We start from the raw sequence: 461,373 nt of genomic DNA, 5'->3' as shown, positions 1-461,373 counted from the left end.
ATTTGTCCTGCAACACTTGGTCAGCACGAAGTTTGGTATCAAACTCAACCAAAGTCACATGCTCAACAATCCCTGCAAGGTCAATCGCTGCTTCGACACCAGAGTTACCACCACCAATCACCGCAACACGTTTGCCTTTGAACAACGGGCCATCACAGTGTGGGCAATATGCGACACCACGAGTACGGTATTCAGCTTCACCCGGTACATTCATTTCTCTCCAACGTGCACCTGTAGACAAGATGATCGTTTTCGATTCAAGCTTGGCACCATTTTCCAGTTCCACTTCAACCAGACCATTGGCCGTTTGATCTGCACCTGTGATCTTGCTGACACGTTGCAAGTTCATGATATCGACACCGTATTCACGGACATGGGCTTCCATGTCTTGAGCGAACTGAGGACCGACAGTTTTTTGAACAGTGGTGAAGTTCTCAATGTCCATGGTATCCATCACCTGACCACCAAAACGTTCAGCCACGATCCCAGTTTTGATGCCTTTACGCGCTGCGTAGATCGCCGCTGTACCACCCGCAGGACCACCACCAATGACCAATACATCAAATGCATCTTTGGCATTGATTGCGGCTGCATCTTTCTCAGCTGAATTGCTATCCAATTTGGCAACGATTTCTTCCAAAGTCATACGGCCTTGACCAATATGCTGATTGTCTTGGAACACCATTGGCACAGCCAAGATTTTGCGTTCTTCAACTTCGTCTTGGAAGAAGGCACCATCAATCATGGTTGCCGTAGTATTTGGGTTGTTAATTGCGATTAAGTTGAGTGCTTGCACTACATCTGGACAGTTATGGCAGCTCAATGAGACAAATACATCAAAGTTCGCGCCTAAGTTGAGGCCTTTGATCTGAGTAAGTACTTCATCAGAGACTTTAGGCGCATAACCTGATACTTGTAATAATGCCAAGATCAAAGAAGTAAACTCATGTCCCATCGGCAAGCCAGCAAAGAACACACGTGGTTGTTCACCTGCTTTGGCTACACCAAAACTAGGACGGCGAGCGTTTGAACCGTCAAAACGCGCCGTAACTTGGTCAGAAAGTTCAGCAATTTCAGTCACGAGTTCTTTAATTTTTGCAGCTTTGTCGGAGTCATCTAAAGCAGCAACCAACTCGATTGGACTTTCTAAACGTTCTAAGTAAGCTTTTAATTGAGTTTTAATATTTTGATCTAACATGTATTTCTCCAAACGCTAAGACTTTTAAATCAGCTAAATTCATTCAATGAAGCTATAGTACGCAAAAGTACTGAATAGGTAAAACAGTATGTTTTTATTAGTTTGATCGGATAAACCGAATCAAGATTTACAAGACATCAAGCTTTTGGGTAATCCGAACACGACGATTTTTCAAATTTTTGGCAAGTACATATAAAATTGTACTTAAAGCAATTGCCAATACAATCAGCCCCGATAAGACCACTTTTACAATCTGCGAAATACGCTCTGCTTGCTGCGCACGTTGATCTAAAGGTTGGGTGACTGAGGTCATACTTTTACCGTACAACTGTTGTTGCATGACCCATAATTGCTCAGGCTTAAAATCGTAGCTTTCAAATTGGGTTGGATTGGTTTTTTCTGCACTAATCAATTGATTAACATAAAAATTAGCAGTCTTTCGGTCAATAGGCTGATGCAACAACGCGACTTGTGCCAAGACGTAGGCTTTTTCAGTTGCAGCAATATCTGCTTGCTGTAAATCTTGCGCAATTTGACTTTCAACGATATTACTTTGATAACTCATCCATTGCTGATAAGCCTGTTCAGTTTCATCTTTCCAATCATATTGGATATAACTCAAACCCGACCAAAGCAAAATAAATGCAATGATCCAAGCCAAAAGCCGTTGTGACCACGCCTGAAAACGCTGTTGAAAAAACTTAAATTTCTTCACCCAACTGACCAATAAAAAAGCACCAATGAATGAAACAAAAATTTTTAGGAACAACCAACCAAACCATGACAACAAACTAAAGAAGTAATCCGCAGCAGGTTGTTTAAAAGGTACCATTTCTTGAACATGATAGGGCAAATCTAAAGCCTGAACATACATGGAAAGATCAAAGAAACGATAGATAAATTCTTTTTGCAAAAATAATGATGCAACTGTCACAACCACCAAGCTACTGGCGAGTAAAAACCAGATCATCAAATGGCGCTGACGTTTTTTTAAAAGCGCTAAACGCTGGTCAATCGGTTGTACGCTAAAATCTTCTATGGGTGACAATGATCTTTCCTTCAACGATTAAAAACATCTCAAGATTTAGATGGCTGACTATTCTCCAGCACGAGATGATTCAAACTCTCCTGTAAAGCACGCAAACGTGTGGTCGCTTCCACACGCTTTTGCATCCCCTCTTTTTGGATTTGAATCACATCATTCACTGTTTTAATGAGGGTGTTTTGTACATGTTCAAGTGTTTCCACATCAATCACTGAACGTTGATTGGCTTTTGCGGTATCGACAGAGTTCTGATGCAATAACTCAGCATTACGGCGCAATAATTCGTTGGTGGTGTCATCAATGGCTTTTGCCAACTGCACGCTGTTCTTCTGCTCTTGTAATGAAATCGCCAGACTAATCTGGTTTTTCCATGCAGGTAGCGTAATGTTCTTGATGGCATAGAACTTATCCACCAACATTAAATTATTCGACTGAATAATCCGAATCATCGGCAAAGTCTGCATCGCAGATTGTTGTAGAACCTGCAAATCACTGACTCGTTTTTCCAGATTATTGGCTAAGTGATTAAGATCATAGATCTGTTGAGTGGTTTGCTGATCTTGCGCTTGTGTCGTAAGTGTCGAAATCTGCTGTTGAATATCTTGCTGTTTCAATTGCCCTGCAGCGATGTATACACCAAGTTGTTTATATTCATCCTGTACCGCATCGAACATTTTATCTAGCGTTCCCACACGGGCTTTTAAACCTGACTGCGAACTTTCAATCTCTTTTACCAATACATCAATCTGTTCTTTGGTGGTATTAAAGTGCTGATCAAAATTTTGCTTGGCACCCTTAAACTTACTCAGTAAACCACCCAAAAACCCCGAACTTTTAGACTTATTCAAAATACTGGAGGTATTGAGTTGTTGCGCAACCTGAACCACCTCATTCAACTTTTGCCCTGTGGTATCTAAATCCTTATTTTGAACCAAACTCAGTAATTCATCGGTATAAGTCGATGTCTTATTGGCAATATTTTTGCCATATTCTGCAACTGCAGTGGTACTGATATCGGCCAGTTCTTTATGCGCATCCATCACTTCAGCAAAATCTTGAGGTTGTAGGCCTAAGTCTTTTAGGTTTAACTGCTCAAAACGCTGCTCTGGCTTAATTTCAAGCGCATGAGATGTTTTGCTAAGTTCTGAATCTGACATCATATTTCCCTCTTATTTCTGTAATGATTTTTTCAAATTTTGAATGAGATCTTCTCGACTCTTATCGAGTTGATCCAGTGTTGCGGTCGAGTGAGATTCTCGACTTTGCTTTAAATAATATTGCCATGCTGGAATTAAGACCTGTTGTGCTTCTTTAAAACGGTCCAGAAGGCTAAAAGACAAATGCTGTGACAATTGCATCTGTTTCATTGCAATATCATTACTGCTTTGCAATGTTTGTAACGTATTGATTTTTTTAGATAGTCGCTCGACAAAATGATCAAGTATTTGCTGTTTGGTAAATTGAGGATATTCATTTAAAAACTCATCAGCAGCCTGAATATAGGCCGCCATCTGTTCCCTTAAACCCAATGCCTGTTGTAAACGTGACTGTGATTTTTGAATTTCGATCTGCAAACGTTGGCTTAAATGATTGGCCTCATGAATTAAACGGTCAAGATCTTTGACATACTTCACCTGCCCTGCATCGTACTCAATATCAATCCCGAGCCATTTTTGTAGTGCATTAAAACGTCGTGTACCCAAATGTTTTTTTGATAAAGACAGTTGCTGAATAATCTGAGTAATCACTTCACTCAACTGTTGATTCAGTTGAGGATCAACCCCATTCAATAAGACACTTTGGGCTTGTACTAAATGATCCGCATAATGATTGAGGCGATGCGGGTCATTGAGTAAAGGCAATAAGTCATTACGCTTAATCGCTAAAATATGTTCTTGATTTGACTCAATTTGCGATAAGGGTGTTAAGTCGTGCGGTAGCGTCATATCAGTCGGAAATCGTAAGAACAAATAAATTTGAACAGGTTTAGTTGTAGCATGTTCTTAGGCTTTCGCATACTTAAATGTTGTTATGATTTTTAACAATTTCTGCAGACTTATCAATCAAAAAACCTCTGAATTACAATCAATAAAGAGGTTTTCATGATGATCTAAATCATGTGCTATTCATCATTCAACGCACATTCAAAACTATTCGGATTCTGCTTACAGCGCACTTTTTTCAGAAAGTTCATCATTTTTGGATCATAAATGCCAGCCTTGGTTAAAGAAATACGGGCTTCACGCATCATTTTCATATAGTTCACCTGCTCCTCAGGCGAAATATTCATCCAGTATTTGGCTGGAATTTCCTTTTCATATTTGGCAATAATATTAAAGGTACGTCCCAATTGCCCAGCCACCCATTCACGCGATTTCTGCCCAAACCCTTCGGGAAATTTATCTTTTCGGATGATGAAATTCGCTGAGATTTGTGTCAGTGGAAACTTTACAATGCCGCCTTTATCTCCCAATCCCTTATATAGCTCAAATGGTTTGTAAGCAACGATTGGCGCAGGCACAATATCAATCTGATGATTGTTAAACTTTGCACCTGCATTGGTCACATCGACGGAAACTGCTTGTGCACCGACTTGAGCGACCAGTTTAGGTTGTGCTTCGTCATAAGCAAACACCCCCACCTTCTTACCTGCTGCCTTGGCTAAGGTATTAATACTCCGATCTGCTACAAATAGATATGCAGGGCCAATGGTTCCCAGACCCGCGATTTCATAGGGTCCATTAATCATGTTTTTTGCCGCTTGGGGTTTAGATAACAGTTGATAAGCAAGAATAGCGGTTTTTAAGTCAGTTAATGCCCCAATCGCATCTAAAGAACCAATATATTTATTGAATTGACGTCCACGCAAACCACTAATAATCGCGCCATCACATTGCCCTACTTTCAAATCTTCTGCGGCGACCCGTTCATCAACATAGGCTCTTAAATCAATATCAGCACCCCATTTTTTAGCTTCGAGCGCATAATCCTTTGCCAATGCGAATGCATCACCTGATTTACCGACTGGATCAAATACACAAACCGTTTGCTTCGCCTGAGTTGCTGCAGCGAATCCGAATAATGCCAAAGCGATTAAACCATTTTTAATAATCATCTCGTTCTTCCCAGATAAGATTTGTTTTATCTCTTTATCTCAACTGATTTGATGACACGATCCTATGACGAGATTTTTATTTTTAACGGATTTACAGCCAATCATTCAATTGACGCGAGTATTTTCAACGTTTTACCCGCCTTAGGTTGATGCTGAACTTTGTGGTAGTGCATAAGTTCCAATGACATGTGCAACAGGTTCCTCATCATCAAGTGAATATAACCAGACTTCTCCTGTGACCAAGGTTTTACCCACCTTAATTAACTTACAAACTGCCCGTATATCCCGATTACCATTGGGTTTACGAAAGAAGTTAATGGTCATATTGGTGGTGACAGCCATCGCCACCAGTCCTAAATGCCCCAAAATGGCAATATAGAGTACATAATCAGCAATCAACATCAGCGTTGGACCAGAAACGGTTTGTCCTGGACGCAGATCCCCTGCATCAACACGATAAAGTAATTGTGCCCCCTTAGCAGGGATCTCTTCGATGGTACTTTTTTGTAATGCCTGCGGAAATTCCTGTGCTAAAAACTCAATGATTTCTTGCTTATCCATTGCCATATGTTTTCCAAATGATGTTCATGTTATGTATAAAAAATCTAAAAAGCTCCAACCTAATCGGCTCGATCTGAAAGCTCATGTAACACCTGCCAATAACTAGGCGGTGCAGACACATGCCCTCGTTCACGTAGCATCTGATGCATTCGTGGCAATTTAAAATATGGTACTGCTGCCATTAAATGATGTTCTTTATGATAGTTCACATTAATCGGTGCGACCAAAGCTCGTGCCAGATAACCCGCCTTTGTGGTACGGGTATTGGTTAAAGCACTATTGCTGGTCTCCATTCCAGCATGCTCAGCCATTGAACGAACCCGTAGGAATAATGGGAATGGCGTTAAATAAGCCAATACCCATAACCCATAGAGTTTAGGGTGGCCTGCTGCCCATAAGGCTGAAAACAAAGCTGCATTGGTTGCAATTGCACCGCCACTGTTCTTTAAGAGTGCTTTGGGATAATCGGTCCAGTGTCGTCCTTCTTGAGAAATCCAACGGCGATCATTGGAGACCGTCCATTCCATTTTCTCAACATCCATCAATACGCGGCCGACCGCGAACTTAAATCCAGTCACGCCAGATAAATCTCGCATAAACTTGCGCATCAATGATTTTTTTGTAGTTGGAAAACCTGTGACAAGGGATAGATCTGGGTCATCGACCGTAGAGGTTTTACTATGATGACGCATGTGATGTGCACGATATTTATGTAAATCATTCCAAATCGGGCGAGCACACAACCAATCGGTTAAGCTGTCATTCAGCCATTTGGTTTTAAATAGACTTTGATGGGATGCATCGTGCATGATAATTGCCAACGCCAATTGACGGCCAGCCAAAATCACCAAAGCCGCGATACACATGAGCAATTTACCCCATGCAGGTAAATATTCCCAAGTGCTTGCTACCGCAGCAAATGTGCCACCAATCACGGCCCACGTCGAGAAAACCGCCCAACCACCATGTAAATCCGACTTTGCGGTAAGTTCGGTAATTTCTTCTCGTGTGAATAGATCACTAATCGCAACACGTGTATTCATATCCTTAGCCTATATTTGTTCTATTTTTAAATCTTACCCTTTATATTTTTTATTTTAGAGCACACAATATTTCTGTCAATAAATTAAAATTTAAAAAACTGTAATATTTGTAATCAATATTTACTCGATTCTGCGTTCATAGAATTTACGCCAAGCAGCTAAACCAGTTTGATCGAGCTGTTCTACACTGTGAGCAAATTGCTCCCGTAACGCAACATCCACAAAACCTTCAGGCAACAATGGATCATTCATCAATAAGGAAATTGTTTGACGTCCTAATAACAATGACTCTCTTGCCGCATCTTCCAAACTTAATTGATCTGCTGTCGATAGCCATGTTTGGATCATTTGACTATATTTCTGGTAATTCTGATTTAAAGTTTGTGTTGACCAAAGTGCAGGAATTGCAGCTAGGGTTTTGGTATCAAAGTGGCTAATTTGGCAAATCTTTGCACTGCTTTCCAAACCTGAGCTTTTTAATTCAGCGACAAGTGGATCAAAACCAATCACCAAGTTATCTGGACGAAGATAAATACCTTGTTCGAGTTCTTTAAAACCGAAATGCTTGAGTGCTCTTTCACGACGATGCAAGGCTGTACGATCAACACGCCCCAACTCACCCGTAAAAACGGCTAAATATTGCTGATTCCACTTCTTGGTCTGTTGAATACCATGTTTACGATTGAGCATGACATTGGCCCATTCATGCGATTGAACTGTAAACTGATACACGCCACGCTCAATTGCTTCAATGACCCCATCACTAGAGAGTCGCGTCACGGCAACCCGAATACTGTTTTCACTAATCTCAAAAAGTTGCGCCGCAAGAATAATTTGCTTAATGGAAATCGCTCGTCCCTGAAGACCTAACAGTAAATCAGTAATTAAGTCTCGAGCATTCATTTTTGCTATTGTCATTGTGCTATCGAACCAGATCTGGAATGAAGAAATAAAAAAGAAAATTTTAGCGGAGAATCTCCCTTTTCGCAGTTGCCAAAAGGGAGATATTTTTATTTTTTTATAGGAACACAAACAATAAGATAATACCGAGCACAATACGGTACCAAGCAAACACACGCAAAGTATGGCGTTCCACAAACTTCACCAATGCACTCACCACCAACAGCGCTGAAATAAAGGCTGCCACAAAACCAACGCCGATATTCAACATATTGTCTTGCGTCAATACATCCGCATTACGTGCTAAGTCAAAGACTGCTGCCCCCAACATGGTAGGCATGGCCAAGAAGAAGGAAAACTCAGTTGCAGCCTTACGAGACAAGCCCGCGAACATCCCCCCGACAATAGTTGCACCTGAACGAGATGTCCCTGGAATCATCGCGACACACTGGGCGCAACCCACTAAAAATGCTTGTTTGTAGGTAATTTTGGTTGCATCTGTCGTTTTATGGTCAAAGTTCTTAGACTCAACCCAGAAAATGATTAAACCACCAATAATCAAAGCGAATGCCACTACAAGTGGACTAAACAAAACACTCTTAATAAAATCAACTGCAAAAATACCAATCACAACGGCTGGAATAAAAGCGAGTAAGACACTAAAAGCAAAATGCCGAGCTTCTGCGTCCCCACTAAAGAAACCTTTAACCAAGTCAAAAATCTTTTGACGATATAGCCAGCACACAGCCAAAATTGCACCAAGCTGAATAACAACTTCAAACACGCGACCATCATCAGAATGAAAGTCGATCATATGACCAAATAAAATCAAATGACCTGTACTTGAAATGGGTAAGAATTCGGTAAGACCCTCAATAAAGCCTAAAAATAAGGCCTTTAAAATTTCAATATGTTCCATAACTTACTCAAAAGTAGGTAATACAAGTGTAAAATAAATGGCAAGCTTACCCTGAAATGTAAGCACTTTATGTGATTGTCACGTAACGGTTTAACGAAACAGATTCCAATTAATCTATATGGTGTATTAAATAATCATCAGACTATTTTTCTTTTGCATTTGTTCAACCACTTCATGGGTATCAAAGCCCAAACGCCAATACAAAAGTTCTAGCACATCGAGTTCATCTTGAGTAATGATTCGATCATTCCACAGGCATCTTTCTGCAATCGACAGAATGTTGAGTCGGTCACGCAACAATAAACCAGAAACGTCATTGAGAATCTCAGCCAAATCGAGTGGCTCGTCTGAAATGTCGGCATAGGTTTGCATTTCATCTGCTGTTAGAAGCATTTGCAGAATGCGTTCACGGACTTCGAGCTGATTTGGGCTATTAATCTGTTGGACATGTAACAGTGCATCAATCAAATGCACAATTTGGGATTTCACATCTTCAAATGCCGCAGGCAAATGTGCAGGCATTAAATTCAGTTCTTGTTTCACACGTTCCAATAATAAGGCATCAAGCAAGCCCACCTCGCCGTCTTCTTGAATAATACAAGCCAGCTTGGTCAAGAACTGACGCGCAATGCTGGTTGGCATATGCCCGATATTTTTACAGGCATCGTGGAAAATTTGCACATGAATACGGCCGTCCAGATTTAATAACGCATCGACAATGGCATGGCTCACAGGGGCTTCCTGCGGAATAAATTCACGGTATTGACGAATCATCAAAATCGCAACCATGACCTCACGCGAACCTGTTGCGGTCTGCATCGCTCGCTGAATTAATTCAGGACGTTTTTTATTTTTACGTACTTCTGGATTGAGCGGTTTGATTGCATCATTGAGTGCAAAACTAATCGGAGATAAACGCAACAAAGGCAATGGCTGTGGTGAACTCCACGGCAATGTCAGCTCGGCACTTTCTTCTTCTAATGAACGGAATAAACTAAATAAAGGGCGATTACGCAGCTTTCTTAAATTCTCTAATTGGAGGTCCTGTAATAAAGTTGGATTCAGCTCATAAATCCGCTCTTTGATACTCGGATGAATGTTCATCCAGCTTTGTGGACTCAGTGAGTTAGCAAAGCACATATGTGAGATCGACTCAGAATAAGCACTATGAATCTGCGATCCTGAGTGGTGCACATAAATCCGTAACAAGGTTTGAATATTGGCATTGTTATTCATCAAACGCATGGTTTTAAGATCATTGCGGAAGGTACGACCACTTAAAGTGAGATATTTGATACAGCGAGTAATGAGAATCCCCAAACTCCCAATCAGCCAAATTACCCCACCAATCGCAACAAAGATGGTTTCGAACTTATTTCGATAAGTCGTCGCATAAGGGTTATAGCCCGCCTGAGCCAATTTACTGCCCCACTGACTAAAAGTAGTCAGGCCACTATATAAAATTTTCAGCTTGGTATTTTCAACCGCTTCACCTGATAAAATCTGGTTAAATTCATAACTGAGCAAACCATACAGCTCAAGCTCATCCAGATTTTGTAATGCCCCCCATGTCAGAATAATCACAATATCCTGTGATCTAAATCCTGCGGTTAAGGCATTTACCCCAACTTCATCGGGGAGCACATAGACTGCGGGGGTATCGATATCAAAGCTTTTAGCAACCTGCTCGACCACTTTTAATGCGGTGCTTTCTTCTGGCGTACTTTCATCAAAGACCAAACGACGTGCTTTGAGTTGTTTTGCCAGAGAATGACCGCCTTCTCGCAGTACATAAAGTTCCGCACCGACAGACCACACTAAAACAAAAATCAGTAAGACTATAAAATAGGGACTGAGGACATGCCACCAGATTGGTTGTGAATAATCAAAGAAATGGACAACCAACCCCAAAATTAAATTGAGAATAAAGACAGTAAGCAACATTGCAAGAAGACAGAAACTGACTGACCATGCAATATTTTTATTTTCAATTAGATAATGGCTCATTTCTTTCAATGTAAGTTTTCCCGATTACATTGTTTCAGTTAGGATTTCCGTACTGCCTATCATAAAATAAAAAAGCGGGAAATTCCCGCTTTTCTATAGATTAAGATGATTACTCTTCTTTAATCCCAGTAAGATCAACTGAGGCTGCATCAATATTCACATCGATATAGCCATCTGATTTCTTTTTCGCTGAGTCACTACGCTTTTGCTCAAGTGCATCGAGGTATTCTTTGTCGATACCACCCGCAACATAGACGCCATCAAAGACTGAACAATCAAATTCAGTGAGATCAGGTACCTTGCTGGTACGCACTGCATTTTTCAAATCTTCCAAATCTTGGAAAATTAAACGGTCTGCACCAATATTTTCACGAATTTCTTCGACGGTACGGCCTGATGCAATCAACTCTGTCTTGGCTGGCATATCAATACCATAGACATTTGGATATTTTACCATCGGCGCAGCAGAAGCAAAGAATACCTTCTTCGCACCAGAGTCACGTGCCATTTGAATGATTTCATTACACGTGGTGCCGCGAACAATTGAGTCATCGACCAACAACACATTCTTGTCTTTAAATTCAAGCTCAACAGGGTTTAGCTTTTGACGTACTGATTTTTTACGTTGTTGCTGACCTGGCATAATGAAGGTACGTCCGATATAACGGTTTTTCATAAAACCTTCACGGAATTTCACACCTAGAATATTCGCCAATTCTAAAGCAGAAGTACGACTGGTATCTGGAATTGGAATCACCACATCAATATCGTGTTGCTCACCCCATTCTTTCAGAATCTTGTACGCCAGCTTCTCACCCATTTTTAAACGGGCTTTATAGACAGAAATACCATCAATGGTTGCATCTGGACGCGCAAAGTACACATACTCAAAAATACATGGACGATATTCAGGATTTGCAGCACATTGCTTGGTGAATAACTGACCATTAGCATCAATAAAAACTGCTTCACCCGGTGCAATATCACGTTCGACTTTAAAACCAAGCGCAGTAATCGCAACTGATTCAGAGGCAATAATATATTCAACACCCTGCTCAGTTTCACGCGAACCATAAACCAAAGGACGAATCCCGTTTGGATCACGGAAGCCAACCAAGCCGTGACCAGTGATCATTGCCACAACGCCATAAGCACCTTTGCAACGCTCATGTACACGAGATACGGTGTGGAAAATATCTTCTGGTGTTGGATTTAAAGTACCGATCTTCTGTAACTCATGTGCAAACACATTCAGTAAAACTTCAGAATCAGAATCGGTGTTCATGTGACGTAAATCTGTTTTGAACAGGTCATCATGAATTTCAGCAGCATTGGTCAAATTACCATTGTGAGCAAGGGTAATACCATAGGGTGAGTTTACATAGAAGGGTTGCGCTTCAGCGCTACTTGATGAACCGGCAGTTGGGTAGCGAACATGCCCAATCCCATAGTTTCCAAGCAATGCACGCATATGACGAGTATGGAATACATCGCGTACCATACCGTTATCTTTGCGGAGGAATAAACGCCCTTGATGGCAGGTTACGATCCCTGCAGCATCTTGTCCTCGATGTTGCAGCATCGTTAAGGCATCAAATAACATTTGGTTCACTGGTGATTTACCGGCTATCCCAACAACTCCACACATAGCAACCTCGCGACAAGCTAGCGATTAATAAAAAGGATTTTTCGTCGAATGATCGGAACGCTCATTCACAGAAGCACGTTCCGATTCGTCCATTTCTTGCGAAGGGCGATGTAATAACGCACCTTCTGATGTCATTTGATTTAAAGCTTGATTTGCTGCATCTTTGGACAATTCAGTCGCCAAAGGTGCGTAAGGTAATAAAATTTGTACGAATTTAGACTGTTTCCAATGCGGTGAACTCTCGACCCAAGGCCCTAAACCCTGCATGGCAATGAGTACAATCAGGAGTCCTTTGAGGGAACCAAATGCGCCACCCGCTAAACGATTTAATGGGCCCAATTTTAAACTTTTCAAGAGCCCATTGAGTAATGCAGACACAATCCATGTACACACCACAATGATCAACACAATAAAGGCAAATGCTGCAATTTTTTGCACCACAGGGTCTAGGCTAAGACTGCTCATCGCAGGTGCCAACACCACAGCGTATTTTGCCCCAATGATCAATGCGAATATCCATCCGATCAAGTTCGCAAAGGCTTTTATAAATCCTTGACGCAAACCGTTCAGCCCTCCAATGAGCAAGATGACCAGAATGATGATATCAAGCGTGTTCATTTCACACAGTCATCGCATCAACACAGTCTTTGACTAATGTTGGGCCAGTATAAATGAGACCACTATAGACTTGCACCAAGCTTGCACCTGCCTGCTGTTTTGCAACCGCCTGCTCACCAGCTAAAATGCCACCGACACCAATCAATGGAATTTGACCCGCCAAAACTTTAGCAAATTGGCCTAAACATTCGGTACTCTTTTCAAATACCGGTGCACCTGACAAACCACCTGCCTCATTCCCATTTGGCAAGTTTTCCACACCATCACGGCCTAAGGTGGTATTGGTCACAATCAAACCATCAATTTTGAATTGCAATAACTGCGCTGCAATAAAGTGGATATCTTCTGAGCTTAAATCTGGTGCGACTTTAAGCACCAATGGAACATAATGATTATATTGATCTGCCAGTTCGAGCTGACGATCTTTTAAAGTTTGCAACAATTCGGTCAGCGCATCACCGCTTTGCAAACTGCGAAGATTTTTAGTATTCGGAGATGAAATGTTAACCGTAATATAAGAAGCGTAATTATAAACTTTTTCTAGACAAATCAAATAGTCAGATACGGCATCTTCAACAGGTGTATCCGCATTTTTGCCGATATTGATGCCTAACACACCTTTAAATTTTGACGCTTTTACATTTTCAATCAGTTTATCCACACCATCATTATTAAACCCCATACGGTTAATAATGGCTTTGGCTTGAGGAATACGGAATAAACGAGGTTGAGGATTACCTGCTTGTGGGCGTGGTGTAATGGTCCCAATTTCGATAAAACCAAAACCTAATGCCGCTAAAGCGTCAATATGTGCACCATTTTTATCTAGACCAGCGGCAAGACCCACAGGATTAGGGAATTCAATACCCATACAGGTTACAGGTTTTGCAGCAACTTTCTGATGCATAAAGCCAAGTTTGTGGGCCTTATCTAGCATAGAGAGAGTCAGTTCATGTGCACGCTCTGGCGCTAAAGTAAACAACAAAGGGCGAGCCAATGAATATAACATACCAATCACAGTCTACTGATTTTCAAGTAGACGTATTATAGGCATAGGCGTATCAAAACGCCATGCCTGACATACGGTTATTTTAATCGGTTATTGTACTGTTGCAGTTAATTTAATCTGATTATTGTTTGACACCATATCCATTTTTTGAATACTGATGCCGGCTTGAGACAGTTGCATCAAAAAGTTAGCCAATACTGCATAGTTTTGATGTTCAGCCACCAACTGGATTTGTTCTCCATTTTGTTGCGAAGACACAGCCAAACCTTGTTGCTGAGCTGTACGTTGAATTTTATCCGCTACAGTTAAACCTGAATCACCAGCAGGTTTCATGGTCGCCGCATTACTCTGCATCCACACGGTTAGATCTTTTAATTCATTTAACCGTTTTTGTTGTTGATCTGCCAATGCATGCGTTTTCCACAACGCAAAACCAATCACTGTCACAATGACAAAAATGCTGGTAAAGATCACCATCACACGTTCACGAACCGATAAACGTTGTAGATATTCATTCAATGCTTCAATTTTCTGATCAAAGCCGTTTTGTAACCGAGTTAATGCTTTCATTATTTTACTTTCACCACCCCAATTGCGCCAACACTATCTGCCTGCACATTACCGAGCTCAGCTTGGAAACCTTGTTGGTTTAATTGTTGTGTTAGTCCTTGTAAATCATCTGCAGATTTTGCTTTAAGCGACATTGCCAAAGTCGAGGCATCATAACTCACCTGCTGCGCAACAATTTGTTTTTGCATCAAGATTGGACCAACACGACTTAATAATGACAGTGCTTGCGTATCACCAAGTTGACTCATCCGCAGTTGGCCTTCAAATGAGCTTTTCAGATTTTGCTCAGTCACTCGTCCGCCTTCACCAAACCAAGCTTTATATTGCTCAATCGCTTGAGCTGCAGTTTGGTCCGCAACTTTTTTCAGCTTCGACCAGCGCAGCGCATCATAGCCCAGTTGTACAATAATCACAGCTAACAATACGGCAGCCGCAGCTTTCCAATAACCAGACCATTGCGTTTCTGCATTTTTTGCTTTGGGTAATACATTAAAAGGATGCTGCTTCGGTCTTAATAATTGTTCAAATTGATAACTAAACTCAGTGCGCTGATCTTTACTAGATGCCGTCGCTAAACTTTCCAGTTGCCCAGCGTTTAAGTTTGCAAATTTATACTGCGTTTCTGCTGTTTGAAACTCAAGATATAAAGCGAGGTCATCTACTGAGTTTCCTGACCAAGCATTTTCTCTTACCAGTAAATGATCATAAAGATTCAGCAGTGCCACTTGATCCTGTTCCGGTTCTGGCACAAGCAAAAAATCTGGTAAAAATGCTGCAATCTGGATCGGTAAAAGGCTCAGTGCATGTTGCCATGTTTCAATCGAATATTGCGCCACACCCAAGATATTGAGTTGATCATTTTGAAAATGATGAACCACTTTCATTTGATCGATTGGCAAGGTGACAAACTCTTCCAAGAGGTATTTAACACCTTCCTGTCCCAATTGTTTGTAATGTGCCTTGGTCATTGGCTGTTGTAATAATTGCGCATTTCGGCTTGGAAAATAAACCACAGCCTCTTTTCCATGATGCTCTTTCAAGTCCTGAATTAACTGTTCAAGACTATGTGCCTGCAACCAATTTTCCCCTGCCGACCAATACCATGTTCCATTGGTTTCGGGCATCCATAAATACAGCATCGGTGTTCAGTACCCTTATCCTATTGCGGATATATAAAAATTATAATGTTGGTGTAAAACGATTCTTTTGTGTCGACAAACCGTTCGCGATCACAGCTTGATCATAAATACGTGCTTCGGCCAATGCAAACGGATTAAAGCCTTCATGTGTCAATTGTTCTTCAATATGTGCCACCACATTCATATGACACACTACAGCAATTGACTCATACGGCAATTTGGATAACCACTCAATCGCATCTTTGGCATCATCATCCGGTTTAATCTTATCGCAAATTAAAACTGGAATACCGTGAAAATGTGCTTTGATATGCGCCAAAGTTTCCTGCGCACGTAATAAAGGACTGACCACAAAGATTTCTGGTTGGATGAGATCTTTCAAAAACTGACCTGTTTGTTCAGCTTGTTGATGCCCACGTGGCGTAAGTGGGCGTTGCATATCGTTTCCATTAATAGCTGGAGACGCTTCACCGTGACGAACTAAAGTTAACTGCATAAAACAACCTTATTTTTTATAGCTGTATCATAACGCGAATAGATGACAGTTTTTTGATTAGACTTCATGATGCGGTAAAACAAATTCCACATCACTGCGATGACCATTTTTCATCAAAGACAACGCAATGGTCATAGGCGGCGCACCTTCAAAAATCACTTCATACAGTGCATTGGTAATCGGCATATACACATCAAGTTCTTCAGCTTTAGTTCGCACCTGAACGATGGTATTAATCCCTTCCGCAGTCTGACCGAGTTCCTTGGTCGCTTGATCCAGTGTCTTCCCAGAACCTAAAGCAAAACCAATTTGGTAATTACGGCTTAATGGGCTGTTACAGGTGGCAAATAAATCACCAACACCAGACAGACCGAGGAAAGTCAAAGGATTAGCCCCTTGCTTTACTGCAAAACGGCTCATTTCTGCCAAAGCTCGGGTCAAAATCATACTTTTGGTATTTTCACCAATCTTATAAGCCCCCCCCATTCCCATGGCAACTGCATAAATATTTTTTAATGCACCACCCAGTTCTACACCATGCACATCATCACTACCAAATACACGAAATAAAGCACTATGCAAAGCATGTTGCACCGCATAACGCACCAATTCAGATTCACTGGCAATCACTGTCCCAGACGGCATGCCCGCCATAATTTCTTTGGCAAGGTTTGGGCCAGATAATACACCATAAGGCACTTCTGGTAATTCAGCACGAATGATATCGCTCATAAAACTAAAGGTTTTTGCTTCAATCCCTTTGGTCAATGAAACCACGGCTTGCGATGTAATAAACGGCGCAATTTGTTTTAACACATCACGAAATGAATGGCTCGGAATCGCAACTAGAATAATATCACGATCTCGTACAGCCAATTCCAAGTCGGCAACAGCGCGTAAAGCTGGCTCTAGTGGGTAGTCAGGTAAATAGCGTTTATTGATATGCGTTTGATTAATTTCTTCTGCGACGGCCGCATCACGAATCCAAATCATGGTATCGCAACCATTTCTAGTCGCTAAATTCGCCATTGCCGTACCAAAACTACCACCACCCAGTACCGTGATTCTCAATGCTGTTTTCTGATCTACGGCAACAGGTTCAACTAAATCGCTAAAATTTAACTCTGACATTTTTTATCCTGAAACGAATTTCTTTCTTTAATGAATGGCTCAAAATAAAGCTTAGTGAGCTTGCCATATTTTTACGAAATCTTGGCTGTCTATTTCTGCTCTTGGCGCAATCGCTTTCGCAGCTGTTCCAATGTAAATAATTCCAGAAATAAGATCCTGTTGTTTTAATCCCAATTGCTGTTTCAACCAATTCGATTCAACCACAGCCCCAGAACGCCACATGGTTGCAAAACCTTGCGCTTGTAAAGAGAGCAAGAAGTTTTGAATCGCAGCACCTGTACTTAGAATCTGTTCAAAGTGTGGCACTTTAGGATGATCTTGAATCGTGGTTAAAGCTAAAATCAACAAAGGTGCACGAAATGGATGCTGTTTTACTCGATCAAGTTGTGCTGGATCTGACTCGCCTAAATCTGCTAAAGCACTCGCTAAATGCTCACCAAAAGCCGCGCGTAGCTCCGGGGTGACAATCACAAAACGAGTTGGTTTTAAACGATGATGATCAGGCGCAGTCAATGCAGCTTGCACTGCTTTTTCGAGTTGTTCTGTATTCGGCGCAGGCTCAATGAGTTGCCCAATAGATTGACGTTGATGAATATTTTGATGAATTGTCTCTATATTTGAGTCCGTCATTGAAATGAATCTAACTAACACAAGGATGGCGCTAGATTAGCATAGTCTGAATGATTTTCACTATGCTTAATTCATGCTTGTCATAGATGTCTATAATTGAATTTTGTTGGTAAATCACAAATATCATCATCGCTAAACTCATCATTCATTTGAGAAAATTTACAGAGTGTCTGCATAAACTGTACAGAACCTGCAAAAGCGTTCGGAAATTCTATGTTCCAATAAAACAATTATGTAACGACTTGAGAACAAGTAATGAAAAAAACCTTCATCATGAGTTTAGTTGGTGGCTTAGCACTTGGATTAACAGCATGTGCCTCTACTCCGACCAACACATTGGCGATTCAAAAAGAGAATAATCAATACGAAGTCACAGGTATTGGTAAAACCAATCTGATTGCAAAAAACAATGCGGTTACTGCTGCACAGAAAACCTGTACCCGCAACACAGCCCCAGTCGTTGTTGATGAAAAAACTGCGTACCAAGGTGTATTAAAAGGCGTTGTCGACGAGCAAACAGGTAAAATGGTCGAAGCTGCTGCAGGTGTACTCGGCACGATTACAGGTAAAAATGCGTCACTCGCACGTGATGATGATTATCAAACCACACTTACCTTCTACTGCAAGGCTAATTCATAAATACAAAAAAGCCGATGTTTGAAACATCGGCTTTTTTCTGCTTTGTCACTTAGTGCGCTTCGCTCGCAGCGACTTCAGATGCTGCACCTTGTTCGGCAACATCAGTATTATTTTCATCTAAATTCGGTTTATCAATCGCATCAATTGCAGCTTGTTGCTCTGGGGTCGTCTGTGTTGTTACAGCAGAAGCTGCTTGATCTTGCTGTTCAGCATTTTTCACTTCTTCTTTCTTTGCACATGCAGTCAGCATGATTGGAGCAATAATTAGAGCAGCAAGGGTTAATTTAAATTTCATCACGGCTTTCCACAGTTACTTGGTTAAGTTGTGACAAGCATATTTCAGATATGTGACATTTTAATGACGACAACGTTGTACAAAAGTAAAAAGAGCCGATTGACATCGACTCTTTCTAAATTATTTTCTGATTAATCAATAAATTGAAACCTGATTAAGCACGCTCAAGTAAAACAGCAACAGCTGGTAAAGTTTTACCTTCAACAAACTCTAAGAATGCACCACCACCTGTTGAGATATAGCCAATTTGATCAGCAACTTGGTATTTATCAATCGCAGCCAATGTGTCACCACCACCCGCAATCGAGAAACCAGCAGATTCAGCAATCGCTAATGAAAGTGTTTTGGTTCCTTCACCGAATTGATCGACTTCAAAAACACCCACTGGACCATTCCAAAGAATTGTTTTAGAAGATTTTAAGATGTCAGCAAATGCTTTAGCCGTTTCAGGGCCAACATCCAAAATCATATCGGTATCAGTGACATCAGCAACGTTTTTCACAACGGCTTGTGCACTTGCCAATGAACCAAGGAAATCTTCAAAGTTGATTTGGCTTGCATCTGCAACCACAACATCTGTAGGTAATGGAACACTCACTTTTGCAGCAATTTGTTTTGCAGTTTCAACTAAATCTGCTTCGTAAAGTGATTTACCCACATTAAAACCAGCTGCAGCCAAGAAGGTATTGGCAATACCACCACCCACGATCAATTGATCACAGATGGTAGACAATGAAGTCAACACATCAAGTTTAGTTGATACTTTAGAGCCTGCAACAATCGCAACCATTGGTTTTTCTGGTGTTTGCATTGCACGGCCAAGCGCATCTAACTCAGCTGCCAATAAAGGACCTGCAGCAGCGATTGGCGCAAAACGTGCTGCACCTTCAGTTGATGCTTCTGCACGGTGTGCTGTACCGAATGCATCCATCACGAATACATCACATAAAGCAGCGTATTTCTTCGCAAGCTCTTGGTTATTTTTCTTTTCGCCGTGATTGAAACGAACGTTTTCAAGTAATACCACTTGACCCGCAGCGACTTCAACACCATCTAAATAATCTGTGAATAATTTAACATCTTGACCCAACGCTTTGCTCAAATAAGCAGCAACTGGTGCAAGTGATTGTTCTGGTTTTGGCTCACCTTCTACAGGACGACCAAGATGAGAAAATACCATCACTGCCGCGCCTTTTTCTAAAGCCGCTTTAATGGTTGGCAATGCAGCACGTAAACGTGCATCACTGGTAATTTCCCCATTTTTTACAGGAACGTTTAAGTCTTCACGAATAAGAACTCGTTTACCTGCTAAATCAAGATCAGTCATGCGCTGAAAATTCATGGATGGCTCTCTAGTTGATTTTAAAAACGGCGTAATTTTAAATGATTCTCTGAAATAAAGGTGAGTTTTTTTGCAGAAAAGCTGCCGAATGCTTCAGTTTTGATTATGATAATCACCGTCACTAAATCTTTCTATTATTATGTCAATTCATCCAGATCCAAAAATTAATCGTTTAAACGTGCTTGGCGAACCTTTAGCCAGCTGTTGTTATGACCCGATCACTGGGTATTTTCGTAATGGCTTTTGCCACACAGCGGTCACCGATTTAGGTCAGCATACGATGTGTGCCCAAATGACCTCAGAGTTTTTAAATTTCTCGCAAAAAGTTGGCAATGACCTCATTACACCGTTACCTGAAGTCGGCTTCCCTGGTCTAAAACCTGGTGACTTTTGGTGTATCTGTGTGACCCGTTGGGTTGAAGCTTATCAAGCAGGACAAGCGCCACCAATTAAATTGAATGCTTGCCATAATGCCGTTCTGCATTATGTTCCCTTGAATATCCTTGTGGAATACGCGGTGTAATGAACCAACATGAACTGATTTTGGCGTCCAGCAGTCAAACCCGCAAAGATTTGATGGATCGCTTAAGGCTGGATTATCGTTGTATTTCCCCTGATATTGATGAATCTTCAACAGGTGAAATACATGCCGATGATTTGGCTAAACGTCTTGCTTTTGAGAAAGCAGGTGTGATTGCTCAGCAACATCCTGATGCCATTGTGATTGGTTCCGATCAGGTGGCTTGGCGCGAACATGCTCCATATGACTTTATAGGTAAACCCTTAAGTGTTGAAAATGCCATTCAACAATTGCGAGCCAATTCGGGTCAAACCGTATTTTTCAGCACTGCGCTCAGTGTTCAACATTTACAATCTGGCTTTGAAACGACACTGGTTGAACATTACCAAGTCAAATTCCGTCAGCTGACATTGGCAGAAATTGAGCGCTACATTGAGATTGACCAGCCCTTGCATTGTGCGGGTAGTTTTAAATGTGAAAGCTTGGGGATTAGCTTATTTGAAAAAATGGTGGGTGATGATCAAACCACCTTGATGGGCTTGCCGATGATTCAGTTGTGTAAGATCTTACGTGAATTTGGGATCAATACGCCTTAAGTGTTTCCTTAAATCAAATATAACTGGAGATCAGTAAATTGGCGCATAATATCCAAATGTACATCCAATCGTACTTTTTGGATATTCTCAATCGACTCTTTGCCACCAAGCACTAAAAATGGCTGAAAACCATATACTTCATTCGCTTCAAGTGCTCCAAATTTCTCGAATGCCTGATCAAATAATGAATTACCATGATCATCCTCAAGATCAAATGTTCTTTTTTTACAACTAGAAAAAAATGTTTTCACCTCCAACTCCTTGTTTGTTCTAATTATTTCTTTACTACCAACAATTACACCTTTGACACAAAGTATCTTTATTATTTGAGCCATTTCTGGCTGAAATGCATACATACTACCAAATGCAGTTCTAGCCAAAACATAACATTTTAACCCTTCAAGTTCAGGAATTCCTTCAATCCATTCTTGTACGATATCTTCGTAGTCCTCCGGATTGGTTAACCATATCAATCCGTTTGCAAAGGGAGACCATCCATATTCTTCCCAATAGGATAATAATGCATCTGGCAATATCCCCTTATATTTTGTATAGGCGAATGATGGTACTTCAATATAAGCACATGGCTCACCTACAGACTCTATAAAATATTCAAAAAACTCATCCATAGCTTAAACTCTCATATCATTTTGATATTCATGCATTTATCCAATCTTATTCTACAAGCTATAAAATAATAAGTTAAGTTTTTAGAAGTTTAAGCTCAACCCAACAAAAACACCCTGATCTAAATTACTTTAGATCAGGGTCAATGATTATTCCTCAACCACTGTGACTCGCTTTGGTAAAGCAAACCAAATAAAAATCGACAGAATCAAGAACAACAGCGCAGCCACGTTCAATACGGAACGATGTGATTGGCTAAAGGCCTGTTTTGCAGCTTGAATCAAATGTTCAGCAATTGTTGGCTGTAATTGTTTTGCCACTTGAATCGCTTCTCCAATTGAACTACTCGCCTGCTGCAGCATGTTATTCGGTACATCGCTTGGAATCACAATCGAGTTGGCATAGAACCATGACAACATCAGACCAAAAAATGCGATGCCTAAACCTGCACCTAACTCGTATGCCATCCCTTCAATCGCACCTGCGGCAGTGGCCTTGCTCGGTGGAACAGAGGACATAATTGCTGAGGTTGAAGACAGCAAGGCAATTTCCACACTTAAACCTAATAACACCATCCATGCCCATGCATGGATTTGTGCTTGCATCAAATTGGTATTGGCCAAGCCCCACAGACTGATTGCACTCATCAGCATACCAAGTGATGCGACAGAGCGTAGACCAAAGCGATTGACCAACATACTGGCAATAGGACCACCCAAACTAATCGCAATCATAAACGGTAGAATAAATGCCCCTGCTGCCAATGGCGAAAGCTGATACACAAATTGCAGCTCTTGCGAAACCAACAGTTCGAATCCGACCAAGGCCATCATCGAGACAATCGCCATAACGACCCCTGTTGCAATCACAGGATGTTTAAACAATTGGATATCGATCATTGGCGATTTTGAAGTCAGCTGCTGACGAATAAAGCCAACCAACAAACTAAAACCAACGGCAAAAATTAAAATCGACCACACAGTAAAGCCATGCATCACCGATTTCACGGCGTAAATCATACTCAGGATAGCAACCACCAAGACCAAGGCTTGTAACAAATTCAGATTTTGCTTTGGCTGGCCTGTTTGCTTCGGGATCAAGAGTGCAGCCAATACCACCACGGCAATCATAATGGGCACATTGATGAGGAATACTGAACCCCAATGGAAATGCTCAAGCAAAAAACCACCCAGTAATGGGCCAAAGGCTGCGCCACCACCACCGACCGTTGCCCAGATCCCTAAAGCGAAGTTACGCTGCTTTTCATCAAGGAAGGTATTACGCACTGCGGACAAAGTTGCAGGCAGAATCATTGCCCCGCCCACGGCCAATAAAGCACGTGAAGCAATCAATACCCATGCGGTTGGTGAAAATGCGGCTGCCAATGAGGCAAGACCAAATAACACCGCACCGATGATCATCAGGCGTTTATAACCAATACGATCCCCTAAGGCACCCATCGGTAAAATCAGCCCCGCCATGACCAGTGAATAAATATCAATGATCCATAACAGCTCGTTGGCTGAGGAAGAAAGCGACTCACTCAAAGTGGGTGTCGCCACATGTAAAATGGTTGCATCAATCGCGACAGGAATATAGATCAATACAACAATTGCAAGAATTAACCACTTGCGTGACATAAATGCCTCTAAATTGGACAACTGTTCAAATTGGCGTTATTATAACCAAAATTGAACACCTGTCCAACTTTTGGATTTAAGTGAGTTTGTTTCTGATTTGTATATGTATAGAGGTGCTAAAGAAAGAATGGCTTATTTAAACCGTGAACAACGTCGTGAAATGATTTTGCAAGCCGCCATGCAACTTGCCTTAAACGAAGGTTTTTCCGCTATGACGGTTCGCCGTATCGCGACTGAAGCTCAAACATCAACTGGGCAGGTGCATCACCATTTTGCATCTAGCTCACAGCTTAAGGCCGAAGCTTTTATTAAATTGATGCAGCAATTGGACGAAATTGAAAATCAGGTGACGACTGTCAATTACCTGCAACGTCTTTCTCTATTGCTCGGCTGTGAAAATATTGAACAAATTCAACCCTATTTACGCTTATGGAATGAGGCTGAAGTTTTAATTGATCAAGATCAGGAAATCAAACAGGCTTATAACATTGCCATGCAGGACTGGCATCGCTCAATTGTACGGATGATTGATGAAGGTCAAACCCAAGGTGAATTTCATTTCGACACTGATAGTCACGATATCGCATGGCGCTTGATTGCTTTCGTCTGTGGCTTGGAAGGGATTTACAAACTAGGGCTGATTGGCTTAAATGAAATCGATTTTAAACGTCATACTGAAGCGATTATTCAAGCAGAACTATTTCAAAAATCAAAATGAGTAAACAATGAAACGAGCATTATTACAAACAGCAAGACTCGATTTATTTGTATTTCAAATGGATGACCTTGCTGATATCTATCCTTGTGTAACAACAACATTAACCCGTTATATGGATTGGGAACCTGCTCAAAGCTTCACTGAGCAAGAAAAAATTGGTCAACAATGGTTATTGGCAGAAGCAAAAAATACCGACCGACATTTTGTGTTACGTCGTAAACAAGATCAGGCGTTTATTGGTCTTATCGGTGTGCATCGAATGCAGACCGCAACACCTGAACTGGGACTATGGATTCGGGAAGATTGCCACAATCAAGGTTTTGCCAAAGAAGCGATTTTAGAAGTATTTCGTTGGGCCTCTACTCATCTCGCAGCCCAATATTTCTTATACCCTGTTGCTGTGGATAATCAGCCAAGTCGTAAACTGGCTGAACTTTTAGGTGGAACTATTGCTGCATACAAGACGGAAAGCAAATATGAGGCGGTGATTTACCACATTCCACGCTATCAACCTAAGGCGAATTAAAACCAGCCTTTTCGACCTGTTCGTATTTCATCTGCACAGCGAAGCGTTTCTTGGCTCAAGCCCCATAGACGATAATCGCCTGTTGCCGAGGTAATATTAAAATTATGGGTATAAGCAAAACTGAGTTCACGCTCAAAATCACACCACGCCCCTGAGCCATTAAAGCCGACATGTCCAAAGCCGTGTGGTGCACGTTTGCCCATGGTCAAGATCCGGTGATAGCCCAAACGCCAATGCATTGGAATTGGCATCACGCGATCACGTGCTTTGCTTTGTACCGTACTGAGTTGCTTAAATACTTCTGGGCGAATCAATTGCTGACCCTGCCACTCTCCTTGGTTAGCAAGCATCGCATAGACTTTAGCCAAACTATCTGCTGTAAATACCCCATTGGCCGCAGGAATCACAGCTTGCAAACCTGCATCACTATAAAAACTAAAATGACGCATGCCTTTCGGAATCATGGCATCTTGAAAATCTTGCGGGCTTTGCCCAGAGAGCTCCAATAAGCGTTCTGATAAGGATGCTTTACGTGGAGCATTGTCTTTCTTGCTTTGCGGTTTAGCTTGAGATGCTGTTTTCGGCTGTTCCAACAAACGCGCAACACGATTTAATTCCGATGTTGGTGTCCCAAAATATGCGCCATCCAGTTCAAGCGGTTGTACCAGATAACGTTGCATCAGCCAACTCAGAGGTTGTTTGGCTGCTTTCTCAAGCACTCCACCCAAAATCCACCCATAGGTCAAAGGCTGATAGGCAAAACTTTGTCCAGCAGCAAAACGTGGTGTCGCTGCGGCTATCACATCCAGCATATGCGACCAATCCAGCATTTCTGTTGCGGTTTCAATAGTATTGCGAATGTCAAATAAACCGCTTTGATGCGATAAAACATGACGTAAAGTAATATTGGCTTTACCATTCTGAGCGAACTCAGGCCAATAATGTGCAATCGGTTGCTCATAATCCAGCACACCTTCACTCACCAAAATATGTGCAAGTGTTGCCAGAATGCCTTTCCCTGTTGAATAGCACATGGCTAAAGTATTGGATTGCCAATCTTGTTCTTGAGATTTTTTACCCGTATAAATATCAACAACTTTTTGACCTTGGAAATACACCACCAATGCAGCACCACCTTGCTGGGTTCTCGCATCTTGCAGACGGCTAAATTGGCTCGCCAAATCAATAAAGCGTTCATCAACACTGCCGTGATAATGATGTGTATCAGCAAATAAAAGTTCTTTAATCAAAGCTCAAATCCTTATGATATTTATACTTGTTAGCAGATCCCTGTTGCGAACACCAGGGATTATTTACATTATATGATAGTACTAAAGGGCTTTTACTGTACCCGCAACATGTGGCTTTTTAGATTTCACATTACGAATTAAAAAATCTGTTTGTTTTGGCTCGGCTGCAGTTAAAAACTCCACCGTAGATGGTAAGAACATCGGTAGTTTAAACCAAACATCTGCCTCATAAGCCGCAGTTAATTCGATACTTGCCAAAGCTTTAGCTTTGCTCCACATCCCATGTGCAATCGCCTGTTTAAAGCCAAACGCTTTTGCAGTCACAGCATGGATATGAATCAAGTTAAAGTCACCCGAAATCACGGCATAACGACGGCCGGTATTTTCAGAAATATTCCATTCTGCTTGTGGTTGGTAAGCAGGTTCTTTCACTTCTTTGGCTTTTTCAACTGCTTTTTTCTCAGTTTTTTGGCGTGATAAATAAGTGGTTAAACTTTCCATCACCACTTCACCACCGACTTTCGCAGTCGTGATGAAATCAAACTGTAAACCTTTGTCATGCGGTTTTAGCTCGCCAAACTTGCACGATAAAGTGATTTGCTCATTCACAGCAATTTTGCGAGTTTGCTTGATTTGGTTACGAATATGCACCAAGCCTAAGATTGGGAATGGAAATGCTTCACTGGTCATCATGTGCATTTGCAAACTTTGCGACAAAACTGCCAAATAGATTGCTGGCACGAAACCATCATTTTTAAAACCACAAATCTCGTTATAGCTTTCTAAATGTTTGCTATCAATCTTAAGTGTATCCACCACATACTCAACTTGTGGCAGAACTTTTTCACCTTTTGGCTTTTTGAAAATGAGACCTTGAATGACTTTTGGATAAGCTAAATAAGGTTTTGGCAACTGACTAAAATGACGTGTATTCATAATGAACCTTTCAATATTTTTATAAAAAAGGGATGCACAAGCACCCCTCTTCAAAACCCTAATGCTTAGGCACCTAACAAGCTTTGACCGCAGACACGAACAACGTTACCTGTCACACCTGTTGAACCAGTAGAAGCATACCACGCAATTGCTTCAGCCACATCTACAGGTAAGCCACCTTGGTTCATCGAGTTCATACGACGACCTGCTTCACGAATCGCGAATGGAATCGCGGCAGTCATTTGTGTTTCGATAAAACCTGGTGCAACCGCATTGATGGTAATACCATTCTTTAATGTCGGCGCAGTAAATTTAACCAAACCAATTACACCTGCTTTTGACACAGCATAGTTGGTTTGACCAAGGTTACCTGCGATACCACTGATTGATGATACACAAACGATACGACCATTGGCATTTAAACCATCATGAGAAAGTAAGTAATCATTAACACGCTCAATTGCAGACAAGTTAATATTGATTACTAGATCCCAAAGCTCAGGCTTCATATTCGCTAAAGTTTTGTCACGGGTAATTCCAGCGTTATGTACGATCACATCTACGCCGCCTTGTTTTGCAGCAGCAGTTTTAATTTTCTCACCCGCATCAGCAGCAGTGATGTCGATTGCCAATACTGAACCACCAATTGAACCTGCAACACGCTCTAAATCAGCTTGTTGTTGGGGAACATCCAAACAAATGACATGTGCACCATCACGCGCCAATACATGCGCAATCGCTTCACCAATACCACGACTCGCACCAGTCACTAATGCTGTTTTACCTGCAAGTGGCTTCGCCCAATCTAAATCAACCACATCTGCTTTAGACACACGGATCACTTGACCAGAGACATAAGCAGAACGTGGTGAAATCAAGAAACGTAAAGTTGATTCAAGATTTGCTTCTGCACCTTGGTCCACATAAACCACTTGAGCAGTAATACCCTTTTTGAACTCTTTACCAACAGATTTGATAAAACCTTCAAGCGCACGTTGTGCAATCGCTTGTTTGACTGTTTTCGCAGTTTCAGGTGTAGTACCAATCACGATCACACGACCTGAACTTGAGATTTGACGCGCGATTGGATTGAAGAAGTCATATAACGCTTTTAATTGTTCTGAATCTTGAATGCCAGACGCATCAAATACAACCGCTTTAAACTTAGATTCTTTATCATCTGCATTAAGAGGACGAAGATTTAAACCGACCTTTGCAGCCGTTTGTTGTAATTCAACATTATTACCGACATAGCTATCTGCATGAATATTGCTAAGAACTTGAGCAATCGCAGCAGAAATCGTGCTTGATGGTGCTGCGCCAAGCAATACTGCACCATTTACAACTGGTTGAGCACTTTCAAAACGATCTAGTGCTACTGGTGATGGTAAACCTAGATTTTTTACGACAAACTTACCTAAAGGTGATTGTGTAAATGCTTGGTACTGATCAGTCATGGTTATTATCTCTCATACAAATGAATTTGTTACAAACACATGAATCATGTTGGGATATGGCATGAAATCAATGTCTGATTGACTCATAGCAAATCATACTTGAGTTCATGTCTAGATGTCTTGACCTGAATGTGGTCTCAAGCGTCATTCTAGTCAATACAGCACTATTGGAAATATGGTATGTTTGTAGCAAGAATTTCGCAATTATGCTTGGAAAAGCCTTATGAGCAAAACAACTCAAGAAAATCCAGCAGTCGAGACTTCCGCTCAAGAGACTGTGTCAAATACATCAAAAGCAGCTTCAACTTCACGTAAAACTGCAAGCACAACATCTAAAGCGGCAACGACGACACCTAAAACAACGCGTGCTCGCTCTACAACACGTAGTGCGGGGACTACAAAAAGCACTGCTGCGTCTACGACGACAAAAGCAGCTACAGCTAAAACAACCAAACCTTCTGTTCAACAGGATAAAACCATGAGCCAAAACACTGTGCGCCGTGTTGCCATTATCGGCGGTAACCGTATTCCTTTCGCTCGCTCTAACGGCGCTTATTTCACAGCTTCTAACATCGACATGTTTACAGCTGCGTTAAACGGTTTGGTTGAGCGCTTCAACCTACAAGGTCAACGCCTAGGTGAAGTGGTTGCTGGTGCAGTATTAAAGCACAGCCGTGATTTCAACATGACTCGTGAGTGTGTTTTAAATACTCAACTTGCGCCAGAAACCCCTGCATATGACATTCAACAAGCATGTGGTACTGGCTTACAAGCAGCCTTCCTTGTAGCAAACAAAATTGCTTTAGGTCAAATCGAAGTAGGTATCGCAGGCGGTGTTGATACCACTTCTGATGCACCAATCGCTTTCGGTGACGGCTTACGTAAAGCCCTGCTTGAGCTTAACATTGCTAAAACTGGTAAAGACCGTTTAAAAGCTTTAGCAAAAATTAATGTTAAAGATCTTATGGATGCACCTAAAAATGGTGAGCCACGTACAGGTTTATCTATGGGCGACCATCAAGCAATCACTGCGCTTGAGTGGGGTATTCCACGTGAAGAGCAAGATATTCTTGCTGCTTCTTCTCACCAAAAAATGGCAAAAGCATATGAAGAAGGTTTCTTCGATGACTTAATTACACCATTCTTGGGTTTAAATCGTGACAACAACTTACGTGCTGACTCGACTGCTGAGAAATTAGCAAAATTAAAACCAGTCTTTGGTAAAGGCGAAGCTGCAACCATGACAGCGGGTAACTCGACTCCACTGACTGATGGTGCTTCATGTGTACTTTTAGCGTCTGAAGAATGGGCGAAAGCAAATGGTCACGAAATACTTGCTTACTTAACTTTCTCTGAAACTGCCGCAGTTGATTTCGTTGGTAAGAAAGAAGGTTTATTGATGGCGCCTGCTTATGCAGTTCCGCGTATGCTTGAGCGTGCTGGCCTTAAACTTCAAGATTTCGACTACTATGAAATCCACGAAGCATTTGCATCACAAGTTCTTTCTACCTTGAAAGCTTGGGAAGATGAAAAATTCTGTAAAGAGCGTTTAGGTTTAGATGCACCTTTAGGTTCAATTGATCGTAGCAAGCTCAACATCAAAGGTTCTTCTTTAGCTGCGGGTCACCCATTCGCTGCTACAGGTGGTCGTATCATCGCGACTGCTGCGAAAATCTTAAATGAAAAAGGTTCAGGTCGTATTCTTGTTTCGATCTGTGCTGCTGGTGGTCAAGGTGTAACGGCGATTATTGAAAAATAATTGTTCATCTGCCCATAAAAAAGCTGAATCATTTGATTCAGCTTTTTTTATTTATGGCATTTTTACCTAGCAATATCCTGTTTAGTCAAATGTAGACTCATCGAGTTGTATTGCATTACTTTCAATATAATTTTTCCAATGTTTATATTTTTCAGAATTTTTAAATTGCTCTGATTTACCATAATAAAAAAGTAGCTGCTTCAATGCATAATGATAATCTGCATAATCTAATGCTTTTTCAAAATATAAGATTGCCTTTTTAATATTCTGCTTAAACTGATGCCCAGCTTCATACATCAGCGCATAATAAATTGCAGTATAGTCATCTGTTTTATCTCGTTTGATCAATTTAGCCACTTGATCATAGGCCGCCTTTCTATAATAAATATCGGCGAGTTGTTCCCCACAGAAATATAATTGCTGTTCGGCACGCTGGTAGTAGTCCTGTGCTTGCTCTAAATCTTGGTCGACCTCAACGCCGTCATAATACAGGCCTGCTAAATTTTTACAGGCTTGACCATTTCCTAACTGTGCACTCTGCTTGAAACACTCAGTTGCTTGTTGGATATTTGCTTCAACACCCTGTCCTTTTAAATACATACACCCCAGATTATTCCACCCCCACGCATTGCCCAATTGCGCTGCTTGCTGATAATAGTTCAGCGCCCGCACATAATCTTGCTCGACACCATCACCGTTGTCATAAATCAATCCTAAAGCAACCATACTCCCGCTATCGCCCCGATCTATGGCAGCCTGATAATATTGAACTGCTTGCTCCATACCTTGATGTTCCTCAAAATATTGAGCGATTTTAGACAAAGTACTAATCTCCAAATGATTAAAATACTGATCACCGAGTGCGGCCTTCCAACGTAGGTAGAACTGTTCAAAGAACCGTAAATCTTTGCCTTGAAAATGAAAACGCTGCAAATAAAATTGACCGATTTGATTTGGTTGAGCTTGTTCTAGTTGTCTTTGCTGATTTATAAAGAATAATTTAAGATCTTTAAATAAAGTTAATTGCCCAAATGCTGGATCATAATGAAGGATTGCAGGCGCAATATAATCAAAACTTTCACTTAAATACTTTTGTTTAGCATCATAATAATAGTGCCCAGTTGCAGTCATGCACCGAAAAAATCCATGACTGATGTGCTCTATACGTGCAAATTGATCAGAAAGAGGAATTAACCATTTCTGCAGCGCTGCATCATACACCCCATATTGCCCAGCTTCTCCCAACGGATAAATATCATTAAGATCATTTAAATAATTACCGTCAATCAGTTTATCTACCCCCTGTTGCAGCAAAAACTCATGCGTTTGAGTTTGGTATAGAAACCATTTATTTTGTTTACGATAAGCAAAGCTCATATAACCATAGGCAGACCAGTCTTTTAATTGATCTACATCGTCAAGCAATAACCCACCATCTGGTTTTAATATAGAAATCTTACGTTGAAATTTATTTGGCTTAATCCACAAATAACCATGACTAAGCGGTTGTAGTACATCTTCAAGAAACTCGCCTAAATCAGTTCCATTACTCAGAAAATATCGTCTCTTTGTTGTTCCTGCTAGCTCATAAGAATAAAGTGTGTTCTGTTCATTTAAATAATGTTGCTCAAAGGGACTGCCCGAAGATTCAGCAATAACCAGTTGATGCTGAAGATTAAAAAGCCAATATTTACCATGTTGTAGCACATTAAAAATATCAGAATAAAGGAGCTGTTCAATGCCATCATAGCAGGCAGGAATCATCCATTCTCCGTTATCTAGACACATGACCCCTTGTTGCTCCGAAGTTTCCAGTGGATGAACCACAGCATAATTTTTACCTTCAAGCTGAAAACTATCATCTGCATTAGCGAATTGGGCATCAAGTATGATCTTTCCATAATGATTGAGATAACCATATCGTCCATTGCACGCAAATATCGCGATTCCATCCTCATTGAATGCTGAAATCTGACTAAATTGTGGTGTAAGAACCGTCTCTCCTTTACGGTTCTTTAACCCCCATAGACCGTTTTCTTCAAAACTTTCGGTTGCATCTCGGTAAAGCCATGCCTCCCAATAACCAAGTCCCCACTGAATCCAATCTGTCTGTAAAATCTCGAGAAAGCTTTCATAACCACTTCTGGCCAATATTGGATTTAAAACAGATAAATCTCTTAATTCTATCGCTTGATCATACAAGAATTTTTTTTCTAATATTTCTTCAACCCAGTCCTGAGCTTGTAGACGATGGCTTTCCTCATTCATGTTAAAAACATCAGTTGCATCCATTTCAAACTGCTCATAAGGCAAGCTTTGCAACACATCAAACATGGTCTGCCGAGCCTCGACAAAATCAGCTTGACTGTTCAACTGATAGGTTTCACTCAATAAGTCATAAAAGCGTTGTAAATAGGCAACGCCTCTCACACGATCAAAGTAAAGTAAATGTCCTTTACGTGTCGGCTGTATAAAAAACAAAGGCAGTAACAGCTGCGGAATTTCATATTTCCACTCGCCTAAATATCCTGAATAAGCATTTTGTTTATTATGATCAACATTATATAAATAAATACGATGCGCCATTTAGCTACCCTAAGTCATTATCTTTATACATTTAAATATGAAATTTCAAGAGAAATACCGAGCAGATACTCACCCGACATTTTGAATTATAGGTTGAATTGCAGTTCTTCTCGTATTAACTTTCAATCAAATACAAAATGATAAACAACGGGATCATCTCTTAATATGATCACTTCATTCTTATCGTCTACCATTTAACGCTCATCGCGCTCGTTTAAACTTCACATAATAGTCGTTTAATACTTTAATCGCTTGCTTCAATTCTTTTAAATTTTCTTCTGTATTTCCTAATCGCTCAACAAAATGTTGTGAATGTAATTCCAAGTCAATCTTTTCATTAATTTGTGGTGCAATCCGAAATAGCTTTTCTAAATCATCAAATCGATCTAATTTTCGATTAGAAAAATATTCCAAACGAACGCTCAAGCCATTCAACACCACACCATTTAGAATCGCGCCTTGCTCTGCATCAAAGACTAAAGCATGTTCTTTTAAAAATAACTGTTCAGGTGTTTCTTTGGAACTTTTGAATAGGTTGCTCAGTTGGCTTAACATCGATCAATCACTTCACTCTACTTTTCACTGGTATTAAACCGCTAAAACGACCAATCAAGCAACATTCACATCACAACCACCGATAAAAAAAGCATCTTCTACAAGATGCTTTCTCAACATTTATTTTCCGTACTGCGTTTTTAAATATTCCACAATCTTGGCAGATTCAAACATTTTCACGCCTGTGTTCGGATCAAGCAAATACGGAACCTGAATATCTCGCCCCATCACCTCAACCACCTTTTCGCGTTTGCCATTGGGCAATGGAATATACTTGCCTGGTTTTAAACGTAAAGCTGCAGGCCCCATATCCTGCCAACGTTCTTTAGGCACATTATGCAGAATGTATGGCAGCTCTAATTCCGTCAAGACTTCACGAACCAACCGTGTATATGGACTCGCCTCAAAGCTCCATAACTCCAATAACTGCGCTGGTGCAGGACGATCAACAATCTGCTGATTAATCCAGACACCACGCGCTGCATTGGCCATTGTCGCCAATGCAGAGACATAAGGTAGTTTTGGATAATGACTAAACTTTTTCGGTGTTTGACCCGTTTTCCCATAATGCTTAAATAGATGATGAATAATCTGCTGTGATTCATATAACTGATCACCTGTATTTTCATCAATCAAAAATGGAAACTGTCTTCTGCCACCTTTTGCTTTCACGATTTGGCGATATTTCTGACCACCTTTTGGACACGGATAAATCTCCACATCCAGATTCAATAAAGTAATCACTTCACGGACACGGCGACAAAATGGAGAACCTTCGAATTCATAGAGCTTGAGTGCTTTTGCAGGTTGATTTGGAAATGGTGTACCAGAGACACCTCGCCCACCTTCAATCACACTGGCAACAACAGATTGTAAAACCTTGAATTGATGGTTCACCATTTTCAACATAACGCTATCCTTTTTAGCAATCGACTAATTTTTCTTTTGCAATCACAATTCCGTTATTATCTGCATAGATATAATCACCTGAATTGATGGTCACACCACCAAAATACAGGGCAACATCGACCTCACCTATGCCTTTACGATTACTTTTTTGTGGGATTGCAGCCAATGCATGCACACCCAAATCCAGTTCTGCAATCGCATCGACATCACGTACACAGCCGTAAATCACCACACCATTCCAATGATGTTTGACTGCTGACTCGGCAATCAAATCTCCCATCAAGGCACAACGCATAGAAGCACCACCATCAACAACCAAGACTTTACCAGTACCATCAGTTGCCAACAGCTCTTTTACCCGAGAGTTATCTTCAAAACATTTGACGCTAACTACCTGTCCACCAAAAGTTTTACGTGCACCATAACTTTTAAAAAACTTACCATCTAATGACGGGATAACCACTTGCAAGTCTTTTTCAGGATTATCATCTAACAAATCACAGGTTACAAAAGGGATCGTTGTCACTGAAATTCTCCATTATTTGCTTTGTTGTATACTTAAATTGTCATAGCATTTGAATGCAGCTGTCTGCGTTTGTGCCGCAAGCAACATAGTATGCGCCAATTGCTCGGCCGTTACAGGTTTAAGTTTAAACGGTCTGGTCCACGCTTTTTCGACCAGCTTAAATGCCGTCTGTGCCAGATCTTCGAGCAAGCGAACTTCACTGCGTTTTCCTATTAAAAGTGAAGGCTGGAAAATCGATAGCTTATAAATTGACAAACTTTTCAGGTAATTTTCCAGCTCACCTTTTACTTTATTATAGAAAACTGGTGAATTAGCATTCGCTCCCAACGCACTCACCACCAATAAATGAATATTTTTATCCTGAATCAAATCCGCAAAATGAGCATTGATTTCATAATCAATTGCATAGAAAGCCTCTTTCGATCCAGCTTGTTTTATGGTGCTTCCCAAACAACTAAATGCATGGGTATGGCTGCTGACATCCTCATCATTCAGTAGCAGAAAATCGGCTAAAATAAGCTGAGTGACCTTACTATAAGCTTTTAATGTATCTGAATTTTTTCTTACAACGACAGTAATCGCACTGAAATCCTCAGAATGCTGTAACTCATCTACCAGTGCCTGACCGACCAACCCTGTCGCACCGATGACGATTGCTTTTTTCTCACCTATTCTCATTTTTATTCGCTCTAAGCCATGAATAAAGCTAATGTAACGTTTTCTTGCACGATTATCACCTGTAAAATGTACTTAAAAGTATCACAAGGCTTGACTTCGGGGCTTAGTTTCCTCAAAATATGGCACTTGTTTACGGGCTGGTGAATGTTGCCAATGTTGTTTTGGTTTTAACTTCAGCCCGCCCAGACCAACTTATTTTCAAGGAGTGCACGAGTGGCAAACTCTGCTCAAGCTAAAAAACGTGCTCGTCAAAACGTTAAAGCACGTAAACACAACGCAAGCTTGCGTTCTATGGTTCGTACTTACATCAAACGTACTGTAAATGCAATCGCTGCTGGTGATTATGCTACTGCTACAGAAGCTTATAAAACTGCTGTTCCAGTTATCGACCGTATGGCTGATAAAGGCATCATCCACAAAAATAAAGCTGCTCGTCATAAGAGCCGCTTAAACGCTCAAGTTAAAGCATTAGCTAACTAATTTGAAGCATATAAAAAAGCCCGAATTTTTCGGGCTTTTTTATTGTCTTTAATTCTGAATATAGGGCTGTAAACCCGTCCCCGCCTCCATCACGATCTTGCTCAACTTCTGACAGAACGTATAACTTTCTTCCAGCAAACCCAAATCACTGGCCCGAGCGTTATTCTGCATCAATACGGCCTTATGGTATTGATAGCGTTGTTGCAAATACGGTTGATCTTGGCTTAATGCAAGCATCATTAACTCAAAACGAAAATCCAAATCGATTTTAAGATCTGTTGGCATATCACCGTAAGCCCATGCCTGTAATACTTCTAACCGGCCTTGCCCCAGATTTGAAAAAATAAAATTAATATAAGCATCCAAGTTTTTAAAGAAATCCTGAATATCTGCTTGTGTGTCCCAACGTCCCATCAATGCAAAACTCGGCTCTGCATTATTTCTCTGCCCCGTATTTTTATGTACATCCATCGAACGTAGACGAAAAATCAAGCGCTCAGATAGCTGCTCTTGCAATTGATCAGGAATAAAACGATCGGTAAAATCCATCGCAAAAGATAACATTGGACTTACCGTTAATTTTCTGAGCACCATCTTGAGTTGATAAAAAACACCTAGCTGCTTTTGGGTCAGTAAAAAGCAACGATAGCCTGTATCCAATGCCAACTCCGGCCGCCCGATATTACCCCAATTTGAAATAAAATCATGCGCAACATTAAAAACACCAAGCTTTAGGGTTTGGGTATAATGTTGTTGCTCAAACCAATGACTAATCAGTTGCTCTGCTTCAGGCATATTCTGCGGGGTCTGAAACTCATTCACCAACATCACAGGTTCAGGTTCAGCAACGCATTCAAGCTGCTTGATTTGCAAAGGCTCCAGTAAATAAGGCTGCAGCATATTAGACACCGCATTTTCAGGAGATTGCAGTTCTCCTATGGCCCAGACATTATAATTCGGCTCATAGAAGCCGATTCCTGTTTCCTGCGCAGCCTCATAAAAGACCCGATAGACCGCATCATTTTGTGCTTCATTTGCTAGAACATCTACTTGCACACTGGCACACAATCCTTGAGCAAACTTGGTCTTAATCCCTTGTACCCATTGTTGCGTCTGTTCAGAAAAATAAGATTGGTATTGCGGATCACAAATCTTGTTGCTAAATAAGTTCAACCACGCTTGTAAAGTTTTACCATGACTAGAGATATGGCGATATTGTTGATGTAGTTCAAAAGCAACTTGGTGTGAATCATCTTCTGAGGGAACTTTACCTGTAAAAACCTCAGGCTCCCATAAGTAAATCGTGTTTAATAACATCTTTTTATCCAATTATGCGTCAAGTTTCTCTTTTTATTTTCATATCATGACGAAAATTTCTACATTTTAAAAGTGTACTTTTATTATTTTTTTCAACTTTCTAAGAAAATATTCTGCATAAAAAATATGAAGCCCCGAAGGACTTCATATCATTGATTTATGACATTCACATAAAATCTTGAACTGATTAAGGATTAACAGCCAACACCTTGATTGCAATAGGTAAATTCTTTGCAGACAAACCAGCAAGAATGAGGCTGTTATTTACGACCGGAATCGTCCATTTTTGATTGGCGCCACTGGTACAACGATAGCGAATTAAACGCGCACGATTATTGGTTAAGTAGCCACCCTCCAAATCAAAGCACTGATTCGATTGCTTAATCGCCTGCGCAGTAGTATCAAGTTCCCACACTTGGCTACTTGCACTGCTGCAAGCTGTCAGATTGATAACATTGCCAGCTGTAGTCGTTAAGCACTGATCTATATATTGTTTATTATGAATTTTACCCAAAGCATCATAAATCCATTTCTCTGAGTCATCACCAACACAGCCTGCTGATCCACTAATAAATGCATTTAAATCACCAGTCGCCAATTTCTCAGCTTTTAGACAATTGGTTCTGTTCAATAAACTGGTACTTGATGCAAAATTCAAATCACCTTTGAGCTCTAACTTTTCAACAAACGCATGGGATGCAGTTAATGCATCGGCATTTAAATTGGTCAAATCCGAACGATATACATTGATCCAGCGATTAAGTCGATAAAGCTTAATTTGCTGCTGGGTATAACGCACCATCTCATTCTGAGCATCAGGTGATAGTTGATCTTTAAAGGTTCTATATGAATCAAATAGTAACTTTGCATCCGTCGAAAGATTTACAACTATCTTGTCTTTATTCTCGACTAAAGCCTGCTCTAATTGAGGCAACTCAATCGCTCTAAGCGCTGAGTATTCTGCTTCTTTACCAATTTCAACTGCAGGTGCTAGAGCCACTGTACTCACAGGAATAGATGTACTTGAAAGTAGCACTGCTGCTTGATTGGCCTTTTTACAATACAAATTCACTTGCTGCGGTGCTTCACTTTGCGCAAGGTTGACATGGAATTTATTGGCGTTGCTATTCGAGTTCATTCGTTGTGGTGCTAAAGCAATATTTTGACTCGCACTGGCAAACTGCACATTCAGCCAACAACTTGCTGTTACTGCATTCGGATTGGCTTGTGGTAGATCAAATACATTCCCCCAATTCCCTTTCGCAGCAGGATAAACCAAGCCGACCTGCGCCTCTGGATCATATCCCCCCAAAATCGTATAGACTGGCACACCAAACATTTTTGGTCTTAGGTAATTACCATCAGCACGGTTATACCAAACATTGCTTGAGTTTGGTGTTTTAGGCTGAGCAACTTCCATCACACGAGTTATCGCATTCCATTTTTTATAACCCGTTGGAGAAGTTGCATCCCAAACATAACGATCAAATGCAGGCTGAATTTTTAAATAGGTACTATAGCCGGTGTAATGAGTATATTTAGAAATGCTGCTTGCCGTCGCACCACCAGACATCGCATCCCAACCATAGGCATATTTATTCAGAAAATTCGGTACACCATTGGCACCATCCCCTAAGTTGGTCGTCGTCCAATTGAGATTACCGCGCATTTTATTTCTAAACGCAATATAGCCCCAGCCACTATCTGCATGATGTGCTGCCCAGAACATATTGTCCCCAACAGAACCAGGATAATGCCCCAACCCATAATGATGACCAATCTCATGACTAAACTCATTACCCACAGAGTCAATCAAGGTCAGCATACCATTCCCGCCACTTAGACCATGAGTTGCCTCACCGTTGCTATATTTGCCGCGTGCATAATGCGCCACCACACTTTGCGTAATTTGTGGCTGTTCTTGACTCGCCATTGAAGCACTGGTAATCCCCCAGTTGGCCAAGTTAATTCCCACACCGAAGGTTGATTTAGCTGTATTTTCACGCATATCACCACTATAAACATCACCCGTGGTTGCACTTACCGAGTCATAGATCACACCACTTGCGACCATGACTTTATTCAGCTTTAAATCCTCATATTTGGACACGATCATGCGCGCCGCAGGAATAGTCTGAAAATAATCTGTCCCCGCCTTGGCAGGTTCAAGCAACATATAATGACCTGTCGATTTCGGTGGGTCCGTTAATAAGCCTAAACGGATATTCTGTACCACCAGCTCACCTGGTGCTGCTAAATCAATATTGTCGGAAGTTAAGTCACCGCTACGATTATTCAGTGGATCAACCACGCGGAGATGTAAACCGGCACGAATTTCATTCCATTTTAAGGCAACCGTCCATGCTCTTTTAGAGTAACTCACAGACGGACGCCCATCAGTATTGGATTGATCAGAGGCTGCAATTCTTGACGGCTCTTTCAATTTAACCGTTCTGAGTAGTTGATTGCCTTGATAAATTTCGACTTGTAGCTTCTGTAAATCACCCATTTCTGCCAATGGTGTCACCAACAACAAGGCATCTTTTTCTGTGGTTAGACGCGGCATTGAGTCTTTTTCATTATTTTTAGGATTGACCACATGACTTTGTGCAAATTGCAACATCGCAGCAAAACTGCCATTTAGATCATTACGCAGTAGACGTGGCAGTCCAAGCTTATCGTAATCATAAAAACCAAGCACCGATTCATCTATTATATTTTTACGCGGTTCTGGATACTTTTCTACCACAGGTGGAATAGACGGTGTTTCTGTATTTCCGCCTCCACCTTGGCTCGGTGTTTCAGGTGTTGTAGTTCCAGAACCATTATTGCCAGTATTGGGCACTTCTGGCGTAACGCCACCTGAACCAGTATTACCGCCATTTGGGGTTTCAGGTGTTGTCGTTCCTGAACCATTATTAGGAACTTCTGGTGTAATACCTCCTGAACTTGTATTACCGCCATTCGGTGTTTCTGGTGTTGTAATTCCCGAACCATTATTGCCAGTATTCGGAACTTCTGGTGTAACACCACCTGAACCAGTATTACCGCCATTTGGTAGTTCTGGCACAGTAGTTCCTGAGCCATTATTTGGTGTCTCAGGCGTCCCATCACCTGGTAATTCATTGGTTCCATCACCCGGAACGAGATTACCATTTCCCGCAGTCTCATTATTATTTTTTGGTGGCTCCGTATTGGTTGTGGCGCCCGAATGATCCGAACCTCCACCACCACAAGCAACCATCATGATCGACAGTAAACAGACCGTTAAATGTTTAAGTTGTAATTGCATCACACTTCCCCAAGAAAAACTTGATAAATTATCGTTAATGACAAATTAAGTTAATTAGTTAAAGTTAATATAAATCATGTATTTACATATACTAGCAACTTAAATAGCAGGAAGGGAAATTAATTTATCGCAAAAACAAGAATTACTGGATTTATTACACTTTTAATCTAATTCAATTTTATTTACATTTCTAAATTGAACATAGCTCCACCACCAGCACTACACTTCCCTCACTCAAACTACCTATTTCAGGCATATAGAATTCATTTAAATTTAAGTTTTGAGCAACAATCAATCTACAAAAACTGGAGAGCCAAATGAATAAGAATGGGAAGCTCATCATCGCAGTCGCAGTTTTTTCATGCAGTTGTCTCAGTTTTGCTGCAAGCTGCACAAATACCATTGAGAACAACACCGTTAGTGATCTCACCGTTCCCGCAGGTGCACATTGCACACTCAACAATTCGTCAATTGAAGGCGATGTAAAGATCGAGAAAGGTGGCAGTTTGATTTTAAATAGTTCTTCTATTCAAGGCAGCATTCAAGCCAATCAATCAAAAGCAATCAAATTAATTAACTCAAGTGTTAGCGGTGATATACATATTGCACAAGCCGCGACAACATTGAGTTTAGATAAGTCGATTATTTCAGGCAATATTCACTGTTCAGCTTCAACCAAGTTGCAAGCAAACCTCAGTAATATCGAAGGACAAAAAATTGGGAAATGTGGTTAATCAGACTTTAATTCAATCATGCTGATATTTGAATCCAAATGATCGGTTTGGATTCAGATCAACAGCGATCTCATTCTATTTCTCCACCTAGACACAATCTCAATTTTATTTAAATATTTCAACGCAACATGTCTATGATCGATCGAACTAGCGATTCAAAAATTGTTTTATTTCTAAGGCTTGCCGCTCACCACGCCAAATCCATTTTAATTGACTGTCCGCAAAATCATCACCTTCAAACCATACAAACAGGCCTTCCATCATCTCTGGCCAATCTGTTTGTTCAATTTGATTTTTGCCTGAGATTACCGCAATAATTGCTGCAAGAATGGTGTCATGGCTCACCGCCAAACTTAAACCACCCTGTTGGGTCGGATGAGTATGATAAAGCAACTCCAATACATCAAATACACCAGTGATTGGATGCTTCATCCCAGGTAAAGCATTATTCACAAAGCTATTAATAAACCCTAGTGCACCCTGCTTACGGAAATAAGGCGCCGCCTGCTGGATATCCAAGACAAAGCTGCCTGGTTCAACCAATAAACGCTGCTCAACAATTTCAATTTGATGCGTATTGACAGCTTTACGCGTTTCATCAGCACCCTCAATCATTAAAGCTGCCGTATCGACACAACGCTGAATCGGGCTGGAAATACAATGCTGAATCGCCCGATCAGTATTCTGAATTAAATATTGCCCCCAAGCATAAGCCAAGTCGCGGCCCTGCTCAGTCAACTGTAGGTCATAACCAGCCAAACCTTGTCCATTCACCAATTCGCGCAAAGAATGACGTGTAAACAAAGTTACAGGAGTAGAAGCATCTGGAAGTAAATCAATTGCTTCAAACATGCTTTTAGGCAATAAATGCAGAGTCATATTCACATACAGGCTTTAATTTAACTCACTATAGCATGAGCCAGATAAGTCTCAATCTAAAATGCCAGAACGACTGAGCGCATCATACGCAATTTTTTTGCAATGCTGATCTCGATAAGCGATAAAGCCACCATTTAAAACCGTTTCACGTTGATTATATAGAAATGGTTTCTGATCCAAAGTCATCAACCCACCACCAATACTTTCAAGCAACGCTTGGCCTGAACTGGTATCCCATTCCGAAGTTGGATGGAAGCGTGGATAAATATCAATTTCCCCTTCCAGCATCATACAAAACTTATAAGCACTACCTGCCTCACGACGCTCTACCTTACGATTTTGTAAGATCGGCTCGATAAAGTTTTTATATTTTGGATTTTTACTGTTGTGGCTTAAACCAATTTGTAATGGTGCAGCCATATCATGCTCTTCAAGCTGATATTGGAACCATTCTTGTCGGCTAAAACTATATTTATACGGTAATTGCGAGGTATGACCAATATACATCACCTGCTCACACGGTACCGCAATAATTGCAAACGTGGTTTGATGATCTTCGATCAAACTGAGATTAATCGTAAACTCGTCACGCTCATGAATAAACTCCTTCGTTCCATCCAATGGATCAAGCATCCAACAACGCTGCCATGCCGCTCGTGCAGAATAATCGCTTTCTTCTGACAACACGGGTAATTGCGGGGCAACTGTAGCTAAGTGCTTTAATAAAAAGTGATTTACCTTTAAATCAGCTTGCGTGACAGGTGAATCATCACTTTTTTCCTGAATATTAAACTCGCAACCCGCACAATAACTTTGGTATTCTTCCAATAATATTTGACTTGCCTGCGCCATGATTGGAACAAGTTGTGAAATTAACGGATCTTGTGGGGCAAGCGTTTTAATAAACATAGACCAACCTTATGTCATATTTAGATTTACAGCAGCCGATTGCCATGTTTGACATGGATGGCACATTACTCGATTTAGCCTTTGATGATTTTATTTGGAATCATTGTTTGCCAGAACGGCATGCTCAAGTCCATCAATGCACACTTGAGCAAAGCCAGCAGACACTGTTTCAATTTTACCAACAACATAAGCATACACTATCTTGGTATTCTTCGGCGCACTGGACGGTTAAAGTAGGCGTTGATGTCTTACAACTACAGTACGAGCACCGTGACAAAATACGTGCTCGCGTCGGCTGCCATCAACTCCTGCAGCAACTCAATGCCCAAGGTTATCGCTGTTGGTTACTGACCAATGCAGATCGTGCAGGCTTACAGCTGAAACTTGAAAATGTAGAACTGAGCCCCTACTTTGAAGTTATGATCAGTAGCGAAGAATTAGGGCATGCCAAAGAAGAAGTCGCTTTTTGGCAAAAGCTACAACAGTTACACCCATTTGATCCTGCACAAGCGGTATTTATTGATGACACAGTTGCTGTGCTCAAAGGCGCAGAGGACTTCGGTATTCAACAGTTATTCAGCATATTACAGCCTTCCAGCAGCAAAGCTGCGAGAGCCGCAACTGAGCTAGCATACCCTGCACTTGATCATTTAACTGAACTTTTTGAATATCTTGAAACCAACCAACAGGTAACAGATGCCAAAACAGCATGAACCAGACAGCATGGAAGCCATGCGCATTGATAAATGGCTTTGGGCAGCACGCTTTTTTAAAACACGCTCGATAGCCAAAGCCGCGATTGAAGGTGGTAAAGTTCACCACAACAACGATCGGGTGAAAGTGTCTAGAGATGTCCGTATTGGAATGGAGTTGACCATTCAACAAGGTTTCGAGAAAAAAACCGTGGTCGTGAAAGCACTTTCTGCTGTACGTGGCGGCGCTCCAGCTGCCCAGTTACTTTATGAAGAAACCGCAGAAAGTATTGCGCGTAGAGAGTTGCATGCATCACAACGAAAATTGCATAATCTAGCCCGACCAGATCACCGACCAAGTAAAAAAGATCGTCGTGATATCAATCGTTTTAAGCAAGAAAATGTCCAATCTTGGTCTTATCATGATGAATAGATTGAATGGATATTTTTTAATTCTGGACGCGTCATCTTGTGTCGCATAGACACAGATCAGATGTAGAATAAACAATGAGAATCTGCCACTATACTCAAGTCCCAACAAGTTGAGATTCAATACATCCACTTGGGTTAGTCGTTAAGAAATAAAGTTTTGAGGTTTTGAGATGGATGATAATAAAAGTAAGGCGTTACAAGCTGCGTTGAGCCAGATTGAAAAACAATTTGGTAAAAATACAGTCATGCGCTTAGGTGATAACACCGTACAAGCAGTTGAAGCTGTTTCTACGGGTTCTTTAACACTCGATATCGCATTAGGGATTGGCGGATTACCTAAAGGCCGTATCATTGAAATTTACGGTCCTGAATCATCAGGTAAAACGACCATGACATTGCAGGCCATTGCTCAATGTCAAAAGAATGGCGGTACCTGTGCCTTTATCGATGCCGAACATGCATTAGACCCTGAATACGCACGTAAGCTCGGTGTAGATATTGATAACCTTTTGGTTTCACAACCTGACCACGGTGAGCAAGCACTCGAAATTGCGGATATGTTGGTACGCTCAGGCGCAATCGATTTAATCGTTGTCGACTCTGTTGCAGCATTAACCCCGAAAGCCGAAATTGAAGGCGAAATGGGTGACTCACATATGGGCTTGCAAGCACGTTTAATGAGTCAGGCTCTGCGTAAAATCACAGGTAATGCGAAACGCTCTAACTGTATGGTGATTTTCATTAACCAAATCCGTATGAAGATTGGCGTCATGTTTGGTAGCCCAGAAACTACAACTGGCGGTAACGCACTTAAATTCTATGCTTCTGTACGTTTAGATATCCGTCGTATCGGTCAAGTAAAAGAAGGCGACGAAATTACGGGTAATGAAACACGTGTTAAAGTTGTGAAAAACAAAATGGCGCCTCCGTTCAAAGAAGCGGTATTCCAGATCATGTATGGTAAAGGGACTAACCAACTCGGTGAATTGGTTGATCTTGCAGTTCAACAAGATATCGTACAAAAAGCCGGTGCTTGGTATTCATATCAAGGCAATAAAATTGGCCAAGGTAAAAATAATGTGATTCGTCATTTTGAAGAGAATGCACAAATGGCGCAAGAAATTGAAAAGCTGATTCGTGAACAACTTCTCACCAAGAACAAACCCGCTGAAAACACAGACATCGAAGAAGAAGAACCCGATTTCTTAGAAAGCTAAACTGAAACGCCCTTCGGGGCGTTTTTCTTTAATGAGGAAAGCATGTTTAATTCCGAAAAAACTGAAAAACCTAAAACCCTTACAGGCTCAAGATTACGCTCTTATGCCTTTGCCCTGCTGACCCGCCGTGACTACTCTCAAGCTGAGCTAGTCGCCAAGCTCAATCAGTATGCAATCAATCCAGAAGAAGTCGCAAAGCTGGTCGAAGAATTAGCACAACAAAATTATCAAAGTGATCAACGCGTGGCAGAACTGACACTGGCAAGTCAACTCAGGAAAGGCAAAGGCTTACAACGTATTAAACAAGCTTTGAAAGCGAAACAACTAGATAGTGATCTTATTACTGAAGAGCTGCAAGACGTCGATTGGCTGAATCAAGCGTATCAACTCAAACTGAAAAAATTTGGACAAGAAGTCGCAACTGACCCAAAAATCAAAGCAAAACAGATTCGATTTTTACAGTATCGTGGTTTTGATATGGGGGTAATTATGAAAGCGATTGCTCGAACGAGCGAAGAAGAATAAATGGTGGCAACCCTACCAGCATGACTTCGGCACATCATAGTTCTACTACCGTTGCTACCTTCCGGTCCTGGCGGGGTTCGTAGAGTACAATTGCGAAGCTACCAGCAGGGCTACCATTGCCTGACAAAGTATAGAGATTTTTGCCTGAGTTGCAAGACTTGTTGCTGTTTTTCAGCGAGTTTTGCATTCAACTGCCTAATTCATCATCAACTGCTATATATTTGTTATCTATTTACTTTCAAGACGAACAAACATTAAACAACAACCTAGGAATTTCCCGCAAAAGTGCTTGAAGATTGTAAATGCTTATTGCATTTAAATGAGTTGCTGTTTTAATGGCTAAATCAAAAATCTATATCTGGTGTGTTGCAAGTAAAAAGTGAAGACTTGTTCGACCACAGCTTTATTTTTCAACTTATGGATGAATTTTTATGCTAAAAAAGCATTCCGTACTTTTTATTGCCCTGCTCAGTAGTGCGCACTTATATGCCAATGTTCCAATTGAATCGCGCTCATTAAGTCAACAACAAGCCAATAATGTTGTTGCAGGCTCTCCAAGTTTAAACTGGGAAATCATGCAAAAAAACCAGAAGCTTGAAGAAGAAATTCGCAAGTTACGTGGTCTGCTTGAAGAACATGACAATGCAATTGAACAATTAAAAAAAGAGCTGACTAATCGCTATACTGATCTTGATCAGCGCCTAGAGCTTTTATCCCAAAAAATTGATCCACCAGAAGATAACCCTGAAGCTCAAGAAGGAGCTACGGCAGGCGCGGCCACAGATACAACTACCCCTGTTATTGCACCAACAGCACCCGCAGCACAGCAACAGACCCCACCGGTGAAGCCACAAGTAGCGGCCGTAGAGCAACCACCACAAGCCAATACCGCTACAACCAGCAACACCAACAATCAAATCGAGCTAGAAAAAGCAGCCTATACCGTTGCACTTGATGCCTATAAGCAAGGCGGTGCAAAAAAAGCCATTCAACCCATGCAAAACTTCATTAAAAATCACCCCAATGGTATTTATGTCGGCAATGCATATTTTTGGTTAGCTGAATTTTACTTGGCCGTTGAGCCTGTTGACTATAAAGCAGCCAAGCAAAACTATAATATTGTAGCAACGCGCTATCCAAATTCTGCCAAAGCGTCTCGTGCGGTTTATCAGTTATATAGTATTGCCAAAGAGGTCGATAAAAACACGGCTCTGGCAAATCAATACAGAAGTAAGTTGCTCAGCCAATACCCACAATCTGAAGAAGCCAAATTCATTCAGAAAAAATAATTTACAGTTGCCAATAAAAAAGCCAGTTTTTACAAACTGGCTTTTTTATGCTTAGAACAATCTTATTTGATCTTTGCTTGCGATTTCAAGTATTCGGTATAATCTTCCAACACTTGCTGACCGCGGAACTGTTGATAAAGTTTATTCAACTCTTGCAACTGCTCAGCAGGTAATGTGCTTGCAACACTACTATTTACATTTGAAACAGCAACAATCACAAGTTCATTTGGCAGTTTCGCTGTGGTTGCAGACCACAAACCGTCTTTACTTGGTGCAGGAATGCTGAACGCAGCACGCTCAATCGCACGTTTTAAACCTTGTGAACGTGCAAATGTTCCTGCATTTTCAAAAGTGACTTGAGATTTTGCAACTACTTGTGCTGCAGGTTGGGTTTTAAAGTCTGCAAGAATCGTTGCAATTTTTGCTTGAGCAGCTTTATAAGCCTTCGCTTCGATTACTTTTGCTTTCACATCAGCAGTCGCTTGATCTAAAGGCTTAATGCCCGCTGCATGATAATTGCGAACTTTAATCCAGATGGTATCACCATTCGCCAATTGAATATTTGAAGATGCATTACGGTCGCCGTTCTTCACATCATCATTAAACAATTTTGCTTTAACACCTAAATCACTTAAATATGGATTATCAGTAGTCAGTGTTACACCATTTGCAGATTCAACACGTACACCCTTTACTTCTTGTGCAACAACATCTAAAGAATCACCACCAACAACCATTTCGTTTAAGTTATTTACTGTATCGCTAAATAAATTCGCTGCTTTCGATTTCTCAACCTCAGCGATTAAACGTGCTTTTTCAGCTTCAAACGACGGGATATTGGCAACAGGTGCATTGGCTTCAATAATGTGATAACCATATTGTGTTTTGACAGGTTTAGAAATCTGACCATTTTTCAATGCAGTGACTGCATTATCAAAATCAGCCGAGAACACACCTGGTGCATAGGCATCAACGAGACCACCATTTGCTTTAGAACTCGGGTCTTCTGAGTATTGCGCTGCAGCCTGAGCAAATGATTCGCCTGCTTGAATTTTTGCATACACTTCATTTGCAAGTTTCTGAGCAGCTGCATCATCACGTGCATCTGTGGTAATCAAAATATGCTTCACTTCACGCTTAACATCTTTTTGCTGTTTGTCCACAAATGCCGTATAAGCCTGCTGTAAATCTGCCTCAGTCACTGCAAGATTTGCTTTAGGCAATAATGCAGGAGTTAACACCACATAATCAACATCGACACTGGCAACTTGCTTAAACTCAGTTTTATGCTTGTTGTAGTAATCGGTAATTTCTTGATTTGATGCCGTTACGCCTTTTTTATAATCATCTAACTTGATGCTCGCCAGATGCAAGGTACGTTGTTCTGTTTGCAGATTTGCCAACTGTTGCACATCTGACTTACTGACCAACGCATAGTCCATCAAAGATGTTGAAATCATCTTCAATGCATGGTCTTGGCGTAAGCTTGCGATTAATGCTTGGTTAGTCATGCCGACAGAACGTAAATAGTTTTCATATAATTTTTGCGAAAACTGTCCATTTTCCTGGAAACTCGGTTGCTGTGCCAACATTTGTTCAAGTTGTACATCACTTAAAGTCATACCCAACTTTTCAGCTTGCTGTTGCAACAAACTACGTGCAACAAGTGCATCCAATGCTTTTTCCTGAATCACAGGTAAATTTAAAAGAGACTCATCACCTTTGACCAATGACAAATACTGGTCTTTATAGTTCTTGGTTGCACTTTCTAATTCTTTATTAGAAATATCTTGACCGTTTACCGATTTCGCAACGTCTGCTTTATTGCTACCACTAAAATATCCTTCAATACCTACAAGTGCTAAAGGGGTCAAAAACAAAACTAGCAGGACTTTGCCAAGCCAACCCTTAATGAGAGTACGAAACGATTCCATAAGAATTCCAATATTTTATTTCGGGGCAATTTTAACTGAAAAACAAAGACGAATGAATGCAGAATAAGGATCAAATTAACTTTTTCATTCAATAAATAAAAAACGCACCCTGAATGGTGCGTTTATTGATTTAAAAAGATTACGCAACCGAATCTTTTAAACCCTTACCAGCTTTGAAGCTAGGTACTTTACTTGCTTTGATTTGCAGTTCTTCACCAGTCTTAGGGTTACGACCTGTACGAGCAGCACGTTCTTTCACGCTGAAAGTACCGAAACCAACTAAAGTAACCGTATCACCTTTCTTAAGTGCTTCAGTGATTGATGCAATTGTCGCATCGAGTGCCTTACCAGCATCCGATTTAGACACTCCCCCTTTTTCAGCAATCGCATCAATTAATTCTGATTTATTCATGATAAAAAATATCCTCTTAATATCGTTTGTTAAGATCCAAGGCTATAGTTTAAAAGGCCATGACGCCTTTATAGCAATGCTTTGGGGGAGAACGCAATACTAGAAAGACCTTTTAATTAAAATAAATACTGAAATACGACATAAACGGACGAGTTACCTGCCTTTTTTTTACTTTTTATTCAATTTGGCCTTCAATTGATTATTTTCTTCGATCAAAGCATCCACCTTGATATGAAGCTGAACAAGGAGCTGTTCGATGTGTTGAAGATCCTTTGGTGTGACCAAGCCAATACGATTCAACGAATGGTTTACACCTGTATCCAGAATCTTTTCAACCTTGTCTTTGGTATCCGTAACTGACTCTTTGGCTTTCTCTGTCACCTTCACTACAGTATTGTCGGCAAAATCAACTGTTTTCGATTCAAGCTCCTCACCAACCTTGACCAGCGAGTCAAACAATTTATTTCCTTCTTCTTCCGCACGTGAAAAAGCACCCAAACCGGCAAGCCAGATTTGTTGTGTGTATTTTTTGAAATCAAGTGCAGATTTTTTAGAACTCTTTGATTTTGGCTTAGTTTTTACTTCAGCTTCTTCACTAGGATTTTCTATGTTTGAGTTATCCATTGACTATTACTCCTAAGCTCTTTACAAACAGTATGTCGTATTTAACCATAAAAATGTTTTTATAATATCAAAGTTAAGACTTGATCGTTTTAAAAAACTGTTCTACAAAGCAATAAAGTCATGTAAATTATTTTTAATAATTTGAGTAAGGATGCTCAAGTTTACTGACTTTATTGTTTCGCAACGTTATTGGTAAGGAAAAAGAGATCTATGATTGATACGCAACAAAGACATAAACATCCCCATTTGTTGCTAAACATTGTCATCATTGTTTTAGAAACTTTTTTCTCCTTCATGCTCACGCACGATGCAGGATTGCGCTTGCAAGCCAAAAAGTTGATCGACAAAAAAATCACCATTCGTATCAATAGCTACATTCCGTTCTTTGACTTTTATATCCAATTTACCGAAAAAGGGCTTTTATTCGACATGAAAGCGCTGGATCGAAACATCGATTTGGAAATTAATAGCACATTGATCGATCTAATTAAGATTTTTGTGTTTAACAATCAGCGCAGCATTAGCAATATGCGTATTCTCGGTGATGCCGTTCTTGCAGAAGAGTTCTTAGATTTACTTCCGCATCTTACACTCTCCAGCATTCTGGCGAACTGGAAGCAATGGCTCAATCTATTTAACGATGAGGCTGAAGCAGTTGCGTCTCAGCAACGTATTGCCCCACTTTTGGATAAAATTGATCAGCAACGCTCTGAAATCAACACCTTGCTGGTTGAAGTAAAACAATATCAAAATCGTATTCACCGCCTACAAAAACGCCAGCGCTTGATCAATATCAGCTTTGCAGTATTGAGCTTTATTTTCATCGCCTTTTTTGTTTATAATACGTGGATACAATAATTCCAATATATTTTACTTTTCACGCTGATAATGGCAATTTAAAACTTGACTATTTTAGTCGGAATTCATAAAATTTAGTCATCTAGTCTAACCATGTGTACCGAATCATGCGTCTTACAACTCGCGGTCGTTACGCAGTGACTGCTCTACTTGATTTAGCTTTGCAGCCAACTGAACAAACGATCACGCTTGCGGAAATAGCAGCACGCCAATCCATCTCAGTCGCTTATTTAGAACAGTTATTCGCAAAACTTAAACGACATGGGTTAGTTTCAAGTGTTCGCGGTGCAAATGGTGGCTATCACCTTGCGCGCAATGCAAGTGAAATCACAGTGCTAGAAATTATCGAAGCTGTAAATGAAACTGTTGATGCGACTCGTTGCGACCACAAAGGCAACTGCCAGAATGGTGCAATGTGTTTAACGCACGACTTATGGCAAGAACTCTCCCACCATATTGCCGATTATCTCGCAAAAATCACCCTTGCTGATTTAATTGCGCGTGATAACGTTCAAACCGTTGCATTACGCCAAAATTCACCAAGTTTAGATTCAGCCCTTCTATCGGTTACAGGTATCTGACATGAAACGTCCAATTTATCTTGATTACGCAGCAACCACTCCTGTACTGCCTGAAGTTGCAGAACGTATGATGGAATGTTTAACGTTCGAGGGGACTTTTGGTAACCCTGCGTCACGTTCACATGCCTATGGTTGGCAAGCAGAAGAAAAAGCCGAATATGCGCGTGAGCAAGTTGCAAACCTAATCAAAGCAGACCCACGTGAAATCGTGTGGACTTCAGGCGCAACAGAATCTGATAACTTAGCATTAAAAGGTATTGCTCAGTTCTACGGTTCAAAAGGCAAACACATCATTACAAGTAAAATCGAACACAAAGCTGTGTTAGACCCTTGCCGTGAGCTTGAAGAACAAGGTTTTGAAATTACATATTTAGAGCCTGAACCACGTACAGGATTAATTACCCCTGAAATGGTTCAAGCCGCTTTACGTCCAGACACGATTCTTGTTTCACTAATGATGGTAAACAACGAAATCGGTACAGTGACAGACGTTGCTGCGATTGGTGAATTAACACGTGCCAATAAGACATTCTTCCATGTCGATGCTGCACAAGCTGCGGGTAAAGTTGAGATTGATCTTTCAACCATGAAAGTCGACTTAATGAGCTTCTCTGGTCATAAAGTTTACGGTCCTAAAGGCATTGGCGCACTTTTCGTTCGTCGTAGCCCACGTGTTCGCTTAAAAGCTCAAATGCACGGTGGTGGTCATGAGCGTGGCATGCGTTCTGGTACTTTAGCGACACATCAAATTGTTGGTATGGGTGAGGCTTTTGAAATTGCAGGCAAAACCATGCAGGCAGAACAAGAGCGCATTCGTAAATTACGCGACAAACTTTGGAATGGTTTACAAGACCTTGAACAAGTGTTCTTGAATGGCCATCCAACGCAAAACGTTGCAAACTATCTAAATGTCAGCTTCAACTTTGTTGAAGGTGAATCACTGATGATGGCACTGAAAGACGTTGCTGTTTCAAGTGGTTCAGCATGTACATCTGCAACTTTAGAACCTTCATACGTTTTACGTGCTTTAGGTTTATCTGATGAGTTGGCACACAGTTCAATTCGTTTCAGTTTTGGTAAATACACAACTGAAGCTGATATTGACCATGTGTTGACAATTACCAAAGCTGCGGTTGAGAAATTGCGTGAACTTTCTCCGCTTTGGGATATGTACAAAGAAGGTATCGACCTTTCAACAGTTGAATGGGCTGAACACTAATTCGTTAAGTGCTCAATTGAGCACTTCATTGAAAAACGTGTTTTAACCCTCATATTAATATTAGGCTGACCCCGAGGTTTGGAGAAGCGACATGGCTTATAGCGAAAAAGTAATCGATCATTACGAAAACCCACGTAATGTTGGTGTTTTAGACAAAAATGCAGAAAACGTAGGTACAGGTATGGTCGGTGCACCAGCGTGTGGCGACGTGATGCGTTTACAAATTCAAGTCGATGACAATGGCGTAATTGAAGAAGCTCGCTTCAAAACTTACGGCTGTGGTTCTGCAATTGCATCAAGTTCGCTGGTAACCGAATGGTTAAAAGGTAAAACGCTTGATGAAGCTCAATCAATCAAGAATATTGATATTGCGACTGAGCTTGCACTTCCACCAGTAAAAGTACACTGCTCTGTCTTGGCAGAAGATGCAATTAAAGCTGCGATTGAAGATTATCGCGGTAAAAAAGCGAAAGCTTAATTGATGACCGAAATAACATTGGAGTTTTCATGATCCATTTAACTGAAAATGCTGCGACTCACATCAGCAATTACCTGCAAAACCGCGGTAAAGGTGAAGGGATTCGTATTGGTGTGAAAACTTCGGGTTGTTCTGGGTTGGCTTATGTACTTGAGTTTGTCGACGATGTCGATACACATGATCAAGTCTTTGAACAACTCGGTGTTAAAGTTTTTGTTGACCCTAAAAGCTTGGTTTATCTCGATGGTTTAGAGATGGACTATGTCAAAAATGGTTTAAACGAAGGTTTTGAATTTAGCAACCCAAATCAAAAAGGTGAATGTGGTTGCGGTGAATCATTTACCGTCTAAGCAAGCACCCTCTTTCTTTTCGTCAAAACAGTGTGTTCCGCACTGTTTTAACGTATTTATCAATAGCGGAATTCATCTCCCATGAATCATTTTGAGTTGTTCCAATTACCCGAAGCACTCGATATAGATTTAGCAGCTTTAAAAAAACAGTTTTTAAGTTTGCAACAGCAATATCACCCAGATAAAGCCACAGACAAAGATCAGGCATTGATCAAGTCAAGCGAAATCAACCAAGCGTATAAAGTACTCTCACAAGTTGATAGTCGTGCGGCATATCTACTTGCCTTAAAAAAACAAGATCACCATCTTGACCAATCCATTAGCGATTTTGAATTTTTGCAATCTGCACTCGAAATGCGAGAACAACTTGATGAAGCCACTTCAACTGAGCAACTTCACACTTTAAAAGTTGAAATTCAGCAATGGATCGATGGTCTAGTTCGCGAATTTAAAATTGATTTTGCTGACGAAGACTGGGCTGAAGCACGTGATACTGTTCGTAAGTTACGTTTTTTCCAACGTGTTATGAATGATATTGATAAAGCTGAAGATCGCATGCTGGACGAAGAAGAAAGCTTCGACCTCGATGATGATTTTTAATCCGCTGTTACCAATTATTTTCAAGGGATACCGCACGCATGGCACTTTTGCAAATTGCTGAACCTGGTCAATCTACTGCCCCGCATCAACATCGTATTGCGATCGGCATTGACTTGGGGACAACCCACTCTTTAGTGGCGACAGTGCTATCGGGAAAACCGAAAGTTCTACAAGATGACAAAGACCGAGTATTACTGCCATCTATTGTTCACTATGCAAAGGATGCAACCACGTTTGGCTATGAAGCTAAACCGTTTATGCTGACTGATCCTAAAAATACCGTCGTTTCAGTCAAACGTTTTATGGGTCGTTCACAAGCAGATATCAAATTTCAGCATCCATATACACTTGTTGGTGCAGAAAATGAGATGCCTGCATTTGAAACTGCGGCTGGGCGTAAAACACCTGTCGAAATTTCTGCAGAAATTCTAAAGCAGTTGAAAGACCGTGCCGAAGCAAGCCTCAACAATCCGGTCAATGGTGCGGTGATTACCGTTCCAGCCTATTTCGATGAGGCACAACGTCAAGCCACACGTGATGCTGCACAACTGGCAGGCCTAAACGTTTTACGTTTATTAAATGAACCTACAGCGGCAGCTGTTGCTTATGGGTTGGATCAAGACACCAATCTCAGTACCGATCGTAACTATGTGATTTACGACTTGGGTGGTGGGACATTTGACGTCTCGATCTTACGTTTTTCACAAGGTGTATTTGAAGTTCTTGCAACTGGTGGACACACAGCCCTTGGTGGTGATGACCTTGATCGCTTAATTGTAAAATGGGCCAAAAAACAACTCAACATCGACACCTTGAGTGATGAAGAGTATGCCGTTTTTGTTGTGGCCGCACGTCAAGCCAAAGAATATTTAACCGATCACGAATCTACCGAATTAAAATTACTGGATGATCGTCTCACTTTAGATCGCCCAACCTTCGAATCGATTATTCAGGTCGCACTCGACAAAACCATGAGTGTGTGCAAACGCGTATTACGTGATGCCAAGCTTGAACTCGATGAAATCGAACATGTGGTACTTGTAGGTGGTTCAACACGTTCTTATGCGGTACAAAAAGCGGTAGGCGAATTATTTGAACGTGAGCCACTCTGCACCATTAATCCAGATGAAGTGGTTGCCATTGGCGCGTCAATTACAGCCAATCAGTTGATTGGGAATAGTCAAGATGGTTCATTATTGCTTGATGTGACCCCTCTTTCTCTTGGCCTAGAAACCATGGGTGGGCTGGTTGAACGTTTGATTTCACGAAACACTGCAATTCCTGTGGCGCGCCGTCAGGAATTTACCACCTATCAAGATGGTCAAACCGCGATGTTGATTCATGTGGTGCAAGGTGAGCGTGACTTAGTTGAACATTGCCGCTCATTGGGCCGCTTTGTATTACATGGCATTCCACCAATGACTGCGGGTCAAGCCCGTATTGAAGTGACGTTCCAAGTTGATGCTGATGGTTTGCTCACAGTATCAGCCAAAGAAACCACCTCTGGTGTTCAAGCACAAATTGATATCAAACCCTCTTATGGTTTATCTGCAGCGGATACTGAACGTTTATTGGTTGAAGGTTTCCAATATGCCGAAGAAGACAAGCATCTTCGTCATTTACAAGAAACCAAAGTAGAAGCGCAACGTGAACTGGAAGCACTCGAACAAGCGCTAAAAGCAGATACGGATTTACTCTCACAGCAACAAGCTCGAGATTTAATTCTTGCCGCTGAAGCGTTAAAAGCCCGTCTAAAAACCGATGAGCTTGCAGCGATTGAACATGCTGTTCAGCAACTTAAAATTCATAGCGATGCCTTTGCTGCGCTTCGTATGAACCGACATATTGACCATGCCTTAAAAGGTACGAAACTTGAAGATTGGTCAAACTCAAACTAAAGGTATAGGTGATCAATATGCCACGTATTAAAGTTCTTCCTCATGCACAAATTTGCCCTGAAGGTGCAGAATTTGAAGTCGAACATAACGCCAATTTATGCCAAAGTTTATTAAAAAATGGCATTAAAATTGAACATGCTTGTGACATGTCTGCAGCCTGCACCACGTGTCACGTGGTTGTACGCAAAGGCTTTGACAGCCTTGAAGAAATGAATGACGTTGAAGCAGATTTGCTTGACCGTGCATGGGGCCTAGAACCAGATTCTCGTCTGTCTTGCCAAGTTGAAATTGTGGATGAAGATTTAGAAATCGAAATTCCTAAATACACCATCAACCATGCTTCGGAAAACCATTAAGTCAGCCGATTTCTCGGACATAAAAAAGCTAGAGTCAATCTCTAGCTTTTTTATTTGCTAAGCAAAAATTAAAGATCGATGCACAGCAACACCTGCCATGGTACCATCTCCAACAGCCAAAGGCACTGAGCCTCCCAAGCGTGCCACATCGCCACAAGCAAAAATACCAGCTACTGTAGTTTCCTTCATGGCATTGGTTTTAATCGCCTCGCCCATGGCATTCTGTTCTATTTCGCAACCCAGCTTAAAAATCCAGTCCTGAGCAATACTGCATTTCGTGGTAGCAAAAATACCAGCCAACTGAATAACAGAACCATCTGCGAGTAAAACGTCGCTGTGTCCGATGATTTCTTGAATCAATCGTTTTTCTACACGGACACCTCGAGTGGCTAATTGATCAAGTAACTCCTCTTCCACCGGATAATCATTTAAGAACAGCGTAGTATCACCCCAATCTGGCAACATCATTGCCAGATGCACTGCATGTTCTGAACTGGCAATAATACCGATCTTACCTTGATTGAGCTCATAACCATGACAATAAGGACAATGAAAAATGCTTTTACCCCAACGCTCCGCTAAACCCGAAATTTCAGGAAGTTGATCCGTGATGCCTGCGGCAATGATCAATCGCTTTGCCGTGATAGAGCGCGTTGCATCAATACAGATTGCAAAGCCACCCTCAATTTTTTCTACACGCTTTACCCTTCCATTCTCCCAATCAACAGTCTGATAAGCTAAAAGCTGCTGCTTGGCAATATCTACAATCTCACTGGCTTTACTGCCATCCTGTGTTAAAAACCCATGGGAATGCTCTGCAAAGCGATTTCGTCTTTGCCCAGCATCAATTACCATCACTTTTCTACGTGCTCTTGCCAAGGGCGTCGCTGCTGCCAAACCTGCATAACTGCCACCAATAATTGCAACATCGTACTGCATAAGATAAACCCAATATATAACTTTTAAAGTTACGTTAATACTTTTTATTTTAATTTGCAACTTTTGATGTTACATTTAATTTAATTCCTTTTTTGTTTGTGAATCTAATGCGTACGGACAGTAAACTCTCTCGAATGCTGCATGTGTTACTACACATGGCAAGACAAAATAAGACTTTTACCTCTGATGAAATCGCACAGATGCTTTCGACCAATCCTGTTGTGGTCAGACGAACCATGTCAGGTCTCAAAAAGGCAGGTTTTGTCCATTCAGAAAAAGGTGCAGGTGGAGGTTGGCAACTCACAGGCGATTTAGAAAAAATTACGCTCTGGGATATTTATCAAGCTGTGGGAGAACCCACTATTTTTGCGATTGGCAACGAAAGAGAAAATCCAGAATGTTTGGTGGAGCGTGTGGTCAATGCTGCTTTAGACCATGCAATACAAGATGCGCAAAAGATGCTGACACAACAACTTAAAGCCACGACCTTAGCATCGTTAGCGACTGAGTTTGATCATTTATATGAGACGCATGCGCATAGACAATAAGTTTAGACGTACGCTGGTTTTGACTATCTGACTTCATCATCCAGAGTCAGTTTTGGAATACCCTGTGCATTGGTAATTTTTTGCTGGGTCTTGATCCGCTGAACCATATTTTCCAAGATCTCAACCAGCTCTGGATATTCATAGTTCTGTACTTCTTCCAGATTCAGAACCAAATGGAAGCCTTTATAATCGAAATCAAACCATTTTTGCGTATCTGATTTCTTGCCTGTGAATTTCTCCATCACCTGCCATGTTTTAACAGGACCTTGAATGCCTTTTAGATAAATTGGCACTTTAGGCACACACAAAAACTCATTTTTAATCAGCTGATGGGTGTCATCAGCAATCAGAATTTCATCGACCTCAGCCGCAGATTGCAAACGTGCTGCCAAGTTGACGTCACGACCAACAATGGTATAGGCCATACGATGTGAAGCACCATAGTTACCGACGTGGCAATAACCCGTACTGATGCCCATACGAATATGCAAAGCGGGATAACCCATTTTCTTCCAGCGTTCACGCAACAGTTTCATTTGCTGACGCATTGCAATGGCCATTTCGACACAAGATTTTGCATCCTGTTCGACACCCTGCGAGTTTGGATCACCAAAGAAAATAAGAATCGCATCGCCCATAAACTTGTCGACAGTTGCTTCATACTGCTTGGCAATTTCAGTCATATGACTCAAATAATCATTGAGCAAGAAGGCTAAATCATCTGGAATGAGGGTTTCTGACAACTCAGTAAAACCTTGAATATCCGAGAAGAAAATGGTTAATTTCTTACGCTTATATTCAATTTTTGCTTCTGCTTCACCACGCATGATGGACTGCCACAATTGGAGTGGCGCATAGCGACTCAACTGATTGGCGAACGCAATATAACGTGTCATTTGATTATGGTAATGCTGACGTTGCTGCCCCAAAATATTCAGACGACGATGCTGATAATAGTTACCAATCACGATAAACATCATTAAGCCCAAAAGGCTCACAACGGTCAGTTCTGGATTGGTTGCCTCAAAATACTCTTCTGCGCCAAAAATGATATAGGTACTGAAGTAGAAAGTAATGACACCAATCAGCCCGATCAAACAGGAAACAGGCAAAGAAATTCGGTTATTCAATCCGACATAGAGCAATGCAAATAAAATGGTAAAGGTAGGAACTAGACTTAAATGTATTGCAGCAAGCACCAATGCGACAATCACCGCCTCATTGGCAAACAGAACATTTTTTTCTATTTTTTTATCAAATTTATATTGCAGCCATTTTTCTAAACGAGGACAAAGCAGAAAATAAATGAGTAATACAGGAAGAAGGTAGAGTTGATAGCTAGCACTGGTTGAGGTAAATGCATAAATTACCAAAATGAGTGACAGAATCGAATATCCCATCAAACGATGAAAATAAGCGAACTGTCTAGGTTCTTTATCAATCAACCTATCTAGTGGCACTCTATCCTCCTATTCTTATTATAGAATACTGTATTTATTCTATTTTCTGGATCAGTCCATACGCCAATCAAATGGCATATCACCCTGTCCACGCAATGCCAGCATTAATGTTTGACGCATATGCGCAAGTACATCATTGCTATACGGCACAGCTGGTGTTCCCCATACTGGCTTTGGCCATGCAACATCGTTTTGATAACGTACTACATGATGAAAATGAAGCTGAGGAACAACGTTTCCTAAAGCCGCAACGTTCATCTTGTCTGCACGGAATACACGTGACAATTGGCTTGATAACCAGCTTGATTCACGCAAAAACTGTTCTTGGTCTGCTTGGCTTAATTCATATAATTCTGTGACGCCTGGAACACGTGGAATCAGGATCAACCAAGGAAATTGCATATCATTCATTAAACGACATGTTGAAAGCGGGAAGTCGCCTACAAAAAATGTATCTTGAGCAAGTTGTGGATGCAAACTAAACATATCTTTATAAATGATGCAGAATAATGATGATCAATACTATCACATCAGTTTTGATGTGAATATTATTAGTAACCTGTTTGATTACAAATAACAATGATTTTCCTCATTTATTGCATGAACATCTGATCAAAAACAGGATCACATTTGCTAAAAAACAGAACTTGCTCAATTAACCATCAAATCAAGCGCTTAAAAGCCTCAATTTAACTCACTCAATAGCTTGTTCAGCAAGTCCACAATAAACTGAATCCGCTTTTCATATTCAGCCAATTGCACCGTGACTTTCAAGCGTTGACCGCCTTCCATTCGGTAAAAAGTCGGATTTTTCTGCATTAGCTGGATAATACTGATCGCTTGTACTGGCGTATCAGGGGAAAACTCGATATATCCCCCATTACTATTGATGTCAATTTTGGTAATACCTAACTGCTCTGCACGCAAGCGCAGCTGATGCACACTAAACAATTGCTTCACAGGTTGTGGTGGAATACCAAAACGATCAATCAACTCCATACGAATATTGTCGAGTTTCTCTTGGCTATCGGTATTACTGATACGCTTATAGAACAATAAACGTTGATGGACATCACCTAAGTAGTCATCTGGGATCAGGGCTGGCATATGCAAGTTAATTTCGGCTGTTAATGACAATGGCGCATCAAAATTAGGCGTTTTACCTTTTTGAATGGCTTTGGTCGCTTTTTCAAGCATCTCCATATACAGACTATAACCAATTGCCTGCATTGAACCACTTTGCTGTTCACCGAGTAATTCACCCGCGCCTCGAATCTCTAAGTCTTCAGTTGCCAGCATAAAACCAGCGCCTAAAGTGGAAGCACGTTGAATGGCATCTAAACGCTTTTCGGCATCACCTTTCAGATGCTTGATCGATGGAACCAATAAATAGGCATAGGCTTGATGATGCGAACGTCCGACACGACCACGCAGTTGATGTAATTGCGCAAGCCCCAATTTATCTGCACGCTCGATGATAATGGTATTGGCATTCGGCACATCAATACCCGTTTCAATAATCGTTGAGCACACCAGTACGTTATATTCTTTGTGATAGAACTGTTGCATTACCTGCTCAAGTTCACGTTCTCGCATTTGCCCGTGCGCCACGGCAACCCGCGCTTCTGGCACTAAATTACGAATGGTTTCAGCAGCGCGTTCAATGGTGTCTACCTCATTGTGCAACAAGTACACCTGACCACCACGCAATAATTCACGCAGAATTGCTTCCTTGACCGAATCATCGGTATGTTCTTGTACAAAGGTTTTGACTGCTAAACGGCGTGCTGGTGGTGTTGCAATTATCGAGAGATCGCGCATCCCTGAGAATGCCATATTCAAGGTACGTGGAATCGGGGTTGCCGTTAGAGTCAACATATCCACATCGGCACGTAGGGCTTTGATCCGTTCTTTGTCGCGAACACCAAAACGATGCTCTTCATCGACAATCATGAGTCCAAGATTCTTGAATTGGATGTTTTCTTGGAGGATTTTATGCGTTCCCACCACGATATCGACTTTGCCTTCAGCCAAATCTTCAATGGTTTTTAGGTGGGTCTTATTGCTGCCAAAACGCGACAATACTTCAATGCGTACCGCAGTATCGGCAAAACGATCTTTAAAGGATTCATAGTGTTGCTGTGCTAACAAAGTCGTCGGTACCAGTACTGCAACTTGCTTATTATTTTGTACTGCAACAAAGGCGGCACGCATCGCCACTTCAGTTTTACCAAAGCCCACGTCCCCACATACCAAACGATCCATCGGTTTGGCAAGCTGCATATCATGGATGGTTGCTTCAATTGCATTGGCTTGGTCTAAAGTCTCTTCATAGGCAAAGCCACTGGAGAATTGCATATATCCCGTATGATCCAGTTCAAAGGCAAAACCAGGTTTGGATTGACGACGGGCCTGAATATGTAATAACTCTGCGGCAACATCATGGATTTGCTCCAACGCTTTGCGCTTCGCTTTACTCCATGTATCTGTACCTAATTTATGCAATGGCGCTAAATCAGGATCACCCCCACTATAGCGGCTGATCAGATGTAAATTGGTTACCGGCACATAGACTTTCGCACCATCTGCATAATCAAGCTGCAAGAATTCATGATCCTGCTCATCGATTTCTAAGGTAATTAAACCTGCATAACGCCCTACACCATGATCGATATGCACCACAGGTGCACCAATACTCAGCTCGGTTAAACTACGAATCAAGAACTCTTCAGATACTTCTTGCTGACGCTTACGACGGCGCTGCACCACACGGTGTTCATAAAGTTGATTTTCCGAAATCACCGACAGCTGATTACTCAGCAACAGCCCTCGGTCCAGTGGTGCACTGGTAATTGCAACCTGCAACTTATCTTTTTGGAACTGAGCAAAACTGTCTACGTTTTGAATTTCACCCAATACCCCACGCAACGCATCTTTTAAGGTCTCACGGCGACCCGCACTCTCAGCGACCAATAAAACAGGATGCTTGGCTTGGTCGATATAGTGTTTTACTGCTTGGAAAGGCTGTTCTTTTTTCGGATCAACTGCCAGTTTAGGCGGTTGTTCAGCGGCGATATTGAGTACACCTACCTTAGCCTCGAAAGCTTCTGCTGAAGCCAAAATTCGAGGGAATTGATTTAATGCCTGTAAAACATGGTTGGGCATTAAAAATAATTCTTCTGGCGGTAGAATTGGTTGATCAATATTATGACGTCGATCTTCATAACGACGCATCACTTCTTTCCAGAAGTTGATTAAATCATCTTCAATCTCACTATTTGTAATGACAACGCAATTATTTGGTAAGTATGTCGTCAACATACTTTGTGCTTCCATCACCTTCTTATCAAAGAATAATGGCAAATAAAACTCTAAACCTGGCGTTGCAATTCCCTCTAATACATCCTGATAAATCGGATTTTTCTTTGGATTTGCAGTTGGGAAGCTTTCTGCATAACGATCTCTAAAAGTAGAACGCCCTTCTTTGAGTGGAAATTCTTTTGCAGGTAATACCGTAAAGTTCTTTAAGGATTCTGTGGTTCTTTGGGTTTCTGGGTCAAAGAACTTTAGACTTTCAATTTCATCATCAAATAAATCAATTCGAATCGGTTCATCTTGTCCAGATGCAAAAATATCCATGATGCTACCGCGAACTGCAAATTCGCCATGATCATAAACCGTGTCAACTAAACGATAGCCTGCTTGAACCAATTGTTTCTTTTGTGCTTCGAGGTCTAACTTCTGCCCGACTTTGATATCAAAGTGCTCACCCACCACCCACGAATAAGGTGCAACACGTTGCGCTAAGGTGCTGGCAGAAACCAGTAAAATACCCTTTTGTGGCATATTCGATAAAATTGCCAAACGCTCTGAAACAATATCTTGGTGCGGAGACAAGCGGTCATAAGGCAAAATTTCCCAATCAGGGAAAATAACAGGCGTTATGCCGTAAAACTCAAGCTCACTTTCAAGCTGAGCAAGATGTTGATTATTCCTTGCAATAATCACATACAGATTCGAATTTTGAGTGGCAATTTCTTTAAATAATAATGCAGCTGATGATCCAAGTAAGGAACCGACCCAGCGTTTTTCACCCGCTTTGAATTGTTGTAAGTTTAATTGAGAGATTTCTTGTTGAAACATAGAGAAAATCATGCAATCTAAAAAGATAAGTCCCCTATTTTAGCATGATGTTTTTTGAGGAGTGTGAGTTTTTCTACGACTGATTTGAGCTGCAGCTTCTTATAAATTACCGTCTAATTATTTCCTCAGGTGTGATATAAATTTCAGCATCGTCACCTTGTACTGTTGCATGAAGTTTGTTTGCAATCTCAATCATTTTCCTAATCGCTTCAGGACTTGGATTTTTAATCGATAAACTACAAGAATCATGACTATATATTAGTGGAATTTCTTGCTTATCAATAAGAATCAGAAAGTCTTGTGCTGAATTCTGGAGATCACTTTTTACTGATGGATCTATCATCATATAAGCGTGCCATTCTGCAGGAGTAATACATTCCCCTTCATTAAAATAAAATTCTTTTTTTGTGATATGTAAATCATAGCCCGCTGAGCTGACTTGGCAAACAATAAATAGAATGAGTAAAATTAATTTAAACATCTTTTTATTTATCTCATCTTTTAAAATTACTTAGGCTATTTTCCTATTTAAATAAAAGAAAGCCCTGATAGAGCTTTCCTCTTTAAAACCTTGTTCTAAACATCAATTTTAAAACCTAAATTAACATCACAAGCTGCCTGACCACCACGAACACCAAAATTTTCTGAAGGCAACTCTCGAAGCATAATTTTCACATGATCTTTAGGAATGCCTATCGGCTCAAGATTATGCACAATCAATTTATACAGCTGGCGCTTGGCATCTAAAGAGCGTCCAAGAAATGCATCAATACTAATCAAGGTATAACATTCTGGTTTTGCCTTTTCAGGCGGGCATTGAAAACGATGTGCTTCATGCACAATTAAACGCACATTCCGATCACTGGCCATGATTTTAAAAGCATCTCTCAGTGCCGTATGCACTGCCTCCATGATCTCCAGTTCAACTGCAACGGGATATTGTTGCCTGACTTCAATAAGCACACTTGGCATGTTTTTATTCTCCTACGACCTAGCGTCATTAAATTTTGGTATTGTTAATTATATTATTTAAGACTTGCTCTCACGATATTAAATAAACTTGAGCAATCTGACTTTATTAATACTGTAATCAAATCATGCTGAGCTGCAGACAATAAAAAAGCACTCTTCAGTCAATCCCGAAGAATGCTTTTCATCAAACGATTATGATGATGCAAGTTTTGCATTTGGGAAGAAACGATCTTCTACCAAGTCATAACACCACTGGAAGATGAATGTATACACCAAGATACACATGGTCAAACCAAAATCTAAAATTAAGGCTTCAATAAAGCTCATCTTCATCAAGTACGCAATAATTGGAATGGTTGCAAGCATCAAGCCACCTTCAAATCCAATCGCATGTAGAATACGGACTGGGATTGTTCTTTCCCATTGATATTTATGTTCCACTTTTTCAAAGTAATGGTTAAAGATCATATTCCAGAATACGGAAATGACCGCCATGATCGTACCTAAAATACCGGTTACTTCTAGTGGCATACTAAAAATAAAACTTAAAGCAATCGCGATGATGACCAATAAAATCACTTCATAGCTAATTGCATGAATGAGTCTTCTTTTGGAAATCAACATTTCATAACACTCTCTTGTTTGGATAAGTGCCATTTTATTTTTATAATACTGATCAATCCAATCAGGTTCTTTCAGTTTTTTTGACAGATGAATATTAATCAAGAACAACTCATCATGTTTCAAACCGTCATTGAAACAGGTTCATTTTCGGCTGCGGCACGTAAATTAGGCAAAGTCCCTTCTGCTGTGAGTATGTCGATTGCCAATTTAGAAATTGATCTCAACCTCAATCTATTTGAACGGGTTGGACGTGAACCCATTCCGACAGCAGAAGCCACTGTGCTCTATGAGAAAACACAACAATTATTGATTGAAATGAATCAATGGAAGCAGCATGCGCATGCATTGAGCACGGGCTTAGAGTCGACCTTAAATATTGTGGTAGTTTCAGAACTGCTCTATACCAACTGGACCGACTACATCACCCTGCTAGAACAGCAATTCCCTAGTCTGGCGATTAATATCTTTTCAGCACCACAAGAAGATGCTTTACAGATGTTACTGGATCAATCTGCGCAGTTAGCATTGATGTTTGAGCGTGAACAGCTAGATAGCCGTGAACAGTTCGTAGAACTTAAGCGGGAAGCACTTGTGCCTGTGATTGCCAAGAGCCATCCCTTGGCACTTCTGGATAAAGTTTCTTTTGAGCAAGCCGTACAAACGCGCCAAATTGTGGTGGCGAGCCGTGATCATAGCATCAAGCCTGAGTTGCTTTATTCTAAGGACTATTGGCGTACCGACAATCATCATTCTGCTTGTATGATGATTATTCGCAATTTAGGTTGGGGTGTGTTGCCCTTGCAAATGTTCAATGAAAATCCAGAACTTAAAAAGAAACTCAAGATTTTGGATATGTATGATTTCACCCCTAAATTTGAATACTATGTTGATCTGGTCTGGAGTCGTGAAAGTGAACTAGGAGTTGCTGCCAAATACTTGATCGATCATATCCGACAGCAACGCAAACACAATGAGGAGTAAGCGGTCGCCAGATAAACAATTCTGCAAACAAATGCAGGGCTTTGCTTTCACGTAGATTGTGTTATAACAGAAGTTACCAATAATATTGTTTATGTAAGAACGCGATATCAATGACTCAGACCGCATTACACCAATTAAAAAATTTAACCACCGTTGTTGCTGATAGTAGTGATCTAGAAGCGATTGAAAAATTTCGCCCACTCGATGCAACAACCAATCCATCACTCATTACTGCTGCGGCTGAACAACCGGAAAGCCGCGAGCTGATAGAAGATGCTTATACTCAAGCCAAGCAAGAAGGCTATCAAAGTGATGAACTGATTGAACGTACCATTGATATTTTGACTGTGAAGTTTGGTGTCGAAATTTTAAAATTGATCGATGGTCGTGTTTCTACAGAAGTCGATGCTTCTCTTTCTTACAACACGGAAGCAACCATTGCCAAAGCACGTGAGTTATCTCAGCTCTATCGAGGTTACGGCATTGAGCAATCTCGTATCCTGATTAAAATCGCATCAACATGGGAAGGCATCCAAGCTGCAAAAGTACTTGAAGCTGAAGGTATTCCATGTAATCTCACTTTGTTATTCGGTTTACATCAAGCTCAGGCTTGTGCTGATGCGAAAGTCACGCTGATCTCACCTTTTGTAGGTCGTATTTTAGATTGGTATAAAAAAGCTGAAGGTGTTGAGCAATATCCAATTGCCAAAGATCCAGGCGTGCTGTCTGTGAAAAAGATTTATAATTACTACAAACAGCATGCAATTCCGACTCAAGTGATGGGTGCAAGCTTCCGTAGTACTGCACAAGTGCTTGGTTTAGCAGGTTGTGACTTACTTACGATTGCCCCAAATCTTTTGGCTCAGTTGGAACAAGACCAACAGCTTGTTGAAGCTCAACTGAGTGCCGAATTTGCGCAACACGCAGAAAAAATTGAACGTGCAGCACAAAGCAAAGAGAGTTTTAAAGCTGAACTTGAGCAAGATTTGATGGCTTTCCAATTACTACAAGGGGGTATTGATGGCTTTATCAAGGCCCGTGATCAACTGAGTTTATTGTTACGTCAGTCTTTTGGTATTGATGCTGAAATCAAACCTTAATTAGTCGATTTTTCACCCATAAAAACCGATTTTTGTTATATTAGCGAAAATCGGTTTTTTAATGAGTTCATTGTGTTCGGTATAACAGATTTAACCACTTATATTATTGGTACAATCTTAATTGTGTTATTACCTGGCCCTAACTCTCTTTATGTCATGTCCGTCGCTTCTCGTTATGGCATTCGTACTGGTTACGCAGCAGCTTGTGGTGTATTTACAGGAGATTCCATTTTAATCCTGTGTACGGTATTAGGTGCAGCTTCCTTACTCAAAGCCTTCCCGATCCTGTTTATTATTCTTAAATTAACAGGGGCTTGTTATCTCGCATACCTAGGTTTTAAATTATTACAAGGTGCTTATCAAACTTGGAATAAACCGCCGCATCATGCCGAGCTTGCAGATTTACCGAAACTTGATCAAGTTCATCCTTATCGAACAGCACTCAGTATCAGCTTACTGAATCCCAAAGCAATTCTATTTTTCCTGTCTTTCTTTGTACAGTTTGTAGAACCTGACTATGCCTATCCTGCATTAAGCTTTTTAGTATTGGCATTGATTGTCCAAATTGTAAGTTTTAGCTATTTAACCGCCTTGATTTTCTCGGGAATTAAACTGGCTGGCTTCTTCAAAAATAACTATAAAATTGCAGCTGCGGGTATTTGTCTGGTTGGGATCTTATTCTTTGGTTTCGGTTTAAGATTGGCAACTTCGACGCTCAGCTAAGCATAAATTTGATCGAATGATCAATTTATTCAATCATTTTAGAACTACGATTTAAGACGTATTAACGATATACTTTTCAACAAATTTTAAACAAGTATAGATGCATAGATGCAACGTCTCCTCCAAGATTTTTCAATTCCAGCAGTTTTTGCTGGCTTTATTACGTTCTTAATCGGGATTAGTGTTTCCGCCATCCTAGTCATTCAAGGTGCACAGTCTTTAGGTGCCAATACCGCGCAAATCAGCTCTTGGTTTTGGGCATTGGGACTTGCGATTGGTCTCTCGGGCTTGATTCTATCTTGGAAATATAAATATCCAGTTGCTACTGCATGGTCAACTCCGGGGATTGCACTGATCATTGCATCGACTGGACATTATGATTTATATGAAGCGATTGGTGCTTTCTTGGTCTGTGGTATTGCCATTGCAATTGTAGGTTTTTCAGGAATCTTCCAAAAACTATTGGCCCATATTCCACAAAGTCTGACCTGTGCCATGCTGGCAGGAATCTTATTAAAATTTGGTATTCAGATTTTTAGCAGCTTAGAAAGTCATCTTGGCTTTATTCTCAGTATGCTTGTGATCTATTTGGTTTCAAAACGCTTATTCCCACGTTATAGCATTGTACTGACGGTGATTTTAGGTGCAGCGATCTGCCCACTGTTTATTGACTTTAAACTCCAGTCCATTACGTGGTCACTGACCCAACCGGTATGGATGCAGCCTGCTTTTTCTTGGTCTGCGATCTTAGGCCTAGCTTTGCCACTGTTTGTCATCAATATGACTTCACAAAACTTGCCAGGGATTGCCATGATCAAAAGCTATGGCTACCACCCGCATGTGAATCAATTGGTCGGTTGGACAGGTGTTGCACATACTATTTTTGCGCCTTTCGGCTGTTTCTCGATAAACTTAGCGGCAATCAGTGCAGCGGTAAGTTTAGATGATCAAGTACATCCCGATCCAAGTAAACGCTATATTGCAGGCATTAGCTGTGGTCTGTTCTATATATTAATGGGGCTCTTTGCAGCAACGCTTGTCAGCTTATTAATGTCTTTCCCACAAATCTTTATTGTGGCACTTGCAGGGATTGCGCTGTTTGCGACGATCAGCCATAACATTGCAGTCGCTTTTTCAAATGTAGAAGAACGTGAAGCTGCACTACTCACCTTTTTATGTAGTGCCTCTGGTGTCCAATTCTGGGGCATTGGCTCAGCATTTTGGGGGTTGTTATTGGGTATCTTCGTATTGCTGCTATTTAGATTTAAAGCAAAAAATAAGCCTTAGTTGAACTAAGGCTTATTCAAAGCATGCAAGGAAAGCATTGCGGATTACTTTTCCTCTAAATCCTTTTGTGCTTCTTCATCATTTAAAATACGTGCTGCTTTTTTAGGGCGAATTAATGGCGCTGTTGGACGCGGATGTGAATGTGTATATTGCAAACCAACACCTGCATAAACATCATCCGCAGCAATTTCTGTTTCAAAACGCTCATCATCACGATCACGAATTTCATCCGTAATGCGTTGTACTTCATCTTCATCAACGCCTAATTCTTGCAAGATCACGCCGCCAAATTTGATCGCAGACTCGAAGGTTTCCCGAATCATATAATCCACTTTATGCTTCACTAAATAGAGTGAATGTTCACGGTCATAAGAACGAACCAGCAACTTGGCCAAAGGAAATTCATGCGTGACCAACTCAACAATTCGATTGGTGGTTTCTTTACTGTCGACACAAACCACAATCGCTTGAGCGGTAGATGCACCTGAAGCATGCAGAATATCTAAACGGCAGCCATCGCCATAATAGATTTTAAAACCAAACTTTTCCGCGTTTTGAATCATATCGATGTCATTGTCAATAATGGTGACATCCACCCCTCTTGCCAGTAAGAGTTGACTGGTCACTTGACCAAAACGACCAAAGCCAATCATCAGTACACTGCCACTTAAGCCTTCAGCAATATTGACATTGTCTAAATTGATCTGATCTTTGGTTTCGGTAAAACGTTTAAACACAATGCCTAAAATCGGGGTCAATACCATTGATAACACCACAATCGCCGTCAGATTCGACTTGACTGAATTATCAATGACCTGAGCACTGACTGCCGCTGCAAACAGAACAAAAGCAAACTCACCACCTTGTGCCATCAGCAATGCACGATCTAATGCTTCGGTATGAGAGCTTTTGGTGACACGTGCCACGATATAAATCATCAGAGCCTTGGCAAACATCATGGCTAAAACACCACTAATGATAAGCTTCCAGTTCTGTGCAACGACGGATAAATCCAGTGACATCCCAACACCGAGGAAGAACAAACCCAGTAACAGGCCACGGAAAGGTTCAATATCCGCTTCAATTTGATGTCTAAAGGTCGATTCAGACAACAACACCCCTGCCAAGAAAGCACCCATCGCCATGGATAAACCGCTGACTTGCATCAACAATGCTGCACCTAAAACCACCAGAAGTGCTGCCGCCGTCATCACTTCACGGGCTTTTGCTGCGGCAAGCAATCTAAATAACGGATTCAGCAACCAATAGCCTGCTGCAATAAGACCAGCAATCGCAATCAAGCCAATTCCGATACTTTCCAAGCGTGTCGAAGTACTTTCCACCACATGGTTTGGCGCCATAAAAGCAACAATTGCCAATAAAGGCACAATTAGCAAATCTTCAAATAATAAAATGGCAACAATCTTTTGCCCTTGAGGTTGAGCGATATCACCGCGATCTCCCAACAACTGCATCACAATGGCCGTGGAAGTCAGGACAAAACCAGCAGCACCGATAAAGGCAACTTGCCAAGTAAAACCAAACAATAAACCAACGCCAGTCAATGCCAAAGCACAAGCAACAATTTGTAAGGTACCTAGCCCAAAGATTTCACGCCTTAAACTCCATAAATGTGAGGGCTGCATCTCCAGACCAATCACAAACAGGTACATCACAATCCCAAGTTCTGCAATGTGTAAGATCGAAGCCGAATCATGAAAAAATGCAAAACCAAATGGGCCAATAATCAAGCCTGCAATTAAATAACCAAGGACGGAACCCAAGCCAATACGTTTAAAAATTGGAACGGCAATTACAGCAGCGGCAAGCAAGACCACTGGCGCAATTAAACTGATTGAATGTGCTTCTGAACTCATACTGTTCTCATTGTTATCAAGCTGGCGTCATTTTATGTGAAACAATAGACATTTTATATATCATTAATGAGACAATGTATCCCAATACCATAATATCGCAACGATTTATAAAGGCTTAATTGATGGTATTTTTATCCCAAAATGCCTGTCGAATTTGCGGCATGGCATTCAGATGATTGGTAATATGCTGTGCTTCTTCTGCATCAATTGAAGTAGCAATTAAAGTGACTTCAATTTCGACCTCTTTGTCACCAAAGGGTGTTACTTCAATATCTTTGGCAGGATAATTATGATGTTGCAAGGTTAAATTCAATTCATCCATCACCACCTTACTCTGACTACGGTCACAAATAATATAGATGACATGTAAAACCTCGGTATCGTCATCAATTGGACGACGATCAATGGCATGAACAATCGGTCTTAACAGCGTATTGGCTGCCAAGATAAAAGCCGTTGCCAGTATTGCTTCAATAATAAGATCTGAACCCGCAGAAGCACCCACGGCGGCTGAGCACCAGAGAGTCGCTGCCGTGTTTAAACCATGAATATTACCTTCTTGGCGCATAATCACACCCGCACCCAAGAAACCAATACCTGAAACCACATAGGCAATCACGCGGACTGCACCTTCTGCACCCGTTAAATTGGTCGCAATATCGACAAAAATTGCAGCACCAACAGCCACCAGTACATTGGTTCTCAACCCTGCCGTGCGTTGTCGATACTGACGTTCAAAGCCAATTAATGCACCAAGAATAAAAGCAACGGACAGGCTAACTAAGGTGTCAGCAATATTTGATAAATCAATATTTTGTAAAAATTTTAATTGCATCTTATACCTATATTCTTATCAATGATTTAATGATGGATCAACTGAATTTAAGTGCATTATGATGATGGCGTATAACTTAAACCGAGTCCAAACCAATGTTGTTTTAAACGATGTAGGCGATCACCAAAGGAGGCTTCCAAAGTAAGGACATTGGGAATCAAACTGTATTGCAATGCCGTCTGGAAGAATGGCGCTTGGCGATCTTGATTATATGTTTCAAGTGTTACACCGACATGCTCGGTCAGCGTATAAGTTGAAGCAATTCCCCAGCGAACGAGGCGCTCATCAGTCTGTTGATAACCGAGATTGGTATCCAATGCTAAACGTTGATCTAAAAGTTGAAAACTGACAGGAACATTTAAAAACCAGTTTAAATCCCCATGATGAACAACATCATCACGGGATAGCTGTAAGCTACTGGCAACGCCCCAGTCATTTTCCATTGGCTTTAAAATGCTTTTCGCTTGAATCGAAAAGCCATGAATCTGATCTTGATCTTTACTTGAGTGATAGCCCAGAGACACTTCTAAATTTTGATTGAGATTGCAGGCAGGTACGACTTGATAAGACCAAGTGCCGTCTTTGTTATAGCTATAAGTACTTTCTAGCTGACACTGCTGTGCCGCTGTAATAGAGACATCATCGGTATTGATGAGTGGACCCGCCTTACTCTTTTGAGTCAGCAATAATCCACATAAAATAAATACGTTAAGAACAGCAAACCATTGAATGGAAGCATGAAAAAACATAGGCTTCTCCCCATTTTAGGTGAGAAACTAAACAGGATGCAGTCAATACAATAAATTTTGTGGATACAGCAAAATTTTATAGGAGGGTTTAGATAATTTCTAACAAAGCTATCTCATTGCAAGACAGCCGACCTAAATGGCTCGCTTGCTCAGTATTCGCTTTGGCTTAATCCTTTATTAAACCCGAACCTCGAACAACTTCCCATTTAGGATCTCCGTGAATAAACTCAACGGCATTATAGGACATGCGAATTGATTCACAAGCCCTATCGTATGAATTTTTTATTACATGATAAAATTTCGCTCTAAATTAAAGCTCTCTTACCACTACAGTTTTTGCCATTTTGTCGTGCCAGCCTTGCTTCTTCGCATCAAAAGCCACCCAGATTAAACCAATAAAAAAGACTAATGTTGCTGGGATATAGCCAATGTAGCGAATGATAGCCTGCCCGACAGTCACATTTTCACCCGTTTTTTCATCCAGCACTTTTAATCGAAGTAAACGCTTACCGGGTGTTCCTGCAAATTTAATCCAGCAGAAAATATAAAATACTGCGGCGAGAATTTGCCAAATCCAATCTGCCGTAGACATAAATTGGAATGATGAAAAACCATCAGAAGCAACTGTGGTATTGCCACCACCAAAAATCATAGTTAATGGAATCATGGCAACCATCACAATGATTGAATCAATAATCGCAGCACCGAAACGTATCCAGAAGCCCGCGTATGCGTATTGTTGAGACATATATTCCCCTCACTTTTTTATTTCTATAAATGAATTTCAGTAAATAATAACCTGTTGTTCCAATGATTTATATTGTGTTTTGTTTTAATTCTCGCTCAAAGAAATCCACAGTCCGCTGCCATACCACTTGTGCTTCTGGCAAACCTCGACTCACGCTACGAAAGCCATGTGGCATATTATAAGTATAAGCTTCAACCCGATCACCCAATTGCTGGATCAGTTTATTGCGTTTGGTTGCTGGGCAAAATGGATCTACGGTAGACCAATGACCCTGTAGAATGCGAACCTCATCGAGAGACTCTTTGTTTGGAACACCCGCCCCTTGAATACCCAAAGAATGATGATAAACCACAGGTGCTAACATATCTTCGCGCTTGGCCATCTGGATCACATAACCACCGGTTAAGCACTGCCCTAACATGCCTAAGCGTCCATTGGATCGAGAATCTGCCTTTAAGGCATCTAACAAGACATGAATTTCTTGATTGACTTCACTCTCCGCAGCATTGATACGGCCAGCCTTACTCACCATGGCACGAATACAATATTTGACTGCACCACCACTAAATAAATTAGGCACATAAACCAAATAACCCCGATCAGCCAAGTCTTGGGCATCTTCACGGTAAACATCGAGAATACCAAATAACTCATGTAGCAATAATATGGCTGGTGCTTTTTCCGAGCTTGATGCAGGTGCATACACTTCAACTTCAATTTGACGTGTCGGTAATGTGATTGTTTTTATTTTCATTGCAGTCATCCGTTACATTCGAATGATTTCCATACTATTTCTGACAATATTAATTGTCAAATAAAAAAGGATGTCTGACGACATCCTTTTTCTATTCATTCAATCAGTAAATTAAATACTGAGTAAACTGTTCAATGTTTCTGCTACATTTTTCGATTTTACTTTAGGTTGCAATGCCTTAAGGGCTTGTTGCACCTGACTGCGTTGCGGTTCAGCCAAGGTGTACCAGCGTGACAACACTTGTAATAAACGCGAACCTAAAATTGGGTTTTTCTCATCCAGATAAGCTGCAAGCTCAATGAAATGATCAACCCCAAAGCTCCACGTATTCACTGGGTTTGCAGCAAGTCCACCACTCACGGCACGGATACGGTTTGGTGTACCCAGATCATAATCCGCATGTTTGGTCAGATACTCAATCGTTTCCACTGTCGCACATGGATTCGATGCTTGGATGCTAAACCACTGATCTAAAGATAAGGCTTCATCTTTAAAACGGTTATAGAAATCTGCGAGTGCAGCCTGTGCTTGCGGTGCATCATTCCAGACTAGAACTCGTAATGCCCCTAAACGTTCAGACATGTTCGATGTTTCTGTCAAAAGCTTATACGCATAGCCAAAAGCATCATCATTACCTTGTCGTGCGATCATACTCAGTGCAATACTTCTAATCGCACGGACGCCCATTGCCTGACTAAAATCCTTTTGCGTGTCTGGGTCTAAATTTAAGAATAACTCTTCCCAAAATGACCCTAAGTCACGTGCTAAACGATCCAGAACGGCTTCACGCTTTTCACGGACCAGTTCAGGTTCATAGTCTTGATCAATACGGCTGCCCAAATAATTTTCACTTGGTACATCAAATAAACGCGATGCCAATAACGGATCTTTATTCACTAAGTCTGGCAAGGTATTTTTAATTGCCTGAATATAGGTATCCACTTTATGGTCTTCTAAAAGAATACGTTCCAATAAAGTTTGTGTCGCTTGCCATTGGTTAAAGCCATTGGTTTCGTGCTGAATCAAGAACGCAAGATCATCATTGGAATAATCAAAGACTAAATTCACAGGGGCTGAAAAATTACGTAATAACGAAGCTACAGGTTGCTCAGTCACATCTGTAAATTCAATTGTTGCTTCATCTTGATCAAATAAATACACGCCATCTTTGACCTCATTCACAAACAGATCAGTGCTGTGCAAGGTATATTGTTCACCTGTATTGGCATTAAATAATGCTAGAGCCACAGGAATTGGCACTGCTTTGAGGTTTGGATATTTTGGATGTGCTTTCAAGCTTTGTTTGAAGCTTAAACGATAAGTCTGTGCTACAGCATCATATTCACCTTTAGCTTCTAACTTCGGTGTCCCTGGTTGGTTATACCACGTGAGGAAGTTAGATAGGTCCACACCAGAACCTGCACTCAATGCCGCAACCCAGTCTTCAACCGTGACCGCTTGCCCATCATGGCGTAGGAAATATTCATCAGTCCCTTGACGGTATTTTTCTTTACCCAATAAAGTTGCCATCATGCGGTTGATTTCAGCACCCTTCTCATACACTGTCGCGGTATAGAAGTTGTTGATTTCGACAAAATGGTCTGGACGAGGTGGATGTGATAATGGACCAGCATCTTCAGGGAATTGATGTGATTTCAATACCGCTACATCATCAATTCGTTGTACGGCTGCTGATTGTAAATCCTCAGAGAAAGACTGATCACGGAAAACCGTTAAGCCCTCTTTTAAACACAATTGGAACCAGTCACGACAGGTAATTCGGTTGCCTGTCCAGTTATGGAAATATTCATGAGCAATGACTGACTGTACTCGCATGATCGCAGCATCAGTGGTGTATTCCTCATCGGCAAGCACACATGAGGTATTAAAGATATTTAAACCTTTATTTTCCATTGCACCCATGTTGAACTGACTGACCGCGACAATCATATAATTATCGAGATCGTAAGGACGACCATAGTGTTCTTCGTCCCAACGCATCGAATGCTTTAATGCTTCCATGGCGATGTGACATTTCGGAATATCTTTCTCAATTGCATAAATTTCTAGCGCAACATCACGACCTTCAGAAGTCGTATAACGATCTTTCAATACTGCCAAATCACCAATCACACAAGCAAATAAATAGCTTGGTTTCTTGGTCGGATCTTGCCAGATCGCAAAATGACGACCTTCACCAGCCTCACCTGTTTCTAATAAGTTACCGTTGGCGAGCAACACAGGATATTTCTTGTCGGCCTCTACACGCGTAGTAAATTCAGCTAATACATCTGGACGATCAGGATAGAAGGTAATTTTACGGAAACCTTCGGGCTCATTCTGTGTCACGAATAAATCACCCGCCTTATATAAACCTTCAAGCTGCGTGTTCGATTCTGGATGAATGATCACTTGAGTTTGTAGAATGACCTGATCTGGTGCATCAGTGATCAGCAATTGTTCACTATCTAACTGGTATTGCGCTGCACTCAGGATTTGTCCATTCAGTTGAATCGATTTTAGCTCCAGATCACGCCCCAAAAGCACCAAAGCACCAGTCGTTTGACGTTTCATCACCAGCGTAGAATCAACAAGCGTATGATCATCATAAACCTGAATATCCAGATTGATCGATTCAACCAAGAACGAAGGTTTTTGATAGTCTTTTAAATAAATGGTTTGATCTGCTTGTACTGGAGGTTGCGCCGCGATATTCATCAGTATTCCTTATCTTTCATCATGTCGGGTGGTCTTGTAGGCAAGACTCTTAATCAGTCGATCATACGCCAACTTATAAAAGCTGTCTTTAGAGCTACGTACCAATGTTAAGAATTTTATTGGGTTTAGTTTTCAGATTTTCAAATTTATTGAGCAAATGGCATGCCGTTTAGACAAAATTACAACACAGTTTTCCATTCTTAAATAAATGCTACAGAATCAAATGGGTTTTATTGTGCAACTTACATTTTTTTGCTGCGTTTTACATTTTGTGCACGGTTATTGCTTAACCTAATATGCCAATGTAGGTAAATACAATAAAACGCACGAGGGTAAAGACGATGGAATTAAAAGCACACCTATATCGTTTAGAAAATATCAAGGCGATCCATGACCTCGCTAAAGCTGGTGTGGATCATCATGTAATCTCCGTTTTTTTAACAGCAGAGGGAATTGAACTGACAACTTTAGAAGTCACCAATATCGTGAACACCTATGACGCACTTGGTAAAGAAAAGCTACCAAGTAAAAAAGTACAAGCGCTTATTGCAGCTAAAAAAATCGGTCAGGAGGATGAAAACTTACCATGCCCTGTTTAATCACTTACTTTAACCATAAAAAAACCTCGAAGCCAATTCGAGGTTTTTTTATCAATATTCGATTAAGGTGTTGCGTTATCAGTACGTAACCAAACGACAGTGCGACCTAGTGCTGAAACGCCCATATAACCACGCATACGTAAACGTTTGCCCTCTCCAGTCACCACACCTTTACCTTTATAGATACGGCCAGAAGTCGGTTCTAGAACGCGACCATCAATATATGAATCTGGCTTGTTTGGATCTTCTTTAAAGCCTGATAAGATTTCTAGTCCAAGAATTGGTTTATTGGTATTCGGTGCTGCACATTTGGTGCAATTGGTGAGCGCTATGCCATGCGAGTTTGGATAACGATAAACAATCTTCCCATGATAACGGCCGTCATTTCCTTTACGGATTTCTACGATTGAGAGTTGTTCACCAGTACGTTCTTCGATGCTTTTCCAGTAGCCTTCAATAGAAGCAGCGAAAGTCGTTGCGCTTGCACAAGCAAGAGTGAGCCCCATGATTCCGTTCATGAGCATACGATTTAGCATATTAACCCCGTCTTAAAAAAGTAACCTATTCATCTTTATAGGTTTAATGCACGGAAATTATCACACTTTTACCCAAGTTACACTGTACGCTAGCGTTCATTTGTATAAGAAGTAGCTGATCTAGCTGCTTCTTTTTGGTGCGCCTTATATATTCTTTAGCTCAAATAAAGAAGCCCAAACGAGTCGTTTAGGCTTTCTAAAAAAACAACTATTATTTAAGGATTAGCACTATCGGTACGAATCCAGACTTGGGTACGCCCCAAGGCAGAAATTCCCATATAACCACGCATACGCAGACGTTTTCCATCCGAACTGAGTTGTGCTTTTCCTTTATAGATATTACCTGTTTTAGGCTCTAGTACTCGACCATCAATATATTGATTTGGATTCTTCGGATCTTCTTTCAATCCCCACGCAATTTGTAGTCCCTGAATCGGTTTATTTTTAAAAGGTTCAGGACATTTCACACAATGCGTCAAGACATTACCCCCGCCTGGAACAGGATAGCGATACACAATGGTTCCCGTATAAGTATTATCTGGTTTTTTCTTAATTTCTACGATTGAAAGTTGCTCGCCAGTACGATCATCAATACTCTTCCAAAACCCTTCAGGTGTAGACGCAAAGCCGAATGTCGCAAATACAGTCAAAGAAATGCCCATGATTCCTTTCATGAGTGTGTGTTTTTGCATAATAAGCTCCGTAATGCAAAATAAATCCATCTATCACTTTATTTTTATACAAATGCACAGCAACAATCAACACAAGCAAAAGATATTTAATTATTTAAAATTAAACAAATTTTTAAGCAGTTCACATAATTAAAAATAAATGATTAGGGATTGGCACTGTCGGTACGAATCCACACCACAGTACGGCCTAAAGCAGATATTCCAACATCGCCTCGCATATGCAATCGTTTACCATCGGCAGACGGGCCTTGCCTTTGTATACATTGCCAGTTTTACTTTCGACAATCCGCCCATTGATAAAGTTATCTGGTTTTTTCGGGTCCTCAATCAGCCCTGTTAATACTTCTAAGCCTAAACGCGGCTTCCCTGTATATGGCGGCGGACAATTCACACAATGTGTGACCACGACGCCTTGTGCATTGGGGTAAATATAAACAATTTTGCCACGATAGGTATCGTCAGGGGCTTTTCTTATTTCAATGATGGTCAGTTGTTCTCCGGTTCGATCATCAATACTTCGCCAATACCCTTCGATTGAGTCTGCGTATGTGAAAATACTGCCCAAACACATCATTACGCCAATAACAGTTTGTATCCAAATCCGATTATTCATGTTTTCCCTTTTGCTTGGTTCAATTCATATTGAGTTATGATGCTCATTGGCACAGGAATTTACTGTAATTAAAAAAGTAGCAAAGTTATACGATTATTTTTTGCATAAAATTCAACAAATTGAGTCTGATTTTAGACATTATTTCTATCTGTTTATAATCTTTGCATCATGCCTTGGATTGAGCATGTATAATCCCCTATTTAATGGTCATAGGTTTAATATCAATGGATTTACAGATTCTACAAAAACAGTTAGATGAAAGTAGCCATTGCCCACTGTGCCACGCCTCGATGTTTTGGGTCGAAGCCGAACAATTCAGCCAAGAATTTCAGTTTCACGAATGCAGCCATTGCCAGCACCGTGTTTTTAGAAGTGATAGCAAGCTCAATTGCCATTGTGCTCAGTGTACGGCGCAACGGAAAAAACAGACCCAACAAACAATTTTACAAGAACAACGCAAATACAAAGTCAAAGATGAAGTGATTTATAGCCTGAATCAACTCAGTTTCTTGCATAAATTATTCTTATTGAGCCTTTTAGACAGCTATGCACGGGAAGATGTGCAACATGATGAGCTGATACATTGGCAGAATATTAAATATCGCGAATTTACCCCCAACTATTTATTTCAGAATCATTTAGTTCAAGAGCTATTGAAATTAGGAGTGCTAAAATCACAAGATGCTGGGCTGGAAACGGAACATTATTATCTTAATGTCCGACTGGATGGTTATTCAGATCCAAGCTTATTTAGCGTAGCTCAACAATTACGCCACTGGTTCTATGAAAATCTGAGTCAGGGCATTCCATTTAAAAGCACAGACGAAGTCAAAGATGCGCTCTACCTCGTGCTCTATCAGGAAATTGTACAATTCATGCAGTTCTATTGTCGAACTTGGGGTATCCAGATTGCAGGTAATCGACCATTCCAAGCTTTTTGCTACCGCTTAATGGAAGGTTTGGCTGTGGGGCAGATTTTTTACCTGATCCAAACCGCCTTAGAATATCTGCATAAACAAAACGCGTTGCAACCCAGAAATGATAAATTTATCAACACCAGTTTGCTCAAAAAAACTTTGGAACAATATCGTGAACGTGCTTTGAGCGAGCGTTGGGAAACCACGACCTTACCAAGACCGTACATGATTCCATTTAGTAAAATGAGTGAAGTGCTACTGTTTAAATTTTTGGGTTATGACGAGAGTATTTTTATTCAGCCTGTCTGGAAATCTTGGCGAAAAATTGAGCCTCGTTTAAGTTTTTACTCAGTTAAACGTTGTATGTATTGCGGTTCAAATGACTTGATCGTGGATTATGATGCAACAGATTATGTGTCGCTCATTTGTCGTCAATGCAAGCATCAAGATCATTATTTCACCCGTTAATAAAAACTTTATTCAGGATATGTCATGTCACAAAAACAACTACTCATTGATCAAGTTATCGATGCTTGGCGTGCCTTACAGCAACAAACACCTTTAGTGCAATGTATGACCAATAGCGTTGCCAATAATTATGTAGCGAATATCTTGCTTGCAGCAGGTGCCTCACCTGCCATGATTGATAATCCTTTTGAAGCCGAAGAGTTCACCAAAATCAGTGCTGCCTTAAGTATTAATATTGGAACACCGACGACAGAACAAACTCAAGCCATGTTAATTTCAGCTCAAACTGCGCAACAACATCAGGTGCCGTGGGTACTTGATCCAGTGGGTTATGGGGCAGTATTAAAGTGGCGCAGTCAAACTGTCGATCAACTGTTAAGCTTCCAGCCGAGTATCATTCGTGGCAATGCCTCTGAGATCAGTACCTTAGCAGGCAGCCAGATTCAGTCAAAAGGCGTCGATAGTACTTTAAATAGTCATGAGGTTTATGCACAGGCAAAAAGCCTATTGCAACATACTGAATGTATTGCAATTTCAGGTGAATCAGACTTTATCATCTCGAAACAACTCGATGCTGTGATTCAAGTGAATGGTGGCTGTTATTTACAACCTAAAATTACCGCAACAGGTTGTGCTCTGGGTGCCTTAACTGCAGCCTATCATGCGGTCAGTAGTCCAAGCATTGCTGCTCTCGCCTCACATATTCATTTTGCCATTGCAGGTAAATTGGCCTATGACCATGCACAAACGGTAGGCAGTTTTAATGTGGCATTTTTAGATTATGTGCATATGCTAGATGACAATTTAATTCAGCAATATGTTGATATTGAATTGCTTTAAGTCGTGTATCAATCAATAAAAGACTTTCCTGCTTGAGTGTAACACCTTGCTTAGCAATGCTAAAAACGCAGCCTTCAGTTGCGTTTTATCGATTCAATTTTTAACTGAACCCATTAACTGACGCCCTAACAATGGACTGAATTGAGTTTGTTCACTTAGCAGCGTTTCCGATCTATTCAAAGCTGTTGCGATCAATCTGATATTGTTTAAAGTACAGCGAACGTTCGGCTTCACTCAAACTTTCATCATATTGAATAATGAAGTAAATATCTTTCTTGGTTAAAGGTACAGATTTTAATAGGTCTGCCAATTCAGTCACTCTAATCGCTGCGACTTCACTGGGCTGCTTGAGAATATCCGCATCTTGTTCAATAAACTTAAAATCAACGCCTTGTAAATTGAAATACACCATAACTCTTCTATTCAATGTATCACTGTCATCATATAACACGGTACCTGCAGGCAAGATGGTATAGTCTGAATAATTATCAAAACTTGATGCGATGCTTAAAGGTCTTTCCAAAACATGAATTTTGGGCGTTTCAAGGTATTTCCATAAATACAAAATGACGAGGAATTGAATCAGAGCTAAAAGAATTAACAAAGTAATCGCTATATTTTTTTTCATAAATCATCTTCATGCTCAGGTCAGAACATCAACATCTCGCTTTGAAAAATAAAGTATTCAATTATGACTTACATTGATCAAGATTTTGCATGATCATCAGTTCAACAATATCGGCCTGTCCTTTGGGTTCTCTTTTCTTTTTGAAATGATAGTCCTTCCAAACACTCTCCCAATTGTGATCAATAAAATTCACCATACATGCCTTATACGGAATTGGTGTAAGTACCTCGACCTGCTCTAAAAACGTGTGCTTATACGGTAGCTTTGCTTGAGCCCCCCATATAAAAAAGCATTACAATCCAAATAAGACTTCGATTTCTCATGATTATAAATTAGTGATGCCTCTTTTCAGTATACTTTAAGCTACGGACTCCATGCATAACAGACCTTAAAAGTAATTTTACTCAATTTCTATGAACTTCTTTTTGATCAGTCAATCAAGTCATCACTTTCTCATAATGTTGTGGATTAAGTCGAATCATCAATCCTGCAACAATCACCACCATAGTTAAATGCCAGATCCAGCCTGCAGCATAAGTTCCCGTCATGTCATGCAATACTGCAACCCACCAAGGTGCGATAGCAGCCAGTAAAAATCCTCCACCTTGCATCAAGGCTGAAAGTTGTCCCGCATGGGCAGCATCAGGCAAATGGTCGAGTACCACAATCATCAACAAAGCAAAGCATCCGCCTAAACCCGCTCCGACTGTGATTGCCCAGAGATAAGGCCAAACATCTGCAAAAAAAGCCAAGCCTGAAAAGCCAATCAGTTGCAAGATTAAAGTTAATCCCACCCAAATTCGACGATCTCGCTGTTTTCGGGATAAATACGGTAACAGCAATGCTGCCCCTGCTTGACTCAGTGTCAAAACAGCCATCAGATTGCCACTAGCTGTTGCAGTCCAACCATGCGCTTGAAAAGCAGGTGCAAGCCAAGCCACAATCGAGCTATAACCACCATTGATTAAACCAAAACAGCAGATCAGCAACCATGTTCTTGGCTGATTGAGCAGCCGCATCACCGAAGGCATTTTTTTATGCTGCTGTGCGGTCTGAGTCAACACACACCTTGCAAAGATCAAAGCCAGTAATGCAGGCAATACAAAAATAGCCAGCCCGATTTTCCAGTCACCACTGCTATTTGTCACCACGGGTGCAAGCAATGCTCCAAGCGCTCCACCACCCATTAACGTGGCTGAATAAAGCCCCATCATCAGACTCAGATGTTCATGAAACTCTCTTTTAATCAGACTCGGGAACGCTGCTTGAATCATGGCAACACCAAAGCCAATTACGGCAGCGGTAAAGATTAAAGCCCAACCATGTACAGTAAAAAAGCGTAAACCACAGCCCACGCAGATCATCAGCAATGCGCCAACAATAGTACGACGCTCACCAAACAGGTTTTGCAGAACTGGGCCAACAAAGGCGATTAGTCCCATCAATAACATCGGTATCAGGGTTAATAGCGCAATGCCTTGTAGGCTCAAACCAGTAGTGGCACGAATCTGATTGGCAACCGGCCCAACACTGGTCATAAATGGCCGAAGATTCAATCCAACCAAAGCAACGGTGATGATCAACAATGATCGATGCTTGATCGCGCTCATGGTTTTAACCATATATCAATCATGAGATAGACTTCCAATAGCCGTACAAATCAGGCTTGGCTTCCATTCTTATAGGAACATAGCGGATCATCATCGACTGCTCAGCAAAGGGTTTTGCCAAATCCGCATAAATAGCCGCTGTGGATAAGCCATATGCCTCCGCATCATCATTGGAATGTGCATACGTTACACGGTTAATCCCTGCCATACGCATGGCTGCCATGCACATTGGACAAGGCTGCCCGCTGGCATATACAGCACAGCCTTCTAAATTAGCTATCCCTAATTGTTGGCTGGCGGCACGTATTGCCAACAGTTCTGCGTGCGCGGTTGGATCATTGCTTTTCAGTATTTCATTTACACCTGACGCAATCACTTGGCCATCTTTCACCAAGACCGCACCAAAGGGGCGTCCACCTTGCTCGCAGTTTTGATACGCCAGTTCAATCGCCTGACGCAAAAAATCATGATCCTGCTGCATTTTAATGCTCCAATAGCGTTGCTTTTGCGCCTGCACGCAATAAAGCTTTTTCAATAGCGGTATAGCCACGTGCATGGGCATGCTCAAGCGGCGTAATTCCATCGCCATCAGCAATATTGACATTGGCTCCTGCTACGATGAGTAAATCGACAATCTGTTGATACGGCTGAGTACCATTACCTAAAATGATCGCTTCCAATAACGCTGTCCAGCCTAAGTTATTGATGTGATCGACATCCACACCTGCCTCAATCAGTGTCCGTACGGTATCCACATGTCCACGTTCAGCTGCAGGAATCAAGGCTGTGCCACCATAGCGGTTGGTACTTTTCAAATCCGCACCGTGCTTTAAGCTCAGCTTTAATATTTTTAAATAGCCACGTGCGCCCGCATAAAGATAAGGACTGTCCTGAATCCGATCTTTGGCATTGACATCGGCTCCAGCATCGATCAGGACTTGTGCAGCATCGACATTATTGGCACGTGTTGCAATCATTAAAGCGGTTGAGCCTGATGCATCACGTGCATCAATCTGAATGGATTGAGCGAGCAACTGCTGGATTTGTGCGACATTATTGCGTGCAGCCGCAGTATGTAAGGCGTCGTCTGGCATAGCATCTCCTGAAGTTGCGTGGCTACATGCGGTCAAAGCCAGCGCACATACAGCCGACAAAAATGATTTGTGCATAAAGCCCTCCATGAATCAGCCCAAATTAGTGAATCAAAAATAAGATCTATGCTTAGGATAATCAGCTTTATTACTATTTAAAAATTAAATTATTTAATCCAATGTATTAAGATTATGAATATAAAATTCAAAGTATCATTTTCAACACTGGTCTTCTGAGTAACTCGCTATGTTTGATCCACGCTTGCTCCGCGCCTTTGTCAATATCTTTGAAGCTGGTAGCTTTACCTTAGCTGCCGAGCGCTTGCATATGACTCAATCCACGGTCAGCCAACAACTGGCCCGACTAGAGGAATCTGTGGGCAAGAGCTTGATTGATCGCAATAGTCGTCCCTTACAACTCACAAGCTCAGGTGAATATTTGATTAGCTATGCACGGCGAATTTTAGCCCTGCAACAAGAAGCCCAGATGATTTTGGGTGATCCATCAGGCACGATTCCCATTCGAATTGGTTTGCCTGAAGATATTATGAATAGCGATATGGCTTTGGCCTTAAGTGCCTTTAGCAAACAACACCGTACAGTTCGGCTAGATGTGACCGCTGGACTCAGTCGTGATCTCATGGAACGTTACCGCAATGGGCAACTTGATATAGTGATCGTCAAAGAAACAGCGGCCAGTTCAGATCATCATGCCAGCTTCCCCGAGGAAATGGCCTGGTTTGAAAGTATCGATCATGGTGGAGAATGGTCTGATCCCCTGCCATTGGTGACGTTTCCACAAGGTGGACTCTATCGAGATGAGATGTTTGAAGCGATTGAACGTAACCGCCAACATGGCTATATCGCCTTTACCAGCAACAGTTTGGCCAGTGTATTGGTCGGGGTTGAAACAGGTCTCGGTTTATCACTTTTGCCTGTCGCCACCACCACAGGTCATCGGGTACGGGAATATCTACCCTTGGGTAAAGCACAAGCCATGACCGTTTCCATCTATGCTTGGGATAAAGAAGGACTGGTCGCCAATCTATTGCAGCAGATGACCACGGTGCTGCAACATCGCTTCGAACAAAGCAAAGCCGAATGATTAAACGGCAATATCCGTTTTAACCCTCGAATTAACCGTCTTTAAGTGCCAAGTCATATGCTGCATGTGCCAAAAGTAAATGCCATGGCACAAGAAGTTAAATTCCGTCCACTACTGTCAAGACTGTACCCATAACGCTGATTACTATCGATTGAAATCAACCTCTTTGATAAGTAGCTCAGCATGGTAAAACAGACAGAAAAACGATACAGCCAGTATTGTCGTAATAATCTGATTTTTAATGTGATTGATTCGGGTCCAATCGATGGAAAGCCAGTTATTCTTTTGCATGGTTTTCCTGAAACTGCACACAGTTGGCAAGCCACCAGCGCGATTCTCAATCAGCAGAACTTTCGAACCTTTGCCATTGAACAACGTGGCTACAGCTTAGCCGCATCCCCCAAAGGTCGTTTTCAGTATGCAATTACAGAGTTAGTTGCAGATGTAAAAAGCTTGATTGATCTGCTTGGACAACCCGTCTATGTGATAGGTCATGATTGGGGCTCCATTGTGGCCTGTGAATTGGCCCAGCAATACCCCAATCTAGTCAAGCATCTCACGTTGGTCTCGGTTCCTCATACGGGTGCATTTTTAAAATCCATGTTCGGCAGTACGCAAATTTTCACCTCGTACTATATTGGTTTTTTCCAGCTGCCCTTTATTCCTGAACTGCTCTTTAAAAGAGCTAAATCCCTCAGCCATATATTGCTAAAAAACTCAGGCATGAATGCTGAACAAATCAAGGACTTTCAGCAACATTTCATTCAAGAAAACCGTATCGGCACCGCTATTAACTGGTATCGCAGTATGCCATTGGCTCCAATTCGCTCGACCTTTAAAAAAGTAAAAGTACCCACCCTGTTTATCTGGGGGGATAAGGATATTGCGATTGGCAAGAAAAGTGCCCAGCTCAACAAACAGTTTTTTACTGGCGTATATCAAGAGATTTATCTGGATGCCACGCATTGGATTCCTGTCCAGAATGCCGAGCAACTGAGCCAGTATTTTATCAATGCCGTAAATGGAGGAGAAGCAAATGCATCCTAAACAACGACTGGAGAATCATTATCTTGAGCAACGCCGTGTGCAATTTGATTTTAGCCATACGCCTGAACACTGGGTTTATGACAACCCCTTTGCAACCCATTTAATCAATGCCGTGCATTTGATTCTACCTGTGGGTGAACTCTGGATGTGCCGTTCTTTTAATGAAGCACTGCCTTATGTCACAGATGAAAAGCTACGTGCCGATGTAAAAGGTTTTGTGCATCAGGAAGCGCATCATGCTTCTGCTCATAAAGTCGCTCAAGACTATTTACGCCACTATGATTATGAGATTGATGAATTTCTTATCTCTCTAGACAGTATGTTTAAACAAATCAATACAGCACCATTTGGTTTAGTCCTTTCCAAAAATCTAGAATATCGTTGGCTAACCATTCGTGTGGGTATTGCTGCTGCGGTTGAACACTTCACCACCATGTTAGGCACATGGTGCCTCGATGACCAACCATGGCAAAATAAAACTGCTGATGAAATGATGTCTGATCTAATGACTTGGCATCTGGCTGAAGAGGTTGAACACCGCAGTGTGGCGTTCGATCTATATATGCATTTATGCGGCGAAAATAACAAAGCCTTTGCCTATCTGCAACGCCAAACGATTATGTTGGCTATTGCTCCACTATTCACCTTTGCCATTTATCATTGCTTTAAGAAACTAGCGCAACAAGACCAGAATGCCCATCCTTATAAAAACTACGGACTGATTCGAGCGTTAAGGCACACAGCGATTGAAAACGCCCGCAGCAAACAAGTACCCAGTTTTTTCGCGATGATTTCTAGCTTAAGACATTGGGTTAAACCCAACTATCACCCATTTTATGAAGGTGATACCAACAAAGCCTTACAGGTGTTAAACCACTCTCCTGCTGTTAAAGCCTTAACCAAACTTCGTGCCTGCTAATATCTGACACTTTCCTCTTTTAGGCACATGATGTGCCTTTTTTTATTTTTAATTAAAAGTAGACATAAAAAAGCCTTATGGATATAAGGCTTTTAAGGTTTTAACGATGGAAGCTATAACTATAGCTATCGAATTCTGCCATATCATTTTTCATATATTGCATGGTCCATGGATAATTCGCCACATTCACTTGCTGAGCATCCAAATAATAACTTGCACATCCGCCTTGGTTAAACACTGTGCCATTCAATTTATTTTGCAGTTGTTGATTATATTGATCATCTGCAAAAGCAGAGATTTCAAAACTGCTTAAATGATGGTCCAATACAAAACGTATCGCTTTCACTGCATAATCAATCTGGTTTTCAACAGCGCTGATTAAGGAGTTATAGCTAATACTATTGGGACCGAGCAACATAAAGGCATTGGGCAGGTCTTTCACCACACAGCCTTTATAGGCTTGTACCGTATTAATTTGCCAGACATCATCCAGCAACACACCCGTTTTGGTCATGATCCGTTTGGCAATCGGTGGTTTTGCCACCTCAAAACCTGTACTCCAAACAATAATATCCAAAGGAATTTCTTGACCATCGACAAGGATACCTTTTGCCGTGACTTCCTTCACGCCTTGATCAATCAATTCCACATTTTTGGCTGCCAAAGCAGGATAATAAGTATTTGAAAATAAAATCCGTTTGCAGCCCAGCGTAAATTTGGGTCTGACTTTCTCTCGTAATGCTGGGTCTTGAATCTGGTAATGCATCCAGTGAATCAAACCCTTACCTAAAGCCTCCAAGGTTTTTGGTTGATTGACACTGGAACTGAACATATCCATGGACACACTGGTCAATTTGCGTAGAGAGTGCATGGTAAAGGGCACTTTTTGCTGAACATTTTTAGATGCATCATGCAGCACCAGATTCGGTTTCGGAATCACCCACGGTGCGGTGCGTTGAAACACATACAGTTGCTTCACAATGGGTTGAATCGCAGGAATAATCTGTATCGCCGAGGCGCCTGTTCCAATCACGGCGACGCGTTTATTGCTTAAATCAACTGCATGATTCCATTGCGCAGAATGGAAAACCTCCCCTTTAAAACGATTTAAACCTTTCACCGTCGGCATTGTCGGTTCACTCAACGGACCCACCGCAAAAAAGACAAAGCGTGCCTGATAGATGCCTTGATTGGTCATAATTTGCCAACACTGCTGCTCACTCGACCACGAGGCTTGCTGCAATTCGGTATTAAACAGAATATGCTGATCCATCTTAAAGCGGCTGGTGACGTCCTGAATATATTGCTGGATCTCTTTTTGTTTCGCGAAAATATGACTCCAGTTCGGATTCGGTGCGAATGAATAGGAATAAATCGAAGATGGCACATCACATTCACAACCCGGATAGGTATTTTCCCGCCAGACCCCACCTACTTCATTTGATTTTTCGACAATAATAAAGTTATTGATATTTTGCTGTTTCAGCTTAATTCCAGCGGCAATTCCAGAAAAACCTGCCCCGATTATCACCACATCAAACTGATGATTATTTACGACCACATCCTGCTTTAAATCTGACATTTTCCACTCCCAAATATAAAAATCCTGTCAGTTCAACCCATTCATAAATCAACAAATTTATGAACAGCGCTATCTGTGGAAAATAGTTTGATTGTGCAATAAAGACTTGACCGTCAATGCCAGATTAAAATAATCAAAGTCAAATGCATAAAGCATCAAAATAAATCAAATCAAATTGATGATTCATTCGACAGTTTGGGTACTAAATACTGCTATTCTGTCCTTTGATGATAAATAGGCTTGGATTTGAATCCGTTAAGATAAATACCGCAATCAGTGAGGATGATTGGCTGATTGATCGGGATAGAGTTAAAGGATGTGACTTCAAAACGAGCAGTGTAACTATGACTGAAATTCCAAGTATTCCATCGGTTCTGTTAGAGCTCATTGCAAAGTATCTACAACAAAACAATATTTCAAATTTGCAGTTAGATGAGCTCAGTAAACAGTATGCACATCAGGCCCGAATGCCATTGCACAAATGGTGGAATTTACTCGAACAGATTTATCAACAACACCCCACCCCAGTGCTGGGACATTTTATTGGTGAGTTGGCCGAACCTCATCATATTCATATTTTAGGTTACTTGGCGCTTTCTAGTCCGAATCTGATTGGCTTTCTGAATTGTTTCAGAAACTTCCAGCCGCTGTTGCAAAATTCAGCCTCATTCTCCATTGTGCAAAAGGAAGATCGCTTTTGTATGTGCTGGACGCCTGTGGTGCATAAGAACTCGCAACTCTCCAATGAGGTTCTTCTTTCAGGTGTGTTGAGTACCATCCGTAAGATCTTGCAACAACCTGAGATTTGTCCCTTAAAAATCGAATTTTCCGCCACCGCACCTGTTGATATCACCCCTTATGCCGAGGTATATGGCTGTCCCGTCAGTTTCGATTCAGATGTATTAAGACTATGGTTGCCGCTTGAAATTCTGCATCTGCCGATCCCAAGTCGTGATCCACATTTAAAAAAACTGCTAGACCAACAAGCAGAAGCCCTGCTCAAAAGTATTCCCAATCCAGATACCTTCTTGAAGGACTTGCAGTTGCTGATTGTAAATATGCTTAAAATTGGCGAACCTTCGGCGGAGAATATTGCCAAACAGATGAACCTGTCGCTAAGAAGCTTTTATCGTAAACTCAGTGGCTATAATTTACAGTACAGTGATCTGGTCAAAAGCATTCGCTTAGAACTGGCAAAAACCTACCTGACCAAGTCAGCACTCTCACTCACAGAAATCGCATTATTGCTGGGTTATGCCGAACAAAGCGCCTTTAGCCGTGCCTTTAAACAATGGGAAAATATCTCTCCGTCTGAATATCGAAAAAATCACCTTGCTTAAAACCTCTCAAAATAAAAAGAGTGAATCATAGAGATGACTCACTCTAACCACTGATTCATCGGAAGGTTTAGAAACTAAAGCCAATATTGAGATTGATGCGGTATAACCACTGGTCGCTATACGGCGAAACCGTGGAACTAAAACCTGTGGCATTGGAAGCCCCACCAATAATATTGGCATTTTTACCCCAAGTATAATCTGCCCACACCATAAACGGCGAAGCAATAAACATCATCCCTGTGGTATTCATTTGTGAAGCCGACCAGTCATCACGCTTCTTGTCCATATAACTATAATCATTATAGAAACGGATGGCTTTGAGTTTGCCCATGTCCTGCACAGGCAAGGTATAAGCTAGGTTTAAACTGGCCACGGTGGCTTCTGACGCAATGAAATAGGCAGGGGTAAAGCCATTATTACCCATCAAAGTCACATCATTACTCACCCCTTCTGGGTTTTTGGCATCATATTGATAATGAATCACAGAGCTCTGTAAATTAAAGCGTTTGTAATTATTATCGCTATGTAATCCGACCGCATAATACTGACCATTTTTATCAGTAGTTTTATTATGCAATTGCGCAATAGCCCCAGACACACCAAATTCTTGCTTACCAAAATCAGTTTCTAATTTACGTACGATGCGCGTATTCAGTTGATGGCGCTTTTCATTTTGATAGGCTTTTTGGGTGGGAAAGGCATTCTCGGCCAAATCATCATAGGTGGCACTTTCTGGTGAATAACGCAGGCTGGTATCCAGCATTTGCGGATAATAGCCCAGTTTGATATCCCAATCCTTGTTATTAAAATTCCAGTTCAAACCCGGTGCAATGTTGTTGCCGTAGCCCAAGAAAAATGGAATATGATAGGTCCAGCCATTTTGCGGATAAGGATAAATTGCAAAAGGTTTATACACCAGCCCAGCTTCGATACTGTTATTTTGATCAAGCTTATAGCCGACATAAGCTTTCTCAATCGAACGTTTCTCTTGATCTTGGAATAAATAACTGGCATTGAAATAGGCATCGTCAAATTTGCCTTTTAGATCGACCCTGAAAATATCAAAATACAGCTTTCCAAAACCGCCATTGGGTCCTTCCCAATTTTCATAGCGTTGGTTGAGTCGAACCACACCACCGACTTGTACTGAATCCGTTCCGTCTTCGCTTTTCCATTCTAGCGCTGAGCTTTGTGCAAAAACATGGGATGTGGTCCCCAAATAAATTGCAGCAAATAGCATGGCTATAGAGGTCTTTTTCATCTCTTGATTCCTTGGTTTTTGTTCCAACGATCCTGTTGGCTAACTTTTTTGTTTTACCTACGAAACATAGTTTTTATCGTTTTATGAGCAAAAAAAATTTGCCCATAAAACGGTCTTCACATCAGCACGGGCTGCCAATGCTCAGCGGGGTTAATACAATTTTTTCTGTGGTGGACCTGCGAAGTTCAATGGCCCAATTGAATGCATATCCAGCTCAATCACACTTGGCCCTTGGAATGCAACGGCCTCCTGAATCACGCTCTTGAATTCATCAGCACTACCCACTTTCCAGCTTTTCACGCCCATGGCTTCACCTAAAACTTTATAGTCTGGGGTATGCAATTCATTGAAATACTGGCGACCACCGAAGTAATTCTTTTGGATGCCACGCATCACACCATAGCCACCATCATTCATGATCATCAGTACCATATTGGTATTTTCTTGCGCCATGGTTGCGATTTCACCAATGCCTAGCATCAAACCACCGTCACCGACCAAGCCAATGACTTTCTTGTCGGGATTGGCAATCGACGCACCAATTGCCGTTGCCAGACCTAGACCAATGGCACCTGCTAAAGAGTGAATATTTTGATTCGGTGTCTGTACTGGGAATAAACGGCTGCCCCAAGTACTGCCTGACATGGTAATGTCGCGTACGAAAATACCGTCTTGTGGTAAAGCAGCACGCAAGTGATCACAGATTAAAGCGTACTGATCTAACTGGGTACGTAGCGCATCAATCGCTGCCTGTTTTGCCTTCACCACAGCTGCATCATAATCTGCATCGACTTTTGAGATACCTTGTAAGCCCGTCAATACACGTTGTAATACATCTTTGGCATCGCCACAGATAAAGTTACGCACTTTGTAATTACGCTGTTGTGCCACAGGATTGGCATCAATCTGAATAATATTGTCAGGGAACTGCACCGAATAGGTTTTGGTTTCATTACTACGTAAACGCGAACCCACCACTACCAATAGATCAGCCTCTTTAAGTAACTGCTCAACGCCAGCCGAGTTATGGAATGCACCTAGGCTACGCGGATGATCATCTGCCAATACACCACGCGCATGTGTTGATGACACCACAGGAATACCAAGATCAGCAATCGCTTTAACTTCCGCAATGCTATTCAACGTACCACCACCGATCCAAAACACTGGACGTTTGGCTTTTTTCAGTTCTTCAATGATTAAATCGACTTCGACCTGTTCAGCCTGTGGCAATTCAAGGGCTTTCACTGGGCCCAAGTTCAGCGGTAAATCAATTTCTGCTGCTTGTACATCAATCGGTAACTCAACACTCACAGGCCCCATCGGCACTGTCGTAGCTACACGAATCGCTTCACGAATCACACCCACCGCATTGTCAGGACTAGTGATACGGAAAGCAGCTTTGCTTGATGCACGCAAGAACGTGAGCTGATCTTTGGTTTCATGAATAAAACTGGCATCACGATCTAGGTATTCACGCTCCACCTGCCCAGTTAAGTGTAAAACAGGACTGCCTGCATTCATTGCTTCAATCAGTGAACCGACTGCATTACCTGCACCCGCGCCCGTACTGGTGAGTGCCACACCGAGTCCTTTAAAACGCGAGTGACCATCGGCCATCGTCACCGCACCCGCTTCACCGCGAGCCGCCACAAAACGGATTTTTTCACGGCGACCCACTGCATCGGCAATCGGTAAGTTATGGATCGAGATCACCCCATACATACTGTCAACTTGATGTGCTTCTAAAACACGGGCGATGGCTTCGCCAACATTTACACGTTCTGTCATTGCTATATTCCTCAAAAACTGTTCATTCCATGAATGTATTAATTCGCCCAAGGATTTGGCTGCTCGCTTAATCCCATATAGATGCTTTTTTGTTGCATGTAAGACAAAATGCCTAAACGACCTTTTTCACGCCCGATTCCACTTTCTTTAAAACCGCCAAACGGTGCAGAAATCGAGAATTTCTTATAAGTATTAATCCAGACCGTACCGACTTCTAAAGCACGGGCAATTTGCCATGCCTTACGATAGTTTTCAGTCCAGATGCCTGCGGCAAGACCAAAACAACTGTCATTGGCTTGGGCCAGTAAATCTTGTTCATCGTCATATTTCATCACCACCAGTACAGGGCCAAAAATCTCTTCCTGACAGGTTTGTGCTGAATTACTTAAACCCGTGATAATGGTTGGCAAGTAATAACTACCTTTGGCAAACTCACCTTCGGTTAAGGCATGACCACCAACTAGGACTTGACCACCTTCTTGTTTCGCTAGCTGTACATAGTCATCGACAGAAGCCAAATGCTTCGGGTTAATCAAAGAACCGAGATGTACACCTGCGGTTTCTGGATGTCCGACACGTAAGCCTTTGGTGATTTCAACCAAACGACTGAGAAATTGATCATAGATACTGCTGTGTACAAATAAACGCGAACCCGCAATACAAGCTTGTCCAGCCGAACTAAAGATACCGTACGCCACGCCTTTTGCGGCCAATTCAATATCTGCATCTGGCAATACAATCGTTGGAGACTTTCCACCAAGCTCCAACGATGTGGTGATCAGTTTATCTGAAGCTAAATGTGCTAGATGACGACCCGTCGTGGTTCCACCCGTAAATGAAATCTTACGCACCAAAGGGTGCTTTACGATTGCATCACCAATCACCGAACCGCGTCCGACCAATACACTGAGCAAACCTTTCGGCAAACCTGCTTCTTCAAAGATTTTAGCTAACTCCAATGCGATTAAAGAAGTCACTTCCGCAGGTTTTAAAATCACCGCATTACCACCTGCAAGTGCTGGTGCCAATTTTTGCACTTCACTGGCAATGGGTGAGTTCCACGGGGTAATTGCAGCCACCACACCCACAGGTTCATGCACACTCATGGTCATAAAATCTGCGGCACGTTGCGTGGTCAGTTCATCATTTAAGGTTTCACAGGCTGCTGCCACATAACGCGCTGTTGCTGCCGCACTCAGGGTCAAGGCACGGGTTTCAGCCAATGGCTTGCCATTATCACGAGTTTGCAACTTTGAAAGCTCATCTACACGCGCTTCAATAATGTCGGCCACTTTATATAAAATACGGGCCCGTTCATGCGGCATGCTGTTGCGCCACTCGGCTTTACGCCAAGCTGCATCTGCCTTTTCGATGGCTTCATTGACATCTTCCAGACTCGCCGTTGAAATTTCAGCATTCACCGATTGATCTGCTGGAAATAAACTTTGAATCATCCCGCCTTTACCTAATCGCCATTCACCAGCGATATAAATTTCCTTTACCATGATCGAATCCTTTTAAATCTGAATTGCTTCAACACTATTGCGGCAAGCGCGAATCACACTTAATGCAGCCAAGGTTGAGGTTTTGGGATTACTCGCCAATGGCACACCGACCAATTCAATGGTCATTTCACCAAATACACCTTCTGCCACAATGGTGTGCTTGTTTTTGTTGATGCTCGGATCAACCGTCAGCTCAACCATGGTGTCATCCATACCCAGTCCTGCCAGTGCAATCGTGGCTGCCACATTGGCATTGGCTGGAAACTTCAAGGCTGCTTCTCTGGCTGTACCACGGAAAAAAACTGTTGCTTCGCTGACCTGATCGAGATCAACCAATTGCTCTGCATAGCTACCACGCCAGCTTTTTGGACTTTTACAGCCCTTATAGGTGACCTTTTCCAAACCACCTTCTTTGGCCGCAGAGATACCATCGATCCCAGCAATCGCACCTGCCAATAAATGCAGATGCGCATCATGTTGTTCTGCCGTTTTTTTCAGTTGAATTAAAAATTCGTTATCCGCCAAAGTGCCCACTGAAATCAGGCCAATGGTCCAGCCTTTTTCCAAGACTTTTTGCGCGTGTTCTTTCACCGCAGCCTGTCCTGCCACTTCAATCACATAATCAGGTGTCCCCTGACATTGTTCGATTGAACTAATCACTTGCACATCAGCCGCAACCTGCGCCTGTACTTTTTCGACACTGCGTGCAGGGACCACAATCCATTTAAGTTGCAGGTCTTGTGGCATGTGGGCATACACTTCTGCCGCCATCGCTCCAAAACCAATCATCATCAACTGTTTCATGTGAACACCTTATAAATGTTTGTTAAATCCACCAGAGACATCGATTGTCGAACCTGTGGTATACGATGCTAAAGGTGATGCCAAGAACACCAAGGCACGTGCTGGCTCTTCTGGCTTACCTAAACGTTGCATTGGAATGCCACGGTTTTTGGCAATGTTGCCTGTCCACTGTTCCCAAGTCGCATTGGGATCAGAACGGGTTTCAAAACGGCGTTTCCACTGTGCTGATTCCACCATACCCAACAAAATTGAATTGACACGAACACCGTACTGGGTAAATTCATGCGCCAGTGAATGAGTTAAATTCAGCAATGCTGCACGTGCTGATGAAGTCGCGATCATGTGCGGTTCAGGCTGTAGCGCCAGCAAAGAATTCACATTGGTAATCGACCCACATGCTGAATGTTTTAAATCATTTAAAAATGCCCGTACTGGATGTAATACACTGAAATACTTCAGTTCAATTTCTTTCATCCAGTCTTCATCTTGGGTATTTTCGAAATTAGACACACGCCCCTGACCTGCGTTATTGATCAGCATGTCGACATTGCCCAGATTCTGATTGACCTGTTGTGCAAAACGTTTTACATCTTCTTTATCCAAAACATTGCAGATACTGGTGAAGATATTGGCATGCGGATATTTTTCTAAAATATACAGTTTTGATGCCGCCAAACGCTGCTCATCTCGACCACACCACGCCACCTTGGCACCTTCTGCAACTAAAATTTCGACTGCAGCCAAACCAATGCCTGACGAGCCACCTGTGACAACTGCTACTTTTCCTTCAACTTGGAAGCTCATATCCATATCTCTCGTTTAAGTCTTAATGTGCCGATAAAACAATGTCGTTAAACTGTTCAGGTTGATCGACATAACTCAGATGACCTGCATCTGTAATGAGATGACATCGGCTCAATTGCATTTCTACTGCAAGTTCCTTGATCGCTTGCGCAGGTGTAATTCCATCCTTGTCACCCGCAATCACCACACAAGGAACTGTCAGTTGTGTTAAATAATTTCGAATTTCGTCATAGGCCAACACATAAGATGCTCGGGTAAAACCGTCTAATGTCAGTTGTCCCATCACCTCACTGACCAAAGCCAATGCCTCAGCTTCTTGCTTATAAATCAAATGCGGTCCACGGCTGGCAGCCATGCCTGCATTGCCCAAGCTTTTCAACATATTCGGGCGTTTTTGATAGACCTGTACTTTGGTGTCTTCATCGGAACGTTGATAGCCTTGTGCTGCGTTGGCAAGCACTAAAGTCTGTACCCGTTCAGGATAAAAATGGGCAAACGCACTGGCTTGCAAAGCACCCAATGAATGACCAATTACAACGGCTTTTGCAATGTTCAACGCATCCATCAAACCCAATACTCGCTCCGCATAATCTGCTGCATTGGGTTGATCTGTGTTTAAACCATCGGATAAACCATAGCCCGGTGCATCCCAAGCGATGACATGAAAATGCTGACTGAGTGTCTCTAGCTGATTGACCCAGGATGCTGAACCTGAGCTAATCCCATGCAATAAAATCAGCGGCTGACCTTGACCTGCCTCACGATAGGCTTGCACCTGACCATCTACTGCAATAGTTTTGACTGGGTATTTCGCTAAACGCTCAATCAGTGTCATCATCTCATTCCTTTTATTTGGCTCTAATCCGTCGGATTAACGTTTAATTTGAGACAATGGATGCTCAGGTGGATAGTTCGGAATGGTTGGTTTACCAGCACCCAACATCACACACATCAAGGCATCTTCCTGACCCGGATTGAACAGACCGCGATAAATACCTGGTGGAATTGAAATCAGATCACGCTCTTTCAATCTGGTCTCAAATTTTTCCCCGTTATGTTCAATGAACAGGTCAATCTCGCCACGCAACATGAAAAACACTTCTTCAACATCGTGATGAATATGCAAAGGCCCTTCACACTGAGCTGGGAGTACCATGGTCGAGAAGGTAAAGTTTTCTGCTGGAACCGTATTGCCATCATTGACCACACCTGTTGCACCAGTACCCATATAACGCATTTGTGCACGACGATATTTTGGGTCGTAGTCCGCTTGGAACTTCAAGGCATCGAAATCATATTTACGTGTTTCAAAGCGTGCGATTCGTGTATTCAACCAGTCTTGTAAATTTGTACCTTCAGGTTGTGTCCATGATTCGAATTGTTGAGTAGTCATGTTTTAACTCCTAGGCTTTTGTTCAATAGTTTGATTAATAACGTTTCAATAAAGGAACTAAGAAAAACGATCCAATCACAGCGACGGCTGCCAAGAAGGTAATTCCTAAATTAAAACTATGTGTTTGCATCACGATATAACCGATCAGAACAGGTGCAATTGCACTGGCAAAATTCCCCATCCCGTTGAAAATTCCACCCGCAGTTGCACCAACATCGGCAGTTGTGACACGGGCAAGTAAAGCGAATACTGCTGCGACACCGAAGCCCCAAGCCATTGCGCTTAAAGACATCGCTGCGATCACCAGAATTGGGTCAGTCATAATGACCATGACATACATAAAGATGCCTGCCACCAACAGACCACTAAATACTTGAATGGCACGGCGGCCTAACTTGTCAGAAAGGAAAGCACCAATCACTTCACCAATCAGCATGGCAATAAATGGAAGGCTTGAATAAACACCAAACTCTTTGAGGTTAAAGCCCTTGTCCTGAATCAGATAAGAAGGCACCCAGCTGTTTAAGCCCCAGAGATAGGTCATCAATGCAATATTGAAAATGCACACCAGCCAGAAGGCACGGTTCTGTAGGAGTACCTTAGTGTTATGAATGTGCCCTTTGAAATTGACGCGTTTGCTAGTCGACTCCAATTCAATGGTTTTCTTGAGTTGTAAATTGCGTAGACCAAATGCAATCGCAAGTAAAGCAATGACCGTTAAACCCGCCATCACAAAGAATGTGGTATGCCAATCATGCTTTGCCAATACGGCAGCGGTAATTGGAAAACCGAGGAATGCACCAATCGGGGTTCCTAATAAGAACATGGTCGAAGCACGCGCTTGCTGGCGGTCGGTATAGGTTTGTTTTACGATGGCATAAGCCAGTGCAAACAATGGTCCTTCAGCCAGACCAAGCAAAACGCGCAGGATCAACATGCCAGTATAGTTGGTGGTAAAACCCATACAAAACATGAGCAAGCCCCACGATGCAACGCTCCAAAACAGCATTTTCTTCGGATTAAAAATGTCACCTAGAAAGCTTAAAAACACCGATGAAAAACCATAAGCCAACAAGAAGCTGGTCATGAGCCATCCGAGTTTTGCCTTGTCTTCTGCAATTCCCATCGCACCTTGAAAGTGCGGGTCAGCAAACAAGACCGCGATACTAATTTTGTCGAAGAATGCCAGAACGACACATACCATCAGGACGAAAGCAGGAACCCAATGCTTTAATCCACTTTTCTCTTCATTACTCATACTTCATTCCTTCGATTGAGTCATGAACCGGATTTAATGTTTATGGTTTTAATTTCATGACATTAAATTCAGGGTCTGCTAATAGTTTTGGGTCTAACTCGGTATTGGACTGCATCCAACGCTTTGCCAGCTTGACCAGTTTTGAATCATTAATGGCAATCATGTTCAACAAACGGCTTTGATCATCTAAATACAAATAACTGCATTGATCATCTGCGCTTTTTCGAACCACAATCTGCTCGGTTTTTTCAGCTTGATAGGTGCCCAATATCTGAATATTAAAGTGATATTGATCTGACCATAACCAAGGAATATCGCTATATTCGGTTTCAATACCCAACATTGATTTTGCTGCAGCGATCGCCTGATTCTGCGCATTGGCCCATGATTGGATGCAATATCCAAGCGCCGGATGAATCGCAACATCACCTGCAGCATAAATATCCTGATCAGAGGTTTGACCAAAACAATTCACCACGATGCCATCTTTGACATCCAAGCCTGCATTCACGCCAAGCTCTTTGGCAATATCTGCACCTGCACCCACAACCACACAGTCAAATAACTCACTCACATTTGGATGATTGACCACTTCAACTTTTTGCTGACCCGCTTCAATCAAATGTAGATTTTTACTGTCTAAATGAATCTGGGTACCCTGCTGCTCATGCATGTTTTTCAGGAACTCAGAGACATCGGGACTGACGCTACGTGCGCAAAGACGATCACCGTATTCAAAAATATGAACTTCTTTACCCTGTTTACGTGCGGTCGCCGCAATTTCCAAACCGATCCAGCCACCACCAATCACGGCTAACTTTTGCGAATACTGCAAGATTTCGGCTAAACGCTCACAATCCTGAACATTGCGTAACGTCACCACATTGGGAATAAACTGCCACGTATTCACAGGAACACGGGCGCGGCTACCTGTGGCGAGCAATAATTTGTCATACGGTAAAACCTGACCACTTTCCAGAACTACTTGTTTCTGCTGGCGATCCACTTGCGTTGCCACCGCTGGCTTGTGCCATTGGATATTAAAATCCTGCACCTGTTCTGGAGAAAACAGATGCAAGCTTTCATAAGTGGCTTCTTTTGAAAGTACCTGTTTTGACAAGGGTGGGCGTTCATAAAACACGCGGTCTTCATTTGAGACCACATGAATTTCACCTGAATATCCATTCTGGCGCAAAGTACTGACTGCCCAACCCGCTGCTTGTCCTGCACCCACAATTACGATTCTTTCCATAGCTTGTTCTCCCTGCCTGATCTGTACTTATGCAGGTTTAACTTGACGACGAGTGTGATCATCCAGACCGCCTTCAATCGCCCATTCTGTAAAGAGTTCCAGACGATGTTCTTCAATGCGTGGTTGCCATTCTTCGGTCAGATAATCATCGTTGGTATAGTATTCAAATGCGCCACCAAGCGGTGAATTGACATACCAGAAGTAAGCTGAAGAAATCGGATGACGTCCCGGGCCAATGAAAGTCGACCAATCAGAACGGTTCATGTTCAATCCACCACCAATCACCTCATGGATATCACGAACGACGAATGCGACGTGATTGAGTCCAGCAGGTTTATTTGGCACTGAAAGCAAGAACAGGTCATGGTGGAAACCTTTACCGCGACAGCGTAAGAATGCACCACGATTGCGATAAGCATCTGATAAGAAGAAACCAAGTTTCTCACGATAGAAATTTTCAGTTTTTTCTAAATCTGGGGTAAAAAACACCACATGACCAATCGCAACAGGTTGTCCTTTTTCATATACAGGACTTGCTGCATTGACACGTTGCACATTGCCATATTGGTTAATGCCTTCGGTTTTTAATGCAGGTAGATCTTGAACGAAACTTTTCTGAAAACGGATGGTCATACCATTCGGATCACGACATTGCACCATGTCTGTCGTGGCCTGATAACCTTCAACATCATTTAAAGCCAATGCTAAATTTGCCAAATCCTGTGCGGTATCATCTAGCCCCCAAGTCACTTCACGTAAAGTTGAACCTGACTCAATGGCTTTTGGTAAACGATGATCATCACAATCAAATAAGTAAATCTTGCTGCCATTTTGTGTCTGGTAAAGATCAGTCCCTTCAATATCTGACTGACTTTGCTTGAGACCGAAATCTGCCAAAAATTTATTCGAAGCAGTTCTGTCTTCAACCCCAAACTTTAAAATCTCAATCCCTGTAATCATGAGATGACTCCTTAATTAAAGACAAAACCGCCATTTACTGGAATATTCTGTCCTGTCACAAACGAGGACAAATCTGATAGTAAATAAAGGGCTGTTCCGTTCAAATCCTGTGGTAATTGCTGACGTTGAATCGCACGACCATTCACATATAAATCATGGCGCTCTTGTGGCACATAAGCTGTTGCTTCAACCAAAGTTAAGCCTGGTGACAGCGTGTTAATACAGATATTGAATGGTCCAAGTTCTCTCGCCATGGAACGTGTCATTGCAGTCAAGGCACCTTTGCTTGCCACATAGGCCATCAAATTCGGCGCACCCCATAAGGCGGTATCTGAAGCAACATTGACGATCTTGCCTGCATTCGATTTCCTGAGATAAGGCACACATGCCTTTGTGACTAACCACGTGCCTTTCACATTGATGTTCATGACACGATCCCAAAGATCAGCGTCATAATCCATCATGCTTTTACCACCCACATTGGTTGCCAGTGCGGCACAATTCACCAAACCATCCATTCCACCCATGCGTTCAGCAGCCTGTTGAACTGCCTGTTCAATCGAGTTCGCACTTGCAAGGTCAATGCTGACTGCATCAACACTTAAACCTTTTGCCCGCAATACTGTTGCTTCGCTTTGCACCAGATCAGTCAAGATATCAGCCATGACCACTTGCGCACCTGCTTCCGCAATCGCCTGTGCAAAGTCTCGACCCAAGCCTCTTGCCGCACCTGTGACAAGGACTTTTTTGTCCTGTAACAATGCGACATTAACCATGGACTTGTTCCTGCATTTCAATACGGTTTGAGCTATTGAGTGCTGCAATTTTCTTTAACTGTTTTTCCGCTTCTTTTTTCATTAAACGGCGTAAACGGGATAGACCGACATCATGCTGATAGAGGAATTCGTGTTGACGAGCATTCGGTGCAAGATGTTCTAAAATAATCCGATCTTGCTCCAACACATCCCAATGCAATTTTTCTAAATGGTTACGATACAGGAAACGCCAGACATGACGTTGCCAGCCACTGACTTTACGACAGCGCCAGAAGAATACACGGGTATTTTTTTCATCAATTGGTGTGGCATAACCGACAATCCAGAATTCGCCACCTGGACCAAAATCCTTACGATATGGAATCGAAAGACGTAACCAGCTTGCACCCGTATTGGCATATTCAACCCAGTCAAAATTGACACCGACTTGGCCTTCTTTTTCAAAAATAAAACCATTTGGGGTCGAACGGTGTTTCATTTCCGCAGTACGGTCGCCCTCTGCCATTGAGTGTGATGTGCAATGCAAATAGCTACCGTGCATTGGGTCCATCACATTATCAATCGCATACTGATGATTTACTTTCCAGTCCGCCTGACATAAGAATGAACTCCATTCTTCATTTGCCAGTTGTTCAGGAAAATCTAGCGGCTTAGGTGCTTCATTGGCATCGATACCGAACCACATGAAAATTGCACCATGCTGCTCAATCACTGGATAGCTTTTGACACATGATGTGCCTTTCATTGGACAATCATGTACCGCAGGCACATCTTCCACCACGCCATCATGACGGACTTCAACACCGTGATACCAGCAAGCCACACGATTGCCCAGATTCCAACCTAAAGAAAGACGTGCGCCACGATGCGGACAGCGATCTTCCAAGGCATGAACCTGACCTTCCGCATCACGCCAAACCACGATATTTTCGCCTAAACGGGTAATCCCGACAGGATTTGCCGCCACTTCCCAGCTTGCTAGCACTGGATGCCATTGGTCACGTAAACCTAAATCCAAATATTCTTCTACACTCGGTGTTACTGATACTGCTGCGTTCATCACTATTCTTCCTTGAATTAATAACCTAAACGTTGCATTTCTTCTGAGAAGGTTTCAGAAGTCCAAAGCTCACCAGATTCACAACGGAAGCCTTGTTGATTTAAAGACTGCACTAAATCATCAAGTTCTGTTACACCTGCTGCAAAGGCTTTAATTAAGTACTGAACAAAATCTTGCTCATAGGCCGTTGGCGCTTTATACCGTGTCTGCCAAACCAGAAGCTCTGCCTGACCTGGTATCTGAATATTGTTAATCCCTGCTTCAGTCGCTGGCGTGGCATGAATCCAGTTCGCTAGCTTCCTATTAAATGTTTCCATGAGATTCCATCCTTATAAATAAGACTTATAGTTGAATTTGAACGTCCTGCCCTTCAACACGTACGGGATAGGTGCACAAATCACGGCATCCTGGTCCACTCTTCAACTCACCTGTCTGGATATCAAAGATCGCCTCATGCAATGGACATTCCACTGTTTGATCTTCGATAAAGCCTTCTGTTAACAAGGCAAAGGCATGTGGGCAAACATTCTCGATGGCAAAGTAATGATCATCGATGAAAAATACGCCAATTTTCTTACCGTCGACTTCAATGGCTTTCGGCTCGTCTTCGGTCACGTCGTCTTGCTGACAAACTGAGATCCAACTCATCCTTGCATCCTCATTTGTTTTATATATAAAACAATATTTGATATAACAAACTTTAATAAAGAATACTCCGATGCTGTTTTTTATGTCAAACAATATAAATCTTTAAAAATCATTAATTTGATATTTATTACACATTCTTTTACGTTTTATTTAGGAAATTTTGTTTCATATATAAAACTATCTTTTCGTTATGCTTTGCAGTTAGAATAGAATTCTAAGAAAATTAATTTTTTATGATTTGCGTTTTTTGTAGGAAAATTAAACTGATGAATTCAAGCGTTGAAACAGACTCTCAAGAATCTGAACTGACAAAAAATGATGATCGCTATTTAGTCCCTGGCTTAGTGCGTGGCTTGGCAATTTTGCAAGCCTTTAATCAACAAACCCAAGAAATGACCATTACTGAAATTGCCGAAGTTCTCGATGTCAACCGTTCCAGTGCCTTTCGACTGATCTACACACTGGAATCATGCGGCTTTCTACGCAAGGCGTCACAAAAGACCTATGCACTCGATTCAAAGGTGATGGAGCTCGGCTTTAATAGTTTGTCTAAACAATCCTTATTAGATTTAGCTACACCGTTAATGAAAGAACTGCGTGATCAAACCCAACTTGCGGTGCATTTATCCATTCTGGAAGGCACGCATATTGTCTTTATCAATAACATTCAATCGAATGGCACCTTCACCAGCAATATTGGGCTCGGCACGCGCTGGCCCGCACATGCCACCGTGATTGGACAAATGATGTTGGCCGATCTCAGCGAAACGGAAATTCGTGACCGTTATAAACACTTTAATCAATGGGATACATTCTCAGAACTCACCCCTAAAAACCTCAAGGAGCTGTTACAACGCCTCAGTTTTGTCAAAACCCAACGTTCTATGGTCAGTTGGGGACATTACAATCACGATATGGCAGCCTGTGCTGCACCAATTTTTAAACAATCTACCCATCAAATGGCGGCGGTACTCTCTGTCAGTTGCCCTTTAGGCAGTTATGATGAACATTATTTTAGAAATGAAATTGCGGATACAGTGATTCAGAGTGCAGATAAGATTTCTAAATTTATCTATTAAGGGATAACAAAAAAGCAGCTAAAGCTGCTTTTTTAGATTTTCAGACTTCAATCATCAGGCTTGATCTGTCTTTAATTTATTTTTTAAACGTTTGTCCATTGCATCAAATAAAGGACGCGACAAATTCATCATCCAGGTGGGTACGGTATTCAATACCACATTGGCAACCAAACCTGTTTTACTGCTAACCCGATAGGATTTTTCTTGAATCGCTTTCACAATCCAACCCGCAGCAGCAGGTGTATCTAACATTTTCATGTGTTTGTAGATTGCGGTCTTGGATGACATTGGCGTTCTGACCATTGGAAAATACACAATACTGACGTCAATGCCTTTGCCTTTCAGTTCCATCGATAATGAACGGGAAAAAGACTCGAGTGCAGATTTACTCGCGAGATAAGCCGAGAACAACGGAATTGGCACTTGAGTGGACATGGTCGATATATTGACAATATGCCCTGCGCCATTGGCCAAAAAATGTGGCAATAATCCTAGCGTCAAATTCACTGCTGCAAAATAATTAATCTGCATGGTACGGGTATAGTCATGTAGACGATCAAGCGATTCAAGAATCGGACGGCGAATGGAACGGGCTGCATTATTCACCAAAACATCAATGTTCTGATGTTCAGCTAGAATCTGTGTAATACAACTCTGTGCTTGTTCGACATCAGTCAAATCAGCCTGATAAATAGAGACTCGCCCACCTTGAGCCTGAATGCCGGTTTGAATTCTTTGCAATTCATCTAAACGACGCGCAATCAGACAAACTGTGGCCCCTGCTTGCGCCAGTTGTATGGCAGCCTGTTCACCAATCCCACTTGAAGCACCCGTAATAATGATGGTCTTGTCCATTACATCCATTGCTTTCTCCTTGATCAGAATACCATTTCAAATCTGTCGATTTACTTATCCTAGAGTAGCTATAACGTATCGCGATCAAACTTATGTTGTTTTCTATTTTTTTATCAGCTACTCACTTGGCTATAAGGCCTTAATTTGAAACTGGTTAATTTTAGCTGCAATTTTCTTTAGCCCATGGTTTGCCGATGCCTGCAACTGCATCAAGGTTATTTCTGTAAGGAATGGGACTTTGCTCTCTAACCAGATGGTATAGGTCAAATGGGTACGTCCATCTGATTCTTCAAACTCCAATCGCCCCAAATGATAACTGAATAAGCAATTCTTTAGCATTTGATATTCAATCATCTGATTGGGCAAACTCTGTGTGATCTCTTCTTGAATCGGTTTAAATACCCCGAGGCCCATCTTTCGTATTGAACCCACACCATCTGTATTGTGATCATCAGTAGAAGCTTTAATCACAACCGATTGTAGCGGCCATAAAACCGTATTAAAGGTTCGATGTTTTGAAAAAAGATGAAAAATAAGGTCTACTGGTGCATTAAAGCTTTGTTTCATTACAACAAATTTGGGCATTCGACATCATCCTTCTCATCGTCTCACCCGAAAATTATGTAATATAAAACCAGCTTCACTCAGAATTAAATCAAAACCTGAAGAGTGCTATATAGCTGCTTATTGATATAAATTTCGGGACTACTTTCCTGAGCATTATATAGACTGCCGATGATTTATCTTGACGCTGCGTCTTTAATTTGACTTTCTGTGCCAATTTCTATCCCTATAAAACGCATAAAAACCATAATTTTAGCTAAAATAAAGCCAATAAAGTACTTAACATTCACACGTCCCAAACATGTTATAGACAAAATATACAGGTGCATCTTCTGGATAGACATCGCTGTCTTTAATCATGAATAAAACGCCTTCACTCAGTATGATCAAAACATCTTGATTACGGCTAACAACCGTCCCTTTACTTATTATTTTATTTAGCTTACCGATATTATCAGCATCATGTATAAAAAAAACTTTTCGTCCTGACTTAATACTACTTGGAATAACTTTCTTATATAAACCACAATTCTTACATACCCATTTCTTCACTATCAATTCTCATGAACAAAAGGAAGATCATATTAAAAATTACCCGCATTAAGTGGACATAAAAAACCTAATAAATTAACAATACAGTCTTTTCTTTATACGATAAAACACGCTAAATGCCTAACCAACAAATTAAACATAAAATAAAAACAGATTAGGACAAAATTATAAATTTATTTTAGAGTTAAATATAAATCTTAAATCTATCTCATGATACATAAAATAGATCATCTAACCCTATTCAAACAGGTATTTAGCACATAATGAGCTTGGATGATGGATGAGTCGTTTTTATTCTACACATCATGCATATATACACTCTCTATTGTTCTTTCTCTGTAGCCAAATACAGCTACATATTCGTGAGATGAAAATAGTACTATTTTCTTCATTTTCCTATACATTTTAGGTCATTTATTCATAAGTTTTTTTCCATTGCTTAGAAAACAAACTCTGTTTTTATGCTTCTTCGAACTCGCGTCAACTCATTCATATCTTTATTTATTTTATTTTTACGTTCTCTGTAAATCGGCAATTTAACCAGTATTTAAACCTTGAGATTTCAAAAAAACTGATAGCTCCTTTATTTAACATTCAAAATATCTGAACTAATATCGGATCAATGAAACCTGATATGAAGTTTAAGCACATGAAAAATCATATGTATAAAATGCCCGCTGAATGGACGCCACAACAATGTGTTTGGATGATTTGGCCTTATCGTACCGATAACTGGAGACAAGGTGCATTGCCTGCACAGCAAGCCTTTGCCAAAGTCGCTGAAGCGATTTCTAAAACCACACCGGTATTTATGGCGGTTCCCCATGCTGAAATGAATAAAGCAAAAGCCACGATTCCCGCCCATGTCACCTTAGTTGAAATTGAAAGTGATGATGCATGGATGAGAGATACCGGACCAACCATCGTGAAAGATCCAGCAGACAATAATGTCGCAGTTGATTGGGTCTTTAATGCATGGGGTGGTGAAAATGGTGGCTTGTATGATAATTGGGATAAAGATCTTGAGGTTGCCAGTCAGGTCGCCCATTTTCATTCCATCCCATTACATCAGTCTGGCATGGTCTTAGAAGGTGGTGCCATTCATGTCGATGGTGAAGGAACATTATTAACAACCAAAGAGTGTCTACTGCATCCCAATCGTAATCCAGAAATGACACAAGCGCAGATTGAGCATGAACTTTCCACCTTACTTGGCATTGAGAAATTCATTTGGTTGCCATTGGGTGTGTATAACGATGAGACCGATGGGCATATCGACAACATGTGTTGCTTTGTCCGTCCAGGCGAAGTGGCACTACATTGGACAGATGATCAGAATGATCCACAATATGCAAGTTCAAGACAGGCATTAGACATTCTCGAATCAGTAACTGATGCAAAAGGCAAAAAACTGAAGGTGTGGAAATTACCCGCGCCAGGACCTTTGTATGCCAGTGAAAATGAAACCATTGATGTTGAAAAAGGCAATGCCATTGAACGTTTTGAAGGTAATCGTTTAGCGGGATCATATGTGAATTATCTGATCAGTAATCAGCAGATTATCTTTCCTTTATTGGATGAAAGAACCGATGATCAAGCCTATATTTTGTTCCACAAAATGTATCCTGATTATCAAATCACTGGCGTGCCGGCAAGAGAAATCTTATTAGGTGGCGGCAATATTCATTGTATTACCCAGCAAATTCCCAAATAGCATCTGCACGGATTGCTTATTTGTTCATTAATCTACTTACGGTGAGTTCTTATGGCTTGGTTATATTTATTCATTGCGAGTTCATTCGAAATACTTTGGGCCATTGGCCTAAAGTATTCTCGAAACTTATTTGAATGGTCATTTACGGTTTTCTTTATTGTCGGAAGTTTCCTATTTTTATTCTTAGCAGCAAAAAAAATGAAGCCCTCTTATGCCTATGTATTTTTTGTTGTTCTTGGAACCTTAGGAACGTTTCTGTTTGACACTTATATTATTGAGAATCCAGTCAATTTTATTTCCGTGATTGCAATTGTGATGATCATTATTGGTGTGGTCAAATTAAAACAGATCGGAGACTAAAGCATGAGCTGGCTATTGTTAATTGCATCTGGGATATTAGAAATATTTGTCGTGAAAAGTATTCGTGACCTGATTCATAAAAAATACCGAACCGCGATTCCACTCTACATTGTGTCACTTTCTGCTTCGCTGTTTTTATTACATATGGCGATGACAAACATTGATGTTTCAATTTCTTATGCTGTTTATACGGGTATCGGTGTGATCGGTACTATTTTAATGGGCATTTTCTTTTGGGGTGAACGAAAAAGCGTGGAGAAGTTTTTTTATGTCGGTGTCATTGTCACAGGTGTCATTACCTTAAAACTTGCCAGTTAAATTTAGTTGTAGTCTGTAGCTTAAATGAAGCTACAGACATCTGATATTGGCTATCCACGCTGAGATGAAATATTGCCTCCATCAACCACAATTTCTGCTGCTGTGATATAACTCGCTTCGTCTGATAGAAGGAATCTGACCACACGACCAATTTCCTCAGGTTGGCCTAAACGCCCCAAGAGAATACGTTTTTCGAAAAAGTTTTCTGGAAGCGAATCCAATGAAGCTTGTACCATTGGGGTATGAATTTGACCAGGTGATACTGAATTAATGCGAATATTATCCCGTGCTAAGCGATCTGCTAAAGAGCGTACCAATGACAACATTCCGCCTTTTGCTGCACTGTAAATTGGATTAATCGCATTACCAAGCGTTGCATTGATAGAAGCAATCGTCACAATTGCTGAACCTTTATTCAATGTAAAATCACGATACAATTTTTGGCTTAAAAATGCTAAAGGTCTTAAATGCGTATCAATTCCCGCAGCCCAAGTCTCTAAGGTAATGCCTTCTAAGGACCCCGTATCGACAATCCCTGCACAATGTACCAAACCACCAAGATTTCCAAGTACATTACGGCTAAGATCTATGGCAGCATCATATTTATCCACATCAATAATATTAATCCCAATCCCGATTGCTTTTACTTTGTATTGTTCTGAGATTATTGCAGCACTTCTTTCAGCTCTTTCTGAATTGATGTCCCATATCGCAACAGGACGCCCTACCGCAGCTAATGCTTCTGCAACAGCATAGCCAATACCTGAAGCACCACCAGTAATAATAACTGCTGTATTCGGTGTTGCTAATATTGGTATTAAATTCTTTACCTCTAAAACATCTGTATTCATTTTCAAAATCCATCTAAACACATTAAGTTTTAGATATTATTCCTTTCACCTAGCGGATATCTTAAAAAAACAAAATATAATAAAACTTATCATTATGGGATTAATAGATACACATATTAGGCAATATAAAATGAAAAATTAAACATACTATTATAAAAACAACAATATAAAGACAGCTATACTCATCTTACTTATAGCTGTCTTTGCTACAATTTATGCTGGAATTTGCTGGGTAATACAGTGAATATTACCACCGCCTAATAAAATCTCACGTGCAGGAACACCCGTAATTAAATAATCAGGATACATCTGCTGGAATAAGGCTTTAGCTTCCTCATCGGTGCGTTCATCCAGTAAAGGGAAAATGATCTGCTGATTACTGATCAGATAATTCACATATGAGCCCGCTAAACGATTACCTTCAAAACGTTCAATGGCATTGCCTTTTTCAACATCAATGGTTTCATTTTCACTGGCATATAAAGGTCCTGGTGATGGTAACTTCCATACTTTTAAACTTCGTCCTTGTGCATCTTTGCTATTTTCCAGTACCGTTAATGCCGCGACAGATCGTGCATATTGTGGGTCTTGAGGATCATCCGTCCAATGCAACGCAACTTCACCAGGACGCACAAAACAGCACATATTATCGACATGCCCATCGGTTTCATCATTGAATACCCCTTCAGGTAACCAGATAAATTGGCTTACACCAAGACATTCTTTGAGGGTATTTTCAATTTCAGTCTGCGTCAGATTTGGATTTCGGTTTGGATTAAGCAAGCACTCTGAGGTCGTCAATAATGTCCCTTCACCATCCACATGAATTGCACCACCTTCCAATATGAGAGAAGTCGAATAGGTTTCAAGATCATGTCGTGCTGAAATCTGCTGAGCGATCAATTGATCTTGATCCCATGGAAAGTATAAGCCGCCATTTTCACCACCCCACGCATTGAAGACCCAACTCACCCCTTTTCTCTCTCCCGTAGCATTCTTGACAATACTTGGCCCCGTATCACGCGTCCACGCATCATCACTTTCCATTTCAACCAATGTCACTTGCGCTGGCATTGTTTGACGGGCTTTATCCATTTCAGTAGAGGGTACGGCCATAAACACGGGGGTGGTTTGAGTAATTGCCGCAGCAACTTGAGCGAAAGCCTGCTGAGCGGGTTGTCCATTGGCGCGCCAGTTATCGGTACGATAAGGCCAAATCATCCACACCGCTTCTTGAGGCGACCATTCGCCCGGCATCTGAAAACCATCTTGCTTTGGTGTATTCATTGTTTGTTGCATATCCTGTTTTTCCACAACTTTTAAATCCTTAGAAATATTTTTTAACTGAGTAAACCTTCAGGTGGTTGCACCAAAGGAAATCGGCTGCTTTCTCAATTTTTTATAAAGTAAAAGCAAAACACCTGTGGCTAGCCATATTCCACCAAACTCCAAAGCTGATTTTTCGAGATGTAACCACAACCCTAATAAACACAGCACCGAAGCCAATGGCAGCAATAAATTGAAGAAAATATTTTTAAATCCAGTCCGTTCTTTGCGAATCACGAAAAATTTCATAAATACCGAAAAGTTCACCATGGTAAAGGCAATCAAGGCACCAAAACTCACCAGACTGACGACTGTTGCTAAGTCCACGACAATCGCAAGCAACGAAATCATGCCGACAAAAAAGATTGAATATAAAGGTGTGCCTAATCGAGCATTCACGGAACCAAATACTTTTTGGTTAAATACCCCATCTCGGCCCATGATATACAGCAACCGCGATGCGCTGGCATGCGAGGCCAAACCTGATGCAAAAGCATTCATGATTTGTACAGTCAATAAGGCAGATTGGAAGAATACCCCACCGACATAGAGTGCAATTTCAGGTAAAGCTTCATCTGGATTTTTAAACTGTTCCAGTGAAGGGAAAGACAATTGCACAAACCAAGACACCGTAATAAAGATAATCCCGCCCAATAAGGTGGTGAGTATGATTGCGCGCGGAATGGTCTTGGTCGGGTTCTTGCTTTCATGCGCCAAGGTAGAAACAGCATCGAAACCTAAATATGAGAAACAAACCAGTGAGACACCTGTCAGTAAGGTCAGATATTCAGGATTGCCATTCAATAGTGGTGTGAGCGTCATCACACTGCCATAGCCGTGAGAATTACCAATGCCTGTGACCACCAAAAAGATAAACACCAGCATCATGGCAACCGTGGCCAGAATAAAGATGAAACTAAAATTGGCGAGAATATTGATGCGGAAACTATTAATCAAGGTTAACAGTCCCACCATGATGAGCACCCATCCGGTATAGGAGATATCAGGCATCAATGCATTTAGATAGAAAGACGCCAATAGTACATTGACCAATGGAATCAGCAGATAATCAATCAACGAACACCAGCCCACAAAAAAGCCCGCAGTCTTGCCACAGGTATCTGTTGTATAGGTATAAGCAGATCCTGACTTGGGTGACAATTTACTGAATCGCGCATAACTAAAAGCGGTTAACAGCATTGCAATCAACGCCAAAACATAGGCCAGTGGGACACGTCCTTCTGTCACTCTGGAAATAATACCAAAGGTATCAAATACCGTTGCGGGCGCCATATAGGCCACACCAATGACAACGACTTGCCAAAGTGAAAGCCCTTTCCGATTATTATCGCTTTCCATGCATATTTCTCCTACATCAATGCAAACTCTTATTTAGTGCATTGTTTTTTTCACCGAGTCGGCGTTGTATTGAAAAGAGAAGTCCCTTTCTCGATCCAATAACCTGTTTTAAATGGGTTAAATCGTAATGACGTTTTCCTCTAAATAGCTTTGAATGCCAGACTCACCGAGTTCACGCCCAATGCCACTCTTTTTAAAACCACCCCACAATGATCCCGGCTGAATCATCTGGAATGAATTGATCCAGATGTGACCTGAACGCAAGCGTTTAGCAATTTTTTTACCGTGCTCCACAGAGCCTGTCATGATGGTTGCAGCTAAACCAAACTCAGAATCATTGGCTAAGCGCACTGCCTCATCTTCGGTTGCAAAACTACGGCAACACATCACAGGACCAAAAATTTCTTCTTTCCACAGTCGGCTGTCAGTAGGTACATCAATAAAAACGTGTGGCTGAATAAAGAAACCTTTGCTCGGTAAAGCAATTTGATTCAGATCAACCAATGCCTGAAGTTTTTCTTGCTGCGCAATGTCTAAGTATTCATGCACTTTATTGAATTGCTTTTGCGTGGTCATCGGCCCCATCGCGAAGGGTCCGGTAAGATCCGTGCCAAGCTGCATCGACTCTACGGCGACTTTCAATTTTTGGTAGAAAGGTTTGGCAATGGATTGATGCACCAATAAGCGTGATGTCGCAGAACACATTTGACCGCTGTTATAGAACATGCCACCCAATGCTTTATCGACTGCTTCATTTAAATCAGCATCTTCCAGAATTAAAATCGGTGATTTTCCACCGAGTTCCAAAGTCACACGTTTGACAGAAGGTGCGGCAGCCTGCATCACATGAATTCCAACTTCAGTGCTGCCCGTAAACGAGACTTTTTGCACATCCGCATGCACCACCAAATGTTGTGCTGCCACAGCATCTCCAAGAATCAGGTTAAACACCCCTTGTGGAAACTGGATTTGATCTAAAATTTCAGTAAAGGCATATTCAGGTAAAGGCACCAGTTCAGAGGGTTTAAAAACAATGCTACAACCTGCTGCTAAAGCAGGTGCAATTTTCCATGCGCTAGTGATTAACGGAAAATTCCACGGCGTAATTAATGCAACCACGCCCACAGGGTTCTGTTGATGGGTGAGTTCAGTCCCATCCTCGCATTGCGTGGTTTGACTAAACGCCATGCTCTGCACTAAATCTGCATAATAGCGATAGCACTTGATACTATTTTCAACATCCACCTGCGCTTGTTCAGATGACTTGCCATTATTTCGATGCGAAAGTTCAATCAGGCGAGTTTTCTCAGTGTCAAGCTGGTCAGCAATTTTGTTTAACCATTCTGCTCGTTGTTGAGGTGTAGTCATACTCCAATCATCGAGCGCCTGATTCGCAGCAGCAACAGCCGCATCAACATCGTGTGTAGAAGCAGCGGTATAATCCAAAATCTGCGCTTCATTATTCGGGTTGATCACTGCAATCTGTGCTGTACCTGTGGTTGCCTGCCACTTTCCATTGATATAATTCTTCATCTGCTTACTCGCCTTCGGGTGATACATCTGCTTTAAGCTTTATGATTGCCATTATTTCAGTGCAACTTAAAACGGTATCGACCTTTATTACTCAGCCATTTCGGTCCATGTCTTTTGTTTCACCTCAGCCTTTTGCGGTTGAGGAGCTCAACTCGCCCCTTAAGGCAAGTTGAAATTAGGGGAAATAAACACTGATTTTTCAGCTTATAGATGCCCTTCGGCTCTAAGCTCTTGAATGGTATTTTGAATCGCATGACGTAAAGTCTTCACTGCAAAATCAACTTGCTCACGGGTCAAGATCAGTGGTGGAGATAACACATTCATGTGACCAACTGGACGCACGATCAGACCTAATTTTTGACAATGATTGGCAATACGTTTTCCAACACCTACCGAACGATCGAAGAGTTCTTTAGTTTGTTTATTACGTAAGTTTTCAATACACATCATGAATTTTTTGCCACGTACTTCACCGACGATTTCAAGATCAGCCAAGGTTTTTAACTGTTCCTCAAAATAAGCGCCCATGTCTTGCACATGCTCACAAATATTTTCTTTTTCAATGATTTCAATATTTTTCAGTGCAGCAACACAGCTCACAGGATGACCTGAATAAGTAAAACCATGGGTTAACAGACCGCCTTCATGGTGTGGTTTGCTGATCGCATCATAAATTTCATCAGAGATAATGGTTGCGCCTAATGGCAAGTAACCTGAAGACAAGCCTTTGGCACAAGTAATGATGTCGGGAACGATGCCAAATACCGCCTCTGAAGCAAACATATGCCCCAAACGACCAAATGCAGTCACCACTTCATCAGACACATATAACACGTTGTACTTTTTACACACGGCTAAAGTCTTGGCATGGTAGCCCTCTGGTGGAACAATCACACCGCCTGCACCCATAATTGGCTCAGCAAAGAATGCGGCAACGTTATCTGGGCCTAGCTCCAAAATCGTATCTTCCAGTTCCTGCACTTTTTCATTACAGAAATCTTCCATCGATTGAGATTCAGGCTTACGGTATGGGTTCGGGCATGAAACGTGATGGACTAATTGATTGTGAATCTCAAAGCCAACATGATCAGCTTCAATCCCTGTCAACGTCATACTGATATAAGTACTGCCGTGATAAGCATCCTTACGTGCAATCAGTTTTTTCTTAGATGGCTTGCCGATTTGATAAAAATAATGGTGAATCAAACGCACAGCGGTATCATTGGCAACCGAACCACCACAACCATAGAACACATGGTTTAGGTTACCCGGTGCTAACTCTGCCAGTTTTGCAGCCAACTTCGCTGCTGGCGCAGTGGTTTGATGTCCAAATGGAGAGTAATAAGGCAATTGCATAATTTGCTCAGCAACCGCATCTGCAATTTCTTTACGTCCGTAGCCGACATTGACACACCATAAGCCACCGATACCATCTAGGTATTTATTGCCATGTGCATCATAGACATAGACATTTTCGCCTTTAGACATAATTAAAGAGCCTTCGTCTTTAAATGTCGAAAAATCAGTCCATGGGTGAATCACATGGTCTTTATCTTTTTGCCAGATATCTTGAATATCAATTTCTACTGGTAATTTAGAGTTCATCGTTGTCCGTCCTCAATATTCGCAGTACTTCTTTTAGAAGCCTGCATTTCCTACATTTCGCTCTTGGCTATAATCGTTAAATAGTTGCTACATGCGCTGATGAATCTTGCGCAGCATGTTGTTTGTCATAATTTAGAATGGCATTCAGTAACACATCAGCACCTTGTGCAGCGTCATTCGCATAAATGTCTTCTGCTTCGTTATGGCTGAGTCCATTGATACATGGAATAAAAATCATGGTCGTTGGGCAGTGTTTGGCAATGTTGATTGCATCGTGGCCTGCCCCGCTGACAATGGTCTGATTGCTATATCCCAAGCTGTCCACAGCATCTTGTACGGTTGCAACACAAGTACGATCAAAATAAGTCGCTGGGCTTAACCAATGTTGTGAAATGCTAATCTCTAAATCTCGTTGTGCTGCGAGTGAATGCAATAGTTGATGTGTTGCTTGTTCCATCGCTTCGAGCTGGGCATCATCTGGATTACGTAAGTCAATAGTCCACTGGATTTGACCAGGAATGGTATTACGTGACGAATTCGCGACCTGCATTTCACCAAAAGTCACCAAACCTTCTGGGAATTGTTCCAAAATGCATTGCTCTAAAGCCACAATCATTTCAGCAGTCCCGACCATGGTATCTTTACGCAGATTCATTGGCGTAGTGCCAGCGTGTGCAGCACGACCTTTAGTTTCAACATCCAGCCAGAGAATCGCTTGTCCACCCGTCACCACACCAATCGAAATCTCATTTTTTTCCAGTACAGGGCCTTGCTCGATATGCGCTTCGTAATAGGCTTGGAATGGACGAGCCAATGGGTAATTGCCAAGTTGTCCTGTACGCACCAGTTCCGCAAAAACTGAAACACCTTGTTTATCTGTGCTGTCATAAATTTGTTGTTTAGGAATGACGCCCGCGAAAGCCGCTGAACCCATCATCGCTGGGGTAAAACGTGCACCCTCTTCATTCATCCACACTACAAGCTCAAATGGATGTTCCGTGGTTATTTTTTCTTCGGCTAAACGCTGTAAAACTTCCATGCCGGCCAGCACGCCATAAATTCCATCAAAGCGACCGCCTTTAGGTTGTGTATCGAGATGACTCCCCATCACTATCGGTAACGCACTTTCATTTCGACCTGCACGGCGTAAAATCAGATTTCCGACTTCATCATAGTGAACGGAAAGATTGATTTTTTCTGCCCATTCCAGCAGTAAAGCTCGACCTGCAATATCTTCATCACTGAGTGCTAAACGGGTATTGCCACCCTGATCAGTTGCACCAATTTTTGCCATTTCCATGAGCATTTGCCATAATCGCTCTGCATTCACTCTCATTGTTTTGCACATCCCTTTTAAATATCTTTAGAGTCGCCTTAGCATCCACTTTGATAAATAATTCAAGAAAAGACGAGTACCAATTTCAACACTGCTTTAGGAACCAATTTCACAGCGACTCAGAAAAACTTTAAAAAACATTATTTTTCAATTAAATAAACAACACAAAAAAGAATAAAATTATATTTTTTAAAGTGCTCAATTGCCTATTATTAAACCACTGTAAATCAGCTTGAAATTTGAATTGGCTCCTACCTTTATTTTTCTGTTTTATAGGTAAAACATGTTGGTCTTATTCGGCAGAAAATATGATGATGACGTTATTATTTTCTCTTCTCATCATAATAAAAAAAGCCTCAGGTCTATGCTAAAAACAAGATGAATTCATCTATATTTTCAAAACATTGGACCTAAGGCTGTTTATTTTACAAGAGTAGATTTTATAAATCTTAAAGTGATCAATTAGAATGTTCTGGTTAGGCTAAATACCACAGTTGAATCGGCATTTTTCAAGGCCTTATTCACATTGCCATCGGCATAATACAGATCAAAAATAAAATCTTGATAGTTAAAGTCAACACCTACTTTATAATCATAAAAATGTTTCTTTTCATCAGTTGCCCACAGTAATTCATAGGCCTCGTTACTTGAGAACTGGTTATAGGCAGCCTGTGCATAAGCATTCCATTGGTCAGCGACAGGATAGCGATAACCGACCTCATAACGCAGCATCTTCCCTGTTTCTAGGGTGTAGTCTGGTGAATAATAAAATGAGAGATTCAATTGATCTTGTTGATTCAACATCCCTGATGCAAACAACCCAATTGAATATTCCTCAAAGTCGACCCTTGGCAAGGTTTTGTCTTCACCTGGATAATTGACATCCAAATATTGTAAATTCAACTTTAAGTGATCATTGAATTGGTAATCATAGCCAAGGTAATAGTCGAACTCGACACTGCTACCGATATCGAGTTGTATATTCGAGGCAAAAAGCTGTGCGTATAAACCTGAATTATGATCTGCTCTTAAGGTCCCCTGAACGGCAGGCTTACCCTGCGTCTGGGTTGTGCCACGCCAGTAGTATTCCGTTAAAAATGCCAGCGAACCACTCACAGCAAACTGATCCTTAAACGCTTTCGATTCTGCGGCTTGCACATTGATTGTTGAAAATATTGCCGATGTGAAAATCCCTAGCAGCACTGTATTTTTTATCATTCACTTATTCCATTAGTACATGATTATTCTTGAATTTTCATTGTCTTTAATTTTGAAATAAAACCGAGAACCAATTTAAATAAAAATATAGGAACCATTTATTTTTTAAGCAAAATGCGTTTAGTCATGATTTAAAATCAAGTGGCTAAAAATAAAAAAAAGCCCGTAGGCTTTTTTTTATTTCATTCAATTTATTATTTACTGTTCAGCTTGCCGTCATAAACTTTTTCACCTGCAAACCAAGTTTGAGCCACTTTCCAATCCTTAATGTCTTTATTTAATGGCGTTTGCAAAGCCCCTTGTAAAACCACAAAATCCGCCCATTTTCCTACACTAATACTGCCAATTTCATTGCCCCAGCCTGCGACATTGGCGGGTGCTTGGGTATAGGCATACAAGGCTTCATCCAAACTCAAGGCATTATCGCTATAACGCGTCTTGCCATTATATTCGCGGAACACGACATCACTTAACTGTAGCATTGGATTTTCAGGGGCCGTTGGCCAGTCGCTGCCCAACACCATCGACGCACCACTACTCAATAACGACTGCCACGCATAGCTATACGGCATTCGTGCTTCACCGAGACGCGACTCCTGATAATTACCAGCAATCGCATGGTCTGGCTGCATGGAGGCGACAACGCCTAATTCAGCAAAACGAGGAATTGCCGTTTTAGTGGTGACTTCAATATGTTCAATCCGATTCATCAGTTGGCGATGTTTCGGGCTGTTTTCAATTGCATTCAATGCCATATCTACACTTTTATCACCGATGGCATGGATCGCCACAGGAAAGCCCACATCATTGGCATTTCTCACGATGTCATTCAATTTTGGCTGTGAGGTAATGGGCTCGATGTTGAAATGGTGTCGATCTGCATAAGGTTCATTCAGTGCAGCGGTATAGCTCATCAGCGTACCATCAACAAAATATTTCATATAACCAAAACGGAACTGCGGCCCTTTCTGCCACTGCTGCTCTTTTTGGATAAAACGTTGATTCAGTTGATCCCGTTGTTTGGCATAGCTTTGCAGTTGTGCCAGCGTTGCCTGATCTTCCCCAGCCATTAATCCAAAACGAATACGCATCGGTAACTGTTTCTGTGACTCAAGTAAAGCTGGATACACTGTAGCGAGTTCAGCCCACATATCATGTACCGAGGTTATTCCCAAGCTGTTAAAATGAGCAACGATTTTTTCAACCACTGGGATTGCGGCTTTGCCTGAGAGTAATGCTTTTGTATATTGCGGGCTGGCTAAGATCAGTTGATTGGCTGCCGTTTCTTTAAAGATTCCTGTCGGCTCGCCTGTTTGTGGATCTTTAACAATCTCCCCCCCTTCTGGTGCTTTGGTATTTTTATCGATTCCCAGCAATTGCATCGCCTTGCTGTTTACCCAAACGGTATGATAATCAATATCCTGTAACACCACAGGTCGATCAGGCACAATTGCATCCAGCTCCTGACGTGTTGGCATACGATTGTCCTTCATGGCGCTGACATCCCAGCGCCCACCGACCAACCACGCATCTTTCGCGAGTTCTTTATCTCGTTTGGCAATCAATTTAAACCATTCTTGCCGATCAGTGATCCCAAACAGATCTACGCCCTCCCACAGTTCCAGACCACCCAATAAATGAGTATGTGCATCGGTCAAACCCGGAAGAACTGTTTTACCTTGGGCATCAATCACCTGTGTCTTTGGACTTGCCATATTTTGAATAAAGGCATTATTACCAACGGCCAGAAACTTACCATCTTTAATTGCAAATGCTTGTGCTTTCGGTTTGGCTGGATTTGAAGTTCGGATATCTGCATTCATCACAATGATATCCGCTTGTGGTGTTTGTGCCTGAGTCCCGAAGGTCATCAAACAAACGCTGAGTCCTAACCATAATTTCTTTTTCATAGGTCCGTTATTCCATTATCCATATTTATTTTTGCACTTTTCATTGTCTGTGATTTTTGAATAAAACCGAGAACCAATTTGGTTGAAAACATAGGTACCATTTAAATAAGCATGAAAATCGAGATGCAATAGATCTCAAAAATTACCCCGCATTTTCAATACAAAAAGCACCTCATCTCTGAAGTGCTTGAATGGATAAAAAGGTCTGAAGAAAGGAGTACGCTCGTTCAGACCATCAACCATTTTCAATTAAGAAATATCGACACACATATATTTCAGTTCCAGATATTCCTCAATCCCAAATTGTGAACCTTCACGACCTAAGCCGGACTGTTTAATTCCACCAAAAGGCGCAACCTCATTGGAAATCAGCCCTGTATTCACACCGACCATACCATATTGCAGTGCTTCACCTACCCGCCATTGGCGTGCCATGTCTTGGGTAAAAATATAACTCGCCAAGCCAAACTCCGTATCATTGGCCATTGCAACAGCTTCAGCTTCGTCATTGAAACGGAACAACGGTGCTAATGGACCAAAGGTTTCTTCTTTAGCAACTTTCATCTGCTGAGTGACATCTCTTAAGATGGTCGGTTCAAAGAAGGTTTTTCCCAAGGCATGCGCTTGACCACCGACAACAACCGAAGCACCCTGACTGACCGCATCGGCAATATGCGATTGCACTTTTTCAACTGCGTCTTGGTCAATCAATGGACCTTGGGTAACACCGTCTTCACGTCCATCACCAACACGAAGTTGTTGTTCAACGGCGATTTTTAAGCGCTCACAAATGGTTTCATAAATCCCGGCCTGAACATAAATACGGTTGGCACAGACACAAGTTTGTCCGCTGTTACGGAACTTGCTGACCATAATGCCCTGCACTGCACGCTCAACATCGGCATCATCAAAAATAATCACAGGGGCATTGCCACCCAGCTCTAGAGAAAGCTTTTTGATGGTTGGCGCACATTGTTTCATCAGAATACGACCAACATCGGTTGAACCTGTAAAGCTGAGCTTACGTACCGTATCACTTGCACATAAAGTTTGCCCGACAGCCACCGCATCACCACTGATCAAAATAAATAGATCAGCAGGTAAGCCTGCCTGCTCTGCCAGTACCGCCAAAGCATAGGCAGTTAACGGAGTCTGTTCCGCAGGTTTGACCAACATCGAACACCCCGCAGCCAAAGCAGGTGCAATTTTGCGAGTGATCATTGCGGCTGGGAAATTCCACGGCGTAATCGCTGCGGTCACTCCAATCGCTTGCTTAAGCACAATCAAACGCTGCTGTGATTGAACAGGTGTTAACACGGAACCATCGACACGACGCGCCTGTTCTGCAAACCAACGGATGAACGAGGCTGCATAAGCAATTTCTCCGCGTGCTTCTGCCAGCGATTTTCCTTGCTCTGCGGTTAAGATTTGTGCCAAAGCTTCACGCTGTTGCAAAATCAGCTGATACCACGCCAGTAGAATATCGGCACGTACCAAAGCAGTCTGCTGCTGCCATTGAGCTTGAGCGATGGCTGAACGCGCAATCGCGGCTTCAACGTCGGCTTGGTCAGATGCTTTGACCCAAGCCAAGGCTTGTCCTGTCGCCGCATCATCCACTACAAAATAATGTTCAGTTGGCGCCGCATCAAAACGAATATCTGGATGCTTTAATAAAGCCTGCAAGTTTAAATCAATCATGCTTCAGCTCCTGCGAGCTTTTGTAATGCAGGTTGTTGCGCTGCAATTGCATCTTGAATAATCACCAGCGCTTGATTGAACTGAACCACAGGAATCGTCAATGGATATAAGAAACGAATCACATTACCATGCTTGCCACAGGTTAAAAGCAATAAGCCCTGATCCATCGCATATTGCTGAATGGCTTTCGCCACTTCTGGTTTCGGTTGGCCCGTGACATGATCACCAAACTCAACCGCTACCATCGAACCCAATGCACGAATATCAATAATATCATTTGAATATTTTTGTGCCGCTTTGAGCATGGCCACTAACTCATCACCCAGCGTATTGGCTCGCTGACAAAGCTGCTCTTCTTCAATCACATCGATCACGGCATTGGCTGCGGCAATGGCAAGTGGGTTACCCGCATAAGTGCCGCCTAAACCACCTGGATTCGGTGCATCCATTACTTCGGCACGACCAACCACACCTGAAAGTGGAAAACCACCACCCAAGCTTTTTGCCATGGTAATCAAATCTGCTTTGACTGGATAATGCTGCATCGCAAACAGTTGTCCAGTACGCGCAAAACCAGTTTGTACTTCATCTGCAATTAACAGAATACCCTGTTCATCACAAATCTTGCGCAGTTGTTGCATAAACTCAACTGGTGCAACATTAAACCCGCCTTCACCTTGTACAGGCTCCAGCACAATTGCAGCCACATCATGTGCCGCAATATCTTCACTAAAAATTTCTTCCAGACTAATCAAGGCATCATTCACCGAGATTCCTTTAGACGCCACTGGATAACGGGCATGGAATACGCCTGCGGTCATCACACCAAAGTCACGTTTATAAGGGGCTGTTTTGCCTGTCATGGCCATAGTCATAAAAGTACGACCGTGGAAACCACCACCAAAGGTGATAATGCCATGACGACCTGTTGCAGCACGCGCAATCTTCACTGCGTTCTCAACAGCTTCAGCACCTGTGGTAAAAAATGCTGTTTTGGCAGGACCTTCAATCGGCGCACGGGCATTGATCCGCTCGGCTAAGGACACATAACTTTCATACGGTACAATTTGATAGGCCGTATGGGTAAATTTATTCAGTTGTTCAGCCACCGCGGCGATGACTTTTGGATGGCGATGCCCCGTATTTAAAACTGCAATTCCACCGGCAAAATCAATATATTCGTTTCCTTCCGTATCCCACAAAGTCGCATTGCTCGCACGTTCAGCATACCATTGGCACATCACGCCAACACCACGTGGCGTTGCTTGCTGTTTACGAGCATTTATTGCAATATGCTTTGCATCCATTTTGTTACCTCTATACGACAAAACAATAATCTTTTTGGGCATTTAAATTGCTTCATGGCAATGTATTGCTGAAACAAGGCTAAAATGCGCTATGGGTACTTAATGTGTACCTTTTATAAGGAATAAACGAGAGCCACTTTTGGACTAAAGGAGAGAGCCAATTGCGTACCCTGTTAGGAGACTACCTGTTACAGCATTTACAACAGGCCAGTGAAGGGACTTTACCCGCTCGGGTTTTTCATTGTTTAAGAGATGCCATTTTGGAAGGCATTCTTGCGCCCAATACTCGTCTTCCTGCATCACGTGATTTGGCCAATGAGCTGCACGTTTCACGTAATACTGTCCTCAATGCCTATGAGCAATTACGTGCTGAAGGTTATATTCAAGCGCATACCGGTCGAGGTACTTGGGTTTCAGAGACACTACCTGAAAGCTATATTCAGGTCAGTACTACACCAAGCTATGCTGCTGCAAGCACAGAAGATACAACACGAACGCTTTCTCAGCGTGGGGCGAGTTTGCTGCAACATGCAGCAGCCTCTCCGTATCAGTGGGGTGCCTTTGTACCCGGTGCACCTGATGTCACCGAATTTCCGCATGCCGAATTTAATCGGATCAAATCGCGTCTCAGTCGCCAGCCTGAAATTGCCAATTTGATCTACAGCAATGCTGGAGGATGTATGGAATTACGCCATGCATTGGCAGATTATTTGCGCATTGCCCGTTCAGTCAATTGTGAAACAGACCAGATTATTATTACCGAAGGCATCCATCAGGCGGTTGATCTGGTGTCACGCGCTTTATGTGATTTAAATGATCATGTCTGGATTGAAAATCCGGGCTATTGGGGTGCCAAGAATATTCTGCGTATCAATGGCCTCAATATTGTTCCGATGCCTGTCGATGCCGAAGGCATTATTCCAGAAGAACATCCAGCTACCCCACCGCGCCTGATTTTCGTCACCCCGTCTCATCAATATCCTTTGGGTTCGCATCTCAGTTTACCTAGACGTAGAAAATTGCTGGATTTGGCTCAACAGCATGGTAGCTGGATTATTGAAGATGACTACGACAGTGAGTTCCGTTTTTCAGGTCAGCCTTATCCATCGTTACAAGGTTTGGAAGACAATCCGCCTGTGATTTATATTGGAACCTTTAGTAAAACTATTTACCCTGCCTTGCGTATTGGCTATATGGTCGTTCCGAAACAACTGGTACAGCCCTTACGCACAATTTCAGCTGAACTGTATCGAGGCGGTCACTTACTCACTCAACGTGCCTTAGCCGAATTTATTCGTGAAGGACATTATGCAGCACATATCCGCCGGATGCGTCTGCTGTATAGTAAAAGACGGAAGTTTCTGATTGAACTGATTCACCGCTATCTGGGCGATGTATTTGTACATGCGTTTAATCATGATGCTGGACTACATCTGGTACTCAAATTACCTGATCACGCCAATGATGTTGAAATATCTGCACTGGCACTGTCGCGCGGGGTGAATGTCCGCCCATTGTCACAATATTATTCAGGTGTTGATACCCCAATTCAATCAGGCCTATTGCTTGGATTTGCCTGTGTGCAAGAACAGGACATGACTTTTGCTTTTAGTATTTTACGTCAATGTTTGATCGAAAATGCTGTTGAGCTGTTCCCACAGAACCGCGGATAAAACAGAAACCCGCTGAGTTGAGACCTTGAATTTTCCAAAGCGCAATCTAATGGTATTCAATCGCTAACTCAGCCTAGAAACACAAATCTAAACTGACTTTAACCCGATCTAAAACGATTAAAGTCCGATAGGTTTTTACATCTTGATTATCGGCAAAATGCTTTCTGACTAAGGCTTCAAAATGAGATAGATTATTGGAGAGCATAATCATGATAAAAGACACCCCGCCATTGACGAAATAACATTGCTGAATTTCATCTACGCCAGCAAAGTATTGCTTGGCCCGATCCATCACCACGGAACGATCTTCGCTTAAACGGACCTCGATAATGGATGTGACTTTCTCTCCAAATCGCTTTGGATTCAGTACCGCACAATTCTTTTCAATAATGGCTTCCTGTTCCATTCGAACAATACGTCTCTGCACCGATGCCTGAGAAAGCCCAATCTGTTCCGAAATCTGCCGATGTGAAGTTTTATTGTCCTGCTGCAATATTCTTAAAATTGCATAATCAAAATGATCGAGTGAAAGTTCTGCCATGAATTAATTCCTCATCTTTCTTCGATAATAGAGTGAATAACCCACAGTTTTCAATCAATAAGCGCAATTTAATCATCCTTCAAGAACTAAAATCTCATGATCAAGCTCTAGGTCATCGACATGCGTGCGTCTGTTCAAAATAAACAAGAATTTGCTTTGGCTGCAGCCTGCCTATCACTTGCCTCAGTACAAATTGGGGCTGCGATTGCAAAAACTCTATTTCCGATCTTTGGTGCTGAAGGAGTTGCGCTGATTCGTTTAAGTTTCTCGGCACTGCTGTTGTGGATGATTTTCAAACCTTGGCGCAGCTTGCATTCCCAGATGGATTGGAAAAACCTGATCATTTATGGGCTAATTCTGAGTCTCATGAATCTTTTGATCTATAAGGCATTTTCCCATTTGTCGATTGGTATTGCCATTTCAATTGAAGTCTTAGGCCCACTCACCGTTGCCATTGTCATGTCAAAACAGAAACAGGATTTACTCTGGGGTGTCTTGTCGTTTATGGGGCTGATGCTGTTACCTTTGGGTAGTGCCAATCAGAATTTCAGTTATATCGGCATGTTTTATGCACTTGCCGCAGCATTCTGTTGGGGCATGTATATCATTTACGGTACCAAAGTCGCCAAAGGCGGCAGCAATACGGTGGCGATAGGCATGTTGGTGGCAACTCTATTTGCGCTACCCTTTGGCATCTCTGATTTGAATCAGCTATTTCATTCTTATTGGATTTTGCTGCTCTGTGTTTTGGTATCGCTACTTTCCAGTACCCTTCCATTCTTGCTGGATATCTTTGCGATGAAAAAACTCGAACCGAAAGTATTTGGAATTTTACTGAGTGCCTCTCCTGCGGTCAGTGCCCTTGCTGGTTGGCTGATCTTAAAAGAACACCTCAACCCGTATCAAATCACAGGCATTGCTATCATCATGCTCTCGTGCGCGGGTTGCTCCTATTTCTCCTATAAAAACAATAAGGCCTAAACTTCAACGCTTAGGCCTTATCATGCTGTTCGATCAGTCTAGGTGCAACGCTACTGTTCGACTACTTTTCTTCTTTCGGGTCACGATCAGTCCACAGATCACGACAATGAAGGTTACGCTCAAAGATAAAGTCGTTTCATAGCTATATTGAGGTGACAGGAACATATAGCCTAGTACGCTCATAATCACTACGATCACAAACCAAGTCAGCCACGGAAATAACCACATTTTAAAAGGCACAGCAGCCCCAACTTTGTCTAATTGGGTGCGCAAACGGAGCTGTGATACGGCAATCACCAAGTAAACCACCAATGCAATCGAACCCGTGGTTGACAGTAGGAATCCAAATATTTGCCCAGGAAATAAATAATTCACTGCGCAACAAATCAATCCAATCAATGTCGAAGCAAATACCGCGATGGTCGGTACACCTACTGCATTAATTTTCGTGACCATTTTTGGCGCTTCTTGACGAGCCCCTAAAGCAAATAACATGCGTGAAGAGGTATAGACAGCCGCATTCATACAGCTTGCCACTGCAATAAATACCACAGTGTCCATAATTAACTTGGTTTGAGGAATATTCAAACTGACCAAGACATACTGAAAAGTACCCAATTTTTGTAAATCAGGTGAACGCCAATCAACCAAGGCAACCGCGAGGAAAATCGAAACCACGAAGAATAAGATAATCCGATACAGCACTAAATTGGTCGCTCGTTTGATTTTCTCTTCAGGATTTTTAGACTCCGCCGCAGCAATCGAAAGAATTTCAATGCCAAAGAAGGAAAATGCCGAGATCAAAATCGCAGATAGCACACCGCCCATACCATGTGGCATAAAGCCGCCATTGGAAAAGAGATGACCCACACCACTGACATCTTTGGCTAAAGGCCACAGTCCAAATACGGCAGATGCACCAATCACAATAAATACAAGGATCGCAATCACTTTAATCAGCGCAAACCAAAACTCAAACTCACCAAAACTTTTGGTGCTAAAGAAGTTTGCCAAACTCAGCAGAATAATAAATGCAAAGGCGTAAATGGCACTGGATACCTGTGGAAACCAAGCATGCAAAATTTCGGCACCTGCAATGGCTTCAATTGGAATCACCAAAACCCAGAACCACCAATACAGCCAGCCCACACTAAAGCCCGCCCAAGGGCCAATTGCTTTACGGGCATACGTTGAAAATGAACCTGTGTCAGGCTGTGCAACGGCCATTTCACCGAGCATACGCATGACTAAAAAAACCAGAATACTGGTAATAATATAAGCCAGTACAGCAGCGGGACCTGCTTTGGCAATTGCAGCTGATGAACCGACAAATAAACCTGCACCAATCACACCACCAATACTGATCATAGTGACATGGCGGTTCGAAAGTCCTTCACCTAATTTTGTTGTTTTTGCGCTATTCATATTTTATTCCTTAAAAATACGTCTTAAAAAACCGTTAATTACATGTTTAAATTCCTATAAAAATAAAAAGGGAAAACCAATGGTCTCCCCTTGAGCAAAAATTAATTTAAAGTTGGCATGGCAAATTGTTTCGCCTCACGAATCTGTGCGGATGGCCAACGTTGGGTGATGGTTTTACGGCGAGTATAGAAACGCACGCCATCTGGCCCATAGGCATACAGATCACCAAACAGTGAACGCTTCCAGCCGCCAAAACTGTGATAGGCAACAGGTACAGGTAATGGCACATTCACCCCGACCATGCCGACTTGGATATTATTGCTAAAATAACGCGCCGCCTCACCATCGCGGGTATAAATACAGGTGCCGTTGCCATATTCATGGTCATTGATCAACTGCATGGCTTCTTGCATGCTCTCGACACGAATCACCTGTAATACCGGCCCAAAAATTTCTTGTTGATAGCTGGTCATCTCTGCTGAAATTTGATCAATCAAGGTCGGTCCGACAAAAAATCCATGTTCATAACCGACGGGTTTGGCGTCACGCCCATCCACCACAATTTTAGCACCTTGTTGCTCGGCGCTTTGGATATAAGCTTGTACCTTCTGTTTATGTGCTTGCGAAATGAGCGGTCCAAAGTCATTACTGGCATCGGCATAATGACCAAATTTCAATTGCTGCATTTCTTGCTTGAGCTTGGCAATCACCACATCGGCCACTTCATCGCCAATGGCCACCGCAACAGACAAGGCCATACAACGCTCACCCGATGAACCAAAGGCTGCACCTAATAAGGAGGTCACCACATTATCAATATCGGCATCGGGCATAATGATGGCATGGTTTTTTGCACCACCTAAGGCCTGACAGCGTTTTCCTGTCGAGGTGGCAGTCCGATAAATATATTCTGCAATTGGCGTTGACCCCACAAAACTGATGGCTTGGATTTTGGGATGATGCAATAAAGCATCGACGGCTTCTTTGTCACCATTGACCACATTAAACACGCCATCTGGCAAGCCCGCCTGTTTAAGTAACTCAGCCAAATAGAGTGCGGCTGAAGGAGCCTTTTCAGAGGGTTTTAAAATAAAGCAATTGCCACAGGCTATCGCCATCGGGAACATCCACAACGGCACCATTGCAGGGAAATTAAAAGGGGTAATCCCTGCAACCACACCTAAAGGTTGAAACTCACTCCAAGAATCAATATCTGGACCAACATTTTTAGAATACTCACCTTTTAAAAATTCAGGCGCGCCACAGGCATATTCCACATTTTCAATGCCACGCTGCAATTCACCTTTGGCATCATGGCAAATCTTGCCATGTTCTTGCCCGATCAACTCACACAGGGTTTCAGCATTTTCTTCAAGTAATTGTTTGAACTTAAACATCACCCGCGCCCGTTTAATCACGGGTGTATCACGCCATGCAGGGAATGCCTGTTCTGCAACCTGCACCACCTGATTCACTAGCGCTGTATCCGCCAATGCCACTTCTTTGCTGATCTCACCGGTTGCAGGATTATAGACCGCTTGTTTTCGACTGGATTTGGTGACCAAACCACCTTGAATAAAATGCCCAATCAATTGAGGGGTTGAGGCTTGAGCTGAATCCGTATTGCTGAACGCACTGGCATTAAAATGTTCTAAATTATTCATCTGTATTCCTTGTCTCTGTGTCTTATTTTCCATTTGCTTTTGGCGGGTACTCAGCCAAGCTTTATTTCACTTGATAAAGGGTTTCACCCACAGCATTGATCAAGCGTGATAATTGCGCTTCAGTGCTGTTAAACATTGGACCAAACTGAATGGTGTCTCCGCCAAAACGCACATAGAAACCGGCTTTCCACAACTTCATACCAATTTCAAATCCACGAATGGTGGTATCTCCATCACGCGGTGCCAGTTGCAAAGCACCAATCAAACCGCAATTGCGAATATCAATCACATTCGGTGCACCTTTTAATTCATGAATCAGTTTTTCAAAACTTGGGGCCAAAGCCGCTGATTGAGTAATCAGGTTCTGTTGTTCCAGTACATCTAAAGTGGCTAAAGCAGCCGCACAGGCAACGGGATGCCCTGAATAGGTATAACCATGGGTAAATTCAACTGCATGTTCAGGCAAGTCTTGTTGCATAAAGGCATCATAGATTTCACGGCTTGCGACAACGCCACCTAATGGAATGGCACCATTGGTAATTTGTTTGGCAAAGGTCAGAAGATCAGGCGTTACATCAAAATATTCAGCTGCTGTCCATGTGCCCATACGGCCAAAGCCCGTAATCACCTCATCAAAGATCAGCAGGATATTGTGTTGATCACAGATTTCTCGCAGGCGTTTTAAATAACCTGTCGGTGGCACAATACAACCCGCCGAACCAGAAACAGGTTCAACAATCACTGCGGCGATATTGGATGCATCATGTAGCTCAATCAGCTTGAGCATTTCATCGGCCAGTTCAATTCCACCTGTTTCAGCACAGCCTTTGCTAAAGCTCAGATGTGGTTGCAAGGTATGCGGTAAATGATCCACATCCATCAATTGACCGAACATTTTGCGATTGCCACCAATACCGCCCAGACTTGTGCCTGCCACGTTAACACCATGGTAGCCACGTGCCCGTCCAATCAATTTGGTTTTGCTCGGTTGACCTTTAATCCGCCAATAAGCTCTTGCCATTTTGATCGCAGTATCTGCTGACTCAGAGCCAGAATCGGTAAAAAATACATGCTGTAGCTTTTCAGGCATGTGCTGCACAATTTTTTCAGCCAATTGAAAAGATAATGGGTGTCCGAATTGAAATGCAGGTGAATAATCCAGTTTTGCCAATTGACGAGTTACGGCTTGCTGGATTTCAGGCAAACTATGCCCTGCGCCGCAGGTCCACAAACCTGACAATGAGTCATAAATCTCACGTCCTGTGCTGTCAATCAAAGACGAACCTTTGGCAGCCACGATAATGCGTGGATCTTGATGAAAGTTACGATTGGCGGTAAACGGCATCCAATGCGCTTGATAATTTAACTTCATAGCAACGTCTGACGGACTGGCTTCCAATGCATCATCACGGTCATTTGTGGTGTCGATATCAAACATAATCACTCTTCTTGTTTTGGGTTTATGTTTGGAGTGTACAGCGCGTTATAGTTTTGATAAATTCAAATTGTCTTGAGTTTAGATATAAAAAAGCAAAACTAAATGAAGCCTAAAAAATTAAATCAAGTGACTGATTTTGATATAAAACTGCTCAAAATTTTTAAAACGGTGTGTGACTGCCACAGCTTTAGCGCTGCGGAAAGTCTACTTGGCATCAGTCGTTCTGCGATTAGTCTGCATATGAGTGATCTGGAAAATCGGCTCGGTATTCGACTGTGTCAGCGTGGTCGAGCGGGCTTTGCCCTGACTGATGAAGGCCGTGAAATTCTGGAATATATTGAAGTGTTGAATGCTTCGATTGAAGACTTTCGAGCCAAAATCAATCAAATGCATAATCAGCTCAAAGGTGAATTTAATATTGGGATTATTAATAATTTAGTCACCATGCCCAGCGCCTATATCACCAATACCCTTGCGCTATTGGCTGATGAAAATCCAGAAGTGGTGATTAATATCAGTATGAGTACCTTGTCCGATATTGAATGTCGCGTCTTGGACAACCGCTTACATGCAGGTGCCATCCCCCTCGTCACCCCATTATCTGGCTTAGATTATTTTGATTTATATAGCGAAAAGTCTTTACTCTACTGCGGTAAAAATCACCCGCTGTTTCAACATTTAGGTGGCTTCCACACTGCGGATTTAAAAAACTGGCAAGCAGTATTGCCCAATTATGCAACGACAGCAGAAGCGACGAAATTACATCAACTGCTTGATTGTTCAGCCACCGCCAGTGACCGTGAAGGCATTGCCTTTCTGATTTTAACCGGTAAGTTTCTCGGTTTTTTACCCGATCATTATGCGAAGAAATGGGTGCAAGATGGCTTTATGCAACCGATTTTACAGGACATGATGCATTACAGTACCCCGATCTGTCTGATCACGCATAAAGGCAAAAACTACCATATGATTCTAAAAACCTTTATGGATATCCTGAAAACCAGAATCATGCCTCTGGCTTAACTCAGAGTAGAATACAAAAGTCGATGAACTAAGCTCATCGACTTTGTTTTCTTAATCACGATGCGCTGCTATGCTTCACCTGTTTCAGCGATGTTTGTCGCTGGATTGGCTGTGCTTTTACTCCCACTATCCGATTCATGCCGTTTCAGCACCAGCACCGCAAAAATCGCAATAATCGCAGGGATGGCAATCATCACAAAGTTCATCTTATGCGGTAAACCTAAGGTCAGCAGCATCCCTGTTAAAATTGGCCCGACAATAGCACCAATTCGCCCAACTGCAGATGCACAGCCAATCCCTGTCGAGCGCACACTCAATGGATAGTATTGCGCCACATAACTATATAAAAGGATTGAAGTACCAATAGTTGCAGCACCCGCAATCGTCACCAAACCATATAAAATATAGGCTGGAGAGTTATAACCGAGTCCGACTAAGGCAAAGACTCCTGCCACAAACATGGTTAAAATCACAGGCTTTAGGTGGAATTTATCTGACAGTATGCCCCCAAAAATTGCCCCAAGCATGGCGCCAACATTCAACGCCAGCAGGAATAGGATACTTTTACCCAATGAATAGCCTGCTGCCAGCATCAGTTTTGGTAACCAGCTACTCAATGCATAAACCATCAGCAAACACATAAAGAATAACAGCCAGAACATCAGCGTACTTAAAGCACGACCATGTTGAAATAAAGCTTTGGCAGAACTGCCTGTATCCAGATGATCGTCATTCAAGCATAAGCGTGTCTCACTGCTTAATACCTGCTCTGGTGCAATTTTTTGAATGATGGCATGGGCTTGCTCAGTCTTGCCACTTTTCACTAAAAAGGTCAGTGACTCAGGTAAGAACTTCCATAAAATCGGTAACAACAACAATGGAATGCCAGCGATCAAGAACATGATTTGCCAGCCTTGGCTTTCGACTAAATAACTGCCCAACAATGCCGAAATAATTCCACCAATGGCATAGCCACTAAACATACTGCCAACCAAAGTACTGCGTATCCGTTTCGGTGCATATTCAGAGGTTAAAGCCACCAGATTCGGCATCACCCCACCAATGCCTAAACCGGCTAAAAACCTTAAAATCCCAAACTCAAAAGGCGTCGATGCAAATGCACCCCAAAAGGTAAAACCACTAAAAAAGGTCACACAAATCAAGATCACATTTTTGCGACCGATTTTATCTGCCAAAGCCCCGAATAGCATGGCACCAAACATCATTCCACATAAAGCGGTACTGGCCAACATACCTGCCTGTACCGCGGTGAGTGACCATTCCTGCATCAATACAGGCAAAACCACACCATAAATAACCAGGTCATAACCGTCAAAAATAATAATCAGTAAGCACCAAAGCAAAATGCTCCAGTGAAAAGGGGTAAATTTTGCTTGGTCAATAATTGCATTGACATTCAACGTCGATGTTGCCATTTAATCATCTCCTCTATGAGATAAATTCTTGTTCATTTTTAAAAAGACATACTGCACCCTAAAGAAAAAACAGATTATTCAAGGTCTTGATTAAAAATCGTAACTCGCCATCATATTGAAACGGTTATCAATCCCGTTACGGCCATCGAAGGTTTCTCGCTCGCCATAGACATACTCGACCCCCAAGGTAATCGGTTTATACGGGTTGTACATGGCATTGATCCAGCCCTGCCAAAGTTCCTTGTTTTGTGTTGCATTATTTTTTTGAATTTCAGCAAAGGTATTGTCATCCTTGGCTTTCATATAGCCATAACCCAAGGTTGAGCGAAGCTTTGAATTAAACTGATGGGTTAAACCTGCTGAAATGGTGTCGAATTCATTGCTCTGAATATGATTTTTATCATCAATTACATAGCTGTTATTGGTCCAAAGCAGGAAGCGGCCATCACCTTTAACATGGTAATAATCGGCTTTTAAGAAAGTTTGTGGTGTCAGCTGATATTTACCGCCGAGCCCTACACCCCATGCCCATTCCTCATCATTACTGGTCTTTTTCTCAGCCATAAAAGTACGACCTGACAACAGTGAACCATTGGCAAATTTATGGTTCAACCGCCCAACTAAAGCAGGCAATCGCATTTCATTATCAGGGTCGGAAGTTGCGGTGTATTTAGGGTCTTCAATCGCGATAGCAAAACTGGTATTGGCTGATAAGTTGTCGCTATATCGAACCAGCGGAGAGCGTTGTAATGCCCCACCGACATAGGTTCCCGCATCAATGGTTTCTGGATAATATTCAGGTGCAATAAAGGTTGACCAAGTCTGACCGATCAACCATTTATCAAAGGTTAAATAGGCATGACGAATACGGAATTGATCACGTGTGCTGCCGCCAAAAAAGTCCATTTCCAGCTTGCCACCAACATCACCTGCTGCCGTCGGTGTTTTAAAATTTAAACCTAAACGTGTGACATTGACGGTTGAATGCAAGCGGTCTTTTTGTTGAGCTTCCTCGGCAGTATGTTCCAGTGGTACGCCACTGATATTGTTATACATGGTCGATGCACCTTTGGCCTGATAAGAAGCATCGGCACGGAGATAACCATATAAACTGACTTCAGCCCCGCCTTTGCTGATATTCAGTTTTGGAGCTTGTGCTTCGGTCAGCTGTGGCGCAGTAGCAACCGTGACTTGAGCTGTCGACTGGGCCGGAACAGGTTGCTTCACATATTGTTGCAGCATGGCGCGCAACTCTTGAACTTCTTGTCTGAGTTGTGCAATTTCAGCACTTTCAGTTCCCGAATAAGCAGAGGACATGGCCGTTAAAACCGCCGTTGCCAATATGCTTTTTTGTACCGTTAAAATAAACTTTTTCATTAAAATCAATTTCCTTTTCGGCTGATCTTAAAACCCGTTTTAAGATCATTCTTTGTTTGTGTTTTTCCTTTGTCGCACAGATGTACCACATCACATTTTTTATTCTAAAAATTCAAACCATTGATTTATTTAGTTTTTACCTCCTATCTAAGTGAATAGCCACTTTTTTAAAGACAACAGAACCTTGCAGTGGCAATTTCAGCCACTGTCAAAAACATCGGTTAGAAGCTAAAAATTAAGTTGCTGTTTTAATGTTGAATTCCTTGTTGAGTGAAAACAGCCTTGCCAGAATGTTCCGAGGTCAAAATATCCTCCTGTTTTTTCTGAGCAATCAGTCCCTGATACGTTAAAACTTGGCTAAAACCTTTTACCTGTTCAAAACCAGTACTGCAAAGTAGTTGCTGATAGGCATCAAAAGTGAGTGTGAAAAAGTCGTGCCCCAAACGTTCCATCATGGCTTGACTCTGCTCGACACTTAGACCATTGTTCTGACATAACAGTGGCAATGCTTTCAATTGTTGAGGATCTTCACAGGCCATCAGGTCGTAAGTTATGAGCAATCCATCCGCTTTTAATCGCTGTGATATTTCAGCAAAGAAACTCGGTTTAAGCGCATGCGGCACAAAATGCGCAACTAAAATTGACAAGGCCGCATCAAATTTTGGCTGTGTAGGCAATGCAGCGGTTTCGCCATGAATAAATTGCACACGCTCGGACTGACCCAGTGCCTGAATCAGGGCTTGTGCTTTCTGCAACATACTTAAAGAAGGATCAACAGCCGTAAAACGCCAAGTCGGATGTCTGTTCAGTAGATATTCAAGCTCATAGCCTGTGCCGCAACCAACAATTAAAATCTGTGCATCTGCACTTAAAGCGGATTGTAAAATCGCATCCACTTGTTGATGCATCAGCGCATAACCTGGAATCAGACGTCGGATATGATCGTCATAGCGTTCCACTACTTTTTGACTATTAAAATCTTTCGCCATTTGATCCTCTATTTTTAAAAGCCTTAAACGGTCAGCATCGCATCAACAGATAACTGCTTTATAGAAGGTTTAGTCGCTTCGATACTTAAGCCTAATTTTTGAAATAAAGCGTGATCACGATTTTCACCTGCATTGGCGGTGGTCAATAGTTTTTCACCAGAGAAGATCGAATTGGCACCTGCCATAAATGCCAGAGCTTGATCTGAATCGGTTAATGCTTCACGGCCTGCGGAGAGTCGAATGTAACTTTGCGGCATAATTAATCGTGCCACCGCAATGGTCCGAATCCATTCAATCACATCCAGTTTCTCTACTTGAGCCAGTGGAGTCCCTTCTATCGGCACCAGCATATTGATCGGTACAGACTCGGGATGTAGCGGCAAAGTCGCTAACTCATGTAAAAGACCAATTCGATCCTCTCGGCTTTCACCTAAACCGACAATCCCACCGCTACAGACTTTCAAACCTGCCTGACGAACATGGTCTAAGGTATCCAGTCGATCATCAAAAGTTCGGGTGCTGATAATGTGGGAATAATATTCACGCGAGGTATCCAGATTATGGTTGTAATAATCCAGACCTGCATCTTTTAAACGCTCCGCCTGAGAGGCATTCAACATACCCAAGGTCATACAGGTTTCCAGTCCTAAAGCTTTGACCTTACGCACCATGTCCAGTACATAAGGCATATCGCGCTCATGTGGATTGCGCCATGCAGCACCCATACAAAACCGAGATGCACCTGAGGCTTTGGATTTTTGTGCCTCTTGAATGACTTTCTCGACGGCAATACGTTTTTCTGCTTCCAGTTTTGAATCATAACGCGCCGATTGTGAACAATACTTACAATCTTCTGGGCATTTGCCAGTCTTAATAGACAGCAAAGTACTGACCTGAACCGTATTCGCAGCAAAATACTGTCGATGTAACTGCTGTGCCTGAAACAGCAAATCTAACAATGGCTGCTCATATACAGCCTGTATTTCCGCACGTGACCAATCATTTCTGATCTTCATTTCTTGATCCTGACATCCTATGTTTAGATAGCAACCACAACATCAAAGCCCCTCCTCAGTCGCAATACACAGAGGAGGAATACGGTTTTAATCAAAAATTTCAGCAGTCAAATTCAGCTCTGCCCGCATGATTTCCTGCAATTTAAATTTCTGTGCTTTGCCTGACGCGGTCATTGGAAACTCAGCAAAAAATTTAACGTAACGTGGCACTTTATTATGTGAAATATGCTCTTTGCAGAAACTGCGAATACTGTCTTCATTGCTTTGGTGATGTTCGTGCAAAATAATGCAGGCGCAGAGTTCCTCACCATAACGCATGTCGGGTAGACCAATCACTTGCACATCGCAGACATCGGGATGGGTATATAAAAAGTCTTCGATTTCTTTAGGAAACAGGTTTTCACCCCCACGAATCACGACATCTTTAATCCGACCTTTGATTTTGACAAAACCTTCACTGTCCATTTCGGCAATATCACCCGTATGCATCCAGCCCGCTGCGTCGATCACTTCTTTGGTTTTTTCAGGCTCATCCCAATATCCCGCCATGACCGAATAACCACGTACGCAAAGTTCACCCAGTGTTCCTTGCGGCACAATTTCGCCTTCTAAATCGACAATTTTGACTTCCAAATGTGGATGAACATGCCCAACCGTACTAACGCGTTTATCAATTGAATCATCGATATAACTCTGCACACTGACTGGAGAGGTTTCGGTCATGCCATAACAGATGGTGATTTCTGACATATGCATGCGGTCAATCACACGCTGCATGATTTCTCTCGGACATGGACTGCCTGCCATAATGCCCGTTCTTAAACTGCTCAAATCAAATTCGGCAAATTGCTCATGTTCCAAAATGGCAATAAACATGGTCGGCACACCATAGGCTGCCGTACATTTTTCCTGCTCAATGGTTTTTAAGCTTTCCAGTGGATTAAACACTGAAGCAGGATAAACCATAGTTGCACCATGAGTAATACAAGCTAGATTGCCCATCACCATGCCAAAACAATGGAATAAAGGCACTGAGATACAAACTCGATCTTGGGGGGTTAAGCCAATCCCTTCACCAACAAAATAACCATTATTCAGGATGTTATGATGCGTCAACATGGTTCCTTTCGGATTGCCTGTGGTTCCTGAGGTAAATTGGATATTAATGGTTTCATCAAACTGCAATTGCTTGGCTAAGCGCTGTAACTCATCGAGCTGAGATTGATTTGGGGTGTCGAGTAAATCGCTAAAACGATGGATACCGGTATGTTGCTGCTCATCGATTTTAATCACATATTTTAAATGCGGTAACCGAGCTGCATTCAATACCTTATCAGTACTGGATGCTAATTCTGGGGCAATCTTACTCAGCAATTCTTGATAATCTGTGGTCTTAAATTGTGAGGCAATAATCAAGCCTTTGCAGGAGACTTTATTGAGTACATATTCCAGTTCATGACTTTTATAGGCGGTATTTAGATTCACCAAAATAATGCCTGCTTTAAATGCAGCAAATTGGGTCACGGTCCATTCCACACAGTTGGGCGACCAGATCGCCAAGCGATCCCCTTTTTTTAAACCCAGCTTGAGCAGACTACAGGCAAATGCATTCACTTCATGCTGTAGTTCTTTGTAGCTTAAGCGTCGGTTCTGATGTGAACTGACAATCGCCTCTTGCTCAGCATATTGCTGGCAGGCTTGATCAAATTTATCTCCAATCGTCATCCCCAACAGGGGCTGCGAGCTGGTTCCAGAGGCATAGCTTAACCGTACATGTTGCATTGAATCATTCTCCTTGATTCTTTTTTAATTCTGTTCTTACCTGATCTAATTGTTGTAACTGCAACTACTCTTCAAACTGCCTGTTGTTGTGATGTTAAACCGTTTTGTCTGCCCTACTTTTTCTGTACTGCATCCACACAAAAATCAGCAATCTGTTTGGAAAAATAGTCTTTGTGCGCATGATCAAACTTGGTATTTTGTGCTGGATCCAACGGTTCAACCACCACATAGGTCATTGCCCCGACCACACACATGGCTGTTGTGTTTAAGTCATCCAAAACAAATTCACCACTTGCATTTCCATCTGCAAGGATTTTTTTAATACTTTGTTTAATCAACTGTTTTACCCGAAAACGCTCATGTTCAACGCTTGAATCCACGGGTTCAAACATGAGTGAATATGCCAGCTGCGGACTGTTCAAGGCCCGTTTTACAAAGGTCGCGACTGCCTTGTGCAATTTTTGTTCTGCGGTCAGATCACTTTCTGTGATGGCATCAATCACCAACAGTTCGGTATTGATGGCTTCTGACAAGACCTCAATTAACACCTGACTTTTATTGTCAAAGTAGCGATACACCAGACCACTTGAGACCCCTGCTTGCTCAGCAATGGTTTGTATCTGTGCGTCTTTGAACCCTCCCTCTGAAATTAATTTTCTGGCTGAACTCAAAATCGATTTACGATTTTGCTCCATCCGCTCCTGCATTAAAGTTGATCGTTTATAGCTCATAAATTTTATTCTCTAACAAATAAAGTGAATTGTAAATCATTTTATGAATCACTATTCACTTTTTTAAAAATTCATTGTAAGGTAGTTCCTAAGCACACACAACAACGCTTAATGGAACAACAAATATAATCACTGGGATGACAATACAATGAACCTACGTAGCTTGAACTTTGGTCTGGATGAAACATTAATTGCTCTACAAGATTCGGTTGCTGCATTTTGTGCAAAGGAAATTGCACCTATTGCACAACAAGTCGATCAGGACAATGTATTCCCTGCCCATCTCTGGAAAAAATTTGGAGATATGGGATTGATGGGCTTAACCGTTTCTGAAGAATATGGCGGCACCAATCTAGGCTATCTAGCACATATCATCGTGTTGCAAGAAATTTCGCGTGCATCCGCCTCTATTGGTCTTTCCTATGGTGCGCATTCTAACTTGTGTATTAACCAGATCAACCGTAACGGCAGTGAGCAACAAAAGCAGAAATATTTACCTAAACTGATTTCAGGTGACTTTGTCGGTGCTTTGGCGATGTCTGAACCCAACGCAGGTTCGGATGTGGTCAGTATGAAACTACGTGCCGAACAAAAAGGCGATCATTTTATTCTCAATGGTTCAAAAATGTGGATCACCAATGGTGGTGATGCTGATGTACTGGTGGTTTATGCCAAAACCGATCCACATGCCGGTGCCAAAGGCATGACTGCCTTCCTAATTGAAAAAAATATGCCTGGCTTTAGTCATGGTAAGCATTTAGACAAACTCGGGATGCGTGGCTCTAATACCTATCCACTATTTTTTGACAATGTAGAAGTGCCTGCTGAAAACGTACTTGGTGGCGTTGGCAATGGTGCCAAAGTACTGATGAGTGGTTTGGACTATGAACGTGCGGTTTTAAGTGCTGGCCCTTTAGGCATTATGGATGCGTGTTTGGATGTGGTGATTCCCTACCTGCATGAACGTGAGCAATTCGGTCAGGCTTTAGGTGAATTCCAATTAATGCAAGGCAAACTGGCGGATATGTATTCCACTTGGCTGGCTTGTAAAGCCTTGGTCTATGCGGTTGGCGCGGCCTGTGACAAAGCCGACCATGATCGTAGCTTACGCAAAGATGCGGCCAGCGCGATTTTATATGCAGCAGAAAAAGCCACGTGGATGGCGGGTGAAACCATTCAAACTCTCGGTGGTAATGGTTATATCAATGAATTTTCAGCTGGTCGTTTATGGCGTGATGCCAAACTTTATGAAATTGGTGCAGGAACTTCTGAAATTCGCCGCATGCTGATTGGCCGCGAACTGTTTAATGAAACCAAATAATAACCATAAATCAGGATGCAGCTTATGAACCAATTACACAGCAAAATTAATGTTCGAAGTGAAGACTTCAAAACCAATCAACACGCCATGCAAACATTGGTCAGCGATCTGAAACAAGTGGCGCAAAAAGTAGCACTTGGTGGTGGCGAAAATGCGCGCCAAAAACATTTGGCCAGAGGCAAACTTTTACCACGCGATCGTATTGATCAACTGATTGACGTCGGCACTGCTTTTTTAGAAATTGGTCAGTTGGCTGCTTACAAAGTATATGAAGATGACATCCCTGCTGCGGGTGTGATTGCAGGGATTGGCCAAGTTAATGGTGTGACCTGCATGATCGTTGCCAATGATGCAACCGTCAAAGGTGGTACCTATTATCCATTGACGGTGAAAAAGCATTTACGTGCGCAGGAAATTGCTGAGCAAAATCACTTGCCGTGTATTTATCTGGTGGATTCAGGCGGTGCATTCTTACCGATGCAAGATGAGGTGTTTCCTGATCGAGATCATTTCGGGCGTATTTTCTATAATCAAGCGCGCATGTCGAGCCAAGGTATCGCCCAAATTGCGGTAGTGATGGGCAGCTGTACCGCTGGTGGTGCTTATGTCCCTGCCATGTCGGATGAAACGATTATTGTCCGTAATCAAGGTACGATTTTCCTCGGTGGCCCGCCATTGGTCAAAGCCGCAACGGGTGAAGTGGTCAGCAGTGAAGATTTGGGTGGTGGTGATGTACATACCCGCCTATCAGGGGTTGCCGATCATTTGGCTGAAAATGATGAACACGCACTTGCAATTGCCCGTAACATCGTTGCCAACCTGAATAAAAAGCCCAACGAATTAAACAAGCAGATTGATGAACCGCTATTTGATGCCAACGAACTTTATGGCGTTGTACCAAGTGATGCACGTAAACCTTTCGATGTACGTGAAGTCATTGCCCGCATCGTAGACGGCTCGCGCTTTGATGAATTTAAAGCACGTTTTGGCTCAACTCTGATCACAGGTTTTGCCTCTTTGTATGGGATGCCTGTTGGCATCATTGCCAATAACGGGATTCTATTTTCTGAATCTGCACAGAAAGGCGCACACTTTATCGAGCTATGTACTCAACGTAATATCCCATTGCTATTTATCCAAAACATCACTGGCTTTATGGTCGGTCGCCAATACGAAAATGAAGGTATTGCCAAGCATGGTGCTAAATTGGTAATGGCAGTTGCTACAGCCAATGTACCGAAACTCACCCTGATTATTGGGGGGTCTTTTGGTGCAGGTAACTATGGCATGTGCGGACGTGCTTATTCACCACGCTTTTTATGGACATGGCCGAACTCACGTATTTCGGTGATGGGGGGAGAACAGGCTGCCAGTGTGTTATCAACCTTGAAACGTGATCAGATTGAACAAAAAGGCGCACAATGGTCAGCACAGGAAGAAGATCAATTTAAACAACCGATTCGTGAACAATATGAGCACCAAGGGCATCCATATTATGCCTCTGCCCGCCTCTGGGATGACGGCGTGATTGACCCTGCTCAAACCCGTCATGTGCTGGGGCTGAGCCTTGCTGCTGCGCTGAATGCACCAATTCAGCCGACCAAGTTCGGCGTGTTCCGCATGTAAGAGGTATCTATGAGCTATCAATTTTTACAACTGGAACAACACGGTCAAGTGGCCTATGTTTGGCTAAACCGACCAGAACTGCACAATGCCTTTAATACTACGCTGATTGAAGAATTACATGCCTGCTTTACCAGCTTAAATCAGCGTGATGATGTGCGTGTGGTGGTCTTGGCTGGACGTGGCAAAAGCTTTTCAGCAGGTGCCGATCTGAATTGGATGAAACAGGCAGGTCAAGCCTCTTCAGCAGAAAACGAAGCCGATGCGCTCAAACTTGCACAAATGCTAAATGCACTCGCAACTTTGAAACAACCGACACTTGCGCGTGTGCATGGCATTGCCTTTGGTGGTGGCATGGGTTTGGCATCGGCCTGTGATATTTGTATTGCCAGTACTGATGCAAAATTTGCCACTTCAGAAATTCGACTCGGTCTTGCCCCATCCACTATCAGTCCCTATGTGATTCGTGCTATTGGTGCTCGACAGGCTTCTCGTTACTTCTTAACTGCGGAACGTATTTCAGCACGCGACGCCAAGCAGATTGGCCTAGCTCATGAAGTTGCTGATGCCGAAGACTTAGACCAAAAAGTTCAAGAGATTATCAATGCACTGTTACTTGGTGGACCACAGGCACAGGCTGCATCAAAACAGTTGATTCAGATGGTCAGCCACCAAACGATGAGTGATGATTTGCTAAAACAAACTGCACAGCATATTGCTCAAGTTCGTCAAGGCAGCGAAGCAAAAGATGGTCTGAATGCCTTTTTAAATAAACAACAACCTGCGTGGACTTCCACCTCCCAATAACAACAATTCAGGACGATCACAATGTTTGAAAAGATTTTAATTGCGAACCGTGGCGAGATTGCCTGCCGTGTGATTCGTACTGCAAAAAAACTCGGTATTGCAACGGTTGCAGTGTATTCAGATGCAGATGCCAATGCACAGCATGTTAAATTGGCAGATGAGGCGATTTATATTGGGCAATCCCCTGCCACGCAAAGTTATTTACAAGTGGATCGTATTATTCAGGCAGCGATTGATACGGGCAGCCAAGCGATTCACCCAGGTTACGGTTTCTTGTCCGAAAATGACCAATTTGCCCTAGCTTGCCAACAGCACAATATTTGCTTCATTGGCCCACCCGTGGATGCGATTTTAGCCATGGGTCTCAAAGCCACCTCTAAAGCCTTAATGGAAAAAGCAGGTGTGCCTTTAACACCAGGTTATCACGGCACCAATCAAGAGGCTGAGTTTTTAAAACAGCAAGCCGATGCAATTGGCTATCCAGTACTGATCAAAGCCAGTGCTGGCGGTGGTGGTAAAGGCATGAGCTTGGTCGAACGCAGTGAAGATTTCTTGCAGTCCTTAGCCTCGTGTAAACGTGAAGCCAAATCTAGCTTTGGTAATGACGATGTCCTAATTGAACGCTATGTGATTCAGCCGCGCCATATTGAAGTACAAGTCTTTGGTGATACGCATGGCAATTATGTACACCTGTTTGAACGTGATTGTTCGGTACAACGTCGTCATCAAAAAGTACTTGAAGAAGCCCCTGCACCGCAAATGCCTGCTGAGAAACTGGATGCCATGCGTCAAGCTGCCATTGATGCTGCCCGTGCAGTGGATTACGTCGGTGCGGGTACAGTCGAGTTTATTGTGGAACAGGATGGTACCGCCTATTTCATGGAAATGAACACTCGCCTGCAAGTCGAACATCCTGTCACCGAAATGATTACCGGTGAAGATCTGGTGGAGTGGCAACTGCGTGTCGCTGATGGTGAACCGCTACCAAAACTGCAACATCAATTACAGATTCATGGTCATGCGCTTGAAGCGCGTATCTATGCCGAAGAACCCGAAAAAGGCTTCTTACCTGCCATCGGCAAAATTGACTATTTACACTACCCAACGCAAAGCAAGTCTGTCCGTGTTGACAGTGGCATAGTAGAAGGTGATGAGATCACCACCTATTATGACCCAATGATTGCCAAATTGATTGTATGGGGCAAAAACCGTGAAGCGGCTTTAATCCAAATGCAACATGCGCTCGGTCAATTCCACGTCGATGGTTTAGGGAATAATATTGCCTTTCTGGAAAAGATTGTACGCTGTGATTCATTTAAACAGGCCAAACTGGATACCAACCTGATTCAACGTGAACAGGATTTCTTGTTCCAGCCTGAACAGATTAAACCTGAATTGGTCGTTGCCACCGCCTTTATCGAATTTTTAAGTAAACTTAATCACAACCGCTCTAGCCAAAAACAGCTATGGCAAGCACAACCGCTATGGCGTTTAAATATTGCTTTTCAGCAAAAGATTAAACTGAGCTATTTAGATCAGACTATTCAAATCAAGCTGAGTTCGGCTGAACATGGTTTTAATGCAGAATATAACGGCGAAATTTATCAGATTTCTGGACAATTATTGGATGCACATAGCGCTGTGATTCATCTCAATGGCACCCAACAGAAACTGTCATTTAACCAGAGTCAGCAAGGCATTACCCTGTTCCATACGGGACAAAGCCATAAATTTGGCTATATTCGCCAAGATTATCATCAGGACGATAGTCAAGCAGATCAAGGCCATCTCAAAGCACCCATGCCAGGTGTGGTGACTCAGGTTCTGGTCGGTGCTAATCATAATGTCAAAAAAGACGATATCTTAATGACGCTTGAAGCTATGAAAATGGAATACACCATCCGCGCACCACAAGATGGCGTGATTGTTGATGCCTATTTTCAGGTGGGTGATCAGGTGAAAGCTGGCGATGAACTAGTGGAATTTCAGCCTTTACAGGAGGAAGTTGCATGAGTGAGTTTGTCAAAATCGTGGAAGTTGGACCCCGAGATGGTCTGCAAAACGAAAAACAGGCGTTGACCGTCGAACAACGCCTAAACTTCATTCATGATCTGATAAGTGCTGGACTAAAATCGATTGAAGTGGGTTCCTGTGTGTCTGCCAAATGGGTGCCGCAAATGGCGCAAAGCGATGAGCTGTTTAAGCAGCTACCCCAACGCGCCAATCTGAATTTAAGCCTGCTTACCCCAAATATCAAAGGCTTTGAGACTGCTCAGGCGGTGGGGTGCAAGGAGGTTGCGGTATTTACCGCAGCCTCTGAAAGTTTTACCCGTAAAAATATCAACTGTTCAATTGATGAAAGTTTTGAGAAATTCGCTGATGTACTACGTGCAGCCAAAGCGCAGCATATCCGTGTCCGTGGTTATGTCTCTTGTATCGTCGATTGTCCTTATGAAGGTGCGATTGCACCTGAACAAGTGGTCAACGTGGTTAAACGACTATATGACATGGGTTGCTATGAAGTATCTTTGGGTGAAACCATCGGTACCGCCACACCTGATCGAGTCAAAAAAGTTTGGCAAGCTTGTCTAGCTGAACTCGACAGCAAAGTTTTAGCAGGGCATTTTCATAATACCTATGGCATGGCGATTGCCAATATTTACCAGTCCTTACAACAAGGCATTCGTGTGTTTGATTCATCCCTTGCAGGACTGGGTGGCTGCCCTTATGCCAAAGGCGCTTCTGGCAATGTTGCGACCGAAGATCTGTTCTATTTGCTGTCGCATATGGGCTTTGAAACGGGGATTGATTTAGAAAAACTGATGCAAGCCAGCCAAAATATTAGCCATGTCTTAAACCGAAAAAGCTTATCTAACTATGCGACTGCATATTGGCAAACAAAGTGTGCTTAGTGATATCTAGATTCGGATTCGCTTATCATTTGGCAACAAGCTTAATCAATTAAGTTTGCTCAGCTGATTAGGTCTCACCTTTTTCTCGTTCCATGTCGATCGTGGGACGAGACTCGTCTATGCGATTTATTTCAATATGATAGAGCTCTTTCAATAGTCAAAAATAATCAATAATTGGTGTTGAAAGTCCCTTCTCCATTGGTGTTGGTGATGAGGACTATAAGTCCGCAAGAGGATGAGGGGGATTCTTATAAATCCTCTCTCTAGCCCTCTCCTTTAAAAAGGAGAGGGAACTTTCATTGCGAATTCAATACAGCTCAAAATGACTTATACAAGAACTCTAATAATTATCTCTGTACAAAATGCCTCCTTTTAAAGAAGCATTTTTTATTTTAATCCTTATTATTCTTTTTCTAATGCTCTCTCAGATTAGTTATAAAAAATAATCCGTATCTTGCTGTATTTTTGGCGAAATATACTGCTCAACCCACTCCAGCCATGCCCGTGTTTTTGCATCCACAAAATGACGCGATGGCAATAAGGTATAGACTCCAATATCAGGTGATCGCCAAGCAGGTAAAATACGACGCAATCGCCCTGCCCGAATCGCATCAATCGATGAGAAGGTCGGTAATAATGCAATGCCCATATCCTGTTGTACAACATCCAGCAACAACTCAGGCGTATCAGCAATCAATGGTCCATTGATATCAATCTGATAAGAACAGCTGTTTTCACTGACCAAATGCCATTGTGGGGTAATCGAAGGGTTAACCAAGCGCAAGCAGGCATGCTTTTGCAAATCATCCAAGGATTGAGGTTCGCCATACTTTTCCAAGTATGCAGGTGATGCACATAGCACCGAAAAGATGGTACCAATTCGACGTGCCACAAACCGTGAATCGGCCAATGACTCGGTGAGATATAGGCTGACATCAATGCCCTTGCCTAACAAATCAGGCACATTTTGCGAAGTCCGATATTCAACTGTCAGGTCAGGATAGGTTTGACAGAAATCCGCCATCATCGGCGCCAGATAGTGATGACCAAAACTGGCCATACTCAACACCCGCAACCGCCCTTGTGGTCTGGCTGCCATGCCCATGGCTTGTGCTTCAGATTCCTCGACCATCGCCAGCACCTGACGGCATTGCTCGGCATAGTTTGCACCAATTTCGGTCAAGGCGTGTTGTCGGGTTGATCGTTGTAGTAGTTTTGTACCTAAACGCCCTTCTAATTCGCTAATTAATCGCGAAACTTGCGCAGTTGTCAGTTCCATCTGTTCAGCGGCAGCCGTGAAACTCCCGCTATCAATCACTTTCAGGAAGGCATGCATTGCATGTAGCAATCCACCATCAAGATTTTTGCGCATAACGTAAATATCTTTTTCTAAATTACGCATTGTTGCACCAGTCTGGATCAACCACAATGACAAATATGTACATTGATTGAGCAGTTTTTTTTAGCGAACGCCACTGATCAATCTTTTTAAAATATGTACTTACTCCAAATATTCAACCGGATGTTGAAAAAAAGAAAGTAGTCAAAACTACACACAATTCTAAGGAGACATAAATGAATATAGCGACAAAAGTTACTCCAAAAATGATCGCTACTAAAGATGTATCACTGGACGATAAATATATCAGTGATCACGGTTCGGCCTATATGACAGGCATTCAGGCACTGGTTCGGTTACCTCTAGCACAGACTCGCCGTGATGAATTGAACGGGTTGCATACTGCCGGCTTCATTTCAGGTTATCGCGGTTCCCCTGTCGGGAATTATGATAATTTCCTTTGGCAAATTGGAGGCCTGCTTAAAGATCACCATGTCGTCTTTCAACCTGGTATCAATGAAGACCTTGCAGCGACTGCCATTTGGGGCACGCAACAAGCCAATCTCGCAGGTCAGGGTAAGTATGATGGTGTGAGCGCATGGTGGTATGGTAAAGGCCCAGGTGTAGACCGCTCAGGCGATGTACTCCGCCATGCCAACCTTGCAGGAACGGCCAAACACAGTGGCGTGGTTGCCCTGTTTGGTGATGACCATTCCTGTAAATCATCCACCGTTCCCCACCAATCTGAACATGTGATGATGGGTTGTGGCATTCCAATTTTCTATCCAACTTCGGTGCAACATATTCTCGATTTGGGCGTCCATGCGATTGCCATGTCACGTTTTGCTGGGGTTTGGACCTCAATGAAACTGGTTAGTGAGATTGTGGAAACCTCGGCTTCGGTCCTTGTCGATCTCGATCGTGTCACACCTGTTTTACCTGAAATCGAGCTGCCTGCCGACGGCATCCATATTCGCTGGCCAGATCATGGCATCCAACAAGAACAACGACTCTATCAATATCGCTTACCTGCTGTGCTGGCCTATGCGCGTGCCAATCAACTGAATCAGATCACATGGCCGTGTGAGCATGCCCGTATTGGTATTGCAGCCAGTGGTAAAGGTTATCTCGATACCATCGAAGCCTTGCGCATTCTCGGCATTGAAAATGAAACAGCGCAACAACTTGGTCTGCGGGTCTATCAAGTCGGTTTAATCTGGCCTTTGGAACCACAAGGTCTACGTGAATTTGCTGAGGGTTTACAAGAACTGATTGTGGTCGAAGAAAAACGTCCAATTCTGGAAGCACAAATTAAAGATGAATTATATTCCCTGCCTGATGAGCAACGTCCACATGTGATCGGCAAAGCGATCCATGGTAAAGGTGAATGGAGTACCTCATTTGAAGAAGCACCGCTGATTGGGCATTACGAGTTCCAACCTGAACCGATTGCCAAAATGTTGGCAGCACGGTTTTTACAGTTAGATTTGCCTGAAAGTTTAAGACAGCAAATCCAGAGTCGTGTCGATTTACTGTATAAGGCAGAACAAGAATCACGCCGCGTACTGGATTTGGCCGAGCGTAAACCGTATTTCTGTAGCGGTTGTCCACATAACACCTCAACCGTCGTACCAGAAGGTAGTCGTGCACTTGGCGGCATCGGTTGCCACTATATTGCAGTGTCATTGGATCGCGGCACCGAAACCTTCTCGCAAATGGGTGGTGAAGGTGTCAGTTGGGCGGGTGCATCACATTTCACCAATGAAAAGCATATTTTTGCCAATCTCGGTGATGGCACCTACTTCCATTCAGGCTATCTGGCGATTCGACAAGCCATTGCAGCAAACATCAACATTACCTACAAGATTTTATATAACGATGCGGTTGCCATGACTGGTGGTCAGCATGTTGATGGACATTTGAGTGTCGCGCAACTGACTCGCCAGCTCGATGCTGAAGGCATTAAAAAACAGGTTATCGTGACCGATGAACCTGAGCTAATCCATGCCGAAGAGCACCTTGCACCGCATGTCGAAATCCGCCATCGCAATGATCTTGATGCAGTACAACGTGAGTTACGTGATATTTCGGGTGTCACTGCTTTAATCTATGTGCAAACTTGTGCTAGTGAAAAACGCCGTCGCCGTAAACGTGATGCTTACCCTGACCCTGCTGAACGTCTTTATATCAATAGCGATATCTGTGAAGGTTGTGGCGATTGCTCCAAAAAATCAAATTGTCTTTCAATTGAACCAGTAGAAACCGCTTTGGGCACCAAACGTCAAATTAACCAAAGCAGCTGTAATAAAGACTTCACCTGTGTGGAAGGCTTCTGCCCAAGCTTTGTCACCGTGCATACCCGTGATATGAAACGCCCTGCCAAGTTTGAAGGTTTTGCGACAGGTTGGCCTGAACGTCCCTTAATTCCTCAACTGACTGATACACCAAATCGTATTATGGTCGGTGGTGTTGGCGGTACAGGTGTAGTTACCGTTGGGGCTTTACTGGGCATGGCCGCACATTTGGAAGGCAAAGCCACCCGTGTCATGGATATGGCGGGACTGGCGCAAAAAGGCGGTACGGTGTATTCCTATATTCAAATTGCCGCAGATGATGCGCAAATTTCCTCAACTAAAATTCCAGAACATCAATGCGATCTATTGATTGGTGCCGATGCCATTGTGGCGGGCAGTAATGCCGCGCTATCACGTTTAAAACAAGATGCGATGGTGATCGTCAATGAAGATGGTTCACCCACCTCTGACTTTATTAACAAACGTGACTGGTATGCACCGATTCATGATTTGATTGATCGTCTGCGTGGTCGTGTCCACAAAGAAAATCTGCTCTCCTTACCTGCGGCACGAATCGCAACACAGGTTCTAGGTGATGCCATCTATGCTAATCAACTGCTCTTAGGGATGGCATGGCAATCAGGGCAAATTCCTCTGTTACGTGAAAGTATTGAAAAAGCCATTCAACTGAATGGCACGGCGATTGATAAAAACCTTGAAGCCTTCCGTATTGGGTGCCACCTGGCCAGTGATCCAAGCCTAATCACCCGTTTACTCGACAGCTTGCCAAAAAGCAATGCACCGCAAACACTGGCTGAACTGATCAATGATCGCACGATACGTTTGCAAGACTATTGGAACGAAGCCTATGCCAATCAATATCGTATGTTATTGGAACAGGTTGCTAAATTACTGCCTGAAGCACTGGCAATTACCATCGCAACTCAACTGTATCGTGTCATGGCCTATAAAGATGAATATGAAGTGGCACGTTTACTGACAGGTGCAAACTTTAAGAAATCCATTGAGTCGCAATTTGGTCGTGGAGTACGTTTATCCTATCATCTCGCTCCACCGACACTGGGGACCAATGTGCGTAAACGTATCTTTGGTTACTGGATGCGCTTTCCAATGATGTTACTGGCGCGTTTACAATGGCTGCGCGAAAGTTTCTTTGATCCATTTGCACGTCAACAAGAACGTCAATATGAACATGCATGGCGTGATCGCTACATCGCCTTTGTTGAAACCCTGATCTCATCACCAAACAGCTATAATCTGGCTGTTGCAGAACAGATTGCCGAACTACCGGCTGAAGTCCGTGGTTTTGGACATATCAAAATGCAGGCGATGCAAAGCGCAAATCAACGCTGGGATGAGTTATCAGCCGATCTCACCAACAAAGTCTAAGCCCTATAGGTCACTGACTAAGCAGATCCAATTTCTGAGGAGATGCTTGGTCAGTTGATTAAAATTTAATTGCAGCACATCCCAAATACGTTAAAGTATTTCGACTTAAGCTGAGTTCACCAAACAGCTCAGCTGAGAAAAATGATAAGAACTTGCTAGAACAATGATGAAGGAATAAAGAATGAGCCGTGTTGAATTTCGCTGGGATGATCCATTTTTAATTGAGCAGCAACTAAGCGAAGAAGAGCGCATGATCCGTGATACAGCCCATGCCTTCTGCCAAGACCAGTTAATGCCACGGGTGCTTGATCAATTCCGCCATGAAACAACCGATCCGCATATCTTTAGAGAAATGGGTGAATTAGGCCTGCTCGGACCCACCATCCCAGAACAATATGGTGGTGCAGGATTAAATTATGTGAGTTATGGACTGATTGCCCATGAAATTGAACGCGTGGACTCTGGCTATCGCTCAATGGCCAGTGTGCAAAGTTCTTTGGTGATGGTTCCCATTCATGAATTCGGGACTGAACAGCAAAAGCAAAAATATTTACCCAAACTTGCAACAGGTGAATGGATTGGCTGTTTTGGTCTAACCGAACCCGATCATGGTTCAGATCCAGGCAGTATGGCCTGTCGCGCCAAAAAAGTAGCAGGTGGCTACCGCTTAACTGGCGCCAAGATGTGGATTACCAACAGTCCAATTGCGGATGTATTTGTGGTGTGGGCTAAAGAGCTTTCACCTGAAGGAAATGTCGGCCCGATTCGTGGCTTTATTTTAGAAAAAGGTTGGCAAGGACTTTCTGCGCCTGCAATTCACGGTAAAGTCGGCTTAAGAGCGTCTATTACGGGTGAAATTGTGATGGATCAAGTCTTTGTGCCTGAAGAAAATGCATTTCCAGAGGTTCGTGGCTTAAAAGGCCCTTTCACCTGCTTGAACAGTGCCCGTTATGGTATTGCTTGGGGCGCCATGGGTGCAGCCGAGTTTTGCTGGCATACTGCACGCCAATACACCCTAGATCGAAAACAATTTGGTAAAGCACTGGCTGCCAACCAACTGATTCAAAAAAAATTAGCCGATATGCAAACAGAAATTGCGCTCGGCCTACAGCTTGCCCTTCGCTTTGGTCGAATGAAAGATGACGGTATTGCCTCAGTGGAAGCGACCTCTCTGATTAAACGCAATAATTGTGGTAAGGCCTTGGAGATTGCCCGTTTGGCACGAGATATGTTGGGCGGAAATGGAATTAGTGATGAATTTGGTGTTGCCCGTCATCTGGTCAATCTTGAAGTTGTGAATACCTATGAAGGCACCCATGATGTGCATGCTTTGATCTTAGGCCGTGCCCAAACAGGACTCGCAGCGTTCTAAAGCGAAGTGACGACTGAGACGAAACGGCGAGCATCAAAGTTTGATGACTCGCCCTATCCCATGTTGATCTTATCTAGGTCAATACTCGTACATTGATTAAACTGAGCGAAACGTTGTAACTCTCGTTTGAGTGCAAGCAAGAATGAATCTTGATCCTGCAGTTTAGCCTCTTGCACATGCAAACTAATCACTTCTAATCGCTTTTCACGACGATGCACTTTGCAATCAATTTGCCCCACAAAATCATCCGCATAAAGCAGCGGTAAGCAGAAATAACCATATTGTCTTTTGGCGGCAGGCACATAACATTCAATGCGATAATCAAATCCAAACAAGCTGCTTAAACGTTCACGATGAATCACCAGATTATCGAAAGGAGACAATATTTTGACCTCTGCTTGGATGTTCGGTTCATGCGCTAACACGGCGCTGGCCACATAAATCGGTTGTCCATTTTCAAGCTTAATCAGCTTGATCACGCCAGCATCAATCTGTTCATCAAGTAATTTACGCATAATTTCACGTAAATCCTTATTGGTTTTCAAATGCAGTAATTGCTTCCATGTAAATACGCCATGAGCACGTATAGCTGTATCCAATAAATACTGTGCATATTCCTGTAAAGTCGGTGTGCTTAGATCAATGCCCTGTGGTATGCAACGTTCAGCCAGATCATAGACTTTTTCCATGCCATTGCGTTCACAGATCATTAAATCGCCTTGCATGAATAACTGCTCAATCGCCTTGCGGCTTGGCCCTGCATTCCACCAACCTGCGGCACCTTCCCGTTTGCCTTTTTCCATATTTCTAAGTCGGATTCTGCCTTCAGCTTTCACCTGCGCCAGAATCTCCTGCATTAGTTGCTGATCGCCTCTTGAGAAGTAACGACTTTCCCCATTACGCACTGAATTCATCAACGGCATGGCATAGCGATAATCTCGCATCGGTAAATAGGACGCTGCATGCGCCCAATGCTCAAAAACAAGCTGATCTTGTACCAGTTGATTTAAATGACCCAATTGATAATTCGGCACCCGACTCCACAGCACATGATGATGGGCGCGCTCAACCACGGAAATGGTATCTATTTGCACATAACCCAGATGTTCAATCGCTTGTTGTGTTCCCGATAATCCCTCACCAAATTTATTATTTTGTTCTAAACCTTGATGAGATAAAGCTAAGCGTTTTAATAATGAAATCATAATATTATCGTATAAATAGTGTTCATCAACCCAGATGAGCGAAAGTGAAATAATGGAAGTTATTCAAACTAAACTAACACAATCCTGCCAATCCCTTGCTTATTTTCCTTGTAAATAAAAACGTGGCGCCGCGCCTAAAGAACGTTTAAAAGCTGCGGTAAAAGCACTGCTGCTGCTATAACCCAGCTCCATTGCCACACTGGTAATGGATTGGCCCAATTCCATTCGGGTCAACGCATTGAGTAAACAGGCTTGCTGCCGCCAATTGCTAAAACTCATCCCAGTTTGCTGCCGAAAAATTCGGGTGAAGTTACGGCGACTCATCCCCACCTGCGCTGCAATATGATCAAGATCATCCTCCAAGCTCGGTGTCTTCAACAATTGCAAACACAAGGCAGCTAAACGCGGCTCTTGTGGTAAGGGCGCATTTAAAGGCAACTCTGGCATGAGTGCAATTTCTTCAATAATCAATCGCATTAAATAATCATCTCGACCACCCAATTGGTATTCCGCAGGGAGATCAACTGCAGTAGACAGTAGCTCATGCAATAACGGCGATACATTGATCACTGCACAATGGCTGGGCAAATCTGCCTGCATTGCAGCTTGTGGAAGAATATAGGCACTGCGTGTTTTGGTAATCCCACCCATATGCACTTCATGGTCAATCCCAGCAGGAATCCAAAGCGCACGTTTCGGTGGCACCACCCAACTGCCTGTATGGGTTATCACCGTAAGTACTCCTGTAATGGCATATAGACATTGACCTCTGTTATGCCGATGACTCGGCAGCAGGTGACTATCTGGGTAGTCATTACCTGTTGCCATTACATCACGCAGTACATCCTGAAAATCATTGACCTGAATATTGCGCATTGCCTTCATCCCTGAAAATGGCCTGAACTCGATACTATCTGTCCCAAATATGATTGTGGGCCGATTTCTGTTCAGTTTAGGATAAATGCACTGAAAAACAAACCTCTTTCAGCATCACCATTTAAGCTGATACAACGTGTTGGAGCAATCATGGCAAGCAATACAGGCACTCTTGAGAATGCATTTCCACAAGCGCAATTTCCACCCAATGATCAACCCCAAAAGTTCATATTACGCGTTGTCGGCGCAGTAGCGTTTGCCCATCTGCTAAATGATTCGATTCAAGCCGTGGTGACTGCAAGTTATCCGATGTTAAAGGCCGAATTCTCTTTAAGTTTTGCTGAAATTGGCTGGATTGCCTTGGTCTATCAAATCACCGCCTCTTTATTACAACCTTGGATTGGTCTCTATACGGACAAGCATCCAAAACCCTATTTATTACCTTTAGGCATGGCAGCCACACTGCTTGGTATTGGTTTGATGGCAATTGCTGCAAGCTTTCAAGGCTTATTGTTTGCTGCTGCACTCATTGGGGTGGGTTCATCAACCTTCCACCCAGAAGCCTCTCGCATCGCCCGTACCGCGTCAGGTGGGCGTTTTGGTACCGCCCAATCCATGTTTCAGGTTGGCGGCAATACCGGTTCTGCGATTGGGCCATTAATGGCTGCGGCTGTGATTATTCCGAATGGACAAGGGGCGATTGGTTTATTTGTTTTGGTTGCTGCTTTGGCCATATTTGTTTTATTACGTGTGACCAAATGGGTCATCAAGCAGACACCTGTGCAGCGTGTTGCCAGTCAACCTGCCATTTCTACCTTGACCCGTAAACAAGTGATTCAGGCAATGGCCGTGATTTGTGTGTTGATGTTTGCCAAGTTTATCTATATCGCGGCCATTACCAATTATTTCACTTTCTACCTGATTGAACGCTTTAATGTTTCGATTCAGACCTCTCAGCTGTATCTATTTATATTTTTAGGCGCAGTAGCACTCGGTACTTTTGCTGGAGGTCCAGTTGGAGACCGTATTGGACGTAAAGCTGTGATTTGGGTGTCATTCTTAGGCATTGCCCCATTTGCGCTGATGTTGCCTTATGTCGGCTTAACTGGCACGGCAATTCTGGTCATTATTATTGGTTTAGTCATGTCCTCAGCCTTTTCAGCCTTAGTGGTCTATGCACAAGAAGCAGTACCCGGTCGTGTCGGTATGGTTGCTGGTTTGATGTTCGGTCTTATGTTTGGTATTGGTGGAATTGGCGCAGCAGGTCTTGGTCACTTGGCTGATACCCATGGCATTGTATGGGTATATAAGCTCTGCTCTTTCCTACCACTGTTAGGTTTTATCACAGCGTTATTGCCGAATACCAAAAAATAATTATTTCATCAGCAGATGCAGCATGCCAAATGCATCTGCTCCCATAAATAAGCATGATCTTGTTTCTCTTCACCGTTAAGTGCTAAAATTTTCAACAGATGAGTGGATTGTTCAATTCATTCATTTTCATTGTTACGATAAAAAATCGCGAAAAATTGATACAGATAGCTTTTCATTAAAAAATATCTTATCGACACATATCCCAATCTTTAAGATTCGGTCAGCGTTCATCAGGGCTTGAGTTGTTATCAGGCATCGTTAACAGGTTTTCGCAGCATTGCTGTACCTGCTTTTTCGATAGGACGCTTTATGAATCGCTCTCTATTTATTATTTTTTCGACCATTGCTTTAGATGCAATCGGAATCGGGCTTATTTTTCCAATTTTACCCACATTACTTCAAGATATTAGCCATACTCACCAAACTGCGCTGTACATCGGTCTGCTCGGTAGTCTCTATGCTGCCATGCAATTTATCTTTTCCCCCATGCTCGGTGCATTAAGTGACAAGTTTGGACGACGACCGATTCTGCTGCTGTCACTGGCAGGCTCGACCACCAACTATATATTGCTCACCTTTTCACATAGCCTCGTACTGTTATTCATGGGGCGAATCATTGCAGGCATGAGCAGTGCCAATATGTCTGTTGCGTCTGCTTATCTGGTGGATATCTCAAAACCAGAACAGCGTGCAAAACATTTTGGCTTAATGAGCGCGATGTTTGGCGCAGGTTTTATTATTGGGCCAATCCTGGGTGGTTTGCTCGGTGAATATTGGCTCAGGCTTCCCTTTTTGATTGCAGCCATACTGACAGGTCACAACTTTTTATTGACCTATTGGGCGCTATCTGAATCAAAAACAGCAGATCATACTCATCAAGAATCTGCAATGACACTTAATCCATTTAAAGCTTTTGCTTCACTTCGCTCGATCCCCAATGTGTTGCCCTTAATTGCCACTTTTTTTATCTTTAGTGCCACAGGTGAAGCCTATGCGGTTTGCTGGGCTTTATGGGGACATGCAGCTTTTCAATGGAATGCTTTCTGGATCGGTCTTTCTTTAGGCATGTTTGGTTTATGCCAAATGCTGGTTCAGGCTTTTGTTCCACAACACGCATCCAGCCGCTTTGGTAATCGAAATACAGTCTTAATCGGCATGAGTTGTAGCGCTATTGCCTTAGTGGTGATGGCTTTTGCGCAGCAAGGCTGGATGATTTTTGCCATCATGCCAATTTTCGCCCTAGGCAGTATCGGTACCCCATCTTTACAAGCCTTGGCTTCACAAAAAGTCTCATCTGAACAACAAGGCCAGTTTCAGGGCATCATTGCATCGACGATCAGTTTAGCCTCTATGTTTGCCCCACTGTTGTTCTCTAGCCTATATTTTCAATTTCAATCCAAATGGCCAGGTGCTATATGGTTAAGCGTGGCCGTGATTTATCTGCTTGCCCTTCCACTTGTCCTTCGTAGCCTGAAACCAAACCTACAGCCATAAGAATGACAAAAACGTAATTTTCCTGTCGCCTAGAAGTACTGATGCTACTTGGATAATCAAACATGAAAGCAGATGGCGCTGATTGTGCCATTTCCCATACATCATGCTTTAAAGAGGATAAGAAATGAGTCTTGTACAAAACAGTAAAACCATGTTGCGCAACCTGATCATCGGTACAACCCTAACCATCGCCACATCTACGGCCTTTGCTCATGTCAGCTTGATCAGTGCTAGCCCTGCTGCAAATACCGTTGTTTCAACCCAACCTAAAAACCTAAGCCTTAATTTTGGTGATGAGGTGATGTTAATGAAAATTCAAGTGTTAGATGAACAACGCCGAGAATTGCCGCTGAATTATAAAGTCAGCCATGACCTGAAAAAAACCTTTGATATTGCCATCCCTACACTGAAAAAAGGCAAATATACCGTGCTTTGGAGCACCATGGGCAAAGATGGTCATAACATGAATGGTGAATATAGTTTCAGCTTTAAATAAGACATCGCTCATAACGAGATATGAACAATTTACCAACTCGATCAATGAGTAAGTTGTTCATCCCAAGGAATAAAAATAATGTCTGAATATTGGATATTTGCCGCTTGGTTTAACAAAATAAGCCTTTATCTCGGCATGATTATGGTCATTGGCGGTTCATTCTGCTACTTCCTATTAGGCCGTTATACTGCAATAAAAAGTACCATTGTCCAATATATGACATTGGGTGCAGTTTTAGGATTGCTTTCAAGCGTATTGGCCTTTTTACTTTTAATTGGTAGCTTTTCTAATACAGGTCTACTGGGCATGTTTAATTGGACCTATATCAATATTATAATTAATACTGCTACAGGACATACCCACTTCATTCGAATCTTCAGCTTTGCACTGATTCTGTTATTACTCATTTTTAAGCTCAATCAAAAAAACATTCGAGTTAATATCTTTGAAAAGATCTTTTGGGTGATTTCTATATTCCTAGTCACTTATAGTTTTTCTCAACTGGGTCATGTGACCAATTTATCCATTTTTGCCCAGCTGTTATTGACCATCCATGTGCTTTTAATGTCTGTCTGGATGGGATCACTGTACCCATTATGGAAAATCAGCCACATCATCACTGGACTGCCATTAAAACAGGCTATGCATCTATTTGGGCGGATTGCGGCATTTATTGTAGCGATATTAATTGCATGCGGTGTCAGCATCGCTCTGTTGTTGTTTAAGGATGTTGATACCCTCCTCACAACGCCTTATGGGCAAGGTTTTATCATTAAACTATTATTTGTTTTTAGCATTTTATTATTAGCTGCATTTAATAAATGGTACTTTACCCCGCGCTTGCAACAGCCTAAATTTGCGAAACAGTTGGGTTATGCCATCCTGTTTGAAATGTCACTTGGGTTAATTATTTTAATGACCACCGCATATATCACGACTGTGGTCGGGATTGAGTGATTTACTATAATGTTGATGCTGATTTTAATATCTCTCAATTCACCTTATGTTTCTACGCAGTGTCTAATGACTATGTTAACATGCCGTGTTAAGCACCAAAACAATAAGGCCATAAAGCTTACACAGGCACCCAGTAAACATACCCCATACCACCCCGATTTTGCATAGGTGATGGTTGTAGTGATTGCTCCCAATCCACTACCTGCGGCATAGAACAACATATACAGTCCAATTAAGCGGCTTTGATTGTCCTGTCCAGTTTGTAAGATCATGCTTTGATTGGTGACATGTAAAGCTTGCCCACCCAGATCCAGTAATAAAATACCGATGATTAATGCCACAATTGAGTATTCCATTTGAGCGAATGCCAACCAAGACAATAAGATGACGAGCAATGCAAAAGCACTGGTTCTTTGTGCAAAGCCTTGATCTGCCCATTGTCCAGCTTTTGTGGCCATTAATGCCCCCAGTGCCCCAACCAAACCAAATGCACCGATAGCGGTATGGGAATACTGATAAGGAGGAGAACTCAACAATAATGCCAGTGCACTCCAAAAAATATTAAATACTGCAAACATCAGCAATGCCAATATGCCTCGTATTTGTAATAGTTTATTGTGATAAAGCAAACTTAACATCGACAAAATCAAACGAGGATAAGCCAACGTATTCTGTGTATTGGATCGTACTGGCAAGGATTTCCAAAGTGGGAATGCAATCATCAACATCAGTGTTGCTGCACAAAAATATACGCTCCTCCATCCAGCTAAATCGCTCACACCTCCAGCAAAAACACGTGCTAATAACAATCCGATAAACACGCCACTTTGTGCTGTACCTACGACATATCCACGCTCATGGGATTCGGCAACACTTGCAGCATAGGCAATCAGTCCCTGCGTCATAGCAGTCCCTAACATGCCAACAGCAAACATACTTGCAAATATGCCTATAGCCGTTTTAGTGATACTTACAGCAGTCAATGCAAGCACCAATCCGAATAGCTGTAATAGCATTAAACGTCTACGATCGACTCGATCTCCCAATGGAACTAACAACAATAAAGCGATCGCACAACCCAGTTGAGTCACGAGAATGACACTGCCAACAGCGGCATAACTGATTGCCAAATCCGCTGCAATTGCATCAAGCAATGGTTGCGCATAATAAACATTGGCAACACTCAGACCACTTGCAATGGCAAATAGCCACACCAAACAGGTCGGCAATTTTTTGGACTGGATTAAACAATGCTTTTCATTTTGTGATAAAGCCGATGTACAGGGACTATTCATCGCAGCACCAAACTAGTTTCAAATTAAAACCAGTTGAACCATAAGCGATCTAGTTTTAAAATGCAACTAGTCTGATTCAACTGTTCCGAGAATACGATGTCATCAAATAAAACTTCCGTAGATGAACCTTGTCCTGTTGCACGTTGTGCTGATGTGATTGGAGATCGTTGGTCATTGCTGATTATTCGCGATGTGATGGATGGGATACATCGCTTTGGTGATCTACAACGTAGTCTGAGTGTTGCACGTAATATTTTATCCAACAGACTGCATAAATTAATTGATGCTGAAATTCTAGAAATGCGAGCCGCGTCTGATGGCACAGCCTATCAAGAATATATTTTGACGGATAAAGGAAAACAGCTGTTCCCGATCGTGGTTGCATTACGCCAATGGGGTGAACAATATCTATTTGGGAAAAATGAAGCGCATTCTGTCCTGATCGAAAAATCCACCCAAAAACCTGTGCCATTAATGACACTCAGCTCAAGTAAAGGGCATATCTTAGACGCGGATACAACAGAAGTATTAAAAGTGAATCTATAGCGGCTATTAAATATGTGTTAAAAATTTATGCTTTCTTTACGCATAATTTACGATATTTTTATTATTTATCAATCAATTAAAACCTAATATACATCACATCAAATTTAACTCATATGCTGAGGATGTTATGAAAGGTTTTCATTGTGTGCTGGTTTTAACAACTGTTTTAGCCTCAAACGATGCGTTAGCATCAGATCAGCCCACAACATCGAATTTAGTGCTGAGTGGCAATGTCACATTGGCCAGTGAATATCGTTGGCGTGGACAAACTCAAACCCAGAATGATGCAGCCTTGCAAGGTAACTTTGTCTTAAATCATTCCTCAGGATTCTATGCCTCGGCTTTTGCTTCGAATGTTGATTTTGGTGATGAAGCACACTTAGAACTCGATCCTTTTATTGGCTATACCACTCCAATCAACTTAGGGAAATTCCAACCCACTCTTGATCTCGGTATGCTGCGTTATCATTATGTCGGTAAAAGCGACTTAAATTATAATGAGTATTATCTCAAACTAATCATCAATAATGCTTTGAACGATAATGATAGCTTTACACCGAGTGTGAGCTATACCCCGCAATATGGAGGCAAAGCCACTCGCCAAAGCATAGGTGAAAATGTCAAAAATTGGTATTTTAACCTTTTATATAGCACTCCCATTGCCGAAACCAACTTTGGTGCAGTTGCAAGCTTAGGCTATTCCAAAGCAAGCCAAGAAATTTATGGTGGAGATCCTAAAGATCATTTCTTCGATTGGAAAATTGGCACAAATTATAGCTATAAACCGATGAACTTAAGTGCGGAACTGGCTGCAATTGGAACCAACCTTGATAGCTCTGGTTATTCAGATAGCAATAAAAAAGGGGTTAAAACTGCCGCCGTGTTTAGCTTGACCAAGTCTTTTTAGAATAAAGCTAAGCGAAGTACAGCAAGCATCAACCAATATACAGGCTTGCTGTATGACATCGCATTTTTATCGACTGATTTATTAACCAGATTTACGCTGAAAACCTTGTTGCTCCAATAATTGAGCCCGAGTTTCATAATCAACCACTTCAAGTATCTGATGTAATAACCACATATAGCCAAAAGGATCTTTAAACATCGCGTTTTTGATGCCCATTTTAGGCATATCCTGTACCGCCTGAATCACCGCGGCACCCGCATCGACTGCTTGCTGCAATGTTTTCTCGATATCAGTGACGGTAATATTAAACCAAATCGGAATGTAGCTTTCTTGAGTAGGAGCCAGCAATCGGAAATCTGGGTTTTCATCCAGCATATGAAAATGAACCCCATGAATACTCATAATCACACTATTTTGTCCAACGACAAAATCACCAACTTCAATTCTTTCAACCTCAAAAACCTGCTCATAAAATGCCAATGCAGTTATGCTATCTTTCACGATAAAATCTATTTCTGTTCTTTGCATTTGATGTGTTCCCTGTGTTTTATTCATTCTAAGGGGCGGATTTTCTGAGCACTGTCTATACTTTGTAATACACATCAATTTGTAGTCATAAAAAAACCAAGCGAAACTCAACCTCGCTTGGCTTTCAGATTCATTGAAAATGATTATTCAATAATTAAGTCTTTGGCAGGAATACCATCACCATAGACAGGTTTTAAAGTCTTTTCATAAGCTTGATGGATGACTCCTTGTTTGGCGAGTTTTTCCAAATCTTGATTTAACCAATCCAGCAATTCTTTATTACCTTTTTGAACAGCGGGTGCAATTAAATCCTGCTCCCCTAGATTGGTGATACCCACGGTATAATTTGGATTTTCTTTTGCCCAGGCTAAGACTAAAAGATTGTCATGCGCCAAAGCTGCACCACGACCATCTTTTAAGGCATCAAACGTTTCAGTATTTTGCTCATACTTTTGCAACTTAATTTCTGGATGCTGCTTGCTAAAGAATGAATCCGCTGTCGTGCCCTTATTCACCAATAAGGTTTGGTCCTTTAATTGGGCAATATCAGTAATTGGTTTATTTTTCGGTGACACCACACCTAAGGCCACTTTTAAATAAGGTTTAGCAAAATCCACCACCTGCGCACGTTCAGGTGTTACAGTGAAGTTGGCAAAAATAATATCGACTTTATTGGCTTTCAGATATTCCACTCGATTGGCCGCTTCCGTCAATACAAACTGAACTTTATTTTCATCTCCCAATAAATCTTTGGCCACATGTTTGGCAATTTCCACATCAAAACCCTGATTTTTACCTTGCGCATCCAGATATCCAAACGGTGGCTTATCGCTAAACACACCAATACGCACCACTCCATTTTTCTTGATCTGTTCTATACTGGAGACTTGCGTTGATGCCTCAGCCGATTTCTCTGCTGACTGTGGATTTTTATTACACGCCGTCAGTCCTAAACTGAATATAGAAGCCAGCAGTAATTTTTGAATATTTGACAATGTTATTGTTTGCATACGTTCACCTTTTTTAGTGTTTTAAAAATCTGTTATTGCTTGGTGCTATCAACATCTAAAAAGATATTGGGGTTCACTTTTTCGCCATAAATTGGCTTCAAAGTTTGGTCATAAATCTTTTGAACTTCACCTGTCGCCCTGAGCTGTTTAATTTCATCATTGAGCCAGTGCAGTAATTGGGTATTACCCTTCTTCACGCCTGCTGCAATGAAATCTTCATTACCAATCTGTGGAATACCCGCCACATAATTCGGATTCTTGGCTGCCCATGCCAGTGCGTAGGTACTGTCTTGTGAAATGGCATCGCCCCGACCATCAATCAATGCATTAAACGCATCGGTATTTTGTCCAAATTTCAATAAATGAATTTTGGGATAGTTTTTACTGAAATAGATCTCTGAGCTTGAGCCCTTATTCACAATTAAAGTTTTGCCTTCGAGACTTTTAACATCGGTAATGGCTTTGGCTTTGGGTGAGACAATCCCTAAGGAGGCTTTCAAATAAGGCTCGGAAAAATCAACCACCTGTTGCCGCTCTGGCGTCACCGAAAAGCTGGCAAAAACCACATCAACTTTTCCTGACTTTAAAAACTCAACCCGATTGGCAGCTTCTGCCACCACAAACTGAATTTTATTTTCATCACCCAGTAAATCTTGAGTGACACGCTTTGCCAAAGCGACATCAAAGCCCTGATTTTTGCCCGCACTATCGACATAACCAAAAGGTGGATTGTCGGCAAATACGCCAACCCGCAATACACCATTTTTTCGAATCTGTTCCAGTGAAGTATCTTGTGTCGTAGCTTTAGGCTCTGAGGAAGCAGGTTGATTACAGCCCGTCAACACAGTTGCCATCAGTACACAGGTGATGCCCAGACCAAACATTTTTATTTTTGAAGAATGGGCATATTGCCCAATTGCTAAATTCAATCTCATAAAGTCCTCATTTTAATAATTCAAAATATTTAAAAAGGTTTTGGCGCGTTCTGTCTGTGGATGCTGAAAAAATGCTTCTGGCGAGCTTTGCTCAATGATCTTGCCCTGATCCATAAAAATAATGCGATCTGCCACTTTGCGGGCAAAGCCCATTTCATGAGTCACGATCAACATGGTCATACCTTCCTGTGCCAGTTTCAGCACCACATCTAAGACTTCCCGCACCATTTCAGGGTCTAAGGCTGCAGTAATTTCATCCAGTAAGATCACTTTCGGTTTCATCACCAAGGCACGGACGATGGCAATCCGCTGCTTCTGACCGCCTGATAAGTTGGAGGGATAGTCATATTTACGATCAAGTAAACCCACGCGCTGCAACAACTGATCTGCCAGTTGTTCCACTTCTGCGCGTTGGCGTTTTTGCGCTTTTAACGGGCCCAGCAGAATGTTATCAATCACATTCATATGCTTGAATAACTCATAGTTCTGGAACACCATCCCAATCTGTTGGCGCACGTTATCCCACGACAAGTCCTGCCCCAATACACCCACATCTTTCAGGTGAATTTCGCCTTCTTGAATGGGTTCCAATCCGTTGATACAGCGTAGCAAAGTACTCTTTCCGCAACCCGATGGTCCTAAAATCACCACCACTTCACCTTGCTGTACCTCTAGATCAATGCCATGCAAAATATGACTTTGTTTATAAAACTTATGTAAATGCTGTATCGATAACAAAGTCATGCGTTCTCCCACACTTTTTCTAAATGCGCTGCTAAAAGCGATAATGGATAACAAATCAGGAAATAAAGAATAAAGATGAAACCGTAAATCCATAGCGATGCGCTAGGGACGGTCAATAACGAGTTTTCAATAATCTGCTGCCCTACTTTCAGGACTTCCACCATCCCGATCAGTACAGCTAAAGAACTGGTTTTGATCATGCGGGTAAACAGATTTAATGCGCCAGGGGTTACTCGTTTTAAGCTTTGTGGGAAAATCACATAAGTTAAAGCTTGGATATGATTCAAGCCCACTGCATAGGCCGAATCCCGTTGATGCTGATCAATTGAGGTGATCGAAGCACGTACCAGATCACCCATTTCCGCAGTTCCCCACAAGGTAAATACAAAAATACAGACCCAAAATGATGACAACTGCCAGTTAAACCACGTTGCGAAACCAAAATAGAAAACAAACAATAAAACGAGGATGGGCACAATCCGAATGGTTTCCAAATAGAAACGGCACAGAATTTTGACCAACACATTTTTTGAGGTCATGATTACCCCAAAAATTGTCCCGAAAATGGCGGATAAAAATACGGACAGAAATGCAATTTCGATGGTTTGCAACAAGCCATACAGTAACCGTTCGATATGGCTCGGTTGAAATAAATACTCAAGTCCCATGGCTCACCTTCCGACTGCGGTATTCCAAATAACTTGTTAAAGCTGATACAGGTAACAAGATAATCAGATAGGCCATGATTAATAGGAATAGCGCTTCTGTGGTTTTGTAATCCATCCCAATCAGGTCTTTGGTCACAAACAGTAATTCAACCACTGCAATGGCACTCAAGATCGAGCTTTCTTTAATCAGAAATAAGCAGTTCGCACCAATCGCTGGAATAGACAGCGACAATGCCTGCGGAAATACCACATATTGAAAAACTTGAACTGCGTTTAAACCCACACTTCGAGCAGAATCAATTTGCCCTTGCGCAACTGACTGTAGACCAGCACGAAAGGCTTCAGCCATATAGCTACCACCTAGAAAAGTTAGACCAATCACACCACAAGTAAAACCATCGAGTTTGATCCCGATCTTGGGCAAACCGTAGTAGAGAAAAAATAGCTGAATCAGCAAGGGTGTATTGCGGGAAACCTCGATATAGACTTTGACAATTTTATTCAGTACTCGAACCTGATAGGTACTGATTACGCTACAGATCAACCCGAATAAAATGGATAACACGATACCAATAGAGGAGATTTTTAAGGTCATGAGGGTGGCCGCATAGAACTGCGGCAGCACGCTCTGTATATACTGCCAATCCAAAGAAAACATCCGAATGAAAAATTGATTCTTTTGATAAATACCTTGTTGTTATTTATCTTTGGATGAGTCTATGCTGATTGAAATTTCACATGAAATATTATTATTTGCTAAGCTTTGCTGAAATTATAATGATCCGATATTGATTTAACTCAAATGTTTAAAAGCTTTAGTGGAGCAAGATACATGTATGAGTATCCACAAACTAAAAAAACTTCATTGCTATTAAAATGATATAAGAAAAAAATGATTAAAAATTTGAAATAATACTTAAAAAGTGTACTACGCTATAAAGATTAAAAAAACAAATCCAAATTTAATCAACACACATCTAAGCACATGACTAAAATAAGTTAAAACTGCTAGACAACCTAAATAAAATATTCCCTACATAGAAAATACATTCAACAAAACGTAAAAAAACAAAACCAAAAAAATTTTCGACATATTTTGAGAGAATTATTAAAAAAACCTTAATGCTCGATCAAGCTTCTGTATTTTATATAAATTCAACCTTTTGTTAAATTAAAGCATATGATTATTAATAACAATTATATCGGTATTTAACAAATTTTAAATATTTTATCTAGACTATAAAACACCCAAGTTGATAAAAGGTCCGCTCATGTTAGTAGAAGAAAATCTAGCAACGAAAGACATTCTTTCAAATTATCAATCACCTTTCACCTACGACTTTAAATTTTCAACGCTCAAAGAAAATTTGCGACAAAATGGCTTTATCAAATATAAAGCATCCGACATCGACATCGAGTCAAAAATAACCATTGCAAGAGAATTCAAAGCCTTAGAACAAGATCCCTTTTCAGCTGCAGAGAACCATCGCTTTATCCGCTATGGCAATGCCTTGATCCTTCCTTGGGAAAAAGAAATCAGACCTATTTGGTTACCAACGACGCTATCTGAAGATGGTCAGGAACTCTCAGGATATGATCAGGGAAATAATACATCTGAACAGGATTCGATTCGCTATTTCAATGCGCTAAGTCAAAATGTAAAACTATCTCACTATCTAAATCAATTAATTACTGAAGACTATGCGCTTACGTTCGGTTTAAAGGAATATTATCTGCCAATTTATGTCGGTATACATTTCGTTAAATTGACTTCAGATGTGCAGAATTTAGGAATCAATATGCCTGATAGTTTCCATCAAGATGGTAAGCCATTTACCTTTGCCCATCTGTTTTATCGAAGCAGCAACATTACTGGCGGAGAGAATTACATTGCCAGCCCCAGCGAAAAGAATAAACGCTTAGAAGATGTAAATGCTGAGAATATTTATACGCACTTCACTTTAACGAATATTCTAGACAGTTTTGCGATGCATCACTCCTCAGTCTGCCATTACGTATCGCCAATTCAAAAGATTCCCAACAACCAACTCAACTATTTAGGTGAAAGATGGGTCATCTTGATTGATTTCTCATTAACAAAGCAAAAAATATGATCAATAAACTTTACAACAACTGCCCCTCCTTTCTGTACTATCAGATTGGAGGATTGAAAGAATCAGCAAACCGGCTATAGGTGTAAAATAGTTAAAACAGTTATTTAATTGAGTTACGTCTGTTACAGCTAAACGAAATAATTACCTTCATAACAACTATTATAGTTGATTTTAAAATAGTTATAAACTTTACTACCCAACCATTTCCTTATGTTTAAATGACATAGTTAATAAGTATTAGGCGTGTTTTACTCAAAAACTTTAACGATTACAACCGACTTTTTCACTAATAAAAACCAATGAAACTACATTTTCATTCTTATCAAAAAAAACCAAAGCAAGCTATCATCATTATTCCTAATATAATTCATATTTGTAATTTGAGTATCATTATTCATTTTTTCAAGATAATGAATAGCTTCCTCAAATCCTATTGCTTTTTTTGAACTTTGACTTCTAATCTTAAGTAAAGAAATCAGGCTTTTTGGTGTATACAATACATTTCCACCACCAAACTCTAAATCACTCTCCTTCCAAGACAATATAATATTATATATTTTCTTTATTTTCTCCTTAGATAGTAGTCCTTTAGTATTAAACCCTAGGCTTTTAAACCAGATGTTCAGAGAATTAAAATTATTTGGTAACATTATGAATCACCCTAGCTCCTTTACAGTTCCTTTAATTAAAACTTCACTTTCATCAAATAGAATTGAATTCTGTGTTCTTATCATTGTATTTTCTAAAATATTTTTCTGGAGAATAACACCATTACCAGAATTCCCTTCTGTTGCAAAACGTCTAGCTACATTTATATCCGTTGTCCATGAGGTGAATTTTGAGTTAGTTTGACTGCCAGTATGTGCCTCTGCTGTTGCATTACCACCTTTAGGAATGGCCTTACTTTTAAAATATTTTAATCTCATAAATATTTTTACATCACCATATAAACCACTCTGCTTAAAAAGAAAAAATATTTAATAATTTTCATTTATTAAAGAAAACAGACCAACAACATTTCCATCATCATTGGTGAAAATTAAATAAATTTTGTTTTCATTATTTATAAAAGAAGTATAGATATCCCCACCCTCTTTCTCTATATTTTTTAATGAAAAATCAAAATATTCCGAATCATTTACATTTATTAAATTATTTTCTCTTCTAAATCTATATAGATTAGTTACATACTTTGCAGGTATTTCATTTTCAAGATTAATAACAATATGGCTATCTAAATTTATAGAATTAAGGGCCTGTTCAGCTATATGTGAAAACTCACCTCTTGATTCAAATAACTCATTTAAAGTTATTAATAACCACTCTTCCAAAATAAGCTCTTGCACTCTATTTTCCAAAAAACCATTAAATTCCTCATACCCATTCAATATATATGAATACCAAATCCTACCAATATCTCTAACAACCATATAATCTGATTGAAGTAAATTTGAGTATCCTATTTTAGTTAGCTTACTCCATGGTTCTACTTTACACCCTAAAAAAGGGCTTTTATAATATATAAATTCATTATCATAACCAATTTTTACAAAAAAACATTATAAATTAATATTAAAAAAGCAATAAAAAATAAAATAAATACCAACAAAAAACCTAAAAAATTATGGGTCTTATAAAACGCATACAAAAGAAAAAAGAAAGAAAAACAACCAAAACCCAAAAAAAACTTAAACGCCTTACCATAATATAAATAATTTATATTTTCAATTTTATCCACCTTATCTTCATGAAAAAAACTCAACCCCCAGAATGCTAACATACTGACCAATCCACTTATTATCGGCCCTACCCAACTCATTTCAACCATAACCCACCTTTTATAAAAAATTACTATATAATTATTAACCCATTTTTTTAAAATTTTTCTATTACTTATATTACTCTATCCACCTCCCATCTAAAACAATATTTTTATTGAAATATATGAAATTACTTCAATTATCAACATTACTTTAGACTATAAAATTTAAGCAACCATCAAGATTTTCTCCAAGAAAAATTATGCCCATCCTTATCGGAAAAAATTAATCTATTAGTTCATTATAGGAAACAGGATTGCTATAGGCATATGCATTGGTATTAGGACCATCAAATAAACCCTAATGGATCATTCTCGGCATAATGGCCTGTGACTGGGTCATAGTCATGCATGAAGTTATAAAATAAATTTACCTCGGCATCGTAAGATTGCCGAGCTTAACGTAACTGTAAGTTAACTGTTTCTCTAATTGCGTAAAACAAATATCAAAATCAAATCAGTCAATAACATTCTTTCTATCTCCTATATTAAAACTAACCACCCCACTATCTAAAAACTTTAAAATTTGAGGCACTATTAAAAATACTTTCTTAATTGTTTTATCAGACATCATTTTCAACCAAAATACTCTTGGCAACCACCATGGTTTTCCCCAAAAACATACATATTGATTCTTTTTTCTTACTAGGGCTCCATGGCTTATCGATTTATAAGGCGGTATTAAGTCATTACGGTGCATAGTTATTTGAAAACATGGTTTATCATATTTATCAAAAGAAATTTCTATTTCTTCTATTTGACTATTTATTTTTTTTTGTAATAAAACATCCTTTGCTTCAATTAGATATTCAGTATCTCCATATGCTGATGCCCCTACTTGCTTAAAACCATTTTGTTCAAAATATGGAATTAACTTAGTGTCTACTAATTGACTTAAATAACGTGTTTGAGCAGGGATTCTGTCTTGCCAACGTCTATGGCGTTTCTTATAAGAATTCATTGCTTTAACTTGATCCACTTCATTCTCCTATATCTAATGTAGAGCCAATAACCCCACCTGTTGTTGCACCAACACCACGACCTACATTGGTAACTTCTTGATAGGTGGTTCTTGATATATAAAATCTATCTGAACCTATCTCTTTTCTTAACGCTCTTTGTGCTGGTGTTAATTGTGCTGTTCCAAATTTTGCTTCTACAACTTTGGTGACACCATTTTTTTTACTATATAATAGTCTGGAATTGCATTCTTGGCTTTACTTGAAAGGTTACCTAACTCTGATTCAAATCACATATCTCTGTAATACTAAGAAAATTCTATTTAATATGCGGACCAACAATTCCTTCATTAAACCAATTATTAATCTCTTCAGAATAAATAACAGCTCTTTGCACTATTTTTACAGGATCTTCACTTTTATTAAAAAACCTATTCCCAAACCATATCTTAAAAAATTTGGAATCATACAGACGAAAAGAGTATTCCATGCTATAGGACGTAATTTGATCTTGTGTTAAAAAATATCCCATTGGTGTAAGAAACTCATTTTTACTAGTTCTACCAAAGTTAATTATAAATACTGATTTCCCCTTACTATCAAGCTGAATTTCTACTCCATCCAAAGTTCCGTCACTATTTTTTCTTTTTAAATAACCAAATGGAAACATTGATCTAAGGTCTTTTGATCTTTTTTCCTCACCAGATAAAGGATAGCACTGAAATCCATTAGCAATAAAAACTGGTATTAATTTTTCACGTAATTCATGAACGAGTTGCTTTCTATTTTGCATAACTTTATTCCATATTTTCAGAAGTAATTGTTGTACCGAATCCAGTTGTACTTGAACCCATTACAGTACCTATATTTCCACCGACCTTCGAAAACCATAAGTAAGTCCATTTATCAACTTTATAGGTATCTCCCAAGACTTTCTGAGCAATTCTTTGAGGTTTAGTTAACCCAGAAGTCCCAAACTTTGATTCCACATAAAAAATTGAACCATTTCTTGTTTTCCAAACACTATCAAACTTTGTAGTTAATCCATCAACTTTAGCCTGCGTTTTAATTAACCTATTTCCTTTTAAAGTATGTTTAATAATTGATAAATATTCCCCTATATCCCCTTTAGCTGATCTTGATAAAGTTTTCAAATATTTAGGTAATAAAGCTTTTCCAACTAGGTTGCCACCTACTCCACTAAAAGCCCCTAACGCCCCTGATAACCCAACTTGCGTCCAACTCACACAATCTAAATTTCCACCATTTAAAGCCAATTGTATTCCGAAATCTGTTAAAGCCCCTAACGCAGCCCCAGCAAGTAACATCGGCACAAATTGACCTGTAGGATCATTATAAGAAACAGGATTGCTATAGGCATATGCATAGGTATTAGGACCATCAAATAACCCTAGTGGATCACTCTCGGCATAACGGCCTGTGACTGGGTCATAGTCACGCATGAAGTTATAAAATAAATTTACATCTGCATCGTAATATTGCCCTGCATGGCGCAATGGTAAATTGAATGTCACATTATTTTGGTCAACATCCTCATTTGCCAAAACATCGCCAAACTGATCTCCGTCCCAACGCCATAACACTTTACGTGCATCACCATTACCTTCACTTACCGCTCTCGGTGTCATCAAATGATCTGTATGCACACGCAATAAAACATTTGGTCGTTCTTGGCTTAACATGCCCACCAGACGATCACCTAACCAAATATATTCTCTTATTCTGTTGCGGTTCTGATCATATTCACCCAATAATTGTCCAACTTCGTTATATACAAAATAACTAACGCTTTGGATACCTGCTTTAGAGCTATATTTAATGACACGTTGCCCCAACGCATCATAACGATTTTCTATACGGTTTATACCTTGCTCAATTTGACGACTACGCCCAGCAGCATCGTATTCATAACGTCGCATCTCATCCTGAGTGATCTGTCCAGTTGCCAAATATTGGTTTGTGGTAACACGATTACTGGTAGATGCGATATTGAAAGTCTTGTTGATGGTATTATTTTCTTGGGTCTTCGTTTGATCAATACGATTCCCATTGGCGTCATATTGATAACTTAACAAGATATTGCCATGGTTTAACTGGATATCTTGCTGAATTAACCGATCCATAAAATCATAGTTAAACTGGGCATTGAGCAAAATATCTTGATCGGTGAGTGTTTGAATACGATCAGCGTGATCAAATTGATAATTTCGCGTCAGCACTCCTGTTGAACTAACACTCTCAATTCGCCCATCAGTATCTAAGCTTAGATTAAATTGATCACTTCCAGTGCCCCAATCCCATCCTGCAATTCCCAAAGGGCTATAACGAACCGCCTGTAATAACTTACCACCAGTACTTGAGCTAATACCATTTAATAAGCCTTGGGTATAACTATAAGTAATCTTTAATCCACTTGGATAGACAATATTGGCAAGCTTGCCACCTGCTGTATAAGAATATTGCACTCGCAATGGCAGATTTGGTTGTAGGGCAATTACCTTTTCAACCACATTACCCGCACTGTCACGGTTATAGCGAATACTTGTCTCTGCATTACTAATTTGAGTGAGTTCACCTTGCCCATATTGACCAGCATCGTATTGAAACTTGGTTATAATCTGGTTGGAGCCATCGCCATCCAATTTTTGGGTAACACGATCTAAGTTATCATAGCTATATGTATGAACAATATTTTGGCTATCGGTGTACTGAAATAACCGCCCGGCATCATCATATTGATAACGGGTCAAACCAGTATCTGGACTTTGTACACTTTCTAAGTCACCAAATGCATTATAACTATACGTTGTTATATTACCTCTGGCATCCATGACGGTTTTTAACTGATCCAAACTGTCATATTGGTATTGGATTACCCCTTGTGCTGGGTTGGTCTGTTGTTTGGGTCTACCTAATGCGTCGTATTGATACTGACTCATATGACCTAAAGCATTTTGCTGTTGAGTTAATTGATTAAAATCGTCATAACTCAATTGCTCATGCTGATTATGATTACCCAGTTGTTCAGTTACCCTCCCTAAGGTGTCATATACCATCGCAGTTTTAAGCACCAGATTATTGTAATTATCATTTATCTCTGTATGTGTAATTGCTCCAGCATTATTTCGGCTATACGTGACCGTATTTCCAAGACTATCCCGAATTAAACTCAGGCGCTGTGCTTGGTCATATTCATAAGTAAAAACTTCTCCATCAGGGAGCGTCACTTGAGTAAGCTGACCTGCATTATCATAAACATAACTGGTTGTCATATTCTGACTTGCAGCTAAACTCAACGTGCTTGAGCTTTGATTGGTCGTGCCTGTATCACTAAATGGTGTACCAAATCCAAGGGCTTGGCACCATTGGTTTATCAGGTCAATAATCCATTGCGCCCACTGAATTGTTTTATTGGTACTGTTATAACTTGTTTCAAAGCTTGGATTTAAACGAGTCTCTACGGTTTTAATGACTCGCCCTAAATTGTCATAACTATAAGTAACTTTATGGCCATTCGGTAATGTAATAGTTTTCGGTTGTCCAAATGCGTTATAAGCACTGAAACTGGTGATGAAGCCTGCTGCATCTGTAATAGTGATCAAATTTCCAGCATTATCGTATTCATATTTGGTCTGGTTTTGTGTAGGCTCGGTCAGCGTTAGGATTTGACCTAAGCTATTATAATGATAAGTCCAAGTTCGGCTTTTGTTACTCAACCGATCTACTATGGTTCTAGATAATAGATTGCCTGCATTATCATAATCAAAATGGATTCTGCGTAAAGGTTCTTGTATTTCAACAGGTAATGCCAATGTTGGGTGCCATTGGGTTGTTGTTATCCGTTCTTCAGTTGTCCCGACAGCTTCAATTCTTTTTATTTCAAGGTTTCGAGTTGTATCATATTCATAACTTGTGACTCGCCCAGATTGTTCATGACGAATCACATTACCTGCACTGTCGTAATCGGTTGAACTTTCTGTGATCGTACCTCGTTTCACGGTTCCAATGTGCTGCGTACCCGCTATACGTGAACAACTATACTCTCGCTCAGTCGAGTAAGGATCTACAACTCTCGTACTGTCTTGTGCATAGTTAAAACTAAACTGTTGTGTTTGATTAGCGTGTTCTGTTAATACCCCGCGATCAAAATCATCATAGGCATAGCTAGCAAAACGATTTCCTAATTCATCACTAATACCCGTAAGTAAATATGGGTTTCTTGAGGGTGCAACAGCAGAACTTTCATTATAGCTATAATAACGAATGCCTGAAGCAGGTCGACTAACCGACCACAATGTATTCCCACTATAACCATATTGAATACTCTGAGCATTGGGCAATTTAATAGCGCTCAGGTAGCCTTCAGTATCATAAATCAAAGTCAACTTTCGACCAAACTGATCTGTAATACTATTGGCTCTTACCGATGTTGCATTAGGATAACTGACGTTTACGTATTGGTTACCCGCATATTCAATTCGTGTCAGACGTCCTTTATTGTCATAAATTTCGACTTTATTGTTTTTAAGACTTTTAACCTCCCAACCAGTATTCAATTGGGTCAAAACCAGACTCATATCAGGATCAATATACCAGTCTGTGGTACCAGCAATTGGTGAAGAGCGCCCCTGCCTTGGAGTTGCAATGACTTCCTTCCCATCTTCTCGCCATAAAGTCACTGACTCTAAATTTGAAGCCGATGATTTAAAATACAAACGCATGGCATAATTATGTGTCCATGCGCGAGTTGAACCAAAAGGAGTATTATCAGGAAAGATTTGATCCGAAAACAAGCTATTATAAACACGGGTGATTTCTAAAGGCCCTATTGGTGCCTTCCAATCCGTTTCAATTTGAAACTTATTTCCAGTACTGACTGAACATGGATTTCCCAAGCCATCACAGCTTTTACCTTTATCTTTTTTTGTTTCATAAACAGGTAAACACGTCGCTGTTGTATGTTGACCAAACACAGCTTTAGTCCCTTCAGGGCAAGCATTATGTTCAGTGCACAATTCATCACACTGATTTGGGCAACTATATGTTGCCATACCAACTTCACCTGCTACACATTTCGCACTGCATTGCTGATCCCCTTTAGATATGCCCAGTGTCCCAAACCAAGCTCGGCATACTTGATCAACCTCTGCATGTGCAGCAGTTTGCGTAAATAATAGAAATAAGCTGATTGCTATTATTCTTTTTAATCCTGATCTCACAAAAAATTGGTTTGAGTACACTGGACACCTATTATTTCTTAAACTAGCGCTATCTGGTTTTATTACACTTTCACAATACAAAAAATTATAAAATATTTTATTTTAATCAGCTTATTAAAATCTGAATAACGACCTATTTTCATCAAGATCAAACTGACTTAAAGTTCCACCCAAAAACTCAACTACAGAACAAGCATTTGCGGAGGCTGAAACCACTTTAAACGGTTTAACATCATAGTGAATATCAGTAATATAACCAAAGGCATCTATAAATATAATATCAATACTATAACGCATACCAATGGTATGAATTGATCGACAAGGCGTTATTAATAAACATTGTCTAGACATCAATTTTTTTCTAAATAAAAGACCACCAGCTCTAGCAAGAAAACTTTTAGCAACTAGAATTTCAAATTTTTCACCACTCTGATTTAAATACATATTAGCCAAACGCATCCTTCATCATGATATAAAGTGGGAAACCAATAACAATAAATGTACATGGGAAAATAAAAGCGACTAACGGAAAAAGCATTTTTACAGGAGCTTCTAATGCCAACTTCTCGGCACGTAGAAAACGTTCAACTCGCCTCTGCTCTGCTTGACCGCGTAAGATTGGTCCAAGGTTCATCCCCATATTTTCGGCTTGAATAATAGCCGATACCAAGTTTTGCACAGAGGGTTGATCTACCCGCTGTGTCATATTTCTTAGAGCATCATTTTTTGGAATACCCTTACGTATATCGGCAAGTACTCTTGAAAACTCATTACGTGTTGGACTTTTGACCGCCTTAGTAACAGCTTGATCCAAAGCATTAACGAGAGTAAGACCTGCTTCTACACATAAAACAATGATATCTAAAAAAAATGGTATTTCTTTAAGAATAAGATTCTCTCTTTTTTTCTTTTGGCTTTTTAACCAAAGTACAGGATAAATCAATCCATAAAGTCCAAATGCAGCACTATATATAAGTTCTACACCAGACAAATATAATATAACTAATGAGATTAGTGTAAATACAAAACTAAAAACAATCTGTGAAGCTATAATCTCACTTGGTTTAAAGACATAATCATAACCAGCATAAATAATTTTTTTGCTCAGACTGTCTTCCATTTTTTTTGATATAAATGGCTTAATATAGAATGAGACTGCTTTTATCAAACCCCATAGGATATAAAAAAGAAATGGAGGCTTATCCAAATATTCCCTATTTTCATCGGGTACTGCGTAAATAAAACTAAAAACTTGCCAACAGAGGAAAGAGATAACTCCACCTAAGCCAAGAAAACAAGCATATAAAATTAGATCATTCATGTTATACGTCTATATCTACAATTTTTCGAATAAAAATCATGCCAAACACCTCAAATATTAGGATTCCTGTTAAAGCAATCCATCCTGCTGGTGTGGACCATAATTTATCCATTGCCTCAGGTTCCATTTGACACAACACAAAAATCAAAGCAATAGGCATTAATCCAACTACCCAAGCCTGCATTTTTCCTTGTGCGGTTAGGGCTTTGATTTTTCCTTCTGATTGGTTAATTTGGCGTAAGGTTTCTGCTGCCTTAGTCAGAGTCTCAGCTAACTCTCCACCTGTTTCGAGTGCGATTCGAATACTTGTGGTCATTAACACTACTGCGTTTATTGGCATACGTTTTTGAAAATTTAGCAGCGCATCACTCAAAGGTAGCCCAACCTTCTGCTCTTTAATAATGAATGCAATTTCATTTTTTAATGGCGGTAAACATTCATTTGTAAGCTGGAATAATGCCGTACTCAAGCTTGCGCCTGAGCGAAGTCCTCCTGCTATCAACATAAGTGCATCAGGTAACTGTTGCTCAATTTTTTCAAGCTGTTGTTTTTTAAATCTCTTGATGATTATAAAAGGTAAAATTGCTAAAAAAATTGCAGCAAAAATATAGAGTACACTGAACTTAAAAAGGAAAAAAATTGCTGCAAAAATGATAATTAACAACAAGAAATAAAGAAAAAGAATCTTCTTTAAATTTAAGAATACATAACTTAAGTTCAGTTGTTCTTCTAGCTTAGACGTTTTTCTCAGGAAAACAGAGGTGATACCCTCTGAAACAATCAGATAGTAGGTCAAAAAAACAATAACAGCAGCGATTAAGATTAAATAAATATACATTTATAACCCATTGCTTTGAAATTTAGAGATATCGATTTTGTATCCAGACTCTCTTAATTCTTGTAAAAAAGTTGGGATCAGTCCTGTTGCTCCAAACTGCCCTTTGGTTTTTTGCGATTCAGCATCTAGCCCAGTTTTCTCAAATTTATAAATATCTTGAAGTTGTATTTTTCCACTCTCAATTCCAGTAACTTCAGTGATATAAGTGATTTTTCGGGAACCGCATGAAAACCGAGACTGTTGAATCAAAATATCTACAGCAGATGCAATTTGTTCACGAATCGCATTCAAGGGTAAATCCATACCTGCCATCATAATCATTGTTTCTAAACGAGCAATTGCATCACGAGGTGTATTGGCATGTAATGTCGAGAGTGAACCTTCATGGCCAGTATTCATTGCTTGTAACATGTCTAAGGCTTCTGGACCACGACACTCACCAATCACAATTCGGTCAGGTCGCATACGTAATGAGTTTTTGACTAGATCTCGAATATGAATCGTTCCTTTACCTTCATTATTGCCAGGACGAGCTTCTAATGAAATAAGATGATCATGGTCAAGTTTTAACTCGGCTGCATCCTCAATGGTAATCACACGTTCACCATGAGGAATGAAACTAGCAAGGACATTTAATAATGTCGTTTTTCCTGAGCCGGTCCCTCCAGAAATAAGGATATTCTTTTTCGCAGCCACGCATAGCTTTAAAAAATCAGCCATGTCATCGTCAAGACTAAAATAGCCAACCAAGTCCTCAATCAAAATTCGCTTTTCAGGGAATTTACGAATCGTAATTGTAGGCCCTTTAATGGCAAGCGGAGGGATAATCGCATTTACACGAGACCCATCCTTAAGTCTTGCATCAACCATCGGCGAGCTTTCATCAATTCGTCGTCCTAAAGGAGTTACAATTCTTTCAATGACATCTAAAATCGCCTTATTACTAGTAAACTCCAAATCACTTTTTACAATTTTTCCAGACTGTTCTATAAAGATTTCGTCCTTGGCATTCACCATAATTTCCGTTACTTGTGAATTACTCAATAGTTCCTCAAGTGGGCCTAGTCCAATTGCTTCATTGATAATCTTCTGTTTCAATCTATCAATATTCAATATCTGTGGTAAATCCCCATCAATATCAAATAAAACCTGATCCAAACTGGTCAAAGTCTCTTGCTTAAGCTCTTCTGGCGTCATGGCATTAATATCCTTACGCCGAAGATCCATTTGCTTAACTAATTTTTCCCGAAGAATCTGAATCCATTCTACTTCAAGATTTTTATAGGTTTTGGAGTTATATGGAATATTGGTAATTTGAGTGCTATAGACAGCCTCATCTTCAGGAACATCCTTTAAATTATCCAATACTCGGTGATCTATGGATTCAAGATTAACAACTTTTATATCGCTTTTTTCGACATCATCTTCTAATAAATGAATGGTATAGCCACCAACAACAATACTATCCTCTTGGAGATTGATTGGCCCATAGAAATCAACCTTGCGATTGTTAACCACAGTGCCATTCGCACCACGATTTAAATCTTCTACAACATAGCCACCACTCAATTTTTTAATTGAGCAATGCTGGTCAGCAATAAACCATCCTTTTAATTGCAAATCACAATTCTTGGATTTCCCAATGAGAATTTCTGATTTTTCAAATGCCAGTATCGACTCTTGATTCTTATTTTTTATTTTCAGTTTCATCAGTCTGCTCATCTTTTAATTTATAGTCATTTGGTATCATTAAGCCTGAACCTAATTCAGATTTCACAACACCATCAGCATCACGACCAATTCCACCCATCTTCATTTCAAATTCATTTTCATACACATAAGGTGTTACGAAAAAGACCAACTCATTTTGCTTAATTCGATTAGATTTACTTTTAAATAAATTACCTAATAATGGAATTTTTCCTAATCCTGGGACTGCACTTTCGCCCCCATTTTTCTCCGCCCCAACTAATCCACTGAGGACTAGTGTTTGCCCTTGCCCCACAACAAATTCAGTTTCAGTTCTTCTTGTCAAAAAACCCGGCACTCCAGAAACCTGTACAGACTGATCAATCGTACTCACTTCGGCTAGAATTTTGGCAACGATCCCATCATTTGAAATGGTTGGATTGATATCTAATTTAATACCATAGTCTTTAAACTCTATAGATGGAGTACCTGTTGCACCAGAAGACTGGTAAGGGATTTGACCTCCTGAAAGGAATGTCGCATTCCCACCATTTTTACAAGATAGTAACGGACGGGCGATAATTTTAGCTGTGCCATTTTCTTGCAACAAATTGATTTTACTATCAATAAAACTTGCTAAACCGAAATATGTTTGAAAAGGACTAATCTTTGCTAAAGGTGCAATCTGCTCTGCCAAAGGATGATTTGAACCGGTGAAAATATCACTCCGTTTAAAATCACCAAGTACGCCAAACTTTGGTCCGTCGACTGATGCAGTGTTCCACTTAATCCCAATTTCTTTGGTCGAAGATGTTGATATCTCAACAATTCGAACATCCAAGTAAATCATTTTTTGTTTTTCTTGGAGGTTATTTTCCTTTGTCTTCGCCAAGTTAACGACATTTTTAAAAAGAGAGGCATAGCCATCTACTCTTTCTTTTTCCTCAAGAGTTAAGTCTTTACCCTGTAATACGACATTATCTCCCACTAGCTGTATAGATAATTTTGGTATATCTCTTAACGCAGTCTGCAAATCTTCAAGCGTTTTCTTTACATTACTTGGATAAACATGAATTTCCGATGTGAAATAACGGTTACCGTTCCAAACCTTTAACGTTGTGTCACCAGCAGCTACCCCGGTTAAGGCAATACCTTTGTTCCCTACTTTTTTAGCTTTGACAATTTGATCATTTCCAATTACTACATCGGTAACTGTTGGATCATTCAAATAAATCGTTTCACCAATGTAAAGCTGATCTGACATTGCATGTGAGTTGACTGCTATTAAGCACATAAGAAAAGGTAGATAAGCACTTTTAAAATTGTGATAACCAACAAATTTATTCATCTTTATTTCCATAGATAATATTAAAACCTGAACGACTGCTATTTGTTTTAATCTCAGACCTTATTTCTGGTCTAATTGTTGGCATCGAAATTGGTTGCACATTTTTACTGGCTTGCTCTTTTTGAGTATTAATAAGCTGTATAAAACCACTGGTATCACTCATGACTTGATCATCAGGATTTCTTAATATCGCCGAAATTCGCCCCATGCTTGCAGCTAAGGTAATATTTTTCGCATCATCAGCACTTACATCTAAAGTAATATTGGTATAACCCGTAGTCCCGCTCACTTCATCACTTACATCTGTTTGCTTACCCGTCGCTAAGATCTTGACACCTTGCATTAAAGGCACTGTTGCTGTTTTCTCTGCACTTTGCAGTGTCACCATTAAATCAATTAAGTCGCCTGGTTTAAGCATTGTTGAAATTGAGCTTTCATCATCAACAGGAATCGTTAATGCTCTTCTTCCTGGAGGAATGAGTTTGGCTATATCTTTCTTAGTATCGACCATGGAATACATAATGATGTCACCAGGTTTTAAATCTACCTTTAATGGTAATCCGTCAATTGAACCAAAATCAGTAGCCAAAACTGCATTAGACTGCTGGTAATCTGATGGAATATTCCTTTGTGAAACGGTATCTGTCGAAATCAGACCTCCAGCTAAAAGCTCTTTACTTGCAACGACATATGCAACTTCAGGACCCTTTTGCGTCATACTTTCTACTTTATGATCGAAAGCTGTCTTAAACCCCCAGATACTTAATACTCCAACTAAAATTGAAACAAGAAGTGCCACAAACTTTTTATTAATATTCGGTAAATTCATTATGGGATTGCATCCATATTCAAAATTGTTGCATTAAATTTATTCATAAATAGTTCATATGCATTCTTAAAAATTAGAAATATACTTTTATCTCCAAAAATACCATTCCCAAGTAATAATGGCCCTACCAGTATAATAAAGACAAAGGTCAAACAGATTAAGTATTCTGTTGATGTATTACCATTTAATTTATTTCTCATTTAAATGATCCTTTTTTAATATTAACAAAAACCAATGTACTGATTGATTTACGAGCATCAAAAATCAAGTTAATCTCATTACCTTCACCTAAATCAAAATATGAAAATGCATCATTTACATCACTAACTTTTGATTTTTTTTGCAGCTGACTAATTAAATTTTGGTAGTCCATTCGCTTAAAGCTTTTGAATACCATCGTTCTATTTACTTCACCATAATCTTCACTTTGAAAGTCCGTAGTTGCTTTGGGAAGTTTTATATAATCTGGTGATTGTAATAACTTATACTTAGCTTTTGATGGACAGACTACCCTGCCAGAAAATGATTGTTGATTGGCTGAAAAAATTTGAATTGTAGTTCCGCCATTTTCTGCAATATAGAAAAGAGAACCTTGTTTAGAAAATCTAATATTTTTCTTATCCAAAAAATTCATATAACATTCCAAACTACAAGAACGTGATACTAAGTCATACATTTGGATAGGTGAACCATTCAAAATAGTATTTTTACCAATCTGAATTAAATACATATTTTTTTCTTTCAAATCATTAACAAGACAAGCATTCACACTTGAAACTTGTATCAACAAAAGAACAAAAAAACATACGAAATAATTTTTCTTCATCATTTTAAAGTCGCTTTACGATCATTAGGAACGACTTCCATTTTATAAATACCATCTTTCTGAATCTTTTTTTCAAATCCCATAGAAGCAACAGCGGCATTATAAACCTTATTAATATTCACCTGTACTAGTTCATAAGGTTTCAAATACACAGAATTTTTTACGATCGTTTTTATTCCGTCTGAATTATTAGCTGCCCAATTATTTCTTAATGTTCCGGCTGAACTTTTAATATCAAATGACTGTGCAAGTGGAAAATCCCGAATACCTGTTACAAAGTTTACAGGGACTGCCACTTCAACAGTATATTGACCATCGGACTTTATACTCTTAAATGGTTTAGCAGCCACATCCAAAGGATCAGCCCCTAAGGTCTTGGTATATTTTTCCTTTGTTTGCCTTGCTGTAACCCTCACTGAATCCCAATGAACCAAAGAATTTCCAGACATATCCCGATCAGCTGCATCATCACAATCCGCATTACGATCACTCAAAACATCCGCGCCAGTTCGTGCAAAGAAACGCTGTCCAACTTCTCGTGAAAGCGTTTCTTGATCGTTGATATTGATCCCTTTATTTACCCGCCATGCGACATAATCTGCTGCTTGTTCAGATTTCAATTTAACTGTTGCAAGCTTGGAGACCATAGGAATGGCAATCATCAGCATACTCAAAACGACTGCTGCAATAGCAAATTCAGCAATAGATTGTCCTTGTTGATTTTTAATCATATTCAATTCACCAATGCTGATTCAGTGTTGACTAATGTTCTTTTTGTAGCATTCATATCGTCAGATAATCTTGTTTTCCAATATGGGCTAAACAAAGAACCATGCTCATGATTGATTTGATTACCCGAAACTTCTAATTCCCATGGTCGTTGAAAATATACTTCTGCTTGAGTAATTGCTTGCATGTCACCATTACTCAGTCCGCCCCGCTCCAAGGTGTCGTAATTATCTAAAACAGTAAAATCTTTACCCATTCTTAGGTTCGAATTTCGATTTGTAGTTACCAGTTTATTGCGGGATTTTTTTACAGAAACCACTAAAGGGAATATATTTTCTTTATTATTCAGGTCTCTTAACTCATAAAATTTAGGAATACCTGCACCAGTAATTGCACCCCCATAGTTTCTGACATCCCATTGCGGTGTATTTCTTTCAGCATATCCTCTAGATTTAGGATTGGTTGAGCTTGCACCACCATAACTTCCAGAATTAGAAGCTTTATCTCGCCCTAATTGACTACCTAATGCACTTCCCCAACCAATTGGAATTTCATCATGTTTCTTTCGAATTTTAAATCTTTTAATCGTTTTATAGTAATGATGAATAGCTAAGGTATCGACACCCTTCCACTCATCCAACTGTACTAACTCCGTCCCACCAGCTTTATGAATACGGTATTCATTCCACCCTCCAGGAGCTAAAATTAGTTTAGGGAAAATATCATTTTTACTACGATTAGTAATAAATGGATCGGCTGAACTGAGCACAACGTCTGCCATCCTCTGCCGCTCTTGAGCTGTATATTGTTTCATAATCTGAGCCGGAAATTTAGAAGCACTTGCGATAAGACGAATATCGTAATCTGAGCTATTGGTCTTTGCTAAACTGCCAAATTCTTGCGGTGAATTCAAAATTGTGGCATTACTCACAAGATTTAAACTGTCCTGTGCTACTTCTAAAGCTTTAACCTCAATCCCGTACCCTTTAATATAAATACCTAAAGAATCAGCAAAATAGTTTAAGCCTGTACCAATATTAGAGAACACTGCACTTACAGGAGGAAACCATGAAGTTGCACGACTAATATTTGTAGAAGTTTGCGCTGCATATTTTGACCATGAAGCAGTACTTACCCCTTGAGCGATTGCTAATTGATTCGCAATTTGTGTTCGGTTTATATAAGCATTCAAATTTAAAAGGCGTGCCTGTCGTGTTGCTGTTGCATACGCAGACTGGTCAGCAAGCATTTTGGCTTGCTGTCGTTCTGATAATAATTGAGAAGTATTAAATATAAAAACAATGGTCAGCATCAATATCAAAGACATGACCAGCATTAACAAAGTTGACTGTCCGGATTGATGCTTCATTTCAACCTCTTATAATAAAAAACATGACTACTTTTTAAATTAAAAATAAAAAAGTAGTCACTTTTTTGAAATTAAATAATTAATTCTTTTATTTTTTATTTTTGTTGCTCATATGTGCCTAACTTTTTATCAACTGTTCCTTCTTGTGTTGCTTTATTAGCATTTGCGGTAGCTTGAGTACGACCAGTTGCTGAAGATTGCCCACCTAATTCTGCGGCAGCAACTGCAACTTGAGAACGCGCAGTATTGCCATAATAACGAAATACACCAATTGCTGCGACAGCAATTAATGCAACAATAATAATGTATTCAGTCATACCTTGACCTTGAATACGTTTTGGTTTCAACAGCATAGACATATTTATAACACTCATAATAGACCCTATAAATAAAATGAATTTGTTTTACAACTTTTGTAACACTATGTATTTTTTTGTGTACTTAAATATACTATACTGTTCTGTATGTGAAAAACAACTATCTTCTAAAAAAAATAGGATAAGTGGTAAAAATGAGAAAATTTAAGCAAATAGGGGTTTCTCTTACTGAATTCATCATTATTGCGCCTTTACTTTTATTTATCGGCCTTGTCGGTATCCAATATGGACTCATTTACGTCGCACGTTTAAATGTGACTTATGCTGCATATGAAGCAGCTAGAGCTGGCGCAATCTATAATGCCGATCCAGCAAGGATTCAAAATGCTTTTTTTAAAGGTTTAGTCCCATATTTCGCAACACCGGGAATTTATTTACCGGGAAATAATCATGTTAAAAGTACAATTACAAGTAAAGATCCTAATTTGGCACAAGTCGCATTACAAGGTGTTGCCTTAAAAGAAATAATTAAAAAAACAGAATCTGCTTTTGTTCATATTCATATGATTAATCCATCTAAAGCTTCATTTGATGATTGGAATGACGTAACTTTAGCCAAAGCTTATCAAATTAAAACAGGTCAAATAGTGAAAGTGATCAGAAATGATAAGTTTGACCAAAAAGATGCACTCACGATTAAAACTAATTCAAAGCAAAATCTAGCCGATGCCAATGTATTAAAGCTACGTTTTGTTTATGGCTATGAACCAAGAATACCTTTGATGAAAAATGTTTTTAGTTCATTAACCTCTTTTTTTACCAGCAATCGTGATGCAGCCAATTTAAGAATGTTAGCTGCAGGTCGAATTCCTATTGTTGTCGATATTTCTGCACAAATGTTGAGTCCTGCAATTGAAGGTGGCTTACCAACCAATACAGTCAACAGAAATGGTTATCTTGTTGGTGAAGACTTAATCAATCGTTTTCAGGAAAATCAAGCCATGCAATGGCAAGTAGGACAAAAGAAAAATGACCTTTTAGAAGGCATTCAAGATTCGGCTGAACAGTCCGCAATTTCTCAGTTTGAAAAGGATGCAACCAATCTCAACGCGATTGGTGATATTGGTTCTGCCCTAGTTGGAGGATTGGCGGGTAATAACTCGCCAACAGGTAATACAGGCTCTACAACAAATAGCATTATTGGGGATACAAATAACCTCATCAGCTGCAGTTCTGGCCAAACCATCACTAACTTTTATTAATTTAAAATTTAAAGAACTTAATATGAAAAATACGATTCTCAAAGTAGGTTTATTTAACCTTGGACTTTCTATTTTAGGATTAAATTCAACATTAACTCAGGCTGGGGTTGTAGATTTTAGCAAATGTGGTGTTAACTCCTCCTTCGCAGTTGTCACTCAAAGCGAAGGACCAACCTATGCCTGTGGTGGTATCGATAATGGTGTCGGAAACCCGATCAATGTACTCAATGGTAATAAGTTTGAAGCTGTTGAAGATTTTAAAGAACTTCCTGCTTTTAAAGGTCTCTCTTTTTCTCGTTTTTATAATAGCCAAAGTCATGCAGATACCGCTCTAGGCTATGGTTGGTATAGCTCTTTTGATATCAAACTGTATGAACAACCCGATATTATTCAGATCCGTCTCGATTCAGGCCAACGTATCAATTTCAAAAAAAATAAGATTCCTCTGGGTAATAATCAATTTGTCGTTCGTGCCCTGCCCTTAAATCCTGCTGATGGTTGGATTGAGAAAAAAATCGATGGCTCAGGATGGATTTGGCATAAAACTAAATCCAATCAGGATTATTCCTTTCAATATTTAGGTGGTAAAGATCCTAATCTTGCTCATATCACTAAAATCACCGCTCAGGCAGATATTGAAAAAAATAACCCTCAGCTCAATTTTAATTTCTATTATGACCAGCAACAGCGTCTTAGCGTCGTTAAGAATTTAAAAGGTGACCAACTTTCTTTTCAATACTCAACAACTCAATTTGGATTACCCCAAATCACCTTAACCACACCTGTCGGACGTTATTATTATTTCTTAGACAAACATCATAATCTTGCTCAAGTACTCTACCCTGATGGACGTCGGTTTAAGTATAGTTATGATCCTAAATTCCAAGGTGGGGATATTCATAACCTCACTGCTAAGTGGTCTTTTGATCAGACTCAGAACACGTTTAAATTAATTTCTCAGTGGCAATATGATCAGCAAGATCGTGCCATCCTCAGCCAGCATGCCAATGGGGTGGAGAAAGTCTCTATACAGTTTGATGCGCGTACTCATAAGAATATGCCAGCAAATTACAGCAACAGCAAAGCCGTTTTTAAAAATATTGTCACCAATAGTTTAGGCCAGAAAACCACATACACTTATCAAATTGATGGTACTCAATTTCAATTATTGGAAAGTCTGGGTGCTGGCTGTGCCAGTTGTGGTGAAGTCAATAAGCGTTATCGGTTTAACCCGCAAGGTTTAGTCGCTTATGCCGCTGATCTTGATCCGGCTGGAAAAGTGATTCGTGCCATTGAACTCAAATATAATGATTTAGGGGAAGTCATCGCCAGAACTGTTTCTGGTATCGGGATCGAAGCTCAAACCACATCGTATGAATATGAGTCTTATCAGATTCAACAAACTACTTTGGCAAATGCATCCTCTCCTCTGCTGAATCAATTGAATCAACAGAACTATCGTCGCTTAAAAGCTGAATCACGCAATAGTGTTGTCGCGGGTAAACAATATCGTAAACTGTATCTTTACAATCAAAACAATCAACTGATCTCTGTTAAGGAATCTGGATTTTCTCCTTTAGGAGACTCATTGGTTCGCGAAACCAAATATGGGTATGATCAACAAGGTCGTTTGAGCTGGGAGGATGGTCCTTTACCCAATGGTCCAACTAACTCTCCTCAGGATAGTGATATTACACAATATGTTTATAATGCTACAAATCCTGAGTTAATCGATCACATCGTATACCCTCAAGGTTTATCAGCAAAGTTTCAATATGATAAATTTGGTCGTTTAATTAAATATACTGGAATAGACCATCTCCAAGCTGAACTAAGTTATAACTCCCAAGGCGAAATAAGCCAGTTTAAATATGCTGGGGTATCAACTCATCTTGACTATGCTAATAACGGAAAGCTAAAAGCCATTCTTAACCAAACTGGCCAAAGAATGAATTTTAATTATGATGAAGCTGGACAGCTCCAATCACTTTATGATGGGCAAAATAATCAGATTAAACTCATTAAAAACTCTGAAAATCAGGTCAGTCAGGCTCAACTGCTCAATCCCGATGGAAGCATCGCACAAGAACGTAAGTATGACTTAAATGATCATCAAGCGAATGATCCTGTTCTTTCTGCATTAAAGAATACATCAACCACGCTCAATGATACTGTTGGCAATATCGCTCGGCCTGATCCACAAGGACTCTCTGCTTATAGACTTAATGGACTATTAACCTCGCCTGAGCATTTAAATTGGTCTACTCCTGTACAAACTCAAAATATAGACAAAGACTTCCAAAATCGTTCAACCTATTATTTCTACAATGACTTTGGTGAAATTGTTAAAGTTCAGAGTCCTGTTACAGGGATAACTACCTATCAATACAATGCAAGTGGCTTGGTCGTAGGTCAGCAGCGTCAAGATGGGAGCTCAGCATATTATATTCGTGATGCTGCCCAACGTGTAGTTGAGATCAAATCATTGAATGCTCAAAAGCAGCTTGATGAGCATGGCAAAATTGTTTGGGGAAAATACAATAAACCGAGCCGTATTCAATTTAAAGCAGGGGAAGAACAATTTGCTTATAACGATAACGGCCAACTGTTAAAACATGAACTCATTGTTAATGGTAAACATTTTAATGTTGGCTATGAGTTCAACAATCATGCCCAATTGATTGGACGAACTTTACCAAATGGACAACACCTAGAATATCGCTATAGAACAGAAAATGAAGCTCGAGCTGGTCTACTGGAATCAATTCAGCTTAAGCGTGGTCCGCTTGGTGTCATTTCTCAGTCTGTTATTGAGAATCTAAATAGTGCAACAGACACATCCGTTAATTATGGTTATCAATTTGGCAATGGTCTAGAGCATCGTGAAAAACTTGATAAACAAGGCCGTATTGTTAGTTCAGGTAACGTCTACACGGGTGAAACCGCTCTGGATTATCTCAATCAGGAACCCTCCCCAAATAAAGTCAATTATCATTATAAATCTGAAGTAGGTTCTCAAGCACCGCAACAATTTAATCCAGGATTTTCAGATCGTTTGCTTCAACTCGATCTATTTAGAAAGCAATCAGAAATCCAACTTTTACCTGTCACTGCATCTTCTTCTCAACACTTCAACCATAGCTTTAAAGTGACTGCACAGTATGGCAGTGAATATGATCAGCTTGGTCGTAAGCGTTGGGCAATTGAGAACGATAAGGTCCTGTTCTTTAGTTATGACAGTGTTGATCGTCTAGTTAAAGTGGAATATCTCAAGCCGAATGAACAGGTTAAAACAGTTAGTGATTATGTTACTCAAGATACTCAACTGAATAAACAAACCTTGGCTGAGTATAAATATAATCTATTTGGTCAACGTATCCAGAAAACAGTAGCCTCAACGACAGGGAAAGGCACCAAGACCACTTATTATTTTTACGATGGCAGTCAGCTTCTTGCAGAAGCCGATGACCAAGGCAAAGTAGATAAATCCTATATCTGGATGAATCAAACGCCTGTTGGCATGATTGCCAATAATGAGTTGTACTACATTCATGTCGACCATCGTCAAGCTCCTATTGCTCTGAGTAATGCCCAACGTAAAGTGGTTTGGCAAGCTGAACTCAGTGACAACTTATTTGCTTCTCCCCTTGCCTATAATCACGGTCGATTCGGTTTTATCGAGTTTAATTTACGGGGTTCTAATCAGTACTTTGATGCTGAGACCAATCTGCATTACAACACCAATCGTTATTTTGATGCCAAGAATGAAAAGTACATTACCCCCGACCCATTGGGTTTAGCCGTTGGGCCTGATCTTTATGCTTTTGCTTTAGGGCAGCCTCATAATTTTAGTGATCCTTTGGGGTTGGCTCCATCAAAAGTGTTTACTCCACAAATAACAACAAGTGCCCAAGTACCTAACGCAACATTTGATCAAAAATTGCAATATGTCTTCTGGAGAACAGCTAGAGGAGTACCTACTGCTTTAGCAGATCAATTGATAGAAATGATACAGCCAGCCTCTTTAGCCGTTACCGCTGGCGCTATTGCAATTTTTGCAGCAGCTCAAGCCACACCTTTTGGCTGGGCTGCTGATATCGTAGCTATAGGCATTGCATCTTACTTTATGGGTAAAGCAGCTGTAGAACTTTTAGATGCATTTGTTGATGTTGGTAAAGTTTTATTAAAACCTTGTACATTAAATGAGTTAAATAGTGCTTCTGACCGATTATCAAAAGCTATAGCTAATGCTTTAGTTGTATTTGGTGGAGGTACAGCGGCAGCAAAATTAGGTTCAATGATTAAATCAATGGTAGGAAAAGTAAGTAAAACTTCACCTATCCGACCAGTTAAGACTGAAAAACCATATACTCCTCCTCCACTTGCAACATTGGCAGACCTAATAAAAAGACCGTTTATATTAGGGCCAAAAGTTAAAATGGGATCAAGAAATGATGGCGTACTTGCAGAACGAGAGTCAATCAAAATACTTTCAGTATTGACTGGTAAGAATTTTGTTCCAATTCAAAATAAGTCTGGGAATGGTATCGATTTGGTTTATATTAATCCAACAACCAAGACCATTGAGCATATTGAGGTAAAATCTAGTGCTGGTGGGACACCTGTTTGGCCTAAAGACTTGGCTAACAGATTTAATAAATGGATTACAGATGCAGCAGGAAATGGCACACCTGGAAGTGGTAGTATAGCAGGTAAACCTATTAGTATTGCAGATGAACAGTTAGCAAATAAGATTAAAGATTTGATGAAAAAAGGCTATACAGTAGATAATAAAGTAATGCAGGTTGCTTTACCTAAGTTGAATGAATCAGGAAATTCAATTATGAAATTATTTAACTGGACAGCAAACAAACCAACCGATGCGTTGAAATAAGGATTTGGCATGAGTAACGATTTAATAAAGTCGGGAGTTTATATTAAATTTCCATCACGTATAAAATACATCAAATATTTGAGTCAATTTAATGTAGATATTACAACTAACCAACAAAGTTTAAATAAATATATTAATGAAGGAAAATATCTATATACTGTAGAGATGCCTGAATTTAATTTAATTGAAAATTTTTACTTTGATACTACAAATGTTGAAACATGTTTATTTGGATTATCAAAATCTAAACAACAGATGAACTTATTAAGCATTTTAAATAATTTAATTTATAATGAAAATTATTCAAAATCTTTGTATTACAAAGCTTTCGCAACTCTTTTAGAATTAGAGAACACTAAGCAAAAAATTCAAAAAAGTAAAGAAGGAAAATTTCCAAAAACTAGTATTGTATTGTTCCTAGCAGAATTAGGAAATACAATAGGTGATACACTTTCTCAAGGTTGGTTTGATTTGGCGCTTGATATAGCCAAACAGATAAATTTCCTCATCGACACGGACATAGATATTTTTAATGATGCAAATGACAATTATGGAAGACGACGGACACAATATTTTATTTTACGTTTAATAAACAATTGGCAAGGATGGTCAGATTCAAATTATCCAAATTGTGCTTACGATGAGCCACTCTTTAACGCATTAATTGAAGAATGGCGAACGGATGATATGGCTCGCATAGAACATTTATTGCTTTGCGCACTTGATCGTCATACTCATCAATGCCGCCCAGATAACTCAAAAGCCTTTTTTGATTTTTCATCTGGGTTTTATGAATACATCCCTTATGAAGTATTGAGTGTGCTAAGGCTAAGAGAACACTTAGGTCTTCAAAACCCAGTTTTAGAACATGTGCTAACCAATACACCATTAGGTCAATTACACCCTATTACTAACCCAAATGACTACATGGATGATTTTTTATTGGGTATCTTAAAGCGGGTGCGAGAAGAGTATCCTGATTTTGCAGATGATCTGTTTGCGAAAGGATCACTTTATGCAGATACAGTTCAGCAAACTACTAGTAAAAGGTCTTGGAAGTTTTGGAAAAAATAATGAATACATCCAGTAAAGATTTTGAACTCATTAAAATTATCTTAGAAGATGCAACAGGTTATTTTGAAAATAGAAGCTGTAATGACTTCTATCTTTCGGGTGATGATACCCCAGAACGCCTCAATGTATTTAGAGATGTTATTGAAACTCAAGCAGATGAGGATGAAAAAGAAGAACTTCTAGGAAATTTAAATTGTTGGACTTTCGATTTTTGGGTAGCCAGATATATAACTGAGCTCAGCCCTCAAATTAAATTAAATCAGACCCAATTAGAAATATGCTTACTTTTACTTGAAGAGGTCCAGCAAGTTCCTTTTTTACTACAAGGCGAGTTTAGATTTGAAAAATCCGAACTTTATTTTTTAGAAGATAATCCACTCCTAAATAACCCTAATATTAATGAAGATGTTTATTATATAGATAGTTTAAAAATAACGGAATATTTGATTGAAAAAACAAAAAAATCTCTATTGCTTTTATTATAGATCAATTAAAACCATTATCTTACGGTTTTCATAAAATCAAAATCACACATAAGTCAAATATATTTTAATTATTAACAACTTTTTTAAAAAAACCTATGTCTCTAGAGTTATTTAGCAAGTTAAGGTATATCTAGATAATATTGGAAAGCCTCTTGACCGAGTTATTGTTATGCCAGAAATCATTCCAGTAAAGTAGGAAGAAGACAATGCTAAATTGGTTTAAAAAGAAAGATATTGACTCTGTTAAATTAAGCTGGGATCAGCATCTTTCAAATGCTGTCCAGCATGACATTGAGTACATGAAAGAAAAAGCTAATCTTTGGAAGCTTAATTATAAAAAAGAGTTAGTTGATAGCTACTATCCTTATCTAACGATACAATCCAATTTAGATTGGGCATTAGATTTAGCATTTACCCATTCAAATAAAGATTTATTATCTGAATATTTATTATGGAATGTATCAGAATGCGAAGAGATACTTAACCCAAACCACCCTAACTGGGATAGTAAATGGAAAGATTTAAATAAATTCATAAAATCAAGAGTTTCAATTTACTACAATTATAGTTATAGTTGGTATCACAATACAGATATAGATTTCAATGAAATAAAAAATAATAGTGTAAATTTACTTGATCACTATCTTAAATTTGACAACAAAAACTGGGATGAAGGTTCGCAAAGCTCATATATTACTTACACCTTAGATTTGATCATATCAGGAGATATAGAAACAGCAAAAAAATATATTCATATTAACAAAAAATTTAAATGGGTTGAAAAACTGCACAATTGGGTAGTTATATTTATCAATCAAATTAGCTCACAAAAAAATGAAAATAGTTCAGATTTAAATACAACCTTCGATGAACCATTCAACATAATAAGAGATTTTAATTGGAAAATTGGAGAAGAATATGAATATCAAATTGGAAATTACAGAACCAATTTATGGTATATAAGTGACACCTCCAATTTAATTCGCTTAAGATTTGCAATACTCCGTTGGATTTATATAGAAAAAAAACAAATAGCGGGAAACTGGGATGAAATATTAAAGCAAATCAATTAAAAATTAAGCTAATATATACGCAAATACATTAAAGGTAATGATTTGCGTTTTAAATTTCTTTTATAATAAAATTATTAAATTAATATCAGAACCTATACAAAAACCTTGGGCCTTAAATGAGTTAAATAGTGCTTCTGAGCGATTATCAAAAGCTATAGCTAATGCTTTAGTTGTATTTGGTGTAGGTACAGCTGCGGCAAAACTGTTGCTGCGTTTTAGTCAATGTAATTTCACTAACAGGAAGTACGACAAATAATGTTCCAGCTTGTTCATTCTGAAGATTTAATTCTTAATAAAGATAACCTCTTCTATTTTAAACGACAACTATTTACCGGTGTATTGCTTGAAGAGAGTGGTGAGTGGATAGAAAACGATCATTTTCTTTGCGCAATTCATTTAACATGTATGCAAGACGGGAAAAGGATTGGACAGTATATTCCTCCTTTATTCCCAAAAGAATTATTTGATATGGAGAATCTACAATATATGTGGATCACAAATACAGAAAATGGAGAATATGGCTTTCCTGATGATTTTAATCATTCTAATTTTACAGGTGTTTTATTTCAAGGAAATTCTGCCAGCATTCCAATACCTCCATTCCCTAACATACAAAATATAGAATGGGAAGAGGAATTAAAAAAATGGAATGAAGAGCACAAGATCAAAGAAAGTATAGATTACCCATTAACTTTAGATGATTTACAAGGAGGAGTAGGTAGATTTTATGCTGTAATTAATGGAGAAAACATGAAAGATAATAAAATTATCTACCAAATAGATAATTTTGGTATAAATTACTTAAACTATATCGTCAATGATACAACAATCAAAACCCTTAAGAACAGTGACCTCTTTGATATTAACAACCATATCTAAGTTATTGCATTATTTTGACTTATATAACTGAGAGTAAAAATGGAAATAGCACAGCTTGTAGATTTTGATGAATTATTACATGAGGAAAATGGAAAAATTTTTTTTAAAAAGCTGCCATTTAACGGAATAATGTATAAAGAGATTGAAGAAAAGCCTCTTTTTGAAGATTGTTTGATCGAACTAGTCTGCGTAAAAAATGGAGAAAAAATTGGAAAATTTCTTCCTCCACTTTTTCCAAAAGAGCTTTTTGACATGTCTAATCTTCAATATATGTGGATTGATACTAATGAAAATGGTGTATATATTTTTCCTGATGATTTCAATCATCAGGAATTTTCAGGCCTACTTTTTCAAGGTCGTACAGCAACAATACCAACACCAAATGAGCCAAAAAGGGCTTGATAGAACAAGTGAAGAATATGATAAATTTTTAGACTTTTCGAATGATGATTATAAAATAAAAAAAGATATTAACTTTCCCATGAAGTTAAGTGATTTAACATGGAGCTATGGGATATTCTATGCTGTTATTAATGGAAAAAACAAAATAGATGGGAAAATCATTTATCAAATAGATAACCTAGGGGGTCCATCCCTGAACTGTATTCTAGATGGGAAAAGTCTAAATATTCTTAAAAATACTGATCTTTTTGATATTAATAATCATGTATAAACAGCTTAAATTATTATTTTAGTGTTATATCAGCTTTTTTAAACAGGATTTAACATGTGGGAAATTGTTGAGAAAAAAGTCCAACTATTAAAACAGTATGATAACCTTTATACTGTTTTTGACTCATCTTTTCATAAATATAAATTTGGAGAAAGGAAAAAAGCTTCAGACTTGCTAATATTTGAAACTAATAATAATATTTTATTGCCTGAGCAATTATGTAGTTTTTTAAAGTATTTTGGTGATGGCGGAGCTGGTCCAGACTGGGGAATGTACAGCCTAAACAAATTTAATATTTATAATCCTCACAACCTTCACGAAGAAGACATCTTTAATGATAATGTAAAAGGCTTTTTAGGTATAATCGACAGATATTATTCTTATGAAAGTTGCATTATCACATCAGGCAATCACTTTGGTAAAATTTATTCATTTGAAGAAAATTCTTTCTTTTTTAAAACACATGATAGTTTATTTGATTTTTATTTAGAATGGTTAAACATTGAATTATCTCAATTTCAATTTATTCTAGATGCAATTAAATTAAATCATTCAATCAACAGCATAATAATTGAACCATTTAATCTAAAAAAAATACAACCTAAAATAACTCTAAAAAAAATATCAAGTTTAATTAACTGGAAAAACTTCAGAAATGCTATAAATATTGACAAAATTCCTGATTATACAACAGAGAATATTTTCAGATTTTTCATTATCAAAAAACATCGAACTTGAAATTAAAGCTCAAATCTTACTTTTCAAATCACACCAAAACCCCATTTAACAATAAGGCTAATTAAACTTCATCCAAAAAATATTTTTAGATAAAATTTAATCACATCTTGCTTAAAGCCAATAAAAATAGCACCATTTAAGCAAGATATAAATCTACCCGTTTAAAAAATACAGATACAATATGAAAATTTAAAGCCACTGAATACTCAAACTTAACCATAAAATTAAACAATAGAAATTTATTTTTATACTTGTTTACTTATTTGATCAAGTTGTTTTAACAAAGTTGGAATCCTATAAATTCCATGCATTTTTAGTATATATTCTTTTGCTAAATCCAACTCCACCCCCACACTTGTAATATATAATTTTTTTACACTAGCTCCTCTTAACACTCCACATTCAATGTGGTGTATTCTTATAATAGTTTTTTGCAACACCAATAATAGGTGTTTTACCCCCTAACGAATTCCATAAATGCATCCCCAACCCTACATCCCTATTTTCGCCTAGAGAAACATATCCATCAATAACAATAAAATCTATAGATTCTTGAACCTCATCTAAAACAGATAAAATACAAGGTAACTCACGTTTATAAAAAGCGCCTGACTCATAGTCAGCAATAGAATCTACTCTTTTAGTATAAACTTTTTCAAAACTAGAGCTCTCCCAAGTTTCAAACAAAATTCCTGCAACAAAAGCACTATCCTCATGATAAGCAACATCTACGGCAAAAATCATAAAAACGTCTACCACTCTACCTAAAATCTTTTTGCAACTATACTACAAGTATAAAATTATATCATTTAAATCAAAATAATTAGCAAGAACAGCCTTTCAATGATTATATTTGAGCCGAATGCATTAAATTTTACTGTTCATACTACATGAGCAAAAACAAAGTGCTTTTAGAATTACTTTTTCTTATAAAATTAATGAAAAATTAACTAAATCAATCCGACTTGAAGCAAAAAGTTCTTATGTAAAAAAACCACCAAAAGGTCAAGACAAATTGGATTAAATAAAATAAATTTTGAATAAAGTTGGATACACCATATGTGAAGTTTTTTTTAAAACTAAACATATAATTTGAACAAAAGTTCATTAAAAATAGTTTAACAACCATTAAGTTTTAAAAAATATCTATAATTTTCAATAGTATAAAAATAGGATCAAAAATAACTTTATTCGATAAAATAGATATTTCACATCTAAAACAAATACTAAAATGACAAAAAAATGAGGATAAAGTCACATAAAAACAAAACTCACCAACTTCATTATTAAATCAAATTAAAAAATAAAATTTTCTTTAAAAAATTGATTTAAATTGGATTAAAATATATTATTACCAAGCTATTACTATTATCAATAAAAAGAATGCAATATGAAAAATACGATTCTCAAAGTAGGGTTATTTAACCTTGGACTTTCTATTTTAGGATTAAATTCAACATTAACTCAGGCTGGGGTTGTAGATTTTAGCAAATGTGGTGTTAACTCCTCCTTCGCAGTTGTCACTCAAAGCGAAGGACCAACCTATGCCTGTGGTGGTATCGATAATGGTGTCGGAAACCCGATCAATGTACTCAATGGTAATAAGTTTGAAGCTGTTGAAGATTTTAAAGAACTTCCTGCTTTTAAAGGTCTCTCTTTTTCTCGTTTTTATAATAGCCAAAGTCATGCAGATACCGCTCTAGGCTATGGTTGGTATAGCTCTTTTGATATCAAACTGTATGAACAACCCGATATTATTCAGATCCGTCTCGATTCAGGCCAACGTATCAATTTCAAAAAAAATAAGATTCCTCTGGGTAATAATCAATTTGTCGTTCGTGCCCTGCCCTTAAATCCTGCTGATGGTTGGATTGAGAAAAAAATCGATGGCTCAGGATGGATTTGGCATAAAACTAAATCCAATCAGGATTATTCCTTTCAATATTTAGGTGGTAAAGATCCTAATCTTGCTCATATCACTAAAATCACCGCTCAGGCAGATATTGAAAAAAATAACCCTCAGCTCAATTTTAATTTCTATTATGACCAGCAACAGCGTCTTAGCGTCGTTAAGAATTTAAAAGGTGACCAACTTTCTTTTCAATACTCAACAACTCAATTTGGATTACCCCAAATCACCTTAACCACACCTGTCGGACGTTATTATTATTTCTTAGACAAACATCATAATCTTGCTCAAGTACTCTACCCTGATGGACGTCGGTTTAAGTATAGTTATGATCCTAAATTCCAAGGTGGGGATATTCATAACCTCACTGCTAAGTGGTCTTTTGATCAGACTCAGAACACGTTTAAATTAATTTCTCAGTGGCAATATGATCAGCAAGATCGTGCCATCCTCAGCCAGCATGCCAATGGGGTGGAGAAAGTCTCTATACAGTTTGATGCGCGTACTCATAAGAATATGCCAGCAAATTACAGCAACAGCAAAGCCGTTTTTAAAAATATTGTCACCAATAGTTTAGGCCAGAAAACCACATACACTTATCAAATTGATGGAACTCAATTTCAGTTATTAGAAAGTCTGGGTGCTGGGTGTGCCAGTTGTGGCGAAGTCAATAAGCGTTATCGGTTTAATTCGCAAGGTTTAGTCGCTTATGCCTCTGATCTTGATCCGGCTGGAAAAGTGATTCGTGCCATTGAACTCAAATATAACGATTTGGGGGAAGTCATCACCAGAACTGTTTCTGGTATCGGGATCGAAGCTCAAACCACATCGTATGAATATGAGTCTTATCAGATTCAACAAACTACTTTTTTGGAAAATGCATCCTATTCTCTGCTGAGTCAATTGAATCAACAGAACTATCGTCGCCTAAAAACTGAATCACGCAATAGTGTTGTCGCGGGTAAACAATATCGTAAACAGTATCTTTACAATCAAAACAATCAACTGATCTCTGTTAAGGAATCTGGATTTTCTCCTTTAGGAGACTCATTGGTTCGGGAAACCAAATATGGGTATGATCAACAAGGTCGTTTGAGCTGGGAGGATGGTCCTTTACCAAATGGTCCAACTAACTCTCCTCAGGATAGTGATATTACGACCTATGCTTATAATATTAGTGGACAGCTCAAACAGCTTCAGTTACCAGGTCAGCAACAATTACAAGTTCTATTATTTGATCAAATGAGCCGACCTCATCGGCTTGAGTTCAAGGATGGTAAACGAGTTGTATGGGTAGATCTGAATTATCAAGGAAGTGGCGTAAATATTTCAAAATATACTTATTCTACAACTGACCTTCAAAAACATACGATCGAAAACAAATTTGATGAACAAGGAAGACTGATCTCAACCAAAGATGGACTGCAACAAACAGACTTGATTTATGATGCTATTGGCCGTCTTACCCAAAGAACAGATTTCACAGGCTTAATTACTCAAAACCAGTATAATACTGAGAGCCTTCTGACCGATGAAACGTTAATAGCACCAGATGGCAAACCTCTCAGAAAAACGACGAATAAAGTTGATCTTAATCATCAACAGATATCAATAGAATCTTCTGATCAATTGGGATTATTGCAAAACATAACTCAAAGTGGTCTTGTTTCTACACGTAAAGATGCTCTGAATAGATTTCTTACTCAGCAAGTGGATGGTCTAGGACGTACAATTACTTCACAACTAGAAAATTCAAATCACCAACTTGTCAGCTCAACGGTATCCTCTTTTAGACAAGGATATGCAGCTCAGTCCTCTTCTGGCCTACAACAAAATAAATGGATGGATGACTTTGGAAGAACGATAGCAACCCTGTCTCCTGCAATAGGTGTAAAATTATATCGCTTTAACGAGGCAGACTTAGCTGTAGAAATAATTGATGAAAAAGGCCTGATTCAGAAAAACAAATATGATCATGCACACCGCCTCATTGAATCTTCAATTAAAAATCCTCGAATCCAAGCTGAAACAATAATTCAGAAAACTGAATTTGATGGTTCAAAACCAATTCGTCAGATTAGTCAAGATGAAGTACAGCTATGGCAATATGCTCAAGATGGGAAATTGCTCCACCACACGACAGCTCAACTCGACACACCTGCCAATAACCAACATATTCAAGCGATTAACTTTATTACTCAACCTCAATACCTGAATAAAATTGATAGTCTTTTATCAGGAAAAAACATAAATAGAAATAATGATCTATCAATAAACTCATGGTCTGAAAATTATGAATATGATGAAAATGGGTTACTTATTAAAGAAACACGTCATGATTTAACAATCCAATATAAAAGGGATGATCTAGGTAAAATTATTGCTTTGCAACTTAATAAAAATGGTGAAAAAGCTTATGTAGATCAAATCCAGTGGAATAATTTTGGCCAACTCATTCATTATCGTTTGTCCTCTGGACAGCAATTATGGCGCAAATATGATAGCCGGGGGCGACTGACAGAACAACGTTGGTATCATCCCCAAACGCAGTCTTGGTGGGAACAGATTATCCGTAAATTCAAATATGAATGGATGGGCTATGATTTACCGCTATCAGATATTCAAACGAGTAACTATGCTTATGATCATGTTAATCGCTTAATTTATAGCAATGAGTCAGGTCATCAATTCTATCAATATGATGATAAAGATCAGCTTTTAGCCTTATGGAAAAGTGATACTAAACCTCAATTATCTCAGTCTTGGTACCCTGCTCAAGTCTTCGCTTATGACGCCCAAGGAAATCGTCGTTTGAACTGGCAAAAAGCAGCTGAACAACTGCCTGAAACCATTAATCTTTATCGTTATGGTGAAAATCTTGATGCTTCTGTGCAGTTGTTAGGGGTTTCTCAACATACAGTCAATAAAGATAAAGTTGAAACTGGGAAGCTCACTCGCATCGCCTCTTATACTCAAACGGGGCAACCGCATGCTTGGTGGCAGGCTGAAGCTGAAATAAATACTGTTTTAGATTATGTACCCTCTGCAAATCGTGGTGCACCGCTCTGGAACCTATCTTCTGCTTCGTGGCGTGGGGTAAATGATCAAAATCAAAATATTTCAATAGATCAAAAATTTAATCAACAAGGTTTGATCTCTAAACGATCTGTATCATTTAATACTCACAATCAACAACGCGAATTTTCTCAACGTAATAGCTATGTAAATAATATTCGTGTCTGGGAACAGCAGCGTTTACGCATGCCAACTGAGCAGTATTCAGATATCCAATCAACAGAACTGAAAGATATCGTTGTTGATCGCGATTATGTGATGTTCGCAGGTTTACCTGTGATGCAGTTTAGTCAAATTTCTACACAAAAACAGAATGAGCAGTTAAATATAGCTTCCGCTTCGTTTAATGCTGTTCAATTCAATCGTATTGGTGCACCAGTAAAAGTCTATGATGAAAATCAAAACATACGTTGGCAAACTGATTATTCACCTTTCGGTGAACGTTTAAATACGATTAGTACACATAATAACGAGGCAAAGTTGATTCGAGTCACTGATCATTTACCGATCTCCCAGTCGATGGATGATCTGCGTTATGCAATTTCAATTCGTTTACCAGGACAAAATGAAGATCCTATTACTGGCTTGTATGACAATGGCTATCGTCAGTATGACCCAAGTATAGGACGATATCTAACGCCTGATCCAATGGGAACAGTTGATGGCCTAAATCCTTATTTGTATGTGGGAAATAATCCTTTAAATAAAGTTGACCCTTATGGGCTATATCAAACCGATATGCATTATTACATGACTTACTTCTTAGCCATTACCGCAGGTATTGATTCTGATAATGCAAGACGTATTGCTTTGGCAACTCAGTTTGTTGATACCAATGATAATACTAGTCCATTTGATGATGAAGGAGGTGCTGGGGTAAGTTATATTAATAACTTTAAATCCGAACGCTTAGAGTGGTATCACTTTACCAATAATCGCTTTGCTACGAATGAACCATTATCGGGGAAAGAACTTGGTAGTTGGGACTTAGAAAAACCTAAAGGAATGTCAGATACAGAATATTTAAAATGGCGTCTGACCTCAAATTTAAATAATATTCCTCAACTGAGAACGCTCACCAGAAATTACAATAGAGCAGCAGAATGTGGAAATCTAAATTTAAGCATGCAGTTTTTTGGTGAATATTTACACGCATTTGAAGATACATTCGCCCATCGTGATCAGAATAATGATCCTTTTGGTGTGAATACTGGAGCTGGTCACGGTACACATGGTTCGCATCCTGACTATACTTACAATCATTATGGACAGTTTGAGATTCCAGGCAATTTAGTTGGTTATGGAAATTGGTTGGTCAATGAAACGCGCTCTATTATTGAGCAGGAACAAGTTTATAAAAAACTGGTTGAATACCGAGAGAAGGTATTAAAAACACCAGCCAATAAGGTTAAGGCTGTGCCTTGGAGTGAGCTAAAAGGTTACTTATCTATTTACAATGCTATCCCAGAGCACTTAAATCATGAAACTGAGGTGGGTTCTTTAGACAGTATTAAAGAAAAAATTACCTACTTACAAGATTTACTCAATGGTAAATCGACCTCCCAAAAAATCTATGTTTATGATGCAAAAAATAGGACTAATCCTGAAACGAAGGAAACTAAATCATTTAAGACCAATTGGGGATATAAACCTAAAGCTGAGGATAAATTTGAGTTAATTGATCCAGTCAGCGTAGCTGATAATAGATTAAAAGACAATAAAGGGAATGCTGCTAAAGGTCATATTGCTGGTATACACGGCTATTCAATTCCTCAAGCTATTACTAATCGAATCGGTGTATTTAAAGATCTAACCAAAGAGCAAAAAGATCAATATAACAATTTAATTTGGGATACGTCTGTCTCCAAATATAAATCTAAAGATGGTGAGAATGCCAATATTGTTGCAGCAGTTCGAGGCTATAAGCTTACAGTTAGAACGAGCAGCATAATGATTGCTTTGGGTGCTAGCCCTTTCTTAATCAATGGTACGGCACCTGTTCAATAAAAGAGGAAAAGTACAATGAAAAAATATTTAATCTTAATTAGTTGTTTAAGCATTTCTGCCTGTTCTATAGCAAAAGAGAGACCAGAATTGGAATACCAGTTCCCCAATTGCGGTATTAGTGAACTGAATGGAAAAACCATCAACAAAGTTTGCGCCACCAGAGACTTTATCGCTCCAGAACCCAGAAAAAGAAAACGTGACTGGTTAGCTTTTTTAGCTGCTGAAGGTAGTAGTGGCTATAAAGGCCCCATAGATCCTACAGGTGGTATTTTAGAATTTAAGAATAAAGAATTAGATATGCAAGGCCATGTCTGGGATTTTTCTAAACAGGGTAATCCTGGTTTAGTGCTAGAAGGGCATGATAGCACCATTAAAAATGGTATTATTTTAAATGCCAATATAGTTTTAGGTAACTTATACTCACCGCCTAACTTTTCAAAAAAGAATCAAAGCAGAAATTTAAATATAGAGCAATATGGATTCTTATACGCCAATAACGATTACAATTGTAAAAGACTAGGGAAAAAAATTTGTGAAGATAGTAACTTATTAGAAAATATTTTTATTAAAAACCTTAAAACACAAGCAGATACTTTAAATTTACGTTCATGGGGAGGAGGCGTTTTAAGCTCACAACTTATCATTAAAAACAAATTTAGTATCAATGGCTCTAAAGCAGATATAAGTAACAATAAAATATTATCATCTGCCACTTTAAACCAATATAGTCATTTTCCTTTAATAAGATTTAATCAGTCCAAATTTATTGATAATTCACAGCAAATATTTCCCGATGCAAACGATGATGATACTGCTATTCCCTCCACTCTTTATCTCAAATTCTCCCCAGATACAGTCATTGATGGAAACACCTTCACCCTCACCAATAAAAATGACCAAGCCTACGCGATTGTTCTTGACCACTCCCCTCGAGTACGGATTACCAACAATACCTTTAATGGTTTTAAAGTCCCAATTCTGATGGATCAATGGAGTTCAATCGTTGATGAAAAAGGTAATGAAATTAAACCTCAACAATTCACTGGTTATGGAAATGTTATTAATCCAAATAAATATGCTGGTGAAGTAACCATGAATCGCAAAGGTGAAGTCGTCATGGCAAAATGAATAAGATTTATGATTTTCTATAACAATTAGATATCTTAAAAACAACGCTTATCGCGATAAGGAAGCAGTTAGTGATTAGGGTAAATTCTGTACTTCATAGAATCACACCCTAATCCTCTTTCCAAACTAGTCGATCTCCTCGCGATCCATTACAATCACTTCTTTTTTGTTCAGCGCAGCGTATTTTGAGTAATTCCTCTCCCCAATTAAAACGTGGGCTAAAAAACCGTCATATCCAATTGATTGCGATGGGCGGTGCTGTGGGCACAGGTCTGTTTTTAGGCTCAGCTCAGGCAATCCAGTCCGCAGGCCCTTCGATTATCCTAGGCTATGCCATTGTCGGTTTGATCGCATTTCTGATCATGCGACAAATGGGTGAAATGATTGTTGAAGAACCTGTCGCGGGTTCGTTCAGCTATTTCTCACAAAAATATTGGGGAAGATTTCCAGGCTTTTTATCTGGCTGGAATTATTGGGTGGTCTATATTCTAGTGGCCATGACAGAGCTGACAGCGATTGCTAAATACGTTCATTATTGGTGGCCACATATTCCGGCTTGGGTCTCGACCTTATTTTTCTTCATTGTTGTCACCTGCCTCAACTTAGGCAATGTGAAGTTTTACGGTGAATCTGAATTTTGGTTGGCCATTATCAAAGTCGTTGCCGTCATTTCAATGATTTTATTCGGTTTGTATCTCTTGCTGACCGCAGGGGCTGATTCAACCGCAAGCTTTAGCAATTTATGGCAACACGGCGGATTTTTTCCGCATGGCTTCTCCGGCTTGTTTTATATGCTGGCGTTCTTGATGTTTGCCTTTGGCGGCATTGAACTGATTGGTATGACCGCAGCTGAAGCAGAAAATCCAGAAAAAAGTATCCCTCAAGCCATTAATCAGGTGATTTTTCGGATATTGGTGTTTTATGTGGCTTCACTTGCGATCATCATGTCATTGATTCCTTGGAATCAACTTGATCTGGGTGGTTTGGACAAAAGCCCTTTCGTGATGATTTTCAGTCAATTGGGGATTGATTGGGCCGCGCATTTACTCAATTTTATTATCTTGACCGCAGCACTCTCGGTGTATAACAGTGGCATGTATGCCAATAGTCGTATGCTGTTTGGACTGGCTGTACAAGGCAATGCGCCCAAGGTTTTTGCAAAAGTCAGCAAGCAAGGTGTACCAATGCCAGCGGTGATCTTTTCATCAATCTTGATTTTTGGTTGTGTCTTACTGAACTATTTTGTGCCAGAACAAGCGCTAAGCCACCTGATGTATATGGCTGTCGCTGCCTTGGTTCTAAACTGGGCGATTATTAGCTTTACCCATTTAAAATTTAAACAGACTATTCGATTAGAAGGCAAAACTGTAAAATTTCCAGCCTTGTTCTCGCCACTTAGCAACTATCTGGTTCTCGCCTTTATTGTCATGATTCTATACATCATGTGGACCCAAGGCTTTAAAGAGTCTGTGATTCTAATTCCAGTTTGGATCATGTTTATGTTCGGATTATTTAAAGTCTTGAAATGGAATAAATCACTTTAAAACATGGCCACTCATTCGCATCTACAGGATTCAACACGAATACGCTGTAGATGCGTTATCTGCCGATCTGAAGCATAAGTTTCAACATCTTAGGCCTGATTTGTTATCAGTTGACTCAATTTGCTACTATAGTGCTGTCCCCTTTATCACTCAATCCAATGTCCGAACCTCAATTCTCTCTTAGCGATTATCTCTCTGCAGTACAGGAAGTCATTCGCCTGTCTTTTGATGAGCCTGTCTGGGTCAAAGCCGAGATTCGGAATTTAAACATTAAAGGTGGGCATTACTATCTTGAACTGGCTGAAAAAGAACAAGATACCGATAAAGTCATCGCAAGCTGTAAAGCCACGATTTGGAAATTCACTGCGGCCAAAATGGTGCTCAAGTTTGAGCGCGAAAGTGGTATTGAACTATCAAAAGATTTAAATGTGCTAATTAAAATCAAGGCTCGTTTTGATCCTCAATATGGCTTTTCAGTCAATATTGAAGATATCGACTCAAGCTTTACCTTGGGCGATATTGCAAAGCGTTATCAACAGATTCTTGCGCGATTAAGCAGTGAAGGATTGGTTCATCTTAATAAGGAACTACCCGCCCCATTTGATATTGAAAATGTACTGGTGATTGCTCCGGAAAATGCAGCAGGTTTAGGTGACTTCAAGAAAGATGCCGATGCATTACATCAAGCTGGTGTCTGTCATTTTGTTTATCACACCGCGACTTTTCAAGGTAATACCGCCGCACACAGTATTATGGAGTCTTTAGGCTCAGGGCTACGCCAGTGGGCAAAAGATTATACCCTACCGCCAGATCTGATCGTGATCATTCGTGGTGGTGGTGCAGTCAACGATTTAGCTTATTTAAATGACTATGATCTGGCTGCCCTGCTGTGTAAACGCAAAGTCCCGATCTGGGTGGGTATTGGACATGAAAAAGACCGAACCATTTTAGATGAGATCGCACATCGTTCCTTTGATACACCCAGTAAAGTCATTGCAGGAATTCGGAATCTGATCGCAGAACGCTCACAAGATGTCGTCAATCATCTCCAAACCATCAAACTACTGTCTCAACATCAGATTACTGCCTATCAAAGTCAAAATGATCGTTTGATGAGTGTCATCAAATCACAAGCTGAGAATCAAATCAGCGCCAGTAATTTACACCTTCAAGTTGCTAAATCAACCCTGCAATATTTTGCGAAACAGCAACTTAAAACAGCCTCGACCCAAATCGAAGCCTTGATGCGGGAAACATTACTGCAAAATCCCAAACATGTTTTAGCCAAAGGCTATGCCATTGTGCGTAGTGAAAACAAAGCAATTCGCTCTGTGCAACAAGTCGGCTCAAGCATTGCGGTTGAAATGCATGATGGTTATATCCATGCCAATGTAAGTCATATCAAAGAGGTCATTGATCATGAGTAAAAAAGAATTAAGCTTTAAAGACGGTTATAGCCTGCTCAAAAAAAATGCAGCGCTGCTCGAAGCTCAGGAAGAGCCTGATATTGATAACTTAATGAAGATTGTTGAGGAGTCCATGAATGCATACAAAGCCTGTAAATCACGTGTAGATGCAGTGCAACAAGCATTGAATGAAACCTTTAAAGAGAGTTAATTTTTAGTATAAAGAAGTCAGTTTGATCATGAATCGTATAAAACCATGATATGGCCGAAAAACGATGCTGCGCTGGCTCGGCCCCTCTATTTTAAATCGTGAACAATTTTATAAACGAAGAAGTGTTGTAGCAACCGTACTGACAACACCTTCATACGTGCTTGATTTACGACACAGACTTTAAAGGTCTGCTATCGGTTCAAACAGCAAAATTACTGAGCCTTACGCTCTTTATTCACTAGATATTCAACAACTTGAACAACTTTATTATCCCCGCCTTGGACGATATATTTACCATTGACTACAACAGCTGGAACGCCCGTAAGTTGATATTTTTGCGCCAATTGGTTTGATTCTGCAATTTTTGCTGTAATCGGGAAAGAATCATAGCTGCTATTAAATTTAGCCTCAGGAATGCCATATTGAGTAAAAAACTTAGCAAAAGCCTCTTTTTGTAAAACCTTTTCCTTACCTGAAAAATTGATATGGAATAAAGGTAGATGGGTACGTTTACGTACACCTAAAGCCTCACTCACATAATATGCACGCGCACCTTGTTCCCACATCGGGTTCATTGCCGCTGGTGTACGCAGAAAGTAAACATCTTTCGGAATGGTCTTTAACCAAGATTGCATATGTGGTTCTAATTTAAAGCAATAAGAACATCCATACCAGAAAAACTCTCTCACTTCGATTGTATTGGCTGGTGCTGATGTTTTTACTGGATTTTGAACCACGGTATAATCTTTACCAGCAACAAAATCTGCGGCCATGCTCTGTGTTGAACATACGGCAACAATTGCAGCCGCGCTGGTTAAAATAAAATTTTTCATTAAATTTATAGCTCTTACAGTCACTTCTAATCCAGTTAATATACGCATCAAAATAAATATTTTAATCAGACATTAACCCCGACTTAATGATTACTCATTTAAAAAATCCCAAACACTTCGCAAAGTGAATGGGATAACGATATAAATATTTCACTGGAGGAATGTATATCGTGAAGCTGCTATTTTTATCACACCTTCGCCATTAAAATAAATATTACATCACAAAAATAAACAAATTCATCTGTTTAATTAACTTTACGCGCTATGGATGAACAAGTCGCCAGCATATCCGTTTCAGCATCAATAACTTTCGTTTTTATATCCAATAAACTTAACATGGTTGGAAATAAATTATCCTGACTCAATACTTTATTTTTTTGATTCGACAAGCATTTTATCTGCTCAGGATTGGAGTGTTTCCAAAGTGCAGAAAACCACATAATCATCGGAATATGTGTTTGTTGTTGAGGTGCAATCATATAAGGGGCTCCGTGTAAATACATCCCACTTTCACCTGTGGATTCCCCATGATCCGACAAATACCATAAGCCTGTTTCATATTGTGTATTCTGTTTTAAAGTTTCAACCAGTTGGCTCAAGATATAATCGGTATATAACAAAGTATTGTCATAGGTATTTTGCAAAGCTTCACGGCTACACCCCTGAATGGCATTGGTATCACATGTGGGCCTAAAAACTTTAAATTGGGGTGGGACACGCTTGTAATACGCTGGACCATGACTGCCTAATTGATGCAATACAAGCAAACGAGGTTGTGTATCCCCTTGAGGAATAGATTTTAGATAGGATTGCAAACTATCAATTAAAATCTCATCAAAACACTCCCCGCCTTTACACCATTTTTTCTGAATCGGTTCTGCAATCTTATACATCTCAACCCGGTCACAAACACCTTTACAACCAGAATTATTATCAATCCAAGTGACCTGATAACCAGCACGTTGTGCAATATCAAGTAAGCCCTCTCTACGAATGGCTAAGCGCTCATCATAGAATTTACGTGGCATCCCTGAAAACATACAGGGAACAGAAACAGCCGTTGCCGTGCCACACGAACTCACTTTAGAAAAATTCAAGATGTCTTGTTGAGCCATTTCAGGATTGGTGAGTTTGCTGTACCCATTTAAAGAGAAATTTTCAGCTCTGGCTGTTTCACCCACCACAAGCACCATCAGTTTGGGTAATGCATTTTCACGTTGTAAAAGCTTGGCATCTTCACCATAACTGACGAAGGGTTGATTCTTCTTTGGTGCCTTCTTTTTGTAATATGAAACAAAAGAGCTAATCATATTTTGTGGCGAAATCATTCCTTTTAAACTGCGATTTTCACGGAAAATAGCTGCAAAATCGACATAGAAAATGAACAGCATCATAATAACAATCGATAAAGAGACAACAGCAGTTAGAATTTTTTGAGTAAATTGAAAAATAAAGGGTTTGGTTTCATGTCTAATTTTAACCACAGCAACAACAGAAATAGGCAGAATGATCAGTCCCAATATCCAGATCAAAAGATACCAAGACCAAAGATCCCGTGCTTCTGTAAAATTGGTTTGCATCAGATTCTGGATTTGATCTGAAGTAATCCATACACCAAGCGAAGTCACCGTGTAGGATGAAAATCCACCAATTAAGATCAGACCAATCGCAATGGGTTTTGCTGTCCAGCGCCAGTTAAAAATCTGAAATATAAAATTATATGTAAAGACCACAACTAATACAGAAGCAATCAAAAACAAAATGCTTTGGATACCAAAATAAGGGGTTAGGTCTTGAATTTTCATAAAGAATGAAAAATTTAAAAACAGACCTAACCAGATTGCCAATATAAAATTAAATGTTAATAATGAAACATCTCTTCCAAGTGTTTTTTTAAGCCAAAGCATTTTAAAATCCCGAAAAAATCCACCCCAGCTTTTTTAAAAATAAATAAAAATTAAAATCCGAAAAATAAATCACTCTACTTAAAAAAGTATATCTCAAATTCAATCTATTTTTTTAATATGACAAAAATGTAATTTACCCGTCATATTTTAAAAAATTAAGCACTAAATTAAATATAAGAATAAATAAAAAATTTTATATCCCTATTAATTTAACCATGATTATTTAATGCACTCCATGCAGTGTAAAAAGTTGGAACAGCAAAAAATTGGCATAAAAAAACCACATCTGAGGATGTGGCAAAAGGTGTAGCGATGTTTGTATGGCTTTACGATGCTTTTAGAATAGAACGGTTTGCTTAAATGAAACTGAAATGAAAGCATCATGCTTGGACATTCTCATATTGAATATCATGCTCTTCCCTCAAGCCTGTGTTAGCATTCATGAGGATTGGAAAGCACAAGCAAGAAAAAGCCCTTGTTATCACAAGGGCTTTTTGAGTTTGGCTCATATAATCACAATCAGATTATAAGAATTGAGATATATTTTTAAATTTCAATCTGGCTACCCAGTTCCACTACGCGGTTGGTCGGGATTTGATAAAAATCACTGACTGGACTGGTATTACGTTGCATTGAAATAAATAAATGCTCCCGCCAAGGTGCCATGCCATCCCCGACACTATGCATGATACGTTCACGTGAGATAAAGAAGCTAATCTGCATCAAATCGTATTCAAACTCTAGCTGTTCATAGGCTTGAGCCAATGCACGAGGCACATTCGGTTCATCTTTAAAGCCATAGAAAATTTTGATGCGATAGAATTGCTGATCTAAAGTTTCAACATGAATACGCTCTTCTTGCGGGACAAAAGGAACATCTTCAATTACCACAGTCGCCAGAATATTGCGCTCATGTAATACTTTATTGTGCTTAATATTATGCAACATGGCATGTGGAACCACATTTGGCGTACCTGTCAGGAATACGGCATCTCCAGGTACACGATATACACTATCACCAATACTTCTTATGAATAAGTCGAGTGACAATGTGTCATGTTCAAGCTTGGTAAAAGTGAGCTCTCGGCCTCGCTTCCAAGTCATTAAAATAATCATTGCAACAGCACCAATTAATAATGGAACCCAACCACCTGAGAATATTTTTAAAGATGCAGCGGCAACCAAAACTGACTCTAGAATGAAAAATGGAATAATAAGTAGAAATACCTTTGGTAGACTCCATTTCCAAGCATAGTAAATAAAGACTGCAACCAAAATCGTATCGCACAGCATGGTTAATGTAACCGCTAGACCATAAGCACTGGCAAGGTTTGAACTGGTCTGGAAGATTAAAATTAGAATTAAAATTGCAATCAGTAATAGCCAGTTTAGAAAAGGCACATAAATCTGCCCTTCTTCTGAATCAGAAGTATGTTTAATCGCTAATCTTGGTAAATAACCCAATTGAATTGCTTGGCGTGCCAAGGAAAACACCCCAGAAATAACCGCTTGTGAAGCAATCACCGCGGCCATAGTCGCCAAGATAATCATCGGGTATAACGCCCAACTTGGCACCAATAAATAGAATGGGTTTTCAATCGCTGCGGGATTTCGCAGTAATAGTGCACCTTGGCCGGCATAGTTTAAAACCAAGCAAGGTAACACGACACTGAACCATCCAAAACGAATCGGACGTGGGCCAAAGTGCCCCATATCCGCATACAGCGCTTCTCCACCAGTGACGGTTAACACCACGGCCCCCATAATAAAGAAAGACTGAACTGGATGAGTGAAAATAAACTGTATTGCCCAATGTGGACTCACCATCCCCAATACAACTGGTGTCTGTATCACACTGGCAATACCTAAAATGCCAAGTGACAAAAACCAGACTAAGGTGATTGGTCCAAAAAACTTACCGACAAAGGCTGTGCCATGTTTTTGCATCAAAAACAGCGTGGTCACAATCACAATCGCAATGGGCACAATGAAAGGGTCAAGCACATTGGTGGCAATGGATAAACCTTCAACTGCGGAAAGAACGGATATGGCTGGGGTGATAATCCCATCTCCAAAGAATAAAGATGCCCCAATAAAACCAATTGCGATGAGATAGATTTTTTTTGTTTCTGATAATTTCGCTTTACGCAGGTTCAAGGCCAATAAAGCCATGATCCCACCTTCACCATTATTGTCTGCACGCATGACAATCGCGATATATTTAATACTGATGATCAGCATTAAGCACCAGAAGATAATCGACAAAATACCTAATACATTTTCAGGTTGAATCCCCAAACCATGAGCCGCATGGAAGGATTCCTTTAATGCATAGAGAGGACTTGTTCCGATATCTCCAAAGACCACCCCGAGCGCTGCCAACGCTGTGGCAGGCAATGCTGCTTTTTTTGTAGTATTTTGCATAATGAGCTTTCTTTATTAACTGTTATAGGGCAAGACTTTGGTCATTTATTTTCTTTAAGCATATGCTCTATTTCTCGTGAAGAATACCCTCTCTCTTTAAGAATCTGAACAATAATCTGCTGTATTTCTTTTGATGCACCGACATATTTTTCAACCAGCACATCTACGCTATACCCCATCAGTATGTCTTTTTGATTAAGAAGCAAGTTATGAACATGATTGTCTTGATCAGATGTATTAAAGAAACCCATTAACCTATCCATAAGAATGATTGCAAAGTGTATTTTAATAAACTTAAAAAAATGGCCGCGTAAAATTTGCGTAAATTTTTAGACAACGTCATCTGCGCTCATAATGGCTCACCTCTTTTTTAAAACGATATATGGCGATGTGAGTTTAAAGAAACCTATCTGGCTTTATAAAAATTTAAGTTAAAATTTTACAGATTAATGCAAGTGGTCCTTTGATATCGTCTATCAATAAAGGCTGTTTTGATTGATTACATTTCATTGCCAAAGCAAATCCATGCAAATAGTCAACCAGTAAATTCAAACTTTGCACCTTAGTCTCATCATCTAAATTTAGGCCCGAAATAATTTTTAAGTAGCGATTTTGAAAAACGATAGCAGGACCAGTGCTTGTCATGCCTAATAGCGTTTCTAATAAACCTGAATATTGTTTTAATAAATTTAGGTAACTCAAACAAAGCTGCTCTAGTTCTCCTTGCCAGCAACTGCTATTTGACGGACGATATATGTCACTGATTAAAGATATGGTTACAGCTTCAAGTAAATCCTCTTTATTTTTAAAATAATGATACATCGCCATGGCATCGACTTGGAGAAGCGATGCCAATTGCCGAATACTGGGTATTTTACCTGTATCCAGCATCAATACTTTGACTGTATTTATAATCACCTCTTTATCCAAGCCCTCTTGACCTCTAGTTGGCCGACCTCTTTTTTTATCCTTGACATCCATTCTAAATTCTCAATAAACTAGACATATAAATTCTACAATGTAGAATTATTCTATTCGTTTTCAGCTACTTTGCCAATAGACGATGCAATAAGGAAAAAATTATGAGTAATATCGTATATATAGCAACAAGCTTGGATGGCTATATTGCTGATAAGAATCATCAACTTGATTGGTTGCATGAGGCCACACCAGCAGATCAATCAGATTTTGGTTTTTCAGAATTTTTACAAAGAATTGATGCAATGATTATGGGTAGGAAGACATTAGAGACTATTTTAGGTTTTGGTTGTGAGTGGCCTTATCAAAAACCCGTCTTTATTTTAAGTCATACCTTAACAGATGTTCCTTCTGCTCTACAGGGTAAGGTTTTTCTTGAAAAGGGTAAGCTTCAAGATATTGTCGACCGCTTAAATAAAAATGGATATCACAATCTCTATATTGATGGTGGCATCACCATTCAAAGCTTCCTGAAAGAAGACATGATCGATGAACTCATCATTTCAACAATTCCGACTTTACTTGGCGGCGGCATTCCACTGTTCTGTGATTTGAAAACTCCGTTAAAATTTAAATATTTAAAAACGGAAGTTTATCTTGATGCTATCGTTAAAAATTATTATGTCCGCAAGTAAATAACTCAAATCCAATCTATGTTGCGCCTCAGCTTGGTCATCGTGTGGTGATGCTCAAGAAGCGTACACGTAGTGGATTAACGCTGATAAGAACAAAGCAGAGATCGCTAAAATATCGAATAGTACCAAAATTGTGCCAAAGAAAAAGGGAATCAAACATATGTTTGATTCCCTTTAAGATATTTGGCGGAAGCGGTGAGATTCGAACTCACGGAGGACTCACACCCTCGTCGGTTTTCAAGACCGGTGCATTAAACCGCTCTGCCACGCTTCCATGTGCGTAAGAATACAAAGCTTGCCCTCTTTATACAAGAGAAATTTAATTGCAATGTATTCAAATGCATAATGTTTCATCAATTTTAGAGTTTTGCGGCTAATTCAGCACCATCTCGGATCGCACGCTTGGCATCTAGCTCTGCTGCGAGCTTTGCCCCACCAATAATGTGGTAGTTCGCAGAAGTATTTTCACCATCTTTAGGCATTAAATCTTTTACTGACTCTTGCCCAGCACATACGACAATGGTATCTACACGCAATAATTGATCATGGCCATTATGCTCAACCCACAAACCTTCATCGGTCACCGCTTTATATTGCACACCACGTAACATACGTACTGCATGCTTTTTTAACTGTGCACGATGCACCCAACCAGAGGTTTTACCTAAACCAATTCCAAGCGGTGTGGTTTTGCGCTGCAATAAATAAATCTGACGCACTGGAACTTCAACTTCTGGGCGCTGCATTCCACCTTCAGAGATATAGTTAGGATCTGGATCTACACCCCACTCACGTTGCCATTCTGCTAAGGGTTGTGGCTGAGGTTGATGTGGTGGTTTTAACAGAAATTCTGATACATCAAAGCCAATCCCGCCTGCACCAATCACAGCAACCTTATGACCCACTTCTGCGCCTCGTAATACTTCTGCATATGACAACACTTGAGGTGCAGTACTGCCCTGAATCTTCAATGCACGTGGTACAACACCCGTAGCCACAACCACTTCATCAAAACCTTCACGTTCTAACTGTTCACGGTTTACACGTGTATTTAAACGAACATCTACACCCGTTTGTTTCAGCTGCACTTTAAAGTAACGGATGGTCTCATGGAATTCTTCTTTTCCAGGTACCACTTTGGCTAAATTAAACTGACCGCCAACATCATGATTTGCTTCAAATAAAGTTACGGCGTGACCACGGCTTGCAGCCACTGTCGCAGCAGACATACCAGCGACACCACCACCGACAACCGCAATACGTTTTGGTTTTTTAGTTTTGATATAAACCAATTCTGTTTCATGACATGCTTGTGGATTGACTAGACAGCTGACACGCTCATTTTTAAATGCATGATCTAAACAGGCTTGGTTACACGCGATACAGGTATTAATTTCATCCACACGATTGGTTGCAGTCTTATTCACCCAATAAGCATCTGCCAAGAATGGACGTGCCATTTGCACCATATCCGCCTTGCCTGAAGCAATAATATCTTCAGCGACATCAGGCATATTAATACGGTTTGATGCAATCACGGGAACAGAAACGTGCTGTTTTACCGCAGCGGTATAATCCACAAAAGCGGCACGCGGCACAGAGGTTACAATCGTTGGAACACGTGCTTCATGCCAACCAATCCCTGTATTTAACAGCGTAATCCCTGCTTTTTCTAATGCTTTGGCAACCACAATCACTTCTTGCATGGTATTGCCATCATGTACTAGATCAAGCAAAGACAAACGGAATGCAATAATGAATTTTTCACCGACTTTAGCGCGAATCGCTTTGACAATTTCGACAGGGAAACGCATACGATTGTCGATATCACCGCCCCAACGGTCAGTACGCTTATTCACATGGCTACTTAAAAACTGGTTAATTAGATAACCTTCCGACCCCATGATTTCGACGCCATCATAACCAGCTTTTTTCGCTAAGCTCGCACAACGTACATAATCTTCAATGGTCGCCAATATCTGAGAGTCAGACATTTGACGTGGCTTAAATGGGTTGATCGGTGCTTGAATCGGAGAAGAAGATACCGAAAATGGATGATAACCATAACGACCAGAATGCAGGATTTGCATCAAAATCTTCGCGCCATGCTTATGTACTGCATGGGTGACTAAACGATGATGAGGAATATCTGCCAAACTATTCATGGTTCCGCCCGCTGGCAACAACCAGCCTTGACGGTTTGGAGAAATACCACCAGTGATAATTAGACCTACACCGCCCTTTGCTCGCTCACCAAAATAAGCAGCGAGTTTAGGATAGTTAAAGAAGCGGTCTTCTAAACCGGAGTGCATCGAACCCATTACCACACGGTTTTTAATGGTAGTAAAACCCAAATGTAATGGCTTTAAGATATTTGCATAGCTAGTCATGGTATTCCTTCTCTAATTTTGGCTTTGCAACTTGTTGCATAGTACTTTAATACTTTTTTATTGATTTGGGATGACTCTATCTAAAAATTTAGCTGTTGAAAGTGTCAATTTGGCTTAAACCTACTTAAGATTCTGCTACATCCTCTATAAAGATTGCTGAATTACAGAAGCAGGTCGACATAAAAAAGCAGCCACAATAATAGTGACTGCTTTTATTCAATCTAAAACATTAAGCTCCGACTTATTGATAGTCGCTTCGGCTTATCCTCATGCTGACCAATGCTGCCCAATTTAATGTTGTTGATTACCTGAATAAGCTAAGCGACTTTTCTGTACTTTCATTTTGAGTGAACTCATCACAATACCCATACAGATAAAAGCAGCACCAATTAAGATGTTAAGCGTCAAAGCTTCATGCCAGATCAGAGAACCAAAAAATAGACTCAAAATCGGGATACACATAATCGAAATCGAAGCGACAAAAGTATCCACCTGACTGACAATCCAGTTCCAAAGCACAAAGGCAAAACCAGTGCCTACCACCGCAATATAGAATAAAGCAGATTCATTCAGCGGATTCAGCCAAACCTGAGCATCTACAGGCTCAAACAATAAGGCCATAACAAACATTAAGCTTCCGCCTAGCAGAAGCTGCCAAATGGTGAGTTTGATTTTGTCATAAGCCGCAAAATTCTTTTTGATGTAAACCGTCGATAATGCCCAGAAAAAGCCTGAACCGATGAGTAACACCTGCCCCAGCAATGACATATTCATATGCACATGATGTAATTGCGGCCATAAAATTGCGATGAGTCCCAAGGTTCCTAAAACGAGCCCCAAGATTTTCTGGGTATTCAACCTTTCATTTAAAAAATAATGCGCTAATACAGCAATAAAAATCGGCATGGTAAATACCAGTACAGCTGATAAACCTGAACCCACAAATTGCATGGCAAAGGTCTGCGTGGCATAAAAACCAAAACAGATCAATACACTTAAAATGATTAAGGGCTTCCACTCAGCTTGCTCAGGCAAAATGGATTTTTTTAAAATCCGTTGTACCAGCATTAATGTCAATGCAGCTAAAATCAACCGTGTAGAGATAAATAGAAATGGTGGAAACACTTGTAAGCTATGTTTGACCAAGCCCCATAACGAACCCCAAACCAGACACAGCAACGCGATTGCACTCACGACTCGAATATTCACGTGTTGTACTCAACCGATAAAAAGTAAGCTTAGTGTATAAAATAAATGACATCATGAATAATGCTATGTTTTAATAGATACATCATTTTTTTTGATACCTAATTCAATTCATTCTTTTTGATAACACCTTTCGAACTGAAATATTGAGGACTTGCCGTGAATATTGATATTAGCGATATCCGATCATTTGTGACTGTGGCAGAGCTGAAAAGCATTACTGCCGCGGCAAATAAGCTCAATTATTTACAGTCCAATATGACTGCGAAAATTAAAAAGATTGAAAATCACTATAAACGCCAACTGTTTATTCGTAAGCCTAAAGGCGTTGAACTGACTGAATCAGGTATGAATTTATACGCCCAATACAAAAAAATGATTTTTACTTGGGAAGAAACTGAAAATAAAATCTATCAGCAAGAAAGCGTTTTACGCTTTGGCACCAATACTAGTCTAGGCGGGATGCGTTTCTACCCTTCATTTAGTCAGCTCTATGAAGCCTACCCTGATCTTTCCATCACCATGAAAACAGGCCCAACAGGTTATATTGAGGATGAGATTTTAGCGGGCAATTTGGATATTGCTTATGCCCTAGGACATCCTAAACATAAAAATCTGCAATATATTCAAAAAGCGGATGATCAACTGGTAATTATTGGTAAAAACATGATCAACCATGACAGTCTCGAAGAATCTCTGAATCATCAAAATATCTTGCTGGCTTCTGAACAATGCTGCTACGCCACCACCTTAGACAGCATCTACACAGACTATAACCTTAAAAAGGGTGAACTCACCCATATTTACGATCATGAAGCTCTAATTCACTTTACCCAATTAGGTATGGGCATCTCGATGATTGCCAAATCTTTGATTGAAAAATATAACATCCAATACTATCGAGAAACGCCTGAACAGTATCGGGATATCGGTCTTTATCTAATTGCACGTCACGATCATGTATTTACCCCAATTGAGAAGCAATTTATTGGTTTAAATGATTCACTTTAACTAAGACACTTTTTTATAAAGAGTGCTTGCAACCTCTTGATGTACTTTTCATGTGAGATTTTTTAAAGTTCAGGGTCTGTTAACGCCTTATTGTGAATGCTTATCGTAAAACTTTATATTTTTCTGATGTTAATCTATTTTTCAAATGAAAAAAAAAGAATTCCTTTCCTAACAGAAAAAAAATCGATTTGAAAAGTGATATAGTACGGGACGTATAAATTCTCTTTGGTCACCGAAGTATTAGGGTGCCTATTTCGAAATAGTTAGGACTAGCAATGACTGATAATGCAACGATCTTGCAGCATGTACCAGTAGGTAAAAAAGTTGGGATTGCCTTCTCTGGTGGTTTAGACACTTCAGCAGCTTTATTATGGATGAAACAGAAAGGCGCAGAGCCTTATGCATATACTGCAAATCTGGGTCAACCTGATGAAGATGACTATGATGCTATTCCAAAGAAAGCTGAACAGTACGGCGCAGTCAAAGCTCGATTAATCGATTGTCGTTTACAACTTGCACTTGAAGGTATTGCTGCAATTCAATGTGGCGCGTTCCACATCAGCACTGGTGGTGTACCTTACTTCAATACCACACCTTTAGGTCGTGCAGTGACAGGTACGATGCTTGTTACCGCGATGAAAGAAGATGACGTCAATATTTGGGGTGACGGTTCGACTTATAAAGGTAACGATATTGAACGTTTCTATCGTTACGGTTTATTGACCAACCCTGCGCTTAAAATCTATAAGCCTTGGTTAGACCAAACCTTTATTGATGAGTTAGGCGGCCGTGCCGAAATGTCGCAATTCTTAATCGACAACGGTTTTGACTATAAAATGTCAAAAGAAAAGGCGTATTCAACTGACTCAAATATGTTGGGCGCGACGCACGAAGCCAAAGATTTAGAATACCTCAATGCGGGTATTAAAATCGTAGATCCGATCATGGGCGTTGCATTCTGGAAAGATGACGTTGAAATCCAACCAGAAGAAGTGAGCATCACTTTTGAACAAGGTATGCCAGTTGCGCTGAATGGTCAACGTATCGAAGATCCTGTTGAATTCATTCTTGAAGCAAACCGTATCGGTGGTCGTCATGGTCTAGGTATGTCTGACCAAATTGAAAACCGTATCATCGAAGCGAAATCTCGTGGTATCTATGAAGCACCAGGTATGGCTTTATTACATATCGCTTATGAGCGTTTGGTGACTGGTATTCATAACGAAGACACGATTGAACAATACCGTATTAACGGTTTGCGTTTAGGTCGCTTACTCTACCAAGGTCGTTGGTTCGATTCTCAAGCATTAATGCTGCGTGAAACTTCACAACGTTGGGTTGCTAAAGCAATTACAGGTACGGTGACTTTAGAATTACGTCGTGGTAATGACTACACCATCATGAACACTGAATCTCCTAACCTCACGTATGAAGCTGAGCGTTTAACGATGGAGAAAGGTGATTCAATGTTTACGCCAATGGATCGTATCGGTCAGTTAACTATGCGTAACCTCGACATTACCGATACCCGTGCAAAATTGGGTATCTATACCGAAACAGGTTTGCTTGCAGTGGGTCAAGGCTCTGCAATTCCGCAATTGGAAAACAAATCTAAATAAAAGATGGGTAAATTAATTTACCTACTTGAAAAGGCTGAATATTTTTATTCAGCCTTTTTTATTCTATTCAAGAAAATACGCATTATCGAATCATTGCATTTATAGAACAATATGTCGCAATTAAAGACTATTTATCGTCATAATGAATCGATAATATAAGCATTAAGCAAAACACAATAATTTGGGAGATGAAAGATGAATGCTTATCTACATCGTAGTGAAAACCGTGGTCATGTCAAAGCAGGCTGGTTAGACACCTATCATAGCTTTTCATTTGGTAGCTGGTATAACCCTAAATATATGGGCGTCAGTGCGCTTCGCGTGATTAACGATGATACGGTTGCTGCGCATAATGGTTTCGGTACTCATCCCCATGACAACATGGAAATCTTGACCTGTGTACTTGATGGCACCATTTCCCATAAAGACAGCATGGGTAATGAAGGCCAGATCAATGCCGGTGAATGGCAGTTGATGAGCGCTGGAACTGGGGTCACCCACAGTGAAATGAACAAGCATGATAAAGCGGTGCATCTATTACAGATTTGGATTCAACCGAATGTACAAGATGCTGAACCAACTTATCAGCAAATTCAGCTGAATCCGAAAGATCATCCAAACCAGTGGCACTTGATTGCTGGTGATGGATCTGCGCCAATGTCGATCCGTCAAAATGCTGAAGTGAAAACTGCAGTCATTGAGAAAGATCAACATTTAGAGATTACAGCACAGAAAAAAGTAAACTATGTGCATGTGATTTCAGGTGAAGTAATGATTGCCGATCATTTGGTTAAAGCAGGCGATGCTTTACTATTTGATGAGACTGCAACCATTACTGCATTACAAGACAGTCAAATGATTTGGTTTGACCTACCTTAAGCTCGGTTTAACGTGTACCTCTTACCCTCAAGGGGTACACGTTTTTTTTAATCATTATTGCTACGACTATCACAACCGCTTGAGTCTGAACTCTAGAACCACAATCATCTATACGTTGATCATTATTGTCCTGAAATGAATCACAGTTCGAAGTTGTGGAAGAATAAGGATAACTATAATCAGATGTATCCTGTGTAGCATCTGTTTTCTTTGCGAAGAACACTAATAAAACCAAACCAATCACGATGACCAAAATAATAAACATCAGCATCACAATCCCCTATTGCTCCTCCAATCTTTATTTCACTATAGTCTAAATTTCATTCAAAAATAATCGGCATTAAAAAAGCCCGATTAACGGGCTTTTCTACAACCTTGAACATTTTTAAAAACGATCTAAACCGTTTCGTTCGTTGTTAGCTGTGTGTTCAGGTTGTCATATCTTTGTTCATTTAGGCAAGATTTCTCTTAAATCCCAAATAGTATATGACTTCCTTATTGATTAAATTAGCACCAATATTAGGCTTGGTCAAGCCCTCAAAATTATGAACTATAAGAAGCCCACCATATACATGTCACTTGCTGATATTTTTTAATTTCTAACTATACCTCGTCACCCTACCCAAGTATCAACAGCTAGATTAAATCTTTATGGAATTACATTTTCAATAGATTGCATATTCATTCCGATAAAACCAATTACACAAGGTCAGTTGTACATATCAATTCAAAATAGCTTTGTCTAATTTATGACTTTGGGTCTTTCTCAACGACCAATCCATAAAGCTCTTTATTTGTAATGTACAATCGATTGGCGACATCTTTCTTATTTATAGCTATTGCATCATCCACAAATTTTTCTAAAGAAGATTTTACAGGCTCATCTTTTTTAATTTTATATGTTTTCTTACTCATAGTAAGAATATAAGGCTGATTCATAAAATTTGAGCTGTTGTAACGAATTGCTGTTATAATGACTACATCTCTATCACTAGTAACTGTTGCAATATCATAGCTAATTTTTTCACTTTCAGGAGAGTCAATGAATATAAGTTTCATTTTTCTTTCCATAGCCTCTTTTTAGCTTCGAAAAAACTTCCTTGATTTAAAACAACATCATAATCTTGATGCCCAGAAAAACCATCAATCTCAACTGTCATTAAAACAGATTCAGCAAATACTTGACCTAAATTTACAGAACCATAATTTGTTTCAATCAAAGTTTTAGGTTCTTGTTTTAAGTAATAAGCTGAACCACCAATTGAGACAATAATTGATATACATAATAAAGCTGTACTCAATATTTTCATGTTATTCCACCCCTTTAAAATAATAAAGATCAAATTCAAACATCATTCAAGACCTAATTCCAATCAATCTCATTTAGGAATTTTTATAGTCAATTCATTATATCAGACGTTAATTTTCTTATTAAAATTTCATAATTATTTTTAAATAAGACAAGATTCTCTAAAAAAGAAAAACCCACCTATTGAGGTGGGTTATAAATCGCTGATAAAGCGAGAATCTTGGTAGGTATATCCAGACTCGAACTGGAGACCTCTACGATGTCAAGATTGCGCCCTAAATGATACAAACCATTGAATAATATTAAAATAGTGTCATTTTAAAGCATATAAAAACACACGAAAACTATAAAACTAATATCAATATAATCAGACCTTTACGGAACCATTCCCCGAAGGGATTTCATAGAATGAATTAAAAAAATACACATGGTCACTCAACAAACAAACATTTAGCGGGCGCATAATATTTATTCAAAACATGGAGAGTAACATGTGCGCTAACTATGAACCTATTTCACGAAGTCGAGCACAATTATTAAACTTATATGAGCCGACCTTTGACTATAAAGCGGACCTATTCCCTGGCTATGATGGCCCAATCATTATTTCTACTGATCACGGTTTAGAATGGCGAGCGGCTAGGTTTGGTCTGGTACCGAACTGGGTTGATGATCTAAAAAAAATAAAAAACACATATAACGCTAGATCGGAAACTGTGGCCACAAAACCAAGCTTCCGCCATGCCTGGGCAAAGCATCAATTTTGCTTGATTCCAGTAGAAACGATTTTCGAGCCGAAATATATTGACGGAAAATCACACTGGTACGGGATCTATCGTGAAGATGACATGCCTTTCACCGTAGCCGGTATTTATGAACATGCCACAGTAAACGGCGAACCGATTATCTCCATGAGCATGTTAACGATCAATGCAGATGATCATCCCCTTATGAATCAATTTCACGCGCCAGACGATGAAAAGCGCTCAATTGTGGTTATTCCGAAAGGTAGACGCAATGATTGGCTAGGATGCAGTCATGAACAAGCTAAAGACTTTTTAATTGAGATACCACGAGAAGAATATAAAGCAGCGCCTAAATCCCAAATTATTAAATAAGAATTTCCTTTTTCTACATTTTTTTATAAAATCCAAAAATTATTTTTAAAACCTAATCTCTAATGAAAGACCAATTCTCTTCTTTTTATAGCAACGTAGATGACAAAAAATTAAAAGATATTTGGTTAAGTCCAAATACTCGTTTCATCTTTGATACAAGTGTACTTTTGAATTTATATTCTTATAATGACCAGACTAGAAAAGATTTTTTCCAAGTACTTTCACAAATAGATGAAAAAGTATGGATCCCTTACCATGTTGCCCTAGAATATCAAAGAAATAGAGCAGGTGTAATTGTTCGTCGAAGCCAATACTTTACTGACTTGCAAAACAAGATAAGTGAATATAATAAGCTCTTTCAGTTAAATAATAATTTATTATCTGATATTCAAAAAACTTACTCCATTCAAAAAACTTTTCCAGATGTCTATTCCGCTTTATCGGATTTAGTTGGTGAAATTGAAAAAAGTATAAAAGAAATCAATTCAAAAATAAAAGAAAAAACAATAGAAATAAATAAGTTAGTATCAGCACATGAAGGTAAAAGAATATTTGTTACTTCTTCTGACTCCATAAGAGATAAACTTGATTTAATTTTCAAAGGAAATGCTATAGGTCAAAATATATTTCAAAATCAACTTGAGTTAGATAAGTTATTCGAAGAAGGGGAAGAAAGGTATCTATATAAAACTCCACCAGGCTTCCAAGACAATGACAAGAATGAAATATTTTCATTTGATAATTTAAACTACAAATCTAAATTCGGCGACTTAATTATTTTCAAACAAATGATTAATTATTCTCAAGATAAAAATATCCAAAATATAGTATTTATTACTGATGATAAAAAAATAGATTGGTTAAGTATTATTAATCAAAGCGGAGATAAAATTCTAGGTGCACGCCCTGAGTTAAAACAAGAAATATTATCTAACGCTAATATAAATGATTTTCACATTTTTGATTCTGTAGGATTTCTTAAAAAATCAGACGACTTTTTGAATGTACAAATCAAAATAGAATCTTATAGTGATATTAATCAGTCTTTAGAGATAGATCATCAAGCTCATAAAGAACAAAATTTCAAGAATCTTGCAGCAAAGCTCAATGAACATAATTTTTTCTCTTTGTCCAATCAGCTTAATCAAATTCTTTTTAAAATTAATATTATTAATTTAGCACTAATAAAATTAAACGACTTAAATGATTATAATTTCACTCTAATCCCCGAAATATCTAAGCGTACAAACGACCTTAATTTTGAGTTAATTTTAGAAAGATTGGATAAGATTAATCAGTCTGTTTTTGCTCTTAAAACACTCAGCGAATCAACTGTAAGATCTTTTGGGCAAATAGCTGTTGCTGAGCAAATCAAAAATAATATTCAAGATATTTCGAAGCTCTTAGAGTAATGAGCCGAACCTTTCCCGACCAAACACACATTAACCCGCGACAACTTTTGACTTGTTCTTGTTTATCCACAGATAAATAAATTTGAAATTCTAATGGTAAAAACCTTATCCTAAAAAGGTAAATCCAAACACGCCTTGTAGCGTAGGAGAAACCAAATGTCTAAGAAGTTGCCAATCTACTTCTCGGAAGGCGCATGGACGAGTCTACAGACTCTCATGGGCCAAGACGGGAAACCTAGCCCGACTATCAATACCTTGCTAGAACAGATCTCAATGCAAACGGATCTGATTGATAAGCTTGGGCTTACACCTATCCTGCCAAAATCAAAAACCTCTATTCCGATGGCATTAGAGCGCATACCTGCAGGTCCTGCATTCGCCACCAAAGATGATTTAGATACAACGGTTGATCTAAATGAATACCTCATTCACAACCCAATATCCTCTTTCATGGCCCGCGTAGACAGTGAGTCAATGCTTGGTGCTGGTCTTGAAATTGATGATCCAATTATCATCGATCGCAGCATAGAGGCTGCTCACCAGGATATCGTAGTTGCCTTAATCGATAATAAAGACTCAACGATTAAGCGGCTTATGATCACCTCTAAAATGTCCAAGAACGAGATTAAAGAGATCTTTGGTGATGAGGATTACCCTCTACCGAAAGTCTGGCTAAAAGCTGAAAATCCCGCTTATGAACACATCATCCCTGCAGACAACCAAACCGTGGTTGTATGGGGCGTGGTGACATTCAACTTAAAGCGTATGCATTACCGGTCATAACAAGAAGAATAAACATGAAAAGTAATACCAGGATATTCGCGCTAGTGGATGTCAATAACATGTACGCCTCATGCGAACGTGTTTTTAATCCTGCGCTCAATGATCGGCCAGTAATTGTGCTCAGTAATAATGATGGCTGCGCCGTTGCACGTAGCCAAGAATCGAAGGATCTAGGCATCAAGATGGGTGTGCCATTGTTCCAGATCGAGGACATCGTAAAAAAACATAACATTCAAGTTCTATCAAGCAATTACGCACTATACGCCGAAATGTCACGGCGCTTTATGTTGATGCTTGGCCAGTATGTCGCACCAGGCGAACAAGAAATTTATAGTATTGATGAGTGCTTTTTAGAGCTTACAACCTTCGAGAAGAACTTTGATTTAACTGCATACGCTCAAGAAATGAGAATTAAGGCCCAACAATGGTTAGGATTGCCCTGTTGTATTGGAATTGGCCGTAGTAAAACAGAGGCTAAAATTTCCAACCATATAGCTAAGAAATACAAGTATTTCAATGGGGTATGTAATTTAGCAGAAATGGACCCATGTTCAGCAGAACAATTACTTGCTGCAGTGGACGTTGGTGAAGTTTGGGGAGTAGGCCGACAAAACTGTAAGAAACTAAACTTAATGAACATTAAGTCTGTATTGGATCTGATTGAGTCAAATCCGAAAGAGATTAAAAAATCATTTTCTATCGTAATGGAAAAAACTGTACGTGAGCTGCAAGGCGTTTCATGCATTGATATCGAAAATGAGAATCCCTCTAAGCAGCAGATTATTAGCAGTAGATCATATGGCCAGCCAGTTTACGAGAAAGACGACATAAAATCTTCGGTGCGTTTATTTGTGACTCGAGGCGTTGAACGTATGCGGCATGATGGCTCTATATGCAAGATGATTGGCGTGTTTATACAGACTGGAAAGTTTAATAAGGATGAGCGTTATTCGCCGTACATCATCGTACAAATGCCTGAACATACAGATGATTTACTCGAAATCACACGTGCTGCAATGAAAGGTATCGATCAGATCTACAAGAAGGGATTCAAATACAAAAAGGCAGGAATTGTTCTGCTCGAGTTAATTCCTAAGTCTAAATTTGTACCTGATCTTTTCACTGACTACACGCATCGAAAGCAACGTGAAAAGCTTTCACAAACGATGGAAGCAATCAAAGAGAAATACGGAAAAGATCATGTTTCGCTTGGCCTTTGCAATGACACGAAAGCTATTTGGCAAATGAATCAAAACCGCCGCTCCCCCTCATATCTCACCAACTGGAACGAACTTTTTAGAATCGGATAATCACTATGCATATATTTAATTTGTCGAACCAACAACTTGCACAGATCCTTATTCCTAAGCGTTTTGTACCAGAAAAACCGCCCGAGCTTAAAGGAAAGAATGTTGAGTATTTTTTTGATAGTGAAGATAAGTTTGAATTAACTTATGATGAACTTTTAGAAATAATTGGAAAGGCCAGATTGGCTGGACCGCAATTAATACCAGTAGTTGGTACAGTTGATTAAATTTTATCATTAAGAATTTAAATATGAAAAATGACCTGAAGATTTTTTTAATTGATACAGTAGGTTGGATTGTATCTGTTAGCGTAATTGTATTCTTTTTCACTTTATGGCTTTTCTCATTCAATGATGTTGAAAATGCTCTAAAAGAATCATGGTCGATAACCTTTTCAGCACTAGCTGCATTTACGACAATTGGCACAGCAATTATTGCTGCGTATTTATTCAATGACTGGAAAGACCAACATAATCATCAAGCCAGAAAAGAATTTATTGTAGGCATTAAACAAGACTTTAATAACTATAAAAATTTTGTAAATGATAAAACCCATAGGATGCATTTTTTGAGATTTGAATATTTTAACAAGCAATCTTTACCTACAGAACACAGAAATTATATGATTGAAATTCTTCAATATAATAGCTCAATTTCAAAACATATTCTTGATTTAAAGTTAGGTGTGCAAAATCTGGATATTATTTCTAACAATACAGAATTAACTGTATCAAAAAAAATCAATGCTAAAATTACTGAAATTGAGGAAAGAATAGATCAATTATATAGTTGTATAACAATGAATTTAAGCAATACAAATCCTAGCACTTTCCATCAATATATTTCTGAATATCATAATTATATTTCTACAGAGTCAATTGCTAGAATATATGAAGTGGCCATTTGTGAACTTTTAGAATCAATTCCAGCAAAGAGTTAATTTTTTGAAGCCCTCGTTAAAGGGCTTTTACACATATCCCAACATGAATATTATTGTTTATTGTGTGGGCAGTACAACCAGGTAAAAGGAACAAAATACAGGCGCTCATGATTAATGAAACCACTGAGCGCCTACAGTGATAAATTACTTTTTTAAGAACAGCTCTCGTTCTGCGGCACGACGGCGTTCCAATCCTTTCATTACCTTTCCGCCACCCTTATTCCATACCAAGAACTGATCGGCTGCAGCAGTAAATTTATTGGCATTCAGCAACTCAACCAAAGTTGAACCTTTAAATGCTTTCTCGCCAATGTTGTAGACCAGCGATACAAGCGCATCGAATTGGTTTTGATTTACAACAACAGTTAAAGCATTGTTAACAGCATTTTCAAATCGCTTTAAATCATGAGCAAAATATGACTTAGCCTGCTCCATAGTGCACACATCGCCTTTTTTGACTTTAACGCCGTTTGGATAAACAGTTGTACCTTTGCCAATGGTCCACACTCCAACGCCATCATCGTAAGCATTCAGCCTTATATCTTCAAAGCTTGTGATTAAGTCAATGCCTGTTTTACTGGTAAGCATGCTGCTAGGTTGAAATCCATCGATTACCTGATTGAGCTTATCCACTTGCGGTTGAGTAAGCTTACCGCCTAGCAAATCTCTGGCTGCATCAAAAAATGGTTTTCTGTCCATTTCACTATCCTCTTGATATGAAAAAGCCGCCAGTAACGGCGGCATTGAATTTCTGGATCTATTAAAAGTTGTCTTTAAAATCTTTTAGCTCTTTGCCGACTTCTAAAATGTTTTTCCCTTCACGGTCATTCACATATTTAAAGAACCACCGAGCAACAGCCCAAAACGGCAAACCTGATGCGAAGAACAAGCCGCCAATTGCACACATCCCCGCCCACGTACCAGAATAGTCATGCATCCCAAAATACTGAATGATAAAACCACCGCCCCCAATACTTCCAATCACTGTTGTAACAAGACTAACCACCCATTCATTACGTGAACGCGGCATGCGCGTCATCACAACAACCAGATACCCCAATGCAATCACAACAGCGATCATTACCCCTAGACCATACATCTTGATTGCTACGGCGCTTGCACCGCTACTTACTGGCTCTGCCATTTTTACTTACTCCAGATATAAAAAAAGCGACCAATGGCCGCATTATTGAACGATTATTTATAAAATTTATATTTCAAGACTTTTTAAGACTTAAAGTGCCCGACCCAAACAAAACATTGGTATTCCAAAAATACCTGCACCAACAAAAGAGGCATTTAGTTTTAAAAAAGTACCATTGTTGATGAGTGCAAGTTGTTGTTCGCAGCTCAATGTATTCGGTGTTGTTGATGAAACGGTTGAAGTAACAGTTATGCCTGCCGCAACATAATAATAGCTAGAACCCAATCCTAGCCCACTAACATCAACCTGCCATGAAGCTTGCGTCCAAAGCACTATCGGAACGTTCCCAGGTATATTTGCTGTACTTCTAATCCATCCCCTTAACCACAACATTCCATTAATCTTTGCTAGCTCAATTGTGCTATTTGCTACATCTACACTCGAATGCCAAGTGATGCCGGCTAGGGTTTTTACGCTTACCCAAGTTGGTGGCCCAACAGCTGCTAATGTTCCAACAATTTTGTTAAACCCCACCAAAAAGCTGTCTGCTGCATTTACTGTTCCTGTGGTTGGAGTTAAGCCGGTTAAGTCTGTGGCTCGTACACGCGCAGGAGTGAAATATTGTCTATTTCCCTCTGGTATTTCACTCGTCGTAGAGTTGTGCGGATTGCCCTGTGATTGACTGTGATCGAAAGCAGCTTTACCTCTATCCCCGCGATATGCAGTTTCTGAGGTTTCACCTAAAGCAACACCTCCACCACCAATAACAACATACAGCATGCCACTCCAGCGATATGTCTTATTGGTGTCTACATCAACGTAAACTTTGCCTGATTCTGGTGTGTAGGGATTACCATTAAGATCATTGAATTGGCTTGGATTTACATAGCGACCATCAAGCACATCATCCACATAGGAAGGCAATTGTGATGCAGGAACTTTGCCGCTTTCATCTAAATCAGCTTTGGTCGATAAGGCTTGATTAACTGCCTGTGCATTAGCTTTTAAATCAATCTGTTCACGTAGCAGTTGATTTTCTTCGTCAACATAGTCCTTATTGGCCTTTAGAGCATCTTGGCCATCAACATAAGCTTTTAGATTAGCAACACTACCTAGCGGCTCAGCATCCACATCAATCGCATCAAGAATAACAGCTCCTGTTTTACCTTGCACTGATTGAACGGCGCCACCCGTAACAACGATTGAACCTGTATTAAGCTTTAAAACAATATTTTCTGTTTTGATTGTCAGCTTATCCATATCACCCCCGTTGCACAGTTATTGGGATTAATACACTTAATCGAGCAGTGCCTATAATCCGCGTTAATTTGATCTGTAGATCACCTATCATCCAACCTGTCGTACTATCAGCGGACATTAAAAAATCGCCTCTGTGTGCGATCTGATCAGCTTTGGTGATAATTAAGGGTTGTTGCCATGAATGGCTTAGTGTCTCTAAAGAAGCCTCTATTTCCACATTTGTTAAATCAATTGGCTCGTCATTTTCATTATCGAAGTGACATTGGCAACCAAATGAATCACCACGGATAATGTTGAGAGATTCGTATTCACAGCTCATATCTGAATTATCCTTTTTTAATTACCAATTGCCATCCAATAAAAACTCGTATTTGGAGTTGCTGAACTACCTTCATAAATTTTGAATTCGCTGTTACTCACAATTTCAACATAAACCTTACTGGTTCCCTCACCCGTAATCTGCTGTGCGACCAAGGAAAAAGCATTGTTTGGAAATTCGATCGGGAAATATTTCATATTCCCATCATCATCAGCACGGCCCCATTGAAAAATTAATCCGTTTGGTAACGCCGTCCAACCATTTTGAGCTGCTGAGTAGTTCCCAAGATACATAGATGCGGCTGTCAAAACATTGTTAACAGTTAAATTTCCTGTGATTGTTCCGCCTGATAGACCTAGTTTCCCATTAATTTGGGACTGCAGGTTGTTATCCGCACTTATACGCGCATTCTCCTCACCATAGATATTTTGCTGAAGGTTGTAATCAGCATTTGAACGAGTATTGGATTCATTGTCGATTGCTTGCTGTAAGTTGGTATCTGCATTAGACCGTGTTGCTGCTTCATCGCTAATAGATTGTTGAACTGATGCTATTTGATCTTGTCGAGTGGTAATTTCAAGGTCAATCTTGTCATTAAGCAGATTATCGCTATAAATTCGGTCTGCTTTCTCAATTGTGATTTGATCTTGCAAACTGTTTAGAATGTTCTCTAATTGATCTGTAGAGAAAAGAGCCCAACCTGATAAATCACTGTTTGGATCATTCAGGTTTCCATCGATCTTGCAGACATAAAGACGCATCCCATCATTTGAAGCAATGACGGCGCCCTTTGCATAACCCCCAACAGCATTCGCTAAATCTGCATTAAACTTATATTGACCACCGCCGTTTAACCAAACTTGATGCTGTGACAAAAAGTTTAGAATCCCATTCATGTCGCGGCCACTAGGTGGAATGCCGCCCAGTGTGATCTTTTTCATCGTTAATTCAGGGAATCCCAATTCCATTGATGCCGCCGCTTCAGCATCAGGATCTGGATTAGTTGGAATTGCATTTCTTAAACCATTTTTTGCAAAAGGAGTTGCATTTAGTGCTGGTTGAATAAGTGGCATAGTTATTAATTCCCACAAAAAAACCGCATCACGCGGTTTGTTTAATATTGATCTTTACGCCTGCGGGCTTCTGAACAACCCCTGACTGCGCCAAAATTGCATACTCAAGGTTGGTTAATGCAAACTCAAAAACGTAATTGACCTGCATGCCGCCCACCTCCTCTACATAACAGCGCCTATTGTTAAAGAGTTGTCTAAGCAAAGCATTCAAGGCTTGTGCATTTGTGGCTGAAATGTTAGCCAAGGCTTTGGTGATAATTAAAATTCGATATTGCACATCATCAAGAATATAGACTGTACCGATTGGGATCGTTTCATCATAAAATGGCGCTTGATCGAAAGGCTGATATTCAGAGTCCTTAAAGCCAAAATAGTCCTCTGGATCTGTCACTCTTAGCGACCGACTAACACCAACAATCTTGCCCCAAATATCCAAGCCAAAACCCTGCGCCGTGTTCAAGTCCCAAACGAAATCATAGAAATTCTCCATATTGGTCCTAGGATCAATATATTCATTCATGGATTCGATGAGTTGATTTATAGATGGGCTATTGGCGTACTGGCTGATAATTGTCTGTTGTACGTTTTCCATATCACACCTGCACTACAGTAATTTGAGACTCTGAGATTGTTGGTGCTTGATCGATGCCAAGTGCAACTGATGTGGCATTGGGTGAGGTTAAGCCAAGCAGTACCTGAAGAATCTCCACCCGTGCATCAATCTTACTAATCCCCGCATAAAACCGACTGGCAAAAATGGTGCCGCCAATCCTTGCACGTGCTCCGCCGTCACTGCCGTTAAAAGTGCTGATTACGGCGGCTTTAACCAGGTCATTAATGTTTGAGGGCAACAGTGCATTCATCGCTATCTGGACCTCAATTAATACAGGCGTTAATGCAGGACGTTGAAACTTAACCTCATAAGTCGGCTTAGGATAACTATAGCTATCATCAGTTACAGTGACGGCTGTGTTGCCGTTATAGTCACAACCAACATTTTTTTTAGTCCAGATTGTTAGTCCAATATCATCACTATCACCACCGACCACGGCCACGTAAATTGAATGTGGTTGCATTTGATAATTGGTCGCTCCCACTGTGGCAACACTTCCCCGTGTATTTTCGATGGCATAAACATCAATAACATTATCCAAATCAAAAACAGCACCATAGATCGAAGGCAGGGAGCCATGAGCATTTTTTGCTACAGACTGTCTACGGCGAAATTCAAAATCCGATCTGTTCTCTACATCTGAACCAGTGATACCTGCACTTGGGTTGTCTACATTCTCCCAACCAACAACAGCACGATAAATTTTCACTGCATTTTCTGGACAAACGATTGGACCAGTTTCCAAGCATTCAAAATTTACTGTAGCCTGCCCGCTTGCATTCAGAACTGCAAGTTCAAGGCTTTGATAGATATTGCCTGATTGATCTGTAATTAATGAGCCTTGTGGGATTGTAGTTCCAATAACACCAGTACAAATACATTGAACAACCGTTGATGTTGCTGGATGACGATTAAGGAAGTAAATGCGGCCAATTGCGTCTTGCATAAACCCACTTGCCACATCTGGATCTACTTGATTGACAAACTCCGCAAAAGCACTGTTATGGTCGCCAATAATTGCCGTGGTGCTGCTGATTAATTGCCCCTGTGGTGTCTCTAAAGCAGGATTTAGATTGCCACCTAGTGCAGCATTATAGTCTTGGTATACGCCGTCTAAAATGACTGATTCTTGAGGCAATACAAGGCCGCTTGGTGTGAATTGTATCTTTGGAACGCTAGATGTTGACACTTCCTTTTGCTCCCGATGTATCTGTAAATTGAATTTGACCTGTTACTGTCCGATCATCCAAAGGATTTAAAACAACCTTTGCGGTCGTCACAGTTGCAACAGATAAGGCTGCATTTTTAAAATAGCTATAGAGAAGTGACGGCGGTGGTAAATATCCCAGTACTTGAGAAAAGTATGGAATCCCTTTGGATGTGTCGTACCACAACTCACTCTCAAAAAGTTTTACCGCACTGGCCACATCTTGGGCTACTGCGTAGGGTTCAGCAGCTAAAGCAAAATTACCTTCAGCATCCAACACTAAATCCCACGTATCTTGGTCTAAAAGTAAAGTTTTCATTGTTGTGGTGGTCCTGAGTTGCTGGTACCTGATTGCACACCAGTTGTAATATGTGTAAGCAAGCTAACAGTCTTGGCGAATACATCGATTAAGGATTTCATGACACCCTTCACAGTCAATGTTTTTTCAATTTCCACATCACCGCTGAAACTCACTTTCGATGAAACTATGTTGATACCATCGTCAGTAAACTCGATGTACTGAGACGGCGCACCATTTAGAAATCCACCAAAGTAAAGACCATCGGACCAATCAAACTTACGATATGAACCAGGATTGGCGACTTTCTTGGTTGCTACTACTGACGAAATATCACGGCTGCAAAAGCCGCACATCCCAATATCACCTACTTTTGGATCAATAATGATTGCACTCGCACCGCCTTGGATTCTGAAATATGGGATTTTATAAATCACCCCATGCTCAACCGCCTTTCTATCTCCTGTCATTTGGTTTACTAATGGCTGAACATCAACAAACCCTACAGGAGCAGTGCCACCTGCATTAACGCCAACTACTTTTACCAATGAAACAGTCTGAATATCATTAAGCATCTGACTGATAAAAAACCGCTGAGCTATGGCCGAGTCTAAAGTGGTGGAGCTATTTTGTTGTCCAAAATTCTCATGCTGTTGCTGCATACTGGAATCTCCTAGCCTCGACTTGGCAGAACCATGCGCCGTTTGGCTTTTCACTTTCAAGCTGATAAGAAAGACTAATTACAAGCCATTCACCGTTTACAATGTCCAAGGTGTTTTCTAATTTGATTCTTCCTCGATATTGAATACGTGGATCAAACAAGGTGTTTATACAAATCCCATTCTTGTTGTATGTGGGATAACCTACTAATCCAGTGGACGGCGAAATAACTGGAATTTCAGCCTGATCGATTACGCCGTTTTCCTCTGGCATGATTATTAAAGAATCATCTTCAATAAACATTGCAATGCCGGCATGTTCTGCAATGGCACGGGCCTGTTTCATTAATGTGCCACTGAAATAGCGGCTTGTAATACGTCCTTGAACACCTTTGTTGCTAAATGAATAACCCATGCTATCTGCAAGGGTTTTCATTACTGCTGAAATTTCCACATCATCAAGATATGAACTAGGCAAAGCTGCTTTGATCTGGTCCGTATAACCTGCCGTAGCATCAATTACCAAACAGGTGTCAGGGGCAACCGAATAATCCGCCCAAGCATTTGCGATCTGGCCGCCGAATACCATAGCCATTCCAGATTCTTCGTCACCTGCAAAAACTGAAATTGTATTTCGATTTACGCCCAAAACCTCCCAAGCCAAAATGCTCAATGCATTCATGTCAGCTTGTTTCATGCCATAGATTTTGATACGTGAACAAAAACCCTCACCAAATACACCAACCTTTTTGATTTCAGCAATTACACGAAAACCTGATAGATCGATGGTGTTTGCGTCACCTTGATTACTAAACACCTTATTGGCCATAGTGATGCGTACATCTATTTTTTTCTTTGTAAAGCTGCTCATAAATCGGTAGCCTCCAAGTAATAGAGCATGTATCGAGTGCCTAGGCCTGTATATTCAGGATCTTTATTTCCCTGCATGTCCATCACTATAAGATCACCAACAAAGCCTAAATATCGTTGCCTCACCAGTGGCACGGCGTTTCTTACTAATCGAGTTGTTACCACTGGCCTATCATTCACGCGTAGATCAAAAAAAATCCCTGTGCTTTTCTGGTACAGGGATATTTGACAGTTTTGGTTCGCAAGAATCACGCTTACAACCTGCGATGGTATGGATTGAATCGGAATTTGTTGCATAGTCTTAATCCCACAAGCCTAAGATTTTATTTATAAGAGAATCTTTTTTTACTGCCTGCGGTTGAACCTTTCCAATGTTTATTGGCGGTTTGGCATCAGGTTGCTTTGAATTTACGGTTGCAGTTGGTGCATCAGATTTAGTGTAGGTCACTTTGGTTTGTCGCACCTCAACCAGACTAATATCAACAATCAACATGTGTGCGCCGTTGCTTTGCTCACGGCGATAATTGTATTCAGCAATATTGCAACTGGTGTATGTTTTCTCGGGGGTTACTACATGCACAAGGGTTAATGATTTAGATAGCTCGTCAATGGTGTCTAAAAATTCAGACCTAGCATTTAATGCGCCCTTTCCAAAAGCACTAGCGCCGTCCTCCAGCACATTAGCAAGCTCACCCAATGTTTTTAATCCACTGCCTTTGCATAGCCGAACTGTGGTTTCAAAAGGGCTTGCCACTTTGTTGTAACTTGCAAATGCGCCTTCAGCTACTGGATGTTGAGAAACTTTACTTGAGTTTTTAAAGGACAAATCAATAACGGTGTCAGCAATAACTAGCGCCTCTCCACTTTCGCTGAAAATACCCCAATTGCTTTCGGTGGTTAATGCCCGCCATATCTCGCCCTGAACCTTTCCCAGTACGGCGCGTACTGTTGTTGACTGGTTATTTAACCGTTTTAGTGTTGGCACACCTGGTAAATTTGGAACATTTGGGAATGGTGGTTTTGGAATAGGTGTTAATGCCATTGTTTGCTCCAATAAAAAAACCCGCACTTGGCGGGTTTGGGTTTGAATAAGTCATCTATGCGATGAATAACTTCTTATGGATCAGCAATCCTCAGCTTAACGATTTCTAAGTCATCTGCGCGATGAATAACGATGTTGCTTTACTTGCACAAGCAAATCTGAGTCTCTAAATCATCTGTGCGATGAGTAAAAAAAAACCCTCAGGGCTTTCAATATTAAAATCCTTGCTTGATTAACTCTTTTTAAATAAATTATTGATTTATTAAAAAGGGGGAAGAATATGAGAAAAATACTGTTAGCTTTACTTCTAGGCCAGTGTATCTATGGTCATGCAGAAAATGTAGATATGGACGGTTGCACAAAAGTGGAAAGTATTGATAACCTCTCGTTCATGCGTGCTGTATTTCAAACCTGTGGTTTTAATAATCAACCCAAGCAGAAATTGTTATTAAAAACAATAGAACAGATGGAGAGTGAACGATGCAATTTCTCACCAAATGAAATAAAACCAGATCAAAATTTAGTTCAACAGAAAATCAAAGAATTAGAGAAGGAAAACTTCACTTCTGCAAAAAAATTGGAAGCGTGTAAAAAAACAAGTAATTTGCTTCAATCAGTAGTTAAAGAATACGAAGATAGTAAAAAGCCCAACTATAAGGTAGGAAGTTTTGATGACCCAAACATCCCAGGTGGATATAAACAACGCTGTGGAATGATCGTGGGTCATTTAAATCGAACCATTTCAGATTATCAAGATGCTTTTTACGGGAAAATGCCATTAGACTTGATGGATGAGGACCGTACAATCATGTCAAGTGATGATAGTATTCCTTACACACCTTATCAAATTTATGATTTAGACAAGAAAATCAAAAAGTTGATTTTTTCAGATAAAAAATACGCTTCAAAACTCAACACCTTTATGAATAATTTCAAGAAACAATGCTTGGTGGATATTCAGAAATATGACAAGGAAAGAACTAAAAGAAATTCACTCCATGACTATTCTAAAGATTAGAATCATAAATGGACTATTACCTACAACAACATATGGAATAATGTCATGAAACCAATTTTTCTGTTAATTATCCTATTAGCACCTACCACTGTATTTGCTCAATATTTTCCACCAGCGAAAATCCAAAAGGACATCGAAAAGTTAGAGATACTCACTGATCAATGTCGCGGTGGATCTGGGGATAAGCCGCAGACATGGACGGCTTGTAAAGAGCAAGAAAAATTAGCAGAAAAGATTAAAAAGAACGGTTGGTGCTGGGGTGCAAACTTTGAAGATGCCCATGAGTATCAAAAATACTGGCTCCCGTGTAAGCTCAATAAAAATTAACTCATACCAGAATCAAATCTATAAACTTCAAAAGCCCGATTTTTTTCAGTGATAGTACTGGAAATATCTTGGGCTATCATATTTGCATCAGTAGCTTGTGTGTGAATATGAATCTGACCAATATGGGTTTCAGCGCTAAAAGCATTAGCGCGATTATTCACACTTGCAGTACCACCTAGTCCAGCTTGCTTAATGTCTTGTTGCCCCCTTGCACCTGCTCCACGCGGAGAAAACCCTCCACCTGCCATCCTGTTGGCTAAATCAGCCCGCTTCCTTGCTTCCTCCTCAACATATTTGGGACGCTCGTAATATCGCGATACTATTGATCCAGCATCACTTGCCGATCGTGCGTTTCTCAATCGGTTACCTGCAGCAATTTCACCACCTTTTGTTAGTTCATATTGAACAGCAGAAAGTTGTTCTTGAAAACTAGCACTTAAAATTGGTTTGCCCAAATACTTTTCTAAATCAGCACGGCGTGCAGGATGCCATTGTGCAAGACCATGGGCTTTTCCACCATCACCTACAGCATTCGTTTTCATGGCGCTTTCACTTAGTAAATTAGCTGCAAGTCCAATCGCCTGTTCCCTTGTCCACCCTTTACTAACAAAGTAATCAATTGCTATTTTAGTTCTATTTTCAGTTTCCCCTTTTGGTAATTGCGATTGCTGTTGTGGCGCATAAGGAAGGGCTGGTTGTTCTGGTGGTCGATCCACTAGATGACTACGAAGAAACCTAAGCACATTTGCGGGGTTCATTGGGTTATTGGCTAAACCTTTTTTAATTAGGCCCCACCCACCCATGGAAGCGTCCAAATTTTGTTTTGGGACAGGCTGATTTAGCTGTTCATCAGTTAAATTTCTGATGGCCTCATTGCTTTCTGTAGAAATCAGAACACGGGCTGCACGTTTCCAATCGCCGTTAAACAGAAACTCTAAAGCAGTCGCTACATTAGTGATTGTTCTCAAAACACCGTGAAGAATATCTCCAATTTCACCGAACGCGCTTTTAAGCACACTTTTGAAACTAAAAACTTTATCAGTAGAACCTGTGAGTCGCATTAAAGATTCCCACATTTTATCCAAAGCTTCAGTTGCGTCCTTAATCTCTTTTTCCCAAACTGCCCAATTGATGAAGGAATTACTGCCTTTTTTCCATGCTTGGTAATCATCCCAAAGCAGGCCAATAGCTGCCGCTAGTGCCGCAACCGGTGCAGTCAGCGCCACTGCGGCTGCAAGTGCAGGGACCAGCGTTAAGGCTATTACACCACCAATTGCGGCCAAAGCACCCACAACGAAATCCTCGTTTTCTTCAAGCCACCCAAACACCTCTTTTAAGGTACCAAGAAACTCATGCAGATACGGTGCCACAAAATCTACAAACTCACGGGATGTTGAAGCTACATTTTGCTTTAACTCTGTGAATGAGCGCATTAATTCACGCGCCGTTTCCGCTTGTTTCTGTGTGATTAAAGAGTTCTTTTGCTGAGTTTCAATCATCTTTTGAAGCTCAACACGCCCTTTCATAATCGCATCAACTTCACCAGCACCGAAACCCGCATTTGTAGTAAGACTAAAGAACTGCTCTTTACTAAATTTGCCGCTGTCATACTTCGACGCTAGATCCAAATAGATGGCACTCAAGTCACGCGCCTTGCCTTGAGCATCAGCAAACTGGATATTCATCATAGAAAGGAAATCGGTCATTGGACCTGATTCACCCTTATAGAATATCCCTGTAATTTCCTGAGCCAAACGGCTAGCGCTTTGCCCAGTTTCGTCAGCTTTACCGCCAATCTGCTCGACGATATTACTAAGCGCATGTAATTCCTGTGTTGTTTGCCCTGTATGAGACGATAAGCGCCCCAAAGCTGCTTCAACCAGAATTACATCTGTTACTAGGTCTTTGAGTCCAGAAGTGCCCGCCACGGCGACAAAAGCACTAGTCATCACCTTCTTAAATTCATTTACGCTAGAAATGACTTTTTTGAAACCGTCCTCGATCTGCTTTGCTTGCTTTCGGCTTTCTTCAGTAAGTTCACGACCACCCTTTTTAACCAGGTCCTTATTCTTATTGAAGTCAGAGGCATCTAGCCCAAGGGTCATTACTAGAGCATCAATCACTGTTGCCATTAATTTTCGCCTCATTGTAATTGTTAATACTGATGATTTCTAAAAAGTTATAGGCATCTTCAGCACTATAAACAGACTGCAATTCCGCTAAGGTTGCCAACCGACTAGAGACGATCGTGCCAATGATTGCGGGTACATTAAGATATTCAAGAAGGGCAATATTGCTGCCGATACTTACTCCGAAATCGGGGCTTTCTCGGCTTTGGAAAAATTTACATGCAACATGAACGCTTCCTTTTTAAGCTTCATATATGTTGAAATTTCTTCAATATCGCCATCATCGCCGTGGATAAGCGGTCGTGTGATTGCAGGCATAATGATCTGCACACAATCCATAAGCTCATCTAAAAGCGGCTTTGCATCATCATATTGCAACTTTGACAACGCACTAAAGCCAACGTTAGCAATCCCTGCTAAGCCCATCTCAGCAACGTTATCTGGAATTTCTGCCCCTGCATTTGTTAATGCAAGTAGTGCACGGGTTGCCCAAGCTTCAGCTTGATATGCTGACATCTCTGTGATTAAAAACTTTTTGCCCTTATCACGATTATCCTGGTCAATAAGTACTGTGCCGGTCTTACGCATGTCTGCCTCTGCTATTAAAAAAGCCTGTGATTTATGGTCACAGGCTTAATGAATGTTTTTGATGTGTGGGGTTATACAATTGCCTTGGTTACTGACTCAAAAGTGATTTGATACTTTTGAGGTTGCAATGTTTTCTTTGCATCTGGCAATTGGTTTGCATTGGTAATGACACCGCGAGTAAATGTATAGTTGGTACCAGTTGCAGGTAAGCCAATAACAGCGTCTAAAAAGATCACTTCACGGGCTGCTTTTGTAGCCGCAATGATAGCATCAAACACGGCGATGCTTGGACTATCAGCTTGTAATGCCACGTTGATCTTTGTTGGATTCGGTGTATAACCAGCACTTAGGCGACCATCCACACCCATAATCGCCTCAGCCAGATCAATTGCGTCAACGGCGAAAGCGTCATCAGTTGCATAGCCTTGCAAGTTTTGCGGTGCAGGGAAAACCTCTGTAGCTGTTAAGCTGAATGTGCTATTCGCACTTGTAATAGTTGCCATTTATATAATTCTCCCCTGCCTACATCACATCAATAGATGCAAGATCAATTTTTTGAATGCTTCCGCCGTCTGTGTACCAAAGTTTCATTGGTGGTGATGTGCGGTTGCCACGGACCTGAGCTGTTGCTGGTAAAATCTGTAAGTACCAACCAACGTTTGTAAGAATGTCATCTACACGCTTTCCTGCTGCGTTATTGATTTCAGACTTCTGTTCCTCGGACAATGGAATGCCTGTTCGGATAGAGCCGAAATTCAAGCCTTCCTTAATTGGATCTAAACAGGCTGCTCGAATCAAACCATAACCATCATTGTTATATGGCAATGACTTAATACTTTTAAGCATGATCAAGATTGCTTGTTGCAATTGACTGTTCAGGTAGATTTGGTTGATGTAGGTATCCGCCCAACGCCATACACCAGTAATCTGCCCATTCTGGAACAAGTTGAATTGTTCTGTTGCCGTTGCATACGCGCCATAAAAGTTGTAACCATTGGCTAGCAGGTTTTGGGCTGTGGTTGTATCGGTGACATTTGGGGCAATGCCTGCTTGTCCTTTATAGGCAAAGGTAATGCGCCCATTAAACTCAGTGAAATCGATACTAGCTGCAGTACCACAGACAAAAGCACCTTTATCTAGCTCACCGTAAACAGGGATTGTTCCATCATAATTTAAGGTGGTTAGATATGCCCCTACTGATTGGCCATCAGCTTGAGTCGCTTGAATGTCTGTATCCCACATGACATAGGCATAACGTAATTCCTGATTATTGGTCCATTCAGCAAATGCAACTTTATTATCTGAATCAGGCTCAAATAAGGTTGTGAATGTTCCCCAATTCTGCGTCTGTTGAGTCACATTGTCCATAGCGGTTGCAGGTGTATCAGCTTCAGCACCTTGTGACAGAATCGCACCTTTATCTTGTGTTAAAAGCAAGGAGCTAGCTAGAGTTCCAGTTGCGAAATCAATAGTTGAATCTGCAATCGACTCACTTGTTGAGCGAATCACAAAGGCTTTGTAAAACTCATCATAGGTAACGTTGGCGCTAATCGCCGTGCCGATGATGGTTGCAGCATTCGCAAAGCTAGTCGCAGCTGAAAGGTTGATATTTGCTGCTGTTTTGGTTTGCCCATCAATATCGATGCTCAAGCTTCCAGACAGTGCTTTTAATTGAACCAATGTGAAGTTTAAGCTATTACCACGGGTCCAAGCTTCTACATCTGTGGCTAAGTAAGTGGCAAAGTAAATTTTACCGGGTTTAATGTTTGAACCATCGAAGCCTTTGAAGTAAATAGTCGCTGCTGCGTACTCCTCAGATTCAATGCCAAAGTAGGTTTTAACATCGTCGCGAGTTGCAAACGGCGTTACCGACTTTGCGGGCAATGATTCATTGGTTGTTAAAATAACCCCATTGAGAGATAGCGCTGAACCACCAGTTCCCACAACGGATGGCAGAACATTCACTAACTGATTTGCAGGAATGGTTTTCATAGTTTCCTCTTTGTTTAGGCAATAAAAAACCACCCGTAGGTGGTTGAGTTTAGTTTTTTAAACTGGTGTTGGTGATAGGCAAGCTGTTAGTTCGTAATCTTCACCCTCGACATTAGTTATCCAATTTACTGGTGTAGATCCATCTCTGACCCAAAACTCAATTGTTAGGTCCTCGCCATCATCTATTAGCTCAATAAACTTTAATTTCATTCTCACATCACTACCTGATACATTCTGAATAATAGTGTTGTAATCAATTTCGTTTTCGAGGCTGAACTCAAACGGACATTCAGGGGTTTTGTTCTTGGTTAATGAAACACTTAAATGGTCAGGTTCCACAACAGATAAATTGGTCAACGATGTAAATAAAACACCTGTAACAGCATCAGTAATCTCCATTTTCCAACGTTCATCAGGAAATGGGTCAACACTATAAGATGCTGAAATAACTAGCTGATTCGTTGCACCATCACAACTGATCTGATTTGACATTGGGGATAGGCAGAACTGAAACTGACCTTCATTTGGACTTAATATTGTTGGATTTTCATTTTCTGGATGAATTTCAAAATCACATGCACTTGTCCAAGGGGCAATAAGTATTCTAAGATTTTCATTAGAAATATTCTTAATTGTCCAATCGGTTGGCCATGTAGCACCATCATATATCCAAGCTTCAATTTCTAGTGTGTTAGGCGGAACAACCGTATTTATCACATGTTCCAGATATGATGTTTCTCCTAGGCTATCCCAATTAAAATCTCTGTAAAAAACATCATTAATGACCAAGTTATAACCTGAATTATTAATATTATTACCAGTTGATGAAAATCTTGCGCTTGGAGTAGCACCATCACAGCTGATCAGCGGCGGTTGAGTGCTGTCATATTCATAAACACCTGGTGTGACTCTTTGCTTTGCCACCACAACACTTGGCATTATTTGTACCAAGGACTTAGCACCAATTACTTTCATAAACTAACACTCATTTTCGGATTTACCTGAAAACACGCCGTAATCATCCAGCGCTTTTCGTACTGCTGCTCAGAATTGACTATAGGCAAATGTTTTGGATCGTCCGCATAAAGCGGCTTGATATTTTCAGGAAATTGACTGGTGGAATATTCATCACGAAACAATGTGGTCAGCAAGGTTGCCCATGCATTTGATGGTTCGCCGTAGCAATCAATCTGGACTGTCCATTTTTGAGGCTGGACAATATCCTTTTTGCCCACATCGTAATCAAAGTGATTGGTTGCTATTCGATCATTAAACAATGTCGTCATTGCTATAAACGCCTTATCAGGCATAGCAATCTGATTCTGTAATCCTTGAATTACGTCCTCTGATTCAGGAATTACAGACAAAATAAAACGGCGAATCGCCGTATATAAATCTTGTTCTGTTAAGTCTGGTTGGTTTGTTGACATACAATCACCTTACACCAATCTGGCCACACTTCAGCAACCTGAACAACAAGCCATTTCTTTTGCTCACAGCAACCAACATCGGCGAACTCAATTAAATCACCGCCTTTCTGATTGGATCTAACAATACCGCTTAACTCGCCATAAAGATAAACAGTGCGGAATATACCCTGCATGTTCAAATTGTTTAGGCGCTCAAGGTCACGACCATTCACACCCTGAACTTGTATTTTCCCTTTCGAGATTCTGTACTTAGGGGTGCGGATACCTGCGTCATTTGTCTCATATTCGCCTGTAGCCTTATGCAAGCATGCTGGAATATCTGGATTGACTGCATTGATTGCACCACGCACTAAACCATGTAAATTCATTCAATATCCCACCCTGTAGCTCGTTGCATTGTTCCTGTTTCCACCAAGGGTTTATTAAAGCCTTTCTTACGCACCGTGGACGGCGCATTAGGTGGGTCTGAGAACTCCACAATTGATTGAGTTAATTGGTCCTTGATACCCTCACCCATTAAGGCAAATACCTTAGGAACATCACCATTGTGTATTTTCATCAGGTTTCCGAAAGCTAATGACCAGCCTGATTTATTTTTTTCGATCATGCTTCTGAAAAATGGCCTTGGCGGGATAACGACTTGATGAGCTGGTACTGTGTGCTCTGTTGCAAAATTTGATTGGCTTTTTCTAACAAACTTGCCATTTTTATTAAAGGTACCGTCTTTGCGTATAGAACGGTAAATCGTTGTTTTACTTTCAGGCACATTTATTGTTGGTCCGTATTCATTCCAAAAGGCAACTTGAGCCACTGGCAAGCCATCCTCTGGATATGTTTCTGTCTCTAAAAAGCCAACTCTTAGGGTTGCATCTTGTTCTAGTCTCTTGGCTAATTCATCCAGATACCTTTCAAACCTATCACCACCCAATACATCAGCCATTTAATGATACCTCCGTGGAGCAGGTACATATCGCATAGTTCTGTATTTTGCAGTTAAGGCCCAATATTCAGAACCATAAACAGTTTGCATATACCACGCTTGGGATTTGGTTACTGGCCCCGCATCTGTCGAAACAGATACAGAACCTTCACTTGCTGAACTAATACGACCAACCAAATTACCGTTACCCTTCGCCGTTTGCTGCCCCAATTGAGCGATATGAGCTGTTAAAAGGTAAAGTAAGATACGGCGTTCCTTTTCATCCTTAACAATACTGCTATCAGTGTTTTTAAGTTTTAAGCAAGCCTCATCAAAATACATTTCCAGCAATTCGCTATTGGTACCTGAAAACTCAGGGAATCGAGCAACAAAATTGTCTGCATTAAAGATAACGGTCATTGTTCAGTCCTTATTTTTCTAGTGCTTCAATACCTTCTGGCTTTTTACCTGGATCAAGCGGCTCTAAACCAGTCTTTTCCCCTGCCTTTTCTTTGGCTTCAGATTTAACCGAAGCTGCTTCAGTGTGTGCAAAAACAAAGCCACCCTTCACATAAGGCATGTGTTTATTCTGCTCAAGCCAAACATCCCAAAATTCGGTTTCTACATTTTCGGTGATACCGAATCCACCAACGATGTGAGATGTATTCAAGCCGTTAAATTTGACTTCTACGCCGTCAACCTCAGCAATCAAGCCGTTTGGTAATTTGCAGCCTACAATAACTACGCTGCCTTTCTTTGCTGTTGCCATTGGTTTATACCCCTAACATTTGAACGAATGCGAACGGACGGAAAATCACAGTACCGAAAGTACCTTGTGACTTCTTCTGCTCATAGCTTGATGTCTTAACAACGATGTTGTGTGCACGTAGCTTTTCAGTGAATGCACACGTTGCGCTTTCCTGCCCTTCAATTTCAGGAGCAAACAATTGAACTAACTCACCTGAAGCGGTTGAGTATTCAGGCGCTGTTTCCAATTCAAGGTTGGGGAAGTTTGTTTTGAGCTGAGTTCGTACATTTACGTTGTACTGATTGGTCTTGTTAAAGGCCAATGATGTTGTTGGAGATGTCACCAACTTCAAAGGTGTGTCTTGATCAATTGAACCATTACCTTGAGAAATTAAACGGCGTACTAAGCGAGCCACATCGTTATAAACAGTCAAGGCATCAGTCGCATCTAAGGACCACTGAGCGGTTGGTGTGATTGGTGCTGATAATGTTGGATCATTCAGCAATCCATAACACTGCAAACCTGCAACACCGTAAAAGTACGTTTTGTTCTGATACTTATTCAGAGTCAGGATTGATGCGATATTGGTACGGGTTGCCCAGTCAATACCAGCTAAACCAGCCTTTGCAAGTTGACGTTCACCCCAAGCTGTGGTTGTTTGGTAATGGTAGCTTTGACGCATCGGGAAATTGGCATTTACGCCTGAAGAACCGTTGTCGTTGAAGTCGCCGTAACTTGACGTTTCTCCTGTTGACTCAACAACTGGAAAGGTTGCTGTTTCAGTGGTCCAATCGCCTTTCTTTGTTTCACCTACAATTACAGCTGCTTTCATAGGAGCAACCAAAGTTTCGATAACTTTAGGGTCCATGTAGTTTGCTAGGAATGCAGGAATACCCGCATTGGCACCTGTGACCATGACAGGCTGAGCATCCATTGCAAGGTGTGGATCTGTAATCTGAGTGCCAAACGGCAGGATTACACCCACTGTTGCTAAATATTCTAATTCATCCATCGTTTACGCGCCCCATGTTGTGATTTTGATTAATTCATTGGCTGATGCTGCACTTGCAACTAACCAGTCTGTTTCGATATACCCGGCTACTGTGGCACCTGCAGCTTCTGTTTTTACATCACCTGTTGTAAGTGATGCATAAACCTTTTGGCCAACCGTTGCATTGGTTAATGTCTGCGCCCAAAAGTCACCAGCAACATGAATCGTCAGCGACAAACCTTGTGGAATAACGTTTGATGCCTCATCCAGCCAAGTTGTGATAAGCGCTTGGTTTTCGCGATGAATAAAGCCCTGTGGCTTGCCTGAACCTGCGTTACTAACAACGCCGTTCACCGCCCATGCGAAACGACCTACAACGGCGCCAGTTGCACCTGCCACCAATGCACCTTCTCCAGCAAGCAAAGCTGCACGTGGGTTATTTGATGCAAAGTCACCAGCAACCGCAGGAGCTTGTTGTAATTGAACTTGTTTTTGGAAACCCATGTTATTTACCCCTGTTTGATTCGAGAAATTGTTGGGAATTTAGCTTGCACGGCGGAAACTGATTTAGCGTCCATGGCTGTTTTGGCTTTTGGCTCGGGACTGTTCTTAAGCATTTGAACCATTGAACGGTATGCCGAAGGATGTACGCCTTTGGTATCAATCCCTTTCTGATCTAGTGCGAACTTATAGACTGATTCAGCACTATCAAGAGCAACTTGGCCCACCAATGGCTTAACATCTTCACGCGCTTGAAATAGCGCCTCAATGCGTTTGGTGGCATTCGCTTCTGCACGATCAGAAGCAACTTTAATCGCTGCATCCATAGCCGCCTTGGTTGGCTTATCATCATCGCTGTCATCTTCATCATCAGCAGGCTTTTTCTTGCCATCATCAGAATCATCGTCCTCATCGTCAGCGGGATTCTTTTTTTCATCCTCATCGCCTTCATCTTCCGCTGGCTTTTTAGGTTCAGATTCTGCCGCTTCTGCTGAGTCTTGAGCCAATTGAGCAATGATTGCGTCAATGTCCTCGGGTTTGGCATCACTTGCTAATTTCGCCTGTAATGCTTGTTTCGCTTTGGCTTTCGCCTGAGCAAGTTTTTGTTCTTTACTCATTGAAGTTCCCTCAATAAAAGGATTTTTGTCATGTACAACCACATCAGGCCCAGCCCGACCAATGTCGACCAAAGCAACGTGATTGCCCTTGATATTTCGCATTACACCGTCATAGCGCATGCCCTGATACTCGCCTGGTGTCATATCTGCATCGTAGTAATACGAGCTAGACAACTCGGCTTGTTCTTGGGATTCAATACCTGCAATCCCCACCGCATCCCAAACCATCAAATCAACATTGATGTATGGGTCACACCACTCGGTGTTACTTCCTGTTGTACCAACCACTAAGTCTTTTTTATGATCATCCGCCGATGTGCGTATATGCTTGATCATTAGTGGAAGGTTTTTAAATGTGCTAACTGCTCGTTCTAGTTCCAGTGGATCTCGGAACAAGTAGTAGACTTTGTCTCGAATCAGGCCTAAGCCTTCATAATTTGGGATTTCATATCCGTGGTAAGGGTTTACTGTGGCCTTGGTGATGGGTGAAACTTCTACACGTAGTCGCCCATCTTGGTCATAACTACGGACAGATCGGTCAAATGCTAATTTGCTCATTGTTATATCCATTAAAAAAGCACCCGAAGGTGCTAAGAGTTGAATCCTGGTATCACGGCGCGGCTTGTGCACCGACAATTGATGAGTTCGCCTGGTTGAATCCATTCGCCGTCAATGTACATGCCTTGTTCGATATCAAACTCTTTGCCATCTGCATGTACATGGCTAATCCGTGGCTTTTTACCCGCATGGGAGTGTTGCCATATTGCCTTTGTAATCCCAAGCTCTAAACGCCGTTCACGCTCAATAACAGCCTTGGCCTTGTTGTTTTGGTCTCGTGCAATGAAATCAGCACGGCGCTTTGAAATTTCATATTTGGCTTGGAGTGTTTTTGAGAGGGTATGCATATCATGGCCTGCTTTAATCGCTTGCCACACTGATTGCTGAACATCGTCAAGGTATTGACTGCCAATAGACTTGATTAAGCTAACATTCTCACCAATCGCCGCCTCTGTTTGCTCCTCTACGCGCTCACTCATATTGAAGCGCACTGTAAAACCAGCTTTTTTAAAAGCTTGCATCATTGCGCGTTCAGTATGTTGGGTTGAGCTTTTTGCAAATATCTTTGCTATTTGAGGCGCTAAGTCATTCAAACGGCGTTGCCAAAAACTTGTGAGGTTTTTAAATAGTCGCTGCATAACCAAAGCAATGTTAATGTCTTGAGCAACCTCTGACTGGTGAATGGTGTATTCAGAAATTACCTCACTCAATACATCTGAATGAATTTCATTAAGAATGCCCCGCAAAGCTTTTCTATAGGCTACTTCCACCCCGACATTGGCGTGAATAGCACGTAATGTTTTAGGTTTCATAAATTGCCTTTGGCTAAATAATAGGCTAAAATAGGAACTTGGAGATTTAGACAGAAGTCCTACTTAGTAGATGAACCTGTGTAACTAAATCTCCTTTTTTTATTTCTCAATTTCTAGCTTATGAAAATAATAAGCCCCGCTTCTTGGTGCATTCCCTTCTTTATCTGGATGCGGTACATCAACACCAATGCGAACCAAATGCTTATTACCACCTACCTCAGCATGTACTAGATAATTTCTATATCCAGCAATACCGGGTTTTTGCTCTGGTTTCGTGTTTGGCTCAAAATGGGGATCGTCTGGAATAGACTTCTCATACAATTCTGGTAAAGCAGGATAAAGACTACGTAATAGCCGCTCCTTTTCATTGTCTTTACCGTTTTTGGCTAAAGATGCTTTTAGATTGGTTGTAGTGAAAATCATTTTATGTCCTGTTGCCTTATTCACAACTGGATTAGATTCTCCATGTTTCCCAACCAAAATCTCTTTTAATGCCTCTCGAACCGTTGGTGTATGTAAGCTATTCGCTGGCATTTGCTCAGAATGCTGACTTGTGATTGTTACCGCATTTTCCTCGGTAAGTTTGCTAGCCTGCATTTTTGTATTACTAGAGCCACCACCACTACCAAACTGCCCATTATCTGCTCTTGGATGTTTAGATTCATCCCATTCGCCGTCAGCATCCATTGCTGGATCATCCTCACGGCGTTCTGGCAAAGTTTCAGCGTCAAGACTGTTATAACCACTAAAAGAATCATCAGCTAAACGTGTGCGCTCTTCTTCTTGGCTAATAATATTAGCCTCTACAAGTGTTGCACCTGTTTCCGCTTTGGTTTTATTGATAATGGCAATTTGTTCTTCTGTCATTTGCTCTAATGGAACAAACTCAAAAGTAATGTCGTCATATATCTGACCAAAAAGGTGTAACTGTATAATTTTTAGGATTGTCACCAATGGATCTGTGTAAACGCTCTGTTGTTGAGCAGCTACATAGTCATAGTAAACCTTGATTTCACCCTCAGAGGATGCATTTAAACCACTTGGGGTGACGCCAAAAAGTTTTACCAGTGGAATGTGACAAGGTGCAGCCATTTGCTCTTGCGCTTGAGCTTGAAGCTTATCCAACCCCGATAAGGGTGTGTTGTACTGGAAAAAATCCTCTGTTTCCTGGTCAAGCATCATCAAGCCACGATTATCACGCATGCGGTTAAACAGCTCTGCACGATTGATAATATCGGTTGCATCCCCATCCTCTTGTAGAATTGCATCCATATTGGTTTTGATGCCGCTAGTAGAGAATGAGTGAATCAAGTCACTAACTGAATCGCGCGTGCTTAGCCAATTATCCACGTATGGCATCATCATCTGAGTCATGCTTAAACCACTAAAGTTGTATGACGGCTTAAGCATGTCTGAAACAGGGTGACTGATAAGCGTAAATAAGCGTGTGCTATGTACTGGCTTACCCATCACATACCACATATTAGGCTTATAGAAATACTTGTTTGTTGGATCAATTGAATCGTAATTAACCGGCGTGGTCCATATCGGCTCAATCACTTTCAATTGTTTAAGGCTACCCTTTTTAATTGTGGCTTTATCAACAATCAACGGCGTTTCACGATCATCATTCCCGTCAATTTCAATAAACAAGTTCCCACGACCAAAAAAACCATCGTGCTCAGTTGCCAACTTGAACGCATCACGAATTTTGAATTGGTCAAAAGCAACCTCAATCTGTTTAATTTCATCTGACAGATCATCCGAACCAATACTTTTAAACTGAATCCACTTACGAGTCATTTCAGTAGCAAGTGTCTGAACTGGTGCGCGGTACTCGCTTCGCTGCGACAATTCAGACAGAATCGGATAGCCTAAAAAGTTCATGCTTACGCCTGCGGCATTTGCATAACCAACCATGCCGCCGCTGTCCATCGCTAGACCTTCGCCGTCTGGGACTACGCCTTTGGGCAATACTGGCATTTTGAACTTTGTCACAACTTCCTGAGGCTTTGTGCCTACGGCGTTCAATGCCATTAAACTGATTCTTTTACGCTTTGGTTTTTCGCCCTGAGAAGCAGTATTTTCACTTTCTACGGGCGTGGCGAATCGGAGCCAACGGATGAGAAGGCTCAATAATTTTTCACGAAATTTCATATCTGGCTCAATACTTTGTTTGATACTTTAAGAGCGCCTTTGCGCTTCATGATTGGCTCAAGGGCATAGCGAATGCTGTCAATGTAGTGGTTAAATTCATCAAGAATGATCGGCAACACCTCATCAGTAAGGCGATCTTTTTTGTATGAATACTTTTTAAATTCTTGGTAGGTCTCTTTACAGCGACTATGGATGTAAACCTTCCTGAAGGAACGAATGTGGGCAATCCCATCCTCTACGGAACCTTTACCCTTTTCACAAGCTTTGATGCGCCGTAATCCCTTTTTCTTGAGATGGCTAATGGACTCAGGCCGTGCGTTATCAGCTAAAACCACATATTTTTCTATACCTGGTATTTTTGCCTTTAAAAAATCAACCGTGTCATCTAACTCAAGACCGACTTTGCCTCCTTCATGCTCGATATATAGGCAATCATCATATATCCATGATTTAGTACCTGCAGTTGGGTCATTGGCAAAACCGAAGTCTAGACCATGATATGGCCCATCCCATTTATCTGTATCTGGAACAAAATCCAATTTCTGAAATTTACCATTAAAGATTTGAGCCTCGGATGCTTCAAGATATGCACCCTCCCAAATCCATTCATAATCCGTTATAGATAGGTTTTTCTGATCTTGACGGCGTTCCTTTTCCAATTCTTCAGGGAACCAAGGATTGTCGGTGTAGTTCATCTCTACACCCATGCCAATCAACTCGCCCGTTACAGGATCATGCATCAACTCATGTCTAAATCGCTTATCAGTGGCACTGCCGCGCTTTTCAGGGTTCCATGTAATCCAGATTTCTGAACCAGCTTCACGGACCGTAGGCTGTAATTTACGCCATGCAACCTCACTAACTGTTTCGGCCTCATCAACCCAACACAATAAAATACGTGCTTTAGATTTGATGCTATCCAAATTATGTCGTAAACCACAAAATCCGTATGAGACACGGCGGTTTTTAGTCCGAATATAGTTTTCACCTATATCGTAGTAATCATTTAGAAAGGGAACTGCACGGATTGCCTGCTTAATCTCCTCCATTGAAGAATCAGCAAGAGTATTCATATACTCACGACCACAAAGAATCATGCCGCTTATATTTGCCTCAGCAAATACATAACCCTTAACCGCCGTCATCACAGCAAATGTTCTTGTCTTACTCGAACCACGGCCACCCCATGATTGTCTATAACGTAAATTTGGTTCGGCAAATAAGGGAATAAGTTTAGGTGGCAGTTCGATCTGTACCTTGGACATTAGGCGCTACCAGTTCAATTGTTGTGGGCTTGTTTATCGACTCGCCCTTACTTGTGTGGTCCACCTCTTGTTTATTGGTATATAAACCACCCATCTCTTTTGCGGCTTGTTCAGCCCATTTGGGAATTAACACAGGATTGTCAGGGTATTTATCAACTAAGCCCTGAAGTAGTTGTAATCGATACCGCATATTTGCAATGGGTATTGCTTCAAGTTCTTGGTTTGCTATACGGCGGTATTCAAAGAATTTATCTCGTAATTCCTGGCTTAAATCTTGACCAGTTCTTTTTGTAGGGTCATATGCCTCACATTGCTGGGCTGTTACTTCAACATTAAAAATATCTTTAACTGTTTTAGATGTTTGAGTTGGAGATTCAAACTCAGCAAGCATCCTCACGATGAACAGTTTCACCTTTTTGGTAATACGTGCCATTTCAACCATTCCATCCAAGTACATCCAAGAAGAATGGTAAAAAAATTTAAACCACTCTTAGAAAGCAAGTCCCACAGGCATGATAGATATCAGCCTTAGCCACTGTTGGCCTTTGATTTGCAGCATTCACCATTTCTTGTACTTCCTTATTTGCCCCATAACGGCGAACTACGCCCGTGAACTCTTCTACATCATGTCCTTGTATCGTCAGCTTAGGCTTACCCGTTTCACGGTTATAGGATGGGATGCCCCATTCATCTTTCTTATGCGCGATGTGATAAAGCTCATGTTCGATCAAAGCACAGAAATCAATATCATTAGCATGCTGGGCATACGTTGCATCAATCGTGATTAAGTAATCAGGCAAATCATTGAACCATTGATAAAACTGCTCTTCCTGCCGTTCTTTCTTCCATCCACCTGCATTGATCATGATCTTTTCAGTTTGGCCAACCACAAATCGACCTTGTTTCTGAAATCCACCTTTAGCCCACATTACGGCGATCTGTGGATAGTGGAACGCTCCAAGATGTGCATGATCAGGGTTAAAAAGCTTATGGTCAGGATTTAGAAAAATAGTCTTAATCCATCGCCATAATTCTGGTGCCGGTGCAAAGTTTGGTGTGTCTTGGGCAAAAATCCAATCAGGGGGATATGGTCTTTGCTGAATTACAAAACCGACTTCTTTCATAAATTTTACCCATTAAAAAACCGCCACTAAGGCGGTTTCTTTTAAACATGTTTGGTGAAATTAATAAATGCTACTTCCCGTCCATTTTCCTCCGGAAAGAAAGTGAACTCAAAACTACTGTCAAGATTTCTTTTTGTTGTCACACTTGAAGTATGAACATCTTTAAAACCAAAGACTTCAACCAGCTTTTTTCCTTTTGTTACTTCTTCATCTTCTGTTAAGAAATACAACTCTAAATCTTGGTCAAGATTTTGCAATTCACTTATTAAATCTTTTACTTTCATTAATTAGTCTATCATTTGTTATGGATAGATAATAATAATTGGCATTCAACAGAAACACCACCTTAAATCTTCAGGTGTTTTTAATCCATCTCGATCCTATTAAATAATAAACACAATCAAAGGCTTATATTCAAATTTCGCCTTGCTATAGTTTGTATGCAGATAAGATAGTGTTTTAGTTATGTCTGAGAGATCTTTAATTGTGAATGTCTCAGAACTCATACCCACCTCTTATGTAATTCAATCTCAACTATTCAATAAGTTTTTATACAATTCCTTATCCCTATCATACATTTCACGTGTGACTTTTAACGATTTTAAGACCTCTGGAATACTTAAAAAATTCTTAAAGGGTATTTTTAGGAATCGTTTATTTGTCTTAATGAATCCGACTTCAAGTCGTTCATTTGAGTTTAGGCATCCACAAAAAAACTCAAAATAATATCCGCCAAAAACCATTGAGTATGAAAACCCACTCTTATGATTAACTCTTAATGTAGGGGGTAAAATAAAATTCTCTAGGATTCTTTCTTTGTAATAACCTCTATTACAATAGAGCTTTGAAATTTTCACATTGAAAAATTTTTCATCAATTTTTATCTTTCCATTTATACAATTTTTAAAATAATTACTTAGTTCTTCTGATAAAACTGAATTCTTAAAAACTACATGTTCTGAAACCATTGAACGCCAAAAAATGGATACAACATACATTGCCAATCTATATTGGTTGACATCTTTAAATTGCCAATAATCGGACTTTTTATGAATTTTTACTCCTGGTTGCTTATTTTTCAAAACCCAATAAGAATAATTTTCATATTTCGCGTTTAATAGACTCTCACAATCCCTGCAAAGCATTGGTGTTGCAAACTGATCGTTTGATTTTTTTATTATATTTTCATTCACACTTGTAGCAATAAGATAATGTGAGTTCGAACTCTTCATCATTGCCCTGAAAACAGCCTTTCCTATTACATGAGAATTCTGCAATTCTGATTCTTTATCACAAAGTTTACAAATACCAATCTTCATTGTTTAATTTTACGGTGTATGTAGAGATTTCATAATTTTAGAATAATTTACAATATAAAAAATTAAAAAATTATCACCCTGTTCCTATTTTTTTAAGTTCAGCATCCGCTCAATCTTTTCTAGCATCTTTACCACTTAATAAAAAGCCCCATTTGGATAGGGCTTTAAAGGCATTACATTTATTGAATTCCTAATCTCGATCTCAATCTATTTCTAATTTCTTTTGAAAAATCTTTTTGCTTTTTAAGAATTCTTTGATTTACATCATCATCTTCTTTTAATCCCAATTCGTCTCTAAGTGTTATTTGCAAATTCATAGCATTTAAACCTATAGGTTCAACATATTCCATAAAGTCCAAAACCACCTGAGGTCTTTCATTGGAACTTCCACCTAATGCGTACCAACGTTCAATATATTCTATAAATTTGAAATTTGCTTTTGATAAGTCCATTGTAAAGTCTAAAATTTTTTCTTTTGTTAAAGGATCCGAAATGAAACTAGCTTTATGTAAAGAACCAAGTACTTTTGATAAAGATTCTTGAAATTTTACTAAGTAATTCTCTTTTAACTCAATTGATTGGTAACTACTTAAGTCCATTAAAAAACTTTGCCAATCTTGTACTAGATCTAGATAAACATCTCTTTTTGCTTCTGTAAGCTTATCAACCTTGTGTGAAATCAAAGTATTTTTAGCTTGTTCAACTATTGACTTAACAATTACATAAGCTCCAATCAATGCTGCAATAATTGCACATACCCCTTGTATATATGCTGCATCTAAAACAGCCCTTATTTCATTCACTTTTTATTATCCCTTATAAAATTAAAGCCCATCAATTTGATGAGCTCAGAATGCTTGGTCATGGTTAAACCGTAATACGACCAGTATAGAAAAACTATACCCTAGTTATCAGAATAATGCTAACTATTATTTTTAATTGCTTTGTAAGTATCTTTCTTATAATTTTCAATTGATTTCGATGCCTCATCAATTGCAGATTCAATTGACATTGTTATTAGGTTTTCGTATGGCTTCCATGTTTGACGATATGAACTTTCTGTCATTTGGTTTTTACCAATACCCGCATACATTAACCGACCTTTCGCCGTGTAGTTTTCCTCTAATTCAGGATTTAATGCAAAATCAATAACCATTCGAGAAATGAGCCACGCCAAGTGATACATTGCAATTCCTTCTGGTTCTCTTTTCTTATCAGCAACGGCGTTTTTTAAAAGAATATTTGCTAAGTGCTGGCGAACATATTCATAGTCACTTTGCGCTTTACCTTCAAACACAATCAAAGCTGTAACTGACTTTGCAAGCTGGGTATCCATAGAAGCAATAGCACCCAATCGATCTTGATAATCCAATGGCTTCTCTCCCGTTCCACGGACATTAGGTTCTAAGTTTGGTGAACTCGCCGTCAGACCATGAGTCAACCATTCAAATTGTTCAAATTTAGCTGCTACTGTATTCATGCTCATACCTCTGTAATATCAATGCCGTGAACCGTTTTCATTAAGTGTTTTTTGGTGCGATAACTTGGAAGCTTTCTTGTTGCTGCTGACTTCACATCTTCAACGATGTATGTGCCTTCGCCGTTGTAGTAAGTGAAATCAGCAAAGTATCTAACAGCTGGCTTTGCCCTTTTCTCTCCCTCTAATTTGGTCTTAGGCGCCAATTCAAATTTATTGTGATGTTCTAGCCTAGTAATCTCCCCACGTTGCTGCATAGCCTTGAGCTCGATGTACCGCTTGTGCTCCTTCTTACTATCAAACGTCATACCGTCAAGCTCAACCTTCTGTGCGTTAAACTTGTTGCGTTTAGCTGCCTTAGGCTTATCGCATTGCTTGAGAATTTCACGGCGGTACTGATCGATGCTCATTGATGTCATAGGTTATTCACCCATCACATAAACATAAGATTCAAGGCGTTTTGACCAGTACACTGTTTTGCCTTGCTTGCTTAATTTGCGTTTGCGTCTTCGGGAAACTGGGCGCTCTTTAGTCCATGAGTGATAAATACGCTTCCCATTTACAGTGCCAAATCCACAAAGCAGACAAGCAATGTCATAACCGTGTGGGCATTTCTCGTGGTTTATTTGATACTTTTCCGAGATTTCCTTTAATTCCTCAATCGTAATTTCTCGGCCATGCTTATCTTGTGGGTAATCATCAATAGCTCTATGGCTCCATTGGATATGCCTGCAGTCGCTTGGTAGAAACAATGTCTTAACATGAGGGATATACTTAAACTCTAATTCGTTGTAATAGCCCATAGACTTAGCAAGTGCCATCACACTATTAAATTCAGACTCATTGTTTATTCTTGATTTATATTCACTCACGGGCTTTGCTCCTCTGGACGTTTTTCTAATGATTCTTTCCAGTCGCCTCGAAAATGGTTTAAATAATTGTCTCTAGCATTGATATTGAAAAAGGCTGAAAGATGAGATTGGTGTCTCCAAGCATCACCCATGATTTTTGGCTCTACTAACCAACCACATGCCATACCATCCTCATCTGTGGCCATGAACTGAACATGCTCAGGAATTAATGACCAATTGTATTTCCCCTTTGGCTGTTGCTCCCACTTTTCAAAATGAAAGACAATCTGGCTTGTTGTCTCTTGAACTTGACCAAACATTAAAGCTAGACGGTAATTAGCCACGTAATCACGTAACTTTCGATTTGAATCTTCAAGTTGCTTACGCCAGAACTCCAAAGTGAATGAGTGCTTATTTTTGTTGCAGATAGTGCAAGCAGGCATAAGGTTTTCAATCACATCATGCTCAGGATTCATGCAAGTGCCATCGCCATTTCTACGGATTGGAATCAAATGATCAGCTTGCCATTTCTCGCCAAGCAACTCACCGCAGTAAGAACACATGCCGCCAAACTTCATTTTTATACCAGCTCTTTGAGCTTTGGTTAATTTCATCGCCCTTCTCCCGCACGTCTGCTCAAATCAGCCAGACTTAATATTTCTGTTTTAAGTTGATGTTCTGTGTTGTTGTGAAATGCGTTGATCACTTGGCGAACAACGATAATTTCGTAGTGTGGACGGCGTTTCATATTGGCCAACCACACTAAAAAGAAACGGATGTCTGCGTTGGTTAAGATTATGTTCATAGGCCACCACCAGTACGCGCATCCATCCAATTGCACTCAACCACGGTTAGGCCGTCATGCTGGAAGCGTGACCACAAACGATCACCCAAACTTTCTTTTAATTGAGCTTCAGTCCAGTTTGAAATTAAAACTGTCGGTTTTTTAGCGTCATAGCGTGAATAAAGAACTTTGTGGACCAATTGCAATCGGCTTTCGTGCTGGTCATGCAATCCATACTCATCAATGATTAAAAGATCGTAATCAGTGAAACGCCACACTGCGCTTGCTTCGCTGTCGTCTGTCTTTTTCCACGCAGAAGCAATTTCATTTGCCATATCTTCGCTTGTGACATAACGGGCATAACTACGCTTATCCAGAACGTTTCGAGCGATAGCACAAGCCAAATGTGTTTTTCCTGTTCCCGTGCGGCCATACATAATCAGATTGCGTTTTTGCTTGATTTCAGGATTGTTAAAATCCTTCGCATATGCATGACATGCTGCCTTTGCATCACGCTGCCCTTCATGGGTCACGTTGTAATTTTTGAAACCACTTTCAGCATGTCGGACTGGAAGCAATGCACCTGCAAAGTGTTTCTCACGAACTGAGGTATTTACAGAAACCATGTGTTCAGATTGAGCCTTTTCCACCGCCTTAATCGCACAGGTTTTACAGAAATCACGGCCAGCAATTAAAATCATTCGCTCTTTGTGGATTTCACAAAAACGGTTTGAATTACGAATCTCTGGTTTTAAAAAATTGGTCATAGCGTTCACAGTGAATCTCCTGTGTCTACGTCATCAGCACATGTGGCGTATTGTTTAACTTGGCCATGAGCAGCATTGACGTTGAGATTATTTTGTTTGTTATTCGGTGTTGTATTTCGTTGTGGTTTTTTGAACTCAAGAATTAACCACTGAGCAAATTTCCGAGTCTTTTGGTTTTCAGTGAGGTCAATCTTGTTTTCCCAGTGAGCATTGAAATTACCCAAATGAAAATCGTAATCAGGCATAGCGATTACTTGCTCAGCTTGAACACCCATGCTTTGGCGAATTACGCTCAAAAGAATTTCAGGATTTGGAGACCAAGAATTTTCGACAACGGTTTGAGTCTGTGCGCCTAACTCAGGATTCAGTGAATCAGGATTCAGATTAAAGGATTCAGGATTCAGGGCGTTTTGATCTGAGATAAAAACAGTTTCAGAACAGTTATTACCTTGTTCATTGTTGTTTGCATCACTGTTTTTGATTTCAGTATTCGTATCAATAAAACCGTTATTAGTTGTAATAATTGGGTTGAATGCACCAGTTTTATTATAGAAATCAGTTAATTCAGATTTCTTAACAAGCTTAGGTTTGCCAATAACAGTTTTGTTTTTTGGGTTACGATCATAAACAGTGTAAAGCCCATTAACGTCTGGAAGCTCACTGTCTTTCTCTAAACCATGTGGGTTTTGATGTTTGATAAAGTTTGCAATCTGGATTACATCTGTATCATCAATGTTGTATAACTCGATAAATCCATATTTTGAAATGTTAGATAACTGTTCCGAAACGTTTATTTCATCCGCTGGAAATAAAGACATTTTGATCTTTTTAGGGCGATTTTCTAAACGCCCCTCTCGATCTGCTAATGTCCATAACCCAATGAACAATAATCTCGCTTCAACAGAAAGCTCGACTATGTCCTCATTCATAAAGAATGATGGTTTAATGTTTCTTGCTCTAGCCATGAATTAACCCTCTAGCTTTACCAAACCACGGTATGCAAGCTGACGAATAATTCTTGGTGGAATAAACTCGTTGTTGATCTTGTATCGTGTACGTGACTTTTCTTTTACTTGAATCAATAAATGCCCATCTTCCATAAGACGGCGAACACTTATGGCTTGCCCCCCCATATGGGTTGTTTCTTCAAGCATGTAAAATTTTTCTTGAGCCTCAATTGCTGCATTCATAACAGTTAAAGGCATAGCAGCAAGCTCTTTCGCCGTATAGATTTTCACTGGCTGTTCAAGCGGTATCGCTGTTTCGATAGGAGTAGCTGAAACAGTGATATCCTGTTTTTTAGCTTTCAGTTTTTTCATGTTTCACTATCCTTTGGCTTAATGTAGCCACCAAATGCTTGAACACAATCAGCCTTAACAAGACTTGCTATAACCTGCTGAGCTAACCACTGAGTTATCCTGAAGTGATGCGCCATGGCTTGCATAAGTTCTTCTTTAGAGACAGCAGCGTTGTTTTCGTCATAGCCTTTGCTGCGTAAACTAAGTTTCTTTTGTTCAAAAATATGACCAAGCAAATGCAAAGCTGGCTCATGAAATGATTGGATTTCACTTTGTTGGCGTGAATCCTTCATTTGTTGTGTGAAGCTAGTCATATAGCCTCCTGAACCAAGCGCTTTTTTGCTTCACGCTCTGCTCTTGTAGCTAGACGAATTTCAGTACTTGATACCGTTAAAATTTGCCCATCAGTTAAAATCGTGATTCCACTGGGCTGAACTTTTAAAACCATAAAAATTTCTTCCGAGTCGAATGAGCGATCCACAAATTCAATTGCCTTTTTAATCACTACTGCGTTACCAGGGCGAAATTCACTACCCTTGTCCACCGTGTTTTGATTTGATATATTGGTCATGTTCTTTGGTTCCTAAGATTAATGAACACTGCTCAAAGCTCGAACTGCAATTTCGGGCTTTTTGCTTATCTGGAATACAGAAAAAATACTTTTTAGAAAATTCATGTATTCGCTTGAATACTTTGTATTCTTTGCCTTTTTGAACATTTCAACTGATGATTGGCCTAAATCAATTTGTAGCTTTAAATCTATGGCCTCTCTCAACCATTTCGCTCGATTGCCATCTGCTAAATCATCTACTAACTGCTTAACTTCAACCGGTACACGCGTTGTCATTGGCTCAAGTAGCTTTTCACCTGGTTTGATTGCATTACTTAAGTTCTGCATTGACTCACCTCTAATTCTTTTTCCTGCTGAACGAGAGCATCAAGGGCACACCCTTTTTCATACTTCACACTTTGTTGAAGCCCTTTGCTGATTCTTGATACTGAACTTTGCTCAATTCCACTTTTTTCACTAATGAATTGCTGGGTGTAATTTCTTGCTAGCAAATAATTAATCTTTTCTTGAAGTGTCAGTGGCATCATTTAATAGCTCCTGTGGTATGCACACTTTCATTTTATGCAAACTTGCATAATAGTCAATGCAAAAGTGAATTATTTTAAACAAATTATGATTATTTGCATAAAATGGGAATGCATTCCGAGGGGTATTTTTTATGAGTTTTTTACAGTCGAATATCGAATACTTATTAAAAAAGTTTGATACCAATCCAACCAAACTTGAGAAAATTCACCCTGAGATTGAACAATCAACGTTATTCCGTATTCAAAATGGCTTAACAAAAAATCCTAGGTATACAACTTTAGCCCCTTTTGCGAAGTGGGCAGGCGTGGAAGTTGGTGATTTATTTGAGAAAGATTTAAGCAAAGAAGATACCAGTCGAACAGTTATTGAAAATAAATCCACTTCTAATCTCACATCTGGATATGCAAAATTAGCACCCGTCTTATCTTGGGTTCAGGCTGGTGAATTCACGAATGTAGAAGCTATAGATTTATCTCAGATTGAGGAATGGTTGCCACTTCCAGATGAATGCACAAATTGTTTTTATTTGAAAGTTCAGGGTGTTAGTAACAGTCCTGTTTTCCTTGAAGGTGACTATATTCTGGTAGATCCGGATGTATATTATGGCGATATGCAATCAGGTGATATTATTGTTGTGCGAAGATTTGAAGAAGCAACATTTAAGAAGTTAGTTATTGAATCTGACAATACACGTTATTTACAAGCACTTAATCCAGATTTCAAACCAAACATTATACCTTTGGATGAAAATTGCGTTTTCATCGGTGAGGTTGTCGATTCTATTCGCTACATGTACAAATCGCGAAGAAGGTCCAAAACTAGACATAGTTAATAAGTTCTCCAATAAATAGCCCGCTTTTTAAGTGGGCTTTTTAATGCATTTAAAAAATATTAATGCAAATATGCATAAAAATATATTGCATAGAATAATGCAAATATGCATAATCTTTCTCATGGACAGCAAAAAGCCCTGAACACTTACGACGGCGAACAGGGCTTCTCACTTACTTGAGGTAGATTATGAAACAAATCGCTATTAACAACAACCCTTCTTTCCAGTTCGGTAAAGTAATGCTCACTTCATGGGCATTAGCCACTGGTGTAATTAGCGGTACTGCTTTAATTGGTACCAAGCTAACTCACTCTCAACCGCAGCCTGAAGCATCGATTTACAGCTTTGATAACACCAAATCTGATTACGGCGTTCTAGCTGTTCAAATCACTTCTGATTCAACTGGTACCGCTGTGGTCAACCTTGATGGCTTCCGTGTCTACACCAGTTTCGATTTTGATTCTTTCCAAGATTCCAATGGCCAACTTGGTGGTGACTTCACTGCGATCGATATCAAGAACCTAGCAGTTGACCAAGTATTTGATGCAAACGGCAACAATTACGGCGACTTCACCAATTCTGATGATATCCGAAACATGATCTCGATCATTACCGCTCACGTTGTTAAAAACAAAATGGTTGAGGGGGTGTAATCATGGCTATCAATATCATTAGTGCTGATCAACCTTTACAAGTTAATGCAATCATCACCTACATCTACGCCGATCCCGGTCTTGGTAAAACTTCTATGGGCTTTACGGCGGACAAGGCAATTTCATTCGACTTTGACCGTGGTTCTCATCGTACCGGTGAACTACGCCGTGGTGCGGTAGTTCAGGTTCAGCAATGGAAAGATGTTGCTGATCTAACTCCAAGTGATTTGGCGGCATATAACACCGTGGTAATCGATACTGTTGGGGCAATGCTTGAAAGCATTAAGACTCACCTACTCTTAACTGCAAACAATCGTCAGAAAGATGGTGCACTTAAATTAAAAGCTCAGGGCTTGGCTAATCAAACCTTTAAGCAATACATCAATACTCTGATCAGTCTTGGCAAAGACGTTGTATTCATTGCCCACGCCTCAGAAGATCAAAACGGCGATCAAGTTATCTATCGTCCAGATTTAGGTGGTAAAAACCGTAATGAGCTTTACCGCATTGCAGACATCATGGGTTATCTAACAACTGTTACCACTGGCGAAGGTAAAAATGCTCGTGTTATCAGCTTCAAGCCATCGCCTACTCACCATGCAAAAAACTCTGGTGCATTAGGCGGTGAGACTGGTGAAGTTTGGGTACCAGATCTCAAAGCTAATCCAACATTCCTTGCTGATCTGATTAAGGCTGCTAAGGACCATATCAACACGCTCACGCCTGAACAACTTGCATTGACTAAAGCTGTTGAGGATCTCACAAACTGGCAACAAAGCTGTGCTGAAGCTGAGCATGCTGGCGATTTAAACCAGCTCACCGAGTCATTAATCAAAGATCATATGTATTACCAGAACATGCGCCAGATCATGCTTGCCCGATCTAAAGAACTTGGGTGCACATTTGATAAGAATCAAAACAAGTGGATTGGTCAACCTGAGTTCCAAGGCATCTCGACTGATCAACGTGATCAACTATTAAGCTTTATTGATGAGCGTGGTCTGGATACTAAAACAGTCTGCGAACATTTGGGTATTGATAGCCTTCTGCAAATAGAAATTAAAACCCTTAACGCCGTTAAGGAAGATATCGAAAAGATGGCCAAAGAAGGTGTTAAGTCATGAAAGTAAGAATTAAAACAGTCAATGGTGACATTGGTTTGCCTTCAAATCTTCAACTCGATGTTGTTTACCAGGCAACACGTATTGATGCAGATCGAATGAAAGTTGTTTGTGATGATGGGCAAGAGATTACAACCTCAATTTCCAAGTCTGGTTATTTAGGTGCGTTTGGAGAATGGGAAATTATTGAAGAGGTGGCAGCATGAAAATTTTATCTATCGAATTTAGTTCTAATCTAATTTGTCCAAAGTGTAGTAGTAGCCAAGTTTCATTTGGTTGTAGTCATAGTGGTTCAGGCCTACAAGCAGAATGTCGCTCGTGTAGTTATTGCTGGGAGTAAACCCCGTGCACCAAAAATTTAATAATTAATACCCTACGATTGGAGGATATATGTCTAGCAATATTAAACGCATAAAACTCGCAATCTTCGCTAAAAATTACTGGAGCGACGAAGATTCACGCCCATGCCGTGCAACGTTAGTAAGTCACATTGAGCGAGGTTGGTTAAGCGGGAAAAAGATCGGGACCCACTGGTATGTTGAATGCACAACATGGGGCGCTCCACTATTTTACAGTAGCGAGACACCAAAGATTGCACTGCAATCACCTCCAGTCACAGGGAACTCTATAGCCGATAGAATTTTAGCTGAGATTTAACATGACACCACGACCAAGGGGCAAAGGGAGTTTAGACCTCCCACCCCATGTTGAAACAGATAAAAAGGCCAATGGTACTACTTACTTCCGTTATGTTCTGCCAAACGGACAACGTAAATCACTTGGTAAAGATCGTAACGAAGCAATTATTGCTGCTATGGCTTTGAATGCGGCGCTTAAACGACACCCTGATATAGTTTCAAAAATCCTTGAAGTAAATCGCAAAGTTGAGAATAACATCCCAACTTTTGAGAATGGCTTAAAAGAATTTCTCGATCTACGATTAACTGAGAAAACTTATGCTGTATCCACAATGGAAATTATTAACGCTAATTGCGACAAGTACATTGAAAAATGGGGTGACCTAAGTTGCGCTGAAATGACTTTGAATATGTTGGCCACTTATTTAAAAGAACAAACACCTTACCAAGCTGAAAAGCATCGGTCTTTGTTGATCGATATTTTTAAATACTTTGTAGCAAATGGCTGGGCAACTGAAAACATTGCTGAAAAAACACTTAAACCAATACGTCCTAAAAAAATACGTCAACGTTTAAGTAATGAGATGCTGGCACTGATTTATGCAGTTTGCCCAGAGTGGCTAAAACTTGCTATTGATTTGGCTTTGCATTCTATTCAGCGCCGTGGCGATTTGGTAATGCTGTTACGCACGGCGGTTAATGTGAAAGAAAATACATTTACAGTGCTGCAGCATAAATCACTCAACTATGACAAGCCGATCTATATTGAGGTTGATATGCATCCAGAGTTGGCAGAGACAGTTGTCAAATGTATTGCAAATTCATTCCGTTTAAATTGCCCCCATTTGATAGCAACACGGCCTGAGCGAATTACTGAACACAACCGGATTGCAAAGCCACACCCTTATGCAGTGACTGAGGACCACTTAACAAAGCAATTTCAAAAATACCGCGATTTGTCTGGAGCATGTGACCATTTAGAACCAAGACAAAGACCGTCATTCCATGACCTTCGAGCACTCGGTATTTTTAATATTACTGAGAAATATGGCAAACCATATGCCCAAGCTTTGGCAGGCCATGCAACTGAGAAAATGACTGATCACTACTTACAAGGCCATGAAGAACCAAAGCCGCAAAAGGTAAGTTTCCGATAACACTAATAGTTTGAGTATTAAATACTCAAACTATTTGCCATCATCAACTTCTAATTTAAACTCAACACCAGTTACACGGTTATTATAATCTACGGCTAATTTTAAGACTTTCAAAGTTGCCGTTTTAGAAGTATCGTTTTTGAAAGGTGCTAAAATATCGTCAGCTTCTTTTTGAATCAATCTAATATTATAAGTATACAAAACAGTATGTTCATAAGGATGGCCGCTTATAGATTTCCCACCATTATATGGTTCATAAGCGGTACCATCTTGAAGGATAATTGGTTTAATCGCTCCAATATCTCTAAATGATTTAATTTCATGAACAGTAGTTGGATCACCCTTTATTTCTAAATATTCAACTTTTGAATGTTCAATTAGATCAGGTCGTTCAGAGTGAAGTATCTCCAAAACATCAGGTTCATACCAAACATCTTCAAAACCTATTCCATGCATTTTAGAGATGATGAAGAAAACCTCATCGTCCGTTATTATTGCTAAGGCAACTTCTCCAGTGCGCTCAATATAATCTGACCCATTTTCTTGTTGCGCCCCCAGATGAAAATGCTTAATACCGAAATCATTGTACATTCCATCTAAAAAGTTGCCTTGAATTGTTGTTTTATTCTGGTATGGATTGATATCTCCACCACTTTCAATACAAGCAACAAGATTAACGAAACCAGCTTGATTCTCATCCGACACAGCAAAACTACTAGATAAACTTACTGTACGTGGCTTAATTGCCGTTAATTTTGACAAAGCATTCAAATACTGAAAAAAATAAAGAGTTGAATATTTGTCTTTCCTTTTTTTGTATTTTAAATTTTCAGCAATAAGTTGACTCTCTGCCCAATCTTCTAAAGCTTGAGTTGCATCATCCATCGAAAAATCATTTACCATATCTACTCCTTATTTTTGTATTCCAATTTTATATTCTAACTTATCGTTATAAGAGCGTGAATTAGTTCCCCGAAAATACCCCTAAATAGCCACTAAAAGAAAAACCCACCTTTTGAAGTGGGTTATAAATCGCTGATAAAGCGTAAATTTTGGTAGGTATATCCAGACTCGAACTGGAGACCTCTACGATGTCAACGTAGCGCTCTAACCAACTGAGCTATACACCTAGAATGAGAAGCATCATATTCATTTTTTATCAGCTTCACAAGTTTTTTTGTGACTGTTTCAGTGCAATCGCACAGTCTTTAAGCAAGCGCTTAAATTCTTCAATATTTGCACCATCTTGCTGCTCTAAAAAAACAATTTGTTGATATAACACAATTGCTTGTTCGAACACCTGTTTGTTTTCAAACTGACTTGCCAAACGCTGCATCCATACTTGAAAAGTCTCTGCGTGTTGCTTATGCAAATTTCTAGGTAGTTGCTTCTGAAACTTAAGTACAGCTCTTTGATAATCAGCTTGTTGCCGTCTTTGTCGCCACCAATAAATCCCCACATAGACCATCAAAATAGCGAATACACCAACAATCAAAACAATCGCATATGCATAACTTGAATCCAGTCCTAAGCGAGACAACCAGTTTTTCTGTTTCTCTGCATCATAACCGACAACTTTGCTTTGCCATTGATAACTTAGATAATCACTCCAAATCCGCATATTTTTTAGAAATTTAAATTGTTGTAGTTGCCAAGCCTTACTTTCATCTCCCCATACAGTTTGATCTTGTGCCAAATAATCCTGCATGCCCGTATCAATTCGTTGCGGTGCAATCATTGCGGTTGGATCTATTCTTTGCCATTTCCCATTGAGATAGACTTCACTCCAGGCGTGTGCATCCAGTTGGCGAACTTCCCAACTTTGTCCATCAGGTGCCAGTTGTCCGCCTTGATAGCCAGTCACTACGCGTGCTGGAATACCTGCATAACGCATCAGCATCACAAAGCTAGACGCATAATGCTCGCAAAAGCCCTTGCGGCTGGAAAACAAGAACTGATCAATACGATCACCACCCAATATCCCCGGTGCTAGGGTATAAACAAAGCCATTTTTTCTATACCAAGCAAGAACGGACTGTAAATACTTTTCAGGTTGCTTTTGACTTTGTTCAAAAAGCATATGCGCCAATTGCTGGGCTTTTGCATCTCGATCCGGGTCAAATTTAAGATTCAACTCCAGTTGGCGCGGTAACAAGACTACCGCTTCGGCTGGTAACCGACCCAACCACAACATCTGTATAGGTACATTGCGTTTAACCAATTTAGTAGGACGAATACTATTGTCTTGATACAACTGCAAATAACGTTCTTGCGGAATCGAGTATTCCAAACCCATAATCCAGTTGGCTTGCTCATCCGCCGCTAAATATTGATAAGGTACGCTTCTTTGGGTAGACTGCACATTTTTAATTTGTTGATTAAAAAAGCTGCTGGTCCATGTGGCTCCATCATATTGATCTAAGACTAAAGCTCGCCAGTACAGTTCTGGTCGACTTGGAAACTGCGACATATTCGCCACAACTCTAAACGCCAAGGCTGAAGATTGTGATAATTGTGCAATATCCCCCGGCGACATCCGGTCACTAATCCCAGTCGTGGCTTGATTAGTCTGAATTGGAACTGCCCACAGTGGCGGTAAGCGTGGGAAAAAAATAAATAAGATCAGAAAGAAAGGTATTGCAATGCCTACAAATTTAAAAATTTGCTTCACATCTTGTTTAAATTGATTGGATGATAGTTTCGTTTGATTAAATAATCCCGTCTGTATGCGATACAAACCCAATAAACACATCACGAAGGCTGTAAATACAATCAACGCCATCCAAAACGCTTGGCTATGTAATAACAGACTCGCACTGACGAACAAGGCAAAATTAAAAATGATTAATAAATCTCGGGTGTTTTTCGCTTCTAAACATTTGGCAAATAAACAGGTACTTAAAAAGGCGACGCCCGCTTCTACTCCAAGGATGGTTTGATAATTGAGATAAACGACACCTAAAGACAATAGAATAAAGATCACCAAAAACCATTTCGGAAAAGCTGCCCAGCTCTGTTTACGATATCTCCGAACCAAGAGCAGCCAAACTACCGCCCATAATCCCGTTAAAGCAGCAGGTGCAAAAGCGGTTTGCCCAAGTAATACGAGCGCCAAGACAGCTAAAACACAGAAATAGATTTGTTTAGTCATCATTATGCCTGCGCCAATAAAAGTTTTGCCTGAATTAACTGAGATTGTCCCTGTCCGCTTTCCAAGCGTGTATGCGGCAAAATAAGTGCATAATCATCACCTAACTGTTCACATTGCTCGACCAAACCCATCATAAAGCTTAATTTTTCTTCGTGGCCTAGTGCGGGAATCTGTTGATAATCAATCTCCAGATGTTGATGATTAACTTGAGCTTCAAACATTTTGATTAAAAAACCCTGCCCGCGTGCAACTTGTTTCCACGCCACATTCTGATAGGAATCTCCGTGTTGAAAGCCGCGAAGTTCTTTGAACTCATCTAGACTATCTTGAGCAGAAGTCGGCTGGTTTTTATGTTCTTTTTGCCAATCATAGGCTTTGGGTGCAATCCAGACTGTTTGTTTTGGCGATAAATACGTCCAAGCACGGACTAAACCAAGAGGATAAGTAGAATAGATTTTAAGGGTCTCAAATGCATACAAACCTCGTTTGTCTGGCATAACTGCTAGTTCAACACTGTGTTGAGTTTGATCAATAAAAACCAATTGCTCTTGAGTTTGCCACTGGATTCTTAGATAACGTGCAGAAGCAACCGATTGTTTAAACAACAGCTTTAAACTGAGAGCTTGATCAAGCTGCCCGACCTCAGGTACCACAACATCAATTTGTAAATCATGTAATTGCTTAAAGGTCAGATAAAAACTAATGCACAGAATGGCACTGATTAAAAAGCAAAACCCTAAAATCAGATTATTGGCATAGTTAATTCCAGCAATAAAGGTAATTAGAATCAGGACCAGATATAGAAAACCTTGTTTATAGATAAAAACCAAAACGTCCTTTTGTCGCAGGGTTTTACTGCGATCCACTTGGAAACGTTTTGCGATCCATTGATTGACCTGTTGTTTAAGTCCAGCTTGCATAGTCTGTACTCACTTATACAGCTTCAACCGACTGCAACAGTTGTTTTACCTCAACTTCGCCTAGACTGAGACGATGCGCTGCAACAGCGACAAATACGGTCTGCACATCATCCGTGGTCACAAAACTACGCCCTTCAACCAACGCATAAGCTTGTGCTGCGGATTTCAGTGCTAACACCCCGCGTGTTGATAGGCCATGACGTTGCTTACGTGTTTCAGCAGCCAAGTCTAAAATATAATTGAGTACAGCGTCACTGAGGAAAATCTGTTTTGCCAATTCACGTAAATGTAAAATATCGGCTTGGTTAAACACAGCATCTAATTGATGGATCAGGACTTGGCGTGAGCTTTGTTGTAACAGTAATTTTTCTGCTTGACGAGATGGATAACCCAATGACAATCGCATCAAAAAGCGGTCTAGTTGAGACTCTGGCAATGCATAAGTGCCACTTTGAAAGAGCGGGTTTTGCGTCGCCAACACCCAGAAAGGTTGTGGCAATTCATAATGCACGCCATCTACCGTAACAGCTCCTTCTTCCATCGCTTCCAACAAAGCACTTTGAGTTTTGGGACTACAGCGGTTAATTTCATCTGCGAGGAGGATTTGGGTAAAAACAGGACCTTGCTTAAATTCAAATATATGTTCTTTCTGATTAAAAATATTGATGCCGATGACGTCGCTGGCCAACATATCATTGGTAAATTGAATGCGCTGAAAATGTAATCCAGCCAACCGAGCCAAGGCACTGGCTAAGGTGGTTTTCCCTAATCCAGGTAGATCTTCAAACAATACATGTCCACCAGCCAATAGACAGGTCAAAGCCAGTTTGGTTTGTTGTGGCTTATCTAAAATCAGCTGATTCACTTCAATTAAAAAGTGTTCAATCTTTTGACCAAAGCTTTTAATATCTTGTTCTAATGCTTGGTTTTGTCGTTTTTTGTCTTGAATTGAAGCCTGATCCGTGCCCCACATAATTTTATCCCCAAAATAAAACAGTGCATGTTTCAACATACACTGTTTTGGTTTTTTTTCAACGAAATCAAATGATTTCTAGCAAGGACATTTTTTCATATTACCGCCCGCTGAAGGATAACGCGCATCGATACAATGACGATAAAAAGTCTTGGCATCCATCGGGGTTAGATCAGGATGATGCGCTTTCATATGCTGTACATAAGTTTCGTAATCAGGCACACCCACCATTAGACGAAAACTCTGCTGCAAACGTTGCCATAACACTGCAATCCGTGACCAATTTTTCGGTGATAAAAGCAAATGTTTTTGCGACATGATGGTGAATTTAATAATTTTCACAATCACCGCACTGCCTTGTCGAGCAATTTTAAAATCCATCGCTACTCTCCTTTGATGCTATTCGCCGTCATCGGGGTTTCTGAATAAACGGCTGGTGCCTCGTTCACTGTTGGTGTAGGACTCGCCAATGCTCTGCGAATAATGCCTATAGAAGCAATCACCATTACAATCGCAACAATCATAAAGAAGCCACACAGTGCCGCATTGATCTGATTCGACATCACAATGGTTTGCATTTCAGCAATGGTTTTGGCTGGTGCAAGCACCTCGCCACGCGCAATTGCATCCGAAAAACGATTCGCTTGTGCGAGGAAGCCGATTTTTGGATTTTCATGGAAAATCTTTTGCCAGCCTGCTGTCATTGAGGTAATGAACAAGAAAATCGTCGGGACAATGGTGACCCAAACATACTTCTCTTTTTTCATCTTGAATAGAATGACTGTACCTAAGATCAAGGCCATCGAGGCAAGAATCTGGTTACCAATACCAAATAACGGCCACAATGAGTTAATCCCACCAAGTGGGTCAACCACACCTTGATAGACGAAGAAGCCCCAACCTGCCACCGCGACAAAGGTCCCAACCAAGTTCCCAAAGAATGAACTCGATTGTTTAATCGCTGGAACCACGATACCTACTGTATCCTGTACCATGAAACGACAAGCACGTGTACCCGCATCTACCGCAGTTAGAATAAATAATGCTTCAAACAGAATCGCAAAGTGATACCAGAATGCCATCATTGAGCGGTTGTTGAAAATCTCTGAAATGATATGTGCCATACCAATTGCAAATGTAGGCGCACCACCTGTACGAGATAAGATTGAACTCTCACCGACTTCCTGAGCCAGTAAAGTCAACATTTCTGGACTCACCACGAAACCAAGATTTCGCACTGCTTCTGCAGCGGTCTCTACCGAGGTCCCTAAAACTGCTGCTGGTGCATTAATTGCAAAATAAATACCTGGATCAAGCACGGTCGCACAGATCATTGCCATGATGCCGACGAATGATTCCATCAACATACCACCATAACCGATCATACGAATATTGACTTCGTTATCGACCAGTTTAGGTGTCGTTCCTGATGCAACCAAGGCATGGAAGCCTGAAATCGCACCACAGGCAATGGTAATAAAGAGGAAAGGAAATAAACTACCCGCAAATACAGGACCTGTACCATCAACAAAATGGGTTACTGCTGGCATTTTCAAATCAGGCATCGCAAAGATAATCCCGATGGCCAAGCCTGCAATCACACCAATTTTAAGGAAGGTTGATAAGTAGTCACGTGGTGCTAATAACAACCAAACCGGTAAAACAGAGGCGATAAAACCATAAATAATTAAGGCCCATGTCAATTGAGTACCACTCAGGGTAAATAACTGCCCCCAATAGGGATCTTTTGCAACATCACCTCCATACACAATTGCCGCCATCATCAGTACAAAACCGATAATCGACACCTCTGCAATTTTTCCTGGGCGTAGATAACGCATGTAGATACCCATGAATAATGCAATAGGAATGGTGGCTGCAATACTGAATACACCCCATGGGCTATGCGCCAATGCTTTGACGACGACCAATGCCAGTACTGCAAGGATGATGATCATGACCCCCAGCGTACCCAGCATCACAATCACACCCGCAAAGGTACCCAATTCCTGTTTGGCCATTTCGCCTAGAGAGCGACCATCACGACGTGTTGAAATAAATAGAACCAGAAAATCTTGTACCGCACCTGCAATCACTACCCCGACCAAAAGCCAGATCGTCCCAGGTAAGTAACCCATTTGTGCTGCGAGAATTGGACCAACTAACGGCCCTGCACCGGCAATCGCGGCAAAGTGATGACCAAATAGAACAAATTTATTGGTCGGAACATAATCCAGACCATCGGCAAGGCGATGTGCTGGAGTTAACCGTTTAGGATTTAATTCAAAAACTTTGTTTGCAATAAATAAACTGTAGAACCGATATGCAATGCTATATACACAGACCGCAGCAAGAACCAACCAGACTGCATTGACATGCTCACCACGGCTAACCGCCAATATCCCAAATGAAATTGCCCCAACAATGGCAACCAAACTCCATAGGAGTTTTGAGGGAAGTGATGACTTTGCTTGTGTTGTCTCCATTCAAAACCTCTCAAATACATAACGCGTGGCTAGGGTCTGTTGATATTTCACTTTACGAGCGATAGCTCTCATTGCGACAGAAGACATTTTATAGATGGCACAAGGCATGTTTTATGCAATTTAGCTATTCTAAATAATGAGTAGCGATTACAGCTACGCAAGATAATGCAGTGGCAACAAAAAATGTCAACAAACCCTATTAGATTTCCCTTTCCATATTTTCTGTAGAAGAAATATCTTTGTAAGTTTACCTTCTAGCTTCAATTATTTATCTAATACTTTGGCATAAAAAAAGGGATGATTGTTTAATCATCCCTTCGATAATTGTATGTCTTGAGTAGCTCTGCCACTCATTCACAATTATGCACGTTCTAGGTAGTCACCAGTACGCGTGTCTACACGAACACTTTCTTCTTGCTGTACGAACAATGGAACACGTACAACTGCACCTGTTTCAAGTTTCGCAGGCTTACCGCCACCGCCAGAAGTATCACCACGTACACCTGGATCAGTCTCAACAATTTTGAGCACAACGAAGTTCGGTGGGCTTACAGTCAAAGGTACGCCATTGAATAACATGATCGTACATTTTTCATTAGAATCGTCTTTTAACCATTTCGAAGCATCACCCATAGCTGTTTTATCAGCAGCGATTTGCTCAAAAGATACAGGATCCATGAAGTTCCACATTTCGCCATCGTTGTAGAGGTAATCCATTTCTACTTCTACAATATCAGCTGCTTCTAAAGAGTCACCTGACTTGAAAGTTTTTTCTAATACTTTACCAGAGCGAAGGTTACGTAATTTCACACGGTTAAATGCTTGACCCTTACCTGGTTTTACATATTCATTTTCCATGATTGAACATGGGTTGCCATCAAGCATAACCTTAAGGCCTGCTTTAAAATCATTTGTAGAATAATAGGCCATGAAAGGCGCACTCCAAACTTAAAAATCAAATCTTATGGGCTTGTTTAACATTCATATTTGGTTGCGACAGAGGAGATTTTTTCGACGATACAAGGCATGGATGGTGAAATTTAGTTATTCTAAATGAACCATACATAACGCAGTAGCTACAAAAAATCTCCCTGTCCCGTAGGGTTATGGCTAAAATTTCCTCATACTTCGTTATGAAACTTGGCAAGGGAATAGCCATTCCCTGCGTTTCACGCCTCGCATGATTAAATTTTAACCGATAACGCAATTCATATATGAACGTTAAACAAGCCCCAATGCTAGACTAGGCACACAGCTGCGGCTAACACTATTTTTACGTATGGCATGATAAACTATTTACATCAAGAGCAAAACTGGCAATCACAACTCAGTGATCTAATTACTGATCCTTTAGAGCTGTTAAATCTGCTTGAGTTATCTACCGATCAACTATTATCAGGGGCAATCCTCGCCTCTGAACAGTTTAAATTGCGCGTCCCGCGCGCATTCGTCGGAAAAATGAGCGTTGGTGATCCATTCGACCCTCTGCTACTGCAAGTCTTACCACATCATCTAGAACTGGAACAACATCCTGAATTTGTTACCGACCCGCTAGGCGAAGAAGCAGCCAATCAAATGGCTGGGGTTTTACACAAGTATCAATCACGTTTTTTGCTGACCTTAACAGGTGCCTGTGCCATTCACTGTCGCTACTGTTTCCGTCGTCATTTTCCCTATCAGGAGAATCTGCCTAAAAATGACGACTGGATCAATATCAAGCAATATATTGAGCAAAATCCGCAAATCAATGAAGTGATTTTAAGTGGCGGTGATCCGCTGACGCTGAACAACCGAAAAATTTCGTTGTGGCTAGAACGTCTAGCATCTCTCCCTCAGATCAAGATACTGAGAATTCATTCACGAGTTCCGATTGTAATCCCGAATCGTATTGATGAAGAGCTGATTTCTATATTAAAAAACAGTAGGCTACGCATTGTAGTAGTGGTACACTCAAATCACGCAGCTGAACTCGATGATTTCACTTGCTCAAAGTTATTACAGTTATCACTTCACCATATTACCGTGCTCAATCAGGCGGTTTTACTCAAAGGTGTGAATGATGCTGCAGAAACTTTAAATGACTTGAGTCACCGTTTATTTGACGCACGAGTAATGCCCTATTACCTTCATGTTTTAGATAAAGTCAAAGGTGCTCAGCATTTTGATTTAAGATCTTCAGAGATAGATCAAATATACAGTGATGTATTAGCGAGTTTACCCGGATATCTCGTCCCAAAACTCGTCAGGGAAATTGCGGGCGAAAAAAATAAAACACCGCTTTTTGGGGTTCAAACGTTCTGAGATTGATAACACAATGATGAATAATGCTTTTTCGGATATTTTTCAAATTCCAACGGTCTTAAGACGAGACAAACTGAGTTTTTGCGATACCAATTCAAAAAGCCTGAATGAATGGATTTCCAACCTATCCATCATGCAATTAGGCGATACCTCCAAAGCACTGTTTGCTGCTTTATTAGAACTCAGTGAATTAGAATGTTCTGAAACTTTAAGATTCGATTTAATCCAGGTTCTGCACCCAACCATTGAAAATGTTTTGGGAAGTCTGGAAAAGAACTTTTTTAATCAGGGTGTGATCAGCTCTGACCGTAATGAACATATCATCGAATTGGCAATGCTATTACGTTGTTACTTTGCAGCGATTTACATCAATATCGTACGTCGTAGCAATGATCAGCTCGATCAGCAAAAGTTTTCTATTTTCGCACTGAATCAAAAGAAAAATCTGCAAACTGCAAGAACACTTGCCACCTTCCAATCTTTGCAGCAACTCACCCAATTACTCTATCAACAGCATATGTTGTATAGCGAACCTGTTGCAGGACAGTGGTTAATTGCCCATCAGCTCTATGATGCGGCAGTGACACATAAATATCAGCATACCAATTTGGATCAGTCTCAAGGTAAGCCAAGTTCAATTACCAATATTACTCAGGCCTATGCTCAGCTGATTTTGATGGATATTTTTAATACCAATCAAATTCGTCAATCTGAAATACAGGCGCTGTTCCAATGTAGTTTTGACTGGGCCAAAATGGTCCAAATCTTGGCTAAAGAAACTGATTTAACCAAGTATGTTGTAGATACCAGCAAAGACCATCCACCCATTTATAATAAAAAACAAAGCTCTGGCTTTAATCCAAACATTTTTATCAGTACACATAGCCTACTCGATCATGTCACGGCAACCCTACACAAAAATGCGGAATATATTTCAAAGAATGAAAAAATTTATTTAACCCCTGCACTTAAATTCCATGTACAAACTATTTTAGGTACTACTGCAGAACGCCGTCATGAGCGTTATGAATACTCAGCGCAACTGCATATTTGCTTTGGTTTACTGACTGCGCACTTCTATCTCTCTAAAGCCAAGAATTTCGCAGAGACTTTATTGCTAGATCATAGTTATGGTCTACAAAATGAATCAAAATTTATGTCTGCTTGGGACAAAAAAAGCGCCTCTGACAACCAAGAGTCTGCGATTCAACGTTTAAGTCGTGAAAGTAAAGCCGTTTATCAAGCCGATATTCTAGATATTAGTGTCAATGGTTATCGAATTAAATGGTCAGGAGAAGCACCCAAAAATCTAAGAACAGGCGAATATATTTTAGTCAAAGAAACATCACATGGGCATTGGCGTGGAGGCGTAATTCGTTGGCTTAAACAATCAAGCGAAAAAAGTCTGGAACTCGGTTTAGAAGTATTGGCACAAGAGATCTTCCCTTGTGCTGTTCGCATACAGGCTGACCGACATATTAGCAATTATCATCCAACACTTTTATTAAAAAACCAAAATCTGGATGAAACAAAAACAACTTTAATTTTACCAGGTTCACAAATTTTTAGAGAACACCAAGCTGTTCATTTAAGATTGGGGAAAGAGGAAGTCAAAGTGTATTTATTAAACGCACAATTAATTACCCAGAGTTTTGTTCAATTTGAGTTTGAACTGCTAAATGATGAGGAACTTCCGGTTCTTCAAAGATATATGGCACAAAAAAATATGGACACAATTGATCAAGATTTATGGGAAGCATTGAAGTGAGAAATTCTTTACTCTCTAAAAAACTCAAACGGACAGAGACCCGTTTACTGATTATCGATGATAACCAACTTCGTTATAATCAGATTGCAGCGATATTCAATGCACAGGATCATCAAATCAAGGCAACGTTATTAGATGATCTTAAAACATTTGAAAAACAGTTAAATTTACCCTGGGATATTGTGATTTTTGGTCGTGCTTATGACTTAAAAATCGAACAAACCCTATCTTTGATTCAAGCTTCATCACTGCCAAGCTTACCTGTGTTGTTACTGGAACCTGATGACTACAATGCTGATCAATATCAAACCTATATTCATAAAGGCATTTATGATGTTTTGAATCTCAAAGTACCTGAAACGTTCTATATCAGCATGATCCGTGCATTGTCTTATAGTCGTCTGGTTCAAGCTGAACACCGCTTGCTCAATGAGCTTGAAGCAGCACAAACGCAAGCTCAATCCTTAGTGGCCGAGACGCATAAAGCTGTTGCGATTTTACAAGAAGGGATTCATCTCAGTGCCAATACTGAATATGCGAACCTATTTGGATTTGCGAGTGAAGATGAACTGATTGGCTTACCGATCCTAGATGTATTGCAACCAGAAGATTTAGCTCAATTTAAACTGCGCTTTAAAAAGATTTCTCAAGGCCAGTTCGAGCAAGGACGTTTTGAGTTGCGCACTCAAAATCCAACGGTAAAAAATAATCCATTGCACATTGAATTTTTACCATCAGGCAATGAAGAAGAAATTCAACTCAATATTGAGTGTGGATCATCACAAGTAACTGCAGCACCTGCAACTGTCGTTTCATCTGAGAAAGTATCCAATTTAAATAGCGCTTTACAACAGATTAATCGACAGCTGACCAATCATCCAGCCAATGCCAATGCCGTTGTGCTGTTTAGCCTGAGCAGTTGTCCAAATGAGGTTTTTCAAAGTGATTGGCGTAGCACCAAAGCGTATTTTGCCAATATCCAAAACTTTATCAAAGAACAAGTCAGCGTTCCTGTTTATCAAGTCGATAACACTCTCTACGTTGCATTGTTTCAAGCTGAATCCAAGAATGTTTTAAATTCACTGCTGATCGGTTTAAATAGCTTGCAGAAACCACAACTGTTAGCAACCGCTCAACATACCTTCCCTTTGCATCTTAAATTGGGTTATTACGAGCTTGCACAAGCCATTCCGGATGAAGCGGTTTTTGAGCAAGTCCTAAGCAAAGCATTCACTGCGACCTTACCAGTATTCAATAGCCCTAAAATTGATACTGATATTGGTTTAACAACCGAGCACATTCCAACAAAAGTCCAGTTGAGCCTGTTACAAGAGCTTAAACAAAAACTGGATGCAGGTGATATCCATCTTAAATATCAGCAGCTTTATGATAAACAAGATCAGCATACGCATACTTATGAGGTTTCTGGCGGCTTTATCTATAACAATCAATGGCAAGACTTAAGTGATCTGGCTGATCTTAAAGATGATGTTGAATTATCAGTTCAACTAGACCGCTGGATTTTGGTAGAAGCCTGCAAGCAATTGCATAACTTTATTACTCAATATCCGAAGGCTAAACTAATTGTAAACCTCAATCATCACGTGTTATTGAATGATAAAAAATTGCCAGAATTGGTTGCCAAATTACTCACTATTATCGGCAGTAAACAAGCACACCCATTAATTCTGCAATTTTCTGAACAAGCACTGCAACAGAACCTGTCACAAGCACAGCCACAAATTGCCCTGCTGCGTCAGCATGGTGCAGAGGTTTCGATTCGTGGTTTTGGCGATTCACTCTATAGTGACTCGATGCTGCAACAGATTGATGCCCAATATTTAAGTCTACATGGCAAATTGACCAAAATGCTTGCCTCTGAAAAAGACATGGCAAGCTTACAAGAAAAAATCCTGCATTTTATTGGCCAAAAACCAGTGGAAATTTTCTTGATGGAACTGAACGACATGAACTTGTTTGCCAATGCATGGAATGTAGAAGCGCGCTTCTTGCAAGGAAACTACTTCCAGAAAAAGCTTGATCGCCTAACCGATGTACAAGACCAATAAGGTCTTGTACATCACGGTCTATATACATTATCGATAAAAATATAGGCACAAAAAAACGGGCAAAATGCCCGTTTTTTTCTTTCTTGATATTAACGTTTGATAGAACGTGACATACCAGAGAAACGTTGTTTGAATTTGTCGATACGGCCGCCTGTATCCACATTCTTTTGTTTACCAGTATAGAATGGGTGGCAAGCTGAACATACGTCAAGGTAAATCGTTTCTTTACCAAGAGCAGAACGAGTTTCGATTACGTTACCACATGAACAAGTAGCAACTAATTTTTCATATTTAGGGTGAATATCGGCGCGCATAGTCGATGCTCCTATTTAGTAAGAAAGGCTTAAGCTGTTATCGCAATTGATCACTCTCAATTTGAGGAAAGCAAAGTGTTTTCACACTTGCAGATCAACACCACAACAGACCATTTCTTTTGACCCACCGAGACGCTAACGGTCAGAGCAAAGCCAACAAGTGGCGAGCATTATACGCCAAAAAATTTAATTTTGCGAACTATTCCTGATTTGATTTTGACCAATGGTTAGCAATCATGCCACAGACCATCAACTGGATTTGATGAAAAATCATAATCGGCAGCACAATCATCCCTAATGGCTGTCCAATGAACAGAATTTGTGCCATTGGCACTCCGCTCGCCAAGGTTTTCTTGGAGCTACAGAAGAAGATGGTGACTTGATCAGCATGATTAAAGCCCAACCACTTAGGAATATACAAAGCAAGCAGCATCACGATAGTCAATAACACCGAACAGGCCAGCACTAGATACAACAAGGTTAAACCACTGACTTGATGCCACAAACCGGCCACCACCGCACTACTGAATGCCCCATAGACCACCATTAAGATTGATCCCTGATCAAACGCTTTGACGATACTTGGCACTTTAACCATATACGGGAAAACATAAGGTCGAAGTAGTTGACCCAGAATAAAAGGAACCAACAATAACAAAGTGATTTGAACAATTGATTTGGTTGGATCAAAGCCATGTTGACTTTGGCCTAAGATAAAATAACTCACTAAAATCGGGGTAATGAACATCCCGATAATATTAGAAAAGGAAGCACTACAGACTGCAGCAGCTACATTTCCCTTGGCCATCGAGGTAAATGCAATAGAGGATTGTACTGTTGATGGCAAGAAGCACATAAACAGGAAGCCCCAATACAGTTGCTGTCCTAACATTGGTTCCAACACAGGTTTAGCCAGCAACCCGATTGCAGGGAAAATCAAAAAAGTAAAGGCGAAGACTAAAGCGTGCATTTTCCAATGCAGCATCCCCTCAACCACGGCTTCACGTGATAACTTGGCGCCATGTAAAAAGAACAGCACAGCAATCGCGACTGTCGTGAGGATATTAAAATAATGTGCAATCTGCCCCGAGACTGGCAAGAAAGTCGCCAGTGCCACCATTGCAACTAATAATAGTGTAAAGCGGTCCAATGCCAATAGCTTCAACATAACTTATCCTTACCTATTCACTAAAAATTATAAAGCCCAATATGATGTTGTTGACCATTTGATCGACTCATCATACTGGGCTATATAAATAAAGCTAGGGCTTTAGATTAGAAATCTTGGACTCAATAGACCAAAGATTAATTATTACGTGCGTTTTGATCCTGTTGAATCAATTCAACTTTATAACCATCTGGATCTTCAACAAAGGCAATCACTGTAACACCACCTTTCATTGGACCTGCTTCACGTACGACTTTTCCACCACGTGCTTTGATTTCTTCACATGCTTTATAAGCATCATCTACACCAATGGCGATATGACCATAGGCATTACCTAAATCATAGCTGACTGTGTCCCAGTTATGCGTGAGCTCGAGTACAGTATTGTTTTCTTCATCACCATAACCCACAAAAGCCAAGGTAAAACGCCCTTCTTCGTAATCACGTTGGCGTAGCAATTTCATACCAAGTACCTCAGTGTAGAACTTCAAAGATTGTTCTAAATTACCTACTCGTAGCATCGTATGTAACATGCGCATAGTTATTCACCTGTCTGTTGAGTTGTTTGTTTTTCATGATCGCGTAACAGTTTTGCCACCCAGACCACTAAAACTAAAATTGGAATACCAATTAAAGTCGTCATTAAAAAGAAATTCGGATAACCGATATTGCTGACAATCGTTCCTGAATAACCACCCAATAATTTTGGTGTTAAAGTCATTAATGAACTGAAAATCGCATATTGAACTGCGGTAAATGATACGCTGGTTAAACTCGATAAAAAGGCAATAAATGCCGCACCAGCCAAACCTGAGGCTAAATTATCGACAATAATGGCAAAATATAACCATAATGAACTATAGCTTTTAATCACTTTACCAGAAAGCTCGATGCTACCTTGCTGAGCTGGGTCAATTACAGCAATCGGTTGAATATCTACATTTAGATCCGTCTCTGCATGAGATCCTGTATCGACACGATATTGTCGAGTTGCCAACAATTCATTGCCCGTATTGTTGTTTAAATTAGCAAAAGCGGTAATGGTCTTGGTCGGTGATGCTTGCAGAATTTTGCCATCAATCACACCTGTGAATAAGCCATTTTGATCCACTTTCGCTACAAACTCCTGCCCATCTAATGTTAAAACAACAGGACGTTCTGCATTGAGTTGCTCTGCTTTTACCCCAGCTAACTGACCTTTGATTACCAGACTTTGTTTTAACTCTTTCGGTGTGAGTTGATCATCACCACTCATTGGTAGCAGTTGAATCTGGGCGTGTTGGGCATTCACCAAATAAGGAACTTCAAACTGAGTCTTAGAGTCTGCTTGGTTTTGATATTGAGTACTGACCTGAACCGTATTTGCTTTAGCTAAAACTTCATTTGGGACTTGCAACTTCCAATATCCCACCTCGTCGGTCTGCACTTGATAATGCTGATCACCTACTTGAACTTCAACTTGGTCCAGTGGTTTACCAGATTTAACCAGCCCGATAAAGATCAAATTGGTTGAGCTTGCTAATACAGCACCCACAAACATGAGTTTCATAATGTTCATACGCTGGGCAAGCAAACCTCCCAAGAAGCCGCCAACCAAGCTAAATATTACACCGTAAATTTTAACAGCTTCAGCAATCTGTTCCTTACTAAAATTTAGATCTTGATAGAACACATTGGAAATTACCCCTGCAATAATGTCAGAGATCCGGAAGAAACCAATCAAAAGTAATAAAACTAATGCCAGTTTCACCCCATAGCGTTTAAAGAAATCCAGAATGGGTGCGACCCATGTTTCTTTCGCCATTTGCTGATTGACAACACCCATTTTGACCAGCCCAAAACCGATCAATAAGGCAGTTGCGGTTGCAGTTAAAAAGCGCAGCGCTTCTAAACCAAATAATGCAGCTGTGTCTTTAATTGCCGCTGCCTTGGCAATGGCTTCAGTAATGTTACCTGAATAAATATAGCTAACCACAAACGTTGCAACCGCGATAAAAAACACAAACACTAAACGGTAGTAATCTGTGGTTTTATAATGCTTATACACACGATTGACTTGTGGCTCACGCACACATAAGGTGGTGATAATCCCCACCACCATCACTGCGGCCATGGTTAAATAGGTATATTTCCAAGCTTCGTAGATATAATTGCCTTTGGCTGTTCCAAGATACGCTGCCAAAAACAGAGCCCCCGCACCCGCCACGATCATCCCGATACGATAACCAGCATTATAAGTTGAGGCCAAAACCGTTTGCATTTCAGTCTCAGCCAGCTCAATACGGTAAGCGTCAATCACAATATCTTGTGTTGCAGCGGAGAAGCCCAGCAATACTGCACCAAAAGCCATTTGAATTAAATAGCTTCGCCCAAGGGCTGGATCTGAAAAAGCCATGATACAAATTGCACAGATAATCAAACATTGCGCTATCAGCAACCAGGCACGACGACGACCTAAACTCTTGGTTAAAAATGGGACGGGTAATTCATCAATTAATGGCGCCCAAACAAATTTAAAGGAATAACCTAACGCAGCCCAACTAAAAAAAGTGACCGCACTTTTATCAATACCAGCCTCACCTAGCCATAGCGATAAGCTAGAAAAAATCAATAAAATTGGAATCCCCGCAGAGAAACCAAGAAATAACATAATCAGCGCACGGCGATCTAAAAATGCTTTAAATGCCGACGCCCAACCAGAGGCTTGAGTTGTCATTGGTTATTATTTTCCATGAACATTCGCGAATGTGCTTATTCAATCGTTTCTTGCCCTTGCTTGCAAGTTGCTTTATGCAACCATTCTTTTGTTTTGTCGATAAAAAACACAAGTTCGCTTGATCTTTGGGGCTAAAACTGTATACCTTTAATTACTCAACTTTAGTTTATTTGTTGGATAGCAACAGTGACCCAAAAACTCGATCAGATGACTGCAACAACTTTATCTTTAACACCAACAAACACTATCACCGCAAATATAAATTCTTTACCTAGTGCCTTTGAGCAGACGGACATACAAGCAACACTGATTAAAACCGCATTACGTGCCGATCAACTGACACATATTCCAGATCTCGCAGAAATTCCGAGTTCAACCAAACGAATCAAACCGCTCAATAATTTTTTGGGGCAAGACCGAGCGCGCGCTTCTGTTGAAGCAGGGATCTCACTCCCTTACTCAGGCTATAACATTTTTGCTGTCGGTACAGCTGGCCTTGGTAAACGAACAATGATCAAGCGTTTACTCCAGCAACACGCCAAAACCATGCCGACGCCAAACGACTGGGTCTACGTCAATAACTTTAAAAATCCAAGACAACCGATTGCGCTACGCTTCCCTGCGGGACAAGGCAGCAAGTTTCAAAATGCCTTACAACAAGCATGGCAAATCATTTTAAAACAACTCGAACGCCGCTTTAGCGCAGAAAGTTATCACAACCGTATTGAACGTATTCGTCAGGATACTGGCGATGTGCAGCAACAAGCTTTGGTTGAGCTCACCAAAGAAGGTGAAGGACTTGATCTAAAGTTGGTTTCTCGCAATGACAAGCATGTGTTTATTCCCATGCAATTACGTGATGATGAATATCACGAGTTAAGCCCAAATGATCTGAATGCATTACCAACCAAAGAGCGTACAGAAATTAATTCTAATATTCGCTATATGGAGAAAAAACTCGAACGCTTGGGCCTGCATCTAGGCGATTTGGAAGATGATGCCCGCGACCAAGTATCAAGTTTGAATCGTGATATTGCCACTCAAGTGGTCATGCCACGTGTTGAGTCACTATTAAACAAAAACAAAGAGGTGAAAGGCTTAGATTTGTTCCTAAAACACTATGCTGAAGACATTATTGATAATGTTGAGCTGATTTTAGAGCAAGAAGAAGATGACTTCACTCCTGCTTTATTTAACCGTGTACCTTCACGCTATCAGGCCAATGTCATTGTTGCCAATAAACCGAATAGCGGCGCTCCCGTTATTTTCGAAGACTTTCCAACCCATTACAACCTATTGGGTCATGTTGAGCAATTGACACATAACGGCACCATTACCACTGATTTCACATTAATTCGCCCAGGCTCTTTACATCAAGCCAATGGTGGCTTTCTCATGCTGGAAGCAGAACAGTTACTGGAACAGCCTTATGCATGGCAAGGTCTAAAACGTGCTTTAAAATCTGGGCAGCTCAAGCTTTCATCACTGGAACACATGCTAACCTTAACTGGAAGCATTTCTATAGAGCCAGCTTCTGTTCCACTTGATATTAAAGTGGTTTTATTGGCAGAACCTGAAATTTATTATGAAATTTTGGAAGTCGAACCTGAACTGGGCAGCGTCTTTAAAATCCGTGCCGACTTTACCGATACATTACAACGTAATGACAGTAATGAGCAGGCCTATATGCAGCTGATTGCCGATTATGTGCAAGCAGACAAACTCCTGCCTTTTGATCGCTCTGCGCTTGCAGCTTTGTTGACTGATTCAAGTCGTCAGGCTGAAGACCAGAGTTCATTATCGCTGCATGCGTCCACCCTCGGTGATCTCATTCGTGAAGCGCATCATCATGCATTTAAAGCCGATGACAAGATTGTGACTGATCAACATGTCAACCAAGCCTTACATCATCGTCAATATCGCTTAGGCTATTTACGTGAGTTGTATTGGCAGGATCTATCACGTGGTACTCAACTGATTGAGACCTCAGGACACCGACTTGGTCAAATCAATGCCCTCTCTGTCATTCACTATGCCGATGTTGAGTTTGGTCTGCCTTCTCGTCTGACTGCATCTGTGTATCAAGGCGGCGGCGACATTTTGGATATCGAGCGCAGTGTTGAACTTGGTGGCTCCCTGCACGCCAAAGGCGTCTTGCTGATGTCAAGCTTCTTGAAAGCCCATTTTGGTCGTGAGCAAATACTACACTTCTCTGCTGCTTTGGCCTTTGAACAAAGTTATGGACAAGTCGATGGTGACAGCGCTACGGTTGCAGAACTTTCAGCGTTAATCTCTGCGATCTGCCAAATCCCAATTGATCAGTCTTGGGCAATCACTGGCTCGATGAACCAGTTGGGTCAGGTGCAGCCGATTGGCGGCGTCAATGCCAAAATTGAAGGCTTCTACGATGCATGTAAATTACAAGGCTTAACTGGCAAACAAGGGGTCATCATTCCGCGTCAAAACATGCAGCACTTGATGTTACGCCAAGATGTGAGTGACGCCGTGCAAGCAGGTCAATTCCATGTTCATGCGATTGATACCATTGATCAAGCCTTAGAAATCTTAATGGCACGTCCAGTCGGAACACTTGACAAAAAAGGCCGTTATAGCAAGAACTCAATTTATGCAGCAGTAATGGAGCAACTTGAGTATTGGCAAGCGATTGAAGACGGCGAAGCTGTTGAAGATGATGAGCCAAAGAAAAAGAAAAAGCGTAAAAAGACCAAGAAAGATGAGCTTGCAGCAAAAACCTCCGAAGAGACTGCGGTTGAAGCAAAGAGCTTAAAATCCCTCAGCAAAAAGAAACGAAAATAAAGTTAAAGAAAAAGCCATGTTCCTTTCGGAGCATGGCTTTTTTTATTAGGCTACGCCCTGCAAGGAGCGTCCACCAGGAAGTTGAGCAAAGTATTGCTTCAGCGCATCAATACAGCGATGCACTTTCATTGGATACTGCTCACGTTTAGAGGTTAAAGCATGCAAGGTATAGGCTGGTAATTGCCAATCAGGTAAAACTTCAACCAAAGAGCCGTTTACCAATTCTTTTTGAATATCCATATACAGAATACGTGCGACACCATGTCCTTGTTGGCATAGTGATTTTGCGACAAAGACATTATTGGTGCCTAAACGGGATTTCATATCCACATTGACAACTTCACCACTGGTACCATGACGGAATGCAAAATGTTGATAGCCTTGCATTAACGTGATTGGCAGTAATTCATGGTGACGTAAGTCTTCTGGGCGCGTGATCGGCTGAGCTTGATTGAGATAACTGGGTGAAGCAACCAATACCTGATCTACTCGTGCCAAAGGCACAGCAGAAAGTTGATGATCATCAACTTTGAGACTCATACGAATCGCAATATCAATTCGCTCTTCGATCAGATCAATATAACGGTGATCCGCTTCAAAATGAATAGCCAAGCCTTTATGCGCTGACATCCAATGGGAAAGTGCAGGAATGACATGCAATGCACCCAATTCTGGTGTAGTGGCAATACGTAAATCCCCAACCAGATCATCTCTTAATTCATTAATTCGAATCTTGCCACGTTCAGCAGCCGCCAACATTTCTTGGCAACTTAAAAAGAATGCTTGTCCTGCTTCGGTGAGACTGAGTTTTCGTGTTGAGCGATGGAGTAAGGTGACATCCATTTCTTGTTCTAAAGAACGGATTTGTTGACTGACTGCGCTGGTTGTAATTCCCAACTCTCTAGCCGCACCGCTAAACGAGCTTCTTTCCACAACACAGGCGAACACCCCCATTGCACGCAATTGATCTAGCATAGACTTCCCTCTTACCTTAATTTATTAATATGCTTATTGTTCTAATGAAAGCAATCTCATTTCAGTATACAAGGAAGTCTATTTACGCACTAGAGGATTATTAATAAATAATTGAAATATTGTTAATAATCTTAAGGTTAATTTGGTAAAACTGTGACAGGATTCACAGGTTTTCCATCTAAACGGACTTGGAACTCCATCATGACGCGCGAAGCACCAGAAGAACCCATCTCTGCAATTTTTTGTCCAGCCGTTACCGTATCGCCACTCTTCACTAGCATTTTGCTGTTATGCGCATAAGCGGTGATATAGCCATCAATATGTTTAACCAAAACTAGGTTGCCGTACTCTTTTAAGCCATCTGCTGCATAGACCACTTGACCATTCGCTGCGGCAAAAATTGGATCACCCTCATTACCACCGTAACGCGTACCTTTTACATTACTCGCCATATTATAGCTTTGAATAATTGGCCCATTCGACGGCTTCACCCAACGTAAACTTGATGCCAAGGTCGTAGATGGATTCACGGGTACAACTGGAGCAACAGGTCTCGGTACCACAGGCTGTGTTTTTGGAGCAACAGGCTGCTGAGTTGGTAAGTTAATGCTTTGACGTTGAATTGGTGTGGTCTGTGTCATGGCTTGCGTAGAAGTTGTACGCTGTGCCACAGAGCCTTTGAGACGCAAAGACTGATTGACATAAATTCGATACGGCGGCGCAATACCATTCAATGCAGCAACATCTAGATAGTTCAAGCCATAACGGTTTGAAATTGCACTTAAAGTATCACCCGAACGAACGGTGTAATAGTTTGGTGCTTGCACATGGCGAGCCCCACCATTTACTTGCGGTTTAGATGCACAACCTGTCATAACTGCCACTGTCGCAACCGCCATAGACAAAACGATTGTTTTAATCATCTTCTGTGATAGAAAAACCGAGACATGGTTTAAGTGCATCTTCGCCCTCATCGAAAAAAACCTTAATTCATTATTACATTTGCGCCTAAGAGTACCAAAAAAGTGAGAAAAAACGAGCTCTCACATTCTATATTCACAAAGTTATAACATTCATACGCCTAACCATTTACATGAGCATGTAAATTTTCAAGCACCGCATAGTTGGTTGCATCCATCTGAATCGGTGTAATGCTGACATAACCGTTCGAAACCGCAAAGAAATCGGACTGAATATCACTCGATACCGCTTGTGGATCGGTAATCGCCTCTCCTGCCAAACCAATCCAGTACACCTGACGACCACGCGGATCGACATGGCTACTAATCGGTTTAGATTGAGCACGACGCCCCTGATAGGTTACCTGTGCACCCTTAAGCTGTTCAATATCTGGAATGTTAATATTAAAGATATGACGTGGTGGCAATACAGGAAGGCCCTTAGCAATAAAATCATGTACCCATTGTGCAGCAACGGCATAGTGCTGTGGATGTTCATAAGAACGTACATTTGAACCAGCCAATGAGACGGCAATCGCAGGATGCTTCATTAAACGCCCTTCAAAAGCTGCACCCACCGTACCTGAATAGAGCACATCATCGCCAAGATTTGCACCACTATTGATGCCACTCACCACCAGATCAAATTCAAAATCGAATAGCCCGTTCGTGGATAAATAAACACAGTCAGCAGGCGTTCCATTGACTGCCCAAACATCTTCAGAAATTTGTATTGGTCGTAAAGGACGATCTAAAGTCAAAGCACTGGAATAACCACTGCGTTCACTTTCTGGCGCAACCACCACGACACGACCCAAAGGTTTTAATGCTTGCGCTAAAGCTTGTAGCCCAGGTGCAAACACACCATCATCATTTGCTATTAAGATATTCACTAAAATCTATTCTCTATTAGAGGACAACTGATATTTCAGTCATCCCTTACGTTTAGGCCAACATAATTTAAATCTGGCGTGAAACCTAGGCAATGACACAACTTTTGTCAAGTTTCATCATGAGCTTTGAGCCAATTCTAACCGTCGCTGAGCGGTGAACATAGTGCAAATTGATTTCAATTCCCAACAATAATTGAGAACATAAATGCAAGACGATGCTTTGCCAGCAACGTCATAAAAGTGTCAACAGCGTTCAGCTTACTCGACAGTTTTTTCAATTGAATTATTCCTTGAATTATATATATTTAGGTCTTCATAGTATTAGAAATTTATATAGCCATGAGACATTTATCTAATTTTATTCGAATTTTCGGGGTGAGTTTCACACTTTTAGCAGCACCCGTTGTTTTTGCTGATGAAGCGGTTTCAGTAAAAGAAGCAGATGCTTTAATTAAAGATGACATTGCCAATGCCCAAGTGCTTATTGAAATGTGTCCAAACCTGATTGGCAAGAATGCTAAATTTGACCAGAATATCAAAAAGATGGTGGGCTCATATCTCAGCAATTATTCTGATAAAACAGCTTCTTTAGACAGCTTGCAGAACGACGCTGAGTTTAAAACCTTACTAAAAGATGCGCGTGAAGCAGCATCAGAAGTGGATAAAGCAGAGCAAAAATCAGTTTGTGATGAAGTCCTTAACTTTGAAGGTTAATTACTTTTAGAAATCTGATGTGGTTTTAACAATTGAATGAGTTAAAACCACATCACTATTCTAATTAATCAAAAGTATTGATGTTACTCGAATAACCATTACCAAGCATCCGGTTCACGAACCATATGAATAATATTGGCTGGACTGCTAATCCACCCTCCTCGAAATCCCTCTGCTAAGGGTTCAATCGCATCACAACGAATCACGCCTGCGGCTTCCAAATATTCAGCAGCTTCAGGAAAATTATCGGTAAATAATTCAAGCCAAAGCTCAGCTTGACTCATCTCAGGTGCCGCAGCGATCCATAATTTAACAGGTCCAAGTTCAAAACCGATATCAGGCAATTTGTCTGTAATTTGTTTAAGGCCAATCACATCACGATAAAATGCAACGGTGGCTTCGAATTGATGTGGTGGAAGTTTAAGCGCGATATCAACACCGCCTGTGAATTTTGTCTTCATCTTATTACTCCTGTTCTATACAGACTTCTTATTTTCTCTCGCATTTTACTTTGCGAACGCATCCTGCAGTGTTAGCTCTGCCCTCCACGCTCATCCTAATTCGATAAGAGCAACCCACTTCAAACAGCCTACTTTTTATGCAAATCTTTGGCAAGCCTAGATGCCAAGACAAGGCACAGCAAACCTCAATCAGATCATTAGGTTTTATATTCTGTACATCTATCCCCACATTTTCTCCACGCTTCCTACAGCAAACATACATTTTTTAACATGCTTTTATGCTATAAGTTATTCAAATTCTTTAAGTCTTGTTTTTGAGTTTGATTTCTTATGAAGAAAAATGTTTTTAAAACACTAGGTTTATCATTGCTCATCGCTTCGAGCGCTTTAGCTCCTACAGCCTTTGCAGCAGATAAAAAAGCCGCTGAAGCAGAAAAGATTGAAGTCACCCCAACTTCTGATACTGTGACCAAACAAGAACTTGCAGCGATCTATGTACTTTCCGAAATTTGTCCAAGCTTAATCGGCAAAGATTTAAAATTTAATAAAGCCTATGACAATCTCGTCAAAGCTTATTTAAACAACGATGGTAATGCCGTTGAGACCCTCAATAAACGAGTCAAAGGCAAAGACTATCAAGAAGCATTAAAAGAAGCACGTGCAGATGCAAAAGCGGCTTCTGACAATGACAATCGTCAAATTTGCGATGATGTTCGTAATTATTATTCGAAATAATCCGACCAATTAAGCTTCAGGTTACAATACTGTATGAAAAAGCCGACTTCCCCCGTAGAAGTCGGCTTTGCTTTGTCCTAAAATGCTAGGCTCGTCTGCTTCATACAAGATATTGGAACCACCTAGAATGACTCAAAAAAGCGCTCTTGCTGCATTACTCCTTTTGCCAAGCTTTTCATATGCAGCAACTGTCCTATCTGCTCCACCAGAATTAAATAATAAATCCTATGTACTCATGGATTACGAGACAGGACAGATTCTCGCTGCCAAAAACGAAAATGAAAAACTTGCACCTGCTTCAATGACAAAAATGATGACAAGCTACATCATTGAGCAGAAACTTTTAAAGGGTGAATTGACTGAAAACGAACAGGTACGCATGAATGAATCAGCGTGGTGTCGTGGTAGTAGCTCTGAATCATGTATGTACGTTCCTTTAAATGGCACGGCAACAGTTTTAGAAATGCTACGTGGTATTATTATCCAGTCAGGTAATGATGCTTCTAAAGCAATGGCTGAGCACATTGCGGGCAATGAAGGTACTTTTGCCCACATGATGAACCAAGAAGCAAAACGTGTAGGTATGGTGAATACACATTTCATCAACTCTACAGGTATGCCTGCTGATGGTCATTACTCAACTGCAAAAGATATGGCGATTCTTGCTCAGCATATTATTAAAGATAGCTCGAAATACTACCCAATCTATTCTGAAAAAGAATTTACGTTCAACGGGATTAAGCAAGGTAACCGTAATGCCCTGCTTTATACCGATCCAAGTGTTGATGGATTAAAAACAGGTCATACCAATGAAGCAGGCTTCTGCTTAACCACATCAAGTAAACGCGGTCCAATGCGTTTGATTTCGGTAATCTTTGGTACACCAAGCATGAATGAACGTGCCAGCCAGACACGTACCTTATTGGCTTGGGGTTTTGCAAACTTTGAAACTGCAAACGTTCAACCTGCCAACCAAGTTCTTGCTAAAGCAAAAGTATGGTTCGGTAAACAAGACGAAGTTCAAATTGGCCTAGCTGAAAACTTCAATGTGACCATGCCTAAAGGTCAAGCAGACAAGATCAAAACTCAGCTTGTAGTTCAACCTAAACTGAATGCACCTTTAGCCAAAGGTCAAGTGGTTGGTAAATTAGTGGCGAGTCTTGATGGCAAAGTGATTGCAGAAAAACCACTTGTGGCATTAAAACCGGTTGAAGAAGCTGGCTTCTTTGCCCGCATGATTGACCATGTCAAAATGTTCTTCAGTAACTTATTCTAAGTTTTAGAAGAGTACGATTAAGCATTCATGCTCTTGGGCATGAATGCTTTTTTATTTTATAATTCCTTTAAATTTTCCGATCGAAAGCCCTTATGCCAAAGAACATCCGTCCTTATTTAGACCAAAAACCTGACGTTGATTCAAGCTGCTACATTGATGACATGTCAGTGGTAATTGGTGATGTCCAGCTCGCAGAGAATGTTTCGGTCTGGCCTTTTGCTGTGATTCGTGGTGATGTAAATTCGATTCAGATCGGCAAAAATAGTAATGTACAAGATCACTGTATGTTACATGTCAGCCACAAAAATCAATCTAAACCGAATGGTTCTCCACTGGTCATTGGTGAAGATGTGACGGTTGGACATCATGTAACTTTACATGGATGCACCATTGGTAATCGTGTCTTGATCGGGATTAATACCGTTGTTTTAGATGATGTCATCATTGAAGATGATGTGATGATTGGTGCCAGTAGTCTGGTGCCGCCACGTAAAGTTCTAAAAAGCGGTTATCTCTATGTCGGTAGTCCAGTACAGCAAGTTCGTGCATTGACTGAAAAAGAAATGGAGTTCCTTCCTTATTCAGCACATCATTATGTGAAAGTGAAGGATAATTATAAGAATAGCGAAGCCTAGCTTCGTTATTATTTTCTTCACGCCTTTATGCATAATAAAAAATAATGAACTTTTAGAGATATCTAATGAATACTGATCATCCACATAATTGCCCTACTCCTGATGCACTCATTAATACAATTAAGCTCAATATTGAAAAGTACGGACTGCAAGTTATAGGAATTAGCGCGACAGACTATTTACCCTCTTTTAGTTATAGTATTGGTTTATATGAAAGCTATCAGCACCCTGAAATCATATGCTTTGGGTTACCAACGGACTTAGCGCATACCATCATCAATGATGTCGCCAATCTGATCAAAAATGGAGAAACAATTACTCTCAATCAAGAGTATGGCGATCAAATTTTTAAAGAAACTCGTGCTCAATTTTTGCCTGTAGATGTTAAAAATATTGAAGATTATTTTGGTGCTGCTTTAAATTACTATCAACACGACAATTTTTCCGCTTTGCAATTGGTTTGGGCAGATCGTAATAATAAATTGCCTTGGGAAGATGGGTTTGAGGAAGAATTTATTCATGATCAACCACTCTTAGACCGAAATGCTGATTTTAAGTTCAGAGAAGCTAAAAACCTCGGTATTTTTACCACTCGGCAATGGCTAGAGTACAATCAACCCATCTTACGTGTTGTTCACGATACCGATGGTGATTGGCAGTTTTTAACTGGAGATCAAGAACCCGATGATATTCGCTTAGTTGCCTTGGAACAAATGATTTTAAAAGACCCGAGTCTGAATAACATTTTTGATCTTGGTTACGGTCAAGTGGCTGAAAGAGATTTCATCGGCGATGCATGGAAAAAATTAGATCTTGAGGAATATCAGGAAGAATGACGTTATCCCTAGAGGCATATCATCAAGCTTAGATAGAGGCCATCCAATACAACAAAAGACAGGATGGCAATATCTCTTACTTTTAAAGTGCAGAGGTTCAAAGCTCACATAAAGAACAATTCACACCTCGGCAGTTATGCAACACTGAAGTCCGAGCACTTTTTTTACTGGTTCCAGGTCCTTCAACCAAGGGCCCTGCCAATTGCTCGGCACTCGATGAGGGTCGCCATTTATTTTTGACTGAGATCTTTTGATGCCCTGTTATCATCGGTTTTAATAACATGGATTGCTGGCAATATGGGCAAGATGTATTATCCCTTGCAATACTGGCCATTGGGACATTCTGCTCGAAAATCCCTTCACAACATTCACATCTAAAATCATACAGTGGCATCTTAAAATCCTTCTTTAACGATCAATCTTGCACTCATCCAAGACTAACGATGTCCCCAAAACTTATTCTCGTTTAAGGCACCTTGCGGCAAAATATTCTTCTCAAAGATCGAGGTTGGTAAAGAAATTGTGCAAGCACAGTTTGGAATATCCACAATGCCACCGATACGCCCTTCAACAGGTGCAGCGGTCAATAACATATAGGCTTGAGATCCTGTAAATCCAAAATTCTCAAGATATTTAATCGCCTTTAAACAGGCCTGACGATAGGCAACCGTGGCATCCAAATAATGATTTACCCCATTTTCCACACTAATGCCTTCAAAGGTTAACCACTGATCGTAATTAGGTCTGACATTGCTTGGAACAAAGATAGGTGAATCAATATTATATTTTTCCATTCCACCTTTAATTAGGTCAAAGCCAACACGTGTTACCCCATCCATTTCAATCGCACCACAGAATCCGATTTCGCCATCACCTTGCGAAAAATGCAGATCGCCCATCGAGAAGCCAGCACCTTTCTGATACACAGGAAAATAAATACGACTGCCCGCAGCTAGATCTTTAATATCGGTATTACCACCATGTTCACGTGGTGGTACCGTACGAGCCGCTTCAACTGCCATCCGATCAAACTCAGCCCCTGTCACACCTCGTAACACTGCAGTTCTAGGATCAGGTGGATTTGCCTGTCCCTTAGGAACCAATAAAGCCTCTCTACGATTCCACTCTTTTAAAAGCTCATGCGAGGGAAGCGTCCCCATTAATCCAGGATGTTTTAAGCCCGCAATACGAACACCAGGGATATGACGTGACGTTGCAAATAATCCTTTTAAATCCCAAATTGCCTTATCCGCTTCAGGGAAATAATCCGCTAAAAAGCCACCGCCATTTTCTTTCGCAAAAACGCCAGAAAAACCCACATCGGAGATTGGCTGAATATCCAGAAGATCAATCACCAATAAATCGCCTGGCTCAGCACCTTCAACATAAAAAGGTCCTGTCAATGGATGTGCTCGAGTGAGATCAACATGTTTTACATCAGAAACATCATCGGTATCTTTAATTTGAGCGTCCAAAAAATCTAGACTTTCAATGAGAATTTCTTCGCCTGGTTTCACCGATGTTAAAAATGGAATATCTGGATGCCAGCGATTATGGCCAATCTCTGCTTGTTCTGCTAAAGCGACACCAGGTTTAATTTTAATATGCTGCATAATATTTTAACTCCGTGTGCTGTCTATCAATCTAATAAATTATCTGTTCTACTTCTAAATCATTGAAAGGCCATCACAAATATGACTTTTCTTGGCAGGGATTATTATTTTTACCTTGCGGTCAAAAAACACACTAGCATATTCTGTTTTTTTGAAGCAATTCCTTTTCGATTCTCAACACATCAAATACACACTGATGGCAGCAAATATTTTTCTTCCACTTTAGTGAATTAGCCTTCCTGTGTAGCCAAAAACAGTCAAATTTTGTAGAATACGTTTTTTAAAACCTTGGTGCTTTCTATGACCGCTTGGACACCTCATGTCACAGTCGCCACTGTAGTCGAAAAAGACGGACGTTTTCTGTTTGTTGAAGAACACAGCGAAGGCTTTGTACATACCGTGTTTAATCAACCTGCGGGTCATGTCGAATGTGGTGAAACCATTATCGAAGCAGCCATCCGTGAGACCTTAGAAGAAACAGGTCATCACGTCGAAATTGATCATCTGCTTGGGATCTATACCTATACGCCACCAATGTTTCCAGACCGCACTTATTACCGTTTTTGCTTCTTGGCCCATGTGTCGGCAGTTGAAGAAAATGCACAACTGGATACAGGCATTGTCGCTGCAGTATGGATGAGTTTAGATGAGCTACAAGAATCTGCACGTGCGCGCAGTCCACTGGTTTTAAAAGCTGTTAAAGATGCCCTTGCTGGCAAAAAATATCCTTTATCGCTTATTTATGAGCACCCATTTTCTCCCTCATTAACTTCTCATTTGGACGCTTAATTAGATGCAACAACGTGTCATCGTCGGTATGTCTGGTGGTGTAGACTCCTCCGTTTCTGCCGCATTATTACTTCAACAAGGATATCAAGTTGAAGGTCTTTTCATGAAAAACTGGGAAGAAGATGATGGTACGGAATACTGCACAGCACTCGAAGACTTGGCAGATGCTCAAGCCGTTGCAGATAAGATTGGCATCAAGCTACATACAGCTAACTTTGCGATGGAATATTGGGATCGTGTCTTTGAGCATTTCTTAGCTGAATATGCTGCAGGCCGCACACCAAACCCAGATATTTTGTGTAATAAAGAAATTAAATTCCGTGCTTTCCTCGATCATGCCATGACCTTAGGTGCAGACTTTATTGCCACAGGTCACTATGCACGTCGTGGTGCAAGCACACAAAACTCACGCGGCGAGACTTATGCCCCATTGCTCCGTGGTGTCGATAATAATAAAGACCAAACCTATTTCTTACATGCGGTACATGGTCGTGAAATTAACAAGACCTTGTTCCCTGTTGGCGAAATTGAAAAGCCAGAAGTTCGTCGTATTGCAGAACAGCTTGATTTAGCAACTGCCAAGAAGAAAGACTCAACGGGTATTTGTTTTATTGGTGAACGTCGCTTTACCGACTTCCTTAAACAATACTTACCTGCACAAGCCGGAAAAATTGTTTTGGAATCAGGTAAAGAAGTTGGTGAACATCATGGCTTGATGTACTATACGCTGGGTCAGCGCGGTGGTATCGGTATCGGTGGTATGAAAGGTGTGCAAGAAGGTGCATGGTTCGTACTCCATAAAGATATTGCCAATAATCGCTTGGTGATTGGTCAAGGACATGAGCATCCACTGATGCAAAGTACGCAACTTTGGAGCGAGTCGATTGATTGGGTTGCAGGTGAACAGGACATTCCATCGGCTGGATTCCGCTGCACAGCGAAAACCCGTTATCGTCAGCCAGATCAAGCGTGTACTATCTATCGTGATGAACAGACTGAACATGGCATCCGTGTTGAGTTTGATGAGCCGCAACGCGCTGTGACTCCAGGACAAAGCGTGGTGTTCTATTCTGGAGAGGTCTGCTTAGGTGGTGGTGTCATTCACCATACCAATGCACCTGAACCAGATTTTATTTAAGGAAATTGGAAGCGAAGCATGGTCGAGTTACCCTTTCAGCACACTCAAGCGTTGAATGTTAGACAGAACCGTGCTCTAGCATTGGCCGCAGTCTTTCAGTCAACTCAGTTAACACATATGACTGCCATGGCGGGCCAGCAAAGCATTGGCGACAGTGGTAATTTCTATTTTGAGCTCTTGATTAAAGCCAGCCTGAATATACGTCCTACCGCCAACAATGCCACTCAGACCTTAGATTTTTTTAATCAACTTGCAGATATTTCACTCGGTTTAAAAACATTAGAAGGCTGTATTACCCAGCCTTTTAATACTGCACCGAAATCCCGTGTTCCGAAGATGTCCACTGCCAAACTGCCAATGTCCTATGCGATGGCCTTATTGCAGTTGGAAAAGAAAGTCTACAGCAACCCTGAATACGTCAAAATCATTGAAACAGCCCAACAAAAAATCTTAAAACAACTGTCTTTTTTCGATAATAATTATTTACACCCAAGCATCATTGCCAATCTCGCACAGACTTATGTCGAAACTGCAGGACAGATTAATCCGCGTATTTTAGTCCGCGGTAATGCCGAAGCATTTAAAGATATCAATCATACCAACCGTATTCGTGCATGCCTCTTTACAGGCTTACAACTTGCACATTTATGGAAGCAGCTCGGTGGCAGCTCCTGGAGTATGATCTTTAGTAAACGCAAATTATTGCAAGATATTCAAGCTCTCGCTCGTTTGCAGTATCAGGTGGTATAGACCGATGCTACAACGAATTTATTTTTATGTTTATTCCAAAATTAAGGAATCTGTATGAATGCTTTAACCGCACTCTCGCCACTTGATGGACGTTACGCTAGCAAATGCGATGCCCTACGCCCTTTTTTGTCTGAGTTTGGTTTAATCCACGCTCGTGTCACGGTTGAAGTGCGTTGGTTACAAGCACTTGCAAATCGTGCAGAAATTATTGAAGTTGCGCCGTTTTCAAATGAAACCAATGCTGCTTTAGATGCAATCGTTTCAAACTTCTCAGAAGAAGATGCAAACCGCATTAAAGAAATTGAACGCACTACGAACCACGATGTAAAAGCAGTTGAATATTTCCTTAAAGAAAAAATTGCCAACATTGATGAATTACAAAATGCAGGCGAATTTATTCACTTTGCATGTACCTCTGAAGACATCAATAACTTGTCTCATGCGCTAATGTTGAAAAATGGTCGTGAAGTTTTAGTTGCAAGTATGAAGCAACTTCTCAATGCGATTTCAGCTTTGGCAACAACACATGCTGAACAACCAATGTTGTCGCGTACACACGGTCAAACTGCAAGCCCTACTACTTTGGGTAAAGAGATGGCAAACGTTGCGTATCGTTTAGCACGTCAAATCAAGCAATTTGAAAATGTTGAGTTACTCGGCAAAATCAATGGTGCTGTAGGTAACTATAATGCTCACCTTTCTGCATACCCAGAAATTGATTGGGCTGCACATGCACAAGCATTTGTTGAATCTTTAGGCCTAAGCTTCAACCCATACACCACTCAAATCGAGCCACATGATTATATGGCTGAATTGTTTGATGCTTTACGTCGCTACAACACCATCTTGATCGACTTTAACCGTGACGTATGGGGTTATATCTCGCTGGGTTACTTCAAACAAAAGTTAAAAGATGGTGAAGTTGGTTCTTCAACTATGCCGCACAAAGTCAACCCAATTGACTTCGAAAACTCAGAAGGTAACTTAGGTATTGCCAATGCTGTTTTAGGTCACCTAGGTGAAAAGCTTCCTGTTTCTCGCTGGCAGCGTGACTTAACTGACTCAACTGTATTACGTAATATGGGTGTTGGTTTTGCGCAAAGCTTAATTGCTTTTGATGCTTGCTTAAAAGGTGTTGGCAAACTTGAGTTGAATGCTACACGTTTAGATGAAGATTTAAACCAAGCACAAGAAGTTCTTGCAGAGCCAATCCAGACTGTTATGCGTCGTTATAACGTTGAGAAGCCATACGAAAAATTAAAAGCGCTTACTCGTGGTCAAGCAATGACACGAGAAATGATGGTGAACTTCGTCAATGGTGATGAACTTGCACAAGTGCCAGCAGACGAACGTACTCGTTTAGCTGAGTTAACACCTGCAACTTATACGGGTAATGCAGCTGAGCAAGCAAAACAAATCAATGATTTGATCAGCAAGATCTAAAACTGATTGGCTTAAAAAAGCAGAGCTTCGGCTCTGCTTTTTATTTTATGGCAATATTGTTATTTTTTATAGGGTAATTCTCACACCCCCCCCGAGAATAGGATGATTCCTATCAGGACCTTCACAAAATTCTTTACGCTGTCTTTCTTTTTCCTCATCACTAATTGAATCAAAGTAATTATAAAAATACATATGATCAATCACTTCGGGATCATTAAAACTGGTGCTTAACTCAATTCCAAATGACTCACCTTTTTGATTTTCATTACAATCTGCCGTAAGATTGTAGCTCACCCGGGTTTTTGAATGGAATTTACTTCTAATTTCATCATGCATTGGATAAGCGCCGACAAGTACGCCATCTACATCGATCGCATCTTTAAATATACTTCGCACTTGTTCCGTATCAGGTTTCTTTAGCTCTTTTTCTATTTCTGCATCTGTTTCTTTCTTTATATCGTGCTCTGGTCGTTCTAAACGGAAACGAAAACTATCGATTTGCTTATCATTTTTTCTCTCAACCAATCGAACCCCTATATCATCATAAATATATAAATTGGTTAAGTTAGCTCCATCCGTACTATCCACTTTTCTATAATTTTTCCCCAAGGCTTTAATCCAAGGTTCAACAGTCGAGTTCATATAAAGATCTGTACCATTATAATTAATTGCACAGCCATGAACCTTAAACTGATGTTGTGGATTTAATTTCTTCACAAACCCTTCACCTTCAGTATCTGCATTAGCCTGAGCAGCTGACTGACCATTACTGCAACTCATACATAAGATAATAGGTAAAAAACTGCATAGAATCTTTTTAGAGTAACTCATAACTTTTTATTGCCAAATACGTTTGCTGTATTGCTCACCCTCCTTTACAGAAATAATTTATTGAGAAAGGGTTATTTATTAGCATTTTGCCTTTCCTCTTCTAACTCCTCTGGCGTACAGTAACTTGGAACAATTTTCATAGTTTTTACATCCATATAATCACCACAAATTTCTCTACCATTTTCATCAGTTCTACGTCCTAATGCCTTTTTTTGCTCTTCGGTCATCGAATCTAAATAGTTATAAAAATACATATGATCAATCACTTCGGGATCATTAAAACTGGTGCTTAACTCAATTCCAAATGACTCACCTTTTTGATTTTCATTACAATCTGCCGTAAGGTTGTAGCTCACCCGGGTTTTTGAATGGAATTTACTTCTAATTTCATCATGCATTGGATAAGCACCGACAAGTACGCCATCTACATCGATCGCATCTTTAAATATACTTCGCACTTGTTCCGTATCAGGTTTCTTTAGCTCTTCTTCTATTTCTGCATCTGTTTCTTTCTTTATATCGTGCTCTGGTCGTTCCAAACGGAAACGAAAACTATCTATTTGCTTATCATTTTTTCTCTCAACCAATCGCACCCCTATATCATCATAAATATATAAATTGGTTAAATTAGCCCCATCCGTACTATCCACTTTTCTATAATTTTTCCCCAAGGCTTTAATCCAAGGTTCAACAGTCGAGTTCATATAAAGATCTGTACCATTATAATTAATTGCACAGCCATGAACCTTAAACTGATGTTGTGGATTTAATTTCTTCACAAACCCTTCACCTTCAGTATCTGCATTAGCCTGAGCAGCTGACTGACCATTACTGCAACTCATACATAAAATAACGGGTAAAAAGCCTAGTAGAACCTTTTTAGAATAATTCATCTTTTTTTACCACCGAATACTTTGTCTAAACCTTCTTGCACAGATTTACTCGCATCATTGTATGCACCTTGCACCGCTTTGCCTCCCTTATATACGCCCTGTTTAGTTCCATCCCATGCTTTCTGCCCAACACCATCACTTGCTTGGCTAATTTTATCACCATTCTTTCTAGCCCATTGTTTGATTGTTTCATCCATCCAATTACATCGACTTGGATGTCTAAAGTAACTTTTAGCGGTATCTAGAACAGCTTGACGATTGACTGCGGTTGGATGTTTAAACCAATCACGCCATTTAATCCCAACATCTCTCACCGCGATAATCGCCAAATTAGCAGCTAGCATATGTAAAGAACTACCTCGTTCATCCTTTCCAACTTGAGTATGACTTGGGTTATCACCATGTATAACAGGATTAACACCCTGTTTTACAGAAACAATTTCATGGGCATGATTGAAGACAGAACTTGCACCCCATTTTAATAAAAAGCTTAATAAAGGCTTAATTACAGCTTGTACCAAATTGGTTTGTTTCCTGAATTCCAAGAATGTTTTTGTTGCTTTTAGTGCAAGATCAGCATAACCAGCTTCATATAAACTACTCACCTCATCTCTCAACTCTAAATATCTGAACCAGATATTAGTAAAATATTTATCTTTCGAAGGCGCATCAATTGCAAATATAAACTCCTGAATAATAAGATCAGCAAGGGTACGCTCCCCTGAAACCATCCCTTCGTATTCACTCCATTTCTTAACAGGATCGATTAACTCACCTATGTGTCCACCAACACTCGCAAAAGTATCCCAAGAGTCAAAAGTACCTGTAACTAAAGGAATCTTTGCATAATCATTAAAGTCATTTTTCCTGAGTACCCAATGTCTAACATTCGCATGACCATTTTTAATCAATGCAATTTCGACGAAATTACTATGTGAGAAAAAATCTTCTAAAACGTGAAAGGCATTTCCTAAATGCCTTAAAGGAACATCCGAATTACTATTTTTTTCCATACTCTTACTTAATTGCTCCAACATATATTCTAAAGCTGTTGGAAATGCAGAATCAGTTTTATCATTTGGCGTATTATCTGCAATATAGTTTTTTAAATTATATTGTGCAGATTTTGTATCACTATTCGTTTGGAAGGTTTTATCATTTGATTTAGGATTTAACGACCTATCCGTAGAGGTATACACATCTGCACCGAAAGGATTATCAATATGTTCCTCAAAACGATAAACTCCTAAGACATTGACTCCATTTGGACCCATCAAATCGCTATATAATCGATGAGGCAATGAAGACTGTACTTTATATGCGAATAATGCTAAAGCTTTATATCTTCTTTGGTTCTTTTCACTTAATCGTTCATAAGGCACATTCTTCAAAAGTTTTTGCATCTGATTTCTAAATTTCGCAGCATTATCATTTTTTAACTCTAAATGTTTTAATTTTTTTAAATCAGAAGCGACACTTTCATCAAAAAAATGATCATAGGCTAGTACTGCTAAAATATTTGTAATTAACTTTCGAGTAGGTTTGATTGATGTTACTTTACCATTTCGATTAACAGCTACATCAATTTTCATATTTAGAATAGCACCGCACACTAGCTGTGAGTGATCTCGCAACCAGTTACCCACATAAATTCCATTAACGGTATTAGGTGTAAAAATTGCTCCTCTCGGGTTATCTTCGCCAATTGCTTCTTTCTCAATAGACTGGTGTCCATGCTCGACACGTACGCCTTTATTGTCAGTTTTCTTTATATATTTACCAGTTTTAGGGTCCAATGTTCCTCTATTGGCAATCATTCTAGTTTCGTTGGCAAATTTACCTTCTCCTGCACCAAAATACTCATATTGAGCGTCAACTGTTTCATCTAGCTGCGCTTGGAAATCCGCATGCATTTTTGCAGCATTTTTACCTGAGATGAATGTTATCTTTAAATCTCCTGAATATTTTTTAGATGTAATCTGAGCAAAAATAAACTCTGTATTCCCACCTAAATTTTTACCCTCACTTAGTTGCCCGAAATTGTATGCATAGACAGCACCTTCGTCATTTGGCGCATCCAGAGATAGGGATTCAATTTTAGTTGGGATCTTTAAGACATCGCCGATATAAATCACATTTGGATCTTCGATTGAGTTCAGCGAGCAAAGCTCATCTACAGTTGTTTCAAATTTCTCAGCGATAGCAGCTAGTGTATTTCCTTTATTAATTACATATAAATTATAACTATTTAATATTGGATATTTGCCACTTTTTCTTATGAGATCATCAATGAAATGGCCATATTCATGTAACAGCACGATATACAATCGATCTAAATTGCTATCATTTTCGATTGCAGAAGTTACTGTATCTGCTGCTAAATATATTTTCTTATCAACATGATTAAACCCAGCAGCGCGCCCATTGATGCTTTTAGCAACAACAAGATGCTCTGGTGGACTAACACTACCTTTCTCTATATCTTCTTTTAATTTCAGATAGATACTGTCTGGTATATCAAAGCCAAAAATCGGAGCGACCAAACTGACAAAACTCTCATCAGAGAATGTTCTTGCAATAAAAACTAGTTGCTCGTGGGCATAAGTGCTTTTTAACGTAGGTAATGGTTCTTTTTCAGGTAAACTTACAATTGGCAACAAAGGTAAAACGGGACTAGCTTTCATTCCTGCTGTAAGGAAATGCTGCCCTGCCTTCACCTCAAACTTACCACTGGTCACAGGGAAAATACCCGAACCATTCAGCTTAATCTGAGAACCACCTGCAGTAATCACAATCTCCTTAGGACTGGTAATCTCAATGCGATCTTCAGTCGAAATAATTTGAATCCCTTGCTTGGCAAGCAAATCCATACCATCCGACTGAGCATGGGCTTCAAACTTACCTTTCGCAGCCACTTGCTTGATTCCATTCTGTGCTGCAAACACACTGATTCTGTTTTGCGCATGTGTAATCAGATTCTTTTGTGTACTCAGATTAATACTGTCGCCAGCAAACTGATTGATCTGGCCATCCGCAGATAAATGAATATCTTCATTCGTACTCAGAGCAATGCCCTCTGGTGAATTGAGCAAAAGTACAGCTTTATTAAACTTGGCAATATCCGATTCAATTGACTCGAAAAAAGCTTTTAACTGTGCTAATGATTCAGCCTCATCAGTTTGCTGATTCTTCGCAACTTCGCTGAGTGCCTTGGCATTGTTTTGATTGCCTTCTAGCTGCTGTTTAGCAACTTGGGCATCAAGATGCTGGCCTTGGGCTTGATCCTGTTTATGCGTGGAAAGGAGTAAACCTTCACCTGCACGAACCGCACCCCACTGGTCGGTGCGCAGTTCAAAACCTTCGCCACGGTCTTCACTTTCTGCGGTTGCTTTAGGGTGACTCAGTTTGCCGAGATTGAGTTGACTGGCTGCATGACTACTTTGTAGTTGAGCACTGATCTGACCTGTAGTGTCATCAAAACGCAGTTGGTTAAAACCTTCGCCCTGATATTCTTTTGATTTGATTCCTGCCAGTTTCTTGGTGTCAGGCAGCTTGCCTGCATTATCAAATTTGGTTGGGCTACGATGGCCTTCATGAATTCTTCCCACTACAAAGGGGCGGTCGATATTGCCATCAAAGAAGTCTATGACTACGATTTCATCAATACGTGGCAAGAAGCGTGCGCCATAGCCTTCACCTGCCCAAGGCGTGAGTACATCGACCCAAGCAGAATCGGTGTCGTTGTCATTGGCACCTGCACCACCATCGTGGCTATGATCGTCATTGCGGGTAAATAGGAAACGGACTTTAATCCGCCCCCATTCATCTACATAGATTTCTTCACCGCTTGGCCCAACCACTTTGGCACGTTGTGGTGACGCTGCTGGACGGTGTTGTAATGGGTTAAATTCAGGAACGGTTTTGATATTGCGGCGTTGTAAGGTCAGTTGATTGGCTTGGCGTTCTTCATTATTAGATTGGGTCGGTTGCCAATTGCTTTGGGCCAATAGTTGGTTGATCTGTTGATGTAGATCTTTAGGCAAATTATTTTGGTTATAGAAGTTTTTACCTGTAATCAGGAATTCTTTATCACTGCCATCATGCTGATCAATTTCAGGGTGTTCAGCCAATTCAAACCAGTAACCGACATGGGTATCGCGCACGGTGCTATGGGCGGTAAATTGTTTGGATTGTAAGTCGTAGTATTGACCCAAGTTCCGATTCAGTTTTTCAATTTGGGCATTGCCCGATGGGGTTGCACCATCTTCCCCATTCAAATCTTGCATCCACGCGGGTGAAAAATGCCATGCCTGTTCCAGGCCAAGACTGGCATTGTCATGTTGTTCACTGTGTTTATGTATGCTCTGTACACTGCCTGCACCATCTTCTTGTTCCAGTGCATCGGCTTGCCAGCGTTGTACATGCACGCTGCTCGGCTGTAGAGAGCGTTGTCCAACCAGACTGGTCATACTGTCATATTGTTCAGTGGCACTGCTGCGATGGTAGCGGATCTGTCGACGCTCTAAGGCTTGGTATTGGCTATTGTCGTCAATCAGGCGTAGTTTTTGCGGCTGAATCGCAGCACTGCTTTGCGCGACGGTTCGTTCAGCTTCATCAATGAGCCAGTTAATCGATTCGCTACGCATCAAAGATGTTAAAAAATCTTCATCTGATTGATTATATTGCATAATAAAGGGACGAATGTCGTAGTCTTGGCTCAGTCCGCTTAAATCAAGCGTTAAGCTGGATGCAAACAAGGGGCTTTTTTGTTGCCACTCTTTGAAGATAATTTCCACCACATCACGCACGCTCTTGTTCATAAACACACGGCTGTTACGGCGTTGTTTCCACAGTGCAGTTGGATCTTCTAAAGTCAGCTTATAGACAGTGAGGCTACCGTCTGATTGTCCTTGTAAGGCTTGAGTAATAATCCCTGTGACACGGGTGAGTTGACCTTGATCAGTCACCGTATCAATTGCCACTTGGCTACCAATAAATTGTTTCAGAGGAATGGTCGCATTGGTCGACAGGCAAATCAGTTCTGCCTTAAATCCATCATTCAGTTGATGCTGACCATCAATACGCTGTAGGAAGACTTGAGTATTTAAGTTTTGATTGGAAAACTGAATATGGATTGCACGCTTTTGTGCAGTAAGGCCAAGGCTCTCTAAGGCTTGAAAGATGTTGTTCAACATTTTTATAGATTTTTTTGCTTAAATTTACGGCATTTTACCGATAGCAATACGCCTCTGTCTATACAGTATTGTCTGTTTATGACAATTTCTGTCACTTCCATAAATTACTTTTTAAATATTACGTTTTTATTCATCAAGATAAAGTACAAGGTTTAAAGCATATTTTTTATCATCAATGTAAAAAGCAGAGCTTCGGCTCTGCTTTTTTAAGAGGGTCTTAATCTATAATCACCAATCAACCCAGCTTAAACATAGTCCACTGTTCTGGTTTTTAACAGATCAAGTTGCAGCATTTTTTTCTTTTTACGACGATATGCAATCAACAAACCAATAAACCAGACAGGCGAAAAAGCCAAAGCAATCAACGTATCATGGTCTAAAGCAAGAATCACAATGGTAAATACCAAAAAGGACATGGTCAACCAAGCCATAATCAAACCGCCTGGCATTTTAAACTGAGACTGCTGGTGTAACTCTGGAAATTTCTTTCGATAGCAAATATAAGACAGAATAATCAGCATGAAGGTAAAAATACATAAGATCGACGTTAGTGCTGAAATGATGGTAAATGCCGTCATCACATTTGGCACAATAAATAAAATAGAGGTCCCAATGGTGACGCAGGTCATTGAGAAGATCAAACCACGAATCGGTACCTTTCTTTTAGATAACTTACTAAAACTTTTAGGTGCATCATTGTCTAGAGACAAACCATAAAGCATACGACTGGTCGCAAAAATCCCACTATTTGCAGAAGATAAGGCCGAAGTTGCTACCACAAAATTCACTAAGCCAGCTGCAATCGGTAGCCCAATCAATGAAAACATTTCTACAAATGGGCTTTTCTCTGGTGAAATTTTTGCCCACGATGTAACTGCGATAATACAAACCAAAGCACCTACATAGAACAGTAAAATACGCAATGGAATCGAGTTAATCGCTTTAGGCAACGATTTATGCGGATCTTTAGTTTCAGCGGCGGTCGTTCCGACCAATTCAATTCCAACAAAGGCAAAAATCGCAATTTGAAAACCTGCTAAAAAGCCTGTGACGCCATAAGGAAACATCGACTGAGTTTCAAATACATGACTCATCGATGCTTTAACACCATTCGGTGAAGTAAAGCCCGTACTAATTAAATAGATCCCCGCAAGGATAAACAGAATAATCGCGGAGATCTTAATCAACGAAAACCAGAACTCCAACTCACCAAACATACGAACAGCAACAAAGTTCAGAATGGTTAAAATTGCCAGTGAGGTAAATGCAGGAATCCAAACAGGTACGTCTGGATACCAGAACTGCATATATCCCCCAATCACAATCACATCGGCAATTGCGGTAATAATCCAGTTACACCAATAAGACCACCCCAGAAAGAAACCGGCCCACGGACCAATATAAGCCGTTGCAAAATCGGCAAAGGTCTTAAAATTGGTATTTGCCAGCAATAGTTCACCCATTGCCCGCATCACAAAAAAGAAGAAAAAACCGATAATTAAATAAGTTAAAACAATTGAAGTACCCGAAACACTCAAGGTTTTACCAGAACCCATAAACAGGCCCGTACCAATTGCACCACCAATGGCAATCATTTGAATATGACGATTGGTCAAAGAACGTTGTAACTTTTCTTCATCCTGCTGTGTCATGTGTTGACTGCCAAGCAGATCTCCTTCCAGAAGTTGCTTTTCATTATTCTGAGTCATGTCATCCTTACTCCAATGTATAACAACCGTTATCATTGCCTGATAAAAATAAATTATTTTTAAAATGCCTTAACTTAAAGTTCCATTTTTTAAAAATTATATTTAAATTAATAATTTAACCAATCCACCTCATCTATAAATTGTTCGTATTCGATCCCTTTTTTGCGCGCTAAAATCTATTCTTATTGATCAAAAGTATATTAGCCGCAAGCATCATATCTGATTCACGAAGGAGTTGAAGAGGATGCTTTGCATTTCCGTTTAATTAATACCCAATTAACATGAAACATCATTCATCAACCCATACCGATTTTGTATTCATAATCTTTAAATATAAAGAATACACCAACATCATGCATCGATATAAACAGATAAATATGGCTAAAAAATTACAGCATAAGTATCATAAATTATCATCTAAGTGTGTAAGTTCTCTACCCAAACACAAATCCATCAGCGCTTGCTCTGCTTTGTAATATTAATATTGAGTAAACGTACCGAAGCACCGTCTTTGACATGTAACTGATGAGCTTGTTCTGTCGTCAATGTCACTTTATTTGCATCTGGCTGGCTATAGATCAGAATGGCGCGATAATTTTCATAATCGTCATTAGCAACAATATAAGGCTCATCACCAAGAGTAATACAATCAGATTGTTCAATATGGACGGTGAGCACATGGCTGTCTTTAATGGCTCTTAGATTTTCAATATCAGCTTGTAAAGTGGCACCGGCATCAAAGATATCGACATAGCCCTTATAACGCAGCCCTTCTTCAATCAAAAGGTTATACGCTGGTTCAGTATTAGGATGAACTGCTCCAATTACAGCCTTCGCTTCATCAGGCAACATATCGACATAGAGTGGATGTCGTGGCATCAATTCTGCAATAAAGGCTTTTTTGCCTGTACCGCTTAGATAATCTGCTTTGGTAAATTCCATATCAAAGAATTTATGACCGACTGCATCCCAAAACGGTGAACGACCATTTTCGTCTGAAAAGCCCCGCATTTCAGCCACAATGGTTTCTTCAAAATACTGCCTAAACGCCGATAAGAACAAAAACCGAACCTTAGACAAAAACTTACCATTCTTATTTAAACGATAATCTGGATCTAAAAATAAGGTACATAACTCACTACAGTTGGTGTGGTTATTACTCAGATACAAGGTCGGCAATGATTTATAAACATTTAAAGGTTCGGAAGAATGAACTTGTGTGCCGATATGAAAATTATACCAAGGTTCTTTTAGACCTAAGGCAACCTCGATTCCGCACACACCAACCACTTTATGCAGCGAGGTATCTTCCAATACAAATAAATAGCCCTGCTCCGACTTATCCAGTTTGCCTTCGACCGTTTTAATTGCCCGATCAATTCGTGCGGCCAGTATTTCCATATCTGGTTGCAAAGAGGTTAAACCAAAGCCTGCTTTTTGTGCCAAGTGGTAAAGATCATGAATATCTTTTTGTTTGATATAACGAATCATCATCATGTCTATTCCCCCTTATTTTCAATCAGAACAAACGAGACACAGGCTGAGCTGATTGTGCTCTTGAGTAAGACATCCAATTCATTTTTTCTATGCTGAACCATGCACAATCCCGACATGTGTTATTCCTTAATTCTTAAATTTTTCCCTAGCGCCAGCTCATTGATGGCCGAGCTGGCTTTATTTATCTAAGTCTTTTTTATGACTTCTTTCATCAAGCTGAAATCTAAATTGAATAATCTAAATTGATTAACAGCTCTGCTGATTACTCTATTATTCAAAAACTAATTGGCACAAAAAATTTAAAATTAAGCAAAAAATGAGCTGTTTTTTAGCATTTTATTGATTGACAGTGACAATATGAAAGATTCAAGGATAGGCTTAAAAGGAAAATTCAAGTATTTCTCTGCTCAAACCATTCCTGAATCATCTCTAAAAACAGCTTCATCCCCATTGAGTGAATACTAATCGATTTATAAACTGCACATGCATGCCATAAAAAAGTAGGATTTTGATAATCTAAGACAGCAATATCCCGACTTTCCAGCAAAGACTGGAATAAATGGCTTGGCCCAGCAGTAATCGCATCACTATGCATAACATGATGAATCAATAAATCGTAGTCATTCACAGTTAAGCTAATATGAGCTGTACGTCCGTCATGTGTTTGGCCCTTTAACCATTGCACTTTTTGTTTGGCAACTCTTGGTAAAACAAATGGGTAATCAATTAAATGTTCAAACTTAAGATCTTCTATTTCCAACAAAGGATGTCCAGTTCGCACGACAAAAACGGTTGGATCTTGCAGCAATGGAATCGAGATAAACTCATCAGTAAGATCAACATACTCTGTACTTAATATCCCTAGATCTAGAATGCCATTTTCTATTTTCTCAATAATAGTTTTAGGATGATCAACATATAGATGTACTTCAATTTCAGGATATTGCTTAGTAAATAAGGGGATCACATCTTTCATCAACCCATGAATAATCACAGGCCCTGTCCCGATGTGTATTTCTCCAACTTGACCACTCGAAAGGAGTTTAATCTCCTTATGTAAGGTATCTAACTGCTGCAAAATTTGTGGAGCTTGTTTTAGAATATGTTCGGTATATAAAGTCGGTTTAACGCCTTTACTGGTTCGCTCAAACAAGGTCACACCCAAGTCATGTTCTAATTTTTTAATACTGTTGGTTAAAGATGGCTGAGTCATACAAAGTGCCTCAGCCGCTTGATTGATCGTTCCAATTTCAGTTAACACCATAATTTGCTGTAGATGTCTTGGCTTAATCATTTCTCATCCCTGAATATTTTATTGTGATTCATAACTATATTAAAAAAGCACTTCCATTCACCTTTGCCTAAAAATATACCTTAATTTTATTATTTTAGACGCTATTAGGTATATCTAAAAGCTATAACTTCCATACAAAAAATCCATTACACAATATAACTCAAACTTCCTATGCTGCTTCTAGATTAAGCACCTTTAATCCGTTCTGTTTCGATTCAGAAATTAAAGTCATATGAGCAAGGATGTAAAATGAAACACACTTTAATTCCGCTACTGATCAGCAGCGTCGTGATTTCCGCCCCGTTTGCAACACAAGCACAAGAAACCACAGCTCAAACGACTCCTCAAACACTCGAGGCTATTCCTGGTCCTCGCTCTTGTTTTTGGGCTCGTGGTCCTGTCAGTGCTGATCCATATATCAATATCGCCTACCCAGACGCCAATGTTTATTATTGGGCAGGTACTTTCACCATCCCTCAAGGAGCAAGTCTTAAACTTAAAGGTGAATTTCCACGTTCACGTTATATGTCTTTCATTAGTTATGACGAAGCTGGGAAACCAGTTGAGTCCGTTGCAGACTATTTAATCAAGCCAAATAACAATTCTGGTAATCCCTTCGTTTATGGGCAACAACAGAGTCCATCACAACGTGAGTACAGCTTAAACGTATCTACCACCCCTGTGACAGCACAGCGCAAGGTTGGCCAATTGAGTCAGCCACAAAGTGTTAATCAACTCTATGCGCCTGCTTACGGCAAAAATCAGCAAATGATTTTATATCGAATCTATTTACCTGATAACGGACAAAGCGTCACAGGAGGCGTCAGTTTACCAACACCTCAATTAACGCTTGCAGATGGTCGCGTATTAGAGGGTGATCAAGCCTGTGCACAACTCAAAACCAATCAACCATTACAACTGACTTCTGCTGCGGTCAGCATTCCTTCCAATCAATATCGCCAGTTGATCCACCAAGCAGGAAAGCCAGATACATGGCCAGCACAGAATCCTGCACAATGGTTTATTCAACTTGATAGAGAAAGCCTTTTAGGGATCTTTACGGGCAAGATCAATGAACAAGCAAGACGCTCTGAAGGTGGCTTTTATCCAAATTTAGATAATCAATACATCAGAACAGTTGTGAATAGAAAATATGGCAAGGTCTTTGTCCTTCGTGGAAAAGCACCGACGGTTTCTAAGACCTTCAACAATAAAGGGCTTTTGACGCAGGGCGATTTGCGTTATTGGTCAATCTGTTCAAATCAAGGTTTTGCCAATACACGCGTCAATGATTGCTTATTTGATGAAGAAATTCCAGTTGATCAAAATGGTTATTACACTGTTGTCGTAAGTCGAGTCGCTGACCGCCCGCGCAATGCCAAACCAGAATGTGGTATCGGTTGGTTACCTATGGCAGAAGATGGAGATGGTGCTGTTGACCCAGATATGACTATTGTCCAGATCAGACACATGCTCGCATCAAGCAGTTTTAAAAACACCATTGCTAATGTCGAACAGCAAAAAGATTTAGCTTCGGTGATGGGAGAATACCTACCAAAAACCAACTATCTGATGCCAAATCAAGTCGAAATTTTTAACCCCTGCTTTAAATAATCAATAAAACCAATCCATACAACACCCAAGAACATCATAAAAACTTGAGTGTTGTATCCCCCAAAAGGAATTTGGAGGCTCCAATGTATTCACGTATCAGACATCACACCTTATCAGCTTTAGTCACAACACCATTTATCATCAGTACTGGATACAGCGCAGGCCTAGATCGCTCTGGGCAATCCATTACTGATTTTTTTCAAAATGGAACTTATGCATCCCTCTCTTATAATTATTCTATGCCGGATGTGAGTGGGCAAGATAAAGGATTGAGTAGCCAAGGCAATCCCAACAATATCCCCAATATTAGCACCAATAATAGCGCTCTACGTGGCAGCTTAAAAACAGATTTAAATGAAAAAATAAGCCTAGGACTCATTTATGATCAACCTTTCAATATTAACCTTCAACATCGTGGGTACAGCGACTTTATTTCTCAATTTGAAAATAAACCCGCTGAAGGTACTCAAGCCAAACTAGACAGCCATAATTTGACAGGGCTTATCGGTTTGAATATCAATAGAAATTTAAGTGTATACGCAGGCCCTGCCTTAGAAGAAATTGAAGGTAACATCAAACTTCGTGGACAAATTTATAAAGGTAGCGCCAATTACAATGCCGAACTGCACTCTGATTATGCAATGGGTTGGGTAACAGGATTCAGCCTGAAAAAACCCGAAATTGGGCTAAAAGCAGCACTGACTTATCGCTCCGAAATAAAACATCAGACACGCACCACAGAGCAGTTTTCAGCATTAAGTAATGATCTTTACACGCTACCTGTCACATTTACTTCGCCAGAATCAATAAATTTTGATTTTCAAACAGGTCTAAGTAAACAAACCTTACTCAGCGCCAATATCCGCTGGGTGCCATGGAAAGACTTTGAGTTTAAACCCGCCAAATTGGCAGAGCGAACTGCTCCAGCCAGTCCAGATAAAACAGGACTTCCTCTACTCAGTTATGAAGAAGATCAATGGTCAGCACAAATTGGAATCGCGCAGAAACTTACTGATAAATTTTCAGTCTCAACGTCTGTCAGTTGGGATTCAGGTCTTGGTGATCCTGCTAATGCGCTTGGGCCAGTCAATGGTTACTGGGGAGGCGGGCTCGGCTTCCAATATAATTTTCTACCGAACTGGGCAGTTTCACTGGGCGGAAGATACTTATGGCTTGGAGATGCTCAAGCAAAACGTCAGAATGGTGATTTAGTTGGAAGCTTTAGCGATAATCACAGTACGCTTCTAAGTTTAAAATTGGCATACCAAAAGAAATAGACCATAAAAAAGCCCTTGTTTTCACAAGGGCTTTTTTATTTATTTGGCAGAGGATCAAGGACTCGAACCTTGACGAACGGTTTTGGAGACCGTCATGCTACCATTACACCAATCCTCTATAAGCGCATGATAAAAGTTCTTTAGACTTCATCATAAAGAAAGTTAAAAAACTCTCTTAAATATGGTGGGGGCGAAGAGACTCGAACTCTTACACCTTGCGGCGCTGGAACCTAAATCCAGTGCGTCTACCAATTTCGCCACGCCCCCGATGGGTGTGTATATTAGAGATAAACCCTGCGACTGACAAGCCCTTTTTATAAAAAAACTATGTTTATGAAAGCTAATGCTTTTTTAATATACAGATCAGAAAAATCCAGCAAATAAAAAAGGACCTTCTATCGAGGGCCCTTTTCAAATTTGGCAGAGGATCAAGGACTCGAACCTTGACGAACGGTTTTGGAGACCGTCATGCTACCATTACACCAATCCTCTATAACCACATGGTTAAATCACTTCAGATTTAACCATAAAAAAAGCAAGTTAAACTTGCTTTTTAAATATGGTGGGGGCGAAGAGACTCGAACTCTTACACCTTGCGGCGCTGGAACCTAAATCCAGTGCGTCTACCAATTTCGCCACGCCCCCGATGGGTATGCATATTAGTGAGAAACATGCAGCATGACAAGTCTTTCACCTAAAAAAACCAACCAACTGAACACATAATATTCAAATTCGATATACATGTTTATTTTTGCGACAAATCAATTGCATTTAGACTGTTCTTTGCAGCTAAAACTGAATTAAAACGTTGATTAACATGCTTTTGAGTTAACCCATTGAGCAAAGACAGAAAAGGCTCAAATTCAATTGGAAGCTGAATGTAGAGTTGCTGGCAATGCAAAACGGCCCAATCGTGATAAGTACTTGCCTTTAATCGAGATTGAGTCAACCACTCATACACAATGATCCCCAAAGCATATAAATCACTTTGAATGCTTTTGCTTACCCCTTGGAAAAGTTCAGGGGCCATATAGTGTGGTGTCGCATCCAAGCTCTGCATGGGCTGCCCAACTCTAAAACATTGCTCAAAATCGATTAATCTGCACGAATGACCGTATAAACGGAAATGTTCAGCCTTTAAATCACCATGCACCCACCCGAATTGGTGCAATGCATCCAGTGCATCTAAGGCCAAAAAAATCTTTTGTCTGATCTGTTCAATATTCTCGGAAATAGGAGCTTCAGCAAAAAAATCATGTGAATCAACCGTAATCACCCCTATCCCATCTTGATCTAATTCATCGATAAGATGACGCAATGGAAGCATTTGGAATGGTAATAAAAACTGTTGTTCTGGCTGCTGACAGCGCCGATAAAAAGCTAACTCTCGTTGGAAAGCCTGTGCTAAAACAGGCTGATCATTGGTTTGATGAAATTTCAGCCAATAACATTGTTGATCAACTTGGAAGGTATAGACACGCCGCCCAAAGGCATAGCTTTGCGCTTTAGTCCTTAGCCTTAAATCTTCAAGTTGAATCTTTGGATTAGAGATCCACGTAGTAAAACTCATTCTGCTGCTTTTCGTCCTGCTTTCGCAATGATGTTAAACAATGCTCAATGGTTTTACCAATCCGCGCATGAATTTCAATTGAGGCGATTTTGGGCCACGTTGCCCGCTCACCCTCTTGTTGCAATACTTTAAACAGTTTCGGACGTGGATTTTGCAGCATATAGCTATAGTGTCTGAAACCATATTTGGCAATGATATTCACATCGCCATAATAACGCTGCCCTAAAATCCCGTAACCATGATCAAGCATCCGGCGAATCGGGAAAAAACTGCCCATATAGCTTCGGGTTAAGTCCATCACATCCAAAGCAATGGTTTTGCCTTGATGGCGAATAATTCGCTCTGGCCAACTGAGTACATCGCGACGAAAACGATTACTGTCACTTTGCATAAACGGCACAATATGTGGATTGACCTGACTGGCAATGGTGTAATTAATATTATACAGCCGCGCCATTTTCTCCTGCGGAAAATCACTGCGCATACTGCCATCCACCCATTTGGTATTGGCAAGATACGGGGTGTGTTGTCCATCATAGCGTTTACTGGTCAAATGCACCGGTGGAAATAATACAGGCACAGCACAAGAAGCCAGCACCGCACTCCACACCAACACATTTGGTGCAGTCAATGCATTCATAATGCGCGGGTTTTGTGCCGTATTATAAGGCGCAATCACAATATTAATATGTCGTTTGGACTGCTGATATGCCTCGGCAAAAGTAACATCACCCAAATTCTGCATCAGGAATTTTTTTAAATACATCACATCCGCAACCCCACCACGGCCCCGAATCAATTCACTGATTTTCCTAAACTTAAAGGCATCACTAAAAAAGTGTTCACCTTGCAGCAATTCAGGCACTTTATCCGGTGTAGACACTCCTAACATGCCTGTCATGATTGCCCCAGCACTTGAACCTGATAAAACTTGCGGCATCAAATCCTGCTCCAAGAGCGCCTTACAAACACCAGTATGGAATAAACCCAAAGTTGCACCACCTGAAAACATCAAAGCTGGTTGACCATAGGCTTTTTGGCATTCCTCAAAAAACTGGATTTTCTCTTTTAACTGAAAAGTAATACATTCACTCGAAGCTAAGTAACGTAAACAATCACTCATTTCCTCAACATAGTTTTCGATGATTTTTTTAGTACCAATATAGGTTTCGGCGAACAACATTGGATGCCCAATATTGGCGAAGTCATAAGACAGACCTTCTCGCAATACATAAATCAGATCGAGCGTTCGATGCTGCATACGATATTTTTTTAATAAGTTATAGCGTTTCGAAAGGATTTCCGCATCAAAATAAGGCGATTCATTGTCATATTTCCACGCTTCGTGCCCAGATTCTTCATCCAGTTTTAGTGCAATTTCTTTCCATTCTGTATAAGAGCTTGCATGTCGTAGGCGTTCTTGCAACACATCAACTCTATGTGTCTGATATGTATTCTTTTTCTCTTGAACTCTATTGAACATTTGCAATCCTACATTTCAGCTTATTTTTTATACGCTTGCACCTATACAATGCAAAAAGCTGTAACAACAATCAAGGGTAAAATCGATTTATTTCGATATTTCTGATGATATTTTCTTTATTTCGGTAATAGCAGTGATAGTATCCCTATTCATCATTGAGTTTGGTTTATATGTATGGCTATCCTTGATTTACCCGAATCTATTCTGCAATCTTTATCTAGTGTACTAACACAGCTCCAGCAAGTTCTCCCAGAGCCAAAGCAACCCACGGATTTCTCTGCAATCGCATTCCGTTGGGAAAATCAGCAACTGGTCGCCATACAACAACCCAAGAAAATGTATCTGGAAGACTTAAAGGGAATTGAGCGCCAAAAAGAAAAAATCATTCAAAATACGTTGCAGTTTCTGAATGGCTTACCTGCCAATGATGTGTTGCTGACAGGTTCTCGTGGTACAGGAAAGTCATCGATTGTACGCGCCCTATTGACTGAATATTCTGCTCAGGGTTTACGTTTGATCGAGATTGAACGTGATGATTTATCGGATTTACCTAAAATTCAAAAACTGATTGAGCATCGTCCTGAAAAATTTATTGTCTATTGTGATGATCTCGCCTTCAATGCTGAAGATGAAAACTACCGTAGCTTAAAAAGTGTGTTGGATGGTTCACTGCAATCTGGTTCGAGCAATTTTATTATCTATGCCACCAGTAACCGTCGTCATTTACTGCCTGAGTTTATGCATGAAAATACACCTGTGCGTAAGGTCGATGTGCCGCAATATACAGAACTCCATCCACAGGAAGCCATCGAGGAAAAAATCTCGCTTTCTGATCGTTTTGGTCTATGGCTCTCCTTCTACCCAATGGACCAACAGCTCTATTTAGCCATCGTTGAACATTATATTGTCAAAGCCAATTTGGACTATAACGATCTGGTTCGTGGTGAAAGTTTGAAATGGTGTCAGGCACGAGGGCAACGCTCTGGTCGTGCTGCCTATCAGTTCTCAAAGCACTGGATTGGTTCACAAAACCTAGAAAAACTGTCAAACAAAGCAACTGCGTAAATGTCCTGAAAAGCTGTAGCTTTGTCCTCATTTCCGCTTAGCATCGGCAATTGTTTCTCATACTCTAGCTGTCACAGCATGGATTGAGTTTAGGAAACAAGATGAAGAAACAATTGCCACCAACATCCCTGACCAGCAAAATTTTGGGTAAAAGCTTATTGCTTGCGCAAGGGACGCTTGATAAAGCCGTAAAATATTCTACCCTGCCGTTTTCAGAACCTGAAATTATTCGCCCACGCACAGAAGAAAAATTTTATACGTGGACGCATTATGGAATTTTCTTTCCACTCCTGCCTGAGCCTCATCGTTATTTAAATATTATGATCTTACTGGGTACACCTGGCGCATTGGCCTTTGACCACGATGATATTACCCTAGGTGACCCGAGACAAAGTGCAACCTTCTTTTCCAGTACTGCGGCTGTAGAGGAACACCTGTTAAAAGCCTATATCATGCCCGAAACTGCCAATATTCAACAAGATGGCACACTGATCGAACTGGGTCAGGAAGTTTCAATTCAAGGTACATTACCAAATATTCATCTCAAAGGTGCCTATCATGGGCTTAGCTTTGAGTTTGAGTTAGATGTCAGCGATCAAATTTCATGGTTTATCAAAACCCCGATTTACGATCATTTTAGTTTATTGGCAAGCTTTAAGGGTCAACTTGAATATCAAGGGAAAATCACGCCTGCCGAAGGCTTATGTACCTATGAATATGCCCGTGCAACAGGCGCACATGGCGTGGTGAAAAAACTTCTGCCTGAACCCTATAAATTACCACTCGATTTCTTTACCTATCAAATTATTAACTTAACTGAGACCACCCAATTACTGCTCACCAAAGCCGATATACTGGGGCAACCTGCCGCCTATAGTCTGCATGTTCGCCATACTGACCAGCCAGCCGAAGTCTATACAAATGTAGAGTTCAAAGTGATTGCTCATCAAGTTGATGATTATGTTTCACCAAGCGGCAAGAAAATGCGTTTACCACAATTGTTCTCTTGGTCAGTCAAAGATAATGCCGATCAAAAGGTACTCGAGATCACTGCAGAAATTGACAGCCCATTCCGTTATGGTCATGGTGTTGGTTATGCCAGTGCCTACACGTTTACAGGTGAATATTTAAACAACCCCGTTCAAGGTCGTGGTTATATCGAATATGTGGATGTAGAAGATCAAAGCACATTTAAACAATAAATAACAACCGTAAGCCTTTGCACTTGATCAAAGGCTTACTCACATAAGATGAAAAGGAGTTTGCAAACAATCTTTACAGTGCTGTTGGCTTAAACGCATCAATCATTTGATTAATTGAATCCTTAATCTCGGCTGCCACCTTTGCATCATAACCTTCCACCAAAAATCGGCTAATGAGTCCTTCAATCAGCGTATACGTCACTTCAACCAACATTTCTGCCTTTGAATAAGATTGCAGATATGCTGTGATTAAGTTTCTAATCCAAACCTTGTGTTCTTTTGACACGGAGATAATGTCTTGATCGCCCAAATGCGACTCCGCTACCGCTCTGACAAATAAGCAGCCTTTAAAATTATCTTCTTGAAACCATAATAAATGCCAATCGATCAGCCTGTTCAATGCCTCTCGCCCTGTTGCATCTGCAACATAATCCAACAGACGCTGTCTGAACTTTTCATCCCGCGCTTCTAAGACCGATTTCACCAATTGATTCTTGTTTTTGAAATAGGTGTACATGGTAGTTTTTGAACAGCCTGACTCATCCCGAATCAGGTCAACCCCCACCCCAACAAAACTATTTTCATAAAATAATTTTTCTGCAGTATGCAAAATTTTATTGGCTGACTTTGACATAAAAATTTACTCAATCAAAATAGTACAGATCTGTACTATTTATAATTTTAGTTCTATTATCGACGTAAAGCAACCTCGCAGAGAGATCACCATGTTATCTTTATTCAACGGTAGAGAACATCTTTCCCCCATACCCCAATCCATTGATATTATAAGAAGTTTAATAGGTGGCACATTAAGCATCTTGATCTTAATCCTGCTCAGTAAATTCACCCACAATTTATTCATCATGGCACCATTCGGTGCAAGCTGCGTCATTCTATATGCCGTATCTCAATCTCCCTTGGCGCAACCTCGCAATGTGATTTTAGGGCATTTTGTTTCGGCTTTTATTGGTTTACTGTTCCTTAAAGTTTTTGGTGTCACGACTCTGAGCATTGCTCTATCAGTTGGCTGTGCCATCGCTGCCATGCAACTTCTACGTTGCGTTCATCCACCTGCTGGCGCAAATCCATTGGTGATTTTGCTAACGGCCAATACCATTCAATATCACTGGAGTTTCTTATTCTTCCCGGTGCTGCTCGGTTCAATTGCATTGGTACTGGTTGCATGGCTGGTCAACAACCTTAAATCAGAAAAGAAATGGCCTGTGTATGGATTGGCTTTTATCCACAGTAAGAAAAATATTGAATAATCCATCTATCGATTAAAGCGCAATGTCGGCGTTTTAATCGATGCCATCCTGTTCATCAGAATTCAATGAAATTCCAATTTTTCCTTGCAAATAATTTACTTTTCCATAAAATTAGGTAGGTCGGTATACATAAATATATGTTCTTATGAGCTCGAAATCAGCAAAACAAAAAATCTTGGATGCAGCATCTACTCTGTTTTATAACGATGGCATCAGTAGTACAGGTATCAACAGCATCACAGAGAAAGCTAACGTCGCCAAAATGTCGTTGTACAATAACTTTGCCACTAAATCAGATCTGATCACCTGCTATATCGAAGCCCGCCATCAAGAATGGCTAGATTTATACGAAAAGAGAAAAGCTCAAATCCAAACCCCGATTGACGGTATTTTGGCAGTTTTTGATGCCTATCAAGATCATGCCGAATTCGCTTATGAAAAAGGTTTCCGTGGTTGTGGGCTACTCAATGCAGCCGCAGAATTCCCCGCACATAGCCCCGAACGTTTGGCGGTTAAACAGCATAAAGATGAAATCGAAGCCATTTTAGCGGGTCATTTGCAGCAACTCAGCATTAAGCCACAACGGGTCAGAGAACTGGCATTACTGCTTTCATTTATCTTGGAAGGTTCTATTGCCCGTGCCGGTTTAGAAAGTTCCAGCGACAAAGTATTTGCCGCAAAACAAATGGTTCACAACCTATTAGAACAAGAGGTTTCAAAGTGAGTAATACATCTTTAAAGCTCAGTTCTCACTCTGGTTTTATTGCGGTTTTAGTTGCTTCTATTTTATGGGGAACGACTGGTACCGCCGCCTCTTATGCACCAAATTTAAGCCCTTTAGCGATTGGCGCAATCGCAATGGGCGGCGGTGGATTGTTACAAGCTCTATTGGCCCATAAAAATATCCGCAGTCATTTACCACAAATTCGCGCTTACTATCCATTATTGTTGATTGGCATGGTCTCGGTTGCGATTTATCCATTGGCATTCTATTCGTCAATGCGTATGGCAGGGATTACCATTGGTACCGTGGTTTCAATCGGTTCAGCCCCGTTATTTACTGCATTACTGGAAAAGTTCTTTGATAAAAAAGCACTGTCAGGCAAGTGGTTTATTAGCTTTATTTTTGGTGTCGCTGGTGTCCTTTTGCTCTCTCTAGGAGAGTCACACTCCCAAGCATCTGCACAAACAATTGCGGCAGACCAAAAAAGCATTGGCATTATTCTTGGAATGATCGCTGCCCTAACCTATTCGTTATATTCTTGGGCTGCAAAAAAGATGATTGACCGTGGGGTCGACTCAAAGGCTTCGATGGGATTAATTTTTGGCTTCGGCGCTTTAATCTTATTACCTACCTTATTTTTTACAGGTTCGAATCTTTTTGACGAGCCTGTGAATTTATATGTAGTGGGCTATATGATGCTGATTCCAATGTTTCTCGGTTATCTGTTATTTGGTTATGCCTTAAAGACCATTTCAGCCAGTACCGCCACCACACTGACCCTGTTTGAACCACTGGTTGCCGCACTATTTGCAGTATTATTAGTCGGTGAACAACTCGCCCTGATTGGTTGGGTTGGCATGGCTTTGATTTTTGTTTGTCTGGCGGTATTGTCTAAAGCAGATCGTTCAAAACAAATCAGCTAAAAGGTGTTCTAGACCATTAAAATAAAAAGCAGGAATAGCGTACATACCAAGTTAAATGCAATCACTTTCCCATTAAAAAACAATGCTGCTTTTGCTGATTCTTTAATGGGTTGCTCATCCTCCTTTGCTATCGCCGACAGTACCATGCCGATAAGATTACAAACAGTCGAGACCAACAGTATCAAAAAAAAGAATAAATGAATTGGGGGCATTTCACAGATTCGATCCGTTGTACATGGAATACTGAGAACATAAATTGAAAAGCCTGTAGCCGCAACTATAAGCAGAATACTTAACCATGCACAGCCATTGGCTGCTTTAACCACCCACATGATTCACTCCTTTTTATTTATATATTATTAAAAAATACAATATAATTATTTGATAATTAAAATATTAATGAGTAGAGATGCAGAGCAATAGTTTTCCTCTGCATCCATTTCAAGATCAATACTCTCTGGCTAATTTTTCCAATGTCGTGAGCATTTTTTTCACCACACTTCTTTTATGATGCAACATATTCTTAATGTTGCTTGGATTGAAACCTGTCAATTTTGCGATACCACGACTGGTCATGTATTCACCTGTTTTCGCAAAGTGCTTTTCACTTAACTCAGTTTTCGCATTAGAGAATCGAACTGCCAGCTTATAATCACTAAACTCAGACCATGCACCTGTCTTATATTCATCTGCATCAAAGCTACCCTTCTGCTGAGTAGGTTTTTCTCGAAGAATATTACTTAGGCGGTTAATGACAATTTTTTCTTCACTTTGCTCAATTATTTGATAAAGTTCAGTTTCTTCAAAAGGACGCCCTAAAGCGATATCTTTTCTATATTGTTCAACGACTTTTTCTTTTGACTCGACCTTTTTCTCACCTTGTTGAGTGAGGCAGAGAATCTTAAATAAAGACTCTAATCGGCCACATGTAAAAATATAAGAAATTTTCAACTTACAACTCCATTATGAACGGTAGTTCATAAAAATATTTTCAAAAAAAATTTTGACCTATAAATTCACTATAGAATTCATTTAAAGGCAAATCAAAATCAGCAACTAACTGCCTTCTTGTCGTTTGTGTAATTTCACCAGTTTTCGGATTCAGACCCGTTTTTTCAACGTCTTTCCAATAAACACCTGTGCCACGTTTTTGCCATGCAGGGAGTTCATTAAAATTAATCTGCTGTGAAAAGAGTAAATCATGCTTTTCTTGACGATTTAACCCTTTAACTTGTTCCGTTGCTTCTGCTACTGCATGACCCGATTTTCTTAACATCCAATAACAGTGTGCATTTAATGCATTTCGATGAGCATCCTCTTGTCGCCAACGGAAGTAGTCATCTACCAATTGCGAATTGGGTAAAACACAAACTCGAGCATCAAAAGTAGCAATTTGGCCATGCATAACAGAGAATTTTGCACTGGCTTCACCAGCTAAAATAGAAAGAATTTTACGTTCCTTGCGGTTAAAACTTTCATCACGATAATGGAATAAAAGAGAAATTTCATCGCTCTGGGTATAACCATAGATGATATTAAAACCACACTGTAATAAATGGGTTGTGGTTTCTACCATTAAATCTCTAAAATGTACATCAAATGGCGCTTCGAATTGCCAAATCTCTTTGGTTAAGCGTGTAAATCCACGACCATCCAACCTAACGACAATATAATTTTCTGGTGGAATACAGAAATCGTAAGCCGTCTCATATTTTCTTAGTCTGGTATCTAAATCTTCAAATCTCATTATTGTTCTCTTTGATACAGCAAGCTCACATTAAAATCATTTTCTTGATCAATTGAAACGCTGTAAATTTCATCAAAATCTTCATTAGACTCAGGGATTTCTAACTTTTTAAACGTAGAAATCACACCAACCCTAGGAATTTTCGCCTTACCTACTCGTTGTTCATTCCGCAAAAGAGCATCATCCAGACCACTATCAAAATAGTAAGCAATCACTTTAAAGTGAGCATTTTTTGCATCTTGAACATATACCTTTCGATCAAGTTTAGTCGGATTGGTATTATCAACAACAACCTTCTGTTTTGCGTCCAAACAAGCCTGAAACAATATTTTCTCACGATGTCTGGTTTTCAACATATCAAGATTGAGACGAATATGCGTGTCAGAGAAATATTGCTTAAAGAATGTTGATTTACCTGAAGCTTGCCCACCTACAAAAATGATAAGCTCCATTTTAGGTTGGTTGTAACTCAGTCATTGGCCATCTTGGTGTTGTCGTCACCGCCAAACCATCATGTTGCCCTGCTTTTAAACGTTGATATCCAGCAAAGGCAATCATGGCGCCATTGTCTGTGCACAATGCGGGCTCGGCATAATAAACATGTGCCTTGATCTTTGCCAGTGACGTTTCTAATTGTTCACGCAAACGCAGATTAGCACTGACACCACCAGCAATCACCAAACGTTTTAAACCCGTTTGTTTTAAAGCTTTCACGGATTTTTTAGCGAGCGTATCGACAACCGCCTCTTGGAAAGAGGCAGCCACATCCGCATCACGATTTTCTTCACCTAACTTTTTCAGTTGTACTGAAACTGCAGTTTTAAGACCGCTAAAAGAAAAATCCAAACCTTGATGCAAGATTGGTCGCGGAAAGTCAAATGCTTTGGCATCGCCCTGTAACGCCAATTTCGCAATATTCGGCCCACCTGGATAAGGTAGTTTCATCATTTTTGCGACTTTATCAAAGGCTTCACCCGCTGCATCGTCAATCGATTCACCAAGCAATTCATATTGACCGATGCCATAGGCCGCCATTAATTGAGTATGCCCACCTGAAACCAATAAAGCCACAAACGGAAATTCCGGTGGAGTTTCCGAGAGTAATGGTGCAAGCATATGACCTTCCATATGATGCACACCAATCGCAGGTTTATTAAATGCAAATGCCAAACTGCGGCCAAATAAAGCACCTGTCATTAGTGCGCCCATCAGTCCAGGACCACGAGTATAGGCAACTGCATCAATTTCTTGTTTTTTGACACCACTTTGTTCAAGCAGCTGATTAATCAAAGGAATCATCTTGCGAACATGGTCACGTGAAGCCAATTCAGGAACGACACCACCATATTCAGCATGTAATTTGATCTGGCTATATAAAACCTGTCCACGTAAGCCGAGCTCGCTATCATAGAGTGCTAACCCAGTTTCATCACACGAAGTTTCTAAGCCCAAAACAATCATTAAACTGCCTTTACAACGATCAAAAATAATATCAGAGCTATTATAGACTTGTGATCTGAGTTGTAAATGAGTAAAATACTGACCTTCACTTGCGATCTAGTGCAATCGTGCGTTAGATCTTATCCATAATCTTAGAGGATTTTACATGCCACAAGTTAAGTTGAAAGAAGGCGAACCAGTAGACGTAGCTATCCGTCGTTTCAAACGTTCATGCGAAAAAGCGGGTGTTTTAGCTGACGTTCGTAAGCGCGAATTCTATGAGAAACCAACTCAAGAACGTAAGCGTAAAAAAGCTGCTGCAGTTAAGCGTTATCAAAAGAAATTGACTCGCGAATCTGTACGTACTACTCGCCTTTACTAATTAATTTGTGATTGACTGCTGAAGAGACTATGAATACTTTAAAAAACCAAATTACTGACGTGTTAAAAAACTCAATGCGTGCCAAAGATATGGCAACAGTAACGGTTATTCGTGGTGTACAAGCAGCAATTAAGCAAATCGAAGTCGATGAGCGCATAGAGCTTGACGATGCTCAGGTTCTTGCGATCATTGAAAAGCAAATTAAACAACGTAAAGAATCGATCAAGGCCTTTTCTGGCGCTGGTCGAGATGATTTAGCTAGTAAGGAACAAGCCGAAGTTGAGGTTATTTCTCAATTTCTACCAGCAGCTATGACTGAGGAAGAACTTGATTCCATCATTGAGCAAACGATTGCTGCTCAAGAAGCTACTAGCATGAAAGATATGGGTAAGGTGATGAATTCTCTACGTCCGATCATAGCCGGGCGTGCCGATCCTGCACAAGTATCTGCTAAAATTAAAGCAAAATTAAGCTAATCTGCTTAATTCTCCCCTTTATATCATCTATTCAATTAAAAATTGGATTCATTGCAATAATGAACCCAAAGTGTTTTTATTATTTAAAATCACACTGAACATCATATTTCGTAAGCATTTGCATTTCTTTTGATTCAACCACCTGCTTGATTAAATCCTGCTTGGTCATACTGGCATATTGCGCTGGTAATGATGAGCGATTTTGTTCAATCGCATCAGACATATCCTGAATATAACGCTGATTAATCTGACAGTACTTTGCTTGTTGCTCAGGTGTAAATTGTGACGTTTGAGGATTCAGACTCCGTAAAAAACTACGAATATCCTGCGCATATACACTACGAATTTTATCCACTGAGTTTGCATATTGCTCAATCGATGCTGCTGAGCTGATCCCCACACTACTGATCGCAAAAATAAAAACTAAAATTTTCTTCATAAATGTTCTAACTTCTTAGCGATTGCTTACGCTCGTCATCTTATCTTAATTCAATAAATTTTGGTTTGTGCTCAAGAAAAAATTCTTCCTTCGGTGCAGGTATATCACCTTCTGTCACAGTGCCTAGGCGTAAACGAATTACATCTGGCAAATCCTTTCGATAAGAATAGAGCGGACTGGCACAATTTTGACAAAATACACGCGCCTTGTTGGGTGTATGAAAATATTCTTTCAGTTGCTCTTGCCCAGAAATCAGCTCAAATTTGCTGCGCTCAATCGGACTGTTCCACCCTGCAATTGAACCTTGAGCCTGTTGGCAATGGCTGCAATAACATAAAATGCTGTTTTCAATTTCTCCATGATATTGATACTGCACAGCACCACACAAACATTGCCCTTGAATCATGTGTCTTCCTTGAATTGTTTTAATCGGAATTAGAGTCGCATACGGCGTTCATCTTGCATCTGTTTTAAACGCGAGTCAATCTTAGCTGACATGGCTAGATTGCCTTTCGCCAACCGTTGTGCGTGTAACATCGACTTAATCGCATTTTCTTCATAACCCGACCAATACTCTGCCTCTGCACGATAACCCAATACATTGACTGCTTGTAATGGTGAGCTCTTATCTAAATTGGTGGCTTGTTGCAGCAGTTGCCAGCCTTCTATATCACGCTGGTTTTTATGGATAAAACGCTGTACCAAGGTTTGTGCCTGCGCAACTTGCCCTTGGCGAATCAAAACTTCTGCCAGTTTATAGGATAAAGCTCGATTTTCTGGCATAATTTTCTGAATCGAATTAATACTACTATAAGCTTGATCTAGCTTGTTTTGTCCCAAATAAATATCCGTTTGAATCAATGGAACCAGTACATGATTCTTGAGTTTAGCCTTCACTAAATCCAAATTGGCTTGTGCTTGTGCATAATCACCTTGTTCAAGATAGAACTTGCTCAGTGCTAATTGTGCAGCTGTATTTTTCTGATTGGCCAGTGACTGTAATTGAATTTCAGTGGCCTGATTTGAAACCACTAAGGTATAGAGTTTTAAAATTTCAAAATCGAGATCGTAAATTTTTGATTTCACTTTCGGTAATTGATTAGCACGTAAACGTGCTTCGCTCATCCGTTCAGTGGTTAAAGGATGGGTAAACCAGAAGTCTGGTAAAAAGCTGACCCGACTGGTGGCACGATGCATGGTTTCAAAATAATCTGCCATGCTTTGTGGGTTATAACCTGCAGCATACATAAACTGCATGCCAATACGATCCGCTTCACGCTCCTGATTACGGCTATAACTCAACTGCTTATCCATCAATGCTGCTTGAGTCCCCATCATTACCGCTGCACCGGCATTGCCATCGGCTTGCGATGCAATGGCTGCCCCGACAAGAATCCCCGCCAATGCGAGCAAACCCTGGCCCTTAAATGCTTCTTGAGAACGGCTATAATGACGCTGTGATACGTGTGCAATCTCATGCGCCATGACCCCTGCAATCTCATCCAGATTCTTAGCAGAAGTAATCAAACCTGTATTCAAGGCAAATAAACCACCTGGAACGGCAAAGGCATTAATTTGAGGATCTTTGATAATGACTAAGCCAATCGGTTGACCAAGTTGGGTCTGACTTAAAATGCCTGAAAAAACCTGAAAAAACTGGTCTTCCAACCATGCATCTTGCACCGTTGGCATTTGACGATGCACTTCACGATAGACTTTTTCACCGATAAATTTTTCTTTTTGTTGATCAAGTAAACCTATACCGCTGCCAATTTCAGGCACTTCTGTTTGCCCAGCACTATGCACAGGCAAAAAAACCTCAGTGTGACTCAGTTGAGTTGTGGCGAAAAGGCCACAGGCGAGCAGGAACGATCTCAAGTGGTTTCTCTATGATTTTAATAAAGAAATTTAATATAGCATTGAAAAAAGGAGAAATTTGCAACAAAGTGTTATAAAAGGCAGGAAAATCCTGCCTTACTTTATGATTTTTGAAATCAACTGAATTACTCTGCCGCGACGTAACGCTGATCTACACTAAATTTCTCTGGGAATTTGGCATTGATCGTCGCATAAAAAGACATGATCTCGGTCATATCCTTTTCATAATCCCCTGTAGGATAAACAATTTTTCCTACGCCTGTTTTTTTCTTGGCATAGTCCATATACGCAAGCGCAATCGGTACACCCGCTGTTATTGCCACATGATAAAAACCAGTTTTCCATTGCTCTTGTTTAGCACGTGTTCCTTCTGGAGTCACCAGCATGACTAACTTAGGATGCGTCTTAAATAAATCACTCATCAGCTGAACCATACTTGGACGTTCTTGACCTTCATGCTTGGCACGACGATCAATGCCAATGCCGCCCATGGCACGAACAAAAGGACCAAATGGCAATTTCATATAACTGTCTTTGATGGTCAGGCGCACATTAACACCCAAGGCTTTTAACGCCAAACGCGCATATAAAGCATCCCAGTTGCTGGTATGCGGGGCCGCGATCATGACACATTGATCAATATTTAAATCCCAATGATTGTCAATTTCCCAACCCATTAAGCCCAAACTTTGTTCAGCTAATTTTTCAAACACCAGACGCCCCAAGACGAAGTCACAAAGGGCGCAAGTGTACCAATATTAATCAACTTAAAAAGATGGGGCCGCACAATAATGCAGCAATTAAATGATCAGCATTGTAAGCAATTATTCGAATTTCGGATTCACTAAATAGCGAGGTGTACGATCTTCTAATGCATCAATCAGGTTCTGATAAGCAAGGTTGACCATCTTCTGACGTGTTTCAGCAGTTGCCGAACCGATATGTGGCGCAGTCACTGCATTGGGTAGCTCAAATAATGGAGAACTTTGTAGTGGTTCCTTGGCATAGACATCCAAACCCGCGGCAAAGATTTTGTTTTGTTGCAATGCTTCAATTAATGCATGTTCATCCACCACCGAACCACGCGCGATATTGACGAAGACAGCATGTTTTTGCATCAAATCGAATTGCTCAGCCCCAATCAATGCTTTTGACTCACTATTTAAGTCAACAGCCACTACAATAAAATCAGATTGCTGCAATAACTGATCTAAATCACGATACTGTGCATTGAAGGCCTGAGCCACTTCAATCTTTTCACGGCGATTATGATACAAAATATTCATATTGAAACCATAGAAACCGCGGCGGGCAATGGCAGCTCCAATATTACCCAAACCAATAATACCTAAGGTTTTCCCAAACACATCAACACCGAATTGTTCTGTCGCAACGGTACGCTTCCACTGCCCTTGCTTGGTCCAAGCATCTAATTGTGGAATCTTACGTGCGGCACTCAGTAACAAGCTAAAGGCTAGATCGGCTGTGGTTTCTGTCAGTACATGTGGCGTGTTGGCGAGCCAAATTTTCTTTTGATTGAGATAGTCAACATCGTAGTTGTCGTAGCCAACCGACACGGTCGAAATAATTTTAAGTTTTTGTGCAGGCGCTAAGTTGCTTTCATTGAGTAAACGCCCTGCGCCAATCATGGCATCGGCATCAACCACTTCGGTCCGAATCTGTTCATTGATATCACCAAGCTTAGGATTGAGCACCACCACTTGATAATCTTGCTGTAACTGCGCTATCACGTCCTGATCTATTTGGCTGAATACAACGACTTTCTTCATGATTCGATTTCCGTTCTTTATTGCATGAGCTGCCACAATCGTCTTTTCAAGACAGGTTGAGCCAGCATTTCTTCTAAACTCGCTAAATGTAATATATTAGAATGCTGAATAAAGTCCAGTTGACCTAAGCATAATATCTTTCTGCCGCTTGCCGTAGCATCCAGAAAGCCTTGAATATAGGATGGTAGTCCTCTGCTCTCTTGAAATGCAGCCAAGGGAAATGGCCATTTCAACTCTGCGTATTGACCCAATCGTGCCTTTTGAATATTTTGCCAGAGCTGCCGTTGTGCATCGCTGAGCTGACTGCTTTCCAACAAAATGGCACAGTTTTCTAAAACATACATTTGCAGTTCAAATGCCTGAATCTGCGTTGTAATAACAATCTGTTCTTTTTCAACAACAGCTTCTTTTACAATAGGCTTGGCAATAATTTCTGTAGGCTGAGGAATTTCTTTTTCAGTGATCGCTAATGTTGGTCGCGATGCAACTTGAATTTCTTGTGGCGTTGGTACGACATCTAATATTGGTGTCAGTGGCTGTGAAGCTTCTTCAACAATTTGATCTCGCCATAGGTTCGGTGCAGTATTTTTTTGACATACCACTTCTCTAGGAATCCAAACATCTATTCCTAAAGTTGCCAATATGTTTCTTTGCTGCCCGATCATGCTACCTACTCGTTGTCTTGACTCACAGTGATTTACAACACTGTAACCTTGCATAGTCTAGCATAAACCAAGTCCTGCTAAATGACTTCCTTTTGCTCAATCACATCAATACACATTCAATTCTCGTTCGTTTAGGCAAATATTCAATAACAATAGGCAAGTTTTCATTCATCGACTTTTAGACAATATTTCATCATTTTGTCGCTTTTAGTTTTTATTAATATCGTATCGAATGCTCAAATGAAAAGGTTGACTCCATTTATGCTTATTCTTTTTGTTGCGATCGCCGTGGCCCTGCTTATTGCAGCGAGTGTTATATATGCACAACAACCCTTATTCGGTAAAATTCCTTCTGGTGAACGACTACAAGTCATTGAAAGCTCTCCCAACTATCGCCAAGGTCAATTTCGAAATTTAATTGAAAAATCAGGCATGAGCGAAGGCTCTAGTATTGCAGTTGAACTCTATAAAACCTTTATTAAAACCATTCCGCATCGTAATCCGATTGATCCCATTCCTTCCATTAAAACCAATCTACTTGCTCTTGATCCAAAACAAGATGTCATGATCTGGTTTGGACACTCATCGGTATTTATGCAGTTGCATGGTAAAACCTTTTTGATCGACCCTGTCATGAGTGGCAAAGCCTCTCCTTTCCCTTGGGGCACACGCGCCTATAAAGGGACTGATATCTATCGGGTTGAGGATTTACCCGAGATTGATTATTTGCTGATTTCGCATGATCACTATGACCACCTCGATTATGAAACGGCACTTAAACTCAAAGACAAAGTTAAATACGTGATTACAGGTCTAGGCGTCGGCGAACACTTTGAATACTGGGGTTACCCAAAAAATAAACTGATCGAGCGAGATTGGGGTGATCGAATCGAGTTTGATGATGGGATTAGCATTATCACTGAAACCACCCATCATGATTCACGACGTGCCTTTGATGGTGGTAAGAATTTATGGGTTTCTTTCGTGATTCAATCCCCGAATAAAAAGATTTTCTATACGGGTGATGGTGGTTATGACAAGCACTTTGTCGAGATCGGACAGAAATACGGTCCCTTTGATTGGGCCTTAATGGAAAATGGGCAATATGACGCCGCTTGGCGTTCAGTACATTGCCATCCTGATGAGGTTGCCCAAGCCACTGAAGAACTGAATGCGCGTAATATGATTCCTGTACATCATTCAAAATTCAGTTTGGCCAAGCATGCTTGGTATGAACCGATTACCCGTATTGTTGAATATTCAAAAAGCAGAAAATATCGCCTTGCGACGCCGATGATTGGAGAATTGGTTGAACTGGATAATGAACAGCAACCGTTTAAACAGTGGTGGAAGAATATTCGCTAATTCAATCATGATTGTTATATCAGCCTCATTTCGATGGGGCTTTTTTATGGATACTGCAAAAATCGACAAGCTCATCAAATTAGGCAAACAACTGAGCATTTCAGGTCAATCCGTTTCGTATTTTTAAGCTTAAATAAAATCATCAAAGATCAAGAAAATGACATTCATATGTGTTTTCTTGAATGAAAAAGTGAAATAAAGGTAGTTTAAAATGAAAAATGTATTAATTCTTGGCGCATCAGGTCAAATTGCTCAATGGGTCATTAACATGTTGGCCAACGCGCCTGAACTAACTCAAACGCTATTGCTCCGTGATGCAAAAAAATTAGGCACTGATTTGCCGAGCAATGCAAAAGTCATTGAAGCGGATGTTTTAGATCTGGAAAAATTAAAACAGATCGTCCAAGGGCAAGATATTGTTTATGCCAACCTTGCTGGTGAATTAGAACAGCAAACACGGAATATCATTGAAGCCATGCACGGCGCAGGCGTTAAACGTATTATTCTGATCAACTCCTTAGGCATCTATGATGAAGTCACAGGTAAATTTGGTGAATGGAATCGCAATGAAATCGGCAAATACCTTGGCCCATATCGTAAAGCAGCGGATTTATTAGAAGCCTCTGATCTGGATTATAGTATTTTGCGTGCAGCGTGGCTCATGGATGAAGATGAGATTGACTATGAAACAACGGAACGCCATGAGCATTTTAAAGGCACGGTCATCTCACGTAAAAGTGTCGCTGCCTTCGTGGTTAAAATTATTCAAACACCAGCATTAGCCTCTAGAAAAAACTTAGGGCTCAATAAACCACACTCAGATGCCGATCAACCTTATTTCATCTAAATATGAAAAAATCGGACAAACAGGCACCCTGCTTGTCCGATCCTACCAAGTTCAGTAGTAAGGGGTATTTTTTTAAACAGCAGCTTGCTGGGCTTTTAGATGCGCATCTTTTAATGCATCCACCTTTAAAGCAGGAATATCCAGACCTTCCGCATAAACGAAGCGCACCTCATGAATCCCCATTAAGCCTAAAACAGACTGTAGATAAGGCGTTACTGCATCCGTCACTTGTCCAAGGTGAATACCACCACGACTGCTCATCACGATTGCCTTGACACCTTCAACCAGACCTTGAGGATAAGTTTCGGTATATCTAAAAGTGTGGCGAGCACGCGCGACCAAATCGAACCAGTTCTTCAACTGTGTTGGCACATTCAAGTTGTACATCGGCGCGCCGATCAGCAATAGATCCGTTGCTTTAAGTTCTGCAATCAACTCATCCGATAACTGGACAATCTTTTGTATCGGCGCTGCAACGTGCTCTGCACCACGCAGCGCATGGAAAATTTCAGCATCCAGTACAGGTAAGTTAAGCGTGGTTAAATCACGAATGATCACTTCATCCTGTACGCCTGCTTCTGCACGTTGTTTTAAGAATGCATCGATCAAACGGCTCGTCTGTGATTGATCACCCATAATGCTTGATTTCAATACCAACACTTTCGCCATGTTTGTTCTCCATATCTTGATGGAGCTATCTTACTATTACATTTTAATCGCCAGTAGTGATACTATTTCAATCAATTGATTCCAAAAATTCTACAATCATGCAAACTGAGCTGAGTACGATTTCAATCTTTGTGACAGTGGTCGAGGCAGGAAGCTTTAGCAATGCTGCTGAACAACTACATCTGACCCGCTCGGCGGTGAGTAAAAGCATTGCGCGTTTAGAACAACGTTTGGGCGTGACTTTATTTAAGCGTACTACTCGAACCCTCAGCTTAACAGCCGAAGGTACGCTGTTTTATGAGCACAGTCAGCGTGCTATTGCAGAAATCCATGCTGCTGAAAGCTTTTTAGATCAGGGTAAAATCAGTGCAACGGGCTTATTAAGAATTTCGGCCCCAGTTTTGTTTGGACAACTCTATGTTGCCCCAATGATGATTGAACTGGCACAACAGCATGCTGATTTGCAGGTAGAATTCTCTTTTAATGACCGAACTGTCGATTTGGTCGAAGATGGTTTTGATTTAGCGATTCGTATTGGTGCTTTACCAGATAGCCATCATTTGATTGCGAGAAAGCTAGGTGATCATCGGATGCTACTCTGTGCCACACCCGAATATCTACAGCAATCAGGCACAGTGAAGGACTTGGATGATCTACAACAGCACACGGCCATTGCTTATCCTTATTCTGGGTCCCCACCGAAATGGCATCTTCAAGATGAACACAAACAACTGTATACCATTCGACCCCAAGCAAAATTGCTGTTAAATGATATGCTGGCGATTAAAAATACCGTGTTGTCACATCATGGAATTGCATGGCTTCCCGATTGGCTCATTCATAAAGAACTACAGGATGGCAGTTTAGTTCAAGTCTTACCCGAGTTTTCCAGTGTCGACTTTCCAATCCATGTGGTTTGGCCGAGTTTATCTTATATGCCATTAAAAACACGTTTGGCAATTGATCGACTCATTCAGCATTTACCAGCAACCCTATCGAACAATCGAAATACCCCCTAAGAAAAAAATAAAGGCTAAATTCCTTTAGCCTTTGCTTCATATCAATACCGCGATCTCTTTCTACTTACAATAAAGTGACCTGTGGGAAAATTGCATCTTTGAGTTCGAATTCATTGTTAGGATTGACTATCCCTACGGTTTTATCACTTAAATAAAGTTGATAAGCACTTTCAGCAAGTTGCTCTGCTGTCATTAAAACTGCGCCGTTATATAACTTATTAATATCGATACCACTGCCTACGGCAGCCACGGTATGGAATTCGCTTTGGGTTCCAGCGGGAGCAAGTACTTTGGCACGCAATTTTTTCCCTTGCGTCCGCAAGCTAAAATCAATACCTTCGGTAAATGATGAGACGTAAAATTTAGTGGCACAATAAGGAATCGCGACATCCACTTCAGCGTATCCTCCTACAGATGACACATTGATTAATACCGCATCTTCATCCACATAGTCTTTGATATAACGTAAAGATAAGTCTGTTAATGCACGAACATTCAAATCCACCATATTCATCACTTTGTTTAGATCTGCATCCCAAGCTAAGTCATAGTCACCAAAGCCTGCATTATTAATCATTACATCAATTTTATGATGTTTGACGGTGTCATATAACGCAGCCGTTTGCCCAGATACAGCTAAATCAAAGATCTGATTTTCGACTTGAATTGAATAACGGTTTTCTAAATCTTGCTTAATTTGCTCTAAAGCTTCACTGCGACGTGCAACTAAAATCAAATTGAAACCTTGTTGCGCGAATTGATCAGCAAGTGCTTTACCAATACCCGCACTTGCGCCTGTAATTAATGCTGTTTTCATTTTAAGTCTTACCTATTGAGTTAATAATCAGTGCTTCTTGTCAGCTTCTGAAAGCTTTGGATTTCGTCAAGATGAGCGTTCAGTGTCGGCGTAACAAACTCTATTGCATCATTGCCAATCAATAACTGTCTCGGTGGTGGTTGCATATCCGCTAACTGCATCACTACTTGTGCCAATTTGGCAGGACTACCTTGTTGCTGCCCATCCGCAGCCGACATCAAGGCCTTGGTATTACCCAATGCTTCATAATCGTCGTGTAACTGCGTCCCATATTCTGTTGAACTTTCACTTAAAAATTCAGTACGGAAAAAGCCTGGCTCAATCGCAGTAACCTTAATTCCAAATGGTGCAACTTCATCTAATAAAGCCAAACTAATCGCTTCGACTGCGAACTTTGAAGCTGAATAAAACACGGCATTCGAAACTGCTTTTACTCCAGCAATTGAAGACGTATTGATGATATGACCTGAACGTTGCTGGCGTATGATCGGCAAGACTGTACGGAGTACGTTGGATGTGCCAAAAACATTGGTGGCAAATTGCTGTTCAATTTGTGCTGCGGTTACTTCTTCAAAACGGCCCAATAACGGATAACCAGCGTTATTGACTAAGACATCTATACGACTAAAACGCTTTAATCCAATCTCTACAGTAGTTTTAACCTGCTGTTCATCACGAATATCAAGCTCCACCAACTCAATCTGATCACTCGGTAAATTTGAATAAATCGCTTTGAGTTTGCTTAAACTTCTCCCTGTCGCAATCACCGAGTCCCCTTGCTGAATCGCTGCTTTAACAATTTCAACACCCATTCCGCGTGTTGTACCTGTCACAAACCCAATACGTTTCATTGTGCTACTCCAACATCTCGAAAAAAAACAGGCCACTTTAAAGTGACCTGTTGAGTTACTTTAAGTACAGTGTGATTAAAGTTTTGTGCTAAAGAATGGAACCAATTGAGCGACCGCTTCATCAACAAAATTTAGTTTGTCGTAGAGAGACATATGGTTGGCTCCGACTACTACATAAAGTTGTTTATCGGTACTTGCTGCACGATTAATCAAGTCCTCACTCATCCACTTACTGCCTGCTACACTGCCTGCAATGGCCAATAAAGGTTGAGTAAAGAAGGCTTCAGCTTTGTTATAGGCATCATAAGTAATGATCTGGGTTAGGCTGCGTGCAGTAGCAAAACCTGGTGCATTTGGATGTTCCGCACGTGGGGTATGGTAATACTCCCATGCTTCACGCAATTCTTCATTTGGTGCATCTTCTTCTCTTAATGGTGCAAGTGGAATTGTTGCAATCTCGGCACCACTGGCATCTGAAGTTCGAGCATCTGTACCTGCTTGGATATAAGGGATTGCATCTGCATCTTTAACATTGTTCTCCCAGCCATTACGGAACATTTGACCAATGTTAACGGCACTCACCATACCCACCGCTTTAATACGACGATCATTGATGGCGGCATTTGCGGTATAACCTGCACCTGCACAAATCCCCATCGCACCAATACGGTTATTGTCGACATAAGGCAGTGTTGTTAAATAATCAATCACAGCACTGACATCTTCCGTACGGACATACGGGTTTTCTAACTGACGAGGCAAACCTGTACTCGCACCTTGATAAGAAGCATCGTAGGCAATCGTGACAAAGCCATGTTCAGCTAACTTACGCGCATATAAACCAGCAGTTTGCTCTTTAACACCACCGCCTGGATGGCTCACCACCACTGCAGGATAAGTTTTACTTTCATCAAAACCTTCAGGGAAGTTGATTACTGCTGCAAGGGTAATCCCTTGACCATTATGATTTTGGATACTGATTTCTTTTGACATTTTCATATTCCTCTATTGAGATTCTTTGTGTTTCAAATTTAAAGATGTGCTTTAAAAAATGGGATTACTTTTGCCAGTGCTTTAGCAACAGGCTCAGGTTGGTCGTACAATTCGTAATGCGAGGTATTTTCTAAAACAAGCAGCTCTTTTTGTGTCGATGCCGCGCGACGTACAATTTCATGACCATCACGATAAGCACCGAATGCTCCCGGCTTGTCACCGATCACGACTAAGATCGGTTGTGTTAATAAGACTTCAGCCAAGTGAAAAGCATCCCAGCCCAAAGCCACACTCATACGAGAGAATAAGGCACTGGTTGCGCCATTCGGTTGCTGACCACGCGCAGTTTTGTAGTATTCCGTCGCTTCGAGTGGATCAATATCGGTAATTCCCGCTTTTTTACCTTCTTCTACAGATGGTGGCAGTAAATCATTCACTAACAATGCTGCACCACGAGCTTCGGCAGTACGTTGCTGTGCAATCGCCTCAAGCCCTTCAATTAAAGCCTCACCTGTGCCACCATAACCTTCACGGGTCATACGGCCAAAGTTCACGCCAGTGATTGAAGTCACCGCTTTAATCCGTTTCTCGGTCATCGCCGTGTTGAGTACATAAGCACCACCACCACAGACACCTAAAGCACCGATTCGATTTTCATCGACAAAATCTTGAGTAACCAAATAATCGACGGCATAACGAATATCTTCAACACGGTGGTATGGGTTTTCGATAAAACGTGGTTCACCACCACTTTCACCTTGGAATGATGCATCGATCACCAGTACCACAAAACCTGCATCCGCTAGGGCTTGACCATAAATATTGCCTGAAGTCTGTTCTTTACAACTTCCAATTGGATGAACACTGACAATGGCAGGATACTTTTTGCTTTTATCAAAATCATTTGGGAACAGGATATTGGCTGCTGATTCCCATGCTAGGTTTTTATATTTCACAGTTTGCATATTGAGTACCTCACTCGTTAATTATGCGTAATGACAATCCGTTTCAACTTGGATTTCTATCTTTCTATGTCCTCAGTATAGGAGGATCGAATGTGATTGAATTGCCTATTCCAACAGGAATTTTGCCTATTTTGTTTATTCATATTTATTAAAATTTTAATAATATTTTCAATCATATATAAAATAAAAAAGCCTATCTCCCCATAAGAAATCAGGCTAAATCTTTATAAAAGATAAAACATTTAAATGAGTTGTAATTCCTGAATATCTCGTTGCGGTGCAGTACCAAATAAACGTGAGTATTCACGGCTAAATTGTGATGCACTTTCATAACCAACCAAGCCCGCGGCATGCCCGACATCAAAGTGTTGATTCAGCATTAAATGTCGAGCCTCCTGTAAACGAAGTTGCTTTTGGTACTGCAACGGGCTCATACCTGTAATTTCACGAAAATGCTGCCTAAAAGCTGAGGGGCTCATATAGACCTGCTCAGCTAAATCATCCATACGAATTGCCTGTACGAAATTGTGCTTTAACCAAGCGACAGCCTTCGCAATTTTTTGACTGACTGAACCAGTTTTAATCAATTGACGCAGATACACCCCATTCGGCCCAGTCAATAAACGAATCATGATCTCTTGTTGCAAGATTGGCGCAAGCTGTGGCAATAACACAGGTTCATCCAATAAATTTACCAATCGACTAATCGCTTCAAGCAGTGTGTAATCCATCGTTTGAATACCAAATGAGGGCTGAACTTTTTCTTTTAAATGAATCTGCCCCATCTCGGCAACCATGGCGGTAATCATCGGCACATCAAGTAACAACATCAAACCTAAAAAAGGCTGGTGATGACTAGTTTGGCGTGTATGGCTAATCACAGGAATATCGATTGTGGTCAACATGGATTGACCTGCGCTATAGGTCAAAATCTGATCCCCAATCATAATCTGCTTTTCACCCTGTAATACAATCCCCAACCCTAAGTTATAGATACAATGTGTCGCACTGGCTGCTGAACGGCGATGTAGAGATAAAGTAGGAATCGCTGTTTGATGATCACCATCAGTTTGAATCAGACGATTTACGCTATTTGATAATAAAGCGATTACATCATGGGTGTTTTCTGCAATCATCGTCTGATCCTCTCGAGTGGCTTAATTCGTTTCAGTACTGCTAATGTTGAACCAACCTTCTCTGACCTGTATTTCCTGCCAGAGATGCTCAGGAATACTCAATTCAGGAACATCAGCAGGATTTAGTTCAAGGGCAATCTCATCGAATTGTCCAAGCTGTGCCAACGCGACCCAGTTCGGATTCATCACCAAGGCCTTACCAATGGCAATCAATGGTAAACCCAGACCCAAAGCTTGTTCAGCCTGTTGAGGTGTGCGTAACAAACCTGCGGCAATCACCGGAATTCGATCTGCCACCCGCTTTAATACATGTTGAATACTAAGCGGTTGCTGAAGATCATGTTTAGGCACCGAATGCAGTACATCGGCTAAAGACACATGTAAATAGTCAATCTCTGTTGCAATTAACTGATCAATCAGCTCCAGACTGTCTGCAATAGACAAACCATTGTCTTCATACTCTTCAACAGAAATACGATAACCCAATGCAAAAGGACCTTGCGCATGTTGTTGGATAACACGCTGCACTTCCGCGACCACGGCTAACGGAAATGCCATTCGTTTTTCGAGTGAACCGCCCCATGCATCATCACGTTGGTTATATAAAGGTGAAAAAAAGTTTTGAATGATAAAGCCATGTGCACCATGCAACTCAACCCCATCAAATCCAGCTTCAATCGCTCGACGGGTTGCTTCACCAAAATCATCAATCAACTGCAGAACTTCATCGTGAGATAATGCTCGACTGGAAAGTTGTTCAGTTTTAAACGGACCCGCAGTAATTGCCAAGCTACTTGCACTGACAATATCTGCATCAGCAATCAAGTTTGGAATCGCTTTGATACCTGCATGAAAAATTTGTAGGATTGCAGGTGCTCCGCCACTTTTTGCTGCTTGAGCCAATTGGGTCAGACTGGGTATAAAGCGATCATCAAAGCCAGCAAACTCGCGGGTAAAGCCAATCCCATTTTCTTGTACATGGGTACAGCCTGTGATCACCAAGCCGACATCTTTTACACGCTTATGCATATACTCAAGTTCCTGAGCTGAAATCGTACCGTCCTCATTTGCTGACCAAGTTGTCATTGGTGCCATAACGATTCGATTGCGTAAGTTCAAATCTGGAGTTAATTGAAAAGACTGGAATAATTTAGGATTCACTGAACACACCATGATTCACCTCCAATAGGAGATTTTGCAAAAATAGAAAGTTGATCAGTCACCTAACCAACTCAAAACACCGTTTTTTGAACAACAAGCCAGAATTAAAGATTGGCTTGATAGAATGGAATGAGCTTATCTAAAGCAATTTTGACTGGCTCGGCTTTGTCATATAGATCGTAATGAGACCAACCTTCGACAACCACCAACTCTTTATTTTTTGATGCAGCGCGATTGATGATTTCAAAACCATCACGATAGGCACCGAAACCACCAGGCTTACTCCCCACAATAATCATCAAGGGCTGAGTTAATAGGATTTCGGCCAAGTGGAAAGCATCCCAACCCACAGCAACTGCATTGTGAGAGAACACCGTTTTATTGACGCCATTTGGCTTTTCGCCACGTGCTGTACGGTAATATTCGGTTGCTTCTAATGGGTCGATATCGGCATGATCGGCTTTTGCTGCTTCAACCGTTGGATATAGACCTTGATCAACGCGAAGTGCTGCACCTCTTGCTTCAGCTGTTCTTTGAGCTGCAATAGCTTCTAAAAAAGCAATCGGATTACCACCACTGGCTTCACGCATGACCCGTCCATAGTTCGCACCTGTAATGGTTCCTACAGCTTTAATACGGCGTTCAGTCATGGCTGCATTGATCGAGTAGCCCCCACCACCACAGATGCCCAAAACGCCAATTCGATTTTCATCGACATAATCCAGTGTGACCAGATAATCCACAACAACACGAAAGTCTTCAACACGGAGTGACGGATCTTCAATATAACGTGGCTCTCCTCCACTTTCGCCTTGGAAACTGGCATCAAATGCAATCACCACAAAACCCGCTTTAGCGAGCGCTTCGCCATAAACATTACCAGAGGTCTGCTCTTTGCAACTACCAATCGGATGTGCACTAATAATGGTTGGATATTTTTTAGTTTGATCAAATGCGGGTGGAAAATATAAATCTGCGGCAATATCCCAATAGGTATTTTTGATTTTGACTGCTTCCATTTCTTCACCTCTTGAATGTAGGAAAGAGTAAGCAAAGATCTCTTTGCTGATAACATCAGTTTAGAGATTCGCTGCAAATCAAAGTTGCCTATTTTTAAAAATAGTTTGCCTATTCTGAGGTTTTATTGTTGTAAATCTCGGCTGGGCGTACTGCCAAATAATCCTCCATCTGCCTTCATACAAAAGAGCAGTTTATAAACCTTGTCGCATACGTTGGATATCGCGTTGCGGAGACTCACCAAATAAACGGCTATATTCACGGCTAAACTGTGAGGCACTTTCATAACCGACCAAACCAGCTGCTCGCCCTGCATCAACATTTTGGTTAAACATCAAATGCCGTGCTTCCTGTAAACGTAACTGCTTTTGGTATTGCAACGGACTCATCCCCGTTACGGCACGGAAATGCTGCCTAAATGTCGATGGACTCATAAATGCTTGATTGGCTAGATCGTCCATACGCATTGGCTGCACATAATTATGCTTTAACCAATTCACCACTTGGTGGATCTTTTGATTGGCCGAACCCGATTTCACCAACTGACGTAAATATGTGCCATGCGGACCATTTAGCACACGGACAATAATTTCTTTCTGAATCAAAGGTACTAAATGAGGCAACATCAGCGGTTCATCTAATACCTTGATCAATCTTAAAAAAGCATCAATCAAGGGGGTATCAACAGCTTCCACCGTAAAAGAATGATGTATATCTTCTACAGCCGTGCTGTTTTGTGTAGGCATTTCTGCCACAACCTGATTCACCATTTGTAAATCAAGCAATAATAGAACCGCTAAAAATGGTTTTTGTGGCGAAGCTTGCACGATATGCGAGGTAACAGGCAAATCAATGGTGGTCAACATACTTTGCCCTTCAACGCATTGATAAACTTGATCACCAATAACAACTTGTTTTTGCCCCTGCAAAATAATGCCAATTCCCAAGTTATAAATACAATGGGTACTGTCAGTCGGATGCATTCGACTGTGAAACGAAAGTTGAGAAATCACAGAAATGTGATCACCAGATTGCTCAGCAAAATGCGAAACTGCCTGAGTCAACTGATCCATATTTACATGTCTTTCAACAGAGGTCGCCATAGCAAATTTATTTATCCCGATGAAGTTTAAAAATAGAAGCAATTCATTGATAATAAAACATTAAGCTATAGCATCAAATACACTTTTTGCTTCAATAAAATGCGCTGACTCAAGATTTATCATGCAGCTCAAAATGAGTAAATAAGGGTTTAGTAATGATGAGCCGTAAATAGCCAGCTTATCCGATCTTTAAAACTTGATCCCAGTTAGTCAAATAACTTGGTGATTTATGATTTTGCGTCATACGCCATGCCCGCCCATGAGGTGTGATTAAACGCCCCAACGTCATGGTGTCTCGTCCGAACTTTTCATTTATGCCATCAAAAGCCACTGAAAGATTTCTTCGAGCAATCAGTTCATCAGTATCATGGAATAAATCGACAGCATGACTATGTTGTGGAATGATGTCTAACAAAATCACTTCCGCTTTTTTATAACGATGTCCAGCCTGAAAAATGCGATCAAGCCCCTGCTGTACCGCTTTAATAATCTCTAAACGATCATCACTGTAGTCAGGCAAATAGACGACCGTATAAGGTCGATAATATTGATCCTTATTAAAACGGTTGGTACGAATACTTACCCCAACCGCCTTACATAATAGTTTCTGATGGCGTAAGCGCTCTATGGCACGTAAACTAAATTCAGTCAATGCACCACTTAAATCATTTTTCTCCTGAATCGGCTGTCCAAATGAACGGCTACTCAACACCTGTTGACGATCCGTCACGACATCCTCAAGTTCTAAGCAAGCCATACCTTGTAATTCTTTGACGGTATTTTCCATCAGCACTGAAAAATACTTTCCCATCATTTTTGCATCTGCTTGCAGCAAATCCATCACCGAGTAGACATTCATTTTTTCCAAGCGTTGTCGAATCTTACGCCCCACACCCCATACCTCTCCCACAGGCATATGCTGCAACAAATCTTCAATCACGCAGGGATCTTCCGCAACGATATTACAGACACTATTAAAACAGGCATGGGTTTTGGCGAGATTATTGGCAAGTTTGGCCTGAGTTTTGGAATAGCCGATGCCGATACAGCACGGCAAGCCTAACCAGTTTTTGACGGTATCTAAAATCTGATGCGCATATGCCGTCAGATCATAACTTTGTTGATAGGCGGTTAACTCTAGAAAGCATTCATCTATTGAATACACTTCCTGCTCACAGGGATCGACAAAGCTGCCCAATATATTCATGAAACGACGCGACATTTCCGCATATAAGGCATAATTACTGGAAAACACCTCAACCTGATGTTGTTGGACAATGTCCTCAATCTGAAAAAAAGGCACCGCCATCCGAATACCGAGCTGTTTCGCCTCATAAGAACGGGAAACCACACAACCATCGTTATTGGACAACACCACCACAGGACGATTTTCCAGCTTTGGATTAAACACGCGCTCACAACTGACATAACAGTTATTCACATCAATCAAAGCAAAAATACGTTGTGGCAGACTCATGGGCTTATCTCATCGGTTTCAAGTTATAGGTCACAACACCCCAGATTAGTAACTCTTGCCCCTCACTAATATAAATATTCTGATAGTCAGGATTCTCAGCTTTCAACCACACTTTTGGTGGACTGAAATGGTGATCAACCATTAAACGCTTCACGGTAAAATCATTGTCAATCAAGGCAATCACTATATCCCCTGATTTGGCAGGAAGACTCCGATCCACCACCAAAGGATCATCGATATCAATGCCCGCATCTAACATCGAAAGTGAATTTGCTTTCACAATGAAAGTAGAATTTTCGTTACGAATTAAAAATTCATTTAAATCTAAGGCTTGTTCAACATGGTCTTGGGCAGGCGACGGGAAACCGGCGGCAACACGTTCCGTTGCCAGTGGAATATGATAAAGTCGATCATTCTTGGCTTGGACATTCTGTATTTTCATTGATGTCGTCAAATCAGTTTGAGTACCCGTTTTGACATTATTCAGTAACCAATTTTTGATGAAATCAACTTGAGATTCGGGAACACGAATGACCTTGGTCGGTTCAGTGAACTGTGCCTTCCGCCCAGCATTGGTTCTTGCTCCCCCATGCTCAAATTCAGTTTTTTTGGACATAACTTCCCCCTACCCAAGCTTAAAATACTTTCAAATAATTTAACTTGAAAAAGTTACAAATTCAAGTTGACGTACAATTAATTTTGCATAACAATGAGTCCATAGATCAGATTTTAGCTTGTTTAACTTAGACAAGGATGTATAAGACAAACTAAAATTAATGTTTTAAATGAATGACTTATCGTATTTTTATTCAATTTAAAAATGTTAAGTTATTGATCTGATTCACTAATCTATTTGATCTCTCGGCAGTTAGGTTCTATTCAAATATTTTTGATGTGGAGACATGAAAAATGAACAATCGACGTGATGCTATTCTTGGTTATGCTGACGAACAACATGCTTTCTTTATTCGCCTGATCGAGAACAATACCGTTCTAGGTGAGAGCTACGGACTATTTTGTGACAACCAAAATAGCGAAGCCGCAGAAAGTATTATGACCACACTTTTTTTAAAGAAATCTTTTTGGCTCAATGGTTCAGAATTTAATGACATTGTTAAAGGGCTTAACCCCATTCATTGATAAAAGCATAGTAAGTCAAGATGACCTTGCCATAAAAGAGCTTGTCGCATGATATCACTCAACAAGCTCTTTATTTTTCAGCCTTAATACGCTGCTTCAACATGTACATTATTTTAATACTCTCAAATAAAAACCCACCGATTACAATCGCATCAGTGGGCCTTTTTATAAGGTTGAATCATCGGGTTAAATTCAGATAAATCTTTTGTCATTCACAGGTGCAACCAACTTATAAATTTTACCGTCAGTATCACTTTCAAAAAGTAAGTCAATATTTGGAAAAATGATATTTCCTTCTACTTCAATATGTTCAACCCGTTTAAAAAAAGGAATATCACGGTCTTCTAAATCATTCAGCTGTGCAACGACAATCGATTCGTTTTCTTCTTGGTCCTTGACGATGACTGTAATCTTATCCATAACAGTTCTCCCAATATTTATAGGTTCATAGGACTATGGGAAATTTTCGATAACTTGTCGATAAAATCGTTGTAACAAGAATTATAAGTATTATCTTTTTATTGTTTAAACTGCTAAGCCATTGAAATTAACTTTTAATTTATAAATTTCGTTAATATTTAATTAACCATCGAGTTACATTCACGCTTAAAACGTTTCAAAATAATTCACCTCTCGTCATCCTTTAAATGAATCGCAGATCTTTTTAAAATATTAGTTTCTGAATTGCCAAATTGTATTGAGAAATTTTTGCTCCGTGCCCCAAGGGGTAATATGTAGCTCAATCTCATGGCGCAACAATATAAAATCTTTGTCTAGTTTGTGACTCAACTTAGCCAAACTATAACGCTCTACCATTAAGCCACTGCATTGTGTTGGCCCATCTTCAGCAAAAGTAGACAAAATCAGATATCCGCTTGGCTTTAATGTTTGACGTACATTGTGTAGATATTGTTCCTGTTGTACCTCTGTCAGCATAAAATGAAATACCGCACGATCATGCCACACATCAAAAAATTGAGGCGCAAGCTCAACCGTACACACATCTGCAACTAACCAATGAATATGGCTACCATCTAGATGCTTTGTACATAACCTTGCATGGGTTGTATGTAATGCAGTTTCAGATAAATCAAGCACATGCAAATATTGATATCCAGCTTCAAGCAGATAATCAATCAGGAGAGAAGCGCCACTGCCCACATCAATCAGCTTAGCATCAAGCGGCAAATTTAGAGATTCAATAATAGCGAGTGTTTGACTTGGCTGCTGTTGATACCAGCTTACTTGGTCAGCTTGTTTGGATTGATACACTTCTTCCCAGTAATTTCTGCTCATTTGAGTTCCTCCTCAGCGCTGATCGGACACTCCAGCATCAGCGAAATGAAAAATCATCTTGTGATTATGGCACTGGCGTGAACAGCGTGATAGCTACAGAATTAATTTGTCCCCAGACATCAAACAAAATCTACTTCTGTGTCACCACATTGGATATTTCTTTCTGATTTTTGGTTTTATCATCCACCTGCTCAGCATTTTGCTCAACTTGATTTTTCAACTCAAGGTATTGTCTGGCATCTTCTCGACGATGAATCCCGCCTAATTTCAAAGCCTGAGTAGCAACTTCTTCATCAATATCTGCTTTTTTCGTAGACTGTTTAATCAAAGAATCCTTGCTTTTTTGTACTGCTGAATTAATGGGAGCAACTGGCTCCCCCTGCTGTTCCACGGGTAGTTCAGTTGCAAAAATTCCCATTGATGCGATAAGAACAGATATCAACCCCAATATTCTTCTCATGCTCACGCCCTGACTTATTTTTAATTTTAGTGTCTGATCTTAACATACGTACTTGAGTTTATTACTGTACATACGTCTCAAAGCTTTGCATATTTAACTATCTTTCTAGACTTTCTAGAAAAAAACTGGTTCAGTCGCCATCATGCAGATGAGCTAGAAATACCGTTCTTTTATAATACTTGCAAAATAATCCACTTCATTTAAATGACGCTGATCCGCATAAACAATCCCCACATTGACACTGATATTAAAATCTTCGACCGCCACAATTTCAAGGTCCGAATTAAAGGCCAGATGCTGATCTATAAAAGGCTTTGGGAAAATCCCCAGACCATCTCCATTTAAAATACTGTGTAACTGCGGTTCTATCCCGAAGATTTCTTTATTGGCATATAGGAACAATTTTCGTTCCTTTAGTTCTTTATTTAAACACTCTCTAAAGCAACATCCTTCAGGATGGATCACCCAACCTTTCTTACTGCACCGCTCCAAACTGCTATGTTCTTTCACGCCCGTTCTGACCGAAACCACAACTAAGGGCAAAGTCCCAATATTCAAGAAAAACAAATGGCTAGAAAGATTAAGATTGGAAGGAATCATCACAATTGCAAGTGGTAACTCACTCTCAGCAACTTGCTGAATCAGACTTCGCCCCCAACCACTGTGTATTTCTACCCCTGCCAAATAATGGTCATGCTTATACCTTTCATAAATATACTCCGAGAGATCATCCACCAAGGTAATTGGAACCCCGATGTTCATTTTTTCTTGATTGGGAATAACCTCCTGCTGATGAAAATACTCTAATTGTTCCATTTGTTCGAGGATATAACGACCTTTAAAGTATACTTGCTCTCCCAAATGCGTAAGCTGCAAAGGTCGGCTTTTACGATTGAATAGCTTTCCTTTTAGTTTTTTCTCAATATTATTGATGCGTTTGGTTACCGTAGATTGATCAATACCTAGCTTTTCTGAGGTTACAGTTAAGGAAGAATTTTCAACAGCATATATAAACGTTTCTAGATCTCTAATTTCTAACACTTTAATACTCTTTCATCGATTAATCAGACCCGTTCTAAATCAATTAAAACTCTTTCATCACTGGTTTTACATTCCACTATAATGCACCATATGAATTGGCCCTTTCATACGACATCAACTTGATATAAGTGGCTACTGCTCTTTCTCAACAGAAAAGCCTTATTTTTATGATTACCAATTCCCTCGACGATGATTGCTTACCCAACGATACATACCTTGAATATTCGGTATTTTCATCGTACTGAAACCGATCCAATCCTGAACTTCTGGGCTAAATTTGACATTCCGATAGAGCTGATCCCATGACTGCCCTGCACGAACCAAGTCCAAAACTTGTTGATGTAAATCGACAATGTAATGACGCAATGCGATCTGATCTTCACGTGTGGCAGGGCTATAATGTCCAACATCAATAAAATCGACATCTTGCTTGATCACCCAATCCAAAGTATCAATCCAGCCTGTGTAATAAAAATCTAAAAAATCATTGTATGGCATGCTTTTACTTTCACACACATCAGTGCATTGCAAGGCTTTGTATTTAGGAAACAGTACCATGACCATACTGTCTGAATGGCTCGGTGCAACATAATGTAAAAGTACGTCCTCGCCTCCTAGGCTAATCTTCATGTCCTGATCAAAAACGCGATCTGGTAATGCTGTGGCTAACTTTTCCCCCACGATCGGTTCAAGACTACGTTGATTGGCGATAATGGTTGCCCCATCTGCTTTAAAAACTTGCCCACCACTAATATGGTCCGCATGTGCATGGGTATAGACCACATATTTTACAGGCACATCAAAACGTTTCTTGATTTCATCTTTTAGCCATGTCGATGTACAGGTCATCGCTGGATCAATCACCAAAGCACCTTCTTTAGTGATCAAAACTAAACCGCTATGTACGGCTAATCCTGCACCCGTAGTATGTCGGTACAGATTGCCTTTGACTTGCGTTAAGCTTCTTGGGTTATCTGGGCAGGATGCCGCGGTGAAATCCGCTAATACAGTACGATTCTGATAGATTGATTGATCTACGGCAGTCCCATTATCTTTCGCAAAAACAGGGCTTAGAGGCAATGACAGCAATAATGCTACAAAAAATTTATAGCTCAAAAATGTCCTAATTATTTGATTTTTAAACATGCTCAACAACAAACCCTGCATAGATTTCACGGAGATCAATCTAACAAGTTCAGACCTCTGACAAAACCCATAAAATCCACAATATACTGTCCTAAAATTAGCAACAATAATGGGTTGGGCCACCATGCAAAAACTTGATGATCTCTTATTATTTGCAGAAGTAGTCGAACATGCAGGGTTTTCAGCTGCGGCACGTAATTTAGGCGTACAGCGCTCTAAACTCAGTCGACATATTGCAGAGCTAGAAAATAGGATTGGCGTCCGCTTATTACATCGGAATACACGAAGTGTTGTTCTGACCCCCGCAGGAGAAGAAGTCTATATTCATGCCAAAGCATTAAAACAGGCTGCACAAAATGCTTTTGCGGTTGCTACCGAGCTTGCAGGTGATCCGAAAGGGACATTAAGAGTGGGTTGCTCCTCTACTTTTGCACAAGAGGCATTACTGCCTATTCTTGATTTGTTTTTGCGTCAATACCCTAACATACGCGTGACCATCAACACATCAGATCAGAATATTGATTTAATCAGCGCGCAAGTCGATCTGGTTTTTCGAATTTCCTCCAAACTCCTCAATGACTCAAGTTTAATTATTCGTCCAGTCTGTGATTTACCGATGGTACTGGTTGCCAGTCAGAATTATATGAGTAATAAAGAAAAAATTAAGTTTCCAGAGCAACTCAAACAGTTAAACTTCATTGCTTTAGGGGTGCAAAAGAACCTGATTTCTCAGATATTCACCAGTCAAAATAATGATTTAAATACCGTACTGCTTGAGCCTTATATCAGTTGTGGCAATATGTCAGTACTTAAATCGGCTGTGCAACAAGACATGGGGGTTGCGGTTCTGCCCAGATATTTATGCGTTAATGAATTAAAGTCTGGTCAATTTGTAAATGTCCTTGAATCTGACTCTCCATGGTCACCTCAAGCATCTTTAGTGAATGCACTTATTCCAACACGGCAAAATATTTTATTGGCGACCAAGCTCTTTTTAGATTTTTCAATACCACGACTACGACACAAATTAAATCCTGCATTAAGCAACTAAACCACTCACTTTTTTAAAACTTTATTATTCTTATTGTTCATATAAACATCGACACTTACCGAACATATTATAAATAAAGTCTACAGGTGCATCGATAGGATATACATCCCGATCAAGCAAATAGAAAATTTCTCCATTATCCAATATGGTTAAAATTGCGTTTTTCCGTTTTAAAATTATGCCTTGTTTTATTATTCTCTGAATTTCTTCTGCATCAATTTTAAACTGGTAAAAGCAAACAATTTGCCCTGTTTTCAAATGCTCTGGAGCAATCTTTTTGTACTTTCCACAGGTCAAGCAAATCCACTTTTTCATTATCAATGCTCTGTAAAAAGCTCCCCTTATTGTATAAAAATTAGGCATTAAAAAATTAACAGCAAAGCATTAAAAAATTATCATTTAGTGAAAATTTAAATATAATTCTAAGTCTGACTCTATAATTTATAACTCCATTATTAAATTAATAAAGAATATAAAAGCTTAGACATCATCTATGCTAAGTTTTGATTCAATCCGAATCATTTTATGATATATTATAACATATCAAAACATACTTATTTATATATGTCGATCATAAATCAACGTTTACAGGCAATTGATGCCCTAAGAGGGCTAGTTATTTTGATAATGATGGTAGATCATGTTCGTGAAACCTTCTATCTTCATCATCAAGTTCCCGATCCGATGCTGATCTCTGAAACAGATAAAGGCCTATTCCTAAGTCGTACACTTGCTCATTTATGTGCTCCAGTCTTCATTCTGTTAACAGGTTTATCAGCCTATTTATACCAAACTAAAAATAACATTGTGAAAACACGAGAATTCTTGCTAAAGCGCGGATTTTTTTTGATTTTTCTCGAATTAATTGTCATTAATTTTGCTTGGACTGGAACTTTTCCACCTAATGTTATTTATTTACAAGTTATTTGGGCAATTGGCTTAAGTATGTTGGCTTTAGCAGTATTAGTTGGTTTACCAAAAAGAGTTCTCTGGTGGATAAGCCTACTGATCATTTTTGGTCATAACCTCTTAGATCAAGTGACATTTTCGAATATGCCCATATTTAATCATCTATGGCATATTTTACATGCGCGTGGTTGGATTGAATTCGATGGATTCATTCGTTTTCGGACCTCCTATCCAGTTTTACCATGGATAGGAGTGATCACACTTGGATACTGTATTGGTACCACCATATTTAATCGTTCCATAGATACTGGACAGCGAAATCGAATCTTACTTAACTTTGGTTTAGGCAGTATTGGTCTATTTTTAGCCTTAAGATGGATTAATATTTATGGTGATCAACCATGGTCAGCCATGTCCACATTTTCTGAAACTGCAATGAGTTTTATCAATTTAACCAAATATCCACCTTCTCTACTTTTTATTTTATGGAATGTCGGTATAGGACTGGTCTTATTAGTATGGTTGGAGAAAATTACCAACAAGCATTGGATAAAACCGTTGATCATTTTTGGCTCAGTCCCCATGTTTTTCTACATTATTCACTTATATGTACTCAAGGTTTTATATCTTATTGCCATTAAGGTTTTTGGAAAGAATCACGGAGAATACTTTGGTGTAGATCATGTTGCAACGCTTTGGCTTATCGCAATCACGGTCAGCATCCTACTTTATCCTTTAGTGCTGAAATTTTCTGAATTTAAGCATAGAAACAAACATATTGCTTGGCTAAAATACTTTTAGCGTTAAGACATGCGATTTTAAATCCGTATAGATGTTAAAAATAAAATAACATCTATACGAATTAAATAAGATCTAACATTCAGCTTTTAAAAAAGCCCTTCGCTACAATTAGAACTTTTGTGAAATACTGAGCTTATAATCGCGCCCTGTACCAGTCATATATTCGCCTAAATACATTTTATAGTCTCGATTAAATAGATTATCGATTGAAAAGTTTAAAGTAGGGCCCTTTTCTCCAACAGGTTGCCAATCCGCATAAATACCATGCAGTGAATACCCTTTGGTTTTAGGCAAAGAAAAAGAGGATGCAGCAATCGATTTATCATTATCAGACAGGCTTCGATCTTGTTTAGCCACAAAGATCCCTCGCCAGCCCATCGTTAAATGATGTTCAGGCACATTCACACCTAAAGTTGCTGTTGCTTTTTTCGGAGGGATATCCGTCATCCAGGTTTTTTGTTCAAACCATGGATTCACAGGAGAATTGTCGCGTTGGCCACGGATATAAGAATAGGTTAAACCTGTAAACCAAGTCGGCTGATTGTAGAAAATCTCGGCTTCATAGGCTTTGATGGTATAGTCAGTGACATTACGATAAAAACCATGCTTATAGTTTCCATTACAGTCATCGATGCTGCCATTTCCACCATTGGCATTGTTTTCCGCTTGTGCCTTACAGAAGGTTGATCGATTTCGGAAAATTTCATCGCCACCCCGATTATGGTGATAAGTCAAACGAACTTGCAAGTGATCTTGCTCTGCAAAAACATCATCAAAATTCATCTCATTGCCGAGGCGGATCGCTCGCATTTTTTCAGGCAATAAATAACGACTGGTTGATGGTACAGAGGTTATTGCTGATTGCACATAATATTGCTCGTCGACACGAGGGGCACGCCATGTTTTACTGATATTGGCAAACCAAGTGAGATAATCTGCTTGCTTCCACGCCAAGGCCAAACGTGGTGACCAGCCAGCATAGGTCTTGCTGGAATAATCATGCCCTGCACTTGGATCATTATAACGTGATGCTCGGTTTGGATGACCTGTATTGGTAATATGATCATAGCGCAGCGATGGTGTAATTGTGAAATTATCAATCTGGTATTGATCTTCTACAAATGCACTCAACATCTGCTGTTTGCCTGAAGGCATATAATTTGGCTCATAATAACCAAAATTATAATCTGGTTTTTTGGCGTTGTTCTTATCATAAATGAGTGAGTTCTGCTCCATCTTCTGATATTGAGCCCCGACCTTTAATTTATGCGTACCATAATCAGTTACAATATCACTGATATTACTGAGCTTAAACGCTGTATTGGTATAGGTTACCCAGCTTTCATTGCCCAGTGTAGCCGCCGATCCAGTCACGCTCGGTAATCTCTGATCATGTTGATCGGTCTTTGAATACGATGCTGTAGCCTTCAAATTTACATAGGGGTTTGATTCAGGATTTAATTCATATCCGACTGAATAGCTGCTATCGTTTTGATCGCGATAGACCAAACGACGTTTCCATGCCTCCTCATATCCATATTTTTTAATATCCGCTTCTGTTGGAACAGCATCTTGATCACGCATTGCAGCAAATGGTTCCCAGCCCTTATGCCCACTTTGCATCGCATTCAAACTAATTTTTTGGCTGTCTGTCGGATGAAAATTGAGTTTGGCCAAATAAGTATCCTGCTGCTGCGCAGAATACAAAAACTTGCTGCCATCAGGACGTTGAACATCGCCACTATCTCGATTGGTATAGTAGAACATCCCATCAACGACACCATTTTCACTTTTTCCATACACAGCACCTGTATAGGTATTTTGTGAATTATTGGAAAATCGCGAATATTTCAAAAAAGCCCCAATATTTTTATCATCAACCAATAAATCAGTGGCATCTTTGGTTTCTAAGGTGACTTTCCCTCCAAAACCACCATTTCCAACCTCAACATTATGCGGACCTTTATCGACCGTAATTTTTTTTAACAGTTCAGGTTCAATAAAAACTGAACCTTGTCGATATTTATCAAAACTTTTGACCGAGTCATCTAAGGTAATCGGAACATCCTCAACACCTCCCATACCTAAGATATTAATGGTTTGCCCACCTGGTCGTGGAGAACCGGCAGAACCCACACTCGGCATGTGGTCCAATAATTGTGCAACATTGTTGGCTTGATAACGGTCAATGGCTTTTTGATTTAACACACTCTGACCAAACTGGATGGTATCTTCCTTATCTGCCTGCACGACAATTGGCGTCATTTGATAAATTTGATTCTGAGCATTGCTCTTAGACAATGTGTCTTGTACAGTCGGTACTTCTGTGACGGTGTTTGCCAAAACAACCTTAGTATTATCTGCATAAACAGGCATGGTCAAGGCATACATAGATAAAGCAATAGCCAGTACAAGCGGCTTAATCACCTTTGTTTGAGAGGGAGATCGGGACATAAACTTCACCAGAAGATAAAAATCATCAGCAACCTAAACGAGGTCCTAAAATAATCGACGTTTTAACTATATAAAAAATAATAAAAATTAAGCTTCAATAAATCGCTTGCAGCATACGCCAAATCATTCAGACTGCAAACCTAATTGACTGGAGTCTGACAGCAGCATGACGTCGCCCTGTGGAAAACAACGATGAGTCAACTGCTGTCGAGGAGGATTGAGGAAACATTTCTCATTCAATTCAATAAAACAACACAAACAATATTGATTATCACTTGCATTTAAATAAATGTAAATGGATGGGTAGAATTTTTAAGACATCTAAAATGCTCTCATCCGTTGTACTGCAATTGTTTTTGTTTCAATCATTGAAGTCGAGATTGAATATTTTCAGAATGTAATTTATGCCCCACTTATGATGATTTTGATATATAGCCAATAAGTGATGATTAGGACAAGTATTGGCTAGATAAGTTAAAAGTTGGGCCTCCAGCACTTCAGCATTGCAGTAGGAACACGCCAGAATCACGAACGATGATTTAAGATTTTTTTCTTCCGATATTGTAACGGACTCATCCCAGTCCATGACTTAAATGCTCGGATAAACGAGGTTTGTTCTTGGTAGGCCAATAACATTGAAATGTCCAGAATGCTCAAATTGAGATCGGCAAGATAATCAAAAGCTAAATCTCTACGAACCTGATTCAATCTTTCTTTAAAGGTATATCCTTGCTGCTTTAATTTCAGTTGAAATATCCGAGCTGGTAAGCCCAATTTATTTGCAACCTCCTCCACGCTGATATTCCCCTTACTTACAGCTTGAATAATTGTTTTCTGTATTAACTCATCAAAAAGATCAAGCTTAGGACGTTTTGACAGCAATACATTTGCCTGCTTTATTAAAATATCATTTAACACTGGATCAGCATTAAAAACTTCTAAATCAAGACTGGCCATAGAAATATATATTTCAACATCTTCACTTTCAAACTCGACAGGACAACCAAAAAAATTTTCGTAATTATAAAAAAATTTGGTTTTCTCTGTACTAAAACTAACTTTTTTCACCTCTATTCTATTTGGATGCACTAATTGATCTAAAAGTGTATAAAAAACCCCCATTAATAATTCATCTACCAAATGATTATTTTTAAGATAAGGGTCAAATCCCCACCGAATAACAATAAATTGATCTGAAATAGACATCTTTGCGAGCTTAGCCTCACAGAAGAGCCTTTGGTATTTTATAAATACATTTAATACATCTAATATATTTTCACATGATGAAGCAATATAGCCTAAAATACCAAGATGTTTAGGTTGAGTATATTTTGATATTTCTAGTCCAAGTGTTGGTTTAGTCTGTTTTTGATTAATTTCCTCCAATAGTTCAATCCATTCCCCGATTGGAATCAGTTCACTCGTTTTATAATCACTCAAATATTTTGCATTTTTAAGATTATTTTTTACACAAAAATTAATCAATAAATTAAGCATCGAACTTGATATTAATTTAACCTGATTAGGATGACTCAAAACCATTGCTCCCCACTCATATCATATCTAAAAGCCCACCTCAGAGAAGGAATCAAAAAACCAGTTACACAAGTACATTATTTAATCGACCTTAAAAATTAACGATAATCCAGTTTTCAGCTTTTCATACTAATGCGGCAAAAAATCCATTTTTTGTGATATTAGTCACAGATAATGCTCAGAATCTACTTTAAAATTCAATAAAAAAATTATCATTTCTATAAAAAAACTTATCATTTCAAGGAAAGTTTCAAGATTGCAAAAGTCTCTTCACTAACGAAAGAGTTAAAAGTGATTTTTTATTCAACAATTAGATTTTTATTTTTTTAAATTTCCTTTTTATCATCTACATTATTTCATATTTATGAATACTGACTATTTTCAAAAAATTTTTAATTATTTTAAAGCGCTAAAATGACGACAAACCGCCTCAATTTGGTGCAAAAATTTAAACATATCAAGACCAGTTAAAGTCCTGTTTATTCCCCTATATGATAAATTCAAAATTATTTTGACGAAAAAAAAAGCTCAACAACAAACATTAAAAAGAAAATAGAAACGATCAAGCCAAAGCTAAATAATAGAGAAAATCCAACCAAAAAGTAGTAATCACTCATTTTCTCAAAAATATAATTTACAAAGTATAAAAACAGAAAAACATAGCCAACATTTGAATTCCACAAGCACATGACCAGTAAAAAAAACAAATCATAATTCAGATATTTTTTACTTACTTTAACTTCACTTTCTCTATTTATCTTCCGATAGTCGGATACTGTAATTTTCTTATATACCACATCTACGCCTTGGTTATATAATATAAAAATAAAATAACGCCTTTACCTATAAAATAATTATCATTTAACACATCAAAGTTAGCATTTTTTCACAAATCCCGTTTATCTAATTTCCAGAATAAGTAATATTCTATATAAAATTCAAATAGATACAGAATCATCCATTGAAAAAATCTTTAGCTACGCGCTTCAGCAGCGGTCATTTCCTGAAAATAAAACTTATAAAAAACTTAAATAAATATAAAATACAAATATTTAAAGTGTTAAATGGAGTTAAATTAAAAACAGAATAGGTTTATTTTTTGTAATTATAAAGCAAAGGCAAAGTTAATTTATATTTATGATTTTCGTTGACTCAATGTTTCATCTAGAGCAGACATATACACATCAAATAAACATCACAATTACATGATTTTACTTAAAAATATATTTATTAAAACTTCACTATATATCTTAAATATTATTATTTAACTTATTTTCCCACTCAGTTATTCATCTTTTTTATTCAATCGACACGACTCAAATACAAAACATAAAATACACAAATGCATGAACAGAAAAAACATAATAGCCGTGTGAAAATCTAGATTTTGAAAACCAATAAATAAACAACATACTGATTAATATATATTTATTTAAATAAAAATCAATCAATATTGCCGTACACAAGCAAAACAATATGTGAATTAAGTCACATATTAAAATAAAAAAGATAATTAACACTCACTTAAAACACTTTATGCAAAATCTTCACTCACTATTCCCAGCCAGCCTGTTATTTTTTTTTATGTCTAATATTTCGCATGCACATCCATCTGATTTTTTAAGAGAAAAAGCAGTTTCGCAAATTAAAAATGGACAAACTATACAAGGGTTAACAGCACTTGAATCTTTATTACGACAATACCCAGATCAACAGAACATCTTAGCTGACTATCTATTGTCAGTCTCACGCATTCAAGCTCTGCCACAAACCACCCTAACTGATTTAACCCAACGCATTCAGCCAAGGCACTTCCCAGAATATGCTCAACTCGCAACAGTTAAACTTTTACGGGATCAAAAGCAATTTGCTGCCGCATTGGCACTATTAGATAAATTTGAACCTTATCAAACGCATAACCGCATGCAGGTCACTATTCTTAAAGCAGCGCTATTTGCAGAAAATAAACAACCAATTGAAGCAGCACAGCAATTAAAGAATCTTGGTACAACGCAAATGAATACTGAACAGCTAGCCTTAGCCGCTTATGTTCATCGGCTATTGCAACAATACACTTATGCCTTACAAGCCATTCAGTTGGCCTATACCCAACAACCCAACAATGAAGCCATTCAACATGAGTATTTGAATATTTTGGTGGCACTGGGGAGCTATGAAATGGCAACTGCTTTTTCTGAAAAGCACCACCTATCTGATAAAAACCAGAATTTTATTTGGCAGAATAAAATCGGAGGCTTTTCACAGAATGTGAATGAGGCGATTAAACAACAGAAATATTTATCCTCCCGTGCGGAAAGTGACCGTAAAAGCTTTGCTCAACTCGATCAAGTCTTAAAGCAGGCAGAACAAATCGCGCAACAGATTCCAACTGATCAAGCCATGTTTAATCGCTTCTATTATGACTATCTCTACGCCTTAAGTTATCGAGGCAAAACACAACAGCTTTTGAGTCTATTAAATCAAGTCACCTTACCCCCAGTTGAACAAATGCCTGCCTATACACGCCATGCGATTGCAAATACATACCTTGCAAATCAACAACCTGCCGAAGCCGAGAGAATCTACCGCAGCTTGCTCACGGAGAAAAACTATCCCGATATCAGCCTGTATACATCACTTTATTATGCATTAATCGAACAGGAAAAATATAAAGATGCAAATATCTTGATTCAGCTCATTGATGACCTGATTCCCACATATGAATACAGTGAAGCGAAAGGTGTCGACAAAAGTGTACATGCAGATCGAAATGAATATTTGTCTTTGCTGGCTTTAAATATGGCTTATCGCAACCGCCTGGATTTATCAGAACAATATCTAAATAACACCGTAGCCAAAGCTCCGAATAATGCGCAATTTTTAAATGACCAGGCCAAAATCCAACGTTGGCGCGAAAAACCTCGTCAAGCTCAACAAACGATTGAGCGTTTAAATGGTTTACAACCTCAATCAAAATACACACGCATTAATGTCATGCAAAACACTCAAGCACTTGGCGATATCCAAGCTTGGCAGCAACAAACTCAAGCACTTATTGAAGACTACCCAAACGATAGCAGCGTCATAAAAAGTCGTAAAGAATTGAATGATCGTAATCGCGCCAGTATGAGCCATGAAAGCCGCTTTTCACGTAGCCGCTCTGAGCAAAACCAATTACTCCAATCACTCAAAGGAACGCGTGATCGTGAATCCAACACCAGCTTATATTCTCCTTGGCTCGCAGACAATTATCGTCTCTTGGTTGAACATCAAGATATTTGGGGAAAATACGCCGATGGTGATTTACAAGAACAACGCTTTGGTTTAGGCCTGCAATGGCAAGACAAAGGTAAAAATTTGGTGCTGCTTGCCTCTCAAAATACTGAGGGGCAGCGTCAAGGCCTAAGAGCAGATTGGTCACAGCAACTCAATGATTATTGGCAGTACGCATTATCCATCAATACCCAAGCCAATATTCCATTACAAGCCATTGAACAAGACGAAAATGGTCAGTCTTATGGCGCTGCAATTCGATGGCAACAACATGAATCGCGGCAAGTCGATGCAGGATATAGCTATACCAAGATCAGTGACGGCAACACACGCCAAGACTTTTTTGCAAACTACCAGCAACGTATTTTCCAAGCTGCTCATCACACCACTCAAGCAGGCTTGTCTGCATTTCTAGGAAAAAATCGTTTAGATAATGTTGCTTATTTTAGTCCCAAACAAAGTTATAGCCTTGCGATTAACCTGAGTCATGACTGGTTAACTTGGCGAAGTTATGAACGCCATTTCAATCAAAATATTTCTATTGATGCAGGACTATTCCAGCAGCAGGATTACGCTGCCAAACCGATTTTTGATGTGCAATATCGACATGAATGGCAATTGTCACGGATCTGGGCATTGCATTATGGCATTGGTTGGAAACTACATCCCTATGATGGCATCAATGAAAAACAAAGTTATGCCCTATTCGGTTTTGGAGGGCGATTCTAATGAATTTTTTGAATATTTTTAAAATACTCTGCGCTTGTGCAGTTCTGCTTCCAGTTCAGCTTGTTGCAGCGAAACCTGCTAAATTCGACGCTCATCATTTTGTCAGTTTGACCTTCCATGATGTGCGTGATGATGTTTTGAAGAATGGTGACCGAGATATCTATGCAATTAATACCCAAAACTTAGTGCAATTTTTTGAATGGCTGAAACGTTCTGAATGGACTCCAATTACCCTCAAACAAATTATGGCATCTCGAGAACATGGTGTTCCATTACCGAAAAATGCAATTTTAATTAGTTTTGATGATGGTGCCCTAAGTGGCTACAGCCATGTTTATCCTTTAGTAAAACAATATCAAATCCCTGTGGTCTTTGCTTTGGTGACCAGCTGGACTGAAGGCAATACTCAAGCGGCTTATGAAGCCTATGGTCAAAATAATTTGATGAGTTGGAAACAATTACAAGACATCCAAAAATCAGGTTTGGTTGAATTTGCCAGTCATAGCCATGATTTGCATAAAGGTGTATTGGCCAATATACAGAAAAATGAAAAGCCTGCCGCCTTGACCCGACAATACAATGTAAACCAACAACGCTATGAAACAGAGTCAGAGTATCAGCAGCGGATCTACACCGATCTGGTGAAATCCAAGCAAATCTTACAACAAAAATTAGGAATCGATTCGCTTGCAATCATTTGGCCCTATGGTGCGGTCAATCAACAAGTCACTGAGATTGCCAATCAAGCGGGCTTCCCACTGTCCTTTAGTTTAGGAACAGAAAAATTAAATGACAGCAATGATGCAACCTTTCAACGTGGCATTATTTCAAATAACCCAACAGCAGAAAATTTACGTGAGCAACTCACTGGCTTCATGGAGTACGGTCAACGACAAGTGCATGAACCCATTCGGGCTGTGCAATTTGATCTGGCCCAATTTTCACAAGACAATACACAGTTTAATCAGCAGTTAGGCAACTTATTAAATAATTTAAGTGCCTTAAAAACCAATACCTTAATTGTTAATGCATTCACTGATCAAAATAATGCTGCCTATGCTCAGAGCTACTTCCCAACAACACATTTAAAGCTGGCTCAAGATATTTTAAGCCGTACCCATTGGCAGACACGCACACGAGTTTTTCATCGAGTTTATGCACAGATGCCGACTCCCCGCGACCCAGTGCAAGCGCACCGAGTGATCGATTTAGGCAAAGATCTGATCCGAAATAATCCCAATCTGGATGGCATTATTTTAACAACAGATCAACAACTGGCTTGTCGTTATAGCACGCTGGTGAACCCACCATGTCTGGAAAAAGAAGCTCAAATTTTAAAGTTAACCCAACAGCTCAAAGCAGCCGTTCGGCCTTATCTCAATCAGAGTAATTCCTTCCAATTAATTTTACAGCTCTCTCTGACTGACTTAACAGATCAGGGACTAGAGCAAATGGTTAACACCTATCTGCCCTTCGTATCTTTATTGAATATTGAAATTGACAGTCTAGACAATCTCAATAGCTATCAAAAATTTATACAACAGGTAGATCATTTAACTGCCTCACAAAAAGCCAGACTGATGGTGACTTTAGTGAATCACAATCAATCTTCCCCAGAGCAGTTACAACGCTTGCAGCAACACTATTTAAATTTACAAAGACATGGAATCCAAAAATTGGTTTTAAGCAATTACCGCTTTGATAATGCAAAAGCGGTGCATGAACAACTATTTACACCACTCAGCTTAAATGACAGTCCAATCAGTTATCGCAACCCATTTATCCAGCAGCACGTAAATGGAGAACAACCATGACCTTAATGGAAATTCTTTTCCTATTTGCCTTTATCTATCCCTTAGTCATGGCATGGACATGGATGGTTGGTGGTTTATGGTTCTACTTTAAACGCGAATATAAGCAAAACCAATTACCCGAAATTTCAGAACAAGGATGCAGCATTATCATTCCTTGTTTTAATGAACAAGCTCAAGTTCGAGAAACCATACGGTTTGCACTACAAACCCAATATCCAAAATTTGAAGTCATTGCCGTCAATGATGGCAGTTCAGACGATACCGCAAAAATTTTAGATGAGCTGGCGCTTGAACATCCAGATTTACGGGTTGTGCATCTGGCCGAAAATCAAGGCAAAGCTTTTGCCTTACGTTCAGGCATGATGGTCAGCCAATATGAATATTTGATTTGTATTGATGGAGATGCCTTGCTGCACCCCCATGCTGCAATTTGGATGATGCATCAACTCACAGCTTTTAATCAGGTCGGCGCCGTGACTGGCAATCCACGGATTTTAAATCGCTCCAGTATTTTAGGAAAACTACAGGTCGGTGAGTTTTCATCCATTATTGGTTTAATTAAACGTGCCCAACGGACTTATGGACGTATTTTTACAGTCTCAGGTGTGATTGCAGGCTTTAGAAAAACGGCACTCATGCAAGTAGGATTATGGTCAGAAGATAAGATCACTGAAGACATTGATATTTCATGGAAACTTCAGCTCGCTGAATGGGATATTCACTATGTTCCCAATGCGCTGTGCTACATCTATATGCCTGAAACATTTAAAGGGCTGTGGAAACAAAGATTGCGCTGGGCTCAAGGTGGTGTCGAAGTCATTAAAACCTATTTTCCCAAACTCTTTAAGATTTCAGCACTCAAAATGTGGCCTGTCGCGCTTGAAGCGATCATCAGCATGGTCTGGGCCTATGTCATTTTGCTGATCATTATCCTGTTTTTCCTCGGGTTGTTTGTTCCGCTATCCGCAGAATGGCACATCAAATCATTATTTCCACAGTGGTACGGCGTAATTCTAGCCATCACCTGTCTGATTCAATTTTTTGTGAGCTTGTTCATTGACAAACGATATGACGGAAACCGTTTCCTTAGAAATTACTTTTGGGTGATTTGGTATCCCCTGTTTTTTTGGATGCTCGGTGCAGCAACAACTGTGGTTGCTGTTCCCAAAGCTTTATTTACACGTAACAAAAGAGCGAGATGGGTCAGCCCAGATCGTGGTTTTAAAGGTGAGGCCGAATGAACAAACAATATTTAAATATCATTGAGGATGTTTCACAGCTAGATATTCCTGAATATATCGACCAACATCAGTATGTAAAAAACAAAGGCGCGCATTATTTGCTGCAAGGGATAGGTTGGGCACTCTGGACAGTGCTATTTTTACCGTTATTGGCGATATTTTTATGGCTATACCAAGGTAAACTGATCAAAAACTATATTTTTGCAGAACAGATGAGTGTACAGATCCACAATTTCTTTTGGCTCGCCTTGATGGTGATGATCTGTTGTGCCTCTTTGTTGTTATGGGCGAGCTATAACTGGTTGCGATACCGAAACACGGAAAAAATGACTGTGGTTAACGTGAGCCATTCCATTCTTGCTGAGGGATTTTTGATTCCAAAGGATGAACTATCCAAAATTCAACGCTCAAAAAACATTGTACTGCACTATAACCATGAAGGTATTTTAGCTGACTATGAACTGAGATAAATATTCACGAACGAAAATGAAAAGAGGCAAGCAATTGCCTCTTTTCATCGCTTCAATTTCAAGCATATCGACTGGTGTCGAGCATCATTCGATCATGCCAATAATCGATTCAGCCTGATAACTGCTTCCCTGTTCTGCCACAATTTGAATGACCCCACTTCGATGTGCAAGTACGGGCACTTCCATTTTCATGGCTTCCATAATCGCGACAACCTGACCTTCGGTCACCTGCTCACCCTGTGTAACTTTCCATGCACTCATCACACCATTGATCGGGGCCAGTAAATGCTCTGCACTCACTTCAAACTCGGCAGTTTGTGCTTGAATTTCGATTGCTGGGCCTTGTGCAAACATGCCCGCAGGTAGACCTAAACGATGTAATTTGCCATCAATTTCAATATAGCTCAGCAACATGGGTTGTTGATGGTTTGGAATACCGCGTTTAGTTGGCTTCAACTGTTGTTTAAAGTCGTTTTCGATCCAACGGGTATGGACCTTAAACTCATCACTAAAATCAGGTTCATTGAGTACCGCACGGTGAAAGTCCAAAACCGATGCAATACCTTCAATTTTAAATTGCTTTAACGCACGTTTAGCACGGGCAATGGCAACTTCACGGGTTGGGCCTGTTACAATCAGTTTTGCCATGAGAGAGTCAAAATGACTGGAGACCAATGACCCAGTTCGAACCCCTGTATCGACGCGTACGCCATGACCAAACGGCGCTTCAAATAAGCTCAGCACACCAAATGCAGGAATAAAACCACGTGCTGGGTCTTCGGCATTGATACGAAACTCAATCGCATGGCCTTGTGTTTTTGGAGTTTCTTTAATCGATAAGGTATGGCCTTGTGCAACACGGATTTGTTCTACCACCAAATCAACTTTTGCTGTTTCTTCAGTAACAGGATGCTCGACTTGCAAACGAGTGTTTACTTCTAAAAATGATAGCTTTCCATCTCGACTGAGTAAGTATTCAACTGTCCCCGCACCGACATAGTTTGCCGCCTGACAAATATTTTTTGCCGAACTTAAGATTTGTTGATAGATCTCATCGCTAATAAATGGCGCTGGCGCTTCTTCAACTAACTTCTGGTTACGACGTTGCAAAGAGCAATCACGCGTTCCAAGTACCACAATATTGCCATGTTGGTCGGCTATCACCTGTGCTTCGACATGGCGGGGTTGATCGAGATATTGCTCGACAAAACATTCACCACGACCAAAAGCAGCTTTTGCCTCACGTACTGCCGACTCATAAAGCTCTTTGACTTCTTCGAGTTTCCACGCCACTTTTAAACCGCGGCCACCGCCACCAAATGCCGCCTTAATCGCAATTGGCAAACCAAATTGTTTGGCAAACTCTAAAGCTTCCTCTGCATTATTAAGTGGGTCTTGTGTACCCTGAACTAAGGGCGCACCAACTGAAGCAGCAATTTTACGTGCTTCGATTTTATCGCCTAGCTTTTCAATGGCACTTGGTGATGGCCCGACCCATTTTAAACCTGCCTCAATCACGGCTTGGGCAAACTCAGCACGTTCAGATAAAAAGCCATAACCGGGATGTACCATGGTTGCTTTTGATTTCTTAGCAATCTCGATAATGGCAACAATATTTAAATAAGTTTCGCTCGCGGTTGCACCAGCCAAACCCCATGCTTCATCTGCAAGTTCAACATGCATGCTGCCAATGTCGTCATCAGCATATAATGCGACCGATGCAATTCCCATATCACGGCAAGCATGGATAATACGAACGGCAATTTCACCACGATTGGCAATCAGTAATTTTTCATTTTTCATCATTTATTCTCAAAATCTGTAAATTCGGCAATTTTTTTAAATTTAATCCAGCAACCCGCAGGAATCTGTGCCACCAAATCCCAATGATGTTTTGCAACAGCAGCAATGACAGGATAGCCACCCGTTAAAGGGTGATCATTCATAAACAAAACGGGTTGACCACTGGGTGGAATCTGCAACGCACCGATACACGTGCCTTCACTTTCCAATTCATGGGTAATTTTGCGAGTTAGAGACTGCTCACCTGACAATCTGAGCCCAATGCGATTGCTTTCATTGGTCACCAACCATTCTTGCTGACAGAGCAGTTCAATACTGTCTTGTTCGAACCAGTCGGTACGCGGTCCCATCACAATATCGAGCTCAACCACTTCACCCACTTTGGGCAAATTGTTTTTGCCCACTTCGTTGACACTAATGTTGGCCGCCTTCACTTGCCCTTGATAAATCGTATCCCCAAGCTTTAAAGGTTCTGGCCCTAATACCGCTAAACTGTCAAATGAAGCACTATTCAGTACAGGCTGAACATCGATACCACCGCGAACTGCCAGATAGTTCCTTAAGCCTGATGTGGGTGGCTGAATGTGAAACTCATCGCCTGCGTCCAGATCAATCAGTTGGTCGCTTGCAAAGTCTGCGCTTTGACCATCGGCAAATTTCACACGAATATTTGAAATCGCACCTGCAACCGCTATAACACCTGCATGCTGCATTTTGGCCTTTAAGCCACCATTTAAAACTTCAATGACAGGTGTATCGGTTGGATTACCGACAATACGGTTGGCACTATGCATGGCAGATAAGTCCATTGCACCTGCCATTCCAACACCAATCTTGGTCTGGTTTAAACGCCCTTCATCTTGAATCAGCATTTGTAAGCTTGGTGCAGTGATCGTAAACAGCGGTACCGATTGTTGAGGTTCAACTGTGCTCGTGATCTGCTGTGATACAGTCACTGTGGTTGGACGATGCGTGACATCTTCAAAATGTACGGTCATGCCCGGTAACAATAGTGCTGGATTTTTCCGCTCCAAATCCCACATTTTTTCCGATGTGCTCCCAATCAATTGCCAACCACCTGGACTGTCTTTCGGGTAAATACCAGAGTATTTCCCAGCCAAGCCCAAAGAGCCCGAGGGTATTTTTTTACGCGGAACCGTTAAGCGTGGAATATCGGTAAAAGGTTTGTCAGGACTGCTCATATAGGCAAAGCCTGGTGCAAAACCAATAAAAGCCACATTCCACACGCTTTGCTGATGCGTTCTAATCACATCCGAGATCGATAACCCTTGCAACTCTGCCACCTGAGCAAGGTCTTCGCCATCGTAACGAATCGGTACAATCACTTCTTGGTTGTTACGCTCAAATCCAGCATCAATTTTGAGGCTCTGTATTGAAGCAACCAATGTTTTAAAGTTGGTTTCGATCTCATTAAAGAAAACCAAAATTGTTTTTGCAGCAGGGACTAAGTCTTTAATTCCATTCAATTGCGTATGTTGCAATTTATTGTACAACGCCAAAGTTTCTTCGAGGCTCGCAAGCTCAATCAGAAAACAATCGGCGTTTACCGATAAAAAACGCATTTGCTTATCCTTTTTAATGGTTCTTTAGCCCAATTAGCCCATCCAAGCACGGTCAGGAATGTCGGTAATCAACATATGACCTGGTGCATGACTAATCGCAAAAGGAATTTTCGAGTTCATGACTGCCGCTTGCGGGGTGACACCACACGCCCAGAACACAGGAATCTCACCTGCTTCGATACGAGAGGCCTCACCAAAATCAGGCTGATTTACATCCAAAATTCCTAGGCTTTCAGGGTGCCCGATATGTACAGGTGCACCATGCACGCTCGGCATCCGTGCGGTGATTTTTACTGCTTCACTAATTTGATGCGATGGAATGGGGCGCATGGAAACCACCATATTGCCTGAAATACGTCCTGCTGGCTGGCACTGAATATTACTGAGATACATCGGCACATTGGTGTTGTCATGAATATGACGAACTTCAATCCCCGCTTCTTGCAAAGCGGTTTCAAACGAAAAACTGCAACCAATCAGGAAAGTCACCAAATCAGGATGGGCATTATAAATCTCGCTGGCATCAGTCACTTCTTCAACCATTTCACCCTCTTTCCAAATACGATAACGAGGAAAATCGGTGCGGATGTCTGAGTCTGCGGCAAGCTGAGTTACATAGATACCTTCTTCGAGCACATCAAGTACTGGGCTGCTTTGCGGGTTACGATGCGCATAGAGTAAAAAATCATAGGCCCACGCTTTTGGCACTGAAATCATGTTGACCTGCGTCATGCCCGCCGCCATGCCTGCTGTCGGCTGATCAAAACCTGCACGGATTTTTAAACGCGCATCTAAAGCGGCTTCAAGCTGAGCTGGGTCGACTTTAAGATCCTTATACATGGTGCTCATCCTTATGCTTTATTTACAAATGGGCGGATTTCAATCTTGTTTTTTACAAGCTCGGCTTTAATCGCTGCTGACATTTCTAGTGCACCGTCGGTGTCGCCATGTAGGCAAATCGTGTCGGCTTGAATTGGGGTAAAGACACCGTCAATTGACTCGACCCCACCATTTTTAAGCATTGAAACTACACGACTGGCAACAAATGCCGAGTCATGTAAAACCGCCCCTTCTAGACGACGAGATACCAATGAGCCATCGCTGTTATATGCACGATCTGCAAATGCTTCAGACACCACGTTTAAACCAGCAGCACGTGCCTGCTCGACCAAGTTCGACCCCGCCAAAGCCACTAAAACCAGTTCAGGATTGTACATTTTAATCGCATCAATCACTGCGGCTGCCTGAGCTTGATCATGGGCAATGGTGTTGTAGAGTGCACCATGCGGTTTTACATATTGCACTTTTGAGCCTGCCACTTTTGCCAAACCATCCAGTGCAGAAATTTGATACAGCACATCGGCAATCAGTTCGTCACGTGACACATCCATATTACGGCGGCCAAAACCAACCAGATCGGGATAAGACACATGCGCCCCAATCTTGACGCCCAATTCAACGGCTTTACCAACCGTTTTTAAAATCCCCAAAGGATCGCCTGCATGAAAACCACATGCGATATTAGCACTGGTCACCACAGGTAAAATCTGGTCATCATTGCCCATTTTCCATGAGCCAAAGCTTTCGCCCAAATCACTGTTTAAATCTACAAACATGGCATCATTCCTTTTTCGCTGTACGATTATCTGGCTTAAAGTTTGGTCAAATAGTTAAACACGGTCGTAAATGACATATAGCCCATCCACCACGTCAATACACAGGTGAGTGCACCTAAAACAATTAACCATTTTGGATAATTATAATTGCCCATCAAGTCTCTACGGCAAGCTGCAACATACACAAAAATTGTAAGGCCAATCGGCAACACTAAACCATTAAAACCACCGACAAAAATGAGTAGACCTGCTGGCGTTGCCCCCAATACCACATAGAGTAATAAGGCTAAGGCAATAAAAGTGATGGTGGTATAGTTGCTTTGTTTTGGGGTTAAATTCTTTTTAAATGCACTAAAGAATGAAACCGAGGTATAGGCTGCACCAATGGTGCTACTAATACCCGCTGCCCAAAAGATCAGGCCAAATAATTTATAACCAAATGTGCCCGCAGCATACTGGAATGCTTGTGCCGCTGGATTGGCATTATGACTAGCAAGATCGATGCTTGCACCGCTCACCACCACACCCAAGAAGGCTAAAAATAAGACATAGCGCATGATGCCAACCACGACAATACCCTTGGTCGCAGCTTTTGCTACTTCATCAATATTTTCAGGGCCAACTGCACCTTTATCGAGTAGACGATGCGCGCCTGCATAGCAGATATAGCCCCCCACCGTGCCACCAACAATGGTGGTAATAATGGCAAAGTCAATCTGATCTGGCGCAAAGGTTTGCTGTACCGCTTGTCCAACAGGCGGCATCACAATCACAGCCACAATGATGATCAGGATGATTTTCAACAATCCCAATACGATCATGCTTTTATCCATGGCAAGCGTGGCTTTTCTGGAAGCGAAAATCAAAATCGCCAATGCACCACTGAGGATACCACCCCATTTGGTATCCAGACCAAACAGTGCATTCAAACCTAATGCAGCACCTGCAATATTTCCGATACTAAAGAAGAAACCGCCTAGAATCACCAGAAATGCAAGTAAATAGCCACTGCCTGGTAAAGCCTTATTGGCAATATCGGATGCACGCATTTGCGTGAGCGTCACTACACGCCAAATATTTTGCTGCACCACATAATCAATCAAAATTGACACTAAAATGGCAAAACCAAATGCAGCCCCTAGTTTCACTGTAAATACAGCAGTTTGGGTTAAAAACCCAGGTCCCATGGCAGAGGTTGCCATCATAAAAATCGAGGCGACAATGGCCCATTGGCGATCTGATAGCAAAGAAGATTTCAGTAAAGACATATTGATGCGTTCCTCATCCATTTGAGCTCAATAACGCGATTTTCAACTTGATCCAAGAGCATCATTTTGTTTATAAACGATCTTCTTTAATCCTTTTTAAATCACAAAGATTCCCTGTTCTCCCACTCAGCGATGGGTAATCAAATCTTCTCGTTCAAATAAAAACATATGCAAGCCAACTGAACAATACGACTTTTTAGATATAAAATTAAAACCAATCCATTGAATTTAATTACTTTTTATTTATGATTAGTTCGAAGATAAATTTTACTTATCACTCCTGATAAGCTGCTTTTATAATTTTTTTACTCAGCAGCTGTTGGACTCCACATACACGGTTCTTACAGAAGCTTACTTTAAGCACCTCAAATTTTTATTTTCTGATTCAAGTTTTTCATTGCGCTCTCAGAAACCATCACGGCGACATCGGTTAATTTCTCTTTCAATGCAGCATCATTGCCTTGAATATAAATCGAGGTAAAGTGGAAGGTCTTTAGCTTAATCGGCGTATTTAATATTTCCAATCGACCCTCGGTAATTTCTTTTAAAGCGGTTAAGGTCGGCACCACAGCGATCCCCAAGCCTTGCTCGGCAAGACGTAACAAGGTTGCCAAAGAATAACTGGTGATCGAAAGTGGCTCATCCAGCCCCTGTTCCTTCATTTTGGCTTTCAGCTCTTTATAGGGATAGGTAATTTTCGGATAGGTTAAAATGGTATGTGACATTAAGGTCTTAAAGGACATTTGAGCAATCCCTCCTTTAAATGAAGGTGAAGCCAAGAAGCTGAGTTCAAAATCACACAGTGCCTGTTCAATACATTCAAAAGCCAGCGTCGGCCCGAGTAAAAAGGCCATATCCAGATCACCTGTACGGACGCCTTCTTGTAAATTCGGCGTCAGATCAACCACGATTTCTACAGAAACTTTAGGGAATTCCTGCTGAACTTTCTCGATATATTCCACCAACCATGTATAGACAATGGTTTCCGAAACGCCCAAACGAATTGTGCCAGTCAAATGCTGATTTTCTGTTAATTCTGCAATGAGTTCAGTTTCTAAACGCATCAACTTTTCAGCATATTTAAATAGGGTCATCCCCTTGTGCGTTGGTTTGAGTTGGCGAAAACTTCGATCTAAAACTTTAAATCCAAGGTCATTTTCAATCGCGGTGATTTTCTGTGATACCGCTGGCTGGGTGGTTTGTAATTTTGTCGCTGCCTTATTAAAACTATTCAGCGTCACCACCCAGTAAAATGCTTCCAGATTCTTTAAATTCACTTTAAACCAAAGCTCGCTATCCTTTTCTCGCTATATAGTATGGGAGTGATCCGCCTGATTAAGCTACCTATTTATTGATTTTTGTTGCAGTCATTTGCAAACCGACTTATTTCACACTCACAAAGATGATATCTAAATCCTGTTTGGGAACGAAGTTGCGCTTGGTCATCTGAAATTGCGTTGGACTAATTTTTTCGACTTTGCCATTCCAGCAAAATGAGACCAATTCATTCTTATCACGCTCAATCGTTAATTTAAAATTTTCAATCGGTTTAGCCCAGTTTGCCCCTGTGGTCAGAATATAGCTTAAAGCATTAAACGGTGAATTCTCTGCTTTGGCTTTTTTTAAGCCCTGCTTAAATTGTGCATCCATACAAAAGTTCTGATTATATTCATCAGGATATAGGGCAACCGCGCCCCCCACCAAAGGTTGATATTGATGCTGAATTTTGGTCAACGCATTGGCTTTAAAGGTTTGCTTCCAACTATAAATCACTTGAGATGACCATGGAATTTCATCATCTTTTTTAAAGCTCGCCAATATCTCCTGCATTTGTGGCTGCTTACATTGCTTTAATTTATCGACAAAATAGCGATCGTCATCATTGTTACGCATCCAAGGATTAAGCATGTCGGTTTGGCTAAAACCACATTGTTTAAATAGATCTGTTGCATCAATCAACGGCGACTTTTCATCCTTTTGGATAAAAGTACGCACATGCATTTCTGGCTGAATATTTTGACCATCAACAATAATTTTAAAGCTTTTTAGCAATGCTTCGGTATGGGCAAAATCCGCTTCAAAGAAGTTATCGATACGTGGTAAGGGAAACAAAATGGTTTCCGTCACATCTTTATTGCTTAAGTTTTTATAAAGATAATTTACTTTAATCAGTTTTTTGCTAATAAATAAGTCTTCACTTTGCATCGCAACATGCGCATTTTTAAGATAGGCCACTCCGCCCGTTCCCACATAGCCCGTTGAATCATTGGCTAGGCTATAGGTCGGTATTTGCAGCAAAATAGAACATGCCAAGATGATTTTTTTCATTTTTAAGTGTCCAATTTAAGATTGTCATTATCAGGATCAATCATAGCGGCTTAAAGCCTCAGATATTCACTTTTTTACTCATTGTACATTTAAAAAAGGAGTAGCCTGTTACTCGCAGACTACTCCCCTAATTCAGACTTTTACATCCAAGTTCAAGGTTTTCTCAAACCATAAACTCTACTTTTAGCAAGATAAATTACTTTAATCGAATCATCACCGTTTTAATCCGATTGCTCTCCATCTCGACCACTTCAAATTGTAGGTCTTGATAGTCCAGCATTGAGCCGACTTCCACTAGGCCATTACACTTATCGAGAATAAGTCCTGACACAGTAATATAGCCAGTCTCTTCATCAACGAGATCAACACCCAGCTGTAATTCAAGTTGATACAGATCCAAGGTGCCTGCAGCTTTCCAAGTATGTTCATCGACTTGCATCAAATCAAGCTGCTCATCTGCATCTGGAAACTCACCTGCAATGGCTTCAAAAACATCCAGCGGTGAAATTAATCCCTGCACATTTCCAAATTCATCATTAACCAGTACCAATGAGCCTTTAGAAGTTCGCAATGTATTGATCACATCAATCACTTTCATTTTTTCAAAAATAAAGATCGGACGTTGTGCTTTGATCAACGATTTTAATTGTGCTTCATCATCCAGTACATCCAAGATTTCCTTGGCACGAACCACACTTAATACTTTATCCAAACTGCCACGACACACAGGAAATAAGCTATGCGGTACAGATAAAATCTGTTCGCGTATTTTTTCAGACGTTTCGTTGATGTTAATCCAAGAAATTTGACTACGTGGCGTCATAATTGAAGCCACAGATCGTTCTGCCAGTGTTAATACACCGCCGATCATATAACGTTCTTGGTCATCAAATGTTTGTTGTGCTTGCAAATGTTGCAGCGGATTGGTCGCAGTGGTTTCGGCCTTGCCACCCATAAGCTTTAAAATCGTATCCGCAGTTCGATTCCGTAACGGGATCTTCGACTCATGCTTTGAACGATTACGTTGCGTAAACTGATTAAATGCCTCAATCACAATCGCAACACCAATACCCGAGTAGATATAGCCTTTAGGAATATGAAAACCAAAGCCTTCAGCAATCAAGCTAATACCAATTAACAGTAAGAAACTTAAGCAGAGAATGATAACGGTTGGATGTCGATTGACGAACTCCGTTAAGGGTTTAGAAGCCAGCAACATCACCAACATGGCTACAACCATTGCTACCATCATGACGTAGATATTATCCACCATACCAATGGCGGTAATCACCGAGTCTAATGAGAATACGGCATCCAATACCACAATCTGGGCGACAACGGCTGTAAAGCTTGCATAGACCACATTGGTGGTAATTTTGACTTCCGCTTTACCTTCCATCCGTTCATGTAATTCACTTACCGCTTTATAGAGTAAGAATAAACCACCGAATAAAAGAATCAGATCTCGGCCCGAAAAAGACCAGTCAAAAATAAAAATAAGCGGTTTGGTTAAGGTGACTAACCAAGAAATGGCGAACAGTAAGCCCAAGCGCATGATCAAGGCGAGAGATAAACCAATGACTCTGGCTTTATCACGTTGGGAAGGAGGAAGTTTATCTGCCAAAATGGCAATAAAGACGAGATTATCAATCCCTAAAACAATCTCTAAAACGATCAGAGTAAGCAAACCTACCCAAATCCCTGGATCTAATAAAAATTCCATTATTTACTCCTTAAACAAAAACAAGGAGTCATGAAATTGTATTTTAACTTTGTACCCGGCGAGGGATCCATTTATGTTAACCTTTTTGACAATAGTTGCTCTGATTATGCCTAATCTTTAACAATTGGGTTTAATTTTTTTAAGATTCAAACAAAGATAGAACCAACACAACAAAATATTTTAAATATCAAAATATTAAATCAATAAAAGCACTATAACCTAGTTGGATTTTGAATAATTTGTTACACATTTAAAGTGTTAAAAACCACCTTCAGCATGATCGGAAGACAGCTATACACTTCTCAGCCATCGGCTATGTTTTTAAGCTCTGACATCAAATTTGCCAACTTTCACTCTCGATTTAATCAACAAACCAATAACTCAGATTAAATTTATGTACCTTAGTTATGATGCGACCAATCTAACTCGGTGCATAAACGCTTATTCAAGGCATAAAATTGAATCGACCTGCTCCATCTACTTTATTTTTTCTTTCGGATGCAGTTTCAAAATTCGTCTTAGCTCAAGAATTGCTTCTGGTTGTTCCTGAATCGAATGCCCTCCTTGAATTATTTTTTCGGATAAGGCCCCATCTAAATGTGAACTGGTATACGGCACAATTCCATCGGTCATTTTATTCGGATCTTGGCTTTGTGTCAGATTGCCAATAATCGAATGGTAGGCCAAACCTTGAGCAGGTTGAATGTTCTGACTCATCTTCATAAATTTCGACTGATAACTTAAATCACTCGGTCCGTTTTCAATAATGCCTGAAGCAAGGCTGTTTTTCATTTGGTGAATATTAATTTTCTTTTCCGTCACGGCCAACTCAGCCGCACTTAAAAACTTATGTGGCAAATGAATTACTTTACGTAAGGCCAAGGTAAACCATCGATCCGCATATGCCGTTCCCTTATGCGGTGTTGCAATAAAAATCACACGGTTAATCTGATCAATGGGCTGGAAGATAAAACGCTTACTCACCGCAGGTGAATAAATAAAATCATGTGCCTCATCTGTATTAATTGCCTGCACAGCCTGCTGACGGATATCCCCCTGTCCCATAATCAAGCGGCTAATAATTCCGCCCATGCTATGTCCAATCAATACCGCATCTTTCATTGCAGCATCATTTGAGTCATGCATGGCAAAAGCCTGTTTTAATAAGGCATAAATCTGAGCTCGACTTTCTAAAATCGGCATATTGGTCGAATAAAAAACCTGCCAAACCTGATAATGCTGACGTAGACTCTCATCGCCCAAAATATCATTGGTCAGTGCAATCCATGCCTCAGGGCTACTGGCAAGGCCATGAATAAAAATAATGATTTTTTTGTTCGGATTATACGGTTCCAACATAAACAAATGCGGCATACTGAGTTGTTCTTTACGATCAATTAAGGTCTTATAACCTGTTCCCCCCAAGTTGTTCTCAGCCAACCACAGACCATATGGAGCAGAATAATTTGCAGTCAATAGATACCCCTGTCCTGCAACCTTGACTTCGTCATAGCGAAAAGGATCAATCAGCTGAATTTCTAAGGGTGCATCTTTAAGTAGCTGCTGAACCGATGTTTTCGCATTCGGCTGTGCCACAGCGGTCACAGACAAATATCTTGCAGCATGAATATAAGGATTTACTTTGCCCGTATAATAGCTTTCTGGATCATAAATATAATCAGGGCTCAATGGATGCTGATTCTTGGCCACCAACACAAATTCTGAACCCAGGCCATCTCGTCGGTTAACACTATAAAAACCAGAAAACCGCATATTGTAGCTCGACCGCAATAATTGAATCTCAGTCGTTGCCAATTCTGGATAATCATCGAAATTGAACTGATAACGATGCTGATTCAACTGTAATTGTTTTGGAAAATGCGTAAATTGATGACGTAAATAGGCCATCGTGATCAAGCGTGAAAGGGCCACATTATAAAAAAGCCGAACTTGAGTTTGTCTCTGGTCAAAAATACGTTGTTGAGGCGTATGCTCAGTTTCAAATAAATAGACAAAACTAAAACGGATACTTTGATCAAGTAAAGTCAGTACTTGATCTAAACACTGATTTTGTTGTGGTGAATGCTGGGTTTGCGACAAGGGAATATCACACTGTTTTTCAAGACTGAGTTGCAATGCACCTGCTAGATAAATCTCGCTGGCTGCGGCGTAAGCTTGCTCATGATTATCAGTTAATTTCTGCTGTAGGGTTTGTACACATTGATCAGGCTGCTTTAGACATTGATCAAGGTTAAGGCCCGACAATAGCAAGCTATTCTGGGTAGCATCACTTAATTGAGGTCGAGTTAAGATGCTTTGCGTTTTATCGGCTAAAGAAGCACTCAAACTCCGTTGTTGCAGTTTGACGAGCTGACAGGCGGACAAGCTGTACATCAAACAGAGTAGAACAATCGTTTTTGTTAGGCTTTTTATATTGATTACCATACTACCAACCTCACTGATCACCCTTCAAAAAAATAAACCATGTTGATCAAACACCGTCAGCGCTATGCTTTAGGCTGAACAAAACGATGATGAGCAGCAAGATAAGCCAAATAAAGCACAGGAATAATAAAGAAAGCGACACTCCAAAAATCTAGATAGACATACAGAATTGCTCCCAAGAATGCTCCCACAATAAAGCCCATCACAATGCTGAAACTTTGTAGCAACTTCTGTTTGTTTTCAGGATTCGGTTGCTGAATATAATTCGAAATATCAATGCCTAACTGAGTCGTATTTCCAGTCATCATGGTGCTTGGACTAATATGTTTAATCAGGGTTTTGCTGGAGGTGTTCCGAATCGCCAAGGCAATTAAGCCCAAACCACCCGTAACAGCGACACTAAGACTATTTGCATTTTTAAAAGGCTCAAAATAAAGTCCCGACAGCATAAAACCCATTAAAAAAATGGCTTCACCCAGAAATAGGTAACTGAGTGTTTTACTCTTTTGACGACTACGATCGATACAAAACTTCGTGATCGCAACCGTCACAATGAACAATGGGATCGCAGCCAGTTTAATCCAGATACCAGACCCACCACTCACCCATGCAGCCCCAGCTAATACCAAGTTTCCAGTGACATGGGCAGTAAAAAATCCGAACAAAGCGATAAAACCAATGGTATCAATCGCACCACCAACCACTGTGAGTAACACAGGATCTCGACAACTATCCCAGAAGCTCAATGGTTTGCTTTGAATACTCTCATCCATTTTCTTATTCCTTATATTGTGAGTGATAGCTCAACTTATCCAGTTTTTTATATAGGGAATCAATTGCTCACCAGCTACCATACCCAGCAAACCACATAGTGCGACTAAAGGTGGTGCGGGTGATTTAACATTTAATAGGTAATACAAAGCGCCAACCAATAGCCCTGCAGCTAAAGAGATCAGATACATTTTCATGGATTATTTCCTTAGATTTCACCCTGTTTTCAGGTGAAATCTATGACCGAGTCCTGGACTAAAAGGCAAAACAAGAACAGCCCAATGCACCCCAAAAAGACTTTTTGTCTTTGTCATTAATGGGCACATCCAGCATCCATGCATGGCTATGCCCATGCATACCGCAACGACTAGAACACGCACACGCTGCCGAGCTGCTTTGTAAAGGTGTTCGCGAAGGTGCATTGCGATTTTCAGATCGTCGCCATTGCCCACCGAAACGTTTCACTGGTGACCAATCTGGTGATGCTGGTGGAATCGATGGATCTTGATCCTTAAACTCTGCGCCTGCATAGACAATTTTGCCATTCATCACGGTCAGGACAGATTCAATCCACTGAATTTCATCATCTTCCACAGCAAAGTAGTCATCTGAAAGTACAACCAGATCAGCCAGCTCACCTGAGCTTAAAGCTCCTTTGTGCTGATGTTCTCCTGAGAACCATGCAGAACCTTTGGTCCAGAGCTTTAACGCTGTTTTTCTGTCTAATAGATTTTGTTCATCATAAAGTGGTAAACCACCGACTGTTTTGCCTGTACTTAACCAACTTAAACAGACCCACGGATTATATGAAGCAACACGTGTCGCATCCGTACCCGCACCAACAGGTACGCCTAACTCCAGCATTTTTTTCACAGGCGGAGTCGATTTGGCAGCATCTAAACCATAACGCTGAACAAAGATTTCTCCTTGGTAGGCCATCCGATGTTGAATCGCAATACCACCACCCAAAGCACCAATTCGCTCAATATTTCGATCTGAAACAGTTTCGGCATGGTCGATAATGAACCGTGTCGCAAAAGGCTGTTTACTGTTGACGCGTTCGAAAACATTCAATAAGCGATTGATACTTTCATCATAGGTGGCATGAATACGAAATGGCCATTTCTTTTCAGCCAGTAGCTCAACGATGCTTTCTAGTTCCGCTTCCATCTTTTCAGGTAAGTCGGGTCGAGGTTCGTAGAAATTTTCAAAATCTCCCGCAGACCAAGTCAGATTCTCACCCGCACCATTGACCATAAGCACATCATCGCCATCACCAGGGAATGTCATCTCGGTCCATTTTTTATAATCTTCAAGTTCTTCTCCTGCTTTTTGCGCAAACAGGTTATACGCAATCCGAACTGTCATTTGATCATTGTTATGCAGGGCTTGAATCACTTCATAATCATCAGGATAATTTTGGCCGCCCCCACCCGCATCAATTGCGGAGGTAATTCCTAAACGATTTAACTCACGCATAAAGTGACGTGTAGAATTGACCTGATCTTCAAGTGGCAGTTTCGGTGCCTTGCCTAAAGTGGAATAGAGAATCATTGCGGATGGTGTCGCAAGAAGCAGTCCAGTCGGCTCACCCCGCTCATTTCTCTGAATCTTTCCACCTGGTGGGTCTGGTGTATCTTTATTAAAACCCAGTACCTCAAGTGCAGCACGATTCAGCATGGCGCTGGCATAAAGATGTAAAACGAATACGGGGGTATCTGGAGCGGCTCGATTCAGCTCATCCAGCGTTGGCATTCTTTTTTCCACAAACTGAAATTCCGTCCAACCACCCACGACTCTTACCCATTGTGGTGCTGGCGTATTCTCTGCCTGCTCTTTTAACAGTCTCAATGCATCCGAGAGCGAAGGAACGCCCTCCCAACGCAACTCCATGTTGTAGTTCAAACCACCTCTAATAATATGCAAGTGGCTATCATTTAAACCAGGAATGACTCGACGGCCATTTAAATCAATCACCTTGGTTGTACTGTTTGATAAGCGCATGATGTCATCATCACTGCCCGTTTTTACAACTTTTCCATCAGCAATTGCAATTGCTTGCGCCTCTGAAACCTGTTCATCAAGGGTGGTTATTTTAGCATTTCTTAAAATCAGTTGAACGTCTGACATTCGTCATTCCCTCCGAGCCTAGCCTTATTGTTTTCAGTTTTAGGTGGTAGAGCCCACCATTTTTAATTATTTCGCTGCAATCGGCGCCAATACTTCGTGTGCTGAAGTGGTCCGTTCTGCTGCCTTATGCACCATGGTATAGGCATAGTCCACACCCATCCCGTATGCACCTGAATGTTCCCGAACAATATCCATCACTGCATTATAGGTATCGCGTTTTGCCCAATCACGTTGCCATTCGAGTAAAACTTGTTGCCATGTCACTGGAATGACACCCGCTTGAATCATGCGTTGCATTGCATAGTCATGTGCTTCTTTGCTGGTGCCACCTGAAGCATCTGCAACCATATAAATTTCATAACCACCTTCTAGCATGGCACTTAAAGCAAATGAGTTATTACACACCTCTGTCCATAAGCCTGAAACAATCACTTTTTTGCGCTTATTATTTGCCAATGCATCACGTACTTTCTGATCATCCCAAGAGTTCATCGAAGTACGTTCTAATAAAGGTGCTTGTGGGAATACATCTAAAAGCTCTGGATAGGTATGGCCTGAAAAACTTTCCGTTTCAACGGTTGTAATGATGCTTGGAATATTAAAAACCTTAGCGGCTTTTGCTAAACCGACTGTATTGTTTTTAAGCACTTGACGATCGATCGACTGTACACCAAAAGCCATTTGTGGCTGATGGTCGATAAAAATAATTTGGCAGTTTTGTGCAGTTAAGAGTTCTAAGTTTGAATGGCTCATTTTTAATTTCCTTGTTTGTTGGTGTTTCCTGAACACAGGATTAATATTGCAAATTCAGGAAAAGAACACAGCTGTATTATTAAGACATATCGTTTTATTATTGGAACAAAAAATATCAATTAACCTTAAAAATCATATTTATTAGAACAATTAACATATTATAGGTTTAATACTGCAAATAACTGTGTTTTTGTTGTTTATTTCCACATCTCATTCAGTATTCCTTTTTGTGAATCTTTCTCAATTTGTTAAGATGACCATACCGAGGAAGTCATTCAATTTCTCCTACCCTGTTGACTCAATTTTGACAGAAAAGAAGTCCTTTGAAAGGTATACTTCCTTCGCAATTAAGTCGAATTTTACAGTGGTTGTTAGAATTGGCGAGACAGCCAAAAGCTCAAATTAAACTTATTTATTATTTAAATTTAAGGATTTAACATACATGAATAGCGCTGAAATCATGGCTGACCTTTCATCTCATACGCCGATGATGCAGCAGTATCTCAAAGTCAAAACGGACTATCAGCATGCATTGCTGTTCTACCGTATGGGTGACTTTTATGAGCTATTCTTTGAAGATGCACATTTAGCAGCCAAACTCCTTGGCATCACCTTGACACATCGGGGTAAGGCCAGTGGTCAACCCATCCCGATGGCGGGTGTTCCTTATCATGCAGCTGAAGGTTATCTTGCTCGTTTAGTCAAAGCTGGACGTACTGTTGCTATTTGCGAACAAGTTGGCGAAGTCACAGGCAAAGGTCCTGTAGAACGTAAAGTTGTGCGTATCTTAACCCCAGGAACCTTAACTGATGATGCATTATTAGGGAGCTATCAGTCGTCGAATCTGGTCGCGCTCTGTATCCAACAAAATCAAATTGGTTTTGCCTTACTCGATTTGAGTGCAGGTATTTTTAAAGTTCAACAACAAGACTATAAACCTGAACAGCTACCAATTGAGCTGGCGCGTTTAATGCCAAGCGAAATTTTGATTGATGAAGATCTCGTTGATCAAAATATTATTGAACAGATTAAGAAAAATCTGGACTGTCCAATTACCAAACGTCCAAATGTTGATTTTAATTTAAATAATGCACAAAAAACGTTGTGCGATCAGTTTAGTGTTTCAACCTTATCAGGATTTGGTTTAGACCCATTTCCATTGGCAAGAGCCGCTGCTGCTGCTTTAATTCACTATGCCAAAGAAACCCAGAAGACAGCCTTACCGCATATTCGCTCGATTCAAATTGAACAAAGTACTGACTTTATCGCACTCGATCCCATCACGCGTCGCAATTTAGAAATTATTGAACCGTTGTTCGATCATGGTACATCGCTGTTCCAATTGATTAATGATTGCCAAACCGCAATGGGTGGACGCCTATTGAGTCGTACCCTCATGCAGCCCATTCGGGACACTGCAGTTTTAGATGCGCGTCTTGACGCGACTGAACAATTACTCAAAGGCTATCATGAAGCACCATTACGTTTAGTGCTCAAAGAAATTGGCGATATTGAACGTGTACTCAGCCGTGTCGCTTTAGGTAGTGCTCGTCCACGCGACTTGGTGCAACTGCGTCAAGCTTGTGCACAAATTCCTTTCCTTCGTCATGCCTTAGAACCAGTTTTAAAGACCCAGCAATCTAAGTTGCTCATGCAATTGAATGATGAGCTTGGCGATTTTAAAAGTCTGCATCAGCACTTAATGGCGGCAATTGTTGAAAGCCCACCTGTATTACTACGTGATGGCAATGTAATTGCAGAGGGGTATGATGATGAGCTGGATGAACTCCGTAAAATTCGCGATCATGCAGGACAATTCCTGATTGATTTAGAGATCAAAGAGCGTGAACGTACCGGTATTAATACACTGAAAATCGGCTATAACCGTGTTAGTGGTTATTATATCGAGTTAACTCGCGCCCAAGCAGAACAAGCTCCAGCGGACTATATTCGTCGTCAAACCCTTAAAAATGCAGAGCGTTATATCACGCCTGAACTGAAAGGCTTTGAAGATAAAGTCCTGTCTAGTGAATCTCGTGCCCTCGCCCGTGAAAAGCTTTTGTTTGAATCATTACTGGATGAGTTACGTCAAAACATTGCGCATTTACAGATGATGAGTGCAGCAATTGCATCGATTGATGTATTGGCAAACTTTGCCCACCAAGCTCGACTCAACAATTGGGCTAGACCTGAATATACACCTGAAACCAGTATCAAAATTCAGGCTGGTCGCCACCCAGTGGTTGAAGCTTTAAATAAAACACCATTTACCCCAAATGATACCTTCCTAGATACACAGCATCGCATGGCAATCATTACTGGTCCCAATATGGGCGGTAAATCGACCTTTATGCGCCAAACTGCATTGATCAGTTTGCTCGCCTATTGTGGTAGTTTTGTACCTGCCAAAGCAGCAAAACTAGGGTCGATTGATCGTATCTTTACCCGTATTGGTTCTGCTGATGATTTATCGACCGGGAAATCGACCTTTATGGTCGAGATGACTGAAACTTCTCAGATTTTGCACCATGCCACCAGTCAATCTCTCGTTCTGATGGATGAAGTGGGCCGTGGTACCAGTACCTATGACGGCCTTTCTTTGGCTTGGGCCTGTGTGGTTGATTTAACCAAACGGGTGAAATGCCTGTGCCTATTCGCAACACATTACTTTGAGCTAACTGAACTGGGTGGCGAAGCTGGCATTGATAACTATCATGTCACTGCGCAAGAACTGAATGGTAATTTGATTTTGCTGCATAAAGTTCAACATGGTCCAGCCAGCCAAAGCCATGGTTTACAGGTTGCTAAGTTGGCCGGTATCCCTGCCAATGTCATTAAAGAAGCACAAAAGCGTTTGAAGATTCTGGAAAAACAACAGCATCAACATTTGCAAAGTAGTGTACAAAATGACTTATTCAGCGCCGTTGAGCATGAAATCGAAACTCAAGTGGTCGAGAGAATTATTGAAGTTGAAACCCAATCTCCTGCATTAACTTTGCTACAGCAGATTGATGTGGATGATCTAACACCGCGGCAGGCATTGGAACAGCTCTATTCACTCAAAGCGGCCTTAAAATCATAAAAACAGCAGGCTCAAATCAGTTAATAATAATTAATCGATTTGAGCCTCATTTTAACCCATTCCTCTATCAATGAGATGATGCTGACTCACCTTCTGATTCAACATAAAAGTTAAGGACAAGACCATCAATATTCAGTTTAAAACCCTACAATTTTCAGAAATTGATCTAATCTGGCAACAGATTAGTCGGCGTGAACTGATCACCCAAATGTATGTCCAACAGGGTTTAGATTTGAAACTCATTGATTGTTTTTATGATGAGCAAAATTGGGATGCCTATCACTTGGAAAATGACCCACCTTTGCTCAAACAGTTGCATCAACAAGGGGCGCTATGCGTAGGTGGATTTGATTCAGACAATCAGCTGATTGCGATACAGGTCGTTTCCAATCAGTATATTGCTGACTACCCTGAAGCCAAGTTACTGCAATATTTTTATGTAGATGCTGATCATCAAGGTTTAGGGATTGGCACTCAGTTGATGTTATCAGCTCTTGACTCGGCGCGACAACTCAATGCCAAGCAACTGTATATTTCTGCCACCCCGAGTCAGCGCACAGTGGATTTTTACCTGAAACAAGGCGCTCAACTGTTAGTGCAAGCTGATCAACAACTGTTTGAACGAGAGCCCGAAGACATTCACTTGCTCTACACCCTTTAACTGCGGACCCAACCAAGCAGAAATGAAAGCGTGGAGATGACTCAACCTGATTAATTCGCTGTTTTAACTGAGAATAAAAATAAGATTCAGTTGCGATCATTGGGTAAATTGAGCTGACCATCACTTTATTTTTTAGTCAAAAACCGTGAAAGCTTATAATATTTTCTTTATTATCAACATATTAATCTATTTTTCATATGTATAAATAAACAATATCAATAAAAGCAATTGTTTGTTTACCCCTTTTTTGCCTACAATACCTCATTCCAAACAAAAAACCGTATTTTTAGGTAGCTGTCGCCATGACCTTTGTTGTCACTGAAAATTGTATTAAATGTAAATATCAAGATTGTGTTGAAGTTTGTCCTGTAGACTGTTTCTACGAAGGTCCGAACTTCCTTGTTATCAATCCAGATGAATGTATCGACTGTGCACTTTGTGAACCAGAATGCCCAGCAAATGCAATTTTCTCTGAAGATGAATTACCAGAAGGTCAAGAAGTCTTTATCGAACTCAATGCTGAATTATCAGAGAAATGGGCGGGTAATAACATCACACAGATTGGTGAGCAGCCAGCAGACCGTGAAGAATGGAATGGTAAGCCAGACAAGCTACAATATTTAGAAAAATAATTCAAAAGGCCAGTTTTACTGGTCTTTTTTATACCTGAACCACACATTTCTTTGCAATTACATCATTATTCATGCGCTATTTTGCATTAAAATAGTACGCCTACAGATTTTGAACTGCCTTTTTATGATGCGAAATAAATTACAGGGTCTATTATCATTATTTATCATCCCTGTGATGATGGCGGGCTGTACCAGCTCAACAACAAAAGTAAATCAGCAGCAAGGTAAAAGAATTTACATTCCCCAAGAACAAGTCACGATTACCCGCCCCATCCCAAACAAAGTTGAGCCAGCCTCTTATCGCCAATGGCTGAATCAAGGTGAGAACTATGCCCGTGTTCGGGAATATGAACAATTTCTAACCCGTAATAATGTGGCGCATATTATTCCAAGTTTTGAATTATTACGTACCGCCCGAGACTGGCAGAAATGCGGCCGTACTGAATATATGGTGCCTAACCGTGAATTATGGAACAACTCCCTTTCGACCTTGCGTGTCTTTAAGTATTTAATCGCAGCCAAAATCCTGACCGATTTTGAAGTGACTTCTGTCTATCGAGACTTGCCACTCAACCAATGTGCCGGTGGTGCGGGCTCTTCAAAGCACTTATTCAATTCGGCCATCGATTTCCGTATTGGGCCTGAATATCCTCAGCCTCAAGATTATGCCTATATTGAGCAAACTAAGTTTAAGCTATGTCAGTTCTGGGCACAGCATGGCCAAAGCCTAGATTTGGGAATTGGCTTATATAGCTCTGGTCAGATTCATATTGATACCCAAGGTTATCGTACTTGGGGCCCTGACCTCACCCGTAACAGCTCAATGTGTAATTTCTAAAAATAAATCACATTCTTAAAAAGAGATCAAAATGATCTCTTTTTTGTTTCAATTATACGGATTCATTCTGCAATAAAATTGCACTCTGAGCATAAACGTTTAAAATGCAGAGCTAACAAATTGGTAGGTAAACTTGATTATGCAACAGATGTGGACCGAGATTGATGACTATATCAATTCACATTTAATTCCCACAGACCCTAGACTTCAACATGCATTAGATAATACTGATACTCAGGGCTTTTCTAATCATTTGGCTGTTGCACCCAATCAAGGCATGTTTTTGCAAATGTTGATTCAGATGAATCAATGCAAACGGGTATTAGAACTCGGAACCTTCGGTGCTTACAGTACCATTTGGCTTGCCAAAGCCTTGCCTGAAGATGGTTATCTATTGACGGTAGAAGGACGTGATACTCATGTACTCATCGCACAAGAAAACATTGATTATGCCAATATGCCAACGAATATCGAACTCAAAAAAGGCCGTGGTGCAGATATCATGAATCAGCTGATTGCTGAAGGCAGCGAAGCATTTGATTTGATCTTTATTGATGCCGATAAACAAAGTTACCGTGAATATTTCGAACTCAGCCTCAAGCTGTCACACTCAGGGACCATTATCGTCTTGGATAATGTGATTCGTGCAGGTGCGATTCTGGATCAAAATAACAAAAAACCGAGTATTGAAGGGATTCGTGAAGCTTTCACAGCATTGAAAGAGCACCCGCAACTGCTCTCTTGTACAGCTTTACAAACAGTCGGCTCGAAAGGCCATGATGGTTTCGCCATTGCCATTGTAAAATAGAGATCAAAAAACAACCTATTAATTTTAGTCGTTCAATATCAAGACATTATATTTATCTGCTCTGCTTTTCCATATAGTTATCCACAGTAATTGCGGATAACTATATGGAACAAAATGAATCACTTAGCAACTAATAGTGGCACATTGGCATTGCGGAAAATGGTTGTGGTGATACTACCCAAGAAAAATTGATGAATTTTACTGTGGCTAAATGCACCTAATACAATCAATTGAATATCGTGTTCTCTTTGATATTCAAGAATATTTTGGGCTACATCACCATAACGATAGACTGAAACAACTTCCAGACCGGCATCAGTCAAATACTTTTCAGGTTCCGCCAACATTTCTGGATGATCACCTACATACAGCAAGTGACATTGCAGTTTTTTTAACAGGTCACTTTGTGCAATCCGTTGCAGCATCTTTTGGCAGGTTGGCGAATATTCATAAGCAAAGATAAAGCGTTTCGGTGGCTGGAAATGTTCCCCAACGGTAATAACCGTACAATTTGCACCACGAATAAAGTTTTCAACATTACTGCCAATCGGCTTGTTCTTCTCAGCAGCACGCTCACCCACTCGACCGATAATCACCACATCATTTTCATTGAGAAGATTAAAGCTTTGCTCAAGAAAGTCGCCTTTTTCCTGAATCTTGGTACTGCTTAGACCGTATTGTTTTTCGATCAACTCAGAAATGTGTTTCAGCAAATTATTACTATAATCGAGTGCTAACTCACTCTGTTTTTGTTCCAACTCTGCGAGTTCTTTAAGTAGCATGGCATTACTTTCAAAGCCAATCACGCCACTGATTTCACCTAAATGGTAGCTAGCTGGGTAATAGTCCAAGATTTGCAACAATACCAACTCTCTTTGCGTTTGTTTCGCAACCCATACTGCCGCTTCAGCAACAGCATCAATGCAGGGTGAAGAATCAATACATGCAATTACACGGTTCATTTTCGCCTCTCTCTAGGTATATACCTTAGGTCTTCTACTTATTTTTAACTTAACATAGATAAAAGCATGGTGGGTTAAATTTATGTATCGAATCTCATACGCTTTTTTATTCGCTTCGGTAACGAATTAATTTTGCAGGATTCCCTGCCACCACAGCATAATCCTCAACATCTTTGGTCACCATACTGTTCATTCCCACCACCGCATGATCGCCAATTTTAATTCCATCCTTGACCCCGACATGAGCGCCTAGCCACACATCACGACCAATCTCAATGCCTTTAGACGTAACGGGTTGTTGATAAATTGGACGATCCATTTCCATGCCATGATCAAATGCATATAGATGACTATAAGCCGCGATTCGAACTTGATCATGCAACTTAATCCCGGTACGACCGCCATCCAAAATACAATGATGGTTAATTGCCACTTCATTACCAATTTCTAAAGGTCCGTGCAAAGTGCAATCTGCAGCAATAAAGGTATTATCTCCGATACTGATCTTGCGACCACGTTCAGCAAAAATATGAGCCAAGGGTGAAATAAAGCAGTTTTGACCGATTTCAACTGTTTCCATATCCATCAAATAGGCTTGGTACTCGGCTTGCCATGCTTCAACCCATTCGCGATGCTTCGGCTTCAAAGACCAATACAGCCAAGGCATATAGTTCAAGCGTTGCTTATGTTGCTCGCGGTATTTTAATAAAGGATCATGTGTCATGTTCTTGTGCCTCTATGACTTTAAGCAATTCACGTCCTCGACTCACATCTTGTAATTTCAATCGTAACGGTTCAATTTGATGCACTTGTAATCGTGCTTGAATCGCAACCCCTATATCGGTATAGCTTTCCTGATACTCAATCTGTTGCTGCATCAATTCATATTGAATAATTGCCCATTCGTTGAACAGACAGGTAAATTGAACGTCTTTCTTTTCAATTAGTTCTATTTTTTCAGCCAAAAGCAGACATTGTCCAGCACAGCCACCATAAGCACGGACCAACCCACCTGTTCCTAACTTGATACCACCATACCAACGATTGACAAGCACAATGACATTGGTCAGTTCGTTGCCTTCAATTGTTGCAAGAATTGGACGGCCTGCTGTACCAGAAGGCTCACCATCATCATTGAAGCGAACCTGATGGCCAATCTTCCACGCCCAACATTGATGGGTCGTTGATAGATCTTTGTGCTGTTCCAGAAAATCTTTAACTTGCTGTTCATTTTCAACAACTGCTGCAATCGCTTGGAAGCGACTTTTTTTAATGTCTTCTTCAAAAGTTACCGAACTGGCAAGGGTGAATGGCATAGAACATGAATAAAAATTTAAAACGCGATTATAGCTTTTTAGCACCCAAATAAAAAACCTCGCATCAAGCGAGGTTTTCAATCAGCACAAGTTAGCGTTCACGCAATGCTTCTTTGGCTTTATTAAACGGTTTCAACAAGTAATCCATAATGGTTTTTTGCCCTGTACGAATATCCACGGTTGCCACCATACCCGGTGTGATGCTAAAGGCTTTACCCGCCTTATTATATAAGCGGTCTGAATCAGTCCGAATATAAACACGATAATAGAACTGATCTTGCTTGACCTCATCACGAATGGTATCTGGTGAAATTACAGTCACTTTACCATCCAAACCACCATAGATTGAATAATCATAAGCCGTGATTTTAACCAAGGCCTCCTGACCAGGACGAATAAAAGCAATGTCTCTTGGTGAAATACGCGCCTCAATCAATAGCTTATCTTCCAAAGGAACAATGGTCATTAACTTACCATTTTGAGGAATCACACCACCTAAAGTCGTAACATCAATTTCTTTCACAACGCCACGTACAGGTGCTTTAAACACTGCGCGTTCTAAACTGTCATTTCGACCATTCACAATCTGTTGCTGAGTTTGAATATCGGTATTTGCCTTAGACAACTCCTCTCGTGCTTTGACATAATATTGGTTGCGTGTATCGTTGATTTTATTGTTTAGATCATTGGCTTCCCGCTTTAAACGCAAGACTTCAACCTCACTGGCCGCCCCTTTGGCAACCAATGGCTCAGTCATGGCCAGTTCTTGTCGTACCAGTTTTGCAGCTTGTTCATAGCCTTCAATGGACTGCTCTAGATTGGCACGGCGGGATAAATACAATGCGGTTTCTTCTTGTACCAATTTAGGACTCTTTTGCACATCTTCAGGAAAACTTAATGGAGAACCCGTCACTTCAGCACGTAAACGTGCTGCGGTAGCCTGTGCAGAAATCAGTAAGGACTTTGACTCCCCAACATTCGAGGCAAAACGTGTAGGATCAAGTTGAGCTAGGATTTGTCCCTTTTCAACCACATCGCCTTCATTGACATCAAGTTTAGTTAAAATCCCCCCTTCAAGCGACTGAATAATTTGCTCTTTTGAAGAAGGAATCACTTTCCCCGTACCTGTTGAAACTTCTTCCAGATTAAATAACCATGCCCAGATTAAGAGTGAAAGTAAACCAATCCCAATCATCCAAACAACAAGCGTCGAACGAGGTAACTTTGGTTCATTATAGGTTACGTTCATGGGACGACTGCTGTTCTGTTGTTGTTCACTCATAAAATTTCCTCAAAGTATTAAACTATTTTTTGTTTTATCGTTGATTGTTGTAAAACTTGATCTACAGGTCCATCCATGACGATCTTGCCTTCATTCATGACAATAATTCGATCTACCAATTCCAAAACAGCACGTCGATGCGTTGCAACAACTAAAGTCCGATAGCCAAGCCAAGTCTTTAAGTGATCAATCAATTGCTTTTCGGCCACATCATCAATGGCAGCAGTTGGTTCATCCAGCAATAAGATATTCGGCTGACGAATCAATAAGCGCGCCAACAATAAGGCTTGTCGTTGTCCCCCAGAAAAGCCCACACCACCTTCCAAGACCAAATGATCTAGGCCTTCTTTCTTTTCATGCACAAAACTCAATGCACCGGTTACTTTTAAAGCTTTAAGAATATCTTCATCACGTGCTAAAGGTGCGCCAAGCGTCAGGTTTTCACGAATAGTGCCATAAAATAAATGTGCATTCTGATTAAGTAAGCCCATATCACGACGTACATCGGCAGGATCAATCAGACTAATATCCAAATCATCCAAATACACCGAACCAGAATTCGGGAACTGCATTGCCGATAAAATCTGTAATAAAGTCGATTTACCCGCACCATTGCGCCCCAAAATCGCAATACGTTCACCCGCACGAATCTTAAGTTGTGGAATCACTAGACTTGGGCGTGGGTCATCTTCCGTATATTGGAACACCACTTTTTTCAGCTCATAATCGCCATGCAACACTTCTTTGTGTACTAAATGCGCTTGATCTGGTTGATCTACCGGCTTCTGCATTAACTCGTCTAGGCTTTTCTTCGCGACTTTTGCCTGTTGCAAACGTCCCAGAATCCCTGTGATCTGTGAAATTGGCGCAAGCATACGTGAAGATAAAATCGAACAGGCCACCAACGCACCAGTGGTCATATCGCCTTTCATGACTGCAAAACATCCCACTAGAATGACAGCAGCATATGTCAAGCCCTGAATCTTTTGTGTCCATGCAGTCAGTACACCTACGATCTTGCGCTGCTGCATACTGATATCAGCAGACACTTCATTCATATGATTCCATTGATTCTGGAAACGAGACTCTGCACGCAATAACTTAATGTCTTCAATACCTTGTACTGCTTCAACCAAAATGGCATTACGAATTGAAGATTCACGCATCCCTTCTTGTGCAAGTTGTGCCAATTTATTCTGGGCTAAAATTGCAGGCAAAATCATTAAAGGAACCACCAGCAGCATCACCCAGAAGAGATTGCCACCAATAATTGCAAAAATAATCAGGAATAAGAAAAAGAAAGGTAAATCGGCAATTGCTCCCATTGTGGTCGACGTCACCAGATCACGAACACCTTCCAACTCACGGATTTGAGAAATAAAGGTACCTGTTGACTTAGAACGTTCACTATTTTTGATTCTTAATGCATGACCAAAGACACGATCAGAGATCCGTAAATCTGCCCGTTTACCAATAATGTCCGAAATATAGACCCGAGAAAGTCTTAATACAAATTCAAAGATAGCGGCAATCAATACACCACCCGCAAGCACCCAGAGTGTAGGAATGGACTGCGATGGAACTACACGGTCGTAGACTTGCATCGAGAAAATAATTGTGGCTAAAGCCAAAATATTGGCAATCATCGATGCCAACATGATGTCGATATAACGTTTCCAATCCTGTAATACAATTGACCAGAACCAGCTTGGTTCATACGGTTTGATATACTCATCGATACGCGCATCAGGTACCGACTGTTCTGGGCGAAGTACATACACATTTTTAATAATATGTTTCAATGCGCCTACTGCAAACTTTTGCGATAAACCTTGATCCCCACTCAGTTGAACACTGACATGGCCTGAACCGTCTGCTTTATCAATAACACCAACTTGACCATCCGCTAATTCCACCAGTACAGGTAAACGCCAAGGGTTAATCACATCATCACTGAAAGCAACCCGTCTAACATTCAAACCAACCTGTCGACTAATCAAAACCAAGACTTCATCGAGATTTTGATTCTGGTTCCAGTCAAGCTGTAAACGAATCCGTTCCTCAGAAGGTTCAATGCGATAATGTTTTGCAATCGTTAGTATGGCCTGTAACCAAGGCTGATAATTTATTTTTGTAGTCATCATGGTTGTACCTCAAATCCTTGGATTTTTATATTATTGAGGTCATAGGCTTGGCGAGAACGTCCAGTCGCAGCAATATATTGTGCAATACTGCTGTAAATGTCATAACGTGCCGTTTCTGCTTCTGAATTCGCACTATGAATTGCCTGTTCTGCATTGAGCAGGTCAACCAAAGTCCGTGTCCCTAACTTATATTGTTCTTGGTAAAGTTCTCTAGTTCGTATTGTTGTTGCTTGTTGCCCTGCCAAAACCTGCATTTGGCGTTGCTTATTTTCGATTTGTTCACGGCTGGTCCGAATTTGATCCAACACTTTTAAATACACAGCATTGACCTGTGCTTTTGCTGCCTCTTCAGCAAAACTAGCTGCCCGAGTTTTTGAGGCGGTTGCTCCACCCTGATAAAACTGACTACTGGCTTCAAACATGATGGCACTATCAAACCCACCTTCTTTATCATTGCTTGGGTTTCTGCCGTGCAAAGCTTGACTCAGTTCACCTTTTACAGCTAGTGTCGGATAATTACTCACCTGTGTCTGTAATTTTTGATTACGCGCAACTTCAATCCCAGCTTGTGCTGCAATCATTTGCGGAATGGTATTGAACTGTGGTGCAGCATATAAATCTGATTGTTTTACGTAGTCTTCTGAAATTGCCCATTGTACATTTCGTGTATCAAAACCCAATAATGTATACAAATGCTGCTGATATTGGCTCAGTAAAGATTGTTGCGCGATCATCGCAGATTGTGCTGATTGCAAATAAGACTGTGCTTGTATCGGATCCGCTTGACTACTAATCCCCGCATTGGCACGCAAATTCGCCATCTCTTGGATACGTTTAATCCCTGCGATTTGCTGATTCGCAATCTGGATCAGTTTTTGATAACGCTGAATATTGATAATCGTCTGTGCGGCATCTAAGGAAATATCATCAATCTTGACCAATACATTGGCTTGACCAACCAAAACTTTGGCTTTTTCGACATCAACACCCGTTTTTACTTTGCCAAAGTCGTACAGCATTTGCGTTGCACTCAATGTCAGCAACTGCTGCCCGCGAGTACTTTTTTTACCTAAATCCCCTGTGCTGACCCCACCACCAATCTGTGGATAATAACCGGATTTGGCGACATCAATATTGGCATTTTGTGAAGCTAATGCGGCAATGCCTTGAGAAATTTCAGGATTACGCTGTACTGCAATCTGTACCGCATCTGTAAGCACTTTGCGTTGGTTCTGCCAAAAAGCTGCTGGAACCGTATCGACTTGGGGGCGACCTGACCCAACCACAGGCAAATCACTTCCCAACGAAGTATCTACAGAAAAATTACTCAATTTCTGCATTTGTGCCACTTTGAACTCATCACTACTTTTTGGGACAAAAAGCTTAGAAATATTGTTCTTTAAAGTGTGATACTGTTCACTCGGTGGTGTTGCATGTGTCATTGGCACAGACAGTGTTGCTACATAGAGTAACCACTTAAAATCCATACTTTTTTTCCATGTTCCATTATTCACTTTTATATCGTTGTGCAAGTTCATATTTTTTTCGTATTGTTATCATTTCAGCATTTTCATTTTAAGCATTTTTTTATAAAAAACACTACGTTCCGCACATAATTTCATCGCTAGATATATGTATATTTTTGTAAAACAGTTCACATTTTAATAGATTATGCCTTGGTAATGGAATAGATAAAATAAATATTTATCAATCAATTAGCCAAATAAATATCAAACTAGCCCCTTCACAGATCAATATTTCACCACCCATCATTTATTTCCGCATAAAAAAAGAACCTCTCGGTTCTTTTCTTAAATACAAATTTTGCTGACTAAACAACAAAATCATCCCCTAGATATACTTTACGGACTTGCTCATTATCCAGAATTTCTTGCGGTGTGCCTTCTGCAATCACAGAGCCCTCACTCACAATATAAGCTTTCTCACAAATGGCTAAGGTCTCACGAACGTTATGATCGGTAATCAGCACGCCAATGCCACGATCTTTGAGTGTTTGAATAATATCTTTAATATCGCCAACAGAAATTGGATCAACCCCCGCAAAAGGTTCATCCAGCAACATAAACTTCGGATCAGCAGCCAAAGCACGTGCAATTTCAGCACGACGACGCTCGCCACCCGATACACTCATGCCCAAGGAGTCCTTGATGTGATTAATTTTAAAATCACTCAATAATTCATTGAGGCGTTGTTGACGCTGCTGTTTATTTAAATCTTTACGTGTTTCTAAAATTGCCATAATGTTTTCGGCAATGGTCAGCTTTCTAAAGATTGAGGCTTCTTGCGGTAAATAGCCAATGCCTTTACGAGCACGTTCATGCATCGCAAGATCAGACAAATCCAGATTGTCTAAGTGAATTTCACCTTTGTCCATGCGAACAAGACCAACGACCATATAGAAGCTTGTGGTTTTACCTGCGCCATTTGGCCCGAGCAGGCCCACAATCTGTCCACTTTGCATTGTAAAAGAAACATCTTTCACAACCCAACGTTTACTATAGTTTTTAGCCAAATGCTTGATACAAAGCGTTTGTGGCTGCTGCACTGATTGCTCCATTAATCACGCGCCCCTGGGAAACTTTTTGAACTTGAAGGTGGAATAATGATTTGCACGCGATTGGTTGAAGAACCTTGTGCTTCTACATCCCCTTTGTTCATACTATATTTTAGGCTGTTACCTCGAATGCTTGAGCCATCCTGATACAGATAAGCCTTACCTGTTAAAGTAATAATACCCGTATCTGCATTATAGACGATGGTTTGTGCTTCACCGCGAGCTAAGCCTTTATTCGCATCCATTTGCTGCTGAAATTTTGCAAGCTGGCCCTTTGCAGTAATGATTTGAATCTCTTTCTTGCTATTTAAATTTGCAACAATTGAATCCGCCTGTAGCTTCATCGTACCTTGCTCAATCACGACATTGCCCGTGTAGGTGGTTACACCTGTTTTATCATTATAGGTTGCGCGATCAGCGACTAAAGAAAGCTGTTGATTACGATCTGAGGGCAAAGCAAAACTTGCAGCAGCAGATAACGCAAGCACAGCAGCACAAGTGGCTTGTTTCAGGAAAGTAGAACGAGATTTAGAATTAAGAGCTTGGCGCATACTTTCCTCGAATTTTATAAAATTCATATTGACCATTATTTAAATTAGCCTTGAGGCCTTGACTCACAAACTGAGCTGATGGTGATTGCACCGTGACCTCATGTTGTGTTTCAAGCTCTCTTGTTTTTGGATAACCCGTGAGTTCATCGGTATGAAACTCCATTTTATTACCCTGATCAGACAATTTCGTTGCAACAACATCACCGAGCAAAACAACTTTTGTATTATCATCATAACCTTGTGCTTGCTTGGCATAAAATGTTGCATCAGGTTTGCCCTGTTTGTACATCACTGCATTTAGTTGATCAAGCTGAGAGGTTTTTTGTTGCATATTTTGTTCTAGCTGTTTGACTTGAGCACGAATATACAAATTACCCTGTTCATCGGTCTGGGTTAAATGCACACCTTGCGCTGAATAGGTCATATTCTTGGCTGAATCAACATCCAACTTTTTTGCTTTGCCGCTGTAATAGTAATAACCACCACTCACAGTAGCGACCACTACAGCAACAACATATAAAACTTTGGTATCCATAAACAGGGTTACCTAACCTTTGAGCGAATCAACACTATATTAATGTGGTACAGCAAGATATTTTTCAAGCAGTTCTTGGTAAACACCTTTTGCCATCAACAACATATCGCAGACTTCACGCACCGCACCACGACCACCCATTGCTTGGGTAACTAGATTCGCACGACGGCGTACCTCTTCATGGCCGTTTGGCACAGTAACTTTCATGCCTGCAATAGCAAAGGCAGATAAATCAGGCCAATCATCACCCATATAGATACAATCTTCAGGTAAAAGACCCAGTTGTGCACAAGCTTCACGCAATGCCACGCCTTTATCTTCACGTCCTTGAAACACCAAATCTACGCCAAGATCAGACATGCGTTTTTCAACAATATTACTTTTCCGCCCAGTGATAATAATCACTTTCATTCCTGCTTGCTGAACCAGTTTCATGCCCAAGCCATCACGAATATCAAATGATTTAATCTCATCGCCTGAATTGGTTAAAGTGACAAAGCCATCGCTTAAGATCCCATCCACATCAAGCACAAGGGCTTGTAAATGACGAGCTTGTTCTTGTAAAGCATAAGATGCCATGGCTTAATTTACTCCTGCCTGAATGAGGTCATGCATACTAATCACACCAATGACTTTATTGGCGTCATCAACAACTACAAATTGATTGACTTTTTTCTCATGCATTTTTTCTAAAGCTTTCACCGCACGAGCTTCCTGAGAAATCGTCAATGGGTTTTTAGTCATGACTGCAGACACGGGTAAATTCACATCAAAACCTTGTTGCTGGTCGATCATACGACGTAAGTCACCGTCGGTAAAAATACCCAATAAAGTATCATTTTCATCCACAACGGTGGTTAAACCCAGACGCTTGTCAGAAATTTCATATAATACTTTGTTCATTGGCGTATCTGGTCGAACTTTAGGTAACTCTGCACCTGTATGCATCAAGTGCTTGACATGCAAAAGTAAACGTTTACCTAAAGCACCTGCCGGATGTGAACGGGCAAAATCATCTGCCGTAAAACCACGCGCTTCTAACAGTGCTACAGCCAAAGCATCACCCAACACCAAAGTCGCAGTGGTGCTTGAGGTTGGTGCTAGACCTAAGGGACAAGCTTCATCTGCTTGACCCAATGTCAAGGCAACATCCGCATTTTGTGGCATTGGTCCCTTATCATCACGACTAATGGTAATTAAAGGTACACCTAAATGCTTGATCAGCGGCATTAACATCATGATTTCATCGCTCTTACCTGAGTTTGAAATCGCGATCAATACATCTCCACGCACCAACATGCCCAGATCCCCATGACCTGCTTCACCAGGATGCATAAAGAAGGATGGCGTTCCTGTCGATGCAAAGGTAGCCGCCATTTTACGACCAATATGCCCCGATTTACCCATCCCTGTCACAACAACACGTCCTTGACATTGCAACAGGATCTCACATGCAAGGTCAAAACGCTCATTAATCTGGGCAGCAAGAACTTCAATCGCTTGTTGTTCGACACGCAACGTTTCTAATGCGCTTTTTTGGAAATCTATGGTTTGTGACATATGAGTTTGACTCAAAATAATACTCTATCCACCTGTACGGTAGATGATTTTAATCAAAAGAATGATGGAGATTCTAGCATATCTGCAAATATTACACGTTTCTAAATGTATAAGTTTTCATGAAAAATGAAGAGATAACGTATGAAATAAGACTCATTATATTTGGGCTAAACACCCATATATTGAATCCTAATTTAGTTAGGCAGATCTACATTCATCCTTAATCGTCCCCCCTTCTAGACTTGATAGAAAAAACTTGCTTATTATTAATTCAAGTTGTATATACATATACAAATAAGATCATACATGACCATACCTAAGTACTCAATTAGGTATTTTTTATGACGATAAGTGCTTCAAGGATGCGGAGTAAAAGATGAACTCATTGGATGAGAAAGAACAACATCAATTTATTGAAAACCGAAGTATTGATTTCATTCCAGAACACGAAAGACATGGCAGTGTTTTCGGTCAATTTACGCTGTGGTTTGGTGCTAATTTACAAATCACAGCAATCGTCACAGGTGCTTTGGCCGTTGTACTGGGTGGTGATGTATTCTGGTCGATTATTGGTTTATTGATTGGGCAATGCTTTGGTGCCATTGTAATGGCATTGCATGCAGCACAAGGTCCTAAACTCGGCCTGCCTCAAATGATTTCAAGTCGCGTTCAATTTGGTGTGTATGGTGCCTGCATTCCGATTTTCTTAGTTTGCTTAATGTACATTGGGTTTACAGCCACGGGGGAAGTCCTTGCAGGTAAAGCAATTGCACAACTCATCAATGTCAGCAATAGCACTGGAATTTTAATCTATGCAGCTTTTATTGTAATCTTCGCCACCATTGGTTATCGATTAATCCACTGGGTGGGGAAAGTTGCAAGCATTATTGGTATTATTGCCTTTGTTATTATTTTGGCTCAGATTTTAACTCATTCAAATTTTTCAGCATTAATTGCCGTTCAGAAATTTAGCTGGTCCTCATTTTTATTGGCAATTTCTCTTTCTGCTTCTTGGCAAATTTCATTTGGCCCTTATGTAGCCGATTATTCTAGATACCTTCCCTCAAACACCTCTTCGACTCGCGTCTTTCTGGCTGTTGGTTTAGGTTCACTCCTCAGTTCGCAAATTTCCATGACCTTGGGTGTCTTGATTGCACAGATTTCGCAAGGCGGCTTTGTCGGAAATGAAGTGCAATATGTCGTTGGTATGAATGCAGTTGCACTGGTGATTACTTTTTTATATTTCAGTATTGCCTTTGGCAAAGTCACTCTATCGACGCTTAACGCCTACGGTTGTTTCATGTGTATTGCGACCATTTGGAATAGCTTCAAACCGCACTATCAAATTTCAAGAATGACGCGTTTAGGTATTGTACTTGCAATGGTCGCCATTTCTACAATCATCGCAATTGCTGGTGAACATACTTTTTTAAACAGCTTTAAAGCATTCATTCTATTCCTACTCACCTTCTTCATTCCTTGGAGTGCAATTAACCTCGTAGACTACTATTTCATCTCTAAAGAAGAATGTGATGTTGATGCCTTATATGATCCAGATGGGAAATATGGGCGGTGGAACCTTATCGGCATTGGCTGTTATATCATGGGTGTGTTACTACAACTTCCGTTTATTCATAGTAAAGTTTACACGGGTCACATCGCAACCATGTTAGGTGGTATTGATATCTCTTGGTTGGTCGGTATTCTGGCAACGGCTGTGATTTATTATTATTTTGCAAAAAAAGTTCAACTTCGAACAGCGAGTCAAATTGGTTTTGAATAAAGAAATATTGCAAATGAAAGCCATCTTTTTTCTACTGATAACTTTATGAAATATGGTGCATACGTTATGATGAATAACGATTTTTGTAGAGTGTTTGAAAACCCTTATGCAACCTTTTGTTCTATATAACTCTGAGCAACGTAAAAAAGTTGAATTTGTCCCACGTAAAGAAGGTCAAATCGATATGTATGTCTGTGGTATGACGGTTTACGATTACTGTCATATCGGGCACGCTCGGGTTATGGTTGCATTTGACTACATCATTCGCTTTCTGCGCAGCCAAGGCTGGAAAGTTCGCTATATTCGCAACATTACCGATATTGATGACAAAATCATTGCGCGTGCCAATGAAAATGGTGAAAGCATTCAACAACTCACTGCTCGTTTTATTCAGGCAATGAATGAAGATGCGGCTAACTTAGGGTGTGCTGAACCCGATGAAGCACCTAAAGCAACTGAATATATTGATCAAATGCAAAATATGATCGGCACCTTGGTTGATAAAGGGGCTGCCTACCCTGCTAGCAATGGCGATGTTTATTTTGAGGTGAGCAAGTTCAATAAATACGGTCGTTTATCTGGTCGTAAATTGGATGATATGCAAGCGGGTGCATCTGAGCGTGTGGATGTTGAAGTTGAAAAGAAACATCCCTTTGACTTTGTACTGTGGAAACATGCCAAAGCAAATGAACCTGCGTGGGCTTCACCTTGGGGCAATGGCCGCCCAGGTTGGCATATCGAATGCTCTGCAATGTCGACTTGCTGCCTAGGCAACCATTTCGATATTCATGGGGGTGGTTCAGATCTGATGTTCCCACACCATGAAAATGAAATCGCACAAAGTGAAGCATCAACGGGTGAACAATATGTCAATTATTGGATGCATGTTGGTTTCATCAATGTTGATGGCGAGAAAATGTCTAAATCTTTAGGCAACTTCTTTACCATTCGCGATGTGATGGAGAAATTCCATCCCGAAGTGATTCGCTACTTCATTGTGTCTTCGCATTACCGCAGCCCAGTCAACTTCTCTGATGTGGCCTTAAAAGAAGCAAAAACTGCGCTAAGCCGTTTTTATCATTCATTTAAAGCCTATCAACAGGTGTATGGTCAAACAACGGTTGAGACATTAGAGCAAAACTTTATTGAACGCTTTAACAATGCGATGTGTGATGATTTCAATACCGCTGAAGCAATGGCAGTATTGTTCGAACTGAATAAAGAACTTAATCGCGCGGTGAAAGAAGAGCAAGCGGAACAAGCGACAACGCTTTACTCTACTCTGCGTCATTTAACCAACATTCTTGGCTTGGTTCAGCATGATGTGGATGAGTTCCTCAAATCAGATATTGGTCAGGAAGCACTTAGCCTTTCCGATGCTGAAATTGAAAGTTTTATTCAACAACGTGTTGATGCGAAAAAAGCCAAAGACTTTGCTCAAGCTGATGGCATTCGCCAGTCTTTACTCGATCAAGGTGTGGTTTTAGAAGATACGCGTCAAGGGACAATCTGGCGACGTGCTGATTAATTAAACACTCAGCATTATAAAGAGTTGACACTTGAATGAAACTCTCTATAATGCGTCCTATTGCGGGAATAGCTCAGTTGGTAGAGCATAACCTTGCCAAGGTTGGGGTCGGGAGTTCGAGTCTCCTTTCCCGCTCCAGATTAAAAAAAGCCCTTATCGAAAGATAAGGGCTTTTTTATTTCCAAAATCCACACCTTCATTTAAGCCCTCCACAATGAGACAAACTTTACAACACAAATCAAATGCAATATTATAACATTACATCAATTATCGAGAATTAAAATGAAAGTCTGCTCATCTCTTAAAAGTGGTAAACGCCGCAGTGCCGATTGCCAGATTGTAAAACGTCGCGGCAAGTTATTTGTGATTTGCAAATCCAATCCTCGCTTCAAAGCAAGACAAGGTTAACTTGTCTTGCTTTACCAAAGATTAAATAACCCTTACATTCCCTTACTACCATTTCTTTTTAAAATCTAATAACTTGGATATTAATGTTTTCACAAGGTTATATCTAAGATGAAAAAATCAATTATCGCCATTTCTTTAGCTTCTATTTTTTTAGTTGCATGTAATAAAGCAGAAACCCCAAAAACTGATGAACAAGCCCCACCTGCAACGAGCTCAGAAAGCAGCACTGAAGTTGTTGATAGCGCACACACCGCAGAGAACTCATTGGATTGGAATGGCACATATAAAGGTGTACTTCCTTGCGCAGATTGCGAAGGAATTGAAACCGAACTTGAACTTAATCTAGATAAAACTTACGAGCTCAAAGAGACTTATCTTGGCAAAGGTGATGGCAAAGCATTTGAAAGCAAAGGTAGCTTTACTTTTGACAGCAAGAATACCTCCATTATTGAACTCGACAAAGCCGGTGATGGCCGCAAATACTTTGTTGCTGAAGGCTACTTAAAAGCCCTCGACACGGAAGGCAAAGAGATTACAGGCGAATTGGCTGACAAATACGAACTCAAGAAAGAAGCTGAATAAGTTATTCCTACCAATAAAAGCCCACTCAATATAGTGGGCTTTTTTACACTGGCAATAAAAAACCCAGTCAAAATGACTGGGTTTTTTAGAAGATACGAATTACTTCGCAGCAGCTTGAGCAGCAGCAACTTCTTCTGCAAAACTCATTTCAGCTTTCTTCTCAATACCTTCACCCACTTCGAAACGAACGAACTGAGCTACAACAGTACCAGTCGCTTTTAATACATCAGCAACTTTCTTGTCGTTATCGATAACATACATTTGACGATCAAGCGCAACTTCGTTCAAGTATTTTTCAACTGAACCCGTTACCATTTTCTCAACGATGTTCGCTGGCTTACCAGATTCTAACGCTTTCGCTTCAGCAATTTCTTTCTCTTTAGCGATCAAGTCAGCTGGAACAGCTTCAGCATTTACAGCAACTGGGTTGAACGCAGCAACATGCATTGCAATACCTTTACCAGTGTCAGCATCACCTGTGTAAGAAACAACAACACCGATTTTTAAACCGTGTTTGTAAACAGCCAAGTTTTCGCCTTCAACGATTTGAGCACGACGAACTTGAATGTTCTCACCGATTTTTTGAACAAGTGCAACACGAGCTTCTTCTACAGTCGCGCCGTCTTCAAGCTTAAGTTCAGCAATTTTTGCAGCATCAGTTTCGCCAGCAGCAAGTGCAGCAGCAGCAACTTTATCAGAGAAGTTTTTGAAGTTTTCGTCTTTAGCAACGAAGTCAGTTTGACAGTTAACTTCAACAAGGATTGCTTTGTTACCGTTTTGAATAATAGTGATCGCACCATCAGCAGCAATGTTACCTGCTTTTTTAGCAGCTTTTGCTTGACCTGATTTACGAAGGTTATCAATCGCAAGTTCGATGTCACCGCCTGCTTCTGTTAATGCTTTTTTGCATTCCATCATTGCAAGACCAGTACGGTCACGTAATTCTTTTACCATGCTCGCAGTAACTGCAGTCATGTTGATCTCCTAAAATCGGTAGAAAATAAATCTGTTCAACAAAAACGGCCCAAAGAAACTCTGGGCCGTTTGCACTCTCGACGCTTTAATTTGCCACCATTACATGTCGCAAAAATGACAAGCTTGCGTCAAAACGCATTAAGCCTCAGATGCGTCTTTCGCAGCATCATCGCCTTTTGCTTGTGCATTAGCTTGTGATTGAGCGTATTCTTTACCAGCAAGAATCGCATCAGCCATAGCTGAAGCATACAAAGTTACTGCACGAATCGCATCGTCGTTACCCGGAATAACGTAATCAACGTTGTCTGGGTTAGAGTTTGTATCAACGATACCGATTACAGGAATACCTAAGTTTTTCGCTTCTTTGATTGCAATCGCTTCGTGATCAACGTCGATTACAAATAATGCGTCAGGTAAACCACCCATGTTCTTAACGCCGCCTAAAGCACGTTCAAGTTTTTCCATCTCACGAGTACGCTCTAAAGCTTCACGTTTAGTAAGCTTAGCAAAAGTACCGTCTTGAGATTGAGTTTGAAGGTCTTTTAAACGGTTGATAGATTGGCGAAGTGTTTTCCAGTTCGTCAACATACCACCTAACCAACGGTGATCTACATATGGTTGACCAGCGCGTTGAGCTTGTTCACGGATGATGTTAGAAGCAGCACGTTTAGTACCAACGAACAATACTTTGTTCTTTTTGCTTGCAAGATTGTTAACAAAGTTCAAAGCATCATTTAACGCAGGAACAGTGTGCTCAAGGTTGATGATGTGAATTTTGTTACGCGCGCCAAAAATGTATTGACGCATTTTTGGGTTCCAGAAACGAGTTTGGTGACCAAAGTGTGCGCCTGCTTGAAGAAGGTCGCGCATGCTTACGTTGTAATCTGCCATTTTCTTTACCTTAAAGTTTGGGTTAGGCCTCCATATATCCGCATTCTCCACCTATTGCTAGGCACCCAGAGTAATGTGTCGATATATGTGCGGATTTTTTTACGACTATTGTTATCAGATATCTTCGTAAAATCTTTTCATAAATAATAAAAGATAGTCACGAAAAGCATTTGATAAAATAGGCGGCTATTTATACCATAGACGCTTGCAAATTACCAAAAGTTTTTAGAGATCATGAATACAACTTATACGGCCCCACGTCGATTAATCAAAACACCTGAAGAAATTGAAAAGATGCGTGTTGCAGGGAAATTGGCGGCTGAAGTTCTAGACATGATTAAACCGCATATTAAAGCGGGTGTAAGCACACTAGAACTCGATACAATCTGTCGCAATCATATTGAAAATGTTCAACAAGCAATTCCTGCATGTGTAGGCTATGGTGCTGCACCAGGCCGCCCTGCATTCCAACATTCTATTTGTACGTCGGTTAACCATGTGGTTTGTCATGGAATTCCCTCTGAAAATAAAATCTTAAAAAATGGCGATATTCTGAATATTGACGTGACTGTGATTAAAGATGGCTATCACGGCGATACCAATATGATGTATGTCATTGGTGGCGAAACATCGATTCTTGCCAATCGTTTATGTTCAGTGGCACAAGAAGCCATGTATCGCGGTATGGCAACGGTAAAAGATGGCTCATATTTAGGTGATGTGGGTTATGCCATTCAACAATATGTTGAATCTGAGCGCTTTAGTGTTGTGCGTGAATATTGTGGTCACGGAATTGGTAATGTGTTCCATGATGAACCACAAGTTTTACATTATGGTCAAAAAGGTACGGGTATGCGTCTAGAGGCTGGCATGACCTTTACCATTGAACCAATGGTCAACGCAGGTGTTTGGCAAACTAAACTTTTAGGTGATAAGTGGACCGTTGTCACAAAAGATCACAAGTTATCTGCTCAATATGAACATACGATTTTGGTAACACAAACAGGGATCGAAGTTTTAACCGCTCGCCCTGAAGAAGACCTATCACGCTTTATGTAATTCATAATCTTTGAATTATTTTAAAAAAGTCACTTCGGTGGCTTTTTTTATCTCTTCACAATTCCTTCATCAATTTATTTAAAGCAAACAATTTTTTTCATAAGCATAACAATTATAAATTCTAACTAAACAAAGCTCGCGCAAAAAAGAGTTATGGTGGGCGCAAGAAAAATCCTAACAAACTTCTGGACATGGAGTCCCAAATGATGAAGAAATCATTCGCTTGCCTGATTACAGGCGTATGTGCCCTACCGACACTTGCTTTCGCAGACTCACCTTATTTCAGCTTAAAAGATGGAGATGGTTTTAAACGCTTTTCCGTTTCCGTAGGTGCTTTGTATGTAAAACCAACAGGTAAAGCACAACCCGTCAAAGTTAACACTGCTGTCGCAAACGGAGAACAATCCAAAGTTGGAGATGTTTCAATAAAAACCGTTAAAGACAGTATATCTAAAGATATGGACCCTAACCTATCAACAGCTTTCATTAATTTTTTAGATGGCTTGGGACAAGAAACCTTACCTGGTTCATTAAGTGGTAATGCCGAAATCTATGGTCTAAACGAATGGAATAACCCAGGTACAGGATTAGAAGCAGATGATGTAATGACTCTTGGCATCATGACAAATTACTTCTTCACTGATAATGTTTCACTTGAAGTTAAAGCTGGTATTCCACCAAAGGTCGACATTCAAGGTAAAGGACAAATTTACGCACCATTAACAGCTACAGCACATCCATCAATAGAACTTCCTATTATTGGAGGGATAGATTTACCTTCAATCGATTTAGAAAAACAAATTTTCATTACTGACCTAGAAGCACATGGTACAGCAGCAACGGCTAGAGCATGGACGCCAGCTTTTGAACTCCAATATCATTTCGGTAAAACAGGTGTAAATAAATTCAGACCCTATGTTGGATTAGGTCTAATGTATGCTTATTTTAATGAGCTGAAAATCAATTCCGCAATCGAAAATGATCTAATCAATGCTGGACATATGATTGTCAATATTAAAGATGGTAAAGCAGGTGCAGCCTTGGATCAAAAGACCAGCTCTGGTGATCCAAAAGTTAAATTAGAAGCTTCAGATGCATTTGCACCTGTTGCCACTGCTGGTTTTACTTATGATTTCAATGATCGTTGGTTTGCCGTTGGTTCTGTTTCATATGCACACCTTACAGGAGAAGCAACAATAACAGTGAATGATGCTAAATATGGAGAGCTCATTCGCGCAAAAACAGATATCGAGATTAACCCTATTTTAGGTTATGCAGGTGTTGGTTACCGCTTCTAAATTTAATTTCATAAAAAAGCAGCACTCGCTGCTTTTTTATTGTGCAATCTTTCAAAGCAGCATGATCAAAAATCACGCACCACGAGAAAGCAATTTTCAGAAGATTGTCTAACATAGTCACCTTCAATCTACCACCCCACATTTATACCAATATTCTTGGTTCACTTAATCCTCTTATAAATACCTTGATGATTAACATTTTAAATTGTTCATTTGGTTAATTTAATTTTCTGGCACGGCACTTGCTATATATCAAACAAATTGAATCAATGACGATTCATAAAACAATTTGATGACGGCCAACGACGTCCGTTCTGTTCGATTTGCTTAAGCAGCGTAATGACTAAGCAAAATAAATGACGTGCAGTTCAGGAGAAAGTTATGTCTTCACCAATGAATATTGATGCAAAAAAAGCCACCGAAATAAAATTATTTAGTTTTTCAACACCTGCCATGCGTGCGTTCCATATGACATGGCTGGCATTCTTTGTCTGTTTCTTCGCATGGTTTGCCTGCGCACCACTTATGCCTGTCATTAAAGGCGAGTTCAATTTAACCAAAGATCAAATTGCCAATATCAACATTGCAGCCGTTGCGATTACCATTTTAATTCGACTCATCGTTGGCCCACTCTGTGATAAATACGGCCCACGCAAAACCTACACTGCCCTTTTACTGCTTGGCAGTATTCCTGTTTTTGGTGTTGCTGCTGCAAATACCTATGAATCCTTCTTATTCTTCCGCTTATTGATTGGTGCAATTGGCGCGAGCTTTGTAATTACCCAATACCATACCAGTGTGATGTTTGCACCAAACGTGGTAGGCACAGCCAATGCAGCTTCTGCTGGTTGGGGAAATGCAGGTGGTGGTGCAACCCAAGCAATTATGCCTCTTATTTTAGGTGCAATCGTCATGTTTGGTGTGGAACAAGCGATGGGATGGAGAATTGCGCTACTTGTACCAGGCATCATGATGCTAATCGTTGGCGTACTATACTGGAAACTCACTCAAGATTGTCCTCAAGGCAATTTTAAAGAGTTGCGTGAACAAGGCATCGAAGTTGGTGCCGGTAAAAAAGGTGGTGTTGCGATTCTGATGCAAGCTGCACGTAATTATCGTGTCTGGATTCTATTTGTTTCTTATGCTGCCTGTTTTGGTATCGAGATTTTTATTCACAACATTGCCGCCATGTACTATGTCGATCACTTCAATATGGGGCTCAAAGAAGCAGGTTTGACTGCGGGTATTTTCGGTCTGCTTGCCCTATTTGCCCGTGCATTGGGAGGTTATCTTTCAGATAAAGTTGCAATATCAAAAGGTTTAGATGGTCGAACAAAAGTATTGTTTATCATGATCCTATGTGAAGGCTTATTCCTCATACTTTTTTCTCAGATGAATACCGTAGCACTTGCAATTATCAGCATGACCGTTTTTGCCTTATTTACCCATATGTCTTGTGGTGCAACTTACGCGCTTGTGCCATTTATTGATCGCAATGCTCTCGGTGGTGTCGCAGGTATCATCGGTGCAGGCGGTAATGTTGGTGCTGTTGCTGCAGGTTTCTTACTCAAAGGTTTACTCGACGTACAAACCTGCCTGATGATTTTAGGTGCTTTGGTGACCGTAGCCGCATTCAGTGTCATCCTCATTCGCTTCTCGGTCGAACATAAAGCCAAAGAACAAAAATTGTTCGAGCAAGCTGTATTGGAACGTAACTCTCTCGCTTAATCACAACATATTTTGTGTGGGATAAACCCTCCCACACGGTTTTCAAATTAAATACTTCAACACCATTTTTCAGGGGTCGCAATATGAAATTGAATCTTCTTGGCTTTGCCATGCTCGGATGTCTAGCCAATACTACTTTTGCAGCAGCAACACTTTATGGGGAAATTGATACCAGTATCGATTACTTACCAGAAAAAAATGCCAACAGCTCAAATAAAGATGTGTGGGAAATCAGCTCCAATAGCTCCTATCTGGGTATTAAAGGAGATGAGAAACTAACTGAGCGTCTAAGCGCAGTTTATGCGATTGAATGGGGATTGAGTGCCGACGGCGATGGAACAGACTGGACGCAACGAAACCGCTTTGTCGGATTAAAGGACAGTCAATTCGGCACCATCAAAGTGGGTAAACATGATACACCTGTCAAACAGCTCTCAAGTACAGTTGATATTTTCAATAATTATGTGGCAAATAAAGCGGATATTGGCGGGATTCTGACTGGAGAAAACCGTATCGATAACGTCGTTCTCTATGAATCGCCAGTTATTCACCTCTCTAAAGGCGTGGTTAAACTCAATGCTCTGCTCGCCACGGGAGAGTCATCTGGCATTAAAACATCCAGCGGCGGTGCAAAAGTCGCAGGTCGTGGTTTAGGTGATGCGTGGTCTGCCAGTCTGGTCTATGAACATCCATTTTTTGTCGCAGGTCTTGGTTATGACAAGGCCATTCCGAGCACCTTTGCAGGGCGTGGCTTTCTTAATGTTGCCACAGGACAGGCATATACAGCCGACGCACAAGCTTTTGCGACAGCAAATACCATACGTGCCATCGGGCGTTTAAATCCGATTGATGGTTTGGCGATTAAAAGCTTGTATCAACGCTCCGAAATGGAACAAACCAGCTATGCAGACCCAGCTGAAGCAATAAAATGGGCCACAAAAGCCAATAATATTGATGATGCTCAAGGTTGGTTAGTGGGTGCCGAATATATTCTTCCAAATGCAAAAAAATGGATGCTCAAAGCACAATATAGCCAGAATGATACCCGCTTTAAAAACACCACAGCTGATTTTAAAGCCAAACAAATCATGGCTGGGGCTGATTATGCCTTTAATAAGCAGGTGAAAAGCTATGGCTATGTAGGTTATTTAACACTTGAACAAGCAGATAAAAAAGACAAGCAACCTGTCGTCGGATTAGGCTTGGAACTTAAGTTCTAAATTATATCCTGCCATTTGAAACAAAACGGTCAACTTACAGTTGACTGTTTTGATGACTTTAAATCTTGTCACAATAATTTTTGCAGGGAATCGAAATATGGCGAGAAGTATTTTAGAATACTTTTCACTTATTCCAAGATTACAACAACAATGTCAAACCCTCAATTTTCCAAACAATTGGTCTATATGCTGATCGGAAGTGCGCTGATTCTTGCCCTTTCATTGGGTGTACGCCATGGCTTTGGTTTATATCTGGTCCCCATGAGCGATAGTTTTGGTTGGGGCCATCATATTTTTAGTTTTGCGATTGCCATGCAAAACCTGATCTGGGGGGCTGCACAACCCTTTACCGGTGCGATTGCTGACAAGTACGGTACTAAAAAAGTCGTGATGGCGGGGGGTGTACTCTATGCTATTGGCTTAGTCCTTATGGCATTTAGCTCTACAGGACTCTTACTTAACCTCAGCTTAGGACTCGTGATTGGACTCGCCTTATCTGCGACCTCTTTTACAGTATTGCTTTCTGCCGTTGGTCGTGCTGCACCACCAGAGAAACGCAGTATGGTCATGGGGATTGCCAGTGCTGCGGGGTCCTTTGGCCAGTTTATTATGCTGCCTTCAACCTTGTTACTCCTTAAAACGATTGGTTGGTCTTCTGCTTTACTGGTGAGTGCCTTTGCTATTGCATTCATTGTTCCCTTGGCTTGGTTATTGAAATCCCCTTCTTCTACCGCACCTAAAGCGCTGAATCAACCAAGCTTAAGCTTTAAACAGGTTTTACATATCGCAAGAAAACACAAACCTTTTTGGTGGTTATCGCTCGGCTTTCTGGTCTGTGGTTTCCAAGTGGTATTTCTAGGCGTACACCTACCTGGTTATTTAATAGATCATGGCTTCGATGCCACAACAGGTACGATATTCTTGGCACTGGTCGGTCTATTTAATATTGTAGGGACCTATGGTGCAGGTTGGTTAGGTGATCGCTATTCAAAACCTAGGCTGCTGATGCTGCTTTACGGTTTACGCGGCATTGCCATTATTGCTTTTCTCTTGCTCCCACTCAGCACATTGACCATTTATAGTTTTGGGATCATTATGGGACTACTCTGGCTTTCCACTGTTCCGCTCACTAACGGGATTGTGGCCAATATGTTTGGGGTCAAATATTTATCCATGCTCAGTGGTATTGTGTTCTTTACTCATCAAATCGGCTCATTCTTTGGTGGCTGGCTTGGTGGGGTCAATCATGATATTGCAGGCAACTACAATATGATCTGGCTCGCCTGTTTAGTGCTGAGTGCTTTTGGTGTTGTTATCCATCTTTTCGTGAATGAAGAGGCTGTGATTCATGACTAATATAGAACGTCATTTTAAGTTGCTATTGTTTGTCACCCTTCTGTGCTTGATGAGTCTTTCGATCTTAATCTGGTTTCAGACCCCTGATTTATTTGAGTACTTCAACCAAGCATTTTGTGCACATTAAGGCAAATAGTGCATATTTGACCTTTGTCATATAAACATCAAAGCGCTGTCATCAAACCATCAAATTTCGATGCTTTAATAAAAAATAAAAACGTCAATAAAATGCAAAAAGCGTGTTGATCAGTCGATCAACACGCTTTTTTTATGACCTGAAATAAATAAGGGCCGCTCATCGGCAGCCCTTATTTATCATCAAAGCCAGCTTACTGTTGTTGACGCTTAGGCAATGGAATATATTGCGATTGTGCATTTTGTTGCGCTTTACGCTCTCCAACTTTAACCTGTAAAGTTTGTTGTTTGCCTTCACGCTCAATCACCACATCAATTAAACTTTCTGGCGCTTGTAACGCAACATAATTGATCAAGTGTGATGCAGTTGAAATTTGCTCATTATTCACTTGAATAATCTTATCACCACGCTTAATGCCTGCAGAATCAGATGGTCCGCCACGTATTACATCTGCAACAGTGACACCAACTGGTTTAGCGGTCAGAACATCTTCATCAATGTTATTTGGAATTAAGCTAATCCCTAACCAACCACGTACCACACGCCCATCTTTCAAAATTGAATTAAGAACTTGCTGACACACTTTGGCAGGTATCGCAAAACCAATTCCAAGTGAACCACCCGATTGCGAGAAGATGGCCGTATTGACCCCAATCAAATTACCCGCAACATCAATCAATGCACCGCCCGAGTTACCTGGGTTAATTGCAGCATCGGTTTGAATAAAGTCTTCATAGGTATTGATGCCCAAATCCGAACGTCCTGTAGCAGAAATAATCCCCTGAGTCACAGTTTGACCAACACCAAATGGATTACCAATCGCGAGCACAACATCACCCACTTCATTACCACTTAATTTAAATGGCAACACTGGTAATTTATCCAATTCAATTTTGATTACCGCCAAATCGGTGTCTGGGTCAGTGCCAACCACGGTCGCTTCAGCACGGCGCCCATCTTGTAAAGCCACGACAATATGTTCGGCCTGCGCAATCACATGATTATTCGTCAGAATATAACCATCCGCACGTACAATTACGCCTGAACCCAAACTGTTTTCGTTTTGGGGTTGTTGTGGCATTTGATTGCCGAAAAACTCACGAAACACAGGATCATTCAATAATGGATGATTCATCTGTTTCACTTTCTGTGTGGTAAAGATATTCACCACAGCAGGTGCCGCCACTTTGACCGCAGCGCTATACGAAACCACCCCACCCGTACGCGTGGTATCAATCAGTGGTTCAACCTTTTCTGCGGGCATTTTTACCCCATCAGCAGCCACCGTTGGTTTCGGTTGATGTGATTTCTGCCAAGCCAGAAAACTAAAAATAACAAGAATGAGTAATACCCAAGGTAACCATGTAAATGCACGGCGCACGTCTATTATCCTCTAGGCGAAATTATGTGATCAACGTAATTTATTGAAGAACTGGAAGTTTCCACCATTGTAAAGTAAATTGCTTAAAATCAATGCAAAAGTTAAAAAAGTTTTGTCTAGCTTTAGTTACATTTGAAAATATGTTCTTATTGTGCTGAGAAAAGATGTAAAAAGATTGAGGAATCACATGGCAAATTTGCATGACATTGTGCAATGGTGTAACCAGACTTTAAAAGCCAATGAATTTAAAGACTACGCACCAAACGGCTTACAGATCGAAGGCAAGTCTGAAGTCAATAAAATTGTATGTGCCGTGACTGCATCTGAAGATGCAATTGATGCTGCAATTGCCCAACAAGCCGATGCACTGCTTGTCCATCATGGCTATTTCTGGAAAGGCGAACCCTACCCAATTACGGGCATGCGTGGCAATCGTATCAAGAAACTGATTCAAAATAATATTTCCTTGATCGCCTACCATTTACCTTTGGATGCACATCCAACTTTAGGCAATAACATCGCCATTGCCGATTTGATCGGTCTCAAAGATTTGGAAGCTTTGGATCCAAGTGAAAAGCATCCAATTGGCAACATTGCCTATTTAGACAACCCACTAAGTCCAGAACAATTTAAAACAAAGTTACAGAGCATTTTTGACTTTAATGTGATTCATCTGCCAAGTGATAAATCGCTCATCAAAAAAGTTGGTTTCTGTACAGGCGGCGCACAAGATTTTATTGCCAAAGCAGCTCAAGCAGATTGTGATGCCTATATTTCGGGTGAAGTCAGCGAACGTACCTTCTATGAAGCAAAAGAACTCGGCGTACATTATTTTGCCTGTGGTCACCATGCCACTGAACGTTATGGTGTACAGCGTTTAGCACAGGCAATTGAAAATCAGTTTTCAATCAAAACCGAATATTTTGAACTCAACAATCCGATTTAACCTGATCCAACTTTGAAAGGCGTGAAATTCGTTTCACTCCTTTTCTTCATAATTTTTAAATGAATCCATTTTCAACTTAAAATTTGCGCTAGCATCACCAGCATTGCAACATCGTTACCCTATCTTTGGGCTTAAAAAGCCTAACTCAGAACACATTCTCTTTCATTGGCAAGTCAATTCAAGCCCCAACAAAAACCAATGATAAATAAAATTTATTTTTTATCCATTTTTATATAGATAAAAGCGAATTAAAAGATATTGATTCTCATTTGCTTTTAAATGAATAATGAAGGCGCTTTAATTTATGCCAAAAAAAATCATTTTGATTAAAAGGAATCAAACACATGGCTTATTCGTTACCGGCGCTTCCTTATGCTTACGATGCACTTGAACCCAATATTGATACCAAAACAATGGAAATTCACCATAGCAAACATCATCAGACCTACATCAATAATATTAATGGTGCAATTGAAGGTACAGAATGGGAAAAACTCCCCGTAGAAGAATTGGTTGCCAGAGTGAATGACGTCCCTGCTGCTCTTAAAAATATGGTGATTAACAATGGTGGCGGACACGCCAATCATTCACTTTTTTGGACGATCATGAGCCCGCAAGGTGGCGGACAACCAACAGGAGCTGTTGCTGAAGCAATTGATCAACAACTGGGTGGTTTCGATGCTTTTAAAGATGCATTCACCAAAGCAGCGATTAGTCGTTTTGGCAGTGGTTGGGCATGGCTGAGTGTGACACCTGAACACAAATTAGTGGTCGAAAGTAGTGGCAATCAAGACTCACCCTTGATGCATGGCAATACGCCTATTTTAGGTCTGGATGTATGGGAACATGCGTATTATTTAAAATACCAAAACCGCCGCCCTGAATATATTGCTGCATTTTATAATGTGGTGGCTTGGGATGAAGTCAATCGTCGTTATCATGATGCATTACAAGCCAAAACTCAGTAATTTTCATAGCAGTCCAAGTTAAATCAGCATCTCTATAAAAATAAGTTAGAGTTTTTTGCAACGTTCACTAACCGAGCTAAAAACTCTAATCATTGTTGTATCGTATATGTCTCATAAAGAAATTTTTTGCATATTTTGTGTATTAAAAGACTGCCCTATTGTCTATAGAATCATTTACAATAAAGGCACTTAATGTAAAACCCAGCAAATTTGCAAGGAATGAAACATGACAACCATTACTTTACCTGCACTTCCATATGGCTATGATGATTTAGCGCCACACATCACTCGCGAAACTTTAGAATACCATCACGACAAACACCACAATACTTATGTTGTTAACTTAAACAACTTAATCAAAGGTACTGACCTTGAAGGTAAATCTTTAGAAGAAATCATCAAAGCGTCTGCTGGTGATGCATCTAAAGCAGGTATCTTTAACAATGCTGCACAAGTATGGAACCACACGTTCTACTGGAACAGCATGAAGCCAAATGGTGGTGGTAAACCGACTGGTGCGATTGCAGCGAAAATTGAAGAAGCTTTTGGTAGCTACGAAAAGTTTGCAGAGGAATTTACTGCTGCTGCAACAACTCAATTCGGTTCAGGTTGGGCTTGGTTAGTTGCTGATGAAGTAAACGGAAAATTATCGATTACTAAAACTGCCAATGCAGATACGCCACTTGCACATGGCCAAGTTGCAGTATTAACTATCGACGTATGGGAACACGCTTACTACATCGACTTCCGTAACTTACGTCCTAAATACATCGCGACTTTCTTAGAAAGCCTAGTAAACTGGGACTATGCAAATGCAAAACTTGCAGGTCAAGCAGCGGGTGTTGAGAAATAATTTATTATTTCTCAAACTAAAAAAACTGCTCATTATGAGCAGTTTTTTTATGCTTATATTTTGATGGAATCATTCAACTCAGCCGTTCAATTCTGTTGCTCTTTTTAAATAAAGTCTCTTTTACATCGCCCTTAGATTCATAAAAATAGACCTATCTCATTGAATAATTTTTCAATAGAAAGTGTCTCATCACTAATAATCAGAAAGGCCATAATTAGTTTTCTTGAAACAAAGATTCAGTCTTAAGTATTTATTTTAAAGCAAAAAAAACCCTGCTTTCGCAGGGTTTCTCTTGAATCAGTTCAGTGCTTAGTGAGCAGCGAATTGGTTCATTGTGTTTTTAGCATCATCGTGTGCTTTAAGAGCGTTGTCACCAGAGAAGATTTCTTTGTGATCATCACCGATGTCAGAACCCGCCATTGCTTGGTGTTTAACACAAGCGATACCACCACGGATTTCTTTACGTTGTACGCCAGCAACATAAGCCAACATACCTTCAGAACCGAAGTAACCTTGTGCAAGCTCATGAGTAGAAAGCGCAGCAGTGTGGTAAGTTGGAAGTGTGATCAAGTGATGGAACACACCCGCTTCACGAGCAGCATCTGCTTGGAATGTACGGATCTTAGCGTCTGCATCAGCAGCTAATTCAGTAGCATCGTACTCAGCGCTCATTAATTTAGCACGGTCGTAAGCAGAAACGTCTTTACCTTCAGCAACCCAACGGTCGTAAGCTTGTTGACGGAAGTTTAAAGTCCAGTTGAACGATGGGCTGTTGTTATAAACAAGCTTCGCATTTGGAACTGTTTCACGTACACGGTTAACCATGTGAGCGATTTCTTCTACGTTTGGAGTCGCAGTTTCGATCCAAAGAAGGTCAGCACCATTTTGAAGGCTAGATACACAGTCAAGTACAACACGGTCAATTTGAGTGTCAGCACGGAACTGATACAAGCCAGAAGCTAAACGCTTAGGACGGTGTAATTTACCATCACGCTTGATGAGGATTTCGTCTTCTTGCGCATCAGCGATGTCGATTTCAGTTGTATCTAAATAGCTGATGTATTGAGAAGCGATGTCACCTGGCTCTTTAACCACTGGGATTTTTTGAGTCAAGTCAGCGCCTTCAGAGTCAGTACGCGCAACGATGATACCGTCATCAAGACCCATTTCTAAGAATGCATAACGTAATGCATGGATTTTAGCGATGAAGTCTTCGTGTGGAACAGTTACTTTACCAGCTTGGTGACCACATTGTTTCGCATCAGATACTTGGTTTTCGATTTGAAGGGCACAAGCACCCGCTTCGATCATTTTCTTAGCAAGTAAGTAAGTTGCTTCTTCGTTACCGAAACCAGCATCGATGTCCGCAATAATTGGCACAACGTGAGTTTCAAAGTTGTCGATTTGAGCAGTGATTTCAGCAGCTTTAGCCGTATCACCCGCTTCGTTTGCTTTTTTAAGTGCGCGGAATAAATCGTTTAATTCTTTCGCATCAGCTTGACGTAAGAACGTGTAGATTTCTTCGATCAATGCAGGAACAGAAGTTTTTTCATGCATAGATTGGTCAGGAAGTGGACCAAATTCTGAACGAAGCGCAGCAACCATCCAACCAGAAAGGTAGATATAACGACGTTCAGTAGTACCAAAGTATTTTTTATTCGCGATCATTTTTTGTTGCGCGATGAAACCGTGCCAGCAACCTAATGATTGAGTATATTTGCTAGAATCAGCATCATAAGCAGCCATATCACGACGCATAATCGCAGCTGTATATTTAGCAATGTCTAAACCAGTTTTGAAACGGTTTTGCAATTGCATACGAGCAGCATCTTCAGGACTAATATCTGCCCAAGTGTTGCCAAATTTTGCTTTTAATTCGCGGATTGCATCAATCGCTGTTTGATATGTAGTCATGATATATTCCTTTGAGGATTGGCATCGAATGAGGGCTAGGAAATCCTGATTTTAGTTAGTCTAGATTTCAAGCGCCCCATCAACATGTCTCAAAGCTTAGTCTTTGGCAAGCGATTTATCCAATATTCTGGCTTAATCTTCAGTATTTTCTAAAAAAATATATGTATAAGCATTTTTCAAAAATGCCAAAAATAACACCTAAACAAATGTTTTTATTAAAATTTTAAAATACACAAACAAGTCAAACAAACCGATTTCAGTACAATTTTCTAGACTCCCCAGTTCATAAAAACCCAGATTTTGGCGATTTAAAAACCTAAAAACACCAATTTTTTTCTGTGATTTTGCTCAATTTGCATCAAATGAACGCCACCGATGAAACCTGCTAAATTAAATAAATCAACCGAATGTGCCAAGTTGCGATACACATAGTGCTACAGTCGCGTTATAGCGGATTAAGTTACACAAATTGCTTTAGATATGTCATAATTCAACACAATTTAAGGATTTTATTTTCGGTATTTTTTTTATGAATCTGGAGCGAGTCGATCTCAATTTATTAATTTATCTTGACGTACTTCTTCGTGAAAAAAATGTCACCCGTGCAGCGGAGCAACTGGGTGTTACCCAACCTGCAATGAGTAATATTTTACGTCGACTACGTAATTTGTTTAATGACCCCCTACTCATTCGCTCTTCTGAAGGCATGACGCCAACTGAACGTGCATTAGAATTACAGCCTCGTATTCGAGATGCATTGTCAGACCTTTCAATGATTCTTGAACCACGTACCGAATTCCGTCCTTATACCAGTAATCGCGTATTCCGGATTATGACCTCCGATTATGCCGAAGCAACACTAGTTCCACGTTTAGTGAAGGCATTACGTTCAGAAGCACCCAATGTGGTCTTGGATTTCTTGACACCAAGCGATGTGTCTTATCGCGACATGGAACAAGGCAAAGTTGATTTAGCCATTAACCGCTTCAATGAAATTCCACAAAGCTTCCACCAAGTTCTGGTATGGCGTGATAGTTTTAGCTGTATTCTGAATGACAAACATCCTGCGGTAACCCACCTTAATTTAAAAAGCTATTTGGATGCACAACATATTTGGGTATCTAAAACAGGTATGGGTGTCGGCTTTGGTGTCAATCCAGAAAAACAAGCTGGATTAGGTTGGATTGATCAAGCTTTAGAGCGTATCGGTCAACGCCGTAAGATCTCGGTCTTTACTCGCCATTATCAAATGCCGGCATTATTGGCACAGAATGTAGATTTAATTGCAACCTTACCAACTCGTATGGCACGTTTGCAAACTCAGAATCCACGACTGGTTATAAAGGATCCTCCTTTTTATATTCCAGAGTTTGAACTGAAAATGGCTTGGTGTCCGTTATTGCATCATCATCCTGCACATCGTTGGCTCAGACAATTAATTTTGTTTGTTGCTCGCCAAATGATTGAGGAAGAAAATCGTGAGTATTTGTTGAATAATGGCAATTCGCAATTACCACACAGCTTTTTTTAATTAAGCAGATTAACAAGATGAAATTTCAGCCATATCTTAGGTGTGGCTGATTGTTTTAATAATAATATCAATAAAAACTTATTTCTTTTACTTATTGATAGATTATATTCTCTTACAGAATAAGCGAGTGAAATAATGCCTAACCAACAATTATTTGCATAAGCGAACGTATAGGCTGTGTCCTACCAACAAAGGTGATGTATGGATATTTTCCAAAGCATGATGATTCTAGTTATTCTAGTCGCATGTTCATTCTTTTTATCCTTATCTGAAATCGCGATTGCTGGATCACGAAAAATCAAACTCAAACTCCTTGCTGAAAGTGGTGAGGAACGTGCTAATAAAGTCATCGAGTTACAAGAGAACTCAGCAGACTTTTTTGCATCAACCCAAGTCGGTGTGAATGCCGTCGCAATCTTAGGGGGTATTGTTGGTGAATCCTCATTACGTCCTTACTTCCACAATTTGGCGACTGAGCTTTATCCAGGACCTTGGGCAGATACCATCGGATTCAGTTTATCCTTTTTAACCGTCACCTCCCTGTTTATCTTATTTGCAGACTTGATGCCAAAACGTCTGGCGATGATCTTTCCAGAAAAACTAGCCATCAAAGTCATCAACCCAATTACCATCTTTATCAAAATCTGCAGACCATTGGCTTGGTTTATTAATATCATTGCCAATTCAATTTTTAGAATCTTTAAAATTGACACCAAACGCGATGACAGCATGACCTTTGATGATATTTCTGCCATCGTCAATGCAGGTGCACAAGCAGGCGTATTACAAAAACAAGAACACCATTTTATTGAGAACGTATTTGAACTTGAAGAACGTACTGTCCCATCCAGTATGACAGCACGGGAAAATATCGTTTATTTTACCCTGAATGAGGCTGAACACAGTATTCGTCAAAAGTTGGCCGATCACCCTTATTCAAAATTCTTAATTTGTAATGAACACATTGACCAAGTCATTGGCTATGTTGATGCCAAAGATATTCTGGTTCGAATTTTAAATAATCAATCTTTTACCCAACTCAATGAATCAATCATCCGTAATGTCCTGATTATTCCTGACACACTAACCTTATCAGAACTACTTGACCGATTCCGCTCAACCAAAGAGAAGTTTGCGGTTGTAATCAACGAGTATGCTCTAGTTGTTGGTGTGATTACGCTGAGTGACATTATGATCACCGTCATGGGCGACTGGGTCACGCCAATGGATGAAGAAAAACAAATTATTAAGCGTGATAACAACTCATGGCTCATTGATGGCAGTACACCAATTGAAGATGTAAAACATGCGCTGGTAATTGACGAATTCCCAGAAAATGAAAATTACGAGACAATTGCTGGCTTTATTATGTATCGTCTGCGCAAGATCCCGCGCCCTGCCGATGCTGTTGAATATGCGGGTTTTAAATTTGAAGTTGTCGATATCGACCACTACAAAATTGACCAGTTACTGGTCACACAAATCATCCCTACTCTAGAAAACGATACTTCTACGACTCAAGAAGATTAAGCAGAACAGTTCATGAAAAAAGCCCCATAATGGGCTTTTTTTATTTCATCATGAACCAGATCACAGCAGCAAAGATCAAGAGCATCAAACTAAAGATTTTAATGCCACCGCGACTACGCTGTGCCAATTGTTCTTGGATCTGTGCCTGTTCCTGCGGATGATCTTGCAGATACTGATCAATTAAATCTTTAGATTCCTTGAGGCCTAAACCTGTTTTTTCCCGTGTGATCTTAATTGCATCAATTAATTGCCCTGCTCTGAGCACATTGAGTGCTTCTGGCGGAATCTTTGGTGCTAAAGTCATAAAATTAACAATCCTTGTTATTTTCTATTGAGAACCGCATCAGAGCAGGATATTTAGAACTCCTTAATTTCCACCATACAATGAAATCAGCTCATCCAACACCGCTTGATAATGAATACCGATATCTTCTGCTAGGATTTTATAAGCATTATCAAACTGAACCATCGGCCAGCCTTCTTTCCAGAATGGGAAAATATTATGCAAATCGTGCGTTACAGTTGCATCTTCACGGCCAATGGCTTGGGCTACCTGAGCCAAGACCTGAGCCGTTTCAGCACCATCAATGGCTAAATAATCAATGCCACGCACTTTGAGAATACGGATACGGTCTTTTTTATAACGGATTTTTTTGGCCTGACCTGCATTTAAGCCCAATGCTAATGTCACCGCTTCTACAAACTTCTCTTCAAAGCTTGTACTGAGAGCGACCAAAGCCTGTTTATGTGCTTCTTGACGCCCAGCTTTACCCCCATTACGGATCATCTCATTTGCTTCCGTATCCAGCTTATCTTTTTTCATAGACTGTAAAATGTCTAAAATTTCGATATCGCTTAAAGATTCAGGAGATTGCTCAATCATGGGAGTCCTAATACACAAAAATAAAAAAGTATTGTCTCATAAAAGCCTATTTAAAACAGAATAAAAATTAAAAATGCGTGGTGATCTTCGTTATTTTTATCACGCCAATCCAACAAGCGATTTGATGAGTAACATACTTTTTTTGTTTATTTATTTGCCATAATTATTTTACCCTGATAATATTATTTTACCCCGATAAAAATATGCGATTATAATGAATCTTCAAACAACCTATACGGCATTCACTGGCAGTAACTTGATTGCAAGTGGTACCCCCACTGATCTTGCACTGAAAATTAAGCTCATTCCCGCGACAGTGGAAAATATCTTATTTTTTAATGATCAAACTGGCCAACAAATAGATCTTGATCTCTCTGGTTCTGAGCAAGAGCTACAGCAACGCTACGCTGAGCCAGAGGCAATTAAAAAAGTTGGGCGACCGAAACTCGGTGTCATTTCTCGTGAAATTACCTTACAGAAGAAACATTGGGACTGGTTAGATCAACAAAGTGCCAGTGCATCGGCTGTGATTCGTAAATTAATTGATAAAGAGCTGAATGATCCAAATTCTGAAAGTAATATTATGCTCGCCAAGCAAGCCACTGATCGTTTTATGTCAACCATGTTGGGTAATATGCCAAATTACGAAGAAGCAACACGTGCTTTATATCAGGGGGATCGCGAGATCTTCTTAAAGATGATTCAAGATTATCCTAAAGATATAAAAAGCTATTTAGTTTTCAAAACACGTCATATTTTCTAAATGCATTCTTTTTATCATTTGTTAAAATAACTTGCTCTATCTGTCTTAGGCGATAGAGCATTTTTATCACCATTGAGTGAAAATCATAATTTAATCATCATATAAAACTGATATTTAAAGACCTAAAAATATAGATATAAAAGGATAAGTAAAATGGTCAAACTTAAGAATGAGAATTTCCTTTATATCAGCCTATTCGTTTTGCTCTGGGGAAGTGCTGCTATTTTTACCAAATGGGGACTTCATCATGGTGCTGCAATTCCTTTTCTGTTTTTTCGTTTTTTGATTGCTACCGCATTAATTTTATCCTTCTGTGTGATTTCAAAACAGCCTTTTTACCCACAAAACACCTCTTTTAAATATGTCATATTGACAGGTTGCTTTTTAATTACGGGTTATACCTTATTTTATTTTTTATCCCTTGAATTTGGAATTTCCCCAGGGCTCCTTTCCACCATTCTTGCATTACAGCCCATTTTGACTTTTTTTATTACTGAAAAGAGTTTTTCCAAAGTGAAGCTTACTGGACTACTGCTTAGTTTTTTTGGAATTATTTGTTTGGTTTATAACAATATGTTTGTCAATAAATTATCTTTATGGGCAACGCTTGCTTCAATTATGTGCCTGACATGTATTACGGCAGGTGTGATTCTACAAAGAAAAATTTCTGAAAAACCATGGCACGTTTTACCACTACAATATACAATTTCTTTGATTTTCATAATCCTAATCACCCCTTTTCAATCATTTAATTTTGAGATGAATTTAGGTTTTTGGATTCCAGTTTTATATCAAGGCATCATTGTTTCTGTGATTGCCCAACTTATTTTCTATAAATTATTACAATCAGGAAATCTGGTGAATACAACCAGCTTATTCTATCTTGTACCCCTTGTGACTTTAATACTCGACTTTATGATTTTTAATACCCAACTTTCTAGTTTCGACTATATTGGAATTGCAGCGATCTTGAGTGGCGTTTATTTAGTGTATAGGAAAGCCACCAAAACAAATCGTTCTCAGACCTTGGACCATACGAAAGATACCTTATAGAATTGATCGAGAAATGTTTTGACGATGATTCAAGATTACCCTAAAGATATAAAAGAATATTTAATTCAAAAACCCAAAATATTTTTTAATTTTTTGATTGTTCCACCTCCTTGATCAGTGGAACAATCAGACATAATCTATAAATCATCTTCATCATTTATTGAAGATGTCATTTTCATATCAATATTTTTATAATCAATTTCCTGCAAACAACTTAGACATCTCTCTTTCAATTCATCAATCATTTGCTGTTGCTTTAGCTCTCCACTATCAAAGCAAGATAAAACATCAATCTCATCAAAACAAGCTATTACATATTTCAGATCATCGGAAATTATTGTGGATTTTAAGAATTCATTAGAAAAGCTCGGCCTTGCTAAAGAACATATTCCAACTTCAGGAGAAAGAATACCTTGTTTCATTGCTTCTAAAACACCCAAAGCTAGTGAAGCCAAATAAAATTCGGCATTTTTATTAAGGGTTTCAAGTTTCATTTATTAGAAATGTCGTTATATAAAATATAGAGTATCCACAATACAATAAAAAAACCCGCTTACGCGGGTTTTTGAAAATCAATCCAGCCGATTAAAGACGAACCAATTCCACCACTTTTTCAGCAGCTTCTTCAACTGTTTCAGCAGTAATGTCTGTATCTGTACTATCCACAGTCGTCGTGATAATTACAACACCTGTTTCACGCAACAATGCAATTTGCTCAACTGTTAAATTTGCTTTCGCAATCGCAACTACACCCTGTTGAATCAACAAGCTTTCTAAAGCTTGAGCTTTCTCAATCAACGATGCAGACACACCAATCACCGCAGGCTTCTGACCTAAACGAGCTGCACGATCTTCCGCAGTCACAGGATTGCTATGCGCTGTCCATTCAACCGCAGCTTCAACCATACCCGCACCAACAGTTACGTTACTTAGACGGTCAATAAAGATAAATGAACCTGTGTAACGGCTGTCTTGGTATTGATCAAACACCACTGGCGCATCAAACTCAACCACAACATCCGCAATTGCATTCAGTTCAAGCTCTTCAACTTGCGTATGCTCCAATGTATTGACATTGACACGGAAGTTAATTGCAGTGACTTTGGCTGGTACAGTCTGTGTACCAATTTTAACATTGTACAGTTTGCCTTTCACCAATGGATGCTCATTCATCCAAACCACTGATGCACGCACACTACGTGAAATCAAAGGTTGCTCGCCTGCACGAACCAAAACGTTACCACGAGAAATATCAATTTCATCGTTTAAAGTTAAAGTCACGGCCTGACCAGCAACAGCTTGCTCAAGGTTACCATCAAAAGTGACGATTTCTTTAACTGTTGATTTCTTACCAGATGGCAAAGCAACAATTTCATCACCGACGTTAATTTCACCCAAGGCAATCGTACCTGCGAAACCACGGAAATCGAGATTTGGACGATTCACATATTGAACAGGGAAACGGAATTCATGTTTATTTGATTCACGTTTAATTTCCACTGATTCAAGAATGCTCATCAAGGTTTGACCCTTGTACCACGGTGTACTTGCTGATGCATTAACAACGTTATCGCCATTCAGTGCTGAAATTGGTACGAACACAATATTTTCAGGACGGCGATCACCGAGTTGGCTGACAAAAGCATCATATTCAACTTGGATTTCATTGAAACGTGCTTCTGAGAATTCCACCAAATCCATTTTGTTAATCGCAACAACGATATTTTTAATGCCCAATAAACTAGCAATAAACGAATGACGACGAGTCTGTGTTTGCACACCATAACGTGCATCAATCAAGATAATCGCAAGATCAGCTGTTGATGCACCTGTTGCCATGTTACGCGTATATTGTTCATGTCCCGGGGTATCTGCAATGATGAACTTACGCTTTTCAGTGGAGAAATAGCGATAAGCCACATCAATGGTAATACCCTGCTCACGTTCAGCCTGTAAGCCATCAACCAATAAAGCAAGGTCAGGCGCATCACCTGTGGTACCCACTTTCTTACTGTCACGGGTCACCGCTTGTAATTGATCTTCATAAATCAATTTTGAATCGTAAAGTAAGCGACCAATTAAGGTACTTTTACCATCATCGACGTTACCGCACGTCAAAAAGCGTAATAAATCTTTTTGTTCATGCTGTTTTAAATATCCCAAGATGTCTTGGCTAATAAGATCTGATTGATGAGACATTGCTCAAAACTCCACAAAATTTGAAATCGAATTTCCTAAACACCCCTCTTTTTTAAAGAGGAGTTGGGGGAGATTGACTAGAAATAACCTTCCTGCTTTTTCTTTTCCATCGAGCCTGCCTCATCATGGTCAATCATACGACCTTGACGCTCTGAGCTAGTGGCTAAAAGCATTTCTTGGATAATTTCAGGCAAGGTATCTGCTTCAGACTCAACTGCACCTGTTAATGGATAACAGCCAAGCGTACGGAAACGTACCGATTTCATTTGTGGAACTTCACCCTCTTTTAAACGCATACGCTCATCATCCACCATGATCAACGTACCACTACGTTCTACCACTGGGCGAACTGCAGAGAAATAAAGAGGAACGATTTGGATATTTTCCAAATAGATATATTGCCAAATGTCTAACTCAGTCCAGTTCGACAATGGGAATACGCGAATACTTTCGCCTTTATTCACTTTACCGTTATAAAGATTCCAAAGCTCTGGACGCTGGTTCTTAGGGTCCCAACGATGTTTATTATCACGGAAAGAATAGACACGCTCTTTGGCGCGCGACTTTTCTTCGTCACGACGCGCACCACCAAAAGCAGCATCGAACTGATATTTATCCAAAGCTTGTTTTAAACCTTGGGTTTTCATGATGTCAGTATATTTTGAACTGCCGTGATCAAACGGGTTAATCCCAGCCTCACGACCTTCTACATTTTGATGCACGATCAAATCAAAGCCATGCGTTTTTGCCATGTTGTCACGGAAAGCAATCATGTCTTTAAACTTCCAACCGGTATCTACATGCAGTAGCGGGAATGGGAGTTTTGCTGGATAGAATGCTTTGAGTGCCAAATGCAGCATCACCGCTGAATCTTTACCGATCGAGTAAAGCATTACAGGGTTTTCAAATTCAGCCGCAACTTCACGAATAATATGAATACTTTCTGCCTCAAGTTGCTTGAGGTGAGTCAATCTATTTTCAGTCATGTACAATTTCCTCCTTATCCATGCTATCCATAAAATCTATAAGTGGAATTACACCACCACTTTGAAGACTGTGTGGAGGAACGAGTGCCATAACAACTCCAATTTTTCATGATATCGATATTCTTACTTGCAGTAGAAAATATGCTACTGAGTAAAGGTTATTCATTATAATAATTTAGATTGAGTTCTTTAGCTTGTTTTTTCATATCAATATGCAAAATTATGATATGAAAATAAGATTCTGGAATATCAATACAACCAATTTCACATAAATCAAATACAAAAAAAAGAAGCCCAAAGGCTTCTTTTCCAATCATTTAGCTTCTATTAGAAACCAAACATTTTACGTTCTAATGGAATTTCTACACCAACAGAAATACCACCATCACGCCCATCCAGATCAGAATCACTGACCCAACCATTCACTTTTAAAGGAATGGTCGGTTTCAGATAATGCGTCCAAGTCAAGTCTAGGCCTTTTACTGTATCTTCTTTTGGAAAGGCTGCATTGATTGCTAAGTTGGATTGGTTTACTTTGGCATAAATTGCACGGCCGCTTAAACGATTCATCACGTCAAAACGGATATCACCACCAACCGAATACATCTGACTATCCCCGCCAATCGCATGACCTAAAGAGAAACCATGTTGATAATAACCATCAGTATATTGATGATGACTATAAGAAACGCCTTTTACTTCACCATTAGTACGGGTATCCGCCCATTCAGCATAGAGTTGATAAGGCATATTTTTATAGCTTGATGAAAAATCTGCACCAGCAAGATAAAGGTACTTCGCTGGTAATCCACCCGCTTCATCTTCACCAACAAATTGAGTATATAAACTTACTGGTACGTTCAGTAAAGGCTGCAGCAATAAACGTCCATCAAAACCAGCAATCTGGTTGGATGCATTGTCATCTCCTACACAGCCACTATCATCACAACCATTGTCTTTACCAATCATTGCATTCCAATAAGCCTTAAAGCTATTCGGCTGGCCTTTACCCCCAATTTGAATTGCGCGAGAAGCGCCAAGCTCCAAATAAGGTAAAGGCTGAGCAGTAAAACGCAGTCCAATCAATTTTGTGTCTGGTACAGCTTTATAATCATCTAATTGCCCAGCAAAAGCTTGATACTGCCATGGACCAATCCAAGACAACCACTTAGTTTCAAATGCATTTTGCACAGCGCGCTGAACAGTGACACCATAAACAGGACGACTCGCATCACCACGAATCAAACTGCCATCATGGCCTGGTCCCCAGTATGTCGGAATCTGACCCGCAATTACCCATTGATTCCAGAGTTTTCCTGCTAAATAAGAACCTTCAACATTGACATCGTGCCCATTGTTAATCAATGGATCCTTCTCTCCATTGACACGCAGTTTGGCATCCCAATTCTCACCACCTGCATTAAATTCTGCAGCAATTTGATATTGTGATTTTTGATTATCACCAAATGTTTGAGGAACCGTTTTAAGATCAGAACCTGCATGTAAACCAATTTTAACCGTTTCATTATCTGCTTTTAACGCATTAACAACTGAATTCACTACCTTTTGCTGAGCATTATTACTCACCTTAGCTTGAGATAGGGCACGTTGAATTTCATCCCCACTGATTGGCCAAGTCGATGTACTAATTTGAATAACACCTTGTTGATTCAGCCAGTTAAGATCTGTTCGCAGGTTTGCATCATTTAAAATAAGACCTTGTGCAAATGTTGCAGATGAAAGCGAAGCAAATAATGCGACATAAAGCGATTTTTTTAGAAACATGTCTCAACTGTTCTCAAATTTATTTATGTGCACATGATCGTTTTTTTACGATCTCTTTTCAATCATCAAATGCAATAATTATTTTTTAATGATGAAAATAAAAAAGCCACTTCATTGAAGTGGCTTTTGAATAAACGGTAAATTAATCTTTACGGCGCATATGCGGGAATAATAATACATCACGGATACTTGCTGCATTCGCAAATAACATCACCAAACGGTCAATACCGATACCCTGACCCGCCGTCGGTGGTAAACCATATTCCAAGGCTTCAATAAAGTCTGCATCATAATGCATTGCTTCATCATCACCGGCATCCTTCTCGGCAACCTGTGCTTGGAAACGCTCAGCCTGATCAATTGGATCGTTTAACTCGGAGAAGCCATTTGCCAACTCACGACCACCGATAAAGAACTCAAAACGATCGGTAATGTGTGGATTATCATCATTACGGCGTGCCAATGGAGAAGTTTCCGCTGGATATTCAGTAATGAATGTCGGCTGACGTAATTGGGTTTCTACGGTTTCTTCAAACACAATCGTTTGCAACTTACCTAAACCAAAACCTGGTTTTACTTTCTCTTTCAATACATCTTGCGTGAACCTCGCCAAGAACTCACGGTCATTGACATTTTCAGGCGTGAAAGTCGGGTTGTGTTCAAGAATTGCATCAAACATTGAGATTTTCTTGAATGGGCCTTTGAAGCTATATACTTCTTCACCATAAGGTACATCAGTTGTACCCAAGATATCTAAAGCCAATTTTTCAAGCATGTTTTCAGTCAGTACCATCAAGTCCTTATAATCAGCATAGGCTTGATAGAACTCAATCATGGTAAATTCTGGATTATGACGTGTTGAAACCCCTTCATTACGGAAGTTACGGTTGATTTCAAAGACACGTTCAAAACCACCCACCACAAGGCGTTTTAAATAGAGTTCTGGTGCAACACGTAAATACAGTTCCATGTCCAAAGCATTGTGATGCGTTACAAATGGTTTTGCAGATGCGCCACCAGGAATCACATGCATCATCGGCGTTTCAACTTCCATGAAACGTTCATTGGTCAAGAATGTACGAATACCCGCAACCACTTTGGCACGAATTTCAAAGGTTTTACGCGTTTCTTCGTTTACGATCAAATCTAAATAACGTTTACGATATTTTGCTTCAGTATCCGTTAAACCATGGAATTTGTCTGGAAGTGGACGCAGTGATTTAGTCAGTAATTCAAAACCTTCAAGGTGAACATATAAGTCACCTTTACCAGAACGACCAATATAACCTTCAGCTGCAATAATATCGCCAAGATCTAAACTTTTAATGGTTTCTAAAATGTCAGCTGGCAAACCTTTACGGTCCACATACAATTGGATACGACCTGTCATGTCTTGGATCACAATAAATGATCCACGGTTGAGCATGACACGACCCGCAACTTTTACATAAACTTTTTCAGCGCCTTCAATTTGCGCCTTGTCTTGATCTTTAAATTGTTCTTGCAGATCACCAGTGTAATGCTCACGTTTAAACGTGTTTGGCCACGGGCTCTTACCCGTTTGTTTTGCAGTCTCTTGGATTTGCTTTAATTTGGCATGACGCTGTGCGATTAAATCGTTTTCGGAAAGTGTTTGTTCAGAAGTCGATTGAGCGTTTTGTTGCGTCATCTCTGCCTCGATTAAGTAAAAAATGAAGTGACATAGAATAGCAGATCACAACTCATTTTCGTATTGTTTCAACCAGACAATTCAAAAAAATCAAGATTGATCCGTTTTTGAATCAAGATAACGCAGCAATTCAGTCTCAGAAACCACTCACGAATGAATTATTTTTCAGCCAAATGTTTCACCATGGCAAGTCCCTGATCAAAGCCTTTATTCATAAATTCAGCATGTTCAGGTTGAATGTCGACTTCAACATGCAGTTGCGTTTCACCATTAAAATCAAACAACATATATTTTTCTAAAGCACCCGCCCAAGATTTCACCTCCTCACTGTCAAGATCTTCCTTACCATCTTGAATCATCCCAAGATGTTTAAACACAATCTCTTTAGGTTCGTCTATGCTTTCAATGGTGGAGATCATGCCATTGCCTTTACCATCACCAAAAAAAGTTTTACCACCCACTTTCCAGTCGGTTTTCATGGTTGAGTCGCATGCAAAGAATTTTGTCCATGCCTGATAACTCTCAGGTGTCCACAAAACCTCCCAAACTTTCTCTGGAGTCGCATAAATTTTTATATTATATGACAGAGTTTCCATGCCCTATTCTCCGTTTTCATTGTTGTGATTCATCATAACTTGATTCTGAATGTTTGTTTTTTATACACACTATATTCATACGATTATTCATTTTTAATTACATAAGCATTTATATTGTTGTAAAAAATTAGAGTAATTGCTCAAATAACAAGAGTTTCAGATAGAATTGCCATATCGCTTTTTGAATAAATGATTAAACTCTTGCATTTACTTTACTTAAATGGCGTTCTGCGTAAAAATCTAACTCCCGATCAACACAAGTTAGTTCTATTGCAGCGATCGTAGCGACATTATGGAATAGTTTTACTGAAAGGCAATTTGAGCATACCTATCAGTTTGGAGAGTCACATGAAAAAATATCAATGTATCGTTTGTGGTTGGATTTACGACGAAGCAGAAGGTTGGCCACAAGACGGCATTGCAGCAGGGACCAAATGGGAAGATATCCCAGATGATTGGACTTGCCCAGATTGCGGCGTTTCAAAAGCTGATTTTGAAATGATTGAAATCTAAATAGATCGAGAAGGCCGTGACAATGATCATGGTCTTTTTTTTGCTATCGTTTGTTTTTAAATAAGAAAATATTGGAGAATAGAATGCATCCTATCGTTATCATCGGATCAGGTATGGCGGGTTATACCGTTGCTCGAGAATTTCGTAAACTGAGTCCTGAACAAGAGCTCGTTATGATCTGCGCGGATGATGCGGTAAATTATGCAAAACCAACATTATCCAATGCCTTCGCAGGCAATAAAGCACCTGAACAAATTGCTTTAGGCGATGCCAACAAAATGGCAACCCAACTGAATATGCGCATTGAAGCAGAAACCTGGGTGAAAGAAATCAATGCAGCAAAGCACGAAATCACATTAGAAAAAAATGGTGAAACGCTGACTCAGCCTTATTCAAAACTGGTACTTGCGGTTGGTGCAAATCCAATTCGCTTAGCCATCGCTGGCGATGGCAGTGATGATATTCATGTGGTGAACTCACTGACCGACTATCGTACTTTCCGTGAAAATCTCTCGAAACGTAAAGACAAACGCGTGGTTATTCTTGGTGCGGGTTTAATTGGTTGTGAATTTGCCAATGACCTATTACATAGCAATTATGATGTCACTGTGATTGATCTTGCAGCACAGCCTCTGGGTCGTTTATTACCAAACCATGTTGCCGAAGCCTTCAAAACCAATCTAGAACAAGCAGGTATCAAGTTCGCACTTTCTACGACCGTTGAAAAAGTATCGAAAATCAATGACGGCGAAGACTACGCAGTCACTTTAGCCAATGGTCAGACTTTGGTGGCAGATATTGTACTTTCTGCGATTGGTTTGCAGCCAAATATTGCTTTGGCTAAAGCTGCAGACATCCAAACCAGTCGTGGCATTATTACCAACACCTTATTAGAAACCAATCAGGCTGATGTTTATGCAGTCGGTGACTGTGCTGAAGTGAATGGCACTTTGTTGCCATTTGTCATGCCGATCATGCAACAAGCACGAGCTTTAGCAAAAACTTTGAGTGGTCAAAGTACTTCTGTACATTATCCTGCTATGCCAGTTGCGGTAAAAACACCTGCTGCCCCGTTGACGGTTTTACCCGCTCCACTCGATGTTGATGTGAACTGGGAAACTGAGGAATTCGATGATGGCATGTTGGCAAAAGCGGCTGACGGCGAAGGCACCTTGAGAGGATTTGTCCTACTTGGTGCAACCGCAGCAAAACAGCGTTTAACCTTAACCAAGTTGGTTCCAGACTTGATTCCTGCACAGGTTTAAGGTTTAAATACGGGAGTTTGCTGGGAAAAGAAAATCCAGTAAACTCACAACCAATAAGAAGAATTCAGTTCGGAACGACTACCATGAACAGTGCCCTTCAATTTAACGTGTCGCCTTATGCTTCATTTATGCAAGAAACCAAAGTCACTTTGGGCAATGGGATCGAATTGCATGTTGAAATGGGTGGGAATCCTGAGCATCCAACTATCTTATTGATCATGGGCTTAGGTGCACAAATGCTATTCTGGCCGGATTTTTTTTGTAAGGCTTTAATTGATCAAGGTTTCCGAGTTGTTCGTTTTGATAACCGTGATATCGGTTTATCTTCTAAAATTCGCAACAAAGGAAAACGACTCAACACCATGAAACTGATGGGCCGTTTCATGTTTGGTCTTGGTAATGAAGGTGCGCCGTATACGCTGTATGATATGGCGGATGATGTGTCCATGCTGATTGATCAGTTAGGTATTGAGAAAACTTATATTATTGGCGCCTCTATGGGCGGGATGATCTCACAGATTGTTGCAGCAAAATATCCAGAAAAAGTAGAAAAAATCGGTTTGTTATTTACCAGTAATAATCAGCCTTTTCTTCCGCCCCCTTTTCCAAAGCAACTTTTTAGCTTATTAGGGAAACCCGAAGGACATGATGAAGAAACCATTATTAATCACAGTTTGAATGTTTTCCGTATTATTGGTTCCCCTGGTTATGTCAATCCAGTCGAGTCAATTCAGACCATTCGCAAATTATATCGACGTAGTTTCTATCCAGCGGGTGTACTTCAACAATTTTTAGCAATATTATGTACGGGTTCTTTGTTAGCATTGAACAAGACGATTACTCAGCCGACGTTGGTTGTACATGGCTCAAAAGATCGCCTGTTACCACCGAGTCACGGGAAAGCTGTTGCAAAAGCAATTTCTGGTGCTAAGTTTGAATTAATCCAAGGAATGGGGCATGATATTCCTGCACATTTCATTCCACAACTTAGTGGTTTGTTTGCACACCACTTTAGATCATCACACTAGGACACTATGGCTGCATTACCCTCATTAAGACAGCTATCATATTTAGTTACGTTGTCAGAAACTTTACATTTTACTGAAGCAGCGCGTCGATCCTTTGTCACCCAGTCAACTTTATCGGGCGGCATCATGGAATTAGAGCGTTTATTAGGTGGCGTCTTAGTTGAGCGTGATCGTCAAAACGTCCGTTTAACCCCCTTAGGTGAACAGGTTGTGGCTCGTGCACGGGTATTATTGGCCGATGCTCAAGACCTAATGCGTTTAAGTCGGGAAATGAGTGAACCACTGACCGGTGATTTGCATCTCGGTATTATTCCAACCATTGCACCGTTTATCTTGACGCAATTGCTTGATGAAGTTCATCAACAGTTACCCAAAATCCAACTGCATCTACACGAAGCACAAAGCGAGAAAATTGTAGAGAAGCTGGAACACGGTAATTTAGACATGATCGTGCTTGCACTTCCTTTTGATACGCGTAGTTTGAAAGTTGCTGAAATTGCCAAAGAACACCTGTTCCTTGTGTATAACAAGCAAGATACCAATGCAGCCAATGCAAGTTCTTTAGATGACTTGGATCTGTCTCGTTTGATGCTACTTGAGGAAGGACATTGTCTACGTGATCATGCACTCAGTGCCTGCCCTGTTGGCGAACGCAAAAATGATCACCGCTTAAAAGCAAGCTCATTACCAACCTTGGTGGAAATGGTCTCTTCCGATTTAGGTTTTACCTTGTTACCTGAGATTGCACTGAAAAACAGTATGATTCATTTCAATGAAGATATTGCAGTGAAATCTATTGAAGCAGCACCAAGCCGCACACTGGCTTTAGTGACGCGTAAAAGTACGCCATTGCAAAGTGAATTTGATGTGATCTTGCAGATTCTGCAAAAAATCACCGCTCACTTAGCTTAGGAAAAGTAAAAAGCCTGTAATTAAATTACAGGCTTTTTTCAATCTAAAATAATAACGATTAAATATCTAATAAATTAACCTGTTCAACCTGCACATCGCTCATACGTAGACCTTGATCAAGTAACTCATCGAAATATGATTCCACCACTTTGGCTTGATCAGCCGTATTTTCGACTTTATACATATTTTGACGAAACTCATTACTTGAACGTAAGCCTTTGGTATACCAGGCAATATGTTTACGAGCAATACGACAACCAGAGTACTCACCATAGAACTGGTACAATTCCGCCAAATGCCCCAGTAACACCGTCTTAACTTCGGCAATATCTGGTGCAGCAAGATGCTCACCCGTTTTTAAGTAATGGGCAATTTCTCGAAATATCCAAGGTCGGCCTTGAGCTGCCCGCCCAATCATAATCGCATCCGCACCGGTATAATCGAGTACATATTTGGCTTTTTCAGGGCTATCAATATCACCATTGGCAATCAATGGGATATTAATCAATTCTTTGACCTGCTTAATCAACTCATAACGTGCCGTATTTAAATACATATCTTCACGGGTACGACCATGTAGCGCTAATGCCGCAATTCCAGATTCTTCAGCGCGTTTCGCGACACGTAAAATATTTTCATGGCCATTTAAAAAACCCAAACGAGTTTTTAACGTGACAGGCACATCCACTGCCTCAACCACCGCATCAAGAATCCGCGCGACGAGATCTTCATCTTGTAGCAATGCGGAACCCGCTAACTTGTTACAAACCTTTTTGGCTGGACACCCCATATTGATATCAACAATTTGTGCACCATTCGCAACTTGGTAACGCGCCGCTTCAGCAAGCTGTTCAGGATCAGAACCCGCGATTTGTGCTGAAATTGGCGCAAGTTCGCCATCAAAATTAGCGCGATACAAGCTCTTTTTACTCATGCGTAGTGTCTTGTCAGCAGTCATCATTTCACTGACTGCATGTCCTGCACCAAAGTATTTACATAGCGTCCGGAAAGGCCTATCGGTGACACCTGCCATTGGGGCAACAATCAAATTATTTGACAGTTGATATGAACCAATATACATATATTTTCTTACAATTTCTGATCAACATAGTATACTTCATTCGCCCGTTCGGCTCATCTTTTTGTGCGGTGTTGTCTTCATTATGAACCAATCGTTTTCGACTCGTCCTCTACTTAAAACATTTAGCCTCTTGGCAATCAGCATAAGCTTAACCGCTTGTGGCGATAATGCATGGTGGTCAAATAGTAAAGAACCTGAAATGAAGGCAGAACAAATCAACAAAGTTCTCCCATCTCGTGTCAATGATCGCCAGTCATGGTCGCAAGATATCTTTGATATCATGCAACAGCTGAGCATTCCCAAGACCAAGCAGAATGTCTGCAGCATTGTCGCTGTAGTCGATCAGGAATCAAATTTTGTTGCAGATCCTGCTGTGCCTGGGCTCGGTGAAAAAGCGGTCAAGGAAATCAATACCCGACTCAAAGAGAAGTTTGAAGCGAAACTAGGTGAAACCATTGGCGGCACTGTGGCCGGTTATTTTGAGGATGTACTCAAAAACCAACCCTCACCAGAAAATAATTACATGAGCCAAATGCGTAAAGTGAAAACCGAGCGTGAACTCGACTTACTCTATCGTGAAATTTTTGACTATATGTCGAAGCATTATCATGTCAGTGCACTGACGGGCGCAGCGAAGTTGGTTGGGCAAGATATTGGCGAGAAAATGAATCCGATTACCACACTGGGTTCAATGCAGGTGCATATTAACTATGCCAAAGAGCATAAACGGCAAAGTGGCAATATTGCGGAGTTGCGTAATGATCTTTATACCCAGTATGGCGGCTTATATTACGGTATCCACCGTTTGATGGAATACTCTGCGGATTACGACAAAGCCATCTATCGTTTTGCCGATTATAATTCAGGTATGTATTCAAGTCGCAACGCAGCTTTTCAGAAAATGCTTGAGGTTATCCAAGATAAAGATCTTGATTTAGATGGTGACCTGTTACTTTACAATAAAGATGGCAATCCGCAATCAGCATTAAGCCAATCTGAAAAAGAAGTGATCTCGGCGTTTACCAATAATAAAATTCTGGTCACTCCACGTCAGATCCGTGCCGATTTAAAGAAAGAAAAAGAGCAAAAGTTTGAAGATACACAAACCTATTTAGCTGTTCAAAAACTTTATCAAACTAAAACCAATAAAGAACCAATTTATGCAATGATGCCTGAAGTCGTTATTTCAGGCCCTAAACTGAGTCGTGACTACAATACCAATTGGTTTGCCAGTCGCGTTAATGGACGATATGAAACATGCATGCAAAGAGCGAAACGCATAAAACTCTAAATCTTGCTTTATTTGATTTTGATGGAACACTCTATCCAAGAGACAGTTTCACAGGGTTTATTTTCTTCGCTTTATCAAAACGTCATATTGTCAAAAGAGGCTTGAAAATCCTGCCGTGGATTCAAGCCTACTATTTACGCCTCTACCCTGCACATGCCATGCGCCCACGATTATTCCAGAGCATGTTTAAAGACATTTCTGTCGATGTGGTCGAGCAACTTGCCCACGAATATGCACTAAAGTTGATTAAACGACTCGACCAGGACTTATTACAACAACTTCAACAACACCAACAACGCGGTGACCATATTGTGCTGGTGTCTGCCTCGGTAGATCTTTACCTGACACCTATTTGTGAATTTCTAAATATTGAACTGATCTGTACCCAAACCGAAATTAAAGATGGGCTTTTAACAGGTCGTTATCGCTCAGAAGATTGTAGTCGAGAACAAAAGAAATTGCGTATTTTACAGCAGTATAATTTAGCAGATTACCAAGCAATTTATGCCTATGGTAATAGTGAAGAAGATCTCGATATGCTTTCTTTGGCGGATTATCCCTATATGGTTGGGCGTGATACGACGGTTGCAGTTCAATAGCCGATTATTGAAAATCTCTAGTTTAGTAACGCTTAGAAAAAAGACTATACAAGCAGAATTATTAAGCTATTATTAAATCAATATTTAACAATTTTAATATTTATGTGATTTGACCATGACCACTTCTAGTGCACCTCAGGCCAACATTTTAACCATCCAACAATTGAGCAAAAAATTCGGCAATCGATTTGCAGTTGATCAAGCAACTTGGTCTGCCACAAGCGGTCAAATCATTTGTTTACTCGGACATTCAGGGTGTGGAAAAACCACCATGCTACGTCTAATTGCCGGCCTAGAAACGCCAAGTTCAGGCTCAATTCAACTTGAAAATCAGATGCTCTGGGATAGCCAACAAAACATCCCGGCTGAGCAACGAAATATCGGCTTAGTTTTTCAGGACTATGCGCTGTTCCCGCATCTGAGTGTGCTGGAAAATGTCATGTTTGGCTTAGAGAAATTTCCAAAATCACAACGACAGGATATTGCTGAACAGGCTTTAACACATGTCTCTATGCATCAGCATGCACAGAGTTATCCATACACGCTATCTGGTGGAGAACAGCAACGTGTCGCACTAGCACGTGCACTCGCACCTAAACCGCATGTTCTCTTAATGGATGAACCCTTTTCAAATCTGGATCATCGTCTACGCGACCAAATCCGTCAAAATACCATCAGCCTCTTAAAAAAAACCGCCACCACCACCATTATTGTCACGCATGATCCTGAAGAAGCGTTACAAATCGCTGACCAGATTATTTTGATGCATGAAGGCAAAATCATTCAAATTGGCAGCCCCAAACAACTTTATTTACAACCTAAAACACAATTCGCTGCCCGTTACTTTTCGACTTTAAATGAAATACCCACTCAAAAAAATGATCAGCTACTGACCACTTTATTTGGCTCTATAAATCTCCCACAGCACTTAAGCCACACTCAGCAAAGCATTCACTGCTACTTTCGACCGCATCAAATCCGCATTCAGCATCAGCATCAGCATCAGCAATCTGAAGGCTTTTTAGCAGCAAAAGTCATTTCAACTACCTTTATGGGACATATTCAGCAATTACATTTACAACTGATGGTTGAAGCAGTTAACTTAATTGCTCAGGTTGATCATTTACAACATTTTTCAGAACAAGAAAATGTCTATGTTTCTGTTGATTTAAATACTTGTTTTTACTACGCCACTTAGCATTTAACCATTGCTTTGCTGAATCAGCAGCTTGATATTCAATATCCTAAATATGAGTGAGACAAAATGAAGTTACGGTTTAAGCATCATCTAATTTTAACGAGCCTACTTACACTCGGCAGCGGTTGGGTACATGCCGCCCAAGTCAATCTGTACACCACCCGTGAACCCGCCTTGATTCAACCTCTGCTACAAGAATTTAGCGCTAAGACAGGTGTTAAAGTAAATACGGTTTTTATCAAAGATGGTTTGCTTGAACGCGTAAAAGCCGAAGGGCGTCGCTCTCCAGCAGATGTTCTACTCACCGTTGATTTTGGCAATCTAGTCGATTTAGTTGAAGGCGGTGTGACTCAACCCATTCAATCAAAAATTCTGAATCTGGCCATTCCTGGTAATTTACGCGCTGCAAATGGACATTGGTATGCTCTCTCGATGCGGGCTCGTGCGGTCTATGCATCGAAAGAGCGCGCCCCATTAACTGCGATCAATTATGAAGAACTAGCAAACCCGAAATGGAAAGGTAAAATCTGTATTCGCTCTGGCAGCCATGTCTATAACACTAGCCTGATTGCTGCTTATATTGCGCATCACGGTGAAAAAGCCACTGAACAATGGCTACGTGGGGTCAAAGCCAATTTAGCACGACCAGCCAGTGGCGGTGACCGTGACGTGGCACGTGATATTTTGGGCAAAATCTGTGATATTGGCGTTGCAAATACCTACTATGTGGGGCGTATGCGTACAGGAAACGATGTTGAACAGCAACGTTGGGGCAATGCCATCAACGTGGTTCTCCCCCGTTTTAGCAATGGTGGAACGCATGTCAATGTTTCTGGTGCGGCTGTCGCCAAAAATGCACCCAACGCTAAACAGGCCGTCCAGTTGCTTGAGTTCTTGGTCTCTGACCACGCCCAAGCCATCTATGCACAAAGTGGTTTCGAATATCCAGTTAAACCTGGGGTCAAAATAGATCCTGTGATTGCCAGCTTTGGCAAATTGAACATCGATACGATACGCTTAAGTGAAATCGCTCGATACCGCAAAACAGCCAACCTTTTGGTTGATAAAGTTCAGTTTAATCACTAAATCATGGCAGCAAGGTGGCATTGACTCGCCACCTTGCTTCACCCAGCCTTATATTCCGACAATTGACAGCCTTGATGATCAATAACAAATCTGTATTCCAATCATTATTTTCGCTTAGTGGACTTTTCACGATACTTGCCTGCCTACCGATATTGGCGCTGATTTGGTCCGCATTACAAGGGAATAGTGAGATTTGGGAGCATTTGATTCGATATGTGCTCCCCCCTACATTACTAGATACCGCTTTATTATTATTTGGGGTGGGTCTACTTACAATCTTGATCGGAACAGGAAGTGCATGGTTAGTCACGGCTTATCAGTTTAGAGGCCGCGCTTTTTTAAACTGGGCTTTATTACTGCCATTGGCTGTCCCCACCTATATTATTGCCTACTGTTATATCGACCTGTTACATCCGATTGGTCCAGTACAAAGTGTGCTCGGTGCTTGGTTCGGATGGGATCGACAACCAACTTGGTTTCCGAACATCCGTAGCGTATGGGGATGTATTTTCTTATTAAGCTTTGTGCTGTACCCATACGTTTATTTAAGTACCCGCGCCATGTTTCTAATGCAATCTGCCAGTCTGGTTGAGGTAGCACGTAGTCTTGGCCTCAAACCTAATCAGGTTTTCACTCGTGTCGCCATCCCACTGGCCCGACCAGCCATCGCAGTGGGTGCCAGTTTAGCGTTAATGGAAACCATTAATGATATTGGGGCAACCGAGTTTTTTGGGGTCAAAACGCTGACTTTATCCATTTACTCCACATGGACCAATCAATCCGATTTAGCCAGCGCCGCTCAAATTGCCATTTTTATGCTTATGATTATTACATTGTTGGTGGTGATCGAACGGTTTGGGCGCCGTAAACAACGCTATATGAATTCAGCACAACGTAGCAAACTCATGCCTGCTCAACAGATCACAGGGGCTAAGGCATTATTCTTGTTTGGACTTGGTTTTATTCCTGTTTGTATAGGCTTTCTCATTCCAAGCAGTTATTTAGTCGCTGAATCTTATAAACGTCTGCAATATGCAGGTTTTTCACCTGAATTATTACAGGCTTCAATCAACACCTTAAGCTTGGCAACTATTGCGACCTTCATTACAGTTCTAATCGCTTTTTTGATTGCCAGTGCCGCACGTTTTAATCAGAGCACCTGGTTGAGCCGTATTTCCAGCTTAGGTTATGCCATTCCTGGAACAGTATTGGCCATTGGACTGATGCTTTCTCTTGGTACAATTGACCATGCTGTTGCAGACTTTCTCGAATTTCAACTGGGTATCCATACGGGATTATTATTTTTAGGTACAAGTTTTACTTTAATCTATGCCTATTGCGTTCGCTTTCTCGCCATTGCGATTGGTGGCATTGAATCTGGATACAATCGTATCCACCATGTTTTTGATGATACAGCAAAAAATCTGGGACACAATCGATCAGCAACACTATGGCGAGTACATTTACCTTTATTACGCCCCGCGATGATTTCTGCAGCCTTACTCATCTTTGTCGATTGTATGAAGGAATTACCCGCCACCCTACTACTTCGACCACTCAATCTGGAGACACTGGCCACACAACTCTATGCAGAAGCATCCAGAGGAACCTATGAAGATGGTGCAATTGCTGCTTTATTGATTGTGCTGGTTGGGCTGATTCCGGTCATCTTATTGGCGCGTATAGGGCAATCCATTCAACAAAAATAAAAACTTTGTTTACCTCAAAAAAAGACCTCAAATACTTGAGGTCTTTTTTAACACCATTAGATCATATCGAAATTAATAAATTGCCATATGATCTCGATGAATCATTTCCAGCGAACGCGCTTCACCGAGTACCTGATAGACTTTTTCCGATGATAAACCTTTGATCATTTCTGCTGAACGCGAACTAAAATTCACACGCCCAACGGCAATACGACCACCGTTTTTATCGACACATTCAACCACATCACCACGATCAAAATGCCCTTCAATCGCTTTAACACCAACAGGCAACAAGCTACGATGTTTGAGCTTAATCGCTTCAACAGCGCCATCATCAATCACCAGACGCCCAGCAGTTTGCAAATGCGCAGCCAACCATTGTTGATGTGCAGTGACACGGTCATTGTCCGTGGTAAATAAGGTCCCTAACATCTCACCCGCCATCAAGCGTGCTAATACGTTGTCACTTTCACCACTGGCAATCAAAGTTGGACAGCCTGACTTTGCCGCTAGGCGTGCGGCACGAACTTTGGTGACCATACCACCACGACCAAGCACGCCACCGCCACCCGCCATTTCAAACAAACGATCATCGAGGGCCCGTACAGCAGAGAACAATTTTGCATTTGGATTGCTGCGTGGATCCGAGTCAAACATACCCTGTTGATCCGTTAAGATAATCAACAATTCTGCCTGAACCTGACCCGCAACCATCGCAGCCAAGGTGTCATTATCCCCAAACCGAATTTCGTCAGTAGAGACGGTGTCATTTTCATTAATGACTGGAATGACATGCCAATCAATCAAGTTTTGCAACGCATCACAAGAGTTGAGATAACGACGACGATCAGCAAGATCATCATGTGTGAGTAAGACTTGCGCCGTCTGGATACCATGTTGATCCAGTACACTTGACCATGTATGGATTAAGCCCATTTGGCCAATGGCAGCACAAGCTTGCAAACTGGGTAGATCGGTGGGTCGACTCGCAAGTTTCATGCGTACCATCCCTTCTGCAACTGCACCTGATGACACTAGAATAATCTCATGTCCAGCATTGTGTAGATCTGCAATTTGTTTCGCCCAATGCGAAATTGCATTTAAATCTAAACCTTGCCCGTTTGCAGTGAGTAAAGATGATCCGATTTTAACAACGATTCGTTTACACGCATTGAGCTGACGTTGCCCATCGACCACTTCTATCATTTTTCCCTCGGTTTACTAGTCACGAATGTAGATACTTTCTACATCGCCTTCATCCTCATCGTCATCAAAGTCTTCATCATCGTCCAGACCCGCTTCACGCTGAGCTTTACGCATGGCACGATAGGCTTCTTTTGCTGCGATGGTTTGTTCACGTGTTTCAGCTTCAAGCTGCTCACGGAATGCTTTAATTTCTGCTGCATACTCAGGGTCTTCAAGCTCGCGCTCGCGTTGCTGCTCGATTTGATCCATTAAGTAATACACGACATCCTTGGTTCCTTCAGAGGTTAGGCCTGAGGTTTTAAATACAGGACCTTTCCATTGCAATTCATCCAGAATGTGCTGACACCATTCTTCTTTAGATTCTTCAGGAAGTTGATCCAGCTTATTCAATACAAGGACAACTGGAAGTTTTGCCAAAGTTGGAGAGAATTTTTGTAATTCACCCAAAATTGCTTTTGCATTATGTGCAGGGTCAGAACCATCAATCGGTTGAACATCAACAATATGCAAAAGAATACGCGTACGCGCCAAATGCTTAAGGAAGCGAATTCCTAGGCCAGCACCTTCTGCTGCACCTTCGATCAATCCAGGAATATCGGCCATCACGAATGAACGGTGACGATCCGCATCGACCACACCAAGGTTTGGTACCATCGTGGTAAATGGATAATCTGCAACTTTTGGTTTTGCTGCACTGACTGCACGAATAAATGTTGATTTACCAGCATTCGGCATACCGAGTAAGCCAACATCTGCCAATACTTTCAATTCTAAACGGACTTCGCGATATTCACCTTTAATACCATGCGTACACTTACGAGGCGAACGGTTGGTTGATGATTTAAAGTGAGTATTACCTAAACCACCATCACCGCCATGCGCAACTTTTACACGTTGGCCATCAGCGACCAAGTCACCAATGATATCGCCAGACTCTGTATCCACAATAGTTGTACCAACGGGTACTTTTAAAATAACGTCTTCACCGCCACGGCCAGAGCAATTCGCACCCGAACCATTTTTACCGCGCTCTGCACGATAACGACGTGTATAGCGGTAATCTACCAATGTGCTGGTATCATCATCTGCTTGGATGTAAATACTTCCGCCACGTCCCCCATCTCCGCCATCTGGGCCACCAAAAGGAACAAATTTTTCACGGCGAAAACTGGCTACGCCATTGCCACCGTCGCCAGCCTCTACGGTAATGACTGCTTCATCAACAAAGCGCATGTGCCAATCCTCAAATTCTTAAAAGCGGACTATTTTGCCACATTTTAAGAAAATTCTCGAATAGAAAAATCAGCAAATTGTTTTTTTTAAATTGATTACCCGCTCAAACTTCAATTTCATGATCCGAATTGGCTCATGATACAGCCTATATGAGTGGATTATGGTCTGACATTCTTCAGCGGTAATTGCATCTGCATATCTAAATTAGCTTTGGTTTGCTGTACCGAGTTATACATGATCGCATCGAAAGAAGAAATATTGCTCATATTAATCGCATCATTCATATAGAAGCTTGGCTTAAATTGATGCTTCACAGGTAAATCGACTGTCTCATCAAAAGCAAAATAAACAGGCCCATCAAAAACAATTTTCACTGGCACGGTGTACGTACGTTTCAGTTGAAATGGAATATCTAATTTAACCGGGATATCCAAACTCAAAGGAAACTTGGGTAATAATTTATTTTGATAGATCAAGTCTGTACTGGTCTCAATCGGTACAACTTCATCTACTTTCAGCATAGTTTCGTAGTTGATATCCACGGTAATCGGTGTTTCTACCTCAAAACTGAGATCAGCCAAATACTTACCTTTTAATGGTAAATGCAAAGTCCGATCAATATCTAAAACCGTATTCAACTGACCTTCCGATTTCACTCTTAAATGATCACCGACTTGAATCTTGGTGCCCAAAGACTCAGGTAAACGAATATCCGCTTGCTGGGCAGAAACAATCAAGGACGCCTGAATATTTAAATAGAACCAAAATAAAATCGCCACTAAGGTGGTCACGATCACAAAACTGATCAATAAGCTTTTAAGCGATTTGGTGATATCCATTACTCACCTGCTTTTGCATCATGTTGAACGACTTGTGCTTCAGCAGGTTGGGCTTTGACACGATCCAAATACATGCTAGACAGCGGAATTTTTAACTCTCCCTGTGCAATTTTAACAGGCAAGGTATTTTTAACATCCACCGAGGCATTCAACTCAGATGTAATCGGAACATTCAAATTGCCTTGAATTGGAATATTGGCATTCAGTTGCGCTTTCAATGGAATATTCAAATTTTCTTTGAGTTCGGTGCGCACAGGCGCATCAAATTTTAAATGAACTTTTTGCTGCAAAGGAACCTGAATATCAATCGGTACATCCAGTTGTAAGGGAATTGAACCTTTTAATGGTAAGGTGACATCCCGACCTAAAATCTTGACCTGTACTTTGGTGTCAATCGGCAGGCTTTGATTGACCTTAATCGTTTCCTTTACAGGAATCGTGGTACTGATCGGGACAACATTATCGAAATAAACCCGCGGTGTCAGCGTTTGAGTCAGTGGAACATTGAGTTGTTCATTAATTGGGATCTTGGCATCAACACGCCCATTCACATCAACACTGAGTGCATCTTTAACTTTGACCCGAACCTGTAATGGCTCTTGCAAGTCGATTGCGACATCTTGATTCTTCAAGGGAATATAAATGTTAAAATGCTTAAATACCCACATCGCGATGTATACACCACACAAGTTGGCAACCACAATTAAAGCAAATACCACGAATAAACGTCTGAACTGCAACAATGAACTATCCCTTGATTAATTATTTCCCTTTTCCCCTATTCTTATCGATTTTTATGTTTAATTCAGCATATATTCTGTACAGTCAATAAAAAAGCCCAGTTAAAAACTGGGCTTTTAGCTATCGCTATGCAAACAAATTATGCATTTGTTTCCGCAGGAACTTTCGCATAGCTTACGCCACACATTTGTTCAGCAATACGTAATACTTGGCAGCTATAACCTACTTCGTTATCGTACCAAACATAAGCCGTTAAACGTGTACCAGATGCGATTGTTGCTTGCGCATCAAATACACCCGCTGTACGCGAACCAATAAAATCGCTCGATACAACTTCAGTAGAGTTGGTATAACCGATTTGACCTTGTAACTTCGAGTTGATCGAAATTTGACGAATATATTCGTTCACTTCTTCACGATCAATTTCTTTCTCTAAGTTTAAGTTCAAGATGGCAAGTGAAACGTTTGGTGTCGGTACACGTACCGAGTTACCTGTTAACTTGCCTTTAAGGCCTGGCAATGCTTTTGCAACTGCTTTTGCAGCGCCAGTTTCGGTAATCACCATATTCAATGTTGCAGCACGACCACGACGGTCTGCTTTATGGTAGTTATCAATTAAGTTTTGGTCGTTTGTGAACGAGTGAACTGTTTCAACATGACCATTTAATACTTTGTATTTGTCGTCTAAAACTTTTAATACAGGTGTAATTGCGTTGGTTGTACAGCTTGCAGCAGAGATGATCTTGTCTTCATCTAAGATATCGCCGTTGTTCACACCAAATACAACGTTCTTCATCTCACCTTTACTTGGTGCAGTTAATACGACACGTGCAATACCTGCACATTTCAAGTGTTGGCTTAAGCCTTCAGCATCACGCCATTTACCTGTGTTGTCGATAAGAAGCGCATTATCAATACCATAAGCTGTGTAATCTACTTCGCTTGGGCTTGATGCATAAATCACTTTAATGAATTGACCATTTGCAATGATTGCTTCGTTTTCTTCATCTACAGAAATCGTACCGTCAAAAGTACCGTGAATAGAATCACGACGTAATAAAGAAGCACGTTTCGCCAAGTCACCATCAGATGATTTACGTACTACAATTGCTTTTAAGCTTAAACCACGGCCTAAACCTGATTGGCTGATGATTAAGCGTGCCAAGATACGGCCGATACGACCAAAACCGTAAAGAACAACATCTTTAGGTGTAGCAGTCGCAGCATTGCCTTGAATTGAAGCAACCGCTTGTGCAACAAAAGCGTCTACATCGCCGCCTTGGTTTTTATATTCAACAGCAAGTTTACCGATATCAACTTCAGCAGAACCGATATTGTCAACTTTCATTAACGCTTCCAAAATTGGGAAGGTATTTACCACTGAAAGTTCAACATCAAGCATACGGGTACGACGATGCGTTTTAAGAATTTGAATAACAGAACGGTTAATTAAAGAGCGTCCGTAAACAGAAACAACAATATTTTTCTCACGGTATAATTGACCGATTAAGGTAATCATACGTTCCGCGATTTCTTCACGGTTTTTCCAACGACCTTGGTGTTCAGCGTGTAGGGCAACGATTGTTTCTTTGCTCACAGTTACGTCCTCTAATTTATATATACTGGGCGTGAATTTTTAAAACGCCATTATTGTAATAGAATTATCATCAAGATTGAATCAAAAGCTGTTAAACGAGCTAAGATTTTGTCCTAATTGACTATAAATTCATAAAATACCTATAATTATTTTTGTGAATTTTGGTAAAAATCTTTTCCTATCATCATAATAGCAGTGGTTTAGCTCACAGCAATAACAATTTTACTGATCATTCTGACGATAAAATCAGCTTTTTTGTTCTTTATCGTCTAGATTCACACGTTGCGAATACTGTTTTAAGTTCAATTCTAGATGTTGCTTACGCTTTCTCTGTTGGTACAAATGCATTGCCCCTTCAATCACCAACACCAACACAGCCAACCAAATCGGGATATAAGTCAGCCATTCATCTGCACCGATTTTTTCGCCGATCAGCAAAGAAACCAAAGCCAATAAAACAGGTTCTAAATAACCGAGTAAACCAAAAATGATCAAAGGCAAGTAACGGCTGGCAAGAATATAACTTCCCAAACCAATCGCACTTAACAACCCTAGACCAATTACCACAGCAATTAGACTTGGATGCCCCAGGAATTTGAGTGATGACATCTCTCCTGCCTGGGTAAAGAAAATCGCAATCGGTAGAATCAACATAAGATCCCACCAAAAACCGCCCAAGTGATCGGTTTGAATTTTTTTACGCAATACAAAGTAAGCAGCATACCCCAATGCTACAAAAGCCGTTTCCCAAGCAATACTGCCTAAACGCCATATTTCATGCCCAACCCCAAACACAGCGAGCAATACAGCGACATATTGAAACTTAGAAAGTTTCTCTCCGTATAAAAAACTTCCAGCCAGCACCAAAACCAGAGGTAAAAGAAAATAGCCCAGGGAAACTTGCAACCCTCTGCCATGCATAGGGGCCCACAGAAATAGCCAAAGCTGAGCAGAAGTGAGTACCGAGGTAGTCAATAAAAGCAATAATAAGCTGGGATTGGCAAGAATCCGCTTAAACACGGTTTTGATCAGGGATAAATCACCACTCAACCACATAAATAGGGTCAGAAATGGAATTGTGGCAATAATTCGCCAACCAAAGGTCTGCTCACTATCCAAGGAACCGAGGAACTGGCTATAAAAATACAGGACACCAAAAGTAATAGAAGCCAAAATTGAATAAGCAATTCCTTTAATCATTTTCAGCCTCTGATTGACGATTGTTTAAAAAATACGTGATTTATCCACTATATGGAATAAAAAAAACCATGCATGCATGGTTTTCAACAAGTATAGCTGATTTAGTGATGTTCAGGATAAATAACATCCCCAATATCATAACCTAATGATTTCGCATAATTTAAATATTCATGAATAATTTCTTTCTTCGGATTTGGTATGCGCGAAAGCACCCACAAATATTTACGGCGTGGTTCACCCACCAGTACAGTTTGATAATCTGCATCGAGCTTTAAAATCCAGTAATCACCACGAATTACAGGCACCCAACGCACGACTTCTGGTAAAAAACTCACACGCAATTTACTGTTAAACGGCGCATTGGCGACAAATGCCTCTCCTAAACTTTGCTGTACGTTGCCTTCACCGTCATAGCATTTGTTATTCACAACAATATTGCCATTTTCATTTAGGGTATAAGTTGCGGTAACGTTATAGGCGCACTTACGCTCAAAAAACATCGGCTTTCGGGCCACTTCATACCAAACCCCCAAATATTTATCGAGCTCGACTTTATCGACTGTTGGCAACGGTTTTGCTTGCGCATAAGCAATGGTTCCAACTGCCAACCCTGTTAAGACAGCCCCACCAATCGCAATTTTTGCAAGGCGCCAACTCGCTTTCGGGAAATTTTTAATAAAAGGCATGAGAAATCCTCAAAACAGTAATTTGTTATCAATAGTCATATAGTTAGCAATTTAAAATAGCTTACTTTGTGAACAAAAACTGTTGCGATATGTATCCCCTTTGAGGATTTCTCTGTTTGATTATGACTGCAACATATGCGCTTTAAGACGGACAATCTCATCGCGTAATCTTGCCGCTTGTTCAAACTGGAGCTCTTTCGAGGCTTTTAACATTTCCTTTTCCAGTTTGCCAATATGCTTTGCAAACAGTTTTGGATCAGATAATAAATGCTGTTCATCCGCACTGATCGCCTGCGCTTGCTCAAGCACTTTTTCATCAATTTCATCGTCCGTCAGCACTTCACCGGTATCGATTTCCTTGATCGCTTGGCGTACCGCACTACGTGGGGTAATACCATGTAATTCATTAAATTCAATTTGCTTATTACGACGGCGATCTGTTTCATCCATCGCTTTACGCATTGAATCGGTAATACGATCGGCATATAAAATTGCTTTACCTTTGACATTACGTGCCGCACGACCAATGGTTTGAATCAATGAACGTTCTGAACGTAGGAAGCCTTCTTTATCCGCATCTAAGATTGCAACCAAAGACACTTCTGGCATATCCAGACCTTCACGCAGCAAGTTAATCCCGACCAATACATCATGTACACCAGTACGTAGCTCGTGAATAATTTTGACGCGCTCAACCGTATCGATATCCGAGTGCAAATAAGCCACTTTAACCCCGTACTCTTTCAAGTATGAAGTTAAATCCTCAGCCATACGTTTGGTTAAGGTTGTCACAAGGACACGTTCATTCAGCTGTTTACGAATATTAATTTCAGAAAGTACATCATCCACTTGGGTTAATACCGGACGTACTTCAATTTCAGGATCAATCAAGCCTGTTGGACGAACCACCTGTTCAACAATTTGTTCTGACTTTTCCAATTCATAATGGGCGGGTGTTGCGCTAACGAAAACGGTGGTAGGCACAATCCGCTCCCACTCCTCAAATTTCATTGGACGGTTATCCAAAGCACTTGGTAAGCGAAAACCATAATTCACCAAGTTTTCTTTACGTGAACGGTCACCTTTATACATCGCCCCAATTTGTGGAACGGTCACATGCGATTCATCAATGATCAGCAAGGCATCTTCAGGGATATAATCAAACAAGGTTGGCGGCGCTTCGCCTGCCCCACGACCTGAAAGATGGCGCGAGTAGTTTTCAATCCCATTGGTATAACCCAACTGTTGCATCATCTCTAAATCATAACGCGTACGCTGTTCAATCCGCTGTGCTTCCAATAATTTGTCATGCTCTTTGAAGAATTTCAGCTGATCTTTCAACTCATCTTTAATCGTATCAATCGCGCGGGTCAAATGATCTTTCGGGGTCACGTAATGACTTTTTGGATAAATAGTCACACGCGGCACTTTACGTACCAATTTTCCAGTCAACGGATCAAACCAGCGAATCGAATCCACTTCATCATCAAATAACTCGACCCGAATCGCATCTTTATCCGATTCTGCTGGGAAAATATCAATGATTTCGCCACGAATCCGGTAGGTACCACGTAAGAACTCCAATTCATTACGGGTATATTGCATTTCCACCAAACGACGAATGATCTCATCACGACTGACGCGATCACCTTGCACAATATGCAATAGCATCTGCATATAGGCATTTGGATCACCCAAACCATAGATTGCAGAAACCGAAGCGACAATAATCGCATCACGACGTTCTAACAATGCACGTGTTGCAGAAAGACGCATTTGATCAATGTGATCATTAATCGCCGAATCTTTTTCAATAAAGGTATCGGATGATGGTACATAGGCTTCCGGTTGATAGTAATCGTAATAACTGACGAAATACTCAACCGCATTATTGGGGAAGAATGCCTTAAACTCACCATACAACTGAGCAGCAAGGGTCTTGTTATGTGCCATGATGATGGTTGGTCGTTGTGTTTGCGCAATCACATTGGCCATGGTATAGGTTTTACCCGATCCAGTTACGCCAAGCAGTAATTGATTACGAAAACCTTGGTCAATACCGCTGACCAATTTCTCAATCGCCTGAGGTTGATCTCCTGCAGGTTGATAATTGGTGACTAACTCAAAAGGTTGGTTTTCGCTCACGAGACTTCTCTTTTCTGAATATGTGCTATTAATGGCGTCATTGGATAGAATTTACAATCTATTTTAGCGACTTTAATACGTTTTTAGGTATATAGCTTAAATTTCAATAATTATTTTCAAATTCACATATTTATTGACTTAAAAAGTACGGCTAATTTTATATTTCCAATTAAAAAGATTGAATTTTTATACAAAAGCACCTTAATCTATGCGCTTCAAAAATATCAAGAACTTTATTTTTTTTTGTGAATTCAGTTAATACACAATATTTTATATTAATCGTTCCCAGCTGCCTATTTTTCATAGGTTTGGCATTTACATTCTGCCGCTTAATTTTTAAAGCTGAGATTTTTTTATTATGGATTGGTTTGGCTTACGCGATTCCCTCAATAGCACTTTTTATACAATGCTTAATGAGCAACCCGCAACTAACGATTGCCGCCCCATTCACTGCAATTCTTTATTTATTAGGTAGTTGGCTGGGTGCATATGCCATCAGTGTTAAATTAAAGACCTCTTTCAATCATTACATTGCTTTAACGCTCTCAGTCTTTGCCATTATTACCCTGGCCTACTTTTCCTATGTGAATCCGCAAATATGGTTAAGGTTGATTATTTTGAATGCCACCTTAGGCTTGATTGGCTTTATTGCGATTCCTGCGGTATTAAAAGCTCTGCCCACCAGTAAATCATTTTATCGCTGGATTTTGATTTTCTATTTGCTGAATGTCTCCTATTCTTTTTGTCGTGCCATCATTAATTTTATCTTTTTAGATAGCATTGATCGAGACCATATCATTCTCACCTCTTCAACATGGTGGTTATTGGGGATGTCAGTCAATATTATTTTAAATATTTTATTCGCAATCGTCATCAGTGGCGGTGCGGTCAAGGATGTGATTCAGCATCTTAACAATGAACGTCTACAAGACCCACTAACACAATTGCTGAATCGGCGGGGGTTTTTCGAAAAAAGTGAACAGCTATCTTTCAACAATCACTGTTACTTTCTGGTTTGCTTAGATCTCGATCACTTTAAATCAATTAATGATACTTGGGGGCATTACGTTGGCGATCAGGTCTTGCAAAAAGTAAGCCGAGTGATGTTACAACAGAAAAAACCAGATGATCTAATGGCCCGTTTTGGTGGTGAAGAATTTATTTGTTTAATCTCTGCCAAAGATGCAACTGAGGCATTGTTTCGAACAAAACAACTCAAAAGGCGACTTGAACAAACCACATTTACCAGCCATAAAATTAAAATGACCGCCAGTTATGGCCTCACGCAAATACATCACTTTGATGAAATTGAACAAGGATTGCAGCGCGCAGATGATTTACTTTATCAAGCAAAAGAGAATGGACGCAATCAAATCTCTTTTGATCTGGTCACCTGAACAACCACCTTAGGATTTAAGCTGCCCTGAAATGAATCAGTCGATACGAAATGGAGCTTCAAAATAAAATATAAAAGAAAAATACAAACAGCGCTTGACCCTTTGCATAATCAACTGCAACATGGACTTATACTCAGTTTCAATGATAAGAATATGGCTTACCAATACCATGACGAAACAATCGTAACGGAACTTCCAGAAGATACAGTCTTTGTTTTTGGCAGTAACTTAGCGGGTATCCATGACAGCGGTGCAGCCCGTGTCGCAGCACAACACTTTGCAGCAGTCAAAGGTGTTGGTCGTGGTTGGGCTGGGCAAACTTTTGCGATTCCAACACTGAATGAACATCTACAACAAATGCCATTGGCTCAAATTGAGCATTATGTAGAAGACTTTAAAGTCTATGCAAAACACCATCCCAAAATGAAATATTTTTTAACAGCTTTAGGTTGCGGCATTGCGGGTTATAAAGTGTCTGAAATCGCCCCTTTATTCAAAGGGATTCATTCCAATGTGATTTTCCCAGAATCATTTCGGCCCTATATCGAAGAAGATGCAGTTTCCCAATTTCCAGACTTAACTGCTGAAGCGGTACATGCCTTTATTTCAGATGAGGTTATTTTCTATTTCGATCATGGCTATGAATCTTTTGAAGAAGCACTCGATCAGACCAAACTCACTGCAGCAGAAAAGGCGATTGCCTTAATTGTTTTGAATGAAGAGTTGTACCCCCGTGATCGCTATGGGCGTGGCCGCGAGCATGAAATCAACGATATTTTAGGCAAACTCAATGGCAAGATTTTTAATTTCCATAACAATACAGAAGGTGCCATGACCTTTGTCAGTGTAATTATTGCTTTGATGGAGCTGTATGACATTGATGAGTATGATTTTCTCAAACTCTGGCGTGGTGAGTTAGAAATACAACACCCTCTCAACCGCCGCCATTAACCAAAAAAAGCCAATCAAGATGATTGGCTTTTTTCTTAACGCTTACCCATTGAACGACGGGTACCACGTGGTGGCATCCAAGTACGATCAGCATATTGCTCAGGTTTTGGACGGACCTGATTATGGGTTGCATCCTCGGCATCATCCTGAGCAGATGGCATTGGAAAAGGCAATTTCACCAAAGCTTTTTTGGCTTTAGGTTGTTGGGTACTCATTGGAATTCTCTCGAAATCTAGATTTCTAGCCGCATATTGTAATAGATTTTTGCGCTTTTGATAAAAATAAAATATGTAAAAAAACACAATGATTCTAATGCTTAAAATTTAGTAACTTTTTATGCGTTTCTGGCAAGTTTCAGCCACAAAGAAGTCGATTTAGGCTAAGATAACCTGCTTTTTATTTTTTAATCCCATAAGAAGGAATAATGCCGTGGACGTACGTCTCTCTGATCGTGTCAATGCCATCAAACCGTCCCCTACACTTGCAGTGACCAACAAAGCTGCTGAGCTTAAAGCTGCTGGTAAAAACGTGATTGGTTTAGGTGCAGGCGAACCAGACTTTGATACCCCTCAACACATCAAAGATGCTGCAATTGAAGCGATTAATAAAGGCTTTACAAAATATACAGCTGTAGACGGTACTCCAAGCTTAAAAAAAGCAATTATTGCGAAACTTAAACGTGATAATAATCTAGATTATCAAGCCAACCAGATTTTAGTGTCGTGTGGTGGTAAGCAAAGTTTCTTTAACTTGGCGCTTGCTTTGTTAAATAAAGGCGATGAAGTGATTATCCCTGCACCGTTCTGGGTCAGCTATCCAGATATGGTAATTATCGCTGAAGGCACACCCGTGATCGTCAAATGTGGTGAAGAACAACGCTTCAAAATCACACCTGAACAATTAGAAGCGGCAATCACACCAAATACACGCCTAGTGGTATTAAACAGCCCTTCAAATCCAACAGGTATGATCTACACCAAAGCTGAATTAGAAGCTTTGGCAGAAGTGTTACGTCGTCACCCACAAGTCTTTGTTGCTTCTGATGACATGTATGAACCAATCCGCTGGGAAGATGAGTTCTACAATATCGCAACTGTTGCACCAGACTTATATGACCGCACTATTGTTTTAAATGGTGTATCTAAAGCCTATGCAATGACAGGCTGGCGTATTGGTTATGCGGCAGGTCCTGCAAAAATCATTGGCGCAATGAAAAAAATCCAGTCTCAATCGACTTCAAACCCAACTTCGATTTCGCAAGTTGCAGCTGAAGCAGCATTGAATGGCCCACAAGACGTATTACAGCCAATGATTGAAGCATTCAAACGCCGTCATGACTTAGTGGTAAACGGCTTAAATGACATCAACGGTATTTCTTGCTTACCTGCTGATGGCGCGTTCTATGCCTATGCCAATATCCGCCCGTTAATTCGTGCCAAAGGTTTAAAATCTTGCACAGAATTCTCTGAGTGGTTACTTGAAGAAACTGGCGTTGCGGTTGTTCCTGGCGATGCGTTTGGCTTAGGCGGATTTATGCGTATCTCTTATGCGACTGCTGACGAAGTTTTAGTTGATGCTTTAGCACGTATTAAAAAAGCAGCTGATTCAATTGAAGGCGTTGATGCCGCAATTGCATCGATTGCAGCAGAAAAAGCTGCGAAATAATTTTTCCGCAATAAAAAAGAAGCTTCTCAATGAAGCTTCTTTTTTTATCTCTTGAATTTATACCTTAACTAAAATTGGGATTCCTAAAACGAGTACTATTGAGCTGATTCATCACTAAAAAGTGCAACCACTTCTGCCTCGGTCATCTTCTTGGTCGCATTTTGAAAAGCATAAAACTCAGGTTTGCAATCGATATAGATTTCCAAATCAAGATTTAAATCTTGAGGTGATTCATTCAACGCAAAGGCATTGATATTGCAATAATTCTGATCTTTAGTCCGCCAAAATAAATTGGTACCACAGGCATTACAGAAACCTCGCTCCCCCCAAGCCGATGAATTATAAACAGAAAGGCGGTCTTGTTTTAAAAATTTTAAGCTGCCCTGTTTAACATCGATGGTCATTATCACCCCACTGGTCTGTCGACGACAAATCGAGCAGTGACAGGCATGTACATCATGATTACTTAATTCAACTTCAAATGTGGTTTCACCACAAACACACTGTCCTTTCATTATAAATTTACCTTTTATTCAAAATTGTTATTTATGAATTATCCTTAGCATAAAACAAAGCACGCATGGCGCAATCAATAATTTGTAAAACTTAGGATTCATCGCTGAAGTATTGACAGCCTGTAATGGAAAGACTACGTTATACATAAGTTCCTTTTTAGAACTATACAGGAAAAAACATGAAACACCCGAAAGAAATGAATGGACTTGAGTTTTTAACCGCGATGTGTGAAGGACACATTCCACCAGCCAGCATTAGTGAAACCATTCCAATGCAACCCGTTGAAGTTGCAGCAGGCTTTATCAAATTTGAAGTACAAGCAGATCAACGCCACCTTAACCCGCTAGGAGGCGTTCATGGTGGTTTTGCTGCAACGGTACTCGATTCAGTGACAGGCTGTGCTGTTCATACACTTCTAGAAGCAGGCGTAGGCTATGGCACTATTGATCTGAATATTAAAATGTGCCGCCCTATTCCAAAAAATCAAAAGCTCATAGCGACAGGTAACATCATCAATATCAGTAAAAATTTGGGAATTTCTGAAGGTAAAATTGTCGATGCTGAAGGCAAACTTTATGCCCATGCAACCGCAACCTGTATGATCATTCGCCCATAAGTCTAAACAGAAGCAAATGGGCTATTTCATCATAGCCCTATGCAATGGCTTTATTCGCTTGAAAATTTTTTGGTCGAATACATAAATGACTGAATACTGCGTATTGCCAAATGCTTTTCACTTGTACTGAAACAACCTTTTGCTCTGCCACAGACCAAGCCAAAGCCGTGTTTGCACCTAAAAATAATTCACCACCAAGTTGAAATAAATATAACGGTACATGCTCATCAACAGTCGAGGTATTTTTTTGTGTGAGTAGGTCTTTAGCGGTTTGAATTTTCCACTTATTACCAAACCATAATTGCAATAAATCACCCAGATACAAGGCTTGTTGCTTAAATGGAAAAGTATTGAGAAAAGCATGTTCAACCGGCGTGTAATACTGCGCAGGGTCTTGAATAATTTCGAGATAATGCTCTTGATAAAAAGAAAAATTTGAAAAAATAGATTGAATATTTAGAATAGTCATTTCGACCTCCGGTTTAGCCATTTTAGTGCTGGCAAGTAGGGTTAAATCCACACTGTTTAGATTAATATCTAAACGCTCTTTCTCATTTGAATCTAGCAATAGCCTGCTTAAAGTTCAAGTAATTTTTGCGACTTTCTCGCAATTGTGCAAATAAAAAGCATACGACACAAAAATGAAGAAAACATGACACTTTTATCTTGACCAATTTTAAAAGCTGCCTATAATGGCACTCAGATTCTCCCATAGCTCAGTCGGTAGAGCGACGGACTGTTAATCCGCAGGTCCCTGGTTCGAGCCCAGGTGGGAGAGCCAAGATTCTAAAAAGCCCAGATCATTGATCTGGGCTTTTTATTTTGAATGCATAAAATATCCTTAAAACGATCAATACGATTATTTTGTTCATTTCATGTTGAGTATCGTATAAATTTAAACCACCTCCCTATTTTCAATATAAAATAAAATTTAATTATTATATTAGGGAAAAGATATAATGAAAAAACTTCTGTTGTGTTTAATATTCCTTAGCAGTCCTGTCATGGCTGCCCAAACCACTTGGTATGCAGGTTCTTCTTATAAAGGTAGTGTGACGGTACCCATCGAAAATGGTCCCAATGTGGTCTGGAAATGTAATGGTCGTGTCTGTAGCATGTCTGGCCCTTGGGGTAATGCACTCTCTTTAGATTCTTGCCAAAGTCTAGTGTTACGTATCGGTAAGATTAGTTTTTATAAGAACTCAGCGGGTGCAATCTGGAATGCTGGATCTACTGAATTAGCACAATGTAATCAAGTTGCACGTTAATATGCAATATTTTGCTTAAGCGATTATTATTCATACTGATTTTACTTGACGGACTAGCATTTAAGCCCTAAAATTCGCTCCAGATTCTCCCATAGCTCAGTCGGTAGAGCGACGGACTGTTAATCCGCAGGTCCCTGGTTCGAGCCCAGGTGGGAGAGCCAAGATTCTAAAAACCCACTCTTCATTGAGTGGGTTTTTTATTTGCTCTTTGATAAATACATGTTTGAATCGAATCACTTCTTATTTCTAACGATTGGTTTTATTAGTACAGCGATATTGCTGTTTAGCTGTATACGCCCTTTTTTTCCCAAACAAAAGTTCTTTGCTCGACCTGTCATCACATCCTTTGAATCAAGAATGTTTGCACGATTACAACAAGCCTTTCCGCAGCATCATGTACTTGCACAAGTTGCCTTTAGTGCATTGATTACCAGTGATCACTATAAGATCCGCAGTAAATTCAACCGTAAAGTGACCGACTTTGTGGTTTTAGATCAAGAGATGAATGTGCTGGCGATTATTGAGTTAGATGACCCTAGCCATATTGGAAAAGAATTAGAAGATAAAAAACGAGATCAGATGTTGCAAGAAGCAGGTTATGTCGTACAACGCTATACACAAATTCCATCTGTAAAACAGTTACAGATGGATATTCGATAATAAGCTAATTTAAGAAAGGTTATTCAGCCTTTGTCGCTTGTTCAGCATTTTTCTGCTGTTCAAATTTCTTTGCCATTTCAGCGCGTTGCTGGTCATATTTTTTCTTGGTTTGTGCGTCACTTTTGGCAGCAACAAAGGCCATACCTACAATAAAAATTGGAATCAACAATCCCAAACTCATTAATAACCAAGGGATTGATTTTTTCTCAACAGGTGGCTGGCTCATAAGTGATTTAAACTCAAATTGCATGGCTTTAAACAGTGCAACAATATAACAAAAAAGAGCCTCTATAAAGAGACTCTTTTTTATTAGCTTACAACCACAAAAATTATGGCTTCACACCCGTGCATTGCTCATTTTTACTTGCATCTATCTTAGCTGGGTCAACTACTATATTTGTCTTAGCAGGCATTTTAGCTTGAATAAAGTTATATACATCAAGATTTCTACACACAATTGCTTGGGTATGTGTTGCATTTACAACAGGATCAAGCTTCACATTTGGTGAACCCAATGCTTGCAAATTAGCAACCAATGCTTGTGTAACTGGGAATGGAACATTTGTATCTGCAGTTCCCTGAACAATATAAACTGGTTTATCAATACGTTTCGTTCCTGGTTGGTTTGCAACTAAAAACTTCTGTACTGTTTCATTGTTTTTAAAGTTATTTGTATCCAATCCTGGATAGTCCATTACTTTTTTATCAGGATTATCCGTCATAAACTTAATGATATCAGCTTTAAACTTTTCAATAAGACTTAAGCTTGGATCAGCGTCATTATCTAAACAAAGACCATTTTCACCTGTAGTACCTTCAGCGAATTCTGCAAGAGGTTTTGCACGTTCTTGGAAAATGTCTCGATAATTGAATCTTGGCTCATATGCTTTAATCCCAACACCTGTCAAAGCAGCATAAGCAAGCAAAGTCGCATAGGAATCAACAGATACTCGATTTGCTAACGGTACTCCTGCTGCTATTTCTTTTAATTCAATACCTGTCAAAGCAGCAGGTGCAACCTCTAAGATAATCTTTCCTAAACTCGATGCAGGAGCTCCAGCCACTGCTCCCTTATAGCTTGCATCTGCATTTGCATACTCCGCAGTCCCTAAAGATGCCTGACCACCTTGAGATTGACCAGCAGACATCCACTCCCCATTTAGCTTAGCGCCATAATGATCTTTAGCTGCTTTTACAGCTGCAATCGCAGATTTCGCCTCACTCCCCAAGTTCAGGTAAGGATGAATCCCAGGTGTACCCAAACCCTCATAATCTGGTGCAACAACAACATAGCCTGCTGCTAATAAACTTTCAGCTAAAATTCTAAAGCGAGCACCGATTGCGTTATTACTTGGTGCACAACTATCTGCAACACCAACCGTTCCATGTTCCCAAACTACAACTCGGTAACCATCGGTAGGTTGAGCAGCTTTTGGAAACATCACTAATGCTGTCGCTTTTGTCGTACGCCCTTGGACATTGACCATATTATAAGTCATGACTTTTACCGATGAGGCGTTGTCTACCTTATCCTTGGAATAAGTTGTTTCAGACAGATAGGTTTTATCCGAATCGACCCCAGTGTAATCATCATCATTATCATTACATGCGGTTAAAAATAATGCCGAAATAGAGAATGTCATTGCCAATGCAATTTTAGACCGTTTCATAAAATGTCCTTTTAGTCCTTGTTTTATTTTTGTGCATGAATCTACATGCCAGCTTATTAAGGCATAAAAAAAGTGCCCTGCATAGGACACTTTTCAACTATTCAGTCAATTTAAAAGATGAATTCTAAAAAAATTCCAATGAAAATAATCAGTCCTACCCAACGATTGTGACGGAATGCCCAAAAACAGATTTGTGGATCACGATCTTTAGTTTTGAGTGCTTGATAAGCAAAATCAGCAGCGACGATCAATAATGCGGCCAACCCAAATGGCAATAACAGATTTTCCAAATATAAAGCTCCACCAATAAGGAGCAAGCTTAAAATTTGAAGTAAGCCAATAATCTGTATATCGTAACGACCAAATAAAATCGCTGTCGATTTCACCCCAATTTTTAAATCATATTCTCGATCGGTAATTGCATACTGAGTGTCATAAGCCACCGTCCATGCCAAATTACCAAAATATAAAAGCCAGCAGGTTAAATCTAAGGGCTTCCCCATCGCGGTAAAAGACATGGGAATTCCCCATGAAAATGCCATCCCTAAAACCACTTGTGGCAAATGTGTATAGCGCTTCATAAAAGGATAAATGAATGCCAACACCAAACCTGCTAAGGCGCAATAAAACGTTGCAATCGGGAGGAAAAATAAAGTACATGCACTTGCTGCAACTAATCCCAAAAAAACATAAACCGCTTCGCGTGGGCGTATGACACCTGTCGCCAATGGACGTGTCTTGGTACGCTCTACATGGGCATCGACTTTACGATCAGCAAAGTCATTGATCGCACAACCCGCTGCACGCATAAAAATCGTACCCAAAACCATCGCAATGAGAATCTGCAAGGGCGGTAAACCACCAGCAGCAATCCATAGTGCCCACATGGTTGGCCAAAAGACGAGTTCTGTCCCTACAGGCTTATCAAAACGGCATAAATAATAATAGGCTTCTAAACGTTGCCGCCATGTTGTATGTTGCACTGTTTCCATGATGAATCCTTAGAGTCAATGCTGTCGAATAAACTGTTCAAATGCAGGGAGAAAAGTCTCTTGCACGATAAATTTGCAACCATGCCAAGTATAACAACTTTGTCTGGTCCACCCTTCTTCAAGATAAATCACTCGTCTTTCACAGACAGGGTTGGTTCGTTGAAATAAAAACCAGCCAATTGGCTTATTACGAATATGCCGAAATAAACGCGCTTTCTTGTGTAAGCTTAAAATTGGAAAAATACTTTTCGCCTTCACCCAAGCTTCAGTTTCACTGCCATATAGATTAGTTTCACGCACCCATGCAATATGATGTGCTGGCATCTGCATCCACCGACTATCATTGAAAGTAAGCCGCTGAAAATGTTCTGTAAGACGTTCGACATGAAATTCCCCCTCACCCAGATCAGTCAATTGCTGAGTAAGAGAACCAGATGCATACAACCATTTTTTCATTTCAGTTGGGATCTCTCGTCCCTTAATTCTGTTTGGTCGTAAATTTCGCATGCTTGGCTCACTAAAAACATCGCGATTAGTTTACATGAATTTCTTTGGAAAAAGCGCATGACTTTCAATTGAATCAAAAACATAAAAAAAGCTCGCCGAAGCGAGCTTTTTCAATCTATATGTATTACAGGCTGTAGTACATATCAAATTCAACTGGGTGAGTCGTCGTGTTAAGACGGCGTACATCTTCAGTTTTAAGTTCGATATATGCATCAAGCATTTCTTTAGTGAATACACCACCTTTCAACAGGAACTCATGATCCGCTTCAAGTGCAGCAATCGCCATTTCTAAGTTGTGCGCAACTGTTGGGATTTTTGCTTCTTCTTCAGGAGGAAGATCATACAAGTTCTTGTCAGCAGCTTCACCTGGGTGGATCTTGTTTTGGATACCGTCAAGACCAGCCATTAACAATGCAGCAAAACCTAAGTATGGGTTCATTAATGGATCAGGGAAACGTGCTTCGATACGCTTGCCTTTAGGGCTAGAAACGTAAGGAATACGGATAGAAGCAGAACGGTTACGTGCTGAGTAAGCAAGCATAATTGGCGCTTCGTAGTGTGGAACCAAACGCTTATAAGAGTTTGTACCTGGGTTAGTAATCGCATTTAACGCACGCGCGTGTTTGATTACACCACCGATGAAGAACAATGCCATTTCTGATAAACCAGCATATTCGTCACCAGCAAACAAGTTCTTGCCATCTTTAGAGATTGACATATGAACGTGCATACCAGAACCATTATCACCAACCATTGGCTTAGGCATAAATGTCGCTGTTTTGCCATATTGATGCGCAACGTTCCAAACTGCAT

The 461,373-nt window shown here is 40.4% G+C and carries 435 protein-coding genes, 9 tRNA genes, 1 other RNA gene and 4 pseudogenes (2 of these 449 running past the window's edge); 156 read left to right on the top strand and 293 right to left on the bottom strand.

The genetic code is table 11. The annotated features are described in order from the left end of the window. The 18 genes from ahpF to NDN13_RS02425 all read right to left on the bottom strand — a co-directional run. Nucleotides 1-1,198, bottom strand: partial view of an alkyl hydroperoxide reductase subunit F gene (gene ahpF, locus NDN13_RS02510; protein ID WP_251117051.1) — the 5' portion only. Its footprint begins 368 nt before the window's first position; 1,198 of the gene's 1,566 nt are visible here — the first part of the coding sequence; the start codon lies at nucleotides 1,196-1,198; its stop codon lies off the left edge, out of view. Nucleotides 1,199-1,325: 127 nt separating this feature from the next. Beyond that, on the bottom strand, nucleotides 1,326-2,246 hold the full coding sequence (locus tag NDN13_RS02505) for a hypothetical protein (RefSeq protein WP_251117050.1): 921 nt from the start codon (nucleotides 2,244-2,246) through the stop codon (nucleotides 1,326-1,328). 29 nt (nucleotides 2,247-2,275) lie between these two features. Beyond that, a complete protein-coding gene (locus NDN13_RS02500; RefSeq protein WP_251118144.1) occupies nucleotides 2,276-3,400 on the bottom strand; it encodes a toxic anion resistance protein in 1,125 nt (374 codons plus the stop codon). 12 nt (nucleotides 3,401-3,412) lie between these two features. Continuing rightward, entirely contained in the window at nucleotides 3,413-4,189 is a 777-nt protein-coding gene (locus NDN13_RS02495; RefSeq protein WP_251117049.1) for a tellurium resistance protein, read from the bottom strand. Between the two features lie 176 nt (nucleotides 4,190-4,365). Then, nucleotides 4,366-5,358, bottom strand: a complete 993-nt coding sequence (locus NDN13_RS02490; RefSeq protein ID WP_251117048.1) for a putative solute-binding protein — start codon at nucleotides 5,356-5,358, stop codon at nucleotides 4,366-4,368. Between the two features lie 141 nt (nucleotides 5,359-5,499). Then, a complete protein-coding gene (locus NDN13_RS02485; protein WP_251117047.1) occupies nucleotides 5,500-5,925 on the bottom strand; it encodes a PaaI family thioesterase in 426 nt (141 codons plus the stop codon). Between the two features lie 53 nt (nucleotides 5,926-5,978). Further along, a complete protein-coding gene (locus NDN13_RS02480) occupies nucleotides 5,979-6,962 on the bottom strand; it encodes a fatty acid desaturase family protein (RefSeq protein WP_251117046.1) in 984 nt (327 codons plus the stop codon). Between the two features lie 120 nt (nucleotides 6,963-7,082). Further along, the gene (locus NDN13_RS02475; protein WP_251117045.1) at nucleotides 7,083-7,880 is read right to left on the bottom strand and encodes a PaaX family transcriptional regulator; all 798 of its coding nucleotides are present in this window, start codon (nucleotides 7,878-7,880) and stop codon (nucleotides 7,083-7,085) included. Nucleotides 7,881-7,980: 100 nt separating this feature from the next. Then, nucleotides 7,981-8,781, bottom strand: a complete 801-nt coding sequence (locus NDN13_RS02470; protein WP_016543161.1) for an undecaprenyl-diphosphate phosphatase — start codon at nucleotides 8,779-8,781, stop codon at nucleotides 7,981-7,983. Between the two features lie 126 nt (nucleotides 8,782-8,907). Then, complete coding sequence (locus tag NDN13_RS02465) at nucleotides 8,908-10,797, bottom strand: M48 family metalloprotease (protein WP_251117044.1); 1,890 nt, start codon at nucleotides 10,795-10,797, stop codon at nucleotides 8,908-8,910. A gap of 100 nt (nucleotides 10,798-10,897) precedes the next feature. Next, nucleotides 10,898-12,436, bottom strand: coding sequence for an amidophosphoribosyltransferase (gene purF / locus NDN13_RS02460; protein WP_251117043.1), 1,539 nt, complete (start codon nucleotides 12,434-12,436; stop codon nucleotides 10,898-10,900). 24 nt (nucleotides 12,437-12,460) lie between these two features. Then, a complete protein-coding gene (locus tag NDN13_RS02455) occupies nucleotides 12,461-13,054 on the bottom strand; it encodes a CvpA family protein (protein WP_251117042.1) in 594 nt (197 codons plus the stop codon). Between the two features lies 1 nt (nucleotide 13,055). Beyond that, complete coding sequence (locus tag NDN13_RS02450; RefSeq protein ID WP_251118143.1) at nucleotides 13,056-14,063, bottom strand: quinone-dependent dihydroorotate dehydrogenase; 1,008 nt, start codon at nucleotides 14,061-14,063, stop codon at nucleotides 13,056-13,058. Between the two features lie 90 nt (nucleotides 14,064-14,153). Continuing rightward, nucleotides 14,154-14,633 carry a type II secretion system protein M gene (locus NDN13_RS02445; RefSeq protein ID WP_251117041.1) on the bottom strand — a complete coding sequence of 160 codons (480 nt, stop codon included), beginning with the start codon at nucleotides 14,631-14,633 and terminating at the stop codon, nucleotides 14,154-14,156. Further along, nucleotides 14,633-15,772, bottom strand: coding sequence for a type II secretion system protein GspL (gene gspL, locus NDN13_RS02440; RefSeq protein WP_251117040.1), 1,140 nt, complete (start codon nucleotides 15,770-15,772; stop codon nucleotides 14,633-14,635). Before gspL ends, NDN13_RS02445 begins: the two co-directional genes overlap by 1 nt. 40 nt (nucleotides 15,773-15,812) lie before the next feature. Next, nucleotides 15,813-16,268, bottom strand: a complete 456-nt coding sequence (locus NDN13_RS02435; RefSeq protein WP_251117039.1) for a SixA phosphatase family protein — start codon at nucleotides 16,266-16,268, stop codon at nucleotides 15,813-15,815. 57 nt (nucleotides 16,269-16,325) lie between these two features. After that, nucleotides 16,326-17,399 (bottom strand): NAD(P)H-dependent glycerol-3-phosphate dehydrogenase, encoded by a 1,074-nt coding sequence (locus NDN13_RS02430; protein WP_251117038.1) that lies wholly within the window; start codon nucleotides 17,397-17,399, stop codon nucleotides 16,326-16,328. A 51-nt stretch (nucleotides 17,400-17,450) separates the two neighbouring features. Beyond that, nucleotides 17,451-18,029 carry a nitroreductase family protein gene (locus NDN13_RS02425; protein ID WP_251117037.1) on the bottom strand — a complete coding sequence of 193 codons (579 nt, stop codon included), beginning with the start codon at nucleotides 18,027-18,029 and terminating at the stop codon, nucleotides 17,451-17,453. 255 nt (nucleotides 18,030-18,284) lie between these two features. Between NDN13_RS02425 and NDN13_RS02420 the strand changes: the two genes are divergently transcribed. After that, nucleotides 18,285-18,668, top strand: coding sequence for a hypothetical protein (locus tag NDN13_RS02420; protein ID WP_251117036.1), 384 nt, complete (start codon nucleotides 18,285-18,287; stop codon nucleotides 18,666-18,668). A gap of 49 nt (nucleotides 18,669-18,717) precedes the next feature. Here NDN13_RS02420 and NDN13_RS02415 read toward each other — a convergent pair whose 3' ends face one another. Both NDN13_RS02415 and NDN13_RS02410 read right to left on the bottom strand, forming a co-directional pair. Then, on the bottom strand, nucleotides 18,718-18,963 hold the full coding sequence (locus NDN13_RS02415) for a hypothetical protein (protein WP_016541143.1): 246 nt from the start codon (nucleotides 18,961-18,963) through the stop codon (nucleotides 18,718-18,720). Nucleotides 18,964-19,117: 154 nt separating this feature from the next. Continuing rightward, on the bottom strand, nucleotides 19,118-20,305 hold the full coding sequence (locus NDN13_RS02410) for a phosphoglycerate kinase (protein WP_005202901.1): 1,188 nt from the start codon (nucleotides 20,303-20,305) through the stop codon (nucleotides 19,118-19,120). A gap of 139 nt (nucleotides 20,306-20,444) precedes the next feature. On the opposite strand from NDN13_RS02410, the gene NDN13_RS02405 reads away from it, so the two are divergent. Then, a complete protein-coding gene (locus NDN13_RS02405) occupies nucleotides 20,445-20,828 on the top strand; it encodes a DUF2237 family protein (RefSeq protein ID WP_004653014.1) in 384 nt (127 codons plus the stop codon). Next, the gene (locus NDN13_RS02400) at nucleotides 20,828-21,421 is read left to right on the top strand and encodes a Maf family protein (protein WP_251117035.1); all 594 of its coding nucleotides are present in this window, start codon (nucleotides 20,828-20,830) and stop codon (nucleotides 21,419-21,421) included. The genes NDN13_RS02405 and NDN13_RS02400 overlap by 1 nt, the downstream gene beginning before the upstream one ends. Before the next feature lie 8 nt (nucleotides 21,422-21,429). Here the strand turns inward: NDN13_RS02400 and NDN13_RS02395 are convergent, their stop codons facing one another. Continuing rightward, nucleotides 21,430-22,050: a GAD-like domain-containing protein gene (locus NDN13_RS02395; protein ID WP_251117034.1), complete on the bottom strand. Its 621-nt coding sequence runs from the start codon at nucleotides 22,048-22,050 to the stop codon at nucleotides 21,430-21,432. A gap of 147 nt (nucleotides 22,051-22,197) precedes the next feature. Next, the gene (locus tag NDN13_RS02390) at nucleotides 22,198-23,688 is read right to left on the bottom strand and encodes an MFS transporter (RefSeq protein ID WP_251117033.1); all 1,491 of its coding nucleotides are present in this window, start codon (nucleotides 23,686-23,688) and stop codon (nucleotides 22,198-22,200) included. Nucleotides 23,689-23,815: 127 nt separating this feature from the next. On the opposite strand from NDN13_RS02390, the gene NDN13_RS02385 reads away from it, so the two are divergent. Together NDN13_RS02385 and NDN13_RS02380 are read left to right on the top strand one after the other, a co-directional pair. After that, nucleotides 23,816-24,406 (top strand): TetR family transcriptional regulator, encoded by a 591-nt coding sequence (locus tag NDN13_RS02385; RefSeq protein WP_251117032.1) that lies wholly within the window; start codon nucleotides 23,816-23,818, stop codon nucleotides 24,404-24,406. A gap of 7 nt (nucleotides 24,407-24,413) precedes the next feature. After that, nucleotides 24,414-24,932 carry a GNAT family N-acetyltransferase gene (locus NDN13_RS02380; protein ID WP_251117031.1) on the top strand — a complete coding sequence of 173 codons (519 nt, stop codon included), beginning with the start codon at nucleotides 24,414-24,416 and terminating at the stop codon, nucleotides 24,930-24,932. Here the strand turns inward: NDN13_RS02380 and NDN13_RS02375 are convergent. The 3 genes from NDN13_RS02375 to NDN13_RS02365 all read right to left on the bottom strand — a co-directional run bounded on the left by NDN13_RS02375 (nucleotide 24,929) and on the right by NDN13_RS02365 (nucleotide 28,575). Then, nucleotides 24,929-26,182 carry a serine hydrolase domain-containing protein gene (locus NDN13_RS02375; protein ID WP_251117030.1) on the bottom strand — a complete coding sequence of 418 codons (1,254 nt, stop codon included), beginning with the start codon at nucleotides 26,180-26,182 and terminating at the stop codon, nucleotides 24,929-24,931. The two genes, NDN13_RS02380 and NDN13_RS02375, sit on opposite strands and share 4 nt — an antisense overlap. Nucleotides 26,183-26,263: 81 nt before the next feature. Beyond that, on the bottom strand, nucleotides 26,264-27,118 hold the full coding sequence (locus NDN13_RS02370) for a MaoC family dehydratase (protein WP_251117029.1): 855 nt from the start codon (nucleotides 27,116-27,118) through the stop codon (nucleotides 26,264-26,266). A gap of 65 nt (nucleotides 27,119-27,183) precedes the next feature. Further along, complete coding sequence (locus NDN13_RS02365; protein WP_004807931.1) at nucleotides 27,184-28,575, bottom strand: 3-oxoacyl-ACP reductase; 1,392 nt, start codon at nucleotides 28,573-28,575, stop codon at nucleotides 27,184-27,186. A 223-nt stretch (nucleotides 28,576-28,798) separates the two neighbouring features. On the opposite strand from NDN13_RS02365, the gene NDN13_RS02360 reads away from it, so the two are divergent. Next, complete coding sequence (locus NDN13_RS02360; RefSeq protein ID WP_251117028.1) at nucleotides 28,799-30,334, top strand: acetyl-CoA C-acetyltransferase; 1,536 nt, start codon at nucleotides 28,799-28,801, stop codon at nucleotides 30,332-30,334. 81 nt (nucleotides 30,335-30,415) lie between these two features. Here the strand turns inward: NDN13_RS02360 and NDN13_RS02355 are convergent, their stop codons facing one another. The 5 genes from NDN13_RS02355 to NDN13_RS02335 all read right to left on the bottom strand — a co-directional run bounded on the left by NDN13_RS02355 (nucleotide 30,416) and on the right by NDN13_RS02335 (nucleotide 35,588). Continuing rightward, nucleotides 30,416-32,920 (bottom strand): SEL1-like repeat protein, encoded by a 2,505-nt coding sequence (locus NDN13_RS02355; RefSeq protein WP_251117027.1) that lies wholly within the window; start codon nucleotides 32,918-32,920, stop codon nucleotides 30,416-30,418. Between the two features lie 201 nt (nucleotides 32,921-33,121). Continuing rightward, entirely contained in the window at nucleotides 33,122-33,475 is a 354-nt protein-coding gene (locus NDN13_RS02350) for a hypothetical protein (RefSeq protein ID WP_251117026.1), read from the bottom strand. 120 nt (nucleotides 33,476-33,595) lie between these two features. After that, nucleotides 33,596-34,384, bottom strand: coding sequence for a glutathione S-transferase N-terminal domain-containing protein (locus NDN13_RS02345; protein WP_251117025.1), 789 nt, complete (start codon nucleotides 34,382-34,384; stop codon nucleotides 33,596-33,598). 13 nt (nucleotides 34,385-34,397) lie between these two features. Continuing rightward, nucleotides 34,398-34,910, bottom strand: a complete 513-nt coding sequence (rraA, locus tag NDN13_RS02340) for a ribonuclease E activity regulator RraA (protein ID WP_241304280.1) — start codon at nucleotides 34,908-34,910, stop codon at nucleotides 34,398-34,400. A 12-nt stretch (nucleotides 34,911-34,922) separates the two neighbouring features. After that, complete coding sequence (locus NDN13_RS02335; RefSeq protein WP_251117024.1) at nucleotides 34,923-35,588, bottom strand: NAD(P)H-binding protein; 666 nt, start codon at nucleotides 35,586-35,588, stop codon at nucleotides 34,923-34,925. A 213-nt stretch (nucleotides 35,589-35,801) separates the two neighbouring features. Between NDN13_RS02335 and rpsT the strand changes: the two genes are divergently transcribed. Then, nucleotides 35,802-36,068, top strand: coding sequence for a 30S ribosomal protein S20 (gene rpsT, locus NDN13_RS02330; RefSeq protein WP_004652997.1), 267 nt, complete (start codon nucleotides 35,802-35,804; stop codon nucleotides 36,066-36,068). Between the two features lie 48 nt (nucleotides 36,069-36,116). Here the strand turns inward: rpsT and NDN13_RS02325 are convergent, their stop codons facing one another. Both NDN13_RS02325 and NDN13_RS02320 read right to left on the bottom strand, forming a co-directional pair. After that, complete coding sequence (locus NDN13_RS02325) at nucleotides 36,117-37,385, bottom strand: hypothetical protein (RefSeq protein ID WP_251117023.1); 1,269 nt, start codon at nucleotides 37,383-37,385, stop codon at nucleotides 36,117-36,119. A gap of 187 nt (nucleotides 37,386-37,572) precedes the next feature. Beyond that, nucleotides 37,573-40,677 (bottom strand): M66 family metalloprotease, encoded by a 3,105-nt coding sequence (locus tag NDN13_RS02320; RefSeq protein WP_251117022.1) that lies wholly within the window; start codon nucleotides 40,675-40,677, stop codon nucleotides 37,573-37,575. A 317-nt stretch (nucleotides 40,678-40,994) separates the two neighbouring features. Between NDN13_RS02320 and NDN13_RS02315 the strand changes: the two genes are divergently transcribed. Further along, on the top strand, nucleotides 40,995-41,411 hold the full coding sequence (locus tag NDN13_RS02315) for a DUF4097 family beta strand repeat-containing protein (RefSeq protein ID WP_251117021.1): 417 nt from the start codon (nucleotides 40,995-40,997) through the stop codon (nucleotides 41,409-41,411). Nucleotides 41,412-41,558: 147 nt separating this feature from the next. Here NDN13_RS02315 and NDN13_RS02310 read toward each other — a convergent pair whose 3' ends face one another. After that, a complete protein-coding gene (locus tag NDN13_RS02310) occupies nucleotides 41,559-42,290 on the bottom strand; it encodes a histidine phosphatase family protein (RefSeq protein WP_241272025.1) in 732 nt (243 codons plus the stop codon). Nucleotides 42,291-42,341: 51 nt separating this feature from the next. Then, nucleotides 42,342-43,199, bottom strand: a complete 858-nt coding sequence (locus NDN13_RS02305; protein WP_251117020.1) for a 3'(2'),5'-bisphosphate nucleotidase CysQ family protein — start codon at nucleotides 43,197-43,199, stop codon at nucleotides 42,342-42,344. A gap of 11 nt (nucleotides 43,200-43,210) precedes the next feature. Here NDN13_RS02305 and NDN13_RS02300 point away from each other — a divergent pair, with 11 nt between their 5' ends. The 4 genes from NDN13_RS02300 to NDN13_RS02285 all read left to right on the top strand — a co-directional run bounded on the left by NDN13_RS02300 (nucleotide 43,211) and on the right by NDN13_RS02285 (nucleotide 46,065). Next, nucleotides 43,211-43,912 (top strand): HAD-IA family hydrolase, encoded by a 702-nt coding sequence (locus NDN13_RS02300; RefSeq protein WP_251117019.1) that lies wholly within the window; start codon nucleotides 43,211-43,213, stop codon nucleotides 43,910-43,912. Next, a complete protein-coding gene (locus NDN13_RS02295) occupies nucleotides 43,896-44,324 on the top strand; it encodes an RNA-binding S4 domain-containing protein (RefSeq protein ID WP_251117018.1) in 429 nt (142 codons plus the stop codon). The genes NDN13_RS02300 and NDN13_RS02295 overlap by 17 nt, the downstream gene beginning before the upstream one ends. A gap of 169 nt (nucleotides 44,325-44,493) precedes the next feature. After that, nucleotides 44,494-45,540, top strand: coding sequence for a recombinase RecA (recA, locus tag NDN13_RS02290; protein WP_004652989.1), 1,047 nt, complete (start codon nucleotides 44,494-44,496; stop codon nucleotides 45,538-45,540). A gap of 42 nt (nucleotides 45,541-45,582) precedes the next feature. Beyond that, complete coding sequence (locus NDN13_RS02285; RefSeq protein ID WP_251117017.1) at nucleotides 45,583-46,065, top strand: regulatory protein RecX; 483 nt, start codon at nucleotides 45,583-45,585, stop codon at nucleotides 46,063-46,065. Between the two features lie 10 nt (nucleotides 46,066-46,075). Here NDN13_RS02285 and ffs read toward each other — a convergent pair. Further along, nucleotides 46,076-46,172: signal recognition particle sRNA small type (gene ffs, locus NDN13_RS02280), an RNA gene on the bottom strand. 324 nt (nucleotides 46,173-46,496) lie between these two features. Between ffs and NDN13_RS02275 the strand changes: the two genes are divergently transcribed. Next, the gene (locus tag NDN13_RS02275; protein ID WP_251117016.1) at nucleotides 46,497-47,354 is read left to right on the top strand and encodes a YbgF trimerization domain-containing protein; all 858 of its coding nucleotides are present in this window, start codon (nucleotides 46,497-46,499) and stop codon (nucleotides 47,352-47,354) included. A gap of 62 nt (nucleotides 47,355-47,416) precedes the next feature. Here the strand turns inward: NDN13_RS02275 and NDN13_RS02270 are convergent, their stop codons facing one another. The 3 genes from NDN13_RS02270 to NDN13_RS02260 all read right to left on the bottom strand — a co-directional run bounded on the left by NDN13_RS02270 (nucleotide 47,417) and on the right by NDN13_RS02260 (nucleotide 50,324). After that, nucleotides 47,417-49,288 carry a SurA N-terminal domain-containing protein gene (locus NDN13_RS02270; protein ID WP_251117015.1) on the bottom strand — a complete coding sequence of 624 codons (1,872 nt, stop codon included), beginning with the start codon at nucleotides 49,286-49,288 and terminating at the stop codon, nucleotides 47,417-47,419. Nucleotides 49,289-49,427: 139 nt separating this feature from the next. After that, nucleotides 49,428-49,700: a non-specific DNA-binding protein Hbs gene (hbs, locus tag NDN13_RS02265; protein ID WP_004639426.1), complete on the bottom strand. Its 273-nt coding sequence runs from the start codon at nucleotides 49,698-49,700 to the stop codon at nucleotides 49,428-49,430. A gap of 168 nt (nucleotides 49,701-49,868) precedes the next feature. Continuing rightward, nucleotides 49,869-50,324: a phasin family protein gene (locus tag NDN13_RS02260; RefSeq protein ID WP_251117014.1), complete on the bottom strand. Its 456-nt coding sequence runs from the start codon at nucleotides 50,322-50,324 to the stop codon at nucleotides 49,869-49,871. Nucleotides 50,325-50,534: 210 nt separating this feature from the next. On the opposite strand from NDN13_RS02260, the gene NDN13_RS02255 reads away from it, so the two are divergent. From NDN13_RS02255 to fdx, 8 genes are all read left to right on the top strand, one after another. Then, nucleotides 50,535-51,182: a hypothetical protein gene (locus NDN13_RS02255; RefSeq protein ID WP_251117013.1), complete on the top strand. Its 648-nt coding sequence runs from the start codon at nucleotides 50,535-50,537 to the stop codon at nucleotides 51,180-51,182. Between the two features lie 107 nt (nucleotides 51,183-51,289). After that, entirely contained in the window at nucleotides 51,290-51,763 is a 474-nt protein-coding gene (locus NDN13_RS02250; RefSeq protein WP_004771673.1) for an Rrf2 family transcriptional regulator, read from the top strand. Nucleotide 51,764: 1 nt separating this feature from the next. Then, nucleotides 51,765-52,982, top strand: coding sequence for an IscS subfamily cysteine desulfurase (locus NDN13_RS02245; protein ID WP_004652982.1), 1,218 nt, complete (start codon nucleotides 51,765-51,767; stop codon nucleotides 52,980-52,982). A 91-nt stretch (nucleotides 52,983-53,073) separates the two neighbouring features. Next, nucleotides 53,074-53,460 carry a Fe-S cluster assembly scaffold IscU gene (iscU, locus tag NDN13_RS02240; protein ID WP_004652980.1) on the top strand — a complete coding sequence of 129 codons (387 nt, stop codon included), beginning with the start codon at nucleotides 53,074-53,076 and terminating at the stop codon, nucleotides 53,458-53,460. Nucleotides 53,461-53,489: 29 nt separating this feature from the next. Beyond that, nucleotides 53,490-53,810 (top strand): iron-sulfur cluster assembly protein IscA, encoded by a 321-nt coding sequence (iscA, locus tag NDN13_RS02235; protein WP_004652979.1) that lies wholly within the window; start codon nucleotides 53,490-53,492, stop codon nucleotides 53,808-53,810. Between the two features lie 81 nt (nucleotides 53,811-53,891). Further along, nucleotides 53,892-54,410, top strand: coding sequence for a Fe-S protein assembly co-chaperone HscB (gene hscB / locus NDN13_RS02230; protein WP_004652978.1), 519 nt, complete (start codon nucleotides 53,892-53,894; stop codon nucleotides 54,408-54,410). A 38-nt stretch (nucleotides 54,411-54,448) separates the two neighbouring features. Continuing rightward, nucleotides 54,449-56,308, top strand: a complete 1,860-nt coding sequence (hscA, locus tag NDN13_RS02225; protein ID WP_251117012.1) for a Fe-S protein assembly chaperone HscA — start codon at nucleotides 54,449-54,451, stop codon at nucleotides 56,306-56,308. A 17-nt stretch (nucleotides 56,309-56,325) separates the two neighbouring features. Next, on the top strand, nucleotides 56,326-56,664 hold the full coding sequence (gene fdx, locus NDN13_RS02220) for an ISC system 2Fe-2S type ferredoxin (protein WP_004652975.1): 339 nt from the start codon (nucleotides 56,326-56,328) through the stop codon (nucleotides 56,662-56,664). A gap of 57 nt (nucleotides 56,665-56,721) precedes the next feature. Here the strand turns inward: fdx and NDN13_RS02215 are convergent, their stop codons facing one another. Next, nucleotides 56,722-57,603 (bottom strand): NAD(P)/FAD-dependent oxidoreductase, encoded by an 882-nt coding sequence (locus tag NDN13_RS02215; RefSeq protein WP_251117011.1) that lies wholly within the window; start codon nucleotides 57,601-57,603, stop codon nucleotides 56,722-56,724. Nucleotides 57,604-57,710: 107 nt separating this feature from the next. Between NDN13_RS02215 and NDN13_RS02210 the strand changes: the two genes are divergently transcribed. After that, nucleotides 57,711-58,151, top strand: coding sequence for an Rrf2 family transcriptional regulator (locus NDN13_RS02210; RefSeq protein WP_241304291.1), 441 nt, complete (start codon nucleotides 57,711-57,713; stop codon nucleotides 58,149-58,151). A gap of 23 nt (nucleotides 58,152-58,174) precedes the next feature. Here the strand turns inward: NDN13_RS02210 and NDN13_RS02205 are convergent, their stop codons facing one another. The 6 genes from NDN13_RS02205 to aceI form a co-directional block, all read right to left on the bottom strand. Further along, entirely contained in the window at nucleotides 58,175-59,611 is a 1,437-nt protein-coding gene (locus NDN13_RS02205; protein WP_251117010.1) for an adenylate/guanylate cyclase domain-containing protein, read from the bottom strand. A gap of 51 nt (nucleotides 59,612-59,662) precedes the next feature. Next, nucleotides 59,663-60,097 (bottom strand): HIT domain-containing protein, encoded by a 435-nt coding sequence (locus NDN13_RS02200; RefSeq protein ID WP_004652971.1) that lies wholly within the window; start codon nucleotides 60,095-60,097, stop codon nucleotides 59,663-59,665. Between the two features lie 198 nt (nucleotides 60,098-60,295). Next, a complete protein-coding gene (gene mfd, locus NDN13_RS02195; protein WP_251117009.1) occupies nucleotides 60,296-63,754 on the bottom strand; it encodes a transcription-repair coupling factor in 3,459 nt (1,152 codons plus the stop codon). Nucleotides 63,755-63,860: 106 nt separating this feature from the next. Next, nucleotides 63,861-64,235 (bottom strand): hypothetical protein, encoded by a 375-nt coding sequence (locus NDN13_RS02190; RefSeq protein WP_251117008.1) that lies wholly within the window; start codon nucleotides 64,233-64,235, stop codon nucleotides 63,861-63,863. 95 nt (nucleotides 64,236-64,330) lie between these two features. After that, a complete protein-coding gene (locus NDN13_RS02185; RefSeq protein ID WP_004652967.1) occupies nucleotides 64,331-64,726 on the bottom strand; it encodes a tautomerase family protein in 396 nt (131 codons plus the stop codon). A gap of 192 nt (nucleotides 64,727-64,918) precedes the next feature. Beyond that, nucleotides 64,919-65,350, bottom strand: a complete 432-nt coding sequence (gene aceI, locus NDN13_RS02180; RefSeq protein WP_251117007.1) for a chlorhexidine efflux PACE transporter AceI — start codon at nucleotides 65,348-65,350, stop codon at nucleotides 64,919-64,921. A gap of 87 nt (nucleotides 65,351-65,437) precedes the next feature. On the opposite strand from aceI, the gene aceR reads away from it, so the two are divergent. The 4 genes from aceR to NDN13_RS02160 all read left to right on the top strand — a co-directional run bounded on the left by aceR (nucleotide 65,438) and on the right by NDN13_RS02160 (nucleotide 69,441). Further along, complete coding sequence (gene aceR / locus NDN13_RS02175; protein WP_251117006.1) at nucleotides 65,438-66,331, top strand: HTH-type transcriptional regulator AceR; 894 nt, start codon at nucleotides 65,438-65,440, stop codon at nucleotides 66,329-66,331. Between the two features lie 110 nt (nucleotides 66,332-66,441). Then, nucleotides 66,442-67,431, top strand: a complete 990-nt coding sequence (tal, locus tag NDN13_RS02170) for a transaldolase (RefSeq protein ID WP_251117005.1) — start codon at nucleotides 66,442-66,444, stop codon at nucleotides 67,429-67,431. A gap of 72 nt (nucleotides 67,432-67,503) precedes the next feature. Continuing rightward, nucleotides 67,504-68,154 (top strand): leucine efflux protein LeuE, encoded by a 651-nt coding sequence (leuE, locus tag NDN13_RS02165; protein WP_251117004.1) that lies wholly within the window; start codon nucleotides 67,504-67,506, stop codon nucleotides 68,152-68,154. A gap of 108 nt (nucleotides 68,155-68,262) precedes the next feature. Then, nucleotides 68,263-69,441 (top strand): benzoate/H(+) symporter BenE family transporter, encoded by a 1,179-nt coding sequence (locus NDN13_RS02160; protein ID WP_251117003.1) that lies wholly within the window; start codon nucleotides 68,263-68,265, stop codon nucleotides 69,439-69,441. Between the two features lie 44 nt (nucleotides 69,442-69,485). Here the strand turns inward: NDN13_RS02160 and NDN13_RS02155 are convergent, their stop codons facing one another. The 6 genes from NDN13_RS02155 to pepN form a co-directional block, all read right to left on the bottom strand. After that, nucleotides 69,486-71,318: a monovalent cation:proton antiporter-2 (CPA2) family protein gene (locus tag NDN13_RS02155; RefSeq protein ID WP_005202836.1), complete on the bottom strand. Its 1,833-nt coding sequence runs from the start codon at nucleotides 71,316-71,318 to the stop codon at nucleotides 69,486-69,488. Nucleotides 71,319-71,433: 115 nt separating this feature from the next. Then, on the bottom strand, nucleotides 71,434-72,153 hold the full coding sequence (locus NDN13_RS02150) for an MgtC/SapB family protein (protein ID WP_004808004.1): 720 nt from the start codon (nucleotides 72,151-72,153) through the stop codon (nucleotides 71,434-71,436). A gap of 56 nt (nucleotides 72,154-72,209) precedes the next feature. After that, entirely contained in the window at nucleotides 72,210-72,902 is a 693-nt protein-coding gene (locus tag NDN13_RS02145; protein WP_251117002.1) for a PA4824 family protein, read from the bottom strand. 310 nt (nucleotides 72,903-73,212) lie between these two features. Beyond that, nucleotides 73,213-73,650, bottom strand: coding sequence for an RDD family protein (locus tag NDN13_RS02140; RefSeq protein ID WP_004808009.1), 438 nt, complete (start codon nucleotides 73,648-73,650; stop codon nucleotides 73,213-73,215). A gap of 67 nt (nucleotides 73,651-73,717) precedes the next feature. Further along, on the bottom strand, nucleotides 73,718-74,404 hold the full coding sequence (locus tag NDN13_RS02135; RefSeq protein ID WP_251117001.1) for a dienelactone hydrolase family protein: 687 nt from the start codon (nucleotides 74,402-74,404) through the stop codon (nucleotides 73,718-73,720). Between the two features lie 111 nt (nucleotides 74,405-74,515). After that, nucleotides 74,516-77,122 carry an aminopeptidase N gene (pepN, locus tag NDN13_RS02130; protein ID WP_251117000.1) on the bottom strand — a complete coding sequence of 869 codons (2,607 nt, stop codon included), beginning with the start codon at nucleotides 77,120-77,122 and terminating at the stop codon, nucleotides 74,516-74,518. A gap of 341 nt (nucleotides 77,123-77,463) precedes the next feature. On the opposite strand from pepN, the gene NDN13_RS02125 reads away from it, so the two are divergent. Next, nucleotides 77,464-77,721: a hypothetical protein gene (locus NDN13_RS02125; RefSeq protein ID WP_004652954.1), complete on the top strand. Its 258-nt coding sequence runs from the start codon at nucleotides 77,464-77,466 to the stop codon at nucleotides 77,719-77,721. Between the two features lie 62 nt (nucleotides 77,722-77,783). Here the strand turns inward: NDN13_RS02125 and NDN13_RS02120 are convergent, their stop codons facing one another. The 3 genes and pseudogenes from NDN13_RS02120 to NDN13_RS02110 form a co-directional block, all read right to left on the bottom strand. Next, on the bottom strand, nucleotides 77,784-78,257 hold the full coding sequence (locus NDN13_RS02120; RefSeq protein WP_004808015.1) for a DUF2147 domain-containing protein: 474 nt from the start codon (nucleotides 78,255-78,257) through the stop codon (nucleotides 77,784-77,786). 215 nt (nucleotides 78,258-78,472) lie between these two features. After that, nucleotides 78,473-78,949 carry a DUF2147 domain-containing protein gene (locus NDN13_RS02115; protein ID WP_251116999.1) on the bottom strand — a complete coding sequence of 159 codons (477 nt, stop codon included), beginning with the start codon at nucleotides 78,947-78,949 and terminating at the stop codon, nucleotides 78,473-78,475. A gap of 143 nt (nucleotides 78,950-79,092) precedes the next feature. After that, nucleotides 79,093-79,562 (bottom strand): annotated as a pseudogene (locus tag NDN13_RS02110) (DUF2147 domain-containing protein). A gap of 224 nt (nucleotides 79,563-79,786) precedes the next feature. Here NDN13_RS02110 and NDN13_RS02105 point away from each other — a divergent pair. Both NDN13_RS02105 and thiM read left to right on the top strand, forming a co-directional pair. Continuing rightward, a complete protein-coding gene (locus NDN13_RS02105; protein ID WP_251116998.1) occupies nucleotides 79,787-80,947 on the top strand; it encodes a hypothetical protein in 1,161 nt (386 codons plus the stop codon). Nucleotides 80,948-80,971: 24 nt separating this feature from the next. Beyond that, nucleotides 80,972-81,787 carry a hydroxyethylthiazole kinase gene (gene thiM / locus NDN13_RS02100; RefSeq protein WP_251116997.1) on the top strand — a complete coding sequence of 272 codons (816 nt, stop codon included), beginning with the start codon at nucleotides 80,972-80,974 and terminating at the stop codon, nucleotides 81,785-81,787. Nucleotides 81,788-81,959: 172 nt separating this feature from the next. On the opposite strand, the gene NDN13_RS02095 is transcribed toward thiM, so the two are convergent. The 4 genes from NDN13_RS02095 to NDN13_RS02080 form a co-directional block, all read right to left on the bottom strand. After that, the gene (locus tag NDN13_RS02095) at nucleotides 81,960-82,415 is read right to left on the bottom strand and encodes a hypothetical protein (RefSeq protein WP_005202822.1); all 456 of its coding nucleotides are present in this window, start codon (nucleotides 82,413-82,415) and stop codon (nucleotides 81,960-81,962) included. Between the two features lie 437 nt (nucleotides 82,416-82,852). Further along, complete coding sequence (locus tag NDN13_RS02090) at nucleotides 82,853-84,025, bottom strand: cyanate transporter (protein ID WP_251116996.1); 1,173 nt, start codon at nucleotides 84,023-84,025, stop codon at nucleotides 82,853-82,855. Nucleotides 84,026-84,044: 19 nt separating this feature from the next. Further along, nucleotides 84,045-84,506, bottom strand: a complete 462-nt coding sequence (locus NDN13_RS02085) for a nucleoside deaminase (protein WP_101236942.1) — start codon at nucleotides 84,504-84,506, stop codon at nucleotides 84,045-84,047. A 1-nt stretch (nucleotide 84,507) separates the two neighbouring features. Further along, nucleotides 84,508-85,194 (bottom strand): ankyrin repeat domain-containing protein, encoded by a 687-nt coding sequence (locus NDN13_RS02080; RefSeq protein ID WP_251116995.1) that lies wholly within the window; start codon nucleotides 85,192-85,194, stop codon nucleotides 84,508-84,510. A 169-nt stretch (nucleotides 85,195-85,363) separates the two neighbouring features. Between NDN13_RS02080 and NDN13_RS02075 the strand changes: the two genes are divergently transcribed. From NDN13_RS02075 to NDN13_RS02065, 3 genes are all read left to right on the top strand, one after another. Then, complete coding sequence (locus tag NDN13_RS02075; protein ID WP_070075125.1) at nucleotides 85,364-86,221, top strand: LysR family transcriptional regulator; 858 nt, start codon at nucleotides 85,364-85,366, stop codon at nucleotides 86,219-86,221. A gap of 183 nt (nucleotides 86,222-86,404) precedes the next feature. Next, on the top strand, nucleotides 86,405-87,268 hold the full coding sequence (locus NDN13_RS02070) for an alpha/beta fold hydrolase (protein WP_251116994.1): 864 nt from the start codon (nucleotides 86,405-86,407) through the stop codon (nucleotides 87,266-87,268). After that, nucleotides 87,258-88,187 carry a metal-dependent hydrolase gene (locus NDN13_RS02065; protein ID WP_251116993.1) on the top strand — a complete coding sequence of 310 codons (930 nt, stop codon included), beginning with the start codon at nucleotides 87,258-87,260 and terminating at the stop codon, nucleotides 88,185-88,187. Before NDN13_RS02070 ends, NDN13_RS02065 begins: the two co-directional genes overlap by 11 nt. 100 nt (nucleotides 88,188-88,287) lie before the next feature. On the opposite strand, the gene NDN13_RS02060 is transcribed toward NDN13_RS02065, so the two are convergent. Then, entirely contained in the window at nucleotides 88,288-89,769 is a 1,482-nt protein-coding gene (locus NDN13_RS02060; RefSeq protein WP_251116992.1) for a flavin-containing monooxygenase, read from the bottom strand. Nucleotides 89,770-90,113: 344 nt separating this feature from the next. On the opposite strand from NDN13_RS02060, the gene NDN13_RS02055 reads away from it, so the two are divergent. Then, the gene (locus tag NDN13_RS02055; RefSeq protein WP_005316442.1) at nucleotides 90,114-91,109 is read left to right on the top strand and encodes an AraC family transcriptional regulator; all 996 of its coding nucleotides are present in this window, start codon (nucleotides 90,114-90,116) and stop codon (nucleotides 91,107-91,109) included. Nucleotides 91,110-91,176: 67 nt separating this feature from the next. On the opposite strand, the gene NDN13_RS02050 is transcribed toward NDN13_RS02055, so the two are convergent. From NDN13_RS02050 to NDN13_RS01985, 14 genes are all read right to left on the bottom strand, one after another. After that, nucleotides 91,177-92,370 carry a hypothetical protein gene (locus tag NDN13_RS02050; protein WP_251116991.1) on the bottom strand — a complete coding sequence of 398 codons (1,194 nt, stop codon included), beginning with the start codon at nucleotides 92,368-92,370 and terminating at the stop codon, nucleotides 91,177-91,179. 150 nt (nucleotides 92,371-92,520) lie between these two features. Beyond that, a complete protein-coding gene (locus NDN13_RS02045; RefSeq protein ID WP_251116990.1) occupies nucleotides 92,521-94,161 on the bottom strand; it encodes a thiamine pyrophosphate-binding protein in 1,641 nt (546 codons plus the stop codon). A 38-nt stretch (nucleotides 94,162-94,199) separates the two neighbouring features. Further along, a complete protein-coding gene (locus NDN13_RS02040; RefSeq protein WP_251116989.1) occupies nucleotides 94,200-95,666 on the bottom strand; it encodes an aldehyde dehydrogenase in 1,467 nt (488 codons plus the stop codon). Nucleotides 95,667-95,678: 12 nt separating this feature from the next. Further along, the gene (locus NDN13_RS02035) at nucleotides 95,679-96,470 is read right to left on the bottom strand and encodes an aspartate dehydrogenase (RefSeq protein ID WP_251116988.1); all 792 of its coding nucleotides are present in this window, start codon (nucleotides 96,468-96,470) and stop codon (nucleotides 95,679-95,681) included. Between the two features lie 9 nt (nucleotides 96,471-96,479). Next, complete coding sequence (locus NDN13_RS02030; protein WP_251116987.1) at nucleotides 96,480-97,274, bottom strand: SDR family oxidoreductase; 795 nt, start codon at nucleotides 97,272-97,274, stop codon at nucleotides 96,480-96,482. 22 nt (nucleotides 97,275-97,296) lie between these two features. Next, a complete protein-coding gene (locus tag NDN13_RS02025) occupies nucleotides 97,297-98,112 on the bottom strand; it encodes an alpha/beta fold hydrolase (RefSeq protein ID WP_251116986.1) in 816 nt (271 codons plus the stop codon). 33 nt (nucleotides 98,113-98,145) lie between these two features. After that, nucleotides 98,146-98,667 (bottom strand): cupin domain-containing protein, encoded by a 522-nt coding sequence (locus NDN13_RS02020; protein WP_004652930.1) that lies wholly within the window; start codon nucleotides 98,665-98,667, stop codon nucleotides 98,146-98,148. Between the two features lie 34 nt (nucleotides 98,668-98,701). After that, nucleotides 98,702-99,925 carry an MFS transporter gene (locus NDN13_RS02015; RefSeq protein WP_171548387.1) on the bottom strand — a complete coding sequence of 408 codons (1,224 nt, stop codon included), beginning with the start codon at nucleotides 99,923-99,925 and terminating at the stop codon, nucleotides 98,702-98,704. A gap of 40 nt (nucleotides 99,926-99,965) precedes the next feature. Continuing rightward, nucleotides 99,966-101,177, bottom strand: a complete 1,212-nt coding sequence (locus NDN13_RS02010; protein WP_251116985.1) for an NAD(P)/FAD-dependent oxidoreductase — start codon at nucleotides 101,175-101,177, stop codon at nucleotides 99,966-99,968. 27 nt (nucleotides 101,178-101,204) lie between these two features. Next, the gene (locus NDN13_RS02005) at nucleotides 101,205-102,137 is read right to left on the bottom strand and encodes a VOC family protein (protein WP_251116984.1); all 933 of its coding nucleotides are present in this window, start codon (nucleotides 102,135-102,137) and stop codon (nucleotides 101,205-101,207) included. Nucleotides 102,138-102,148: 11 nt separating this feature from the next. Then, nucleotides 102,149-102,913, bottom strand: a complete 765-nt coding sequence (locus tag NDN13_RS02000; RefSeq protein ID WP_251116983.1) for an SDR family oxidoreductase — start codon at nucleotides 102,911-102,913, stop codon at nucleotides 102,149-102,151. Beyond that, nucleotides 102,906-103,973 (bottom strand): Rieske 2Fe-2S domain-containing protein, encoded by a 1,068-nt coding sequence (locus tag NDN13_RS01995; protein WP_251116982.1) that lies wholly within the window; start codon nucleotides 103,971-103,973, stop codon nucleotides 102,906-102,908. The genes NDN13_RS02000 and NDN13_RS01995 overlap by 8 nt, the downstream gene beginning before the upstream one ends. Nucleotides 103,974-103,990: 17 nt before the next feature. After that, nucleotides 103,991-104,290: a recombinase-like helix-turn-helix domain-containing protein gene (locus NDN13_RS01990; RefSeq protein WP_251116981.1), complete on the bottom strand. Its 300-nt coding sequence runs from the start codon at nucleotides 104,288-104,290 to the stop codon at nucleotides 103,991-103,993. Nucleotides 104,291-104,315: 25 nt separating this feature from the next. Further along, nucleotides 104,316-104,621 (bottom strand): non-heme iron oxygenase ferredoxin subunit, encoded by a 306-nt coding sequence (locus NDN13_RS01985; RefSeq protein ID WP_004808056.1) that lies wholly within the window; start codon nucleotides 104,619-104,621, stop codon nucleotides 104,316-104,318. A gap of 266 nt (nucleotides 104,622-104,887) precedes the next feature. Between NDN13_RS01985 and NDN13_RS01980 the strand changes: the two genes are divergently transcribed. Next, the gene (locus NDN13_RS01980) at nucleotides 104,888-105,700 is read left to right on the top strand and encodes an IclR family transcriptional regulator (protein ID WP_005316491.1); all 813 of its coding nucleotides are present in this window, start codon (nucleotides 104,888-104,890) and stop codon (nucleotides 105,698-105,700) included. A 54-nt stretch (nucleotides 105,701-105,754) separates the two neighbouring features. On the opposite strand, the gene NDN13_RS01975 is transcribed toward NDN13_RS01980, so the two are convergent. The 3 genes from NDN13_RS01975 to NDN13_RS01965 form a co-directional block, all read right to left on the bottom strand. Further along, entirely contained in the window at nucleotides 105,755-106,564 is an 810-nt protein-coding gene (locus tag NDN13_RS01975) for an SDR family NAD(P)-dependent oxidoreductase (protein WP_251116980.1), read from the bottom strand. A 120-nt stretch (nucleotides 106,565-106,684) separates the two neighbouring features. After that, nucleotides 106,685-107,140: an SRPBCC family protein gene (locus tag NDN13_RS01970; RefSeq protein ID WP_251116979.1), complete on the bottom strand. Its 456-nt coding sequence runs from the start codon at nucleotides 107,138-107,140 to the stop codon at nucleotides 106,685-106,687. A 258-nt stretch (nucleotides 107,141-107,398) separates the two neighbouring features. Beyond that, nucleotides 107,399-107,671 carry a hypothetical protein gene (locus tag NDN13_RS01965; RefSeq protein ID WP_005202776.1) on the bottom strand — a complete coding sequence of 91 codons (273 nt, stop codon included), beginning with the start codon at nucleotides 107,669-107,671 and terminating at the stop codon, nucleotides 107,399-107,401. A gap of 622 nt (nucleotides 107,672-108,293) precedes the next feature. Here NDN13_RS01965 and aguA (NDN13_RS01960) point away from each other — a divergent pair. Genes aguA (NDN13_RS01960) through NDN13_RS01950 form a run of 3 tightly spaced genes read left to right on the top strand, consistent with a single transcriptional unit; the run spans nucleotide 108,294 to nucleotide 110,063 of the window. Next, complete coding sequence (aguA, locus tag NDN13_RS01960) at nucleotides 108,294-109,385, top strand: agmatine deiminase (protein WP_251116978.1); 1,092 nt, start codon at nucleotides 108,294-108,296, stop codon at nucleotides 109,383-109,385. Nucleotides 109,386-109,436: 51 nt separating this feature from the next. Next, on the top strand, nucleotides 109,437-109,745 hold the full coding sequence (locus NDN13_RS01955; protein WP_004808070.1) for a DMT family transporter: 309 nt from the start codon (nucleotides 109,437-109,439) through the stop codon (nucleotides 109,743-109,745). Nucleotides 109,746-109,748: 3 nt separating this feature from the next. Then, a complete protein-coding gene (locus tag NDN13_RS01950; RefSeq protein WP_251116977.1) occupies nucleotides 109,749-110,063 on the top strand; it encodes a DMT family transporter in 315 nt (104 codons plus the stop codon). Nucleotides 110,064-110,113: 50 nt separating this feature from the next. On the opposite strand, the gene NDN13_RS01945 is transcribed toward NDN13_RS01950, so the two are convergent. The 10 genes from NDN13_RS01945 to NDN13_RS01900 form a co-directional block, all read right to left on the bottom strand. Next, nucleotides 110,114-110,914 (bottom strand): SDR family NAD(P)-dependent oxidoreductase, encoded by an 801-nt coding sequence (locus NDN13_RS01945; protein WP_251116976.1) that lies wholly within the window; start codon nucleotides 110,912-110,914, stop codon nucleotides 110,114-110,116. Nucleotides 110,915-111,127: 213 nt separating this feature from the next. Then, complete coding sequence (gene aguA / locus NDN13_RS01940; protein ID WP_251116975.1) at nucleotides 111,128-112,213, bottom strand: agmatine deiminase; 1,086 nt, start codon at nucleotides 112,211-112,213, stop codon at nucleotides 111,128-111,130. Nucleotides 112,214-112,270: 57 nt separating this feature from the next. Next, nucleotides 112,271-113,599, bottom strand: coding sequence for an APC family permease (locus NDN13_RS01935; protein WP_251116974.1), 1,329 nt, complete (start codon nucleotides 113,597-113,599; stop codon nucleotides 112,271-112,273). A 117-nt stretch (nucleotides 113,600-113,716) separates the two neighbouring features. Next, nucleotides 113,717-115,132, bottom strand: coding sequence for an aldehyde dehydrogenase family protein (locus NDN13_RS01930; RefSeq protein ID WP_251116973.1), 1,416 nt, complete (start codon nucleotides 115,130-115,132; stop codon nucleotides 113,717-113,719). A gap of 204 nt (nucleotides 115,133-115,336) precedes the next feature. Then, nucleotides 115,337-116,737, bottom strand: coding sequence for an aminotransferase (locus NDN13_RS01925; RefSeq protein WP_251116972.1), 1,401 nt, complete (start codon nucleotides 116,735-116,737; stop codon nucleotides 115,337-115,339). Between the two features lie 76 nt (nucleotides 116,738-116,813). Beyond that, nucleotides 116,814-118,073, bottom strand: a complete 1,260-nt coding sequence (locus NDN13_RS01920) for a Zn-dependent hydrolase (RefSeq protein ID WP_251116971.1) — start codon at nucleotides 118,071-118,073, stop codon at nucleotides 116,814-116,816. 462 nt (nucleotides 118,074-118,535) lie between these two features. Then, the gene (locus tag NDN13_RS01915; RefSeq protein ID WP_251116970.1) at nucleotides 118,536-119,291 is read right to left on the bottom strand and encodes a TorF family putative porin; all 756 of its coding nucleotides are present in this window, start codon (nucleotides 119,289-119,291) and stop codon (nucleotides 118,536-118,538) included. A 194-nt stretch (nucleotides 119,292-119,485) separates the two neighbouring features. Then, a complete protein-coding gene (locus tag NDN13_RS01910) occupies nucleotides 119,486-121,201 on the bottom strand; it encodes an amidohydrolase (RefSeq protein ID WP_251116969.1) in 1,716 nt (571 codons plus the stop codon). Nucleotides 121,202-121,450: 249 nt separating this feature from the next. Next, nucleotides 121,451-122,899 (bottom strand): NAD-dependent succinate-semialdehyde dehydrogenase, encoded by a 1,449-nt coding sequence (locus NDN13_RS01905; RefSeq protein WP_251116968.1) that lies wholly within the window; start codon nucleotides 122,897-122,899, stop codon nucleotides 121,451-121,453. Beyond that, nucleotides 122,896-124,206 (bottom strand): 4-aminobutyrate--2-oxoglutarate transaminase, encoded by a 1,311-nt coding sequence (locus NDN13_RS01900; protein ID WP_251116967.1) that lies wholly within the window; start codon nucleotides 124,204-124,206, stop codon nucleotides 122,896-122,898. Before NDN13_RS01900 ends, NDN13_RS01905 begins: the two co-directional genes overlap by 4 nt. 161 nt (nucleotides 124,207-124,367) lie before the next feature. Between NDN13_RS01900 and pdxR the strand changes: the two genes are divergently transcribed. Continuing rightward, complete coding sequence (gene pdxR, locus NDN13_RS01895) at nucleotides 124,368-125,879, top strand: MocR-like pyridoxine biosynthesis transcription factor PdxR (protein ID WP_251116966.1); 1,512 nt, start codon at nucleotides 124,368-124,370, stop codon at nucleotides 125,877-125,879. A 73-nt stretch (nucleotides 125,880-125,952) separates the two neighbouring features. Here the strand turns inward: pdxR and NDN13_RS01890 are convergent, their stop codons facing one another. Then, on the bottom strand, nucleotides 125,953-126,420 hold the full coding sequence (locus NDN13_RS01890) for an Lrp/AsnC family transcriptional regulator (RefSeq protein WP_005202754.1): 468 nt from the start codon (nucleotides 126,418-126,420) through the stop codon (nucleotides 125,953-125,955). A gap of 120 nt (nucleotides 126,421-126,540) precedes the next feature. Here NDN13_RS01890 and NDN13_RS01885 point away from each other — a divergent pair, with 120 nt between their 5' ends. Next, nucleotides 126,541-127,401, top strand: a complete 861-nt coding sequence (locus NDN13_RS01885) for an EamA family transporter (protein WP_251116965.1) — start codon at nucleotides 126,541-126,543, stop codon at nucleotides 127,399-127,401. Between the two features lie 33 nt (nucleotides 127,402-127,434). Here the strand turns inward: NDN13_RS01885 and NDN13_RS01880 are convergent, their stop codons facing one another. The 3 genes from NDN13_RS01880 to aptA all read right to left on the bottom strand — a co-directional run bounded on the left by NDN13_RS01880 (nucleotide 127,435) and on the right by aptA (nucleotide 131,934). Then, complete coding sequence (locus NDN13_RS01880) at nucleotides 127,435-128,826, bottom strand: amino acid permease (RefSeq protein WP_251116964.1); 1,392 nt, start codon at nucleotides 128,824-128,826, stop codon at nucleotides 127,435-127,437. 101 nt (nucleotides 128,827-128,927) lie between these two features. After that, nucleotides 128,928-130,490, bottom strand: coding sequence for a CoA-acylating methylmalonate-semialdehyde dehydrogenase (locus NDN13_RS01875; RefSeq protein ID WP_251116963.1), 1,563 nt, complete (start codon nucleotides 130,488-130,490; stop codon nucleotides 128,928-128,930). Nucleotides 130,491-130,551: 61 nt separating this feature from the next. Further along, nucleotides 130,552-131,934: an omega-aminotransferase AptA gene (gene aptA / locus NDN13_RS01870; RefSeq protein ID WP_251116962.1), complete on the bottom strand. Its 1,383-nt coding sequence runs from the start codon at nucleotides 131,932-131,934 to the stop codon at nucleotides 130,552-130,554. 96 nt (nucleotides 131,935-132,030) lie between these two features. Between aptA and NDN13_RS01865 the strand changes: the two genes are divergently transcribed. Beyond that, nucleotides 132,031-132,951: a LysR family transcriptional regulator gene (locus NDN13_RS01865; RefSeq protein ID WP_251116961.1), complete on the top strand. Its 921-nt coding sequence runs from the start codon at nucleotides 132,031-132,033 to the stop codon at nucleotides 132,949-132,951. A gap of 68 nt (nucleotides 132,952-133,019) precedes the next feature. Here NDN13_RS01865 and NDN13_RS01860 read toward each other — a convergent pair whose 3' ends face one another. From NDN13_RS01860 to NDN13_RS01835, 6 genes are all read right to left on the bottom strand, one after another. Next, nucleotides 133,020-134,387, bottom strand: a complete 1,368-nt coding sequence (locus tag NDN13_RS01860) for an MFS transporter (protein ID WP_251116960.1) — start codon at nucleotides 134,385-134,387, stop codon at nucleotides 133,020-133,022. Nucleotides 134,388-134,477: 90 nt separating this feature from the next. After that, a complete protein-coding gene (locus NDN13_RS01855; protein WP_251116959.1) occupies nucleotides 134,478-135,764 on the bottom strand; it encodes a DcaP family trimeric outer membrane transporter in 1,287 nt (428 codons plus the stop codon). Nucleotides 135,765-136,012: 248 nt separating this feature from the next. Continuing rightward, entirely contained in the window at nucleotides 136,013-136,753 is a 741-nt protein-coding gene (locus tag NDN13_RS01850; RefSeq protein WP_251116958.1) for an SAM-dependent methyltransferase, read from the bottom strand. 23 nt (nucleotides 136,754-136,776) lie between these two features. Continuing rightward, nucleotides 136,777-137,769: a biotin synthase BioB gene (bioB, locus tag NDN13_RS01845; protein ID WP_251116957.1), complete on the bottom strand. Its 993-nt coding sequence runs from the start codon at nucleotides 137,767-137,769 to the stop codon at nucleotides 136,777-136,779. 87 nt (nucleotides 137,770-137,856) lie between these two features. Then, entirely contained in the window at nucleotides 137,857-139,551 is a 1,695-nt protein-coding gene (locus NDN13_RS01840; RefSeq protein ID WP_251116956.1) for an AMP-binding protein, read from the bottom strand. A gap of 113 nt (nucleotides 139,552-139,664) precedes the next feature. After that, on the bottom strand, nucleotides 139,665-140,282 hold the full coding sequence (locus NDN13_RS01835) for a TetR/AcrR family transcriptional regulator (RefSeq protein WP_251116955.1): 618 nt from the start codon (nucleotides 140,280-140,282) through the stop codon (nucleotides 139,665-139,667). Between the two features lie 148 nt (nucleotides 140,283-140,430). Here NDN13_RS01835 and NDN13_RS01830 point away from each other — a divergent pair, with 148 nt between their 5' ends. The 5 genes and pseudogenes from NDN13_RS01830 to NDN13_RS01810 all read left to right on the top strand — a co-directional run bounded on the left by NDN13_RS01830 (nucleotide 140,431) and on the right by NDN13_RS01810 (nucleotide 146,945). Next, nucleotides 140,431-141,603 carry an isovaleryl-CoA dehydrogenase gene (locus NDN13_RS01830; RefSeq protein ID WP_251116954.1) on the top strand — a complete coding sequence of 391 codons (1,173 nt, stop codon included), beginning with the start codon at nucleotides 140,431-140,433 and terminating at the stop codon, nucleotides 141,601-141,603. 24 nt (nucleotides 141,604-141,627) lie between these two features. Further along, nucleotides 141,628-143,229 (top strand): carboxyl transferase domain-containing protein, encoded by a 1,602-nt coding sequence (locus NDN13_RS01825; protein ID WP_004808118.1) that lies wholly within the window; start codon nucleotides 141,628-141,630, stop codon nucleotides 143,227-143,229. Between the two features lie 9 nt (nucleotides 143,230-143,238). Further along, nucleotides 143,239-144,073, top strand: a pseudogene (locus tag NDN13_RS01820) (enoyl-CoA hydratase/isomerase family protein). After that, nucleotides 144,055-146,046 (top strand): acetyl/propionyl/methylcrotonyl-CoA carboxylase subunit alpha, encoded by a 1,992-nt coding sequence (locus tag NDN13_RS01815; protein ID WP_251116952.1) that lies wholly within the window; start codon nucleotides 144,055-144,057, stop codon nucleotides 146,044-146,046. Before NDN13_RS01820 ends, NDN13_RS01815 begins: the two are co-directional and overlap by 19 nt. Next, on the top strand, nucleotides 146,043-146,945 hold the full coding sequence (locus tag NDN13_RS01810) for a hydroxymethylglutaryl-CoA lyase (RefSeq protein ID WP_251116951.1): 903 nt from the start codon (nucleotides 146,043-146,045) through the stop codon (nucleotides 146,943-146,945). The genes NDN13_RS01815 and NDN13_RS01810 overlap by 4 nt, the downstream gene beginning before the upstream one ends. A gap of 433 nt (nucleotides 146,946-147,378) precedes the next feature. On the opposite strand, the gene NDN13_RS01805 is transcribed toward NDN13_RS01810, so the two are convergent. Continuing rightward, entirely contained in the window at nucleotides 147,379-148,317 is a 939-nt protein-coding gene (locus NDN13_RS01805; RefSeq protein WP_251118142.1) for a LysR family transcriptional regulator, read from the bottom strand. Nucleotides 148,318-148,520: 203 nt separating this feature from the next. Here NDN13_RS01805 and NDN13_RS01800 point away from each other — a divergent pair, with 203 nt between their 5' ends. Then, the gene (locus NDN13_RS01800; protein ID WP_251116950.1) at nucleotides 148,521-151,988 is read left to right on the top strand and encodes an indolepyruvate ferredoxin oxidoreductase family protein; all 3,468 of its coding nucleotides are present in this window, start codon (nucleotides 148,521-148,523) and stop codon (nucleotides 151,986-151,988) included. Nucleotides 151,989-152,169: 181 nt separating this feature from the next. Continuing rightward, complete coding sequence (locus NDN13_RS01795) at nucleotides 152,170-153,360, top strand: acyl-CoA dehydrogenase (RefSeq protein WP_251116949.1); 1,191 nt, start codon at nucleotides 152,170-152,172, stop codon at nucleotides 153,358-153,360. Between the two features lie 53 nt (nucleotides 153,361-153,413). Here the strand turns inward: NDN13_RS01795 and NDN13_RS01790 are convergent, their stop codons facing one another. Both NDN13_RS01790 and NDN13_RS01785 read right to left on the bottom strand, forming a co-directional pair. Further along, the gene (locus NDN13_RS01790) at nucleotides 153,414-154,565 is read right to left on the bottom strand and encodes a winged helix-turn-helix domain-containing protein (protein ID WP_251116948.1); all 1,152 of its coding nucleotides are present in this window, start codon (nucleotides 154,563-154,565) and stop codon (nucleotides 153,414-153,416) included. 99 nt (nucleotides 154,566-154,664) lie between these two features. After that, on the bottom strand, nucleotides 154,665-155,441 hold the full coding sequence (locus NDN13_RS01785) for an AraC family transcriptional regulator (RefSeq protein WP_251116947.1): 777 nt from the start codon (nucleotides 155,439-155,441) through the stop codon (nucleotides 154,665-154,667). 150 nt (nucleotides 155,442-155,591) lie between these two features. Between NDN13_RS01785 and NDN13_RS01780 the strand changes: the two genes are divergently transcribed. The 4 genes from NDN13_RS01780 (at nucleotide 155,592) to NDN13_RS01765 (ending at nucleotide 159,762) form a co-directional block, all read left to right on the top strand. Next, a complete protein-coding gene (locus NDN13_RS01780) occupies nucleotides 155,592-156,815 on the top strand; it encodes an MFS transporter (RefSeq protein ID WP_251116946.1) in 1,224 nt (407 codons plus the stop codon). A 309-nt stretch (nucleotides 156,816-157,124) separates the two neighbouring features. Continuing rightward, a complete protein-coding gene (locus tag NDN13_RS01775) occupies nucleotides 157,125-158,309 on the top strand; it encodes a TCR/Tet family MFS transporter (protein ID WP_251116945.1) in 1,185 nt (394 codons plus the stop codon). A 124-nt stretch (nucleotides 158,310-158,433) separates the two neighbouring features. Further along, entirely contained in the window at nucleotides 158,434-158,805 is a 372-nt protein-coding gene (locus NDN13_RS01770; RefSeq protein ID WP_005202707.1) for a copper resistance CopC family protein, read from the top strand. Nucleotides 158,806-158,883: 78 nt separating this feature from the next. Further along, nucleotides 158,884-159,762, top strand: coding sequence for a CopD family protein (locus NDN13_RS01765; RefSeq protein ID WP_251116944.1), 879 nt, complete (start codon nucleotides 158,884-158,886; stop codon nucleotides 159,760-159,762). Nucleotides 159,763-159,806: 44 nt separating this feature from the next. On the opposite strand, the gene NDN13_RS01760 is transcribed toward NDN13_RS01765, so the two are convergent. Further along, the gene (locus NDN13_RS01760) at nucleotides 159,807-161,057 is read right to left on the bottom strand and encodes an MFS transporter (protein WP_251116943.1); all 1,251 of its coding nucleotides are present in this window, start codon (nucleotides 161,055-161,057) and stop codon (nucleotides 159,807-159,809) included. A gap of 96 nt (nucleotides 161,058-161,153) precedes the next feature. On the opposite strand from NDN13_RS01760, the gene NDN13_RS01755 reads away from it, so the two are divergent. Continuing rightward, nucleotides 161,154-161,603, top strand: coding sequence for a winged helix-turn-helix transcriptional regulator (locus NDN13_RS01755; protein ID WP_251116942.1), 450 nt, complete (start codon nucleotides 161,154-161,156; stop codon nucleotides 161,601-161,603). 127 nt (nucleotides 161,604-161,730) lie between these two features. Then, a complete protein-coding gene (locus tag NDN13_RS01750) occupies nucleotides 161,731-162,510 on the top strand; it encodes a TorF family putative porin (RefSeq protein ID WP_251116941.1) in 780 nt (259 codons plus the stop codon). 81 nt (nucleotides 162,511-162,591) lie between these two features. Here the strand turns inward: NDN13_RS01750 and NDN13_RS01745 are convergent, their stop codons facing one another. From NDN13_RS01745 to NDN13_RS01720, 6 genes are all read right to left on the bottom strand, one after another. Continuing rightward, the gene (locus tag NDN13_RS01745; RefSeq protein ID WP_251116940.1) at nucleotides 162,592-163,038 is read right to left on the bottom strand and encodes a VOC family protein; all 447 of its coding nucleotides are present in this window, start codon (nucleotides 163,036-163,038) and stop codon (nucleotides 162,592-162,594) included. 143 nt (nucleotides 163,039-163,181) lie between these two features. Then, complete coding sequence (locus tag NDN13_RS01740) at nucleotides 163,182-164,048, bottom strand: cysteine ABC transporter substrate-binding protein (protein ID WP_241289031.1); 867 nt, start codon at nucleotides 164,046-164,048, stop codon at nucleotides 163,182-163,184. Between the two features lie 32 nt (nucleotides 164,049-164,080). Next, entirely contained in the window at nucleotides 164,081-164,983 is a 903-nt protein-coding gene (locus NDN13_RS01735) for a transporter substrate-binding domain-containing protein (protein WP_251116939.1), read from the bottom strand. 12 nt (nucleotides 164,984-164,995) lie between these two features. Further along, a complete protein-coding gene (locus tag NDN13_RS01730; RefSeq protein ID WP_251116938.1) occupies nucleotides 164,996-165,727 on the bottom strand; it encodes an amino acid ABC transporter ATP-binding protein in 732 nt (243 codons plus the stop codon). Beyond that, nucleotides 165,724-166,395 carry an amino acid ABC transporter permease gene (locus NDN13_RS01725; protein ID WP_251116937.1) on the bottom strand — a complete coding sequence of 224 codons (672 nt, stop codon included), beginning with the start codon at nucleotides 166,393-166,395 and terminating at the stop codon, nucleotides 165,724-165,726. The genes NDN13_RS01730 and NDN13_RS01725 overlap by 4 nt, the downstream gene beginning before the upstream one ends. After that, a complete protein-coding gene (locus NDN13_RS01720) occupies nucleotides 166,385-167,044 on the bottom strand; it encodes an amino acid ABC transporter permease (RefSeq protein WP_251116936.1) in 660 nt (219 codons plus the stop codon). The genes NDN13_RS01725 and NDN13_RS01720 overlap by 11 nt, the downstream gene beginning before the upstream one ends. Before the next feature lie 622 nt (nucleotides 167,045-167,666). Here NDN13_RS01720 and NDN13_RS01715 point away from each other — a divergent pair. Further along, the gene (locus NDN13_RS01715) at nucleotides 167,667-168,509 is read left to right on the top strand and encodes a 2OG-Fe dioxygenase family protein (RefSeq protein ID WP_251116935.1); all 843 of its coding nucleotides are present in this window, start codon (nucleotides 167,667-167,669) and stop codon (nucleotides 168,507-168,509) included. Nucleotides 168,510-168,814: 305 nt separating this feature from the next. Here NDN13_RS01715 and NDN13_RS01710 read toward each other — a convergent pair whose 3' ends face one another. From NDN13_RS01710 to NDN13_RS01635, 16 genes are all read right to left on the bottom strand, one after another. Continuing rightward, nucleotides 168,815-169,159, bottom strand: coding sequence for a hypothetical protein (locus NDN13_RS01710; RefSeq protein WP_251116934.1), 345 nt, complete (start codon nucleotides 169,157-169,159; stop codon nucleotides 168,815-168,817). A 6-nt stretch (nucleotides 169,160-169,165) separates the two neighbouring features. Continuing rightward, nucleotides 169,166-169,435, bottom strand: a complete 270-nt coding sequence (locus NDN13_RS01705) for a hypothetical protein (protein WP_251116933.1) — start codon at nucleotides 169,433-169,435, stop codon at nucleotides 169,166-169,168. 51 nt (nucleotides 169,436-169,486) lie between these two features. Then, on the bottom strand, nucleotides 169,487-169,939 hold the full coding sequence (locus NDN13_RS01700; protein ID WP_251116932.1) for a hypothetical protein: 453 nt from the start codon (nucleotides 169,937-169,939) through the stop codon (nucleotides 169,487-169,489). Nucleotides 169,940-170,785: 846 nt separating this feature from the next. Further along, nucleotides 170,786-171,307: a hypothetical protein gene (locus tag NDN13_RS01695; protein WP_251116931.1), complete on the bottom strand. Its 522-nt coding sequence runs from the start codon at nucleotides 171,305-171,307 to the stop codon at nucleotides 170,786-170,788. 299 nt (nucleotides 171,308-171,606) lie between these two features. Continuing rightward, entirely contained in the window at nucleotides 171,607-172,080 is a 474-nt protein-coding gene (locus tag NDN13_RS01690) for a hypothetical protein (RefSeq protein WP_241333895.1), read from the bottom strand. Between the two features lie 4 nt (nucleotides 172,081-172,084). Continuing rightward, nucleotides 172,085-176,359: an RHS repeat-associated core domain-containing protein gene (locus tag NDN13_RS01685; protein ID WP_251116930.1), complete on the bottom strand. Its 4,275-nt coding sequence runs from the start codon at nucleotides 176,357-176,359 to the stop codon at nucleotides 172,085-172,087. A gap of 282 nt (nucleotides 176,360-176,641) precedes the next feature. Further along, the gene (locus NDN13_RS01680) at nucleotides 176,642-176,986 is read right to left on the bottom strand and encodes a DUF192 domain-containing protein (protein WP_251116929.1); all 345 of its coding nucleotides are present in this window, start codon (nucleotides 176,984-176,986) and stop codon (nucleotides 176,642-176,644) included. After that, complete coding sequence (locus NDN13_RS01675) at nucleotides 176,973-177,848, bottom strand: type II secretion system F family protein (RefSeq protein WP_251116928.1); 876 nt, start codon at nucleotides 177,846-177,848, stop codon at nucleotides 176,973-176,975. Before NDN13_RS01675 ends, NDN13_RS01680 begins: the two co-directional genes overlap by 14 nt. A 1-nt stretch (nucleotide 177,849) precedes the next feature. Continuing rightward, nucleotides 177,850-178,686, bottom strand: a complete 837-nt coding sequence (locus tag NDN13_RS01670; protein ID WP_251116927.1) for a type II secretion system F family protein — start codon at nucleotides 178,684-178,686, stop codon at nucleotides 177,850-177,852. After that, complete coding sequence (locus NDN13_RS01665; protein ID WP_251116926.1) at nucleotides 178,687-180,396, bottom strand: TadA family conjugal transfer-associated ATPase; 1,710 nt, start codon at nucleotides 180,394-180,396, stop codon at nucleotides 178,687-178,689. Continuing rightward, nucleotides 180,374-181,723: a type II and III secretion system protein family protein gene (locus tag NDN13_RS01660; protein ID WP_251116925.1), complete on the bottom strand. Its 1,350-nt coding sequence runs from the start codon at nucleotides 181,721-181,723 to the stop codon at nucleotides 180,374-180,376. The genes NDN13_RS01665 and NDN13_RS01660 overlap by 23 nt, the downstream gene beginning before the upstream one ends. Then, nucleotides 181,716-182,552, bottom strand: coding sequence for a Flp pilus assembly protein CpaB (gene cpaB / locus NDN13_RS01655; protein ID WP_061516573.1), 837 nt, complete (start codon nucleotides 182,550-182,552; stop codon nucleotides 181,716-181,718). Before cpaB ends, NDN13_RS01660 begins: the two co-directional genes overlap by 8 nt. 196 nt (nucleotides 182,553-182,748) lie before the next feature. Next, nucleotides 182,749-183,381, bottom strand: a complete 633-nt coding sequence (locus tag NDN13_RS01650; RefSeq protein ID WP_251116924.1) for a hypothetical protein — start codon at nucleotides 183,379-183,381, stop codon at nucleotides 182,749-182,751. Continuing rightward, nucleotides 183,378-184,109, bottom strand: coding sequence for a hypothetical protein (locus NDN13_RS01645; protein ID WP_251116923.1), 732 nt, complete (start codon nucleotides 184,107-184,109; stop codon nucleotides 183,378-183,380). Before NDN13_RS01645 ends, NDN13_RS01650 begins: the two co-directional genes overlap by 4 nt. A 2-nt stretch (nucleotides 184,110-184,111) precedes the next feature. After that, nucleotides 184,112-185,476, bottom strand: a complete 1,365-nt coding sequence (locus NDN13_RS01640; protein ID WP_251116922.1) for a Tad domain-containing protein — start codon at nucleotides 185,474-185,476, stop codon at nucleotides 184,112-184,114. Nucleotides 185,477-185,571: 95 nt separating this feature from the next. Further along, a complete protein-coding gene (locus NDN13_RS01635) occupies nucleotides 185,572-185,850 on the bottom strand; it encodes a Flp family type IVb pilin (RefSeq protein WP_251116921.1) in 279 nt (92 codons plus the stop codon). Between the two features lie 137 nt (nucleotides 185,851-185,987). Here NDN13_RS01635 and NDN13_RS01630 point away from each other — a divergent pair, with 137 nt between their 5' ends. The 9 genes from NDN13_RS01630 (at nucleotide 185,988) to NDN13_RS01590 (ending at nucleotide 196,871) form a co-directional block, all read left to right on the top strand. Beyond that, on the top strand, nucleotides 185,988-187,055 hold the full coding sequence (locus tag NDN13_RS01630; protein ID WP_251116920.1) for a TadE family protein: 1,068 nt from the start codon (nucleotides 185,988-185,990) through the stop codon (nucleotides 187,053-187,055). A 22-nt stretch (nucleotides 187,056-187,077) separates the two neighbouring features. Beyond that, complete coding sequence (locus tag NDN13_RS01625; RefSeq protein WP_251116919.1) at nucleotides 187,078-191,949, top strand: DUF6531 domain-containing protein; 4,872 nt, start codon at nucleotides 187,078-187,080, stop codon at nucleotides 191,947-191,949. Between the two features lie 9 nt (nucleotides 191,950-191,958). Continuing rightward, nucleotides 191,959-193,023, top strand: coding sequence for a hypothetical protein (locus NDN13_RS01620; RefSeq protein WP_251116918.1), 1,065 nt, complete (start codon nucleotides 191,959-191,961; stop codon nucleotides 193,021-193,023). Then, nucleotides 193,023-193,508 carry a hypothetical protein gene (locus NDN13_RS01615; RefSeq protein ID WP_251116917.1) on the top strand — a complete coding sequence of 162 codons (486 nt, stop codon included), beginning with the start codon at nucleotides 193,023-193,025 and terminating at the stop codon, nucleotides 193,506-193,508. The genes NDN13_RS01620 and NDN13_RS01615 overlap by 1 nt, the downstream gene beginning before the upstream one ends. Before the next feature lie 206 nt (nucleotides 193,509-193,714). Then, the gene (locus NDN13_RS01610; RefSeq protein ID WP_251116916.1) at nucleotides 193,715-194,581 is read left to right on the top strand and encodes a hypothetical protein; all 867 of its coding nucleotides are present in this window, start codon (nucleotides 193,715-193,717) and stop codon (nucleotides 194,579-194,581) included. 255 nt (nucleotides 194,582-194,836) lie between these two features. After that, the gene (locus NDN13_RS01605; RefSeq protein ID WP_251116915.1) at nucleotides 194,837-195,460 is read left to right on the top strand and encodes a hypothetical protein; all 624 of its coding nucleotides are present in this window, start codon (nucleotides 194,837-194,839) and stop codon (nucleotides 195,458-195,460) included. A gap of 39 nt (nucleotides 195,461-195,499) precedes the next feature. Then, nucleotides 195,500-195,862 (top strand): hypothetical protein, encoded by a 363-nt coding sequence (locus NDN13_RS01600; RefSeq protein WP_251116914.1) that lies wholly within the window; start codon nucleotides 195,500-195,502, stop codon nucleotides 195,860-195,862. Then, entirely contained in the window at nucleotides 195,843-196,133 is a 291-nt protein-coding gene (locus tag NDN13_RS01595) for a hypothetical protein (protein ID WP_251116913.1), read from the top strand. Before NDN13_RS01600 ends, NDN13_RS01595 begins: the two co-directional genes overlap by 20 nt. A 54-nt stretch (nucleotides 196,134-196,187) precedes the next feature. Next, the gene (locus NDN13_RS01590) at nucleotides 196,188-196,871 is read left to right on the top strand and encodes a hypothetical protein (RefSeq protein ID WP_251116912.1); all 684 of its coding nucleotides are present in this window, start codon (nucleotides 196,188-196,190) and stop codon (nucleotides 196,869-196,871) included. A 402-nt stretch (nucleotides 196,872-197,273) separates the two neighbouring features. Here NDN13_RS01590 and NDN13_RS01585 read toward each other — a convergent pair whose 3' ends face one another. Beyond that, complete coding sequence (locus tag NDN13_RS01585) at nucleotides 197,274-197,615, bottom strand: endonuclease V (RefSeq protein ID WP_251116911.1); 342 nt, start codon at nucleotides 197,613-197,615, stop codon at nucleotides 197,274-197,276. A 646-nt stretch (nucleotides 197,616-198,261) separates the two neighbouring features. Here NDN13_RS01585 and NDN13_RS01580 point away from each other — a divergent pair. The 5 genes from NDN13_RS01580 (at nucleotide 198,262) to xseB (ending at nucleotide 208,151) form a co-directional block, all read left to right on the top strand. Then, the gene (locus NDN13_RS01580) at nucleotides 198,262-203,862 is read left to right on the top strand and encodes a DUF6765 family protein (RefSeq protein ID WP_251116910.1); all 5,601 of its coding nucleotides are present in this window, start codon (nucleotides 198,262-198,264) and stop codon (nucleotides 203,860-203,862) included. 15 nt (nucleotides 203,863-203,877) lie between these two features. Beyond that, a complete protein-coding gene (locus NDN13_RS01575; RefSeq protein ID WP_251116909.1) occupies nucleotides 203,878-204,990 on the top strand; it encodes a hypothetical protein in 1,113 nt (370 codons plus the stop codon). 185 nt (nucleotides 204,991-205,175) lie between these two features. After that, nucleotides 205,176-206,534 (top strand): amino acid permease, encoded by a 1,359-nt coding sequence (locus NDN13_RS01570; RefSeq protein WP_251116908.1) that lies wholly within the window; start codon nucleotides 205,176-205,178, stop codon nucleotides 206,532-206,534. Nucleotides 206,535-206,692: 158 nt separating this feature from the next. After that, entirely contained in the window at nucleotides 206,693-207,961 is a 1,269-nt protein-coding gene (gene xseA / locus NDN13_RS01565; protein WP_251116907.1) for an exodeoxyribonuclease VII large subunit, read from the top strand. Further along, nucleotides 207,954-208,151, top strand: a complete 198-nt coding sequence (xseB, locus tag NDN13_RS01560; protein ID WP_004652856.1) for an exodeoxyribonuclease VII small subunit — start codon at nucleotides 207,954-207,956, stop codon at nucleotides 208,149-208,151. Before xseA ends, xseB begins: the two co-directional genes overlap by 8 nt. 212 nt (nucleotides 208,152-208,363) lie before the next feature. On the opposite strand, the gene NDN13_RS01555 is transcribed toward xseB, so the two are convergent. From NDN13_RS01555 to NDN13_RS01535, 5 genes are all read right to left on the bottom strand, one after another. Then, nucleotides 208,364-208,984 carry a thiol:disulfide interchange protein DsbA/DsbL gene (locus tag NDN13_RS01555; protein ID WP_005316732.1) on the bottom strand — a complete coding sequence of 207 codons (621 nt, stop codon included), beginning with the start codon at nucleotides 208,982-208,984 and terminating at the stop codon, nucleotides 208,364-208,366. A gap of 245 nt (nucleotides 208,985-209,229) precedes the next feature. Continuing rightward, the gene (locus NDN13_RS01550) at nucleotides 209,230-210,891 is read right to left on the bottom strand and encodes a phosphoethanolamine transferase (RefSeq protein ID WP_251116906.1); all 1,662 of its coding nucleotides are present in this window, start codon (nucleotides 210,889-210,891) and stop codon (nucleotides 209,230-209,232) included. Nucleotides 210,892-211,437: 546 nt separating this feature from the next. After that, nucleotides 211,438-213,315, bottom strand: a complete 1,878-nt coding sequence (locus NDN13_RS01545) for a potassium transporter Kup (protein ID WP_251116905.1) — start codon at nucleotides 213,313-213,315, stop codon at nucleotides 211,438-211,440. 41 nt (nucleotides 213,316-213,356) lie between these two features. Beyond that, nucleotides 213,357-213,566, bottom strand: coding sequence for a hypothetical protein (locus NDN13_RS01540; protein ID WP_251116904.1), 210 nt, complete (start codon nucleotides 213,564-213,566; stop codon nucleotides 213,357-213,359). Nucleotides 213,567-213,741: 175 nt separating this feature from the next. Then, nucleotides 213,742-214,296 carry a TetR/AcrR family transcriptional regulator gene (locus NDN13_RS01535; RefSeq protein ID WP_251116903.1) on the bottom strand — a complete coding sequence of 185 codons (555 nt, stop codon included), beginning with the start codon at nucleotides 214,294-214,296 and terminating at the stop codon, nucleotides 213,742-213,744. Between the two features lie 101 nt (nucleotides 214,297-214,397). On the opposite strand from NDN13_RS01535, the gene NDN13_RS01530 reads away from it, so the two are divergent. Continuing rightward, nucleotides 214,398-214,928 carry a dihydrofolate reductase family protein gene (locus tag NDN13_RS01530; protein WP_251116902.1) on the top strand — a complete coding sequence of 177 codons (531 nt, stop codon included), beginning with the start codon at nucleotides 214,398-214,400 and terminating at the stop codon, nucleotides 214,926-214,928. 184 nt (nucleotides 214,929-215,112) lie between these two features. Here NDN13_RS01530 and NDN13_RS01525 read toward each other — a convergent pair. The 3 genes from NDN13_RS01525 to NDN13_RS01515 form a co-directional block, all read right to left on the bottom strand. Then, nucleotides 215,113-215,202, bottom strand: a tRNA-Ser gene (locus NDN13_RS01525). Between the two features lie 85 nt (nucleotides 215,203-215,287). Beyond that, the gene (locus NDN13_RS01520; protein WP_251116901.1) at nucleotides 215,288-217,318 is read right to left on the bottom strand and encodes an NADPH-dependent 2,4-dienoyl-CoA reductase; all 2,031 of its coding nucleotides are present in this window, start codon (nucleotides 217,316-217,318) and stop codon (nucleotides 215,288-215,290) included. A gap of 291 nt (nucleotides 217,319-217,609) precedes the next feature. Continuing rightward, the gene (locus tag NDN13_RS01515; RefSeq protein ID WP_251116900.1) at nucleotides 217,610-218,527 is read right to left on the bottom strand and encodes a DMT family transporter; all 918 of its coding nucleotides are present in this window, start codon (nucleotides 218,525-218,527) and stop codon (nucleotides 217,610-217,612) included. A gap of 156 nt (nucleotides 218,528-218,683) precedes the next feature. Between NDN13_RS01515 and NDN13_RS01510 the strand changes: the two genes are divergently transcribed. From NDN13_RS01510 to NDN13_RS01500, 3 genes are all read left to right on the top strand, one after another. Further along, nucleotides 218,684-219,535, top strand: a complete 852-nt coding sequence (locus tag NDN13_RS01510) for a LysR family transcriptional regulator (protein ID WP_251116899.1) — start codon at nucleotides 218,684-218,686, stop codon at nucleotides 219,533-219,535. Between the two features lie 275 nt (nucleotides 219,536-219,810). Continuing rightward, nucleotides 219,811-221,154 carry an argininosuccinate synthase gene (gene argG, locus NDN13_RS01505; RefSeq protein WP_004652848.1) on the top strand — a complete coding sequence of 448 codons (1,344 nt, stop codon included), beginning with the start codon at nucleotides 219,811-219,813 and terminating at the stop codon, nucleotides 221,152-221,154. Nucleotides 221,155-221,349: 195 nt separating this feature from the next. Beyond that, nucleotides 221,350-222,033 (top strand): pirin family protein, encoded by a 684-nt coding sequence (locus NDN13_RS01500; RefSeq protein ID WP_251116898.1) that lies wholly within the window; start codon nucleotides 221,350-221,352, stop codon nucleotides 222,031-222,033. A 47-nt stretch (nucleotides 222,034-222,080) separates the two neighbouring features. Here the strand turns inward: NDN13_RS01500 and NDN13_RS01495 are convergent. The 3 genes and pseudogenes from NDN13_RS01495 to NDN13_RS01485 form a co-directional block, all read right to left on the bottom strand. Then, nucleotides 222,081-222,304, bottom strand: a pseudogene (locus NDN13_RS01495) (hypothetical protein). Nucleotides 222,305-222,780: 476 nt separating this feature from the next. Further along, complete coding sequence (locus NDN13_RS01490; RefSeq protein ID WP_251116897.1) at nucleotides 222,781-223,092, bottom strand: hypothetical protein; 312 nt, start codon at nucleotides 223,090-223,092, stop codon at nucleotides 222,781-222,783. Further along, a complete protein-coding gene (locus NDN13_RS01485) occupies nucleotides 223,089-223,343 on the bottom strand; it encodes a hypothetical protein (RefSeq protein ID WP_251116896.1) in 255 nt (84 codons plus the stop codon). Before NDN13_RS01485 ends, NDN13_RS01490 begins: the two co-directional genes overlap by 4 nt. Nucleotides 223,344-223,833: 490 nt before the next feature. On the opposite strand from NDN13_RS01485, the gene NDN13_RS01480 reads away from it, so the two are divergent. The 6 genes from NDN13_RS01480 (at nucleotide 223,834) to NDN13_RS01455 (ending at nucleotide 228,902) form a co-directional block, all read left to right on the top strand. After that, the gene (locus NDN13_RS01480; RefSeq protein WP_251116895.1) at nucleotides 223,834-224,460 is read left to right on the top strand and encodes an SOS response-associated peptidase; all 627 of its coding nucleotides are present in this window, start codon (nucleotides 223,834-223,836) and stop codon (nucleotides 224,458-224,460) included. A 62-nt stretch (nucleotides 224,461-224,522) separates the two neighbouring features. Beyond that, on the top strand, nucleotides 224,523-225,872 hold the full coding sequence (locus NDN13_RS01475; protein ID WP_251116894.1) for a PIN-like domain-containing protein: 1,350 nt from the start codon (nucleotides 224,523-224,525) through the stop codon (nucleotides 225,870-225,872). A gap of 156 nt (nucleotides 225,873-226,028) precedes the next feature. Continuing rightward, the gene (locus tag NDN13_RS01470) at nucleotides 226,029-226,655 is read left to right on the top strand and encodes a LexA family protein (RefSeq protein WP_251116893.1); all 627 of its coding nucleotides are present in this window, start codon (nucleotides 226,029-226,031) and stop codon (nucleotides 226,653-226,655) included. A 14-nt stretch (nucleotides 226,656-226,669) separates the two neighbouring features. Further along, a complete protein-coding gene (locus NDN13_RS01465) occupies nucleotides 226,670-227,965 on the top strand; it encodes a Y-family DNA polymerase (RefSeq protein ID WP_251116892.1) in 1,296 nt (431 codons plus the stop codon). Between the two features lie 5 nt (nucleotides 227,966-227,970). Further along, nucleotides 227,971-228,189 (top strand): hypothetical protein, encoded by a 219-nt coding sequence (locus NDN13_RS01460; RefSeq protein ID WP_251116891.1) that lies wholly within the window; start codon nucleotides 227,971-227,973, stop codon nucleotides 228,187-228,189. A 23-nt stretch (nucleotides 228,190-228,212) separates the two neighbouring features. Continuing rightward, nucleotides 228,213-228,902 carry a hypothetical protein gene (locus NDN13_RS01455; protein WP_251116890.1) on the top strand — a complete coding sequence of 230 codons (690 nt, stop codon included), beginning with the start codon at nucleotides 228,213-228,215 and terminating at the stop codon, nucleotides 228,900-228,902. A 144-nt stretch (nucleotides 228,903-229,046) separates the two neighbouring features. On the opposite strand, the gene NDN13_RS01450 is transcribed toward NDN13_RS01455, so the two are convergent. The 11 genes from NDN13_RS01450 to NDN13_RS01400 all read right to left on the bottom strand — a co-directional run bounded on the left by NDN13_RS01450 (nucleotide 229,047) and on the right by NDN13_RS01400 (nucleotide 237,387). After that, nucleotides 229,047-229,601, bottom strand: a complete 555-nt coding sequence (locus NDN13_RS01450; protein ID WP_251116889.1) for a lysozyme — start codon at nucleotides 229,599-229,601, stop codon at nucleotides 229,047-229,049. A gap of 61 nt (nucleotides 229,602-229,662) precedes the next feature. After that, the gene (locus tag NDN13_RS01445) at nucleotides 229,663-230,046 is read right to left on the bottom strand and encodes a hypothetical protein (protein ID WP_251116888.1); all 384 of its coding nucleotides are present in this window, start codon (nucleotides 230,044-230,046) and stop codon (nucleotides 229,663-229,665) included. Nucleotides 230,047-230,136: 90 nt separating this feature from the next. Next, nucleotides 230,137-231,306 (bottom strand): hypothetical protein, encoded by a 1,170-nt coding sequence (locus NDN13_RS01440; protein WP_251116887.1) that lies wholly within the window; start codon nucleotides 231,304-231,306, stop codon nucleotides 230,137-230,139. Between the two features lie 336 nt (nucleotides 231,307-231,642). Then, entirely contained in the window at nucleotides 231,643-232,698 is a 1,056-nt protein-coding gene (locus tag NDN13_RS01435; protein ID WP_251116886.1) for a gp53-like domain-containing protein, read from the bottom strand. Nucleotides 232,699-232,726: 28 nt separating this feature from the next. Beyond that, entirely contained in the window at nucleotides 232,727-233,290 is a 564-nt protein-coding gene (locus NDN13_RS01430; RefSeq protein ID WP_251116885.1) for a DUF2612 domain-containing protein, read from the bottom strand. 1 nt (nucleotide 233,291) lies between these two features. Further along, nucleotides 233,292-234,500 carry a baseplate J/gp47 family protein gene (locus tag NDN13_RS01425; protein WP_251116884.1) on the bottom strand — a complete coding sequence of 403 codons (1,209 nt, stop codon included), beginning with the start codon at nucleotides 234,498-234,500 and terminating at the stop codon, nucleotides 233,292-233,294. Next, nucleotides 234,487-234,837, bottom strand: coding sequence for a contractile injection system sheath initiator (locus NDN13_RS01420; RefSeq protein ID WP_251116883.1), 351 nt, complete (start codon nucleotides 234,835-234,837; stop codon nucleotides 234,487-234,489). Before NDN13_RS01420 ends, NDN13_RS01425 begins: the two co-directional genes overlap by 14 nt. After that, nucleotides 234,834-235,478 carry a Gp138 family membrane-puncturing spike protein gene (locus NDN13_RS01415; RefSeq protein ID WP_251116882.1) on the bottom strand — a complete coding sequence of 215 codons (645 nt, stop codon included), beginning with the start codon at nucleotides 235,476-235,478 and terminating at the stop codon, nucleotides 234,834-234,836. The genes NDN13_RS01420 and NDN13_RS01415 overlap by 4 nt, the downstream gene beginning before the upstream one ends. After that, a complete protein-coding gene (locus NDN13_RS01410) occupies nucleotides 235,462-236,346 on the bottom strand; it encodes a baseplate hub protein (RefSeq protein ID WP_251116881.1) in 885 nt (294 codons plus the stop codon). Before NDN13_RS01410 ends, NDN13_RS01415 begins: the two co-directional genes overlap by 17 nt. Then, complete coding sequence (locus tag NDN13_RS19870) at nucleotides 236,343-236,642, bottom strand: phage baseplate plug family protein (protein WP_502799549.1); 300 nt, start codon at nucleotides 236,640-236,642, stop codon at nucleotides 236,343-236,345. The genes NDN13_RS01410 and NDN13_RS19870 overlap by 4 nt, the downstream gene beginning before the upstream one ends. Nucleotides 236,643-236,646: 4 nt before the next feature. After that, on the bottom strand, nucleotides 236,647-237,387 hold the full coding sequence (locus NDN13_RS01400; RefSeq protein ID WP_251116879.1) for a phage baseplate protein: 741 nt from the start codon (nucleotides 237,385-237,387) through the stop codon (nucleotides 236,647-236,649). Between the two features lie 280 nt (nucleotides 237,388-237,667). Here NDN13_RS01400 and NDN13_RS01395 point away from each other — a divergent pair, with 280 nt between their 5' ends. Together NDN13_RS01395 and NDN13_RS01390 are read left to right on the top strand one after the other, a co-directional pair. Then, a complete protein-coding gene (locus tag NDN13_RS01395; RefSeq protein ID WP_251116878.1) occupies nucleotides 237,668-238,405 on the top strand; it encodes a hypothetical protein in 738 nt (245 codons plus the stop codon). A 45-nt stretch (nucleotides 238,406-238,450) separates the two neighbouring features. Beyond that, the gene (locus NDN13_RS01390) at nucleotides 238,451-238,732 is read left to right on the top strand and encodes a hypothetical protein (RefSeq protein WP_251116877.1); all 282 of its coding nucleotides are present in this window, start codon (nucleotides 238,451-238,453) and stop codon (nucleotides 238,730-238,732) included. Here the strand turns inward: NDN13_RS01390 and NDN13_RS01385 are convergent. The 33 genes from NDN13_RS01385 to NDN13_RS01225 form a co-directional block, all read right to left on the bottom strand. After that, complete coding sequence (locus NDN13_RS01385) at nucleotides 238,729-240,864, bottom strand: phage tail tip lysozyme (protein ID WP_251116876.1); 2,136 nt, start codon at nucleotides 240,862-240,864, stop codon at nucleotides 238,729-238,731. The two genes, NDN13_RS01390 and NDN13_RS01385, sit on opposite strands and share 4 nt — an antisense overlap. A 174-nt stretch (nucleotides 240,865-241,038) precedes the next feature. Next, nucleotides 241,039-241,449 carry a hypothetical protein gene (locus tag NDN13_RS01380; protein ID WP_251116875.1) on the bottom strand — a complete coding sequence of 137 codons (411 nt, stop codon included), beginning with the start codon at nucleotides 241,447-241,449 and terminating at the stop codon, nucleotides 241,039-241,041. A gap of 71 nt (nucleotides 241,450-241,520) precedes the next feature. Then, on the bottom strand, nucleotides 241,521-241,952 hold the full coding sequence (locus NDN13_RS01375; protein WP_251116874.1) for a phage tail fiber protein: 432 nt from the start codon (nucleotides 241,950-241,952) through the stop codon (nucleotides 241,521-241,523). A gap of 19 nt (nucleotides 241,953-241,971) precedes the next feature. Then, on the bottom strand, nucleotides 241,972-243,441 hold the full coding sequence (locus NDN13_RS01370) for a DUF3383 domain-containing protein (protein ID WP_251116873.1): 1,470 nt from the start codon (nucleotides 243,439-243,441) through the stop codon (nucleotides 241,972-241,974). Nucleotides 243,442-243,498: 57 nt separating this feature from the next. Next, complete coding sequence (locus NDN13_RS01365; RefSeq protein WP_251116872.1) at nucleotides 243,499-244,416, bottom strand: hypothetical protein; 918 nt, start codon at nucleotides 244,414-244,416, stop codon at nucleotides 243,499-243,501. Then, nucleotides 244,413-244,871, bottom strand: a complete 459-nt coding sequence (locus NDN13_RS01360) for a phage neck terminator protein (protein ID WP_251116871.1) — start codon at nucleotides 244,869-244,871, stop codon at nucleotides 244,413-244,415. Before NDN13_RS01360 ends, NDN13_RS01365 begins: the two co-directional genes overlap by 4 nt. Then, nucleotides 244,847-245,239 carry a hypothetical protein gene (locus NDN13_RS01355; RefSeq protein WP_251116870.1) on the bottom strand — a complete coding sequence of 131 codons (393 nt, stop codon included), beginning with the start codon at nucleotides 245,237-245,239 and terminating at the stop codon, nucleotides 244,847-244,849. The genes NDN13_RS01360 and NDN13_RS01355 overlap by 25 nt, the downstream gene beginning before the upstream one ends. Next, nucleotides 245,236-245,811, bottom strand: a complete 576-nt coding sequence (locus NDN13_RS01350; RefSeq protein ID WP_251116869.1) for a hypothetical protein — start codon at nucleotides 245,809-245,811, stop codon at nucleotides 245,236-245,238. Before NDN13_RS01350 ends, NDN13_RS01355 begins: the two co-directional genes overlap by 4 nt. Further along, on the bottom strand, nucleotides 245,812-246,210 hold the full coding sequence (locus NDN13_RS01345) for a DUF4054 domain-containing protein (RefSeq protein ID WP_251116868.1): 399 nt from the start codon (nucleotides 246,208-246,210) through the stop codon (nucleotides 245,812-245,814). It abuts the gene before it with no gap. Between the two features lie 10 nt (nucleotides 246,211-246,220). Continuing rightward, the gene (locus NDN13_RS01340; protein ID WP_251116867.1) at nucleotides 246,221-246,559 is read right to left on the bottom strand and encodes a hypothetical protein; all 339 of its coding nucleotides are present in this window, start codon (nucleotides 246,557-246,559) and stop codon (nucleotides 246,221-246,223) included. Nucleotides 246,560-246,563: 4 nt separating this feature from the next. Continuing rightward, the gene (locus NDN13_RS01335) at nucleotides 246,564-247,550 is read right to left on the bottom strand and encodes a major capsid family protein (RefSeq protein WP_251116866.1); all 987 of its coding nucleotides are present in this window, start codon (nucleotides 247,548-247,550) and stop codon (nucleotides 246,564-246,566) included. A 3-nt stretch (nucleotides 247,551-247,553) separates the two neighbouring features. Beyond that, nucleotides 247,554-248,033 (bottom strand): structural cement protein Gp24, encoded by a 480-nt coding sequence (locus NDN13_RS01330; protein WP_251116865.1) that lies wholly within the window; start codon nucleotides 248,031-248,033, stop codon nucleotides 247,554-247,556. Between the two features lie 5 nt (nucleotides 248,034-248,038). Beyond that, nucleotides 248,039-249,205 (bottom strand): DUF2213 domain-containing protein, encoded by a 1,167-nt coding sequence (locus NDN13_RS01325; protein WP_251116864.1) that lies wholly within the window; start codon nucleotides 249,203-249,205, stop codon nucleotides 248,039-248,041. Nucleotides 249,206-249,237: 32 nt separating this feature from the next. After that, a complete protein-coding gene (locus NDN13_RS01320) occupies nucleotides 249,238-250,017 on the bottom strand; it encodes a phage head morphogenesis protein (protein ID WP_251116863.1) in 780 nt (259 codons plus the stop codon). A 99-nt stretch (nucleotides 250,018-250,116) separates the two neighbouring features. Next, entirely contained in the window at nucleotides 250,117-252,174 is a 2,058-nt protein-coding gene (locus NDN13_RS01315; protein ID WP_251116862.1) for an anti-CBASS protein Acb1 family protein, read from the bottom strand. Beyond that, the gene (locus NDN13_RS01310) at nucleotides 252,171-253,439 is read right to left on the bottom strand and encodes a PBSX family phage terminase large subunit (RefSeq protein ID WP_251116861.1); all 1,269 of its coding nucleotides are present in this window, start codon (nucleotides 253,437-253,439) and stop codon (nucleotides 252,171-252,173) included. The genes NDN13_RS01315 and NDN13_RS01310 overlap by 4 nt, the downstream gene beginning before the upstream one ends. Beyond that, nucleotides 253,408-253,872, bottom strand: coding sequence for a DUF2280 domain-containing protein (locus NDN13_RS01305; protein WP_251116860.1), 465 nt, complete (start codon nucleotides 253,870-253,872; stop codon nucleotides 253,408-253,410). Before NDN13_RS01305 ends, NDN13_RS01310 begins: the two co-directional genes overlap by 32 nt. Nucleotides 253,873-253,918: 46 nt before the next feature. Next, nucleotides 253,919-254,563, bottom strand: a complete 645-nt coding sequence (locus NDN13_RS01300) for a putative metallopeptidase (protein ID WP_251116859.1) — start codon at nucleotides 254,561-254,563, stop codon at nucleotides 253,919-253,921. Nucleotides 254,564-254,604: 41 nt separating this feature from the next. After that, nucleotides 254,605-254,847: a hypothetical protein gene (locus tag NDN13_RS01295; RefSeq protein WP_251116858.1), complete on the bottom strand. Its 243-nt coding sequence runs from the start codon at nucleotides 254,845-254,847 to the stop codon at nucleotides 254,605-254,607. A gap of 246 nt (nucleotides 254,848-255,093) precedes the next feature. Beyond that, nucleotides 255,094-255,882: a hypothetical protein gene (locus NDN13_RS01290; protein ID WP_251116857.1), complete on the bottom strand. Its 789-nt coding sequence runs from the start codon at nucleotides 255,880-255,882 to the stop codon at nucleotides 255,094-255,096. 179 nt (nucleotides 255,883-256,061) lie between these two features. Beyond that, on the bottom strand, nucleotides 256,062-256,685 hold the full coding sequence (locus NDN13_RS01285) for a hypothetical protein (RefSeq protein WP_251116856.1): 624 nt from the start codon (nucleotides 256,683-256,685) through the stop codon (nucleotides 256,062-256,064). Nucleotides 256,686-256,804: 119 nt separating this feature from the next. Further along, complete coding sequence (locus tag NDN13_RS01280) at nucleotides 256,805-257,362, bottom strand: hypothetical protein (RefSeq protein ID WP_251116855.1); 558 nt, start codon at nucleotides 257,360-257,362, stop codon at nucleotides 256,805-256,807. 2 nt (nucleotides 257,363-257,364) lie between these two features. Further along, the gene (locus NDN13_RS01275) at nucleotides 257,365-257,778 is read right to left on the bottom strand and encodes a DUF1064 domain-containing protein (protein ID WP_251116854.1); all 414 of its coding nucleotides are present in this window, start codon (nucleotides 257,776-257,778) and stop codon (nucleotides 257,365-257,367) included. Nucleotides 257,779-257,781: 3 nt separating this feature from the next. Next, nucleotides 257,782-258,231: a hypothetical protein gene (locus NDN13_RS01270; protein ID WP_251116853.1), complete on the bottom strand. Its 450-nt coding sequence runs from the start codon at nucleotides 258,229-258,231 to the stop codon at nucleotides 257,782-257,784. Beyond that, complete coding sequence (locus NDN13_RS19830) at nucleotides 258,228-258,824, bottom strand: HNH endonuclease (RefSeq protein WP_353050818.1); 597 nt, start codon at nucleotides 258,822-258,824, stop codon at nucleotides 258,228-258,230. Before NDN13_RS19830 ends, NDN13_RS01270 begins: the two co-directional genes overlap by 4 nt. Then, nucleotides 258,821-259,015 carry a hypothetical protein gene (locus NDN13_RS01260; protein WP_251116852.1) on the bottom strand — a complete coding sequence of 65 codons (195 nt, stop codon included), beginning with the start codon at nucleotides 259,013-259,015 and terminating at the stop codon, nucleotides 258,821-258,823. The genes NDN13_RS19830 and NDN13_RS01260 overlap by 4 nt, the downstream gene beginning before the upstream one ends. Next, nucleotides 259,012-259,761: an ATP-binding protein gene (locus NDN13_RS01255; RefSeq protein ID WP_502799560.1), complete on the bottom strand. Its 750-nt coding sequence runs from the start codon at nucleotides 259,759-259,761 to the stop codon at nucleotides 259,012-259,014. Before NDN13_RS01255 ends, NDN13_RS01260 begins: the two co-directional genes overlap by 4 nt. Before the next feature lie 5 nt (nucleotides 259,762-259,766). Next, entirely contained in the window at nucleotides 259,767-260,726 is a 960-nt protein-coding gene (locus NDN13_RS01250; RefSeq protein WP_251116850.1) for a hypothetical protein, read from the bottom strand. A gap of 3 nt (nucleotides 260,727-260,729) precedes the next feature. After that, nucleotides 260,730-261,080, bottom strand: a complete 351-nt coding sequence (locus tag NDN13_RS01245; RefSeq protein ID WP_251116849.1) for a hypothetical protein — start codon at nucleotides 261,078-261,080, stop codon at nucleotides 260,730-260,732. After that, complete coding sequence (locus NDN13_RS01240; RefSeq protein WP_251116848.1) at nucleotides 261,077-261,373, bottom strand: hypothetical protein; 297 nt, start codon at nucleotides 261,371-261,373, stop codon at nucleotides 261,077-261,079. The genes NDN13_RS01245 and NDN13_RS01240 overlap by 4 nt, the downstream gene beginning before the upstream one ends. Beyond that, nucleotides 261,370-261,630: a hypothetical protein gene (locus tag NDN13_RS01235; RefSeq protein WP_251116847.1), complete on the bottom strand. Its 261-nt coding sequence runs from the start codon at nucleotides 261,628-261,630 to the stop codon at nucleotides 261,370-261,372. The genes NDN13_RS01240 and NDN13_RS01235 overlap by 4 nt, the downstream gene beginning before the upstream one ends. Before the next feature lie 18 nt (nucleotides 261,631-261,648). Next, the gene (locus tag NDN13_RS01230; RefSeq protein WP_251116846.1) at nucleotides 261,649-261,957 is read right to left on the bottom strand and encodes a hypothetical protein; all 309 of its coding nucleotides are present in this window, start codon (nucleotides 261,955-261,957) and stop codon (nucleotides 261,649-261,651) included. Beyond that, nucleotides 261,945-262,148, bottom strand: coding sequence for a transcriptional regulator (locus NDN13_RS01225; RefSeq protein ID WP_251118141.1), 204 nt, complete (start codon nucleotides 262,146-262,148; stop codon nucleotides 261,945-261,947). The genes NDN13_RS01230 and NDN13_RS01225 overlap by 13 nt, the downstream gene beginning before the upstream one ends. 140 nt (nucleotides 262,149-262,288) lie before the next feature. On the opposite strand from NDN13_RS01225, the gene NDN13_RS01220 reads away from it, so the two are divergent. The 5 genes from NDN13_RS01220 (at nucleotide 262,289) to NDN13_RS01200 (ending at nucleotide 266,559) form a co-directional block, all read left to right on the top strand. Further along, a complete protein-coding gene (locus tag NDN13_RS01220) occupies nucleotides 262,289-262,990 on the top strand; it encodes a LexA family protein (protein ID WP_251116845.1) in 702 nt (233 codons plus the stop codon). A gap of 188 nt (nucleotides 262,991-263,178) precedes the next feature. Next, the gene (locus NDN13_RS01215) at nucleotides 263,179-263,643 is read left to right on the top strand and encodes a hypothetical protein (RefSeq protein WP_251116844.1); all 465 of its coding nucleotides are present in this window, start codon (nucleotides 263,179-263,181) and stop codon (nucleotides 263,641-263,643) included. Between the two features lie 2 nt (nucleotides 263,644-263,645). Next, a complete protein-coding gene (locus tag NDN13_RS01210) occupies nucleotides 263,646-264,767 on the top strand; it encodes an ATP-binding protein (protein ID WP_251116843.1) in 1,122 nt (373 codons plus the stop codon). Further along, nucleotides 264,764-264,970, top strand: coding sequence for a hypothetical protein (locus NDN13_RS01205; RefSeq protein ID WP_251116842.1), 207 nt, complete (start codon nucleotides 264,764-264,766; stop codon nucleotides 264,968-264,970). The genes NDN13_RS01210 and NDN13_RS01205 overlap by 4 nt, the downstream gene beginning before the upstream one ends. A 452-nt stretch (nucleotides 264,971-265,422) precedes the next feature. Next, entirely contained in the window at nucleotides 265,423-266,559 is a 1,137-nt protein-coding gene (locus tag NDN13_RS01200) for a phage integrase Arm DNA-binding domain-containing protein (RefSeq protein ID WP_251116841.1), read from the top strand. Nucleotides 266,560-266,589: 30 nt separating this feature from the next. On the opposite strand, the gene NDN13_RS01195 is transcribed toward NDN13_RS01200, so the two are convergent. From NDN13_RS01195 to efp, 8 genes are all read right to left on the bottom strand, one after another. Then, on the bottom strand, nucleotides 266,590-267,462 hold the full coding sequence (locus NDN13_RS01195) for a hypothetical protein (RefSeq protein WP_251116840.1): 873 nt from the start codon (nucleotides 267,460-267,462) through the stop codon (nucleotides 266,590-266,592). A 150-nt stretch (nucleotides 267,463-267,612) separates the two neighbouring features. Next, a tRNA-Val gene (locus NDN13_RS01190) sits at nucleotides 267,613-267,689 on the bottom strand. A gap of 35 nt (nucleotides 267,690-267,724) precedes the next feature. Further along, complete coding sequence (locus NDN13_RS01185) at nucleotides 267,725-269,710, bottom strand: transglutaminase TgpA family protein (protein WP_251118140.1); 1,986 nt, start codon at nucleotides 269,708-269,710, stop codon at nucleotides 267,725-267,727. A 2-nt stretch (nucleotides 269,711-269,712) separates the two neighbouring features. Continuing rightward, nucleotides 269,713-270,630, bottom strand: coding sequence for a DUF58 domain-containing protein (locus tag NDN13_RS01180; RefSeq protein ID WP_251116839.1), 918 nt, complete (start codon nucleotides 270,628-270,630; stop codon nucleotides 269,713-269,715). A 13-nt stretch (nucleotides 270,631-270,643) separates the two neighbouring features. Continuing rightward, nucleotides 270,644-271,603 carry an AAA family ATPase gene (locus tag NDN13_RS01175; protein ID WP_251116838.1) on the bottom strand — a complete coding sequence of 320 codons (960 nt, stop codon included), beginning with the start codon at nucleotides 271,601-271,603 and terminating at the stop codon, nucleotides 270,644-270,646. Nucleotides 271,604-271,681: 78 nt separating this feature from the next. Beyond that, nucleotides 271,682-271,984, bottom strand: a complete 303-nt coding sequence (locus tag NDN13_RS01170; protein ID WP_004770453.1) for a YbdD/YjiX family protein — start codon at nucleotides 271,982-271,984, stop codon at nucleotides 271,682-271,684. A gap of 2 nt (nucleotides 271,985-271,986) precedes the next feature. Further along, nucleotides 271,987-274,089 carry a carbon starvation CstA family protein gene (locus NDN13_RS01165; RefSeq protein WP_251116837.1) on the bottom strand — a complete coding sequence of 701 codons (2,103 nt, stop codon included), beginning with the start codon at nucleotides 274,087-274,089 and terminating at the stop codon, nucleotides 271,987-271,989. A gap of 360 nt (nucleotides 274,090-274,449) precedes the next feature. Continuing rightward, entirely contained in the window at nucleotides 274,450-275,019 is a 570-nt protein-coding gene (gene efp, locus NDN13_RS01160; RefSeq protein WP_005271812.1) for an elongation factor P, read from the bottom strand. Nucleotides 275,020-275,373: 354 nt separating this feature from the next. Here efp and epmB point away from each other — a divergent pair, with 354 nt between their 5' ends. The 3 genes from epmB to NDN13_RS01145 are packed head-to-tail and all read left to right on the top strand — an operon-like array spanning nucleotide 275,374 to nucleotide 280,227. Further along, nucleotides 275,374-276,390, top strand: a complete 1,017-nt coding sequence (gene epmB / locus NDN13_RS01155) for an EF-P beta-lysylation protein EpmB (RefSeq protein ID WP_251116836.1) — start codon at nucleotides 275,374-275,376, stop codon at nucleotides 276,388-276,390. Between the two features lie 13 nt (nucleotides 276,391-276,403). Continuing rightward, a complete protein-coding gene (locus NDN13_RS01150; protein ID WP_251116835.1) occupies nucleotides 276,404-278,158 on the top strand; it encodes a cyclic-di-GMP receptor FimW-related protein in 1,755 nt (584 codons plus the stop codon). Further along, a complete protein-coding gene (locus NDN13_RS01145; RefSeq protein ID WP_251116834.1) occupies nucleotides 278,140-280,227 on the top strand; it encodes an EAL domain-containing protein in 2,088 nt (695 codons plus the stop codon). The genes NDN13_RS01150 and NDN13_RS01145 overlap by 19 nt, the downstream gene beginning before the upstream one ends. An 89-nt stretch (nucleotides 280,228-280,316) precedes the next feature. Here the strand turns inward: NDN13_RS01145 and rpmE are convergent, their stop codons facing one another. From rpmE to NDN13_RS01125, 4 genes are all read right to left on the bottom strand, one after another. Further along, nucleotides 280,317-280,541 carry a 50S ribosomal protein L31 gene (gene rpmE / locus NDN13_RS01140; RefSeq protein ID WP_004652835.1) on the bottom strand — a complete coding sequence of 75 codons (225 nt, stop codon included), beginning with the start codon at nucleotides 280,539-280,541 and terminating at the stop codon, nucleotides 280,317-280,319. A gap of 199 nt (nucleotides 280,542-280,740) precedes the next feature. Continuing rightward, nucleotides 280,741-281,709: a bile acid:sodium symporter family protein gene (locus NDN13_RS01135; protein ID WP_251116833.1), complete on the bottom strand. Its 969-nt coding sequence runs from the start codon at nucleotides 281,707-281,709 to the stop codon at nucleotides 280,741-280,743. A gap of 137 nt (nucleotides 281,710-281,846) precedes the next feature. Next, complete coding sequence (gene gloA, locus NDN13_RS01130; protein ID WP_251116832.1) at nucleotides 281,847-282,248, bottom strand: lactoylglutathione lyase; 402 nt, start codon at nucleotides 282,246-282,248, stop codon at nucleotides 281,847-281,849. A gap of 2 nt (nucleotides 282,249-282,250) precedes the next feature. Next, nucleotides 282,251-284,425 carry an AmpG family muropeptide MFS transporter gene (locus NDN13_RS01125; protein WP_251116831.1) on the bottom strand — a complete coding sequence of 725 codons (2,175 nt, stop codon included), beginning with the start codon at nucleotides 284,423-284,425 and terminating at the stop codon, nucleotides 282,251-282,253. 186 nt (nucleotides 284,426-284,611) lie between these two features. On the opposite strand from NDN13_RS01125, the gene NDN13_RS01120 reads away from it, so the two are divergent. Continuing rightward, nucleotides 284,612-287,242: a Lon protease family protein gene (locus tag NDN13_RS01120; RefSeq protein ID WP_251116830.1), complete on the top strand. Its 2,631-nt coding sequence runs from the start codon at nucleotides 284,612-284,614 to the stop codon at nucleotides 287,240-287,242. Nucleotides 287,243-287,287: 45 nt separating this feature from the next. Here NDN13_RS01120 and NDN13_RS01115 read toward each other — a convergent pair whose 3' ends face one another. From NDN13_RS01115 to surE, 3 genes are all read right to left on the bottom strand, one after another. Further along, nucleotides 287,288-288,217, bottom strand: a complete 930-nt coding sequence (locus NDN13_RS01115) for a LysR family transcriptional regulator (RefSeq protein ID WP_251116829.1) — start codon at nucleotides 288,215-288,217, stop codon at nucleotides 287,288-287,290. 137 nt (nucleotides 288,218-288,354) lie between these two features. After that, the gene (locus tag NDN13_RS01110) at nucleotides 288,355-289,179 is read right to left on the bottom strand and encodes a peptidoglycan DD-metalloendopeptidase family protein (protein ID WP_251116828.1); all 825 of its coding nucleotides are present in this window, start codon (nucleotides 289,177-289,179) and stop codon (nucleotides 288,355-288,357) included. A 119-nt stretch (nucleotides 289,180-289,298) separates the two neighbouring features. Further along, complete coding sequence (gene surE, locus NDN13_RS01105; RefSeq protein WP_251116827.1) at nucleotides 289,299-290,069, bottom strand: 5'/3'-nucleotidase SurE; 771 nt, start codon at nucleotides 290,067-290,069, stop codon at nucleotides 289,299-289,301. A 339-nt stretch (nucleotides 290,070-290,408) separates the two neighbouring features. On the opposite strand from surE, the gene NDN13_RS01100 reads away from it, so the two are divergent. Further along, the gene (locus NDN13_RS01100) at nucleotides 290,409-290,783 is read left to right on the top strand and encodes an MCR_0457 family protein (protein WP_251116826.1); all 375 of its coding nucleotides are present in this window, start codon (nucleotides 290,409-290,411) and stop codon (nucleotides 290,781-290,783) included. Between the two features lie 98 nt (nucleotides 290,784-290,881). On the opposite strand, the gene NDN13_RS01095 is transcribed toward NDN13_RS01100, so the two are convergent. After that, nucleotides 290,882-291,244 carry a VOC family protein gene (locus NDN13_RS01095; RefSeq protein ID WP_251116825.1) on the bottom strand — a complete coding sequence of 121 codons (363 nt, stop codon included), beginning with the start codon at nucleotides 291,242-291,244 and terminating at the stop codon, nucleotides 290,882-290,884. 330 nt (nucleotides 291,245-291,574) lie between these two features. Between NDN13_RS01095 and NDN13_RS01090 the strand changes: the two genes are divergently transcribed. The 4 genes from NDN13_RS01090 to NDN13_RS01075 all read left to right on the top strand — a co-directional run bounded on the left by NDN13_RS01090 (nucleotide 291,575) and on the right by NDN13_RS01075 (nucleotide 294,726). Then, entirely contained in the window at nucleotides 291,575-291,979 is a 405-nt protein-coding gene (locus tag NDN13_RS01090; RefSeq protein WP_251116824.1) for an MCR_0457 family protein, read from the top strand. Between the two features lie 127 nt (nucleotides 291,980-292,106). Then, the gene (gene dacC, locus NDN13_RS01085; RefSeq protein WP_251116823.1) at nucleotides 292,107-293,255 is read left to right on the top strand and encodes a D-alanyl-D-alanine carboxypeptidase PBP5/6; all 1,149 of its coding nucleotides are present in this window, start codon (nucleotides 292,107-292,109) and stop codon (nucleotides 293,253-293,255) included. A gap of 92 nt (nucleotides 293,256-293,347) precedes the next feature. Further along, nucleotides 293,348-293,890, top strand: a complete 543-nt coding sequence (locus tag NDN13_RS01080; protein ID WP_251116822.1) for a gamma carbonic anhydrase family protein — start codon at nucleotides 293,348-293,350, stop codon at nucleotides 293,888-293,890. Nucleotides 293,891-293,955: 65 nt separating this feature from the next. Continuing rightward, the gene (locus NDN13_RS01075; protein WP_251116821.1) at nucleotides 293,956-294,726 is read left to right on the top strand and encodes a DUF4262 domain-containing protein; all 771 of its coding nucleotides are present in this window, start codon (nucleotides 293,956-293,958) and stop codon (nucleotides 294,724-294,726) included. Between the two features lie 97 nt (nucleotides 294,727-294,823). Here the strand turns inward: NDN13_RS01075 and NDN13_RS01070 are convergent, their stop codons facing one another. Then, entirely contained in the window at nucleotides 294,824-295,120 is a 297-nt protein-coding gene (locus tag NDN13_RS01070; RefSeq protein WP_251116820.1) for an FmdB family zinc ribbon protein, read from the bottom strand. Between the two features lie 43 nt (nucleotides 295,121-295,163). Further along, nucleotides 295,164-296,339: a formamidase gene (gene fmdA / locus NDN13_RS01065; RefSeq protein WP_251116819.1), complete on the bottom strand. Its 1,176-nt coding sequence runs from the start codon at nucleotides 296,337-296,339 to the stop codon at nucleotides 295,164-295,166. A gap of 300 nt (nucleotides 296,340-296,639) precedes the next feature. Here fmdA and NDN13_RS01060 point away from each other — a divergent pair, with 300 nt between their 5' ends. Genes NDN13_RS01060 through purB form a run of 4 tightly spaced genes read left to right on the top strand, consistent with a single transcriptional unit; the run spans nucleotide 296,640 to nucleotide 300,459 of the window. Next, complete coding sequence (locus NDN13_RS01060) at nucleotides 296,640-297,128, top strand: NUDIX hydrolase (protein WP_251116818.1); 489 nt, start codon at nucleotides 296,640-296,642, stop codon at nucleotides 297,126-297,128. Nucleotides 297,129-297,132: 4 nt separating this feature from the next. Then, nucleotides 297,133-298,266, top strand: a complete 1,134-nt coding sequence (mnmA, locus tag NDN13_RS01055; protein ID WP_070076205.1) for a tRNA 2-thiouridine(34) synthase MnmA — start codon at nucleotides 297,133-297,135, stop codon at nucleotides 298,264-298,266. Between the two features lie 18 nt (nucleotides 298,267-298,284). Beyond that, nucleotides 298,285-299,016: a high frequency lysogenization protein HflD gene (hflD, locus tag NDN13_RS01050; RefSeq protein WP_065342958.1), complete on the top strand. Its 732-nt coding sequence runs from the start codon at nucleotides 298,285-298,287 to the stop codon at nucleotides 299,014-299,016. 54 nt (nucleotides 299,017-299,070) lie between these two features. Beyond that, nucleotides 299,071-300,459, top strand: a complete 1,389-nt coding sequence (gene purB, locus NDN13_RS01045) for an adenylosuccinate lyase (protein ID WP_251116817.1) — start codon at nucleotides 299,071-299,073, stop codon at nucleotides 300,457-300,459. 40 nt (nucleotides 300,460-300,499) lie between these two features. Here the strand turns inward: purB and NDN13_RS01040 are convergent. The 6 genes and pseudogenes from NDN13_RS01040 to NDN13_RS01010 all read right to left on the bottom strand — a co-directional run bounded on the left by NDN13_RS01040 (nucleotide 300,500) and on the right by NDN13_RS01010 (nucleotide 311,878). Further along, a pseudogene (locus NDN13_RS01040) lies at nucleotides 300,500-301,290 on the bottom strand (DUF7738 domain-containing protein). Between the two features lie 71 nt (nucleotides 301,291-301,361). Then, the gene (locus NDN13_RS01035) at nucleotides 301,362-302,183 is read right to left on the bottom strand and encodes a DUF7738 domain-containing protein (protein WP_251116816.1); all 822 of its coding nucleotides are present in this window, start codon (nucleotides 302,181-302,183) and stop codon (nucleotides 301,362-301,364) included. Further along, the gene (gene tssI, locus NDN13_RS19825; RefSeq protein ID WP_353050817.1) at nucleotides 302,180-307,378 is read right to left on the bottom strand and encodes a type VI secretion system tip protein TssI/VgrG; all 5,199 of its coding nucleotides are present in this window, start codon (nucleotides 307,376-307,378) and stop codon (nucleotides 302,180-302,182) included. The genes NDN13_RS01035 and tssI overlap by 4 nt, the downstream gene beginning before the upstream one ends. A 245-nt stretch (nucleotides 307,379-307,623) precedes the next feature. Then, entirely contained in the window at nucleotides 307,624-309,087 is a 1,464-nt protein-coding gene (locus NDN13_RS01020; protein ID WP_251116815.1) for an amino acid permease, read from the bottom strand. Between the two features lie 453 nt (nucleotides 309,088-309,540). Then, complete coding sequence (astA, locus tag NDN13_RS01015) at nucleotides 309,541-310,584, bottom strand: arginine N-succinyltransferase (protein ID WP_251116814.1); 1,044 nt, start codon at nucleotides 310,582-310,584, stop codon at nucleotides 309,541-309,543. Nucleotides 310,585-310,975: 391 nt separating this feature from the next. Continuing rightward, nucleotides 310,976-311,878: a LysR family transcriptional regulator gene (locus NDN13_RS01010; protein WP_251116813.1), complete on the bottom strand. Its 903-nt coding sequence runs from the start codon at nucleotides 311,876-311,878 to the stop codon at nucleotides 310,976-310,978. Nucleotides 311,879-312,127: 249 nt separating this feature from the next. Here NDN13_RS01010 and NDN13_RS01005 point away from each other — a divergent pair, with 249 nt between their 5' ends. Both NDN13_RS01005 and NDN13_RS01000 read left to right on the top strand, forming a co-directional pair. Beyond that, on the top strand, nucleotides 312,128-313,492 hold the full coding sequence (locus NDN13_RS01005; RefSeq protein WP_251116812.1) for a hypothetical protein: 1,365 nt from the start codon (nucleotides 312,128-312,130) through the stop codon (nucleotides 313,490-313,492). A gap of 83 nt (nucleotides 313,493-313,575) precedes the next feature. Continuing rightward, complete coding sequence (locus tag NDN13_RS01000; protein WP_251116811.1) at nucleotides 313,576-314,769, top strand: OmpP1/FadL family transporter; 1,194 nt, start codon at nucleotides 313,576-313,578, stop codon at nucleotides 314,767-314,769. Nucleotides 314,770-314,813: 44 nt separating this feature from the next. On the opposite strand, the gene NDN13_RS00995 is transcribed toward NDN13_RS01000, so the two are convergent. From NDN13_RS00995 to NDN13_RS00970, 6 genes are all read right to left on the bottom strand, one after another. Continuing rightward, nucleotides 314,814-314,887, bottom strand: a tRNA-Trp gene (locus NDN13_RS00995). A 64-nt stretch (nucleotides 314,888-314,951) separates the two neighbouring features. After that, nucleotides 314,952-315,036: transfer RNA gene (locus NDN13_RS00990), tRNA-Leu, on the bottom strand. Between the two features lie 151 nt (nucleotides 315,037-315,187). Beyond that, nucleotides 315,188-315,261 (bottom strand) — tRNA-Trp (locus tag NDN13_RS00985). 68 nt (nucleotides 315,262-315,329) lie between these two features. Then, nucleotides 315,330-315,414: transfer RNA gene (locus NDN13_RS00980), tRNA-Leu, on the bottom strand. Nucleotides 315,415-315,514: 100 nt separating this feature from the next. Next, entirely contained in the window at nucleotides 315,515-316,339 is an 825-nt protein-coding gene (locus NDN13_RS00975; RefSeq protein WP_251116810.1) for a protein kinase domain-containing protein, read from the bottom strand. Next, nucleotides 316,314-317,822 (bottom strand): DUF3336 domain-containing protein, encoded by a 1,509-nt coding sequence (locus NDN13_RS00970; protein ID WP_251116809.1) that lies wholly within the window; start codon nucleotides 317,820-317,822, stop codon nucleotides 316,314-316,316. Before NDN13_RS00970 ends, NDN13_RS00975 begins: the two co-directional genes overlap by 26 nt. A 174-nt stretch (nucleotides 317,823-317,996) precedes the next feature. Between NDN13_RS00970 and NDN13_RS00965 the strand changes: the two genes are divergently transcribed. Both NDN13_RS00965 and NDN13_RS00960 read left to right on the top strand, forming a co-directional pair. Beyond that, a complete protein-coding gene (locus tag NDN13_RS00965; protein WP_251116808.1) occupies nucleotides 317,997-318,887 on the top strand; it encodes an ATP-binding protein in 891 nt (296 codons plus the stop codon). A 101-nt stretch (nucleotides 318,888-318,988) separates the two neighbouring features. Next, nucleotides 318,989-320,089: a DUF6670 family protein gene (locus NDN13_RS00960; protein ID WP_251116807.1), complete on the top strand. Its 1,101-nt coding sequence runs from the start codon at nucleotides 318,989-318,991 to the stop codon at nucleotides 320,087-320,089. A 73-nt stretch (nucleotides 320,090-320,162) separates the two neighbouring features. Here the strand turns inward: NDN13_RS00960 and NDN13_RS00955 are convergent, their stop codons facing one another. Next, the gene (locus NDN13_RS00955) at nucleotides 320,163-320,723 is read right to left on the bottom strand and encodes a TetR/AcrR family transcriptional regulator (RefSeq protein ID WP_251116806.1); all 561 of its coding nucleotides are present in this window, start codon (nucleotides 320,721-320,723) and stop codon (nucleotides 320,163-320,165) included. A 91-nt stretch (nucleotides 320,724-320,814) separates the two neighbouring features. Between NDN13_RS00955 and NDN13_RS00950 the strand changes: the two genes are divergently transcribed. The 3 genes from NDN13_RS00950 to NDN13_RS00940 all read left to right on the top strand — a co-directional run bounded on the left by NDN13_RS00950 (nucleotide 320,815) and on the right by NDN13_RS00940 (nucleotide 323,004). Continuing rightward, a complete protein-coding gene (locus tag NDN13_RS00950; protein ID WP_251116805.1) occupies nucleotides 320,815-321,357 on the top strand; it encodes an HPP family protein in 543 nt (180 codons plus the stop codon). Nucleotides 321,358-321,502: 145 nt separating this feature from the next. Continuing rightward, nucleotides 321,503-322,081, top strand: a complete 579-nt coding sequence (locus NDN13_RS00945; protein ID WP_251116804.1) for a TetR/AcrR family transcriptional regulator — start codon at nucleotides 321,503-321,505, stop codon at nucleotides 322,079-322,081. Then, a complete protein-coding gene (locus NDN13_RS00940) occupies nucleotides 322,078-323,004 on the top strand; it encodes a DMT family transporter (protein ID WP_251116803.1) in 927 nt (308 codons plus the stop codon). Before NDN13_RS00945 ends, NDN13_RS00940 begins: the two co-directional genes overlap by 4 nt. Before the next feature lie 8 nt (nucleotides 323,005-323,012). On the opposite strand, the gene NDN13_RS00935 is transcribed toward NDN13_RS00940, so the two are convergent. The 5 genes from NDN13_RS00935 to tsaD all read right to left on the bottom strand — a co-directional run bounded on the left by NDN13_RS00935 (nucleotide 323,013) and on the right by tsaD (nucleotide 326,212). Further along, entirely contained in the window at nucleotides 323,013-323,336 is a 324-nt protein-coding gene (locus tag NDN13_RS00935) for a hypothetical protein (protein WP_251116802.1), read from the bottom strand. Between the two features lie 115 nt (nucleotides 323,337-323,451). Next, nucleotides 323,452-323,955: a hypothetical protein gene (locus NDN13_RS00930; protein WP_171549796.1), complete on the bottom strand. Its 504-nt coding sequence runs from the start codon at nucleotides 323,953-323,955 to the stop codon at nucleotides 323,452-323,454. A 40-nt stretch (nucleotides 323,956-323,995) separates the two neighbouring features. Next, the gene (locus NDN13_RS00925; protein ID WP_004652788.1) at nucleotides 323,996-324,751 is read right to left on the bottom strand and encodes a tRNA(His) guanylyltransferase Thg1 family protein; all 756 of its coding nucleotides are present in this window, start codon (nucleotides 324,749-324,751) and stop codon (nucleotides 323,996-323,998) included. Further along, on the bottom strand, nucleotides 324,751-325,203 hold the full coding sequence (locus NDN13_RS00920; RefSeq protein WP_251116801.1) for a bifunctional polynucleotide phosphatase/kinase family protein: 453 nt from the start codon (nucleotides 325,201-325,203) through the stop codon (nucleotides 324,751-324,753). Before NDN13_RS00920 ends, NDN13_RS00925 begins: the two co-directional genes overlap by 1 nt. A 1-nt stretch (nucleotide 325,204) precedes the next feature. Then, nucleotides 325,205-326,212: a tRNA (adenosine(37)-N6)-threonylcarbamoyltransferase complex transferase subunit TsaD gene (gene tsaD, locus NDN13_RS00915; RefSeq protein ID WP_251116800.1), complete on the bottom strand. Its 1,008-nt coding sequence runs from the start codon at nucleotides 326,210-326,212 to the stop codon at nucleotides 325,205-325,207. A 145-nt stretch (nucleotides 326,213-326,357) separates the two neighbouring features. Here tsaD and rpsU point away from each other — a divergent pair, with 145 nt between their 5' ends. Together rpsU and NDN13_RS00905 are read left to right on the top strand one after the other, a co-directional pair. After that, nucleotides 326,358-326,573, top strand: coding sequence for a 30S ribosomal protein S21 (rpsU, locus tag NDN13_RS00910; RefSeq protein WP_004652785.1), 216 nt, complete (start codon nucleotides 326,358-326,360; stop codon nucleotides 326,571-326,573). Nucleotides 326,574-326,602: 29 nt separating this feature from the next. Continuing rightward, nucleotides 326,603-327,049, top strand: coding sequence for a GatB/YqeY domain-containing protein (locus NDN13_RS00905; protein WP_251116799.1), 447 nt, complete (start codon nucleotides 326,603-326,605; stop codon nucleotides 327,047-327,049). A 79-nt stretch (nucleotides 327,050-327,128) separates the two neighbouring features. Here NDN13_RS00905 and NDN13_RS00900 read toward each other — a convergent pair whose 3' ends face one another. From NDN13_RS00900 to NDN13_RS00875, 6 genes are all read right to left on the bottom strand, one after another. Continuing rightward, on the bottom strand, nucleotides 327,129-327,488 hold the full coding sequence (locus NDN13_RS00900; protein WP_251116798.1) for a hypothetical protein: 360 nt from the start codon (nucleotides 327,486-327,488) through the stop codon (nucleotides 327,129-327,131). A gap of 40 nt (nucleotides 327,489-327,528) precedes the next feature. Next, nucleotides 327,529-327,894 (bottom strand): GFA family protein, encoded by a 366-nt coding sequence (locus NDN13_RS00895; protein WP_251116797.1) that lies wholly within the window; start codon nucleotides 327,892-327,894, stop codon nucleotides 327,529-327,531. A 29-nt stretch (nucleotides 327,895-327,923) separates the two neighbouring features. Further along, nucleotides 327,924-329,321: a M48 family metalloprotease gene (locus NDN13_RS00890; protein ID WP_251118138.1), complete on the bottom strand. Its 1,398-nt coding sequence runs from the start codon at nucleotides 329,319-329,321 to the stop codon at nucleotides 327,924-327,926. Nucleotides 329,322-329,491: 170 nt separating this feature from the next. Continuing rightward, the gene (locus NDN13_RS00885; RefSeq protein WP_004808338.1) at nucleotides 329,492-330,079 is read right to left on the bottom strand and encodes a 1-acyl-sn-glycerol-3-phosphate acyltransferase; all 588 of its coding nucleotides are present in this window, start codon (nucleotides 330,077-330,079) and stop codon (nucleotides 329,492-329,494) included. Nucleotides 330,080-330,190: 111 nt separating this feature from the next. Beyond that, entirely contained in the window at nucleotides 330,191-331,156 is a 966-nt protein-coding gene (locus NDN13_RS00880; RefSeq protein WP_251116796.1) for a 2-hydroxyacid dehydrogenase, read from the bottom strand. Nucleotides 331,157-331,173: 17 nt separating this feature from the next. Continuing rightward, nucleotides 331,174-331,821: a hypothetical protein gene (locus NDN13_RS00875; protein ID WP_241289881.1), complete on the bottom strand. Its 648-nt coding sequence runs from the start codon at nucleotides 331,819-331,821 to the stop codon at nucleotides 331,174-331,176. Nucleotides 331,822-332,082: 261 nt separating this feature from the next. On the opposite strand from NDN13_RS00875, the gene NDN13_RS00870 reads away from it, so the two are divergent. Together NDN13_RS00870 and NDN13_RS00865 are read left to right on the top strand one after the other, a co-directional pair. Next, nucleotides 332,083-333,186 carry an MBL fold metallo-hydrolase gene (locus tag NDN13_RS00870; RefSeq protein ID WP_004808344.1) on the top strand — a complete coding sequence of 368 codons (1,104 nt, stop codon included), beginning with the start codon at nucleotides 332,083-332,085 and terminating at the stop codon, nucleotides 333,184-333,186. A gap of 211 nt (nucleotides 333,187-333,397) precedes the next feature. Then, a complete protein-coding gene (locus tag NDN13_RS00865; protein WP_251116795.1) occupies nucleotides 333,398-334,033 on the top strand; it encodes an SDR family oxidoreductase in 636 nt (211 codons plus the stop codon). Nucleotides 334,034-334,105: 72 nt separating this feature from the next. Here NDN13_RS00865 and NDN13_RS00860 read toward each other — a convergent pair whose 3' ends face one another. Next, nucleotides 334,106-334,702, bottom strand: coding sequence for an FMN-dependent NADH-azoreductase (locus NDN13_RS00860; RefSeq protein ID WP_251116794.1), 597 nt, complete (start codon nucleotides 334,700-334,702; stop codon nucleotides 334,106-334,108). Nucleotides 334,703-334,800: 98 nt separating this feature from the next. Between NDN13_RS00860 and NDN13_RS00855 the strand changes: the two genes are divergently transcribed. Beyond that, nucleotides 334,801-335,721, top strand: coding sequence for a LysR family transcriptional regulator (locus NDN13_RS00855; RefSeq protein ID WP_251116793.1), 921 nt, complete (start codon nucleotides 334,801-334,803; stop codon nucleotides 335,719-335,721). Nucleotides 335,722-335,785: 64 nt separating this feature from the next. Here the strand turns inward: NDN13_RS00855 and NDN13_RS00850 are convergent, their stop codons facing one another. The 10 genes from NDN13_RS00850 to NDN13_RS00805 all read right to left on the bottom strand — a co-directional run bounded on the left by NDN13_RS00850 (nucleotide 335,786) and on the right by NDN13_RS00805 (nucleotide 345,857). Further along, on the bottom strand, nucleotides 335,786-336,538 hold the full coding sequence (locus NDN13_RS00850; RefSeq protein ID WP_251116792.1) for an SDR family NAD(P)-dependent oxidoreductase: 753 nt from the start codon (nucleotides 336,536-336,538) through the stop codon (nucleotides 335,786-335,788). Nucleotides 336,539-336,558: 20 nt separating this feature from the next. Beyond that, entirely contained in the window at nucleotides 336,559-337,389 is an 831-nt protein-coding gene (locus NDN13_RS00845) for an SDR family NAD(P)-dependent oxidoreductase (protein WP_251116791.1), read from the bottom strand. Between the two features lie 75 nt (nucleotides 337,390-337,464). Beyond that, nucleotides 337,465-338,382: an alpha/beta hydrolase gene (locus NDN13_RS00840; RefSeq protein WP_241289868.1), complete on the bottom strand. Its 918-nt coding sequence runs from the start codon at nucleotides 338,380-338,382 to the stop codon at nucleotides 337,465-337,467. A gap of 38 nt (nucleotides 338,383-338,420) precedes the next feature. Beyond that, a complete protein-coding gene (locus NDN13_RS00835; RefSeq protein WP_251116790.1) occupies nucleotides 338,421-339,347 on the bottom strand; it encodes an alpha/beta hydrolase in 927 nt (308 codons plus the stop codon). Between the two features lie 242 nt (nucleotides 339,348-339,589). Then, entirely contained in the window at nucleotides 339,590-340,483 is an 894-nt protein-coding gene (locus NDN13_RS00830; RefSeq protein ID WP_251116789.1) for an AraC family transcriptional regulator, read from the bottom strand. Between the two features lie 21 nt (nucleotides 340,484-340,504). Then, nucleotides 340,505-341,656: an NADH-dependent flavin oxidoreductase gene (locus NDN13_RS00825; protein WP_251116788.1), complete on the bottom strand. Its 1,152-nt coding sequence runs from the start codon at nucleotides 341,654-341,656 to the stop codon at nucleotides 340,505-340,507. Between the two features lie 92 nt (nucleotides 341,657-341,748). Further along, nucleotides 341,749-342,663 (bottom strand): alpha/beta hydrolase, encoded by a 915-nt coding sequence (locus NDN13_RS00820; protein ID WP_251116787.1) that lies wholly within the window; start codon nucleotides 342,661-342,663, stop codon nucleotides 341,749-341,751. Nucleotides 342,664-342,855: 192 nt separating this feature from the next. After that, entirely contained in the window at nucleotides 342,856-343,764 is a 909-nt protein-coding gene (locus tag NDN13_RS00815) for an AraC family transcriptional regulator (RefSeq protein WP_251116786.1), read from the bottom strand. A 178-nt stretch (nucleotides 343,765-343,942) separates the two neighbouring features. Continuing rightward, complete coding sequence (locus NDN13_RS00810; protein WP_251116785.1) at nucleotides 343,943-345,241, bottom strand: Y-family DNA polymerase; 1,299 nt, start codon at nucleotides 345,239-345,241, stop codon at nucleotides 343,943-343,945. Between the two features lie 4 nt (nucleotides 345,242-345,245). Next, a complete protein-coding gene (locus NDN13_RS00805) occupies nucleotides 345,246-345,857 on the bottom strand; it encodes a LexA family protein (RefSeq protein WP_016163161.1) in 612 nt (203 codons plus the stop codon). A gap of 293 nt (nucleotides 345,858-346,150) precedes the next feature. On the opposite strand from NDN13_RS00805, the gene NDN13_RS00800 reads away from it, so the two are divergent. Then, entirely contained in the window at nucleotides 346,151-346,381 is a 231-nt protein-coding gene (locus tag NDN13_RS00800) for a hypothetical protein (RefSeq protein ID WP_004662971.1), read from the top strand. 192 nt (nucleotides 346,382-346,573) lie between these two features. Here the strand turns inward: NDN13_RS00800 and NDN13_RS00795 are convergent, their stop codons facing one another. From NDN13_RS00795 to NDN13_RS00775, 5 genes are all read right to left on the bottom strand, one after another. Beyond that, a complete protein-coding gene (locus tag NDN13_RS00795) occupies nucleotides 346,574-346,801 on the bottom strand; it encodes a hypothetical protein (protein WP_005202565.1) in 228 nt (75 codons plus the stop codon). A gap of 252 nt (nucleotides 346,802-347,053) precedes the next feature. Further along, nucleotides 347,054-347,677 (bottom strand): class I SAM-dependent methyltransferase, encoded by a 624-nt coding sequence (locus NDN13_RS00790; RefSeq protein WP_251116784.1) that lies wholly within the window; start codon nucleotides 347,675-347,677, stop codon nucleotides 347,054-347,056. 130 nt (nucleotides 347,678-347,807) lie between these two features. Continuing rightward, nucleotides 347,808-348,137, bottom strand: a complete 330-nt coding sequence (locus NDN13_RS00785) for a hypothetical protein (RefSeq protein WP_251116783.1) — start codon at nucleotides 348,135-348,137, stop codon at nucleotides 347,808-347,810. A 153-nt stretch (nucleotides 348,138-348,290) separates the two neighbouring features. Further along, nucleotides 348,291-349,178, bottom strand: coding sequence for a LysR family transcriptional regulator (locus NDN13_RS00780; protein ID WP_251116782.1), 888 nt, complete (start codon nucleotides 349,176-349,178; stop codon nucleotides 348,291-348,293). Between the two features lie 171 nt (nucleotides 349,179-349,349). Then, nucleotides 349,350-350,330, bottom strand: a complete 981-nt coding sequence (locus NDN13_RS00775; protein ID WP_251118137.1) for an MBL fold metallo-hydrolase — start codon at nucleotides 350,328-350,330, stop codon at nucleotides 349,350-349,352. Between the two features lie 118 nt (nucleotides 350,331-350,448). On the opposite strand from NDN13_RS00775, the gene NDN13_RS00770 reads away from it, so the two are divergent. Beyond that, complete coding sequence (locus NDN13_RS00770; RefSeq protein ID WP_251116781.1) at nucleotides 350,449-351,375, top strand: LysR family transcriptional regulator; 927 nt, start codon at nucleotides 350,449-350,451, stop codon at nucleotides 351,373-351,375. A gap of 30 nt (nucleotides 351,376-351,405) precedes the next feature. Here NDN13_RS00770 and NDN13_RS00765 read toward each other — a convergent pair whose 3' ends face one another. Continuing rightward, on the bottom strand, nucleotides 351,406-351,690 hold the full coding sequence (locus NDN13_RS00765) for a hypothetical protein (RefSeq protein ID WP_251116780.1): 285 nt from the start codon (nucleotides 351,688-351,690) through the stop codon (nucleotides 351,406-351,408). Nucleotides 351,691-351,939: 249 nt separating this feature from the next. Here NDN13_RS00765 and NDN13_RS00760 point away from each other — a divergent pair, with 249 nt between their 5' ends. Further along, nucleotides 351,940-353,085, top strand: a complete 1,146-nt coding sequence (locus tag NDN13_RS00760; protein ID WP_251116779.1) for an acetyltransferase domain-containing protein — start codon at nucleotides 351,940-351,942, stop codon at nucleotides 353,083-353,085. 108 nt (nucleotides 353,086-353,193) lie between these two features. Here the strand turns inward: NDN13_RS00760 and NDN13_RS00755 are convergent, their stop codons facing one another. After that, complete coding sequence (locus NDN13_RS00755; protein ID WP_251116778.1) at nucleotides 353,194-355,539, bottom strand: TonB-dependent hemoglobin/transferrin/lactoferrin family receptor; 2,346 nt, start codon at nucleotides 355,537-355,539, stop codon at nucleotides 353,194-353,196. Nucleotides 355,540-356,064: 525 nt separating this feature from the next. Next, on the bottom strand, nucleotides 356,065-357,081 hold the full coding sequence (locus NDN13_RS00750; RefSeq protein ID WP_251116777.1) for an AraC family transcriptional regulator: 1,017 nt from the start codon (nucleotides 357,079-357,081) through the stop codon (nucleotides 356,065-356,067). A 1,530-nt stretch (nucleotides 357,082-358,611) separates the two neighbouring features. Between NDN13_RS00750 and pgaA the strand changes: the two genes are divergently transcribed. Genes pgaA through pgaD form a run of 4 tightly spaced genes read left to right on the top strand, consistent with a single transcriptional unit; the run spans nucleotide 358,612 to nucleotide 364,602 of the window. After that, nucleotides 358,612-361,077 carry a poly-beta-1,6 N-acetyl-D-glucosamine export porin PgaA gene (gene pgaA / locus NDN13_RS00745; RefSeq protein ID WP_353050816.1) on the top strand — a complete coding sequence of 822 codons (2,466 nt, stop codon included), beginning with the start codon at nucleotides 358,612-358,614 and terminating at the stop codon, nucleotides 361,075-361,077. Then, complete coding sequence (gene pgaB / locus NDN13_RS00740; protein ID WP_251116775.1) at nucleotides 361,077-362,891, top strand: poly-beta-1,6-N-acetyl-D-glucosamine N-deacetylase PgaB; 1,815 nt, start codon at nucleotides 361,077-361,079, stop codon at nucleotides 362,889-362,891. The genes pgaA and pgaB overlap by 1 nt, the downstream gene beginning before the upstream one ends. Beyond that, nucleotides 362,888-364,132: a poly-beta-1,6-N-acetyl-D-glucosamine synthase gene (gene pgaC, locus NDN13_RS00735; protein WP_251116774.1), complete on the top strand. Its 1,245-nt coding sequence runs from the start codon at nucleotides 362,888-362,890 to the stop codon at nucleotides 364,130-364,132. Before pgaB ends, pgaC begins: the two co-directional genes overlap by 4 nt. Further along, the gene (pgaD, locus tag NDN13_RS00730) at nucleotides 364,129-364,602 is read left to right on the top strand and encodes a poly-beta-1,6-N-acetyl-D-glucosamine biosynthesis protein PgaD (RefSeq protein WP_251116773.1); all 474 of its coding nucleotides are present in this window, start codon (nucleotides 364,129-364,131) and stop codon (nucleotides 364,600-364,602) included. The genes pgaC and pgaD overlap by 4 nt, the downstream gene beginning before the upstream one ends. An 84-nt stretch (nucleotides 364,603-364,686) precedes the next feature. Here pgaD and NDN13_RS00725 read toward each other — a convergent pair whose 3' ends face one another. The 13 genes from NDN13_RS00725 to NDN13_RS00665 form a co-directional block, all read right to left on the bottom strand. After that, nucleotides 364,687-366,405 (bottom strand): acetyl/propionyl/methylcrotonyl-CoA carboxylase subunit alpha, encoded by a 1,719-nt coding sequence (locus NDN13_RS00725; RefSeq protein WP_251118136.1) that lies wholly within the window; start codon nucleotides 366,403-366,405, stop codon nucleotides 364,687-364,689. Further along, on the bottom strand, nucleotides 366,405-367,988 hold the full coding sequence (locus NDN13_RS00720) for a 5-oxoprolinase subunit B/C family protein (RefSeq protein ID WP_251116772.1): 1,584 nt from the start codon (nucleotides 367,986-367,988) through the stop codon (nucleotides 366,405-366,407). The genes NDN13_RS00725 and NDN13_RS00720 overlap by 1 nt, the downstream gene beginning before the upstream one ends. Nucleotides 367,989-368,021: 33 nt before the next feature. Beyond that, the gene (locus tag NDN13_RS00715) at nucleotides 368,022-368,837 is read right to left on the bottom strand and encodes a putative hydro-lyase (protein WP_251116771.1); all 816 of its coding nucleotides are present in this window, start codon (nucleotides 368,835-368,837) and stop codon (nucleotides 368,022-368,024) included. A 2-nt stretch (nucleotides 368,838-368,839) separates the two neighbouring features. After that, the gene (locus NDN13_RS00710; RefSeq protein WP_005202537.1) at nucleotides 368,840-369,604 is read right to left on the bottom strand and encodes a LamB/YcsF family protein; all 765 of its coding nucleotides are present in this window, start codon (nucleotides 369,602-369,604) and stop codon (nucleotides 368,840-368,842) included. A 35-nt stretch (nucleotides 369,605-369,639) separates the two neighbouring features. Next, nucleotides 369,640-370,893 carry an NRAMP family divalent metal transporter gene (locus NDN13_RS00705; RefSeq protein WP_004808403.1) on the bottom strand — a complete coding sequence of 418 codons (1,254 nt, stop codon included), beginning with the start codon at nucleotides 370,891-370,893 and terminating at the stop codon, nucleotides 369,640-369,642. Nucleotides 370,894-371,237: 344 nt separating this feature from the next. Next, on the bottom strand, nucleotides 371,238-372,149 hold the full coding sequence (gene mumR / locus NDN13_RS00700) for a LysR family transcriptional regulator MumR (RefSeq protein WP_251116770.1): 912 nt from the start codon (nucleotides 372,147-372,149) through the stop codon (nucleotides 371,238-371,240). Between the two features lie 106 nt (nucleotides 372,150-372,255). Further along, a complete protein-coding gene (locus NDN13_RS00695) occupies nucleotides 372,256-373,200 on the bottom strand; it encodes a DUF4424 family protein (RefSeq protein WP_251116769.1) in 945 nt (314 codons plus the stop codon). Between the two features lie 196 nt (nucleotides 373,201-373,396). After that, nucleotides 373,397-374,923, bottom strand: coding sequence for a TerC family protein (locus NDN13_RS00690; protein ID WP_251116768.1), 1,527 nt, complete (start codon nucleotides 374,921-374,923; stop codon nucleotides 373,397-373,399). A gap of 477 nt (nucleotides 374,924-375,400) precedes the next feature. After that, entirely contained in the window at nucleotides 375,401-377,368 is a 1,968-nt protein-coding gene (locus NDN13_RS00685; RefSeq protein WP_251116767.1) for an esterase/lipase family protein, read from the bottom strand. A 62-nt stretch (nucleotides 377,369-377,430) separates the two neighbouring features. Further along, nucleotides 377,431-378,141 carry a YoaK family protein gene (locus tag NDN13_RS00680; RefSeq protein WP_251116766.1) on the bottom strand — a complete coding sequence of 237 codons (711 nt, stop codon included), beginning with the start codon at nucleotides 378,139-378,141 and terminating at the stop codon, nucleotides 377,431-377,433. A gap of 30 nt (nucleotides 378,142-378,171) precedes the next feature. Then, nucleotides 378,172-378,336, bottom strand: a complete 165-nt coding sequence (locus NDN13_RS00675; RefSeq protein WP_251116765.1) for a DUF1427 family protein — start codon at nucleotides 378,334-378,336, stop codon at nucleotides 378,172-378,174. 58 nt (nucleotides 378,337-378,394) lie between these two features. Then, complete coding sequence (locus NDN13_RS00670; RefSeq protein ID WP_251116764.1) at nucleotides 378,395-380,269, bottom strand: amidohydrolase; 1,875 nt, start codon at nucleotides 380,267-380,269, stop codon at nucleotides 378,395-378,397. Nucleotides 380,270-380,335: 66 nt separating this feature from the next. Continuing rightward, complete coding sequence (locus NDN13_RS00665) at nucleotides 380,336-381,022, bottom strand: hydrolase (RefSeq protein WP_241311673.1); 687 nt, start codon at nucleotides 381,020-381,022, stop codon at nucleotides 380,336-380,338. A 442-nt stretch (nucleotides 381,023-381,464) separates the two neighbouring features. Here NDN13_RS00665 and mutS point away from each other — a divergent pair, with 442 nt between their 5' ends. From mutS to NDN13_RS00640, 5 genes are all read left to right on the top strand, one after another. Continuing rightward, complete coding sequence (gene mutS / locus NDN13_RS00660; RefSeq protein ID WP_251116763.1) at nucleotides 381,465-384,104, top strand: DNA mismatch repair protein MutS; 2,640 nt, start codon at nucleotides 381,465-381,467, stop codon at nucleotides 384,102-384,104. 103 nt (nucleotides 384,105-384,207) lie between these two features. Beyond that, complete coding sequence (locus NDN13_RS00655) at nucleotides 384,208-384,765, top strand: GNAT family N-acetyltransferase (protein WP_436897673.1); 558 nt, start codon at nucleotides 384,208-384,210, stop codon at nucleotides 384,763-384,765. Between the two features lie 302 nt (nucleotides 384,766-385,067). Beyond that, nucleotides 385,068-385,397, top strand: a complete 330-nt coding sequence (gene fdxA / locus NDN13_RS00650) for a ferredoxin FdxA (protein ID WP_004652744.1) — start codon at nucleotides 385,068-385,070, stop codon at nucleotides 385,395-385,397. Between the two features lie 124 nt (nucleotides 385,398-385,521). Next, nucleotides 385,522-386,235, top strand: coding sequence for a D-Ala-D-Ala carboxypeptidase family metallohydrolase (locus NDN13_RS00645; RefSeq protein WP_016540560.1), 714 nt, complete (start codon nucleotides 385,522-385,524; stop codon nucleotides 386,233-386,235). Between the two features lie 139 nt (nucleotides 386,236-386,374). Continuing rightward, nucleotides 386,375-387,043 carry an O-methyltransferase gene (locus tag NDN13_RS00640; RefSeq protein WP_251116762.1) on the top strand — a complete coding sequence of 223 codons (669 nt, stop codon included), beginning with the start codon at nucleotides 386,375-386,377 and terminating at the stop codon, nucleotides 387,041-387,043. A 119-nt stretch (nucleotides 387,044-387,162) separates the two neighbouring features. Here NDN13_RS00640 and NDN13_RS00635 read toward each other — a convergent pair whose 3' ends face one another. From NDN13_RS00635 to NDN13_RS00585, 11 genes are all read right to left on the bottom strand, one after another. After that, nucleotides 387,163-388,005, bottom strand: a complete 843-nt coding sequence (locus NDN13_RS00635; RefSeq protein WP_251116761.1) for a universal stress protein — start codon at nucleotides 388,003-388,005, stop codon at nucleotides 387,163-387,165. Nucleotides 388,006-388,111: 106 nt separating this feature from the next. Further along, complete coding sequence (locus tag NDN13_RS00630) at nucleotides 388,112-388,729, bottom strand: acyltransferase (RefSeq protein ID WP_251116760.1); 618 nt, start codon at nucleotides 388,727-388,729, stop codon at nucleotides 388,112-388,114. Next, nucleotides 388,719-389,321, bottom strand: coding sequence for an IMPACT family protein (locus NDN13_RS00625; RefSeq protein ID WP_251116759.1), 603 nt, complete (start codon nucleotides 389,319-389,321; stop codon nucleotides 388,719-388,721). Before NDN13_RS00625 ends, NDN13_RS00630 begins: the two co-directional genes overlap by 11 nt. 91 nt (nucleotides 389,322-389,412) lie before the next feature. After that, nucleotides 389,413-390,603 carry an HlyD family type I secretion periplasmic adaptor subunit gene (locus NDN13_RS00620; protein ID WP_016163106.1) on the bottom strand — a complete coding sequence of 397 codons (1,191 nt, stop codon included), beginning with the start codon at nucleotides 390,601-390,603 and terminating at the stop codon, nucleotides 389,413-389,415. Nucleotides 390,604-390,620: 17 nt separating this feature from the next. Beyond that, on the bottom strand, nucleotides 390,621-392,744 hold the full coding sequence (locus NDN13_RS00615; protein ID WP_251118134.1) for a type I secretion system permease/ATPase: 2,124 nt from the start codon (nucleotides 392,742-392,744) through the stop codon (nucleotides 390,621-390,623). Further along, nucleotides 392,744-394,234 (bottom strand): TolC family protein, encoded by a 1,491-nt coding sequence (locus NDN13_RS00610; RefSeq protein ID WP_251116758.1) that lies wholly within the window; start codon nucleotides 394,232-394,234, stop codon nucleotides 392,744-392,746. Before NDN13_RS00610 ends, NDN13_RS00615 begins: the two co-directional genes overlap by 1 nt. Before the next feature lie 344 nt (nucleotides 394,235-394,578). Then, nucleotides 394,579-395,325: an LPS export ABC transporter ATP-binding protein gene (gene lptB / locus NDN13_RS00605; protein WP_004652734.1), complete on the bottom strand. Its 747-nt coding sequence runs from the start codon at nucleotides 395,323-395,325 to the stop codon at nucleotides 394,579-394,581. Continuing rightward, nucleotides 395,325-395,873 carry a lipopolysaccharide transport periplasmic protein LptA gene (gene lptA / locus NDN13_RS00600; protein WP_251116757.1) on the bottom strand — a complete coding sequence of 183 codons (549 nt, stop codon included), beginning with the start codon at nucleotides 395,871-395,873 and terminating at the stop codon, nucleotides 395,325-395,327. The genes lptB and lptA overlap by 1 nt, the downstream gene beginning before the upstream one ends. Continuing rightward, entirely contained in the window at nucleotides 395,857-396,408 is a 552-nt protein-coding gene (gene lptC, locus NDN13_RS00595) for an LPS export ABC transporter periplasmic protein LptC (RefSeq protein ID WP_251116756.1), read from the bottom strand. Before lptC ends, lptA begins: the two co-directional genes overlap by 17 nt. A gap of 39 nt (nucleotides 396,409-396,447) precedes the next feature. Then, nucleotides 396,448-396,987 carry a KdsC family phosphatase gene (locus NDN13_RS00590; protein ID WP_004652730.1) on the bottom strand — a complete coding sequence of 180 codons (540 nt, stop codon included), beginning with the start codon at nucleotides 396,985-396,987 and terminating at the stop codon, nucleotides 396,448-396,450. 3 nt (nucleotides 396,988-396,990) lie between these two features. Beyond that, the gene (locus tag NDN13_RS00585; protein WP_251116755.1) at nucleotides 396,991-397,968 is read right to left on the bottom strand and encodes a KpsF/GutQ family sugar-phosphate isomerase; all 978 of its coding nucleotides are present in this window, start codon (nucleotides 397,966-397,968) and stop codon (nucleotides 396,991-396,993) included. A 376-nt stretch (nucleotides 397,969-398,344) separates the two neighbouring features. On the opposite strand from NDN13_RS00585, the gene NDN13_RS00580 reads away from it, so the two are divergent. The 5 genes from NDN13_RS00580 (at nucleotide 398,345) to NDN13_RS00560 (ending at nucleotide 402,269) form a co-directional block, all read left to right on the top strand. Beyond that, nucleotides 398,345-399,751 carry a purine-cytosine permease family protein gene (locus tag NDN13_RS00580; RefSeq protein WP_251116754.1) on the top strand — a complete coding sequence of 469 codons (1,407 nt, stop codon included), beginning with the start codon at nucleotides 398,345-398,347 and terminating at the stop codon, nucleotides 399,749-399,751. Nucleotides 399,752-399,857: 106 nt separating this feature from the next. Then, complete coding sequence (cysS, locus tag NDN13_RS00575; protein WP_251116753.1) at nucleotides 399,858-401,279, top strand: cysteine--tRNA ligase; 1,422 nt, start codon at nucleotides 399,858-399,860, stop codon at nucleotides 401,277-401,279. A 62-nt stretch (nucleotides 401,280-401,341) separates the two neighbouring features. Further along, a tRNA-Gly gene (locus tag NDN13_RS00570) sits at nucleotides 401,342-401,417 on the top strand. Between the two features lie 144 nt (nucleotides 401,418-401,561). Beyond that, the gene (gene ykgO, locus NDN13_RS00565; protein WP_251116752.1) at nucleotides 401,562-401,687 is read left to right on the top strand and encodes a type B 50S ribosomal protein L36; all 126 of its coding nucleotides are present in this window, start codon (nucleotides 401,562-401,564) and stop codon (nucleotides 401,685-401,687) included. 108 nt (nucleotides 401,688-401,795) lie between these two features. Then, entirely contained in the window at nucleotides 401,796-402,269 is a 474-nt protein-coding gene (locus NDN13_RS00560; RefSeq protein ID WP_251116751.1) for a copper resistance protein NlpE, read from the top strand. Between the two features lie 99 nt (nucleotides 402,270-402,368). Here the strand turns inward: NDN13_RS00560 and tsf are convergent, their stop codons facing one another. Next, nucleotides 402,369-403,244 (bottom strand): translation elongation factor Ts, encoded by an 876-nt coding sequence (tsf, locus tag NDN13_RS00555; RefSeq protein ID WP_251116750.1) that lies wholly within the window; start codon nucleotides 403,242-403,244, stop codon nucleotides 402,369-402,371. A 138-nt stretch (nucleotides 403,245-403,382) separates the two neighbouring features. Beyond that, a complete protein-coding gene (rpsB, locus tag NDN13_RS00550) occupies nucleotides 403,383-404,135 on the bottom strand; it encodes a 30S ribosomal protein S2 (RefSeq protein WP_004652723.1) in 753 nt (250 codons plus the stop codon). Between the two features lie 234 nt (nucleotides 404,136-404,369). Here rpsB and map point away from each other — a divergent pair, with 234 nt between their 5' ends. The 5 genes from map to NDN13_RS00525 all read left to right on the top strand — a co-directional run bounded on the left by map (nucleotide 404,370) and on the right by NDN13_RS00525 (nucleotide 410,796). After that, on the top strand, nucleotides 404,370-405,194 hold the full coding sequence (gene map, locus NDN13_RS00545; RefSeq protein WP_016540537.1) for a type I methionyl aminopeptidase: 825 nt from the start codon (nucleotides 404,370-404,372) through the stop codon (nucleotides 405,192-405,194). 203 nt (nucleotides 405,195-405,397) lie between these two features. Beyond that, on the top strand, nucleotides 405,398-406,492 hold the full coding sequence (locus NDN13_RS00540) for an OmpW/AlkL family protein (RefSeq protein WP_251116749.1): 1,095 nt from the start codon (nucleotides 405,398-405,400) through the stop codon (nucleotides 406,490-406,492). A 381-nt stretch (nucleotides 406,493-406,873) separates the two neighbouring features. After that, the gene (locus NDN13_RS00535; RefSeq protein WP_251116748.1) at nucleotides 406,874-408,220 is read left to right on the top strand and encodes an MFS transporter; all 1,347 of its coding nucleotides are present in this window, start codon (nucleotides 406,874-406,876) and stop codon (nucleotides 408,218-408,220) included. Between the two features lie 83 nt (nucleotides 408,221-408,303). Further along, nucleotides 408,304-409,440 (top strand): porin, encoded by a 1,137-nt coding sequence (locus NDN13_RS00530; RefSeq protein ID WP_251116747.1) that lies wholly within the window; start codon nucleotides 408,304-408,306, stop codon nucleotides 409,438-409,440. Between the two features lie 150 nt (nucleotides 409,441-409,590). Further along, on the top strand, nucleotides 409,591-410,796 hold the full coding sequence (locus tag NDN13_RS00525) for an MFS transporter (RefSeq protein ID WP_251116746.1): 1,206 nt from the start codon (nucleotides 409,591-409,593) through the stop codon (nucleotides 410,794-410,796). A gap of 329 nt (nucleotides 410,797-411,125) precedes the next feature. Here the strand turns inward: NDN13_RS00525 and NDN13_RS00520 are convergent, their stop codons facing one another. Continuing rightward, nucleotides 411,126-412,313, bottom strand: a complete 1,188-nt coding sequence (locus NDN13_RS00520; RefSeq protein ID WP_251116745.1) for a trypsin-like peptidase domain-containing protein — start codon at nucleotides 412,311-412,313, stop codon at nucleotides 411,126-411,128. A gap of 187 nt (nucleotides 412,314-412,500) precedes the next feature. On the opposite strand from NDN13_RS00520, the gene NDN13_RS00515 reads away from it, so the two are divergent. The 3 genes from NDN13_RS00515 (at nucleotide 412,501) to sodB (ending at nucleotide 415,080) form a co-directional block, all read left to right on the top strand. Next, nucleotides 412,501-413,259: a Nif3-like dinuclear metal center hexameric protein gene (locus NDN13_RS00515; RefSeq protein WP_251116744.1), complete on the top strand. Its 759-nt coding sequence runs from the start codon at nucleotides 412,501-412,503 to the stop codon at nucleotides 413,257-413,259. Between the two features lie 344 nt (nucleotides 413,260-413,603). Next, entirely contained in the window at nucleotides 413,604-414,227 is a 624-nt protein-coding gene (locus tag NDN13_RS00510) for a superoxide dismutase (RefSeq protein ID WP_251116743.1), read from the top strand. A gap of 226 nt (nucleotides 414,228-414,453) precedes the next feature. Beyond that, nucleotides 414,454-415,080 (top strand): superoxide dismutase SodB, encoded by a 627-nt coding sequence (gene sodB, locus NDN13_RS00505; protein WP_251116742.1) that lies wholly within the window; start codon nucleotides 414,454-414,456, stop codon nucleotides 415,078-415,080. A gap of 309 nt (nucleotides 415,081-415,389) precedes the next feature. Here the strand turns inward: sodB and NDN13_RS00500 are convergent, their stop codons facing one another. After that, a complete protein-coding gene (locus tag NDN13_RS00500) occupies nucleotides 415,390-416,994 on the bottom strand; it encodes an isocitrate lyase (protein ID WP_016540529.1) in 1,605 nt (534 codons plus the stop codon). 529 nt (nucleotides 416,995-417,523) lie between these two features. Here NDN13_RS00500 and NDN13_RS00495 point away from each other — a divergent pair. Next, on the top strand, nucleotides 417,524-418,525 hold the full coding sequence (locus tag NDN13_RS00495) for a LysR family transcriptional regulator (RefSeq protein WP_004652708.1): 1,002 nt from the start codon (nucleotides 417,524-417,526) through the stop codon (nucleotides 418,523-418,525). Between the two features lie 201 nt (nucleotides 418,526-418,726). After that, a complete protein-coding gene (gene paeA, locus NDN13_RS00490; protein WP_251116741.1) occupies nucleotides 418,727-420,055 on the top strand; it encodes a polyamine export protein PaeA in 1,329 nt (442 codons plus the stop codon). 40 nt (nucleotides 420,056-420,095) lie between these two features. On the opposite strand, the gene NDN13_RS00485 is transcribed toward paeA, so the two are convergent. Both NDN13_RS00485 and NDN13_RS00480 read right to left on the bottom strand, forming a co-directional pair. Next, entirely contained in the window at nucleotides 420,096-420,359 is a 264-nt protein-coding gene (locus NDN13_RS00485) for a ribosomal protein L7/L12 (protein WP_251116740.1), read from the bottom strand. 63 nt (nucleotides 420,360-420,422) lie between these two features. After that, nucleotides 420,423-420,938, bottom strand: coding sequence for a hypothetical protein (locus NDN13_RS00480; RefSeq protein ID WP_251116739.1), 516 nt, complete (start codon nucleotides 420,936-420,938; stop codon nucleotides 420,423-420,425). A gap of 214 nt (nucleotides 420,939-421,152) precedes the next feature. Between NDN13_RS00480 and NDN13_RS00475 the strand changes: the two genes are divergently transcribed. Both NDN13_RS00475 and NDN13_RS00470 read left to right on the top strand, forming a co-directional pair. After that, the gene (locus NDN13_RS00475) at nucleotides 421,153-421,701 is read left to right on the top strand and encodes a DUF2239 family protein (protein ID WP_251116738.1); all 549 of its coding nucleotides are present in this window, start codon (nucleotides 421,153-421,155) and stop codon (nucleotides 421,699-421,701) included. Nucleotides 421,702-421,854: 153 nt separating this feature from the next. Beyond that, nucleotides 421,855-422,754: a DMT family transporter gene (locus tag NDN13_RS00470; RefSeq protein ID WP_251116737.1), complete on the top strand. Its 900-nt coding sequence runs from the start codon at nucleotides 421,855-421,857 to the stop codon at nucleotides 422,752-422,754. Nucleotides 422,755-422,891: 137 nt separating this feature from the next. Here the strand turns inward: NDN13_RS00470 and NDN13_RS00465 are convergent, their stop codons facing one another. The 7 genes from NDN13_RS00465 to NDN13_RS00435 all read right to left on the bottom strand — a co-directional run bounded on the left by NDN13_RS00465 (nucleotide 422,892) and on the right by NDN13_RS00435 (nucleotide 429,989). Beyond that, nucleotides 422,892-423,248 (bottom strand): hypothetical protein, encoded by a 357-nt coding sequence (locus tag NDN13_RS00465; RefSeq protein ID WP_251116736.1) that lies wholly within the window; start codon nucleotides 423,246-423,248, stop codon nucleotides 422,892-422,894. Between the two features lie 91 nt (nucleotides 423,249-423,339). Beyond that, the gene (cysN, locus tag NDN13_RS00460) at nucleotides 423,340-424,953 is read right to left on the bottom strand and encodes a sulfate adenylyltransferase subunit CysN (RefSeq protein WP_251116735.1); all 1,614 of its coding nucleotides are present in this window, start codon (nucleotides 424,951-424,953) and stop codon (nucleotides 423,340-423,342) included. A 77-nt stretch (nucleotides 424,954-425,030) separates the two neighbouring features. Beyond that, on the bottom strand, nucleotides 425,031-425,939 hold the full coding sequence (gene cysD / locus NDN13_RS00455; RefSeq protein ID WP_005243206.1) for a sulfate adenylyltransferase subunit CysD: 909 nt from the start codon (nucleotides 425,937-425,939) through the stop codon (nucleotides 425,031-425,033). Nucleotides 425,940-426,097: 158 nt separating this feature from the next. Continuing rightward, nucleotides 426,098-426,256, bottom strand: a complete 159-nt coding sequence (locus NDN13_RS00450; RefSeq protein WP_251116734.1) for a hypothetical protein — start codon at nucleotides 426,254-426,256, stop codon at nucleotides 426,098-426,100. Nucleotides 426,257-426,266: 10 nt separating this feature from the next. After that, nucleotides 426,267-427,724 (bottom strand): capsule assembly Wzi family protein, encoded by a 1,458-nt coding sequence (locus NDN13_RS00445; RefSeq protein WP_251116733.1) that lies wholly within the window; start codon nucleotides 427,722-427,724, stop codon nucleotides 426,267-426,269. Nucleotides 427,725-427,866: 142 nt separating this feature from the next. Continuing rightward, nucleotides 427,867-429,393 (bottom strand): lysine--tRNA ligase, encoded by a 1,527-nt coding sequence (lysS, locus tag NDN13_RS00440; RefSeq protein ID WP_251116732.1) that lies wholly within the window; start codon nucleotides 429,391-429,393, stop codon nucleotides 427,867-427,869. Nucleotides 429,394-429,551: 158 nt separating this feature from the next. Then, nucleotides 429,552-429,989 (bottom strand): SRPBCC family protein, encoded by a 438-nt coding sequence (locus tag NDN13_RS00435; RefSeq protein ID WP_251116731.1) that lies wholly within the window; start codon nucleotides 429,987-429,989, stop codon nucleotides 429,552-429,554. A 348-nt stretch (nucleotides 429,990-430,337) separates the two neighbouring features. Here NDN13_RS00435 and rubA point away from each other — a divergent pair, with 348 nt between their 5' ends. From rubA to oxyR, 4 genes are all read left to right on the top strand, one after another. Then, the gene (rubA, locus tag NDN13_RS00430) at nucleotides 430,338-430,502 is read left to right on the top strand and encodes a rubredoxin RubA (RefSeq protein WP_000760495.1); all 165 of its coding nucleotides are present in this window, start codon (nucleotides 430,338-430,340) and stop codon (nucleotides 430,500-430,502) included. Nucleotides 430,503-430,585: 83 nt separating this feature from the next. Further along, entirely contained in the window at nucleotides 430,586-431,767 is a 1,182-nt protein-coding gene (gene rubB, locus NDN13_RS00425; protein ID WP_251116730.1) for a rubredoxin reductase RubB, read from the top strand. Between the two features lie 83 nt (nucleotides 431,768-431,850). Next, nucleotides 431,851-432,795: an esterase EstB gene (gene estB, locus NDN13_RS00420; protein ID WP_251116729.1), complete on the top strand. Its 945-nt coding sequence runs from the start codon at nucleotides 431,851-431,853 to the stop codon at nucleotides 432,793-432,795. Nucleotides 432,796-432,801: 6 nt separating this feature from the next. Further along, nucleotides 432,802-433,707, top strand: a complete 906-nt coding sequence (gene oxyR, locus NDN13_RS00415; RefSeq protein ID WP_251116728.1) for a LysR family transcriptional regulator OxyR — start codon at nucleotides 432,802-432,804, stop codon at nucleotides 433,705-433,707. 58 nt (nucleotides 433,708-433,765) lie between these two features. On the opposite strand, the gene dusB is transcribed toward oxyR, so the two are convergent. Beyond that, nucleotides 433,766-434,788: a tRNA dihydrouridine synthase DusB gene (gene dusB, locus NDN13_RS00410; RefSeq protein WP_251116727.1), complete on the bottom strand. Its 1,023-nt coding sequence runs from the start codon at nucleotides 434,786-434,788 to the stop codon at nucleotides 433,766-433,768. A gap of 82 nt (nucleotides 434,789-434,870) precedes the next feature. Between dusB and NDN13_RS00405 the strand changes: the two genes are divergently transcribed. The 5 genes from NDN13_RS00405 (at nucleotide 434,871) to NDN13_RS00385 (ending at nucleotide 440,671) form a co-directional block, all read left to right on the top strand. Then, nucleotides 434,871-436,079 carry a DUF1615 family protein gene (locus NDN13_RS00405; RefSeq protein ID WP_251116726.1) on the top strand — a complete coding sequence of 403 codons (1,209 nt, stop codon included), beginning with the start codon at nucleotides 434,871-434,873 and terminating at the stop codon, nucleotides 436,077-436,079. Further along, on the top strand, nucleotides 436,046-436,678 hold the full coding sequence (locus NDN13_RS00400; protein WP_251116725.1) for an HAD-IB family hydrolase: 633 nt from the start codon (nucleotides 436,046-436,048) through the stop codon (nucleotides 436,676-436,678). Before NDN13_RS00405 ends, NDN13_RS00400 begins: the two co-directional genes overlap by 34 nt. A gap of 115 nt (nucleotides 436,679-436,793) precedes the next feature. Then, nucleotides 436,794-437,876, top strand: coding sequence for an ABC transporter ATP-binding protein (locus NDN13_RS00395; protein ID WP_251116724.1), 1,083 nt, complete (start codon nucleotides 436,794-436,796; stop codon nucleotides 437,874-437,876). A gap of 66 nt (nucleotides 437,877-437,942) precedes the next feature. Beyond that, nucleotides 437,943-438,962 (top strand): Fe(3+) ABC transporter substrate-binding protein, encoded by a 1,020-nt coding sequence (locus NDN13_RS00390; RefSeq protein WP_251116723.1) that lies wholly within the window; start codon nucleotides 437,943-437,945, stop codon nucleotides 438,960-438,962. Between the two features lie 74 nt (nucleotides 438,963-439,036). Next, nucleotides 439,037-440,671: an ABC transporter permease gene (locus NDN13_RS00385; RefSeq protein ID WP_251116722.1), complete on the top strand. Its 1,635-nt coding sequence runs from the start codon at nucleotides 439,037-439,039 to the stop codon at nucleotides 440,669-440,671. A gap of 72 nt (nucleotides 440,672-440,743) precedes the next feature. Here the strand turns inward: NDN13_RS00385 and proB are convergent, their stop codons facing one another. From proB to uvrB, 8 genes are all read right to left on the bottom strand, one after another. Next, entirely contained in the window at nucleotides 440,744-441,877 is a 1,134-nt protein-coding gene (proB, locus tag NDN13_RS00380; RefSeq protein WP_251116721.1) for a glutamate 5-kinase, read from the bottom strand. 15 nt (nucleotides 441,878-441,892) lie between these two features. After that, a complete protein-coding gene (gene cgtA, locus NDN13_RS00375; protein WP_251116720.1) occupies nucleotides 441,893-443,110 on the bottom strand; it encodes an Obg family GTPase CgtA in 1,218 nt (405 codons plus the stop codon). A 158-nt stretch (nucleotides 443,111-443,268) separates the two neighbouring features. Beyond that, the gene (locus NDN13_RS00370) at nucleotides 443,269-443,949 is read right to left on the bottom strand and encodes a hypothetical protein (RefSeq protein WP_251116719.1); all 681 of its coding nucleotides are present in this window, start codon (nucleotides 443,947-443,949) and stop codon (nucleotides 443,269-443,271) included. Next, the gene (locus NDN13_RS00365) at nucleotides 443,949-444,692 is read right to left on the bottom strand and encodes an MFS transporter (protein WP_251116718.1); all 744 of its coding nucleotides are present in this window, start codon (nucleotides 444,690-444,692) and stop codon (nucleotides 443,949-443,951) included. Before NDN13_RS00365 ends, NDN13_RS00370 begins: the two co-directional genes overlap by 1 nt. Nucleotides 444,693-444,829: 137 nt before the next feature. Next, nucleotides 444,830-446,287, bottom strand: coding sequence for a glyceraldehyde-3-phosphate dehydrogenase (locus NDN13_RS00360; protein ID WP_159414526.1), 1,458 nt, complete (start codon nucleotides 446,285-446,287; stop codon nucleotides 444,830-444,832). Between the two features lie 246 nt (nucleotides 446,288-446,533). Next, a complete protein-coding gene (rarD, locus tag NDN13_RS00355) occupies nucleotides 446,534-447,487 on the bottom strand; it encodes an EamA family transporter RarD (protein WP_251116717.1) in 954 nt (317 codons plus the stop codon). Between the two features lie 101 nt (nucleotides 447,488-447,588). Next, nucleotides 447,589-448,173, bottom strand: coding sequence for a lipocalin family protein (locus NDN13_RS00350; protein ID WP_251116716.1), 585 nt, complete (start codon nucleotides 448,171-448,173; stop codon nucleotides 447,589-447,591). 120 nt (nucleotides 448,174-448,293) lie between these two features. Continuing rightward, complete coding sequence (uvrB, locus tag NDN13_RS00345; protein WP_251116715.1) at nucleotides 448,294-450,318, bottom strand: excinuclease ABC subunit UvrB; 2,025 nt, start codon at nucleotides 450,316-450,318, stop codon at nucleotides 448,294-448,296. A gap of 413 nt (nucleotides 450,319-450,731) precedes the next feature. On the opposite strand from uvrB, the gene NDN13_RS00340 reads away from it, so the two are divergent. Both NDN13_RS00340 and NDN13_RS00335 read left to right on the top strand, forming a co-directional pair. After that, nucleotides 450,732-451,715: a GGDEF domain-containing protein gene (locus tag NDN13_RS00340; RefSeq protein WP_251116714.1), complete on the top strand. Its 984-nt coding sequence runs from the start codon at nucleotides 450,732-450,734 to the stop codon at nucleotides 451,713-451,715. A gap of 153 nt (nucleotides 451,716-451,868) precedes the next feature. Then, a complete protein-coding gene (locus NDN13_RS00335) occupies nucleotides 451,869-452,666 on the top strand; it encodes an A1S_2505 family phage non-structural protein (protein ID WP_251116713.1) in 798 nt (265 codons plus the stop codon). A 35-nt stretch (nucleotides 452,667-452,701) separates the two neighbouring features. On the opposite strand, the gene NDN13_RS00330 is transcribed toward NDN13_RS00335, so the two are convergent. Next, entirely contained in the window at nucleotides 452,702-452,881 is a 180-nt protein-coding gene (locus tag NDN13_RS00330) for a hypothetical protein (protein WP_004652676.1), read from the bottom strand. Between the two features lie 214 nt (nucleotides 452,882-453,095). Here NDN13_RS00330 and NDN13_RS00325 point away from each other — a divergent pair, with 214 nt between their 5' ends. Continuing rightward, entirely contained in the window at nucleotides 453,096-454,331 is a 1,236-nt protein-coding gene (locus NDN13_RS00325; RefSeq protein ID WP_251116712.1) for a pyridoxal phosphate-dependent aminotransferase, read from the top strand. Between the two features lie 95 nt (nucleotides 454,332-454,426). Here NDN13_RS00325 and NDN13_RS00320 read toward each other — a convergent pair whose 3' ends face one another. Then, nucleotides 454,427-454,846, bottom strand: coding sequence for a GFA family protein (locus NDN13_RS00320; RefSeq protein ID WP_251116711.1), 420 nt, complete (start codon nucleotides 454,844-454,846; stop codon nucleotides 454,427-454,429). A 179-nt stretch (nucleotides 454,847-455,025) separates the two neighbouring features. Here NDN13_RS00320 and NDN13_RS00315 point away from each other — a divergent pair, with 179 nt between their 5' ends. Next, entirely contained in the window at nucleotides 455,026-455,463 is a 438-nt protein-coding gene (locus NDN13_RS00315; RefSeq protein ID WP_251116710.1) for a PaaI family thioesterase, read from the top strand. Nucleotides 455,464-455,500: 37 nt separating this feature from the next. Here the strand turns inward: NDN13_RS00315 and NDN13_RS00310 are convergent, their stop codons facing one another. Continuing rightward, nucleotides 455,501-455,932, bottom strand: coding sequence for a hypothetical protein (locus NDN13_RS00310; RefSeq protein ID WP_251116709.1), 432 nt, complete (start codon nucleotides 455,930-455,932; stop codon nucleotides 455,501-455,503). A gap of 236 nt (nucleotides 455,933-456,168) precedes the next feature. On the opposite strand from NDN13_RS00310, the gene NDN13_RS00305 reads away from it, so the two are divergent. From NDN13_RS00305 to NDN13_RS00290, 4 genes are all read left to right on the top strand, one after another. Next, nucleotides 456,169-456,244, top strand: a tRNA-Asn gene (locus tag NDN13_RS00305). 178 nt (nucleotides 456,245-456,422) lie between these two features. Continuing rightward, nucleotides 456,423-456,731, top strand: a complete 309-nt coding sequence (locus NDN13_RS00300) for a DUF8200 family protein (protein WP_251116708.1) — start codon at nucleotides 456,423-456,425, stop codon at nucleotides 456,729-456,731. 85 nt (nucleotides 456,732-456,816) lie between these two features. Further along, nucleotides 456,817-456,892: transfer RNA gene (locus NDN13_RS00295), tRNA-Asn, on the top strand. Nucleotides 456,893-456,950: 58 nt separating this feature from the next. Next, a complete protein-coding gene (locus NDN13_RS00290) occupies nucleotides 456,951-457,391 on the top strand; it encodes a DUF2726 domain-containing protein (RefSeq protein ID WP_251116707.1) in 441 nt (146 codons plus the stop codon). Between the two features lie 19 nt (nucleotides 457,392-457,410). Here the strand turns inward: NDN13_RS00290 and NDN13_RS00285 are convergent, their stop codons facing one another. The 5 genes from NDN13_RS00285 to glnA all read right to left on the bottom strand — a co-directional run. Continuing rightward, entirely contained in the window at nucleotides 457,411-457,617 is a 207-nt protein-coding gene (locus NDN13_RS00285; protein ID WP_005202434.1) for a hypothetical protein, read from the bottom strand. A gap of 103 nt (nucleotides 457,618-457,720) precedes the next feature. After that, entirely contained in the window at nucleotides 457,721-459,061 is a 1,341-nt protein-coding gene (locus tag NDN13_RS00280) for an alpha/beta hydrolase (RefSeq protein WP_251116706.1), read from the bottom strand. A gap of 110 nt (nucleotides 459,062-459,171) precedes the next feature. Continuing rightward, nucleotides 459,172-460,053 carry a 4-hydroxybenzoate octaprenyltransferase gene (gene ubiA, locus NDN13_RS00275; RefSeq protein WP_251116705.1) on the bottom strand — a complete coding sequence of 294 codons (882 nt, stop codon included), beginning with the start codon at nucleotides 460,051-460,053 and terminating at the stop codon, nucleotides 459,172-459,174. A gap of 15 nt (nucleotides 460,054-460,068) precedes the next feature. After that, nucleotides 460,069-460,560, bottom strand: a complete 492-nt coding sequence (locus tag NDN13_RS00270) for a chorismate--pyruvate lyase family protein (RefSeq protein WP_251116704.1) — start codon at nucleotides 460,558-460,560, stop codon at nucleotides 460,069-460,071. Nucleotides 460,561-460,684: 124 nt separating this feature from the next. After that, nucleotides 460,685-461,373, bottom strand: the final stretch of a protein-coding gene (glnA, locus tag NDN13_RS00265; RefSeq protein ID WP_171057879.1) for a type I glutamate--ammonia ligase. It continues 727 nt past the right edge of the window; the window shows 689 of its 1,416 coding nt (coding positions 728-1,416); its start codon lies off the right edge, out of view — the gene reads right to left on this strand; its stop codon occupies nucleotides 460,685-460,687.

This window comes from Acinetobacter sp. C32I (assembly GCF_023702715.1).
In the GTDB taxonomy this organism is placed as follows: Bacteria; Pseudomonadota; Gammaproteobacteria; order Pseudomonadales; family Moraxellaceae; genus Acinetobacter.
The sequence above is the reverse complement of the archived record's forward strand: the minus strand, read 5'-3'. Positions and strand labels throughout refer to the sequence as shown.

Excerpts from the sequence above, each read along its gene's own strand:
- NDN13_RS01355 (WP_251116870.1), bottom strand. The coding sequence starts at position 245,239 with ATGAATTTACATGGTTTAGTGCGTGGTGCAATCAATGCAGTCAATCCA.
- NDN13_RS01685 (WP_251116930.1), bottom strand. The coding sequence starts at position 176,359 with ATGGCAACATATAGTTGCCCAAATCAGTGTGATGAATTGTGCACTGAA.
- NDN13_RS02475 (WP_251117045.1), bottom strand. The coding sequence starts at position 7,880 with ATGACAATAGCAAAAATGAATGCTCGAGACTTAATTACTGATTTACTG.
- rpsU (WP_004652785.1), top strand. The coding sequence starts at position 326,358 with ATGCCACAAGTTAAGTTGAAAGAAGGCGAACCAGTAGACGTAGCTATC.
- NDN13_RS02490 (WP_251117048.1), bottom strand. The coding sequence starts at position 5,358 with ATGATTATTAAAAATGGTTTAATCGCTTTGGCATTATTCGGATTCGCT.
- NDN13_RS01980 (WP_005316491.1), top strand. The coding sequence starts at position 104,888 with ATGAATTCAAGCGTTGAAACAGACTCTCAAGAATCTGAACTGACAAAA.
- lysS (WP_251116732.1), bottom strand. The coding sequence starts at position 429,393 with ATGACGCAACAAAACGCTCAATCGACTTCTGAACAAACACTTTCCGAA.
- NDN13_RS01260 (WP_251116852.1), bottom strand. The coding sequence starts at position 259,015 with ATGAACATAATCTTAACCAACGCAGACATCCGTTTCTTTTTAGTGTGG.
- gloA (WP_251116832.1), bottom strand. The coding sequence starts at position 282,248 with ATGCGCATGTTACATACGATGCTACGAGTAGGTAATTTAGAACAATCT.
- NDN13_RS01815 (WP_251116952.1), top strand. The coding sequence starts at position 144,055 with ATGTTTGAAAAGATTTTAATTGCGAACCGTGGCGAGATTGCCTGCCGT.
- NDN13_RS01245 (WP_251116849.1), bottom strand. The coding sequence starts at position 261,080 with ATGAAAAAACTGAAAGCTAAAAAACAGGATATCACTGTTTCAGCTACT.
- NDN13_RS01850 (WP_251116958.1), bottom strand. The coding sequence starts at position 136,753 with ATGGCGAAAGATTTTAATAGTCAAAAAGTAGTGGAACGCTATGACGAT.
- NDN13_RS01605 (WP_251116915.1), top strand. The coding sequence starts at position 194,837 with ATGTTCCAGCTTGTTCATTCTGAAGATTTAATTCTTAATAAAGATAAC.
- NDN13_RS02160 (WP_251117003.1), top strand. The coding sequence starts at position 68,263 with ATGCAACGTCTCCTCCAAGATTTTTCAATTCCAGCAGTTTTTGCTGGC.
- NDN13_RS00400 (WP_251116725.1), top strand. The coding sequence starts at position 436,046 with ATGCATGCAAAGAGCGAAACGCATAAAACTCTAAATCTTGCTTTATTT.
- NDN13_RS02040 (WP_251116989.1), bottom strand. The coding sequence starts at position 95,666 with ATGGTAAAGGAAATTTATATCGCTGGTGAATGGCGATTAGGTAAAGGC.
- fdx (WP_004652975.1), top strand. The coding sequence starts at position 56,326 with ATGCCACGTATTAAAGTTCTTCCTCATGCACAAATTTGCCCTGAAGGT.
- NDN13_RS01010 (WP_251116813.1), bottom strand. The coding sequence starts at position 311,878 with ATGATTAAGCCAAGACATCTACAGCAAATTATGGTGTTAACTGAAATT.
- rubB (WP_251116730.1), top strand. The coding sequence starts at position 430,586 with ATGCATCCTATCGTTATCATCGGATCAGGTATGGCGGGTTATACCGTT.
- NDN13_RS01090 (WP_251116824.1), top strand. The coding sequence starts at position 291,575 with ATGAAGAAAAATGTTTTTAAAACACTAGGTTTATCATTGCTCATCGCT.
- NDN13_RS02055 (WP_005316442.1), top strand. The coding sequence starts at position 90,114 with ATGACTGAAATTCCAAGTATTCCATCGGTTCTGTTAGAGCTCATTGCA.
- NDN13_RS00270 (WP_251116704.1), bottom strand. The coding sequence starts at position 460,560 with ATGCGAAATTTACGACCAAACAGAATTAAGGGACGAGAGATCCCAACT.
- rpsB (WP_004652723.1), bottom strand. The coding sequence starts at position 404,135 with ATGGCAGATTACAACGTAAGCATGCGCGACCTTCTTCAAGCAGGCGCA.
- pepN (WP_251117000.1), bottom strand. The coding sequence starts at position 77,122 with ATGAATATCGCGGCGCAACCTCCAGTACAAGCAGATCAAACCATTTAT.
- NDN13_RS00335 (WP_251116713.1), top strand. The coding sequence starts at position 451,869 with ATGGCTTACCAATACCATGACGAAACAATCGTAACGGAACTTCCAGAA.
- NDN13_RS02200 (WP_004652971.1), bottom strand. The coding sequence starts at position 60,097 with ATGTTTAGTTTGCATCCACAACTTGCTCAAGATACATTTTTTGTAGGC.
- proB (WP_251116721.1), bottom strand. The coding sequence starts at position 441,877 with ATGATAGAAGTGGTCGATGGGCAACGTCAGCTCAATGCGTGTAAACGA.
- NDN13_RS01305 (WP_251116860.1), bottom strand. The coding sequence starts at position 253,872 with ATGGCACGTATTACCAAAAAGGTGAAACTGTTCATCGTGAGGATGCTT.
- NDN13_RS00935 (WP_251116802.1), bottom strand. The coding sequence starts at position 323,336 with ATGTGGGTGGTTAAAGCAGCCAATGGCTGTGCATGGTTAAGTATTCTG.
- NDN13_RS01255 (WP_502799560.1), bottom strand. The coding sequence starts at position 259,761 with ATGACCAATTTTTTAAAACCAGAGATTCGTAATTCAAACCGTTTTTGT.
- NDN13_RS00920 (WP_251116801.1), bottom strand. The coding sequence starts at position 325,203 with ATGGAGCTTATCATTTTTGTAGGTGGGCAAGCTTCAGGTAAATCAACA.
- hscA (WP_251117012.1), top strand. The coding sequence starts at position 54,449 with ATGGCACTTTTGCAAATTGCTGAACCTGGTCAATCTACTGCCCCGCAT.
- NDN13_RS01335 (WP_251116866.1), bottom strand. The coding sequence starts at position 247,550 with ATGGATGAATTAGAATATTTAGCAACAGTGGGTGTAATCCTGCCGTTT.
- NDN13_RS02445 (WP_251117041.1), bottom strand. The coding sequence starts at position 14,633 with ATGAAAGCATTAACTCGGTTACAAAACGGCTTTGATCAGAAAATTGAA.
- NDN13_RS00715 (WP_251116771.1), bottom strand. The coding sequence starts at position 368,837 with ATGAGCACCATGTATAAGGATCTTAAAGTCGACCCAGCTCAGCTTGAA.
- NDN13_RS01150 (WP_251116835.1), top strand. The coding sequence starts at position 276,404 with ATGATGAATAATGCTTTTTCGGATATTTTTCAAATTCCAACGGTCTTA.
- NDN13_RS02315 (WP_251117021.1), top strand. The coding sequence starts at position 40,995 with ATGAATAAGAATGGGAAGCTCATCATCGCAGTCGCAGTTTTTTCATGC.
- NDN13_RS01185 (WP_251118140.1), bottom strand. The coding sequence starts at position 269,710 with ATGACTAAACAAATCTATTTCTGTGTTTTAGCTGTCTTGGCGCTCGTA.
- NDN13_RS02365 (WP_004807931.1), bottom strand. The coding sequence starts at position 28,575 with ATGACTGATCAGTACCAAGCATTTACACAATCACCTTTAGGTAAGTTT.
- NDN13_RS01755 (WP_251116942.1), top strand. The coding sequence starts at position 161,154 with ATGTCATCAAATAAAACTTCCGTAGATGAACCTTGTCCTGTTGCACGT.
- NDN13_RS01765 (WP_251116944.1), top strand. The coding sequence starts at position 158,884 with ATGTCTGAATATTGGATATTTGCCGCTTGGTTTAACAAAATAAGCCTT.
- NDN13_RS00695 (WP_251116769.1), bottom strand. The coding sequence starts at position 373,200 with ATGAAAAAAATCATCTTGGCATGTTCTATTTTGCTGCAAATACCGACC.
- NDN13_RS01435 (WP_251116886.1), bottom strand. The coding sequence starts at position 232,698 with ATGCCACTTATTCAACCAGCACTAAATGCAACTCCTTTTGCAAAAAAT.
- NDN13_RS00630 (WP_251116760.1), bottom strand. The coding sequence starts at position 388,729 with ATGACACATGATCCTTTATTAAAATACCGCGAGCAACATAAGCAACGC.
- NDN13_RS01480 (WP_251116895.1), top strand. The coding sequence starts at position 223,834 with ATGTGCGCTAACTATGAACCTATTTCACGAAGTCGAGCACAATTATTA.
- NDN13_RS01730 (WP_251116938.1), bottom strand. The coding sequence starts at position 165,727 with ATGACTTTGTTATCGATACAGCATTTACATAAGTTTTATAAACAAAGT.
- NDN13_RS00880 (WP_251116796.1), bottom strand. The coding sequence starts at position 331,156 with ATGAAGAAAGTCGTTGTATTCAGCCAAATAGATCAGGACGTGATAGCG.
- NDN13_RS01615 (WP_251116917.1), top strand. The coding sequence starts at position 193,023 with ATGAATACATCCAGTAAAGATTTTGAACTCATTAAAATTATCTTAGAA.
- NDN13_RS01080 (WP_251116822.1), top strand. The coding sequence starts at position 293,348 with ATGCCAAAGAACATCCGTCCTTATTTAGACCAAAAACCTGACGTTGAT.
- NDN13_RS01555 (WP_005316732.1), bottom strand. The coding sequence starts at position 208,984 with ATGAAAAATTTTATTTTAACCAGCGCGGCTGCAATTGTTGCCGTATGT.
- NDN13_RS01540 (WP_251116904.1), bottom strand. The coding sequence starts at position 213,566 with ATGGGTTTCTTTAATACATCTGATCAAGACAATCATGTTCATAACTTG.
- NDN13_RS01375 (WP_251116874.1), bottom strand. The coding sequence starts at position 241,952 with ATGGCAACTATTACAAGTGCGAATAGCACATTCAGCTTAACAGCTACA.
- NDN13_RS02380 (WP_251117031.1), top strand. The coding sequence starts at position 24,414 with ATGAAACGAGCATTATTACAAACAGCAAGACTCGATTTATTTGTATTT.
- NDN13_RS01060 (WP_251116818.1), top strand. The coding sequence starts at position 296,640 with ATGACCGCTTGGACACCTCATGTCACAGTCGCCACTGTAGTCGAAAAA.
- NDN13_RS02325 (WP_251117023.1), bottom strand. The coding sequence starts at position 37,385 with ATGTTATTAAACACGATTTACTTATGGGAGCCTGAGGTTTTTACAGGT.
- cysN (WP_251116735.1), bottom strand. The coding sequence starts at position 424,953 with ATGTCTCATCAATCAGATCTTATTAGCCAAGACATCTTGGGATATTTA.
- NDN13_RS01100 (WP_251116826.1), top strand. The coding sequence starts at position 290,409 with ATGAGACATTTATCTAATTTTATTCGAATTTTCGGGGTGAGTTTCACA.
- NDN13_RS00540 (WP_251116749.1), top strand. The coding sequence starts at position 405,398 with ATGATGAAGAAATCATTCGCTTGCCTGATTACAGGCGTATGTGCCCTA.
- NDN13_RS02320 (WP_251117022.1), bottom strand. The coding sequence starts at position 40,677 with ATGCAATTACAACTTAAACATTTAACGGTCTGTTTACTGTCGATCATG.
- hbs (WP_004639426.1), bottom strand. The coding sequence starts at position 49,700 with ATGAATAAATCAGAATTAATTGATGCGATTGCTGAAAAAGGGGGAGTG.
- NDN13_RS01005 (WP_251116812.1), top strand. The coding sequence starts at position 312,128 with ATGAAACACACTTTAATTCCGCTACTGATCAGCAGCGTCGTGATTTCC.
- NDN13_RS00765 (WP_251116780.1), bottom strand. The coding sequence starts at position 351,690 with ATGAAAAAGTGGATTTGCTTGACCTGTGGAAAGTACAAAAAGATTGCT.
- cgtA (WP_251116720.1), bottom strand. The coding sequence starts at position 443,110 with ATGCGCTTTGTTGATGAAGCAGTCATTACCGTAGAGGCTGGCGACGGT.
- NDN13_RS01020 (WP_251116815.1), bottom strand. The coding sequence starts at position 309,087 with ATGACTCAGAATAATGAAAAGCAACTTCTGGAAGGAGATCTGCTTGGC.
- NDN13_RS01725 (WP_251116937.1), bottom strand. The coding sequence starts at position 166,395 with ATGGGACTTGAGTATTTATTTCAACCGAGCCATATCGAACGGTTACTG.
- NDN13_RS02065 (WP_251116993.1), top strand. The coding sequence starts at position 87,258 with ATGCATCCTAAACAACGACTGGAGAATCATTATCTTGAGCAACGCCGT.
- NDN13_RS01650 (WP_251116924.1), bottom strand. The coding sequence starts at position 183,381 with ATGATGAAGAAAAATTATTTCGTATGTTTTTTTGTTCTTTTGTTGATA.
- hflD (WP_065342958.1), top strand. The coding sequence starts at position 298,285 with ATGGTCGAGTTACCCTTTCAGCACACTCAAGCGTTGAATGTTAGACAG.
- NDN13_RS01095 (WP_251116825.1), bottom strand. The coding sequence starts at position 291,244 with ATGAAGACAAAATTCACAGGCGGTGTTGATATCGCGCTTAAACTTCCA.
- NDN13_RS00820 (WP_251116787.1), bottom strand. The coding sequence starts at position 342,663 with ATGGAAGCAGTCAAAATCAAAAATACCTATTGGGATATTGCCGCAGAT.
- sodB (WP_251116742.1), top strand. The coding sequence starts at position 414,454 with ATGACAACCATTACTTTACCTGCACTTCCATATGGCTATGATGATTTA.
- NDN13_RS01680 (WP_251116929.1), bottom strand. The coding sequence starts at position 176,986 with ATGCGTTTGGCTAATATGTATTTAAATCAGAGTGGTGAAAAATTTGAA.
- NDN13_RS00900 (WP_251116798.1), bottom strand. The coding sequence starts at position 327,488 with ATGAAGAAAATTTTAGTTTTTATTTTTGCGATCAGTAGTGTGGGGATC.
- NDN13_RS01840 (WP_251116956.1), bottom strand. The coding sequence starts at position 139,551 with ATGCAACATGTACGGTTAAGCTATGCCTCTGGAACCAGCTCGCAGCCC.
- lptC (WP_251116756.1), bottom strand. The coding sequence starts at position 396,408 with ATGGATACCAAAGTTTTATATGTTGTTGCTGTAGTGGTCGCTACTGTG.
- NDN13_RS19870 (WP_502799549.1), bottom strand. The coding sequence starts at position 236,642 with ATGCAACAAATTCCGATTCAATCCATACCATCGCAGGTTGTAAGCGTG.
- NDN13_RS01165 (WP_251116837.1), bottom strand. The coding sequence starts at position 274,089 with ATGGAGACAACACAAGCAAAGTCATCACTTCCCTCAAAACTCCTATGG.
- NDN13_RS02385 (WP_251117032.1), top strand. The coding sequence starts at position 23,816 with ATGGCTTATTTAAACCGTGAACAACGTCGTGAAATGATTTTGCAAGCC.
- NDN13_RS01800 (WP_251116950.1), top strand. The coding sequence starts at position 148,521 with ATGAATATAGCGACAAAAGTTACTCCAAAAATGATCGCTACTAAAGAT.
- NDN13_RS01500 (WP_251116898.1), top strand. The coding sequence starts at position 221,350 with ATGAATGCTTATCTACATCGTAGTGAAAACCGTGGTCATGTCAAAGCA.
- NDN13_RS00725 (WP_251118136.1), bottom strand. The coding sequence starts at position 366,405 with ATGAAAAATGAAAAATTACTGATTGCCAATCGTGGTGAAATTGCCGTT.
- NDN13_RS01830 (WP_251116954.1), top strand. The coding sequence starts at position 140,431 with ATGAACCTACGTAGCTTGAACTTTGGTCTGGATGAAACATTAATTGCT.
- NDN13_RS02020 (WP_004652930.1), bottom strand. The coding sequence starts at position 98,667 with ATGACTACTCAACAATTCGAATCATGGACACAACCTGAAGGTACAAAT.
- NDN13_RS00905 (WP_251116799.1), top strand. The coding sequence starts at position 326,603 with ATGAATACTTTAAAAAACCAAATTACTGACGTGTTAAAAAACTCAATG.
- NDN13_RS02285 (WP_251117017.1), top strand. The coding sequence starts at position 45,583 with ATGTTTAATTCCGAAAAAACTGAAAAACCTAAAACCCTTACAGGCTCA.
- NDN13_RS01935 (WP_251116974.1), bottom strand. The coding sequence starts at position 113,599 with ATGGAAAGCGATAATAATCGGAAAGGGCTTTCACTTTGGCAAGTCGTT.
- NDN13_RS01250 (WP_251116850.1), bottom strand. The coding sequence starts at position 260,726 with ATGGCTAGAGCAAGAAACATTAAACCATCATTCTTTATGAATGAGGAC.
- NDN13_RS00790 (WP_251116784.1), bottom strand. The coding sequence starts at position 347,677 with ATGAGCAGAAATTACTGGGAAGAAGTGTATCAATCCAAACAAGCTGAC.
- NDN13_RS00830 (WP_251116789.1), bottom strand. The coding sequence starts at position 340,483 with ATGATTGCAGAAAACACCCATGATGTAATCGCTTTATTATCAAATAGC.
- NDN13_RS01310 (WP_251116861.1), bottom strand. The coding sequence starts at position 253,439 with ATGTCCAAGGTACAGATCGAACTGCCACCTAAACTTATTCCCTTATTT.
- NDN13_RS01780 (WP_251116946.1), top strand. The coding sequence starts at position 155,592 with ATGGCAAGCAATACAGGCACTCTTGAGAATGCATTTCCACAAGCGCAA.
- NDN13_RS00670 (WP_251116764.1), bottom strand. The coding sequence starts at position 380,269 with ATGTCAGACGTTCAACTGATTTTAAGAAATGCTAAAATAACCACCCTT.
- NDN13_RS01275 (WP_251116854.1), bottom strand. The coding sequence starts at position 257,778 with ATGACATCAATGAGCATCGATCAGTACCGCCGTGAAATTCTCAAGCAA.
- tssI (WP_353050817.1), bottom strand. The coding sequence starts at position 307,378 with ATGTTGAACAACATCTTTCAAGCCTTAGAGAGCCTTGGCCTTACTGCA.
- NDN13_RS01660 (WP_251116925.1), bottom strand. The coding sequence starts at position 181,723 with ATGAATAAATTTGTTGGTTATCACAATTTTAAAAGTGCTTATCTACCT.
- NDN13_RS01545 (WP_251116905.1), bottom strand. The coding sequence starts at position 213,315 with ATGCAAAATACTACAAAAAAAGCAGCATTGCCTGCCACAGCGTTGGCA.
- NDN13_RS00750 (WP_251116777.1), bottom strand. The coding sequence starts at position 357,081 with ATGGTTTTGAGTCATCCTAATCAGGTTAAATTAATATCAAGTTCGATG.
- NDN13_RS02050 (WP_251116991.1), bottom strand. The coding sequence starts at position 92,370 with ATGAAAAAGACCTCTATAGCCATGCTATTTGCTGCAATTTATTTGGGG.
- NDN13_RS01885 (WP_251116965.1), top strand. The coding sequence starts at position 126,541 with ATGCGTGCGTCTGTTCAAAATAAACAAGAATTTGCTTTGGCTGCAGCC.
- NDN13_RS00800 (WP_004662971.1), top strand. The coding sequence starts at position 346,151 with ATGAACAATCGACGTGATGCTATTCTTGGTTATGCTGACGAACAACAT.
- tsf (WP_251116750.1), bottom strand. The coding sequence starts at position 403,244 with ATGACTGCAGTTACTGCGAGCATGGTAAAAGAATTACGTGACCGTACT.
- NDN13_RS01290 (WP_251116857.1), bottom strand. The coding sequence starts at position 255,882 with ATGAAGATTGGTATTTGTAAACTTTGTGATAAAGAATCAGAATTGCAG.
- NDN13_RS00690 (WP_251116768.1), bottom strand. The coding sequence starts at position 374,923 with ATGGAATTTTTATTAGATCCAGGGATTTGGGTAGGTTTGCTTACTCTG.
- NDN13_RS00625 (WP_251116759.1), bottom strand. The coding sequence starts at position 389,321 with ATGCCATTCACCCTTGCCAGTTCGGTAACTTTTGAAGAAGACATTAAA.
- NDN13_RS01630 (WP_251116920.1), top strand. The coding sequence starts at position 185,988 with ATGAGAAAATTTAAGCAAATAGGGGTTTCTCTTACTGAATTCATCATT.
- NDN13_RS02030 (WP_251116987.1), bottom strand. The coding sequence starts at position 97,274 with ATGAGCTTCCAAGTTGAAGGAAAAGTAGCAGTTGTCACAGGTGGCTCG.
- NDN13_RS02360 (WP_251117028.1), top strand. The coding sequence starts at position 28,799 with ATGAGCAAAACAACTCAAGAAAATCCAGCAGTCGAGACTTCCGCTCAA.
- argG (WP_004652848.1), top strand. The coding sequence starts at position 219,811 with ATGACTGATAATGCAACGATCTTGCAGCATGTACCAGTAGGTAAAAAA.
- NDN13_RS01490 (WP_251116897.1), bottom strand. The coding sequence starts at position 223,092 with ATGAAACTTATATTCATTGACTCTCCTGAAAGTGAAAAAATTAGCTAT.
- NDN13_RS01320 (WP_251116863.1), bottom strand. The coding sequence starts at position 250,017 with ATGAAACCTAAAACATTACGTGCTATTCACGCCAATGTCGGGGTGGAA.
- NDN13_RS01860 (WP_251116960.1), bottom strand. The coding sequence starts at position 134,387 with ATGGCAACATCGACGTTGAATGTCAATGCAATTATTGACCAAGCAAAA.
- NDN13_RS02070 (WP_251116994.1), top strand. The coding sequence starts at position 86,405 with ATGGTAAAACAGACAGAAAAACGATACAGCCAGTATTGTCGTAATAAT.
- NDN13_RS00640 (WP_251116762.1), top strand. The coding sequence starts at position 386,375 with ATGCAACAGATGTGGACCGAGATTGATGACTATATCAATTCACATTTA.
- NDN13_RS01400 (WP_251116879.1), bottom strand. The coding sequence starts at position 237,387 with ATGGCATTAACACCTATTCCAAAACCACCATTCCCAAATGTTCCAAAT.
- gspL (WP_251117040.1), bottom strand. The coding sequence starts at position 15,772 with ATGCTGTATTTATGGATGCCCGAAACCAATGGAACATGGTATTGGTCG.
- NDN13_RS01590 (WP_251116912.1), top strand. The coding sequence starts at position 196,188 with ATGTGGGAAATTGTTGAGAAAAAAGTCCAACTATTAAAACAGTATGAT.
- NDN13_RS02455 (WP_251117042.1), bottom strand. The coding sequence starts at position 13,054 with ATGAACACGCTTGATATCATCATTCTGGTCATCTTGCTCATTGGAGGG.
- NDN13_RS01195 (WP_251116840.1), bottom strand. The coding sequence starts at position 267,462 with ATGGTAAATGATTTTTCGATGGATGATGCAACTCAAGCTTTAGAAGAT.
- NDN13_RS00685 (WP_251116767.1), bottom strand. The coding sequence starts at position 377,368 with ATGGTAATCAATATAAAAAGCCTAACAAAAACGATTGTTCTACTCTGT.
- NDN13_RS01380 (WP_251116875.1), bottom strand. The coding sequence starts at position 241,449 with ATGCGTAAGACCGGCACAGTACTTATTGACCAGGATAATCGTGATAAG.
- NDN13_RS01900 (WP_251116967.1), bottom strand. The coding sequence starts at position 124,206 with ATGGATGCAAAGCATATTGCAATAAATGCTCGTAAACAGCAAGCAACG.
- NDN13_RS02105 (WP_251116998.1), top strand. The coding sequence starts at position 79,787 with ATGGATTTACAGATTCTACAAAAACAGTTAGATGAAAGTAGCCATTGC.
- NDN13_RS01600 (WP_251116914.1), top strand. The coding sequence starts at position 195,500 with ATGGAAATAGCACAGCTTGTAGATTTTGATGAATTATTACATGAGGAA.
- NDN13_RS01075 (WP_251116821.1), top strand. The coding sequence starts at position 293,956 with ATGAATACTGATCATCCACATAATTGCCCTACTCCTGATGCACTCATT.
- NDN13_RS00805 (WP_016163161.1), bottom strand. The coding sequence starts at position 345,857 with ATGTCCAAAAAAACTGAATTTGAGCATGGGGGAGCAAGAACCAATGCT.
- NDN13_RS02400 (WP_251117035.1), top strand. The coding sequence starts at position 20,828 with ATGAACCAACATGAACTGATTTTGGCGTCCAGCAGTCAAACCCGCAAA.
- NDN13_RS02125 (WP_004652954.1), top strand. The coding sequence starts at position 77,464 with ATGGAATTAAAAGCACACCTATATCGTTTAGAAAATATCAAGGCGATC.
- NDN13_RS01390 (WP_251116877.1), top strand. The coding sequence starts at position 238,451 with ATGAAACCAATTTTTCTGTTAATTATCCTATTAGCACCTACCACTGTA.
- NDN13_RS01995 (WP_251116982.1), bottom strand. The coding sequence starts at position 103,973 with ATGAACGCAGCAGTATCAGTAACACCGAGTGTAGAAGAATATTTGGAT.
- NDN13_RS01470 (WP_251116893.1), top strand. The coding sequence starts at position 226,029 with ATGTCTAAGAAGTTGCCAATCTACTTCTCGGAAGGCGCATGGACGAGT.
- NDN13_RS01000 (WP_251116811.1), top strand. The coding sequence starts at position 313,576 with ATGTATTCACGTATCAGACATCACACCTTATCAGCTTTAGTCACAACA.
- NDN13_RS00620 (WP_016163106.1), bottom strand. The coding sequence starts at position 390,603 with ATGAGTGAACAACAACAGAACAGCAGTCGTCCCATGAACGTAACCTAT.
- NDN13_RS02500 (WP_251118144.1), bottom strand. The coding sequence starts at position 3,400 with ATGTCAGATTCAGAACTTAGCAAAACATCTCATGCGCTTGAAATTAAG.
- mutS (WP_251116763.1), top strand. The coding sequence starts at position 381,465 with ATGAATAGCGCTGAAATCATGGCTGACCTTTCATCTCATACGCCGATG.
- iscA (WP_004652979.1), top strand. The coding sequence starts at position 53,490 with ATGATCCATTTAACTGAAAATGCTGCGACTCACATCAGCAATTACCTG.
- NDN13_RS00795 (WP_005202565.1), bottom strand. The coding sequence starts at position 346,801 with ATGGATAAGATTACAGTCATCGTCAAGGACCAAGAAGAAAACGAATCG.
- NDN13_RS02245 (WP_004652982.1), top strand. The coding sequence starts at position 51,765 with ATGAAACGTCCAATTTATCTTGATTACGCAGCAACCACTCCTGTACTG.
- NDN13_RS01610 (WP_251116916.1), top strand. The coding sequence starts at position 193,715 with ATGCTAAATTGGTTTAAAAAGAAAGATATTGACTCTGTTAAATTAAGC.
- NDN13_RS01875 (WP_251116963.1), bottom strand. The coding sequence starts at position 130,490 with ATGAATAATTTAGAACATTTTAATGCCAGTGCGTTCAGCAATACGGAT.
- NDN13_RS01475 (WP_251116894.1), top strand. The coding sequence starts at position 224,523 with ATGAAAGACCAATTCTCTTCTTTTTATAGCAACGTAGATGACAAAAAA.
- NDN13_RS00530 (WP_251116747.1), top strand. The coding sequence starts at position 408,304 with ATGAAATTGAATCTTCTTGGCTTTGCCATGCTCGGATGTCTAGCCAAT.
- NDN13_RS01395 (WP_251116878.1), top strand. The coding sequence starts at position 237,668 with ATGAGAAAAATACTGTTAGCTTTACTTCTAGGCCAGTGTATCTATGGT.
- NDN13_RS00350 (WP_251116716.1), bottom strand. The coding sequence starts at position 448,173 with ATGCCTTTTATTAAAAATTTCCCGAAAGCGAGTTGGCGCCTTGCAAAA.
- NDN13_RS00315 (WP_251116710.1), top strand. The coding sequence starts at position 455,026 with ATGAAACACCCGAAAGAAATGAATGGACTTGAGTTTTTAACCGCGATG.
- NDN13_RS01985 (WP_004808056.1), bottom strand. The coding sequence starts at position 104,621 with ATGAGTTGGATCTCAGTTTGTCAGCAAGACGACGTGACCGAAGACGAG.
- NDN13_RS02185 (WP_004652967.1), bottom strand. The coding sequence starts at position 64,726 with ATGCCAAGTGTGCTTATTGAAGTCAGGCAACAATATCCCGTTGCAGTT.
- NDN13_RS01175 (WP_251116838.1), bottom strand. The coding sequence starts at position 271,603 with ATGTGGGGCACGGATCAGGCTTCAATTCAAGACAAAAAACGACAAAAC.
- NDN13_RS01550 (WP_251116906.1), bottom strand. The coding sequence starts at position 210,891 with ATGCTTTGGCTTAAAAAAACACTTGGAAGAGATGTTTCATTATTAACA.
- NDN13_RS00855 (WP_251116793.1), top strand. The coding sequence starts at position 334,801 with ATGCAAACTGAGCTGAGTACGATTTCAATCTTTGTGACAGTGGTCGAG.
- NDN13_RS01670 (WP_251116927.1), bottom strand. The coding sequence starts at position 178,686 with ATGTATATTTATTTAATCTTAATCGCTGCTGTTATTGTTTTTTTGACC.
- NDN13_RS01215 (WP_251116844.1), top strand. The coding sequence starts at position 263,179 with ATGAAACAAATCGCTATTAACAACAACCCTTCTTTCCAGTTCGGTAAA.
- NDN13_RS02000 (WP_251116983.1), bottom strand. The coding sequence starts at position 102,913 with ATGGTTAATGTCGCATTGTTACAGGACAAAAAAGTCCTTGTCACAGGT.
- pgaB (WP_251116775.1), top strand. The coding sequence starts at position 361,077 with ATGAATTTTTTGAATATTTTTAAAATACTCTGCGCTTGTGCAGTTCTG.
- NDN13_RS02155 (WP_005202836.1), bottom strand. The coding sequence starts at position 71,318 with ATGAGTTCAGAAGCACATTCAATCAGTTTAATTGCGCCAGTGGTCTTG.
- NDN13_RS00720 (WP_251116772.1), bottom strand. The coding sequence starts at position 367,988 with ATGCGTTTTTTATCGGTAAACGCCGATTGTTTTCTGATTGAGCTTGCG.
- NDN13_RS01300 (WP_251116859.1), bottom strand. The coding sequence starts at position 254,563 with ATGAAAGAAGTCGGTTTTGTAATTCAGCAAAGACCATATCCCCCTGAT.
- NDN13_RS01415 (WP_251116882.1), bottom strand. The coding sequence starts at position 235,478 with ATGCAGCAACAGCATGAGAATTTTGGACAACAAAATAGCTCCACCACT.
- NDN13_RS00285 (WP_005202434.1), bottom strand. The coding sequence starts at position 457,617 with ATGAGCCAGCCACCTGTTGAGAAAAAATCAATCCCTTGGTTATTAATG.
- NDN13_RS01280 (WP_251116855.1), bottom strand. The coding sequence starts at position 257,362 with ATGAATACAGTAGCAGCTAAATTTGAACAATTTGAATGGTTGACTCAT.
- NDN13_RS00330 (WP_004652676.1), bottom strand. The coding sequence starts at position 452,881 with ATGAGTACCCAACAACCTAAAGCCAAAAAAGCTTTGGTGAAATTGCCT.
- rubA (WP_000760495.1), top strand. The coding sequence starts at position 430,338 with ATGAAAAAATATCAATGTATCGTTTGTGGTTGGATTTACGACGAAGCA.
- fdxA (WP_004652744.1), top strand. The coding sequence starts at position 385,068 with ATGACCTTTGTTGTCACTGAAAATTGTATTAAATGTAAATATCAAGAT.
- NDN13_RS01910 (WP_251116969.1), bottom strand. The coding sequence starts at position 121,201 with ATGAAAAAGAAATTATGGTTAGGACTCAGCGTTTGTTTGATGACCTTC.
- NDN13_RS00835 (WP_251116790.1), bottom strand. The coding sequence starts at position 339,347 with ATGCAAACTGTGAAATATAAAAACCTAGCATGGGAATCAGCAGCCAAT.
- NDN13_RS01835 (WP_251116955.1), bottom strand. The coding sequence starts at position 140,282 with ATGAGCTATAAACGATCAACTTTAATGCAGGAGCGGATGGAGCAAAAT.
- NDN13_RS01990 (WP_251116981.1), bottom strand. The coding sequence starts at position 104,290 with ATGGAAACATTTAATAGGAAGCTAGCGAACTGGATTCATGCCACGCCA.
- NDN13_RS01750 (WP_251116941.1), top strand. The coding sequence starts at position 161,731 with ATGAAAGGTTTTCATTGTGTGCTGGTTTTAACAACTGTTTTAGCCTCA.
- NDN13_RS01455 (WP_251116890.1), top strand. The coding sequence starts at position 228,213 with ATGAAAAATGACCTGAAGATTTTTTTAATTGATACAGTAGGTTGGATT.
- NDN13_RS00875 (WP_241289881.1), bottom strand. The coding sequence starts at position 331,821 with ATGATCGGGCAGCAAAGAAACATATTGGCAACTTTAGGAATAGATGTT.
- NDN13_RS01715 (WP_251116935.1), top strand. The coding sequence starts at position 167,667 with ATGTTAGTAGAAGAAAATCTAGCAACGAAAGACATTCTTTCAAATTAT.
- NDN13_RS02095 (WP_005202822.1), bottom strand. The coding sequence starts at position 82,415 with ATGAAAAAAAATATAGCGATTACTTTGTTAATTCTTTTAGCTCTGATT.
- NDN13_RS01585 (WP_251116911.1), bottom strand. The coding sequence starts at position 197,615 with ATGATTTTTGCCGTAGATGTTGCTTATCATGAGGATAGTGCTTTTGTT.
- NDN13_RS00445 (WP_251116733.1), bottom strand. The coding sequence starts at position 427,724 with ATGTTTCTAAAAAAATCGCTTTATGTCGCATTATTTGCTTCGCTTTCA.
- NDN13_RS00770 (WP_251116781.1), top strand. The coding sequence starts at position 350,449 with ATGCAAAAACTTGATGATCTCTTATTATTTGCAGAAGTAGTCGAACAT.
- NDN13_RS00710 (WP_005202537.1), bottom strand. The coding sequence starts at position 369,604 with ATGTTTGTAGATTTAAACAGTGATTTGGGCGAAAGCTTTGGCTCATGG.
- NDN13_RS02355 (WP_251117027.1), bottom strand. The coding sequence starts at position 32,920 with ATGGCGCATCGTATTTATTTATATAATGTTGATCATAATAAACAAAAT.
- NDN13_RS19830 (WP_353050818.1), bottom strand. The coding sequence starts at position 258,824 with ATGAAATTAACCAAAGCTCAAAGAGCTGGTATAAAAATGAAGTTTGGC.
- ykgO (WP_251116752.1), top strand. The coding sequence starts at position 401,562 with ATGAAAGTCTGCTCATCTCTTAAAAGTGGTAAACGCCGCAGTGCCGAT.
- NDN13_RS01330 (WP_251116865.1), bottom strand. The coding sequence starts at position 248,033 with ATGGGTTTCCAAAAACAAGTTCAATTACAACAAGCTCCTGCGGTTGCT.
- NDN13_RS00760 (WP_251116779.1), top strand. The coding sequence starts at position 351,940 with ATGTCGATCATAAATCAACGTTTACAGGCAATTGATGCCCTAAGAGGG.
- NDN13_RS00525 (WP_251116746.1), top strand. The coding sequence starts at position 409,591 with ATGTCAAACCCTCAATTTTCCAAACAATTGGTCTATATGCTGATCGGA.
- rarD (WP_251116717.1), bottom strand. The coding sequence starts at position 447,487 with ATGATTAAAGGAATTGCTTATTCAATTTTGGCTTCTATTACTTTTGGT.
- NDN13_RS02370 (WP_251117029.1), bottom strand. The coding sequence starts at position 27,118 with ATGAATACACGTCATTTTAGTCAGTTGCCAAAACCTTATTTAGCTTAT.
- NDN13_RS01325 (WP_251116864.1), bottom strand. The coding sequence starts at position 249,205 with ATGAGCAAATTAGCATTTGACCGATCTGTCCGTAGTTATGACCAAGAT.
- NDN13_RS02310 (WP_241272025.1), bottom strand. The coding sequence starts at position 42,290 with ATGACTCTGCATTTATTGCCTAAAAGCATGTTTGAAGCAATTGATTTA.
- aceI (WP_251117007.1), bottom strand. The coding sequence starts at position 65,350 with ATGTTGATTTCCAAAAGAAGACTCATTCATGCAATTAGCTATGAAGTG.
- dacC (WP_251116823.1), top strand. The coding sequence starts at position 292,107 with ATGACTCAAAAAAGCGCTCTTGCTGCATTACTCCTTTTGCCAAGCTTT.
- NDN13_RS00485 (WP_251116740.1), bottom strand. The coding sequence starts at position 420,359 with ATGACTTTAGCACCAAAGATTCCGCCAGAAGCACTCAATGTGCTCAGA.
- NDN13_RS02420 (WP_251117036.1), top strand. The coding sequence starts at position 18,285 with ATGAAAAAAACCTTCATCATGAGTTTAGTTGGTGGCTTAGCACTTGGA.
- NDN13_RS02345 (WP_251117025.1), bottom strand. The coding sequence starts at position 34,384 with ATGTTGAAAATGGTGAACCATCAATTCAAGGTTTTACAATCTGTTGTT.
- NDN13_RS01420 (WP_251116883.1), bottom strand. The coding sequence starts at position 234,837 with ATGAAAACTTTACTTTTAGACCAAGATACGTGGGATTTAGTGTTGGAT.
- NDN13_RS02395 (WP_251117034.1), bottom strand. The coding sequence starts at position 22,050 with ATGGATGAGTTTTTTGAATATTTTATAGAGTCTGTAGGTGAGCCATGT.
- NDN13_RS01465 (WP_251116892.1), top strand. The coding sequence starts at position 226,670 with ATGAAAAGTAATACCAGGATATTCGCGCTAGTGGATGTCAATAACATG.
- efp (WP_005271812.1), bottom strand. The coding sequence starts at position 275,019 with ATGGCCTATTATTCTACAAATGATTTTAAAGCAGGCCTTAAGGTTATG.
- NDN13_RS02410 (WP_005202901.1), bottom strand. The coding sequence starts at position 20,305 with ATGAATTTTCAGCGCATGACTGATCTTGATTTAGCAGGTAAACGAGTT.
- NDN13_RS01745 (WP_251116940.1), bottom strand. The coding sequence starts at position 163,038 with ATGCAAAGAACAGAAATAGATTTTATCGTGAAAGATAGCATAACTGCA.
- map (WP_016540537.1), top strand. The coding sequence starts at position 404,370 with ATGAATACAACTTATACGGCCCCACGTCGATTAATCAAAACACCTGAA.
- NDN13_RS02080 (WP_251116995.1), bottom strand. The coding sequence starts at position 85,194 with ATGCACAAATCATTTTTGTCGGCTGTATGTGCGCTGGCTTTGACCGCA.
- NDN13_RS00405 (WP_251116726.1), top strand. The coding sequence starts at position 434,871 with ATGAACCAATCGTTTTCGACTCGTCCTCTACTTAAAACATTTAGCCTC.
- NDN13_RS00590 (WP_004652730.1), bottom strand. The coding sequence starts at position 396,987 with ATGGCATCTTATGCTTTACAAGAACAAGCTCGTCATTTACAAGCCCTT.
- NDN13_RS02120 (WP_004808015.1), bottom strand. The coding sequence starts at position 78,257 with ATGCTAAATCGTATGCTCATGAACGGAATCATGGGGCTCACTCTTGCT.
- NDN13_RS01945 (WP_251116976.1), bottom strand. The coding sequence starts at position 110,914 with ATGAATACAGATGTTTTAGAGGTAAAGAATTTAATACCAATATTAGCA.
- NDN13_RS00955 (WP_251116806.1), bottom strand. The coding sequence starts at position 320,723 with ATGTCAAAGTCAGCCAATAAAATTTTGCATACTGCAGAAAAATTATTT.
- NDN13_RS00665 (WP_241311673.1), bottom strand. The coding sequence starts at position 381,022 with ATGAGCCATTCAAACTTAGAACTCTTAACTGCACAAAACTGCCAAATT.
- NDN13_RS00475 (WP_251116738.1), top strand. The coding sequence starts at position 421,153 with ATGAATCTTCAAACAACCTATACGGCATTCACTGGCAGTAACTTGATT.
- NDN13_RS00515 (WP_251116744.1), top strand. The coding sequence starts at position 412,501 with ATGGCAAATTTGCATGACATTGTGCAATGGTGTAACCAGACTTTAAAA.
- NDN13_RS01950 (WP_251116977.1), top strand. The coding sequence starts at position 109,749 with ATGAGCTGGCTATTGTTAATTGCATCTGGGATATTAGAAATATTTGTC.
- NDN13_RS00645 (WP_016540560.1), top strand. The coding sequence starts at position 385,522 with ATGATGCGAAATAAATTACAGGGTCTATTATCATTATTTATCATCCCT.
- NDN13_RS00870 (WP_004808344.1), top strand. The coding sequence starts at position 332,083 with ATGCTTATTCTTTTTGTTGCGATCGCCGTGGCCCTGCTTATTGCAGCG.
- NDN13_RS00975 (WP_251116810.1), bottom strand. The coding sequence starts at position 316,339 with ATGAGTTTTACTACGTGGATCTCTAATCCAAAGATTCAACTTGAAGAT.
- NDN13_RS02430 (WP_251117038.1), bottom strand. The coding sequence starts at position 17,399 with ATGTCAGAGTTAAATTTTAGCGATTTAGTTGAACCTGTTGCCGTAGAT.
- fmdA (WP_251116819.1), bottom strand. The coding sequence starts at position 296,339 with ATGCAGCATATTAAAATTAAACCTGGTGTCGCTTTAGCAGAACAAGCA.
- hscB (WP_004652978.1), top strand. The coding sequence starts at position 53,892 with ATGAATCATTTTGAGTTGTTCCAATTACCCGAAGCACTCGATATAGAT.
- NDN13_RS02350 (WP_251117026.1), bottom strand. The coding sequence starts at position 33,475 with ATGTTAAGCCAACTGAGCAACCTATTCAAAAGTTCCAAAGAAACACCT.
- NDN13_RS01460 (WP_251116891.1), top strand. The coding sequence starts at position 227,971 with ATGCATATATTTAATTTGTCGAACCAACAACTTGCACAGATCCTTATT.
- NDN13_RS00585 (WP_251116755.1), bottom strand. The coding sequence starts at position 397,968 with ATGTCACAAACCATAGATTTCCAAAAAAGCGCATTAGAAACGTTGCGT.
- NDN13_RS01880 (WP_251116964.1), bottom strand. The coding sequence starts at position 128,826 with ATGAATAGCGCAAAAACAACAAAATTAGGTGAAGGACTTTCGAACCGC.
- NDN13_RS00970 (WP_251116809.1), bottom strand. The coding sequence starts at position 317,822 with ATGTTCAATAGAGTTCAAGAGAAAAAGAATACATATCAGACACATAGA.
- NDN13_RS01145 (WP_251116834.1), top strand. The coding sequence starts at position 278,140 with ATGGGAAGCATTGAAGTGAGAAATTCTTTACTCTCTAAAAAACTCAAA.
- NDN13_RS01535 (WP_251116903.1), bottom strand. The coding sequence starts at position 214,296 with ATGGATGTCAAGGATAAAAAAAGAGGTCGGCCAACTAGAGGTCAAGAG.
- rpmE (WP_004652835.1), bottom strand. The coding sequence starts at position 280,541 with ATGCGCGCCGATATTCACCCTAAATATGAAAAATTAGTTGCTACTTGT.
- tal (WP_251117005.1), top strand. The coding sequence starts at position 66,442 with ATGACTCAGACCGCATTACACCAATTAAAAAATTTAACCACCGTTGTT.
- NDN13_RS00960 (WP_251116807.1), top strand. The coding sequence starts at position 318,989 with ATGAAGAAACAATTGCCACCAACATCCCTGACCAGCAAAATTTTGGGT.
- NDN13_RS01620 (WP_251116918.1), top strand. The coding sequence starts at position 191,959 with ATGAGTAACGATTTAATAAAGTCGGGAGTTTATATTAAATTTCCATCA.
- NDN13_RS00850 (WP_251116792.1), bottom strand. The coding sequence starts at position 336,538 with ATGAAAACAGCATTAATTACAGGCGCAAGTGCGGGTATTGGTAAAGCA.
- NDN13_RS02415 (WP_016541143.1), bottom strand. The coding sequence starts at position 18,963 with ATGAAATTTAAATTAACCCTTGCTGCTCTAATTATTGCTCCAATCATG.
- NDN13_RS02480 (WP_251117046.1), bottom strand. The coding sequence starts at position 6,962 with ATGAATACACGTGTTGCGATTAGTGATCTATTCACACGAGAAGAAATT.
- NDN13_RS01735 (WP_251116939.1), bottom strand. The coding sequence starts at position 164,983 with ATGAGATTGAATTTAGCAATTGGGCAATATGCCCATTCTTCAAAAATA.
- bioB (WP_251116957.1), bottom strand. The coding sequence starts at position 137,769 with ATGAAGATCAGAAATGATTGGTCACGTGCGGAAATACAGGCTGTATAT.
- NDN13_RS00385 (WP_251116722.1), top strand. The coding sequence starts at position 439,037 with ATGATCAATAACAAATCTGTATTCCAATCATTATTTTCGCTTAGTGGA.
- NDN13_RS00395 (WP_251116724.1), top strand. The coding sequence starts at position 436,794 with ATGACCACTTCTAGTGCACCTCAGGCCAACATTTTAACCATCCAACAA.
- NDN13_RS01785 (WP_251116947.1), bottom strand. The coding sequence starts at position 155,441 with ATGCGCAATATTCAGGTCAATGATTTTCAGGATGTACTGCGTGATGTA.
- NDN13_RS01905 (WP_251116968.1), bottom strand. The coding sequence starts at position 122,899 with ATGATTGATTTAAACTTGCAGGCTTTATTAAAGCATCCAGATATTCGT.
- NDN13_RS01035 (WP_251116816.1), bottom strand. The coding sequence starts at position 302,183 with ATGAATTATTCTAAAAAGGTTCTACTAGGCTTTTTACCCGTTATTTTA.
- NDN13_RS01805 (WP_251118142.1), bottom strand. The coding sequence starts at position 148,317 with ATGCGCAAAAATCTTGATGGTGGATTGCTACATGCAATGCATGCCTTC.
- NDN13_RS01955 (WP_004808070.1), top strand. The coding sequence starts at position 109,437 with ATGGCTTGGTTATATTTATTCATTGCGAGTTCATTCGAAATACTTTGG.
- NDN13_RS02495 (WP_251117049.1), bottom strand. The coding sequence starts at position 4,189 with ATGACGCTACCGCACGACTTAACACCCTTATCGCAAATTGAGTCAAAT.
- NDN13_RS01865 (WP_251116961.1), top strand. The coding sequence starts at position 132,031 with ATGAAGCCTAAAAAATTAAATCAAGTGACTGATTTTGATATAAAACTG.
- NDN13_RS01345 (WP_251116868.1), bottom strand. The coding sequence starts at position 246,210 with ATGACCGTTATCTTTAATGCAGACAATTTTGTTGCTCGATTCCCTGAG.
- NDN13_RS02390 (WP_251117033.1), bottom strand. The coding sequence starts at position 23,688 with ATGTCACGCAAGTGGTTAATTCTTGCAATTGTTGTATTGATCTATATT.
- NDN13_RS01360 (WP_251116871.1), bottom strand. The coding sequence starts at position 244,871 with ATGTCAACAAACCAACCAGACTTAACAGAACAAGATTTATATACGGCG.
- iscU (WP_004652980.1), top strand. The coding sequence starts at position 53,074 with ATGGCTTATAGCGAAAAAGTAATCGATCATTACGAAAACCCACGTAAT.
- NDN13_RS02190 (WP_251117008.1), bottom strand. The coding sequence starts at position 64,235 with ATGTTTAAATTAATTTTACTCATTCTATTTATTGTTTGCCAAGTCAGC.
- NDN13_RS01975 (WP_251116980.1), bottom strand. The coding sequence starts at position 106,564 with ATGGATGTAATGGACAAGACCATCATTATTACGGGTGCTTCAAGTGGG.
- NDN13_RS01115 (WP_251116829.1), bottom strand. The coding sequence starts at position 288,217 with ATGCTAGATCAATTGCGTGCAATGGGGGTGTTCGCCTGTGTTGTGGAA.
- NDN13_RS02470 (WP_016543161.1), bottom strand. The coding sequence starts at position 8,781 with ATGGAACATATTGAAATTTTAAAGGCCTTATTTTTAGGCTTTATTGAG.
- NDN13_RS01930 (WP_251116973.1), bottom strand. The coding sequence starts at position 115,132 with ATGAAGAATTATATCAATGGAAAGTGGCAGGCAACCACAGGTACAGCA.
- NDN13_RS01200 (WP_251116841.1), top strand. The coding sequence starts at position 265,423 with ATGACACCACGACCAAGGGGCAAAGGGAGTTTAGACCTCCCACCCCAT.
- NDN13_RS01315 (WP_251116862.1), bottom strand. The coding sequence starts at position 252,174 with ATGAAATTTCGTGAAAAATTATTGAGCCTTCTCATCCGTTGGCTCCGA.
- NDN13_RS00300 (WP_251116708.1), top strand. The coding sequence starts at position 456,423 with ATGAAAAAACTTCTGTTGTGTTTAATATTCCTTAGCAGTCCTGTCATG.
- NDN13_RS00815 (WP_251116786.1), bottom strand. The coding sequence starts at position 343,764 with ATGGCGACCTCTGTTGAAAGACATGTAAATATGGATCAGTTGACTCAG.
- NDN13_RS02140 (WP_004808009.1), bottom strand. The coding sequence starts at position 73,650 with ATGTCTCAACAATACGCATACGCGGGCTTCTGGATACGTTTCGGTGCT.
- NDN13_RS02255 (WP_251117013.1), top strand. The coding sequence starts at position 50,535 with ATGATTGATACGCAACAAAGACATAAACATCCCCATTTGTTGCTAAAC.
- NDN13_RS00340 (WP_251116714.1), top strand. The coding sequence starts at position 450,732 with ATGAGCAACCCGCAACTAACGATTGCCGCCCCATTCACTGCAATTCTT.
- pgaD (WP_251116773.1), top strand. The coding sequence starts at position 364,129 with ATGAACAAACAATATTTAAATATCATTGAGGATGTTTCACAGCTAGAT.
- purF (WP_251117043.1), bottom strand. The coding sequence starts at position 12,436 with ATGTGTGGAGTTGTTGGGATAGCCGGTAAATCACCAGTGAACCAAATG.
- mnmA (WP_070076205.1), top strand. The coding sequence starts at position 297,133 with ATGCAACAACGTGTCATCGTCGGTATGTCTGGTGGTGTAGACTCCTCC.
- NDN13_RS01110 (WP_251116828.1), bottom strand. The coding sequence starts at position 289,179 with ATGCACTTAAACCATGTCTCGGTTTTTCTATCACAGAAGATGATTAAA.
- NDN13_RS00280 (WP_251116706.1), bottom strand. The coding sequence starts at position 459,061 with ATGAAACGGTCTAAAATTGCATTGGCAATGACATTCTCTATTTCGGCA.
- paeA (WP_251116741.1), top strand. The coding sequence starts at position 418,727 with ATGGATATTTTCCAAAGCATGATGATTCTAGTTATTCTAGTCGCATGT.
- NDN13_RS01970 (WP_251116979.1), bottom strand. The coding sequence starts at position 107,140 with ATGCCCAAATTTGTTGTAATGAAACAAAGCTTTAATGCACCAGTAGAC.
- NDN13_RS00470 (WP_251116737.1), top strand. The coding sequence starts at position 421,855 with ATGGTCAAACTTAAGAATGAGAATTTCCTTTATATCAGCCTATTCGTT.
- NDN13_RS00500 (WP_016540529.1), bottom strand. The coding sequence starts at position 416,994 with ATGACTACATATCAAACAGCGATTGATGCAATCCGCGAATTAAAAGCA.
- NDN13_RS00845 (WP_251116791.1), bottom strand. The coding sequence starts at position 337,389 with ATGAAACGTATTGGGTTTGTGACAGGTACAACACGCGGAATGGGTGTT.
- NDN13_RS01580 (WP_251116910.1), top strand. The coding sequence starts at position 198,262 with ATGAAAAATACGATTCTCAAAGTAGGGTTATTTAACCTTGGACTTTCT.
- NDN13_RS00950 (WP_251116805.1), top strand. The coding sequence starts at position 320,815 with ATGTTATCTTTATTCAACGGTAGAGAACATCTTTCCCCCATACCCCAA.
- pgaC (WP_251116774.1), top strand. The coding sequence starts at position 362,888 with ATGACCTTAATGGAAATTCTTTTCCTATTTGCCTTTATCTATCCCTTA.
- tsaD (WP_251116800.1), bottom strand. The coding sequence starts at position 326,212 with ATGATTGTTTTGGGCTTAGAAACTTCGTGTGATGAAACTGGGTTAGCA.
- thiM (WP_251116997.1), top strand. The coding sequence starts at position 80,972 with ATGTCACAAAAACAACTACTCATTGATCAAGTTATCGATGCTTGGCGT.
- NDN13_RS00675 (WP_251116765.1), bottom strand. The coding sequence starts at position 378,336 with ATGAAAATGTATCTGATCTCTTTAGCTGCAGGGCTATTGGTTGGCGCT.
- NDN13_RS00310 (WP_251116709.1), bottom strand. The coding sequence starts at position 455,932 with ATGACTATTCTAAATATTCAATCTATTTTTTCAAATTTTTCTTTTTAT.
- NDN13_RS02135 (WP_251117001.1), bottom strand. The coding sequence starts at position 74,404 with ATGAAAATAAAAACAATCACATTACCGACACGTCAAATTGAAGTTGAA.
- NDN13_RS01690 (WP_241333895.1), bottom strand. The coding sequence starts at position 172,080 with ATGCAAAATAGAAAGCAACTCGTTCATGAATTACGTGAAAAATTAATA.
- NDN13_RS00965 (WP_251116808.1), top strand. The coding sequence starts at position 317,997 with ATGGCTATCCTTGATTTACCCGAATCTATTCTGCAATCTTTATCTAGT.
- NDN13_RS01125 (WP_251116831.1), bottom strand. The coding sequence starts at position 284,425 with ATGACAACTCAAGCCTCTGGTTGGGCGTCGGCATTTAAAGCATTTTTA.
- NDN13_RS02115 (WP_251116999.1), bottom strand. The coding sequence starts at position 78,949 with ATGCAAAAACACACACTCATGAAAGGAATCATGGGCATTTCTTTGACT.
- NDN13_RS00785 (WP_251116783.1), bottom strand. The coding sequence starts at position 348,137 with ATGAGAAGAATATTGGGGTTGATATCTGTTCTTATCGCATCAATGGGA.
- NDN13_RS01705 (WP_251116933.1), bottom strand. The coding sequence starts at position 169,435 with ATGAGATTAAAATATTTTAAAAGTAAGGCCATTCCTAAAGGTGGTAAT.
- NDN13_RS01240 (WP_251116848.1), bottom strand. The coding sequence starts at position 261,373 with ATGACTAGCTTCACACAACAAATGAAGGATTCACGCCAACAAAGTGAA.
- NDN13_RS00320 (WP_251116711.1), bottom strand. The coding sequence starts at position 454,846 with ATGAAAGGACAGTGTGTTTGTGGTGAAACCACATTTGAAGTTGAATTA.
- NDN13_RS00895 (WP_251116797.1), bottom strand. The coding sequence starts at position 327,894 with ATGATTCAAGGGCAATGTTTGTGTGGTGCTGTGCAGTATCAATATCAT.
- NDN13_RS02485 (WP_251117047.1), bottom strand. The coding sequence starts at position 5,925 with ATGGCAATGGATAAGCAAGAAATCATTGAGTTTTTAGCACAGGAATTT.
- NDN13_RS02090 (WP_251116996.1), bottom strand. The coding sequence starts at position 84,025 with ATGAGCGCGATCAAGCATCGATCATTGTTGATCATCACCGTTGCTTTG.
- NDN13_RS02270 (WP_251117015.1), bottom strand. The coding sequence starts at position 49,288 with ATGGAATCGTTTCGTACTCTCATTAAGGGTTGGCTTGGCAAAGTCCTG.
- NDN13_RS01385 (WP_251116876.1), bottom strand. The coding sequence starts at position 240,864 with ATGGCAACAGTGATTGATGCTCTAGTAATGACCCTTGGGCTAGATGCC.
- NDN13_RS01410 (WP_251116881.1), bottom strand. The coding sequence starts at position 236,346 with ATGAGCAGCTTTACAAAGAAAAAAATAGATGTACGCATCACTATGGCC.
- NDN13_RS02260 (WP_251117014.1), bottom strand. The coding sequence starts at position 50,324 with ATGGATAACTCAAACATAGAAAATCCTAGTGAAGAAGCTGAAGTAAAA.
- NDN13_RS00610 (WP_251116758.1), bottom strand. The coding sequence starts at position 394,234 with ATGGATTTTAAGTGGTTACTCTATGTAGCAACACTGTCTGTGCCAATG.
- NDN13_RS02085 (WP_101236942.1), bottom strand. The coding sequence starts at position 84,506 with ATGCAGCAGGATCATGATTTTTTGCGTCAGGCGATTGAACTGGCGTAT.
- NDN13_RS01890 (WP_005202754.1), bottom strand. The coding sequence starts at position 126,420 with ATGGCAGAACTTTCACTCGATCATTTTGATTATGCAATTTTAAGAATA.
- NDN13_RS01925 (WP_251116972.1), bottom strand. The coding sequence starts at position 116,737 with ATGAACTCTAAATTACCAGTAGAAATTGATATTCAAGATATCTGGCAA.
- NDN13_RS01775 (WP_251116945.1), top strand. The coding sequence starts at position 157,125 with ATGAATCGCTCTCTATTTATTATTTTTTCGACCATTGCTTTAGATGCA.
- NDN13_RS00510 (WP_251116743.1), top strand. The coding sequence starts at position 413,604 with ATGGCTTATTCGTTACCGGCGCTTCCTTATGCTTACGATGCACTTGAA.
- NDN13_RS01645 (WP_251116923.1), bottom strand. The coding sequence starts at position 184,109 with ATGATTAAAAATCAACAAGGACAATCTATTGCTGAATTTGCTATTGCA.
- astA (WP_251116814.1), bottom strand. The coding sequence starts at position 310,584 with ATGATGATGATTCGTTATATCAAACAAAAAGATATTCATGATCTTTAC.
- NDN13_RS01365 (WP_251116872.1), bottom strand. The coding sequence starts at position 244,416 with ATGAAAGTAATTGGTGCTAAGTCCTTGGTACAAATAATGCCAAGTGTT.
- epmB (WP_251116836.1), top strand. The coding sequence starts at position 275,374 with ATGATAAACTATTTACATCAAGAGCAAAACTGGCAATCACAACTCAGT.
- aguA (WP_251116975.1), bottom strand. The coding sequence starts at position 112,213 with ATGCAACAAACAATGAATACACCAAAGCAAGATGGTTTTCAGATGCCG.
- lptA (WP_251116757.1), bottom strand. The coding sequence starts at position 395,873 with ATGCGCCAAGCTCTTAATTCTAAATCTCGTTCTACTTTCCTGAAACAA.
- NDN13_RS01485 (WP_251116896.1), bottom strand. The coding sequence starts at position 223,343 with ATGAAAATATTGAGTACAGCTTTATTATGTATATCAATTATTGTCTCA.
- NDN13_RS00635 (WP_251116761.1), bottom strand. The coding sequence starts at position 388,005 with ATGAACCGTGTAATTGCATGTATTGATTCTTCACCCTGCATTGATGCT.
- NDN13_RS01810 (WP_251116951.1), top strand. The coding sequence starts at position 146,043 with ATGAGTGAGTTTGTCAAAATCGTGGAAGTTGGACCCCGAGATGGTCTG.
- NDN13_RS01640 (WP_251116922.1), bottom strand. The coding sequence starts at position 185,476 with ATGAAGCATCAATCCGGACAGTCAACTTTGTTAATGCTGGTCATGTCT.
- NDN13_RS00435 (WP_251116731.1), bottom strand. The coding sequence starts at position 429,989 with ATGGAAACTCTGTCATATAATATAAAAATTTATGCGACTCCAGAGAAA.
- NDN13_RS01595 (WP_251116913.1), top strand. The coding sequence starts at position 195,843 with ATGAGCCAAAAAGGGCTTGATAGAACAAGTGAAGAATATGATAAATTT.
- NDN13_RS00290 (WP_251116707.1), top strand. The coding sequence starts at position 456,951 with ATGTTTGAATCGAATCACTTCTTATTTCTAACGATTGGTTTTATTAGT.
- NDN13_RS01575 (WP_251116909.1), top strand. The coding sequence starts at position 203,878 with ATGAAAAAATATTTAATCTTAATTAGTTGTTTAAGCATTTCTGCCTGT.
- NDN13_RS00560 (WP_251116751.1), top strand. The coding sequence starts at position 401,796 with ATGAAAAAATCAATTATCGCCATTTCTTTAGCTTCTATTTTTTTAGTT.
- NDN13_RS01295 (WP_251116858.1), bottom strand. The coding sequence starts at position 254,847 with ATGAAAGTAAAAGATTTAATAAGTGAATTGCAAAATCTTGACCAAGAT.
- NDN13_RS01350 (WP_251116869.1), bottom strand. The coding sequence starts at position 245,811 with ATGGCTGATGTATTGGGTGGTGATAGGTTTGAAAGGTATCTGGATGAA.
- NDN13_RS02450 (WP_251118143.1), bottom strand. The coding sequence starts at position 14,063 with ATGTTATATTCATTGGCTCGCCCTTTGTTGTTTACTTTAGCGCCAGAG.
- NDN13_RS02060 (WP_251116992.1), bottom strand. The coding sequence starts at position 89,769 with ATGTCAGATTTAAAGCAGGATGTGGTCGTAAATAATCATCAGTTTGAT.
- NDN13_RS00450 (WP_251116734.1), bottom strand. The coding sequence starts at position 426,256 with ATGATTGGAAAAGAAGCCTTTGGGCTTCTTTTTTTTGTATTTGATTTA.
- NDN13_RS01210 (WP_251116843.1), top strand. The coding sequence starts at position 263,646 with ATGGCTATCAATATCATTAGTGCTGATCAACCTTTACAAGTTAATGCA.
- NDN13_RS00535 (WP_251116748.1), top strand. The coding sequence starts at position 406,874 with ATGTCTTCACCAATGAATATTGATGCAAAAAAAGCCACCGAAATAAAA.
- NDN13_RS02005 (WP_251116984.1), bottom strand. The coding sequence starts at position 102,137 with ATGATTACAGGGATTGAGATTTTAAAGTTTGGGGTTGAAGACAGAACT.
- NDN13_RS01790 (WP_251116948.1), bottom strand. The coding sequence starts at position 154,565 with ATGATTTCATTATTAAAACGCTTAGCTTTATCTCATCAAGGTTTAGAA.
- NDN13_RS02275 (WP_251117016.1), top strand. The coding sequence starts at position 46,497 with ATGCTAAAAAAGCATTCCGTACTTTTTATTGCCCTGCTCAGTAGTGCG.
- NDN13_RS02075 (WP_070075125.1), top strand. The coding sequence starts at position 85,364 with ATGTTTGATCCACGCTTGCTCCGCGCCTTTGTCAATATCTTTGAAGCT.
- NDN13_RS01635 (WP_251116921.1), bottom strand. The coding sequence starts at position 185,850 with ATGAGTGTTATAAATATGTCTATGCTGTTGAAACCAAAACGTATTCAA.
- NDN13_RS00495 (WP_004652708.1), top strand. The coding sequence starts at position 417,524 with ATGAATCTGGAGCGAGTCGATCTCAATTTATTAATTTATCTTGACGTA.
- xseB (WP_004652856.1), top strand. The coding sequence starts at position 207,954 with ATGAGTAAAAAAGAATTAAGCTTTAAAGACGGTTATAGCCTGCTCAAA.
- NDN13_RS01770 (WP_005202707.1), top strand. The coding sequence starts at position 158,434 with ATGAGTCTTGTACAAAACAGTAAAACCATGTTGCGCAACCTGATCATC.
- NDN13_RS01430 (WP_251116885.1), bottom strand. The coding sequence starts at position 233,290 with ATGGAAAACGTACAACAGACAATTATCAGCCAGTACGCCAATAGCCCA.
- NDN13_RS01920 (WP_251116971.1), bottom strand. The coding sequence starts at position 118,073 with ATGAGAGTGAATGCAGAGCGATTATGGCAAATGCTCATGGAAATGGCA.
- recA (WP_004652989.1), top strand. The coding sequence starts at position 44,494 with ATGGATGATAATAAAAGTAAGGCGTTACAAGCTGCGTTGAGCCAGATT.
- NDN13_RS02210 (WP_241304291.1), top strand. The coding sequence starts at position 57,711 with ATGCGTACGGACAGTAAACTCTCTCGAATGCTGCATGTGTTACTACAC.
- cysD (WP_005243206.1), bottom strand. The coding sequence starts at position 425,939 with ATGACTGAAAATAGATTGACTCACCTCAAGCAACTTGAGGCAGAAAGT.
- NDN13_RS01370 (WP_251116873.1), bottom strand. The coding sequence starts at position 243,441 with ATGAAAACCATTCCTGCAAATCAGTTAGTGAATGTTCTGCCATCCGTT.
- NDN13_RS01795 (WP_251116949.1), top strand. The coding sequence starts at position 152,170 with ATGAGCCGTGTTGAATTTCGCTGGGATGATCCATTTTTAATTGAGCAG.
- NDN13_RS02250 (WP_004771673.1), top strand. The coding sequence starts at position 51,290 with ATGCGTCTTACAACTCGCGGTCGTTACGCAGTGACTGCTCTACTTGAT.
- NDN13_RS01520 (WP_251116901.1), bottom strand. The coding sequence starts at position 217,318 with ATGACTAGCTATGCAAATATCTTAAAGCCATTACATTTGGGTTTTACT.
- NDN13_RS01170 (WP_004770453.1), bottom strand. The coding sequence starts at position 271,984 with ATGGATTTTAAAATTGCTCGACAAGGCAGTGCGGTGATTGTGAAAATT.
- NDN13_RS01530 (WP_251116902.1), top strand. The coding sequence starts at position 214,398 with ATGAGTAATATCGTATATATAGCAACAAGCTTGGATGGCTATATTGCT.
- cpaB (WP_061516573.1), bottom strand. The coding sequence starts at position 182,552 with ATGAATTTACCGAATATTAATAAAAAGTTTGTGGCACTTCTTGTTTCA.
- NDN13_RS02305 (WP_251117020.1), bottom strand. The coding sequence starts at position 43,199 with ATGTTTATTAAAACGCTTGCCCCACAAGATCCGTTAATTTCACAACTT.
- NDN13_RS02025 (WP_251116986.1), bottom strand. The coding sequence starts at position 98,112 with ATGATGACACTGATTGAGCGTTTAGCGAAATACCCAGTCAAAACTATT.
- NDN13_RS01235 (WP_251116847.1), bottom strand. The coding sequence starts at position 261,630 with ATGACCAATATATCAAATCAAAACACGGTGGACAAGGGTAGTGAATTT.
- mfd (WP_251117009.1), bottom strand. The coding sequence starts at position 63,754 with ATGTTTCAACAAGAAATCTCTCAATTAAACTTACAACAATTCAAAGCG.
- NDN13_RS01135 (WP_251116833.1), bottom strand. The coding sequence starts at position 281,709 with ATGTTGAAGCTATTGGCATTGGACCGCTTTACACTATTATTAGTTGCA.
- NDN13_RS00840 (WP_241289868.1), bottom strand. The coding sequence starts at position 338,382 with ATGTCAAAAGAAATCAGTATCCAAAATCATAATGGTCAAGGGATTACC.
- NDN13_RS00945 (WP_251116804.1), top strand. The coding sequence starts at position 321,503 with ATGAGCTCGAAATCAGCAAAACAAAAAATCTTGGATGCAGCATCTACT.
- pgaA (WP_353050816.1), top strand. The coding sequence starts at position 358,612 with ATGCAAAATCTTCACTCACTATTCCCAGCCAGCCTGTTATTTTTTTTT.
- NDN13_RS00705 (WP_004808403.1), bottom strand. The coding sequence starts at position 370,893 with ATGGATGAGGAACGCATCAATATGTCTTTACTGAAATCTTCTTTGCTA.
- NDN13_RS02035 (WP_251116988.1), bottom strand. The coding sequence starts at position 96,470 with ATGAAACAGTTGATGATGATTGGTTTTGGAGCGATGGCGGCAGAAGTG.
- purB (WP_251116817.1), top strand. The coding sequence starts at position 299,071 with ATGAATGCTTTAACCGCACTCTCGCCACTTGATGGACGTTACGCTAGC.
- NDN13_RS01220 (WP_251116845.1), top strand. The coding sequence starts at position 262,289 with ATGAGTTTTTTACAGTCGAATATCGAATACTTATTAAAAAAGTTTGAT.
- NDN13_RS00680 (WP_251116766.1), bottom strand. The coding sequence starts at position 378,141 with ATGGATGAGAGTATTCAAAGCAAACCATTGAGCTTCTGGGATAGTTGT.
- NDN13_RS01700 (WP_251116932.1), bottom strand. The coding sequence starts at position 169,939 with ATGGTTGTTAGAGATATTGGTAGGATTTGGTATTCATATATATTGAAT.
- lptB (WP_004652734.1), bottom strand. The coding sequence starts at position 395,325 with ATGGAGCAATCAGTGCAGCAGCCACAAACGCTTTGTATCAAGCATTTG.
- NDN13_RS01760 (WP_251116943.1), bottom strand. The coding sequence starts at position 161,057 with ATGAATAGTCCCTGTACATCGGCTTTATCACAAAATGAAAAGCATTGT.
- NDN13_RS01450 (WP_251116889.1), bottom strand. The coding sequence starts at position 229,601 with ATGGACAGAAAACCATTTTTTGATGCAGCCAGAGATTTGCTAGGCGGT.
- NDN13_RS02215 (WP_251117011.1), bottom strand. The coding sequence starts at position 57,603 with ATGCAGTACGATGTTGCAATTATTGGTGGCAGTTATGCAGGTTTGGCA.
- NDN13_RS00755 (WP_251116778.1), bottom strand. The coding sequence starts at position 355,539 with ATGTCCCGATCTCCCTCTCAAACAAAGGTGATTAAGCCGCTTGTACTG.
- NDN13_RS01340 (WP_251116867.1), bottom strand. The coding sequence starts at position 246,559 with ATGGCAACAGCAAAGAAAGGCAGCGTAGTTATTGTAGGCTGCAAATTA.
- NDN13_RS02425 (WP_251117037.1), bottom strand. The coding sequence starts at position 18,029 with ATGACGGACTCAAATATAGAGACAATTCATCAAAATATTCATCAACGT.
- NDN13_RS01440 (WP_251116887.1), bottom strand. The coding sequence starts at position 231,306 with ATGGATAAGCTGACAATCAAAACAGAAAATATTGTTTTAAAGCTTAAT.
- NDN13_RS01205 (WP_251116842.1), top strand. The coding sequence starts at position 264,764 with ATGAAAGTAAGAATTAAAACAGTCAATGGTGACATTGGTTTGCCTTCA.
- NDN13_RS01625 (WP_251116919.1), top strand. The coding sequence starts at position 187,078 with ATGAAAAATACGATTCTCAAAGTAGGTTTATTTAACCTTGGACTTTCT.
- cysS (WP_251116753.1), top strand. The coding sequence starts at position 399,858 with ATGCAACCTTTTGTTCTATATAACTCTGAGCAACGTAAAAAAGTTGAA.
- NDN13_RS02300 (WP_251117019.1), top strand. The coding sequence starts at position 43,211 with ATGTCATATTTAGATTTACAGCAGCCGATTGCCATGTTTGACATGGAT.
- ubiA (WP_251116705.1), bottom strand. The coding sequence starts at position 460,053 with ATGGAAACAGTGCAACATACAACATGGCGGCAACGTTTAGAAGCCTAT.
- oxyR (WP_251116728.1), top strand. The coding sequence starts at position 432,802 with ATGGCTGCATTACCCTCATTAAGACAGCTATCATATTTAGTTACGTTG.
- NDN13_RS01825 (WP_004808118.1), top strand. The coding sequence starts at position 141,628 with ATGAACCAATTACACAGCAAAATTAATGTTCGAAGTGAAGACTTCAAA.
- NDN13_RS02295 (WP_251117018.1), top strand. The coding sequence starts at position 43,896 with ATGCCAAAACAGCATGAACCAGACAGCATGGAAGCCATGCGCATTGAT.
- NDN13_RS00580 (WP_251116754.1), top strand. The coding sequence starts at position 398,345 with ATGAACTCATTGGATGAGAAAGAACAACATCAATTTATTGAAAACCGA.
- NDN13_RS02010 (WP_251116985.1), bottom strand. The coding sequence starts at position 101,177 with ATGGAAAGAATCGTAATTGTGGGTGCAGGACAAGCAGCGGGTTGGGCA.
- aguA (WP_251116978.1), top strand. The coding sequence starts at position 108,294 with ATGAAACCTGATATGAAGTTTAAGCACATGAAAAATCATATGTATAAA.
- NDN13_RS01710 (WP_251116934.1), bottom strand. The coding sequence starts at position 169,159 with ATGTTACCAAATAATTTTAATTCTCTGAACATCTGGTTTAAAAGCCTA.
- NDN13_RS02335 (WP_251117024.1), bottom strand. The coding sequence starts at position 35,588 with ATGAGAATAGGTGAGAAAAAAGCAATCGTCATCGGTGCGACAGGGTTG.
- NDN13_RS00825 (WP_251116788.1), bottom strand. The coding sequence starts at position 341,656 with ATGGTGTGTTCAGTGAATCCTAAATTATTCCAGTCTTTTCAATTAACT.
- NDN13_RS02435 (WP_251117039.1), bottom strand. The coding sequence starts at position 16,268 with ATGCAGTTAACTTTAGTTCGTCACGGTGAAGCGTCTCCAGCTATTAAT.
- NDN13_RS01855 (WP_251116959.1), bottom strand. The coding sequence starts at position 135,764 with ATGAAAAAGTTTATTTTAACGGTACAAAAAAGCATATTGGCAACGGCG.
- NDN13_RS00465 (WP_251116736.1), bottom strand. The coding sequence starts at position 423,248 with ATGAAACTTGAAACCCTTAATAAAAATGCCGAATTTTATTTGGCTTCA.
- NDN13_RS02405 (WP_004653014.1), top strand. The coding sequence starts at position 20,445 with ATGTCAATTCATCCAGATCCAAAAATTAATCGTTTAAACGTGCTTGGC.
- NDN13_RS00865 (WP_251116795.1), top strand. The coding sequence starts at position 333,398 with ATGAAAAATGTATTAATTCTTGGCGCATCAGGTCAAATTGCTCAATGG.
- NDN13_RS00480 (WP_251116739.1), bottom strand. The coding sequence starts at position 420,938 with ATGATTGAGCAATCTCCTGAATCTTTAAGCGATATCGAAATTTTAGAC.
- aceR (WP_251117006.1), top strand. The coding sequence starts at position 65,438 with ATGAATATTAATCAAGAACAACTCATCATGTTTCAAACCGTCATTGAA.
- xseA (WP_251116907.1), top strand. The coding sequence starts at position 206,693 with ATGTCCGAACCTCAATTCTCTCTTAGCGATTATCTCTCTGCAGTACAG.
- NDN13_RS01665 (WP_251116926.1), bottom strand. The coding sequence starts at position 180,396 with ATGAAACTGAAAATAAAAAATAAGAATCAAGAGTCGATACTGGCATTT.
- NDN13_RS00810 (WP_251116785.1), bottom strand. The coding sequence starts at position 345,241 with ATGAGTCTGCCACAACGTATTTTTGCTTTGATTGATGTGAATAACTGT.
- NDN13_RS00615 (WP_251118134.1), bottom strand. The coding sequence starts at position 392,744 with ATGACTACAAAAATAAATTATCAGCCTTGGTTACAGGCCATACTAACG.
- NDN13_RS00860 (WP_251116794.1), bottom strand. The coding sequence starts at position 334,702 with ATGGCGAAAGTGTTGGTATTGAAATCAAGCATTATGGGTGATCAATCA.
- NDN13_RS01445 (WP_251116888.1), bottom strand. The coding sequence starts at position 230,046 with ATGGCAGAGCCAGTAAGTAGCGGTGCAAGCGCCGTAGCAATCAAGATG.
- NDN13_RS01740 (WP_241289031.1), bottom strand. The coding sequence starts at position 164,048 with ATGCAAACAATAACATTGTCAAATATTCAAAAATTACTGCTGGCTTCT.
- NDN13_RS02015 (WP_171548387.1), bottom strand. The coding sequence starts at position 99,925 with ATGAGTAATGAAGAGAAAAGTGGATTAAAGCATTGGGTTCCTGCTTTC.
- NDN13_RS00390 (WP_251116723.1), top strand. The coding sequence starts at position 437,943 with ATGAAGTTACGGTTTAAGCATCATCTAATTTTAACGAGCCTACTTACA.
- NDN13_RS01675 (WP_251116928.1), bottom strand. The coding sequence starts at position 177,848 with ATGAATGATCTAATTTTATATGCTTGTTTTCTTGGCTTAGGTGGAGTT.
- NDN13_RS00925 (WP_004652788.1), bottom strand. The coding sequence starts at position 324,751 with ATGAGATTTGAAGATTTAGATACCAGACTAAGAAAATATGAGACGGCT.
- NDN13_RS02045 (WP_251116990.1), bottom strand. The coding sequence starts at position 94,161 with ATGACAGAACGTGTAAATGTTGGCGAAGCCATCGCCCGTGTTTTAGAA.
- NDN13_RS01180 (WP_251116839.1), bottom strand. The coding sequence starts at position 270,630 with ATGCAAGCTGGACTTAAACAACAGGTCAATCAATGGATCGCAAAACGT.
- NDN13_RS01915 (WP_251116970.1), bottom strand. The coding sequence starts at position 119,291 with ATGATAAAAAATACAGTGCTGCTAGGGATTTTCACATCGGCAATATTT.
- NDN13_RS02145 (WP_251117002.1), bottom strand. The coding sequence starts at position 72,902 with ATGTTTTTTCATGCTTCCATTCAATGGTTTGCTGTTCTTAACGTATTT.
- estB (WP_251116729.1), top strand. The coding sequence starts at position 431,851 with ATGAACAGTGCCCTTCAATTTAACGTGTCGCCTTATGCTTCATTTATG.
- dusB (WP_251116727.1), bottom strand. The coding sequence starts at position 434,788 with ATGTATATTGGTTCATATCAACTGTCAAATAATTTGATTGTTGCCCCA.
- NDN13_RS02150 (WP_004808004.1), bottom strand. The coding sequence starts at position 72,153 with ATGCAATTAAAATTTTTACAAAATATTGATTTATCAAATATTGCTGAC.
- NDN13_RS01230 (WP_251116846.1), bottom strand. The coding sequence starts at position 261,957 with ATGCAGAACTTAAGTAATGCAATCAAACCAGGTGAAAAGCTACTTGAG.
- NDN13_RS00370 (WP_251116719.1), bottom strand. The coding sequence starts at position 443,949 with ATGGATATCACCAAATCGCTTAAAAGCTTATTGATCAGTTTTGTGATC.
- NDN13_RS01070 (WP_251116820.1), bottom strand. The coding sequence starts at position 295,120 with ATGCCACTGTATGATTTTAGATGTGAATGTTGTGAAGGGATTTTCGAG.